This window comes from Herbidospora solisilvae, assembly GCF_009901565.1.
Lineage (GTDB): Bacteria > Actinomycetota > Actinomycetes > Streptosporangiales > Streptosporangiaceae > Herbidospora > Herbidospora solisilvae.
Map to the genome: position 1 here is coordinate 915,354 of NZ_WXEW01000001.1, position 432,934 is coordinate 1,348,287.

The 432,934-nt window shown below is 71.6% G+C and carries 366 protein-coding genes, 2 tRNA genes and 1 pseudogene (1 of these 369 running past the window's edge); 145 read left to right on the forward strand and 224 right to left on the reverse strand.

The annotated features are described in order from the left end of the window. Positions 1-296, reverse strand: the 5' portion of a protein-coding gene (locus GT755_RS03905) for an HAD-IIA family hydrolase (protein ID WP_030453074.1). It extends 484 nt beyond the left edge of the window; the window shows 296 of its 780 coding nt (coding positions 1-296); the start codon lies at positions 294-296; the stop codon falls past the left edge of the window. A gap of 56 nt (positions 297-352) precedes the next feature. On the opposite strand from GT755_RS03905, the gene GT755_RS03910 reads away from it, so the two are divergent. Continuing rightward, on the forward strand, positions 353-1,372 hold the full coding sequence (locus tag GT755_RS03910) for an LLM class flavin-dependent oxidoreductase (protein WP_161478290.1): 1,020 nt from the start codon (positions 353-355) through the stop codon (positions 1,370-1,372). A 140-nt stretch (positions 1,373-1,512) separates the two neighbouring features. Here the strand turns inward: GT755_RS03910 and GT755_RS03915 are convergent, their stop codons facing one another. Next, complete coding sequence (locus GT755_RS03915; protein WP_161478291.1) at positions 1,513-2,445, reverse strand: hypothetical protein; 933 nt, start codon at positions 2,443-2,445, stop codon at positions 1,513-1,515. Between the two features lie 171 nt (positions 2,446-2,616). Further along, positions 2,617-3,513, reverse strand: coding sequence for a TIGR03619 family F420-dependent LLM class oxidoreductase (locus GT755_RS03920; RefSeq protein WP_161478292.1), 897 nt, complete (start codon positions 3,511-3,513; stop codon positions 2,617-2,619). 16 nt (positions 3,514-3,529) lie between these two features. Here GT755_RS03920 and GT755_RS03925 point away from each other — a divergent pair, with 16 nt between their 5' ends. Then, the gene (locus GT755_RS03925) at positions 3,530-4,345 is read left to right on the forward strand and encodes a phosphotransferase family protein (RefSeq protein ID WP_285580543.1); all 816 of its coding nucleotides are present in this window, start codon (positions 3,530-3,532) and stop codon (positions 4,343-4,345) included. Positions 4,346-4,381: 36 nt separating this feature from the next. Further along, entirely contained in the window at positions 4,382-4,657 is a 276-nt protein-coding gene (locus tag GT755_RS03930) for a TFIIB-type zinc ribbon-containing protein (RefSeq protein WP_161478663.1), read from the forward strand. Positions 4,658-4,724: 67 nt separating this feature from the next. Here GT755_RS03930 and GT755_RS03935 read toward each other — a convergent pair whose 3' ends face one another. Both GT755_RS03935 and GT755_RS03940 read right to left on the reverse strand, forming a co-directional pair. Continuing rightward, positions 4,725-6,293 carry an ABC-F family ATP-binding cassette domain-containing protein gene (locus GT755_RS03935; protein WP_161478293.1) on the reverse strand — a complete coding sequence of 523 codons (1,569 nt, stop codon included), beginning with the start codon at positions 6,291-6,293 and terminating at the stop codon, positions 4,725-4,727. Between the two features lie 135 nt (positions 6,294-6,428). Continuing rightward, positions 6,429-8,372 (reverse strand): CehA/McbA family metallohydrolase, encoded by a 1,944-nt coding sequence (locus tag GT755_RS03940; protein ID WP_161478294.1) that lies wholly within the window; start codon positions 8,370-8,372, stop codon positions 6,429-6,431. Positions 8,373-8,589: 217 nt separating this feature from the next. Here GT755_RS03940 and GT755_RS03945 point away from each other — a divergent pair, with 217 nt between their 5' ends. Genes GT755_RS03945 through GT755_RS03960 form a run of 4 tightly spaced genes read left to right on the forward strand, consistent with a single transcriptional unit; the run spans position 8,590 to position 12,820 of the window. Further along, on the forward strand, positions 8,590-9,636 hold the full coding sequence (locus GT755_RS03945; RefSeq protein ID WP_161478295.1) for a hypothetical protein: 1,047 nt from the start codon (positions 8,590-8,592) through the stop codon (positions 9,634-9,636). Positions 9,637-9,646: 10 nt separating this feature from the next. Beyond that, a complete protein-coding gene (locus tag GT755_RS03950; protein ID WP_161478296.1) occupies positions 9,647-10,750 on the forward strand; it encodes a toxic anion resistance protein in 1,104 nt (367 codons plus the stop codon). After that, a complete protein-coding gene (locus tag GT755_RS03955; protein ID WP_161478297.1) occupies positions 10,747-12,255 on the forward strand; it encodes a vWA domain-containing protein in 1,509 nt (502 codons plus the stop codon). The genes GT755_RS03950 and GT755_RS03955 overlap by 4 nt, the downstream gene beginning before the upstream one ends. After that, a complete protein-coding gene (locus GT755_RS03960) occupies positions 12,242-12,820 on the forward strand; it encodes a hypothetical protein (RefSeq protein ID WP_161478298.1) in 579 nt (192 codons plus the stop codon). Before GT755_RS03955 ends, GT755_RS03960 begins: the two co-directional genes overlap by 14 nt. A 7-nt stretch (positions 12,821-12,827) precedes the next feature. On the opposite strand, the gene meaB is transcribed toward GT755_RS03960, so the two are convergent. From meaB to GT755_RS03995, 7 genes are all read right to left on the reverse strand, one after another. Continuing rightward, on the reverse strand, positions 12,828-13,751 hold the full coding sequence (meaB, locus tag GT755_RS03965) for a methylmalonyl Co-A mutase-associated GTPase MeaB (RefSeq protein WP_161478299.1): 924 nt from the start codon (positions 13,749-13,751) through the stop codon (positions 12,828-12,830). Then, positions 13,748-15,865: a methylmalonyl-CoA mutase gene (gene scpA, locus GT755_RS03970; protein ID WP_161478300.1), complete on the reverse strand. Its 2,118-nt coding sequence runs from the start codon at positions 15,863-15,865 to the stop codon at positions 13,748-13,750. The genes meaB and scpA overlap by 4 nt, the downstream gene beginning before the upstream one ends. Next, positions 15,862-17,511 carry a methylmalonyl-CoA mutase subunit beta gene (locus GT755_RS03975; RefSeq protein ID WP_161478301.1) on the reverse strand — a complete coding sequence of 550 codons (1,650 nt, stop codon included), beginning with the start codon at positions 17,509-17,511 and terminating at the stop codon, positions 15,862-15,864. Before GT755_RS03975 ends, scpA begins: the two co-directional genes overlap by 4 nt. A 55-nt stretch (positions 17,512-17,566) precedes the next feature. Beyond that, the gene (locus tag GT755_RS03980; RefSeq protein WP_202609562.1) at positions 17,567-18,379 is read right to left on the reverse strand and encodes a peptidoglycan recognition protein family protein; all 813 of its coding nucleotides are present in this window, start codon (positions 18,377-18,379) and stop codon (positions 17,567-17,569) included. 71 nt (positions 18,380-18,450) lie between these two features. Continuing rightward, positions 18,451-19,569 carry a 5-methyltetrahydropteroyltriglutamate--homocysteine S-methyltransferase gene (locus tag GT755_RS03985; RefSeq protein WP_161478302.1) on the reverse strand — a complete coding sequence of 373 codons (1,119 nt, stop codon included), beginning with the start codon at positions 19,567-19,569 and terminating at the stop codon, positions 18,451-18,453. Between the two features lie 76 nt (positions 19,570-19,645). Then, the gene (mtnA, locus tag GT755_RS03990) at positions 19,646-20,575 is read right to left on the reverse strand and encodes an S-methyl-5-thioribose-1-phosphate isomerase (protein WP_161478303.1); all 930 of its coding nucleotides are present in this window, start codon (positions 20,573-20,575) and stop codon (positions 19,646-19,648) included. Then, positions 20,572-21,666 (reverse strand): amidase family protein, encoded by a 1,095-nt coding sequence (locus tag GT755_RS03995; RefSeq protein ID WP_161478304.1) that lies wholly within the window; start codon positions 21,664-21,666, stop codon positions 20,572-20,574. The genes mtnA and GT755_RS03995 overlap by 4 nt, the downstream gene beginning before the upstream one ends. Positions 21,667-21,765: 99 nt before the next feature. Between GT755_RS03995 and GT755_RS04000 the strand changes: the two genes are divergently transcribed. Then, complete coding sequence (locus GT755_RS04000; RefSeq protein ID WP_235965799.1) at positions 21,766-22,836, forward strand: DUF5925 domain-containing protein; 1,071 nt, start codon at positions 21,766-21,768, stop codon at positions 22,834-22,836. 250 nt (positions 22,837-23,086) lie between these two features. Here GT755_RS04000 and GT755_RS04005 read toward each other — a convergent pair whose 3' ends face one another. Next, the gene (locus tag GT755_RS04005) at positions 23,087-23,893 is read right to left on the reverse strand and encodes a hypothetical protein (protein ID WP_161478305.1); all 807 of its coding nucleotides are present in this window, start codon (positions 23,891-23,893) and stop codon (positions 23,087-23,089) included. 70 nt (positions 23,894-23,963) lie between these two features. Here GT755_RS04005 and GT755_RS04010 point away from each other — a divergent pair, with 70 nt between their 5' ends. The 6 genes from GT755_RS04010 to fxsT (GT755_RS04035) all read left to right on the forward strand — a co-directional run bounded on the left by GT755_RS04010 (position 23,964) and on the right by fxsT (GT755_RS04035) (position 34,287). After that, entirely contained in the window at positions 23,964-25,214 is a 1,251-nt protein-coding gene (locus GT755_RS04010) for a M20/M25/M40 family metallo-hydrolase (RefSeq protein ID WP_161478306.1), read from the forward strand. A 634-nt stretch (positions 25,215-25,848) separates the two neighbouring features. Further along, positions 25,849-26,013, forward strand: a complete 165-nt coding sequence (locus tag GT755_RS04015) for a hypothetical protein (protein WP_161478307.1) — start codon at positions 25,849-25,851, stop codon at positions 26,011-26,013. Positions 26,014-26,071: 58 nt separating this feature from the next. Then, positions 26,072-28,330 (forward strand): FxsB family cyclophane-forming radical SAM/SPASM peptide maturase, encoded by a 2,259-nt coding sequence (locus GT755_RS04020; protein ID WP_328794160.1) that lies wholly within the window; start codon positions 26,072-26,074, stop codon positions 28,328-28,330. Next, positions 28,327-29,118 carry an aminoglycoside N(3)-acetyltransferase gene (locus GT755_RS04025; protein WP_328794161.1) on the forward strand — a complete coding sequence of 264 codons (792 nt, stop codon included), beginning with the start codon at positions 28,327-28,329 and terminating at the stop codon, positions 29,116-29,118. The genes GT755_RS04020 and GT755_RS04025 overlap by 4 nt, the downstream gene beginning before the upstream one ends. Positions 29,119-29,182: 64 nt before the next feature. Beyond that, entirely contained in the window at positions 29,183-30,382 is a 1,200-nt protein-coding gene (locus tag GT755_RS04030) for a TIR-like protein FxsC (protein WP_161478309.1), read from the forward strand. Beyond that, positions 30,382-34,287: an FxSxx-COOH system tetratricopeptide repeat protein gene (gene fxsT / locus GT755_RS04035; protein ID WP_202609564.1), complete on the forward strand. Its 3,906-nt coding sequence runs from the start codon at positions 30,382-30,384 to the stop codon at positions 34,285-34,287. Before GT755_RS04030 ends, fxsT (GT755_RS04035) begins: the two co-directional genes overlap by 1 nt. Here fxsT (GT755_RS04035) and GT755_RS04040 read toward each other — a convergent pair. Beyond that, entirely contained in the window at positions 34,275-35,144 is an 870-nt protein-coding gene (locus GT755_RS04040; RefSeq protein ID WP_328794187.1) for an alpha/beta fold hydrolase, read from the reverse strand. The genes fxsT (GT755_RS04035) and GT755_RS04040 overlap by 13 nt on opposite strands. Positions 35,145-35,508: 364 nt before the next feature. Between GT755_RS04040 and GT755_RS04045 the strand changes: the two genes are divergently transcribed. After that, on the forward strand, positions 35,509-36,879 hold the full coding sequence (locus GT755_RS04045) for an MFS transporter (RefSeq protein ID WP_161478311.1): 1,371 nt from the start codon (positions 35,509-35,511) through the stop codon (positions 36,877-36,879). Here GT755_RS04045 and GT755_RS04050 read toward each other — a convergent pair. The 3 genes from GT755_RS04050 to GT755_RS04060 form a co-directional block, all read right to left on the reverse strand. After that, entirely contained in the window at positions 36,863-38,893 is a 2,031-nt protein-coding gene (locus GT755_RS04050) for an nSTAND1 domain-containing NTPase (RefSeq protein ID WP_161478312.1), read from the reverse strand. The genes GT755_RS04045 and GT755_RS04050 overlap by 17 nt on opposite strands. After that, a complete protein-coding gene (locus GT755_RS04055) occupies positions 38,890-39,768 on the reverse strand; it encodes an SIR2 family NAD-dependent protein deacylase (RefSeq protein WP_161478313.1) in 879 nt (292 codons plus the stop codon). The genes GT755_RS04050 and GT755_RS04055 overlap by 4 nt, the downstream gene beginning before the upstream one ends. A gap of 119 nt (positions 39,769-39,887) precedes the next feature. Beyond that, the gene (locus tag GT755_RS04060) at positions 39,888-40,031 is read right to left on the reverse strand and encodes a hypothetical protein (RefSeq protein WP_161478314.1); all 144 of its coding nucleotides are present in this window, start codon (positions 40,029-40,031) and stop codon (positions 39,888-39,890) included. Between the two features lie 194 nt (positions 40,032-40,225). Between GT755_RS04060 and fxsT (GT755_RS04065) the strand changes: the two genes are divergently transcribed. Next, positions 40,226-42,763, forward strand: coding sequence for an FxSxx-COOH system tetratricopeptide repeat protein (gene fxsT / locus GT755_RS04065; protein ID WP_328794163.1), 2,538 nt, complete (start codon positions 40,226-40,228; stop codon positions 42,761-42,763). Here fxsT (GT755_RS04065) and GT755_RS04070 read toward each other — a convergent pair. Genes GT755_RS04070 through GT755_RS04080 form a run of 3 tightly spaced genes read right to left on the reverse strand, consistent with a single transcriptional unit; the run spans position 42,732 to position 45,500 of the window. Beyond that, positions 42,732-43,973 (reverse strand): HEXXH motif domain-containing protein, encoded by a 1,242-nt coding sequence (locus GT755_RS04070; protein WP_161478316.1) that lies wholly within the window; start codon positions 43,971-43,973, stop codon positions 42,732-42,734. The two genes, fxsT (GT755_RS04065) and GT755_RS04070, sit on opposite strands and share 32 nt — an antisense overlap. Continuing rightward, the gene (locus tag GT755_RS04075) at positions 43,970-45,235 is read right to left on the reverse strand and encodes an FxsB family cyclophane-forming radical SAM/SPASM peptide maturase (RefSeq protein WP_407929397.1); all 1,266 of its coding nucleotides are present in this window, start codon (positions 45,233-45,235) and stop codon (positions 43,970-43,972) included. Before GT755_RS04075 ends, GT755_RS04070 begins: the two co-directional genes overlap by 4 nt. Continuing rightward, on the reverse strand, positions 45,171-45,500 hold the full coding sequence (locus GT755_RS04080; protein WP_161478317.1) for a hypothetical protein: 330 nt from the start codon (positions 45,498-45,500) through the stop codon (positions 45,171-45,173). The genes GT755_RS04075 and GT755_RS04080 overlap by 65 nt, the downstream gene beginning before the upstream one ends. A 202-nt stretch (positions 45,501-45,702) precedes the next feature. Here GT755_RS04080 and GT755_RS04085 point away from each other — a divergent pair, with 202 nt between their 5' ends. From GT755_RS04085 to GT755_RS04095, 3 genes are read left to right on the forward strand one after another with little or no spacing between them, the layout of a single operon-like run. Continuing rightward, positions 45,703-46,563: a hypothetical protein gene (locus tag GT755_RS04085; RefSeq protein WP_161478318.1), complete on the forward strand. Its 861-nt coding sequence runs from the start codon at positions 45,703-45,705 to the stop codon at positions 46,561-46,563. A 9-nt stretch (positions 46,564-46,572) separates the two neighbouring features. Next, a complete protein-coding gene (locus GT755_RS04090; protein ID WP_161478319.1) occupies positions 46,573-47,379 on the forward strand; it encodes a DUF4397 domain-containing protein in 807 nt (268 codons plus the stop codon). A gap of 15 nt (positions 47,380-47,394) precedes the next feature. Further along, entirely contained in the window at positions 47,395-48,090 is a 696-nt protein-coding gene (locus GT755_RS04095; RefSeq protein ID WP_161478320.1) for a class F sortase, read from the forward strand. Here GT755_RS04095 and GT755_RS04100 read toward each other — a convergent pair. Then, a complete protein-coding gene (locus tag GT755_RS04100; protein WP_161478321.1) occupies positions 47,988-49,859 on the reverse strand; it encodes a WD40 repeat domain-containing serine/threonine protein kinase in 1,872 nt (623 codons plus the stop codon). The genes GT755_RS04095 and GT755_RS04100 overlap by 103 nt on opposite strands. A gap of 46 nt (positions 49,860-49,905) precedes the next feature. On the opposite strand from GT755_RS04100, the gene GT755_RS04105 reads away from it, so the two are divergent. Beyond that, positions 49,906-50,730: a DUF4253 domain-containing protein gene (locus GT755_RS04105; RefSeq protein WP_161478322.1), complete on the forward strand. Its 825-nt coding sequence runs from the start codon at positions 49,906-49,908 to the stop codon at positions 50,728-50,730. Between the two features lie 57 nt (positions 50,731-50,787). Here the strand turns inward: GT755_RS04105 and GT755_RS04110 are convergent, their stop codons facing one another. After that, positions 50,788-55,080 carry a discoidin domain-containing protein gene (locus GT755_RS04110; RefSeq protein WP_161478323.1) on the reverse strand — a complete coding sequence of 1,431 codons (4,293 nt, stop codon included), beginning with the start codon at positions 55,078-55,080 and terminating at the stop codon, positions 50,788-50,790. Between the two features lie 266 nt (positions 55,081-55,346). On the opposite strand from GT755_RS04110, the gene GT755_RS04115 reads away from it, so the two are divergent. Next, a complete protein-coding gene (locus GT755_RS04115; protein ID WP_161478324.1) occupies positions 55,347-56,249 on the forward strand; it encodes a hypothetical protein in 903 nt (300 codons plus the stop codon). A gap of 58 nt (positions 56,250-56,307) precedes the next feature. Here the strand turns inward: GT755_RS04115 and GT755_RS04120 are convergent, their stop codons facing one another. Continuing rightward, a complete protein-coding gene (locus GT755_RS04120; protein WP_161478325.1) occupies positions 56,308-56,898 on the reverse strand; it encodes an RNA polymerase sigma factor in 591 nt (196 codons plus the stop codon). A 107-nt stretch (positions 56,899-57,005) separates the two neighbouring features. On the opposite strand from GT755_RS04120, the gene GT755_RS04125 reads away from it, so the two are divergent. The 3 genes from GT755_RS04125 to GT755_RS04135 are packed head-to-tail and all read left to right on the forward strand — an operon-like array spanning position 57,006 to position 59,405. After that, on the forward strand, positions 57,006-58,040 hold the full coding sequence (locus tag GT755_RS04125; RefSeq protein ID WP_161478326.1) for a class I SAM-dependent methyltransferase: 1,035 nt from the start codon (positions 57,006-57,008) through the stop codon (positions 58,038-58,040). 1 nt (position 58,041) lies between these two features. Beyond that, positions 58,042-59,055 (forward strand): Glu/Leu/Phe/Val dehydrogenase dimerization domain-containing protein, encoded by a 1,014-nt coding sequence (locus GT755_RS04130; RefSeq protein WP_161478327.1) that lies wholly within the window; start codon positions 58,042-58,044, stop codon positions 59,053-59,055. Beyond that, a complete protein-coding gene (locus GT755_RS04135) occupies positions 59,052-59,405 on the forward strand; it encodes an ArsR/SmtB family transcription factor (protein ID WP_161478328.1) in 354 nt (117 codons plus the stop codon). Before GT755_RS04130 ends, GT755_RS04135 begins: the two co-directional genes overlap by 4 nt. Here GT755_RS04135 and GT755_RS04140 read toward each other — a convergent pair. After that, positions 59,347-60,366, reverse strand: a complete 1,020-nt coding sequence (locus tag GT755_RS04140) for an NADH:flavin oxidoreductase/NADH oxidase (protein WP_235966034.1) — start codon at positions 60,364-60,366, stop codon at positions 59,347-59,349. The two genes, GT755_RS04135 and GT755_RS04140, sit on opposite strands and share 59 nt — an antisense overlap. A 94-nt stretch (positions 60,367-60,460) precedes the next feature. Here GT755_RS04140 and GT755_RS04145 point away from each other — a divergent pair, with 94 nt between their 5' ends. Both GT755_RS04145 and GT755_RS04150 read left to right on the forward strand, forming a co-directional pair. Further along, positions 60,461-61,222: a nucleotidyltransferase domain-containing protein gene (locus GT755_RS04145; RefSeq protein ID WP_161478330.1), complete on the forward strand. Its 762-nt coding sequence runs from the start codon at positions 60,461-60,463 to the stop codon at positions 61,220-61,222. A 5-nt stretch (positions 61,223-61,227) separates the two neighbouring features. Further along, positions 61,228-62,082, forward strand: coding sequence for a hypothetical protein (locus tag GT755_RS04150; protein WP_161478331.1), 855 nt, complete (start codon positions 61,228-61,230; stop codon positions 62,080-62,082). Here GT755_RS04150 and GT755_RS04155 read toward each other — a convergent pair. Beyond that, positions 62,055-62,231: a hypothetical protein gene (locus tag GT755_RS04155; RefSeq protein WP_161478332.1), complete on the reverse strand. Its 177-nt coding sequence runs from the start codon at positions 62,229-62,231 to the stop codon at positions 62,055-62,057. The two genes, GT755_RS04150 and GT755_RS04155, sit on opposite strands and share 28 nt — an antisense overlap. A gap of 120 nt (positions 62,232-62,351) precedes the next feature. Here GT755_RS04155 and GT755_RS04160 point away from each other — a divergent pair, with 120 nt between their 5' ends. Further along, positions 62,352-62,933: a TetR/AcrR family transcriptional regulator gene (locus GT755_RS04160; RefSeq protein ID WP_161478333.1), complete on the forward strand. Its 582-nt coding sequence runs from the start codon at positions 62,352-62,354 to the stop codon at positions 62,931-62,933. Between the two features lie 2 nt (positions 62,934-62,935). Here GT755_RS04160 and GT755_RS04165 read toward each other — a convergent pair whose 3' ends face one another. The 3 genes from GT755_RS04165 to GT755_RS04175 form a co-directional block, all read right to left on the reverse strand. Continuing rightward, on the reverse strand, positions 62,936-64,480 hold the full coding sequence (locus tag GT755_RS04165; RefSeq protein ID WP_161478334.1) for a hypothetical protein: 1,545 nt from the start codon (positions 64,478-64,480) through the stop codon (positions 62,936-62,938). A 366-nt stretch (positions 64,481-64,846) separates the two neighbouring features. Further along, positions 64,847-65,917, reverse strand: coding sequence for a hypothetical protein (locus tag GT755_RS04170; protein ID WP_161478335.1), 1,071 nt, complete (start codon positions 65,915-65,917; stop codon positions 64,847-64,849). 26 nt (positions 65,918-65,943) lie between these two features. Next, on the reverse strand, positions 65,944-68,013 hold the full coding sequence (locus GT755_RS04175; RefSeq protein ID WP_161478336.1) for a nucleic acid/nucleotide deaminase domain-containing protein: 2,070 nt from the start codon (positions 68,011-68,013) through the stop codon (positions 65,944-65,946). A 146-nt stretch (positions 68,014-68,159) separates the two neighbouring features. Between GT755_RS04175 and GT755_RS04180 the strand changes: the two genes are divergently transcribed. Beyond that, a complete protein-coding gene (locus GT755_RS04180; RefSeq protein ID WP_161478337.1) occupies positions 68,160-68,705 on the forward strand; it encodes an NUDIX hydrolase in 546 nt (181 codons plus the stop codon). On the opposite strand, the gene GT755_RS04185 is transcribed toward GT755_RS04180, so the two are convergent. From GT755_RS04185 to GT755_RS04205, 5 genes are all read right to left on the reverse strand, one after another. Continuing rightward, positions 68,695-69,717 carry an acyltransferase family protein gene (locus GT755_RS04185; protein WP_235966036.1) on the reverse strand — a complete coding sequence of 341 codons (1,023 nt, stop codon included), beginning with the start codon at positions 69,715-69,717 and terminating at the stop codon, positions 68,695-68,697. The genes GT755_RS04180 and GT755_RS04185 overlap by 11 nt on opposite strands. A 72-nt stretch (positions 69,718-69,789) precedes the next feature. Continuing rightward, on the reverse strand, positions 69,790-70,677 hold the full coding sequence (locus GT755_RS04190; RefSeq protein ID WP_161478339.1) for a hypothetical protein: 888 nt from the start codon (positions 70,675-70,677) through the stop codon (positions 69,790-69,792). Continuing rightward, a complete protein-coding gene (locus tag GT755_RS04195) occupies positions 70,662-72,593 on the reverse strand; it encodes a terpene synthase family protein (protein WP_161478340.1) in 1,932 nt (643 codons plus the stop codon). Before GT755_RS04195 ends, GT755_RS04190 begins: the two co-directional genes overlap by 16 nt. A 2-nt stretch (positions 72,594-72,595) precedes the next feature. Continuing rightward, on the reverse strand, positions 72,596-74,014 hold the full coding sequence (locus GT755_RS04200) for a family 2B encapsulin nanocompartment shell protein (protein ID WP_161478341.1): 1,419 nt from the start codon (positions 74,012-74,014) through the stop codon (positions 72,596-72,598). A 180-nt stretch (positions 74,015-74,194) separates the two neighbouring features. After that, the gene (locus tag GT755_RS04205) at positions 74,195-74,974 is read right to left on the reverse strand and encodes a hypothetical protein (RefSeq protein WP_161478342.1); all 780 of its coding nucleotides are present in this window, start codon (positions 74,972-74,974) and stop codon (positions 74,195-74,197) included. A gap of 168 nt (positions 74,975-75,142) precedes the next feature. On the opposite strand from GT755_RS04205, the gene GT755_RS04210 reads away from it, so the two are divergent. Then, a complete protein-coding gene (locus GT755_RS04210) occupies positions 75,143-75,466 on the forward strand; it encodes a hypothetical protein (protein WP_161478343.1) in 324 nt (107 codons plus the stop codon). A gap of 71 nt (positions 75,467-75,537) precedes the next feature. Next, entirely contained in the window at positions 75,538-76,176 is a 639-nt protein-coding gene (locus GT755_RS41720; RefSeq protein ID WP_235965801.1) for a coiled-coil domain-containing protein, read from the forward strand. A 66-nt stretch (positions 76,177-76,242) separates the two neighbouring features. Here GT755_RS41720 and GT755_RS04220 read toward each other — a convergent pair whose 3' ends face one another. The 8 genes from GT755_RS04220 to GT755_RS04255 all read right to left on the reverse strand — a co-directional run bounded on the left by GT755_RS04220 (position 76,243) and on the right by GT755_RS04255 (position 85,192). Then, positions 76,243-77,877 carry a fucose isomerase gene (locus GT755_RS04220; RefSeq protein WP_161478344.1) on the reverse strand — a complete coding sequence of 545 codons (1,635 nt, stop codon included), beginning with the start codon at positions 77,875-77,877 and terminating at the stop codon, positions 76,243-76,245. After that, a complete protein-coding gene (locus GT755_RS04225) occupies positions 77,877-79,343 on the reverse strand; it encodes an FGGY-family carbohydrate kinase (protein WP_161478345.1) in 1,467 nt (488 codons plus the stop codon). Before GT755_RS04225 ends, GT755_RS04220 begins: the two co-directional genes overlap by 1 nt. Continuing rightward, positions 79,340-80,317, reverse strand: coding sequence for a LacI family DNA-binding transcriptional regulator (locus GT755_RS04230; protein WP_202609566.1), 978 nt, complete (start codon positions 80,315-80,317; stop codon positions 79,340-79,342). The genes GT755_RS04225 and GT755_RS04230 overlap by 4 nt, the downstream gene beginning before the upstream one ends. Beyond that, a complete protein-coding gene (locus GT755_RS04235; protein ID WP_161478346.1) occupies positions 80,299-80,895 on the reverse strand; it encodes a hypothetical protein in 597 nt (198 codons plus the stop codon). Before GT755_RS04235 ends, GT755_RS04230 begins: the two co-directional genes overlap by 19 nt. Then, positions 80,895-81,740, reverse strand: a complete 846-nt coding sequence (locus GT755_RS04240; protein ID WP_161478347.1) for a carbohydrate ABC transporter permease — start codon at positions 81,738-81,740, stop codon at positions 80,895-80,897. Before GT755_RS04240 ends, GT755_RS04235 begins: the two co-directional genes overlap by 1 nt. Continuing rightward, entirely contained in the window at positions 81,737-82,642 is a 906-nt protein-coding gene (locus GT755_RS04245) for a carbohydrate ABC transporter permease (protein ID WP_161478348.1), read from the reverse strand. The genes GT755_RS04240 and GT755_RS04245 overlap by 4 nt, the downstream gene beginning before the upstream one ends. Before the next feature lie 56 nt (positions 82,643-82,698). Beyond that, positions 82,699-84,018 carry an ABC transporter substrate-binding protein gene (locus GT755_RS04250; RefSeq protein ID WP_161478349.1) on the reverse strand — a complete coding sequence of 440 codons (1,320 nt, stop codon included), beginning with the start codon at positions 84,016-84,018 and terminating at the stop codon, positions 82,699-82,701. Between the two features lie 193 nt (positions 84,019-84,211). Continuing rightward, positions 84,212-85,192 carry a LacI family DNA-binding transcriptional regulator gene (locus GT755_RS04255; protein ID WP_161478350.1) on the reverse strand — a complete coding sequence of 327 codons (981 nt, stop codon included), beginning with the start codon at positions 85,190-85,192 and terminating at the stop codon, positions 84,212-84,214. A 102-nt stretch (positions 85,193-85,294) separates the two neighbouring features. Between GT755_RS04255 and GT755_RS04260 the strand changes: the two genes are divergently transcribed. Further along, positions 85,295-87,730, forward strand: coding sequence for a GH116 family glycosyl hydrolase (locus GT755_RS04260; RefSeq protein ID WP_202609567.1), 2,436 nt, complete (start codon positions 85,295-85,297; stop codon positions 87,728-87,730). A 75-nt stretch (positions 87,731-87,805) separates the two neighbouring features. Here the strand turns inward: GT755_RS04260 and GT755_RS04265 are convergent, their stop codons facing one another. Next, positions 87,806-88,792: a serine hydrolase domain-containing protein gene (locus tag GT755_RS04265; RefSeq protein ID WP_161478352.1), complete on the reverse strand. Its 987-nt coding sequence runs from the start codon at positions 88,790-88,792 to the stop codon at positions 87,806-87,808. Positions 88,793-88,856: 64 nt separating this feature from the next. Here GT755_RS04265 and GT755_RS04270 point away from each other — a divergent pair, with 64 nt between their 5' ends. Further along, the gene (locus GT755_RS04270) at positions 88,857-89,315 is read left to right on the forward strand and encodes a MarR family winged helix-turn-helix transcriptional regulator (RefSeq protein WP_202609568.1); all 459 of its coding nucleotides are present in this window, start codon (positions 88,857-88,859) and stop codon (positions 89,313-89,315) included. A gap of 46 nt (positions 89,316-89,361) precedes the next feature. On the opposite strand, the gene GT755_RS04275 is transcribed toward GT755_RS04270, so the two are convergent. Together GT755_RS04275 and GT755_RS04280 are read right to left on the reverse strand one after the other, a co-directional pair. Next, entirely contained in the window at positions 89,362-89,997 is a 636-nt protein-coding gene (locus GT755_RS04275; protein ID WP_161478354.1) for a class I SAM-dependent methyltransferase, read from the reverse strand. Positions 89,998-90,029: 32 nt separating this feature from the next. Beyond that, complete coding sequence (locus GT755_RS04280) at positions 90,030-90,953, reverse strand: NAD(P)/FAD-dependent oxidoreductase (RefSeq protein WP_161478355.1); 924 nt, start codon at positions 90,951-90,953, stop codon at positions 90,030-90,032. A 68-nt stretch (positions 90,954-91,021) separates the two neighbouring features. On the opposite strand from GT755_RS04280, the gene GT755_RS04285 reads away from it, so the two are divergent. Genes GT755_RS04285 through GT755_RS04305 form a run of 5 tightly spaced genes read left to right on the forward strand, consistent with a single transcriptional unit; the run spans position 91,022 to position 95,494 of the window. Further along, on the forward strand, positions 91,022-91,627 hold the full coding sequence (locus GT755_RS04285) for a helix-turn-helix domain-containing protein (protein ID WP_030453000.1): 606 nt from the start codon (positions 91,022-91,024) through the stop codon (positions 91,625-91,627). 43 nt (positions 91,628-91,670) lie between these two features. Further along, complete coding sequence (locus GT755_RS40920) at positions 91,671-92,603, forward strand: NAD(P)-dependent oxidoreductase (protein WP_328794165.1); 933 nt, start codon at positions 91,671-91,673, stop codon at positions 92,601-92,603. After that, a complete protein-coding gene (yczR, locus tag GT755_RS04295; protein ID WP_161478356.1) occupies positions 92,551-93,942 on the forward strand; it encodes a MocR-like transcription factor YczR in 1,392 nt (463 codons plus the stop codon). The genes GT755_RS40920 and yczR overlap by 53 nt, the downstream gene beginning before the upstream one ends. Positions 93,943-93,951: 9 nt before the next feature. After that, positions 93,952-94,422: an NUDIX domain-containing protein gene (locus GT755_RS04300; RefSeq protein ID WP_161478357.1), complete on the forward strand. Its 471-nt coding sequence runs from the start codon at positions 93,952-93,954 to the stop codon at positions 94,420-94,422. 58 nt (positions 94,423-94,480) lie between these two features. Beyond that, the gene (locus tag GT755_RS04305; protein ID WP_161478358.1) at positions 94,481-95,494 is read left to right on the forward strand and encodes an alpha/beta hydrolase family protein; all 1,014 of its coding nucleotides are present in this window, start codon (positions 94,481-94,483) and stop codon (positions 95,492-95,494) included. Here the strand turns inward: GT755_RS04305 and GT755_RS04310 are convergent. The 6 genes from GT755_RS04310 to GT755_RS04335 all read right to left on the reverse strand — a co-directional run bounded on the left by GT755_RS04310 (position 95,449) and on the right by GT755_RS04335 (position 98,496). After that, complete coding sequence (locus tag GT755_RS04310) at positions 95,449-95,712, reverse strand: hypothetical protein (protein ID WP_202609569.1); 264 nt, start codon at positions 95,710-95,712, stop codon at positions 95,449-95,451. The two genes, GT755_RS04305 and GT755_RS04310, sit on opposite strands and share 46 nt — an antisense overlap. After that, complete coding sequence (locus tag GT755_RS04315; RefSeq protein ID WP_202609570.1) at positions 95,709-96,053, reverse strand: nuclear transport factor 2 family protein; 345 nt, start codon at positions 96,051-96,053, stop codon at positions 95,709-95,711. Before GT755_RS04315 ends, GT755_RS04310 begins: the two co-directional genes overlap by 4 nt. Before the next feature lie 131 nt (positions 96,054-96,184). Continuing rightward, complete coding sequence (locus tag GT755_RS04320) at positions 96,185-96,712, reverse strand: hypothetical protein (RefSeq protein ID WP_161478359.1); 528 nt, start codon at positions 96,710-96,712, stop codon at positions 96,185-96,187. Further along, positions 96,709-97,035: a hypothetical protein gene (locus GT755_RS04325; RefSeq protein WP_161478360.1), complete on the reverse strand. Its 327-nt coding sequence runs from the start codon at positions 97,033-97,035 to the stop codon at positions 96,709-96,711. Before GT755_RS04325 ends, GT755_RS04320 begins: the two co-directional genes overlap by 4 nt. Before the next feature lie 70 nt (positions 97,036-97,105). Next, a complete protein-coding gene (locus GT755_RS04330; RefSeq protein WP_161478361.1) occupies positions 97,106-97,750 on the reverse strand; it encodes a phosphonatase-like hydrolase in 645 nt (214 codons plus the stop codon). Then, positions 97,747-98,496: a GntR family transcriptional regulator gene (locus GT755_RS04335; RefSeq protein WP_161478362.1), complete on the reverse strand. Its 750-nt coding sequence runs from the start codon at positions 98,494-98,496 to the stop codon at positions 97,747-97,749. Before GT755_RS04335 ends, GT755_RS04330 begins: the two co-directional genes overlap by 4 nt. A gap of 18 nt (positions 98,497-98,514) precedes the next feature. Between GT755_RS04335 and GT755_RS04340 the strand changes: the two genes are divergently transcribed. Next, the gene (locus tag GT755_RS04340) at positions 98,515-99,615 is read left to right on the forward strand and encodes a TIGR03364 family FAD-dependent oxidoreductase (protein WP_161478363.1); all 1,101 of its coding nucleotides are present in this window, start codon (positions 98,515-98,517) and stop codon (positions 99,613-99,615) included. Positions 99,616-99,641: 26 nt separating this feature from the next. Continuing rightward, positions 99,642-100,790 (forward strand): sensor histidine kinase, encoded by a 1,149-nt coding sequence (locus GT755_RS40925; protein WP_161478364.1) that lies wholly within the window; start codon positions 99,642-99,644, stop codon positions 100,788-100,790. A 47-nt stretch (positions 100,791-100,837) separates the two neighbouring features. Here GT755_RS40925 and GT755_RS04350 read toward each other — a convergent pair whose 3' ends face one another. From GT755_RS04350 to GT755_RS04375, 6 genes are all read right to left on the reverse strand, one after another. Further along, positions 100,838-102,109 (reverse strand): glycosyltransferase, encoded by a 1,272-nt coding sequence (locus GT755_RS04350; protein WP_161478365.1) that lies wholly within the window; start codon positions 102,107-102,109, stop codon positions 100,838-100,840. Next, positions 102,106-104,346, reverse strand: coding sequence for a glycoside hydrolase domain-containing protein (locus GT755_RS04355; protein WP_161478673.1), 2,241 nt, complete (start codon positions 104,344-104,346; stop codon positions 102,106-102,108). Before GT755_RS04355 ends, GT755_RS04350 begins: the two co-directional genes overlap by 4 nt. A gap of 95 nt (positions 104,347-104,441) precedes the next feature. Next, positions 104,442-105,296 carry an ABC transporter permease gene (locus tag GT755_RS04360; protein ID WP_161478366.1) on the reverse strand — a complete coding sequence of 285 codons (855 nt, stop codon included), beginning with the start codon at positions 105,294-105,296 and terminating at the stop codon, positions 104,442-104,444. Then, a complete protein-coding gene (locus GT755_RS04365; protein ID WP_202609571.1) occupies positions 105,293-106,186 on the reverse strand; it encodes an ABC transporter ATP-binding protein in 894 nt (297 codons plus the stop codon). Before GT755_RS04365 ends, GT755_RS04360 begins: the two co-directional genes overlap by 4 nt. Then, entirely contained in the window at positions 106,183-107,232 is a 1,050-nt protein-coding gene (locus GT755_RS04370) for a hypothetical protein (protein WP_161478367.1), read from the reverse strand. The genes GT755_RS04365 and GT755_RS04370 overlap by 4 nt, the downstream gene beginning before the upstream one ends. After that, positions 107,216-107,767 carry a sigma-70 family RNA polymerase sigma factor gene (locus GT755_RS04375; RefSeq protein WP_202609572.1) on the reverse strand — a complete coding sequence of 184 codons (552 nt, stop codon included), beginning with the start codon at positions 107,765-107,767 and terminating at the stop codon, positions 107,216-107,218. The genes GT755_RS04370 and GT755_RS04375 overlap by 17 nt, the downstream gene beginning before the upstream one ends. A gap of 133 nt (positions 107,768-107,900) precedes the next feature. Here GT755_RS04375 and GT755_RS04380 point away from each other — a divergent pair, with 133 nt between their 5' ends. Continuing rightward, on the forward strand, positions 107,901-108,458 hold the full coding sequence (locus GT755_RS04380) for a hypothetical protein (protein WP_161478368.1): 558 nt from the start codon (positions 107,901-107,903) through the stop codon (positions 108,456-108,458). A 47-nt stretch (positions 108,459-108,505) separates the two neighbouring features. Here GT755_RS04380 and GT755_RS04385 read toward each other — a convergent pair whose 3' ends face one another. Then, positions 108,506-111,103, reverse strand: a complete 2,598-nt coding sequence (locus GT755_RS04385) for a lamin tail domain-containing protein (protein ID WP_161478369.1) — start codon at positions 111,101-111,103, stop codon at positions 108,506-108,508. A gap of 354 nt (positions 111,104-111,457) precedes the next feature. Between GT755_RS04385 and GT755_RS04390 the strand changes: the two genes are divergently transcribed. Next, a complete protein-coding gene (locus GT755_RS04390; RefSeq protein WP_161478370.1) occupies positions 111,458-111,862 on the forward strand; it encodes a DUF732 domain-containing protein in 405 nt (134 codons plus the stop codon). Positions 111,863-112,004: 142 nt separating this feature from the next. On the opposite strand, the gene GT755_RS04395 is transcribed toward GT755_RS04390, so the two are convergent. From GT755_RS04395 to GT755_RS04410, 4 genes are all read right to left on the reverse strand, one after another. Further along, entirely contained in the window at positions 112,005-113,939 is a 1,935-nt protein-coding gene (locus tag GT755_RS04395; protein ID WP_161478371.1) for a Xaa-Pro dipeptidyl-peptidase, read from the reverse strand. Between the two features lie 123 nt (positions 113,940-114,062). After that, the gene (locus GT755_RS04400; RefSeq protein ID WP_161478372.1) at positions 114,063-115,211 is read right to left on the reverse strand and encodes an ROK family transcriptional regulator; all 1,149 of its coding nucleotides are present in this window, start codon (positions 115,209-115,211) and stop codon (positions 114,063-114,065) included. Positions 115,212-115,262: 51 nt separating this feature from the next. After that, a complete protein-coding gene (locus tag GT755_RS04405; RefSeq protein WP_161478373.1) occupies positions 115,263-116,747 on the reverse strand; it encodes a glycoside hydrolase family 36 protein in 1,485 nt (494 codons plus the stop codon). Between the two features lie 115 nt (positions 116,748-116,862). Further along, positions 116,863-118,215, reverse strand: coding sequence for an ABC transporter substrate-binding protein (locus GT755_RS04410; protein WP_161478374.1), 1,353 nt, complete (start codon positions 118,213-118,215; stop codon positions 116,863-116,865). 136 nt (positions 118,216-118,351) lie between these two features. Between GT755_RS04410 and GT755_RS04415 the strand changes: the two genes are divergently transcribed. Next, entirely contained in the window at positions 118,352-119,671 is a 1,320-nt protein-coding gene (locus GT755_RS04415) for a hypothetical protein (RefSeq protein ID WP_202609573.1), read from the forward strand. 9 nt (positions 119,672-119,680) lie between these two features. Then, positions 119,681-120,838 carry a Gfo/Idh/MocA family protein gene (locus tag GT755_RS04420; protein ID WP_161478375.1) on the forward strand — a complete coding sequence of 386 codons (1,158 nt, stop codon included), beginning with the start codon at positions 119,681-119,683 and terminating at the stop codon, positions 120,836-120,838. Here GT755_RS04420 and GT755_RS04425 read toward each other — a convergent pair. Then, a complete protein-coding gene (locus tag GT755_RS04425) occupies positions 120,808-121,671 on the reverse strand; it encodes a carbohydrate ABC transporter permease (protein ID WP_161478376.1) in 864 nt (287 codons plus the stop codon). The two genes, GT755_RS04420 and GT755_RS04425, sit on opposite strands and share 31 nt — an antisense overlap. 11 nt (positions 121,672-121,682) lie before the next feature. Beyond that, a complete protein-coding gene (locus GT755_RS04430) occupies positions 121,683-122,570 on the reverse strand; it encodes a carbohydrate ABC transporter permease (protein WP_161478377.1) in 888 nt (295 codons plus the stop codon). A 145-nt stretch (positions 122,571-122,715) separates the two neighbouring features. Between GT755_RS04430 and GT755_RS04435 the strand changes: the two genes are divergently transcribed. The 4 genes from GT755_RS04435 to GT755_RS04450 are packed head-to-tail and all read left to right on the forward strand — an operon-like array spanning position 122,716 to position 129,195. Beyond that, positions 122,716-125,058: a DUF4832 domain-containing protein gene (locus GT755_RS04435; RefSeq protein ID WP_161478378.1), complete on the forward strand. Its 2,343-nt coding sequence runs from the start codon at positions 122,716-122,718 to the stop codon at positions 125,056-125,058. After that, complete coding sequence (locus GT755_RS04440; RefSeq protein WP_161478379.1) at positions 125,058-127,052, forward strand: DUF4832 domain-containing protein; 1,995 nt, start codon at positions 125,058-125,060, stop codon at positions 127,050-127,052. The genes GT755_RS04435 and GT755_RS04440 overlap by 1 nt, the downstream gene beginning before the upstream one ends. 53 nt (positions 127,053-127,105) lie before the next feature. Beyond that, the gene (locus tag GT755_RS04445; protein ID WP_161478380.1) at positions 127,106-128,401 is read left to right on the forward strand and encodes a family 4 glycosyl hydrolase; all 1,296 of its coding nucleotides are present in this window, start codon (positions 127,106-127,108) and stop codon (positions 128,399-128,401) included. After that, positions 128,398-129,195 (forward strand): DeoR/GlpR family DNA-binding transcription regulator, encoded by a 798-nt coding sequence (locus GT755_RS04450; RefSeq protein ID WP_161478381.1) that lies wholly within the window; start codon positions 128,398-128,400, stop codon positions 129,193-129,195. The genes GT755_RS04445 and GT755_RS04450 overlap by 4 nt, the downstream gene beginning before the upstream one ends. 26 nt (positions 129,196-129,221) lie before the next feature. Here the strand turns inward: GT755_RS04450 and chrA are convergent, their stop codons facing one another. After that, positions 129,222-130,337, reverse strand: a complete 1,116-nt coding sequence (chrA, locus tag GT755_RS04455) for a chromate efflux transporter (protein ID WP_202609574.1) — start codon at positions 130,335-130,337, stop codon at positions 129,222-129,224. 74 nt (positions 130,338-130,411) lie between these two features. On the opposite strand from chrA, the gene GT755_RS04460 reads away from it, so the two are divergent. After that, positions 130,412-132,196 carry a multicopper oxidase family protein gene (locus GT755_RS04460; protein ID WP_202609575.1) on the forward strand — a complete coding sequence of 595 codons (1,785 nt, stop codon included), beginning with the start codon at positions 130,412-130,414 and terminating at the stop codon, positions 132,194-132,196. Here the strand turns inward: GT755_RS04460 and GT755_RS04465 are convergent. The 11 genes from GT755_RS04465 to GT755_RS04515 form a co-directional block, all read right to left on the reverse strand. Next, positions 132,193-133,413: a serine hydrolase domain-containing protein gene (locus tag GT755_RS04465; RefSeq protein WP_161478382.1), complete on the reverse strand. Its 1,221-nt coding sequence runs from the start codon at positions 133,411-133,413 to the stop codon at positions 132,193-132,195. The two genes, GT755_RS04460 and GT755_RS04465, sit on opposite strands and share 4 nt — an antisense overlap. Positions 133,414-133,511: 98 nt before the next feature. After that, a complete protein-coding gene (locus tag GT755_RS04470) occupies positions 133,512-134,528 on the reverse strand; it encodes an endonuclease/exonuclease/phosphatase family protein (RefSeq protein ID WP_161478383.1) in 1,017 nt (338 codons plus the stop codon). Next, on the reverse strand, positions 134,525-135,541 hold the full coding sequence (locus GT755_RS04475) for a glycosyltransferase family 2 protein (RefSeq protein ID WP_161478384.1): 1,017 nt from the start codon (positions 135,539-135,541) through the stop codon (positions 134,525-134,527). Before GT755_RS04475 ends, GT755_RS04470 begins: the two co-directional genes overlap by 4 nt. 4 nt (positions 135,542-135,545) lie before the next feature. After that, positions 135,546-136,787: an endonuclease/exonuclease/phosphatase family protein gene (locus GT755_RS04480; RefSeq protein ID WP_161478385.1), complete on the reverse strand. Its 1,242-nt coding sequence runs from the start codon at positions 136,785-136,787 to the stop codon at positions 135,546-135,548. After that, positions 136,784-137,749 carry a class I SAM-dependent methyltransferase gene (locus GT755_RS04485; RefSeq protein WP_202609576.1) on the reverse strand — a complete coding sequence of 322 codons (966 nt, stop codon included), beginning with the start codon at positions 137,747-137,749 and terminating at the stop codon, positions 136,784-136,786. The genes GT755_RS04480 and GT755_RS04485 overlap by 4 nt, the downstream gene beginning before the upstream one ends. After that, entirely contained in the window at positions 137,746-138,687 is a 942-nt protein-coding gene (locus GT755_RS04490) for a lysylphosphatidylglycerol synthase domain-containing protein (RefSeq protein WP_161478386.1), read from the reverse strand. Before GT755_RS04490 ends, GT755_RS04485 begins: the two co-directional genes overlap by 4 nt. Further along, positions 138,684-139,691, reverse strand: coding sequence for a glycosyltransferase family 2 protein (locus GT755_RS04495; RefSeq protein ID WP_161478387.1), 1,008 nt, complete (start codon positions 139,689-139,691; stop codon positions 138,684-138,686). Before GT755_RS04495 ends, GT755_RS04490 begins: the two co-directional genes overlap by 4 nt. Further along, complete coding sequence (locus tag GT755_RS04500) at positions 139,688-140,638, reverse strand: glycosyltransferase family 2 protein (protein WP_202609577.1); 951 nt, start codon at positions 140,636-140,638, stop codon at positions 139,688-139,690. The genes GT755_RS04495 and GT755_RS04500 overlap by 4 nt, the downstream gene beginning before the upstream one ends. A gap of 10 nt (positions 140,639-140,648) precedes the next feature. Continuing rightward, the gene (locus tag GT755_RS04505; RefSeq protein ID WP_161478388.1) at positions 140,649-141,590 is read right to left on the reverse strand and encodes a UbiA prenyltransferase family protein; all 942 of its coding nucleotides are present in this window, start codon (positions 141,588-141,590) and stop codon (positions 140,649-140,651) included. Between the two features lie 17 nt (positions 141,591-141,607). Beyond that, a complete protein-coding gene (locus GT755_RS04510) occupies positions 141,608-142,612 on the reverse strand; it encodes an NAD-dependent epimerase/dehydratase family protein (protein WP_161478389.1) in 1,005 nt (334 codons plus the stop codon). Continuing rightward, a complete protein-coding gene (locus GT755_RS04515) occupies positions 142,600-144,009 on the reverse strand; it encodes an aspartate aminotransferase family protein (RefSeq protein ID WP_161478390.1) in 1,410 nt (469 codons plus the stop codon). The genes GT755_RS04510 and GT755_RS04515 overlap by 13 nt, the downstream gene beginning before the upstream one ends. A 187-nt stretch (positions 144,010-144,196) precedes the next feature. Between GT755_RS04515 and GT755_RS04520 the strand changes: the two genes are divergently transcribed. After that, on the forward strand, positions 144,197-146,341 hold the full coding sequence (locus tag GT755_RS04520) for an AfsR/SARP family transcriptional regulator (RefSeq protein WP_161478391.1): 2,145 nt from the start codon (positions 144,197-144,199) through the stop codon (positions 146,339-146,341). Positions 146,342-146,345: 4 nt separating this feature from the next. Here GT755_RS04520 and GT755_RS04525 read toward each other — a convergent pair whose 3' ends face one another. From GT755_RS04525 to GT755_RS04540, 4 genes are all read right to left on the reverse strand, one after another. Continuing rightward, complete coding sequence (locus GT755_RS04525; protein WP_161478392.1) at positions 146,346-146,780, reverse strand: hypothetical protein; 435 nt, start codon at positions 146,778-146,780, stop codon at positions 146,346-146,348. Next, complete coding sequence (locus GT755_RS04530; protein ID WP_161478393.1) at positions 146,777-148,225, reverse strand: purine-cytosine permease family protein; 1,449 nt, start codon at positions 148,223-148,225, stop codon at positions 146,777-146,779. The genes GT755_RS04525 and GT755_RS04530 overlap by 4 nt, the downstream gene beginning before the upstream one ends. A gap of 220 nt (positions 148,226-148,445) precedes the next feature. Then, positions 148,446-151,814, reverse strand: coding sequence for an AfsR/SARP family transcriptional regulator (locus GT755_RS04535; protein ID WP_161478394.1), 3,369 nt, complete (start codon positions 151,812-151,814; stop codon positions 148,446-148,448). An 88-nt stretch (positions 151,815-151,902) separates the two neighbouring features. Further along, the gene (locus GT755_RS04540) at positions 151,903-152,610 is read right to left on the reverse strand and encodes an alpha/beta fold hydrolase (protein ID WP_161478395.1); all 708 of its coding nucleotides are present in this window, start codon (positions 152,608-152,610) and stop codon (positions 151,903-151,905) included. An 82-nt stretch (positions 152,611-152,692) separates the two neighbouring features. On the opposite strand from GT755_RS04540, the gene GT755_RS04545 reads away from it, so the two are divergent. Next, positions 152,693-153,658: a helix-turn-helix transcriptional regulator gene (locus GT755_RS04545; RefSeq protein WP_161478396.1), complete on the forward strand. Its 966-nt coding sequence runs from the start codon at positions 152,693-152,695 to the stop codon at positions 153,656-153,658. 22 nt (positions 153,659-153,680) lie between these two features. On the opposite strand, the gene GT755_RS04550 is transcribed toward GT755_RS04545, so the two are convergent. Further along, complete coding sequence (locus GT755_RS04550) at positions 153,681-154,088, reverse strand: VOC family protein (protein WP_161478397.1); 408 nt, start codon at positions 154,086-154,088, stop codon at positions 153,681-153,683. Between the two features lie 94 nt (positions 154,089-154,182). Here GT755_RS04550 and GT755_RS04555 point away from each other — a divergent pair, with 94 nt between their 5' ends. Continuing rightward, positions 154,183-155,235 carry a helix-turn-helix transcriptional regulator gene (locus tag GT755_RS04555; protein ID WP_161478398.1) on the forward strand — a complete coding sequence of 351 codons (1,053 nt, stop codon included), beginning with the start codon at positions 154,183-154,185 and terminating at the stop codon, positions 155,233-155,235. Here GT755_RS04555 and GT755_RS04560 read toward each other — a convergent pair. The 4 genes from GT755_RS04560 to GT755_RS04575 form a co-directional block, all read right to left on the reverse strand. Then, positions 155,214-155,624 (reverse strand): hypothetical protein, encoded by a 411-nt coding sequence (locus GT755_RS04560; RefSeq protein ID WP_161478399.1) that lies wholly within the window; start codon positions 155,622-155,624, stop codon positions 155,214-155,216. The genes GT755_RS04555 and GT755_RS04560 overlap by 22 nt on opposite strands. 6 nt (positions 155,625-155,630) lie before the next feature. Continuing rightward, positions 155,631-156,074, reverse strand: a complete 444-nt coding sequence (locus GT755_RS04565) for a DUF1707 SHOCT-like domain-containing protein (protein ID WP_161478400.1) — start codon at positions 156,072-156,074, stop codon at positions 155,631-155,633. Next, positions 156,058-156,747, reverse strand: a complete 690-nt coding sequence (locus GT755_RS04570; protein WP_161478401.1) for a phosphotransferase — start codon at positions 156,745-156,747, stop codon at positions 156,058-156,060. Before GT755_RS04570 ends, GT755_RS04565 begins: the two co-directional genes overlap by 17 nt. A 79-nt stretch (positions 156,748-156,826) precedes the next feature. Beyond that, positions 156,827-158,335 carry a glycosyltransferase family 39 protein gene (locus GT755_RS04575; protein WP_202609578.1) on the reverse strand — a complete coding sequence of 503 codons (1,509 nt, stop codon included), beginning with the start codon at positions 158,333-158,335 and terminating at the stop codon, positions 156,827-156,829. Positions 158,336-158,670: 335 nt separating this feature from the next. On the opposite strand from GT755_RS04575, the gene GT755_RS04580 reads away from it, so the two are divergent. The 5 genes from GT755_RS04580 (at position 158,671) to GT755_RS04600 (ending at position 169,985) form a co-directional block, all read left to right on the forward strand. Then, positions 158,671-159,507, forward strand: coding sequence for an ABC transporter ATP-binding protein (locus tag GT755_RS04580; protein WP_161478402.1), 837 nt, complete (start codon positions 158,671-158,673; stop codon positions 159,505-159,507). Further along, the gene (locus tag GT755_RS04585; protein ID WP_161478403.1) at positions 159,497-160,291 is read left to right on the forward strand and encodes an ABC transporter permease; all 795 of its coding nucleotides are present in this window, start codon (positions 159,497-159,499) and stop codon (positions 160,289-160,291) included. The genes GT755_RS04580 and GT755_RS04585 overlap by 11 nt, the downstream gene beginning before the upstream one ends. A 72-nt stretch (positions 160,292-160,363) precedes the next feature. Next, a complete protein-coding gene (locus tag GT755_RS04590) occupies positions 160,364-165,046 on the forward strand; it encodes a type I polyketide synthase (protein ID WP_161478404.1) in 4,683 nt (1,560 codons plus the stop codon). After that, positions 165,043-168,828: a type I polyketide synthase gene (locus GT755_RS04595; protein WP_161478405.1), complete on the forward strand. Its 3,786-nt coding sequence runs from the start codon at positions 165,043-165,045 to the stop codon at positions 168,826-168,828. Before GT755_RS04590 ends, GT755_RS04595 begins: the two co-directional genes overlap by 4 nt. After that, positions 168,825-169,985, forward strand: a complete 1,161-nt coding sequence (locus GT755_RS04600) for an acyl-CoA dehydrogenase family protein (protein WP_161478406.1) — start codon at positions 168,825-168,827, stop codon at positions 169,983-169,985. The genes GT755_RS04595 and GT755_RS04600 overlap by 4 nt, the downstream gene beginning before the upstream one ends. On the opposite strand, the gene GT755_RS40410 is transcribed toward GT755_RS04600, so the two are convergent. Genes GT755_RS40410 through GT755_RS04655 form a run of 11 tightly spaced genes read right to left on the reverse strand, consistent with a single transcriptional unit; the run spans position 169,948 to position 207,762 of the window. Continuing rightward, positions 169,948-170,610, reverse strand: a complete 663-nt coding sequence (locus GT755_RS40410; RefSeq protein ID WP_161478407.1) for a 4'-phosphopantetheinyl transferase family protein — start codon at positions 170,608-170,610, stop codon at positions 169,948-169,950. The two genes, GT755_RS04600 and GT755_RS40410, sit on opposite strands and share 38 nt — an antisense overlap. Beyond that, complete coding sequence (locus GT755_RS04610) at positions 170,607-171,383, reverse strand: thioesterase II family protein (RefSeq protein WP_161478408.1); 777 nt, start codon at positions 171,381-171,383, stop codon at positions 170,607-170,609. Before GT755_RS04610 ends, GT755_RS40410 begins: the two co-directional genes overlap by 4 nt. After that, complete coding sequence (locus GT755_RS04615) at positions 171,373-172,452, reverse strand: HAD-IIIC family phosphatase (RefSeq protein ID WP_161478409.1); 1,080 nt, start codon at positions 172,450-172,452, stop codon at positions 171,373-171,375. The genes GT755_RS04610 and GT755_RS04615 overlap by 11 nt, the downstream gene beginning before the upstream one ends. Beyond that, positions 172,452-173,600 (reverse strand): acyl-CoA dehydrogenase family protein, encoded by a 1,149-nt coding sequence (locus GT755_RS04620; protein WP_161478410.1) that lies wholly within the window; start codon positions 173,598-173,600, stop codon positions 172,452-172,454. Before GT755_RS04620 ends, GT755_RS04615 begins: the two co-directional genes overlap by 1 nt. A gap of 1 nt (position 173,601) precedes the next feature. Beyond that, positions 173,602-173,850, reverse strand: coding sequence for an acyl carrier protein (locus GT755_RS04625; protein ID WP_161478411.1), 249 nt, complete (start codon positions 173,848-173,850; stop codon positions 173,602-173,604). Positions 173,851-173,872: 22 nt separating this feature from the next. Then, positions 173,873-174,721 carry a 3-hydroxyacyl-CoA dehydrogenase family protein gene (locus GT755_RS04630; RefSeq protein ID WP_161478412.1) on the reverse strand — a complete coding sequence of 283 codons (849 nt, stop codon included), beginning with the start codon at positions 174,719-174,721 and terminating at the stop codon, positions 173,873-173,875. A 41-nt stretch (positions 174,722-174,762) separates the two neighbouring features. Further along, positions 174,763-183,867: a type I polyketide synthase gene (locus tag GT755_RS04635; protein ID WP_161478413.1), complete on the reverse strand. Its 9,105-nt coding sequence runs from the start codon at positions 183,865-183,867 to the stop codon at positions 174,763-174,765. An 11-nt stretch (positions 183,868-183,878) separates the two neighbouring features. Beyond that, positions 183,879-188,588 carry a type I polyketide synthase gene (locus tag GT755_RS04640; protein ID WP_161478414.1) on the reverse strand — a complete coding sequence of 1,570 codons (4,710 nt, stop codon included), beginning with the start codon at positions 188,586-188,588 and terminating at the stop codon, positions 183,879-183,881. A gap of 45 nt (positions 188,589-188,633) precedes the next feature. After that, a complete protein-coding gene (locus GT755_RS04645) occupies positions 188,634-194,003 on the reverse strand; it encodes a type I polyketide synthase (RefSeq protein WP_161478415.1) in 5,370 nt (1,789 codons plus the stop codon). A 3-nt stretch (positions 194,004-194,006) separates the two neighbouring features. After that, positions 194,007-199,415: a type I polyketide synthase gene (locus GT755_RS04650; RefSeq protein ID WP_161478416.1), complete on the reverse strand. Its 5,409-nt coding sequence runs from the start codon at positions 199,413-199,415 to the stop codon at positions 194,007-194,009. Continuing rightward, positions 199,405-207,762 (reverse strand): SDR family NAD(P)-dependent oxidoreductase, encoded by an 8,358-nt coding sequence (locus GT755_RS04655; protein WP_161478417.1) that lies wholly within the window; start codon positions 207,760-207,762, stop codon positions 199,405-199,407. The genes GT755_RS04650 and GT755_RS04655 overlap by 11 nt, the downstream gene beginning before the upstream one ends. Positions 207,763-208,071: 309 nt before the next feature. Between GT755_RS04655 and GT755_RS04660 the strand changes: the two genes are divergently transcribed. Both GT755_RS04660 and GT755_RS04665 read left to right on the forward strand, forming a co-directional pair. Continuing rightward, a complete protein-coding gene (locus GT755_RS04660; RefSeq protein ID WP_161478418.1) occupies positions 208,072-208,623 on the forward strand; it encodes a hypothetical protein in 552 nt (183 codons plus the stop codon). Positions 208,624-208,631: 8 nt separating this feature from the next. Further along, positions 208,632-210,002, forward strand: coding sequence for a condensation domain-containing protein (locus tag GT755_RS04665; RefSeq protein ID WP_161478419.1), 1,371 nt, complete (start codon positions 208,632-208,634; stop codon positions 210,000-210,002). A 29-nt stretch (positions 210,003-210,031) separates the two neighbouring features. Here GT755_RS04665 and GT755_RS04670 read toward each other — a convergent pair whose 3' ends face one another. From GT755_RS04670 to GT755_RS04680, 3 genes are read right to left on the reverse strand one after another with little or no spacing between them, the layout of a single operon-like run. Beyond that, positions 210,032-211,234, reverse strand: coding sequence for a pyridoxal-dependent decarboxylase, exosortase A system-associated (locus GT755_RS04670; protein WP_161478420.1), 1,203 nt, complete (start codon positions 211,232-211,234; stop codon positions 210,032-210,034). Then, positions 211,231-212,691: an AMP-binding protein gene (locus tag GT755_RS04675; protein ID WP_161478421.1), complete on the reverse strand. Its 1,461-nt coding sequence runs from the start codon at positions 212,689-212,691 to the stop codon at positions 211,231-211,233. Before GT755_RS04675 ends, GT755_RS04670 begins: the two co-directional genes overlap by 4 nt. Positions 212,692-212,694: 3 nt before the next feature. Further along, positions 212,695-212,952, reverse strand: a complete 258-nt coding sequence (locus GT755_RS04680) for a phosphopantetheine-binding protein (protein ID WP_161478422.1) — start codon at positions 212,950-212,952, stop codon at positions 212,695-212,697. A 191-nt stretch (positions 212,953-213,143) separates the two neighbouring features. On the opposite strand from GT755_RS04680, the gene GT755_RS04685 reads away from it, so the two are divergent. The 3 genes from GT755_RS04685 to GT755_RS04695 are packed head-to-tail and all read left to right on the forward strand — an operon-like array spanning position 213,144 to position 216,759. Further along, positions 213,144-214,706, forward strand: coding sequence for a condensation domain-containing protein (locus tag GT755_RS04685; RefSeq protein ID WP_161478423.1), 1,563 nt, complete (start codon positions 213,144-213,146; stop codon positions 214,704-214,706). Continuing rightward, on the forward strand, positions 214,703-215,593 hold the full coding sequence (locus tag GT755_RS04690) for a hypothetical protein (protein ID WP_202609579.1): 891 nt from the start codon (positions 214,703-214,705) through the stop codon (positions 215,591-215,593). Before GT755_RS04685 ends, GT755_RS04690 begins: the two co-directional genes overlap by 4 nt. An 11-nt stretch (positions 215,594-215,604) precedes the next feature. Continuing rightward, complete coding sequence (locus GT755_RS04695; RefSeq protein ID WP_161478424.1) at positions 215,605-216,759, forward strand: cysteine desulfurase family protein; 1,155 nt, start codon at positions 215,605-215,607, stop codon at positions 216,757-216,759. A 35-nt stretch (positions 216,760-216,794) separates the two neighbouring features. Here the strand turns inward: GT755_RS04695 and GT755_RS04700 are convergent, their stop codons facing one another. The 18 genes from GT755_RS04700 to fabG are packed head-to-tail and all read right to left on the reverse strand — an operon-like array spanning position 216,795 to position 233,074. After that, positions 216,795-217,742, reverse strand: a complete 948-nt coding sequence (locus GT755_RS04700) for a hypothetical protein (RefSeq protein ID WP_161478425.1) — start codon at positions 217,740-217,742, stop codon at positions 216,795-216,797. A gap of 11 nt (positions 217,743-217,753) precedes the next feature. Next, positions 217,754-218,896, reverse strand: a complete 1,143-nt coding sequence (locus GT755_RS04705; RefSeq protein ID WP_161478426.1) for an ABC transporter permease — start codon at positions 218,894-218,896, stop codon at positions 217,754-217,756. Continuing rightward, positions 218,893-220,071 (reverse strand): ABC transporter permease, encoded by a 1,179-nt coding sequence (locus GT755_RS04710; protein WP_161478427.1) that lies wholly within the window; start codon positions 220,069-220,071, stop codon positions 218,893-218,895. Before GT755_RS04710 ends, GT755_RS04705 begins: the two co-directional genes overlap by 4 nt. Before the next feature lies 1 nt (position 220,072). Then, positions 220,073-221,011, reverse strand: coding sequence for an ABC transporter ATP-binding protein (locus GT755_RS04715; RefSeq protein WP_161478428.1), 939 nt, complete (start codon positions 221,009-221,011; stop codon positions 220,073-220,075). After that, complete coding sequence (locus tag GT755_RS04720; RefSeq protein ID WP_235965805.1) at positions 221,008-222,006, reverse strand: right-handed parallel beta-helix repeat-containing protein; 999 nt, start codon at positions 222,004-222,006, stop codon at positions 221,008-221,010. The genes GT755_RS04715 and GT755_RS04720 overlap by 4 nt, the downstream gene beginning before the upstream one ends. Further along, positions 222,003-222,458 (reverse strand): holo-ACP synthase, encoded by a 456-nt coding sequence (locus tag GT755_RS04725; RefSeq protein ID WP_161478430.1) that lies wholly within the window; start codon positions 222,456-222,458, stop codon positions 222,003-222,005. Before GT755_RS04725 ends, GT755_RS04720 begins: the two co-directional genes overlap by 4 nt. Then, positions 222,455-223,240, reverse strand: a complete 786-nt coding sequence (locus GT755_RS04730) for an alpha/beta fold hydrolase (protein ID WP_161478431.1) — start codon at positions 223,238-223,240, stop codon at positions 222,455-222,457. Before GT755_RS04730 ends, GT755_RS04725 begins: the two co-directional genes overlap by 4 nt. 11 nt (positions 223,241-223,251) lie before the next feature. Continuing rightward, positions 223,252-224,091, reverse strand: a complete 840-nt coding sequence (locus GT755_RS04735) for an ester cyclase (RefSeq protein ID WP_161478432.1) — start codon at positions 224,089-224,091, stop codon at positions 223,252-223,254. Beyond that, positions 224,091-224,504 carry a holo-ACP synthase gene (locus GT755_RS04740; protein ID WP_161478433.1) on the reverse strand — a complete coding sequence of 138 codons (414 nt, stop codon included), beginning with the start codon at positions 224,502-224,504 and terminating at the stop codon, positions 224,091-224,093. The genes GT755_RS04735 and GT755_RS04740 overlap by 1 nt, the downstream gene beginning before the upstream one ends. After that, a complete protein-coding gene (locus GT755_RS04745; RefSeq protein WP_161478434.1) occupies positions 224,501-225,406 on the reverse strand; it encodes an ACP S-malonyltransferase in 906 nt (301 codons plus the stop codon). The genes GT755_RS04740 and GT755_RS04745 overlap by 4 nt, the downstream gene beginning before the upstream one ends. Then, positions 225,406-226,275 carry an alpha/beta fold hydrolase gene (locus GT755_RS04750; protein ID WP_161478435.1) on the reverse strand — a complete coding sequence of 290 codons (870 nt, stop codon included), beginning with the start codon at positions 226,273-226,275 and terminating at the stop codon, positions 225,406-225,408. Before GT755_RS04750 ends, GT755_RS04745 begins: the two co-directional genes overlap by 1 nt. After that, a complete protein-coding gene (locus GT755_RS04755; RefSeq protein ID WP_161478436.1) occupies positions 226,272-227,501 on the reverse strand; it encodes an FAD-dependent oxidoreductase in 1,230 nt (409 codons plus the stop codon). Before GT755_RS04755 ends, GT755_RS04750 begins: the two co-directional genes overlap by 4 nt. Continuing rightward, on the reverse strand, positions 227,498-228,205 hold the full coding sequence (locus GT755_RS04760; protein ID WP_285580219.1) for a nitroreductase family protein: 708 nt from the start codon (positions 228,203-228,205) through the stop codon (positions 227,498-227,500). Before GT755_RS04760 ends, GT755_RS04755 begins: the two co-directional genes overlap by 4 nt. Positions 228,206-228,216: 11 nt before the next feature. Then, positions 228,217-230,457: a beta-ketoacyl-[acyl-carrier-protein] synthase family protein gene (locus tag GT755_RS04765; protein WP_161478438.1), complete on the reverse strand. Its 2,241-nt coding sequence runs from the start codon at positions 230,455-230,457 to the stop codon at positions 228,217-228,219. A gap of 28 nt (positions 230,458-230,485) precedes the next feature. Further along, a complete protein-coding gene (locus GT755_RS04770) occupies positions 230,486-231,538 on the reverse strand; it encodes an aminomethyl transferase family protein (protein WP_161478439.1) in 1,053 nt (350 codons plus the stop codon). 4 nt (positions 231,539-231,542) lie between these two features. Continuing rightward, positions 231,543-232,016, reverse strand: a complete 474-nt coding sequence (gene fabZ / locus GT755_RS04775) for a 3-hydroxyacyl-ACP dehydratase FabZ (protein WP_161478440.1) — start codon at positions 232,014-232,016, stop codon at positions 231,543-231,545. Next, positions 232,013-232,303, reverse strand: coding sequence for an acyl carrier protein (locus GT755_RS04780; RefSeq protein WP_161478441.1), 291 nt, complete (start codon positions 232,301-232,303; stop codon positions 232,013-232,015). The genes fabZ and GT755_RS04780 overlap by 4 nt, the downstream gene beginning before the upstream one ends. 21 nt (positions 232,304-232,324) lie before the next feature. Next, positions 232,325-233,074: a 3-oxoacyl-ACP reductase FabG gene (gene fabG, locus GT755_RS04785; RefSeq protein WP_161478442.1), complete on the reverse strand. Its 750-nt coding sequence runs from the start codon at positions 233,072-233,074 to the stop codon at positions 232,325-232,327. A 134-nt stretch (positions 233,075-233,208) separates the two neighbouring features. On the opposite strand from fabG, the gene GT755_RS04790 reads away from it, so the two are divergent. Further along, positions 233,209-234,747 (forward strand): FAD-dependent monooxygenase, encoded by a 1,539-nt coding sequence (locus GT755_RS04790; protein WP_161478443.1) that lies wholly within the window; start codon positions 233,209-233,211, stop codon positions 234,745-234,747. Here the strand turns inward: GT755_RS04790 and GT755_RS04795 are convergent. Next, positions 234,728-236,161 carry an AfsR/SARP family transcriptional regulator gene (locus tag GT755_RS04795; RefSeq protein ID WP_161478444.1) on the reverse strand — a complete coding sequence of 478 codons (1,434 nt, stop codon included), beginning with the start codon at positions 236,159-236,161 and terminating at the stop codon, positions 234,728-234,730. The two genes, GT755_RS04790 and GT755_RS04795, sit on opposite strands and share 20 nt — an antisense overlap. A 249-nt stretch (positions 236,162-236,410) precedes the next feature. Between GT755_RS04795 and GT755_RS04800 the strand changes: the two genes are divergently transcribed. After that, a complete protein-coding gene (locus GT755_RS04800) occupies positions 236,411-237,325 on the forward strand; it encodes an aldo/keto reductase (RefSeq protein WP_161478445.1) in 915 nt (304 codons plus the stop codon). On the opposite strand, the gene GT755_RS40930 is transcribed toward GT755_RS04800, so the two are convergent. The 3 genes from GT755_RS40930 to GT755_RS04815 form a co-directional block, all read right to left on the reverse strand. Continuing rightward, on the reverse strand, positions 237,301-237,969 hold the full coding sequence (locus GT755_RS40930; RefSeq protein ID WP_161478446.1) for a response regulator: 669 nt from the start codon (positions 237,967-237,969) through the stop codon (positions 237,301-237,303). The genes GT755_RS04800 and GT755_RS40930 overlap by 25 nt on opposite strands. Continuing rightward, on the reverse strand, positions 237,950-238,657 hold the full coding sequence (locus GT755_RS04810; protein ID WP_161478447.1) for a sensor histidine kinase: 708 nt from the start codon (positions 238,655-238,657) through the stop codon (positions 237,950-237,952). The genes GT755_RS40930 and GT755_RS04810 overlap by 20 nt, the downstream gene beginning before the upstream one ends. A 442-nt stretch (positions 238,658-239,099) precedes the next feature. Continuing rightward, entirely contained in the window at positions 239,100-240,053 is a 954-nt protein-coding gene (locus GT755_RS04815; RefSeq protein WP_161478448.1) for a UbiA family prenyltransferase, read from the reverse strand. A 327-nt stretch (positions 240,054-240,380) separates the two neighbouring features. On the opposite strand from GT755_RS04815, the gene GT755_RS04820 reads away from it, so the two are divergent. Next, positions 240,381-242,102, forward strand: a complete 1,722-nt coding sequence (locus GT755_RS04820; RefSeq protein WP_161478449.1) for a 2-isopropylmalate synthase — start codon at positions 240,381-240,383, stop codon at positions 242,100-242,102. A 15-nt stretch (positions 242,103-242,117) separates the two neighbouring features. Continuing rightward, positions 242,118-244,793 (forward strand): AAA family ATPase, encoded by a 2,676-nt coding sequence (locus tag GT755_RS04825; RefSeq protein WP_328794168.1) that lies wholly within the window; start codon positions 242,118-242,120, stop codon positions 244,791-244,793. Position 244,794: 1 nt separating this feature from the next. Here the strand turns inward: GT755_RS04825 and GT755_RS04830 are convergent, their stop codons facing one another. Then, complete coding sequence (locus GT755_RS04830) at positions 244,795-246,192, reverse strand: carboxyl transferase domain-containing protein (protein ID WP_268903070.1); 1,398 nt, start codon at positions 246,190-246,192, stop codon at positions 244,795-244,797. Positions 246,193-246,455: 263 nt separating this feature from the next. Here GT755_RS04830 and GT755_RS04835 point away from each other — a divergent pair, with 263 nt between their 5' ends. After that, positions 246,456-249,620: a GH92 family glycosyl hydrolase gene (locus GT755_RS04835; RefSeq protein WP_161478451.1), complete on the forward strand. Its 3,165-nt coding sequence runs from the start codon at positions 246,456-246,458 to the stop codon at positions 249,618-249,620. A 61-nt stretch (positions 249,621-249,681) separates the two neighbouring features. Here GT755_RS04835 and GT755_RS04840 read toward each other — a convergent pair whose 3' ends face one another. Continuing rightward, entirely contained in the window at positions 249,682-250,224 is a 543-nt protein-coding gene (locus GT755_RS04840; protein ID WP_161478452.1) for a TetR/AcrR family transcriptional regulator, read from the reverse strand. On the opposite strand from GT755_RS04840, the gene GT755_RS04845 reads away from it, so the two are divergent. From GT755_RS04845 to GT755_RS04860, 4 genes are all read left to right on the forward strand, one after another. Beyond that, positions 250,217-250,876, forward strand: a complete 660-nt coding sequence (locus tag GT755_RS04845; RefSeq protein ID WP_161478453.1) for an MFS transporter — start codon at positions 250,217-250,219, stop codon at positions 250,874-250,876. The two genes, GT755_RS04840 and GT755_RS04845, sit on opposite strands and share 8 nt — an antisense overlap. 58 nt (positions 250,877-250,934) lie before the next feature. After that, positions 250,935-251,387 carry a GNAT family N-acetyltransferase gene (locus GT755_RS04850; protein WP_161478454.1) on the forward strand — a complete coding sequence of 151 codons (453 nt, stop codon included), beginning with the start codon at positions 250,935-250,937 and terminating at the stop codon, positions 251,385-251,387. Between the two features lie 127 nt (positions 251,388-251,514). Next, a complete protein-coding gene (locus GT755_RS04855; RefSeq protein WP_161478455.1) occupies positions 251,515-252,018 on the forward strand; it encodes a calcium-binding protein in 504 nt (167 codons plus the stop codon). 983 nt (positions 252,019-253,001) lie between these two features. Next, positions 253,002-255,893: a glycosyl hydrolase family 95 catalytic domain-containing protein gene (locus GT755_RS04860; RefSeq protein ID WP_161478456.1), complete on the forward strand. Its 2,892-nt coding sequence runs from the start codon at positions 253,002-253,004 to the stop codon at positions 255,891-255,893. Positions 255,894-255,955: 62 nt separating this feature from the next. Here GT755_RS04860 and GT755_RS38405 read toward each other — a convergent pair whose 3' ends face one another. Further along, a complete protein-coding gene (locus GT755_RS38405) occupies positions 255,956-256,336 on the reverse strand; it encodes an NAD(P)-binding domain-containing protein (RefSeq protein ID WP_202609581.1) in 381 nt (126 codons plus the stop codon). A gap of 336 nt (positions 256,337-256,672) precedes the next feature. On the opposite strand from GT755_RS38405, the gene GT755_RS04870 reads away from it, so the two are divergent. From GT755_RS04870 to GT755_RS04885, 4 genes are read left to right on the forward strand one after another with little or no spacing between them, the layout of a single operon-like run. Then, a complete protein-coding gene (locus GT755_RS04870) occupies positions 256,673-258,067 on the forward strand; it encodes an FAD-dependent oxidoreductase (protein ID WP_161478457.1) in 1,395 nt (464 codons plus the stop codon). Between the two features lie 12 nt (positions 258,068-258,079). Further along, on the forward strand, positions 258,080-258,346 hold the full coding sequence (locus GT755_RS04875; RefSeq protein ID WP_161478458.1) for a hypothetical protein: 267 nt from the start codon (positions 258,080-258,082) through the stop codon (positions 258,344-258,346). Continuing rightward, positions 258,343-259,554: an MFS transporter gene (locus GT755_RS04880; RefSeq protein WP_161478459.1), complete on the forward strand. Its 1,212-nt coding sequence runs from the start codon at positions 258,343-258,345 to the stop codon at positions 259,552-259,554. The genes GT755_RS04875 and GT755_RS04880 overlap by 4 nt, the downstream gene beginning before the upstream one ends. Positions 259,555-259,584: 30 nt before the next feature. Beyond that, on the forward strand, positions 259,585-259,932 hold the full coding sequence (locus GT755_RS04885; protein ID WP_161478460.1) for an ArsR/SmtB family transcription factor: 348 nt from the start codon (positions 259,585-259,587) through the stop codon (positions 259,930-259,932). Positions 259,933-259,935: 3 nt separating this feature from the next. On the opposite strand, the gene GT755_RS04890 is transcribed toward GT755_RS04885, so the two are convergent. Beyond that, positions 259,936-260,292, reverse strand: coding sequence for a hypothetical protein (locus tag GT755_RS04890; protein ID WP_161478461.1), 357 nt, complete (start codon positions 260,290-260,292; stop codon positions 259,936-259,938). Between the two features lie 23 nt (positions 260,293-260,315). Here GT755_RS04890 and GT755_RS04895 point away from each other — a divergent pair. Both GT755_RS04895 and GT755_RS04900 read left to right on the forward strand, forming a co-directional pair. Further along, positions 260,316-260,588: pseudogene (locus GT755_RS04895) on the forward strand (PadR family transcriptional regulator); the annotation flags it as partial. After that, positions 260,570-261,130 (forward strand): hypothetical protein, encoded by a 561-nt coding sequence (locus GT755_RS04900; protein ID WP_161478462.1) that lies wholly within the window; start codon positions 260,570-260,572, stop codon positions 261,128-261,130. The pseudogene GT755_RS04895 and the gene GT755_RS04900, both read left to right, overlap by 19 nt. Before the next feature lie 112 nt (positions 261,131-261,242). On the opposite strand, the gene GT755_RS04905 is transcribed toward GT755_RS04900, so the two are convergent. Further along, positions 261,243-261,316 (reverse strand) — tRNA-Pro (locus GT755_RS04905). A gap of 83 nt (positions 261,317-261,399) precedes the next feature. Here GT755_RS04905 and GT755_RS04910 point away from each other — a divergent pair. Next, on the forward strand, positions 261,400-261,816 hold the full coding sequence (locus GT755_RS04910; RefSeq protein WP_161478463.1) for a hypothetical protein: 417 nt from the start codon (positions 261,400-261,402) through the stop codon (positions 261,814-261,816). Here GT755_RS04910 and GT755_RS04915 read toward each other — a convergent pair. After that, complete coding sequence (locus GT755_RS04915) at positions 261,813-262,070, reverse strand: DUF6458 family protein (protein WP_328794169.1); 258 nt, start codon at positions 262,068-262,070, stop codon at positions 261,813-261,815. The genes GT755_RS04910 and GT755_RS04915 overlap by 4 nt on opposite strands. 65 nt (positions 262,071-262,135) lie before the next feature. Here GT755_RS04915 and GT755_RS04920 point away from each other — a divergent pair, with 65 nt between their 5' ends. The 6 genes from GT755_RS04920 (at position 262,136) to GT755_RS04945 (ending at position 265,287) form a co-directional block, all read left to right on the forward strand. Further along, positions 262,136-262,705, forward strand: a complete 570-nt coding sequence (locus tag GT755_RS04920) for a hypothetical protein (RefSeq protein ID WP_161478465.1) — start codon at positions 262,136-262,138, stop codon at positions 262,703-262,705. Continuing rightward, the gene (locus GT755_RS04925; RefSeq protein ID WP_161478466.1) at positions 262,705-263,250 is read left to right on the forward strand and encodes a hypothetical protein; all 546 of its coding nucleotides are present in this window, start codon (positions 262,705-262,707) and stop codon (positions 263,248-263,250) included. Before GT755_RS04920 ends, GT755_RS04925 begins: the two co-directional genes overlap by 1 nt. Before the next feature lie 5 nt (positions 263,251-263,255). Beyond that, positions 263,256-263,447, forward strand: coding sequence for a hypothetical protein (locus tag GT755_RS04930; RefSeq protein WP_030450147.1), 192 nt, complete (start codon positions 263,256-263,258; stop codon positions 263,445-263,447). Between the two features lie 241 nt (positions 263,448-263,688). Next, positions 263,689-264,600, forward strand: coding sequence for an RNA methyltransferase (locus GT755_RS04935; protein WP_161478467.1), 912 nt, complete (start codon positions 263,689-263,691; stop codon positions 264,598-264,600). A 22-nt stretch (positions 264,601-264,622) separates the two neighbouring features. Continuing rightward, positions 264,623-264,904, forward strand: coding sequence for an ArsR/SmtB family transcription factor (locus GT755_RS04940; RefSeq protein WP_285580100.1), 282 nt, complete (start codon positions 264,623-264,625; stop codon positions 264,902-264,904). Then, positions 264,901-265,287, forward strand: coding sequence for a VOC family protein (locus GT755_RS04945; RefSeq protein ID WP_161478468.1), 387 nt, complete (start codon positions 264,901-264,903; stop codon positions 265,285-265,287). The genes GT755_RS04940 and GT755_RS04945 overlap by 4 nt, the downstream gene beginning before the upstream one ends. On the opposite strand, the gene GT755_RS04950 is transcribed toward GT755_RS04945, so the two are convergent. Next, positions 265,262-267,019, reverse strand: coding sequence for an ABC transporter ATP-binding protein (locus GT755_RS04950; protein ID WP_235965807.1), 1,758 nt, complete (start codon positions 267,017-267,019; stop codon positions 265,262-265,264). The genes GT755_RS04945 and GT755_RS04950 overlap by 26 nt on opposite strands. 219 nt (positions 267,020-267,238) lie before the next feature. Between GT755_RS04950 and GT755_RS04955 the strand changes: the two genes are divergently transcribed. From GT755_RS04955 to GT755_RS40935, 3 genes are all read left to right on the forward strand, one after another. Further along, a complete protein-coding gene (locus GT755_RS04955; protein ID WP_161478470.1) occupies positions 267,239-267,583 on the forward strand; it encodes a hypothetical protein in 345 nt (114 codons plus the stop codon). A gap of 109 nt (positions 267,584-267,692) precedes the next feature. Continuing rightward, positions 267,693-268,310: a nicotinamide riboside transporter PnuC gene (pnuC, locus tag GT755_RS04960; protein ID WP_161478471.1), complete on the forward strand. Its 618-nt coding sequence runs from the start codon at positions 267,693-267,695 to the stop codon at positions 268,308-268,310. Next, positions 268,307-269,428 carry an AAA family ATPase gene (locus tag GT755_RS40935; protein ID WP_161478472.1) on the forward strand — a complete coding sequence of 374 codons (1,122 nt, stop codon included), beginning with the start codon at positions 268,307-268,309 and terminating at the stop codon, positions 269,426-269,428. Before pnuC ends, GT755_RS40935 begins: the two co-directional genes overlap by 4 nt. On the opposite strand, the gene GT755_RS04970 is transcribed toward GT755_RS40935, so the two are convergent. Genes GT755_RS04970 through GT755_RS04985 form a run of 4 tightly spaced genes read right to left on the reverse strand, consistent with a single transcriptional unit; the run spans position 269,376 to position 272,623 of the window. Beyond that, entirely contained in the window at positions 269,376-270,053 is a 678-nt protein-coding gene (locus GT755_RS04970; RefSeq protein WP_161478473.1) for a GNAT family N-acetyltransferase, read from the reverse strand. The two genes, GT755_RS40935 and GT755_RS04970, sit on opposite strands and share 53 nt — an antisense overlap. Continuing rightward, on the reverse strand, positions 270,053-271,003 hold the full coding sequence (locus GT755_RS04975; RefSeq protein WP_161478474.1) for an ABC transporter substrate-binding protein: 951 nt from the start codon (positions 271,001-271,003) through the stop codon (positions 270,053-270,055). Before GT755_RS04975 ends, GT755_RS04970 begins: the two co-directional genes overlap by 1 nt. A 16-nt stretch (positions 271,004-271,019) precedes the next feature. After that, on the reverse strand, positions 271,020-271,772 hold the full coding sequence (locus tag GT755_RS04980) for an amino acid ABC transporter ATP-binding protein (RefSeq protein WP_161478475.1): 753 nt from the start codon (positions 271,770-271,772) through the stop codon (positions 271,020-271,022). Further along, the gene (locus GT755_RS04985) at positions 271,772-272,623 is read right to left on the reverse strand and encodes an amino acid ABC transporter permease (protein ID WP_161478476.1); all 852 of its coding nucleotides are present in this window, start codon (positions 272,621-272,623) and stop codon (positions 271,772-271,774) included. Before GT755_RS04985 ends, GT755_RS04980 begins: the two co-directional genes overlap by 1 nt. 104 nt (positions 272,624-272,727) lie before the next feature. Between GT755_RS04985 and GT755_RS04990 the strand changes: the two genes are divergently transcribed. Beyond that, positions 272,728-273,567, forward strand: a complete 840-nt coding sequence (locus GT755_RS04990; protein WP_161478477.1) for an LLM class oxidoreductase — start codon at positions 272,728-272,730, stop codon at positions 273,565-273,567. Here GT755_RS04990 and GT755_RS04995 read toward each other — a convergent pair. Next, on the reverse strand, positions 273,564-273,941 hold the full coding sequence (locus GT755_RS04995; RefSeq protein WP_161478478.1) for a hypothetical protein: 378 nt from the start codon (positions 273,939-273,941) through the stop codon (positions 273,564-273,566). The two genes, GT755_RS04990 and GT755_RS04995, sit on opposite strands and share 4 nt — an antisense overlap. Positions 273,942-274,074: 133 nt before the next feature. On the opposite strand from GT755_RS04995, the gene GT755_RS05000 reads away from it, so the two are divergent. Next, positions 274,075-276,798, forward strand: a complete 2,724-nt coding sequence (locus GT755_RS05000; RefSeq protein ID WP_161478479.1) for an alpha/beta hydrolase — start codon at positions 274,075-274,077, stop codon at positions 276,796-276,798. Here the strand turns inward: GT755_RS05000 and GT755_RS05005 are convergent. Further along, the gene (locus GT755_RS05005; RefSeq protein ID WP_161478480.1) at positions 276,759-277,448 is read right to left on the reverse strand and encodes a GNAT family N-acetyltransferase; all 690 of its coding nucleotides are present in this window, start codon (positions 277,446-277,448) and stop codon (positions 276,759-276,761) included. The genes GT755_RS05000 and GT755_RS05005 overlap by 40 nt on opposite strands. Before the next feature lie 17 nt (positions 277,449-277,465). Here GT755_RS05005 and GT755_RS05010 point away from each other — a divergent pair, with 17 nt between their 5' ends. Further along, positions 277,466-278,074, forward strand: coding sequence for a DNA-3-methyladenine glycosylase family protein (locus GT755_RS05010; RefSeq protein WP_161478481.1), 609 nt, complete (start codon positions 277,466-277,468; stop codon positions 278,072-278,074). Here GT755_RS05010 and GT755_RS05015 read toward each other — a convergent pair. Continuing rightward, positions 278,062-278,598 (reverse strand): GNAT family N-acetyltransferase, encoded by a 537-nt coding sequence (locus GT755_RS05015; RefSeq protein ID WP_161478482.1) that lies wholly within the window; start codon positions 278,596-278,598, stop codon positions 278,062-278,064. The two genes, GT755_RS05010 and GT755_RS05015, sit on opposite strands and share 13 nt — an antisense overlap. Before the next feature lie 106 nt (positions 278,599-278,704). Between GT755_RS05015 and GT755_RS05020 the strand changes: the two genes are divergently transcribed. Beyond that, entirely contained in the window at positions 278,705-279,256 is a 552-nt protein-coding gene (locus tag GT755_RS05020) for a 1,2-dihydroxy-3-keto-5-methylthiopentene dioxygenase (protein ID WP_161478483.1), read from the forward strand. Here GT755_RS05020 and GT755_RS05025 read toward each other — a convergent pair. The 3 genes from GT755_RS05025 to GT755_RS05035 form a co-directional block, all read right to left on the reverse strand. Then, on the reverse strand, positions 279,240-280,574 hold the full coding sequence (locus GT755_RS05025) for an NAD(P)/FAD-dependent oxidoreductase (protein ID WP_161478484.1): 1,335 nt from the start codon (positions 280,572-280,574) through the stop codon (positions 279,240-279,242). The genes GT755_RS05020 and GT755_RS05025 overlap by 17 nt on opposite strands. Before the next feature lie 19 nt (positions 280,575-280,593). After that, positions 280,594-281,016: an ATP-binding protein gene (locus tag GT755_RS05030; protein WP_161478485.1), complete on the reverse strand. Its 423-nt coding sequence runs from the start codon at positions 281,014-281,016 to the stop codon at positions 280,594-280,596. 101 nt (positions 281,017-281,117) lie between these two features. After that, positions 281,118-281,885, reverse strand: a complete 768-nt coding sequence (locus GT755_RS05035; RefSeq protein ID WP_030450169.1) for a SigB/SigF/SigG family RNA polymerase sigma factor — start codon at positions 281,883-281,885, stop codon at positions 281,118-281,120. Positions 281,886-282,070: 185 nt separating this feature from the next. Here GT755_RS05035 and GT755_RS05040 point away from each other — a divergent pair, with 185 nt between their 5' ends. Further along, complete coding sequence (locus GT755_RS05040; RefSeq protein ID WP_285580048.1) at positions 282,071-282,412, forward strand: STAS domain-containing protein; 342 nt, start codon at positions 282,071-282,073, stop codon at positions 282,410-282,412. Here the strand turns inward: GT755_RS05040 and GT755_RS05045 are convergent. Continuing rightward, a complete protein-coding gene (locus GT755_RS05045) occupies positions 282,409-283,104 on the reverse strand; it encodes a GAF and ANTAR domain-containing protein (RefSeq protein ID WP_231515257.1) in 696 nt (231 codons plus the stop codon). The genes GT755_RS05040 and GT755_RS05045 overlap by 4 nt on opposite strands. A 68-nt stretch (positions 283,105-283,172) precedes the next feature. On the opposite strand from GT755_RS05045, the gene GT755_RS05050 reads away from it, so the two are divergent. From GT755_RS05050 to GT755_RS05060, 3 genes are all read left to right on the forward strand, one after another. Beyond that, complete coding sequence (locus GT755_RS05050) at positions 283,173-284,948, forward strand: SpoIIE family protein phosphatase (protein ID WP_161478486.1); 1,776 nt, start codon at positions 283,173-283,175, stop codon at positions 284,946-284,948. 9 nt (positions 284,949-284,957) lie between these two features. Further along, positions 284,958-285,764 (forward strand): MEDS domain-containing protein, encoded by an 807-nt coding sequence (locus GT755_RS05055; protein WP_161478487.1) that lies wholly within the window; start codon positions 284,958-284,960, stop codon positions 285,762-285,764. A gap of 115 nt (positions 285,765-285,879) precedes the next feature. Then, positions 285,880-286,923: a glycosyltransferase gene (locus tag GT755_RS05060; RefSeq protein ID WP_161478488.1), complete on the forward strand. Its 1,044-nt coding sequence runs from the start codon at positions 285,880-285,882 to the stop codon at positions 286,921-286,923. A gap of 186 nt (positions 286,924-287,109) precedes the next feature. Here GT755_RS05060 and GT755_RS05065 read toward each other — a convergent pair whose 3' ends face one another. Continuing rightward, a complete protein-coding gene (locus tag GT755_RS05065; RefSeq protein WP_235965809.1) occupies positions 287,110-288,123 on the reverse strand; it encodes a PucR family transcriptional regulator in 1,014 nt (337 codons plus the stop codon). Between the two features lie 83 nt (positions 288,124-288,206). On the opposite strand from GT755_RS05065, the gene GT755_RS05070 reads away from it, so the two are divergent. Next, on the forward strand, positions 288,207-289,178 hold the full coding sequence (locus GT755_RS05070; protein ID WP_161478490.1) for a proline dehydrogenase family protein: 972 nt from the start codon (positions 288,207-288,209) through the stop codon (positions 289,176-289,178). On the opposite strand, the gene GT755_RS05075 is transcribed toward GT755_RS05070, so the two are convergent. Continuing rightward, complete coding sequence (locus GT755_RS05075; RefSeq protein ID WP_202609582.1) at positions 289,154-290,413, reverse strand: RNA-guided endonuclease InsQ/TnpB family protein; 1,260 nt, start codon at positions 290,411-290,413, stop codon at positions 289,154-289,156. The genes GT755_RS05070 and GT755_RS05075 overlap by 25 nt on opposite strands. Before the next feature lie 47 nt (positions 290,414-290,460). Here GT755_RS05075 and pruA point away from each other — a divergent pair, with 47 nt between their 5' ends. Next, positions 290,461-292,113: an L-glutamate gamma-semialdehyde dehydrogenase gene (gene pruA, locus GT755_RS05080; protein WP_161478491.1), complete on the forward strand. Its 1,653-nt coding sequence runs from the start codon at positions 290,461-290,463 to the stop codon at positions 292,111-292,113. Positions 292,114-292,128: 15 nt separating this feature from the next. Next, a complete protein-coding gene (locus GT755_RS05085; RefSeq protein WP_202609583.1) occupies positions 292,129-292,974 on the forward strand; it encodes an ROK family protein in 846 nt (281 codons plus the stop codon). Here GT755_RS05085 and GT755_RS05090 read toward each other — a convergent pair. Further along, a complete protein-coding gene (locus tag GT755_RS05090) occupies positions 292,967-293,455 on the reverse strand; it encodes a DoxX family membrane protein (protein ID WP_235965810.1) in 489 nt (162 codons plus the stop codon). The two genes, GT755_RS05085 and GT755_RS05090, sit on opposite strands and share 8 nt — an antisense overlap. 160 nt (positions 293,456-293,615) lie before the next feature. Between GT755_RS05090 and GT755_RS05095 the strand changes: the two genes are divergently transcribed. Next, positions 293,616-293,999 carry a pyridoxamine 5'-phosphate oxidase family protein gene (locus tag GT755_RS05095; RefSeq protein WP_235965812.1) on the forward strand — a complete coding sequence of 128 codons (384 nt, stop codon included), beginning with the start codon at positions 293,616-293,618 and terminating at the stop codon, positions 293,997-293,999. Between the two features lie 6 nt (positions 294,000-294,005). On the opposite strand, the gene GT755_RS05100 is transcribed toward GT755_RS05095, so the two are convergent. After that, positions 294,006-294,545: a TetR/AcrR family transcriptional regulator gene (locus tag GT755_RS05100; protein WP_161478494.1), complete on the reverse strand. Its 540-nt coding sequence runs from the start codon at positions 294,543-294,545 to the stop codon at positions 294,006-294,008. A gap of 76 nt (positions 294,546-294,621) precedes the next feature. On the opposite strand from GT755_RS05100, the gene GT755_RS05105 reads away from it, so the two are divergent. Beyond that, a complete protein-coding gene (locus tag GT755_RS05105) occupies positions 294,622-295,674 on the forward strand; it encodes an aldo/keto reductase (protein ID WP_161478495.1) in 1,053 nt (350 codons plus the stop codon). A gap of 9 nt (positions 295,675-295,683) precedes the next feature. Beyond that, positions 295,684-296,115 (forward strand): DUF3592 domain-containing protein, encoded by a 432-nt coding sequence (locus GT755_RS05110; protein WP_161478496.1) that lies wholly within the window; start codon positions 295,684-295,686, stop codon positions 296,113-296,115. Here the strand turns inward: GT755_RS05110 and GT755_RS05115 are convergent. Genes GT755_RS05115 through GT755_RS05135 form a run of 5 tightly spaced genes read right to left on the reverse strand, consistent with a single transcriptional unit; the run spans position 296,099 to position 302,100 of the window. Continuing rightward, a complete protein-coding gene (locus GT755_RS05115; RefSeq protein ID WP_161478497.1) occupies positions 296,099-297,136 on the reverse strand; it encodes a YihY/virulence factor BrkB family protein in 1,038 nt (345 codons plus the stop codon). The two genes, GT755_RS05110 and GT755_RS05115, sit on opposite strands and share 17 nt — an antisense overlap. Before the next feature lie 19 nt (positions 297,137-297,155). After that, on the reverse strand, positions 297,156-298,016 hold the full coding sequence (locus GT755_RS05120) for an LLM class F420-dependent oxidoreductase (protein WP_161478498.1): 861 nt from the start codon (positions 298,014-298,016) through the stop codon (positions 297,156-297,158). A 19-nt stretch (positions 298,017-298,035) separates the two neighbouring features. Continuing rightward, positions 298,036-298,575: a DUF305 domain-containing protein gene (locus GT755_RS05125; protein ID WP_161478499.1), complete on the reverse strand. Its 540-nt coding sequence runs from the start codon at positions 298,573-298,575 to the stop codon at positions 298,036-298,038. Further along, positions 298,572-299,855, reverse strand: coding sequence for a DUF1996 domain-containing protein (locus tag GT755_RS05130; RefSeq protein ID WP_202609584.1), 1,284 nt, complete (start codon positions 299,853-299,855; stop codon positions 298,572-298,574). The genes GT755_RS05125 and GT755_RS05130 overlap by 4 nt, the downstream gene beginning before the upstream one ends. Positions 299,856-299,913: 58 nt before the next feature. Then, on the reverse strand, positions 299,914-302,100 hold the full coding sequence (locus tag GT755_RS05135; protein ID WP_235965814.1) for a discoidin domain-containing protein: 2,187 nt from the start codon (positions 302,098-302,100) through the stop codon (positions 299,914-299,916). Between the two features lie 430 nt (positions 302,101-302,530). Between GT755_RS05135 and GT755_RS05140 the strand changes: the two genes are divergently transcribed. Beyond that, on the forward strand, positions 302,531-303,424 hold the full coding sequence (locus GT755_RS05140; protein ID WP_161478500.1) for an RpnC/YadD family protein: 894 nt from the start codon (positions 302,531-302,533) through the stop codon (positions 303,422-303,424). A 4-nt stretch (positions 303,425-303,428) separates the two neighbouring features. On the opposite strand, the gene rox is transcribed toward GT755_RS05140, so the two are convergent. From rox to GT755_RS05160, 4 genes are all read right to left on the reverse strand, one after another. Next, the gene (gene rox / locus GT755_RS05145; protein ID WP_161478501.1) at positions 303,429-304,829 is read right to left on the reverse strand and encodes a rifampin monooxygenase; all 1,401 of its coding nucleotides are present in this window, start codon (positions 304,827-304,829) and stop codon (positions 303,429-303,431) included. 78 nt (positions 304,830-304,907) lie between these two features. After that, the gene (locus tag GT755_RS05150; protein ID WP_161478502.1) at positions 304,908-305,660 is read right to left on the reverse strand and encodes a lysophospholipid acyltransferase family protein; all 753 of its coding nucleotides are present in this window, start codon (positions 305,658-305,660) and stop codon (positions 304,908-304,910) included. A 28-nt stretch (positions 305,661-305,688) separates the two neighbouring features. Continuing rightward, entirely contained in the window at positions 305,689-307,323 is a 1,635-nt protein-coding gene (locus GT755_RS40940; RefSeq protein WP_161478503.1) for a thiamine pyrophosphate-binding protein, read from the reverse strand. Then, positions 307,320-308,093 carry a cyclase family protein gene (locus GT755_RS05160; protein ID WP_161478504.1) on the reverse strand — a complete coding sequence of 258 codons (774 nt, stop codon included), beginning with the start codon at positions 308,091-308,093 and terminating at the stop codon, positions 307,320-307,322. The genes GT755_RS40940 and GT755_RS05160 overlap by 4 nt, the downstream gene beginning before the upstream one ends. Positions 308,094-308,214: 121 nt before the next feature. Between GT755_RS05160 and GT755_RS05165 the strand changes: the two genes are divergently transcribed. The 9 genes from GT755_RS05165 (at position 308,215) to GT755_RS05205 (ending at position 314,094) form a co-directional block, all read left to right on the forward strand. Then, entirely contained in the window at positions 308,215-308,502 is a 288-nt protein-coding gene (locus GT755_RS05165; RefSeq protein WP_161478505.1) for a hypothetical protein, read from the forward strand. Between the two features lie 12 nt (positions 308,503-308,514). Next, complete coding sequence (locus GT755_RS05170; protein WP_161478506.1) at positions 308,515-309,897, forward strand: sensor histidine kinase; 1,383 nt, start codon at positions 308,515-308,517, stop codon at positions 309,895-309,897. Further along, entirely contained in the window at positions 309,894-310,556 is a 663-nt protein-coding gene (locus tag GT755_RS05175; RefSeq protein WP_161478507.1) for a response regulator transcription factor, read from the forward strand. Before GT755_RS05170 ends, GT755_RS05175 begins: the two co-directional genes overlap by 4 nt. Positions 310,557-310,646: 90 nt before the next feature. Then, the gene (locus GT755_RS05180) at positions 310,647-311,126 is read left to right on the forward strand and encodes a hypothetical protein (protein WP_161478508.1); all 480 of its coding nucleotides are present in this window, start codon (positions 310,647-310,649) and stop codon (positions 311,124-311,126) included. Positions 311,127-311,137: 11 nt separating this feature from the next. Then, on the forward strand, positions 311,138-311,689 hold the full coding sequence (locus GT755_RS05185) for a class F sortase (RefSeq protein WP_161478509.1): 552 nt from the start codon (positions 311,138-311,140) through the stop codon (positions 311,687-311,689). A gap of 56 nt (positions 311,690-311,745) precedes the next feature. Beyond that, positions 311,746-312,738 (forward strand): dihydroxyacetone kinase subunit DhaK, encoded by a 993-nt coding sequence (gene dhaK / locus GT755_RS05190; protein ID WP_161478510.1) that lies wholly within the window; start codon positions 311,746-311,748, stop codon positions 312,736-312,738. After that, entirely contained in the window at positions 312,738-313,325 is a 588-nt protein-coding gene (gene dhaL, locus GT755_RS05195) for a dihydroxyacetone kinase subunit DhaL (RefSeq protein ID WP_161478511.1), read from the forward strand. The genes dhaK and dhaL overlap by 1 nt, the downstream gene beginning before the upstream one ends. Beyond that, positions 313,325-313,705, forward strand: a complete 381-nt coding sequence (gene dhaM, locus GT755_RS05200; RefSeq protein WP_161478512.1) for a dihydroxyacetone kinase phosphoryl donor subunit DhaM — start codon at positions 313,325-313,327, stop codon at positions 313,703-313,705. Before dhaL ends, dhaM begins: the two co-directional genes overlap by 1 nt. A gap of 11 nt (positions 313,706-313,716) precedes the next feature. Then, entirely contained in the window at positions 313,717-314,094 is a 378-nt protein-coding gene (locus tag GT755_RS05205) for a cupin domain-containing protein (protein ID WP_161478513.1), read from the forward strand. Here the strand turns inward: GT755_RS05205 and GT755_RS05210 are convergent. Both GT755_RS05210 and GT755_RS05215 read right to left on the reverse strand, forming a co-directional pair. Beyond that, the gene (locus tag GT755_RS05210) at positions 314,078-314,356 is read right to left on the reverse strand and encodes a VOC family protein (RefSeq protein WP_161478514.1); all 279 of its coding nucleotides are present in this window, start codon (positions 314,354-314,356) and stop codon (positions 314,078-314,080) included. The genes GT755_RS05205 and GT755_RS05210 overlap by 17 nt on opposite strands. Further along, on the reverse strand, positions 314,353-314,610 hold the full coding sequence (locus GT755_RS05215; protein WP_062330266.1) for a Smr/MutS family protein: 258 nt from the start codon (positions 314,608-314,610) through the stop codon (positions 314,353-314,355). Before GT755_RS05215 ends, GT755_RS05210 begins: the two co-directional genes overlap by 4 nt. 152 nt (positions 314,611-314,762) lie before the next feature. On the opposite strand from GT755_RS05215, the gene GT755_RS40945 reads away from it, so the two are divergent. Further along, a complete protein-coding gene (locus GT755_RS40945; protein WP_328794170.1) occupies positions 314,763-318,068 on the forward strand; it encodes a S8 family serine peptidase in 3,306 nt (1,101 codons plus the stop codon). A 49-nt stretch (positions 318,069-318,117) separates the two neighbouring features. Here the strand turns inward: GT755_RS40945 and GT755_RS05225 are convergent, their stop codons facing one another. Next, positions 318,118-318,546 carry a CBS domain-containing protein gene (locus tag GT755_RS05225; protein WP_081898175.1) on the reverse strand — a complete coding sequence of 143 codons (429 nt, stop codon included), beginning with the start codon at positions 318,544-318,546 and terminating at the stop codon, positions 318,118-318,120. 134 nt (positions 318,547-318,680) lie between these two features. On the opposite strand from GT755_RS05225, the gene GT755_RS05230 reads away from it, so the two are divergent. Beyond that, positions 318,681-320,006 (forward strand): aminopeptidase P family protein, encoded by a 1,326-nt coding sequence (locus GT755_RS05230; RefSeq protein WP_161478516.1) that lies wholly within the window; start codon positions 318,681-318,683, stop codon positions 320,004-320,006. Here the strand turns inward: GT755_RS05230 and GT755_RS40440 are convergent. Further along, positions 320,000-320,668, reverse strand: coding sequence for a L,D-transpeptidase family protein (locus tag GT755_RS40440; RefSeq protein WP_161478517.1), 669 nt, complete (start codon positions 320,666-320,668; stop codon positions 320,000-320,002). The two genes, GT755_RS05230 and GT755_RS40440, sit on opposite strands and share 7 nt — an antisense overlap. Before the next feature lie 84 nt (positions 320,669-320,752). Here GT755_RS40440 and GT755_RS05240 point away from each other — a divergent pair, with 84 nt between their 5' ends. After that, positions 320,753-321,391 carry a 4'-phosphopantetheinyl transferase family protein gene (locus GT755_RS05240; protein WP_161478518.1) on the forward strand — a complete coding sequence of 213 codons (639 nt, stop codon included), beginning with the start codon at positions 320,753-320,755 and terminating at the stop codon, positions 321,389-321,391. On the opposite strand, the gene GT755_RS05245 is transcribed toward GT755_RS05240, so the two are convergent. Then, positions 321,388-322,326 (reverse strand): cation diffusion facilitator family transporter, encoded by a 939-nt coding sequence (locus GT755_RS05245; protein WP_202609585.1) that lies wholly within the window; start codon positions 322,324-322,326, stop codon positions 321,388-321,390. The two genes, GT755_RS05240 and GT755_RS05245, sit on opposite strands and share 4 nt — an antisense overlap. Positions 322,327-322,386: 60 nt before the next feature. On the opposite strand from GT755_RS05245, the gene GT755_RS05250 reads away from it, so the two are divergent. The 5 genes from GT755_RS05250 to GT755_RS05270 all read left to right on the forward strand — a co-directional run bounded on the left by GT755_RS05250 (position 322,387) and on the right by GT755_RS05270 (position 327,502). Further along, on the forward strand, positions 322,387-322,842 hold the full coding sequence (locus GT755_RS05250) for a MarR family winged helix-turn-helix transcriptional regulator (protein WP_161478520.1): 456 nt from the start codon (positions 322,387-322,389) through the stop codon (positions 322,840-322,842). A gap of 25 nt (positions 322,843-322,867) precedes the next feature. Continuing rightward, positions 322,868-323,506, forward strand: coding sequence for an LppX_LprAFG lipoprotein (locus GT755_RS05255; protein ID WP_161478521.1), 639 nt, complete (start codon positions 322,868-322,870; stop codon positions 323,504-323,506). A 61-nt stretch (positions 323,507-323,567) separates the two neighbouring features. After that, entirely contained in the window at positions 323,568-325,058 is a 1,491-nt protein-coding gene (locus GT755_RS05260; RefSeq protein WP_328794171.1) for an MFS transporter, read from the forward strand. Positions 325,059-325,205: 147 nt separating this feature from the next. Further along, positions 325,206-325,658 carry a DUF6220 domain-containing protein gene (locus GT755_RS05265; RefSeq protein ID WP_161478522.1) on the forward strand — a complete coding sequence of 151 codons (453 nt, stop codon included), beginning with the start codon at positions 325,206-325,208 and terminating at the stop codon, positions 325,656-325,658. Continuing rightward, on the forward strand, positions 325,655-327,502 hold the full coding sequence (locus GT755_RS05270; RefSeq protein ID WP_161478523.1) for a multicopper oxidase family protein: 1,848 nt from the start codon (positions 325,655-325,657) through the stop codon (positions 327,500-327,502). Before GT755_RS05265 ends, GT755_RS05270 begins: the two co-directional genes overlap by 4 nt. Here the strand turns inward: GT755_RS05270 and GT755_RS05275 are convergent. The 13 genes from GT755_RS05275 to GT755_RS05335 form a co-directional block, all read right to left on the reverse strand. Beyond that, positions 327,499-328,146 carry a response regulator transcription factor gene (locus GT755_RS05275; protein WP_161478524.1) on the reverse strand — a complete coding sequence of 216 codons (648 nt, stop codon included), beginning with the start codon at positions 328,144-328,146 and terminating at the stop codon, positions 327,499-327,501. The genes GT755_RS05270 and GT755_RS05275 overlap by 4 nt on opposite strands. After that, complete coding sequence (locus tag GT755_RS05280; protein WP_161478525.1) at positions 328,137-329,384, reverse strand: sensor histidine kinase; 1,248 nt, start codon at positions 329,382-329,384, stop codon at positions 328,137-328,139. The genes GT755_RS05275 and GT755_RS05280 overlap by 10 nt, the downstream gene beginning before the upstream one ends. Positions 329,385-329,520: 136 nt before the next feature. Further along, a complete protein-coding gene (gene der, locus GT755_RS05285) occupies positions 329,521-330,927 on the reverse strand; it encodes a ribosome biogenesis GTPase Der (protein WP_161478526.1) in 1,407 nt (468 codons plus the stop codon). Between the two features lie 16 nt (positions 330,928-330,943). Further along, positions 330,944-331,621, reverse strand: a complete 678-nt coding sequence (cmk, locus tag GT755_RS05290) for a (d)CMP kinase (protein ID WP_328794172.1) — start codon at positions 331,619-331,621, stop codon at positions 330,944-330,946. 76 nt (positions 331,622-331,697) lie between these two features. After that, on the reverse strand, positions 331,698-332,786 hold the full coding sequence (locus GT755_RS05295; RefSeq protein WP_161478527.1) for a prephenate dehydrogenase: 1,089 nt from the start codon (positions 332,784-332,786) through the stop codon (positions 331,698-331,700). Between the two features lie 16 nt (positions 332,787-332,802). After that, entirely contained in the window at positions 332,803-333,162 is a 360-nt protein-coding gene (gene aroH, locus GT755_RS05300) for a chorismate mutase (protein WP_062354738.1), read from the reverse strand. Between the two features lie 32 nt (positions 333,163-333,194). Beyond that, positions 333,195-335,018, reverse strand: a complete 1,824-nt coding sequence (locus GT755_RS40950) for a pseudouridine synthase (protein WP_328794173.1) — start codon at positions 335,016-335,018, stop codon at positions 333,195-333,197. Further along, positions 335,015-335,542: an SMC-Scp complex subunit ScpB gene (gene scpB, locus GT755_RS05310; RefSeq protein WP_161478693.1), complete on the reverse strand. Its 528-nt coding sequence runs from the start codon at positions 335,540-335,542 to the stop codon at positions 335,015-335,017. Before scpB ends, GT755_RS40950 begins: the two co-directional genes overlap by 4 nt. A gap of 7 nt (positions 335,543-335,549) precedes the next feature. Then, on the reverse strand, positions 335,550-336,377 hold the full coding sequence (locus tag GT755_RS05315) for a segregation and condensation protein A (protein WP_161478528.1): 828 nt from the start codon (positions 336,375-336,377) through the stop codon (positions 335,550-335,552). Between the two features lie 79 nt (positions 336,378-336,456). After that, positions 336,457-337,347 (reverse strand): ParA family protein, encoded by an 891-nt coding sequence (locus GT755_RS05320; protein WP_062354743.1) that lies wholly within the window; start codon positions 337,345-337,347, stop codon positions 336,457-336,459. Between the two features lie 103 nt (positions 337,348-337,450). After that, on the reverse strand, positions 337,451-338,368 hold the full coding sequence (xerD, locus tag GT755_RS05325; protein ID WP_161478695.1) for a site-specific tyrosine recombinase XerD: 918 nt from the start codon (positions 338,366-338,368) through the stop codon (positions 337,451-337,453). A gap of 15 nt (positions 338,369-338,383) precedes the next feature. Beyond that, entirely contained in the window at positions 338,384-338,995 is a 612-nt protein-coding gene (locus GT755_RS05330; protein ID WP_051759143.1) for an NUDIX domain-containing protein, read from the reverse strand. Next, on the reverse strand, positions 338,992-340,653 hold the full coding sequence (locus GT755_RS05335) for a CTP synthase (protein ID WP_161478529.1): 1,662 nt from the start codon (positions 340,651-340,653) through the stop codon (positions 338,992-338,994). The genes GT755_RS05330 and GT755_RS05335 overlap by 4 nt, the downstream gene beginning before the upstream one ends. 142 nt (positions 340,654-340,795) lie before the next feature. Here GT755_RS05335 and GT755_RS05340 point away from each other — a divergent pair, with 142 nt between their 5' ends. Both GT755_RS05340 and GT755_RS05345 read left to right on the forward strand, forming a co-directional pair. Continuing rightward, positions 340,796-341,458, forward strand: coding sequence for an acyltransferase (locus GT755_RS05340; protein ID WP_328794174.1), 663 nt, complete (start codon positions 340,796-340,798; stop codon positions 341,456-341,458). 39 nt (positions 341,459-341,497) lie between these two features. Next, positions 341,498-342,103: a DUF4126 domain-containing protein gene (locus GT755_RS05345; RefSeq protein ID WP_161478531.1), complete on the forward strand. Its 606-nt coding sequence runs from the start codon at positions 341,498-341,500 to the stop codon at positions 342,101-342,103. Here GT755_RS05345 and GT755_RS05350 read toward each other — a convergent pair. Beyond that, positions 342,051-342,842 (reverse strand): class I SAM-dependent methyltransferase, encoded by a 792-nt coding sequence (locus GT755_RS05350; protein WP_161478532.1) that lies wholly within the window; start codon positions 342,840-342,842, stop codon positions 342,051-342,053. The two genes, GT755_RS05345 and GT755_RS05350, sit on opposite strands and share 53 nt — an antisense overlap. A 366-nt stretch (positions 342,843-343,208) precedes the next feature. Beyond that, positions 343,209-345,320: an excinuclease ABC subunit UvrB gene (gene uvrB / locus GT755_RS05355; protein ID WP_161478533.1), complete on the reverse strand. Its 2,112-nt coding sequence runs from the start codon at positions 345,318-345,320 to the stop codon at positions 343,209-343,211. Positions 345,321-345,486: 166 nt separating this feature from the next. On the opposite strand from uvrB, the gene GT755_RS05360 reads away from it, so the two are divergent. Further along, complete coding sequence (locus GT755_RS05360) at positions 345,487-346,260, forward strand: sporulation protein (protein WP_161478534.1); 774 nt, start codon at positions 345,487-345,489, stop codon at positions 346,258-346,260. Positions 346,261-346,356: 96 nt separating this feature from the next. Here the strand turns inward: GT755_RS05360 and coaE are convergent, their stop codons facing one another. The 5 genes from coaE to polA form a co-directional block, all read right to left on the reverse strand. Further along, positions 346,357-346,938 carry a dephospho-CoA kinase gene (gene coaE / locus GT755_RS39215; protein WP_328794191.1) on the reverse strand — a complete coding sequence of 194 codons (582 nt, stop codon included), beginning with the start codon at positions 346,936-346,938 and terminating at the stop codon, positions 346,357-346,359. 2 nt (positions 346,939-346,940) lie between these two features. Continuing rightward, entirely contained in the window at positions 346,941-347,438 is a 498-nt protein-coding gene (locus GT755_RS39220) for a GNAT family N-acetyltransferase (protein WP_161478536.1), read from the reverse strand. A gap of 100 nt (positions 347,439-347,538) precedes the next feature. Beyond that, the gene (gene rpsA, locus GT755_RS05375) at positions 347,539-349,005 is read right to left on the reverse strand and encodes a 30S ribosomal protein S1 (protein ID WP_030450235.1); all 1,467 of its coding nucleotides are present in this window, start codon (positions 349,003-349,005) and stop codon (positions 347,539-347,541) included. A 188-nt stretch (positions 349,006-349,193) separates the two neighbouring features. After that, positions 349,194-350,300 carry a polysaccharide deacetylase family protein gene (locus GT755_RS05380; RefSeq protein ID WP_328794175.1) on the reverse strand — a complete coding sequence of 369 codons (1,107 nt, stop codon included), beginning with the start codon at positions 350,298-350,300 and terminating at the stop codon, positions 349,194-349,196. Between the two features lie 160 nt (positions 350,301-350,460). Beyond that, complete coding sequence (gene polA / locus GT755_RS05385; RefSeq protein WP_161478538.1) at positions 350,461-353,136, reverse strand: DNA polymerase I; 2,676 nt, start codon at positions 353,134-353,136, stop codon at positions 350,461-350,463. A 75-nt stretch (positions 353,137-353,211) separates the two neighbouring features. Here polA and GT755_RS05390 point away from each other — a divergent pair, with 75 nt between their 5' ends. The 6 genes from GT755_RS05390 (at position 353,212) to GT755_RS05415 (ending at position 358,424) form a co-directional block, all read left to right on the forward strand. Continuing rightward, on the forward strand, positions 353,212-353,601 hold the full coding sequence (locus GT755_RS05390) for a PaaI family thioesterase (protein WP_161478696.1): 390 nt from the start codon (positions 353,212-353,214) through the stop codon (positions 353,599-353,601). Between the two features lie 486 nt (positions 353,602-354,087). Further along, entirely contained in the window at positions 354,088-355,245 is a 1,158-nt protein-coding gene (locus GT755_RS05395; RefSeq protein ID WP_328794176.1) for a branched-chain amino acid ABC transporter permease, read from the forward strand. 9 nt (positions 355,246-355,254) lie between these two features. Next, complete coding sequence (locus GT755_RS05400; RefSeq protein WP_161478539.1) at positions 355,255-356,244, forward strand: branched-chain amino acid ABC transporter permease; 990 nt, start codon at positions 355,255-355,257, stop codon at positions 356,242-356,244. After that, the gene (locus tag GT755_RS05405; protein WP_161478540.1) at positions 356,234-357,157 is read left to right on the forward strand and encodes an ABC transporter ATP-binding protein; all 924 of its coding nucleotides are present in this window, start codon (positions 356,234-356,236) and stop codon (positions 357,155-357,157) included. Before GT755_RS05400 ends, GT755_RS05405 begins: the two co-directional genes overlap by 11 nt. Further along, on the forward strand, positions 357,154-357,933 hold the full coding sequence (locus GT755_RS05410) for an ABC transporter ATP-binding protein (RefSeq protein WP_161478541.1): 780 nt from the start codon (positions 357,154-357,156) through the stop codon (positions 357,931-357,933). Before GT755_RS05405 ends, GT755_RS05410 begins: the two co-directional genes overlap by 4 nt. Before the next feature lie 74 nt (positions 357,934-358,007). Next, complete coding sequence (locus tag GT755_RS05415; RefSeq protein WP_161478542.1) at positions 358,008-358,424, forward strand: hypothetical protein; 417 nt, start codon at positions 358,008-358,010, stop codon at positions 358,422-358,424. A 171-nt stretch (positions 358,425-358,595) separates the two neighbouring features. Here the strand turns inward: GT755_RS05415 and GT755_RS05420 are convergent, their stop codons facing one another. Together GT755_RS05420 and GT755_RS05425 are read right to left on the reverse strand one after the other, a co-directional pair. Beyond that, positions 358,596-359,891, reverse strand: a complete 1,296-nt coding sequence (locus GT755_RS05420) for an ABC transporter substrate-binding protein (RefSeq protein WP_161478543.1) — start codon at positions 359,889-359,891, stop codon at positions 358,596-358,598. Positions 359,892-360,102: 211 nt separating this feature from the next. Then, positions 360,103-360,708, reverse strand: a complete 606-nt coding sequence (locus tag GT755_RS05425; RefSeq protein WP_202609586.1) for an ANTAR domain-containing response regulator — start codon at positions 360,706-360,708, stop codon at positions 360,103-360,105. A gap of 36 nt (positions 360,709-360,744) precedes the next feature. On the opposite strand from GT755_RS05425, the gene GT755_RS05430 reads away from it, so the two are divergent. Then, positions 360,745-360,817 (forward strand) — tRNA-Leu (locus tag GT755_RS05430). Positions 360,818-360,934: 117 nt separating this feature from the next. Here the strand turns inward: GT755_RS05430 and pyk are convergent. Then, the gene (gene pyk / locus GT755_RS05435; RefSeq protein ID WP_161478544.1) at positions 360,935-362,371 is read right to left on the reverse strand and encodes a pyruvate kinase; all 1,437 of its coding nucleotides are present in this window, start codon (positions 362,369-362,371) and stop codon (positions 360,935-360,937) included. 265 nt (positions 362,372-362,636) lie between these two features. Between pyk and GT755_RS05440 the strand changes: the two genes are divergently transcribed. After that, positions 362,637-363,314 (forward strand): hypothetical protein, encoded by a 678-nt coding sequence (locus GT755_RS05440; RefSeq protein ID WP_161478545.1) that lies wholly within the window; start codon positions 362,637-362,639, stop codon positions 363,312-363,314. Here GT755_RS05440 and GT755_RS05445 read toward each other — a convergent pair. From GT755_RS05445 to gltB, 4 genes are all read right to left on the reverse strand, one after another. Continuing rightward, complete coding sequence (locus GT755_RS05445) at positions 363,278-363,667, reverse strand: DUF2784 domain-containing protein (RefSeq protein WP_161478546.1); 390 nt, start codon at positions 363,665-363,667, stop codon at positions 363,278-363,280. The two genes, GT755_RS05440 and GT755_RS05445, sit on opposite strands and share 37 nt — an antisense overlap. Before the next feature lie 58 nt (positions 363,668-363,725). Beyond that, on the reverse strand, positions 363,726-365,333 hold the full coding sequence (locus GT755_RS05450) for a S8 family peptidase (RefSeq protein WP_328794177.1): 1,608 nt from the start codon (positions 365,331-365,333) through the stop codon (positions 363,726-363,728). Positions 365,334-365,499: 166 nt separating this feature from the next. Continuing rightward, positions 365,500-366,966, reverse strand: coding sequence for a glutamate synthase subunit beta (locus GT755_RS05455; protein WP_161478548.1), 1,467 nt, complete (start codon positions 366,964-366,966; stop codon positions 365,500-365,502). A gap of 12 nt (positions 366,967-366,978) precedes the next feature. Next, positions 366,979-371,478, reverse strand: coding sequence for a glutamate synthase large subunit (gene gltB / locus GT755_RS05460; protein ID WP_161478549.1), 4,500 nt, complete (start codon positions 371,476-371,478; stop codon positions 366,979-366,981). Positions 371,479-371,865: 387 nt separating this feature from the next. Here gltB and GT755_RS05465 point away from each other — a divergent pair, with 387 nt between their 5' ends. Beyond that, a complete protein-coding gene (locus GT755_RS05465) occupies positions 371,866-373,041 on the forward strand; it encodes a bis-aminopropyl spermidine synthase family protein (protein WP_235966128.1) in 1,176 nt (391 codons plus the stop codon). On the opposite strand, the gene GT755_RS05470 is transcribed toward GT755_RS05465, so the two are convergent. The 15 genes from GT755_RS05470 to GT755_RS05540 all read right to left on the reverse strand — a co-directional run bounded on the left by GT755_RS05470 (position 373,006) and on the right by GT755_RS05540 (position 386,803). Then, complete coding sequence (locus tag GT755_RS05470; RefSeq protein WP_161478551.1) at positions 373,006-373,581, reverse strand: hypothetical protein; 576 nt, start codon at positions 373,579-373,581, stop codon at positions 373,006-373,008. The two genes, GT755_RS05465 and GT755_RS05470, sit on opposite strands and share 36 nt — an antisense overlap. An 88-nt stretch (positions 373,582-373,669) precedes the next feature. After that, positions 373,670-374,476, reverse strand: a complete 807-nt coding sequence (locus tag GT755_RS05475; protein WP_161478552.1) for a hypothetical protein — start codon at positions 374,474-374,476, stop codon at positions 373,670-373,672. Continuing rightward, on the reverse strand, positions 374,473-375,189 hold the full coding sequence (locus tag GT755_RS05480) for a VIT1/CCC1 transporter family protein (RefSeq protein ID WP_161478553.1): 717 nt from the start codon (positions 375,187-375,189) through the stop codon (positions 374,473-374,475). The genes GT755_RS05475 and GT755_RS05480 overlap by 4 nt, the downstream gene beginning before the upstream one ends. Then, the gene (gene lgt, locus GT755_RS05485; RefSeq protein ID WP_161478554.1) at positions 375,186-376,172 is read right to left on the reverse strand and encodes a prolipoprotein diacylglyceryl transferase; all 987 of its coding nucleotides are present in this window, start codon (positions 376,170-376,172) and stop codon (positions 375,186-375,188) included. The genes GT755_RS05480 and lgt overlap by 4 nt, the downstream gene beginning before the upstream one ends. A 146-nt stretch (positions 376,173-376,318) precedes the next feature. Beyond that, positions 376,319-377,077, reverse strand: coding sequence for a DsbA family protein (locus GT755_RS05490; protein WP_161478555.1), 759 nt, complete (start codon positions 377,075-377,077; stop codon positions 376,319-376,321). Next, on the reverse strand, positions 377,077-377,601 hold the full coding sequence (locus tag GT755_RS05495) for a MauE/DoxX family redox-associated membrane protein (RefSeq protein ID WP_161478556.1): 525 nt from the start codon (positions 377,599-377,601) through the stop codon (positions 377,077-377,079). Before GT755_RS05495 ends, GT755_RS05490 begins: the two co-directional genes overlap by 1 nt. A gap of 583 nt (positions 377,602-378,184) precedes the next feature. Next, positions 378,185-378,979, reverse strand: coding sequence for a tryptophan synthase subunit alpha (gene trpA / locus GT755_RS05500; RefSeq protein ID WP_161478557.1), 795 nt, complete (start codon positions 378,977-378,979; stop codon positions 378,185-378,187). A 13-nt stretch (positions 378,980-378,992) separates the two neighbouring features. Continuing rightward, complete coding sequence (gene trpB / locus GT755_RS05505) at positions 378,993-380,234, reverse strand: tryptophan synthase subunit beta (protein WP_161478558.1); 1,242 nt, start codon at positions 380,232-380,234, stop codon at positions 378,993-378,995. Positions 380,235-380,248: 14 nt separating this feature from the next. Then, positions 380,249-381,061: an indole-3-glycerol phosphate synthase TrpC gene (gene trpC / locus GT755_RS05510; RefSeq protein WP_161478559.1), complete on the reverse strand. Its 813-nt coding sequence runs from the start codon at positions 381,059-381,061 to the stop codon at positions 380,249-380,251. Between the two features lie 115 nt (positions 381,062-381,176). After that, positions 381,177-381,581 carry a DUF2752 domain-containing protein gene (locus GT755_RS05515; protein ID WP_030450264.1) on the reverse strand — a complete coding sequence of 135 codons (405 nt, stop codon included), beginning with the start codon at positions 381,579-381,581 and terminating at the stop codon, positions 381,177-381,179. Between the two features lie 42 nt (positions 381,582-381,623). Beyond that, positions 381,624-382,223: a DUF4190 domain-containing protein gene (locus tag GT755_RS05520; protein WP_161478560.1), complete on the reverse strand. Its 600-nt coding sequence runs from the start codon at positions 382,221-382,223 to the stop codon at positions 381,624-381,626. A 66-nt stretch (positions 382,224-382,289) separates the two neighbouring features. Next, positions 382,290-382,823, reverse strand: coding sequence for a Trp biosynthesis-associated membrane protein (locus GT755_RS05525; protein ID WP_161478561.1), 534 nt, complete (start codon positions 382,821-382,823; stop codon positions 382,290-382,292). Further along, a complete protein-coding gene (gene hisI, locus GT755_RS05530) occupies positions 382,820-383,170 on the reverse strand; it encodes a phosphoribosyl-AMP cyclohydrolase (RefSeq protein ID WP_030450267.1) in 351 nt (116 codons plus the stop codon). The genes GT755_RS05525 and hisI overlap by 4 nt, the downstream gene beginning before the upstream one ends. 58 nt (positions 383,171-383,228) lie before the next feature. Next, a complete protein-coding gene (locus GT755_RS05535; protein ID WP_328794192.1) occupies positions 383,229-385,022 on the reverse strand; it encodes an ABC transporter ATP-binding protein in 1,794 nt (597 codons plus the stop codon). Between the two features lie 11 nt (positions 385,023-385,033). Then, positions 385,034-386,803 carry an ABC transporter ATP-binding protein gene (locus GT755_RS05540; protein ID WP_161478563.1) on the reverse strand — a complete coding sequence of 590 codons (1,770 nt, stop codon included), beginning with the start codon at positions 386,801-386,803 and terminating at the stop codon, positions 385,034-385,036. 213 nt (positions 386,804-387,016) lie between these two features. On the opposite strand from GT755_RS05540, the gene GT755_RS05545 reads away from it, so the two are divergent. Then, on the forward strand, positions 387,017-387,652 hold the full coding sequence (locus tag GT755_RS05545; protein WP_161478564.1) for a TIGR03085 family metal-binding protein: 636 nt from the start codon (positions 387,017-387,019) through the stop codon (positions 387,650-387,652). Positions 387,653-387,668: 16 nt separating this feature from the next. Here the strand turns inward: GT755_RS05545 and GT755_RS05550 are convergent, their stop codons facing one another. From GT755_RS05550 to GT755_RS05585, 8 genes are read right to left on the reverse strand one after another with little or no spacing between them, the layout of a single operon-like run. After that, complete coding sequence (locus tag GT755_RS05550) at positions 387,669-388,829, reverse strand: hypothetical protein (RefSeq protein ID WP_161478565.1); 1,161 nt, start codon at positions 388,827-388,829, stop codon at positions 387,669-387,671. Further along, positions 388,829-393,451: a hypothetical protein gene (locus tag GT755_RS05555; RefSeq protein ID WP_161478566.1), complete on the reverse strand. Its 4,623-nt coding sequence runs from the start codon at positions 393,449-393,451 to the stop codon at positions 388,829-388,831. Before GT755_RS05555 ends, GT755_RS05550 begins: the two co-directional genes overlap by 1 nt. Further along, a complete protein-coding gene (locus tag GT755_RS05560) occupies positions 393,448-395,211 on the reverse strand; it encodes a CHAT domain-containing protein (protein ID WP_161478567.1) in 1,764 nt (587 codons plus the stop codon). The genes GT755_RS05555 and GT755_RS05560 overlap by 4 nt, the downstream gene beginning before the upstream one ends. Then, positions 395,208-395,606 (reverse strand): hypothetical protein, encoded by a 399-nt coding sequence (locus GT755_RS05565; protein ID WP_161478568.1) that lies wholly within the window; start codon positions 395,604-395,606, stop codon positions 395,208-395,210. Before GT755_RS05565 ends, GT755_RS05560 begins: the two co-directional genes overlap by 4 nt. 33 nt (positions 395,607-395,639) lie before the next feature. After that, positions 395,640-396,812 carry a class I SAM-dependent methyltransferase gene (locus GT755_RS05570; protein WP_161478569.1) on the reverse strand — a complete coding sequence of 391 codons (1,173 nt, stop codon included), beginning with the start codon at positions 396,810-396,812 and terminating at the stop codon, positions 395,640-395,642. Beyond that, complete coding sequence (locus tag GT755_RS05575; RefSeq protein WP_161478570.1) at positions 396,809-398,005, reverse strand: SAM-dependent methyltransferase; 1,197 nt, start codon at positions 398,003-398,005, stop codon at positions 396,809-396,811. The genes GT755_RS05570 and GT755_RS05575 overlap by 4 nt, the downstream gene beginning before the upstream one ends. Further along, positions 398,002-398,619: a DUF1365 domain-containing protein gene (locus tag GT755_RS05580; RefSeq protein WP_161478571.1), complete on the reverse strand. Its 618-nt coding sequence runs from the start codon at positions 398,617-398,619 to the stop codon at positions 398,002-398,004. Before GT755_RS05580 ends, GT755_RS05575 begins: the two co-directional genes overlap by 4 nt. Next, the gene (locus tag GT755_RS05585) at positions 398,616-399,833 is read right to left on the reverse strand and encodes an NAD(P)/FAD-dependent oxidoreductase (RefSeq protein ID WP_328794178.1); all 1,218 of its coding nucleotides are present in this window, start codon (positions 399,831-399,833) and stop codon (positions 398,616-398,618) included. The genes GT755_RS05580 and GT755_RS05585 overlap by 4 nt, the downstream gene beginning before the upstream one ends. A 176-nt stretch (positions 399,834-400,009) precedes the next feature. Between GT755_RS05585 and GT755_RS38415 the strand changes: the two genes are divergently transcribed. The 6 genes from GT755_RS38415 (at position 400,010) to GT755_RS05605 (ending at position 403,647) form a co-directional block, all read left to right on the forward strand. After that, positions 400,010-400,171, forward strand: a complete 162-nt coding sequence (locus tag GT755_RS38415; protein ID WP_197038471.1) for a hypothetical protein — start codon at positions 400,010-400,012, stop codon at positions 400,169-400,171. A 122-nt stretch (positions 400,172-400,293) separates the two neighbouring features. After that, positions 400,294-400,458 (forward strand): hypothetical protein, encoded by a 165-nt coding sequence (locus GT755_RS38420; RefSeq protein WP_169806250.1) that lies wholly within the window; start codon positions 400,294-400,296, stop codon positions 400,456-400,458. Positions 400,459-400,565: 107 nt separating this feature from the next. Beyond that, positions 400,566-401,402 (forward strand): NmrA family NAD(P)-binding protein, encoded by an 837-nt coding sequence (locus tag GT755_RS05590; RefSeq protein ID WP_161478572.1) that lies wholly within the window; start codon positions 400,566-400,568, stop codon positions 401,400-401,402. A gap of 70 nt (positions 401,403-401,472) precedes the next feature. Then, the gene (locus GT755_RS05595) at positions 401,473-402,057 is read left to right on the forward strand and encodes a dihydrofolate reductase family protein (RefSeq protein WP_161478573.1); all 585 of its coding nucleotides are present in this window, start codon (positions 401,473-401,475) and stop codon (positions 402,055-402,057) included. A 1-nt stretch (position 402,058) separates the two neighbouring features. After that, positions 402,059-402,412: a YciI family protein gene (locus GT755_RS05600; RefSeq protein ID WP_161478574.1), complete on the forward strand. Its 354-nt coding sequence runs from the start codon at positions 402,059-402,061 to the stop codon at positions 402,410-402,412. A gap of 5 nt (positions 402,413-402,417) precedes the next feature. Further along, positions 402,418-403,647, forward strand: a complete 1,230-nt coding sequence (locus GT755_RS05605; RefSeq protein WP_328794193.1) for an RNA polymerase sigma factor — start codon at positions 402,418-402,420, stop codon at positions 403,645-403,647. Between the two features lie 48 nt (positions 403,648-403,695). Here the strand turns inward: GT755_RS05605 and hisF are convergent, their stop codons facing one another. The 9 genes from hisF to hisD are packed head-to-tail and all read right to left on the reverse strand — an operon-like array spanning position 403,696 to position 409,653. After that, positions 403,696-404,466: an imidazole glycerol phosphate synthase subunit HisF gene (gene hisF / locus GT755_RS05610; RefSeq protein WP_030450280.1), complete on the reverse strand. Its 771-nt coding sequence runs from the start codon at positions 404,464-404,466 to the stop codon at positions 403,696-403,698. After that, positions 404,463-404,846 (reverse strand): RidA family protein, encoded by a 384-nt coding sequence (locus tag GT755_RS05615; RefSeq protein ID WP_030450281.1) that lies wholly within the window; start codon positions 404,844-404,846, stop codon positions 404,463-404,465. The genes hisF and GT755_RS05615 overlap by 4 nt, the downstream gene beginning before the upstream one ends. Beyond that, complete coding sequence (gene priA / locus GT755_RS05620; RefSeq protein ID WP_030450282.1) at positions 404,843-405,565, reverse strand: bifunctional 1-(5-phosphoribosyl)-5-((5-phosphoribosylamino)methylideneamino)imidazole-4-carboxamide isomerase/phosphoribosylanthranilate isomerase PriA; 723 nt, start codon at positions 405,563-405,565, stop codon at positions 404,843-404,845. Before priA ends, GT755_RS05615 begins: the two co-directional genes overlap by 4 nt. A 4-nt stretch (positions 405,566-405,569) precedes the next feature. Beyond that, positions 405,570-405,905: a hypothetical protein gene (locus GT755_RS05625; protein WP_062354894.1), complete on the reverse strand. Its 336-nt coding sequence runs from the start codon at positions 405,903-405,905 to the stop codon at positions 405,570-405,572. Continuing rightward, positions 405,902-406,540 carry an imidazole glycerol phosphate synthase subunit HisH gene (gene hisH, locus GT755_RS05630; protein WP_285582024.1) on the reverse strand — a complete coding sequence of 213 codons (639 nt, stop codon included), beginning with the start codon at positions 406,538-406,540 and terminating at the stop codon, positions 405,902-405,904. The genes GT755_RS05625 and hisH overlap by 4 nt, the downstream gene beginning before the upstream one ends. Next, positions 406,537-406,689 (reverse strand): hypothetical protein, encoded by a 153-nt coding sequence (locus GT755_RS38425; RefSeq protein ID WP_202609719.1) that lies wholly within the window; start codon positions 406,687-406,689, stop codon positions 406,537-406,539. The genes hisH and GT755_RS38425 overlap by 4 nt, the downstream gene beginning before the upstream one ends. Next, positions 406,686-407,276 carry an imidazoleglycerol-phosphate dehydratase HisB gene (gene hisB, locus GT755_RS05635; protein ID WP_030450285.1) on the reverse strand — a complete coding sequence of 197 codons (591 nt, stop codon included), beginning with the start codon at positions 407,274-407,276 and terminating at the stop codon, positions 406,686-406,688. Before hisB ends, GT755_RS38425 begins: the two co-directional genes overlap by 4 nt. Further along, a complete protein-coding gene (locus GT755_RS05640) occupies positions 407,273-408,349 on the reverse strand; it encodes a histidinol-phosphate transaminase (protein ID WP_161478576.1) in 1,077 nt (358 codons plus the stop codon). The genes hisB and GT755_RS05640 overlap by 4 nt, the downstream gene beginning before the upstream one ends. Continuing rightward, the gene (gene hisD, locus GT755_RS05645; RefSeq protein ID WP_161478577.1) at positions 408,349-409,653 is read right to left on the reverse strand and encodes a histidinol dehydrogenase; all 1,305 of its coding nucleotides are present in this window, start codon (positions 409,651-409,653) and stop codon (positions 408,349-408,351) included. Before hisD ends, GT755_RS05640 begins: the two co-directional genes overlap by 1 nt. A gap of 125 nt (positions 409,654-409,778) precedes the next feature. Between hisD and GT755_RS05650 the strand changes: the two genes are divergently transcribed. Then, a complete protein-coding gene (locus GT755_RS05650; protein ID WP_161478578.1) occupies positions 409,779-411,359 on the forward strand; it encodes a dolichyl-phosphate-mannose--protein mannosyltransferase in 1,581 nt (526 codons plus the stop codon). On the opposite strand, the gene GT755_RS05655 is transcribed toward GT755_RS05650, so the two are convergent. Continuing rightward, positions 411,332-411,784 (reverse strand): hypothetical protein, encoded by a 453-nt coding sequence (locus tag GT755_RS05655; RefSeq protein WP_161478579.1) that lies wholly within the window; start codon positions 411,782-411,784, stop codon positions 411,332-411,334. The genes GT755_RS05650 and GT755_RS05655 overlap by 28 nt on opposite strands. A 53-nt stretch (positions 411,785-411,837) precedes the next feature. Next, positions 411,838-413,088 carry a S8 family peptidase gene (locus GT755_RS05660; RefSeq protein ID WP_161478580.1) on the reverse strand — a complete coding sequence of 417 codons (1,251 nt, stop codon included), beginning with the start codon at positions 413,086-413,088 and terminating at the stop codon, positions 411,838-411,840. A gap of 97 nt (positions 413,089-413,185) precedes the next feature. Between GT755_RS05660 and GT755_RS05665 the strand changes: the two genes are divergently transcribed. Beyond that, positions 413,186-415,804 (forward strand): CHAT domain-containing protein, encoded by a 2,619-nt coding sequence (locus GT755_RS05665; protein WP_161478581.1) that lies wholly within the window; start codon positions 413,186-413,188, stop codon positions 415,802-415,804. 9 nt (positions 415,805-415,813) lie between these two features. Then, the gene (ybaK, locus tag GT755_RS05670) at positions 415,814-416,305 is read left to right on the forward strand and encodes a Cys-tRNA(Pro) deacylase (RefSeq protein ID WP_161478582.1); all 492 of its coding nucleotides are present in this window, start codon (positions 415,814-415,816) and stop codon (positions 416,303-416,305) included. Between the two features lie 6 nt (positions 416,306-416,311). Here ybaK and GT755_RS05675 read toward each other — a convergent pair whose 3' ends face one another. After that, on the reverse strand, positions 416,312-417,172 hold the full coding sequence (locus tag GT755_RS05675) for a hypothetical protein (protein ID WP_161478583.1): 861 nt from the start codon (positions 417,170-417,172) through the stop codon (positions 416,312-416,314). Positions 417,173-417,266: 94 nt separating this feature from the next. Continuing rightward, positions 417,267-418,022, reverse strand: coding sequence for an SDR family oxidoreductase (locus GT755_RS05680; protein WP_161478584.1), 756 nt, complete (start codon positions 418,020-418,022; stop codon positions 417,267-417,269). Positions 418,023-418,124: 102 nt separating this feature from the next. On the opposite strand from GT755_RS05680, the gene GT755_RS05685 reads away from it, so the two are divergent. Continuing rightward, on the forward strand, positions 418,125-418,967 hold the full coding sequence (locus tag GT755_RS05685; protein WP_161478585.1) for a helix-turn-helix transcriptional regulator: 843 nt from the start codon (positions 418,125-418,127) through the stop codon (positions 418,965-418,967). Here GT755_RS05685 and GT755_RS40955 read toward each other — a convergent pair whose 3' ends face one another. Next, positions 418,968-419,831, reverse strand: coding sequence for an SEC-C metal-binding domain-containing protein (locus tag GT755_RS40955; RefSeq protein ID WP_328794183.1), 864 nt, complete (start codon positions 419,829-419,831; stop codon positions 418,968-418,970). It lies immediately after the preceding gene. 135 nt (positions 419,832-419,966) lie between these two features. Between GT755_RS40955 and GT755_RS05695 the strand changes: the two genes are divergently transcribed. Next, on the forward strand, positions 419,967-421,361 hold the full coding sequence (locus tag GT755_RS05695) for an amidase (protein WP_161478586.1): 1,395 nt from the start codon (positions 419,967-419,969) through the stop codon (positions 421,359-421,361). Here the strand turns inward: GT755_RS05695 and GT755_RS05700 are convergent. Continuing rightward, positions 421,312-421,815, reverse strand: a complete 504-nt coding sequence (locus GT755_RS05700) for a hypothetical protein (RefSeq protein ID WP_161478587.1) — start codon at positions 421,813-421,815, stop codon at positions 421,312-421,314. The two genes, GT755_RS05695 and GT755_RS05700, sit on opposite strands and share 50 nt — an antisense overlap. A 53-nt stretch (positions 421,816-421,868) precedes the next feature. On the opposite strand from GT755_RS05700, the gene murA reads away from it, so the two are divergent. Further along, positions 421,869-423,176 (forward strand): UDP-N-acetylglucosamine 1-carboxyvinyltransferase, encoded by a 1,308-nt coding sequence (gene murA, locus GT755_RS05705; RefSeq protein ID WP_062432110.1) that lies wholly within the window; start codon positions 421,869-421,871, stop codon positions 423,174-423,176. A gap of 58 nt (positions 423,177-423,234) precedes the next feature. Here the strand turns inward: murA and GT755_RS05710 are convergent, their stop codons facing one another. Together GT755_RS05710 and dnaE are read right to left on the reverse strand one after the other, a co-directional pair. Beyond that, positions 423,235-425,484: a transglycosylase domain-containing protein gene (locus tag GT755_RS05710; protein WP_161478588.1), complete on the reverse strand. Its 2,250-nt coding sequence runs from the start codon at positions 425,482-425,484 to the stop codon at positions 423,235-423,237. A gap of 85 nt (positions 425,485-425,569) precedes the next feature. Then, the gene (gene dnaE / locus GT755_RS05715) at positions 425,570-429,091 is read right to left on the reverse strand and encodes a DNA polymerase III subunit alpha (protein ID WP_161478589.1); all 3,522 of its coding nucleotides are present in this window, start codon (positions 429,089-429,091) and stop codon (positions 425,570-425,572) included. A gap of 95 nt (positions 429,092-429,186) precedes the next feature. On the opposite strand from dnaE, the gene GT755_RS05720 reads away from it, so the two are divergent. After that, the gene (locus GT755_RS05720; RefSeq protein ID WP_328794184.1) at positions 429,187-430,581 is read left to right on the forward strand and encodes an amino acid permease; all 1,395 of its coding nucleotides are present in this window, start codon (positions 429,187-429,189) and stop codon (positions 430,579-430,581) included. On the opposite strand, the gene GT755_RS40960 is transcribed toward GT755_RS05720, so the two are convergent. Continuing rightward, positions 430,523-431,293, reverse strand: coding sequence for a chorismate mutase (locus GT755_RS40960; RefSeq protein WP_161478590.1), 771 nt, complete (start codon positions 431,291-431,293; stop codon positions 430,523-430,525). The two genes, GT755_RS05720 and GT755_RS40960, sit on opposite strands and share 59 nt — an antisense overlap. An 85-nt stretch (positions 431,294-431,378) precedes the next feature. Between GT755_RS40960 and GT755_RS05730 the strand changes: the two genes are divergently transcribed. Next, positions 431,379-432,934 (forward strand): serine/threonine-protein kinase (locus GT755_RS05730; protein ID WP_161478591.1); only part of this gene is annotated, 1,556 nt, incomplete at its 3' end.

Genomic DNA, 432,934 nt, shown 5'->3' on the forward strand with positions numbered 1-432,934 from the left:
CCCGACTCGCCGATCACGTAGGCGCTGCCCTCGGGGCGCTGGGCCGACAGGAAGTCGGCGGTGGCCATCGCGGAGGTCCAGATCGCCTCGGGCGGCACCTCAAGGCCCGCCGACCGCAGCCGGACCGACAGGTCGCGCGGGGTGTAGATCGAGTTGTTGGTGAGCACGAGGAAGCGTTTCCCCGAGGCCTCCAGCCGCTTGATGAACTCGTCGGCTCCCGGCACGGGTTGACCTTCGTGGACCAGGACGCCGTCCATGTCGGACAGCCAGCATTCGATCGGCTTGCGCTCACTCATGGGGCTAAGCATCGCAGAAGGAAATAACCGGAGTAAGACTCCGGTTATCTGAGGTCATGGACAACATCCACGGTGTCGCACGGGGCACGGCCGAGGTCCCGCTGTCGGTCCTCGAACTCGCGACGGTAGGCGTGGGGATCACCCCCACCGAGGCGCTGCGCGGCGCGACCGACCTGGCCAGGAAGGCCGAGGAATGGGGCTTCCACCGCATCTGGGTGGCCGAGCACCACGGCATGCCGGGGGTGGCCAGCTCCTCCCCCGCCGTGCTGATCGCCCATCTGGCGGCGGCCACCGAGCGGATCAGGGTCGGGTCGGGCGGCGTGATGCTGCCCAACCACGCCCCGCTGGTGGTGGCCGAGCAGTTCGGCACCCTGGAGGCGCTGCACCCGGGCCGCATCGACCTGGGGCTGGGCCGCGCGCCCGGCACCGACATGGCCACCGCGCACGCCCTGCGCCGCCGCGCCGAGGTCGACCCCGACGAGTTCCCGCAGCACGTCAACGAGCTGACCGCCTTCCTCGACGGAACCTTCCCGCGCATCCAGGCGATCCCGCGCGGACCGCAGCGCCCGCCGATCTGGCTGCTCGGGTCGAGCGGCTTCTCGGCCAAGCTGGCCGGCCTGCTCGGCCTGCCGTTCGCGTTCGCGCACCACTTCAGCGCGGCCAACACCGAACCGGCGCTGGAGCTCTACCGCACCTCCTTCCGCCCGTCGGAGGTGCTGGCCGAGCCCTACGCGATGATCGGCGTCTCGGCGCTGGCCGCCGAGACCGAGGAGGAGGCATACCGGCAGGCCCTGCCGGGCGCGTTGTCCTTCCTCCGGCTGCGGTCCGGCACACCTGGCCCGTTCCCGACACCCGAGGAGGCGAACGAGTACGAGTTCAGTCCGATGGAGGCCGAGTTCGTCCGCGACCGCCTCTCGACCGTCGCCCTGGGCACCCCGGACCAGGTCCGCGCCCACCTCGACGACCTGCGCAAGCGCACCGACGCCGACGAGCTGATGATCACCACGATGGTGCACGGCACGGAGACGCGCATCCGCTCCTACGAGCTCATCGCCCGGGCGTACGGCCTCATCTAGGACGTGCCCGGGAGACCACAGGCCCGGTGCGGGGACGCCCCGCACCGGCCTGGGAGACCGTGCCATCGACGAAACTCAGCCCGGCGCGGGCCTGCTTCACAACGCGGGCATCGGCGTGCGACGTATCCGTTCGTACGCCGTCAGAGGCTGAGACATTCGTCGTCGCCGTCACCACTCGCGGGGTGCCCTGTACTCACCTCAGAACCGCCGGGCTCCGGTTCTACGTGCACATATTTGGCTATCGCGAGAGCGGCCATCGCGGCACAGACCAGCACCGTGATCCAGAAGGCGGGCAACAGTCCCTCGCTGACCGCCGCCGTGGCGATGTTCAGGGCCAGGCCCTGCAGGACTGCGGTGACGATCCCTGCGCCGAAGGCCCCCGACCTGCTGAGCACGCCGAGGACCAGGCACAGCGCGAGCAAGACGCCGGCCAGCACGACGCTGACCAGGTCTACCGCGTCGATGATCGTGGTGGTGCAGCATTCGAAGGTGGTCCCGTCCCATCGTTCATAGACCCGCGTCGGGAGGGTCCTGGCCAGCAGCCAGGTCACGACGATCGCCACCGCCGCCATCGCCAGAATCCTGTTCCGCCGGGTCGCCCGGAAGCCCAGCCGGTCCCGCCACACGATTCCGAAGAACAGGAAAGCCGCCGTCATCGCCAGTACGAAGCCGTTCCACCAGTCGTCGTGATAGGGCTCTCTCCAGATCACGTCGATCACGACGGGCACGTTCACAGTCGTGTACAACGCCAGATGCCCGAGCGTGACGCCTGCCCCGAACATCGCCGTACGGCGGAACAGCAGCAGAACCGCAGTGGGAATCAGCACGAGATGGAGGGTCAGCTGACTCCAGAAGACGTCCCAGAACTCGGGCGACCCCCACCACGTCGACAGTATCCAGAGCCACCAGACGTTCAGGCCGGCAACGAGGATCGCGGCGAGGAAGTCGCCCCACCTGATCGGCCGCCGCTCGACAGGGGGCGGCTCCGGAGCCGGAGCGGCGTCGCTCCCCTCGCAGACCGGGCATTCCTCCCAGTCGGGAACCGTGTCCGTCCGGCAGTCGAGACACAACACGCGATCACGCCACCGATCCGCATCCTGGAGACTTCGGAGCAGTATGGCGTACGGAGATCATCGACCAGAAGTCCCGTTGTCGCGGCGTCGCCACTCGACACGACCAGCTCTCCCGCAACCATCGGTTCGGCATCACGGTGGTCAGCGCACTGTTATGGCCATACAAGCGATCTACCGGACCGCCCTGGGCGCGAGGTTCTCCATGGCCTCCTCGGCCAGGGCCAGGGAGACGGCCGGGTCGGCGTCGGGGGCGCCGAAGGCGGGGTTGAAGTTGAGGTCGTGGAAGACCTCGGTGATGCCCTTCTCCGCGAGCGCCTCGACGTCCTCCCGGATCTTCTCGTAGGGACCCGACAGCGGCTGCCCGGCGTCCTTCCCCGGCCGGGTGACGCCGCGGCAGACGAAGCGGGTCACCTCGCGGCCCGCTTCCGCGGCGGCCTCCTTGACCTGGTCGATCATGGCCGGGAGGTCGTCGGCGAGCATGCGGCTGGAGCTGATCCACCCGTCGGCCAGCCGCCCGGCCCGGCGCAGCGCGGCGGGGGCCCCGCCGCCGAGCAGGATGGGCGGCGGCGTCTCCGGCTTCGGGTCCTGGCGCGAGGGCACGACGTCGTAGAACTCGCCGTGGTGCTCGATCACGTCGTCGGTCCAGAAGCGGCGCAGCAGCGTGAGATATTCGTCGGCGCGCTTGCCACGGCGCTCCAGCGGCACCTTGGAGGCGATGAACTCCTCCTCCATCCAGCCGAGCCCGAGCCCGGCGTCGAGCCGCCCGGCGCTCACCGACTGGAGCGTGGCGAGCTGCTTGCCGAGCAGCGCGGGCGAGAAGAAGGGCAGGTTCAGCACGGCCACGCCGAGCCGGATGCGCGAGGTCAGCGCCGCGACGTACGCGAGCGACACGATCGGGTCCTGGACGCTGCGGTAGGCGGCGCCGATGTCGGTGCCGGCCGGGTGGAGCAGCCGCTGGAACGTCCAGACCTCGTCGTAGCCGAGTTCCTCCGCGCGCGTCGCCACGCGGGCCATGATCTGGGGGGTCGCCCACGTGCCCGACACGGGCACACCGAAGCCGATTCTCATGTCTTAGATTGTCCGCGTGTCCCTCCTCGACGAACTCGTCCGCCACGCGGGCGGCGGCGATCACACCGTCCTGAAGGACACCCGCGTGCTGGTGGTCCGGGTGGGCGACGTGGTGGTGAAGGCCCACGAGGCCGACACCGACGAGGCCGCGCTGAAGGCGCGCCTGGCCGTCGAGCTGCCGGCCGGGCTGATGCTGCGCGCGCTCTCGGTCGACCGGGTCGGCGGCCGGATCGTCACCGTGTGGCCGGCCGGCACACCGCTCACGCCCGACGACCTCGACGACGCCCCGTGGGAGGAGGCCGGCGAGCTGCTCGCCGAGCTGCACCGCCAGCCGGTGCCCGACGGGGTGCCGATGATGGGCGGCCCGGAACGGGTGACACGCGCGGTCGCGCGGCTCGAACCGCACGACGTCCCGCGCAGGGCGTACACGACCCTGAACCTCAACCAGCGGCGGCGGGCCCTGACGCACGGCGACTGGCACCTCGGGCAGTTGCTGCGCCACGACGGCGCCTGGACGCTCATCGACCCCGACGACCTCGGCTGGGGCGACCCGGCGTGGGATCTGGCCCGGCCGGCCGCATGGTTGGCCAACGGGCTGATGGACCCGGCGGGCTGGGATCGCCTGACCCGTTCCTACCTGCGCGCCGGTGGCACCGCGATTTCCGGCGACGACATGTGGCGGGAACTCGACGGGCCGGCCCGCGCGTTGACCGTCCAGTTGGCGGCCGTCGCGGTGGCCAATGCCCGCGAAGACGGTGTCCCGCTTGACGACGCGGCCGAGGCTCTGATCTCCTCCTGCGAGAGGATCCTTGCCGCCCCGCCGCTGTCCTAGAGTGAACGGTGCACGTCACATAAGGAGATGAACCTCATGCAGTGCCCTAAGTGCAGAGGCAACATGCGGACTCTGGACCGCAACGGCGTCCACATCGAGCAGTGCGACAACTGCCGTGGCATCTTCCTCGACTACGGCGAGCTCGAGACCCTGAGCCGCATGGAGAGCCAGTGGGCCCAGCAGCACTACTCGGCCCCGCCGCCCCCGCCGCCGCCCCCCGCCCACGGTCCCGCCTGGGGTCACGGCGGTCACCACGGCGGCCACTACGGCCACCGCCGCAACAGCTGGGTGGGCATGCTCTTCTCCAGCTGACCCCCGAACGTCCGGCGAGCCGCGACCCTGTCACAGGGTCGCGGCTCGCCGCGTGTTCGTCACGTGTTCACAGGTCCAGCCGCCGGGTGATGCCGATCGAGTCGAGGAACGGCAGGTCGTGGCTGGCCACGATCAGCGCTCCCCGGTAGCCCGACAGCGCCCCCGCGAGCTGGCGCACGCTCGCCAGGTCGAGGTTGTTGGTCGGCTCGTCGAGCAGCAGCAGTTGCGGCTGGGCGAACAGCAGCCGGGCCAGCGCGGCCCGGAACCGCTCCCCGCCCGACAGCGTGCCGGCGATCTGGTCGGCCCGGCCGCCCCGGAACAGGAACCGCGCGAGGCCCGCGCGGATCTCGTTCTCCGACACCTCCGGCGCGACGGCGCGCACGTTGGCCGCGACGCTGACCGTCTCGTCGAGCACGTCGAGCCGCTGCGGCAGGTACCGCGTCGGCACGAGCGCGGGCCACCGGGTGATGGCCTCCAGCAGCGTCGTCTTGCCCGAGCCGTTGGGGCCGAGCAGCGCGATGCGTTCGGGGCCCTTGACGACGAGTTCCGACGGTTGGCGTCCGCGCCGTTCCGGCACCACCTCCAGCGGCCCCGACACGTCGCGGTCGGTGACGAACGTGCCGCCGAGCGGGAACGAGAGCACCATCCGGGTCTGCGGCACCGCCGTGCCCGGCAGGTCGACGCGGATCTCGGCCTCGTCGCGGACCGCCTCCTCCGCCTCGGTCAGGCGGTCGCGGGCACCGGCGAGGCGCTGCTCGTGCATGATGCGGTGCTTGCCGGCGCTCTCCTGCTGGGCACGTTTCCGCGCGCTCATGATGATCTTCGGCTCACGCTTCTGCGCCTCCATCTTCCTGCCGTAACGCACCCGTTTGGCCAGCTTCTCGTGGGCTTCGACGAGCTCCCGCTTCTCCCGCCGCACCTCGCCCTCGGCCGCGCGGACCATGCGCTCGGCCGCCTCCCGCTCCACGTCGAGCACCTCCTCGTACGCCGTCAGCCCGCCCCCGAAGACCCGCCCGTCGGGCAGTTCGGCGAGCCGGTCGACGAGGTCGAGCAGCACCCGGTCGTGGCTGACCACGACGATCGTGCCCGGCCAGGAGGTGACGGCGTCATAGAGCCGGTGGCGGGCGGCCAGGTCGAGGTTGTTGGTCGGTTCGTCGAGCAGCAGCACGTCGGGGCCGCGCAGGAACTCGGCGGCCAGGCCGACCATGACCGTCTCGCCGCCCGAGAGCGTGGCGACGGTCCGGTCGAGGCCGACGTCGTCGAGGCCGAGCCGGTCGAGTTCGGCGCGGGCACGTTCCTCGACGTCCCACACGACGTTCTCGTAGTGCTCCTCGGCGGTGTCGCCGGCCTCGATGGCGTGCAGGGCCCGCCTGGCCACGGTGATGCCCATCAGGTCGGAGACGGTGCGTCCGACGCCGAGCGGCAGATTCTGCGGGAGGTGGCCGACCGAGCCCGACACCTGGATCGAGCCCCGGATGGGCACCAGCTCACCGGCGGCCAGCTTGAGAAGGGTGGACTTGCCGGAACCGTTCACCCCGATCAGCCCGGTCACGCCGGGGCCGATCACGAGGTCGAGGCCTTCGAAGACGGGGGTGCCGTCGGCCCAATAGAAGAAGAGATCGTCGCAGCGCAACATGGCGCACCAACTCCAGAGGTCATGTGTCAGAGAAAAACGGACATGATCTCTAGAGCTCCAACGGATCTCCCCTGGGCAGGCGATGTGACGTCGTCCACGCTAGACGCCGGGTCGCCCGGCTTCAAATCAATTTCGTCAGAGTCGCGACCGGTAAATTTGCGCGGCCTTCTCGATGAGGTCGAGGTGGTCGGCGAGCTGGCTCGGGGAGTCGAGGCGGGCGTGCGTCCTGACGGTCTGGTCGAGCAGGGCCAGCCAGTCGAGGCACCACCGCACGTCCTCCGTCCGGGCGACCGGGCGGCCGGCGACGTCGACGTAGATGGGGCTGGTGTGGGCGTACACCCGGCGGTGCAGGCTGCGGCGGTGGGGGCCGCCGCTCGCGGTGGCGACGATGTAGGTCGGCTCGGTGACGGTCAGCGTGGTGCGCAGTTCGCCGCCCGGACCCGCGGCGGCCACGCCGCTCGCGGTGACGATCTCCAGGCGTTCCACCTCGGGGCCGACGCTGCGCGCGACGACCTCGATCTCGTCGCCGGCCGCCAGGCGGCAGGTGTCGCCGATCTCGGCTCCCCCCGCGGTCAGCTCCAGCCACGGCCCGGTGGTGGCGAAGGTGCGGCCCTGCCGCACGGCGTGCGCGTAGGCCTCGGCGGAGAGGGGGCCGCCGAGACGGGCGTACACGCGTTCCCAGCCGGGCGGGCTGGAGACGGTGTCCTGCCGCGTGTACGACAACATCGAGTCGGTGCCCGCCAGCGCGGCCAGCCGGTTGCCCGCGCCGAGCAGGCGGCGGTAGACCTCGACGGTGCCGGAGAACTCGGAGAAGTGCAGCAGCTCGACGCCGTCGACCAGGCCGAGCGCGGCGTCGACGACCAGCGCGCGGGCGTTGCAGTCGCGCCGGGCCGCGCCGATGACGTCGCCGGGGGTGGCGACCGGGCCGTGGAACGGGTGGGCGTAGCCGAGCACCGCCTGGAGCTCGCGCAGTTCACCGCAGGCGGCGCCGTTGGGGGGCCAGTCGGCGTCGTCGAGGAAACCCGTGTGGTAGATCGAGGGCGGCGCGGCCAGGCCGAAGGCGTGCACATGGCCGAGCAGGTCGTTGCGGTATTCGACGCCCATGCGGGCGACGTGCCCGGCGTCCGACCAGGGCAGGTCGCGGCCGGCCCAGTGGTGCAGCGCCTCCTGGTCGTAGACGCGGCGGCCGGCCACGTTGCCCGCCACCAGGTTGAGCACGTGCAGGTCCTCGCCGTGCTGCATGACGGCGGCCTCGGCGGGGGCGGCCACCACGTCGCCCGCCCAGTTGAGGTGGACGTGCAGGTCGGCGCCGTACCATCCGTTCGCGGCGGCGTCGTAGACGCGGGCCGGGGTGAGGTCGACGGTGGTCTCGCGCCAGGGCGACGGCACGACCTGGGTCTCGGCCAGTTCGTACTCCATGCCGCGGGTCACCCGGACGACCAGGGGTTCGGCCGGGACGGGCAGCGTCAGGTCGTCGCCGTGGAAGTAGGGCACGCCGTGGTAGTCGCGCCGGTGCGGGACGCCGTCGGGCCACCAGCCCTGGCCGTCGGTCGACGTCACGCTCCAGCGGCAGGGGAACCCGGCTCGCAGCCGCAGGCGGGCCGGGACCGCGGCACGGGTGAGCACCGACAGGTCGACCGGCTCGCCGTCGCAGCGCAGGTCGCTGTCGCTGGCGAACTCGGCCAGGTGGGCGCCGCCGGGGCCGATGACGTGCTCGGTTCCGTCGAGGGTGACGGTGGCGGTGGTCGTCCGGGCGGAGTCGACCAGGAGCACGCCCGGCACGGGGGTCGCGGAGAGCACCGCGCTCGCGCGGGCCTCCAGGATGTAGCCGCCGGGGGTGAGCCGCAGCACGGTCAGCCCGTCGGGGACCTCCCGGCCGCTGACGGCGTCGCGGAAGGCCCGGTCGAGGTCGGTGTCGCCGGACATCTGATAGGCCTCGTCCGGAAACCGGAGGAAGCTCAGCATGCGCACGTAGCCGATCGGCGGTTCACCCCAGGTGATGCCGTGCTCGGCCAATAGGGCGCGGTAGTCGTCGAGGGCCCGTGCCACCACCGGTGGCAAGAGCGGGTCATGGTGCATGATGCCTCCCCGATATCCGAAAGCGACAGCATCGTCACACCGGATCACCAGGCATGGGGTGCAATCGTGCATCAGGGTGCAGCGAGGTCGAACACGGTGGGGGAAAACCCGAACCGGGAGCAAGAAACCGTCACCCGTGAAATCGCGGTGAACGAGCTCTGAATTCTTTTTGCGGCTCGCGTCGGTTTTCTCGGCGTCTCACATAATTCGAGATGAGATGAGGAGAAGATTACTCGGCGTGGCGCTGGCCGTCCTCCTGGGAGGAGGGGTCGTCGCGGCCCTCGTCCTGGGCAACCTGGGGTCAGGCGTCACCGTCGTCCGCGGCGTCATCGGGTCGGAGAAGAAGCCCTTCTTCGACGACCCGCAGGTCAAGGCCGCCTTCGCGAAGCACGGCCTCCAGGTGGAGGTCGACACCGCCGGGTCCCGCGAGATCGCCACGAGCGTGGACCTGGACACCTACTCGTTCGCCTTCCCGTCGAGCGCGCCGGCCGCCGAGAAGATCAAGAAGGAGCGCGGGGTCAACGCGACCTTCGCGCCGTTCTTCTCGCCGATGGCGGTGGCGACCTTCGAGCCGATCGTGGCCACGCTGACCCGGGCGGGGGTCGTGAGCGGCACCACCTTCGACATCAAGAAATATCTGGAATTAGTCGATAAAGGCACTCGGTGGGATGCGCTGCCCGGTTCGGCGTACAAAGCCAGAAAACGGGTGCTGCTCACCACGACCGACATCCGCACCTCGAACTCGGCGGCCATGTACCTGGCGCTGACCAGCTACGTCGCCAACGGCGACGACGTCGTCCAGGGGGCCGACGCGCGGGTCGCCGAGCGGGTCGCGCCGCTGTTCCTCGACCAGGGCTACTCCGAGTCGACCTCCGAGGCGCCGTTCGAGGACTACCTGGCCATGGGGATGGGCAAAACCCCGATGATCATGGTGTACGAGGCCCAGTACGCCGCCCGCCTGTTCGCCGGCGACGGCACGATCGGCCCGCAGATGCGGCTGCTCTACCCGTCGCCGACGGTGCTCAGCAAGCACACCCTGGTGCCCTTCGACGAGAACGCGAGCGAGGTCGGCCGCCTGCTGACCGAGGATCCGGAGTTCGCCGGGCTCGCCGCCAAGCACGGCTTCCGCACGGCCGACCCGGGCGTCTTCGCCGGCCTCGCCAAGGGCACCCCGCTCACCCCCGATCTGGTCGACGTGGTCGAGCCGCCCACCTACGACCATCTGGACCAGCTCGTCGCCATGATCGAAGAACGTTACCTCTGAGGGACGACTGATGGACCTGGTACTCACGCCACCGGAGCCGGTCCCCCCGGTGCCCGCCGAGAAGGCGTCGCGGATGATGCCGATCTCCGACGAACGCGACGCCGAACTGACCGGACGGGCCCGCGCGTTCGCCGGCGAACTGGCCGCGCTCGACCCGCGCTCCCCCGACTTCACCAAGAAGGTCGCCGGCATCACCGCGATGGGCGCGACGGAGGTCGGCGCGTCGTCGCAGGTCTCCAACCGCATGCTGCGCCGCCCGCTGAAGGCGGCCGACGGACCGGTCGCGAACGATCTGGTGGCGCTGCGCCGCACGATCGTCGACCTCGACCCCAAGAACGCCACCACCGGCCGCCGCCTGATGGGCCTGCTGCCGGGCCGGCTCCGCGACTACTTCGCCCGATACCAGAGCGCCCAGAAGCACCTCGACGACATCGTGCGCTCGCTCAGGTCGGGCCAGGACGAACTGCGCAAGGACAACGCCGCCATCGAGGGCGAACGCCGCCTGCTGTGGGACGCCATGCTCAAGCTCCAGGAGTACGCCGTCATGGCCGCCGCGCTCGACGCCGAGATCGAGGAGCTGATCCTGCGCGAGCACGACGAGGAGCGGGCCACCGCGTTGCGCAGCGACGCCCTGTTCGCGGTGCGCCAGCGCCACCAGGACCTGCTCACCCAGCTCGCCGTCTCGGCGCAGGGCTACCTGGCGCTCGACCTGGTGCGCAAGAACAACCTGGAGCTCATCAAGGGCGTCGACCGCGCCACCACGACGACGATGGCCGCGCTGCGCACGGCGGTCGTGGTCGCCCAGGCGCTCGCCGGGCAGAAGCTGGTGCTCGACCAGATCACCGCGCTCAACACGACCACCTCCGACCTGATCGTGTCGACGAGCGAGCTGTTGCGCGGCCAGGCCGCCGACATCCAGGCGCAGGCCGCCGCGACGACGGTCGACCTCGACGCGCTGCGCAAGGCCTTCGACAACGTCTACGCCACCATCGACACCATCGACGAGTTCCGCGCGCGGGCCGTGGAGAACATGGCCACCACCGTCGGCAGCCTGACGGTGGAGATCGAGAACGCGCGCAGGCACCTGGACCGAAGCGACCGGAGCGAACGATGAAGCGGGCGTTGTCGGCGCTGCTGCTGGTCGCGGCGTCCCTGACCGCGTGCTCGGCCGACGAGCCGTTCCGGATCCTGGCGGGCAGCGAGGTCGCCGACCTCGAACCGCTGCTGAAGGAGTCGGGCGTCGAGGTCGAGTTCACCTACGCCGGCACCCTCGACGGCGCCGAGCAGGTCGCCCGCGGCGACGCCGCCGGCTACGACGCGACCTGGTTCTCCTCCAACCGGTACCTGTCGCTGATCGACGGCGCGCGGGAGAAGCTCTCGACCCAGACGAAGATCATGAACTCGCCGGTGGTGCTGGGCCTCACACCCGCCAAGGCGGCCGAACTCGGCTGGACCGGCAAGCCGGTGACCTGGTCGGACATCGCCACCGCCGCCGCGGCGCAGCGGTTCACCTTCGGGATGACCAACCCGGCCTCGTCCAACTCCGGCTTCTCGGCCCTGGTCGGGGTGGCGGCGGCGCTCTCGGACGCCGGGGAGGCCCTCGACGCGGGCACGATCGCGGCGGTGACGCCGCGCCTGAAGGAGTTCTTCTCGGCGCAGCGGCTCACCGCCGGTTCGTCGGGGTGGCTGGCCGACGCCTACAGCGCGCGGCCCGACGTCGACGGGCTGGTCAACTACGAGTCGGTGCTGCTCGGCATGCGCGACAGGCTGACGCTGGTCTATCCGTCCGACGGGGTGGTGTCGGCCGACTACCCGCTGACCCTGCTCGCCTCCTCCGGCCGTAAGGAGCAGTACGACAGGCTGGTCGCGTGGTTGCGTACACCCGAGACCCAGCGGAGGATCATGACGGCCACCCACCGGCGGCCGATCGTGCCCGGCGTGGCGCTCGCGCCGGAGTTCGGGTCGGCCTCGCTGGTCGAACTGCCGTTCCCGAACCGCCGGTCGGCCGCCGACCAGCTCATCGCCGCCTACCTGAACGAGGTGCGGGTGCCCGCGCGGGCGACGTTCGTGCTCGACACCTCCGGGTCGATGGAGGGCGACCGCATCGACAGCCTGCGCACCGCCCTGGTGACGCTGACCGGGGCGGACACCTCCGCCTACGGCACGTTCTCCCGGTTCCGCAACCGCGAGCAGGTCACCCTCCTGCCCTTCAGCGACCACACCAAGGGGCGGCAGGACTACCAGGTGCCCGCCTCGAACCCCGAGCCGGTGCTCGGCCAGATCAAGGACTACGCCGAAGCCCTGGCGGCCGACGGGGGCACCGCCATCTACGACGCGTTGCGCGCCGCATACGAGCAGCCCGTCGACCCGGGCCACTACTCGTCGATCGTGCTGATGACCGACGGCGAGAACACCGACGGCTCGGAGTACCTCGACTTCCAGCTCTACTACCAGGCGCTTCCCCCCGAGCAGAAGGCGGTCAGGACCTTCGTGGTGCTGTTCGGCGACAGCGACGCCGACGAGATGAACCAGGTCGCGAAACTGACCGGAGGGGCCGTCTTCGACGCCAGGAACGGCTCGCTGGCCGAGGCGTTCAAGGAGATCCGTGGCTACCAGTGACCGCGTCCTGACCTACCTGGGCTCGACGAAGAACATCGTCGGCTCGATCTGCGGGCTGGCCGGCGTGGGCCTGGTGTTCCTCGGCGTCGCGGGCGCGTTCTGGCCCGTGGTGGTCATCGGCCTGTACGGCCTGGGCGCCCTCCTGGCCCCCTCCGACAAGACCCGCGTCGTGTTGTCCGTCGCCAGGGCGGAGACCGCCGCCCTGCGGGCCGAACTCGACCTCCTGGTCGGACGGCTGCGCGGCCTCCCGCCCGACGTGATCGACCGCGTGGTCGACCTGGCCCAGACGCTGCGCGGCGTGCTGGGCCGGGTCGAGTCGCCCGACCACCTCCACGTGGTCTCCCAGACCATCCGCGACTACCTCCCGACCAGTCTGGACGCCTACGGCCGCCTGCCGCTCTCCCGGAGGGAGGCCGCGCACGAGGAACTGCTGAGCCAGCTCGACCTGCTCAAGACGGGTTTGGGCCGAGTGGCGGACGCCGTCCACGCCGGAGACGAACAGGCCCTGAAGGACCAGGGACGCTTCCTTCAGGACCGGTTCGGCGGATCCTCCCTGGACCTGTAGAGCCGCCCTACTCGCCGGATCTGTAGAGCAGGTCGGCCGCCTGGGCCGGGGTCAGGTCCCCGTCGAGGACCTGTCGTTCGATTCCGGGGGCGATCTTGCGGGTTCTGTCGCGCAGGTCGCCGAGTACCCGTTCCCGGACCATCGCCCATGTCCAGTCGACCGCCTGGCGCTGGCGTTTGGCCGTCAGGTCGGTCGTCTCCTGGTGTTTCAGGATGTGCGCCCACAACTCCTCCAGCCCCGCCCCGGTCAGCCCGCTGCAGGTCAGCACGGGGGTGTGCGAGTTCAGGAGGCGCAGCGCCCCGGACAGTTCCCTGGCCGCCTTCCTGGCTGCCAGTTCGAACTCGCCGTCGGCCTTGTTGACCGCGATCACGTCGGCCAGTTCCAGGACGCCCTTCTTGATGCCCTGGAGCTGGTCTCCCGTCCGCGCGAGGGAGAGCACCAGGAAGGTGTCGACCATCTCGGCCACCGCCGTCTCCGACTGCCCGACGCCGACGGTCTCGACGAGCACCACGTCGTAACCGGCCGCCTCGACGACGACCATCGCCTCGCGCGTCGCCTTCGCCACCCCGCCGAGCGTCCCGGCGGTCGGCGACGGGCGGATGAACGCGTTCGGGTCGACCGCCAGGCGGCTCATCCGGGTCTTGTCGCCCAGGATGCTGCCGCCCGACCTGCTGGACGACGGGTCGACGGCGAGCACCGCCACCTTGTGGCCCGAGCCGGTGAGCATCGTGCCGAGCGCCTCGATGAACGTCGACTTGCCCACGCCCGGCACCCCGCTGACCCCCACCCGGCGGGCCTTGCCGGCCGCCGGGGCGAGCTCCGCGAGCAGGGCCTGCGCCTGCTCGCGGTGGTCGGCGCGGGTCGACTCGACCAGGGTGATGGCCCGCGCGATCGACCGGCGGTCACCCTTCACGACCCCTTCGGCGATCATCGGTTCCGCAGGTCGGCGATGAGGTCGAGGGCGGCGTCGGCGATGACCGTGCCGGGCGGGAAGATCGCGTCGGCGCCCGCCGCGCGCAGCGCGGCGAAGTCGCCGGGCGGGATGACCCCGCCGACCACGATCATGATGTCGCCCGCGCCCTGGTCCTCCAGCGCCTTCTTCAGCGCCGGGACGAGCGTCAGGTGCCCCGCCGCCAGCGACGACACCCCGACGACGTGGACGTCGGCCTCGACCGCCTGGCGGGCGACCTCCTCGGGCGTCTGGAACAGCGGGCCGACGTCGACGTCGAACCCGAGGTCGGCGAAGCCGGTCGCGATCACCTTCTGGCCCCGGTCGTGGCCGTCCTGGCCCATCTTCGCCACCAGGATCCGGGGCCGGCGGCCCTCCTCCTCGGCGAACTCCGCGCAGGCCTTGCGCACCTCGTCGATCCTGCTCATGCCGACGCCGGCCTCCTGGCGGTAGACCCCCGTGATGGTCCGGATGCGGGCTTCGTGGCGGCCGAAGACCTTCTCCAGCGCGTCGGAGATCTCCCCGACGGTCGCCTTCGCGCGGGCCGCGTCGACCGCGAGGGCCAGCAGGTTGCCGGTCCCGGCGGCAGCCTTGGTCAGCGCCTCCAGCGCCTGCTCCACCTGGGCCGCGTCGCGTTCCGCGCGCAGTCTTCCGAGCTTGGCGAGCTGCTGACGGCGTACCGCGCTGTTGTCGACCTTTAGCACCTCGATGGGCTCGTCGGCCTCGGGGCGGTACTTGTTCACGCCGATCACCGGCTGGCGGCCCGAGTCGATGCGGGCCTGGGTGCGGGCCGCGGCCTCCTCGATGCGGAGCTTGGGCAGGCCCAGGTCGATGGCGCGGGCCATGCCGCCCGCCTCCTCGACCTCCTGGATGTGCGCCCAGGCGCGCTGCGCCAGTTCCTCGGTCAGCTTCTCGACGTAGTAGGAGCCGCCCCACGGGTCGATCACCCGGGTGGTGCCCGACTCCTGCTGGAGCACGAGCTGGGTGTTGCGGGCGATCCGGGCCGAGAAGTCGCTCGGCAGCGCGAGCGCCTCGTCGAGGGCGTTGGTGTGCAGCGACTGCGTGTGGCCCTGGGTGGCCGCCATCGCCTCGACGCAGGTGCGGGCGACGTTGTTGTAGACGTCCTGCGCGGTCAGCGACCAGCCCGAGGTCTGCGAGTGGGTGCGCAGCGACAACGACTTGGGGTTCACGGCCCCGAAGTCGCGCACCAGCCGCGCCCACAACAACCGGGCCGCGCGCAGCTTGGCGACCTCCATGAAGAAGTTCATGCCGATGCACCAGAAGAACGACAACCGCGGCGCGAACGCGTCGACGTCCAGCCCGGCCTTCGTGCCCGCCCGCAGGTATTCGACCCCGTCGGCCAGGGTGTACGCGAGCTCCAGGTCGAGCGTGGCCCCCGCCTCCTGGATGTGGTAGCCGGAGATCGAGATCGAGTTGAACTTCGGCATGCGCTGCGAGGTGAAGTCGAAGATGTCGGAGATGATCCGCATCGACGGTTCCGGCGGGTAGATGTAGGTGTTGCGGACCATGAACTCCTTGAGGATGTCGTTCTGGATCGTGCCCTGGAGCTGCTCGGGCGCCACCCCCTGCTCCTCGGCCGCCACGATGTAGAGCGCGAGGACCGGCAGCACCGCCCCGTTCATGGTCATCGACACCGACATCCGGTCGAGCGGGATGCCGTCGAAGAGCTGCCGCATGTCGTAGATCGAGTCGATCGCCACCCCGGCCATGCCGACGTCGCCCTGCACCCGCGGGTGGTCGGAGTCGTAGCCCCGGTGGGTGGCCAGGTCGAAGGCGACCGACAGGCCCTTCTGGCCCGCCGCCAGGTTGCGGCGGTAGAACGCGTTGGACTCCTCGGCGGTGGAGAACCCGGCGTACTGGCGGATGGTCCACGGCTGGTTGACGTACATCGTCGGGTAGGGGCCGCGCAGGAACGGCGCGCTGCCGGGGTAGGTCGGCAGGTAGCCGGGCAGGTCGGCGGCGTCGTAGACGGGCCTGACCGCGATGCCCTCGGGGGTCTCCCACACCTCGCCGTCGACCTTGGCGGGCTCGGCGTGGCCGGTCCCGAGCGGGATCTCGCTGAAGTCGGGGATCATCGGTCCACTCCCAGGTCGTCGAACGTGGTCTCCAGGACCTTGAGGGCGTCACACCCCGCGAAGAGGGTGGCGTCGACACCCTCATACTCCCCCTTCCCGGCCAGCCACACCTTCGCCGCCCCCGCCTCCCTGAGCGCGGCGGCGGCCTGCGCGGCCTGGTCGGCGTACAGGCGGTCGCTAGAGCAGATGCACACGACCGGGGTCAGGGACGGATCGAAGTCGGCCACTTCACCGGACACGGTGCCGATGCCGCCGGCGGCGAAGAGGTTGGCGGCGAAGCCGGCGCGCGCGGTGTGCACGGCGATCGGGCCGAGCGTGGCCAGGAAGACCGTCGGCCTGCTCTCCTGCCGGTCGGCGAGATCGCGGAGCCGCTCATAGGGCTCGGCGTGGCGGGCCGGCTCGCCGGCCAGGCCGTGGCCGGGCTCGCGGACCGGCAACCTCTCGGCCAGGTTCGGGAACTCGCTGACGCCGGTGATGGGCCATTTGCGGCGGGCGACGTCGGCGGCGCGCCTGTCGCGCGTGGCGGCGACGCCCTCCTCGATCACCGACCCGCCGTGCTTCTCGGCCTGCCGGAACAGGTCCCAGGCCGTGTTCGCCAGGTCGTCGGTGAGCTGCTCCACGTACCAGGAACCACCCGCCGGGTCGGCGACCCGGGCGACCCCGGCCTCCTCGACCAGCAGCGACTGGGTGTTGCGCGCGATCCGCCGGGCGAACGCGTCGGGCAGCCCGAGCGCCGCGTCGAACGGCTGGACCGTCACCGCGTCGGCGCCCCCGGCCCCCGCCGCGAAACACGCCAGCGTGGTGCGCAGCATGTTCACCCACGGGTCGCGCGCCGTCATCATCGCGCCCGAGGTCACGGCGTGCTGCGCCTGCGTGGGCGGGCCACCGGCCACCTCGGCGATCCTGGCCCACAGGCGGCGGGCCGCCCGGAGCTTGGCGATGGTGAGGAACTGGTCGGCGGTGGCGGCGTAGCGGAACTCGATCAGCTCGAAGGCCCGTTCGACCGGCAGTCCGGCCTCGGTGAGCCGCCGCAACGCCTCGACGCCCTGCGCGAGCGACGCGGCGAGCTCCTGCGCGTCGGCGGCGCCCCGGTCGTGCCAGGCCAGCGCGTCGACCACGACCAGCTTCACCCGGCCGTGCGCCCGCCCGGCGAAGTCGGCCAGATCGGGATCGCCGGGGGCGAACCCCAGGTTCCCGCCCGGCAACTCCACGTTCTCGGCCAGCTGGAGGAAGGCGTGCGCCGCCGGTGCGGCGCGGTCGCCTGCGTCGAGCACGACCGGCGCCAGGTCTAGCAGCACCCCGTCGAGCGCCACGGGCAGGTCGGCGGGATCGAGCATGGTCAGGTCGAGCCAGATCGAGGAGACCCCGTTCTCCAGATCGGCGAGGACCGCCTCCCGGGTCACCCGGGCGTCCGGATGGGCGTGCCGCTGCCGGACGTCCCACGCCCCGGCCCGGCCCACGAGACGCGGCGTGTCGGGCAGCGTGTCGTAGAGCGGCGCGATCGTCACACCGTCGTAGAGACGGGTCGCCAGCCGCCCCTCGGGGTCGTCGCCTTCATAACCCGACTTGCGCAGCACCCCGAGCGCGAGCGCCCGCCATTCCTCCCGCGATCCGGGATCGAACCCGGCCGCCAGATCCACTTTCATGCTCCGGATGATAGGCCGAAGCCCTAAAGCGAACCTCCCCTAGCCGACCCCTGTTTCACAATGTGTAGCGAAACGAGGCGTCCCAGGTCTGTTTGCCCACGATCCCGTCGTCGGGCAGATCGACCCGCCGCTGGAACGTCTTGCACACGTCACGCGACCGCTGACCGTAGGCGCCGTCGGCGTCGAGCTCGAACCCGATCTTCTTCATCTGCTGCTGCCACCGCTTCACGTCGTCACCGACGGTGACCGGCGGATAGGTGAACAACCTCCCCGGCCACGCCGGGATCTGCCCGCCCGGAGGATTGGCCGGGTCGCCGCCACCGGGCCGGGGCGCGCCCCGCTGCACCCACGCGTACAGCGCCGCGCCGGGGCAGTCGGTGGAGAAGCCGTCGCGGTGCCCCTTGATCTCGGTCCCGGCGCCGCCCTCCTGGCGGAGGTACTCGATGGCGTCGAGGATGCCGTGCAGCAGATCGTTGTTGGGCTTCACGAACCCGGCGTTGCCGACCAGGCCGAGCACGGCGTAGTGGTCGGAGTTGAGCCCGGAGCCGTTGGCGGCGGGCAGCCGGTCGGGGCCGCGCCCGACGAACACCCTCTTGTGCGGACAGGCGATCATGGAGTAGCCGATGTCGATCCAGCCGTTGCCGTCCATGTGGAAGTTCTGGATCGACTTGACCTGGGCGACGCACAGGTTGTGGTTGTCGACGATCTCCGGGGGCACACGGCCGCCCGTGTAGTGGACCTTGACACCCTTCGTGGACGTCAGCGGGGAGTAGGACCCCTTGGGAGCGCGGGCCCCCCATTGAGAGCGGGTCACCAGCGAGATCGCCACGAGGAAACTCCCGAACAGGTTGGACAGGACGCCGAGCATATTGGCCGCCGGATGGCGCGAGTGGCGCTTTGCCCATATCGACGGCCGATATGCCCAACTCTCATGACCCTCTAGCCCCAGACCTCCTGCGCCGTCTCGACGATCAGACGGAGCTTGGCCGACTGCTCCTCCTGGGTGAGGGAGTTGCCCTCCACGGTGGAAGAGAACCCGCACTGCGGGGACAGGCAGAGCTGGTCGACGTCGATGTACTTCGAGGCGGCCTCGATGCGCCGCTTGAGGTCGTCCTTCGACTCCAGCACGCCCGACTTGGTGGTGACGAGGCCGAGGACGACGTACTTGCCCTTGGGGACGTAGCGGAGGGGTTCGAAGCCGCCGGAGCGCTCGTCGTCGAACTCCAGGAAGAAGCCGTCGACGCCGAGTTCGCCGAACAGGGCCTCGGCGACGAAGTCGTAGGAGCCTTCGGCGGCCCAGGAGGAGCGGAAGTTGCCGCGGCACATGTGGGTGGTGATCCGCATGCCCTCGGGCCTGGTCGCGATGGCGGTGTTGATCTGCTGGATGTAGCGCAGGTGGAGGTGGTCGGCGTCGTCGCCGCGGGCGGCGATCTCGGCGCGCTGCGCGGGGTCGTTGAGGTAGGCGAGCGAGGTGTCGTCGAACTGCAGGTAGGTGCAGCCCTGCGCGCCGATCCGGGCGACCTCGTTCTGGTACGCCGCCGCGAGGTCGGACCAGAACTCCTCGATGTCGGGGTAGACATCGGGGTCGATGGCGGCCTGGCCGCCGCGGTAGTGGACCATGTTCGGCGACGGGATGGTCAGCTTGGGGGTCTGGCCCTCGCCGGCCACGCTCTGGAGATAGGCGAAGTCGTCGCCGAAGATCGTCTCGTTAAGGGTGATCTTGCCGTCGACCTTCATCCCCTTGGGGGTGAACTCGATCTTCTCGTTCTCGTTGCGGAACTTGACGACGATCTGCTCGTCGGCGGCCACGCTGATGCCGCCGAGGCGGTAGATGAAGTCCATGTGCCAGGAGGCGCGGCGGAACTCGCCGTCGGTCGCGGTCTGGAGGCCGGCCTCGGCCTGGAGGGCGACGACGTCGCGGATGGCGGCGTCTTCGACGGCGCGCAGGCCGGCGGCGTCGAGGGTGCCCTTGGCGTAGTCGTCACGAGCCTGGAGCAGGGTGGCCGGCCGCAGGAGGCTGCCGACGTGATCCGCGCGGAAAGGGGGTTCTGTGCGCATTGCGAATCATCTCCATGGATGTCTGGAACATGACGGAAGTCGTCAAGACGCTAGCGCATGCGGGCCAGTTTCTTGATCACGAAATGAGCGTTTCGCCCCGCGCGGGACGGACCACCCTCCGCTCGGTGACGATCGCCGTGATGAGCTCGGCGGGCGTCACGTCGAAGGCGGGGTTGTAGGCCGCGACGCCGGGCAGCGCGGTGACCTCGCCGCTCCCCCGGTCTTCGATCTCGATGTCGGCGCCGCCGGGCGTGCGCGGGTCGACGGTGGTCTCGGGCGCGACCACGACGAAGGGCACCCCGGCCCGGTGGGCGCCGAGGGCGAGCATGTAGGAGCCGATCTTGTTGGCGGTGTCGCCGTTGGCGGCGATGCGGTCGGCCCCGATGACGACGGCGTCGGCCGCGCCGCGCGCCAGCAGGAACGGCCCGGCCGAGTCGACGACGAGCCGGAACGGCGCGCCCATCCTCTGGAGCTCCCAGGTGGTGAGCCGGGCGCCTTGGAGCAGCGGCCGGGTCTCCAGCGCGATGGCCTCGGTGAGCGCGCCGCGTTCGTGCATGGTCTGGATCACCCCGAGCGCGGTGCCGCGCTCGACGGTTGCCAGCGCGCCGGTGTTGCAGATGGTCATGACACGGCTCGCGCCGTAGGCGGCGAGCAGGTCGGCGCCGCGCTCCCCCATCTCCCGGCAGGCCCGGACGTCCTCCTCGCGGATCTCCAGGGCCCGCTTCAGCGGATCGGCCGCCAGGGCGGCCTCCCGCACCCCCCACGCCAGGTTCACCGCGGTCGGCCGGGCCGCCGCCAGGGGTTCGACCGGCTCGCCGGTACGGGCGGCGAGCGCGACCCCCAGCGCCCCGACGACCCCGAGGGCGGGCGCGCCCCGCACGGCCAGCCGCTTGATCGCGTCGACGAGCTCCGCGACCGTGGTGATGCGGAGGTGGACGACCTCGCCGGGCAACCGGGTCTGGTCGATGAGGACGATCGCGTCGCCGTCCCAGCCAATCGTCGTCATGCCCCCGACGCTAGCGCGAACAGGTTCTCGTCGCCCCCCGGGGCGGCCGTGAGCGACAGCCCCAGCGGCAGCCCGTCGACCCGCGTCACCGGAAGCGACAGGACGGGCGCCCCGGCGATCGGCGCCAGGCAGGTCAGCCGCAGGGTGGCCGCCCGGGTCCGGGCCGGCCGCCCGAGCGCCGGGGCCGTGACGGGCGCGCTCGGCAGCGCCATCACGGCGCCCTCCAGCAGGTCGAGCAGCCGCTGCCGCGCCTCGGCGACGGTCTTGCGGGCCAGGCTGACCTCCTCGGCGGTGAGGCTCTCGGCCCGCGCGAACCGGGCGGCGACGCCGGGCCCGAACGCGGGCCGCTCGGCCTTGACCCATTCGCCGTGGCAGGCCCACACCTCGGCGGCCTGGGTGACCGCGAACGCGTCGGTGGCGTCGAGCCCGAGCGGGGTCCGGTCGACGGGCAGCCCGAGGTCGCGGATGCCCGCCGCCAGCGCGGCGCCCACCCGCGGGGACAGTTCGCTCCAGAGGTCCGCGGGCACCCAGACCCGCTCCGGCGCCGGCGGCCGGGGCGCGGGGTCGACGAGCACGCCGGCCGCCCGTTCGAGCAGCGGCAGCTCCCGGGCCAGCAGGCCGGGCACGTCGTAGGAGGGCGCCAGCGGCACGATGCCCGCACGGGGAGCGCGGGAATGGGTGGGGCGGTAGCCGTACAGACCACAGAAAGAGGCCGGGACGCGGACCGAACCGGCGGTGTCGGTGCCAAGCCCGAGATCGGCGCGGCCGCCGGCGACGGCCGCGGCGGACCCGCTCGACGACCCGCCGCAGACGTGACCGGGCGCGGCCGGGTTCTCGGGCGCACCGTAGTGGTGGTTGGTGCCCCCCAGGCTCCAGGCCAGCTCGTCGGTGTGCGTCTTGCCGGCGAACACGCTCATGGCGCGGAGCCGCGCCACGGCCTCCGCGTCACGCTCGGCCGGTTCCTTCAGCAGATCGGGATGGCCCGCCCCGGTGGGCAGCCCCTCGACGTCGACGACATCCTTGACCGCCAGGCGAGGCCCCCCGGCCTCAGGCGTCACGGAACCCCACGGAACGAACGGATCGATCGCCATGCCTCACCTTCCTACGCGAGGCCGATTTCGCCCCCGTGTCCCACGCGTAAACGGATAATGCGTCGACACCTCCCCCGACAGATCGGGATCATTACCCCCATGACTCCGCTCGAGATGAAAGTGTGGGTCGACGACAGCGACAGCCCCGCCGACATCATCGACGCTCTGGCCCTGTCCCCGTTCGCGACCGGAACCCAGCCGTGGGCGCAGACTGCCAGCGTCGAAAGAGTACGCAAGGACGCGCCCCTGACCGCCTCCGGCGGCGTCCTGGTGCGCGCCGCCTCCTCCGACGACGGCCCCGACTCCCGCCTGTACGAGGGCGAGGGCTGGACCATGCGCGTCATCCGCTACAAGGGCGGCAACGCGATGGTCGCGGTGACGGCCGTGACCGAGGACCTGGCCGCCGCCGTGGTGGCCGAGACCGTGAAGGACGCCGCCGAACCCCGCCCGACCGACGACGACAACGTGACGATGGGCTTCTTCTGGAAGTCCGAACACGGCCGGAGGCGCTCGACGAAGACGATCGGCGCCTCGGCGTGGGCGGACGTGCGGCGCAACTACCCGCGCCTGGCGCAGGGGAAGCTGGACTCCCTGATGGCCCTGCGGCCCGGCTCGGCCCCCGGCCGCCTGCTCCTCCTGCACGGCCCGCCCGGAACGGGCAAGACGACGCTGCTGCGCACCCTGGCCCGCGAGTGGCGGTCGTGGTGCCAGGTCGACTGCGTGCTCGACCCGGAGCGGCTGTTCAACGACCCCGGATACCTGATGGAGGTGGCGGTCGGCTGCGACTGCCCCGACCACGACGAGAAGAAGTGGCGGCTCCTCGTCCTGGAGGACTGCGACGAACTCATCCGCGCGGAGGCCAAGATGTCCGCCGGGCAGGGGCTCTCCCGGCTGCTGAACCTGACCGACGGCCTGCTGGGTCAGGGACGGGACGTCCTTGTCGCCGTCACCACGAATGAGGACCTGCAGCGGCTGCATCCGGCGGTGGTGCGGCCGGGCCGGTGCCTGGCCCAGATCGAGGTCGGGCGCATGCAGCCCGACGAGGCCGCGGCGTGGCTGGGCGATCCGGCCGGAGTGGGGCCCGGCGGGCTGACGCTGGCCGAGATGTTCGCGCTCAAGGCCGGTGTGGCGCCGGAGGAGACTCCGGTCGAGACCGGCCTGTACCTGTAGGCGGGTGTGGCGGCTCCGCCCGGAGCGTTCCGGGCGGAGCCGCCGCCTTTGCCGCGCCCTATGCCATGCCCGGCGGTCTGCGGCGCGCGGCACAGCTGAACCTCCGCTTTTCATGTGCCTTCACTCGGATGACGACCCGAAGCCGGGACGGCGGGGACATCGGCGAGGCTTTCTCGTGGGCCGCACCCAGACGCGCCTTCACTCGGATGACGACCTGAGGCCGGGACCGCGGGACATCGGCGGGGCTTTCTCAAGTGCAGGTGATGTGGCCCGCCTGTTCCCGCTCGATGACCCGGTGCCAGGGGAAGTCGGGTGAGAGGGCCGGGCGGTCCAGCCGGACCGTGTCGAACCTCAGACTTGGCACCCGGTCCAGGGCCTTCGCCAGGGTTCTGGCCCCTCCCTCGACCGCGGTGACGGTGAGGCCGGCGTGGCGGTGCAGGGCGTAGGTCTGGGCGTACTCGTCGAGGAAGGTGCTCAGTCTCGTGTACGACGTGAGCAGGAACTCCGCCGGCTGAGGGGCGGGCCGCGACGGGGGCGTGGTCGGCTGGAACCGGCCCAGGACCGCCTCCAGGATGACCCTGTTGTCGAAGACGTCGGGGGTGGGGACGAGCCGGGCGTTGGGGAACTGTTCGACGTCCACGCAGTCGTCGCGGCTCGCCGACGGCCCGTTGACCTGCACGACCTTCACCGGGTCGGTGGTGCGGTCGAAGTGGTCCACCCAGCGGACGCGCAGGTCGGTGACGTAGGGGCCGCCTCTGCGGAACCGCCCGAGGCCCGCGCCCCGGTTGGGCACGGCCAGGAGGACCATGCGGGAGACGTGCCCCGCCCAGGGACGGTGTTCGCGGGAGTCGTCGTCGCCGTTGGCGACCAGGTAGGCGTGGCGGAAGACCAGACCGGCCGTGCCGTGGGCGACCAGGGCGATGCGCCCGCCGTCCCAGTTGACGTCGATCCACCGGCAGAGGCTTCGCGGGTCGTGGTGGGTGACCTTGGCGGCGTGCCAGCCCTCCGGGGTCGGGGGCGCGCCGGGGCCCTGATAGATCAGCAGATTCCGCCGCATATCCGGAGCCTGGCGCGCTTCCGGCGGGGTGGCGTGAGTAGGGGGATGCTCAATCAGGAAGGCTGACATCATGAGCGAGGCCGCCAAGATCTGTTCCGAGCTGATCCGCATCGACACCACCAACCCCGGGCCCGGGGAACGGGAGGCCGCCGAATACGTGGCCGGGTTGTTGTCCGAGGCGGGCCTCTCCCCGGTCATCGTGGAGAGCGCCCCGCGCCGGGCCAGCGTCATCTGCCGGGTCCCCGGCGACTCACCGGACGCGCTGTTGATCCACGGGCACCTCGACGTGGTGCCGGCCGACCCGGCCGACTGGGCCGTCCACCCCTTCAGCGGGGAGATCGCCGACGGATACGTGCACGGGCGCGGGGCCGTGGACATGAAGGGGTCGCTGGCGATGACGCTGGCGTGGGTGCGGCAGGGGGTGCGGCCCCGGCGTGACCTGGTGCTCGCCTTCCTGGCCGACGAGGAGTCGACCGGGGAGTTCGGGTCCCGGTACGTGGTCTCCGAGCACGCTGACCTGTTCGAGGGGTGCAGCGAGGCGATCTCGGAGTCGGGGGGGTTCTCGGTGACGATGCCGTCGGGGGTGCGGGTGTATCCGATCGGGGTCGGGGAGCGGGGGACGGCGTGGATGAAGGTGACGGCGCGGGGCGTGGCGGGACACGGGTCGAAGCCGCCGGTGGACAATCCGGTGGCGGAGCTGGCGCGGGCGCTGACGCGGGTGGCCGACCACGAGTGGCCGATCCGGCTCACGCCGGCGGTGTCGGCGATGATCGGCGAGCTCTCCGGGATCCTCGGGATGGAGATCGACCCCGCGAACCTGTCAGGGGTGCCGCCGAAGGCCGCCGCTCTCTTCAAGGGCACGATCAGGAATTCCACCAACCCGACCATGATGAACGCCGGATACAAGATCAATGTTATTCCCGGGACGGCTGAGGCGGGAATTGACGGCAGATTCGTACCGGGATTCAGGGAGGAATTCCTCGACACTCTCGACCGGCTGCTGGGCCCCCGGATCACCCGGGAGTTCATCAACTTCGAGGACGCCCCGTCGGCGCCGACCAGCGGCCTGTTCCACGAACTGGGCGCGGCCCTGACGGCCATGGACCCCACCGGCCGACCCGTGCCATATGTTATGACAGGGGGCACGGACGCCAAATCCTTCGCCCGGCTCGGCATCAAAGGCTATGGTTTCGCCCCGCTATTGCTTCCGCCCGATCTCGACTACTTCGCACTGTTTCACGGGATCGATGAGCGGGTGCCGGTCGAAGGGCTCGAATTCGGCGTTCAGACATTGAACAGACTGCTCGCCACCCCCCATTGATTATGCGCGGCCCGACCGTATAATCGAGCTCGGACACCCGATCGCCGCACAAGATCGACAGGGAAACCGATGCCCGCGAGAAGATTTCCCTCGGGGCGGAACGGAGACCCGCCACCTCCGGATCCCCGAGAAGTGGTGGAAAGAATTCTCCGGATACGAACCGACTGCAATTGCCCGCCCCAGTGTGCAACCATGGAGGGCGACGAGCCGGCGCCCGGCCCCCGCGACCGACACCGCCCACGCACCTAGGAGCGAGTCGCCAGAACAGGGTGCCGTCCCACTTCGGGCATGGCCGAATCAGGCTGCCGCATGTCTCGTTTCAGTCGAGGTCCCTTACGGTGGTCACTCTGTGTGGTACAAAATCCGTGCCGCCTCCTTGCCTAGTGCGGGCGGGGCGCGCGAACACCCAGAGACCATGAGCCCACACCGCCTTTACGTGGGCTTATCCGGGCACCGGCCATACAGAACCAAGATAGATCCCGCTCCAAAGTCATGCCGTTTTTCATCCATGACATGACCTTTCTGGGGGTATGTCTGAATCACTTCTGTCAGGGGTGGCGCCCTGGTCCGAACGCGTGCACATCGAAACGACGCGGTGACCCCCTCCACCGCTGTCCTATCTAGGGGCCTGAAAATGAACCACAACGGGACCGAAATCCCTTCGGCGATCATGGACATCTGCGACGAGCCGCTGTCGTCCGTGGCCAAGTACAACGGCCGCGAACTGGCCTCGATGCTCGGGCGGATCATGCCGGAAACGTCCCGGGTGGGCGTGGCCGCCTTCCAGGCCTCCATCTGATCCGACTCGACCCGGACGGGCTGAATTGAAAGGGCACCATCTTGCCCTTCGCCAATTCGTGGTGAAGGTGCACACGCGTTGCGATCTCGCCTGCGATCACTGTTATGTGTACGAGCATGCCGACCAGTCGTGGCAGGCGAAACCCAAGGTGGTCCCATCTGAAACCGTCACCCGTATAGCGACGCGAATCGCCGACCATGCGAGAAGCCGCGAACTGAGCGACGTATCGGTCATTCTCCATGGCGGCGAGCCGCTTCTGGCGGGCCCGGAGCGGCTCGACGAGATTCTCACCATCCTGAATCTCCACATAAGTCCGGCGGCCGAACTCCGGATGAAAGTCCATACGAATGCCGTACTTCTGAGCGAACGATATCTCGACGTATTCGATAAGCACGCCGTCCATATCGGCGTCTCCCTCGACGGCGACCGCGAGGCCAACGACCGGCATCGGCGCTACGCGAACGGACGCAGCAGCTACGACCGCGTCGTGGGCAGCATCGAACTTCTACGGCGATACCGCCCCCATTTGTTCAGCGGTATCCTCTGCACGATCGACACCATGAACGATCCGATACGGGTCTACGAATCGCTTCTCCGCCTCGAGCCCCCGAAGATCGATTTCCTGCTCCCCCACGCCACGTGGAACCAACCCCCGCCACGCCGGTCGGAGACCGAATACGCCGACTGGCTGGGCGCGATCTACGACCGCTGGGAGAAGGACGCGCGCCCGGTGCGCATCCGGCTGTTCGACTCGATCATCCGCACCACCTACGGGCAGTCGAGCCTCAGCGAGGCCATCGGGGTCGAGCCCAGCAGCCTGGTGGTCATCGACACCGACGGCTCCTACGAGCAGGTCGACTCGCTGAAGGTGGCCTTCGACGGCGCCCCGGCCACCGGGCTCGACGTCTTCCAGCACAGTCTCGACGCGGTGGCGGGCCACCCCGGCATCACCGCCCGGCAGCAAGGCGTCGAAGGGCTCTCGGCGACGTGCCAGGCCTGTCCGGTGGTGTCCAGTTGCGGGGGCGGGCTCTATCCCCACCGCTTCCGTGACGACTCCTTCGACAACCCGAGCGTCTATTGCGCAGACCTCTTCACACTGATCAGCCACGTCCGTGAGGCGACCCAGATGCAGGCCCACCAGGTCTCCCCGCAGACCATCGAGACCCTCGCCGCGGGTTACGGCGGCGCGGCCGAGATCCGGTCGCTCATCGGATCGCAGATCAGCATCCGCCGGGCGTTGATCACCGACGAGCGCATGGCCTCCGCCGAACCCGACGCGGCCAGGACGCTGGTCGACCTCGACGAGGCCTTCCGCGGCGCGGTGAACGGCGTCATCGCCCATCCCTACGTCCGGGTGTGGGCGGTGGGCTTCCTGCGGGGCGCGGCGCCCTCGGGGCACCTGCGCAACATCGCGGCGGCCGTCGCGGCCCGGGCGGGCGCCCACCTGAAGATCCGCGCCGACGTGAGGGCGGGCGCCGTGCACCTGCCGACGGTCGGCACCCTCGCCGACGTCGACGGCGACGACGTCTGGATCGAAGTCGACGAAGGCCGCGTCAGGACCATCGACGGAAGCGGCGAATGGCGGCCGGTCCGCACCCTCCTCGCGGCAGGTCACTCCGTCGTCGTCGAGGACGCCGACCCCTACCGCGACTGTCACCAGTGGCCCGCGGCCGGACGGCTGAGCGATCAGGAACTCGCCCGGTGGCAGGAGAGCTTCGCGGCGGCCTGGGAGCTGATCGCCGCCGACTACCCCGAATACCTGCCGGGGCTGCGCGCCGGACTGACGACGCTGATGCCGCTGCGGCCCGACCCCACCGGTCGTGACGTCAGCTCGGCCGCCCGCCACGCGTTCGGCGCGGTCGCGGCCGCGCTCCCCGCCGATCCGGCCACGCTCGCGCTGCTGCTGATCCACGAGTTCCAGCACGTCAAGCTGGGCGCGATCCTCGACATGTTCGACCTCTACGACGAGACCGTCGAGAAGACCTTCTACGCGCCCTGGCGTCCGGATCCCCGGCCGCTCGAAGGGCTGCTGCAGGGCACCTACGCGCACATCGCGGTGGCCGACTTCTGGCGCCGGCGCCGGCATGTCGCGCCCGATCCGGCCACCCACGAGTTCGCGCGCTGGCGGGCGCAGACGTCCGAGGCGATCACGACGCTGGCGACCAGCGAGGCGCTCACCGAGCTGGGCGACGCCTTCGTGGCCCGGATGCGTGACACCCTGGCCCCCTGGCTTCTCGAGGCACTCCCCCACGAGGTCGAAGAACAGGCCAGGGCCGCCTCCGCCGCCCATCTGAAGGCCTTCCAGTCGCAGTCGTGACGGCCGGCGGCCTGGGCGAGGAGCTGCGGGCCCTGGGCGTCGCCCCCGGCCAGACGCTGATGGTGCACTCCTCCATGCGGAGCATCGGCTGGGTCGAGGGCGGCGCCCCGAGTGTGGTCACGGCGCTGACCGGCGTGCTCGGCCCGGAGGGGACGCTGGTCGTGCCGGTCTTCACCACCGCCAACTCCGACACCTCGCCCTGGTACCGGGCGGCGACCGAGGGCATGTCCGAGGAGGAGGCCCGGCGGTTCCGCGACGAGATGCCGCCGTTCGACCCCGCCACGACTCCGTCCACGGCCATGGGCGCCGTCGCCGAGACGGTCCGGCTCTCCCCCGGCGCGGTGCGGAGCGCCCACCCGCAGACCTCCTACGCCGCCATCGGCCCCCTCGCGGGCAAGCTGGTCTCCGGGCACGACCTGGAATGCCACCACGGAGAGGATTCACCACTCGCCCGCCTTTATGACATCGGCGGGCACGTCTTGCTGATGGGCGTCGGGTTCGACCGTTGCACGGTTTTCCACCTGGCCGAATATCGCTACCTCCATCCGCATACTCCGACCAGGCTCTACCGTTGCGTTGTGCGGGACGGCGACGGCCGGAAATGGTGGGAGTTCACCGACGTGGTCCTCGACGACAGCGACTTCGCCCAGCTCGGGGCCGACTTCGCGGCGACGGGGAACGTGCGGCGCGGAATGGTCGGCGGCGCGCACTGCCATTTCTTTCCGGTACGCCAGGCGGTGGATTTCGCCGTGGACTGGATGAGGCGGGAACGAAAATCGGCAAATTAGGCCCCTCGGGGGTCTCTCACCTCCGGGGGCGCATTCCTATAGTGAGCAAGTGGAGGGAGGGGGGATGGTATTGCAGCCGGCTCCACGGCCACCCGGCCCCTATTTTTTCCTCAGCTACGCCCACACCCCCAACGAGGATCCCAAGGCGAACCGGTGGGTCGCCAAGTTGTTCAAGGACCTGTGCGACCACGTCCTGGAGATGACCGATCTGCCCGACCCCTCGATGGCGGGCTTCATGGACAGCGGTCTGCTCACCGGGCACCTGTGGCACCGGCGATTGGCCGAGGCTCTGGCCACCTGCCGGGTGTTCGTCCCGCTCTACTCCCGGCGTTACTTCGTCAGCCAGAACTGCGGTCGTGAGTGGACCGCCTTCGTCCAGCGAATCAACAGCCAGCCGGGGTTCGACGGCCGCCGCCCCGAGGCGATCATCCCGGCGTTGTGGACGCCGATGCAGCCCGAAGCGCTCCCCCTGGTCGCCCGATCGATCCAGTTCGCCCACGAGAAACTGGGGCCGCGCTACCGCGACGAAGGCTTCTACGGCCTGAGCAAACTGGCCGTCCGCCGCCCGTCCTACCAGCTGGCCACCCACGCGCTGGCCAGCCGCATCGTCGAGGTAGGCGAGAGCACCCGGCTGGAGCCGATCGAACCGGTCGACTTCCCCTCGCTCACCAGCGCGTTCGAAGACTTCGACGCGGCCCAGGCGCTGACCCTCACCGTGGTCGTGCCCGACCGCGACCGCCTGCCCACCGGCCGCAACCCCTACTTCTACGGGCGGCTGCCGGAAGACTGGAACCCGTTCCGCGGTGAGGAGCAGCCTCGGTCGCTCTTCTACTACGCGCTCGAACTCGCCACCGCCAACGGGTTCCGCACGGAGATCGGATCGTTGTCGGACTTCCGTCCTGAGCTGCTCGCCGGCAAGCAGCCCACCGGGCCGGGAGTCGTGATCATCGATCCGTGGGCGGTGACCGACCCGGTCTGCCTGGCCGCGCTGGCCGCCTTCGACCAGGCGGAGCTGCCCTGGGTCAGCGTGATCATCCCCTGGAACCGGGACGATGCCGAGACCACGTCGCGCGAGGCCCAGCTGCGGTCGGCGCTGCAGGCGACGCTGCACAAACGATGGTCCGACCTGTCCACCGAGTCGATCGACCACTACTCCCAATTCCGGCGGGCCTTCCCCGACGCGTTGAACCGGGCGGGCAACCAGTTCCTGCGCAAGGCCACGCCGTATCCCCCGAAGGGCAACAGCCCGGAAAGCTCAGACTGATGGACGCGGAGGGCCCGATGGGTGACGGCGACGGCCAGATCATCACGTTCTACTCGTACAAGGGCGGGACGGGGCGCACGATGGCGCTGGCCAACACGGCCTGGGTGCTGGCCGCGAACGGCAAGCGCGTCCTCGTGGTCGACTGGGACCTGGAGTCGCCCGGCCTGCACAAGTTCTTCCACCCCTTCCTCGAGGACGAGGTGATCGCCTCGACCCCCGGGGTGATCGACATCATCAACGAGTACGTCTGGGCCGCCATCCGGCCGCAGCAGCGGGCCACCGACTGGCACGTCGACTACGCGAGGGTGATGCCGCACGCCGTCTCCCTCGAATGGGAGTTCCCCGGCGAGGGCACCCTCGACTTCGTCTCGGCCGGGCAGCAGAACCGCGACTACTCGTCGCTGGTGTCCACATTCGACTGGGACAACCTCTATGACCGGCTCGGCGGCGGGCTGTTCTTCGACGCGATGCGCGCCGACATGAAGGCCAACTACGACTTCACCCTGATCGACAGCCGGACCGGCCGCAGTGACATCGCCGACATCTGCACGCTGCACCTGCCCGACCTGCTGGTCGACTGCTTCACGATGGCCGACCAGAGCATCGAGGGGGCCGCCAAGGTGGCCCGGTACATCGAGGAACGCATCCGCACCAAGCCCATCCGCATCCTGCCGGTGCCGATGCGCATCGACGACGGGGAGAAGGAGAAGCTCGACGCCGGACGCCAGCTCGCCCGGAGCCGGTTCGACAACCTCCCCTCGGGCATGACCCCCGACGAGCGCAATCGCTATTGGGGCGCGGTCGAGATCCCGTACAAGCGCTTCTACGCCTTCGAGGAGACGCTCGCCACCTTCGGTGACGGCTCCGGATCGCCGAACTCGCTGCTGGCCGCGTACGAACGGCTGACCGGGGCGATCACCGACGGCGACGTGACCGCGCTGCCGCCGATGGACGGCGCGCTCCGCACCCGCTGGCTCGAGGCCTTCACCCGCCGCCGGGTCGCCGACCAGGCCGACGTCCTGCTCAGTTATGTGCCGGAAGACCGGATGTGGGCCGACTGGATCAGGTCGGTGCTGGAGCGCGCGGGCGCCCGGGTGGTGCCGAAGTCGCTCTCCCCGAGCGTGGCCGAACCGGCCTTCGACCCGCACATGCAGGTCATGGCGGTCGTGTCGCCGGCGTACATGCGGGTGGTCGCGGAGCTCGACGGGCTGCGCCAGACGTCCGACCTGCTGAACCCGCGGTCGTTGATCGCGCTGCGGGTGGCCGATGTGCGCCTGACCGCGCCGTTCGCCGATCAGCCGCCCGTCGACCTGCTGCGGCTGACCGCCGAGCAGGCGACCGAGGCCCTGCTGCACTCCCTGGGGCGCGACCCCCGCGGCTACCCCGCCGACCTGCAGCTCGGCTCGCGCTTCCCCGGCTCGGTGCCGCCGATCTGGAACGTCGGCCCCCGGAACAACACCTTCACCGGCCGCAGCACCGCGATGGAGACCCTTCGCGACCAGCTCATGGGCGTCAACCGCACGATCGCCCAGCCGGAGCAGACCATCGCGCTGCACGGCCTCGGCGGCGTGGGCAAGACCCAGGTCGCCCTGGAGTACGCCCACCGTTTCCGGGCCGACTACGACCTCGTCTGGTGGATCTCCGCCGAGCAGCCCGACCTGATCAACACCGCCCTCGCCGAGCTGGCCACCAAGCTCAACATCCGCTACGGCGACAGCGTCGTGGCCGGCGCCGAGGCGGCCAGGGAGGCGCTCCGGATCGGGCAGATGCGCTGGCTGCTGATCTTCGACAACGCCCGCGACCCCGAACAGGTCCAGAAGTACCTGCCCGGCGGCGCCGGCCACATCCTGGTGACCTCCAGGAACCGTGCCTGGGCCGACGTCGCGGCGCCCCTCGAGGTGGACGTCTTCAGCGAGGAGGAGAGCCTGGAGCACTTCAAGCGCAGGGTCCCCTCGCTCGAACGCGACGGCGCGCTCGCCGTCGCCGAGGAGCTCGGCCATCTGCCGCTCGCGATCGAGCAGGCCGCCGCCTGGCTCGCGGAGACCGCCATCCCGGCCGCCGACTACCTGGCCCAGCTCAAGCAGAGCGCCGAGCTCCTGCTCACCGAACCGCCCCGCGGCTACCCGCTGCCCGTGGCGCAGACCTGGAACATCTCGCTGGCCCAGTTGAAGGAACGCTCGCCGGCGGCGGTCCGGCTGCTCCAGCTGTGCGCCTTCTTCGCGCCGGAGCCGATCTCCCAGGAACTCATCTACAGCGACGAGATGATGCGCTCGCTGCTGAAGTACGACCCCAACCTCCGCGGCGAGAAGGTCATGATCGCGCGGCTGATCCGCGAGGTGACCCGCTTCGCGCTGGCGAAGGTCGACCCCGCCACCAACACGATCCAGCTGCACCGGCTGGTGCAGACCGTCATCCGCAACCAGATGACCGTCGAGGAGGCCGAGGCCACCTCGCACGAGGTGCACGACATCCTGGTCGGGGCCCGGCCCAGGAAGGGCGAGGTCGACGACCCCGCGAACTGGCCGAGATACGACATCATCTGGCCTCACCTGCTGCCCTCCGAGGCGGAGAACTGCATGGAGGAGGACACCCGCAAACTCCTCACCGACCGGGTGCGCTACTACAACCGGCGTGGTGAGTACGTCAACGCCCTCGACCTCGGGCAGCGGCTGGCCGACTTCTGGGAGACCAAGTTCGGCCAGGTCGAACGGCAGCGGCTGCTGCTGCTGCACAACATCAGCAACGCGCACCGCTGGCTCGGCAAGACGCAGACCTCGCTGCGGCTCAACGAGTGGACTCTTCGGCAACAGCGGGAACTGCTGGGCGACGACCACCCCCACACGCTGCTCACCCGCGGCACCCTGGGGGCCGACCTGCGCGCCAACGGCGAGTTCGAGAAGGCCCTGGCGCTGGCCCGCGAGACGTACGAGCTCTGGAGGGATCTCTACGGCGAGGACTACGACAAGACGCTCAACGCCGCCAACAACCTGGCGGTCTCCTACCGTCTGGTCGGCGACTGCTTCAGCGCCCGCGACCTCGACCAGGACACCTACGAGCGGATGAACCAGGTCTTCGGCCCCCTCCACCCGGACACGCTGAGCAGCGCCCAGAACCTCGGCCGCGACCTGCGGGAGGCGGGCTACTACCGGGAGTCGGCGGAGTGGCTCACCACGACGATCGGCAAGTACCGGGAGGCCGTGGACGACGACCACATCGAACCGCTGCGGGCGGAGAAGAGCCTGTCGGTGTCCCTCCGCAAGGCCGGCCGACACGAGGAGGCGTTCGTCATCGCCAAACGGGTCGCCGACATGTTCCTCCAGCGCTACCCCTCACACCCGGAGACCCCCGCCGCGCTCCTGGAACTGGCCTCGTGCCGGTCCGCCCTGGAAGACAAGGCGGGGGCGTACGAGCTGGCGGCGTCGACGCGGGAGAAGTACGTCGAACTGTTCTGGCCCGGCCACCCCTACGCCCGGGTCGCCGCCAACAACGTGGCCATCTACCTGCGCGCGCTCGGCCGCGCCGAAGAGGCGATCGCGCTGGGCGACGAGACCCTCGACGCCTTCCGCGACCATCTCGGCGCGACCCACCCGTTCACCCTCACCTGCCTGATCAATCTCGGCAACGCGCTGTCGGACCTGGGCGACCACCAGCGGGCCGAGGCGCTGTTCCGCGAGTCCCGCGACGGCCTGGTCAAGACTCTGGGCGACCGCCACCCCGACACCATCGTCTGCCAGGCCAACCTGGCGATCACGCTGCTCGAGTCGGGCCGCACGGCGCAGGCGGGGGAACTGCAGGCGGAGACTCTGGACGCCATGGCCGACAGACTGGGCGAGGCCCATCCGTTGATCGCGTCGCTGAAGAGCTGGCGCCGCATCAACCGGGACCTGGAGCCTCAGCCGACCTGATCCTGGGTCAGCCACACGAGCACGTCCGGCAGGACGTCGAGCGCGCCGAAGTGGGCGACGCCCCGCCCGATGCGCAACATCGCTCCGGGAATGCGCCGGCCGAGCCACCGGGCATGGCTGACCGGCGAGAACACGTCGTTCTCGCCGTGCCACACCAGCGTCGGCACCCGGATCGCGGCCGGGTCGAAGGTCCAGTCGGAGCAGAAGGCGAGCACGTCGTCGACCCACCCGTCGCTGGAGTCGCGCAGCCCTTCGGCGAAGTTGCGCAGCAGCATGCGGCGGATGCCGATGTCGGCGACCGTGCGCCGGTCGGACTCGGGCGCCTCCAGCGCGAGCCCGGAGATCTTGCCCGCGGGGTCGGCCCGGATCTGCTCGGCCGCCGCCCCGAGGCTGGCCGCCACCGCCGGGAGGCCGACCCCCGCGAACGTGAACTCGCGCACGTTGGAGGCCGTCATGCCGTCGAACCAGTCGAGCCCGTCGGCTCCCTTGGGGGCCAGGCCGACCAGCGCCGCCGCCCGGACGACCCGGCCGGGCAGGAGCGCGGCACACGCCAGGGCGTGGGGGGCGCCCCCCGACCGCCCGACGACGGCGAACCGCTCGAGGCCCAGCCGATCGGCGATGGCCGCGACGTCGGCGGCGCCGCTGGCGATGGTGCGGCCGGGGTGCCGGTCGGACTCGCCGTAGCCGGGCCGGTCGAAGGTGATGAGCCGGATGCCCAGACGGTAGAGAACCGACGGCCGCGGCGCGGGGCCGACCCGGCTGCCCGGCGTGCCGTGAAGGAGGAAGACCGGCCGGCCGCCGGACGCCCCCTTCTCCTCGACTGCGAGCCTCCGGCCGTCCGGCGTCTCCACCTTCACGGTCAAGGTTCCTCCCCCGCGCCTTCGGCCGTCGTCGAATCCCCCGCTTACCGTACTTTGTACTTCCTCATCGCAAATGTTCCAAGAAGGGAAGAGTGACCAGTCCTCCCGCGCCTCAGCACGGCACCCCCGGGGCGCCCATCTTTGCCGAATCGAAATCAAATTCGCAGACACCGGGGCCAATGAGCGCTTTACTGGCGGGTTGGCCTTGACCGCTCGCATGCACACGCCCCGACGCCACCCCGTGATCCGTCAAAAGACGACCAGAACATCGAATCACCAGTATGCTTCGAAACCTCGGGTGTTTCCCGGCCTGCTTCGGCATGGCCTGACCCCGTATCGGCACCAGCCCACGAGGCAATAGGTGTGTTTTCGGCTGCCCATTGTCCGTACGGCTGCAAAGGAGAGTTTTTTGAACTCTCCTGCGTCCGGCCCGCCGACGACCAAAAGACAGCGGGCCAAACTGCGAAAACGCACCATCCGGCTGCGCCGTCAGCGTTCGCATTTCCTGCGGGCCGTCGCGAGCATCGCGACGTCATCGATCGGCTCGCGGACACTGGGAATAATCTATCCGCTGCTCGCCGTGGCCATGGGCGCATCACCCATGGAAGTCGGGCTGGTGACCTTCGCGCTCACCGTGCCCGGCCTGCTGTTCTACATGCCCGCCGGGGTGCTGGCCGATCGGCTGAACCCCCGGTCGATCATGCTCTTCACAGAGATCACGCGCGGGGTCGCGGTCCTCTCCGTGCTCGTGCCCGCCTGCGTGTACAAGGTCACGATATATCACCTCGTTCTGGTCGCATTTCTCGAAGGAGCGCTCGGAGTCGTCTATTCTCTCGCGGACACGGCGCTTCTCTCGAAATTGATCCCCGACGAGAACATGACGAAAAGACTCGCCGCGAGCGAGACGGGTGTACATTTCGCGGTGCTGGCGGGAAGGCCGCTGGGCGGCCTGTTGTTCCAATTGGGCGCGCCGGTGGCGCTCTTCGCGAACGCCATGCTGTTCCTCTGCTCGGGGCTGTTCCTGTCGGCCATCGCCGACCTCAGGAAACGCCGCCGTCGGGCCGATTCCGCCCGCCATCGGCAACGAGAGGACGTCCGTTGGAGCGTCCGCCGGTTCCTCGCGGAGACCCGCATCGGCGTGACGGAGCTGAAACGCCACCAATTCATGCGGAACGCGGTCTTCGCCACGACCACCACGAATTTCGCCATCAACACCGTCATCGTCATCTTTCTCGCCGGATCGGCCGACGTGCCACCGTACCTGGTGGGAATCGTCCTGGCTGGAGGCGGAATCGGGGGGGCCATCGGATCGAATCTGGCCCGATTCAAAGTCGTGCAGAAGTACACGAGACCCGGCACCACCGCGCTGCTCGTCCAGATGTGGATCTGGGTGTTCGCCCTGTGCATCACCACCCTCACCGAGCCGATGTACTACGGGCTCGCCACCCTGGTGACCGGCTGCGCCGGCTCGCTGATGAACGTCTCCATCCGGACCTACGAGCTGCGCAACGTCGAACGCGACAAACTCGCGCGGGTGGTGAGCGTGCACCGGCTGGCCTCGCACGCGGCGGTCTGCCTGGCCGCGCCGCTGGGCGGGTGGCTGGCGACGATCGGATCGGGACGCAACGCGACGGGCTTCATCTTCGCCTTCGCCGTCGTCATGGCGATCGGCGCGTCCGTCATGATGCCGCGGTGGCGGGGCGTGCCCGAAGTGCTCAGCTCTCCCCGCTGAGGGCTTTCGCCTCGTTCTTCAGGTGCCGGGGCAGGCTCGGCGAGCGGGCCTTGAGCGCCCGCCGGGCGTGTTCGCGCGCCGTGTCCCTGGCCGTCTCGTCGGCCGGGTCGCGCTCGGCCAGCGCCAGGTTGATCCACGCCGAGTAGAGCCAGACGGGGCCGCTGTCGGGAGCGTCCTCCAGCGCCTCGCGGATCTCCTTCTTGATCGCCGGCGTGGACTCCTGCGGGTCGGCCGCCCTGGCCGACGCCAGCGCGTGGGCGGCCTTGGTCGACGGCCACTGCAGGGGGCTGGCCCGTTCGAGGTCGGCGAGCGCCGCCTCGGACTGCCCCATGCTCGCCAGGATCTCGCCGCGGGCCTGGAGCGCGTCGAGCGCGTCGCCATCCTGCTCCAGCACGCCGGTGACCGTGTCGCGGGCGAGCGCCGGGGCGCCGTCGTGCCACAGTGCCCAGGCGAAGGCGGTCTTGATGCTCAGGTCGTGGCGGTATCGGCCCTGCGCGATGTTGAGTTCCTCGACGGCGAGGTCGGGACGTCCCTGCGCCAGTCGCAACCAGCCCATCCCGACCAGCAGGCGGCCCACCGCGTCGAAGGCGCTGATCGACTCGAACAGCTCCGCCGCGCTCATGTAGTGGTCGATGGAGGCGGCGTACTCCTGCTCCTGGTGGGCGATGTTGCCCAGGAAGGTGTGGAGCTCCGCCTCCAGCCGCCGGTCGCCCCTGACCCGGTCGAGCGCGGCCCGCGCCTGTGCCTTGGCCTGTTCGAGGTCGCGATCGCGCAGCGCGAGCTCGGCCGATCCCAGCAGGTCGTCGGGCTCGGTGCCGGACGCGGACAGGTCGACCGGCCCGGCCGCCTGGAGGATGGGCTGAATGAGCCGGTCGTGCGACAACTCGCACCATTCGGCGTCGCGCAGCAGGATGTCACGCCGGGCCAGGGCGTCGACGATCGTGTTGTCCATGCCGGCGGTGACGTTCTCCCTGACCCGGACCCTCCGCCGGGTGACCAGCTGGGTCACGAAGGTGCGCGCCAGCCACGACAGCAGTCGCCCGGTGTCGCCGTCGAGGTGGGCGGCGGCGACCTCCCTGACCATGACCTCGCAGTAGGCGGTGACCTGCTTGTCGGTGGCCGCGACGTCGCCGACGTGGGCCTCGGTGATGGTGCGGACGCCGGGCGGCAGCGAGCGCCACAACATCGAGCAGGCGGCCTGGAGCCGCACCGGCTCGGCCCTGGGGGCGCCCGGGGGCGAGTCGGCGGTCAGGTCGCGGAGCAGCCGGTCGACCGCGGACCGGTCGTAGACGCGTCCGGAGCCGCGGACCGGGCCGGTGACGGCCTCACGGGCCTCGTCGGGCTCCAGGGCGTCGAGCCTCACCCGGCGATGGTCGTGGGCGGCCAGCCTGCGGCCGTACGGCATGATCGAGGCGAGGTGGTCGTCGCGGACGCACATGAGCAGCCGCAGGTTCTTGTCCGCGTCGAGCGCCCGCTTGAGCTGGTCGAGGAACCACTCCCGGTAGACGTGGCGCTGGGCGAAGTCGTCGAAGAGCTCCTCGGCCTGGTCGATCGCCAGCAGCACCAGCATGGGATCGCCGTACGGATCCTGCCGGGCGGGCCGGCTGCGCAGGAAGCTCTCCAGCGTCAGCCCGGCGAGCCGGGCCGGGGACTCCCGGGGCGCCCACGCCGACAGGAGCGCGAAGACGTGGGGATTGTGCTGCGGGGGCAGGGCCGCGGTCGGATAGGTCGAGCCGTCGACGACGGGGAACGCGGAGCCGTAGGACACCCGGCCGACCGGCAGGGTGTCGGTGGTCTCGGGGTCGAGCAACGGCAGCACGCCGGCCTGGAGCAGCGAGGTCTTGCCGGCGCCGGAGGGGCCGTGGAGGATCGTGAGACGGTTGGCCTGCCAGTAGGCGGCCAGGTCGTGAGCCGCCCGCTCCCGGCCGAAGAACCGGTAGGCGTCGTCGGCGCGGAACGCCCGCAGGCCGACGTAGGGCTGGTGTGCCGCCTGACCTCCACTGAGCCGGTTCACGTCGTCATCCGCCCTAGAAGTTGCTTGCTGAACTCTTCGGCCGTCCCCCAGAAAATCGAGACCTTCCACTCCCCATAGTGCTGTTCCATCTGCCGTTGCAACACTTTCACCGCGGCGTCGTCGCCCTCCGGTGACAACTGAACGCTCAGATGCCGGCGCCGGTTGATTCCCGGAACCGCGCGGTTGAGGCTGTTGAACAGCAGCCGGAAGGTCCAGTCTTGCAGGCTGTAACCGATGAACAACAGCGACCGCGTGGTGAGGGCGCCGAGAATCACCGGTGGGAGCATGGTAGGTTCATCCGCCGCCCGATCAAAGGCCAGATTGGTGAGGAATTCGAGATAGTCGTCTTCGCTCACCACGATCGACTCGGGCATTCCCAGGCGGCCGTGCAGGTGATAGACGAGCGGCGCGTCGGGCTGGGGATTCCAGCCGATCTTCCGCCGGAACAGGTCCTCGTCGAATGTGATGCCCGGATTCCACGGGCAGAGCATCACATTGGGGTCCTTGCCGACGGCGCGTAACGACCTGACGATGAAGTCGTCGTAATTGGTGGTGAGATAGACCGGCAGCGGAAAACGCGCGAGCATGGCGTGGGGTTCGGCGGGGTCGCCGAAATCGGGGATGGCGCCGGTGGAGAGCACCTGGCAGATCTTCTCCTTGACGTACACCGCCTCACCGAACTTCACCGTGCCGTATTGGGCGACCTTGGTGAGATTTCCCTTGTCGGGATAGGGGTATTCCCACTGGTCGGCCAGGGTCTGACTGAGTTCGGAGCCCGATGGGAGCACCCCGGCGCAGGCTCCGGCCCCCAGAAACGGCGTGCAGGCGCCTTTGGTCAACTGGAAGATCAGCCGTTCCCAGTCACGCTCGTCCATCTCGTGCAAAGAAACACCTCGCGGTCGAACCGGCCCACGGCCACTCCCCGGCACGATATATCGGTTCTGATCGCTTGTGGGCCGGTCCGTCGCACCTGCACGGCCGCGGACGGCGTCCGTTAATAGGCGCTCTGGAACCTCGCCACGGGCTCGCCCTCGGCGAGTACCCAGTCCAGAGCCGGACGCTGCACGCTCATCGCCATGAGATCCCCGAGCGACAACGATCCGTAATTGGGAATCCCACCGTTCTGATTTTCCTGCATGTGCTCTCCTCGCACCCTGAGGGCGGGTTACGGGCGTCCTTTTCCCGGTATCGGGACCGGTTCCTCGCCTGGAGGTCTCCCCGCAACGTCACCATGCTTCCTTACGATTCTGTGATGACCGGGGCGGTGAATCAAGCTTTAGTATTACGGCATAATCCAAGGTTCCCGTGGTGGGACAGTGGCGGAGGTTTCCCGTGGAGTCTTCCCATGCAGCGCACTCGACTTCCGATCGGGTCCCACTGGTCTGGGAACGGGTTCCACCGAAGAATCCCCATTTCACCGGACGTGAAGATCTCCTGCTCGCCCTCCGCGACAACATCACCCAGGTGAGTTCGGTGGTGCTCGAACCGAAGGCGAACGCCTTGCAGGGGCAGGGCGGCGTGGGGAAGACCCAGCTCGCGATCGAATACGCCTGGCGTTACCGGCGGCATTACGACGTCGTCTACTGGATCCCCTCCGAGAAACGCGAACTCGTGCCGGCCTCGCTCGCCGCGCTGGCCTCCCACCTCGGTCTGCCGCCCAGCGTCGGCCTGGGCATCGAAGAGACGGCCCGCACGGTGAAACGCGCGCTGGAGCGGGGCGAGCCCTATCGCAAATGGCTGCTCATCTTCGACAACGCCGTCGACCCGGCCTCGCTGAGCGACTACATCCCCGGCGGCCCCGGCCACGCCCTCATCACCTCACGCAACCCGCAGTGGGGCAGCCGGGTGCAGAGCCTGCGCGTCGACGTGTTCGACCGCGAGGAGAGCAAGACCTTCCTGGCCAACCGCATCCGCCGGGAGATGCCCGACGAGAAGCTCGACATCCTGGCCGAGAAGCTCGGCGACCTGCCGATCGCCCTGGAGCAGGCGGGCGCCCTGATGTACGAGACGGCGATGGACATCGACGAGTACATCACCCTGCTCGAGTCGCAGACCACCGGCCTGATGGGCATGGGCAAGTCCGACGACTACCCGCAGTCGATGGCGGCGGCCTGGCAGCTGTCGGTGCACCAGCTCCGCACCCGGTTGCCCCAGGCGATCGAGATCCTGCGCTGTTGCGCGTTCTTCGGCCCCGAACCGATCCCGCGCGACGTCTTCCGCCGCGGCACCGAGGCCGAGACTCCGCGTATCGCCCCGATCCTCGACGACCCGCTGCTGCTCACTAAGGCGCTGAGCGGCCTCGGCCGGTTCGCCCTCGCGAAGATCGACTCGACCACCCGGACGATCCAGGTCCACCGGCTGATCCAGACGCTGTTGCGCGAGGAGCTCGACCCGAAGCAGCAACACGACATCCGCCACGAGGTGCACCTCCTGCTCGCGCATTCCGCGCCCAAAGACCCGGAGGACAACGCCAACTGGAAGGCGTTCGAGGAACTGGTGCCGCACATCGGCTACTCCAACCTGGCCGAATGCGCCACGCCCAACGTCCGGGAGTTCGCGCTCAACACCGTGCGATACCTCTACCGCGCCGGGAACTACGAACTGGCCCGCGCCCAGGTGGAGGAGCTGATCGAGAAGTGGACCCAGCGGGAGGAGCGCGACGACCACCCCGACGTCCTGGTGGCCAGGAAGCACCTCGGCAACATCCTGCGCGGCATGGGCGAGTACACGCTGGCCTACCAGACCGACCACGACACGCTCGAGGCGATGCGCAAGGAGCTGGGGCCCGACCACTCCGAGACGCTGTGGGCGACCAACAGCTACGGCAGCACGCTGCGTGTCGCCGGCGAGTTCCAGCGGGCCCGCGAGCAGGACGGCGAGCTGCTGCGCAGATACCGGAACGCCGCCACCCCCGACACCACCGGCATGTTCCGCGTCCGCCACAACCTGGCGATCGACTACTCCCTGACGAGCGACTACGCCACCGCCCGTGACATGTTCCAGGTCCTGCTGCGCGACCTCAGCACGGCCCGGACCGGCGTGGGGTCGTCGATGGTGCTGAGCACCTGGAGCGCGCTGTCGAGGGCGGTGCGCCTCTGCGGCGACTACGACATGGCCGTCTACCTCGGGCAGGACGCCTTCGACTACGGCCGCCAGCAGTTGTCGCTCGACAACCACGGCACCCTGCTGGCCGCCAAGGACCTGTCGATCGCGTTGAGACGCCGCGGCGACCTCGACGAGGCGCTCGATCTGGCCGACACGACCTACAACGGGCTTCGGCGCCTGCTCGGCGCCCTCCACTCCGACACCCTGGCCGCCGGGGTGAACCTGTCCAACGCCCACCGGGCGAAGGGCGACATCGACAGGGCCTACGCCCTGGCGCTGGAGATGACCCCCCTCTACGCACGCGTCTTCGACGCCGACCATCCCTTCGCCCACACCACCCGCAGCAACCTGGCGGTGCTGCTGCGTCTGCGCGGTGACGTCGCGGAGGCCAGGAGGATGAACCAGGAGGCGGCCGAGGCGCTGGCCGTCCGGCTGGGCTGGGATCACGACTACCCGCTGACCTGCCTGATCAACATGCAGTCCGACCTGGCGGCGCTCGGCGAGGTCGAAGAGGCCGTCAAGGGCGGCCGGGAGCTGCACCAACGGCTGCGTGACCTCTTCGGCGACGACCACTTCATGACGTTGTCGGCGGCCGCGAACCTGGCGCTCGACCTGCGCGCCTTCGGCGCGACCGCCGAGGCCGACGCGCTGAAGGCCGAGGTGCTGCGGCGCTACCAGGACCTCGACGGCATCAACCAGCCCGACGCCGTCGCCACCGCCCAGAACCGCCGGATCAATACCGACTTCGACCCTCAGCCGCTCTAGCGGCCATCTCGTTGCGTTGCTCCCAGGCCCGCCGTCGCGCCGACTGCGCGCGGCGGGCCTCGTCGAGCACCCCGGCGTCGACCGGCTCGCCGGCCCACTTGCCGAGCGTGCGGGCCATGCCTTCGGTGAAGCGCACCCCCTCAGCGGTGAGTCCCCGGCCGGCCAGCAGCGCCTGCGTCGCCTCGTGGGCGGCCTCGCGCCACTGCGCGAACTCGAACTCGGCGCGGGGATGTCCGGCCGCCCGCTCGCGCCGCCAGAAGCCGGTCACCCCGAGGTAGGCGTAGGTGCCGTTGAGCAGACCGCGGGCCGGGCGGGGGTCGGGCCGCCAGGGGGCGTAGTAGAGGTCGCCGGTGTCGGGGAGCGTCAGGGGGACGACGTCCATGAGGGCGTAGAGCTTGACGTGCTGGGTCTCGTGGGCGAACGTCTCGGCGAGTGACACGCCGTCGGGCGGGGCCGACAGGGCGATGGCGCCGAACGCCTCCCGCGACGACTCGCTCTGCGGCTGGTCTGAGGGTGCGCCGATGGGGGTGAGCACGCTGACGGTGGTGGCGACCTCGTCGCGTACCGTCCAGTGGCGTTCGGCGAGGACGTCCCAGGCCTCGCGGAGACGCGACTGCCAGTCGTCCCGTTCCGGCGCGTCGAGGCGGGGCAGGTCGATGCCGTCGTCGGGCCAGCGGTGGGGGTCGAGGTCGTCGACGGTGACGGTGTAGCCGTGCGCCGTGATCCGGGCGAGGGGGCGCCATCCGTCGACGGGGTCTCCGTCGGCCCGGATGCCGCCGGGGCCGACGCTCAGGTCGAACGCGCCGGTGGCAGGGAATCCGCCGACCGAGGGCAGGGTGACCCAGCCGTGCCGGGAGGTCACCGGAAGACGGCATTCGCGGCCCGCGAGGTGGGCCGCCGCGAGCGCGACCGCCGCCAGCCTGGCCGGGTCGGCCGTGCCGCGCAGGCACTGGGCCGCCCAGGCTCCGACCGCCGGATAGCGGAGCACCGTCTCGACCGCGCCGCCCGAGCCGCGCTGCAAGTCGGCGAGGACGGTGAAGGCCTCCTCCGCCACCTTCACCTCGGGGAACGACTCGACGACGCCGCGCAGCAGCATGAGGTGCCTGCTGAACTGGGCCGAGCGCAGCTCCTCCGCGGCGGCGGCTCCCCCACCGCCCGACGCGAGTGCCGAGAAGGCCGCATCGGAGATTCGGTGCGGGAGGATGCTCATCGGTTTCCCCTCATCCGGGCCACGTCTTCCGCGAAAACCCGGTGAATATGGCTGACCAGCGCGAAGAGATCGGGACAGTAGACGCTCGGATTCCGGAATCCGGAATTCTCGTCGTAGCGGTGGGCATAGAGACCGCCGCCGCACGCCGTGACGATCTCGCATTCACGGCACACCGGGGAGAGCGCCTCGACGCCGATCTGCCGGGCCACCAGTGAGGGAAGTCGCAACGCCGCGTCGAAGGGATCACGCAACACGTGCAATGGTGTGGCCGCGGCCCCGTGATATGCGGATTTCAGGATATCGGACTGTTCTATGGAACCGTCGGTCTCCACCACCGCCAGGAGCGCCGGGGAAAGCCCGATCGATTCGCTGCGGGACGGCCGTCCGGTTATCAGGCGGAGTATCTCGGTGAAAAGCCGGACCTCGGTTTCGGCGGTGCGATACCAGCGGTCGAAGATCGGGATGAGCCAGTCGGCGTAGGGGGTCGACGACGACCCGGCGTCGCGGAACGGCGGTGGGGTCGACCAGTTGCCGTGCGGCAGCAGGAAGTCGACGGCCGGCGGGTCGAAGGCCAGCAGGGCCTCGTAGGTCTTCAGGGGGTCGTTGCGGACGTCGATCGTGCACAGCAGGCCGCTGAACAGGCCGTGGTAGCGGCCGCGGGACAGGCGTCCGATGGCCTCGCTGACCAGGGCGTGACTGCCCCGGCCGTCACGGAACAGGCGGTGACGGTCGTGGGCGGCGGCGTCGCCGTCGAGGGAGATGCCGACCCGGATGCCGAGCTGCTCGAAGAGTTTCAGGAACTCCTCGTCGAGGCGCAGGCCGTTGGTCTGGATGCTGACGTTGACGACGCTGCCGGTGTCCATTTCGCGGCGGATGGCGCGGACCACGTAGGCGATGAACTCGGGGCCGGCCAGCAGCGGTTCGCCGCCGTGGAGGATGACGTCGACCTCGGTGAGGCCGTGGGTCGTCGCGTGTTCGCCGATGCGCAGGGCCACTTTCCCGGCGATGGCCTCGGACATGCGCCTCGGCTGGTTGCGCCAGTTCTGGTCGGCCATTTCGTACACGTAGCAATGGCGGCAGGCGAGGTCGCAACGGCTGTGAATCTTCAGAATGAACTGGCGGAAGGCATGCGGTTTCCACCCCGACGCCAGGAGGGCCTCGACGTCGAGGGATGCCGGAAATGGCCGTCGTCCTAATTCAGGTAACGTGATCGCGGTCCCCTTCGCCCTGTCGGCGCCGACCTGACGTACCTCCGCGATTATTGTCTCTCACGGCTTTTCCCGTCGCGTCAAGATTTCCGGTGCGGATGCCTCCTCCCACACCCGGTCGAACCGCCGGACCCAGTACCGCCACCAACTCCAGATGCATGCGCGACGACGTCGACGGATTATGAAACCCGGGAAACTCGACGACCACCCGCCCGTGCGACGTCTCCGGATCGACCGGCACCAGCGCGAACCCGGGGTTGTCCGGAAACAGCCGATAGGCGAACGCCCCCTCGGTCCCCCACCCCGCGATCAGTTTCAACCGTTCGAGCGTCGAGACGAGCGAACGAGAACACCAGGCTGAGGGCATACGTGTCGAGGTGGTTGCGGGCCTTGAACGCCACCACGTCACGACCCTTCATATGCCCGTTTATGGAGTTAAATCCACCCGCTAGAGTCTTGCCACTGCGCGTGTTCCCGTGATGACGTGTGCGTATAAGGGATGAACTCTAATTGGGGGTCTGGTGCTGTTCGGCCTGCCTCCGGGGCGGCAGTTGCGTGCCGCCGGAGGGCTGGCGCTCGCGGCGGCGGGGCTTCTGGTCGCGGGGGCCTTCGTGAACTCGCGGGCCGTGCAGCAGGTCGCGGCGCCGACGGAGCAGGTGCCCCAGATCGACGCGGCGGCGCGCGACCGCGAGCAGGCCGCCGCCTGGGTGGCGCGGCAGGTCAGCGGCATCATCGGGTGTGACGCGCCGGTCTGCGCGCTGCTCGCCGAGCAGCGGGTGGCGCCGTCGCGGCTGCTGCCGCTGCGTGGTCAGGAGGAGGTCCTGAACGCCGACGTCGTGGTGGTCACGCCCGCGTTGCTGGACTTCTTCGGGGCGGGGCTGGAGCCGGTCACCGCCCCCGAGCCGCTCGCCACCGTCGGGGACATCAGGATCGTCCAGGTCACGCCGCAGGGAGTCGGCACGTTCGCGAAGGCGCTGGAGCGTGACAAGCGTGAGCGACGGGAGGCCGGGCGCGAGCTGCTGGCCAATCCCCGCCTCGCGGCGACGCCGGCCGCCACGCGGCAGCTCGCCGGAGGTGAGGTGGACGCGCGGATCCTGGTGTCGCTGGCGGCGCTGGCCGCCTCGCACCGGCTCTATGTCCGCCAGTTCGGGGACGGCGGCGGCGACCCCCGGAAGGTGCCGTACCGGACGGTCGAGATCTCGTCGGTCGACGGAGCCGAGCCGACCGAGGCGTCGGTTTCCGGGATCGTCAGATTTCTTGAGGCACAAGAGTCACGATTTCATCCCATTGAGGCGAAGATCGCTCGACCGGTCGACGCAGTGTCAACAATCCTGCGCATACGGTACGCAGCGCCGAGCCCCACCGGCTCGTTGTCCTCATAACGGAGCACGATGAAACTCCCGCGGTTACTCACCGGCGCCCTCCTGCTGATCTTCCTGGCCGCGCCCGCGCACGCGGCGCCGCAGGTCGGGCACGTCCGGCTCGCGCACCTGTCCCCCGACACCCCGGCGGTCGACGTCTACCTCTATCCGTTCGGCGGTGACCGGCCGAAACTCGTGCTGGACGCGGTGCCCTACGGCGGGGTGTCGCCCTACCAGAACCTGGGCGCGGGGCAGTACACGGTCGCGATGCGGCCCGCCGGCGCCTCGGCGGACACGCCGCCGGTGTTGTCGGCGAACGTGCGGGTCGAGGGCGGGCATGCCTACACGGTGGCGGGGATGGGGCCCTACAAGAGCATTCGGCTGCAGGTTCTCAACGACACCATGGAACTTCCCGACGGGAAGGCGGGGCTGCGCGTCATCGCCGCGTCTCTCAAGGAGCGGGTGGTGACGGTGTCCGCCGGGGATCTGGAGGAGGATCTGCGCTTCGCCGACACGCCCGAGTACACCGAGGTCGACGCGGCCATGCAGAAGATCACGGCCGCCGCGGGCGACGAGACCGCCAGCGCCGACGTGCGGCTCGCGCCCGGGTCGACCAACACGGTCGTGGTGCTCGATGGCGACCGGGGGCTGCAGCTTCTCCCGCTCACCGACGCGGCGGCGCCCGGGGTGACGCCGAAGGGCGCCGTCGACACCGGCATGGGCGGGCTCGCCGACTCCGGCCCGCCGGTCTGGCTGGTGGCGCTCGCGGGCGTCGGCGTGCTCGCCGTCGCCTCTGTTCTACTACGGCTCCGCCCACGCTCCGGCGGCACGACGTGATCTGTTGAGCGTCCCATGAGACGACTGGCGATGCTCGTCGCCGTCTCCCTCACCGCCGCGTGTTCGGCCTCTCCCCCTGCCGTCCACCTCGGAACCCTCGATCGTGCGGCCGCGGCCGGGTGGGGGCCGGTGGAGAACCAGGTCGCGAAGGTCCGGCCGCAGCGGCGGCACGCCGAGCCCGTCGAGGTGGTCATCCCGGCGATCGGGGTGCGGTCGCGGCTGGAGCGGCTGACGCTCGACGCCCACGGCGTCCTGGTCGCGCCGGAGAAGGCGGAGGTCGCCGGGTGGTACGCCGCCGGCGTGCGCCCCGGCGATCCCGGCCCGGCCGTCATCGCGGGCCATCTCGACTCGCTGACCGGGCCGGGGGTGTTCGCCGGACTCGGCGACCTGGAGCCCGGCCACCGGATCCTCGTCACCCTCAAGGACGGGCGGACCGTGACGTTCCGGGTGGAGGAGGTGCGTACCCACGCGAAGAAGGACTTCCCCACCCGTGAGGTCTACGGAGCCTCCCCCGACGCCCGGCTGCGCCTCATCACCTGCGGCGGCGCGTTCGACCCCGGCGAAGGCCACTACGCCGACAACGTCATCGTCTTCGCCACGCTGGAGCGTCACAACCGCCAGGTGCGGACCGTTCCGTCGCGCCCGCCGGACACCACGACGGGCACGCCCTCGACCACGGCCACCGCGACCGACGTCACCCAGCCCCGGTGACCGGTCAGCGGAGGGCCGACGGGGGTGCCGCTGAGCAGGTCCCAAACGCGGACGGTGCCGTCCCAGGAGCCCGAGACGACCACCGGACGCCCGTCGAGCTCGGTCGTCGCGAGGGCGCCGACGCGGTCGGTGTGGCCCCGGTAGGGGGTGCCCAGGGGCGTGCCGGACTGGAGGTCGAACACCCGCAGCGTGTTGTCGGGGGCGGCGGTCACCACGACGGGACGGGCGCCGGCCGACGAGACGGCCAGCAGTTCCCCCGGCAGGGGGAACGGGGGGATGACGGGCTCGCCGGAGTGGAGGTCCCAGACCTCGGCCGTGCCGTCGAGACCGGCCGTCACGGCGGCGTCGCGGCCCTCGACGATGGTGAACGCCACCGCCGTCGCGCCGCCGCCGAGTTTGAGCAGGGCCTCGCCCGACGACAGGTCGGTCACCCGCACGGAGTCGGGGCCCGCGGTCACCACGGCGGTACGGTCGTCGAGCCGGGTCACGCCGAGCGCCAGCACGTCGCCGGTCTCCGCGCCGAAGACGATCTCGCGGCCCGACCGCAGGCCGGACAGCCACAACCCGGCGCCGTAGCCGCCGCAGACCACGACGTCGCCGTCGACGGCCACCGACGAGATGCTCAGCGCGTTCACGCGGCGCGGCCCGCCGATCGCGGCCCCGGTCACCGCGTCGGAGACGCGCACCGTCCCGTCGCGGCCCGCCGACACGGCCACCGGACGCCCGCCGAGGGCCCCGGCGGCCACCGACAGCACCTCTCCCCGGTGGCCGGTGAAGGGTGGGCCCAGCGGCTGCCCGAACGCGGCGTCGACCGGGCGGCTCATCGGGGAGACCGTGACGACGGGTGGCGGCGGCGGATCGGCCGGGAGGACCACGACGGCCGTGGCCAGCGACGCGGCGATCAGGCCCAGCGAACCGCCGATCAGCGCCCAGCGGCGGCGGGCGGAGCGCTCGTGGGCCTGGTGGCCCTCGTCGCGGGCGTGCACGAGCGTCACGAGCAGGTCGGCGGCCGTGGGGCGGTCGGCCGGGTCCTTGGCCAGGGCGGCCGCCAGGGCGCCGCGCAGCCGCGAGGGCACGAACGACAGGTCGGGTTCGCGGGTGACGATGCGGTTCATCACCGCCGGGATGCTGTCGTTGCCGAACGCCGGTTTGCCCGTCGCGGCGAACGTCATCGTCACGCCCCACGAGAAGACGTCGGAGGCGGGGCCCGGACGGCGGCCCGCGAGCTGCTCCGGCGACATGTAGGCGGGGGTGCCCTGCACCCGGCTGGCCTCGGTGCCGGCGGCGTCCACGACCTGGGCGATGCCGAAGTCGATGACGCGGGGGCCGTCGGCGCCGAGCAGGATGTTGGCCGGTTTGAAGTCGCGGTGGACGATGCCCGCGCGGTGGATCGCGGCCAGCGCCGCGGCGGTGCCGACGGCCAGCCGGTCGAGGGAGCCCGCGTCGCGGGGGCCCTCGCGCCTCACCAGGGACTCCAGCGACTCGCCGTCGACGTACTCGCTGACGATGAAGGGCCGCTCGCCGGTCACGTCGGCGTCGATGACGCGGGCGGTGCAGAACTGGGCCACCCGGCGGGCGGCGGCGACCTCGTTGTGGAAGTCGCGCTTGCCGAAGACGCGGGCGTGCAGGACCTTGACGGCGACCGGCTCGCCCTTGGCGGTGTGGCCGTGGAAGACGGTGCCCTGGCCGCCCTCGCCGATCAGGCCGGTCAGCGTGTAGCCCCCGACCTGCCGCGGGTCGCCCGGCCGCAGAGGTCGGGGAACCGGCATGACCACACGATAACCGCACGAACAACGCGTGAACTATTCTTTCGCCGTGCCGGTTAGAAAGGGGCTGCTGCCGCCCGAGCTCCGCGAGCTGTTCGCCGACGACGGCGTGCGGCGCGAGCTCACCGTGGAGTTGCCTCCCGGCGTGACCGTGTGGCCCGACCCGACGTTCGAACGCGGGCGCCCGCACCGGCGGCCGGCGTTCTGGCTGAGCGACGAACCCGTGTCCGGCGAGTTGTGGTCGCGCCTACGGGCCGAACACCCCGCCTCGGGGTTGTGGCCGCTGCTGCTGGAGGAGTCGGTCCAGCCGTGGTCGGTCGGGCAGATCGCCCCCGACGACGCCGACCGCATCGACCTGTTCCACGCCCAGGCGTTCATGGACGAGGTGTGGGCCGACTGGGTCGAGACGGCCTCCCACGACCAGATCGGCAACCTGGAGCCCTTCGGGCCGGTCTCCCCCGGCCTGGCCGAGCCCGGCGTCCCGGTGGCCCACCCCGACGTGGTCGCCGACTGGTACGCCCGCGAGCTGGCCCGCAACGGCACCCCGCTGGGCCTGGTGGCGGCCGACCGCGGCGCCGACGCGCTGGCCGTCATGGGCTGGCAGGGGGCGGTCAACCACAACGAGTGGGCGGTGCCCATGGCGGCGGTCGTGCGCTCGTGGGAGGAGCGGTTCGGCGCGCGGGTGGTCGGGGTCGGCTTCAACACCCTCGACCTGAGCGTGGCCGCGCCGCCGACGACCTCGCTGCACGCCGTCCACGTGGCCGCCGAGCACTGGACGTTCTGCCCCGACACCATCGTGCAGGGTCCGGGCACGCTGGAGGACTACGCGGAGCTGATCAAGGGACGCAACGCCTGGTCGTTCTGGTGGGACTAGAAAAGGCGCTGCCGCCGGAGGTTGGCCTTCCCGCGGCAGCGCCCGCTCAGTGGGGGACTAGTTGATGTTGAGGGTGAACGTCGAGGTCGTGTTCTTGATGTTCTGGAAGTTGTTGCTGAAGGTCAGGTTGTTGAAGGTGGCTGAGCCGACCGCCGGGCCCTGACCCTGCTCCGGCATCTCGTTGACCCAGATGCCGAAGCCCGACTTGGCGTCGAAGGCGTCGCCGCTCTTCTGGGCGCCCGAGATCGAGACGTTGGTGAAGATCGTGTCGGTGTGGGGGTACTCGGCGGCGCCGTTGTACTTGGTCTGGAACATGATTCCCGAGTACGTCGGGTCGACGATGTCCACGTTGTTGATCCGGATGCCCTGGAACTCCTTGGAGGCCGAGAACATCCAGATGCCCGGGAAGGTCTGCGCGCCCCAGAAGTGGCCGCCCGAGCGGATGATCGACACGTTCTCGATGGTCGTCGGCTGGGTGCCGAAGCCCCTGAACTGGTAGCCGAAGTCCAGCGAGGAGACCGTGATGCCCGAGTAGCAGAGCGTGTCGGCGATGTAGATGTTCCGGAACGTGTTGTTCTGGCCGCCGTAGACCGCCAGCCCCGCCGCACGCCACGGGGTGGTCACCGAGAGGTTCTCCCAGAGGTTGCCCGTGTTGTCGCCCTGGACGATGTCGATCGCGTTGAACAGGGCGAAGGCGTCGTCACCCGTGGAGCGGGCGTCGATGTTCCTGACGGTGTTGTTCTTGCTGTTGTTCGTCAGGTTGAGGCCGTCGGCGTACATGTTGCGGACGCGGCTGTTGGTCAGCAGCAGGTTGCTGACGTTGGTGCCCCACACCATGACCATCTGGTGCTCGATCCACATGTTGTCGATCGAGATGTTGCTCACGCCGGTCAGGTTCCAGACCTTGCCGGGGCCGTCGTTGCGCGAGGTGTAGTTGCCGAACACCGCGAAGCCGCTGAAGGAGGCGCCGTTGGCCGACGACTGGACGTCGAAGCCGATGTCGGTGTTCTCCTGGCTGGTCGGGGCGTAGAACCTGGTGTACCAGGGACCGGCGCCGACGACCTTGATGGGCTTGCCGTAGACGTTGAACTTGCTCTGCACCGAGTAGTCGCCGGCGGGCAGGTAGACGCCCTCCCAGCCGCTCTCCATGCGGGCCTTGTCGAGCGCGGCGGTGACGGCCGACTGGGTGAAGCCGGTCGGCACGACGTACTTCGCCGGGTCGGGGTTGGCGATCGGGGCGACCTGCTCGGTGTTGATGAAGTCGATCGCGTAGTTGGTCGCGTTGGCCGCGTCCTTCTGCAGCTTGATCTTCGTGCCGGCCGGGAACGAGCCGTCGAGGAAGATGTTGGCCTCGTCGTAGATGTGGCGCGGGCCGCCGGAGCCGGGCGAGTTGTTGGGGCTCGCCTCGTTGCCGTACTGCCACATGTACTTGGAGGTCAGGTTGATCGACTTGTGGAAGGCGCCGTTGACGTAGACGTTGAGTTCCTCGTTGATGCCACCGCCGCCGGCCGCGTCGGGGATCGAGAAGCGGGTGACCAGGGTGTTGGTCTGGGCCCGGGTGGTGAACTCGACGAAGGCGCCGGTGGTGTTGAGGGTGACGGCGCGGCGTCCGCTGGCCTCACCGCCAAGGTCGCCGATGGTGCGGTTCGGGCCGACGACGCCGGCGCCGCCGCCGCGGACGGCGTCCTCGGCCTCCAGGTGGTCGTACGGCATGTTGGCGCCGCGGCCCACGAACAGGCCGTTGTTGGTGGTGTTGTTGGCCTGCTTGACCGGCAGCTCGTTGGCGTCGTTGGCGAGCACGACGCGGACCGTGAAGCGGCCGTTGGCGGCCGTCCAGGTGCCGAGGCTCACCGGCGAGGTGGTCGCGCCGGCGGCGATGACGCCGCTGTACGACCCGGTCAGGGTGCGGACCACGGTGCCCTGGTCGTTCAGGACGGTCAGGGTGATGCCGTGGGCGCCGCTCGCCGAGGCGACGGTGCCCTGGTTCCTGATGCCGACGCTGAAGGTGACGGTCTGGCCGCCTGAGGGGTTGGTCGGGGTCCAGGCCACCGGCGAGGCGACCAGGTCGGAGCTGTCGACCGGGCGGACCACGAGGGCCGTGGTGTTGACGAAGGCGTTGTTGCCGTCGTTCTGCTCGATGATCGTGTTGTTCTCGTCGACCTTGGCGTTCACCGAGTAGGAGGCGGCGTCACGCGGGCCGATGTTGCTCGTCACGGTGGTCTGCGCGCCCGCCGCGAGGGCCGGGACGCTCACCGTGGCGACGCGCGTGGTGTCGAGGTAGAGGTTGACCGACGAGGCCGGGGCGCCGGCGTTGCCGTTGTTGCGGACGACCGCCGACAGCGTGATGGAGTCGGTCTCGACCGGGGAGGCGGGCGACCAGGTGGCCGAGGTGACGACCAGGTCGGGGTTGGGGGCCGGGGTGCCGAACACCTGGAACTCGGCGATCTGGCCGGCCGGGGCGCCGGTGTTGCTGGTGATGCGGAGCTGCACGTCGGCCGTGGTCGCGGTCACCGGGATGGTGACGGTGTTCTGCGAGGTCGGGTTGAAGGTGTAGTTGGTCGCCGACACCAGGTTGGTGTAGGTGGTGGCCGACTGCTCGCGGCCCAGGACCTGGATGTTCTGGGTGCGGGCGCCCCACGCCGACGACGGGTTGAGCTTCAGCACGACCGAGGTGACGTTGGCGTTGGCGCCGAGCTTGACGGTCAGGGTGCTCGGCCAGCTGCCCGACGCGCCCTCCCAGTAGGTGTCCAGGTTGTTGTCGTTGGCGTTGGCCGCGACGAACGTGTGGACGTGGCCCGACTCGACCATCTCCTTGCCGGTGGCGAGGTTGGTGCCGGGCTGGCTGGTGCCGGTGCGGGTGACCGAGTTGCTGTCGCCGGAGACGTTGCCGGCGGCGTCGCGGGCCCGGACCAGGTAGGTCACCGTGGCGGTGGCCGGCTGGGTGTCGGTGAAGACGAGCGTGGTGCCGGACACGCTGCCCGCGGCCGAGCCGTTGCGGATGATGTCGTAGCCGGTGACGCCGACGTTGTCGGTCGAGGCCGTCCAGGTGAGCCGGATCTGGTTGGAGCCGGGCTCGGTGTAGGCCAGGTTGCCCGGGGTGGTGGGCGCCTGGGTGTCACCACCCGACTGGCCCTGGCGAGTGACCGAGTTGGAGTTGCCCGAGACGTTGCTCGCGGCGTCCTTCGCGCGGACGAAGTAGGTCACCGTGGCGGTGGCCGGCTGGTTGTCGGTGTACGTCAGCACGTTGCCCGCGACGCTGGCGATGAGCTGGCCGCCCCGGTAGACGTCGTAGCCGGTGACGCCGACGTTGTCGGTGGAGGCGTTCCACGCGAGCCGGATCTGGGTGCCGCCGGGCTCGGTGTAGGTCAGGTTGCCCGGGGCGCTGGGCGCCTGGGTGTCGACCGGGCCGCTGGGGCCGTACACCTCGAACTCGGAGATCTGGCCGGCCGCCCAGCCCGTGTTGGCGGTGATGTTCAGCCGCACGTAGCGGGTGGTCGCGGCGGAGGTGAAGTTGATCGTCACCGTGTTGCCGGTGGCCGGGTTGAAGGTGTACCCGGCGGAGGGCACCAGCGTGGAGAAGCTGGAGCCGTTGGCGCTGCCCTGGATCTCCAGGGTCTGGGTGCGGGTCTGCCAGGCGGTGGCCGGGGGCAGCTTCAGCACGACCCGGTTGACCGCGACCGAGGCGCCGAGGTCGACCTGGAGCCACTCGGGGAAGACGTTGTTGTTGCTCTCCCAGTAGGTGCTCGCGTTGCCGTCGTTGGCGTTGGGCGCGACGTAGCTCTGCGAGACGCTGCTGGCGGTCATCGTGCGGCCCGAGGCGAGGTTGCCCGAGGAGCTCGTGACGCCGTACACCTCAAGGGCGGAGAGCTGCGCGGCGGCCCAGCCGGTGTTCGCGGTGATGTTCACGCGGACGTACCGGGTGTTGGTGGCGCCGAAGTTCAGGGTGACGGTGTTGGCGTTGCCGGGGGCGAAGTTCTGCCCGGCCGAGCCGACGATCGTCGACCAGCCGCTGTTGTCGAGGCTGCCCTGGACCGAGAGGGTCTGGGTGCGGGCGCCCCACCCGGCGGGGAGCTTCAGGACGACCTGGTCGACGTTCTGGGCGCTGCCCAGGTCGACCTGGACCCACTGCGGGAAGGTGCTGCCGGCGCTCTCCCAGTAGGTCTCCTGGTTGCCGTCGGCGACGTTGGATGAGGGGTAGGGGGAGTTCGTGCTGCTCGCGGCGGTGGCCTTCCCGGCCGCGAGGTTGGGCCCGCCGGCCGCGGAGACCGGCTGCAGCGGCCCCACGGTCACGACGAGAACTGCCGCGACAAATGCCGCCAGCAGCCGTAACGGTCCGTGCTTTCTCGTCATCGCCTTCTTCTATCTCTCGGCATGGCACTACAGGGGTCGGGGGGTACAGGAGCACGGACGCTGTGCATCCCTGAAGTTGCGAGGAAAAGATAGGAATCAAACATCAGCTTGCAAGATTCTTGCGCAGTGATGGCTGAATGTTACAAGTGTGCTAAGAGGGCGTCAACGGTCAGAAAACCCTGCCCTGATGAGGCGTTTCGGCCGGCCCACTGGATCTTCAGTAACCCACAAGTCGCCCACAAGGCGACCTGAGCATCGTGGGACCCGTGACGACGGTGAGGGTGAACTGGCGGTTCTCCGCCGACGGCCGGTACGCCGCCTGCCTGGCGGCCGACGGGGGCGGCGTGCACCGCCCGGAGGTGTGGGACTTCACCGGTCCCGACCCGCTGGTGCGCCCGCTGGCCTCGGCCTGCGACGCCACCACCCAGATCAGCCCGCTCGACGGCGAGCGGGCGCTGCTGTGCCGCAACGACGACGGCCGCCACCGGATCTCGCTGGTCACCCAGTCGGCCGAGACGACGATCACGGCCGGGCGGGGGCCGTGGATGCACCTTTCCGGCGACCTGGTGATCGGCGGCGCGGTCTGCCGCGTCACCGCCCACGGGCTGGAGCGGCTGGCCGATCTGCCGCCGGGCGCGACCGGGCCCGGGGTCGTGCTCGCGCCCCGGCTGGTCGGGCTGACCCGGCCGGAGGCGCCGGGACCGGTGGTGCTCGACCTCTCCGATGGGAGCTGGGAGCTGATGCCCGGCGCCGTCACCGGTGCCCGGGTGCTCCCCGGCGGGCTCGTCGGGATGCCGCCCGGCGGCCCGCCGGGGTTCCGGTGGCGCGGCCGTCCGGTGCTGGGCGGGCTGGCCGAGCGGGTCGCCGCGATCGGCGGCGACGGCGCGCGGGTGGTGCTGCGGGTGGAGCGGGGGTCCCGCTCGCGGCTGGTCGTCTTCACGCCGTCGACCGGCGAGGTGGCCGAGCCCGCGATCCCCGACGGCGTGCTCGGCTCGGTGGCCGCCTTCGACGGAGGGGTGCTGCGGGTGCCGTTCAGCTCCCCCGCCGCGCCCGCGTCGGTGCTCTCGGTGGGACCGGGCGGCGTGCGCCTCGACCCGCCGGCCCGCTCCGCGGTGATCGATCCGGCCGCCTACCGGACGTGGCGGGGCGCCGCCGCGGTGGCCCGGTGATCCGCCGCCCGCGGAAGGAGGTGGTCGCCAGGACGCAGGGAGCGCCTTTCTGAGATCTTCACCGGACGGGGCACAGGCGAGTCCTGTGCCCCGCCTCCGACTCTTCGTGACGGCTTTCGGCCGGTCCGAATCGCAGGTGGGCGAGCAGCCCCGCGAGCCGCCTCTGGGCGCGGAAGGTGCGGCTCTTGACCGTGCCGACCGGCACGCCCAGCGCCGCCCCGATCTCGGCCTGCGTCATGTCCTCGAAGTAGGCCATCCGCAGCACCTGCGCCTCCTGCGGGGTCAGCCGGGCCAGCGCCCGCGACACCTGCACCGACGTCCACTGGTGGTCGAGGGAGGGCGGCGGCACCGACAGGCGGCCGGCGACCGCGTCGAGGTCGGTCGCGCCCGCGTTGCGCCGCGCCCTGCGGTGGACGTCGACGGCGGCGCGGCGGGTGATGGTGAACAACCAGGGTTCCAGCTCGCGGTCGGGGTCGTAGGTGGCGGCCTTCTGCCAGATCTTCACCAGGGCCTCCTGTACGGCGTCCGCCGCGAGTTCGGCGTCGCCGAGCATCCCGTAGGCGGCGGCGAACATGGGCCGCGAGTAGCGGCCGGCGATGTCGGCGAAGGCCTCCTCGTCTCCCCGCTGGAAGCGCGTTTCGAGTTTCATGCCACCACCGTGCGGGAGGCCTCTGTCACGGGCCCTTCGCGGCGCTGTCATGGGGAACCGATGACGGTGAAGGGCGCGTAATGGCCGGTGACCGAAGGGATTTCGACATGGACACGACCGTCGCCGGTTTCGCCGACCGGCTCTTCCGCGCCGCGCTCGGGATGACCGACGTGCTGGCGATCCACCTGGGCGACCGCCTCGGGTGGTACGACGCGTTGACGCGGGGACCGGCCACCCCGGCCGAACTGGTGGAGCGGGCGGGTGGCGACGAACGCTACGCCCGCGAGTGGCTGGAGCAGCAGGCCGTGGCCGGCGTCTTGGCCGTCGGCGGCGACGGCCGGTTCGTGCTGCCGCCGGCCGCCGCCGAGGTGCTGACCGACCGGAGCAGCCTCAACTACCTGGCCCCGCTGGCCCGCATGCTGGCCGGGGCCTCCGTCCAGCTCCCGGCGCTGCTCGACGCCTACCGCGAGGGCGGCGGCGTCGGCTGGGACGACTACGGCCCCGACGTCCGCGAGTCGCAGGCCGACATGAACCGCCCGTGGTTCGAGCACGCGCTGCCGGGCGCCGTCGCCAAGATCGCCGACCTGCACGCGGCGCTGGCCGTGCCGGGCGCGCGGGTGCTCGACGTCGGCTGCGGCGCGGGGTGGTCGACGATCGCGCTGGCCCGCGCCTACCCCGAAGCGACCGTTGAGGGCGTCGACATCGACCCGCCGTCGATCGCGCTGGCCGAGGCCAACGCCGACGTGCCCAACGTGAGCTTCCGCGCCGCCGACGCCGCCACCCTGCCCAAGGCCGCCTACGACGTGGTGTTCGCGTTCGAGTGCGTGCACGACATGCCCCGCCCGGTCGACACCCTGGCGGCCGTGCGCCGCGCGGTGCGCCCCGGCGGCCAGGTGATCGTCATGGACGAGGCCGTCGCCGACGCCTTCCACCCGGACGGCGACGACGTCGAGCGCCTCATGTACGGCTTCAGCCTGCTCATCTGCCTCCCCGACGGCCGCGCCCACACGCCGTCGGCCGCCACCGGCACCGTCATGCGCCCCGGCACCCTGCGCGCCTACGCCCGCGAGGCCGGGTTCACCGACGTCGAGACCCTGCCGATCGGCGACTTCGGCTTCTGGCGCTTCTACCGGCTGGTGTGACGTGAGAACCGACTTCGAGCAGGTCGTCACCCGCCACGACCCGGTCACCGGGCTGGACGCCGTGATCGCCGTACACGACACCACCAGGGGCCCCGCCATCGGCGGGGTCCGGGTCCTCCCCTACCGCGACCGCGCCGCCGCCCTCGACGACGCGATGCGGCTGGCCCGCGCGATGACCCGCAAGACCGCCGCCGCCGGGCTGCGCCTGGGCGGCGGCAAGAGCGTCGTCATCGCCGAGGCCGCCACCCCGGAGCTGATGCGCGCGCACGGCCGGTTCATCCGGTCGCTGGAGGGCCGCTACATCCCCGGCATCGACGTCGGCACCGGCGCGGCCGAGATGCGCCAGATCGCCGCCGAGGCGACGGTCGTCACCTGCCAGGAGGGCGACCCGTCGTGGCTGACGGCGCTCGGCGCCTTCTGCGGCATCGAGGCCGCGGTCGCCCACGTGCACGGCACCTCGCCGGCGGGCCGGACGGTGATCGTCCAGGGGGTGGGGCACGTCGGCCACCACCTGGCCAGGATGCTCGTGAAGGCGGGCGCGAAGGTGCTGGTCAGCGATGTCGCCCCGGGACGGGCCGACGCCCTGGCGGGCGAGATCGGGGCCACCGCGATCGACCCCGTAACCGCCCTGGCCCGGGAGTGCGACGTGCTGGCGCCCTGCGCGCTCGGCGGGGTGGTGGACGACGCCACCGTCGACGGGCTGCGCTGCGGGATCGTCGCCGGACCGGCCAACAACGTGCTGGCCCACGACGACCTGGCCGACGTGCTGGCCGGACGGGGGGTGACGTTCGTGCCCGACTTCATCATGAGCGCGGGCGGCATCACCTTCCTCGACGAGCAGCTCGCGGGCGGCGACGAGGAGTCGGCGATCCCGAGGGTGCGGGCGATCGGCCCCCGGGTGGCGGGCCTGCTGGCCGACGCGGCGGTGCGGGGCGTGACCCCGCTGGAGGCGGCCGAGGACCTGGCCGCCGCCAACCTGAAGTCCGACGTTCATCGGACTACCATCGAGGCATGACGGCGAGAGTCCTGGAGCATCCCCCGGCCGAGGAGATCCGGCTCGAAGAGGTGCTGCACGCGCTGGCCGATCCGGCGCGGCTGGAGATCGTGCGCTTCCTGGCCGCGGCGGGCGGCGAGGTGCCATGCTCGGCGATCGATCTGGCCGTCAGCAAGTCGACCACCACCCACCACTACCGGGTGCTGCGCGAGGCCGGGGTGATCTCCCAGGTCTACCGCGGCACCTCCAAGCTCAACGGCCTGCGCCGCGCCGACCTCGACCGGCTCTTCCCCGGCCTGCTCGACAGCGTGGTCAACGCGGCCGAGGGGCGGCGCGCCGATACTGGGCCGGCCACTCCCCCGACGCCCTGACCGGCCAGTAGGGGTCGCGCAGCAGCTCGCGGCCGAGGAACACCGCGTCGGCCTGTCCGGTGGCCACGATCTCCTCGGCCTGCTCCGGCTCGGTGATCAGGCCGACCGCCGCCACCGGCACCCCCGCCTCGGCCCTGACCTGGCGCGCGAAGGGCACCTGGTAGCCCGGCCCGAGCGGGATCCGCTGCGTGGAGGCGTTGCCGCCGCTCGACACGTCGATCAGGTCGACCCCCCGGGCAGCCAGTTCGGCGGCCAGCATCACGGTCTGGCCGGGCGTCCAGGCCGGCTCGTCCTCGGGCAGCCAGTCGGTGGCCGACACCCGGAAGAACAGCGGGAGCTCCTGCGGCCAGACCGCGCGCACCGCGTCGACGACCTCAAGGCCGAACCGGGCCCGGTTCTCGAACGTGCCGCCGTAGGCGTCGGTGCGGTGGTTGCTGTGCGGGGACAGGAACTCGTGGATGAGGTAGCCGTGCGCCCCGTGGATTTCGACCACCCGGAACCCGGCCCGCAGCGCCCGCTCGGCCGCCGTGGCGAACGCCTCGACGAGCTTGCCGATCTCCGCGGCGGTCAGTTCGTCCGGTACGGGGTGCGCCTCCGAGAACGGGATCGGGCTCGGCGCGACCGGGGTCCAGCCGTGGTCGGCCCGTCCGACCGGGCCGCCGCCGAGCCAGGGACGGTCGGTCGACGCCTTGCGCCCGGCGTGGGCGAGCTGGATGCCGGGGACCACGCCCTGGGCGTGCACGAACCCGGCGATGCGCTCCCAGGCCGCCTCCTGCGCGTCGTTCCACAGGCCGGTGTCGGCCGGGCTGATGCGGCCCTCGGGTGAGACGGCGGTCGCCTCGGCCATGACGAGCCCGGCGCCCCCGACGGCGCGGGCGGCCAGATGGGCGAGATGCCAGTCATGGGGGACCCCGGTGTCCGGCCCGTCGACGGCGGCCGAATACTGGCACATGGGCGACATCCAGACCCTGTTGGGGAAGGTCAGCGACCGCAGGGTGAGGGGCTGGAACAACACGGCGTCTCCTTAGTTCGATATTTATCGTACTATTCAGCCTATGACCGGCTGGACGCGGCACAGCACCCCCGAGTTCGCGGCCATCGCCGCGGACCACTCGATCCTGCGCTGCGAGATCGGCTCACGCCTCCACGGCACCACCGTCGGCGACACCGGCGACCGCGACGAGCTGGGCATCTGCGTCGAACCGCCGGAATACGTGATCGGGCTGCGCACCTTCGAGCAGTACATCCACCGCTCGGTGCCCGAAGGGGTCAGGTCGCGGCCGGGCGACCTCGACCTGACCGTCTACAGCCTGCGCAAATGGATGCGGCTGGCGCTCGACGGCAACCCGACCGTGCTGCTGGCCCTGTTCGCGCCCGACGCGACGGTCACCCCGCTCGGCGCGGAGCTGCTGGCCGAGGGGCCGTCGTTCATCCTGTCGCGGCGGGCCGCCGACCGGTTCATCGGCTACCTGCGCGCCCAGCGCGACCGCGGCCAGACGCCGAAGGCGGCCGGGCACATGGTCCGGCTCGGCCTGCAGGGCGTGGAACTGCTGGAGACCGGGCGGATCACGCTGCCGATGCCGCGGCGCAACGTCATCGTGGCCATCCGGACCGGCGAGATCGGGCGCGAGGAGGCCCTCGCGATGGCGGCGGACCTGGAGCGACGGCTGGCCGAAGCGGCTCCGGCGAGCGTGCTGCCGGAGCATCCGGACGAGGCGCGGGCCGACGCGTGGCTGGTGGACGCGTACCGGAGAACCTGGGCCTCCAACCAGGTGGATGAAATCACCGATGCCGGGACGCTCCGGACGATTCGATAGGGCGGGTGCGCCGACACCACCCGAAACCGTCCTTACGTCAGCGGCTGCTGCGCAAGCCCGCCCTAGTCGTCGGCGGAGCGCTGCTGACCGTCCTCACCGGCACGATCGCGGCGGTCACCTCCGACGCGGCCAAGCTCGTGGTGCTGGCCTCCCCGTCGCCCACCCCGATCGCCAGACCGGTGGTCGTCGCGGCGCTGAAGGTCCGCGACCTCGACCCGGGTGACACGTTCGTCTTCCCGGCGGCCTACCGGCCCGACGCCGCGACGCTGCGGAAGATCAACGAGCTGCGCGACTCGCCGGACATGGACGAACTGGCGGTCCTCATGCGCTCGCTCGGCGGGGTCGACGTGCACACCCTGGGGACCCGGTTCGTGCTGGAGAACGTCTCGAAGCTCGACGTCCGGATCCTGGACCTGCGGGTGTCCGCGGACTGCCGCGCACCCCTCGGCGGGACGGTCTTCTACTCGCCCCCGCAGGGCGGCGAGCTGCTCGTCGACCTCTCCTTCGACCTGGACGCGCGCCATCCGATCCCCCGTTTCATGGAGAAGTACGGCTGGTCGGAGAAAAGCTGGTTCGACACCCAGACGGTGCTGCTCGCGCCGGGCGAGCAGCAGGTCTTCGACGTGCAGGTGGAGACCGGGCGCTACTGCGAGTACCGTCTGGTGGCCGACGTGCTGCAGAGGCAGAAGACGGTGACCCTGACGATCGACGACGACGGCGCCCCCTTCCGGGTCACCGGGATGCCGCCGCTGCGCGAGGCCCCGGCGCTCTACGCCGCCAGCATCTTCAATCCCGACACCTGCGACGACTTCGCGCCGGTCGATCCGCCGACCTACGACGAGGTCAACCTGCGCTGCTGACGCGGTTCGCGCCGCGTCTCCTGGACGACGTCGGGGGCGGTGACCAGCAGGATCACGATGGCCTTCACGAGGTCGTCGACCCACGGTTCGACGAAGACCGCCCCGGCCGCCATGGCCCAGATCAGCACTCCCCCGACCAGCAGGTTCATCCGAATTCGGACAGTGCTGTGCACCGCACAGTACGACAAGTCCACGGATTTCATGATCATTACGACGGCCGGAAGGGTAACCTAGATCGACATTTCCCACCCGATCAGGAGAACTCCGCGATGGTCACCGACGTGCCGGACCCGGCGGCGCCGGAATCGCTCCGCAAGGACCAGCGTGAACGCCGCGCCCGCATCGTCAGGACCGGCCTGCGGGCCCTGGCGGGCAGCGACTACGACAGGATCAAGGTCTCCGACGTGGCCCGCGACGCCGAGGTCGCGCTCGGCACCCTCTACCGGTACTTCTCCTCGAAGGAACACCTCTTCGCGGCCGTCTTCGACGAATGGCAGGACGGCCTGCGCCGCAGGCTCGGCCGCCTCCCCCTTGAGGGCGACACGCCAGAAGACCGCCTGCGGTCCGTCGTGCACGCCACCATCCGCGCCTTCCAGACGCAGCCGCAGTTCTACCGGCTGATGATCGTCCTGCAGACCACCGACGACCGCCGCGCCGCCGAGGTCTACACCCCGCTCGACGCACTGTTCGCCGACGTCGTGCGCGCGGCCGTCGACGGCGTGGACGAGACCGTCGTCTCGACCCTGCGCGCCGTCGCCGACCAGGGCTTACGCGCCTGGATCCGGGGGCGGCTGCCCATCGAGGCCGTCTACCAGGGCGTCGACGACACCCTCCGGCTGATCTACCGCTAGCGCTACCTCTTGGTCTTGCGGCGCTTGGGCGTGGTCTTGCGCTGCTCGCCGCCGGCGTTCTTGCGCTTGGAGAACCTCGCCTCCCCAGGCTCCGCCGGATAGGCGCTGCCGATGAGGTCGGGCAGCTTCACGCCGCTGTTCCTGGCCGACCGGCGCAGCCCGACGGGGGCGGCCACCTGAACGTCCATGTCGGCGGTCCGGGTGGAGACGACGTCCTCTTCGTCGTCGTCCTCATGGTCCTGGTCGTCCTGGTCGTCCTCGTCCTCGTCGTCCTCCGACATGTCGGGCTCCACCACGAGTGCCGGCCGTTCGACGACCACCTCCGGCTGGGTCGGGGCGGTCTCGACCTCGGCCTCCTCGTCGCCGTAGTAGTCCCGCCAGAGGGTCATGTCGAGGTCTGCCTCGTCTCCGCTGGAGTCGTAGCCGGAATCCTTCTGGCCCTCCTCGGTGAAGGAGACGATCTCCGCCATGATCGCCGCTCGTCCATCGGGCGTCGACATCGCCGTCAACAGGTATTCGTCGGCGTTGGTGCGGGCTTCCGCCTTCGACGGGATCTGCAGGAACGCGCGCAGCAGCGACGGCCGGGCCAGGCTGGCCGGCGCGGGCCAGCCGGAGTTGTAGGTCTTGGCGTGGGTGCCCGACGGCGTCAGCGTGATGCCCTTGGCGCGGAGCGCCTGGATCATGAGCCAGCACTTGAAGCAGCACAACTTGGAGATGCCGATCGCGATCTTGGCATCGGTGAGCCGACGGGACAGCCGGGCCCGCCTCCCGTCGTTGATCTTGTCTTGGAGCGCCGCCTCGCGCTTGGTGAGGTCCTCGTCGTCGGACCATCCGGCCTCCTCGCCGAGGGCGCTCGCCCGCTGCCGCAGCAGCACGTCACCGGCCTGCGTCTCCGCGTGGATCTTCATCCCGTGCGCCGCCTCGTGGGTCATCACCCGCAGGTCGTCCCACTGCTTCTCCAGGGAGGCCAGGTAGTCGAGCGTCTTGCGGAGCCGTCGCTCGCCCCGGCGCAGCACGTCGGGGGGCAGCTTGCCGTTCTTCAGCCTGCGGACCTCCATCTTCTGGGCGACCATTTCGTCGAACATGGCGCTGATGTCGTCGGCGGCCTCGCGCCGGCCCTCCATCGCCAGGTCGAAGAGCCGCTTGAAGTCGGCGCCGAGCCCGGCGTCGGCCGCGTTGGCGAACAGCCGGATCTCGTTCTCCAGCAGGGTGACCACGGCCACGCACTCACGGCTGGCCTTCAGATTGGCGAGCACCCAGGCCAGCCGGTCGAGCGACCGCTGTTCGGCGGTGTTCACGCGAACCCCGGCGACCAGCTCCTTCTTGATCTTCCGCAGCCGTGCGGCGGTGGCCTGCCTGATGTTGGTGTTCTGCCGGGTGGGCGCCTTCCGCGGCTGATCGGTCGCCGGATCGCCGAGCAGCGCCAGGCCGCCGAGCCGGGCCAGCTCCAGGTCGTAGAGGCCGACGTCCTCGCCGATGGCGACGAAGAACTGCTCGATGTCCTGGCGGACGAACGGATCGCCGTCCAGGACGTGTTTGACGACCATCTCGGCCAGGATCTTCTCGGGCAGGACCGTGTCGGGCGGGAGAGGGCCGTCCAGACAGCGCCGTCGTCCTTGTAGGGCACGCTGTCGAGCGCCCTCATGAGCTCCTGGGGCGTGGTGGCCCGGCTGACGCCGTGAACCTTCCCGAACCAGAACTCGTAGCCCTTCTCGCTGTAGAGCTCGGCGACCCCCGCGTCGTCGAGCAGCTTCTGGGCGACCTCGTCGCCCTTGTCGACGCGTTCGACGAAGGCCTCGAAGCCGTCCTCCCTTGCCAGGTCGAGGATCGGCAGGGGCCCGGACTCGTCGAGCTTCCTCTTCTGCTGCTTCACGGGCCTGTTCTGCTTGAGCATCGCGGCACTCCCGCCGTGGTCAGGTGTCGGTGGTCATCCGGAGGCCCTTGGTCTTGCGCAGGCGCTCGCGGCCGGACATCGCGAACGAGCCGATCCGTCTGATCACCGCCGCGCGGGCCGCCGGGTCGGGCAGGTGCCGGATCAGGGTCTTCTCGGTGGTCGTGCGCTCGTTCTCGTCGTCGGGGATCTGGAGGTAGGCCCGCAGGAGGGACGGCCGGGTCAGGCTCGCGGGGACCGGCCAGCCCGCCGGGGCGGGGGTTCCGCCGGCCGCCTCCCCCGCCCGGCAGCACGACGCGGCGACGCGGACGGCCATGTGGGCCTCGGCGATCCGGCGGGCCGGCCGGACCCGGATCCCGGCCTTCTCCTTGCGGCGCAGCGCTGCCTCCAGCCGGTCGATCGGGTCGTCGTCGCCCGAGCCGGCGGGTTCCGCGCCGTAACCAGTGTGCACGAGCACCCTCAGATGGGCCCACGCCCTCTCCAGGGAGGCGAGTTGGGCCACGATCTCCGGATCACGGCTCTCCGGGTCGTCGCACAGTCCGTCGAGCCGTCTCTCCGCCTCGGCCGCCGACGCCACCGCCCGGTCGAGGAGAGCGGCGACGTCGCCGGAGAACAATCGCGGATCCACCGGCGACCGCCGGGTCAGGGACACGCAGTTCCGGCCCGACCTGAGGTTGGACAGGGCCCATGACGTCTCCGCCTTCCCGGCGAGCTGCCGTTCGACGAGGTCCTCGACCGCGGCCAGGTCTCTCGGGCCGGCGTCCGCGCCGCCGAGGAGGAACACCCCGCCCTGGCGGGCGAACTCCTCGCGGTAGCGCTCGACGTCGCCGCCGGTCTGCTCGTAGTAGCCGACGATCTCACGGTCGGCCTCCGCGTCGCCGTCCATGACGTGGGCGACGACCGTTCTGGCCAGGACGGTCTCGGGCGTCGACTCCCCGGGGACGTGACCGAGCAGCGACCCGAGCGCCCGCCAGGCCGCCGGATGGTCGGCGAGGGGCACGGTCGCGATGGCCGCCAGCAGCTCACCGGACGTCGACGCGGCGGTGACGCCCCCGGCATCCCGTAACCAGGCGCCCAGTTCTCCCTGAGGCACGACGGGCGCTCCTTTCTGCGGGGCGATCACGGGAAGCGGAATTCGGGAGTCGGCGGGGAGGGCTGCGAACGGAGCCACATCAGCGACGTGTTGGGCGCGGACGATGACGACGACGATGACGACGACCACGTGGAGGAGAGAGCGGTCGTGCCCTTCCTGCGCCGGACGAACTTCCGTTTCGCCTTGGGCTTGTCCGTCTCGGTCTTCTTCTTCGCGGGAGGGGCGGTCCTGGCCGCCTTGACCTTGAGGCGAGCGGCGATCTTCGTCGCCTTCTGCTTCTTGGTGGGGTGGGCGGGTCCCTTGGTCGTCCGGCCCCGTTTCTTCTTGGTGAGCTTCACGGGTGGGGGCTCGTCGTCGCGTTCGCCGTCCTCGCCCTCGTTGTACAGGGTGAGCTCGATGCCGTCCTCCTTCTCGCTGGACTTGTAGCCGCTCTCCTGCGGCCCCTCGTCCTTGAAGGTCGAGATGGCCCTGATGACCGCCGTCCGGCCCTGCGGGGTGTCCAGGTCGTCCAGCAACCGGGCGTGCTCGGAGTCCTGCTCCAGGTCGGTGAGCTGGAGGTAGGCCGCCAGGACGGACCTGTGAGTCAGTGACGCGGGAGCCGTCCACCCGTAGACCTTGCCGTGGGTGCCGGTGACGGGGAGGTCGACGCCCTTCTCCTGCAGGGCCTGCATCATGAGCCAGCACTTGAAGCAGCACAGCTTGGAGATGCCGATGGCGATCTCGGCCTGGGCGAGGCGGCGGGTCAGGTGGGCTCGCGCCGTCTGGTCACGCCGGTGACCGGTGTAGTGCTTCAGGAGAAGCAGATCGGTGTCGGAGTCCCCCTCGTCCTCCTCCTGGACCACCTTCCGCCGTTCCTCCAGCAGCAGGGACCCGACCTGCGTCTCCACGTGGATCTCGGTGTCACCCTTCGGTTTCTTGGTGTGGGCCATGACGTTGAGCTCGCCCCACTGCTTTTCGAGGCCGGCCAGGAAGGCCATGGTCTTACGGAGCCGCCGCTCGGCCATCTTGAGGTGCTTGGTCGTCATCGGCGCGCCCTGCAGCCCGAGCCCCTGCTGCTTGAGGGTCTGGTAGAGCTTCCTGATCTCGGTGTCGGCCTCTCCCGCGCCGGCCAGGCCGGCCTGCAGCAGCTTGTGGAAGTCACCCGCCAGCGCGGTGTCGGGCTTGTTGGCGAACAGCCGGATCTCGCCCTCCAGCATCCCCAGGACGGCCACACAGACCCGGGCCGACTTCAGGTTCGCCAGCACCCAGGCGAGCCGGTCCCAGCGGCGCTGCTTACGGGTGTTCATCTTCTTCAGCGGGCCCAGTTCGCGGGTGGGCGTGCGCAGTTCCCGCAGCCGCGCGAACGTGCGTTTCTCGATCGCGCCGTGGTCCGCGCCCGGCCCGGCCGCGCCGAACCCGAGGGCGCCCGGATCGCCGAGGAGCGCCATACCGCCCGTCTTGCGGTATTCCCTCCGATATTCGGCCAGGTCCTTCTTACGGCCCCGGTAGAAGTCGGCGATCTCGGCGTCGACCTCCACGTCGCCGTCCTGCAGGTGGTCGTACACGAGCCTGGGCAGCAGTTTCTCCGGGGTGTCCAGTTTCGGGTGGCCGACCAGGGCGGCGAGCGCCCGCCATGCCTTGGGCGCCGTCTTCGCGGGAATGCCGCCCACGGCTCCGAGCACGGCGGAGGCCCCGCTCGCCGGGGTGATGCCCCGCACGTTGGCGAACCACTGCCGTAGCCCCGCCTCACCGGTGACGTCCGTAACCCCCCACTGCCTCAGCAGCCTCCGCACGGGCTCGTCGCGGGCCCGCGCCAGACGGGAGAACCGCTCGTAGCCGCCGCGCCGGACGTCCTGGATGCTGAGCGCGGCGGTCTCATCCTCGTCCTCGTCCTCCCGGTCGCGGGCGATCGTCCTGCCGCCGGTCTTCTTCGCCGCGGGCCGCCGGCCGCCGGTCCCCTCGTCGTCGGCCTCGTCGCGGTCGTCGTCCTCCTCGGTAACCTCCATCGGCTCGGGGACGGGCGCGGGGGCCGGAGGGGGGAAGCGCGAGGCGGGCCGTTCCCTGGCCGGCTTCTTCGTGGCCGGCTTCTTCTTGCTGAGCTTCTGCTTGGGAGGCATGCCGCTCCTCTCGTCAGCGTTGGAACGTGCCAATCCCGGCGGGAAGCCGTATCCCTGGGCAGAATGCACGCGTGCGTCTGACCCGTCAAGACGGCCGTACCCTCACAATGGGCTCGTCAGCGTTTCCGGAGGGGGTCGCTCCGCCCATGCGCCACGAATACTGCCTGCACTGCGACGCCGAGACCGTCGAACCGGTCACCGAGTCGGGCCGCGTCCGCCGCCGCTGCGCGACCTGCGGCCAGACCGCCGACCGCTCGCTGGTCGTCGACACGGCCCTGCGGATGTGGCACGAGACGGCGGGCGTCTTCGTGCGCGACCCGTCGGGCCGGTTCCTGTTCTTCAACCGGATCGCCTTCCCCTACGCGCTGACCATCCCCGCCGGCCACGTCGAACACGGCGAGTCGCCCGAGGTGAGCGCGGTCCGCGAACTCCACGAGGAGACCGGCCTGCGCGCGGTGTCCCTGACGCCGATCGCCACCGAGCCCATCGACGGCGACCAGTGCCGCCGGGGAGCCGATGGGCACGTGTGGCACACCTTCCTGACGACGGTCGGCACGGAACCGCCGGTGGCGCTCGACGAGGGGGAGGGCGACGCCTACACGTGGCTGACCCTGGCGGAGGCCGCCGAACGGGACCTGACGTTCGCGGCCCGCCACCTGGTCGACCGCCACGCCGCCCGCCTCATGGCGTGAGCGCCGCTTCCCTGCGGCGCCCCGGCAGGTCGGTCAGCCACGGCGGGAGGACCCGGTCGATCAGCAGGCAGGCCGTCACCAGCGCCGCCGTGACCGCCGCCGGGTAGAGCGCGGCCACCACCGGCGGCGCGGCGGCCAGGTGGCCGGACACCGTCGTGTGCAGGAGGGCCAGCAGGGGCATGTGGATCACGTAGATCGGCAGGGTGCGGCGGCCCAGCCAGGCCAGACCGTCGCCGATCAGGGGCAGGCGGGCGACCAGCGGGGCCGCCGACAGGCCGAAGACCGTCGCCAGCAGGGAGACCAGGGTCCACACGGTCGGGATCCGCTGGGCCGACAGCAGGAGCATGGCGGCGAGCGCGGCCCCGTACACGAGAGCGACGATCGTGGTGCGGCGCCAGGTCGTGGTCGCGGCGAGCCGTTCGGCCCAGGGGCGCAGGTGCAGGCCCAGGAGGAAGAAGACGAAGTTCTGGAGGAGGGAGCCCCGGTTGCCCGGGGTGTCGAGCACGCCGGCGGCGGTGACGACCGCCAGCAGCGCCGCCGCGCCCAGCACGACCGGGACCGGGACCCGGCGCAGCAGTTTCGCGGCGGCGAAGTAGACGGCCAGGGCGTACAGGTACCAGAGGTTGGGCGGGGTGACGAAGAACTGTTCGGCGAACTCCCCGACGCTCCGCGCGCTCAGGGTGTCGAAATCAGGGGTGAACCACAGGATCGCGGTGTGGACGAGCATCCACACCAGGTACAGGTAGAGGAACCTGGCCACCCTCGACCGGACGACCTCCTTCCACGGCCTCCGGTACGCGCTCAGCGCGAACATGCCCGAGATGGTGAAGAACAGCGGCATGCGCAGGGTCATCAGCGCGTCGCCGACGACGCCCCACAGGGCCGGGAACGGACCGGCCGTCGTCCACTCGATCCGTAAGTGGCTCTTGCCGACCGTGTGCCACACCACGACCAGCAGAATGCAGACGCCCTTGGCCGCGTCGGCCCACAGGAATCGCCGCCGGGTCTCCATCGCCGTCACGTCCTCTCCACGCCGGGGATGCAACTCTCGGCGGGAGAGGACGCGGGGTCGGTGGCGGAATGCTCAGTGCGTCGAAGTACGCACCACCTGCACGCCGTCGAGGGCGCAGACGGCGTTGGGGATCAGCACGGCCACGCCGTAGTACTCGCTCACCAGGTATTCGGTGACGGCCTGCCGCGAGGTGCCGAGTTCGCGCACGACCGGGCTCTCCGGCGGGCGCAGGCCCACCACGCCCTGGCGCCGCTCCCCCGGCCGGACCACGAGGATGCTCGTCGTGTGGTCGGCCGCGATCGGCAGCTTGTCGCACGGCAGGAACGGCAGACCGCGCCAGCCGAGCACCCGGCGGCCCGCGAACTCGACCTCGTCGGGCCGGACGCCGAACCGGTTGCACTCGCGGCCGAACGCGGCGATGGCCCGAGGGTGGGCCAGCAGGTAACGCGGCGAGGTCTGCTTGCAGATCAGGCCGTCGAGGTCGAGCGGGGTGGGCGGGCCCTGCGCCGTGACGCGGTGGCGGGCGGGCGGGGCCTGGAGGAGCGCGCGGGCGAGGTCGAGCTCCTTGCGTTCGGCCAGGGCGTCGAGGGTCAGCCGCAGTTGTTCCCCGTACTGGTCGTACGGGTCGTTGTAGAGGTCGCCCACCCGGCGGTGCACGCGCATGATCGTCTGGGCGGCGGTCAGCTCGTACTCGCTCGGGGGGTGGCCGTATTCGACGTACATGCCGGGGATCTCCGGCTCCCCCGTGTGGCCCGCCGTGACCTGGACCCCCGGCTGGGAGCTGCCCCGGCGGGCGATCGTGCGGCGCACCGTGCCGGTGCGCCGGTAGACGCCGCCGGGCAAGTCGCGCCACTCCAGGATCTCCAGCAGCCATCGCGGGGTCGTGGACGCGGTCTTCGGCGGGGTCTTGGTCGTCGTCGCCAGGGTGCGCGCCGCACCCGGGGTCAGGCTGGTCGCCACGCGTGTGCCCCTCTCGTGCCCAGGCCCGACATGCCCAGCCGGGTGTGTTCGCCGAGGTCGCCGCCCAGCCAGGTCCGCAACGCCGCCACGTAGTGGTCCGGCGCCTCGGCGGCGAGGCGGTCGAACTGGGCGCGGCGGGCGGTCAGCAGGTCGCCGACCACGTCGGCGGCCCGTTGCAGGTCGCAGCCGAGCAGCCGCTGCAGGGCCAGCACCCCGTTGCTGACCTCGGTGGGCACCCCGATCCGGTCCTGGTAGGTCACCAGGTCGCGCCGCGCCGTCGCCAGGTCGGCGAAGCACTCCTCCAGCGCGCCCCGGCGGGGGGCCGGGAGGCCCAGGCCGTACCCGACCAGATCCACCATCAGCCCGGCGTGCTCGGCCCGGCGGGTCTGCAGGAGGTCGACCGGGTCGGGTACCCGCTCCCGGGCGCTGTTGCCGAGCTCCCACTCGCGGACCGCGACCAGCCGCTCGAAGTGGGCCGCGTCGAGCGGGGCCCTCCCCCACAGGTCGCGCAGGCCGCGTTCGACCGGGTTGACCGGCGCGGGCGGGGCGCCGGTGAGGAACAGCGGCAACCGCCGGAGGAACGCCCTGCCGCCGGCCGGGTCGCGGCGCGCCTTGAACAGCCGGTCGACGGCGGTGTCGAGGGCGGCGAGGAAGACGTACCACTGCGCGAGCACCTCCAGCCGGTCACGCGGCACGCCGCAGTGCGCGGTGACCGCCCACGACACCGCCTGCGGCGAATAGGGCAGCCCCATGCGCCGCGCCCAGTCGGCCGCGGCGGTCCGGGCCGCCCCGGCGAACGCGCTCGACGCGGGCCGCTGCTGCGGCGGCGGCCGGAACGACACGCGCCGGTCGACCGGGCGGTGGCCCGCCCACAACCGGGCCGCCGACGTGCCGAGCCCCATCGGGTGACGCCACACCGGGACCCTCGGGTCGGCGCCCCTGGTCGCCTCGTTCATGTACCGCGACGAGCGCAGATGCCACTCGTGGGAGCCCGCGTTGGCGTCCTGCAGCGACCGGGCGACGTTCACCACGGCCAGGCGTTCGGCCGGGGTCAGCGGCAGGTCCGGCAGCTCGGTCAGCAGCGTGCTCTCGAACTGCAGCAGGCGCGAGGTGATCAGGTCGTTGGTGGTGTCGGCGGCCTCCTGCGGGGTCATCCCGAGGAACTCGCGCAGCACCAGGACGAAGTTGTTGAGCTCGCCCTCCTGCTCGGTCTCCCGCTGGTAGGAGAACACGTCGTTGAGCAGCACCTGCGCGTCGGTGAACGTGTCGCGCAGGACCTGCACCGGCCGCGACGCCCACACGTGGCCCGGCAGCGGCGTGCCGTTGACCAGCTCGATCAGGTCGGCCACCCACCGGCCCGCGCCCGCGCCGCGCCGCCGTTCGAGGTAGTCGATCGGGTTCGGCACCCGCCCTTCGGCCAGGTTGCCGAGCTCCCAGAAGGCGTCGTCCATCTGCGCGAAGGTGTTGTCGCCGAACCGCCGCCGCCACTCCTCGGTCGTGCCCGGCACGGTCCGCGCCCACAACTCCCGCAGAGTCGCCTGTACGGGATCCTCGGCGGCCGGCACCGGCTGCGCCAGGTCCACCGGCATGAACGCCCGCACGTCGGCCAGCCACGCCGCCGCGCCCGCGACGTCGCCGGTCGCCTTGTAGTGCCGCAGGAACCAGTCGTCGAAGTAGAAGCCCCAGACGTACCAGTCGGTCAGCAGGTCGAGCTGGGCCGGGGTCGCGTCCGGGAAGCAGTAGGCCGCGAACAGGGCCAGGTCGATGGAGTCGGCCCAGGCGGCGTCCCAGACGCTCTCGTCGATGAGCCCGTGCCGGGCGGCCCAGGCACGGTTGTGCGCGCGGGCCCCCTCGACGTGCGGGTTCAGCCTCGGCGGCCAGGGGCGGTAGAAGTCGGGCAGCTCGAAGGGCCGCACGCTCAGTCCCGGTGCCCGAGCTCGACGTTCTCCAGCACGCCCAGCGCGTCCGGGACCAGCACGGCGGCGCTGTAGTAGGCGCTCACCAGGTAGGAGATGACCGCCTGCTCGTTGACGCCCATGAACCGCACGTTGAGGCCGGGCTCGTACTCGTCCGGCAGCCCCGTCTGGTGCAGCCCGACGACCCCCTGGTTCTCCTCGCCGCAGCGCATCAGCACCATCGACGACACCCCGGTGTCGCTGATCGGGATCTTGTTGCAGGTCAGGATGGGCACGCCGCGCCAGGCCGGCACCTCCCGCCCCAGGATGTTCACCGTGTTCGGGTAGAGACCCAGCTTGGAGCACTCACGGCCGAACGCGGCGATGGCGTGCGGGTGGGCCAGGAAGACCGTCGGCTCCTTCCAGACGACGGCGAGCAGGTCGTCGAGGTCGTCCGGGGTCGGCGGCCCCGACCGGGTGGAGATCCGGTGGCCGTGGTCGGCGTTGTGCAGCAGCCCGAAGTCGCGGTTGTTGACGAGCTCGTGCTCCTGCCGCTCCCGCAGCGCCTCCACGGTCAGGCGGAGCTGCTGCTCCACCTGGTTCATCGGCTCGTTGTAGAGGTCGGCCACCCGGGAGTGCACCCGCAGGACGGTCTGCGCGACCGACAACTCGTACTCGCGCGGATGGGTCTCGTAGGCGACGTAGGTGTGCGGGAGGGTGGGTTCGCCGGAGTGCCCCGACGACAACTCGATCGCCGCCTCGCCGTCGGCGTCGGTGTGCGGCGTCTCGGCGTGCAGCCGGGCGTCCAGATGCGCCCGCAGCCCCGCCGCCCGGTCGGCGACCTCGGCGAACGCCTCCTTCGTCAACGACAGCAGCACACACGGGGTGACCGCCCGGAACCCGAACTCCCAGACGCCGTGGTCGTCGATGAGTGCCTGCTCGCCGAAGTAGGCCCCGTCGGACAACACCCCCAGCGATACGGCGTGGCCGTACTTCCCCGCGCCGAGCCGGTCGACCTTGCCGTGGGCGAGAATGTGGAACCGGTCGACCTCCTGCTCCGGCGCGACGATCAGGTCGCCGGGGGCGTACTCGGTCTGCGTGAACCGGCTCGCCAGCGCGGCCAGCACCTCGCCGTCGCCGTACCCCCGCAGCAGCGGCAGCTCGCCGAGCTCCTGCGGGATGACCTGGACCCGCGCGCCCGTCTTCAGGCACTGGATGCGGCCGTCGCCGATGGTGTACGAGAGCCTGCGGTTGACCCGGTACGTGCCGCCGGCGACCTCCACCCACGGCAGCACCTTCAGCAGCCAGCGGGAGGAGATGCCCTGCATCTGGGGGACGGACTTGGTGGTGGTGGCGAGGGTGCGGGCGGCGGCGGTGCCGAGGCTGGAGGCCTGCTCGGCGGCAGCGGCGGCGGCGAGGTCGGCGTTGATCTCGGTGGTCATCGGACGCCCTTCACGAGGGAGGGGCGGGCCCCCTCCGACGTGGATCACGTTGACGAAAAGAGGGCGCGGGGCTCGGGGACATGGGCAAGCCTTTGCCGGTTGCGTGCGCCAGGATGCCGCGCGGGGCGCACGGGAACGGCGCCCCGCCAGAGCAGAGCGCCGTGCTCATGTTTCACAGGTTCAGAAGCGCTGGACGTCCTCGCAGGCGACCGGCTCGGGGTCGAGACCGCCCTTGTCGATGACGATCGAGTCGACGCCCTGGCCGCAGTCGAGGTCTGTGTCCTTCGCCAGGTCCTTGGCGAGCAGCTCGTCGTTGCCGCCCATGCCGAACAGCCTGTCGCCGGCGCCGCCGCCGTCGTCGATGCGGTTGTTGGCGTTCGCGCCGATCAGGAAGTCGCCGCCGAAGGTGGACCCGACGATGTTCTCCACGTCGCTGCGGACGTTGTCGTTGTCGATGTTGCGGCCGTCGCCGGCGTTGTTGTCGAGGCTGACCCGGACCGAGCGGTCACCGCTCTTGTACGAGATCGTGTCGGTCCCGGTGCCGCCGATCCAGGTGACGGCGTGCCCCTGAGCGGACCGGCTGCTGCCGATGAGGTTGTCGTTGCCGTCGCCGCCGTTGACGGTGCCCGGGATCGAGACCCCGACGCTGAAGGAGTCGTTCAGGTCGCCCAGGTCGGCGGAGAACTCGGTCGCGCCGGTGCCACAGGTGACCGCCCGCGGCGACAGCTGCACACAGCCGCCCTTCGGGGTCAGGTTCACCGTGTCGAAGACGGCGATCTGACCGTTGAACACGGTGATCGACGCGCTGTTGACGCTCTGCGCGCCGGCCGTGTAGGTGATCTTGCCGTTCCTCAGCTCGACGGTTCCGGCGGTCGCGGCGTTGCCGGTGCCGGCGAAGGTCGCGGCGAGCGCGGCGGCGGCCAGGGTGAGGGTGGACAGCCGGGTGATGAAGGTACGCATCTCAGTTCCTTGTCTTCTCGGTAGGAGTGATTCGCGTACCAGTACGGGGGCCTGCGACCAGGCAGTTCCGGTATGTGCAGAAGTGCACACACCGGTGGCTTCAGATACCTGCTCCAATACAGACGAGTACTGCACCTATGCATTCATGCATCGGGTAAAGTTACCGGCATGACAGTCAGCGACCAGCCGGTGACCACGACCGAATCCGACTTCTCCGCCCAGCTCACGGGCATGCGGGGCGACACGTCCATGATCAGGGACGACATCAGCATCCTCAGGTCCGGTCAGGGGGAGATCGAGCGCGCCATGAGAGGCATCGACCTGACCGTGGGCCTCATCCGGCGTGACGACATGGCCGTCGCGCGAGGCGGCATCAGCATGATCCGCGACCAGATCTCCGAGCTCAAGACCGGCCAGACCGAGATCCGCGAGCTGCTGGCCGACATCGTCCGCCGCCTCGACGCGGGACCCGACAGCGCAGATCACGTATAGACGAGCACGGACCACTGAGGGAGTCAGCCACTACCATGACCACCATGCCCGAGCGTTCCCCCGATGACCGGATGACCTGGTTCGAGAACAACATCCCCGACATCCGCTACGACATCGGTGTGGTTCGGGACCGCGTCGTCGACACCCGCCGGGATGTCCTCGCCCTCCGCGACGACGTCAAGGCCCTGGACGGCCGAGTCGCCGTCCTGCAGAAAGACATGACCGTCGTGAAGGCCGACATCGCCGAGATCAGAGAGGACACCGCGAACCTCTGCCTCGGCCAGATCCGCCTCGAGAACAAGATGGAGGAGATGCGCGGCGAAATCACTGAAATCCGGGGTGACATCGCCGAGATCCGGGGCGACATCACCCAGCTACGAGGCGACGTCACCGACCTGCGAGGTGAGATCACCGAGATTCGTGGTGAGATCACCGAGATTCGTGGTGAGATCACCGAGATTCGTGGTGAGATCACCGAGATTCGTGGCGACATCACCCAGCTACGAGGCGACGTCACCGACCTGCGAGGTGAGATCACCGAGATCCGAGGTGACATCACGGAGCTGCGGGGCGACATCACTGAAATCCGGGGTGACATCGCCGAGATGCGTGGCGATATCGCCAACCTGCAGGACGGGCAGAAGCAGTTGATGGCCGGGCAGACGGAGATCCGGGAACTGCTCGTCGCCTTCATGCAGCGCAGCGCCTGACCTCCCACGCAGGCGTGAAAGGCCCTGACCGGGGTCCAAGCCAGGGCCTCCCTCGCCGGTCAGGGGCTATGGCAGGGTCGCCTCGCCGCAGATGTGCACCTTCACGCCCAGTTCCTCGAACAGCGCCGCCTTGGCCACCAGGGCCTTGTCCGCCGTCTCCCCGTCAGGCGCGTACGCCACGTTCAGGTGGTTGGCCTTGTGCCGGGCCATGAACTGGTCGCGGCTGACCCCGTGGAAGACCGCGTGCATGATCGGCCACGCCGGTGTCGTCGCCTGCGACCGGCGTTCCGTCTCCTCCGCCGGCAGGGAGATCGCCGAGGCGCGGCCCAGGTCGACGTGGAGTTCGCCGTCCTGGATGAAGACGCGGCTCCACACGATCTCGCCGGGCTTGCAGACGCCCTTGATGGTCGAGCCGCCCAGCGGGAAGTAGACCGGGTCCTGCCGCCAGCCGACCGCGTCGGCGTAGCCGTTCTCGAAGTGTGACGGGGGAACCGAGCCGGAGATCTCGAAGACCCACACGAACTGACCCGCGTACTCCTCACCCCAGCGCACGTCGTGCAGGGTCGTGGCGGGGTCGAGGCCCATGGCGGTCCAGATGCGGTTGGTGACCAGGGCGTCGACGGCGACGCCTTCGTCGGCCTCGTTGAAGTGCGGGAGCGGGGCGTCCTGCCACAACACGCGGGAGCCGTCGCGGGAGGTGACGGGCGGGCGGGAGGCGTTGTTCAGCAGGCCTTCGGCCAGGTCGGACGCCGGGGAGAGGTCCTTCAATCCCTGCTGGTACTGGATGCCGACGGCGTCCAGGCCGTAGTCGTCGCTGATGCGCAGGGCGGCGATGTACATCTTGTACTGCCGCCGGAGCTGGGCCTCGGTCAGTTCGGTGGCCTCGTCGGTGCCCAGTCGGAAGGTCATGCCCTGGGAACGGAGCCACTCACCGACGGCGTCGGCCTCCTCGTCGGGGGTGCGGAGCATCTCGGCCCACAACGCGCTCTGCGACAGGCGTTCCTTGTAGATGCCGATCGGGTTGAGCAGTTCGTCGTCGATGATCGCGTTGTACATGCCCATGCAGCCCTCGTCGAAGACGCCGATGATCGCCTTGTCGGTGAGGAGCTGGCGGGCCAGGGCGACGCCGAGGTCGCGTTCGGGGCTTTCCGGCAGTTTCGGCAGGTCGTGGACGTGGGAGGCGTCGTGCGGGATCGTCCCGGTCTCCACCCAGCTCTTGATGCCGGCTTTGAACCAGTCGTCCTGGAAGTCGACGCTCCAGATCGTCGAGTACGCCACTCCCATCTTCGTCATGCCGGAGTTCAGGCCGAGCAGGCCGACCAGGCCGGGCCAGGTGCCCTCGAAGTTGGCGACCGTGAGGATGGGGCCCTGGTGGGTGCGCAGACCGGCCAGCACGTGGTGGCTGTACTGCCAGACCGCTTCGGCGACGATCAGCGGGGCGTCCGGCGGGATGGTCTTGAAGACCTCCAGGCCCATGCGCTGGCTGGAGATGAAACCGTGGCCGGTCGCCGGGTCGACGTCGTTGGCGCGCACGACCGTCCAGCCGAGTTCGGCGAAGGCGGCGGTCACGTCGGCTTCCATCTTCACCTGGGTGGGCCAGCCCGCCAGGTTGGCCGACAGGCGCAGGTCGCCGCTGGCGATCAGGTAGGCGGTCTTCGGCGCGGCGGCGGGGCGTTCGGGGGTCGGGGGGAAGGTGTACATCAGCGTGTTCCTCCGGTGGAAAGGCGGCGTTCCCGGGCCGCGAGGGCGTGGGAGATCTCGCGGGTGGCGGGATAGAGGTCGAGGTAGAGGGTGTAGAGCTCGTCGTAGGCCGGGTCCGGCACGGGGGTGACGGTGGTGGCCGGGGGGTTCCAGTCGGTGATCGCGGCGCCGGTGGTCGCGCGGGCCGCCAGGTAGGCGGCGCCGTAGGAGGCGCCGATGGTGGTGGTCGGGATGACCTGCGGCAGGCCGGTGACGTCGCTGACGATGCGGGTCCACAGCCCGCCCTGGACACCGCCGCCGACCGCGACCACCCGCGAGACCTCGGCGCCGGCCGCGCGCAGCGCCTCGACGTTGTGCCGGACACCGAGCGCGGTCGCCTCCAGGGCGGCCCGGTAGAGGTCGCCCCGGGTGTGGCTGAGGGTGAGGCCCGCGATGATCCCGCGGGCGTCGGGATCGTGGACGGGGGTGCGCTCGCCCGCGAAGTAGGGCAGCATCAGCAGGCCGTGCGCGCCGGGTCCCGAGGCCTCCGCCTCGGCGAGCAGGGCCGGGAAAGCGGCTCCGGTCAGGTCGCTCAGCCACGAGGTGATCGCGCCGGAGGTCGCCATGCCCCCGGCGAGGTTGTGGGAGCCGGCGTACGCGCCGACCGTGCCCCACATCGAGGGGGTGCGCAGCGGGCGGTCGACCGTGGCGATGAGGAACATCGTGGTGCCGTACATCAGCATGAGGTCGCCGGCGTTGCAGGCGTCCACGCTGACGGCTTCGGTCCAGGCGTCGATCGAGCCGGTGATCACGGGGGTTCCGGCGGGAATGCCCGCCAGGTTCGATCTCACCGTTCCGGCGATCTCGTCGGACCAGCGCAGCCGGGGCAGTTCCAGGCCGGGGGCGACGAGCGGGGCCCATTCGGGGTCCCAGCCGGTGCCGTCGTACATGGGGGTGCACTGGCTGGCCGAGTGGTGGTCGAGGGTGTATTCGCCGGTCAGCCGGTGGAGCAGCCACGACGCGGGCATGAACAGGCGGCGCGCCCCGGCCCACACCTGCGGCTCGTGCCTGGCCACCCACCGCAGTTTCGGGCCGACGGCCTGGGACGACAGGCTCGACCCGCAGCGTTCCAGGATCGCCGCGGGGCCGCCGAGGAGCTCGTTGAGCTCGGAGATCTCCTCCGACGCCCGGGTGTCGACGCCGTAGAGGATCGCCGGGCGCAGCGGGGCGCCGTCGGCGTCGGTCAGCAGGGCGCAGGGGCCCATGCCGCTCACGCCGACCGCGGTGATCTCCTTGCCGGTGGTCAGCTCCTCGGCCAGGGAGACGAACTCGGCCCACCAGACCTCGCCGTCCATCTCCACGTGGCCGGGGTGGGGGCGGGCGACGCGGTGTTCGCGTACGGAGGAGGCGAGAACGGTTCCCGAGCCGTCGACCAGGACGCCCTTGCTCGACGAGGTGCCGATGTCGACACCGAAGAACAACGTCACAATCTCTCCCGGGTGTTCGTGTCGCGCAGGATGACCGTGCGCGCGGGTCCGTCGTCGCCGGCGATGCGGGCCAGCAGCAGGGCCGCCGCGGCCTCGCCGAGGTTGCGGGCGGGCAGGTCGACGACCCGCACGCCCTCGCGTTCGAGCGACGTGAAAGGAAGATCACCGAATACGGCCAGGCCGAACCGGGGTGGTTCGAGCCCGCGTTCGCGCAGGACGTCGAGCGCCCCGGCGGCCATCAGGTTGTTGGCGACCACGACGGCGTCCGGCGGCTCGTGCAGCGACAGCAGGTCGCGCATGGCGGTCCGGCCGCCGTCGACGCGGTAGTCGGCGTAGCGGAGCAGCCGGTCGCCGGACCACTCGGTGGCCTGGCGCCAGCCCTCCATCCGGAGTTGCGCCGTCTCGACCGACCGCGGCCCGGTGATGCAGGCGACGCGGGAGAACCCGGCCGCCAGCAGCACCTCGGCCGCGACCCGGCCGCCGGCCCGGTTGTCCACGGTGACCGCGTCCACGTCGGGGCGGTGCAGGCTGCGGTCGACGGCCACCACCGGAACCCCGTGCTCGATGAGTCTCTGCACGTCGCTGGCCCCGTCGGCGGGCGCGATCAGCACCCCGGCCATGTGCTCGGCCAGGGCGATGCCCATGTACGTCTGCTCGCGCTCCGGATCGTCGTCGGTGTTGCACAACACGACCGAGTAGCCCCCGGCGCGGGCCCGGTTCTCCACGCCACGCGCCAGCGCGGTGAAGAACGGGTTCTCGACGTCGGGGATGATCAGGGCGATGACCTCGGAATACTGTCCGCGCAGGCGGCGCGCGGCCCGGCTGGGGGTGAAGCTCAGCTCCGCCATGGCGGCCCGCACCTTGCGTTCGGTCTCGGGCGAGACGCGGGCGCCGTTGATGACCCGGCTGACGGTGGCCGCCGACACCCCGGCTTGGGCGGCCACCTGGTAGATCGTCACCTTCGGGCCGGCCACGTCCGACCCTGGAGGCTGTCGATCTCATCGAGCAGGCCGATGGTCTGCGTGGCCGTCACGACCAGCAGCAACGGCACGACGACCACGGCGAGGACGCCGGTGGACGCGGCGGCGGCGAACCCGCCGAGCCAGTAGAGGGCCACGATCGTGAGCGCCCACAAGGGCTTGAACGCGACCAGGATCGCGCCGCCCCGCAACGCCGCCAGGCCCGGCTTCCCGCGGAGGGCGCCGTAGGCGAGGGCGTACGGGAGCACGACCATCGCCAGCGCGCCCGCGACCACGGTGACGCCGGTCAGCACCGCGCACCCCGCGACGAACAGCGCGAGCACCGGATCGAATCTGCGCAGCTCGGCCAGCTTGGGCGCCTCGCCGCGCGCGACCAGCGCGCAGAACCGGGCGACGGAGGTGAGCGCGAGCGACGGCGGCAGGGCGGCCAGCGCGGTCATCCAGGAGGGGCCGCCGACCAGCGCCGAGGTGATCAGCGGCACCAGCGCGGCGAGGAAGAACACCCCCGCCAGCACCGCACGGGGCAGTTCCCGCCAGAACAGCAGGAACGCGGGTTTCAGGAACGCGGTCATCAGAGCTTCAGTCCGCTCGACGCGATCGACTGGACGATGTAGCGCTGCGCGGCGATGAAGACGATCAGCACGGGCACGATCGCCATCGCGATGCCGGCCGCGATCGTGCCGAGCGAACCGGTCGAGAACCGCCCGGCCAGCAGCACGAGCCCGACGGGCAGCGTCTGCTTCTCGGTGTCGGAGATCATCACCAGCGGGAGCAGCAGGTCGTTCCACCAGTACGTGAAGCACAGGATGCCCAGGGTGGCGATCGACGGCCCCGACAGCGGGATGATGACCCGCGCGAAGGTGTGGAACCGCGAGGCGCCGTCGATCTTGGCGGCCTCTTCGAGCTCGTAGGGCAGCGCCATGAAGTGCTGGCGCAGCAGGAAGATGCCGAACGCGGAGAAGATGCCCGGGAAGATCAGCGCCCAGAGCGAGTTCGTCATGCCGATCTTCGACATGACCAGGAACAGCGGCACGATCGTCACCTGGATCGGGATCATCAGCGACCCGATCACCACGGCGAACAGCACGCCCTTGCCCCGGAAGCGCAACCGGGCGAACGCGTAGGCGGCGGTCGAACAGGTGATGAGCTGCGCGATCGTCACGGTCCCCGACACGATGATCGAGTTCAGGAAGAACCGGAAGTAGGGCACCTGCTCGGTCACCTTGCCGAAGTTGTCCAGCGTCAGGTTCTCGGCGTGGAAGGTCGGCGGGAGGCGGTAGAGCTCGGCGTCGGAGCCCGAGAAGGCGCCCCGGAAGATCCACAGGAAGGGCGCGGTGATGGCGACGGCCGCGACCACGAGGATCACGAACGTCACGACGCGCGCGGCGACGTGCCCGGCGGTCAGTCGGCTGCTCATTGGTAGTGGGTCCATCTGCGCGAGAACCAGAACTGGATGGCGGTCAGCACGACCAGGACCAGCGCGAACGTGATGCCGATCGCGGAGGCGTAGCCGAGGTCGAAGTCGCCGAAGGCGCGGTCGTAGAGGTATTCGACGATCGTGCGGCTGGAGTCACCCGGGCCGCCCTGGGTGAGCACCCGGGGTTCGGCGAAGATCTGGAAGGAGTTGATGGTGTTGATCACGACGAGGAAGAAGATGGTCGGCGAGAGCAGCGGGAAGGTGATGCGCCAGAAGCGGGTCCAGGCGCCCGCGCCGTCGACGATCGCGGCCTCGCGCAGCTGCTTGGGGATCGACTGCAGGCCCGCGATGTAGACCAGGATCGAGAACCCGATCGTCTTCCACGAGTTGACCATGATCACTGAGATCGGCGCCCAGGTGGAGCTGCCGAGCCAGTCGATGCGGTCGAGGCCGGTCAGCCCGAGCACGTAGTTGACCAGGCCGAGGTCCTTGTTGAGCAGGAACCGCCAGATCAGCGCGACCGCCGAGGCCGACACGACGAACGGGAAGAGGAACGAGAGCCGGAAGAACGCCCTGATCCAGCGGGGCATCCTGGTCTCCAGCAGCACCGCGAGCAGCAGCCCGAGCACGACGTTGACGGCCAGGATGGCCAGGGCCATGTAGGTCGTCGACCCGTAGACCCCGAGCAGCCGCTCGTCGGTGAAGAGGCGCCGGAAGTTGTCCAGCCCGGCGAAGGTGCCGTCGCTGAGCAGGTTCCAGTCGAAGAAACTCAGGATCAGGACGCCGACCGTCGGGGCCAGCACGAACACCAGGAACGTGAGGATCGACGGGGTGAGGAAGGCCAGCGCCGCGGCCCCGTCTCCCCGGGGCCGGGTGCGCTTGGTAGACACAGTGGTGGTCAAAGTGGTCCGCCTTGGGAGGGGAACCGGGTCCGGGTTCAGGGGCCGGACCCGGTCGCTCAGCAGGTGACGATGCCCGTCAGCTCACCCTGCATGGCCTTCAGGCCGTCGGGGACCGTGGTCTCGCCGGCGAAGATCTGCTGGAGGTGACGCAGGACGGTCGACTCGAACGTGCTGTACTTGGCCGGGGCCGGGTAGGGCACGAGGGTCTCGAACTTGTCGATGCTGTCGTAGTAGAGGTCGCTGTTGGCGGGCGGCACGCCGACCTGCGAGATCGTGTGGGCCACCGAGCGCCGTGACGGGATGGAGTCGCCGGGCTTGTCGGCGGTGCCGACGTAGCCCTTCTCGATCTCGTCGCTGACCGTGAACTTCTGGTATTCCCAGGCCAGGTCGGGGTTCTGCGACGACTTCAGGATCGGGTAGCCGGCACCGCCGAAGACGGTCTTGTACGTGTCGCCCTTCGGGTAGAGCTGGATGTCGAAGTCCTTGAACCCGGCGGGCAGGAAGGTGGCGATCGGCCACCGGCCCGCGCCGAACATGGCGATCTGCCCGTTCTGGAAGCGGGTGAAGACGTCGCTCATCGGCATCGGCGCCGGGGCGACGCCCTCCTTGATGAGGTCGTCGAGGAAGGTCACGGCCTTGCTGACCTGGGGGGAGTCGGCGGTGGCCTGGCAGACGTCGTCGCTGGTCAGGTTGCCGCCGGCGTTGGCGACCCACGGCATGATGCCGGGGAAGATCTCGTTGCTGGCCCAGGTGAAGCCGTATTGGTCGTTGGTGCCGTCGCCGTTGGTGTCGGCGGTCAGCTTCTTGGCGACGGCCTTGAAGTCGTCCCAGGTCCAGTCGGCCTTGGGCGGTTCGACGCCGGCCTTCTTGAACACGTCGGTGTTGTAGTAGACGACCATGTCGTTCCAGCCGTAGCTGAGGGTGAGCACGTCGCCCTTGACGGTGAAGCCGTCGATGAGGCCCTGGGCGATGTCGTCGGTGATGGCCTTGGCCCCGGCGTCCTTCTCCAGGTATTCGTTGATCGGTTTCACGAGGTTGTTGCTGTGCACGAACTGGGCGCCCTCACCCGAGATCACCATGAGGTCGGGCTTCTTGCCCGAGGCGATCAGGGTGGCGACGTTGGCGTAGTAGGTTCCCCAGTTCTCGCCGGTCACGGGGGTGAGGGTGACCTTGACGTCGGGGTGGGCCTTCGTGAAGGCGTCCGCGGTGGCCTTGTTGCCGCTCTCGGCGGCCGGGCCGTAGTTCCAGTAGACGATTTCCAGGGCTTTGGCGCCGGTCGACGTCGTTTCCGAGTCGCTTCCGCAACCCGCAAGAGCCGTCGCCGCCAGGGTGGCGGTCGCGCAGGCCAGCGCGACCTTGCGGCGGGGGATGTTCATAGGCCTGCGTCCTTACTTCTTTGGGGCAGATCGCCGACGCGAGCCACAGCCGGCCTGCGGCCGTCCGTATCTCGCTCCCATACGGCAGGTGTGGCGTGCGCCACATGAAAGTGCAAGAAATCGATTTCGTCAAGCACTCCGCGAAACGTACCTCATGAAGCCCCTGATCAGGCAAGTAACGGGATGGTATCGATTACAGCGATAACGGCGGCCGGGCGATCTCCGCCCGCAGCACGACCGTGCGGAGCGGCTGGGTGTCGCCGCCGATACGCTCCAGCAGCATGGACGCGGCGGTCCGCCCCAGGTGGCGGGCCGGGAGCCGGACCTGCACCACGCTGACCGGCGGCGGCAGCAGGTAGGGCAGTTCGCCGAGCACGGCGACGCCGAAGCCCTCGGGGTCGATGCCGTTCTCGTGGAGGGCCTGAAGTGCGCCGATGGCCATCAGGTTGTTGGTCGTGACCACGGCGTCGGGCGGCTGGGCCAGCTTGAGCAGGGCGTTCATCGCGGCCCGGCCGCCGTCGACGCGGAAGTTGGCGTGCTGCAGGAAACCGTCGCGGACGACGGTCTTACGGGCCGTCACGACCTGCTTCCAGCCGAGATAACGGTCTTCGGTCTCCTCGATCCCGGCCGGGCCGGCGATGCAGGCGATCCGCCGGAAACCGGCGTCGACCAGGGCGGTCGTGGCGGCGACGCCGGCCGCGCGGTTGTCGATCTTGACCGCGTCGACCGGGTAGGGGGTGGTTCGGTCGACGGCGACCACGGGCCGGCCCAGCGAGGCGATGGCACCGAGGTCGACCTCGTCGGAGGCGGGCGAGAGGATCACGCCGGCCATCTGCTCGGACGCGGCGATCTGCAGGTAGCGCAGCTCCTTGGCCGGGTCGTCGTCGGTGTTGCAGAGCACCACGGAGAAGCCCGACTCCTGGGCGCGGTCTTCGACGCCGCGGGCCAGGGCGGTGAAGAACGGGTTCTCGATGTCGGGGACCAGCAGGCAGATGATCTCTGAGCTCTGCTTGCGCAACCGGCGGGCGGTCTTGTTGGGGGTGAAGCCGAGCTGCTGGGCGGCGTCGCGGACGAGGCGCTGCTTCTCCTCGGAGACGGTGTTGCCGTTGAAAACCCGGGAAACCGTCGCGGGAGAGACCCCGGCGAGCGCCGCAACCTCGTAAATCGTCGCCATAGCGCCACACCATACCCGCGCTTGACACCCCTGATGAGCTCGTCTAGCGTGCCTGAAATCGATTTCAAGACAGGTGAAATCCAATCGGGAAAGGCGGGGGCCGTGAAGCGGTACTCCGGGGAGGCGCGGCGTGCGGTCGCGTTCCCTCTCGGCGGCTTCGGCACCGGACACGTGGCGCTGGCCGCAGACGGGGCGCTGCGGCAGTGGCAACTCGGCGGGGTGCCCAACCATCGGGGTTTCCTGCCCGACAGCTTCTTCGCGCTGCGCGTCTCCTCGACCGAGCCGCCCGACGACGTGGTGCGCCTGCTGCGCGGCGACCCCGTGCCGCCCGGCCCCGACCCGGCGCCCAACGTGTCCGACGCCGAGGTGCCCGACCTGGGACGACTCCCGTCGTGGCCGACCGTGGCCGCGACCGAGTTCCGGGCGGCCTACCCCTTCGCCGAGGTCGACTACCTCGACGACGGGCTGCCGGTGGCGGTGTCGATGTCGGCCTTCACCCCGTTCGTGCCGCTCGACGCCGACGCGAGTTCGTTGCCGCTGGTGCGCTACCGGTTCACGGTGACCAACACGAGCGCCGAGTTCCGGCACGGCTTCCTGCTGGGCACCCTGCAGAACGCGGTCGGCTGGGACGGCGTCACCCCCATCGACGGCACCCGCGGCGCGGGCTACGGCGGGAACGTGAACCGGCTGCTCAGGCGGCCGGGGCAGACCGGCGTGCTGATGGACAACCCGTCGCTCGGCGAGGCCGACGAGGGCTACGGCGAGATGTTGTTGTGGACCGACGCCCCGGCGATCGCCTTCCCCCGCGCGGTCGGCGCGGAGGCGCTGCTGCGGTTCGCCGAGACGGTCAAGCTCGTGACCCCGGTGCAACTGGGCGACTTCTCCGACGCCGCGCTGCGGGCCGCGCTGGCCGACGGCGCCTCTCCCCTGCGGGCGCCCGCCGGGCCCAGCCCGGCCGGTTTCACGTGGGACGCCGCCGTGGCCGCCGCGTTCGCGCTGGCGCCGGGCGAGATCGCGACGATCGATTTCGTGCACGCCTGGTGGTTCCCCAACCGGTTCGCCGACTTCGACCGGTTCGGTCCGACCCCGTCCTATGCCGGGAGCCGGTTCTGGGTGGGCAACCACTACGCGACTCGGTTCGGGGGCGCGGTCGACGTGCTGGACGCCTACCTGGCCGACCGCGACCACCTCGACTCGACGTCCCGGGCGTGGGCCTCGGCGGTCGCCGACAGCGACCTGCCGGAGATCCTCAAGGACGTGATCTCGGCGCAGGGCACGCTGGTGCGGTCGCCGTCGCTGTTCCGGACCGCCGACGGTCGGGCCTACGGGTTCGAGGGGGCGCTGGGGGCCTCCACCCGGAACTGGAACGGGGACGTCGGCGGGTCGTGCCCGCTGAACTGCAACCACGTCTTCAACTACGAGCAGGCGCTGGCCCGGTTGTTCCCGTCGCTCGGGCGGGACATGCGGGAGACCGAGTTCGCCGTCCAGGCCCCCGACGGGTCGATCCCGCACCGGGTCGCGTTGCCGCTCTACCTGCCGCAGTACCACGACGTCGCCATCGGGGGCCCGGTCCGGCCGGCGCTCGACGGGATGCTGGGGGCGGTGCTCAAGACGTACCGATCGGTTCTGGACGGATCGGGCCTCGACTGGCTCCGCGAGCAGTGGCCCGCGCTGCGGCGGCTGATGGAGCACGTCACCCGCACCTGGGACCCCGACGGGACCGGCATCCTGCGCGGCGACCAGCCCTGCACCTACGACATCAGCCTGCACGGACCGAACATGTTCGTCGGCGGGTTGTGGCTGGCGGCGCTGCGGGCGATGGAGGAGATGGCCCGGCTCGTGGAGCCCGCGCCGGCCGCCGGTTTCGCGAAACTGTTCACGCTCGGGCGGGACGGCTACGACACGTTGTTGTGGACGGGCGAGTACTACGGCCAGCCCGACACCGGCGAGGAGCACGACTTCGGCCGGGGCTGCCTGTCCGACCAGCTCCTCGGCCAGTGGTGGGCCCATCAGCTCGGCCTGGGCCACATCCTGCCCCCCGACCGGGTCAGGACCGCCCTGGCCTCGATCGTCCGCTACAACCTGCGCACCGGTTTCGAGCCGCACGGCTACCGCTCGTTCGCCGACGGCGGCGAAACCGGGCTGGTCGTCTGCACGTGGCCGCACGGCGGCCGGCCCGCCGTGCCCCTGCGCTACTGCGACGAGGTCTGGACCGGCGTGGAGTATCAGGTCGCGGCGAGTTGCCTGTACGAGGGCCTGACCGACGAGGCGTTCCGCATCCTCGACGGCCTGCGCGACCGGTACGACGGGACCCGCCGCAACCCGTTCAACGAGATCGAGTGCGGCGACCACTACGTGCGCGCGATGGCCGGATGGTCGCTGCTCGACGCCTACACGGGCTTCCGGCGCGACCCCGCGACCGGGCAGGTCACGGCCACGCGGCCGGGGCGGTTCCCGGTGGTCGCGGGCACGGCGTGGGGGGTGCTGACCGTGTCCGCGGACGGGGAGGCGTCGATCGACGTGCGGGGCGGCCGGTAAGGCGCTGCCCAGGCTGTCTCTTGGTGAGACGACCAGGACGGTGTGCCTACGGGGCGGTCACCGCCGCGATGAGCGTCAATAGAGCGCCTCGATGAGCGGCGTCCAGCGTGGGTCCGGGCCGGCCGCGGTCAGCAGGGTGCGGCTCGGGGTGAAGGCGAAGGCGAAGCCCTCGTCGGGATCCGCGAAGGCGAGCGCTCCCCCGGACCCGCTGTGGCCGAAGGCTCGCGGGTTGGGGGAGAACGGCCGGGTGGGGTTGGCGAGCATGAAGCCCAGCCCGAACCGGGTCGGCGACCCCAGCACCTCGTCGTGGCCCTCGCTCCGGGGTTCGATCATCTCGGGCAGGTTCGGCGAGCTCAGCAGTTCGCCGTAGAGGGTGGCCAGGGCGCGCGCGTTGGCGTGCACGTTGGCGGCCGGGATCTGCGCCGCGCGCCACCTCGCCGTGTTGGGCAGGCCGGGGGTCAGCTGCTCGGCGGGGTTCGCGAACGCCTTCACCGTGATCTCGCTCACCGGCATCCGGGGCGGCGGCCCGTGCGGCTCGGGCGGCAGCACGTCCCTGACCCGGGTGCCGTCGGCCAGCCCGACGCTGAGGCCGTCGATGCCCAGGTCCCGTACGAGCTCCCTGACGGTCCGCCCCGTCGCCCGCCGCAGCACCTCGCCGACCAGCCAGCCGAAGGTGACGGCGTGGTAGCCGTGCCGCTCCCCCGGCGGCCACCACGGGTGTTCGGCGGCGAGCGCGCCGGTCATGGCCGTCCAGTCGAACAGCGACCCGTCGGGCAGCTCGCGGCGGATCGCGGGCAGGCCCGCGCGGTGGGAGAGCAGGTCGGCGACGGTGCAGTCGGTGGTGAACTCCGGCCACCACTCGCGCACCGGGCGGTCGAGGCCGGTGAGGTGGCGGTGGGCGAGAGCGGCGACCACCCCCTTTCCGACGGAGAAGACGTTGACGACGTCGTCCCGGGACCAATCACCGGCCCATTCGTCGACGACGAGTTCCCCGTCCTTGTGGACGGCCAGGGCCGCTCCCCCGGGGCCGGCGGCGACGATCCTCTTGAACAGGTCGCGCATGAGGGCGCCTCCAATACTCAACCTTAGTTGTGCAACCTTGGTTGAGTATCGGAGGATGCGGGACGTGCCGTCAAGAGACCTCACGTTGTTGTTCACCGCCCTCGCCGCCGCCTGCGACGAACGGGTCCGCGCCCGGATGGCCGAGGCGGGCTTTCCGGAGGTGCGCTCGGTGCACGGTTACGTCTTCCAGCACCTGCTCACCGGCCCCGTCCGGGTCACCGACCTGGCCGGGCTGCTGGGGATGACGCCGCAGGGGGCGTCCAAGGTCGCGGCCGAGATGGAGCGGATCGGCTACGTCACCCGGCGGGTGTCAGGCGAGGACCAGCGGGTCCGCGCCCTCGAACTCACCGACCGCGGCCGGGAGGCCGTCGAGGCGGGCCGCGCGGCCCGCGCGGCGGTGACCGGGGAACTGCTCGCGGCCCTGCCCGACCCGGAACCCTTCCTCGACGCGCTGACGACGCTGTCGGAACAGACGGGCGCCCTGCGCGACCTCATGGCCCGGCGACTGCGGCCGACACGGTGACCATCGGCGGCGTCACCGGTAATGGGCACAGTGGCGGCCGGCCGCGTCACGGCGTGGTGGGCGCGATCCTGACTGCGGCCATCACGCGGTCGTCGAGGACCTTCTCCGTGCCGTCGAAGGCGGCGACCACCCGCGAGCGCGCCTCCAGTGGGATGGGACGCCACTCGGCCGGGTCGAGGACGGCCAGGATGTCGAAGTGGTCGACCACCAGCAGGGTGCCGCCGGGGCGGACGGCCGCCGCCAGCCGGGGGACGATGTCCTCCAGGGCGTGGACGTAGTTGGTGCAGACCAAGTCATAACCATCGGCCGGGGCGGTCCAGGCGGTGAGGTCGGCCTGCTGCCAGGTGATCCTGCCCGCGACGTCCGGGCCCTCCTGCTCCGCGATGGCGCGGGCGTGGTCGAGCGCCACCGAGGAGATGTCGAGCGCCGTCACCTCCCATCCCCGGCGGGCCAGCCAGACGGCCTCCGCGCCCGGACCGCATCCGGCGTCCAGGACCCGGCCCGGAGTGAGCGTCTCGGCGACGACGAGCAGGTAGGGGTTGGGCTCGTGGCGCAGGGCGGCGGGGTCGGACGTGCGGTACTTGTTCTCCCAGAACTCCCGGTCGAACACCTCGTCGTGGTCGGGGTGGGCACCGTGCCCGTGCCCGTGGCCGGTGTCCGGGTGCTGTCCTGCTGTGCTCATGTGCGCCTCGTGTCGGTGAGTGTGCTGATTTTTCATGATGCCGCCGCGACCGCCTGACGGGTCTCCTCCGCGATGAGGTCGCCGTTGATGCGGGCGCCCGCGAGCGCCCCGGCCGCCGCCGAGGCCCCCACCTGGGCCGTCAGGTCGGTGACGTTGCCCGCCACCCACACCCCGGGCACGTCGGTCTGCCCGTCGGGCGCGGCCGGGATGTGCTCGCCGAAGCCGCCAGGGTGCGGGACCGCCTTGAGGCCGAGCGGCTCCAGGAAGTCCACCCGCGCCCTCAGGTAGGTGGCGACCGCCACGGCGTCGCGCGGCACGACGGTGCCGTCCTTCAGCCGGACGCCGGTGATCCGGTCGTCGGCGATCTCCAGGGCCGCCACCTCGCCGGGCACGACCCGGATGCCCCGGGCGCGGAGCTCCACGGCCTGCTCCCCCGTGGGCGGGTCGGCGGTGAAGAGCACCACGTCGTCGCTGAGCTGGCGGAACATCATCGCCTGGTGGATGCCCATGGGGCTGGTGGCCAGGACGCCGATCGCGCGGTCGCGGACCTCCCAGCCGTGGCAGTAGGGGCAGTGGACGGCGTCGCGGCCCCAGCGCTCCCGCAGGCCGCCGATGTCGGGCAGCACGTCGGTCAGCCCGGTCGTGACGAGCAGGCGGCGGGCGCCGATCCGCCGCCCGTCGGCCAGCGTGACGGTGAAGCCGGGCGTCACGCCGACGACCGAGCCGGTGGTGACGTGGCCGCCGTACCGCTCGACCTCGGCCCTTCCCCGGGCCCGGAGTTCGGCCGGCGGGGTGCCGTCGAGGGCGAACAGGCCGTGGACCGCGTCGGCGGGGGCGTTGCGCGGCTCGCCGGCGTCGACGACCAGGACCGACCGGCGGGAGCGGGCCAGCATGAGGGCCCCGTTGAGCCCGGCCGGGCCGCCGCCGATCACGACTGCGTCATAGGTGTCTCTCATGGCGCCCACTGTGCTTCAGGGCCAGGCGGATATGCAAACTTCTTTGCCGATATGGCAAACTCGCCCGTATGACGGACGACATCGGCCAGGCCCTCGACGCGGTCGGCCCCCGGCTGCGGGCGCTGCGCAAGGAGCGGGAGACCACGCTGGCGGCGCTCGCGGAGGCGACCGGGATCTCGGTCAGCACCCTGTCGCGGCTGGAGTCGGGCGCGCGGCGGCCCACCCTCGAACAGCTGCTGCCGCTGGCCCGCGCCCACGGGGTCACGCTCGACGAGCTCGTCGACGCCCCGGCGACCGGCGATCCGCGGGTCCACCTGCGCCCGACGTTCCGCAACGGCCTGACCATGTTGCCGCTGACCAGGCGGGCGGGCGGGATCCAGGCGTACAAGATCGTGCTCGCGCCCGGAGACCGGAGCTCCGAGCCGGAGCTGAAGACGCACGAGGGCTACGAGTGGCTCTACATCCTCAACGGGCGGATGCGCGTCATCCTCGGCGAGCACGACGTGATCATGGAACCCGGCGAGGCGGCGGAGTTCGACACGCGGGTGCCCCACTGGTTCGGGGTGGCCGGTGACGAACCGGTCGAGTTCCTGAGCCTGTTCGGCACCCAGGGTGAGCGCATGCACCTGCGGGCGCGGCCGAAGAAGGCGCGGCAGGCAGACCACTTCGACTGAGTGGACCGCGACGGGTCCGCCGGTGGTCTGGTCCGATGCCAGGGTGAACGAAGAACACGTCGGGTTCGCCGGACTGGGTCTCATGGGCCTGCCGATGGCCCTCAACCTGGCCCGCGCCGGGGTCCCGCTCGTCGTCTGGAACCGCACCGCGCGCCGCTGCGCGCCGGTCGCCGAGGCGGGCGCGCTGGTCGCGGCGTCGCCGTCGGAGTTGTTCGGGCGCTGCGCGACCGTGCTGCTGATGCTCGCGGACGAGACGGCGATCGACGCCGTGCTCGACGGCGCCGACGTCCGGGACCGGACCGTGGTGCAGATGGGCACCATCGCCCCGGCCGCCTCGGCGCGGCTGGCCGAGCGGATCACCGCCGCGGGCGGCTGTTACGTCGAGGCGCCCGTGTCGGGGTCGCGCGGCCCGGCCGAGGCCGGTGAGCTGGTCTTCCTGCTGTCCGGCCCACCCGGCGCGACCGCCCGGGTCGCCGGGCTGCTGGGCCCGATGGGGCGGGCCTGGTTCGACTGCGGCGCGGTGCCGGGGGCGCTGACGACGAAGCTCGCGGTCAACCTGTTCCTGATCACGATGGTGACCGGCCTCGCGGAGGCCTTCCACTTCGCCGAGGAGCACGGGCTCGACCCCGCGCTGGTGGAGCGGGTCCTGGACGCCGGGCCGATGGCCTCGGCCGTGTCGCGGGCCAAGGCCGCGAAGATCGTGTCGGCCGACTTCACGCCCCAGGCGGCGATCGGCGACGTGCTGAAGAACGCCCGCCTGGTCGCCGAGGCGGCGGCCGGCATCGGGTCGCCGCTGATCGACACCTGCCACGAACTCTTCCGGGAGACGCTGGACCTCGGCCACGGCGCGGCCGACATGGCGGCCGTGATCGAGGCGCTGCGGGCCCGGACGGCCGGCCGGTCCACCCTGGCAGACTGGACCGATGACGTGGGGGACACGGCTGTCGGCACGGGCGCTGCTGCCGCTGCTGGGTGAGTGGCACGGCTCCCCCGCCTACGCGGCGCTGGCCGGGCGGATCCGGCTGCTCATCGGCGACGGCCGGATCACGGCCGGCACCCGCCTGCCGTCCGAGCGGGAGCTCGCCGCCGCGCTGAGCCGCAGCCGCAGCACGGTCGTGGCCGCCTACCAGTCGCTCCGCGACTCGGGCCACCTGGTCAGCGTGCACGGCTCCGGCAGCCGGGCGGTGCTGCCCCGGGAGCGGCGGCGCGAGGTCGACTTCGCGCGGGCGGCGCCCCCGCCGGTCGAGGGCCTCGACGAGCTGCTGGCCGGGCTCGCGCCCTGCCTGACCTCGGCCCTCGACGGGCCGGCCTTCGACCTGCTGGGCAACCGGGCGCTCCGGGAGGCCATCGCCGACCGGTATGTCCGGCGCGGCCTGGCGACCACGCCCGACGAGATCGTGGTCACGACGGGCGGCCAGCACGCCATCGCCCTGGCCGCGCAGACCCTCGTCCGCCGCGCCGACCACGTGCTGGTCGAGTCGCCCACCTACCCGCACGCCTGCGAGGCGCTGCTGCGGGCCGGCGCGCGGCCCGTCGTCACGCCGGTGACCACGGCCGGATGGGACACCGGCCAGCTCGTCGCCCTGCTCGGCCAGGTCAGACCGGCGCTGGCCTACCTGATCCCCGACTTCCACAACCCCACGGGCGCGTCGATGCCGCCGGACGACCGCGTCCGGGTCGCCGAGGCGGCGCGCCGGGCCGGGACGACGCTGCTGATCGACGAGACCACCGCCGACCTGTCCATCGACCGCCCCTGGGACGACGGCCCGTTCGCCCGGCACGCCCACGGCGCCGACGTCGTCACGATCGGGTCGCTCAGCAAGTCGGTGTGGGGCGGGCTGCGGCTGGGATGGTTGCGGGCCGACGCGAGCGTCGTCCACCGGCTGGTGCAGGCCCGCCCGGCGGGTGACCTCGGCACCCCGCAACTGGAGCAGCTGCTCGGTGAACGGGTGGTGCGGGCGCTGCCCGGCCTGCTGCCCCGGCGGGCCGCCCAGCTGCGCGTCAACCGGGACACCCTCTACGACCTGCTCGCCCGCCACCTGCCGGGCTGGCGGGTGCCGAGGGTCGACGGCGGCCTGTCCCTGTGGGCGGGGCTCGACCGGCCGGCGAGTTCGGCGCTCGCGCAACTGTGCCAGGCACGCGGCATCGCGCTGTCGGCCGGACCGCGGTTCGGGATCGGCGGGTCGCACGAACGTTTCGTCCGGCTGCCCTTCACGATGGCCGCCGACGACCTCGACCGGGGTGTGCGCGCGCTCGCCGAGTGCTGGGCGCAGGTCGGCGCCGACGTTCCGGGGCCCGGCCCCGTGGTGGTGTAGAACGGGACGATGGCAGCCTTGAGAAGTCTGGCGGCGACCGTCTGGCGGGCGATCGGGGACGCGGTGCAGTGGCGCCTGCTCTGGTTGTCGCAGGCGACGTTCATGGTCGGGGTGGTGGGCGTCATCCGCGACGACGACGGCCGGGTGTTGCTGCTGAAACACCGTTTCTGGCCTGAGGGCCGCCAGTGGGGCCTGCCGACCGGCTACGCCAAACGCGGCGAGACCTTCGAGGACACCGTCGTCCGGGAGGTCATGGAGGAGACCGGGCTCAAGGCCCGGGTCAACCGGCTGGTGCGGGTCGAGAGCGGGTTCCGGCTGCGGGTCGAGGTCGCCTACGAGGGCGAACTGCTCGGCGGCACCCTGGCCCTCGACCCGACCGAGATCCTCGAAGCGGGCTGGTTCCCCGCCGACGCCCTGCCCGGCGAACTGATGCCGGGCCACCGTCTTCTGGTGGCCGCGACCTCCGCCGGAAGTCGGTGACTCCGGTTGACCTTCCGCGCTGACGCCGGGAGGCGGCCGCGCGGAACCGTGTCCTTTCATGAACCTGCTCACCGCCGCCGCGCTGACGGCCGGCCTCCTCACCGCTCCCGCACCGGCCCTGCCCGCGCCCACCGGCCCGCATCCGGTCGGCGCGACGGCCCTGCACCTCGTCGACCGCTCCCGTCCCGATCCGTGGGTGCCCGCGTCCGGCCCGCGACAGCTCATGGTGACGGTCTGGTATCCGGCGCTCTCCTCGAAGGGCGAACGGTTCCGGTACGTCACCACGGCCGAGTCGGCCAACATCCTGGCCCGGGTGCCCGGGGCGGCCGACCTGCCGCCCGGCGTGCTGGCCACGACCCGCACCCACGCCCGGTCGGGCGCCCCGATGGTCCGGCGGCCCCTGCCCCTCGTGGTGCTCTCGCCCGGCTTCTCCTTTCCCCGGGCCACCCTGACCTCCCTCGGGGAGGACCTGGCCAGCCGGGGTTATCTGGTGGCGGCGGTGGAACACACGTACGAGTCGGTCGGCACGACCTTCCCGGACGGGCACACGACGACGTGCGTGGTGTGTGAGCGTCCGCAGACCAAGGAACTCGGCGCGCAGGTCTCGGCGGGGCGCGTCAAGGACCTGACGTTCGTCATCGACCAGTTGAAGAGGCGCTTCCGCGTCGACGGGGTCGCGGTCGCGGGTCACTCGATGGGCGGCAACGCCGCCGTCCACACGATGGCGGCCCGGCCGTCGATCCGCGCGGCCGTCGACTTCGACGGCACCCTTCTTCCCGACGCGCCGCCGCTGAACGGGCCGGTCCTGCTGATGGGGACGGTCCGGACGGACACGACGTGGCCGCCCGTGCAGGCCAGGCCCAAGACGTGGCGGGAGGTGACCGGCACCGACCACTCGTCGTTCACCGACTACGCGATCCTGCGGGGGCAGGTGGGCCTGCCGTCGCAGCCGCTCGACGGGGCCCGGGCCATCGAGATCACCCGGGCGTACACGGCCTGGTTCCTGGACCGGCACCTGCGCGGCCGTCAGACGCCCGAGCCGGAGTTCCCCGAGGTCCGCAGCCGCGCCTGAACACCGTGGTCGGCGAGGACGTCGCGCAGCAGGGCGCGGCAGGCGGCGTCCTCGTCACGGAAGACGCGCAGGCCGGACTTCTGGCCGCGTTCGCTGTAGTAGACGTGCCAGCCGTCGGACGCCGCGACGAGACAGTAGCGTTCGTCAAGGTCACGACCGATGGAGTGCACGTCGATGCCCAGAGACGCGAGATGCGCGGCGAGGTCGGCGGCGGTCATACGAGGGTCCCCTGGTGATGACGCGCGACCCAGCCGTCGGCGGTCCACGTCCAGACGGTCGACCGGCGGCTGACCCGCCCGTCCTGGTCGAGCAGATACGTCACGAGCCACGTGTCGCCTTCGAGGCGCCGGGACGTGAAGTCCGTGACCTCCCACGGGTCGTCGTGGGGACGGGAGTGACGCTCGGCCAGCGTGTCGAGGACGAACTCCCGCGAGTAGAGCCGTCCGGAGGCGCCGATCTCGAAGAAGTCGGGGGCCGTCATGCGCTCGAAGAACGCGCGGCCGGCCCCGGCGGGCGCCCGGTGGAAGATCGGTTCGAGCGCGCGGAGTTCGCCGTCCATGACCATCTCCCCCAGCGTACGGACACGCTGCCAGCGGGTCCACATCCCCGGGAGTGGGGTTCGTCGGCTGTCTGATCCTGCGGGTGGCTTGCGTTCCCACTATCGGACAGCGACGAACCGAACGGGCGATCTCAGGAGTTCCTGACCATGCGCTCTCCGCCGAGCGAGAGCAGCAGGAACATGTCGAACTCGTGGACGGCGCCCTTGTCCAACCGGCGGATCGCCTCCACCGCCGTCCTCGCCCTCCTCACATGGCTGAGGGTCGCCGTGCGGATCGCGAGGTAACCGGGGTCGTAGTCGGCGACGTGCCGGAGGGCCTGGAGCTCGCCGAAGGAGTCCGCGACCAGCACGAGGTCGGGGTCGACCCGGCCGTGCACGCTGAGCAGCCTGGTCACCGCCTCGGGCGCGCTCTTGTCGGCCGCGATCGCGGTCACCCATCGGGCGGTCTGGCGGAAGTTGCCGTGGGCGTACCAGCGGCTGACGGCGTGCCGGTGGTCGTCCGTGCCGCTTGTCACCGCGCGCCGGGCGCCCTGCCCGACGAGTTCGTGGAACACGGCGTAGTAGGCGGTCGAGGTGGCCCGGCGCAGATGCGCGGGGCGGGGGCGGACCGCGATCAGCTCGGCGAGAGTGAGGTAGTCGTCCGCCTTGATTCGCTTCACGCCTGCTCCTCGTCGTCGTCATCGGCGAGGTCCCGCTCGGCCCAGTCACGCTGGGTGTAGAACCGGGCGTAGACGTAGTGGTCGAGTCCGTGTTCGACCGCCAGCCTGTTGCCGTTCATGCTCACGGCGTGGCACATCATGGGGTCCCAGCCGTCGTCGCCCACGCCGTCCATGACGATGTGGGCCCACAGGCCCTCTTCTCCCTCGGAGTCCACCATGGGCTCCAGCGTGACCTGGGTGATGCCGAGGTCGCCGGGGATCTCCGACGTGCGGATGGCCTCCGCGAGTTCGGTCAGGGTCCGCGTCCACGTGTCTGCGCTCATGGGGCGCATTGTTCTTGTCTGCATACGTCTAGTAGACCAGCGACATGGCCTCCCTGTCCTGTGTATACGGTCAATTGGGCAGGATGAGATCCGGGATCTGCGCCACGCCGGGCAGGATGTGGGTGTGCGGGACCGCGCCCAGGCCCGCCGCGTCCTGGGCGCCCGTCAGCACGCCGACTACGATCGCGGCGCCCGCGTTGGCACCCGCTTCCAGGTCGCGGACGGTGTCGCCGGCCGTGAGGACCCTGTGGACGTCGGTCACGCCCGTCGCCTCCATCGCGCGGAAGATCATGTAGGGCGCCGGACGGCCGGCCGGGACGTCGTCCACGCAGATCACCGCGTCGAAGAAGCCGGTCCAGCCGACCGATTCCAGCAGGCCCGTCGTCACCTCGCGGTCGAAGCCGGTCGTCAGCGCGACCTGCACGCCCGCCTCCCGCAACCGGGTCACCGCCTCGGTCACTCCGGGCAGGGGGTGCGGGGGCCTGGCCGCGTACCGGGCCGCGAGGCGGGCGCGGAAGTCCTGGTAGACGGCCTCCGACGGTTCGCCGAGGAGTGCGGCGACGGCCTCGCGTTTGCCGGCGCCCATCCAGCGGTGCACCTCATCCGTGGTGGGGGTGGCGCCGGCGGCCCTGACGGCGGCCTCCAGGGCGTCGTACACGCTGCCGTGTTCCTCGATCGTCGTTCCGGCGACGTCCAGGACGACCAGTTCGATCATGACACCTGTCCTCGGGTGCGGAGCAGGGCCGGGCGGGCCCGCTGGGAGTTGTCGATCGTGAAGGAGACGGCGTCGGGCCGGTATCGGTCGTCGGAGTACTCGATCGGCTCACCGGCGGCCGAGGTGGTGTGGCGGCGTTCGCGCAGCAGGGGCGTGCCGGGAGGCAGGTCGAGCAGGTCCGCGTCGACGGGGTCGGCGCCGACGGCGTCGATGACGTGGCGGGCGCGGGCCAGGTCGACGCCCCGGGCGGTGAGGAAGGCGTGGATCGAGCCGGCGTCGCAGTCGTGGCCGGACAGCAGGCGGCCGACCGGCCACACGAACGTGGTGCGTTCGACCATCACCGGCGTGCCGTCGAGCAGGCGGAGCCGCAGCAGCTCCAGGACGGGCTCGCCCTCCGGCACGGACAGCGCCTCGGCCGCCTCGGGCGAGGCGGCGCGGCGGGCGATCTCGATCGTGCGCTGGCCGGGGGTGCGGCCGAGGTCCTCGGCCCAGCGGGAGAAGGACAGGAGCGTCTCGAACGGCTGGCCGGCCGCCGTCGAGCGCACCACGGGAGGTCTGCCCTGGCCGCCGCCGATCAGGCCCTCGGCGCGCAGGGTCGCCAGCGCCTGGCGGACGGGGGCCCGTGAGGCACCGAACTGTTCGCACAACTGCGACTCCGACGGCAGCGCGGCCCCGATCGGCAGCTCGTTCGCGGCGATGCGGCGGCGAAGCTCGGCCGCGATGCGCTGATGTAGGGGGTCGCCCATGTGGCTACCCTACTTGTCATGACAAGTCGGGCGGACCTGGTGGTCGTGGGCGCGGGCGTCGTCGGGCTGGCGCACGCCGTGGACGCGGTGCGCCGGGGGTTGTCGGTCGCCGTCGTCGAACGCGACGGGCACGCGACCGGCGCGTCGGTCCGCAACTTCGGCCACGGGTGCGTGACCGCGCAGGCCGGGGCGGCGCTCGGCTACGCGCTCGACGCCCGGTCGGCCTGGGTGCGGCTGGCCCGCGAGGCCGGGTTCTGGTTGCGCGAGTCGGGCACGGTGCTGGTCGCCCGGCACGACGACGAGCTGGGCGTCCTCGACGAGTTCCGGGAGCGGCGCGGGGACCAAGTCGTGCCGCTCACCTCCCGGGAGGTGGCCGACCGGACCGGGATCGGCGGCCTCGGCGGGGCGTGGTTCCCGATGGACATCCGGGTCGACCCCCGCGAGGCGGTGCCCGCCCTCGCCCGGTGGCTGGCGGCCCGGGGCGTGACCTTCCACTGGGAGACGACCGTCCACACGATCGAGCCCGGCCTGGTCGGCACCTCACGGGGACCGCTGGAGGCCGGCGCCGTGGTGGTCTGCGTCGGGCACGACGTCGACCGGCACTTCCCCGAGCTCGCCTCCCGGTACGGCGTGCGCCGCTGCGCCCTCCACATGTTGCGGGTCGCCGACCCGTACGGGAAGGAGATCGCCCCCGCGGTGCTGACCGGGTTCTCGATGCTCCGCTACGGCGGTTTCGCCGCGCTGCCGGGCCTGGAGGCGGTCCGCGCCCGGCTGGAGAACGAGAGCGCCCCTCTCGTGGACGCGGGGCTGAACCTCATGTTCACCCAGCGGCCCGGCGGCGACCTCGTCATCGGCGACACCCACCGCTACGCGACGACGCTCGACCCGTTCAACGCCGAGGAGCTCGACCGTCACGTGCTCCGCGAGACCGCCCGCCTGCTCGGGGTTGCCCGCCTGGAGGTGCGGGAACGCTGGCGCGGCGTGTACGCCTCGGCCGGGCGGCCCTTCCTCGACGTCTCCCCCATGCCGGGGGTGCGGGTGGTCCCGGTGACCTCCGGGATCGGCATGACGACCGCGTTCGGCCTCGCGCCCCGCGTGCTGGACGAACTGCTCACCTGAGATCAAGGGGACACTACGCTCATCTCGTGCAAGATACCCGGCTGAGCGCGGCCGACGGCCTGGTGGCCGTGGCGGTCGGGCTGTTCGCCGTCATCGAGGAAGTGACCGGCGGAACCAACCTCGCGGAGCGGTCGGTCCCCTCGTTGTGGGTGGCGTGGGGCGTCACCGCCGCGGTCCTGGTGCTGTTCCGCCGCCTGGCTCCGGTCTGGACGACGGCGGTCTACACCGTCGTGTCGTGCGGGGTCTTCGTGTTCACCCTGGAGGACGCCGCCGCCTGGCAGTGGCTGACCGAGCTGCTCTTCCTGTTCACGGTGCTCAGCCAGACCCGGCTGCGCAGCGCGCGGGCGCTGTTCGGGGTGGCGGCCACGGCCGTCTTCGTCGCCACCATGGGCCTGACCTACGGCGGCGCCGGGTTCGCCGACTACGCCATCGCGGTGGGCATGGCCGCCATCGCGGGCGGCGCCGGGGCCGGTGTGCGCCGTTACCAGGTGCTGGCCGCCCGCGCCGACGAGCGCACCGACGCCGTGGTGGCGCGCAGCGAGCGGCTGGTGCGGGAGGCCGTCGCGGAGGAGCAGGCCCGGCTGGCCCGGGAGCTGCACGACATCGTCGCCAGCAGCGTCAGCATGATGGTGATGCAGGCGGGCGGCCTGCGCCGCCGGCTGCCCGCCGACCTGGGCCGCGAACGCGAGGCGCTGAGCCAGATCGAGGCGACCGGCCGGGGCGCGGTCGAGGAGCTCCAGCGCATGCTCCACCTGCTGCGCGGCCCCGCCACCGACAGCCGCCTGCCGCAGCCGGGCCTGGCCCGCGTCGGCGACCTGGTGGAGCAGTCGCGGTCGGCCGGGCTCGACGTGAGGGTCGAGGTGACCGGCGAGCCCCGGCCGCTGCCGGCGGGCCTCGACCTGTCGGCCTACCGGATCGTCCAGGAGGCGCTCACCAACACGCTGAAGCACGCCGGGCCGACCCGGGTGACCGTCACGATCGACCACGGGCCGGGCGAGCTGCGCCTCGACGTCACCGACGACGGCCCCCGCGACGGATTCCCGGCCGCGCCCCACATCCCGGGCGGGCACGGGCTGATCGGCATGCGCGAGCGGGCCGCCCTGTTCCACGGCTCCCTCGACGCCGGGCCCGACGGCGGCGGCTTCGCGGTGCGGGCGGTGCTGCCGCTGAAATGAACCGGCCCGGACGGCAAGTGATCCGTCCGGGCCGGCGTCGATCGCGGTCAGGCGCTCCGGCGGAGCGCCGTCTCCGGGAACAGGTCGTCGAAGACGGCCGCGCGGTCGAACTGCATGGCCCACTCGCGGGCCCGCAGTTCCAGCTCGCGGCGTTCGGTCCCGTTCATGTCGAGGACGACCCGGTCGATCGCCGCCGCGATGCCCGTGACGTCGCCCTGGTCGATGATGATGGCCGCGTCGCCGACCGCTTCGAGGGTGCCGCCGGTGTCGGTGGTGATGATCGGACCGCCGCCCGCCAGCATCTTCTCGGCGAGGGCGATGCCGAACGTCTCGACGAAGTCGGGTTCGGGTTTGGTCGGCAGAACGTAGGCCGCGCTGCCCCGCATGAGCAGCGGCTTCTCGTTGTCGTCGACGTCGGTGAGGACGACGACGTGTTCGTCGGCCGCCGCGATCGCCTGGACCTGGGCGAGCGCGGTGCCCGTGCCGGCGACCACGAGCTTGACCTTCTCCCGGCTGCGGGCCTGCCGGTAGGCGGCCAGCAGGTCGAAGATGCCCTTCGCGGGGGTGACCCGGGACAGGAACAGCAGGTAGCCGTCGCGTTCCAGGCCGCGGTGCGCGAGGGCGGCGTCGACCAGCGCCGGGTCGGGGTCGAGGAACGCCGAGGAGTCGATCGGCGGGTAGCTGACCGTCACCCGGCGGCGGCACTGTTCGGCGAACGTGGTGCCGACGTGGGCGTCGACCTGCTCGGCCGCGTCGATGATCTCCTCGCGGGTGTAGTCGGAGACCGCCACCACCTCGTCGTTGGACAGGAACGTGGTGAACAGCGCCGTCGCGGCGCCGAAGCGGTTGTCGCGCAGGCAGTTGCGGATGACGTTGGTGACGTCGGAGCCGACGGCCTTCACGACGGTGCGGACGTCGGGGTTGAAACCCGCCGCCCTGGCCGCGTTGACGGCGTCGAGCACGACGTTGGCGTGGGGGACGATGTACATCGACAGGCAGGTCGTCGGCACCGGCTCGGCCAGCAGCTCGACCAGGCGCCCGGTGAGGCCGGCCAGGTGGCGGCCGTCGGGCACCCGGTAGTCACCGACCGGTTCGGGACGTTCGACGGTGATGCCGGGGCTGTACGGCAGCAGCCGGTCGAGTGGCTTCAACGGCAGCCCGGCGGCCTGGAGGGCCGGGATGGGCCAGGTCAGCAGCCTGACGTCGTCGTATCCACGGGTGAGCGCCACCTCGGCGAGGTTGCGGGCCTCGCCGGAATGGCCGCAGATGACCGGGTCGGCCCTGACCACGATCACGAGGCGGCGTCGGGGGTGGGTCATCGAGTCTCCTCCGATAGCGCAGGGGAATCGGACAGGGACGGCGGGCGGACACCCCGCCCCCATCCCGATGGCTCGGGGCCGAGTCGCAGGTGCAGTCTGCCGCCCCGATGGACGGTCGCGGCAGTCAGGTGGGCCGCATCCAGTGGACGGCCGTTGAGGGTGGCCGACTGGACGTATTGGACCGGGGGCTCACGCTCGGCGCCGTCGGAGCTGATCGGCGCCTCTTTATGGCCGCTGGTCTCGATGACGAACTCGCCTTCTCTTACCCGCAGCGCGGCCCGTTCGAACGCGGGCGCGTTGACGAGGAAGAGGTTCTGCCCGGCCACCGGGAATAGCCCGAGCGAGGCCCAGATGTACCAGGAGCTCAGGCCGCCGGAGTCGTCGTTGCCGGGAAGGCCGCCGGGACCGGTGCCGAACTGCCACGTGAGCGCGGAGTGGACGACCTCGGCGGTGCGGTCGGGACGGCCCGCGTAGTGGTAGGCCCAGGGGGCCTCCATGTCGGGCTCGTTGTTGAGGCCCTCGAACCGGTTGAGGGCGTAACCGGCGGCCATCTCGGCCTGCTGCGGGCGGCGGCCGGCCTGTTTGACCGGGGCGGCGCCGTAGCCGAAGAACTGGTCGAGCTTGCCGATGAAGCCGGCGTCGCCGCCCGCCAGGGCGATGCGGGCGGCCATGTCGTGCAGCAGCCGGAACGAGTAGTTCCACTTGCCGCCCTCGTAGAACTCCGAGTCGCGCAGCAGGCCGGTGCCGGGGTCGAAGGCGTTGACCCAGCCGTGGGCGCGGCGGGCCAGGTCGTCGGCGAGCCGGGTGTCGTTGAGCGCGCGGGCGAGCTGGGCGGTCAGGTGGTGGCCGTAGGCCAGGTCGAGGGTGTGGGTGATCGGGTGGACGACGCCGTGCTCGAAGAAGTCCTCGCCGTACATGCGGCGCAGGTCGTCGGCCATGTGGACGAGCGCCCAGCTCCACTCGATGCCGTCGAGGTCGAGGGCGTGGGCGTCGGCGAGCGCGGTGTGGGCCAGCGCGCTGCCCTGGCGGAAGAACCGGTCGGCGCCGCGGGCCATGCGGTAGCCGATCGGGAAGTTGCCCTCTTCCTCGCAGACCCGGATCAGCGATTCGAGCAGGCCGGAGGCCCGTTCGGGGGCGATGGCCATGAGCAGCGGGAGCTGGGTCTTGTAGATGTCCCACATCGTGCAGACGTCGAAGGCGTAGGGCCCGTTGCTGGGCCAGAACGGGCTCTCGTCGTCGACGATGCACGGCTTGATCAGCGAGTGGTAGAGCGCGGTGGCGTAGACCGTCTGGCGGGCCGGGGTGCCGCCGTCGACCTTGACCCGGTCGAGGTGGTCGGACCAGCGGGCGCGGGTGCGCAGCTTGACGATGTCGAACGAGGGCTGGCCGAGGCCGCACTCGCGCTCCAGGTTCCGTTTGGCCTGGTCACAGCCGCGCAGCGAGAAGCCCATGCGGACCTCGATGGTCTGCCCGGCCCGCGTCGGGCCCATGTAGAGCATGCCGAAGGGGCGCAGCGTGGTGTGCCGGATGCTGTCGAAGTCGAGCCGGGTGCCGCCGTCGATGAGGCGGCGGTCGTACCAGAGCATCTGCCGCCAGCCGGGGGCGTCGACGTCGACGTAGACCGACAGCGGCACGCCCTCCATGACGACGGTGCCCTGCACCTGGCCGTGGCCGATGTTCTCGACCTGCGCCCGCAGCGGGACGGTGCGGCCGAGGTCGATGGCGAGCCCGCCGCAGGACAGGTCGACGACCACCCGGGCGCTGCTGTGCCGGGGGAAGGTGTAGCGGTGGACGGCCACCTTCTGGCCCACCGTGACCTCGCACCGGACGCCGGTGTCGAGGGTGGCGGCGTAGTAGCCGGGCGAGGCCTCCTCGTCGGACAGCGACCACGACTGGCCGAGGTCGTCGAGGGGCTGCACCATCGGGGTGACCCGCACGTAGTTGTAGTACTTGCGGATCGCGCCGGTGCCCGACTGCTGGAAGTGGGTGAACCCGCTGGCCTGGAGACGGTCGAACATCTCCTCGGGCACGCCTTCGGTGTTCTTGGCGTAGCGACCGTAACCGGTCGGATAGGCACCGGAGTAGGCACAGGCCGAGACCATGCCGAGGGGTGAGGTGGCCCCGGGGTGGGTGTTGCCCACCTGCGGTTTCGGCCACCACCACGTGGCGGCCAGGCCGCCTGCCGGGGGCAGGTCGGTGGCCGCGGTGCCGATGAAGGGATCAACGTTGTCGAGAATGGGGAGACACTATCCGGCCCCGGACCGGACGTAGGTTTCGGCGAGGTGAAATCATTCGTTCACCTCCGCAAAAAGTCCTTGTGACCTGCGCCGGGTCACAGATCGCGGCGTCTGAGCACCAGCGCGGCCAGGCCCAGCACCAGGGCGGTCCAGGCGACCGCCCACGCCAGGTAGGCCCACGTGATCGGGGTGTCGCTCAGGAAGGGGAAGCCTCCCTTGACAGCGGGGCCGCCGAATCCCAGCAGCGCGGCGGGGTCCTGGAAGGCGTACATCGCGCTGCGCCACAACCCGTCGGTCGGGAGCAGGATCTGGGAGACCGTCCCCACGGCCGCCACGCTGTCGTTGCCGAGGCCGCGGCCCACTCCCCCGACCACCCCGGCGATCCAGGTCGCGCCGAACAGGCCGACCGCGACCACGCCCGACGCCATCGGCGAGATCAGCGTGGAGAACAGCAGGCCCAGGGTGAGCAGCACGGCCGTCTGGAAGGCGAGCAGCGCCAGCCCGGTCACCGGGTCGGAGGGCCAGTAGCCTGTGGTGGCGTACACGATCACGAACTGGGCGAGCCCGGCCAGGACGATGAAGCCGCCGCCGAAGGCGACCAGGCCGAGCCACTTGCCGGTCAGGACGGTCGAGCGCCTGATCGGGCGGGCCAGGATCGCCAGAGCGGTGCCCGACTCGACCTCGCCGGCGACGGTCGGGCCGGCCAGGAAGGCGGTGCCGAGGGCGGCGATCAGGCTGAGGCCGAACATGACCAGGTTGAGCAGCTGGGAGGCGATCAGCCGCAGTTCGCCGCTGGTCAGCTGGGCGCCGTCGAACTCCTTGGTCACGAGGGTGTGGAAGCCCCACGCCGACAGGGCCAGCAGCACGACCGTCAGCACGGCCAGCGCCCGCAGCACCTTGCGGCGGGCGGCCTCGCGGAGGGTGAGGGCGGCGAAGGTGAGCACGATCATCGTTCACTTCCCAGGATGTCGAGCAGCCGGTCTTCCAGGCTGACGCGGCCGGGTTCGACCGAGTGGACCCGCACGCCGAGCGCGACCAGGTCGGCCACCAGGTCGGGGATCACGTCGACGTCCAGGTCGACGACGGTGAACAGGTCGCCGTCGCGGTGCACCGGCCCGGCCCGCCGCAGGCGTTCCTCCGCCTCTGAGGTGACCTTCTCCAGCCGGAGCCGCAGCTCCCGGCCGCCGAGCAGTTCGGCGAGGGTGCCCGAGGCGGCGACCCGGCCCCGGTCGAGGATGACCACGCGGTCGCAGACCCGCTCGACCTCGCCGATCAGGTGGGAGTTGAGCAGCACGGCCACGCCGCGCTCCTTCAGCGACAGCAGGATGTCGCGCACGTCGGCCCGGCCCACCGGGTCGAGCGCGCTGGTCGGCTCGTCGAGCACCACGAACTCGGGGCGGGCCACGAGCGCGACGGCCAGGCCGAGGCGCTGCTGCATGCCCTTGGAGAACCCGCCGACGCGGTCCCGGGCCCGGTCGGCGAGGCCGACCAGGGCGAGGGTGTCGCGGCGCTCCCCCTCGGGCACGTCGGCCCCGGCGAGCCGGACGTGCAGGTCGAGGACCTCCTTGGCGCTGAGCCAGGGCTGGTAGCGGAACAGTTCCGGCAGGTAGCCGACCCTGGCGCGGGCCTGAGGGTCGCCGACCGGCCGGCCGAGGAGCATGACCTCGCCCGCGTCGGGGCGCACCAGCCCGAGCATCATCTTGATGACGGTGGTCTTGCCGGCGCCGTTCGGGCCGAGCAGTCCGAGCACCTCGCCCCGGGCGACGGAGAAGGAGACCCCGTCGACGGCGGTCCGCTTCCGGTAGCGTTTGCGCAGGCCGGAGGCCCAGACGGCGTTCACCGCAGCCCTCGGGCGACGGTCAGGACCTCGTCGGCGGTGAGCGTGCCGGCGACCGCGTTGACGACGCCGTCGGCCACCCAGACGACCCCGGCCATGGAGCCGCTCCGGACCAGCGTGGCGGGGCGTCCGCCGACGTCGGTGACGGACGTCTGCTTCTCCTCGATCGCCGAGAACAGCGGCAGCGTGCCGTCGCCGGAGAAGCCGCGCAGCTGGGCCGCGACGTCGTCGGGGATGAAGGTCAGCGACGTCAGGTAGTCGCGGACGGTGGTGAAGGGGACACCCGCCGAGTAGACCGACGGCGCGGTGACGCGGGCGACGACCAGGGCGGGGAGTTCGTTCTCCGACGCCCACACGGCCGCCAGGCCCGGCCCGGCCGACAACCGGAACCGGCTGCCGTCGAGCCCCGGCGGCACCGGCGGGGCGGTCGTCCCGGCCTTCGCGGCGGTCCGCGCGGTGGTGTCGGCGGAGAAGGTGAACGTGCCGCCGGCCTTGTCGACGACGAAATAGCCGGGCGTGCCGCTCACCCCGGGCGGGAGTTCGGCCACCGCCGGAAGCGTGAGGCCCGAGGCCTCCTGGGCGGCCGTGACGTCCGGCGCCCGGCGGACCGAGATCTCGTCGGTGACGACGAGGTCGCCGAACTCGTCGAGTTCGGGGATCTTGGCCAGCTCGGCCTGCGGCGCGGTCACCGGGGCGACCCGCTCGGCGTGGAAGATCTGGAACCAGTCGGCGGCGGCCGCCCCCGCGCCGGTGACCAGCACGGCCGCCCCGGCGATGGCGACGACGGGACTGCGCAGGCGGGAGCGCCAGCGGCTCAGCACGGTCGCCTCCCGCACCGGGGGGCGGGTGGAGAAGCGGGTCCAGGCCGTGTCGACGTCCACCTCGATCTCGGTTCTCAGCACGGTGGCGGCGAAGGCGGCGTCGTCACGGGCCACGTTCAGTCCTTCCTGGCAGGCGGGGCAGTGGGCGATGTGGTCGCGGTCGGCGTCGGCGACCCCGTCCGGCTCGTCGAGGAGCCGGCGCAGCGTGCCGTCAGTCGGATGACGCATGACGGTTCAACTCCTTGCGCAGAGCGGACTCGGCCCGTCGCACGATCGTGCCGACGCTGCCGGGAGAGAGGTCGAGGGCGGCGGCGACCTCGGCGTAGCTGAGGCCGCTGTGCCGCAGGACCAGGGCGACCGCCTGGCGGCGCGGCAGCCGGGCGAGGGCCTCGCGCACGCGGCGGCGTTCGTCCCTGGTGACGACGGCGTCGGCGATGTCGGGGGCGACGGTCTCGCCGCCGGCGTTCTCCTCCCGGGCGGCCCTCCTGCGGCCCGAGCGGAGATGGTTCAGGGCGGTGTGCGCGGCGGCGACCGACAACCAGCCGGTGGCCTCCCCGGCGGGCACCGCGGAGCGGCCGAACGCGAGGAACACCTCCTGGGCGACGTCCTCGGCCTCGTCACGCGACCCGAGCACGCGGGCGGCCACCGCGACGACACGCGGGTAGACGGCCCGGAACACCTGCTCCAAGTCGGCCCGGACCGGCGGATCGGACCCCACGGCGACGCCCCTCCCGACCAGCACGTTCTCCTGTACGACGTTCACATTGGTAGAGCACCGCCGCCGGCTCACTTGTGACACGCGACAACCGGTTCCCCTGCCGCTTCCAAGAACGTCTCCAACGGCTCCCAAGCGGCGTGCGCCAGAGTTCCCGTCGAAGCGAACAGAAACGGGAGAGATGACGATGTTCAAGAAGGCCCTGGCCGTGGCGGTCGCCGCCGCGACTTTAGCGTCCGCCGCCCCGGCCGCGGCCGAGACGTACACCATCAGAGTGCTGGGAGGGGACATCGGCACCGTGAAGGAGTCGAACAGCACCTTCTTCTGCCCCGAGCACCAGATGCTGATCGGCCGGGCGCACTCCGGCGACGAGAACGGCACCACGACGTACTACTGCGGCCAGATCTACGTCAACGACGTCCGCGTGGAGGTGCTCCCCGAACGCTACTGGGTGCGCGTGAACGAGCCCAACAGCGTGTACACCGTGCCCGACGGCTACGCGCTGACCGGCCGCTACCACTACGGCGACGAGAAGGGCTACACGGTCTACTACGCGCAGATGATGCGGTGGCAGGGCAAGAGCATGCGCATCGTCGGGCGCCACTGGACGGCGGACATGAAGGAGAGCAAGCACATCTCGCTCTCCCCCACGGGCGAGATCATGACGGGCCGCTACCACTATGGCGACGAGAACGGCCGCACGGCCTACGAGTACGCCAAGGTCGCCGTCGACGGCTGAGCCCGCGACCCCCGGGCGAGGGGGTCACGGGCTCACGGGGGAACCGGTCAGAAGGTCTCGCAGCGGCCCTCGACGTTGACGTTCGCGCCGCGCAGCGGACGCGCCACGTCGGCGCCCTCGCCGCAGTCGAACGTGTCGGCGTCGTTGCCGCCCTGCACGAGGTCGTCGCCGCCGCCCGCGTTCACCACGTTGGCGCCGTTGCCGGCGTCGATCCGGTCGTTCCCGTCGCCGGTCGTGATCGTGTCGTCGCCGCCCTGGCCGACGACGCAGTCGTCGCCGCCGTAGCCGGTGATGACGTCGTCGGCCGAGCGGCCGATGATCAGGTCGTCGGCGCCGGTGCCCGACACCGCCGTCGCCCCGGCGGCCGCGACGACGACGTTGCGGACCACGATGTCGCCGCAGGCCCCGGCCGGGACGCCGGTCGCCCTGAGGGTGACGTCACCGGTGTGCTCGATGCCGGTGATCCCGGCGACGGTGCCGTTGCCGGGGACCTCGGTCAGGGTGAGCGAGCCGCCCGCGCCCGCGGTCAGCGTGACGGGGGTGCCGTTGACGGTCACCTTCACCACGGCCTGGCCGGTGAGGGCGGAGACGGTGGACGTCCTGCCGCCACCGGTGATCCGGTAGGCGCCCTCGGTCAGGGCGACGGTGCCGAACACGCCGGTGAGCTGGACGACCGCCGGCTGGTCGCCCGCGCCCACGGTGACCAGGACGCCGGCCGGGGCGGCGGTGTCCGAGACGGTCACGGTCCGGCCCTCGCGGGCGAGGACGCGGCCCGAGGTGACGCCGTCGGAGAAGGTCTCGTTGGCCGGGTCGTCCTTCTTCGGGTCGATCCCGTCGTCGATGCCGTCGTCGTCGGCGTCGAGGTCGAGGGCGGTGCAGTCGATCGTGCCGGTGCGCAGCGCGTGGCCGCCGGTGTTGCCGTCGTCGGTCCAGAAGACCGGCTTGCGGCCCGCGGCGCACTCGGCCCGCGCGGCCGGGGCGAAGCCCTCGTTGTTGAGGTTCGGCATGCCGGAGGGGCGGTCGTACACGACGGTGGCGGCGAACCTCCCGGCGGCGTTCACGTCGAACAGCGCGGCGCGGCCCTGGCAGGTGTCGTCGCAGACGACCCAGAGCTTCCGCAGTTCGGGGTCGTAGGCGAGCTCCATGACGCCGGGGAAGCCGCTGGCGATCGTGGCGACCCGGGTGAACGCGGCGCCGTTCTGGTCGAGGGCGTAGGCGTACACGCCGCCGGTGCCCTCGACGCCGACGAGGAACAGTCCGTCGCCGTGGTCCGGATAGTCGCCCGGCCGGTACGCCGCACCGGTGCGCTCGTCGACGAAGCCCTCGGCGGTGAGGTAGGAGTCGGGCACCCACGTGATGGCCTCGAGCCCGGCGTTGGCGCCGACGGCCGGGAGGTCGGCGGTGAGCACCCACTCCTTCGTGGCGGTCAGGGTGCCGTCCCCGCCGGCCGGGTCGAACCGGAGGACGGCGGGGCGGCTGACGCCGCCGGCGCCGTTGTCGCGCTCGGTCGAGACGAACACCCCGGCCGGGGTCACCGTGACGCCCTCGGCGTCGGGGTCGCCGAGGCCGGTCGGGAACTTCAGCGGGTGGGTCTCGGCGGGCGTCCAGATGGCGCCCTTCCTCTCCAGCCGGTAGAGGGTGCCGGGCCCGTTCTTGACCGCCCACAACGAGCCGGGCCCGGCGTCGCCGGAGGGCTGGTAGTACAGGCCGCTCATGTTGCCGCCGAGCACGCCCGCGGCGTCGGCCGTCGCGACGCCGGCGCCGCCGGGCCACGGGGTGCCGGCCGGCGTGGTGGGACCGCACGCGTTGGCCGCGCCCTTGGTGGCGGCGGTGGTGTCGGTGAACGCACCGGCGCCGTCGGGGCAGCGGCCGTAGGTGGCGGTGGCGTGCGCGGGCCAGGCGTGGGAGTCGAGGAGGGTCAGGCCGTCGGCCGAGTAGAGCCGCGCGGAGTCGGCGGCGCCGAGGCCGTAGGAGAGCTCGACGTCCACGGGCAGGAAACCGCCGGGGGCGATCGTGCTGCCCGCCGGGATCGGGTGGACGTGGGTGTCGTCGTTGTCCTTGACGATCCAGCCCGACACGTCGACCGGCGCGGCGCCGGTGTTGGTCAGCTCGACCCAGTCACCGGGGGTGCCGCCGTTGGACTCGACCTCGTTGATCTTCACCGTGGAGGCCGGCGCGCCGCAGGTGTTGGCCGCGCCCTTGGTGGCGGCGGTGCTGTCGGCGAACGCGCCGGTGCCGTTCGGGCAGCGCGCGTAGGTGACCGCGGCGTGGGCGGCCCAGGTGTGGGAGTCGACGAGCGTGACGCCGTCGGCGAGGAAGACCCGTACGGAGTCGGCGCCGCCGAGACCGTAGGCGACCTCGGTGTCGAGCGCGAGGAAGGCGCCCGGGGCGATGGAGGTACCGGCCGGGACGGTGAGGACGTGCGTGTCGTCGTTGTCCTTGACGAGCCAGCCGCCGATGTCGACCGGGACGGTGCCCGTGTTGGTCAGCTCGACCCAGTCGCCGGGGGTGCCGCCGTTGGACTCGACCTCGTTCACCTTGATCGAGGGGACCGGGTCGGCCGCCCATGCCTGGGTGACGAGCAGCGGGACGGCGGTCAGGAACGGGAGGGCTAATGCGACGGTCCGCCGCCAGGTCTTACGCAATGTGGGCTCTCTTCCAGGGGAACGTGCCAAGAGCCTGGTGGACGCTGCTGACAGGAAGGCGAATGTCCGGCGAACAGTGGGTCCCTTTCCTGGTGCTCTCAGGCGAGTCCGCGGCCTTGTCGCCGAAGGGGTCGCCATGCTGGGCCAGGAGGCGACACCGCGAATCGTCGGCGCCCGGCCGCGGATCATGCTGACCGCGGTCCAGACGTACGTGAAGGCCTGCGGCAGGCGCTCGGGAAGGCTGTCCTCCCGGAGTGATCGTCACTGGATTTCGGTGGTGCAATGCCCTGGCTTACGGGTGCACGTTTGGACAGTCCTGGACAGATCGGATCGCGAGGGTCGTACGGTGCGGGCATGGAGCTACCGCCGAAGAAGAAGACCAGCCTGGTGTGGAAGGCCTTGGGCGGTGTCGTAGCCGGTGGGGTGGCATTCCTGATGGTGGGCGGGTATCTGGCTGATCCTGAACCTGTCTCGGCGCCGGACAGGACGATCACGCTTGAGGTGTCGAGCCTGCCGAGAATGACGGGAGAGCAGCGAACCGAGTACCTCGCGACTCTGTCGACGATCGATCAGGGGCTGGTCGTGAATGAGGATCGGGCGGTGAGCCGCGGCGAGAGCACGTGCCTCGACATTCGGCAGGGCGTGCCTGAAGGTCAGGTACTGAAGAACCTCGAGGCCCGGATCACTGAGGGGAACGCGACCGTGAAGGTCGAAGGTGCGGCATTGATCCTCGATGCGGTCAAGGCGTGGTGTCGCTGACCTGCACCACGTGATGGCCTGGTGGACGTCGCTGACGGGAAGGCGAATGTCCGGCGAACAGTGAGCGAGCAGGTGGCCCGGGAGAACGAAGCGACGGCCCGGCGGCGTGGAGCCGCCGGGCCGTCGCCGGTTTCGGAGCGGTTTACCAGAAGCGGTATTCCGGAGCGGGCCACTCGGGCTCGGCCGGGGCGACCCACGGAGCCGCGCGGCGGGCGCGGACGTCGGCCTCGGTGATGGTCTCACCGGGGGCCAGGACGAGCGGGATGCGGACGCGGCTGCGCTGCAGGTCGACGGTGACCTTCGCGCCGGTGGCGGGCTCGCCGCTGTAGGTCGAGTCGGTGCCGGCGAGGACCAGGCCGATGCGGTGGCCGGCCTTGAAGGTGTAGTCCTGCGGCAGCGTCAGCCACTTGACCTCGCCGTAAGAGCCCACCGTGAGGGGGTTGGAGGCGCTGATCGAGTCGCGGTTCTGCACGTCGATCCAGCCGCGGGCGACGATCTCCAGGGGGGCGGTCGTCATGTTGGTCTCGACGTCGAAGTAGCAGCCGTCGTCGGCGGCGGTCGACTCGCCGTAGCAGCTCTGCGTGGTCAGGTTGCGGATGCCCTGATTGCTGCGCCAGTTGATGCGGGTGTCGGTGCCGAAGTCGACGAGGAGCGCGGTCAGGTTGCTGGTCGGCTTGTCGAGCTTCACCTGGAGGCTGATCTCCGGCGTGCCGGACATCCGGATGTCCTTGGACAACTCGCTGGTGGTGAAGGCGACGCGGCCGGCGGCGGGGGTGGTGATGTTGGCGACCATCGTGTTCTCCGACTGGCGGACGTCGGTGAAGGTCGCGGTCTCGCCGTTCTGCGCCTGGACCAGGCCGAGGGTGCCGTCGGCGGCCGGGCGGAACAGGTGGTTCTGGGCGGCGGGCTCGGGCCAGTCGCGCAGGGTGATCCAGTCGGTCCGGCCGGTCTGCACGTCGGCGCGCGGCTGCTTCATGACGTCGTTGGCGACACCGACGAGCCAGTAGTCGAACCAGGCGTGCAGGGTGTCGACCCAGCGGTCGCGCTGACCCTCGAAGTCGAACGGGTCGACGTGCTGGGTCTGGCCGACCCAGATCTTGCGCGGCACGCCGTTCTTGGCCAGCGCGTCCCACCAGACGGAGAAGTTGTCCGGCTTGACGTTCAGGTCGTTGACGGTGTGCACGACGAAGACCGAGGCCTTGACCTTGGAGACGTCGGCGAGGGTGCCCGCGATGTAGTCGCGCTCGGCCCAGTAGGCGTTGTAGTTGCCGGTGTCGTCGCCGTCGTTGGCGTCGGCGTAGGCGCGCACCGCGGCGCACTTGGCGTCGGGGTCGGTGTCGACGACGTTGCCCAGGTAGGACTGGTAGTTGAAGTTGTAGATCACGCCGTTCATGCGCTGGTACTTGTACCAGGAGCTGATCGCCGAGATCGGGACGATGGTCTCCAGGCCCTCGACGCCGGTCGCGGCGACGCCGTTGGCGAGCGTGCCGTCGTACGACTTGCCGATCATGCCGGCCTTGCCGGTGCTCCAGTCGGCCACGGCCGGGGTGACGCCGTCGAGCTTGGTGGCGGTGGCGCGGCCGTTCAGCCAGTCGATGACGGCCTTGCCGCCCAGGATGTCGGCCTTGCCGCCGACGTCGGGGCAGCCCGTCGACTTGGTGGTGCCGATCATGTCGACGGCGAGGAAGGCGTAGCCGCGCGGCACGAAGTAGTTGTCGTACCAGAGCGGGAACTTCACGATGTTCCCGTTCGCGTCGTAGACCTTGCGCTCCGCCTCGTTGCCGCGGCCGGAGTTGTCGTAGTAGGGGCTCTCGTCGATGATCGAGGCGACCTTGAGGCCGGGGCCCGACTCCTTGGGGCGGATGATGTCGACCCGCACGCGGTCGAGGACTCCGTCGGAGTCGCTGTCGACGGTCGACTCGACGAGGACCGACTCACGGATGGCGTCGGCGTAGGAGAAGACGGGCTGGGTGCGTCCGTTCTCCACGGAAATGGCGGGGGCGGCACTCGCCTGGACGGGGGTGGCGATGGCCACGACCAGTCCGACGGCGACGAGGGCGGCTCGCAACGGTGGCACGAAGAGCCTCCAGAGACAGGGGAATTACCCCAAATCTCTTTGAAAACCCTCATAACAGACAAGATCAGGTTACGGCTTTGACACCACCTCGTACTGGATGTGTGACATGGCACTAGGCGCGTGTCACGTTGTCAGAGGCGCGGGCATTCCGTCGGCGAAGAGCTGGGCGTCGATCTGGTCGAGCGCGATGCGCAGCGCGCCGAGCGCCACGCCGTCGGCGCCCAGGTTCGAGGCCCTGACCTCGGGGACCCGCAGGCACAACCGCTCCAGTTCCTGCAGGAGCGGGTCGATGATCAGGTCGGCCGACCGCGAGTAGCCGCCGCCGAGCACCACGACCTGCGGGTCGAGCGTCAGCACGAGCGCCGCCGTTCCGACCGCGAGGTCCTTCGCGTAGCGCCGCAGCGTGGTCAGGGCGTCGCGGTCGCCCTCGCGGGCGCGTTCGAAGACCCAGGCCGCCTTGTCGTTGGGGTGGACGTCGGCGGGCATGCCGGGGCAGTTCTCCAGGCGGGAGGGGGCCGTCAACCAGCGGAGCGTCTTGAGCGCGCCGATCTCCCCGGCCGCGCCCCCGAAGCCCCGCCGCAGGGTGCCGTCGATGATGAGGCCGGCGCCGATGCGCATGCCCGCCTGGAGGTAGACGATGTCGTCGGCGTCCTGCGCGGCGCCCTGCCAGCGTTCGGCCACGGCGGCCAGCTTGCAGTCGTTCTCGACCGAGATCGGGCAGCCGAAGCGGGCCGCCAGGTGGTCGGCCGGGGAGACGCTCGCCCAGCCGGGCAGCGGGGTGAACAGGGAGGTCCGGCCCGACGCGTCGACCGGGCCGGTCACCCCCACCGTGATCGCCCAGATTTGGCCGGGCTCCAACCCGGCCTCGGTCAGGCAGTCGGTGAGGGCGGCGTCGAGGACCGCGAGCCGTTCGGCCGGGTCGGCGTCGGGGTCGACCGGCAGGCGGCGGCTGCGCAGCACCTCGCCTTCGAGGTTCGACAACAACACCAGTATCTTGTGCGCCCCGATGTCGACCCCGAAGACGTGCCCCGCGTCGGCGTTGAAGCGGTAGCGGCGGGCCGGGCGGCCGACGGTGCTCCCGTCGGGTTCGACGACCTTCACCCATCCGTCGGTCACCAGGCCGCGCACGACGACGTCGGTGCCCGGCCGCGACAGGCCGGTGCGGCCCGCGAGTTCGGTGACGGTGGCGGGCGGCTGGCCCCGCATCGCCCGGACGATGCTGAGCGAGTTGAGCTCGCGGAGCCTGCTGACATCGGCTCCGGCCGCGTCCACCACCATTGCCCCCTAATTATGCTTTGAGAAAGCGTAATTCTACCGGTCGTCTCACGAGATCGGATACTGCTGGCCGGGACTCAGCGCCCCGGTGAAGTCGACCTCGCGGCCGTCGACGGTGAACCGGTAGCGACTGTTCTGGACGATCTCCGGCCGGTCGGTCAGATAGGCGCGCAGGCGTTCCAGCTCGGCGGGGTTGAGCCACGAGGGCGGGTCGGAGATCGCGCGGAAGCCGCAGATCGCGGCCAGGTCCTGCAACCAGGCCATCTGGGTGTCGGTCAGCAGGTTCAGGCGGCTGCGGAAGTAGACGATGTCGGGGTCGACCTGGAGCAGCGGCGCGTGCCACAGGCGGTGGAGGGTGTTCACGACGGCGTTGTAGGCCATCGCGTCGGAGGGGTCGTCGGTGGCGTAGTTGGCCCACATCGGGGCGACGTCGGGGCCGCTGCGCATGCCGTCGACCAGGCCGAGCGAGGGCAGCAGCAGGCCCCCGCTGCCGAGCAGGTAGACGTCCGGTCCGGCCGCCTCCCGGATCAGCCGGAGCCCGTCGCGGTACGCCCGCTCCCGCGCCGCCCCCGAGTGCCGCACCCCCGGGACCGCCCCCGCGTTGATGAAGTCGAGCTTGAGATAGGTGAAGCCCCACTCGTGCACCACCCGGTGGATCAGCGTCCGCAGGTGCTCCTGGACGCCGGGGTGGGTGAGGTCGAGCGCCCAGTAGGCGGCGCCCCAGTTGTGCCCGGCCTCGACCGGGTTGCCCGCGGCGTCGCGCAGCAGGAACTCCGGGTCCGGCTCGGCGCCGGGCAGCACGATGAACGGCGCCAGCCAGAGCCCCGGCCGCATCCCCGCCGCGCTGATCCGCCCGGCCAGCGCCGCCATGCCCGAGGGGAACTTGGCGTTGGGCTCCCAGTCGCCCACGATCCGCTGCCACCCGTCGTCGACCTGCACGACGTCGTAGGGCAGCCCGGCCAGCCCGGCGATGTCCTTGCCGAGCTGCTCCTCGGTGATGCCCTCGTAGTAGGCGTACCAGGTGCACCAGACGTTCCCCGCCCGCCGGTCGCTGCTGCCGAGCCGCCCGGCGAGCTCCCGGGTGTAGGAGGCGAAGACCTCCCTCTCCGGCCCGTACGCCAGGAACCACGGCGCGCCGTCCTCCTCGCACCACCCGGCGAGGGTGTCGTGGTCGGCGGCCAGCCGGGGGGTGCCCAGGCCGAGCGAGCCCAGCAGGAGCACGTTCCCGTCGGGCCCCTGGAGGGCGGCCACGGCCGAGGAGTGGTGGCGGGCCGGGTCGTCCCAGACGGTGTCGTCGGCGGTCAGGCGGCGTTCGGGATTGGCGATCCGCAGCGGGGGCTCGCTGAGGCGGCGCCAGCCGCAGGGGCTCCACGAGTTCTGGCCGTGCCGGTAGAACAGGGCGTCGGCGAGACCGTGCAGGACCGCCACCCGGCCCGGCGGCAGGATCAGGCCGCCGGCGACGGGCTCGACGGACGCTGAACCGGTCAGCTCGACCGCGAAGACGCGGCCCGCCAGGTCGACGAGTTGGGGCATGGCTCTCCTCATGGGAAGCGGGACGCGGACGGCCGAAGGCCGGCCGCGTCTCGCGCTCGGAATCTGCCTTCAAGACAGGGCCCGGCGGGGCGTGTGAGTCCGGCCGGGCGGGTGGTCAGACGAACAGGGCGTTGACCTGCTGGTTCGCCTTGGTCAGGGCGTCGGCCGGGGAGATCTGGCCGAGGATCACCGACTGCAGGGCGTCCTGGACGATCTGGCTGATCTCGGTGCCGTGGTCGGTGATCGGCAGCAGGAAGGTGCCGCCGGGGGTCTTGGTGTAGTCGACGTACACCTGCACGTCGCGGCCCTTGGCCTTGTGGGCGGCCAGCGCGCGTTCGGTGGCGCTCTTGACGGCGGGGAAGACGACGGCGTTGTCGCCGACCAGGTTCTGGCAGTCGGCCGAGCCGAGGTACTTCACCCACTTCCAGGCGGCGTCCTTGTGCTCGGTGCCGGCCCAGATCGCGTCGGACAGGCCGTTGATGGCGCTCTTGCGGGTGCCCGACGGGCCGACCGGGAGCGGGGCGAGCGCGAACTTCTGCTGCGCGCCCTCGCCGAGGTAGGTGTTGATGGTCCAGGAGCCGGCGATGGTCAGCGCGGCCTTGCCGGAGTTCATCACGGCGTCGATGCCGAGCGTCGACTGCTTGTCGAACTTCGGCGCGAAGCCCTTGTCGGTCAGCGCCTTGTACCAGGCGATGGTCTCGACCAGCTTGGGGTCGTCGTACTTGTACTGGGTGCCCCACGGGTTCTTGTCGAGGTAGACGAACCCGTTGGCGGCGGCGAGCTCGCCCCAGCCGTTCTGGCCCTGGGAGCCGTCGTTCCACTCGGGCAGGTAGCCGTAGACGGCGACGTCGTCCTTGTCGAAGGCCGGGTCGAGGCCGTTGCGCCCCTTGGAGTCGACGGTGAGCTTGGCGATGACCTGCTCGAAGGTGCCGCCGTCCTTCGGGTTCCAGGTCATGTCGGCCAGGTCGGCGGGGTCGACGCCGGCCTTGGCGAGCAGGTCGCTGTTGTAGACGACCGCCTCGGTGTCCCAGTCCTTGGGCAGGCCGTAGCGCTTGCCGTCCTTGGTCCACAGGTCGGCCAGGCCGTCCTGGTACTGGGTCAGGTCGACCTTGTCGGCGTCGACGTAGGGCTGGATGTCGAGGATCTGCTGACTGGTGACGAACTGGGGGTAGTAGCTGACCTGGTTGGTCCACACGTCGGGGGCGTCGCCGGCGGCGAGCTGGGTGGTCAGGTTCTGCCAGTACTGCGCCCACGCCGTCTGGGTGATCTTGACGGTGATCCCGGGGTTGGCGGCGGCGAAGGCGTCGGCGCAGGCCTGGTAGCTGGCCTGCTGGTTGTCGTCCCAGAGCCAGTAGTCGAGGGTGACCTGGCCGCCACCGCTCCCCGGCTCCTCGTCCGCGCCGCCGCAGCCGGTGAGCGCCAGCAGCCCGCACAGCAGGGCCGCGCCGACCCGCTTCCTGTCGATCATCGAGGTACCTCTTCCTGGGGGGACGTGGCCGAGGGGCCAGAAAAGTTCCCTCTTGCCTTGGGGGCTCTCCCGAATAATGATGTGGCGCATCGAAAATTTGTCAAGGCTGACTCATAAGTCTCGCACTGGAGGCCCGATGGTGCCCCGACCTGCCCGGATGCTCTTAGCCGCCCTGATCACGGCGGTCCTGCTGGTCACCCCGGCTGAGGCCCACCCCGGCTGGCGGCCGCTCGCCGCCGGTCAGGAACCCGCCGCCAACCCCCTCAAGGGCTTCATCCCGTACGCCGGCGACCACACGACGTTCCCGCACTCGATGGAGTGGTTCTACCTGCCGCTCAACGCGGTCATGACCGGCCCCCGCCGGTTCGACTGGCGCGCCCTGGAGGAGGGACTCGACGCCATCGCGGCCCGGGGACACCAGACCGCGTTCCGCTTCTACCTCGACTATCCCGCCAAACCGAGCGGCATCCCGCGGTTCCTGCTCGACCAGGGGCTGCTCACCCGGCCGTACGACGACTTCGGCAACGACGGCCTCAGCGTGTCCCCCGACTACGACGACCCCCGCCTGGTCGCCGCGCTCGACGTGTTCATCGCCGCGCTCGGCCGCCGCTACGACGGCGACCCCCGGATCGGCTTCGTCCAGCTCGGCCTGCTCGGCTTCTGGGGCGAGTGGCACACCTGGCCGCACAACGGCGACCCGGGCACGGAGAACTGGTTCGCCTCCCCGGCGTTGCAGCAGCGGGTGCTGCGCGCCTACGACGCGGCCTTCGACGAGACGCGGCTGATGGTGCGTTATCCGGGCGCCGACAACGCGGCCCTCGACATGGGCTACCACGACGACTCGTTCGTCTTCTCGACCCTGCCCGGTCCCGGCTGGCACTTCATGGACCTGATGAACCAGGCCGGGACGGCGGACAAGTGGAAGACCAATACGGTCGCCGGGGAGCTGCGGCCCGAGCTGCAGGGCTGCCTGTTCTCGGGGGCCTGCGAGGGCGACTTCGCGGGCAGCGTCGCGCAGACCCACGTGACGTGGCTGCTCAACCACTACGCCTTCAGCCCGGGATACACGGGCGCGGCCTACGACACCGCGCTGGCCGCGGCCAAGTCGCTCGGCTACTCGTTGCGGGTGCGCGAGGTGCGCATCGGGGGGCCGGAGGTGGCCGTCCGGATCGAGAACGACGGAGTCGCCCCGTTCCCCTACGACTGGCCGGTCGAGGTGGCCGCCGTCAGGAACGGCCGGATCGCCCGGACGTGGACGACGCCCTGGAAGCTGACCGGCGTCCTGCCCGGCGCCCCGGTCGAGCTGAGCACCCGGCTCCCCGGCCTGAAGAAGGGCGACCACACGCTGGTCATGCGGGCCGCCAACCCGCTTGGGAACGGCGTGCCGCTACGCTTCGCCAACGCCGGGCAGGACACCACCCTGACCGGCTGGCTCACCCTCGGCCGAACGCACTAAGGACGCGACATGCATGACCTCCGCCTGGGCGTGATCGGCGCCGGACAACGCTCCACCCTCGCCGCGACCGCCCACCGCCCAGGCCGGGGGTGCCGGATCACCGCCGTGTGCGACACCGACCCGGCCGCCCTGACCCGGCTCCCCGCGGAGCGCACCTTCACCGACTACCGCGACCTCCTGGAGAGCGACGTCGACGCGGTCCTCGTCGCCACGCCCGACGACACCCACGCCGAGATCGCCGTCGCGGCGCTGCGCGCCGGCAAGACCGTCTACCTGGAGAAGCCGCTCGCCATCACGATCGACGACTGCGACGAGGTGCTGCGCACGGCCGCCGAGACGGGAACCCGCCTGTATCTGGGCCACAACATGCGGCACATGGGCGTGGTCCGGCTGATGCGCGAGGTCGTCGCGCGCGGGGAGATCGGCGTGCCGAAGACGATCTGGGTGCGGCACTTCGTCGGGCGCGGCGGCGAGTACTACTTCAAGGACTGGCACGCCGACCGCCGCCGCACCACGGGCCTGCTCCTGCAGAAGGCCGCCCACGACATCGACGTGATCCACTGGCTGGCCGGCGGCTACACCGAACGGGTCAGCGCCTTCGGCGACCTCATGGTGTACGGCGACCTCGACCGCCGCCCGCCGGGCACGCCCCCGGCCGAGGGCTGGCTGCGCGAGTGGCCCTGGCCGCCGGAGTCCTCCACCGGCCTGCACCACCGCATCGACGTCGAGGACGTGTCGGTGATGAACATGCGGCTCGACAACGGCGTCATCGCCGCCTACCAGCAGTGCCACTTCAGCCCCGACTACTGGCGCAACTACACCGTCATCGGCACCCGCGGCCGGCTGGAGAACCTGGGCGACGGGCCCGGCTCGGTCGTGCGGGTGTGGAACAGCGGGCAGTCGGCCTACCGGGAACCGGACGCGACCTACCGGGTGCCCGAGGCGACGGGCGGCCACGGCGGCGCGGACGAGGCGATCATCGAGGAGTTCCTCCGGTTCGCCCGCCACGGCGGGCCCACCGACACCTCGCCGGTGGCGGCCCGGATGAGCGTCGCGGCCGGCTACCTCGCCACTCTGTCGCTGCGCGACGGCGGCACGCCGTTCGACGTGCCCCCGCTCGACGCCGCGACGCTGCGCTACTTCATGCCGGAGAAGTTGAGCGACTGAACCAGCCGACGGCCGAGGAAGACGAGCAGCAGCAGGACCGGGACGACCGACAGCACCGACCCCGCCATGAGGCCGGTCCAGTCGGGCGCCCGGTTCGGCGACTGCTGGAGGAACACCCCCAGCCCGACGGTGAGCACGCGGGTCTCCTCGGCCTTGCCGACGAGCAGCGGCCACAGGTAGTCCTTCCAGCTCCACACGATCGTGGTCAGCCCGATCGTGATGAGCGGCCCCCGGCTCATCGGCAGCACGATGCGCCAGAACATGCCCCACCGGCCGATGCCCTCCAGCGTCGCGGCCTCCTCGACGTCGCGGGGGATCGACAGGAAGAACTGCCGCAGGAAGAACACCGCGAACGGCGTCATGAGCAGGCTCGGCAGCACCAGCCCGGGGAAGGTGTTGACCAGGCCGAGCTGCTTGACCAGCACGAAGTTGGGCAGCAGCGTGAAGATCGGCGGCACCATCAGCGCCGCGACGATGACGCCGAACACCAGGTCCCGGCCCGGGAAGCGCAGCCGCGCGAACGCGTAGCCGGCCATCGCGCAGCAGAGCGTCTGCACGACCGCGATGAGGCCGCTGTAGACGAGCGAGTTCGCCGTGTAGAGCAGGAAGTCGATCTCGGCGCCCGACCCGCCCGCCGCCCTGGCCTCCTCCGAGGAGACCAGGCCGAGCACGCGGGTGAAGTTGATCAGGGTCGGGTTCGACGGCCACAACGCGGTCGAGTCGCGGAACAGGTCGGCGGCCGGGGTGAGCGCCGTCCGGATCATCCAGTAGAAGGGGAAGACGGTCACGACGAGCGCCGCGGCCAGGGCGAGCCAGGAGACGCGCTTCAGCATGGGGGGACTCCTTAGCCCAGGTCCGACCGGGACGCGCGCAGCATCCGCATCTGTACGGCGGTCAGCACGCCGAGGACGACCACGAGGACCATCGCCACGGCGGCGGCGTAGCCCATGTGGAAGTAGGTGAAGGCCTGCTGGAAGATGTAGTAGTAGATGACGCGGGTCTCCGGGATGGGCGCCTTGCCGCCGTAGACGACCGCGACGGTGTCGAAGATCTGGAACGAGCCGATCAGCGACACGACCAGCACCAGCGCGATGATCGGCCGCAGCAGCGGCAGCGTGATCGACCGGAACATGCGCACCTCCCCCGCGCCGTCGATGGAGGCGCTCTCGTAGAGGCCCTGCGGGATCTGCAGCATCCCGGCGTACAGCAGCAGCGCCGTGTAGCCCGTGTAGGCCCAGCTGTTGACCAGCGCGACCAGCGGCATCGCCCACGTGGGCGAGTTGAACGACAACGTCGTGTCGAGGCCGGCCAGGCCGAGCAGGTGGTTGACGAAGCCCAGGTCGGGGTCGAGCAGCCAGGCCCACAACAGGCCGATGGTCACGTTCGGCACCAGCCACGGGACGAGCAGCGCCGCGCGCAGCACGACCGACCGGGTCAGCCGGTGCATCAGCGCGGCCAGGCCCAGCGCGATCAACGTCTGGGAGCCGATGTTCACCACGACGTAGTAGGCGGTGACCTTGAGGGCGTTCCAGAACTGCTCGTCGCCGACCAGCTCGCGGTAGTTGTCGGCGCCGACGTAGGCGGGGTCGTTGAGCAGGCTGTAGTCGGTGAAGGAGTACCAGACGCCGCGGACGGTCGGATAGGCGTAGAAGATCAGGAAACCGATCAGCACCGGCAGCAGGAACAACCAGCCGGCCACCCGGTCGTCACGCTTCCTCAGAACCGCCTGCATGCGCGCCCCTTTCCGGAAGTAATGATGTAGGCTAGCGAAAATTTGTCAAGAGCTAATCATAAGTACCTCACAGAGGGTTGCGAAAGCGAAGATTCCTGTTTGTAATTCGTTACGTCCAGGTTTCGATGTGAAAACCGAGGCCCCCATGAAGCGATGGCTCGCCGCCCTGACCGCCCTCACGACCCTGCTCCTGGGCCAGGCCCTCCCCGCCGAGGCCGCGGCCGGTCCGCCGCCCCGGCCGCCCGCCGGTCCGGCCCCCGACACCTCACTGACCACCCACACCTACACGTACGCCGACACGCCGGTCGGCCAGCCCCTCAAGGGGTTCGCGCCCTACCTGTTCCCCGGCGACGACTACGGAGCGAAGTTCCCGGGCGGCGTCCTGTGGAGCTACTTCGCCCTCAACGAGGTCATGAAGGACCCGTCGAGCTGTTCGGTCTTCGACTGGACGGTCTTCGAGAAGGCCCTCGACGAGGCCGCCGTCTGGGGCCGCCAGCTGGCCTTCCGGTTCTACGTCGAGTATCCCGGCGGCACCGGCTCCCACCCGGGCAACGGCATCCCGCCCTGCCTCAACGGCAAAATGGCCCTGCGCACCAACGGGTTCTGGGGCACCGTCAGCCCCGACTACGACGACCCCGACGTCATCGCCGCGTTCGTCGGCTTCATCAACGCCTTCGCGGCCCGCTACGACGACGACCCCCGGGCCGGCTTCATGTCGCTGGGCCTGGTCGGCCTGTGGGGCGAGTGGCACACGTGGCCGTACGACCGCGACACCGCCGACGGCTACCCGAACCTGATGCCGAGCGACACCACGATCCGCACCCTGATCAACGCCTACGACAACGCCTTCGACAACCTCCAGCTCGAAGTGCGCTACCCCGGCCTGGCGGGCGCGGAGTCGGCCGACATCGGCTTCCACGACGACTCGTGGCCCTACAAGGAGTGGCGCGGCAACCAGCTCAAGAGCATGACCCTGCCCCGGTCGATGAACGGCTGGGACGACGCGTTCACGCAGATCATGCTCGACACCGGCACCGAGAACCGGTGGACCGAGCAGTCGATCGGCGGCGAGGCCCGGCCCGAGATCCAGGGCTCGCTGTACGCCAACTACCCCGCCGGCGGCGGCCAGGTCGACGACGTGCTCGCGGCCACCGAGCTCACCCACATCTCGTGGATGATCAACCAGACCGGGGCGGGCGGCTACAGCCCGACCGACCCGAAGGTGGCGGCCGGGGTCCGCAAGATGGGCTACAACCTGCACATCCCGCAGGCCAACTTCAACGCCTCCGCCGGTTCGACGTTCAAGGTCGGGGTGACCGTCCAGAACGACGGGGTGGCCCCGTTCTACTACCCGTGGACGTTCGTGCTCGGCCTGCGCAACAGCGCGGGGACCGTGGTGAAGACGTGGGACACCGACTGGGACATCCGGACGGTCCAGCCGCTGCGGATCCGCGCGTTCCCCGACTGGAACACCGCCGAGTACCTCGACTTCGGCCGCCCGGTCAACTTCTCGGCGAACCTCAGCACGTCGGGGGTGCCCGCCGGGACGTACTCGCTGGTGCTGCGGGTGCGCAACCCGCTGGAGGCGGTCACCCAGACCGTGCTGCGCAACCGGCCGGCCGCGACGCGGTTGTCCGACTTCACGATCGACCGGTGGCGGCCGCCCTATCCGCTGTCGTTCGCCAACGCCAACCAGGGTTCGGACGGCTGGGTGAACCTCGGCGCGGTCAGCACCGGTGGCGGGCCCTGCACCGGCGACTGCACCGCGCCGACCGCACCCACGCTGACCTCGACGGGCAAGACCTCGTCGTCGGTGTCGCTGGCGTGGAGCGGGGCGACCGACAACGTCGGGGTCACCGGCTACCAGGTGTACCGGGGCGGCACGCAGGTCGCCGCCGTCACCGGGACGACCTACACCGACTCCGGCCTGCCGGCCTCGACGAGTCACGCCTACACGGTCAGGGCGCGCGACGCGGCGGGCAACCTCTCGCCGGTCAGCAACACCGTCACCGTCGTCACCGACCCCGGCGCCTCATCCGGCCTGGTGCTGGATGACTTCGACGGCTCCCCGGCCTATCCCTCGCAGAACGACCTGGGCAAGTGGACCGGCGGCAACTGCTTCCTCGACGGCGGCGGCTCCGGCGTCGTCACCGGCGGCGCGCTGAGCCTGCGGTACAACAACTGCGGCTGGTTCGGCAGCGACGTCGGCGTCGACCTGACGTCCAAGACCCACCTGGTGATGCGGGTCAGGGGCGCCTCCGGAGGCGAGCAGACCCACTTCAACCTGGGGCTGGGCGGCTCGACCAAGGTGTTCGCCGACTACACGCTCGACGGCGGCGGGCACCCGGTCATCACCACCGCCTACCAGGACATCCGCATCCCGATGACCGCCAACGGGATCAGCAGGAACTCGCCGAGCCAGCTCGCCATGGGCTTCTGGTACGGCGGCAACTCGACCATCACCATCGACGAGATCCGGTTCGAATGATGCCGAGAAGAACGAGCGCCGTGGTCGCGGCGGCGGCCCTGATGGTGACCGGCCTGGTCATCGGCACCGCCGAGGCGCAGACCCGCACCTACCAGGCCGACCTCGCCACCGTCATCGCCAACCCCGAGCGCGGCTACCACAACCGCTACGAGATCATCGACGACCCGGCCGTCAACGACTACGTCAACGCGGCCACCATCCCCGGATTCAACCCCGACCTGCTCGACCGCACCTTCACCCGGGCGAGGCAGAACGGCAACACGCTCGTCCACAGCTACCTGCACCTCGACAAGTACAGCGGGACCGACACCCTCCCGCAGGCCCTGCTCGGCAACCTGGCGAGCGGTCTCGCGGCGGTCCGCGCGGCCGGCCTGAAGATCGTCCTGCGCCCGGCCTACACCTGGGACGGCTGGGCCTCCGTGCCCGAGGCGCGCATCCTCGGCCACATCACGCAGGTCGGCGCGGTGCTGACCGCCAACGCCGATGTGGTGGCGCACCTGGAGACCGGGTATCTGGGCGCGTGGGGCGAGTGGCACACCGGCAGCTACTCCGACCCGTTCAACCAGGACCAGTACGCCACCCGGCTCCGCATCGTCACGAGGATCCTGGAGACGACCCCGGCGACGATCCCGCTGGCCATGCGCTACCCGATCTTCATCAAGGAGATGCTGGACGCGCCCTCGCTCACCCAGGCGCAGAAGGACCGGATCGGCTTCCACAACGACTGCTTCCTGGCCGACTACAACGACATGGGGACCTACGACAACAACTCCTGGATGGGCTGGTTCGACATCGAGGTCAAGAAGCAGTGGATGTACGACCGCATGACGTCCACCGGCTTCAACACCATCACGGGCGGGGAGACCTGCAACTCCGACGGCTACAACGACGCGGCCGGGGTCAACGTGCAGGCCGAGATGTCGAAGCTGAACTTCACCGAGATCAACGAGGACTACGCGGCCGTCAACACCAACAAGTGGAAGGCCACCAACCTGGCGGCGTCGGGCAACGACCCGGCGGAGACGGCGTTCGTCCGGCTCAAGCGCAAGATGGGCTACCGGCTCCGCCTCGTGAACGCGAACTTCTCCGACTCGGCGCAGCCCGGCGGGCAGCTCACCTTCTCGGCGAACCTGAGCAACGACGGGTGGGCCGGGCCGGTCAAGCAGCGCCCGGTGTTCCTGGTGCTCGACGACGGCGCCCGCCGGTACGACATCCCGGTGCCGGGTCTCGACCCGCGCCGCTGGACACCCGGCGCGCACACGCTGGCGACCCAGACGGTGACGGTGCCGCCGAACGTGGTGCCGGGGTCCTACCGGCTGGGCCTGTGGCTGCCCGACCAGGCCACCGGCCTGCGGTCGCGGGCGGACTACTCGATCAGGTTCGCCAACACGGGGACCTGGCACGCGGCGGGCGGCTACAACGTGCTGGCCCCGAGCTTTACCGTCGGCCAGTGCGCCCCCACCTGCCCCTCACCCTCACCGTCTCCCAGCCCGTCACCGTCACCTTCGCCGTCGCCCTCGCCTTCTCCGTCGCCCAGTCCCACCGGGCTGGTGCTCGACGACTTCAACGGGACACCGGCCTGGCCGTCCCAGAACGACCTCGGCAAGTGGACCGGCGCGAACTGCTTCCTCGACGGCGGCGGCTCCGGCGTCGTCACGGGTGGTGCGCTCAGCCTGCGCTACAACAACTGCGGCTGGTTCGGCAGTGACGTCGGCGTCGACCTGACGTCCAGGACCCACCTCGTGGTCCGGGTCAAGGGCGCCTCCGGCGGCGAGCAGAACCACTTCAATCTGGGGCTGGGCGGCGCCACCAAGCTGTTCGGCGACTACACCCTCGACGGCGGCGGCCACCCGGTCATCACGACCACGTACCAGGACATCCGCATCCCGATGGCCGCCAACGGCATCAACCGCAATTCGCCGAGCCAGCTCGCCATGGGCTTCTGGTACGGCGGCAACTCCACCATCACCATCGACGAGATCCGCTTCGAGTAGGAGCGGGCGGCCACCGTCCCCGGGCGGTGGCCGCCCCTCCCGGGAGGTTTCGGATGACCAAGATCGTCATCACCGGAGCCGGCAACGTCGAACTCACCCGCAAGATCCTCTCGGATCTGTTCTCCTGTACGGACCTCGCCGGCGCCCTCCACATCGCCCTGCACGACGTCGACCCCGGACGGCTCGCCACCGCCGAGGCGCTGGCCCGGCGGCTCGACGCCGAGAGCGGCGCGCACGCCCGCCTCGACGCCGCGCCCACCCGGCCCGCCCTGCTCGACGGCGCCGACTTCGTGATCTGCCAGTTCGACGTCGGCGGCTACGACGCCCTGCTCCGCGACCTGGAGATCCCCCGCCGGTACGGCCTCCGCCAGACCCTGGGCGACACGATCGGCGTCGGCGGCCTCTTCCGCGCGCTGCGCACCATCCCCGAGATGCTCGCCCTGGCCGCCGACATGGCCGCACGCTGCCCGGACGCGTGGCTGCTCACCTACACCGACCCGATGGCCGCGCTCTGCTGGGCCGTCCGGGCGGCCGGTCCGCCGCTGAACCTGGCGGGCCTGTGCCACTCCGTCCGCGACACCCACGCCCTGCTGGCCGACCTGGTCGGACGGGAACTCGACGAGATCGTCTTCCGGACGGCCGGGGTCACCCACCAGTCCTTCGTGTTGCGGTTCGAGAGCGAAGGCCGCTCCCTCTACCCCGACCTCGACCCCCTGATCGCGGGCGACCACGACGTCCGCAGCGAGATCTACCGGCGCTTCGGCCACTACCCGACCGAGTCGAGCGAGCACGCCGCCGAGTACGTGCCGTGGTTCCTCCCGCACGACGACGAGGTCAAGCGGCTCGGCCTGCCGGTCGACGAGGCGCTGCGGCGCAGCGCCCGCAAACTGGACTCCTACGAGCGGCTGCGCGGGTCGCTGGCCGCCGGCGAGCCGCTGCTGGCGCGGTGGAAGCACTTCGAGATGGCCTCCGAGGTGATCCACTCGATGATCACCGGGGTGCCGCGCGAGGTCTACCTGACCCTGCCGAACCACGGCCTGATCGACAACCTGCCGGCCGAGGCCTGCGTGGAGGTCCCGGCGCGGGTGGACGGCGCGGGTGTCCACCCGGTGCCGATCGGCGCGCTGCCCGTCCACCTGGCGGCGTTGAACCGGACCTACCTCAATGTGGTTGAGTTGACCGTGACCGCGGCCCTGGAGGAGAGACGATCGGCGGTGTACCAAGCGGCGATGCTCGACCCCAACACCTCCGCCACCCTGCCCCTGGCGGCCATCGAAGAACTGTGCGACGAACTCGCCGACGCCCACGGCGCGCTGCTGCCGCCGGGCCTGCGGGGCGGGCGCCGATGACCGACGTGGCGGACGTCGCCGCGGACACCCGCCGGGAGCGCATCGTCTCGATGGTGCTGGAACACGAGTTCGTCCGGGTGACCGACCTGGCCGGGCTCTTCGGCGTCACGAGCGTGACCATCCGCGCCGACCTGGAGCTGCTCGACCGGCAGGGCTCGCTGCGCCGGGTGCGGGGCGGCGCGATCCCGGCCAGGCCGGTCCGCCCCGCCGAGCCGTCGTTCGAGGTGTCGCTGGGCAGCGCCGCGGTCGAGAAGACCCGCCTGGCCCGCCACGCCGCCGGCCTGGTCGCCAGCGGCGAGAGCCTGGTCATCGACGCAGGTACCACCACGACGTTCCTGGCCAGGGCTCTGGTCGCCCGCCCCGAGCTGACCGACGTCGTGGTCTTCACCAACAGCCTGCGGGTGGCGGTCGAACTGGAGCCGGCGATCCCGCGCATCACCGTGCTGCTGACCGGTGGAACGCTACGACCGGCGACCCACGCCCTGGTCGACCCGCTGGGGGCGCTGATGCTCGACCGCATCAACGCCGACACGCTCTTCCTGGCCTGCCACGGGGTCGACGCGGCGTCCGGCATCACGGGCGTGAACCTGCTGGAGGCCGAGATGAAGCGCAAGATGCTCGGAGCTACGCGCCGCCACGTGGTGGTCGCCGACTCCTCGAAGCTGGGCCGCACCGGCCTGGCTCCGGTCTGCGCCCTGTCCGAGGTGGACATGCTGATCACCGGCCGGGAGGCCGACCCGGGAACGGTCGGCGTGCTGCGCGACGAGGGGATCGCCGTCGAACTGGTCGATTAGCGGACCATCCCCCAGCTGCCCGGTGATCACGTGAGCAGGGCGTGGGCCAGGCCGACGATCGCCCCGGCGGCGATGTACCAGGCGTTGTTGAGCCGGGTCGTCCACAACAGGACCAGCGTGACGACGGCGACGGCGGCCGTGAGCGGGTCGACGATCGCGGTGACGCCGAGTTGCCAGGAGACCCCGGCCATGAGGGCCAGGGCGGCGGCGTTCAGGCCGTCGAGCAGGGCGGAGGTCCAGTCGGCGGAGCGGAGCCGGTCGGTGAGCCGGGTGAGGAGGCCGACGAACAGGAACGACGGCAGGAAGATGGCCACGGTGGCCAGGAACGCGCCGACGGGACCGGCGACGAGGTAGCCGACGAAGGTCGCGGTGGTGAAGACGGGGCCCGGGGTGACCTGGCCGATGGAGACGGCGTCGACGAGCTGCTGCTCGGTGATCCAGCCGAGCCGCTCCACGAAGTCGCCGCGCAGGAAGGCGAGCAGCACGTAGCCGCTGCCGTACAGGACCGAACCGATCTTCAGCATGGTCAGGAAGAGCTGGGTGAGCTGCCCACCGGTCGGGTCGGGGAAGACCGGCAGGCCACCGGCCATCGGGCCGATCAGCGGGACGGCGAGCACGCCCCGGCGGGCCGACCGGGCGGCGGCGGCCAGGAGCGCGCCCGACGCCAGGATCAGCAACTCGTTGACGCCCAGGAAGTACGCCGCCAGGGCCGCGACCGCCAGGACGGCGAGCCAGACGTTCTTGATCGCCGTGCGCAGCAGCGCGAACAGGGCGTGGGCGATGATCGCGATCACGGCCGGGACGACCCCGTACAGGACGCCCTGGACCTCGGGGGTGCTCCCGTAGGTGACGTACGCCCAGGCCAGGGCCGTCACCATGAGCGCGGCCGGGACGATGAAACAGACCCCGGCGATGATGAGCCCCCGCCACCGGCCCCGGTCGTAGCCGAGGTGGATGGCCAGTTCGGTGGAGTTGGGGCCCGGGATGAGATTGGTCGCGCCCATCAGGTCCACGAACCGCTGGTCGGTCACCCAGCCCCGGCGGCGGACCAGCTCGTCGCGCATCATCGCGATGTGCGCGGCCGGCCCGCCGAAGGCGATGACGCCCAGCTTGAGGAAAACGACCATCACCTCGCGCAGCACGCCGGTCCTCTCTGGTTACCCGCCCCGGTGACGGGAAGTAGTCGATTGATCACATTCGGGGGGTTTCGGTGAAGTTGACCAGAAGACAGTTCGCCCAGGTCGCGCTGGGCACGGGAGCGGCCTTCACCGGCCTGCACGCCCTCGAACAGCTCGGCCGCGAAACCACCCTGGCCAAGTATGTCGACCCCGTGCCCCGGCTGCCGACGCCGACCCCTCAGCGGTCCGTCTTCCCCGGTTCCGACTACTACGAGCTGACGATGCGGCAGGCCTCCTGGAGCTTCCACCGCGACCTGCCCGCCACGGAGGTCTGGGGTTACCAGGCCCCCGGCGGGGTGGGACTGGGCTATCTCGGCCCGGCGCTGGTCACCCGGCGCGGCACGCCCGTGGTGGTCCGCTACCGCAACGACCTGCCGGCCACCCATCTGCTTCAGACGGCGGTCGACGACACCCTCTGGCGCGAGGTCCCGGGCGTGCCGCCCGACCCGCCGGGCGGCCGGAACCCGCAGGACTTCCCCGCCCTGCCGAACGTCTGGACCGTGCCCCACCTGCACGGCGGCTTCGACCCGCCGCAGTTCGACGGCCATCCCGAGGCGTGGTTCACCCCCGACGGACGCCACGGGCCCACGTACACGACCATGCCGGGGGCCCGGCCGAACGAGGTCGTCTACGCCTACCCGAGCGAGCAGCAGGCCACGATGCTCTGGTACCACGACCACGCCATGGCGATCACCCGGCTGAACATCTACGCGGGCCTGGCCGGGCTCTACCTGATCCGCGACGAGGTCGAGGAGAGCCTGGCCCTGCCGGAGGGCGACTTCGAGGTGCCGCTCGTCCTCCAGGACCGCGACCTGACGCCCGGCGGGGCGCTGTCCTACCCCGACACCGGCCCGACGCCCTACCACCCGAAATGGAACCCGAACTTCTTCGGCGCGATCCCGGTGGTCAACGGCAAGGCCTACCCCTATCTGGACGTCGAACCGCGCCGCTACCGGCTGCGCCTGCTCAACGGCTCGAACCAGCGCTACTTCCACTTCTGGTTCCAGGACGGCGGCGCGCGGCGGCCCTTCTGGCTGATCGGCACCGACGGCGGCTTCCGCGCCGCCCCGCTGCGGCTGACCGACGTCCTGATCCCCCCGGCCGGTCGCCTGGACGTCGTCCTCGACCTCACCGACGCCGCCCCGGGCAGCAGGATCACCATGATGAACGACGCCCCCACGCCCTACCCGCAGGGCGGCAAGGACGTCCCGATGCCGGAGATCATGCGGTTCCACGTCACTCAGCCCCGGTCGGGCCCCGACCCCAGCGTCCCGCCCGACCGGCTGCGCCTGCCGCCCCTCCCCTCTCCGAGCCCCACGCCGGGCCTGCCACGACGGCGGTTCGTCCTGATCGCCAACCGCGACGCCAAGGGGAAGTCCACCCACCTGGCCATCAACCAGCGCTTCTTCGACGACCCGGTGGAGGACTTCCCCAAGGTGGGGACGACGGAGATCTGGGAGTACGTGAACCTGTCCGGCGACGGGCACGCCATGCACGTCCACCTGGTGCAGTTCCACGTGCTCGACCGCCAGCGCCTCGACACGAAGGGCTACCGGGCGGCGTACGACGCGTGGATCGCGGGTGGGCGGCGGCCGGAAGGCAGGCCGGTGCTGGAGCGCTACCTGCGGGGCCCGGCGGTCGCGCCCGAGGAGCGGGAGCGAGGCCGGTTGGACACGACGGTGGCGCAGCCGGGGATGGTCACCCGGATCGTCCTGCGCTTCGACCTGCCCACCGGCGCCGCGACGCCCGCGACGTACATCCAGCACTGCCACATGCTGGAACACGAGGACAACGAGATGATGCGCCCGTGGCAGGTCGTCTAGTCGATCGCCTGGTAGAGGGTGGTCCAGAAGTCGTGCATCAGGCGGATCGGGTCGGGGACCGACGCGCCGACCTGGGTGAGCAGGATGCCGGTGACGCCGGTCACGGGGTCGGCGTAGGTCGAGGTGCCGCTGCCGCCGTCCCAGCCGAACTGGCCGATCGGCGCGTAGTCGCCTCGGTGGGTGCGCACGGCCATCCCGAGGCCCCAGCCGCCGTGCTGGCCCTGGCCGAAGGACACGTGCACGTTGTCGACGGCCATGGCGTGGCGGGCGGCCTGCTGCTCGGGCGTGAGGCGGTTGGTGGTCATCAGCTCCACCGCCGGGCGCGACAGGATGCGTTCGCCCTCGTGGACGCCGCCGTTGAGCAGCATGCGGAAGTAGGCGTGGTAGTCGTCGGCGGTGGAGACCAGGCCCCCGCCGCCGCCCTGGAACGCCGGGGGCCTGCTCCAGCGTCCGTCCCGGGCCTCGTCCCACACGTGGAACTCACCGGTCTGCGGGTCGGGGGCGTAGAGGACAGGCAGCCGGTCGATCTTCTCGGCGGGCACGTGGAAGCCGGTGTCGGTCATGCCCAGCGGGCCGAAGACACGCTCCCGCAGGAACGCCTCGTACGTCCGGCCGGTGACCCGGGCCACCAGCACGCCGAGCAGGTCGTGGCTGATCTGGTACTGCCAGCGCTCGCCGGGCTGGTACATCAGCGGAAGCGTGCCCAGGCGGCGCATCCACTCGTCCGGCTCGGGCATCTCCACCGGCAGGTTGGGGGTGAGGCCCTGCTCGAAGACGGCGTTCATGATCGGGGTGCCCAGCGCCGTCATGTCCATGCCGAGGCCGAAGGTGGAGGTGAGCACGTCCCGCACGGTGATGGGGCGCCGCGCCGGCACGGTGTCGTCCAGCGGACCGTCGATCCGCGTCAACACCCGGCGGCCGGCCAGTTCCGGCAGCCACTCCTCGACGGTGTCGTCGAGGCGCAGCCGGCACTCGTCGAGCAGCACCATCGCCGCCGCGTGCGCCACCGGCTTCGACGTGGACGCCATCCGGAAGATCGTGTCCCGCCGCATCGGCGGGCCGCCGTCGTGGCGCATCGTGCCGAGCGTCTCGACGTGGGTCTCCTCGCCCCGGCTGACCAGGGCCACCACCCCGGGGATGCGCCCCGAGTCGACGTGCCGCGCCAGCACGCCGCGCAGCCTGTCCAGCCCGGTCTTGGTGAAGCCGCCCTCACTCATGTGAAGCTCCTTGTCGCGGTGTTCTCTCGTGTGGGACAACCGTCGCCGGACCCGCTGACACGGGGCCGTCGCCGTGCTGACACCGCTGCCGGCGGACGTCAGGCGAGGCTGATCGCCAGCGACTGGGCCCGGTGGTCCGAAAGGCCGCGCGGGTCCGGCAGTTCGCTCGTGTGGACGGTCACGCCCCTGGTGAAGGTCCAGTCGAGCTGCCACAGCGGGAGCACGCCCGCGTACCACGACGTGGGGTAGATCGAGCGGTTCGCGATGTTCGCGCTCGTCAGCCGGTCGAACAGGGGGCGCAGCTCCCCCATCGCGCCGGTGCTGTTGAAGTCGCCGCTGACCAGGGCGGCGGAGGGGGTGGCGGCGAGGTCGGCCAGCAGGCCGCCGAACTGGGCGGCGCGGCGCTCGTCCCGGCCGCGCAGCTCCGTGTAGAAGCGGCTGGTTAAAGGGTTTTCGTTCAGGACGTACTGGGCCGGGATGTGCACGTTGTAGACGGACAGGGTCGAGGCGCCGATCCGCAGGTCGGTGCGGAGGATCTTGGCGAGGTCGAAGGCGGCCTGCCACGAGGGCCGGGGCCCGAGGGCGACCGCCGGGCCGACCCGGCGGACGGCGGTGATGGGGTGACGGGACAACGTGACGAGCTCGCCCTCGGCCGCGAGGTGGTAGCCGGGGAAGGCGCGCCGCAGGGCCGCCAGGTCGTCGACCTCGCGGGGGCGGTCGCCGACCCAGTTCAGGTACTCCTGGAGGACGTAGACGTCGGCGTGCTGGTCGGTGAGGAAGCGGTAGAAGGCCCGGGGGTCGTCGTCCTGGTGCCAGTACTCGGTGTTCCACGAGAACACCCGCACCGCCCCGGGCGGCGGCGGGCCGTCCGGGGCGGTCAGCGCGGCGGGGTTGAGGCCGCCGTGGGCGGCGCCCAGCAGCAGCGACCCGGCCGCCAGCAGCGCCGCCCGGCCGCGGCACCGGGCCGCCGCAAGAAGCGTGACCGGGATGGCCAGATAGAGGGCGGGCGGGATCATGTCGGGGATCAGCCACAACCAGAACCGGCCCGTGAGCAGGTGGTGCAGGATCACGAAGCCCAGCCAGCCGGCCGACGCGACCCCGGCCGCCTTCCTCAACGGGCCGGCTCGGGGGTGCGGGCGTCGTACAGGCGCCGGAAGGAGGGGGACGCCAGCCACTGGAGGGCGCCGGCTCCGACGCCCGCGAGGATGACGAGACCGACCACGAAGTGGACGGCGACGAAGTAGGCGCCGAAGAGCGGGCACTTGCGGCCGAAGACGAACCGGAACATGCCGGCGTCGCCGAGCGCCCACGCGGCCAGCGCCAGCGCCGGCGCCGCCGCCCACCACGGGCCGAGCAGGAACGGCGCGGGGAGGGTGAGCACGGCCAGCGCCGCCGCCAGGGACGCGAGCGCCCGCGCGGGCGTCTCGTAGCCCTGGGCGAAGCGGCGCTGCCGCGCGTAGAGCGGGACCCGCAGGCGGCCGCGCTGGAACAGCTTGCGCAGCAGGGTCGGGAGCTCGCGGTCGTGGCCCATCCGGCCGCGTATGGCGCGCGTGATCCGCACCCGGTAATGATCGCTCAGCCGTCTGCCGTAGTCGACCTCCTCGGTGTGGCGCAGCTCGGGGTTGAACGGGCCGATCTCGCGGAACACCGAGGCGCGGACGGCGAACATCGCCGACCACAGGAACGACACCTCCCCTTCCGACGCGATCGACCAGTAGTGGTGCTGGTGGGCGCGGTAGTCCTCGACGCGGGTGGAGCGGATCAGCGGGTCGGGGTCCTCGATGCCGCAGACCGCGCCGAGCGCCGGGTCGGCCGCCAGCAGGGCCACGCCGGTGGCGACCGCGTCGGGGGCCAGGGCGACGTCGGAGTCGACGAAGAAGAGGATCTCCCCGTTCGCGTGGGCGGCGCCGAGGTTCCTGGCCACGGCGGGACCGCTGTTACCCGGGGTGCGGATCACCGGCACGCCCATCGACGCGGCGACGGCGGCCGAGCCGTCGGTGCTGCAGTCGTCCACGACGACGACCTCCAGCGGCGTGTGGGTCTGCTCCCGGATCGCCGTCAGGACCAGCGGGAGGAACCGGGCGTGGTTGTAGGTCGGGACGATGACGGTGACCAGAGGGGATTCCATCGGTTCACACCTCCGAGATGAGCAGCTCTTGCAGGTGGTGGGTGGACAGGCCGTCCGGCGCGTGCAGGTCGTAGCCGTGGACGGCCAGCTCCGGGGAGGTGAAGGTCCAGTCCATGCGCCACAGGCGGAGACCGGCGAAGGACAGGGTCGCCGGGTAGAGCGGGCCCTGGGCCGCCGTCAGGCCGTCGAGGGCGCGCAGCTGGCCCATGCCGGGCAGGGCGTTGAAGTTGCCGGAGGCCACGACCGGGTGCGGGTTGCGGCCGATGTCGGCGGCGAGCGCGGCGAACTGCGCCCGCCGGGCGTCGTCGAGGGTCGCGATGGCCTGGTAGAAGCGCGGGGACAGGGGGCTGGCGCTCAGGTAGAGCATGTCGAACAGGTGCACGTTGTAGACCGAGACGGTCCGCCCGCCGATGCGCAGGTCGGTGCGCAGCGCGGCATGCCGCCAGTTCGGCGCGTACGGGTTGGGCGTCTCCCCCACCGCCGCTCGCGCGGCCACCGGGAAGCGGGAGATGGTCAGCAGCCCTTCGAGGGTGGTGATGTGGTGGCCGGGGAACTCGCGCCGCAGCAGATCGGCGTCGTCGATGGGGGTGGGCGCGCCCGGCCCGCAGCCCGAGTGCTCCTGGAGCAGGTAGACGTCGGCCCGCCAGCTCTTGAGGTAGCGCAGGAACCGGTCCGGGTCGTCGTCGGTGTTCCAGCAGTAGGCGTCCCAGGAGACGACCTTCACCGCGCCCGGCGGCGCGGGGTCGCCGCCCCCGCCGACGTGCACCCCCGCCTGGGTCGCGCCCAGCGCGAGGGCCCCTGCGGCGAGGGCGGCCGTCCACCGGCGGGTGCGGCCGGCCAAAGGCACGGCCGCCAGCAGCACCAGGGGAACCAGCACGAACAGCAGCGGCGGGATCACGAGGTCGGGGACGACCCAGAGCCAGGTCCGCCCGCTCAACGCCGAGCGCGCCACGACGAGGGCCAGCGCCGCCGCAGCCAGGCTGACCAGCGCCCGTTCGCGCCGCGACGGCAGCCGCCGCCGCAGCACGAGCATCGGCACGGCGGCGACCAGCAGCAGCGGGACGGCGAAGAACACCACCAACGGCGCCCCGCCGCCCCACCACCAGAAGTCCCCGCTCAGCCAGTTGACGACCGTGACCGCCAGCCAGGCCACCGGCACGCCGACCGCCGCCCACCGGAGGATGCGAACCGCGCCGGGAGTCCGCCTCTCCGGGGCCTCCTCGCGCCGCGCCGAATCGAGCATCATGCCCGCCGGAACCAGAACGACGCGGGCAGGTAGTGCTGGGTGACGCCGAGCCGCTCCCACAGCGGGCGCAGCAGGCCGCGCAGCTCCGGGTCGTGCTGGACGAACGCGTTGGGCAGTTCGACGTCGTAGCGGCCGGGGTCGCCGAGCAGGAAGGCGGCCAGCAGGTACTGCTCCGAGTAGTGCCGCCAGCGCCACTCGGGCGGGTAGTCGAAGGGCAGCATGATGTCGTGCAGGTGCACCAGCACGCCGGGCGGCAGCAGCGGGAGCACCTCGAAGAAGAACACCGTCACGTCCGAGCCCATCAACACCCGGTGGGAGCCGTCGAGGAAGACGACGTCGCCGGGTTCGAGGCCGGCGAAGACGCTCAGGTCGGCGCGTTCGAGCGGGCTGCGGACGATGACGTCGCAGAGCGCGTCGACGTTCGCGCGGGGGGCCGGGTCGATCGAGGTGATCCGGGTGCGCAGGCCGTGGTCCTCGACGGCGCGGCGGGCGAACTTGGTCGAGTTGCCCGAGCCGATCTCGACGTACCGGCGCGGGCCGGTCTCGGCGAGCAGGCCGTAGAGGCCGAGCGCGTCCAGCGGGGGCAACCACCCGTTGTCCCAGTACGGCGTGGTGCCCGACGGCCGGTCGCGCACGGGGATGGCGGCCAGCGCGTCGGCCAGGTCCAGGAACCTCGACAACCGCCCGGTGTAGCGGTCGCGGCCCCGCTCGATCAGCGTGGTCAGCCCGGCGTGCGCCGGACGGCCGTGGCCGAACCTCGGCTCGGGGTCGATCGGGTGGTCGATGAAGATCGGGCGGCGCAGCCCGAAGGCCGACAACACGGCCCCGTGCACGCCCGGGTGCCGTTCCAGCCACGCGAACGGCCGGTCGGCGAACGGCACGGCGCTGATCATCCGCAACAGCGCCCCGGACACCGGCCCCGCGGGCACCTGCCGGGCCAGATGCCTGATCTGAGTGGTCATGACGACGCTCCTTGGGTGAGGGGTGCGGTACGGGTGAGGGCCAGCACGCCGAGGACGACGGCGGTCGACACCACGTCGACGACGGTGATCAGCACGCGGCTCAGCGCGACCAGGGTGATCAGGCCCGGCCCGGTCAGCAGGGTGGCGAGGGTGAGCCCGAGCACGACCTCGCGCGGGCCGAGCCCCGAGGGCATGACGAGGGTGAAGATGCCGGCCACGGTGGACAGCGCGAACCCGCCGATCCCCACCGACAACGCCCCGGCGGGCGGAGCGCCGAGCGCGACCGCGAGCAGGCCGACGTGCAGCCCGCTGATCAGCCAGCCGAGCGTCATCAGCCCGGTGACGGCGAGCAGCGTGCGCCGGTCGGGCAGCACGACCGGGCGGGCCTCCCCCCGGCGCAGGACCCGCTGCGCCACCCCGAGCAGCCGCCCGAAGAACCCGGGGGCCAGCAGCGGGAGGAGCGCCGCGCCCAGCAGCGGCAGCAGCGCCCACCAGAGCGGGTCGTCGGCCACCAGCCACGGCAGCGCGACCAGCCCGACCACGAGCCCGGCCACCACCCCGAGGCCCTGGCTGGCGACGAAGGCCCCGGCCAGCCGCGCGGCGGGCGCGCCGAGCGGCCGGGCCATGGCCGCGTGGGCGACGGCCGGCCAGACCCCGCCGGGGAGGTAGCGGGTGATCCCGGCGAGGAAGAAGACGCGGGCCGCGACCGGCAGCGGCAACCGGGTGCCGAGGCCCGCGAGCAGCATGCGCCACCCGAAGAAGCCGGGCAGGCCGCCGATCGACGCCAGCACGGCGGCGAGGATCGCGGTCGACCAGCCGACCTGGCGCAGGCTGTCGCCGACGCCGTGCCGCACCCGCCACAGCTGCCAGCCGAGGAAGGCGAGCACGAGCACGACGGCGGCCCACCGCAGGACGGCGAACACGCGCCGCCGGGTCACGCGGGCACCCGGGTGTACAGGCGGCGGAAGGAGCGGGAGGTGAGCCACTGGAGGATGCCGGCGCCCGCGCCGGCGGCGATGGTCAGGTTGATCAGGAAGTGCATGGCGGCGAAGTAGAGCGTGAAGGCGGGGCCTCGGCTGCTCAGCACGAACCGGTACATCCGGCGGTCGATCCAGAACCACGACAGCAGCAGCAGGACGGGCAGCGCGGCGGTCCAGGCCAGGCCGGTGAGCAGGGGCACCGGCACGGTCGCGGCGGCGAGCGTGGCGGCCAGGCTGGCGCCGGACTCCGGCGAGCCGACCACCCCGGCGGCGTAGCGGCGCTGGAGGAAGAACGGCACGTGCACGCGGGTGCGGGTGAAGACCTTCCAGAGCGCGGTGCGCAGTTCGGCGTCGTCGTCGTGCCGGCCGCGCACGGCCGAGGTGAGCATCACCGTGTAGCCCCGGTCGGTGAGGCGTTCGCCCACGTCGGCGCCCTCCGACTGGGTGAGCGCGTCGGTCCACGGCCCGACCTCGGCCCAGACGCGGGCGGGGAAGGCGATGATGGCCACCGGCAGGAAACCGGTGATCGGGCCCTCGGCGACCAGGTACCAGTAGTGGCGGTAGAGGTTGCGGTACTCGCGCACCAGGCTGACCCGGTTGAGCGGGATCGCCTCGTAGTTGCCGCAGACCGCGCCGATCCCGGGGTCGGCCGTGAGCATCGCGACCGCCTCGGCGACGGCGTCCGGGGCGAGGGCGACGTCGGAGTCGAGGAAGAACAGGATCTCGCCCCTGGCGTGCTCGACGCCGAGGTTGCGGGCGACGCTCACGCCGCCGTTGCGGGGCGTGCGGAGCGGTTCGACGCCCATGGCGCGGGCGACGGCCACGGAGTCGTCGGTGCTGCAGTCGTCCACGAGGACGATCTCGACGTCGGGGTAGGTCTGCGCGCGGACCGCCTCCAGGCACTGCCCGAGCACGTACCCGTAGTTGTAGTTGGGGATGATCACGGAGACCAGCGGTCTCATGAGTCACCGGCCTTTCTGGGGAGCAATCCGGCCGCCGCCCCGGCGAGCAGGGCCGTGTGGACGAGGAAGTGCACCGCGACGAAGTAGACGAGGAAGGCGGGCCCGCGCTCGCGCCAGACGAACCGGGCCAGCGGCGGATCCGCGGCCGCGAACGCGAGCAGGAAGAACGCGGGCAGCAGCGGGGCGAACGGGCCGAGCGGGAGGGTGGCGAGGGTGAGCGCGGCGGCCAGGATCCCGCTCGCGCGGTTGACCACGAGCGCGTCCTTGCGCAGGCGGTTGCGGGCCGACCGGCGCAGCAGCCGGGCCCGCCGGTACTGCTCGGCGAGCAGCGGCAGCAGCCGGTCGGCCTCGTCGTGCCGGCCGGTGATCGTCTCCGACAGCCGGATGCGGTGACCGGCCAGCAGCCGTTCGCTGTACTCGTCGTCCTCGGCCGCGCGCAGGGTGACGTCGAACGGGCCGACCTGCTCGAACACCCGCCGGGGCAGCGCGGCGAGGGCGAAGACCGCCGTCGCCGTCGGGCCCGCGCCCCGGCTGAGCGCGTGGTGCAGGTGGAGGGTGCGGTAGACCTCGACGGGGCCGTCGTCGATGAGCGGCTCCCGGTCGTACACCCCGTAGACGCAGCCGCAGCCCGGGTCGGCGGCGAGCAGGCGCACGGCGGCGGCCACCGCGTCGGGGGCGAGGGCCACGTCGGAGTCGAGGAAGAACAGGATCTCGCCGCGGGCCCGCGCGGCGCCGCTGTTGCGGGCCGCCGACACCCCCTGGTTGTACGGTTGCCGCACCACCACGCAGGGATACTCGGCGGCCGTCTCTGGGGTGCCGTCGGTGCTGGCGTCGTCGACGACGATCACTTCGAGGGGACGGTGGGTCTGGGCCAGGGCCGAGGCCAGGCAGAGCCGGAGGGTCTTGGCGGCGTTGTAGGCCGGGATGACGACGGACACGAGGGTCATCGGGTCTCCTTCAGCGCAGCAGGACGGCGGCCAGCGCGGGGTGGCGGGCCAGGACGAAGGCCGTCCCGAGCACCAGCGCCAGGCCGAGCGCGGTGACGGCCAGGCCCCGGTCGCCGAGCAGCCCGCGCACCGGGTCGCCGCCCCCGCCGTCGACGAGCACGACCTGGAGGTAGCGGAACAGCGCGAACAGCACGAACGGCGTGGCCAGCACCAGCGCCCCCGGCCCGTAGGGCCCGAGCGGCGCCTCGGTGCGCACGTAGACGAGCCCGGCGACGGCCGACAACACGGCGGCGAACTGGAGCAGGTGGCCGGTGAGCTCGACCGAGTAGCCGCGCAGCGCGGGCCGGTGGTCGGGGCCGCTCTCCAGCAGCTCGCGGCGGCGTTTGCCGACGATCAGCAGCAGCGACAACGAGAACACCGTCACCACCAGCCAGCCCGAGATCGGCGTCCCGATCGCGGCGTACCCCTGCACGACCCGCAGCACGAACCCCAGCGCGACCGCGCCGACGTCGACCAGCGGCACGTGCTTGAGCGACCGGCTGTAGGCCACGTTGAGCACCAGGTAGGCCAGCAGCGGCCAGTACGGCCGTCCGGGGCCGGCCGCGACGATCAGCGCGAGCAGCACCACCAGCACGGTCCGGTAGAGGTGGGCGGCCCGCACCGAGACCCGCCCGGCGGCGATCGGCCGGTGCCGTTTGACGGGATGCAGCCGGTCGCGGTGCCGGTCGGCCAGGTCGTTGCCGACGTAGACGCACGCCCCGGCCAGGACGAACCCCGCGACCGCCCAGGCCGCCTGGGCGAGCGCGGTGAGGGTCCAGTGGCCGGCCTCCAGCAGGGGCAACGGCACCAGCAGCAGGCTCTTGACGCTGTGCAGCGGCCGGAGCAGCGTGAGCAGGTCGACGACCCGGCCCGGCCGGGGGCGGGCGGCGAGATCCGCCTCGATGACACCCATGTGGCGTCTCCCCGCCGTCAGAAGAGGAACTTGACGAGGGACAGCGCGCCCTGCCGCCAGGCGTCCCGGCTGGTGCGCCCGGCGGTCTTGGCCTGCGCGTTCTCCCGCCACCACGCGTAGGCGCCGAGGATGGCGTCCCGGTTGGAGTGGCGGGGCGCGAAGCCGAGCCGGTCGCGCGCCTTGCCGATGGCGACGTAGGAGTCGTCGAGCAGCTTGTAGAGCAGCCGGTCGTACACCGGGGACAGGCCGGTGCGGCCGAGCATCCTGAGCAGCGCGAGCGCCGGTCCCGCCGGCACGGACCGCACGCGTCTGCCGTGCCCGGCGGCGTCGAGCACGGCCTGGAAGTCCTCGCGCAGGGTGGCGAACTCGGCGGCGGCGATGTTGTAGGTGTCGTTCGCGAGGTCGTCGGGCGCGTCCAGGACCAGCAGGATCGCGTCGACGAGGTCGTCGATGGCGAGCATCTGGATGCGCGCGCCGCCCCTGCCGAGGACCGGGAAGCCGTGCCCCTCCTCGGCCCACTCGAAGAGCATGGCGAACAGCCCCATGCGCCCGGGGCCGAGGAAGGTCTTCGGCCGGATGATCGGCACGCAGAGCCCGTCGGCCCGGAACTTCTCCGCGACCTCCTCTGCGGCGGCCTTGGCCCTGCTGTAGGGGTCGACGGGCTCGCGGGGATGGTCCTCCGGGGTGGGGACCAGCTTGGGCAGGCCGTAGACGGCGGTGGAGGAGATGTGCACCACCCGCGGGACGCCCGCGTCCCGCGCGGCGGTCAGCACGCTGCGGGTGCCCTCGACGATCACGCTGTGGATCTCGTCGTCGGGGTAGCTGGGCAGCGCGGAGGCGCAGTGCACGACCGCGTCGGCGCCGGCCAGCAGTTCGGTCATCCGGGCGGTGTCCCGGATGTCGGCGGCCGCGCCCTCAGCCGGGTTCAGGTCGACGCCCAAAGTCGGGCGGCCGGTTTCGCGGAGGCGGCGCAGGAGGGTGGAGCCCAGCATGCCCGCGCTGCCCGTGACTACGATCCCCATCGCGGCGCCACCTTCTCCTTGACGAATCGGGTCGTCAGCCGGAGCAGGCCCTGGGCGAGGGTCTGGTCGAGGCTGTCGAGGAAGTACTCCACGTCGGCCGGCTCCACCACGAGGGGCGGGGCGGCGACCAGCGGGTTGGCGCCGTTGAGGGTGTAGTAGGCGTAGACGCCGTGGTCGCGGTAGAGAGCGTCGATCACCGCGCAGGTGATCAGCTTGACCCGGAAGTTGGGGTCGCGCGCCAGCCCCACGGGGGCCAGTCTCGCCACCCGGTCGAGCAGCTTCGGGCCGCCGTCCAGGAAGATCCCGTAGAGCGCGCCGACCCCTCTGACCTGGGCCACCGTGTCCGGATACGTCTTCCTGACGCGTTCGAGGCCGGGCGCCAGCACCCGTTCGATCGCGCGGGCGCGGGCGGGGTAGTCGTCCTCGACGGCGATGTTGACCGCCTCGACGGCGGTGGCGGTCTCCTCGCCGAACCCGTAGTAGGTGGTGCTGGTGCTGTTCATCAGGGAGTCGCCGAGGTTGTCGTAGGCCTTGCGGAACACCGGCTCGCGGGCGATGTAGGCGGAGATGGACGACTTGCCGCCGCCGAACGACTTCGAGGTGGTGACGACGTCGGGCACGAGGCCGGGGTAGCGCATGAAGTAGAAGAGGCTGCCGGTCTTGCCCCAGCCCGTGTAGATCTCGTCGAAGATGAGCACGATGTCGTGGGCGTCGCAGAGCTCGCGCAGCCCGCGCAGGAACTCCTCGGAGCAGGCCGTCATGGTCGACGCACTGAACGGCTCGATCAGGATCGCGTAGACGTCCTTCCCGGCCATTCTCCGGACGGCGTCGAGGTCGCCGTACGGGAAGACCTCCACGCCCGGGATGCCGGGGAAGGTGAAGTTCTGGTGGGCCCCGGTGAGGCTGCCCGACCCGAGCAGCTTGCCGTGGAAGGCGATGTCGGCGCGCAGGATCCGGTGCCGGCGCCCGCGGTGGTACTTGTACGCCAGTTTCACCGCCCCCTCCACCGCCTCGGCGCCCGAATTGGGGAAGAAGGACATGTTCAGGTCGCCCGGCAGCAGCTGGGCGAGATTGTGGCCGAGCGCGGCGACGTACGGAGAGAAATAGGTCTTGTGCACCTCCATCCGCTGGAGGTCCTGGAACCTTTTTCGGGCGGCCAGGATCCGGGGGTGGTTGTGGCCGTGGTTGAGCACGCCGACCCCGCCGGTGAAGTCGAGGATCCGCCGGCCGGACCGGGTCCAGAGCCAGGCCCCCTCGGCGCGTTCGACCAGTTCACGGCCGAACCCGAACGAGGTCATCAGGGAGACCTGGCTGCGGTTGACGTGCTTGCGGTAGAGGTCGTGTACGTCTTCGGGGGTGAGCTGCTCGCATTCGTCGACGCTGATCAGATCAGACATGCGGCCACTTTGCGGGCCGTCCATAAAAGGCCGGTAAAGGCGTGGCTTGACAGAGTTCGGCATTTTTGTCCGGAAACCCGGATTGTGTGCGGCGTGAAATGCGGCGGCGCCGCCGGGCCCCAAGTGCCTGAACTGAAGAATGGAACAAGGATCCCAGTATGTGAACAATATGTGGTATTGCCGGTCTATGCGGTTTCGTGTCCTCGGCACACTGGAAGTCCGCTCCGACGGCCACCGAGTGGTCCGGCTGGGCGCGGCCAAGCAGCGGGTCCTGCTGGCCGTCCTGTTGCTCCACGTCAACCGGCCGGTCCACGTCGACCGGCTCGTCGACGCCCTGTGGCCGCAACGCCCGCCCCGGACCGCCGCCGTGGCACTGCGGACCTACGTGTCGGCGCTGCGCCAGGTGCTCGGCCTGGCCGGCCGGGCCGAGCCGCCGCTGCTGTCGACGGTGCCCGGCGGCTACGAGATCCGCCTGACGGCGGCCGACCTCGACCTGCTCACCTTCGAGGACCTGGCCGCCCAGGGCCGCCGCGCGCTGACCGCCGGACGACCGGGCCTGGCCTCCGAACGCCTGCGCGGCGCCCTCGGCCTGTGGCGAGGCCGCCCTTTCGAGGACGTCGCCCTCGATCCCCGGCTCGAAGCCGAGCTGATCCGCCTGGAGGAGCGCAAACTCGCCGCCCAGGAGACGTGGATCGAGTCGCAGCTGGCCCTCGGCCACCACGACGACCTGCTCGCCGACCTGGGCGCCCTCGTCGCCGAACAACCGCTGCGCGAACACCTGCACGCCCAGTGGATGCTGGCCCTGTACCGCTCGGGCCGCCAGGCCGACGCGCTGCGGGCCTACCGCGACCTGCGGCGGCGGCTCAACGTGGACCTGGGCATCGAGCCCAGCCCGCCGCTGCAACGCCTCCACCAGCAGATCCTCGGCGGCCACGCCGACCTGGCCGCGCCGGCGGGCACCCCGCCCGTCGTCCCCCGGGAACTGCCGCGCGACATCGCCAGCTTCACCGGCCGGACGGCGGAGATCGCCTTCCTGGACGAGATCGCGACCGTCCCCGACGCCGCCGAGGCCAGGGGGAGCAGCCCGGTGATCGGCGCCGTCGACGGGATGGCCGGCGTCGGCAAGACGACCCTGGCCGTGCACGTCGCCCACCGGCTGGCCGACCGCTACCCCGACGGGCAGCTCTTCGTCGACCTGCGCGGCTTCACCCGGGGCGGCGCCCCGGTCGACCCCGGCGACGCCCTCGACCAGTTGCTCCGCTCGCTCGGCGTGCCCGGCGACCGCATCCCGCACGACCCCGGCGCCCGCGCCTCCCTCTACCGCACCCGGCTGGCCGGCCGCCGCGTCCTGGTCCTGCTCGACAACGTGGCCACCGAGGCCCAGGTCCGCCCGCTGCTGCCCGGCTCACCGACCTGCCTGGTGCTGATCACCAGCCGCCGCAGGCTGGCCGGCCTGGAGGACGTCCGCCCGCTCTCCCTGGACGTGCTCCCCCGCGCCGACGCCGTCACCCTGTTCGCCCGCACCGCCGGGGAGCAGCGCGTCAGCGGCGAGGCCCCGGGCCTGCTGGCCGAGATCGTGGAACTGTGCGGCCGCCTCCCGCTGGCGATCAGGATCGCCGCCGCCCGCCTGCGCATCCGCCCCGGCTGGACCCCCGCCCACCTGGCCGACCGCATGCGCGACCACCAGCACCGCCTGGGCGAGCTGGAGGTGGGCCCGCTGAGCATCGCCGCCGCGCTGGACCTCTCCTACCACCACCTCACACCCGGCCAGCAGGACATGTACCGCCTGCTCGGCCTCCACCCCGGCCCCGACATCGAACCCCGGGCCGCCGCCGCGCTGGTCGGCACCACCGTGGAACACGCGGGCCGCCTCCTGGACGACCTGGTCGACGCCCACCTCCTCCAGGAACCGGCACCCGGCCGTTACCGCTTCCACGACCTCCCCCGCGCCCACGCGAGCGCCACCCTGGCCGACGAGGACACCGACCACGACCGCCAGGAGGCGCTCACCCGCCTGTTCGACCACTACGTCGAGACGGCCTCGACGGCGGTGGAGACCGAACTCGCCAACCTGCTGGCCGTGGCCGTGCACGCGGCCAGGCACGGCCGGCCCGCCCATGCCCTCGGCCTGTCCGCGACCCTCCACCGGCACCTGCACGAGTGCGCCCGGTACGACGACGCGCGGGTGCTCCACCGGACCGCGGTGCACGCGGCGAAGGCGATCGCGGACCTGTGCGACCTGGGCGACGACCATCTGACGCAAGGGCGGTTCGGGCCGGCGGCGGAGTACTTCGAGCGGGCCTTGAAAATGGTCGGGACCGCACCGGAGTGAACCCTCACGCCGCCGGCGTCCACCCCAGGCAGGTCGGCTTGCCGGGGCCGAGCCCGGTGAACCAGACCCGGGCCCGCACCCGGTCGTCCAGGCCCACGCCGGCGGTGCGCACGACCGAGCCGTCCGGCTTGCGCGGCACGACCGCGTACACGCGTCCCGGGCGCTTGCCCGAGTAGGTCCCGCTCCACACCACCTCGTCGCCGTCGAGGATCGACAGCGTGACCGAGTTGGCGGGACTTCCGCCGTCGAGGACGAACTCCAGCCTCGTCCATCTGTGCAGGCCGTGAGCCGAGGTGAAGGCGCCCCGGAAGTCGGCCTCGTAGGCGCCGCTGGAGCACGTGCCCCAGGTCGTCGTCGCCGCGGCGGCGGGGGTGGCGAGGGCGAGGGTGAGGGCGGCGGCCGCCGCCGCGGCCCTGGTGATCATTCGTGTCGTTGTCATGGTTCGAGGGTCGCGACCGCGTGTTGCCGCTCGCCTGTCTCCGGCTTGCCCTCGGGCAGGCGCACGGCCGGCCAGTAGTAGACCTGCCGCCAGTCGGGCACCGGCTCCTGCTTCTCGCGGGGCGAGAGCATGATGTACAGGCCGCCGGAGAGCGCGCCCGCCAGCAGGTAGCTGACGTCGTAACCGCCGGTCAGCAGCACCAGGGGGCCGGTGTAGAAGGTGCTGTCGGCGTCGAGCAGGCCGACGGCCGCGCCCGCCAGCCAGGCCAGCAGGGCCGGCCGGTTCCAGCCGCCGGTGAACCAGTAGCGCCCTCCCGTGCCGCCCTTGCGGTGCACCTGGAGGTCGCGGACGTCGTAGCCGCCCGACCGCAGGTGGCCGATGAGCGCGATGACCGCCCACGGCACCGTGACCACGGTCAGCACCACCACGAAACCGGTCACCGCGTCCTGCATCGTGTGCCGGCCGAGGAACAGCAGGCCGAGCGTCGCCGCCGCGACCAGCGTCGTGCCGGTCACCCGAGACAGACGCGGCCACATGCCGTGCAGTTCCAGGCCCATGTTGTAGAGCGGCACCCCGGCCGCCCCCAGGCTGCCGAGCACTCCCCCGGCCAGGATGAACGGCGCGTACCAGCCGGGCGCGGCGGCCACCACGGCCGGGAGGTAGGATTCACCGGCCCGCGCCGCGATCGCCAGGAAGGCCCCGAACAGCGCCGGGACGACCAGGCCGCAGAACAACCCGGCCGCCGTGGCCGTCATGACCGCCCCCGGCCGGTGCCGCAGCGGGGAGACGTAACGGGTGAAGTCTCCCAGCATCGTCACATAGGCCACCGGGCCGCTCAGCCCGGCCGTGACCAGGGCCAGGATCCAGGTGCCCGCCGCGCCGTCCATCACGTAGGGCCCGGCCGTCCACGTCACGTCGAAGTCGTCCCAGAAGGCCACCACCCCGAACGTGAACGTCACCGCCATCACCGGGATCAGCCACCGGTTGAGCCTGGTCAGCACGTCGAAGCCGAACACCGCCAGGCCCGTCACCACGAGCGCGATCGCCAGGTGCACCAGCGGCTGGTCGCCGCCCCCGACCACGGCGACGACGGCCTCCCCGGCGGTCCAGACGGCGACGGCGACGTACCCGAGCGACAACACCATGCCGATGGCCGAGCTCAGCAACCGTCCCCGCACGCCGAAGAAAGCGCCGCTGGCGACCGTGCTGCTGGTGCCGGACCGGTAGCCCAGCAGCGCCAGCGGCGCGGCCATCAGCAGGCCGAGCACGGTGCCGGCGATCGTGGCGGTGACGACCTGCCACCAGCTCAGGCCGTAGGTGACCGGCAACCAGCCGAAGACGCTCGCGCTGAGCGACAGGTTCGAGCCGGCCAGCACCGCCGCGACGGTCCGGGGGCGGGTGGTGCGCCGGTGCTCCGGCATCGACGCGACACCGTGCGTCTCCATGACAGGTCCCTTTCTTCGTGTCCTGCCAAGACGGTGCGCCTGCGGCGTTGTCCCGCTGTTGCCCGCGCGGCAAGCGCGGTGCAAGCGGGGCCGGTTAGACCTGGTTCACACCACTGAGCACCACATCGGGGAGATCGACATGGGCATGCCCACGCCGCGGCCGAACCGGCCTGCCGCACACCGGACCGGCGAGGCCGAAGGGCCGCGCCGGGAGACGGACTCAGGACCCGAGCGCCACGGCGAGCACGGCCGGAACGGTGTGACCTCGGCCTGACGCCAGGGCCTCCTGGTACGCGGCCTCGCCGAGGACCTCGGCCAGGGAGGCGCGGAGCTCACCGAGGTCCGCGCGTTCCGCCGGGGGCACCGGGGAGCCGATCGCCGTCCTGATGACGGAGGCGCCGCCGACCAGCTCGGCGGCCCTTCGGGTCTCTCCGGCCAGGTGCGCCGCCCGCGCCATGGCCTCCACGAGGCTGGCGCCCCGGCACAGGTCGCCGAGGTCACGCTGGATGCGCAGCGCCGTGCGCAGGTGCGCGGCGGCCGTGGCGACCTCGCCCCGGCCGAGCGCCGTGAGGGCCAGCAGGTTCTCCGTCCACCCCTGTCCCTCGGGGAAGCCGACCTCGCCGAAGAGCCGCTCGGCCTCCATCAGCCGAGCGGACGGGTCACGGCCGGTGTAGTGGTCGACGGCGGCCAGGTCGAGCAGGGTCCAGCCCAGGCGCTCCTTGTCGCCGAGCCCGGCGAAGATCCCGTGGGCCCGGGTGGCCCAGTCGCGGGCCTCGTCCCAGCGGGTGGCGAGCCAGCCGGCCAGCGCCATCAGTTCGAGCTGGAAGCCGACGCCCCAGGTGTCTCCGCGCGCCTCGTGGTGGCTCATGGCGCGTTCGTGGTGGGCGATGGCGTCGTCGTGGCGTCCGGTCTCGCGGGCGATCTCGCCGAGCAGGCTCAGCGCGCCGGGATCCTCCTCGATCTCCAGGACACGCTCGGCGTACCCGGTGGCCGTCGGGTAGTCGCACTGGTACGCCGTCAGGGTGGCCAGCCCGACCAGCGCCTTCGCGAGCAGGGGCGTGGGCGCCTCGCCGGACAGGGTGGACTCCAGCCACTGGCGGCCCTCGGAGTAGTGCCCGCGCAGATAGAGGTAGCGCCAGGTCGCGACGGCCAGCCGGAGGGCCTGGTCGCCGGTGGCGTACCCGAGGGCGGCGCGCAGGTTGGCGTGCTCGGCCGACATCCGGTCGAGGGCGGCGACCAGGGTCGCGCCCCGCAGCCCGCGCTCCGCCTCTTCGGCCAGCGCCAGGAAGTGGGCGGCGTGGGCCCGCCTGGCCCGCTCACCCTCGCCGAGGGTCTCGGCGGCGAACCGCCGGATCGTCTCCAGCATCCCGTAGCGTGCCCCGCCGGGGGTGACGTCGGCGGTGAGCAGGGACTTGTCCACGAGCCTGGCCAGGGTGTCGAGCACGGCCAGCTCGTCGGGGTGCCCGGCCACGGCCGCCGCCGCGGCCAGGTCGAAGCCGCCGGTGAAGACCGACAGGGCGGCCAGGAGGTCGCGTTCCTCGTCGTCGAGAAGCTGGAAACTCCACTCGCAGGCGGCCCGCAACCCCCTGTGGTGCGGCAGCGCGGTGCGCGGACCACCGGTGAGCAGGGAGAACCGGTCGTTGAGCCGGTCGGCGATCTCCGTGAGCGAGAGCACCCGCGCCCGCGCCGCGGCCAGCTCCAGGGCGAGCGGCAGGCCGTCGAGCTCGGCGCAGATGCGCTCCAGGGCGGCCGCGTCCGCGGGCGAGAGGTCGGCGGACAGTCCGGCGCGTTCGAGGAACAACTCGGGGCCGTGCGCCGCGAGCGGCCGGACCGGACGCACCACCTCGCCGGTGACGTGCAGCACCTCCCGCGAGGTGACCAGGAGGTGCACGTCGGCCGCCTTGCCCAGCAGCCAGTGCGCGAGATAGGCGACCTCGGCCGCGACGTGCTCGCAGTTGTCCAGCACGAGCAGCACCCGCCGCCCGCGCAGCGCCTCGGCCAGCGCCGCCTCCAGCCCGCGCGCCCCGGTGGCGTGCACGCCGAGCGCGTCGGCGACCGCCGGGACCACGAACTCGGCGGTGGCCACCCCCGTCAGCTCGACCATCTCGACCCGGTCGAACCCCTCGCCGACCAGGGCGGCCACGGCTCCCGCCAGCCGGGTCTTGCCCACTCCCCCGGGTCCGGTCAGCGTGACCAGCCGATGCGCGGTCACCAGCTCCGACACCTGCGCGAGGTCGGCGTCCCGGCCGATCAGCCGGGTCATGACGACGGGAACGGCCCGCGACAGAGCGGCGCGGGGGGTGACGGGCGGGGTCGCGGGCCTGCTCTCCACCCGTTCGGGGGCGTGGCGGATCGCCAACGATCCGACCGGCGCGGCTCCGGGCCGGCGTGTTCCCCCCGACGGACGACCACCCTGAGCAGCGGACGCCCCGACGGGGCCACGGTAGGCGAGCCGGGGCGGCGGGGCCGCGCCCGGCGCCCGCTCGGCCGGGGAACTCTCACTCCGGTAGGCCAGCCTGGGCGGCAGCACCCCGCCGGGCGCCCGCGAGGGAACCGGCGAGACGGCGGGCCGAACGGCCTCCAGGGCAGCGCCGCCGGCTCCGCCGCCGACCTCCCGGGAGGGCTCAGTAGCGGATTCCCTGACGGACTCCCTGGCGGACTTTCTGGCGGACTCCCTGGTGAACTCGCTGCCTGACGCCTTGGCGGGCTCACTGGCGGGCTTACTGTGACGATCGGCTGCGGTCGGGGCCGGGCCGGTCGGTTGGGTGTTGCGCTGGGCCGGTGCGGGCGGGCCGGTTCGTGGGTTCGGTCCGGTGGTCGTGGTCGTACCGGAGAGGGGTTCGCCGGAGAGGACCGCCGCTTCCAGGCGGCGGAGTTCGGGGCCGGGTTCCAGGCCCAGTTCGTCGAGGAGCACCCGCCGCACCCGCTGGTAGACGCGCAGCGCGTCGGCCTGGCGGCCGGCCAGGGCGTGGGCGGTCATGAGGAGTTCCCACAGGTGTTCGCGGAGCGGGTCCACCGTGACCAGGGCCTCCAGTTCGGCCGCCGTGGCGCGGTGGTCGCCGAGGCGGATCCTGGCGTCGAGGAGGTCCTCGGTCGCGGCCATGCGCAGTTCGCGCAGGCGGCCGGACTCGCCGTGGGCCCAGCCGTGCACCCCGCAGTCGGCCAGGGCGTCGCCGCGCCACATCGCCAGCGTGGCGGCGAGGGTGGTGGCGGCGGACATCGCGTCGCCCGCGGCCAGGGCGGCCCGGCCGGCCGACACGCCCTGCTGGAAGCGGAAGACGTCGACCGACGACTCGGGCAGCGCCAGGCGGTAGCCCGGCGAACGGGTCTCGACGATCTCGCGGGCCCCGAGGTCGGACAAGGATCGGCGGAGGTGGGAGACGTGCGCGTGCAGGGTGCGGGTCGCGGCGGGCGGCGGATCCTCGCCGTGGAGACCGTCGATCAGGGCCTCGACGGGGACGACCCGGCCCGCCCGCAGGGCCAGCAGGCCCAAGACGGCGCGGAGCCGTGACCGTGACAGGGAACTCGTACGGCCCGCCGAGGACACCTCGACGGAACCGAGCAGCGCCACCCGCATCTCCGACGCCACCTGGCGATCTCCTTTCGTGTCGCCAGGCCATCATCGGGCATACCGGGGCGATTTCAAGTGGCGCTGCGCGGGCGACCTCATGTCGGGGTCAGAGCAGGGCGGCGAGCTGCCTCGGCCGGGTGAGCATCGGCCAGTGGCCCGTGGGCAGTTCGGCGAACGTCCATTCGGGGGTGGCGAGGGGCGCGTACAGCGGATCGCCCGAGCCGATCATCTGGCGCACGGCCGCGAGGGGCATCGTGCAGGCGATCAGAGTCTTCGGGGTCGCCGGGATGTGTTCCGGCCGCCGCACGGACTGGGTCGCCGCGCCCCAGGGCTCGGGGGTGGCCCTGGCGCGGATCAGTGCCAGGTGCTCCTCGGTGAGGTCCGCGAACTGCCCGCCGCCCGGCTCGAACGGCGGCACGTCGAGGGCGAACCCGTCGCCGACCTGGGCGCGCCAGGCCTTCTGGGTGTCCGGGTCGTTGAAGTCGATCACGGCCAGGCCCGACGGCGGGGGCGCGGTGTCGACGTACACGACCCGGCTGAGCCGTTCCGGACGGCGGTCGGCCACCGCGGTGACCGGGACGGCGGCTCCGCTGTGCCCGACCAGGACGACGTCGTCCCAGCCCTCCATCGCCGCGATGACGTCGGCCACGTGGGTCTCGACACCCACTTCGGCCGACGCCTCTCCGGCCCGTTCGGCCAGCCCCGTGAGGGTCACCGGCCGCACGTGGTGCCCGGCCTCGCGCAGTTCCCGCGCCACCTCCTCCCACACCCAGGCACCGAGCCAGAAACCGGGGACCAGCACATAGTTCGCCATAGTCGGCGTCCTTTCGTTCAGGGGACAGGCCGACACTAAGCTCGATACCGGACAAGATCCGCCCGGATTAAGAGGGAGATCCGTGTCACACCCGACGACCCGCGTGCTGGCGATGCTCGAGATCCTCCAGACCCATCACCGGCTCGGCGGCCGCGACCTCGCCGACCGGCTCGGCGTCGACGAGCGGACCGTGCGGCGCTACGCGGCCCGGCTCGCCGACCTCGGCGTCCCCGTCGTCGCCGAGCGCGGCAGGCACGGCGGATACCGGCTGCTGCCCGGCTACAAGCTGCCGCCCCTGATGCTCACCGACGACGAGGCGACGGCCTCCGTCCTCGGGCTGCGGGCCGCGCGACGTCTGGGCCTGGCGGCCGGGGCCGCCGACGCCGCGCTGGCCAAGATCCTCCGGGTCCTGCCGGTCCGGCTGCGCGACGAGGTCGGCGCGCTGGAGGAGACCCTCGACTTCACCCTCGCCGAACGGATCGGCGCGACCCCGGCCAGCCGGGCCGTGCTCACGCTCGCCGCCGCCATCCGCGACCGCCGCCGCGTCACCCTCGACTACCGATCGTGGAAGGGCGAGCAGACCCGGCGCGACCTCGACGGCCACGGCCTGGTCTTCCACTCGGGCCGCTGGTACGTCACCGGGCACGACCACCGTTCCGGCGAGACCCGCACCTTCCGCGTCGACCGGATCTCCTCGGTCACGGCGGGCGAGGGCACCTACGACATCCCCGACGACGCCGACCCGGTCCGGCACGTCGTCGCGTCGCTGGCCCGGGTCCCCTACACGCACACCGTCGAGGTCGTGCTGCACGTGCCGCCCGCCGAGGCCGCGCGTCGCATCCCGCCGTCCGTCGCCGAACTCACCGCCACCCCCGGCGGAACGCTGATGACCATGCGCGCCGATTCCCTCGACGGCGCCGCCACCATGCTCGCCGGCCTGGGCCACCCCTTCACGATCGTCGCCCCGCCCGAGCTGCGCGCCGCCGTCCGCCGTCTCGCCGCGTCCCTGCTCGAACGATCACAGGAACCGCCGACGGACGCGGAGTAGGCCACCCCCGAGCAGGACGGCCTCATCCGTCCGTGCGGCCGAACTTCTCGATCGCCGCCGGGGTGACAGGGGTGAAGAAGTTGACCAGGTTGCCGTCGGGGTCGCGGAACAGCAGCGACCGGTTGCCCCAGGGCATCGTGGTCGGTTCGGTGACGAAGCCCGGGACGAGGCCGATCAGGTTCTGGTGGACGAGATCCACGTCGCCGACGAGGAACTCGATGATCACGCTCTGGTTGTCCGCCGGTCGGGCGGAGCCCGGGGCGAACAGCGGGACGGTGCGGGTGCCGGCGATGGCGAGGGTGGCGCCCGGGGTCCTCAGTTCGGCGAAGTCGTCGGTGGCCCATGTCGCCCGGGCCCCCGTGGCCTTCTCGTAGAACCCGACGAGGCGCGCCACGTCGCCGGTGATGATGCGGATCGAGACGAAGTCCATGAATGTCTCCTCGGTCGTCGGTGGAAATGTGCACGTCGGAGGCTAGGAGAGATAGTGGACAGAATCGGTCCTGTATCCGCGTTAGCCTGACGAGATGCCCCGACCCACCGGACGCGTGCTGACGCTCCTGGAGTTGCTGCAGTCGGGCGGCACCCGGACCGTGGCCGAACTCGCCGACCGGCTCGGCGTCCAGGGACGCACCGTTCGGCGTTACGTGGACCAGCTGATCGACCTGGACGTGCCCGTGGAGTCGGTGCGCGGCCGCTACGGCGGCTACCGGCTCGCCCCCGGGTACCGCCTGCCCCCGCTCATGCTCAACGACGACGAGGCGCTGGCCGTCCTGCTCGGCCTGGTCGCGGGCCGCCGGGCGGGGTTGACGACGGCGGAGCGCACGGCGGGCGAGACGGCGTCGGCGAAGATCCGGCGGGTGCTGCCCAGGCACCTCGCCCGCCGGCTCGGCCCGCTCCTGGAGGCTCTCGCCTTCACCGACGAGCCCGGCGAGTTCGCCACCCCGGACGCCGAGGTCCTGCTCACCCTCGCCGACGCGGTGCGCCACCGCCGACCGGTCTCGATCCGCTACACCGACCGCGAGGGGCGCCGAAGCGAACGCACGCTGCACGCGTACGGGATCGTCTCCCATGCGGGCCGGTGGTACGTCACGGGCGACGACGTCCGGATCGGCGCGGAGCGAACCCTGCGGCTCGATCGCATCGAGGACGTGCGGGCACTGCCCGGCTCATTCGAGGCGCCCGCGGATGCCGATCCGGCGCGACGGGTGTTGTCGGCGTTCGCCACGGCCGATTACCGGCATGAGGTGACCCTGCGCGTCCACGGGACGGTCGGGCACATCCGCGCCCGCCTTCCCGCCGGCGTCGCGGGCCTGGAGGAGCACGAGCCCACGAGCGAGCGGTGGCGGCGCGTCGACCTGCGGGTGGAGCGGCTCGACTGGCTGCCTCCCCTCCTCGCCTCACTCGACCGGCCATTCGTCGTCGAGCGCCCCGGTGAACTGCGCGACCTCGTCATCGCGCTCGCCGACCGCCTCACGTCCTACGCCCGCCAGGACGGGGAAGCGGCCGCCGAGCCCGGCGACGTCGAGCAGCCTGGTCATCTGCCGGGTGGGGCGGGTCAGTCCCTGCCGGGGTCCTGATCATCGCCGGGCGATTGCGCCAGACTCTCCATGATGACCGCGGCCTCCCTGCGCCAGGTCGTTTCGAGGTCGTCGCCGCAGGCCGCGGCGAGGGCTTCCACCAGATGATGGATGACCAGCGTCGAAGCGACGAACAGAGCGGGCGGCCCCATGCCCAGTGTCGGCCCGCTGAGATCCCGGGTGATGAGGTCGAGGTCGCCGGACAGCCGGTCCAGGTCCTCGGGCGTCTTGATCTGCACCTCCAGACTGATCACGCTCAGTACGGCAGGCACCTTCTCGGCCACCAGGCCATCGAATCGCCGTCCTTCCTCGGGGGTGAAACTCTTCCAGCCGCGCATCACGCCCGGATGCCCCCGTGGCCGCTGTTCACGCACGACGCCGCCGCGCATTTACCTTCAGGAACGCGCGCTCCGCTTGGAGGCGGTGACGGCGTAGCTGACGGCGAGCAGCACCAGGCCCGGCGGGATGATGACCCACATCGGCCAGAAGTAGATGAGTTCGCGCTCGGTGAAGCTGAGCAGGACCCAGATGACCAGGTTGAGGGCGACCTTGGCGGCCCAGGCGATCCAGACGACCTTGAGCCAGCGGGGTAACGCGCCCGTCGCCACAACCGGGGCCTTCGTCTGGGTGGCGGTGACGGTGGGCGTCGTGGCGGGGGCGCTGGGGAGGTCCACGAAGAGCTTGTCCAGGTCGCCGAAGGTGACCGAGGCGTAGGCGCGGCTCATGCGGTCGTTGTACTCGTCGAGGCTGAGACGGCCCTCGTCCACGGCGGCCAGCAGGTGGGCGACGGCGGCCTCGCGATCGCCATCGGAAACCCGGACGTCACGTCGATCTGCCATTGACTGCCTCCTCGAGGGTCGTGTGTTCGCGGGCGAGGAGGCGGTCGATGGCGGCCGTCTCCGCGTTGTCGGCGTTTCGGTCGGTACGGCGGCGGTCCGCCATAACGGTCAGGTAGGGCCGGGCCGCCTCGCGGTCGACGCGGTCGAGGAAGGCCGCCAGCATGAGATCCCGGCTGCGGCGCAGCCCGGGGTCCACGTAGCCCGACGCGAGGGCCAGCCAGGTGGCGGCGATGTCGGCGGCGGAGGCGCCCCGGCGGGCGGTGGCCCAGTCGATGACGCGGGGGCCGTCGCCCGTGAGCAGGACGTTGTGCGGGTGCAGGTCGAGGTGGAGCAGGTGGTTGCCGGCGCAGGCGGCGGGGAGCCAGCCGGGGGCGCGGACGGCGGACAACTTCTTGAGCAGGTCGGCGAGGAGCCTGCCGTGATCGCAGACCCGGCGCGGGTGGGCGGCGGCGTCCTGGTAGAGGCTCGGGCCGTCGAGGCGCTCCATCAGGATGTCGGGGCCGTCGGCGTCGTAGACCTGCGGCGCGGGGAAGCCGCCACGGCTGGCGTGGCGCATGACGGACGCCTCGCGCTCCAGGCTCCGGCCGTCTTTGGCCCGCCGGATGACCTTGCCCGCTCCGGCCTCGTAGATGTCGCAGTCGCGGCCCGACCCGATCAGGCAACCTACGCGCATGGTAGCCAGGCTAAGGGTTTCGGCGCCGCGATAGGCGGGCGTCCCGGTGACATCTTCTCACCGCTCGTCGGTGCCGTCATCAGGTCGTCCGGAGGCTCGGCCAGAGGGCGGACCAGGGGACGGGAGCGGGGCCGCAGATCCGGATGACGTTCTCGCTGACCTGGTTGTCGATGTCGTGGCCGATGTCGACCGGGCCGACGAGCCGGCAGTCGGTGAACCGCGCGGGGATGCGGCGGTTCTCGGCGGCGTGGACGAGCAGGACGGGGCCGTCGGCGCCGTCCGGTGGCGGGCCCCAGTCGGCGTAGCTCATGTGTCCCGAATAGGCGGCGGGCAGGCCGTGCTGGGGGCCGTACCGCGCGATCGCGGCGGCCTCGCCGTAGTTCTGGGCGAAGATGACGGCGCGGGCGCGGTCGGCCTCGGGGATCCGGTGCCAGGCGTCCGCGACCGACCTGACGAACTCCGGCCAGCCGATCTGCTCCCCCACCTCGGCGTTCAGCGCGTTCGGGAACCTCGCGGCGGCGGGCGGCAGGACCGGCAGCCCGATGACGACGTTGACGGCGGCCGCGACCGCGATGCCCGCGACGAGGACACGCGGACGGACCCGGCCGACGACCGGCGCCACCCCGGCCGCCATCGAGACCATCAGCAGGGGCAGGACGTAGTACGACTTGCCCCCGGTGAACTGCACGACGGCGACCAGCAACACGGTCGCCACGGGGATCAGCCGGGCCCAGCGGATCGACGGGTCGCGCCACAGGCGGACCAGGCCGGCCACCCAGATCGGGAGGAACAGCGGGGAGAGCTGCGCGATCAGCAGCGGGAGGAGCATCACGCGGTCGTCCGCGCCGTCCTCGCTGATCCCGGCCGCGACCGCGAACTGCGGCCAGCCGTTCGCGGCGCTCCAGATCAGGTTGGGCGCGGCGATGACCAGGGCGATGAGCGCGCCGATCGGCAACCAGCGGGTGCGCAGCACGTCTCTGGGCCCGACCAGCAGGAGCGCCAGGAACAGGGTCACCACCAGCAGCCCCAGCAGCTGCTTGTTCTCCATGCCGACGCCGACCGCGACGCCGATCGCCACGAACCAGCGGCCGTCGCCGGTGCGGAGCAGGCGCAGCACCAGCAGGCTGATCACCAGCCAGGCGAGCATGTCGAAGGTCGCGGTGGCCAGCAGGTGGCCCAGGCCCAGGACGATCCCGGAGGCGGCCGCGCAGCAGGCGGCGACGGACTGCACCCGGCGGTCGCCGCCGAGTTCGCGGGCGATCAGGGCGACGGTCACGACCGAGGCCACGCAGAGGATCGTCGCGACGACGCGGAGCGCGGCCGGGGTGTCGCCGAGCAGGGCGGTGCTCGCGCGGGCGAGCAGGGGGGTCAGCGGCGGCTGGTCGACGTAGCCCCAGTCGGGGTGATCGCCGGCGACCATGAAGTAGAGCTCGTCGCGGTGGAATCCGTACCGGCCGGACAAGGCGGTCAGCAGGACCGCGAGCGACGCCGCGACGGCGGCGATCGGGCCCGCCGCGACCGATGGGAGCCCTCTGAGGCGACTGTCGCCTTCCTCCCGCGACTTCGTGTCAGAGCGTTCGATGGCCACCCGGAGATTCTGACATCAACCGGTCAATATGAACAGCGGTTTCCTGTCAATTGAGAATGGCCGTTTTCGCAGGTCAGCCTGCCCGGAATGGGCCGGACGCGGCGCCGGGCGCAACCCCTGTCTTTGTGCCGCCGGCGCGTAGGGGTGACCCCTGCCGGGGACCGGCCGCCCGCCGTTGGCCGGTTCTCCATGGCCACTTCCTGCCAATAGCGGCCGGGCCCGCCGCCGCTACTGTAGCGGTAACTCGATTTCTTCGACCAAATTCGAATTATCAAATTCGCGGGCCCGCGAAAAGCAACCGTCTTTTCGAGGTGAATAATCAAGGAGGTGACACGTTGCTGCAAGCCATCGATCTTGTCAAGCGATACGGCCCGGTCCTGGCGCTGGACGGATTCAGCCTGAGTGTGGCGGCCGGTGAGATCGTCGGGCTGGTCGGGCACAACGGCGCGGGCAAGACGACCTTCGTGGAGATCGTGTCGTACCTGATCCGTCAGGACGGCGGTCACGTGACCATCGACGGGCGTCCGCCGTCGGCGAGCAGGGGGCGGGTGGGCGTCGCGCCGCAGCACATAGCGCTCTATCCGTCCGTCACCGTGCGCGAGCACCTCACCCTGTTCGGCAAGCTCGCGGGGCTGCGCCGGGCCGCGCTCGACAGCGCGATCGAGGAGCTGACCGTCGCGCTGAGGCTCGGCGCGTTCATCGACCGCAGGACGGCGGCGCTTTCCGGCGGGCAGCAGCGGCGGGTCCAGGCGGCCACCGCGCTGATCCACCGGCCCGGCCTGCTGCTGCTGGACGAACCGACCGCGGGCGCCGACCTGGAGACCCGCGAGGCGATGCTCGACGTCGTCAAGCAGCGCGCCGGCGACGGCGCGGCCATCGTCTACACCACGCACTACCTGCCCGAACTGGTCGAGTTGCAGGCCACCATCGCGGTCGCCCGCAACGGAAGGATCATCGCGCGGGGCACCTACGACGAGCTGGTCGACGGTCTGCCCGGGGAGGTGCGGCTGATCCACGACAACGAGGAGGAGGTCCGCGTCTCCACCACGCAGCCGGCGGCCACCCTGATCGACCTGCTGGGCCGCGCCGAGCGGCCGATCAGCACGATCGAGGTCCACAACCCCTCCTTGGACGACCTCTACCGATCCCTGGCGGTCAGCGATGCTCCTTGACACCGGCTACCGCCCCGGGCCGGCCGCCGCCCTGCGCGAATCCCTGTACCGGATCCGCGCGCTGGCGAACAACAACACGCTCATCCGGCTCCGCGACCCCGGCCAGACGATCAGCTACGTGGTCATGCCGATGGTCCTGATGCTGGTCCTGAAGCCGCTGTACGTACGGGCGGTCGAGGGCGGCACCACCAAGGTGGTGACCGGGCTGCTGGTCATGTTCTCGGTGTTCGCGATCTCCATCGCGGGCAACGCGATCCTGGCCGAGCGCACCTGGAAGACCTGGGACCGGCTCCGGGTGAGCCGGGCGCCGGCCGCCGAGCTGCTGATCGGCAAGACCCTGCCGATCTACGTGGTCATGGTCGCGCAGCAGACCATCCTGCTGGTGTACGGCTGCCTCGTCATCGGCCTGCCCATCCCGGGCAACGTCCCGCTGGTCCTGGGGGCCATCCTGCTCTGGGCGTTCACGCTGCTGGCGATCGGCGCGCTGCTGGCCGCCATCGTGCGCAGCCACGGCGAGCTCAGTGTGATCACGGACGTGGGCGCGCTGACGCTCAGCTCGCTCGGCGGGGCACTGGTGCCGCTGAGCCTGATGCCGGAGTGGGCGCAGGTCGCCGCGCAGGCGTCCCCCGGCTACTGGGCCCTGGAGATGTTGCAGGCCGCGGTCTCCGGCGACGCGGCCGGAGTCGTGCGGCCCGCGGCGATCCTGCTGGGGATCGCGCTGGTCTGCGGTGTGTTCGCGATTCGCCGGCTCACCCGCGGCTGGGGCCGCGGCGGGCTGCTCTAGAAGACGGCCGGCACAAACCAACCAACGAATTCGGTGAATAGGGGCATGTTGATGACGCAGCAACATCCACCCGTGGACGATTCCGATATTGCGATCATCGGCATGGCCGGTCGATTCCCGGGAGCCAATGACGTCGAAACGTTCTGGCGGAACATCAGCACCGGCGTCGAATCCTTCACGCTTTTCTCGGACGAGGAACTCATTGAGGCGGGCGTGCCCGCGGCGACGTTCTCGAAGCCGAACTACGTCCGGAGCCGGCCGATTCTCGACGACATCCGCGGCTTCGACGCGGCGTTCTTCGGCTACAACCCGCGCGAGGCGACGCTGGCCGATCCGCAGCAGCGGCTCTTCCTCGAATGCGTGTGGGAGGTCCTGGAGTCGGCCGGGTACGGCTCGCCGGAGAGCCGCGGCTCGGTCGGCGTGTTCGCCGGCATGAACATCAGCGGCTACCTGCTGACCCGGCTCCAGGCGTTCGCCATGGGCATCGACACGTCCGCGCTGATGATCGGCAACGACAAGGACTCGCTGGCCACGAACGTGTCGTTCCGGCTGGACCTGTCCGGGCCGAGCGTGACCGTGCAGACGTTCTGCTCGACCTCGCTGGTCGCGGTGCACCTGGCGAGCGAGGCGCTGCGCCGCGACGAGTGCGACATGGCGCTCGCGGGCGGCGTGTCGGTCCGGATCCCGGACCGGACCGGCTACCTGTGGGAGGAGGGCGGCCAGGAGTCGCCCGACGGCCACGTGCGGACCTTCGACGCGCAGGGCCGGGGCAGCATGTTCGGCGACGGCGCGGCCGTGGTCGCGCTGAAGCGCCTGGGGAAGGCGATCGAAGACCGGGACACCGTGCTCGCGGTGATCCGCGCCTCGACGATCAACAACGACGGCGCGATGAAGTTCAGCTACCTGGCCCCCAGCATCGACGGCCAGCGCCGCTGCGTGTCCAAGGCGATCGAGAAGGCGGGCGTCGACCCGTCGCAGATCTCCTACGTCGAGGCGCACGGCACCGCCACCGAGGTCGGCGACCCGATGGAGGTCGCGGCCCTGACCAGGGCGTTCGGTCAGACCGAGAAGAAGCAGTACTGCATCCTCGGCTCGATCAAGCCGAACGTCGGCCACCTCGACCGCGCCTCCGGCGCGACCGGCCTGATCAAGGTCGTCCAGTCGCTGCGGCACGAGCTGATCCCCGGGACGCTGCACTACACCGCGCCGAACCCCGAGATCGACTTCGAGGCCAGCCCGTTCTACGTCACGTCCCAGCCGACCCCCTGGCCGCGCAGCGCCGACCGGCCGCGCATCGCCGGGATCAGCTCGCTCGGCATGGGCGGCACGAACGCGCACGCGATCATCGTCGAGGCCCCCGTCCCGGCCCCGCGCCCGGAGCGGCCCCGCCGCTGGCAGATCCTCCCGGTGTCGGCCCGGTCGGCCGCCTCCGCCGAGCGGATGGCCGTCCGCCTGGGCGAGAGCATCGCCGCCGACCCCGGCGTGGACCTGGGCGACGTCGCCTACACCCTCCAGAAGGGCCGCAAGGTCTTCAACCACCGCAAGGTCGTCGTCGCCGACGGCAACGCCAGGGCGGCCGCGCTGCTCACCGACCCGGCCGGGCCCCTGGGCCGGACCGACACGGCGGTCGGCCGCAAGACCGGGTTCCTGATCGCCGGCGTCGGCGAGCAGTATCCGGGCATGGTCGCCGCCCTGTACGAGGCCGAGCCCGCCTTCCGGGCCGACGTCGACGAGTGCGTCAGCCTGCTGGGCCTCACCGAGGCGTCCCAGCTGTCCGACGTCTTCGTCCCGGCCGGGCCCGCGACCGCCCCCGACCTGGCCGCGCTGCTCGGGCGGACCGGGGACGCCTCTCCGCGGTCGGCCCCGAACGCGCATCTCATCCAGCCCGCCGTGTTCGTCGCCGAGTACGCGCTGGCCCGGCTGCTGACGAGCTGGGGCGTCAAGCCGGAGATCATGGTCGGCTACAGCCTCGGCGAGTACGTCGCGGCCTGCCTGTCCGGCGTGTTGTCGCTGGCCGACGCGCTCAAGCTGGTCGCCTACCGGGCCAAGCTGATCACCTCCCAGCCGGAGGGCGGCATGCTGGCCGTCGCCGCCGACGAGAAGCGGCTGAAGGCGGTGCTGGGCGACCTCGACCTCGACGTCGCGGTCCGCACCGGCTCGCAGCTCGTGCTGGCCGGGCCGGAGGAGAGCGTCGAGGCCGCGGCGGCGCGGCTCAGAGCGGCCGAGATCGGCTGCCGCCGCCTCCAGACCACGCACGCCTTCCACTCCCGGATGCTCGAACCGGTCGCGGCCGAGCTGACCTCCTGGATCAGCGCCAACGTGACGCTGAACCCGCCGGTCATCCCGTACGTCAGCAACGTCACCGGCGAGATCGCCACCGCCGGGCTCGTCACCGACCCCGGCTACTGGGCCCGCCACATGTGCGAGACGGTCGAGTTCGGCGCCGGGCTCGCGCACGTGCTGCGCGGCGGCGACCTGACCCTGGTCGAGATCGGCCCCGGGCAGTCGCTCGGCGCGCTGACCCGCGGCCACCCCGACTGCGACCGCAACCAGTGGCCGCTGATCGTCACCACCCTGCCCGGCCAGGGCGACCAGGTGGAGACGCTCGCCGCCACCGCGACCGCCGTCGGCAAACTCTGGCTGGCCGGGGTTCCGATCGACTGGGACGCCTTACATGACGGCTGGACGCCCGGCAGGGTGCCGCTGCCGACCTACCCGTTCGAGCGCCAGGACTACTGGCTGGAGATCGACCAGTCGGCGCTGACCACCGGCGTGCCCCTGCTGGACGAGAGCGACCCCACGAGCATCGCGACCGCGCTGCCCCGCCTCCCGGACGAGCGGTGGATCAACATCCCGGTGTGGCGGCAGACGGCTCCCCAGCTCGTCCGCGAGGAGGAGCAGACCAGGTGGCTGCTCTTCACCGACGCCGGCCTGGCCGACACCCTGACCGGGACGGTGCGCGCCGCCCTGGACGCGCTCGGCCACCAGGTAGTGCTGGTCCGGCCCGGCGACGCCTACGCCGACACCCCCGACGGCTTCGTCGTCCGCCCCGGCTCGCAGGACGACGTCGTCACGGCGCTGCGGACGCTCGGCGGCCGTGACTTCGCGCCGGAACGGGTCGTGCACCTGTGGACCGCCGACCCGGCCCCCGCCGGCGGCGACGCCACCCAGGAGTGCCTGAAGCGCGGCCTGTACACGCTGGTCTCCTTCGCCAGGGCCGCGGTCGACCTCGGCCTGCCGACCTGGTCGCTGGACATCGTCACCGTCGGCAGCCAGAAGGTGCTGTCCGGCGACACGATCATCCCCGAGCGCAACACGCTGCTCGGCCCGACCCGGTTGATCCCGGTCGAGTACCCGAGGGTCAGAACCCGCCTGATCGACGTCGACGCCGAGACCGGACCGGCCGCCCTGCGCGGGCTGCTGGCCGAGCTGCGGGCCGACCCCGCCGACCAGGTCGTCGCGCTGCGCGAGGGCCGCCGGTGGACGCCCGGCTACGAGGTGCTGGACGCGGCCGCCATCGACCGGACCGCCCCGGCCGTGGACGTGCGGCGCGGCGGGACCTACCTGGTGACCGGCGGCCTGGGCGGCATCGGCCTGGGCATGGCCGAGCTGCTGGCCGAGAGATACCAGGCCAACCTGGTGCTGCTGGGCCGCACCCCGGTTCCGCCGAAGGAGCAGTGGAGCCACATCCTGGCCGCCCCTGCCACCGCCGACGAGGTGCGGCGGCGGGTCGAGGGCCTGCGCCGCCTGGAGGCCGGCGGCACCGAGGTCGTCACGGTGGCCGGCGACGTGTCCAAGGTCGCGGACGTGCGGCGGGCGGTGGACGCGGCGATCGAGCGGTTCGGCGAGCTCAACGGCGTCCTGCACTGCGCGGGTGTGCCGGCGGTCGGCCTGATGCAGTTCAAGACGGTGGCCGACATCGAGCGCACGCTCGCGCCGAAGGTGGCCGGTTCGCTGGCCCTGGCCGAGGTGCTGAAGGACGTGCCGGTCGACTTCCTCGCCCTCTACTCCTCCACCACCTCCGCCACCGGCGGCGGCGCCGGCCAGGTCGACTACTGCGCGGCCAACGCGTTCCTGGACTCCTTCGCGCTCAGCGACCCCCTGCCCGGCGCGCTGGTCACCTCGGTCGACTGGTGCGAGTGGACCTGGAACGGCTGGACGGAGGGCCTGGAGAACTACGACGAGGGCTCCAAGCAGTACTTCACCTGGTACCGGGGCCTGTTCGGGCTCAGCTTCGAGGACGGCTTCGAGACCCTCGTCCGGGTGCTGAACAGCGGTGAACGGCACGTGGTCGCCTCCACCCAGGACTTCGCCCCGCTGGTGGCGATGAGCCGCAAGTCGTCCATCGAGAGCCACCAGGCGACGGTCAAGAAACTCAGGGACGCGTTCGGCCGGCACCCCCGGCCCGACCTGTCGACCGCGTTCGTGGAGCCGCAGAACGAGACCGAGGAAAAGATCGCCGAGGTGTGGACCGAGGCGCTCGGCCTGGAGTCGGTCGGGGTGCACGACAACTTCTTCGAGCTGGGCGGCAACTCGCTGCTCGGCATGGAGATCATCACGGAGGTCCGGAAGGCGCTCGGGCTGACCTACCTCCCGCCGCACATCCTCTACCAGTCGCCCACGATCTCATCGCTCGCCGAAGCGGCAACCGCGGGCGAGGCCAAGGAAGAGCAGACGGCCGACGTGCGCGAACAGCAGCGCACCTCGCGCATCGAACAGCGGCGGAACATGCTCCGGAGCGGAAGGACGTCATGACAGAAACCGACTACGCATCGGCGGTGGCGCTGATCGGCATGTCCGGTCGTTTTCCCGGCGCCGACAGCGTCGCCGACCTGTGGCGAAACGTACTGTCCGGGATCAAGGGCCTGCGCGAGATCACCGAGGAGGAGCTGCGGGAGACCGGCGTCGAGCCGGGGCTGATCGCCGACCCGCGCTACGTGCGGATCGGCGGCCCGCTGAACGGCCTGGAGCACTTCGACGCGGGGGTCTTCGGGATCAACCCGCGCGAGGCCGAGATGATGGACCCGCAGCACCGGCTGTTCCTGGAGACCTCGTGGGAGGCCCTGGAGAGCGCCGGCTACTGCCCCACCGACGTGCCGGGACAGGTCGCGGTGTTCGGCGGGTGCGGGTTCCCCGACTACGTGGTGAAGAACATCTTCCATCTCGCCAACGCGCCGGGCGGCGCGATGCTGATGGCGATCGGCAACGAGCGCGACTCGCTGGCGAACCTGGTGTCGTACAAGCTGGGGCTGCGCGGACCGGCGGTGTCGGTGCAGACGTTCTGCTCGACGTCGCTGGTGGCGGTGCACCTGGCGTGCCAGAGCCTGCTCACCTACGAGTGCGACATGGCGCTGGCGGGCGGCGCGTTCACGCCGCTCCCCCAGCCGGCCGGCTACCTGTACGAGCAGGGCGGCATCATGTCGCCCGACGGGAGGGTGCGCAGCTTCGACGCCGAGGCGGGCGGCACCGTGATGGGCAGCGGCGTCGGCACGGTGGCCCTCAAGCGCATGTCGGACGCGCTCGCCGACGGCGACGTGATCCACGCCGTCATCCTCGGCTCGGCCGCCAACAACGACGGCCGGATGCGGGCCGGGTACACCGCGCCGGGCGTGGACGGCCAGGCCGACGTGATCGAGACGGCGCTCGGCGTGGCCGGGGTCAAACCCGACACCATCGGCTACGTCGAGTGCCACGCCACCGGCACGATGCTGGGCGACTCGATCGAGCTGGCCGCGATGAACCGGGTGTTCACCCAGCCGCGTGAGACCCCGGCCGTGCTCGGTTCGCTGAAGCCGAGCCTGGGCCACCTCGACCGGGCCTCCGGCGTGACCGGACTGATGCGGGCCGCGCTGAGCCTCAAGCACGAGCTGCTCCAGGGTGTGCCGGACTACGCCCAGCCGAACCCGGCGCTGGCCACCGCGCAGGACAGGTTCACCGTGCTGACCGAGCACCGGCCGTGGCCGGCGGGACCGCATCCGCGCCGGGCCGGGGTCAGCTCGTTCGGCCTCGGCGGGACCAACGCCCACGTGGTGCTGGAGCAGGCCCCGCCGCGCGCGGCCCTCCCGCACCGGCCGGGCCCGCACCTGCTGACGTTCTCGGCGGCCGACGAGAACGCGCTGAACGAGCTCGGCGAGCGGCTGGCCGGTCATCTGGCCGGTGACTCCGGCGAGGACGTCGCGGACGTGGCGTTCACCCTGCAGATGTCGCGCGGCGGGTTCGCCCTGCGGCGCGCGGTCGTGGTCGCCGACCGCGACGACGCGGTCGTGGCGCTGACCGACCCCTCCCGCTGGATCAACGCCAAGACCCAGCGCCGCAACCCGAAGGTGCGCCTGGTCACGCCGGAGGGCGTGCCGGAGGCCTGGTGGCCGGAGCTGCTCGCGGCGGTCGACGCCGTGATCGGCATCGAGGACGGCACCGACCGGCACGACGCGGTCGGCGCGCTGGCCGACGGGCTGCGGCGGCTCGGCGTGCAGGTGACGCGTGAGGACGCCGCCCAGGCGTCGGAGGAGATCGCCGTCGCCCCCGTCGACGGGACGCCCGCGGCCGAGTGGCTGCTGACCACGCTGGCCCGGTTGTGGCAGGCCGGCAGCACGATCGACTGGACCGCGCTGCACCGGGGCGCGGGCCGCAGGGTCGAACTGCCCACCTACCCGTGGCAGAAGCGCCGCTACTGGGTGAAGGCCAACCCGAACACGCAGGCCGCCCCGGTGAGCGACGACAAGACGTTCGACCGGTCGAAGTGGACGTACCTGCCGACCTGGAGGCAGCGGCCGTTCGCGGTCGCCGACCTGGACGAGCGGCTGCGCGCGGCCGGTCCCTGGCTGGTCTTCGCCGACGACGCCCGGGGCGAGGCCCTGATCGACCGGCTGAACGCGGCGGGCGCCGAGGTCACGGCGGTACGGAGCGGCGAGAGCTTCGAGCAGCACGACTCGGGGGACTTCACCGTCCGGCTGGACAAGCCCGACGACATGGCCGAACTGCTGTACTCGCTGCTGGTCGCGCCGCGCGCGATCGTCCACGGGTTCAGCCTGGCCGCCTCCGAGCCGGCGCCGGGGCAGGACCCGGCCGCGCACTTCGACGCCGAACAGCGCCGCGGCTTCTACTCCGTGCTGGCGCTGGCCAGGGAACTGGTCGACAACAGCGGCTCCGCGCCGCGCGCCGAACTCGCCCTGCTCACCTCGGGGGCGGCCGGTGTGCTCGGCTCGGATCTGCGGCACCCGGAGCACTCCACGATGGCGGCGCTGGCCCCCAGCCTGGCCCAGGAGAACCCCCGGATCCGGGCCCGCACGATCGACGTCGACGCCGCCGGCGACGCCGTCCAGATCCTGGCCGCGATCCTGGCCCCGCACGAGGGCCCGGTCGCGGTCCGCGCCGGCGAGACCTGGTTGCGGGCCTACGAGCAGTTCCCGATCGACGAGCTGACCGACGAGACCCGCCCGATCGGGAACGGCGAGACCGTGCTGATCACCGGTGGCCTCGGGGACGTCGGGCTCGTGCTCGCCCGGCACCTGGCCGCCGCGTACGGCTGCAACCTGGTCCTCACCGCCCGGTCGCCGCTGCCGCCCCGCGAGGAGTGGGCGGCGTTCCTGGCCGAGACGCCCTCCGGCAGCGAGCGCACCGCCCGGCACATCCGCAACATCCTGGACCTGGAAGGCCGGGGCGCGACCGTGTTGTGCCTGTCCGCCGACGTGGCGGACGAGGAGCGGATGGCGGCCGTGGTCGAGGCCGCGGTCGAGCGGTTCGGCGGGATCGACGTGGTGGTGCACGGCGCGGGCGTGCAGGACGGGGCCTACTTCAACTTCGCCCACCTGATGGACCGCGCCCAGTGCGACGCCCACCTGTCCGCCAAGGTCAAGGGCTTCCACGTGCTGGAGAAGGTGCTCGACGGGCACGCCGCCGACCGGCGGATCACGCTCTCGTCCATCGCGGCGGTGCTGGGCGGCATGACGCTCGCGCCGTACGCGGCGGCCAACGCGGCGCTGGACGCCTACGTCCGGCAGTCGCGGGTGGCGGGCGGACCCCGCTGGGTGACCGTCGACTGGGACACCTGGAGCATCGACGCCGGCCGGCTGGAAGGCCACAGCGAGGCCGTCGTCGGCTTCGCGATGGCCCCGGCGGAAGGCGTCGACGTCTTCGAGAGGGCCCTGTCGGCCACCGACCGGGCCGGCCATCTGGTCATCTCGACCGGTCCGCTGGAAGGCCGGCTGGCGATGTGGGTCACCAGCGACATCCACAGCGCCGACGACACCCCGGACGACCAGGAACGCCACCCGAGGCCGGATCTCAACAACCCCTACGTGGAGCCGGCCGAGGGCACCGAGGCGGCGCTGGCCGACATCTGGTCTCGGGTGCTGGGCATCGAGCCGATCGGCGCCACCGACAACTTCTTCGAGCTGGGCGGCCACTCGCTCCTCGCGATCGAGCTGACCACCAGGATCCGCAAGTCGCTGAACGCGTCGGTCCCGGTGACGGGGCTGCTGGAGTGCCCCACGGTGCGCCAGCTGGCCGAGCTGCTCGACGAACGGGAGACCGGATGAGGCAGCCGGAGCACGTGCGGGCGGTCCAGGCGTTCGCGCGCAGGGAGCTCATCGGCAAGGACGCCTACCTCGACTCGCTGGCCGAGGCGCCGCTCCCGCTGTACGAGCGGTTCGCGGACACCGGCCTGGCGAACTGGTGGGTGCCGAAGGAGCACGGCGGCCCCGGCCTCAGCCTGGAGGACGGCGTGCGGATCGTCGCCGAACTCGCCTACGCCGACGCCGGCGCCGCGTTCACCCTGTTCATCCCGGTCCTGACGACCAGCATGGTGTCCTGGTACGGCTCCCCCGAACTACGCGACCACTATCTGGGCAAGCTGGTGGCCGGAAACGGGTTCTGCGCGACGCTCGGCAGCGAACACGCGGCGGGCAGCGAACTGGCCAGGATCACCACGACGGCCCGCCGCGACGGGGACGACGTCGTGCTGAACGGCGAGAAGGCGTTCTCCACGAACGCCGACTTCGCCGACTTCCTGGTGGTGGTCGCCCGCGCCGAACACGACCCGGCGGGTTACCTGGCGGTGCTGGTGCCGCGGGACACACCGGGCGTCCGGATCGACAAACGCTGGGACGTGCTGGGGCTGCGCTCCTCGGCGACCTACCAGGTGACGCTGACCGACTGCCGGGTGCCGGCCGCCAACGTGCTGCGCGGCAACGGGCTGCGGCTGCTGGAGGTGGGGCTGAACGCCAGCCGCATCCTGATCGCCACGACGGCGCTCGGCGTCGCCCGCCGGATCCGCGACGTGTGCCTGGAGTACGGCAGGTCCAAGCAGGTCAAGGGCGCCATCCTGGCGAACAACGCGGTGTTCGCCGCCAAGCTGGGCCAGTTCGAGATGCAGATCGACGTGATGGCCAACCAGTGCCTGGCGGCGGCCCGCCGGTACGACGAGATCGCGGCCCGGCCGGACGCGGCCGCGGAGTTCCTCCGGGTGGGCACGCTGAAGGCAGCGCTGACCACGAAGATGTTCTGCGGCCAGACCGGCTGGCAGATCGCCTCGGCCGCCTCCGAGATGTTCGGCGGCGTCGGCTACACCCACGACGCGGTGATCGGCAAGCTGCTGCGGGACGTGCGGTACGTGTCGATCGTGGAGGGCGGTGACGACGTGCTGCGGGACCTGGTGTTCAACCGGTACGTGGTGCCGGTGTCCCAGCGGTCGTGACAGCGGTCGTGACAGCGGTCGTGACAGTGGTCGTCACCACGGCGCCCGCGTAGCCGGGCGCCACGTCCAGCCAGCGAAGGGAACGCGACGAACCCACCGTCGCGTTCCCTTCGTGCGTCACCAGCGCGTCCCGCAGACCGGCCAGGCCGGCCCCGGTCGCCTTGATGTAGGCCTCCTTGGCGCACCAGAGCCGGAAGTACTCCTCCCGGGGGGAGGCGGCCCGGGTCAGGTGGTCGACCTCGGCGGGCCGGTACAGATGCCGGGCCATGGCCAGATGGTCGAGGTCGTCGCGGACGCGCTCGACGTCGACGCCGACCCGCAGGCCCGGCGGGGCCACCCCGATCAGCGCCCACTCCTCGGAGTGCGACAGGTTGAAGTCGATCGGGCGGCCGGCCAGGTACGGCCTGCCGTTGTCCTCCGCGCCGAAGACGAGCTCGGCCGGCGGCAGGCCGGTGAGCCCGCCGAGGAGGGCCCGCAGGGCGGCGTGCGCGACCGTGAAGCGGCGGCGCTCGACCGGGGTCGCCAGCGCCGCCGCGCGGGCCCGCTCGTCCCCGGAAAGCAGCGGGGCCCACCTCGCGCCATCCGGCTGATCGAGGTGGACCCGCCACACGAAGGTGTCCGTCACATCCATTTGAGCAGGGCTTTGGAGATGATCTTGTGGGTCAGCGCGGCCTGCTCGAACACCGCGAAGTGGCCGCCGACGAACGGCTGGAGCTCGTACTCCCTGGTGGTCTGCTCACCCCACGGCGTCACGGTCTCGGCCTTGATCCGCGAGTCGTCGGTGCTGGGCATGGCCGTGATGGGGATGTCCAGCGGCTTCTCGTCGCGGTACTCGTAGGTCTCCTTGATCGTGAAGTCGGCGACCACGGCCGGGAGGATCATGTCCAGCACGCCGGGATCGGTCAGCAGCCACTCCGGCGTGCCGCCCAGCTCGCGGAGCATCGAGACGACCTCCGGCCGGGACATCTGCCCGACCGGCTTGCCGTCCTCGTAGGCGAGTTGCGGGGCGACGGAACCGGAGACGAACAGGTGCACCGGCGGCGGGCCGCCGCGGCGGCGGATCTCGCGGGCCAGCTCGAACGCGACGAGCGCGCCGAGGCTGTGGCCGTACAGGGCGTACCTGCGGTCGATCGAGCCGAGCGAGACGTCCGCCTGGATGATCTCGGCGAGGTCGGCCACCAGCGGGCCCATCCGGTCGTAGGCGGGCTCCCTGAGCCTGCTGTCCCGGCCCGGGAGCTGGATGGGCTGCACGGCCACCCCCGGCAGGACGCGCTGCCAGCTCCGGAAGGTGGAGGCGGCGCCGCCGGCGTGCGGCAGGCAGTACAGCGCGAGCGCGCCGGGGCCGGCGCCGGTCTGGCCCGCGAACGGCATCCACCGGCCGGCGTCGTCAAAGCTCATCGATGATCTCCAGCTGGACGTAGGACGGGGGCGGCTGGACGGTGCTCAGGTCGGCCTCCAGCACCACGTGGACGCCGTCCCGGCTGACCTCGCGGAACCCGGCGAAGGCGTAGGTGATCTGCATCATCCGGTTCCGGCCGGTCTCCACGAAGTCGGCGCGCACGCTCACCCCGGCCGCCTGGGCCAGCCGCATGATGTGGTTGAGCAGCACCATGCCGACGCCGCGGGACATCACCCGGCAGGACATCAGCATCATGTTGAGCCGCCACTCGGTCTCGCCCTTCTCCACCAGGGCCAGGCCGATCTTGCCGTAGCTGCCGAACCGGTCGGTCAGGGAGGCGACCAGCAGCAGGTGGTCGGGGGACTCGCGCAGCTCGTCCAGTTCCTCGTAGGAGTAGGTGCGGCCGGTCGAGTTGAGCTGGTTGGTGCGGACCGTCAGCTCCTCGGCCCGCTGGAGGTCGTCCCGTACGGCCGGGGCGATGGTGAACCGCATCTCCAGCCCGGCCAGGAACTCCTCGTTGGTGCCGACGAAACCGGACTCCAGATCGTCGCGCGCGGCCTGCGCCTGGTACATGGGGCGGCGCTGGGCGGACTCGTCGGTGACGAACCGGGGGATGAACTCCGGCCGGGCCAGCGCCTCCTCCAGGTCCACGATGTCGACCAGGGTGACGGCGGGCAGGCCGTGCCCGACCTCGCCGCGTTCGAACTCCTGGTCGTCGACGAAGGCGAACGCGTCCAGCCCGAGGTTGAGCGCCTTCGCGATGCGCGCGATGGACTCGGATTTGGCGTTCCAGTTGATCTGCGGGTGCAGGAACATCTCGTCGAGGCCGAACTCGCGCAGCTTCTCCAGCGCGGCGTCGGCGTCGTTCTTGCTGGCGATCGAGTGCAGCACGCCCATCTGGTCGAGCCGGTGGATGTGCGCCACCACCGCGGGCCGCAGGGTGACCTCGCCGTCCTCCAGCAGCACGCCGTCCCAGAGCGTGTTGTCCAGGTCCCAGACCACGCACTTGATCCGTCCCTGGACCGGCTTCTCCGGGACGACAAAGGGCGTTTCGTCGACCACGGTCATCAGATGATCTCCCGTTCTGCCTGGCTGGCGATGGTGATGCGCTGGATCTCGTTGCTGCCCTCGATGATCTCCATGACCTTGGCGTCCCGGTACAGCCGCGCCACCGGGTAGTCGTGGCCGCAGCCGTTCGCGCCGTGGATCTGGACCGCCTCGGACGCGTGCCGCGCGGCGGCGGTGGAGGCGAAGTACTTCGCCACCCAGGTCGCCATGATCGTGGACGCCTCGCCGGCGTCCTTGAGCCGGCCGGCCTCCGCGACGAGCAGGCGGGCCGCCCGCGCGTCGGTGACCATGTCGGAGAGTTTCGCCTGGATCAGCGGCAGGTCCTTGAGGAGCGACCCGCCGACGGTGCGGCGGGAGGCGTACGCGGCGCAGGCCTCCAGCGCGGCCTGGACGATGCCGACCGAGCCGGTCGCCACGCTGTAGCGGCCGAGGTCCAGGGTGCCGGTCAGCACCATGCCGGCGGTGAAGCCGCTCGGGCCGAGCAGCGCGTCCGGGCCGAGCGCGACGTCGCGGAAGGAGATCTCCGCGATCATCGACGCCCGGGTGCCGAGCATGTCCTCGATCGGCGTCACCTCGACGCCGGGGCTGTCCCTGGGGACCAGGAACGCCCCGATGCTGGTGGCCGTGCGGGCGAAGACCAGGAACAGGTCGGCCCGCTGGCCGTTGGTGATCCACTTCTTGACGCCGTTGAGCACCCAGCCGCCGTTCTTCTCCACGACGTTGCTGGCGATCCCGGAGGCGTCGCTGCCGGCGCCGGGCTCGGACAGGCAGAACGCGGCGAGCACGTCTCCCCGGCCGAGCGCCGGCACCCACTGCTCGCGCTGGGCCGGGCTGCCCCACCGCTGCACCGCCCACGACACCATCGTGTGCACGGTGAGCAGGCTGCGCACCGAGGAGCAGCCCCGGCCCACCTCCTCGTGGACCTCGCCGAGGGTGACCAGGTCCATCCCCCCGCCGCCGGTGTCGCGGGGCAGGAAGGGCGCCCAGAGCCCGGCGGCGGTCATCCGCTCCAGCAGCTCCTCGGGGACCCGGCCCCGCCGGTCGTACGCGTCGGCGTACGGGACGATGTGGGTGTCGACGAACGCGCGGGCGGACTTCCTGTCGGTGACCCGAAGGACGTCCGGCGCGGTCTCAGCCAGGGTCGTCATGTCAGACCCGCGCGGGGGAAAGCCGGTCCACCAGCTCCGCCATGCTGGTGGCGGACCGGAAGTTGTCGATCTTCAACTCGTCGTTGGGGATGGTGACCTCGAACGTCTTCTCGATGAACATCACCAGCTCCATGGCGAACAGCGAGTTCACGAAGCCCAGGGCGAAGATGTCCTGGGTCTCGTCGATCTCCGCCTGCGGGTAGCGGGCGCGCACGAAGTCGAGGATCTGGTCCTTGGCGTTGCCGGACATGTCTGGCTCCTTCGGGGATCGCTTAGTTGGCGTCGTAGGTGTAGAAACCGCGGCCCGACTTGCGGCCGTGCAGGCCCGCGTCGGTCATCTGCTTGAGCAGCGGGCACGGCCGGTACTTGCTGTCGGCGTAGTGCTCGTAGAGCACCTCGACGCTGTAGAGGATGGTGTCGACGCCGATCAGGTCGGCCGTCTCCAGCGGGCCCATCGGGTGGCCGAAACAGCTCCGGAACACCTCGTCGACCGACTCGGCGGTGGCGACGCCCTCGTGGACGAGGAACGCCGCCTCGTTCACGGTGAGCATCAGCACCCGGTTGGAGACGAACCCGCAGGCGTCCTTGACGTCGATGGCCTTCTTGCCCATCGCCGACAGCAGGTCGCGGACCCGCTCGACGGTCTCGGCGGTGGTGTGGAAGCCGGGGATCAGCTCGCACGCCGGCTTGGCCGGGACCGGGTTCATGAAGTGCACCCCGACGACCTTGCCGGGGCGGCCGGTGACGGCGGCGACCTTGGTGATCGGGATCGCGGAGGTGTTGACGACGAAGACGGTGTCCGGCCCGCAGACCGCGTCCATCGTCTCGTAGACCGCCCGCTTGACGTCCCAGTTCTCCGTCACGTTCTCGATGACCACGTCGGCCTTGGCGACCGCCTCGGCGCCCACCGCGGTGGTGATCCGGGACAGCACGTCGTCGGGGTCCAGGGCCGGGCCGCCCATCAGGCGGCTCATCCTGGCGTTGCGCCAGATGGTGGCGCGGGCCGCGGCGAGGATCTCCTCGTCCTTGTCCACCAGGACCACGTCGTGGCCGGTCTGTGCCAGGTTCTGGGCCACGCCGACGCCCATCACGCCGGCGCCCACCACACCGATAAGTGTCATGACCTCTCCGTTTCTCTGGTTGTCCTGCTGACAGATGGCGTTCACCGGCGCCGGCGGGAGGCCGCCGACTCCAGGCCCGAGCGGCGGAGCTGGGCGCGGACGTGGCTGCCCCCGTTCTCGCCCGCCGTCCCCGGCGCGGGCGCCGGTCCCGAGGCGAGGGCCTCGACGGTCGCGGCGAGCGCGGCCACGGTCGGCGCCTCGTACAAGATGTGCGGCGGAAGCTCGGCGAGGGCGAACTCGCGGCGCAGGGCGGCCACGATGCTGACGCCCAGCAGCGAGTTGCCGCCCAGTTCGAAGAAGTTGTCGAGCACGCCGATCCGGTCGAGGCGGAGCGCGTCGCCCCAGATGACCGCGATGGCCTCCTCCTTCGGCCCGGACGGCTCCTGGTAGGGCGTGACCAGCTCGGGCCGGGGGTGCCGGTCCCCGCCGGCGCCGGCCACGGCGGGCGAGGTCACCGCCTCCAGGTTGAACCGCGCGCTGCCGGTGACGACGGTCTCGAAGTCCTGGGTGGAGACGATCACCCGGGGTTCGCCGCTGGCCAGGGCGCGCAGCAGCGAGCGGTACCCCTCCTCGAAGCCGATGCCGACCCTGGCCCGGTTCTCCTTGAAGAAGGTCTGGAGACCCTCGTCGTAGCCGGCCAGGCCGGCCTCCCAGGCGTTCCAGGTCCACTCGCCCCAGTCGATCGAGACGACATTGCGGCCGGTCGCGGCCAGGCGCAGCGCGTAGCCGTCGAGGTAGGCGTTGGCGGCGCAGTAGTCCACCTGGCCGGGGCCGCCGCCGGTGGCGGAGGTGATCGAGGAGAACAGCGCCAGGAAGTCCAGCTCGATCTCGCCGGGCTCGCCGATGCGGAGGGCCTCGGCCAGCGCCCGCGTTCCGGCGATCTTGGGGGCGAGCACGGCGTCCAGCTCCGGCGGCCGCTTGAACTGCATCAGGCCCATGGCCGGCAGGCCGGCCGCGTGCAGGACGCCGTGGAGCACACCGAACCGCTCGATCGCCGTGTCCACCGCCCGCCGCACCGCGGCCGGGTCGGACACGTCGCCGACCACGATCTCGACCTCGCCGCCGAGGTCGCGGACGGCCTGTACCCGCCGGGCGGCCTCGTCCCGGCCCGGCAGGCCGGACCGGGCGAGCAGGACGAGCCTGGCCTTGACGTCGCGGGCCATCCGTTCGGCCAGGCCGAGCGCGATGCCGCCGAGGCCGCCGGTGATCAGATAGACGCCGCCGTCGCGCAGCGGAGTGGCGTCCGGGGTGGCCATGGTCTCGTAGCCGGGGAGGTGGCGGCGGCCCCGGCGGAGCGCCACGATCCGGTCGGTCTGCGGGCGGGCCAGTTCGGCGACCAGGCCGCAGGGGGTGTCGACGTCGATGAAGCGGGTGGTCACCCTCGGGTACTCCAGGGGGATCACCAGGGCCGGGCCGATCAGGGTCGAGCCGTCGGGGTTGCGGACCTCGCCGGGGATGACCTCCTGGGTGCCGGAGGCCACGACGTCCAGCGACCAGCCGTCGAGGCCGGACTCGCCCGCCGCCCTCGCCAGGGCGACCAGGGTGTGCAGGCCGTACTCGACGGTGCCCTCGCCGGGCTCCAGGGTCCACAGGTGCAGGACCCGGTCGAGCCCGCGGCCGGCGGCGCGCAGGTCGCGCAGGAGGGCGAGGGCGTCGGCCACGTTTCCCGGGCGGACCGTGTGGCCGTCGCCGGTGGCGGCGTAGCCCTCGCCGGGGCGGACCGGGATGACGGTCGCGCCGGTCGCGGCGAGTTCGGCGGTCACCGCGTCGGCCGCACCCTCGCGGGTGAAGACGAGCCACGAGCGGGGCTGGTCAACGCTGGGCGCGGGCGCCGCGGTCTGCCGCCAGACCGGCAGGTGGAGCCACTGTTCCTCGGGCAGCTTGGGCAGGCCGGCGATGGCGTCGAACAGGTTGCCGCCGTCCAGGGCCGCCGGCTTCGCCTTCGGCCCGGCCGCGACCGAGGTCCCCTCGATCCAGTAGCGGCGCCGCTGGAACGGGTAGGTCGGCAGCGGGATCCGGCCCGGCAGGCCGGCGGTCCCGGCCTCGGGCAGCCGTCCGTGGTAGGCGTTCCAGTCCAGCTCCGCGCCGACCAGCCAGAGCCGGGCCAGGCATCCGGCCAGCACCTCGTCGTCCGGCCGCGGGTCGCTCCCGCCGGGCAGCGCGTGCAGGATCAGCGGCCACCGCCGCGGCGGGCAGCCCGCCCCGCGGACCAGCGCGCCGAGCGACTGGCCGGGCCCGATCTCGACCACGGCCAGCTCGGGGTCGGCCAGCAGCGTCTCGACGCCCTTGCCGAACCGCACCGTCCCGCACATGTGCGCGGCCCAGTAACCCGGGTCGCAGACCAGGTCGGCGTCGGCGAGCTCGCCCGTCAGGTTGGAGATGTAGGGAAGCTCCGGCGGGTTCAGCCGGATGTTGGCCTTCACCCAGTCGGTCAGCTCGCCGGCGACCGGCTGGAGCATCCGGGAGTGGAAGGCGTGGGTGGTGTCCAGCGCCCGGCACGGGATGTCGGCCCGGCGCAGCTCGGCGACGAGCCGCTCCATCTCCTCCGAGGGCCCGGCCACGACCGAGACCTGCGGGCCGTTGACGGCGGCGAGGTCCAGGCCGCGCCGCTCCAGCCGGAACCTGCGGCGCACGTCCTCGGCGGGCATCGAGACGGCCACCATGGACCCGGCGGGCATCGCTCCGATCAGCTTGGCCCGGTGCGCGACCAGGGCGATCGCGTCCGGCAGCGAGAGCACCCCCGCCAGGCAGGCCGCGACGTACTCGCCGAGGCTGTAACCGAGCATCAGCCGGGGCTGGAGGCCCCATGACATCAGGGTGCGGGCCAGGGCGTACTCGATGGCGAACAGGGCCGGTTGGGCGATCTCGGTCCGCTTCAGCGTGGCGGCCCGGCCGTCGTGGTTCTCGGCCCGGCCGAGCAGGACGGCCAGGTCGTTGCCCGCGCCGCGTCCGCCGGCCATCAGGCCGGGCAGGTCGACGCCGTCGAGTGGCCCGCGTAGCAGCTCAAGGCATTCGTCCAGGGCCGCGCGGAACGCGGGTTCGCGCTCGTAGATCTCGGTGACCATGCCCGGGTACTGCTCGCCGACGCCGGCGAACAGGAACGCCGTCTGGCGGCCCTGCACGGTGTCGACCCGGGAGAGCAGCCCGTCCTGGGCGGCTTCGCCGGTGAGGATCCGGGCGGCGTCGGCGGTGGCGGTGGCGACGACGACCTTGCGGTGCTCGAACGTCTTGCGGCCCACCTGGAGGGTGTACGCGGCGTCCGCCAGCCGCGTGCCGTGAGCGGCCCCCAGGTGGTCGCCGAGCCGCCGGGCGGCCTCCTCGGCGGCGACCGCGTTGCGGGCCGAGACCGGCAGGATCTGGTGACGGCGGCCCTTCTCATCGTTGACGGCGGCGGGCCGCGCGGGGGCCTCTTCGATGACCATGTGCACGTTGGTGCCGCCCATCCCGAGCGAGTTGAGCCCGGCGATCCTCGGCCGGCCGTCGCGGGTCCGCCACGGGGAGAGCTCGGCGTTCACGTAGAAGGGGCTGTTGTCGAAGTCGATCTCGGGGTTGGGGGCCGTGTAGTGCAGGCTCGCCGGGATGACCTGGTTCGTCAGGGCGTACGAGGTCTTGATCAGGCCGCTCGCCCCGGCCGCGCGGTCCAGGTGGCCGACGTTGGTCTTGACCGAGCCGATCGGGCAGTACCCCGTCTCCGCTGTCGGGCCGAACGCGCGGGTCAGCGCGGCCACCTCGATCGGGTCGCCGAGTTCGGTGGCGGTGCCGTGCGCCTCGACGTAACTGATGTCCTCACCGGTGACGTCGGCGTCGGCCAGCGCGTCGGCGATCACCCTGGCCTGGCCGACCACGCTGGGCGCGGTGTAGCCGACCTTGAGCGCGCCGTCGTTGTTCATCGCGGAGCCGCGGATCACGGCCCAGACGTGGTCGCCGTCCCTCACCGCGTCCGACAGGCGCTTGAGCAGGACCACGGCGGCCCCGTCGCCGAACATGCTCCCCCGGGCCCGCGCGTCGAAGGTGCGGACGTGGCCGTCGGGCGACTCCATGCCGCCGGGGCCGAAGACGTGGCCGACCTTGTCGGGGACGCGGATCGAGACCCCTCCGGCCAGGGCCATCTCGCACTCCCCCGCGCGCAGGCTCTGCACCGCCATGTGGGTGGCGACCAGGGAGGTGGAGCAGAACGTCTGGACGGCGACGCTCGGGCCGTGCAGGTCGAAGAGGTAGGAGACCGTGGTGGTGAGCGCGTCCTTGTCGTTGCCCATGATGATCTCGTAGTGGCTGACGTCCTCGTCCTCGCGCAGCAGGCGCTCGCCCATGTGGAGGAGGTAGGTGCTGAGGTTGGCGCCGCCGTAGACGCCGACCCGGCCGCGGTGCTCGGGGGCGCCGTAGCCGGCGTGCTCCAGGGCCTCCCAGCAGACTTCGAGGAACAGGCGCTGCTGCGGGTCGGTGAGGGCGGCCATGCGCGGGCTGATGCCGAAGAACTGGGCGTCGAAGCCGGCGACGTCGTCCAGGATCGGGCGGGCGGGGACGTACGCGGGGTCGTGGATGAGGGACTCGTCGACGCCGGCCGCCCTGAGCTCCTCCGGCGTGAAGAAGCTGATCGACTCGACGCCGTCGCGGAGGTTGCGCCAGAAGGCGTCCACGTCGCCGGCGCCGGGGAACCGGCCGGCCATGCCGACGATGGCGATGCGCCGGTCGTCGTCGCTCCGGGTCGCCCCGACGGGGGCGGCGGGCCGGGGGGCGGCCTTGGCCGGGGCCGCCGCGGCGCCGCGTTCGTCCAGGATGGCGGCCAGCCGGTTGACCGTCGGGGCCTCGAAGAGCAGCACCGTCGGGACGGCGACCCCGAACCGCTTCTTGACCAGCGCCAGCATCTGGAGCGCGACCAGCGAGTTCCCGCCGAGGTCGAAGAAGTTGTCGCGGGTGCCGACGGGCTCGACGCCCAGCACCTCCGACCACAACTCGGCCAGGCCGCGCTCGGTGCCGGTCAGCGGCGGGCTGTAGGGCTGCGGCAGCTCGGGCCGGGGGAACCGCTCGGCGGCGTGCGCCGGTCCGGGCCCGGCGGCGACCTTCGGCAACCGGTCGGCCAGGCCGCCCGCGGCCACCACGACGGCGGGCCGTCCGACCGCGATCACCTGGTCGAGGGCGGCCAGGGACTCGGCCGCGGTCATGGAGTGGGCGACCATCGCCGCGCCCATCCCGCCTTCGAGGCGCTCCAGCGTGACCGACCAGGTGTCCCAGCTCGCGGAGATCCATCCCGGCTTCCGGGCCAGGGCGGTGAGCGCGGCGTTGGCGGCCGAGTAGCTGCCGAACGCGATGCCGCCCAGGATCGAGGAGGTGGACGAGAACAACACGCAGAAGTCCACCTCTGGAAGCACCTCCGCCAGGACGCGGGCACCCGTGACCTTCGCGCCGAAGTGGCGCTCGACGGCGGCCTCGGTGACGTCCCGGAGCGGGAGGAAGGTGTCGGGCCCGGTCTCGGCGGCGGCGTGCACCACGCCGTCGACGCGGCCCGCCTCGGCGAGCATCGTGCGCATCGCGCCCGCGTCGGTGACGTCCACGCGGGGGGTGAGCACCTCCGCGCCGAGCGCGCGCAGCCGCTCGGCGGCGTCGCCGCGCGGGCCGCTCCGGCTGGTCAGGATCAGCCGGCCCGCGCCGGCCCGGATCAGGTGCTCCCCGACGAGCAGACCGACGTCGCCGAGGCCGCCGGTGATCAGGTAGGTGCCGCCGGGGCGCACGCCGATCCGGTCCCTGGCGGCGGCGGCCGGGACGAACTCGCGCACGTGGCGGCGGCCGTTCCGGTAGGCGACGAGGACGTCGGCCGACGTGCCCCGCAGCTCGGCGGCCAGGGCGTCGGCGTGCCCTGCGGCGCTCGCGCGCGGATCCAGGTCCACGCCGCGGCAGTCGAGGGCCAGGTACTCCTGGTTGCCGGTGATCGGCAACGTCGCCGCGGCCGCCTGGGCCGGGTCGGCGTGCTCCCCCGGCGCGACCGCCTGGCCGCCCAGCGTGGCGACGACGACGCGGGTGCTCTCGCCGCCCTCGTCGCCGAAGGCGTCCAGCAGCCGGGCCAGCGGCACGACGGCCCGCCCGTCCGGGCCACTGCCGGGGTCGAGGAGGCGGAGGTCGGCCACGACGACGGGGCCGTCCTCGGCCAGCCGCCGGGCCAGCGCGATGTGGTCGGCGGCCGAAGCGGGGTCGACGGTGAAACCGCCGGGGACCTCGGCGAACGAGTCCCCCGCCCGTACGGTCACCACCTCGCCGCCGTCGGCGCTGAGCGACTGAGCCAGCGCCTCGGCGACGCCGGTGGCGTCGGCGAACAGGACGTGACGGCCGATGGTGCGCGTTTCCGCGGGCAGCGCCTCGGCGGCCCAGCGCGACTCCAGAAGCCGGACGTGGTCGGGGTCGGCCGCCAGGCGCGGCGCCTCGGCGGGACGCCCGGCCGGGGCGTCGATCCAGTAGCGCTCCCGCTGGAAGGGGTAGGTGGGCAGGCCGACCTTGGCGGCCGGCCGGTCCTGCCGGTAGCCGGGCCAGTCGATCGGGACGCCGGCCAGCCAGAGCCGCCCGACGGCCTCGGCGAGCACGGACCCGGCCGGGCGCGGGTCGGCGGCGGCCGGGAGGGTTCCGACGACCAGCGGCCAGCGCTCGCGCGGGCAGTCACGGTGCGCCCGGACCATCGCGCCCAGCGACTGGCCGGGGCCCAGCTCCACCAGGGCGTGGTCGCCCTGGGCCAGCAGCGTGCCCAGCACGGCGTCGAACCGGACCGGCGCGCACATGTGCTCGGCCCAGTAGCCGGGGTCGGTGGCCTGCGCCTCGGTGATCAGCTCGCCGGTGACGTTCGACACGTACGGGATGCGCGGCCCGGACAACTCGATGTTGGCGCCGATCCAGGCCGTCAGCTCGGCGCGGACCGGCTCCATCATCCGGGAGTGGAAGGCGTGCCCGGTGGCCAGCGGGCGGCACGGGATCCCGTCGGCCGCCAGCAGCGCCCGGACCGTCTCCATGGCGGCGGGCTCGCCCGCGAGCACGGTCAGGTCGGGGCCGTTCTCCGCGGCCACGTCGATCCCCGCGATCCCGGCCCGCGTGATCCTGGCGGCCAGGTCGGCCGCGCCGAGCGGGACCGCGCCCATCGCGCCCTCGGGCAGCGTGTCGATCAGCGTGGCCCGGTGCGCCACCAGCGCGAGCGCGGACTCCAGCGAGAGCACCCCGGCGAGGCACGCGGCGACGTACTCGCCGAGGCTGTACCCGGCCAGCACGGCCGGGGTGACGCCCCAGCCGATGAGCGTCCTGGCCAGGGCGTATTCGACGGAGAAGAGCGCGGGGTGCAGCAGCGCGGTCGGCATCGCGTCGGAGCCGGCGCTCTCGCGGCCGAGGAGGGCGCCGAGGCCGCCGCCCGAACGGGTGTCGCGGGGGCGGAGCATCTCCTCCAGCGGGTCGGCGCCGTCCATCCGGGTGCGCAGGATCGCGCGGCACTCGTCGAGAGCGGCCCGGAACGCGGGCTCGGTGGCGTAGAGGTCCTCGGCCAGGCCCGGGTACTGCTCGCCGGTACCCGGGATCAGGAAGCCGACCGGGCGGTCGCCGCGGCTCTCCGCGCGCCCCAGCACACCCGCGTCCCGCATCCCGGCGACGGCCTCCCCGGCCGTGGCGGCGACCAGGAACCGGCGGTGCTCGAAGACGCGGCGGCCGGTCTGCAGGGTGTGGGCGACATCGCCGAGCCGCAGGCCGGGGTTGTCGGCGAGGTGGCCGGCGAGACCGGCGGTCAGCTCGTCGGCGGCCTTCGCCGAACGGGCCGACCAGATGAGCAGCTGCGGCCGGGACGTGTCGGCCGGCCGGGAGACCGGCGGGGCCTCCTCCAGCACGACGTGCGCGTTGGTGCCGCCGATGCCGAAGGCGCTGACGCCCGCCCTCCGGATCCGGCCCGCTTCGCGCGGCCACGCGCGCAGGCCGGTGACCACGTCGAGCCGGGCCCCTCCGGCGCTGAGCTGCGCGTTCGGCGTGGACAGGTTACGGGTCGGCGGGATCTCGCCGTGCCGGAGCGCGAGCGCCGCCTTGATCAGGTTGGTCACGCCGGCGGCCCGGTCGAGGTGGCCGACGTTGGGCTTGACCGAGCCGATCAGCAGGTTCCGGCCCTGGAACACCTGCTGGAGCGCGGCCAGTTCGGCGGCGTCGCCGAGCGCGGTGCCGGTGCCGTGCGCCTCCACGTAGTCGATGTCGGCCGGCGCCAGACCGGCGGCGGCGAGCGCCTCGGCCATCACGGCCGCCTGGCCCTGCACGCCCGGCGCGGTGAAGCCGACCTTGCGACCGGCGTCGTTGTTGACCGCCCAGCCCCGGATGACCGCGTAGATCTGGTCGCCGTCGGCGAGGGCGTCCTCCAGGCGCCGCAGCGCGACCACGCCGACGCCGCTGCCGAGCGGCGCGCCGAGGCCGCCCGCGTCGAAGGCGCGGCACTCGCCGTCCGGCGGGGCGATGCCGCCCTGCTGGTAGAGGTAGCCGACCCGGTGCGGCACGCCGACCGCCACGCCGCCGGCCAGCGCGAGATCACTCTCGAAGGCGGCCAGGCTGCTGGCGGCGGCGCAGATCGCCACCAGCGACGTCGAGCAGTAGCTCTGCACGGAGTAGCTGGGACCGGACAGGCCGAGGGTGTGCGAGACCCGGGTGGTGAGGGAGTCCTTGTCGTTGGCCAGGCCCACCGCGAGCTCGCCCATGACGGCGCCGATCTCGCTGGGCACCAGGTTGTTCTGCAGGTAGGAGCTCCACGCCGAGCCGCCGAAGACGCCGATCGCGCCGTCGAAGCGGGTGGGGTCGCAGCCCGCGTCCTCCAGCGCCTCCCAGCTGTGCTCCAGGAAGAGCCGGTGCTGCGGGTCGAGGATCTGCGCCTCCTTCGGGCTGAACCCGAAGAAGCCCGCGTCGAACAGCTCGACCCCGTCGATCACGGCCCCGGCCTTCACGTAACCGGGGTCGGCGAGCAGGTCCTCGGGCACGCCGGCGGCCCGGAGTTCCTCGTCGGTGAAACGGGTCACCCCGGATCGGCCGGCCCGAATGGCCGTCCACAGGTCGGCCACGCCGGACGCGCCGGGGAACCGGCCGGACATCCCCACAATGGCGATGTCGGTGCCCTCGTCTTCGATAACGTCGTCAAGCACGTCGTCGGCTCTCATGTCGGGTGTCCTCACTTCCGCGTCCCCGAGCGGGCGCGGCGACGCCGCGACCCCCGCGCCGAGCTGGTGTCCAGAGCCTGGCGGGCGCCTTCGGCGGCGTCTCCGGCCACCGCCGCGGCGAACTCCGCCACGGTCGGGTGTTCGAACAGCACGGCGGGCGCGATCGGCACGCCGAGCTCCTTCTCGATGGCGATCACCATGGCCATCCCGACCAGGGAGTTGCCGCCGAGGTCGAAGAACGGGTCGTGGACGCCGACCCGGTCGATGCCGAGGTAGGCGCCCCACACTTCGGCGACGGCGGTCTCCGCCTCGGTCCGGGGGGCCGCGTAGTCGGTGCGCAGCTCGGGGCGCGGGAAGCGCTCGCTGAGCGAGACGGCCGTGGCCGCTCCGACCAGAGCGTCGAGGTCGACCATCGCGGACCAGTCGCGGAGCACCTCGCCGAGCGGCTGCCGGACCGCCAGGACGCTGCCGTGCCCACCGGCCACGATCCGGTCCAGCAGGGCGCAGCCGGCGTCGTCGGCGAAGCCGTACCGCTCGCGGTAGGCGCGCACGCGTTCGGCCAGGCCGGTGGCGGTCTTGAGGCTCTCCGCCTGCCAGTCGTCGTGCTGCCAGGGGCCCCAGGCGATCGACACGACGCGGGTGGAGGGGGCCGAGGCGGCGAGCGCCTCGCCGTACGCGTCCAGGACGGTGTTGGCGGCGCAGTAGTCGCTCTCGCCGATGCCGCCGAACGCGGTGACGGCGGAGGAGTACAGGACGAGCAGTTCGGGCCGCCGGTCGGCGGGGGTGCCCGGGCCGACGAGTTCGGCCAGCGGGCCCATCGCGAGGACCTTGGGGGCGAGCACCGCTCCGGCGTCCGCGAGCGCCCTGCGCCGCGCCATCCCGCCGGCCGGGAGCCCGGCGGCGTGGACGACGCCGGTGAGCGTGCCGAAGTGGTCGCGGCAGCGCTCCAGGGCGGCCCGCAACTCGGCGGGCACGCCGACGTCGGCGGTGAGCAGCAGCACCTCGGCTCCGGCGGCCTCCAGTTCCGCGACGTCCCGCAGGCTGCGCCCGGCCTTGCTCTCAGGGTCGGCGTCGTGGGAGAGCGCGGTCCTGCCGACCAGCGCGAGCCTGCGCACCCCGGCCCGCACCAGGTGCCTGGCCAGCGCCATCCCCAGGCCGCGGGTGCCGCCGGTGATCAGGTATACGCCGTCCTCCCGCCACGGCGAGGGCGGGTCGGGGACCGCGGGCACCTCGGCCCAGCCGCGCAGCCAGCGCCGGCCGCGCCGCCAGCCGGAGACCCGGTCGTGCGCGGTGTCGTCGTGGCCGATGTCGAGCAGCAGTTCGCGGCCGATCTGGGCGGCGGCGGCGTCGGCGTCCGGCGCGTCGGGGTCGAGGTCGACGCCGGTCCAGTCCAGGCCCGCGTACTCGTGCCGGATCGCGCGGCCCAGACCGTGGGTCACGGCCCGGTACGGGGCCGTCGCGTCCGCGCCGAGGATCTCGGCGGCCCCCCGGGTGACGGTCAGCAGCCGCACGTCCCGGTCGCCGAGGGCCTGGGCGGCGAGCAGCAGGCTGTCGAAGCCGTATTCGACGGCGGTGTGCGGGTCGTCGGCGAGGAGGCTCCACAGGTGGGCCACCCGGACCGGCCCGTCACCGTCGGCGAGGGCGAACACCTCGGCGTAGTGGCCGGGGTCGCGGGGGTCGATGACCAGGCGGCGGCCCTCGCGGCGTAACCCGGTCCCGGCGACCACCTCGACGACCCGCGTGCCCGCGGCGGCGGCGCGGTCGGCGAGCGCCGTGCCGACGCCGCCGGAGTCGGCGAACACGATCAGCGGTCCGTCCAGCCGCAGGTCGGCGGGGGCGGCCGGGCGCGCCGGGTCACGCTGCCAGGCGGGGGCGAAGCAGAGGTCAGCCGGTTCGGCCGGCCGGGCGGACGGCACCGGCGAGCTGCCGCCCTCCCCGATCTCGGGCCAGAAGCGGGTCCGCTGGAACGGGTACGCCGGCAGGCTGACGACGCGGCCCGGTCCCGGCTGGACACGCTCCCAGGTCACGCTCGCGCCGAGTTCCCACAACCGGGAGCAGGTCTCCAGGAGCTCGACCCGGGCGTCGCGCGGTTCTCCACCGGCCCAGGAGGCCGGCAGGGTGCCCAGCACCGCGGCCCGGGACCCGCCCGCGAGGTTCTGCCGGACCAGCCCGCCGAGCGTCTGCCCCGCGCCGAGTTCGACGAACACGTCGACGTCCTGCTCGACGCAGCGCCCCACCGCGTCGGCGAACCTGACCGTGCTGACGAGCTGGTCGGCCCAGTACGCGCTGCTGGTGGCCTGTTCCGCGGTCATCGGCCGGCCGGTGAGGTTGCACAGGATCGTGGTGGCCGGGGCCCGCCGGGGCACCGATTCGATCAGCGCGGCCAGTTTCTCCCGCGCGGGTTCGAGCAGCGACGAGTGGAAGGCGTGCGCGGAGCGCAGCGGGCGGCAGGCGACGCCCTCGGCGAGCAGCCGGTGGGTGACGGCGTCGATCTCGTCGGGCGCGCCGCTGAGGACGGTCATCGAGGGGCCGTTCAGCGCGGCGATCCCTATCCCGGTCCCGGTCCCGGTCCCGGCGAGGAAGGCGCGGACCCGGTCCTCGCCGGCCGCCACCGCGACCATCTTCCCGGCCGGGACGGCGCTGATCAGGCGGGCGCGTTCGGTGACGACGCGCAGCGCGTCCTCCAGGGTGAAGACCCCCGCCAGGGTGGCGGCGACGTATTCGCCGAGGCTGTAGCCGAGCAGCACGTCCGGGCGCACGCCCCGGTGCGCGAGCAGCCGGGCCAGCGCGTACTCGACGGTGAACAGGAACGGGTGGGCGACCTCGGCGTGCGCCAGCCGGTCGTCGGTCCCCGTGGACGGTTGTGCACGTCCGAGCAGGGCGGCCAGGTCTCCGGAGGCGGCGGGCCGTTCGGCCGGCTCGAACAGGGGGCGCAGGTCGACGTCCCCGAGGAGTTCGACGCAGCGGTCGACCGCTTCGGCGTAGACGGGTTCGGCCTGGTAGAGCTCCCGGCCGAGGCCGGCGTACTGGTCGCCGACGCCGGGGAGGAGGAAGGCGACGCGCGGCCGCCCCTTGACGCGCGCGGCGGGTCCAGAGGCGGCGGCGGCCCGGAGCCCGCGGACGGCCCCGGCCACGTCGTCGCAGACCAGGACGCGGCGGTGGTCGTGTTCGGCGCGGCCGGCCCGCAGCGTGTGCGCGACGTCGGCCAGGTCGGCGCGGGGGTGGTCCTCCAGCCAGGAGGCCAGACGGGCGGCGTGCTCGCGGAACGCCGCGTCCCCGGCGGCCGAGAGGGGCAGCGCGTGCGGACCTTCGGCGACCGCCGCCGGTCCGGGCGGCGGCGCGGATTCGAGCACCAGGTGGGCGTTGGTGCCGGACAGGCCGAACGAGCTGACCCCGACCAGGCGCGGCGTGCCCTCGCCGGACAGCGGCACCGCGTCTGCGGCCGGCTGGATCGAACCGTCCGCGGGGACGGCCGGGGACGGCCGGGTCAGGTTGAGGGTCTGGGGGATGAGCCGGTTCTCCAGGATCAGCACCGACTTGATCAGCCCGGCGACGCCGGCGGCGGCCTGGGTGTGGCCGATGTTGGTCTTGACCGCGCCGACCCGCAGGGGGCGTTCGGCCGACCGGCCGCCGAAGACGTCGTGCAGGGCGCCGAGCTCGATCGCGTCGCCGAGGTGGGTGCCCGAGCCGTGCGCCTCGACGTGGTCGATGTCGTCGGGCGACACGCCGGCGGCGGCCAGCGCGCTGGTGATCACCGCGACCTGGGCGCTGCGGCTGGGGGCGGTGAGGCCGTTGCTGCGGCCGTCCTGGTTGACGGCGGAGCCGCGCAGCACGGCACGGATGCGGCGGCCGTTCGCGATCGCCTTGGAGAGCGGTTCGAGCACGACCAGGCCGGCGCCCTCCCCCATCACGTAGCCGTCGGCGTCGGCGTCGAACGTCTTGCACCTGCCGTCCTGGCAGAGCATCCCGCCGGCGCAGGCCTGGATGAAGTTGGTGGGGTGGATGGTGAGCGACGCCCCGGCCGCGACGGCCAGGTCGCATTCGCCGCGCCGCAGGCTCTCGGCGGCCAGATGCACCGCGATCAGCGACGAGGAGCAGGCGGTGTCGACCGTGAGCGTCGGGCCCGACAGGTTGAACTGGTAGGCGATCCGCCCGGCGGCGACGCTGGCGGACACCCCCGAGGCCAGATAGGGGTCGGCCAGCGCGTCCCGGCCCTGGCGTTCGAGCTGGAGACGGCCGTACTGGAGGGTGTCCATCAGCCCGATGATCACGGCGGTGCGGCTGCCCGCCACCCGGGCCGGGGAGACGCCGGCGTTCTCCAGGCCCTCCCACGTCAGCTCCAGCAGGAGCCGATGGTGGGGGTCGACGCGGAGCGCCTCACGCGGGGACAGGCCGAAGAACTCGGCGTCCCAGGTGGTGATCTCCGGCAGGAACGCGCCGTGCCTGGTGTACATGGCGGCCGGGGTGCGCGGGTCGGGATCGTAGTAGTCGTCGATGTTCCAGCGCGAGGCCGGCACCTCGGAGATGCCGTTGCGGCCCTGCGACAACATGTCCCAGTACCCCTCGACCGTCTCGCCCCCGCCGGGGTAGCGACAGGACATGCCGATGATCGCGACCGGTTCGTGGGTCCGGTCCTCGGCGGCGGCGAGCTGGCGGCGCGTCTGGGTCAGTTCGACGGTCACACGCTTGAGGTAGGCGCGGAGTTTTTCCTCGTTCCCCATCTGTCGAGCCTTTCCAGTAGCGAGGGGTGGTGGTCGGGACGGTGGTCAGAGTTCGTTGTCGATCAGCGCGAAGATCTCCTCGTCGGAGGCCGAGCCGATCTTCGCCACCACTCCCGTCGCGTCGGCCGGGGGCGCGAGCCTGGTCAGGCCGGTCTGGAGGATGGCGACGAGCTTGTTCCTGACCGCGTCCGCCTCACCGTTGAGGGAGCCGAGCTCGGCCTCGACCCGCTCCAGCGCGCCTCGCAGCGTCTCCTCGGGCGAGGGTGCGGCGGGGGCGAGGCTCCGGAACAGGTAGCCGGTCAGCGCGGTGACCGTCGGGTGGTCGAAGACGAGCGTCGCGGGCAGCCGCAGGCCGGTCTCCGCGTTGAGCCGGTTGCGGAGCTCGACGGCGGTCAGGGAGTCGAAGCCGAGCTCGTTGAACGCCCGGTCCACGTCGATCCCGTCGGCGCTGCCGTGCGCCAGCACGGCGGCGACGTGGCCGCGGACGAGGTCGGTGAGCAGCCGCCTGGCCTCGGTCTCGGGCACCGCGGCCAGCCGTTCCCGCAGGTCGCCGCCGGCGGGCGCGGCCGGGGCGCCGCCCGACGCGGCCTGCCGGCGCGGCGCGCGGACCATCCCGAGCAGCATCGGCGGCAGGTCGCCCCGTTCGGCGCGGGCCTGGAGCCCGCCGACGTCCCAGCCGGCGGCGACGACCAGCGGTTCGGCGCTGCCGAGGGCGGCGTCGAACAGGTCCAGGCCGGCTTCGGCGGGGAGCGGCGCGACGCCGGAGCGGGCCATCCTGGCCACGTCGCCGTGGGTGAGGCCGCCGGTCATGCCGCTGCCGGCGTCCCACAGGCCCCACGCGATCGACACGGCCGGCAGGCCGGTCTCGCGGCGGTGCGCGGCGAGGGCGTCCAGGAACACGTTCGCGGCGGCGTAGTTGCCCTGCCCGGCGCTGCCGAGCGTGCCGGCCAGCGAGGAGAACAGCACGAAGGCCGACAGCGGCAGGTCGCGGGTGAGCTCGTGCAGGTGCCAGGCGGCGTCGGCCTTGGGCGCGAACACGGTGTCGAGGCGGTCGCCGTTCAGCTGCTCGACGGTCGCGTCGTCCAGGACGCCGGCGGTGTGCACGACGCCGGTCAGCGGCCGGTCGGGCGGGACGAGCGCGAGCGCTGCGGCCAGCGCGGCGCGGTCGGCGACGTCGCACGCGACGACCGTGACCCGCGCGCCGAGCGCGCCCAGGTCGCCGGCCAGCTCGCCCGCGCCGGGCGCGTCCAGGCCGCGCCGGGAGACGAGCAGCAGATCCCGTACGCCGTGCCGCTCCACCAGCCGCCGGGCGACCAGGCTGCCCAGGCCCCCGGTGCCGCCGGTGACCAGCACCGTGCCCTCACCGAGGCTGGGCGGCTCGGGCGGTTCGGCGGTCCGGCGGGCCAGGCGGGGGGCCAGCAGCGCGCCGTCCACGGCCACGAGCTGCGTCTCCCCGGCCGCGACCGCGCCGGCCACGGCGGGCCAGTCGGCGAACCCCTCCGCGGCCTCCAGGAGCACGAAGCGGCCGGGATGCTCCGACATCGCGGTCCGCACCAGCCCGCGCACGGCCGCGCCGGCCAGGTCACCGGGCCGGGTCACGAACACCAGGCGGGAGTCGGCGAACCGTTCGTCGCCCGCCCACGTCCGGACCAGGTCGAGCGCCCGGCCGCACTCCTCCCTCAGCGCGGCCGGCAGCTCGCTCGACGGGCCGGCGCCGACGGGGGCGACGACGAAACCCGGCACGTCGGCGGGGAGCGGACCGGCGCCGAGGAAGACGAACGCGGTCTCGTCGCCGGCCGGCGCGGTGAGTTTCACCCAGTCCATCCCGTGGAGCACGGGTCCCCGGGCGACGGACGTGCGCGCCGGAGCGGTCCGCACCCGCAGGTCGCCGATGGAGAACACCGGGCGGCCGGAGGCGTCCGCCGCCTCGACGGTCGCGTCGTCCCCCGACGGGACCAGCCGGACCCGCAGCAGGGTGGCCCCCGAGGCGTGCAGGGTGACGCCCCGGAACGCGAACGGCAGGCGCGGCGCGCCGGGCCCGGCGGCCAGCACCATCGGGTGGAAGGCCGCGTCCAGCACGGCCGGATGGATGCCGAACCCGGTGACGTCCAGGTCCAGGGCGATCTCGGCGAACAGTTCGGCGCCCCGGGTCCACATGGCGCGCACGCCCTGGAAGGCCGGGCCGTACTCGTAGCCGAGGTCGGCCAGCCGCTCGTAGCCGCCGTCGACGGGGACCGGCTCGGCGTCGGCGGGCGGCCAGGAGGTCGCCCAGGCGGACAGGTCCGCCGCCTCCGGCGGGCCGGTGACGAGGAGCCCGGAGACGTGCCGCGTCCAGGTCACGCCGGTGCGGGCGAAGACCCCGACGGCGCGGCGGCCGTCGGCGTCGGGCGGGCCGACGATGACCTGAAGGGGCACGGCGTCGCCCTCGGAGAGGAACAGCGGCGCCTCGATGACCAGTTCCTCCAGGTGGTCGAAGCCCGCGAGCGCGCCGCCTTCGAGGGCCAGCTCGACGAAGGCCGCGCCCGGCAGCAGCACGCCGCCCTCGACGGCGTGGTCGGCCAGCCACGGTGCGGTCGCCGCGCTCAGCTCACCGGTGAACAGGAATCCGTCGTCGGCCGTCGGCACCACGGCGGTGAGCAGGGGGTGGCCGGAGGCGTCGATCCCGGCGGGCGCGATCCCGGCCGGCCCGGCGGCGCCCAGCCAGTAGCGGCGGCGCTCGAAGGCGTACGTCGGCAGGTCCACGGTGCGGTCGGGCCCGGGGGTGACGGCCGCGCTCCAGTCGACCTCCGCGCCGAGGACGTACGCGTCGGCCAGCGCGGTCAGGAAGCGGCGATGGTCACCCGCTCCCCGGCGCAGGGTCGCGGCGACGCCCGCCGGGATCCCGGCCGACTCGCAGATCTCCCGCAGGTCGTGGCCGAGGACCGGATGCGGGCTCACCTCGACGAACAGCGGCGTGCCGGTGCCCGCGAAGGCGGTGACCGCCGACTCGATCAGGACCGGGTTGCGGAGGCTCTCGTACCAGTAGGCGGTGGTCAGGCCGGCCGGGTCGATGAACTCGCCCCGGTGCGCGGAGCTGAACGCGATGTCGGTCGCCTGGGGCGCGACGCCGTCCAGGGTGGCCAGCAGTTCCTCGCGGAGCGCCTCGACGTGCGGGGTGTGGGAGGCGTAGTCGACCACGATCCGGCGGATCTGGACGGCGCCGCCGTGGGCGGCGGTGAAGGCGTCCAGCGCGTCCGCGTCACCGGCGACGACGCAGCCGGCGGGGCCGCTGTGCACCGCGATCCAGATCTGGTCCCGCCACGGCTCCAGCAGGTCGCGGACCTGCCCGGCGGGGAGCGACACGGCGAGCATGCCGCCGGTGCCGCTCAGCTTGACCAGGGCCCGGCTGCGCAGCGCGACGATCTTGGCGGCGTCCTCAAGTGAGAGCGCGCCCGCCACGCAGGCGGCGGCGATCTCGCCTTGGGAGTGGCCGACCACGGCCGCGGGTTCGACGCCGAACGAGCGCCACGCCGCGGCCAGGGAGACCATCACCGCGAACAGGACCGGCTGGACGACGTCGGTGCCCGCAAGCTCCGGCGCTCCCTCGTCGGCGCGCAGCACACCGGTGACCGACCAGCCCGTGTGCACGCGCAGCGCCTTCTCGCAGCGCTGCATCTGCGCGCGGAACGCCTCGTTGGAGTCGAGCAGGTCGACCGCCATCCCGGCCCACTGGGAGCCCTGACCGGGGAAGACGAAGACCGGCCGGGTGTCGGCGGGGGCGACCCCGGTCACGGCGGCGGGGTGCGGGGCGCCCTCGGCGAGGGCGGTCAGCGCGGCGACCAGTTCGGCGCGGTCCGCGGCGACGACGACGGCGCGGTGGGCGAAGCCGGAGCGGCGGGCCAGGAGCCGGCCGGCGGCGGACAGGTCGGCCTCGGGGGCGCCGCCGGCGAACCCGCTCAGCCGGGAGGCCTGGCCGCGCAGGGAGGCGGCGGACTTCGCGCTGAGGACCCAGACGAGGGGACCGCCGGCCGGGGCCTCGGCCTCGGTCTCGGCGGCGGGCGCCTCCTCCAGGATGAGGTGGGCGTTCGTGCCGCTGATCCCGAAACTCGACACGGCCGTCCGCACCACCCGGCCGGCGGGGAGCGGGACCGGCTCGGTGAGCAGCCGCACCCCTCCCGACGACCAGTCCACATGCGGCGTCGGTTCCGCCACGTGCAGGGTCATCGGCAGGGTCCGGTGCTCCATCGCCTTGATCATCTTGATCACGCCGGCCACCCCGGCGGCGGCCTGGGTGTGCCCGATGTTCGACTTCACCGAGCCGAGCCAGAGCGGCCGGTCGGCTCCGCGCCTGCGTCCGTAGGTGGCGAGCAGGGCCTGGGCCTCGATCGGGTCGCCGAGCCGGGTGCCGGTGCCGTGCGCCTCGACGGCGTCGACGTCGCGGGTGTCGAGCCGCGCGTCGGCCAGCGCCTGCCGCACGACCCGCTCCTGGGCGGGGCCGTTGGGCGCGGTCATGCCGTTGCTCGCGCCGTCCTGGTTGACGGCCGAGCCGCGCACCACCGCGAGGATCCTGCGGTTGTTGCGCCGTGCGTCCGACAGGCGCTCCAGCAGCAGGATGCCGACGCCCTCGGCCCAGGCCGCGCCGTCGGCGGTCGAGCTGAAGGACTTGCAGCGGCCGTCGGCGGAGATGGCCCGCTGCCGGGAGAACTCGATGAACGGCTCCGCCGAGGCCATCACGGTGGCGCCCCCGGCGAGCGCGAGGGAGCACTCGCCCCGCCGCAGCGCCTGCACCGCCAGGTGGATCGCGACCAGCGAGGAGGAGCAGGCCGTGTCCACCGAGATCGACGGGCCCTCCAGCCCGAAGGTGTACGACACCCGCCCCGACAACACGCTGGAGGCGCTGGAGGTGAACAGCGTGCCCTCCACTGCGGCCGGGACCGTGCCGATGAAGCGGCCGGCGTAGTGCTCGTACATGTTGCCGACGTAGACCCCGGTCAGGCTGCCGCGCAGCGTGGCCGGGTCGATGCCGGCCCGCTCGAACGCCTCCCACGACGACTCCAGCACGAGCCGGTGCTGCGGGTCGGTGGCCAGCGCGGTACGCGGGCTCATCCCGAAGAATGCGGCGTCGAAGTCGCCCGCGTCGTACACGAAGCCGCCGTGGCGGGTGTACGACTTGCCCACCGCCTCCGGGTCGGGGTCGTACAGGTCGGCGGCCCAGCCCCGGTCGGCGGGGAACTCGCCGATCGCGTCCACGCCGCCGGCCACCAGGTCCCACAACTCTTCGGGGCTGGTCACCCCACCGGGATAGCGGCAGGCCATGCCGACGACCGCGATGGGCTCGTGCCGGCGTTCCTCCAGCTCCGCGAGGTGCTCGCGGGTGTCCTCCAGCTCGATGATCGCGCGTTTGAGGTAGTCGCGAAGTCTGTCCTCAGTGGTCACGGGTCACCCCTCGTTGTCGATGAGCGCGAAGATCTCCTCGTCGGAGGCCGAGTCGATCCGGCCGGCCACGTCGTCCGCGTCGTCCGCGTCGCGCGTGGCGTCGGCGGCGGTGAAACGGTTGAGGCCGTTCTGCAGGATCGCGACGACCTTGTTCCTGATCGCGTCTCCGGCGGCTGCCGTGATCATCGATTCGACGTGTTCCAGCGCGCCGCGCAGTATCTCCACGGGCGAGTTGGTGGCCGGGGCGAGGGTCTTGAACAGGTAGTCGGTCAACGCGTTCACGGTCGGGTGGTCGAAGACCAGCGTGGCCGGGAGCAGCAGGCCGGTCTCGGCGTTGAGCCGGTTGCGGAGTTCGACCGCGGTGAGCGAGTCGAAGCCGAGTTCGCTGAAGGCCCGGTCGACGCCGACGCCGGCGGGATTTCCGTGCGCCAGGACGGCCGCGACGTGGGCGCGGACGGTGTCGGTGAGCAGCCGCAGCGCGTCGGGCTCCGACAGCCCGGCCAGCCGTTCCCCGAGCCCGCCGGACGGGCCCGGCCCGGCCGCCGGTCCTCCGGCGGCGACGCGGCGCGGGAGGCGGACCAGGCCGTGGGCGATCGGGGGCAGGTCTCCCGACTCGGCCCTGGCCCGCAGCCCGGCGGAGTTCCATCGGGCCGCCACGACGAGCGGTTCCCGGCTGCCGAGCGCCGCGTCCAGGAGGTCGAGGCCCTGCTCGACGGTGAGCGGGGCGATGCCGGCGCGGGCCAGCCGGGCCGTGTCGGCCTCGGACAGCGTGCCGGACATTCCCGATTCGGTCTCCCAGAGCCCCCACGCGATCGACACGCCGGGCAGGCCCGCCTTGCGGCGGTGCGCGGCCAGGGCGTCCAGGAACGTGTTCGCGGCGGCGTAGTTGCCCTGGCCCGGGTTGCCGAGCACGCCGGCCAGCGAGGAGAACAGCACGAAGGCCGACAGCGGCAGGCCGCGGGTGAGTTCGTGCAGGTGCCAGGCGGCGTCGGCCTTGGGCGCGAACACGGTGTCGAGGCGGGCGGGGGTGAGCCCGTCGACGGTGGCGTCGTCGAGCACACCGGCCGTGTGCACGACCGCGGTGAGCGGCCGGTCGGGCGGGACGAGCGCGAGCGCGGCGGCCAGCGCGTCCCGGTCGGACACGTCGCACGCGGCGACCGTCACCCGGGCTCCGTAACCGCCGAGCTGGGAGACGAGCAGTCCCGCGCCGGGCGCGTCCAGGCCGCGCCGGGAGACGAGCAGCAGATCCCGTACGCCGTGCCGCTCCACCAGCCGCCGGGCGACCAGGCTGCCCAGGCCCCCGGTGCCGCCGGTGACCAGCACCGTGCCCTCACCGAGCCCGGCCGCCGGTCCGGCGGTCCGGCGGGCCAGCCGGGGGGCCAGCAGGACGCCGTCACGGGCCGTCAGCTGCGATTCGCCCGCCTCCACCGCGGCGGCGACCGAACCCCAGGCGGTGAAGTCGGGCTCCGCGTCCAGCAGGACGAACCTGCCGGGGTGCTCCGACTGCGCCGACCGCACCAGGCCCAGCACGGCGGCGCCGGCCAGATCGTCGGCGCGGATGCGGAACACCAGGCGGGAACCGGCGAAGCGGTCGCCCGACACCCAGGTCTGGATCAGGTCGAGCGCCTGTCCGGCCAGGTCGCGCACGGCCGCCGGCACATTGCCGTCGCCGCTGGTCAGAGTGGTCACCACGAACTCGGGCACGGGTTCCAGCGACGCGAGGTGGGCCGGCTCGGGGAACGCGAACCCGGAACCGTTCCCGGCCGGCCCGCTCACCTCCACCCAGTCCACGCCGTGCGGCACCGGGCCGGTCGAGGCGGCCAGCGCGGACGCCGGGACCGGCCGGGCCCGGAGCGACTCCATCGAGAACACCGGCCGCCCCAGGTTGTCGGCCGCCTGGACGGCGCACCCGTCGGCGTCGACGGAGGTGAGCCGGACCCGCAGGCGGCGCGCCCCGGCGGCCAGCAACCGCACCCCGCGGAACTCGAACGGGAGGCGGAGCTCACCGGCGGCGGTGTCGGCCAGCAGCACGGGGTGGAACATCGCGTCCAGGAGCGCGGGGTGGACGCCGTACCCCGCGACGTCCTGGTCGTCGTCGAGGGCGACCTCGGCGAACAGGTCCTCGCCCTGCCGCCAGAGGGCGCGCACGGCCTGGAAGGAGGGGCCGTACTCGTAGCCGAGGTCGGCCAGCCGCTCGTAGCCGCCGTCGACGGGGAGGGGGACGGCGTCGGCGGGAGGCCATTCGGCGGCCCAGGCGGCGGCCGTCGCCGGGGCGGGCGCCGCGCTGACGAGGCCGGAGACGTGCCGGGTCCAGACGGCCTCCGGCTCGCCGGCGGGCCGGGAGTAGACCCGGATCGGGCGGGGGCCGTCGGCGTGCTGGAGCACGACCTGCACGTCGACCGCGCCGCGGGAGGGCAGCACCAGCGGGGCCTCGAACATGATCTCTTCGATCGTGTCGCAGCCGATCCGGCCGCCCACGTCCAGCACCAGGTCGACCAGCGCGGCGCCGGGCAGCACGGCCGAGCCGAGCATCACGTGCTCGCCCAGCCAGGGGGCGGACGAGGCGGCGAGCCGGCCGGTGAGGATCGTGGTGCCGTCGTCGGCGAGGTCGACGGCCGCGCCCAGCAGGGGGTGGCCCGCGTCGCGCAGCCCGGCCGAGGTCACGTCGCCGGTGCGGAGGAGCGAGCTGAGCCAGAACCGCTCGCGGTCGAAGGCGTAGGTGGGCAGTTCCACGTGCGCGCCGCCGCCGGACAGCGCCGCCCAGTCGACCGGGACCCCGGTGACGGCCACCCGCGCGAGGCAGTCGACGAGCGAGTCGGGCTCGGGACGCTGCCGCCGGTGCAGTGAGGCGATGACCGTGCCGGGCCCGGTGACGCAGTCGTGCGCCATCCCGGCCAGCACCGCCTCGGGCCCGACCTCCAGGAAGGCGCGCACGCCGTCCGCCTCCAGCCGTTCGATCATCGGCTGGAACAGCACCGCGTGCCGGATCTGGTCCAGCCAGTACGACGGCCGCGTCCAGGTGGCGTCGCCGCCCAGGTTGGTGGCGGCCGGGACCTGCGGTTCGGTGAACAGGGCGGTGCGGAGTTCGGCCTCGAACGCGGCGAGCATGGGCTCCATCAGCGCGGAGTGGAAGGCGTGGCTGACCGGCAGCCTGCGGGTGCGGCGGCCGAGTTCGCGCCAGCGCGCCCCCACCGCGAGCGTCGCCTCCTCGGGGCCGGACACGACGACGGAGGCGGGCCCGTTGACGGCCGCGACGCCGACCTGGCCGGTCAGTCCGGGCCGTACCTCGTCGACGCCCGCCTCGATGGCGACCATCGCGCCGGGCACGTCCAGCGCCTGCATGAGCCGCCCCCTGGCGGCGATCAGCCGGGCCGCGTCGGCGAGCGACCAGACGCCGGACACGTGCGCGGCGGCGAACTCGCCGACGGAGTGGCCGGCCACGAAGTCGGGGGTGACGCCGAGCGATTCGAGCAGCCGGTAGGCGGCCACCTCGTAGGCGAACAGCGCGGGCTGGGTGTAGCGGGTCTTGTTCAGCAGCGCCGCGTCCGGCGTGCCGGGTCCGGCCCACATGACCTGGCGGAGCGGCCGGTCCAGGTAGCGGTCCAGGGCGGCGCAGACCTCGTCGAGCGCGGCGGCGAAGACAGGTGAGGCGGCGGCCAGTTCGCGGCCCATGCCGGCCCGCTGGCCGCCCTGCCCGGTGAACAGGAACGCCAGCCGGGGGCGGTCCGGCGCGGTGCCGGTGATCCACTCGTTCTGGAGGTGGCCGCCGAGGCGGGCCAGCAGGGCCTCCCTGTCGTGGCCGACGACGACGGCGCGGTGTTCGAACCTGGCCCGCCGGGTCGCCAGGGCGTGCGCGACGTCGGCGGGGGTCATCGTCGGGTCGGCGCTGACCAGCCGGTGCAGCCGGGCGGCCTGTTCGCGCAGCGACGTGGCGGTGCGGGCGCTGAGCGGCCACGCGTGCGGGGCGCCGGCGACCGCGGGGGCCTGGATCGGCGGCTCCGGCTGCTCGGGGGCCTCTTCGAGGATGACGTGCGCGTTCGTGCCGCCGATGCCGAACGAGGAGACGCCGGCCCGGCGCGGGCGGCCGTCGCGGAACCAGCGGCGTGCACTGGTCAGCAGCCGGATCCCGTCGCCCTGACCCGCCTGGTCGAGCTGGGTGATCTGGTTGTCGGCGTCGTCCGCGTGCAGCGTGCGGGGCAGCACGCCGTGCCGCATCGCCAGCACCATCTTGATCATGCCGGCCACCCCGGCGGCGGCCTGGGAGTGGCCGATGTTCGACTTCACCGAGCCGAGCCAGAGCGGGCCGTCCTTGGAACGGCCCTGCCCGTACGTGGCGAGCAGCGCGCCCGCCTCGATCGGGTCGCCGAGCCGGGTGCCGGTGCCGTGTGCCTCGACGGCGTCGATGTCGCGGGTCTCCAGCCGGGAGTCGGCGAGCGCCTGCTCGACGACCTTCTCCTGGGCGGGGCCGTTCGGGGCGGTGAGCCCGTTGCTGGCGCCGTCCTGGTTGACGGCCGAGCCGCGGATGACGGCCAGCACGCGGCGGCCGTTGCGGCGCGCGTCCGACAGCCGCTCCAGCAGCAGCATGCCGGCGCCCTCGCCCCAGGCCACGCCGTCCGCGTCGGCGGAGAACGACTTGCACCGCCCGTCGGGCGCCAGCGCGCGCTGGCGGGAGAACTCGACGAAGGAGTCGGGGGTGGCCATCACGGTGACCCCTCCCGCCAGGGCCATCGTGCACTCGCCGCGCCGCAGCGCCTGCACCGCCAGATGGATGGCGACCAGCGAGGAGGAGCAGGCCGTGTCCACCGAGATGGACGGGCCCTCCAGCCCGAAGGTGTAGGACACCCGCCCCGGCAGCACGCTGGGCGCGCTCGACACCAGCAGCGTGCCCTCGACCCCCTCGGGGACCGCCCCGTCGGTGAACCGTGAGGAGTAGTCGCTGTACATGTTGCCGACGTAGACCCCGGTCAGGCTGCCGCGCAGCGTGGCCGGGTCGATGCCGGCCCGCTCGAAGGCCTCCCAGGAGGTCTCCAGCATGAGCCGGTGCTGCGGGTCGGTGGCCAGCGCGGTGCGCGGGCTCATCCCGAAGAACGCGTTGTCGAAGTCGCCCGCGTCGTAGAGGAAACCGCCGTGCCGGGCGTACGACCGGCCCATCGCCTCGGGGTCGGGGTCGTAGAGACCCTCGACGTCCCAGCCGCGGTCGGCGGGCATCTCGCCGATGGCGTCGCCGCCCGCGGCGACCAGGTCCCACAACTCCTCCGGGCTGGTGACCCCGCCCGGATAGCGGCAGGCCATGCCGACGATCGCGATGGGTTCGTGCCGGCGGTCGTCGCTGTCGCTGAGCCGTTGCCGGGCCTCCGCCAACTCGACGATCGCGCGCTTGAGATATTCGCGCAGTTTGTCCTCAGTCGCCATGTTCGGACCTTTCCGGTGAGGACCTCAGGGGTGACGCCTTGGCCCGGTCGTCGAGCAGCGCGAAGATCTCCTCGTCCGAGGCGGAGCTGAGCCGCTCCGCCGCGTCCGCGGTGCCGCTCGGCCACCCTCGGAGCCTGGTGGTCGGGGCGGCCCCGAAGGTTTCCAGGCCGCTCTGCAGAATCGCGACGAGCTTTTCGCGGAGGGAGTCCCCGTCGCCGTTGGCGGCGGCGACCATGGACGCGACCTGTTCCAGCGCGGCGCGCAGCGTGTCCTCGGCGGTGGGCGCGGCGGGCGCCAGGATGTGGAACAGGTGGTCGGCGAGGGCCTCGACGGTGGGATGGTCGAAGATCAGCGTCGGCGAGAGCCGCAGCCCGGTCTCGGTGGTGAGCCGGTTGCGCAGCTCGACCGCGGTGAGGGAGTCGAAGCCGAGTTCGCTGAAGGCGCGGTCGACGCCGATGCTGCTCGCGGCGCCGTGCGCCAGGACGGCGGCGACGTGTGCGCGGACGACGTCGACCAGGCGGGCCCGGGCGTCGTCCGGGGTGAGGCGGGCCAGGCTCTCGGCCAGGCCGCCCGTTCCGGTCGCCTGCTCGGCGGCCTTCGCCGCGGTCCGGCTCGGGGCGCGGACCAGGCCGCGCAGCGGCGGGGGCAGTTCGCCGGCCGCCGCCCTCGCGCGAAGCCCGGCGCGGTCCCAGGTCGCGGCCACCAGGAGGGGGTCCTGCGTGGTCAGTGCCGCGTCGAAGAGCTCCAGGCCCTGCTCGGTGCTCATCGGAGCGATGCCGGCGCGGGCCAGGCGGGCCGTGTCGGCCTCGGACAGCGTGCCCGACATTCCCGATCCGGTGTCCCAGAGGCCCCAGGCGACGGAGACCGCCGGCAGGTTCACGGCGTGGCGGTGCGCCGCGAGCGCGTCCAGGAAGGCGTTGGCGGCGGCGTAGTTGCCCTGGCCGGCGTTGCCGAGCACGCCCGCCACCGAGGAGAACATCAGGAAGGTGGTCGCCTCGGGGAGGAGTTCGTGCAGGTGCCAGGCGGCGTCGGCCTTCGGCGCGAACACGTTGTCCAGGCGTCCGGCCGACATGCCCTCGACGGTGACGTCGTCCAGGACGGCGGCGGCGTGGACGACGGCGGTGACCCGGTGGCCGGCGAGGAGCGCCGCCAGCCGGGTCCGGTCGGACACGTCGCAGGCGGCGACGGTGACGCGGGCGCCCCTGGCCTCCAGCTCGGCGCGCAGCTCGGCCGCGCCGGGCGCGTCGGGGCCGCGCCGGGAGACCAGCAGCAGGTCGTGTACGCCGTGCCGCTCGACCAGCCGCCGGGCGACCAGCGGGCCCAGCCCGCCGGTGCCGCCGGTGACGAGCACGGTGCCCGTGCCCAGCTCCTCGGTGTTCGCGGCGACGCTCCGGCGGGCCAGGCGGGGAACCAGGACCGCGCCGTCGCCCGTCACGAGCTGCGTCTCGCCTGCCGCCACGGCGGCCGCGGCCGCACCCCAGGCGGTGAACCCCCCTTCCACGTCGAGCAGGACGAACCGGCCCGGATGCTCGGACTGCGCGGAGCGCACCAGCCCCCAGAGCGCGCCGCCCGCCGGCGACGTGCGCGCCCCCCGGGTGACGAACACCAGCCGCGAGGTGGCGAACCGGTCGTCGCCCACCCAGGCCTGGATGAGGTTGAGCGCCTGGTTCATGGCGTCGTGCGCGCCGTAGGGAAGGTCGTCGTCGTCCGCCGGGATCGGCGCCAGCACGGTGGCCGGGACGCCGCCGACCGACATCTCCGCGACGGACACCAGGTCATAGCCGCGTGACGCGACCACCCCGGCCGCCTCCAGCGCCGCGCCGATCTCGTCGGCGAACTCCTCCAGCCCGACGACGGCCCAGCGCTGGTCGCTCAGGTCGGCGGCCGGCGTCTCCACCGCGACCCAGTCGAGGCCGTACGTCTCCGCGGCGGGCCGCGTCGCGCCCCGGGGCACCCTGCGCAGATGGAGCGCGTCCGCCTCGGCGATCGGGGATCCGGTCCCGTCGTAGATCGTCAGGGAGTCGCCCGACAGGCGCACCCTGAGCGCGTCCGCGCCCCGGGCGGACACCCGTACCCCGGTCCAGGAGAAGGGCAGCAGCAGCGTGCCGGGGTCGCGCGCCTCGTCGGCGGCCTCCAGCACCAGGAGGTGGAGAGCCGCGTCCAGCAGCGCCGGGTGGAGGGTGAACCCCTCCCCGCGCAGCGGCTCGGGCAGCGCGACCTCCACATAGGTGTCCTCGCCGGCCCGCCAGGCGGCGCGCAGGCCCTGGAAGGCGGGGCCGTACCGGTAGCCGTGTTCGGCCAGCCGCTGGTAGGCGTCGGCGACGTCCACGGGCGTGCCGGGCGACCAGGCCGATGCCGGGGCCGGTGCACCGGCCGACTGCGCGAGTGTGCCCGCCGCGTGCCGGGTCCACGAGTTCTCGGCGTCCGCGGCCGGGCGGGCGTGGATCGTGAACGCGCGCCGCCCCTGCTCGTCGGCGCGGGCGACCGCGACCTGGACCTCGACCGACCACGCGCCCCGCAGCGGCAGGGGCGCCTCGATCGTCAGCTCCTCGACCTCCTCGCAGTCCGCGGCGGCCGCGGCGGCCAGCGCGAACTCCAGGAACGCCGTGCCGGGCAGGATCGCCTCGCCGTCGACGGCGTGGTCGCCCAGCCAGGGCGCGCCGCCGCGCGACACCCGCCCGCTGAGCAGAAACCCGTCGTCGGCCAGCGCCACGACCGCGCCGAGCAGGGGGTGCCCCGAGGCGCCCGGCCCCGCCGGGGCGTCGCCGTCGAGCCAGTGGCGGCTGCGCTCGAACGGATAGGTGGGCAGCTCGACGTGGTGGCCCGGCCCGCCGCCGAGCGCGGCGGCCCAGTCGATGTCGGCGCCCAGCGTGTACGCGTGGGCGACCGCCGTCAGGAACCGCGCGAGACCACCCTGGTCACGGCGGAGTGTGCCGGTGGCCCCGCCCGGCCGGTCGGCCGCCGCCAGGGTGTCCTGGACGTGCCCGGTCAGCGTCGGATGGGGGCTGGCCTCGATGAAGACCGGGGTGCCCTCGAACGCCTCGATCGCCTGCTGGAAACGGACCGGGGTGCGGAGGCTGGTGAACCAGTAGTCGGCGGTGAGCTCGGCGGGGTCGATGAACGCGCCGTCGCGGGCCGAGCAGAACGCGACCTCGGTCGGGCGCGGCGTGACGTCGCCGAGCGTGGCCAGCAGCTCCTCGCGCAGCGCCGCGATGTGCGGGGTGTGCGCGGCGTAGTCGATCGCGACCGGCCGGGTCCGCACGGCCTCGCCGCACTCCGCCGCGTACTCCGCCAGCGCGTCCAGGTCGCCGGCGACGACCGTGCTGGCCGGGCCGCTGTACACGGCGGGCCACAACCGGCCGTCCCAGCGCGCCAGATCGATCCGGTCGGCCGGCAGCGACACGGCGAGCATCCCGCCGGTGCCGCCCAGCTTCATCAGCGCCTTGCTGCGCAGCGCCACGACCTTGGCCGCGTCCTCCAGCGACAGCGCCCCCGCGACGTACGCGGCGGTGATCTCCCCCTGCGAGTGCCCGACCACGGCGGTGGGATCCACCCCGACCGACCGCCACAACGCGGCCAGCGAGGCCATCACCGCGAACAGCACCGGCTGGATGACGTCGGAGCCCTCCAGCTCCGGCGCGCCCTCGGCCCCCCGCAGGACGTCCGCCACCGACCAGCCGGCATACGGTTTGAGCGCGTCGTCGCACCGGGCCAGGTGCTCCCGGAACACGGCGCTGGACGCCAGCAGCTCGACGGCCATCCCGGCCCACTGCGACCCCTGCCCGGGGAAGACGAACACCGGCCGCGCCGGGCCCGCGGCGACGCCCGCCACCACGGCCGCGTGCGGCGTGCCGGCGGCGACGGCCGCCAGTGCGTCGAGGAGGTCCGCCCGGTCCCGCGCCACCACGACCGCGCGGTGCGCGAAGGCCGCCCGCCGCGCCAGCAGCGGCCCGGCCGCGGCCAGATCCTCCTCGGCGGCGGCCTCGGCGAACGCGCCGAGGCGCACCGCGTGATCCCGGAGCGCGCCGCCGGTCTTCGCCGACAACACCCAGACCAGCGGGGAGGTGGCGGAACTCGGGGAGCTCGCGGAGCTCGCGGAGCTCGGGGCGACCGGCTCGCGCTCCACGATGACGTGGGCGTTGGTGCCGCTGATGCCGAAGCTGGAGACGGCCGCCCGGAGCGGCCGGTCGCCCGGCAGGCCGACCGGTTCGGTGAGGAGGCGCACCCGGCCCGCCGACCAGTCGACCTGGGTCGTGGGCTCGTCGGCGTGGAGGGTGCGCGGGAGCGTGCGGTGCTCCAGGGACTTGACCATCTTGATCAGGCCGCCGACCCCGGCCGCGGCCTGGGTGTGCCCGACGTTGGACTTCAGGGAGCCGAGCCAGACCGGCCGGTCCGGATCGCGGTCCGCGCCGTATGCGGCGATGATCGACTCGGCTTCGATCGGGTCGCCGAGCCGGGTTCCCGTGCCGTGCGCCTCCACCGCGTCCACGTCGGCGGGCGACAGGCGGGCGTCCGCGAGCGCCTGGCGGATGACGTCGCGCTGGGCCTGGCCGCTCGGTGCGGTGAGGCCGTTGCTCGCGCCGTCCTGGTTGATCGCGCCGCCGCGCAGGACGGCCAGGATCGGGTGGCCGTGCCGGACCGCCTCCGACCGCCGTTCGAGCAGGAGCATGCCCACGCCCTCGCCCCAGCCGGTGCCGTCGGCCTGGGCGGAGAAGGCCTTGCAGCGGCCGTCGGCGGCCAGGCCGCCCTGCCTGCTGAACTCGACGAACAGCCCGGGGTTGGACATCACGGTCACGCCCCCGGCCAGCGCCAGCGAGCACTCGCCCCGCCGCAGCGCCTGCATGGCCAGCACGATCGCGACCAGCGACGACGAGCACGCCGTGTCGACCGTGATCGCGGGGCCGCGCAGGCCCAGCGTGTAGGCGATCCGGCCGGAGGCGACGCTGAGGGCGGTGCCGGTCAGGAGGTGGCCGTCGGCGACGCCGGTGGGCCGGTGCAGGCGCGGCCCGTAGTCGGAGGACATCGCGCCGACGAAGACGCCGGTGGGGGTGCCGTCGAGTGTGGCCGGGTCCAGGCCGGCCCGTTCGACGGTCTCCCAGGAGACCTCCATCAGCAGCCGCTGCTGGGGGTCCATGGCGACCGCCTCGCGGGGGCTGATCCCGAAGAATCCGGCGTCGAACAGATCCGCGCCGGTGAGGAAGCCGCCGTGGCGGGTGTCGCTGGTGTCCGACAACGCGTCGAGGTCCCAGCCCCGGTCCTCGGGGAACTCGCCGACGGCGTCGGCCCCGGTGCGCACGAGCCGCCACAGCTCCTCGGGGGTCGTCACGCCGCCGGGGTAGCGGCAGCCCATCGCGACCACCACGATCGGGTCGCCGTCGGGGCCGGTCGGCTCGGCCGGGGCGGCGGCGACCGTGCCACCGCCGGTCAGCGTGTACAGGTGGTCGGCCAGCCGGTCGGGCGTCGGGTGGTCGAACAGCAGCCCGGTGGGTAACCGCGTCCCGAGCGCGGCGCGCAGCCTGGCCCGCAGGTCCTCCGTGGCCGCCGAGTCGAAACCGAGGTCCTTGAACGTCCGGTGCGGCTCCACGCCCGTGCCGTCCTGGTGCCCGAGGACACCGGCGGCGGTGGTGAGGACCAGGTCGCGGATCTCGCGCCGCGACAGCCCGGCCGGCGCGCCGCCCGTCTCCGGATCGGCCGCCGTGACCACCGGGGAGGAGGGACGGGGCACGATCGCCGCCTGGCCGTGCCGGCGGCGCTGGAACGGGTAGGTCGGCAGGTCGATCCGCCGGGCCGAGGCGTCGCCCCGGGCCGCCCAGTCGACGGGCGCCCCCGCCGTGTACGCCTCGGCCAGCGACCGCGTGAACCGGTCGGGCCCGCCCTCGCCGCGCCGCAGCGACCCGACGACCGCGACGTCCCGCTCCGCGTCCTCGGCCGTCTCCGCGACGCCCGCGCCGAGCACCGGATGCGGGCTGCACTCGACGAACAGGGCGGCGCCCAGGTCGAGCGCCGACCGGGTGGCCTGCGCGAACCGGACCGGCTGCCGCAGATTGCGGTACCAGTACCCGGCGTCGAGCCCGGAGGTGTCCATCGGCTCGCCGGTGAGGGTGGAGACGAACCGGATCGCCGAGCGCACCGGCCGGATCGGCTCCAGCGCGGCGACGACCTCGTCGCGCACGCTCTCGACCTCGGGCGAGTGGGATGCGTAGTCGACCGGCAGCAGCTTGACCCGGTGCCCGTCGGCGGCGAGCCGCTCCCCCAGTTCGGCGAGGACCGCGCGCGGCCCGGACACGACCGCCGAGCGCGGGCCGTTGAACGCGGCCACGCCCACCTGCGGCGCCAGCGGGCGTACGGCCGCCTCGACGACGTCGAGCGGCGCGGCGACCGACATCATGCCGCCGCGCCCGGCGATCCCGGCGATGGCCCGGCTGCGGAGCGCCACGACCCGCGCCCCGTCCGCGAGGCTCAGCGCCCCGGCGACGGTGGCCGCGGCGATCTCGCCCTGCGAGTGCCCGAGGACCAGGTCGGGTTCGACGCCGTTCGCCCGCCACAACCCGGCGAGCGACACCATGACCGCCCACAACGCCGGCTGCACCACGTCGACCCGGTCCAGGCCGGGGGCGTCGGGGGCGCCGCGCAGGACGCCGAGGACGGAGTAGTCGACGAACGGCGCGAGCGCGGCGTCGCAGGAGGCGACGAGCGCGGCGAACTCCGGCGACCCGTCGAGCAGTTCCGCGGCCATCCCCGCCCACTGCGACCCCTGGCCGGGGAAGACGAACGCCCGCCGGCCGGAGACGACCGATCCGCTCACCACCGACTCGTCGGGCCGCCCGCCGGCGAACGCGTCGAGCGCCTCCCGGCGGCGCTCGCCGAGGACCACCGCCCGGTGCTCGAGGTGCGCCCGGGTCGTGACCAGCGAGAGCGCCACGTCGGCGGCGTGGACCGCCGGCTCGCCGTCGATCCGGTCGCGGAGGCGTCCGGCCTGCGCGCGGAGCGCCTCGGCCGACCGCGCGGAGATCACCCAGGGCGGTCCGGAGACGTCCGGGGAACCGGCGTCCGGAGATTCGGTGGTCGCCGGGGCCTCGGCGAGGACCAGATGGCAGTTGGTGCCGCCCATGCCGAACGAGCTGACGCCCGCGACCAGCCGATCGCCGGGGGCGGGCCACGGGCGGGAGTCCTGGACGACCTCAAGGGCCAGGTCGGCGAGGGGGATGTCCGGGTTCGGGCTCTCGAAGTGGAGGCTGGGCGGCAGCTCGCGGTTCTTGAGGCTGAGCACGACCTTGAGGAGGCCGGCGACGCCCGCCGCGCCTTCGAGGTGGCCGATGTTCGTCTTGACCGAACCGACCAGCAGCGGATGCCCCGGGGGGCGGGATCCGGCGTGGGCCCCGCCGAGGGCGGCGGCCTCGATCGGGTCGCCCACCTTCGTGCCGGTGCCGTGCAGCTCGACGTACTGGACCTCCTCGGGGGCGACCCCGGCCGAGCGGCGGGCCAGCGTGATGACCTCCTGCTGGGCGCGGGCGCTCGGCACGGTCAGGCCGTCGCCGCCGCCGTCGTTGTTGACGGCCCCGCCGAGGATCACGCAGTGCACCGTGTCGCCGTCGGCGAGCGCCGCGGCGAGCGGCTTGAGCACGACGAGCGCGCCGCCCTCGCCCCGGACGTAACCGTTCGCGCGGGCGTCGAAGGTGTGGCAGCGCCCGTCGGGGGACAACGCGCCGAAGCTGCCGATGGCGGCGGTCGTCCGGGCGAGCAGGTTCAGGTTGACGCCGCCGGCCAGGGCCAGGCCGGTCTCGCCCCGCCGGAGGCTCTCGCACGCCAGCTCCACCGCCACCAGCGACGACGACTGCCCGGTGTCCAGCGTGAGGCTCGGGCCGCGCAGACCCAGGAAGTAGGAGACGCGATTGGCGATCATCGCCCGGTTGGCGCCGACGTAGGTGTGCCGCCCGGGTTCGCCGAGCAGGGCGGCGTGGTCGTTGGAGATCGCGCCGACGAACACCCCGGCCGCCGCGTCCCGCAGGGTGGTGGGGGCGACCCCGGCGTGCTCCAGCGCCTCCCAGGCGAGTTCCAGGACCAGCCGCTGCTGCGGGTCCATGGCGGCGGCCTCGTTCGGGGAGATCCCGAAGAAGGCGGCGTCGAAACCGTCCACGTCGTCGACGAACCCGCCCCGGCCGGGGGCGGCGGCGTCCGGCCACCGGCCGGCGGGGACCTCGGTCACCGCGTCCACGCCGTCCCGGAGGAGGCGCCAGAAACGCTCGGGGGTGTCCGCCCTGGGAAGCCGGCAGGAAAGGCCAACCACAGCGACCGGCTCGACCGACGAATCGCGCCGGGCGTCCGACTGAATCGAGTCCTGAACCATGAATGCGCCACCTCGAGCCGTAATATCCATACGGGGAAAACGATGGACACCAGCGTTATTCAAATGGTCACCACTGGAAGTTACTGCGACCCTACGGGCGGCTCCCCGCACCGGGCCACGATCGCCTGCTGGCACCTTGTTGCCAGTAGCTAGTTGTCATCGCCGTCCGGCGGCGGCGCCTTGACACGACCGCACGCGCGAGCTCTGATGCTGGTACCACGCGCTATTCTCGACCGAAATCGAATAGACGCCTGCACGGAATTCATCTCTGGGGAGAACTCTTTGGGAGAAGAGGCCGGGTCGCGAAACGTGAGCCCGCCATTCGGTCCGGCGATGGTCTGGGCCGCCTCGGCCGGGATCCTCCTGGTCGCCGGTGGCGTGCTGTTCCCGCTCCGGGGGATCGACGCGCTCGTGTGCGGCGTCTGGGCGGCCGGTCTGGTGGTCTGCGTGCTCCTGGTCGTGTCGCGGCGGACCGAGCCCGAACCGGTGTCGGCGCTGCGGTGGGGTTCGGCGGTCACCCTGGCCGGGGGTGCGGCCGCGCTCGCCGTCGGCGGCGACTTCACGCTGTTCCTGGCGGCGCAGGCGCTGCCGGTCGTCGTGGTGTCCGCCGCGGTGCTCCGGCCGCTGGCCCGCCGCACCGATTGGGTGCGGCCCCGGCTGGTCAGGGTGCGGCTCACGTGGACCGTCGCGGGCTCCTACGCCGGCCTGGTCGTGTTCAGCCTGATGCAGGATCTGCGGGGGTTGCCGTTGATCCATCCCGACGTGGCGAGCCTGGTCACGCTGGGGACCATGTTCGAGATCGCCGTCGCCGTCGCCGTCTACGTGGTGTGGCTGGGACGGCAGTCCGTCACGAACCACTAGGAGAACCGATGCCCGCCGACGCCCCCCTCAGCCACGGTCAGCTCTTCAGCTGGCGCGAGATCGAGCGATATCCGGACGACTGGATGCAGGACGCGAACCTTCCCATCGTCTGCGACCTGCGGGGGTTGCCGATGGCCCGGGTCGAGAACGCGCTGCGTGTGCTGATGGACCGGCACGAGCCGCTGCGCACCACCTATCACGTCGTGGACGGGCAGCCGGTCCAGCGGGTGCACGAGTCGGCGGAACTGCCGATCGAGCGGGTCGACCGGGTGGTCCGCGACTGGGAGGACCCCGAGGACACCAAGGACGAACTCTGCGCGCTGCCGTTCGCGATGGAGGGCGGCCTGTGCTGGCGCGGGCGCATGATCACCACCAACGGGTCGGCGGTTTTCCTCGCGTTGTCCTTCTCCCATCTGATCATGGACGTCTGGTCGATCAACCACCTGACCGACCAGTTCAGCGCCCTGATCGCCGACCCGGGGGCGGTCGCCGAACTCGGGCCGACGCCGAGCGAGCTGGCCCGCGAGCAGCGCACCGAGCGGTGGCGGGACCGGCAGGAGGCGTCGGAACGGTACTGGCGGCGCACCCTCGGCGACGTCCTGGCCGACCCGCTGCCGACGCTGCCGGCCAAGGTGAAGCGCGACCGCCTTGAGGTCACCCTGCACTCGCACCGCCTCGGCGGGCTGGCCGCGCTGGCCGCCAGAAGGCTCGGCGTGACCGCGCCCGCGCTGGTGATGGCGCTGGTCGCCGCGGGGCTGGCCCGCCACACCGACACCGGCAGGGTGACGATGAGCCTGATGGCCTCCAACCGGTTCTCGCCGGAACACCACCATGTGATCGGCACGATGAACCAGCTCATCCCGGTCGTCGCGACGGTCGACCCGGGATCGCCGCTGGGCGAGCACGTCAAGCGCCTCCACTGGGCCGGGGCGCGGGCCTACCGCTACTCCTCCTACGACTTCGACCGGATCGCCGCGCTCGCCGCGGAGGTCGCCGCCGAGCGTGGCGTCGACGTGGCGCACGACTGCTGGGTGAACCAGCTGTTCCGCTGCTGGTTCAACTACGTGCAGCTCGACCGCCGGGCGTCCGACGCCACCGCCGACACCCCGGCCGAGTTGTCGTGGACGCCGCTGGCGCAGCAGTACGGCCAGCCGTTCCGGGTCAGGGTGACGGTGGCGAACGGCCGGACCAGCATCTTCATGCTCGCCGACCCGGCGATCATCCCGGCCGCGAGCATGGTCGCCATGCTGCGCACGATCGCGCTCGGCGTCCAGGTCGCCGCGACGGCCCCGGAGACCGGCCTCAAGGACCTGTGGGACGTCGACCACGCGAGCCTGGCGCCGTCCCTGTTCCCCGCGACGGCGCCCCTGCCGGAGTGAGCGGTGCCGGGCCCGGCCCGGCACCCGTCTCACACGAGGATCTCGACCGGCGCGGGATGGCTGAGGAACGCGGTGGGGCTCGCCGTGAGGCCGTACGCGCCGGCCTGGAACACGACGACCAGGTCGCCGATCTCGGCTTTCGGGAGTTCCACCCGGTCGCCGAGCAGGTCGAGGGGGGTGCACAGGCGGCCGACCACGGTGACCGGCGCGTCCGCGGGCTGCCCCATGCGGGTGGCCACGGCCATCGGATAGTTGCGCCGGATCACCTGCCCGAGGTTCCCCGAGGCCGCCAGCTGGTGGTGCATCCCGCCGTCCACGACCACGAAGGTCGTGCCCCGCGATTCCTTCCGGTCCACGACCCGGGTGACGTACACGCCGGCCTCGCCGACCAGGTAGCGCCCGAGTTCGATGACGACGCGGGCGTCCGGCAGCAGCGGGGTGACGCGCTCGTCCATGAGCCGCGCCAGGTTCTCGCCGATCGGCGCCAGGTCGAGGGGCCGGTCCCGCTGCGAGTACGGGATGCCGAACCCGCCGCCGAGGTTGAGGTACCGGATGGGCGGCGACACGTCGGCGAGCCCCAGGACCAGGTCCACGGTGCGCCGCTGCGCCTCGCAGATGTGGTCGGCGCGCAGGTTCTGCGAGCCCGCGAAGACGTGGAAGCCCTGGAAGTCGACGTCGCCGCCCAGCCGGGCGAGCACCTCGGGCACCCGTTCGGCGTCGATGCCGAACTGCTGCGGCCCGCCGCCCAGGCGCATGCCGGAGCCTCGCACCGTGAAGTCGGGATTGACCCGGATCGCGATCCGGGCGGGCACTCCGAGGGCGGCGCCGATCGCGCGCACCCTGGCCAGTTCCGTCTCCGATTCCAGTTCCACCGTCACGCCGGCCGCGACCGCCTGCGTCAGTTCCCCGGCGGTCTTGCCCGGCCCGGCGAAGCCGATCCGGGCGGCGGGCACCGGCGTGTCGAGCGCGTGCCGCAACTCCCCCGCCGAGGCCACGTCGAAGCCGTCGACCAGGCCGCTCAGATGCTGCAGCAGGGCGGGCATCGGGTTGGCCTTGACCGCGTAGCTCAGCTCGACTCCGACTGGCAGGGCGGCGCGGACGGAGGCGACCCTGCGGGTGACGAGGTCGCGGTCGTAAGCGAAGAACGGCGTGCTCCCGGCCCGGGCGGCGAGCCTCCCGATGGGGATCCCACCGACGGTCAGCTCCCCGTCGCGGTTGCCTGCCCAGGTCATCGCATCGCCCGGCGGCGGAGTTCGGCGCGGTCGAACTTGCCGTTTCCCGAGCGGGGCAACGCGTCGGCGAGGAGGAACCGGCGCGGCACCATGTAGCGGGGCAGGTCGTGTTCCATCGCCCGGCGCAGCTCCTCGGGGGTCGTGGTGGCGGCGGTGAGCACGGCGTGCAGCGTCACCGCCTCGCCCAGGTCCTCGTCCGGCACGCCGACCGCGACGGCCTCGGCGACCAGGCCGGTGGCGTAGGCCGCCTCCTCCACCTCGGTCGGGCTCAGCCGGTAGCCGGAGGTCTTGATCATGTCGTCGGTGCGTCCGACGAAGTAGATGAAGCCGTCGTCGTCGCGGTAGGCGACGTCGCCCGACCAGACGGCGATCTCGTCGGCGCCGGGCGGGAACGGCCGGAATCGCGCCGCGGTCCGGGCCGGGTCGTTCCAGTAGCCGAGTGACACCAGCGGTCCCCTGTGCACGATCTCCCCCTCCTCGCCGGGGTCGCAGACCGAACCGTCCGCCCGTACGACCAGGACCTCCGCCCCGGGGATCGCCTTGCCGATCGATCCGGGCCGGCGGTCGATCTCCGCGGGGTCGAGGTAGGTGGACCGGAAGGCCTCGGTCAGGCCGTACATCAGGAAGGGGGTGGCCTGGGGGAACGTCTCGCGCAGCCGGGCCAGGGTGGTCGTGGGCAGCCGGCCGCCGGTGTTCGCGAAATAGCGCAGGTGCCGGGTCGCCTCGTCGGGCCAGCGCTGGATGGCGAGCTGGGTCCACAGCGGCGGCACGCAGGTCAGCGCCGTCACCCGGTGCCGGGCGCAGAGCCGGACGACGTCGCGGGGCAGCAGGTAGTTGACCAGCACCACATGGGCTCCGGCCAGGAACGTGGTGGTGAGCTGGCTCAGTCCGGCGTCGAAGCTCAGCGGCAGCGCCGCGAGGACCACGTCCCGGGCGGTGTGACCGAGGTAACCGGCGACGCTCTCCGCGCCCGTGAGCAGGTTGCCGTGGCTCAGCACGACGCCCTTCGGCCGTCCGGTACTGCCGGAGGTGTAGAGGATCGCCGCGATGCCGGCGGGGGCGGTCGCCTCGTGCCGGTCCGGCGTCCCCGCGCCCAGGTCCTCGATCAGCGACGTGCGCACCGAACCGGTCAGCGTGCGCGCCCGCTCGGCTGTGGTGAGCAGGAGCACGGCGCCGCAGTCCTCGATGACGTACTCGACCTGTCGCGGTTTGAATAGCGGATTGATCGGGACGACGACCCCGCCGGCCGCCGCCACCGCGAAGATCGCCACGACCGTTTCGAGGCGCTTCTCCGCGTATATCGCGACCCGGGCGCCGGGCTCCAGCCCGCGCAGCCCTTCGGCCGCTCGCGCGACCCGGCTGCGCAGCTCGCGATAGGTGAGCGTCTCATCCTTGTACGTGACCGCCGCGTGGTCGTCGGCACCGAACCGCAGCAGGTCGTCCAGGCGCGTCAGCACGGCTCAGAGCCCGGCCCGCGCCGAGTCCAGCAGCGCCGACAGCCGGGCCCACAACGACCCCACCGTCGCGAACGTCTCCTCGTCGAGGATGTCGTCGGGCAGCTCCTGGTCGTACCCGTCCTCCAGATCGACCAGCAACTGCACCACTCCCATCGAATCCAGCCCGAGCGCGGTGAGATCGTCACCGGGGGCCAGATCACCCGGCCCGGCGTAGGGCAGATGCCGGCGGAGAATGGCCTGGAACTCGTGAGGTATTTCCATCACGGGTCTCCTCGAAATTGCTGCGCTGAATTACCGTGTTCAGCGTCATTGAATTCCGCGACACCTGTCAAGAAATGGCTCTGGCAGCTTTATGCCGAAGACAACATGCCAGCGGCAGGTCAGGACGGCGGCCGTCTTCTCATTTAGCCTGAGTACGCTGAACCGTTCAACCGCAGGAGGCCGGGTCGCCGATGAACATGGATCTCGGCTGGGGTCAGCATTACATCTGGCTCCGCTACCACGAACTGCCGCCGGGCGCTCGCCACAATACACATATCATTCTGAATCTGGACATTCCAGCGGGCCTGACGATCCAGAACTGCCGGGCGGTTCTCAATCAGACGGTCCGCCGGCACGAGACGCTGCGCACCACCTACCACTTCGACCGCGACGGCGACCCCTACCGGGTCGTCCGCCCGCCCGGCCCGTGTCCCCTCGTCGTCCTGTCCGCCGAGAAGGACGGCACGGCCATGCCCGCCGAGGTCGTCGACCGGCTCGGCACGGCCGAGTTCGACATCGCCGAAGAGTGGCCGATCCGGGTCGTCATCATCACCACCGAGGGCGCGCCCCGGCAGGCGGTGGTGGTGCTGAACCACCTCGCGGTGGACATGTGGACGGTCACGGAGCTGAAGCGCGAGATGTGGGCGAGCTGCGCGGGCGTGGTGGCCCGGCGGCCGACCGCCGTCGAACCGGTCCGGCACCGCCCCTCCGATCTGGTCCGGCACGAGGCGTCCCTGGACCCGGCGCCGGCGCTGGCGTACTGGGAGAAGGAGATCGAGGCCATGCCGGCCGACGGGTTCGGCGACCGCCGCCGGCCCGGACCGCCCGTGGAGACGCTGCGGGCGTCACTGGTCTCCCCGGCCCTGCTGGGGGCCGCGCAGCGGATCGCCGCCCGCCACCGGGTGTGGCCGTCGCAGGTCCACCTGGCGGCCTACACGGCGCTGATGGCCGCCTACACCGGCGGCCCCTCCTTCGACCATCTGACGTTCACCGGCAACCGCGAGAGCGGCCCGTACTCGAATGTCCTGACCTGCATGTTCTCCCCGCTGCTCATGCGCGTCGACGTGCGGGACGACCCGCCCTTCGCCGAGTTGCTGGCCCGCGTCGCCGACCGGTTCGAGCAGGCGCGGGAGCACGCCTACGTCCCCTACGGCGCGGTGGTCGAGCTGCTGGCCAGGAAGGGGGCCCGGCTGGCCTCGGAGTTCAACTTCATCAAGCAGCCCACCCTGGAGTCCCGCGCGCGGCGCAGCAGGGTCACCTGGCAGCCGGCGGCCGACGCCTACGGCACCGACACCTACGTCCGGGTCGACCAGTGGCAGGACTCCGTCGTGGTCGCGCTGCACGCCGCCTCCTCGGTCATGGACGGGGACGCCGTCGAGCGTTTCCTGCGCGCCCTGGAGACCGTGATCCTCACCTACGACGCGACGCCGGACGGCCTGCGGACCAGCGACGTCGCCGCACTGGCCGGCTTCGCCCCGGCGCCTCCGCCCGCCCGGCGGCACGACCTGCGGACCGTCCCGGAGCAGGGGGCGGTGGAGGCCCTGGCGGCCGCCGTCGCTCGGGCGAACGGACTCGCCGGCGTCGACCCGGACCGGAACTACGCCGACGCCGGGGGCAGGGTCCTGCGGATCCCGCGGGTGCTCGCCCTGCTCCGGGACCTCGGATGGGCGGGAGTCACCCTCCACGAGCTCACCGGCGTCACGCCGCTGGGCACCCTGGCGGGCCAATTACTACAACCCGGAGTTCGATCATGACTGAACTGTCCACGGAGACCATAAGCAGGTTCCACCAGCTCGTCTCCTCCGAGCAGGAGCTTCGCACCGCCATCGACCGCGAACTCGCCACCGCGAACCTGGACGGGCTCGTCGTCATGGGCGGCCACTTCATGCTGTTCGAGGAGGAGGGCACCGGCAGGCTCGTCCCCGGCGTCCTGGAGGAGCAGTCGTCCGCCACGATGCGCGACCGGATCGCCGGCCGGGTCGGGATCTTCCCGGGGTACACCTGGCGGCTCTCGGTCGACCTGATCACGTCGTACGCGAAAACCGTCGCCGACGTCAGGCTGCTGCTGCTGATCAACGACTGGCAGTACGTCCCCACCGGCGGCCGTCCCGCCTCTGAGCTGCGCGCCGAGTTCCTCGACGGCTTCACCGGGCTGCCCGACGGCTACGAGCGCATCCTGCGCGAGGCGGGACTGGACGCGGGGAGTGTGCTGCCCAGCCGCAAACACCCGCTGGCGTTCCCGGAGACCTGGCTCAAGTACCGCTTCCAGAAGGCCGCCGACAAGTTCGTCAAGCAGGGGAAGCTCGAAAAGCGGGTGCTGGAGTCCGGCGCGAACGACACCGAGGTCTCGTTCCTGGACGAGTCGGGCAACTACCGCACCCTGATCAGCTGCGGCGTCACCGGCTGCGCCGGCGAGATCACCGAGATGATCTCCGAGGTCCACCGGGCCGGCTACCGGACCATCGTGATCTACGCCCCGGGCGAGTGCCTGTCCCCGGTGCGGACCGGGGTCGAGATCGCGCTCAGCCTCTACGGGCTCACCGGCATGACCGTCGTGATCGCCGACCCCGGCGGCAGCGGCGAGATGTCCACCGACGAGATCTACTCGAAGCTGGTGACGGTCAGCACCTTCCGGAGTTGAGGGGCGGAACCATGGACGTCATATACCTGGACAACTGCGCCACCACCCGGGTGGACGAGGAAGTGCTCGACGCGATGCTGCCGTATCTGCGCGAGGAGTTCGGCAACCCGTCCTCCCCTCACCTGCTGGGCAAGCGTGCCCGCAGGGCGGTGGACGGGGCCGCCGAGTCGGTCGCGCGGCTTCTCGGCGGCGACCCGGCCGGCGTCGTGTTCACCTCCGGCGCGACCGAGAGCAACAACATCGCGCTGCTCGGCGCGTTCGGCCACGACGACCGCGCCCCGGTCAACGCGGTGTTCTGCCCCACCGACCACAAGTCGTCGTTGTCGGTCGCCCGCGCGCTGCGCGGGCGCGGCGTCGGCGTCCGCACCATGGCGATCCGGGCCGACGGCGTGGTCGACCTGCCCCGGTTCGCCGACCGGCTCGACTTCGACACCCGGGTGGCCACGGTGGCCTGGGTGAACAGCGAGATCGGCACCATCCAGCCGGTCCGCGAGATGGCCGCGCTCTGCCATGAGAGCGGCGCGCTGCTGCACGTCGACGCCGCCCCGGCCGCGGGCCGGATCCCGATCGACGTGGCCGGTGCGGCCGTCGACACTTTGGCCATGTCCGCCCACAAGATCGGCGGCCCGAAGGGCGTCGGCGTCCTGTACGTCCGCCCGGAGATCCGCCGCAGGATCCGCCCCATCACCTACGGCGGCGGCCAGTACGACCTGCGCAGCGGCACCATCCCCACCCACCTGGCGGTCGGTCTCGGCACGGCCTGCGAGCTGGCCTCGGCCCGCATGGAGGAGGACGGCAGGAAGGTCGCGCTGCTGCGCGCGACCGCGCTGGAACTGCTCACCCGCCGCATCCCCGGCCTGCGCCTCAACGGGCGCCCGGAGGCCGGCGTCCCGCACGTGCTGAACCTGGTGCTGCCGGGCGTGCGCGGCGAGAGCCTGGTCGCGAGCCTGCCGTCGGTGGCGCTGTCGACCGGGTCGGCGTGCAACTCCGACTCCCAGGAGCCCTCACCCGTGCTCACCGCGATCGGGGTGGGCGCCGAGGACGCCAACAGCTCCGTCAGGATGTGCCTGAGCCCCCGCATGACGGTCGAGGAACTGGTCAGAGGACTGAACCTGGTCTGCGACCGGGCTGGCGCCCTGGCCGGCGTCGTGGTGGCGACGCGCTGAGAACTCGGGTCCGCCGCCGGCGGCGGCGGACCCCCTCACGCGCCGCCGGCCAGGAAGGTGCGGGCCGCCTGCACCCCCGCCTGGAACCTGCTGGTGGCCTCCAGGTCACGCATCAGGGTGGCGATGTGCCGGCGGCAGCTCCGCACCGACATGCCGAGCTTGCGGGCCACCACCTCGTCGGTGTAGCCCTTCGCCATCAGCCCCGCGATGGCCTGCCGCAGGTCGTCGGCGACGTTCGCGTAGCCGGACTCGGCGCCCTCCAGCGGCGTCGCGGTGTCCCACAGGTGGTCGAACAGGTCGAGCAGGAACCGCACGATCCCGTCGTTGTGCACCCGCGCCACGTTGGTCTCGCCGTCCGACAGGCCGAACAGCACGACCAGCGTGCGGTCGAAGACGACCGCGGAGCGCGGGACGTGACTGACCGTGCCGATGGCCGCGCCCGCGTCGATGAGCTGCTTCAGCTTCATCCGAGTGGTCAGGTCGGCCCGGTTCCGGTGCTGGCAGACGATCCGCACGGTGACGCCGCGCGCGAGCAGCGGCAGGTACGCCCGCGCCAGCTCCTCGGCGTCGTCGTCACCGGACTGCAGGACCAGCACCTCGGTACGGCAGGCGTCCCCGGCCATCTTGAGGAAGCCGCGCACCTCCAGCGACCCGGCCAGGTACTCGATCGGCGACGGCGCGGGACCGACGAAGTCCCGGATCTGGTCGATCAGCTCCCGCCGCTGGTAGATCTCCCGCTCGACCGAGGAGACCAGCGCGTTGGCCGCGACCTGCGGGTCCACCGGGATGAACCGGTGGGCGGCGCCGTCGACGGCGCGTAACAGACGGCTCTCGACGAGCTGGTTCACCGCCTCGTTCAACTCGCGCACGCCGATGCCGAGCTCACCGGCCGCCACGTCGAGAGCGTCGATGGCGCCTTTCCTGGTCGCGTATCGGTAGACACCCGCGATGTCGGCGGGCCATTCGGTGGTCGAATTGATCATGTGCTGCCTCCTCAGAGGGTTCTCGTTCGTCGGCTGAACAGGACAAGGGACAGGCTCAGCAGAACGGCGGCCATCAGGCCCAGGACGGCGACCTCGAGCAGCACGTCGCCGAGGCCGGTCCCGGGCCGGGACAGAGTCAGGAGGGCGTCCATCCCCCAGGCGTGCGGGAACAGGTGGCCGATGGTGTCGAGCGTCGGGCCGGCGGCCTCGGCGGGCCACAGGCAGCCGCCGAGCATGCCGAGCACGATGCCGAGCGGCGGCCCGATCGCCGACGGCTGCGCCGACGAGCGGACCAGGCTGCCCATCAGGATCGCGGCCCCCGTGGCGACCAGCGCGAAGACGCCCACGACGGCGGCGACGCCGAACGGCTCGCCCCAGGAGACGCCGAACAGCAGCGAACTCACCACCATGATCAGCACCGCCTGGGCGGCGGCCACGAGGAAGCGGCTGAGCGCCTCGCCGAACAGGACGGCCCCGCGCCGCACCGGGGCGGTGAAGGCCCGGGGCAGCATGCCGATGCGGCGGCTCTCGACGAGCGCGGCGGCGACGGCCATGGAGTTGATGAACGTGAACAGCAGCAGGTTGGCCGGGGCGGTGTAGGCGAACCCCCGCGGGGTCGCGGACGCCGTGTCGGAGCCGACCACCTCGACGTCGGCCGAGGCGGCCTGCGCCCTGCGCACCAGTTCGGCGGCGTGGGCCGGGCTCGCGCCGGCCGAGGTGGCGGCGCGGGTGGCCTCGATGACGCCGGCGACCCGGCCGACGGAGGCGTCGACGGCGCTGCGGGCGGCCATGCCGCTGCCGCTGGACTGCGTCATGACCAGCTCGAATCTGGTCGAGCCCGGCGGGATGACGACTCCGGCGGCCAGCGCGCCCCCACGGACGCCGGCCCGCAGTTCCTCCTCGCCGCCGACGGTTTTGATCTCCAGGTCGGGGTGGGCGCGCAGCTCCGCCAGGACGGCGGCGGCCACCGGGTCGGACTCCTGGGCCACCACGCCGACCGGCAGCCGCGCGGCGGCGGCGCCGCCGCCCAGCGCCATGCCGACGAAGATGATGCTGACGAACGGCATGACCACGATGAAGAACAGGCCCACCCGGTCGCGGGAGTGGCGGCGCAGGTTGGCGGCGACGAGCGCCAGGACGGGGTGCGGTCTCATCCGAGCAGTCCCTTCCGGAAGCCCGTCGCGGCGAGCCCGAAGGCGGCCGCGGCGATCGCGCACAGGACGCCGATCGGCACGGCCACCGAGGCCAGTCCCGCGCCCGAGCCGGCCAGGCCGGTGAGCCCGGTGGTGGTCCAGGCGTTCGGGGTGAACAGGGCGATCTTCTGGAGCAGGTCCGGCAGGGTGTAGAGCGGGACCAGGCTGCCGCCGAAGAACGCGGCCACGAAGGAGATCACCATGATCACTCCGTCCGCCTGGGCGTCGGTCCTGGCCCGGCTGGCGACCAGCATCGTGATCGCGGTGGCGGCCAGCACGTGCGCGAGCAGGAGGGTGAACACCGCCACCGGGTCGCCCCAGGTGGAGCCGAAGATCAGCACCGAGGAGGCCCAGGTGACGCAGACGCTGACCATGGCGAGGGCGAACCCGACGACGGCCTTGCCCGCGATCGGCACCCAGCCGTGGATCGGCCCGGCCCGCATCCGGTCCAGCGTGCCCTGTTTGCGTTCGATCAGCAGGGACCGGAACGACGCGCCGACCACGAAGAAGGCGAACAGCGCGGCCATGCCGGCGCCGTAGTAGACCGACAGGTCGACCCTGCCGCCGGCCATCGGGTCGTTCTCCAGGGTCAGGGCCGGCCCGGCCGCGCCGTTGCGCTCGACGAACTCCTTGACCTCGCCGGCGGGCACGCCCGCGTCCAGGGAGGCGCGGACCGCGAGCGTGCGGGCCCGCACCAGGCTGGAGATCCGGTCCACCACGGCGTTCGCGACCACCCCCGCCAGCGGCGTGTCCGCCGAGGTCAGCACGTCGACCTTGCCGCCCTGGCCCGCGCCGACGCTGTCGCTGAACCCCGGGGGGAAGATGATGGCGGCGCCGATGTCGCCCGCGTCCAGAGCGCTCTGGGCCTGCGCCCGGCCGGGCAGGTCGCGCAGCGTCAGCACGCCGTCGAGCTCCGTGGACGCCATGACCTCGCGGCGGACACCGGCGGGGAACTCGCCGCCGTCCAGGTCGACCATGCCGACGGTGGCCCGCAGCGGCGGGTCGTCGCCGCCGAGCGCCACCCCGAACAGGGTGGCCATGGCCACCGGCACGATGATCGCGATGATCAGGGCGGTCCGGTCCCGCACCCGGGTCCGGAGCTCCAGGGCACTCACCGTGAGAAGCGATCGCACCATGTCAGTCCCTGAGCGTGTTGCCGGTGAGGTGCAGGAAAGTGGCCTCGAGGTCGGGTTCGACGACCTCGACGGCGGTGACGGCGGCGATGCCGTCGACCGTGGAGATGACCGAGGGCAGCAGGTACCGGCCGCCTTCGGCGATCAGCCGGACCGATCCGGCCGCGGTGCGGACCGCCTCGGTGACGCCGCCCAGGCCGCGCAGCTTGGCGAGCGCGGTGTCGACGTCGCCGTCCAGGGTGAGCTCGATCCGGTCGGCCCCGCCGACCAGCGCGACCAGCTCGTGGCGGGTGCCCTCGGCGACGATGGAGCCGTGGTCGACGATGGCGATCCGGTCGCAGACGCGCTCCACCTCCTCCATGTAGTGGGAGGTGTAGAGCAGGGCCATGCCGTCGGCCACCAGGCGTTCGAGGCCGTCCAGGATGGACTTGCGGCTCTGCGGGTCGACGCCGACCGTGGGCTCGTCCAGGATGAGCAGCTCGGGGCGGTGCAGCAGGGCGGCGCCGATGTTGATGCGCCGCTTCATGCCACCGGAGTAGGTGTCGAGTTTGGCGTCGGCGCGGTCGGCGAGGCCGACCAGGTCGAGCACCTCCTCCACCCGCGCGCGCACCGCCTTGCGCGGGAGGCCGAACAGGCGGCAGAAGAAGCGCAGGTTCTCCCGGCCGGTCAGATCCGGGTAGAGGGCGATCTCCTGGGGGACGTAGCCGATCTTCGCCTTGGCCGCCATCGGGTCGGCGGAAAGGTCCGCGCCGCCGACCACGACCGTGCCCGTGTCGGGCTTGAGCAGGCCGACCAGCATGGAGATCGTGGTGGTCTTGCCCGCGCCGTTCGGGCCCAGCAGCCCGTACGCTTCCCCCGGCGCGATGGTGAAGCCGACGTCGCGCACGGCGACCACGCCGCCGTAGCTCTTGCTGAGATTCGCGCAGGTCAGCGTGTCGGTCATGGCCGCCACCCCAGCGCCTCGGCGGGTTCTCCCTTGGCGGCCACGTTGCCGGCGAAGGTCTGGAGCGCGAGGTCGACGCCGAGCTGGTAGTCCAGCGGCGTGTTGCCGGTGACCCTGTTCCACAGGACGTGGTTGGCGACCGCGTCGTCGCCGCCCCAGCCCTTGGACGAGCCCATCACGAACGCGGCGCCCATCACCGACTCGCCGCTGGGGTGGTTGTCGTGGACGTCGTTGTCGACCACGCAGACCCGCTCGGTGCCGATCAGCGCGATCCCCACCCCCGAGATCGGCGGGCCCGCCGCGCCCAGCGCGCCGGGGTCGTCGCCGCCGGAAGCCAGGCCGTTGCCGTGGACGACGTTGCCGGCGACCAGGCAGTCGCGCACCCCGCCGTCCGGCTCGCCCTCGTAGGTCTGGTTGAGCAGCATCAGCCCGATGGCGTTGCCGTGGCTGACGTTGCGCAGCACCCGCACCCCGCTGGAGTTGTCGACGAACACGCCGAACGCGTTGGCGAAGGTCTCGTTGCCCTCGATGAGCGCCTCGCCCCGGCCGCAGAAACTGACCGCGACGCCGCCGTACTGGCTGCCGGAGGCCCGGCACCGCAGCACCTCGCAGCCGGCGCCCTCCCGCACGTAGACACCCCACACGGCGTTGTCCACGGCGGTCACGTCGTGGACGGCGAGGCCGGTGACGGAGTGGGCGTAGACGCCCGCGCCGGAGAAGCCGCGCACGGTCAGCCCGGCGACGGTGACGTCGCGGACGCCGTACGCGACGACGCCGGAGACCACGTCCGCGCCCGCGTCGTGCAGTTTCGGGACGTCGGGGCGGACCCCTGCTCCGGGGAGCAGCACGGCCCCCTCCCCGCGCAGGGTCACCCCGTCGTGCCTGATCCAGACGTTCCCCGGGTACTCCCCCGCGTCGAGCAGGATCGTCGCGCCGGGGCCCGCCTCGTCCAGGGCGGCCTGGATCGACCCGCCGGGCCGGACGGTTGTGGTCATGGACATCGGGCGTCCTTCCTGTCGACGTGGACGACGGCGAGGGAGACGAGCAGCCCCGCGCCGCTCCCCCAGCGGGCCGCGCCCGCCACCGGGCCGTCCAGGCGGAGCCGGGCGGCCTCCCGGCAGGCGCCGCGCAGGACGTACGCCGCGCCGGCGGTCAGGGTCAGGCCGGTGGCGGCGGTGAGCTCGGCGGCCGCCTCGTCGAGCAGCTCGCCGACCCAGGGCGGCGGCGGCTCCGGCGCGGCCTCGAAGTCGTGCCAGCTGAAGCCGGGCGGGCGGCCCCCGACGGCCTTGATCAGGCTCTCCTTGACCGGGAACGTCGCCGCGTCCAGGCCGCGGTCACGTTCGGCGCGGGTGGCGAGGTGGCGGGCGAAGGTCGCGCCGCCGCGCGCGGCGGCCCTGGTCAACCGGTCGGCCGACACGATGTCCACCCCGACCAGGACGGCGGTCATGCGGGCACCCGGCCGTGCCGGTCCAGGAACGACTCCAGGATCGCGGTGTACTCGGCGGCCCGTTCGATCATCGGGATGTGGCCGCTGTCGGCCACGACGACGACCTCGGCCTCGGGGTACTCGGCGAGCAGCTCCAGCCAGGGGTCGACCGGGGTCATCCGGTCGTGCCGGCCCCACACGTACGCCGACGGGCAGCGCACCTTGTCCAGCGCGGGCCTGACCTGGTAGCGGCGGGTGGCCTTGATGCTGCGGGCCATGCTGACCATCGCCTCGGGCGCCAGCAGCATGGTGCCGACGCCGTCCATCTGCTCCTGGGTGAAGAACCGCTCCTCGCCGTGGAAGAGCGCGGCCATCATCCGCTCGCCGAACTCCGCGCCGACCGGCCGCACGCTGGCCCGCCGGTCGAAGCTGAGGCCGACGTCGGGGTCGGGGGTGAGGCCGGGGGCGCCGCTGACCACGATGCCGCGCACCCGGTCGGGGTGACGCCCGGCGAGGTCGATCGCGACGAGCCCGCCGAGCGAGTTGGCGCACACGACCACGTCCCGCGCGCCGACCTCGTCGCAGGCCGACAGGAGCGCGTCGCCGAGCCGTTCGATCGACCCCGCCACCCGCCGGTCGAGGGCGCAGATGGCCTCGTGGGTGCGGAGCACCGGCACCCCCGCCGCCGCCAGGCGCCGGTAGGGGTGCTCCCAGATCCAGCCGCCCGCGAAGAGCGCGGACATGAACACCACGGTCGGCCGGTCGCCGTCCCCCGGCGCGTGCTCGAAGGTGAAGTCGGTCATCGTTGCTCCCGTCACAGTAGGGGGACGTCGGCGGGCGTCCACCCGCAGCCGCAGGCCGCGCCGTCGGCGAGCCGGACCACGGTGCCGCAGTCGGCGCAGCGGGCGTACTCGCGGACGGTCTCGGGGATCAGGACGCTGGTGAGGGCGCGGGCGCTGAGCCCGGCCTTGAAGAATCTGCGCACCGCCCGCTGGTGCGGGCGGGCGTGCACGGCCCGCACCGACTCGGGCCGGTCGAAGGCGGCGAGCGTGTACTTGCGGTCGCCGACGTCGAACGTGGCGACCCCGAGGAAGCCCTTGGATGCCCGCAGCCCCTTGACGATCTCCACGCTGAGCAGGTCCACCTCGGCGGCCTCCGCCGGGTCGCGGACCTCCACCCAGGTGAGGGTGAACGCGCCGGGCCGGTCGGTACGGCCGCTCGCCGCCCGTGCGCTGACCCCGAACTCGCGCACCTCGTCGGCGGCCGGCACGAAGGCGGCCCGGTACCCGAGCGCCTCGGCGACGGCCAGCCGGTCGAAGGAGCGCCTGACCCGCCCCTCGGCGGTGACGAGGTCGGTCCCGCTGATCCTGACGACGCCGCCGACGCCGGGAATGCCCAGGTAGGAGGCACGGTGGTCGGCTTCGACGGTCCACCAGACGGTCGCGGCGTCGGCGTCTCCCGTCACCTGCTCGACCTGGAGGCGCGGGTTCCTGAACCGCCCCAGGACGGCCGCCGCGTGCGCGGTCAGCGCGTCGCCGCTCAGCCAGCCAGCGGTGTCGGGGTCCTGGAACGCGGTGACGGCGGCGGCCACGGCGGCGGGGTCGGCGTTCCGCCACGCCTCCAGATGCGCTTCGGCGATCTTCCTGGCGTCCATCACGCCTCCTCTTCGCGGAGCTCGGCCGACGCCACGGCCATCGCCAGCGCCCGGCCGGACGTGTGGCTGAGCGAGAGCCGGATGCGCTGGTCGATCCGGGTCGCGAGGGCGGGGCCGAGCCGGACGGAAGGGGGATGGCCGTCGTTGCAGGCGGCGGTGCGGGCGCAGGCCGCGGTGGGGCGGGGCAGGACCTCGACCTGGGCCAGGTGCTCGGCCGTCGGCGGGACGCCGAGCAGGCGCAGGACGGCGCGCTTGGCGGCCAGCCGGCCGGCCCAGTGCTGGAGCGACCGGCCGGCGCCGGAGCGCAGCCGTTCGGCCGGGGTGTAGACGTCCTCGATCCGCATGCCGTCCAGCAGGTCCTGCGGCCGGGTGAGCCCCGCGAAGGCGACCATGGCGCTGCCCCACCGGCTCATGCCGCGAACTCCCTGGCCAGCCGGCGCAGCGTGCCGGGGTCGGCCATGCTCAGGCAGCGCGCGCCGGCCCGGCGGGACAACCCGGCCAGCACCTTGCTGTCGCCCACCTCGACGGCGAGCCCGAGCGCGTCCACCACCGTGACGGTGTCCGTCCAGCGGACCCGGCCGGTGAGCTGGGCGATCAGCGCGTCCCTGAGCACGTCGAGGTCCTCGGTGGGCCGGCCGGTGACGTTGGGGACGACCGGCACCCGGGGCGCCGCCATCGGCGCGGCCCGGACGGCCTCGGCCCATCCCGGCACGGCCGCGGCCATCAACGGCGAGTGGAAGGCGTTGCCCACCGACAGCGGCACGATCTTGTCGGCGTCGGCGGCCAGGCCGGTCAGCCGGTCCAGCGCCGCCGTCGAACCGGAGACGACCACGTGTCCGGGCGCGTTCTCCAGCCCGACCACGAGCGGCTCCTCCGGGGCCTGGGCCAGCGCGGCCAGTTCCTCGACCCGCTCGACCGGCAGGCCCATCACCGCGCGCATCCCGCCCGTCACGCCGACCCGCGACATCAGCCGCGACCTGGTCTCCACCAGGCGGACCGTGTCGGCGAGCCCGAGCACCCCGGCCGCGTGCAGCGCGGTCAGCTCGCCGACGCTGTGCCCGGCCACCACGCCCGGCTCATAGCCCTCCTCCCGCAGGACGGCCAGCGCCGCCAGGTTGCACGCGGTCACCGCGAGCTGCGCGTGCTCGGTGGCCACCAGCCGGTCGAGCGGGCCGCGCACGCACAACGCCGAGATCGGGTGGGTCAGGAGTCCGTCCACCTCGTCGAGCACGGCGCGGGCGACCGGCCGGCGGCGCAACCAGGCGCCCATGCCGACCCGGACGGTGCCCTGACCGGGGAACAGGTAGCCGAGCATCAGAGCCGCCTGCGCGGGCGTCGTTCGGCCTGGGCCGAGTCCTCCGTGCCGAGGAAGCCCAGCAGCAGCTTGCTGACCAGTTCGGGGGCGTCGAGCGGAATCCAGTGGCCGGCCTCCTCGACCCGCTCGTACCGCCACGGGCCCTTCACGAACTTGGCCGAGCCGAGCATGCCCTCCTCGCGCAGCGCCTGGTCGCGGGACCCCCAGATGCCCAGGGTCGGGGCCAGGACCGGCGGGAACGGCCGGGCGGGCCGCAGCTCCGCCTCGGGCGAGCGGTTCGCGCGGTACCAGTTCAGGCCGGCGGTCAGCGCGCCGGGCCGGGCCATGTCGCGCAGGTAGCGGTCGTGGTCGCCCTCCCTGCCCATGATCTCCTTGAACAGCCGCCAGCCGTTGCGGCGCAGCAGTTCCTCGCTGATCCCGGGGAACTGGTAGAGCAGCATGTACCAGGAGGCCGCGCGCTGCTCGATGGACGGCCGCGCGAACACCCCGGGGTGGCCGACGGACAACACGGCCAGGTGGTCGATCCTGCGGGGCATCAGGAACGCGTACATCCAGGCGATGGCCGCGCCCCAGTCGTGGCCGACCACGTGCGGGCGGCGGATGCCGAGCCTGCTGGTGAGCGCGACGACGTCGTTGACGATCGTCTGCATGCGGTACGCCTCGATCTCCTGCGGCTTGGAGGAGTCGCCGAAGCCGCGCAGGTCGGGCGCGATCACCCGGAATCCGCCGTCGACGAGCGCCGGGATCTGGTGCCGCCACAGGTAGGAGGAGTCGGGGTAGCCGTGCAGCAGGATGACGGGGTCGCCTTCGCCCTCGTCCACGTAGGCGATGTCGACGTCGTTGACGCGCACCGTCTTCTTCTCGGTCATGCCGTCTCCCTGAACAACCGTTCCGCGAAGAACTCGCTGAATCCGAACTCGGGCACATCTTCGGGGGCCACCATGTTCAGCAGGCCCGTGACCTGGGCGGCGAAGTTCTTCGCCATCAACCGGCGGGCCCGCCGGCGGCGTTCCACCGCCTCGGGGCCGAACTCCACGTGCAGCCGGCTGACGATGTCGGCGCCGAACGCCAGCCGGTCCAGCCGGAACTCGCGCTCCCGCACGTACGGCTCGAACGCCGCCGGCGACCAGTCGCCGGAGCCGAGCAGGATGTCGCAGACGGTCCGGGAGTCGCGCATCGCGCAGGAGAGCCCGGTGCCGAGCACCGTGTCGGCGTTGCCGGCCTCGTCGCCGATCAGCACCACGCCCTCGGCCAGCGGCGGCCCCTCCGGCACGCTCGACACCGACGGCCACACCGACAGCGGCCCGGCCGGGACGGCCTCGGTGACGGCCTTGCCGCGGTCGGGCAGGCAGTCGAGCTCGAACGCGGCCAGGAACCGTTCGACGCCCCCCTCGCCCCGGTAGCGCAGCTTGTTCTCGGCGGGGAAGTTCAGGTAGAGGCGGGCGCGGCCGTACCCCTGCGGGAAGACCATGAACATCACGTCGCCCTCGGTGCCCATGGCCTGCACGTCGGCCGGCCAGGCGTCCAGGCCCTCGACCATCATGCCGCCGCCCCAGTGGTGCATGGAGTTGCGCATGGTGACGCCGATCTGCCGCCCGACGGTGCAGCCCCGGCCGGTCGCGCCGAGCACCATCCTCGGGCGGATCTCGTGCTCGCCCTCGGCGGTCTGGTAGGTGACGACGGGTTCCGGTCCGGCGGCGACGCGGATGCGGGAGGCGTCCATCACCAGGCGGGCGCCCGACCCCACGGCCTGCGCGGCCATCAGCTCGCACACCGCGTGGTGCGGGAACGACATCGGGCCGCCGACGCCGGGGATGAACCCGGTCATGTCCACGGCCTCCACCTCGTCGTCGCCGACCGCCTCGTCCCAGGTCATCCACTCGCGGATCTCCCAGGCTCCGCCCGCCCCGAAGCAGTCGTAGACGCCGAGCCGCTGCGCCTCGCGGATGCCCCAGGGGGCCAGCCACTCACCGCGGACCAGATCGTGGTAGGCCCGCTGCTTCTCCAGGAGCACGACCTCCAGCCCACCGGCGGACAGTCGGCAGGCCGCCGACGCGCCCGCGATGCCGCCTCCGACGATCACGACATCGGTCATGCCTCCCACCTCTCCCAGTACGTGCGTTCCTTCGCGCCGACCCGGTCCGCCGGGCGGAAGTCGGTGCCCACCGTGTAGGCGACCGGGATCATGCAGACCTGCGTCACCCCGGACGGGATGCCCAGCAGCTCGCCGACCTGCCGTTCGTGCGGGATGTGCATGCAGGTGATCGTGCTGCCGAGGCCGCGGCTGCGCAGCGCCAGCTGGAAGGACCAGATGGCGGGGAAGATCGAGCCGTAGAAGATGCTGGCCCGCATCGGGCCGAGCCGGACGTGGTGGCCCGGGTCCTCCGGCGGCTTGGTCGACATGCGCTCCCGCCAGGCGGCGTCGATCGCCTCGATGTCCGGCGGGCGGCCGAGCACGCACGGGATGACCAGGATCGGCACCCGCGCGATCGTCTCGGCCAGCGCGACCACCGACGCGTTGTTGCGGCGGGCCTGCGCCGTGTTCCGCCGCCGCCCCGCGTTGGTCCACACGTCGTTGCGGTGGAACAACCAGGACGCCCGGGTCATCTCGGCGATCTTCTCTTTGACGGCGGGCTCGCTGACCACGAGCCAGCGCCAGTTCTGGTGGTTGTTCGCGGTGGGCGCCTGGACGGCGATCTCCAGCGTCTCCTCGACGATCTCCCTGGGCACCGGCCGGTCCAGGTCCAGACGGCGGCGTACGGACCGGGTCGTGGTCAGCAGCCGATCGGTCTCGCTCACCTCGAAGAGGGTCATATCGCCCCCAGCACGACGGCGCCGCGCACCGAGCCGGGCGCGGAGCTGAGCACCAGCGCCCGCCGGGCCGGCTCCGGCAGCTCCGGTTCGCCCAGGTAGTCGGCGAGCCCGCCGGCCACCGGCGTGGCCAGCCCGGTCAGGGCGGGCGCGACCCCGTCCCTGATCGCGAGCGCGGCCAGCGTGATGTTGAGGGCGCCGGTCGCGGCCTGGCAGTCGCCGGTGAGCCCGGCCGACGCGGTCAGCGGCACGCCCGGCAGCGCGGCCAGCACGGAGGCGGCCTCCTCGGCGTCGTCGCCGCCGCCGGTGGCCGCGCCGACCACCAGGTCGAGCGGCTCGGTGAGCCCGGCGAGGCCGGTGAGCCCGTCGAAGGGCCCGCTGACGTGACCGGCCTCCAGCACCCGCGCGTACGGGGCCCCGCCCCGCGCCGCGCAGTGGTCGGCGGCCTCCACCACGAACGCGACCGCCGCCGACCCGGGCACCCGTGTCGAGTCCCGGTCGTACGGCGACACGAACACGTCCTGGGGGACCACGCCGACGTGCTCGTCGGCGGCCACCACCAGGACCACATCGGCCTTGCCGTCCCTGATCATCTCCAGCGCGCAGGTCAGCGCGATCGACGCCGACGCCCCGCCGTTGCAGATCGTCGTGGTCGGCCCGCGTAACCCGAGGGTCTGGCAGACCGCGCCGCCGGTGGCGTTCAGCACCACGTTGGAGAAGCTGAGCACGGCGGGCTTGTTCGGGTTGGCCGCGATGCTGTCGTCGAAGCCGCCGGTGCTCTCGGCCGACCCGGCGCCGGTGGCGAACACCAGCGCGACGTCGTCGAGTTCCTTCCTGGGCAGCTTCAGCCCGGCGTCCTCCCAGCTCAGCCGGGCGGCCGCGATGGCCATCCTGGACAGGTTGTTCATGTGCCGCCAGAGCGAGCGGGGCGCGAACGTCCGGCCCTCCAGGGAGGGCCGCGCGCCCGGTGCCCGGCGGCCGGCCAGGATGGCCTCGGTGGTCTCGGCCACGCCGGCCCCGAGCCCGCTGACCGGCCCGAGCCCGGTGATCACGGCCTCCCGCGGCGCCGGTTCCGCCCACTCCCGGTCGGGGCCGGGTGTGGTCAGGACCAGCGAGACGTTGTTGCCGCCGAAGGCGTAGTTGTTGGAGACGACCGTGCCGGTCGAGAGCTCTCGCGCCTGGTTCGGCACGAAGTCCAGGTCGCCCGGCACGGCGTCGGCGTCGAAGCCTATCGTGGGGGGCGCGACGCCGTCGCGCAGGGCGAGCACGGCGGCGACCGCCTCGACCGCGCCGGCCGCGCCCAGGGTGTGGCCGACGAACGACTTGATGCTGCTGGTCGGCACCTGCCCGGCGCGCGGCCCGAAGACCGTGCGCATGACCTTGGCCTCCATGGCGTCGTTGGCCGGGGTGCCCGTGCCGTGCCCGCTGACGTAGCCGACGTCGCCGGTGGTCAGGCCGGCGTCGGCGAGCGCCCGCCGCATCGCCGACACCCCGCCGCGGCCGGTGGGGTCGGGGGCGGTGGCGTGGTAGGCGTCGGCGGACAGGCCGTACCCGGCGACCTCGGCCAGCGGGACCGCGCCCCGGGCCAGCGCCAGGTCCAGCGGCTCCAGCAGCAGGAACGCGGCTCCTTCGCCGAGGTTCAGGCCGTCGGAGTGGCTGTAGGGCCGGCACGGGCCGGTGCTCAGGGCCTTGAGCCCGGCGAAGCCGGCGTAGGTGCCGAACAGCAGCGGGTCGACGCCGCCGGCCAGGACGGCGTCGGCCTCCCCGGCGCGGATCTTGTCCTTGGCCAGCCCGACCGCGTTGCCGCCGGCCGCGCAGGCCGTGGACACCAGGATGCGGGGGCCGCGCATGCCCAGCCGGTCGGCGATCACGTCCTGGGTGTGGTGCATGGGCTGGTAGTGGCCGGCCGCGTCGGGGGTGGCCTGGCACTTGCCGAGGATCATCCCGAACCGGGTGGCCTCGACGCCGGTCAGCCCCGCCTGGGCGATCGCCTGACGGGCGGCGATCAGGGCGAGCGCGGCGGTGCGGTCCAGGGTGGTGTCGGGCTCGGGCAGCTGCCCGGTGACCCACTCGTCCGGGACCTGTCCGGCGTACCGGGCCTCGAAGACCTCGAAGGCCGGGTCCTGGATGGGGGTGAGGCCGCCCTGGCCGGTGGTGAGCCGGTGCCAGAACTCTTCGGGGTCTCGGCCGACGGCACAGATGACTCCCAGGCCGGTGACGACGACGGGCCGCAGCGCCATACTGGATCTCCTTACCTGGCGGAACCGATCAGATGATCGGGATGCTCCAGCTCTTGGGCACGATGTAAGGGCTGGTCAGCGTGGTCACGCCGGCGCCTTCCACGGTGAGCTCCAGCCCGGCGGCGGCCAGCCCGGCCTCCACCCTGGCCAGGCCGAGGGTCGCGCCGAGGCCGACGCTGCGCACCGCGAACACCACCTCGCCGACGTCCTCGCCGCCGGCCAGGACGCGCGCGCCCGGCTCGGGCACGACGTCGCCGCCGGAGAAGCCGACGGTCCTGCGGCCCTGCCGCGACTCGAACGCGGCGAGCACGGCCTCCTTGCCGACGAACTCGTCCTTGGTGACGTCGACCAGCCAGTTGGCGCCGATCTCGATCACGTCGGCGTCGCCGGCGGTCTCCAGCCGCGGGATGGGCTGGCGCACCTCCAGCATGGCCAGCTCCAGCGCCTCCTGCCCGGAGGGGGTGACGTGCTCCAGGGTGGCCCGCCACAGGTCGGCGGCCGACTCGACCGGCACGATCATCTGGTAGCCGTACTCGCCGGTGAACCCGGTCCGGGCGAAGACGATCTCGACGTCGTTCCACACGGTGTCCGACACCGCCTCGAAGGGCAGCGAGGCCAGCTCGCCGTCGATCAGGCGGCCGACGACGCCCCAGGCGTACGGGCCTTCGAGACCGATCACGGTCAGGTCGGCGGACCGGTCGACGATCTCCACGCCCTCGTCGTTGTGGGCCCGCAGATGCTCGATCAGCCGGGTGCCCGCCCCGACCGAGCTCTCCAGCAGCAGCCCGTCCTCCCGGCCGAACGCCAGGACCTGGTCGACGACCCGCCCGTCGTCGTCCAGCACCAGGCTCATCATGCAGCGCTCGGAGGTCAGGTACTCGACGTCGCGGGCCAGCACCCGCTGCGCGAAGTCGACCGCGGCGGGGCCGCTGATCTCGACCAGCGTGTGCCCGCTCAGGTCGAGCGCCACCGCCCGGTCCCTGAGCACGCCGTACTCGGTCGACAGGTCGGTGAAGCGGAGCGGGACGGTGGCGTCGCCCACCTGGCCGTGAACGGTGCCCTCGGGGTGCGTGAGCGTCATCTGGTCACACCTTTCCTGCGGCGGCGTTGCCCGCCGGATCGACGATGGTGAGGTTTCCTTCGGCGGCGACCTGGCCGTCGACCCGGGCCGAGACCCGGAACTCGGCGAAGCCCGCGCCGCCTCCGGTCCGCTCGGCAGTGAGGGTGAGCCGGTCGCCGGGGACGACCGGGCGGCGGAACCGCATCGACCTGACCCCGGCCAGGTAACTGATCCGGCTGGCCCCGGCCAGGGCGAAGACCACGCCGGCGAGCTGCGCCATGGCCTCGATGATCACCACGCCGGGCAGCACCGCCTCGGTCGGGAAGTGGCCCTGGAACCACAACTCGGTGCCGGTGACGTTCTTGGTCGCCGTGCCCTTGACGCCGGGTTCGACCTTGCCGACCCGGTCCAGCAGCAACATCGGCCAGCGGTGCGGCAGCACCTCGCGGATCTGGTCGTTGGTCAGCCCGGTGACGGGGGCCGCCGCCACGATCGTCATGCGCTCGCCCTGAGCCGCGGGTCGACCTCGTCGGCGAGGCGGGAGATGGAGCCGAAGACCGCCATCTCGCTGTCGTACAGGGCCACCCCGAACTCGGCCTCGATCGCGACGTACAGCTCCAGCACGTCCAGGCTGTCGAGTTCGAGGCCGCGCCCGAAGAGCGGCTGGTCGTCGGTGATCCAGTCGGGCTCGACCTCCAGGTCGAGGCGGGACACGATCATCTTCTTGATCTGGCTGCACGTCTGCTGACGCTCGGCGGCCTTGGCACGCAGCTCGTCGACGGTCATCTGTCCTCCAGGTTGGGTTCTTCAGCCGAGGCCGCCGCCGTGGGCGACCACGACAGAGCCGGAGATGTAGGACGCCTTGTCGGATGCGAGGAAGCTGACGATCGAGGCGATCTCCTCGGGCCGCCCCATCCGGCCCAGCCGGATGCGGGACTCGTACTGCTTCCTGATCTCGGCGGGCACCTTTCGGGTCATGTCGGTGGCGACGAAACCGGGCGCGACGACGTTCGCGCGCACCCCGTGGGGGGCGGCCTCGTTGGACAGCGCCCGGGTGAACGCGATGATCGCGCCCTTGGACGCCACGTAGTTGGTCTGGCCGGGGAAGCCGCCGTCCAGGCCGCTGGTGGAGGACAGCGTCACGATCGCGCCGCGGCGCTGGTGCTGCATCAGCCGCAGGCCCTCCCGGCAGGCCAGGAAGGTGCCGGTCATGTTGACGTCCATCGGCGTGCGGAACTGCTCCAGGTTCATCGCGACGAGGTAGCGGTCCAGGGTGATGCCGGCGCTGGTCACCAGGATGTCCAGCCGGCCCTGGACGGCGCGGACCTCGCGGAACATCGCCCGCACCGCGTCCTCGTCGGTGACGTCCGCGCGGACGGCCGTCGCGGTGCCGCCGCGCTCCTCGATGAGGGTGACGACCTCCTTGGCGTCGGCCTCGGAGCGGGCGTAGTTGACGATCACGTGCGCGCCCTCGGCGGCGAGGTCGAGCGCGACGGCCCGGCCGATGCCGCGGGAGCCGCCCGTAACCAGGGCCACGGAGCCTTCGGCAAAGAGCATCGTCGTCTCCAGACAATCGAACTCGGAAATAGTCCGAAACTTCAAGAATCAAGCTACTAAGGCGCGATATCACGCCTGTATCACCGGGTTATCCGAGCATTGACGCGCATTTGGCGGCATATGATTCTGTCCCCGTGGACGAGAACGTCGAGGTTTTGATAGTGGGCGGCGGCCCGGTCGGGCTGGCGGCGTCCATCGAGTTGTCCCGGCACGAAATACGTTCGTTACTCGTAGAAAAACATCCGGATACATCGCTTTTCCCGAAAGCGCGGCTCATCTCCACCCGGACGATGGAGATCCTGCGCTCCTGGGGCATCCAGGACGAGGTGGAGCGGGCCGGCATGCCGCGCGAGGACGTGCTGGCGGTCGGCGTGGGCACCTCGCTGAGCGCCGGCGACTATCTGCGCAAGGCGGCGGCCATCGCGGAGGACGCGGCGCAGAGCCCGACCTACACCTATCTGTGCTCCCAGGACATCCTCGAAGTGATCATGCGCAGGGTCGCCGGGTCGGCCGCCGACGTGCGCTTCGGCACCACCATGACCGACCTGCGGATCGACCCCGACGGGGTCGAGGCGACGGTGGTCGCGGACGGGGCCGCCACCCGGGTCAGGGCCCGCTACCTCATCGCCGCCGACGGCGGCCGCAGCACGATCCGCGAGCGGCTCGGCATCGCCGTGGAAGGCCCGCCCCCGCTCGGGCACATGGTCAGCATCATGTTCGACGCCGACTTCGACTTCCTGCCCCCGGGCCGCCGCGCCGCCCTCTCCTTCGTCCGCAGCACCCCCGGCGGCGCGATCGAGGCGGTCGACAACCGCCGCCGCTGGATCATGCAGACCGGGTACGACCCCGCCAGAGGCGGCAGCGCCGACGACTTCACCGAGGAGTACTGCCTGGCCGCCGTGCGTTCGGCGATCGGCATCCCCGACCACCCGGTCGACATCGTCGGCGTGATGCCCTGGCTCCAGCAGGCCGTGGTCGCCGCCGCGTTCGCCAGGGACCCCGTCTACCTGGCCGGGGACGCCGCGCACGTGGCCACCCCGCAGGGCGGGTTCGGCATGAACTGCGGCATCCAGGACGCGCACAACCTGGCCTGGAAGCTGGCCGCCGTCCTGCGCGGCGAGGCCGGCCCGCGACTGCTGGACACCTACGCGGAGGAACGCCGCCCGATCGCGGTGCGCACCGTGGACGAGAGCCTGGTCAACGCCATGATCACGGCCCAGATGATGGCCGGGCGGCTGTCCATGCACGAGGCCATCGAGCGGCAGGCGGGGCGGCGCGGGTCGGAGGGACTGGTGCTGGGCTTCCACTACGACTCGGCCGCCGTCATCCCGGACGGCACGCCGGCCCCCGCGCCGGCCGATCCCTACCGGACGTACGTGCCGACCGCCCGGCCGGGCCACCGCGCCCCGCACGTCTGGGTGTCGCCCGGCGTGTCCACGCTCGACCTGCTCGGCCCGGCGTTCACGCTGCTCACCGCGGCCGGCAGCGGCTGGGCCGGGGCGCCGGGGGTGAAGGTGATGAAGATCGACTCGGCGGAGTGGGCCGAGGCGTACGGCGTCGGCCCGGAGGGCGCGGTCCTGGTACGCCCCGACGGCCACGTCGGCTGGCGCACCCGGGGCGGCGACCACGCCGAACTGGAGAAGGCCCTCGACGTCATCCTGTGCCGGACGTGACCGACCCGGCCAGGGAGCGGATGCGGGCGGCCCCCATCCGCAACCGCAGCGGGTTGCCGGAGGAGTGCGCCAGCAGATCGGTCACGGCCTGCGCCCCGGCCGGGCCGGCCAGCAGACCGGCCAGTTCCCTGGCGGCCTCGGCGGCGAGCGGCCGGACGAACTCGCGGTGCGCGCCCTGCCGGGCCACCAGCTCGTCCAGCGGGTCGGTGCTGGTCACGATCACCCGGCAGTCGGCGCCGCCGGGCAGCAGCGGCAGCACCTGGGCGGCGTCCCTGGCCCCGTCCAGCACCACGACCATCCGGCGGCGGGCCGTCCAGCTGCGGAACAGCGCGACCTTCTCGTCGCGGTCGGCGGGGATGTCGGCGCGGGGCACGCCGAGCGCGCGCAGGAACCGTCCCAGCACGGCGGCGGGCTCGGTCTCCTCCAGGTCGGCGAACAGGTGTCCGTCAGGGAACCAGCCGGCCCGGTCGTGCGCCCACCGCAACGCCAGCGCGGTCTTGCCGATGCCGGCCGGGCCGCTCAGCACGGTCGTGCCGGGCAGCGCCGTCTCGGGGTCGGGCCGCAGCACCGCGTCCAGCGCGGCCAGTTCCTCCCCGCGCCCGACGAACGGCAGGACGCGGGGCGGGAGCTGGGACGGCACCACGACCGCGCCGGCCCGGTGCGCGGGCTGCCGCATCAGGCCGGACTCGTCGCGCAGGATGCGCTCGTGCAGGTGGCGCAGCGCGGGGCCGGGCTCCAGGCCGATCTGGTCGCGCAGGTAGCGGCGGGTCTCCTGGTAGGCGCGCAGCGCGTCGGCGCGCCGGCCGGCCCGGTACTGGGCCAGCATGAGCTGGGCCCTGACCCGCTCACGGAACGGGTGTTCGGCGACCAGCGCCAGCAGTTCGGGGATCACCTCGTGGTGGTGGCCCAGCTCGATCTCCAGCTCCAGGCAGGCCTCGGCGGCCTCCAGCCGGGACTCCTCCATCCGGGCCACGTCGTAGCGCAGGCCCCGGATGTCCTCGAAGGGGTTGCCGCGCCAGAGCGCGAGCGCCTCGCGCAGCAGCCGGACCGCCTGCTCGCGGTTCTTGCCCGCGGCCTCACCCCGGGAACGGGCCACCAGGGACTGGAACCGCAACCAGTCGATGCTGTCGGGGGCGGGGCGGATCAGATAGCCGGGGCTGGACGTCTCGATCACGCCGGCGCCCAGGACACGGCGGAGCCGGGACACGCAGATGGCGATCTGGCGGCGCGCGCTGGGGGGCGCGGACTCCGTCCAGACGGTCTCGATCAGGCGGTCGACGCTGACCGCGCGCCCCGCGTTGAGCACCAGGCTGGCCAGGATCGCCAGTTCACGGCTGGCGCAGATCCGCAACTCGGCGCCGTCGCGCAGGACCTGCATGGGGCCGAGCACCCGGAATATGAAACCGCCGTCCATCATCGGGCCCATATATTCTCGAAGAGATGATGTCGAGCAATTTCCATAATCTCTCCCGCACAGATTCCACTGACTCCGAACCTAATCAGCGGCCCCGCACCCCGGCACCCCTAGCCACCCCCTGTTACCCCCCACCCCACCGCCCGGCGGGGGTTCCCCTATTTCCCCCGCCAAACCGGCAGCGGACGAACCGTCACTGTACGCTTTTGACGGGACTTTGACGGACACAGGGCTCGCCGAGGGGGGAAATTGCGTTTTACCAGACTCGGCCGCTACGGCCCGGTGATCTCCAATATCGGGCTCGGCACCCTCGCGCTGTCCGGGGCGTACGGGGCGGTGGAACCCGGCGACGCGCTCAACCTGATCGGCCGCGCGCTGGACGCCGGCGTCAGCATCGTCGACACCGCCGACCTCTACGACGACGGCCAGGTCGAGCGCCTGATCGGCCGGGCGGTCGCGGGCCGCCGCCAGGAGGTCGTGGTCTGCACCCGCGGGAGCGGCACCGCGCAGGCGTGCGAGGCCTCGCTGAAACGCCTCGACGTGGAGGCCATCGACCTCTACTACCTGCGCTCCCCCAGCCGGGACGCCCCGGTCGAGGAGAGCATGTCCGGGCTGGCCGACCTGGTCAGAGCCGGGAAGGTGCGCCATGTCGGGCTGTCCGACGGGACGCTGCACCAGCTCCGCGAGGCCAGCGCCGTCCATCCGGTGGCCGCGCTCGGGGTGGAGTACTCGTTGTGGGGACTGCGCGCCCAGCCCGGCCTGCTGGCCGAGGCGCGGCGGCTGGGCGTCAGCGTGGTGGCCGCCCGCCCGGTCGGCCGGGGTTTCCTCACCGGCCGCATCCGTTCCGCCGACCAGCTGGCGCCCGGCGACTGGCGGCGCGGCGACCCCCGCTTCCACCCCGACGGCCTGCGCCGCGGCCAGGACCCGCTGCGCGCGGTCGAGGACGTCGCCGCCCGGCTGGACCTGGGCGCGGGCCGGCTGGCGCTCGGCTGGCTGCTGTCCCAGGGCGACCACGTCGTGCCGGTGCCGAGCACCCGCGACGAGGTGCATCTGGAGATGAACCTGTCCGCCTCCGAGGTGCGGCTCGCCCCGGGCATCCGCGACGAGCTCAGCCGGATCTTCCCGCCCGGGACGGCGGATCAGTCGGACTCCCTCCTGCTCTGACCCGGGATCAGCGACGCGGCCGTCGCCTTGTTGACGGCGTCGATCCGGGAGACCGCGTTGAGCTTGACGAAGATGTTGCGCATGTGCCGCTTGACGGTCGCCTCGGCCAGCCCGAGCCGGCGGGCGATCTGGAGGTTGCTCAGCGCCTGCGCGGCCAGCTGCAGGATCTCCTTCTCCTTGTCGGTCAGCACTCCCGGCTGCGGGCCCTCGACCTGGGCCAGGCTCGTGCGGGACACGGCGAGCACGACCCGGCCCGGGTCCTCGTAGACGCCGCGCACGGCCGCGAACAGTTCGTGCCGGTGGATGCTCTTGAGCAGGTAGCCGCTGATCCCGGCCGCCAGCAGGCGGGTGAGGAGGTGCGGCCCGTCGTACATGCTCAGGATGATGATCCGGGTGGCCGGCGAGAACGCCCGGATCCGGGTGACGGTCTCCAGCACGTCGTCGCCGGGGATCTCCACGTCCAGCAGCACCACGTCCGGGCGGGTGTCCCGCACGAGCCGCACGGCGTCGGAGGAGTTGCCCGCCTCTCCGGCGATGACCAGGTCGGCGGTGGATTCGAGGATCTCGCGCAGGCCCTCGCGGAACAGGGCGTGGTCGTCGACGAGCGCGATCGAGATCTTCCCGCTAGAGCTCGTCGGACTCACGGGACTGCCTCTTGAGCGGGATGGACAGGTCGACCCGGCAGCCGCTGCCGGGGGCGCTGGTGATCGTCAGCCGGCCGCCGAGCAGCTCGGCCCGCTCCCGCATCGACGCCAGTCCCACGCCGCGGCCCCGGGCCCGGGACGGCTCGAAGCCCCGGCCGTTGTCCTGGACGAACGCCTGGAGCTCGTGCGGGGCGATGTCGACCCGCATGAGGACCACCGACGGCCCGCCGTGGGTCAGCGCGTTCCTGGTCGCCTCGCGGATGATCAGGAAGGACTCGTCCAGGACCCGCGGCTCGGCCCACGACTCGTCGCCGTTCACGTCCAGGCCGACCGACACCCCGTCGTCCTCGATCGCCTCCAGGAACCCGAGCAGCGCCTTCTCCAGGCTCTTGACCGTCGTCTGCGGGTGCAGTTCCGAGGTGATCTGGCGGAGGTGCTCCATCGCCTCCTGAATCGCCTGCTGGGCGACTCCGAGCTTGATGGCCGCCCTGGCGGGGTCGGTGCCACGGTGCAGCTCCGACAGCGCGAGCTGCTGGTGCGCGACGCTGACGCCGTGCCCGATCCGGTCGTGCAGGTCGCGCGCGATCCGGCGGCGCTCCTCCTCCTGCGCCTGCTGGACCTGGTTGAGCAGGAACCCGTGATAACTCTCGGAGGCCTCCTTGACCCGGCGCGACAGGCTCTCCTCCATGCCGGTGGCGACCAGCGCGAAGACGTCGGTGGGGTTGTCGGAGCCGGCCGCAATTTGCCGCGCCAGATGTGTGAGCGCGGATCTGAAAAAAAGTGAGCCCGCCTCAAGAGAAGCCTTCGGATGAACTCCGGAAGCCGCCCTGCTGGTGCCCACTTCCCAGGCGTGAAACTTATGGAGTTCGTTGACCTGCACTTTTCCGGAGCGCAGTGTCGCGGCTACGTCGTCGAGAACGTACTGGGCCGTCATAAGAGCCTGGCGAACCGCGTTCGGATCCGTGGAGAGCGTGTTGCCGGTGGCGTGCAGCTCCGACTCGAATTCCTCAAGGATTTCGGCCCGGCACGCATCCACGAATCTCGCCGGATCACTCTCCGCCCCGAAATCAGCACCCAAGGAAGTCCCTCTCGATTTGGGACGCGCGAGAGCCTACAATCTCTCACTTACGTCACAAAAGCAACATATCCTTCCCAATATTAGAGGACAGGACAGTAATGTGAACCACGTATTGCGTGGCCATGAAGGCCCGGTAAGGCCTGCGCCGCCGTCGCCGGGCGGCGGCGGCGTCCGCGCCGCGGCCCGCCAGGGTGACCGCCACCGCTCCGGCGAACATTGCCAGCGCGGTCTCGGCGAGCGGCGCCGAGAGCGCCACGCTCGCCACCCAGAATGACCCCGCCAGGAGCAGCGCGGCGGCCGACATGACGTTCCTGGCCGCACGCGCGCCGTAGATCACCGCGATGGTGCGCCGGCCGGCGGCGGCGTCCCCCTCGATGTCGGACAGGTCCTTGGCCGGGATGCCGACGAGCGTCATCCAGCAGGTCGCGGCCGTCGCGAACATGATCAGGCTGAGCGGCGTGGCCCCGTCCGCCCCGTTGACGACCACGGTGAACCCGCCCCAGTAGGCCAGCAGCCCCGACCCGCAGAGCACCGCGACGGTGCCGCCGGAGCGCCGCTTCAGGCGGAAGGGCGCGCCCGAGTACAGGTACCCGAGGACCAGGTTGGCCGCGATGACCCAGGTCATCGCGGGGGGCAGCCCGGCGGTCGCCACCAGCGACAGGGCGGCGGTGACCGCGGCCGCCGCGGTCGCCGTGCGCGGATCCAGGTCGTTGCGGGCGATCGGCCGGCGGGACCCGTTGACCCGGTCCTCGTGGACGTCCGAGACGCCGTTGCCCACATAAATGGCAAAAATAGACAAGACCCAGGCGGCGGCGCCCTGCAGCACCTTCGCCGGGTCGGGGGCGGCGGCGACCGGCAGTGCCAGCATCGCCCCCGCCAGGAATCTCAGCATGGACACGGCCAGTACGGCCGGCCGGGCCTCGATCGCGCAGAACCGCAGCGCTCTCGTCGCGCGTCTGAGGGCGGAAGGTCCGGATGGCCGGCCCGATACCCAGGTGCTCGCCATGACCGATTGTTATGCCGGAATCAAAGCCCGGTTAAGAGGGATGATCCGAGGGTGGCAGGCGGGAATACAACTTTTGATACTCCCCTTACCACTCGGGGCTACTTTCCCCGAACTGCCGACACCCTTTCTTGCCGGGTCGCTGCGGCCCCTATTAGCTTGAGGCCAGCGAAACAGGGATCGTACAACTTTCAACGAGTCCAACCTTAGGGAACCTCATGCCGGATATCAAGCTTCGGCGCCACCAGGGTTCCCATCGGTAATCGCACAGGTCAGACCGGGCTGGGCTCCCTCTACCCGCCGGTATTCATCAGGAAAGGAAATACGGCGATGAAAGGTGTCCAGCGCTATTCCGGATTCACCCCCCTGGTTCTGGCCGATCGCACGTGGCCGGGAAACCGCATCAGCACCGCGCCACGGTGGCTCTCCACCGACCTGCGGGACGGCAACCAGTCACTCGCCGACCCGATGACACCCGAACGGAAACTCCTGATGTTCGACCTCCTCGTGGGAATCGGCTACAAGGAGATCGAGATCGGTTTCCCGGTGGCCAGCCGGAGCGACCACGATTTCGTGCGAATGCTCATCGAGCGCGACCGGATCCCCGACGACGTCTCGATCACCGTGCTCACCCAGGCCCGTGACGACCAGATCCGGCGCACCGTGGAGTCCCTGAAGGGCGCGCGCCGCGCGGTCGTGCACATCTACAACGCGACCTCCCCCCTGTTCCGCCGCACCGTGTTCAACCTGGACCGGGCGGGCGTGCGCGACCTGGCCGTCCAGGGCACCCGGACGATGATGCGCCACGCCGAGCGGATGCTGCCCGACTGCGACCTGGCCTACCAGTACTCCCCCGAGCTGTTCAACGAGACCGAGGCCGACTTCGCCCTGGAGGTGTGCGAGGCCGTCATGCGGGTCTGGCAGCCCGAGCGCGGGCGCGGCATCATCCTGAACTTCCCGACGACGGTCGAGCGGTCGCTCCCGAACGTCTTCGCCGACCAGATCGAGTGGCTGCACCGCAACCTGTCCCGGCGCGAGCACGTCTGCCTGTCGGTGCACCCCCACAACGACCGGGGCACCGCGGTCGCCTCCGCCGAGTTGGCCCTGCTGGCCGGCGCCGAACGGGTCGAGGGCTGCCTGTTCGGCAACGGGGAACGCGCCGGCAACGTCTGCCTGGTCACCCTGGCGATGAACATGTACAGCCACGGCGTCGACCCCGGCGTCGACTTCTCGGAGATCAACACCGTCCGGCGCACGGTCGAGCGGTGCACCGGGCTGCCGGTCCACCCGCGCCACCCCTACGGCGGCGACCTCGTCTACACCGCGTTCTCCGGGTCGCACCAGGACGCCATCAAGAAGGGCTTCGACGCCCGCGTCCGGCAGGGCGCGGAGACGGGCACGCCCCCCGACGCGCTGCCGTGGCAGGTGCCGTACCTGCCGCTGGACCCCAAGGACGTGGGCCGCACGTACGAGGCGGTGGTCCGGGTGAACGGCCAGTCCGGCAAGGGCGGCGTGGCCTACGTGATGAGCGCCTGGCACGGCCTGAACCTGCCGCGCGGCCTGCAGGCCGACCTGTCCGCCCGGGTGCAGTGGCACGCCGACGCGGCCGGCGGCGAACTGAGCCCGAACCGGATCGGCGCGCTGTTCTCCGAGGAGTACCTCTACCACGGCGAGCCGGCCGACCCGCTCCCGGTGGGCCGCGAACCGCTCGCGGCGACCCTGCACGTCGACGGCGGGTTCGAGGTCGGCAGCGACCAGGCGGACGCGTTCGGCGCCCTCGGCTCGGTGCTGAGCCCGTGGGGCATCCGGGTCGACGTGGTGCACCGCACCGGACGGCCGCTCGACCACGACGACCTCACCCCCGACCAGACGGTCAGGTCCGGCGACGAGACCGTGATCTACGCCGAGTGCCGCAGCGGCGGAGCGGTCGCCTGGGGCGCGGGCATCGACAGGGACGTCGCGGCGGCGGCCTTCTCCGCGGTCCGCGCCGCCGCCGACCGCCTCGCCCGAGACGGCCATCTGGACGCCCATCTGGCCGCCGCCGGCCATTGACCAGGGAGAACGACGGTGGACGACACCCATGAGGGCATGGCGACGCTGCGGGCGCTGCTGGCCGAGGCGGTCGCGGGCAAGGGCCGGATCGCGATGGTCACCGGCGCGGTGGCGACCGGCAAGAGCGACCTGCTGTACCTGATCGCCGAGCACGCCCTCGACGAGGGCGCGCTGCCGCTGACGGCCACCGGTTCACCGGCCGAGAACGGCCTGCCGCTGGGCGTGTTGTCCCAGCTCCTGCACCACGCGCCACTGCCGGACGAGCAGCGGTCCGCCATGCTCGGCCTCCTGCACGAGGGCGCCCGCAGGCAACTGGCCGGCGAGTCGATCGAGCACGTGGACGCGCAGATCGTGGACGCCCTCTGCGCGGTCCTGCTGGAACTGGCCGGGCGCCGCCCGCTGCTGATCACGGTCGACGACGTGCACCACGCCGACCGCGCCTCCCAGCTGTGCCTGGCCTACCTGGCCAGGCGGATCAGGTTCGCCGACGTCATGCTGGTGTTCAGCGCCCCCGACCACGGCCCCCACCTGCGCACCCTCTTCCACACCGACGTGCTCAGGCAGCCGCACTGCCGTCCGGTACGGCTCACCCACCTGTCCCGCGAGGGCGTCGACGCCCGGCTCGGCGACGCCGCCCACCGGTTCGGCGCGCTCGTCCACACGCTGAGCGGCGGCAACCGGCTGCTCGTCGACGCCCTGCTGGAGGACCTCCAGGCCACCGGCGCCCCCGGTGACCGCTACGGCGAGGCGGTGCTGGCGTGCGTGCGCAGGCTGGGGCCGTGCGCCCAGGAGGCGGCGTACGGACTGGCGGTGCTGGGCGAGCCCGGCTCGATCAGCCGCCTGCTCGGTCTCGGCGAGAGCGAGGCCGTCGTCGCCAAGTCGCTTCAGGCGATGGCCGGGGCCGGGCTGCTGGACGGCGGCCGGTTCCGGCACGAGGCGGCGCGCTCGGCCGTCCTGGCCGAACTGGACGCCGCCGACCGCATCCACCTGCACCGCCGCGCCGCCGAACTGGCCCACCGCGACGGCGCGTCGGCCGACGTCGTGGCCGGTCACCTCCTGCGGGCCAGCCACGCGGGCGACCCGTGGGCGCTGTCGGCCCTGGAGGAGGCGGCCAGGCTCGCCCTTCGCGAGGACGGCGTGGAGTCCGCGATCGAGTACCTCAGGCTGGCCTGGCGCGCCTGCGACGACGAGCGCCGCCGGGCCAGGATCGGCACCGCGCTGGTCCGGGCCGAATGGCGGATCGACCCCGGCACGCCCGCCGGCCACCTGGCCGGGCTGACCGACGCCCTGCACAAGGGGCACCTCGGCGGCGGGGAGACCGTCGTCCTGGCCAAGGCGCTGCTCTGGCACGGCCACACCCGGGACGCCCTCGACGTCCTGGACCGCCTGAACGAACTGGGCGAATTCGACCCGGAGACCGCGGCCGAACTCGCCGCTGCCCGCCCGTGGTTCCGCGCCCTCTACCCGTCGTTCCTGCCGCACCTGCCGGAGGTCGGCGTCCCGGCCGCCCCGGCCCTGGGAGTCGGCCGCCGGATCCAGTCGGCCGATGTGCTCGCCGACGTCCTCACCGGCGGTCCCGGCGACGAGACCGTGGCCGCCGCCGAGCACATCCTGCGCGGCTGCCGCCTCGACGAGGTGACCATGGACACGGTGGAGACGGCGCTGCTGGCCCTGACCTACACCGACCGCCCCGGCCGCGCCGCCCCGTGGTGCGACGCGTTCATCGCCGAGGCCGAAGCCCGGCGTGCGCCCAGCCGCCAGGCCCGCCTGTCCGCCATCCGGGCCGAGATCCGCCTCCGTGAGGGCGACCTGGCCGCGGCGGCCGGGGACGCGCGGCGCGCCCTGGAGATCATCCCCGCCGGGAGCTGGGGGGTGGCCGTGGGCGGGCCGCTGGGCACCCTGCTGCTGGCCGGCGCCGCGATGGGCCGGCTCGACGACTGCCTGCCCGAGTTCAACCTGCCCGTCCCCGAGGCGATGCTGGAGACCCGGTACGGCCTGCAGTACCTGCGGGGCAAGGGCCGCCTCAACCTGACGGCCGGCCATCCCGGCCAGGCCCTGCGGGACTTCCGGTTGTGCGGCGAGCTGATGACACGATGGGACCTGGACGCCCCCGGCTTCATCGCGTGGCGGCTGGACGCCGCCGAGGCCCTGATCGCGCTGGGCGAGGAAGAGGAGGCCGGGCGGCTCGTCAGAGAGCAGCTCGCCCGCTGCGGGCCCCGGTCCCAGCGGGTGCGCGGTTCGGCGTTACGCCTGCTGGCCGCCGTCAGCGAGGTCCGGCAGCGCCCGCCGCTCCTGCGCCAGGCGGCCGACCTGCTCCAGGAGGGCGGCGACCGCTACGAGTACGCCCGCCTGCTGGCCGACCTCACCGAGGCCTGCCACGCCGTCGGCGAACACCGCAGGGCCGGGATGCTCCGGCAGCGCGCCCGCGCGATGGCCGGGGAGTGCCACGCCGAGCCGCTCGTCCAGGCCCTGGCCCGCAGGGACGATCCGGGGGCCGGCGTGCCCGCGCAGCTCAGCGACGCCGAACACCGGGTGGCGCGGCTGGCCGCCGAGGGTCACACGAACCTGGAGATCGCCACCCGGCTGTACATCACCGTCAGCACGGTCGAGCAGCACCTGACCCGCGTCTTCCGCAAGCTGAACGTGTCCCGCCGCACGGAGTTGCCGGCCACCCTCGCACGCGTCGGATGACTCACAACGGGATGTTGCCGTGCCGCCCGCGCGCGTGAGGGGCCCGGTCCAGGGCCTCCGCCAGGCGGAGCCGGGTGGTCTCGGGCGCGATGACCTCGTCGACGGCGCCGAGCGCGAGCGCCCGTCCGACTCCGCCGGAGACGCGCAGGTGCTCCTGGGTGAGCCGGGCCTTCAGCTCCGCGCGCTCGTCCTCGGGCGCGGCGGCCAGCGCCTTGCGGTGCAGGATGCCGACGGCGGACTCGGCCCCCATGACCGCGACCTCCGCGTCCGGCCACGCGAAGACGGCGGTGGCGCCGAGGGAGCGTGAGTTCATCGCGATGTACGCGCCGCCGTACGACTTGCGGGTGATCAGGGTCACCCGGGGCACCACCGATTCGGCGAAGGCGTGCAGCAGCTTCGCGCCGCGCCGGACGACGCCGTCCCACTCCTGGGCGACCCCGGGCAGATAGCCGGGCACGTCGACGACCACCACCAACGGCACGCCGAGCGCGTCGCACATCCGCACGAACCGGGCCGCCTTCTCGGCGGAGAGCGTGTCCAGGCACCCGCCCTTACGGATCGGGTTGTTGGCCAGCACACCCACGGAACGCCCGCCCAGCCGGCCCAGGCCGACGAGGATGTTGCCGGCCCAGCGCGGCTGCAACTCCAGGAATCCCTCGTCGACGATCGCGCGCACGAGCGGCCGGACGTCGTACGCGCGGCGCGGCGAATCCGGCAGGATCGCGGCCAGGTCGCGGCCTTCGGCGAGCGCGCCGAGATCGAAGCTCCCGGGCCGGGTGAAGACGCCCGTGAGCCGGCGCGCCTGTTCGTACGCCTCGTCCTCACCGTTCGCGACCAGGTGCGCGACCCCCGACTTGGGGCCGTGCGCCCCGGGACCCCCGAGCCCGGCCATGTCGATGCGCTCCCCCGTGACACTGCGGACGATCTCGGGGCCGGTGATGAAGATCCGCGCGTCCTCGGCCATGATCACGATGTCGGTGAGCGCGGGCCCGTACGCGGCGGCTCCCGCGGCGGGACCAAGGACGACCGAGATCTGCGGGATCACCCCCGACACCCTGGTCATCGCCGCGAACATCCGTCCCACCCCGTGCATCGACTCGACCCCGTCGGCCAGGCGCGCCCCGCCCGAGTGCCACAACCCGATCACCGGGCAGCCGAGCCGTTCGGCCGCGCCGATGGCCTCGACGACGCGCTCCGCGCCCGCTCCCCCGAGCGCGCCGCCCATCCGGGTCGCGTCGGTGCAGTAGGCGACGACCACCGAACCGTCCACCCGCCCGCACACGGCCTGCACCCCGCTGTCGTCGCCGGCGTGCAGCGGCACCGCCGAACCGGGGTCGAGCAGGCGGGCCAGCCGGACCGAAGGAGCCCGGTGATCCATCTCGATTTCGACGATCGGCATGGTGGTCATCCGCGAATCCCGATTCCCTGAGAGGTGTTTCGCCGAATGTGCCCGGCCGCGCCTCCAGCGGCCAACCCCTATTTTCGGCCATCTCTGCCAGCAAGCCCGTGACCAGCACAAACGCCTATTGGCAACTTGTGACCGCCATTTCTGTCAATTGACGCGTCATCTCACATCGGCGTTTCCTCTCTGTGATCACCTGAATAACGGAGGGCACTTTGTCCATATGGTCAGCACCGACCGTCGCCGCGCTTCTGGCGGCGATGGCACTGCCGGCAGGCGCGGTGGCCGACACCGTGCCCACCCCCGTCAGCGACGTGGCCGCACTGGTCAACCCGTTCCTCGGCACCAAGGCGGGCGCCGCCGACTTCGGGCACGGCGGCGGCGCGGGGATGAACTTCCCCGGCGCGGTCGTGCCGTTCGGCATGATGCAGTGGAGCCCCGACACGATGGAGAACGCCGGAGGCGGCTACGCGTGGGAGGACAACCGCCTGCGCGGGTTCTCGATGACGCACATCTCCGGGCCCGGGTGCACCGGCGCGCAGGACTTCCCCGTGATCCCGATCTCCGGCCGGATCGGCCGGTCGCCCGCGACCCACGGCGCCGACTACGTCCAGACGTTCCGGCACGAGAACGAGAAGGCCGTCCCCGGCTACTACAGCTCCGTCCTCGACACCGGCGTCAAGACTGAGTTGTCGGCGAGCACACGCGGCGGTGTGGCGCGCTTCGGCTTCCCGGCCGGCAGGCCGGGCACGCTGCTGCTGAACACCAGCGGCTCGGTCAACGGCGTGGACGACGGCGAGACCCGGATCAGCGGCAACACCGTCACCGGCTGGGTGCAGACGGGCGGCTTCTGCGGCCCGCCGATGCGGTACAAGGTGTACTTCCACGCCACGTTCGACCAGCCGATCACCGGCTACGGCACCTGGAAGGACGGCACCGTCACGCCGGGCGGCGCGGCCGTGCGCAACGCCTCGGAGGCGAAGGTCGCCAACGCCGAGGTGGTCACCCCCGGCGACGTCTCGGTGAACGGGCCCGGCTCGGGCGCCTACCTGGAGTTCGATCCCGCCAAGCCGGTCCAGATGCGGGTGGGCCTGTCCTACGTGAGCCTGGCCGGCGCGAAGAACAACCTGGCGGCCGAGATCGGCCAGGACGGCGTCGACCAGGTCGCCGCGAAGGCGCGGGCCGCCTGGAACACCAGACTGGGGCAGGTGCGGATCGGCGGCGGCACCGACGAACAGCGCCGCACCTTCTACAGCAACCTCTACCACGCGCTGCTCCAGCCCTACGTCTTCGAGGACGTGGACGGCACCTACACCGGCATGAACGGCCAGACGTACAAGGTCGCGCCGGGAAGGCACCACTACGCGACGTTCTCCGGCTGGGACATCTACCGCAGCGAGGTCCAGCTCCTCGCCCTGCTCGCCCCGGACGTGGCAAGTGACATCGCCCAGTCCATGTACGACAACGCCCAGTCGGTCGGCAACGTCTGGGACCGCTGGTCACACCAGAACGCGATCACCGGCGTCATGGTCGGCGACCCGTTCCACTCGATCCTGTCCAGCGTGCACGCCTTCGGCGCCCGCGCCTTCGACACCCCCGCGGCCCTGAAGGCGATGGCCGAGTCCGCCCGCCGGGTCGGCCCCAAGGACATCGGCCACCCGCAGCTCGGCTACGACCAGCGACCCGGCAACGCCGACTTCATGGCCAGGGGCTACGTCCCGATGGACGTGTCGACCACCCTGGAGTACGGCATCGCCGACTTCGGCATCGCGCAGCTGGCCGCCCGCCTGGGCGACACCGCGCTCGCGGGCGAGTTCATGAAGCGCGCCCAGGCCTGGCAGGCCACCTTCAACCCGGCCAACACGTGGATCCAGCCGAAGATGGCCGATGGCGCGTTCCGCTCGCCGTTCGACCCGGCCACGATGAACTCCTACATCGAGGGCAACGGCGCGCAGTACCACTGGCTGGTGCCGCACAACGTGCGCGGCCTGTTCGACTCGATGGGCGGCGACGCGGCGGCGGCCGCCCGCCTGGACGGCTTCTTCAAGGTCCTCAACGCGGGCCCGAACCAGCCGTACGCCTACCTCGGCAACGAACCGTCCGCCACCACGCCGTGGTTGTACGCGTGGGCGGGGCAACCGTACAAGACCCAGGACCTGGTCCGGCGGATCCAGAAGGAGCTCTTCTCCTCGGCCCCGGACGGCCTGGTCGGCAACGACGACCTCGGCGCGATGGGCTCCTGGTACGTCTGGTCCGCGATCGGCCTGTTCCCGGCGATCCCCGGCCGCGCCGAGCTCCTGGTCAACACGCCGCTGTTCGACACGATCACGATCAAGCGCCCGGCCGGCGACCTGGTCGTCAACGCGCCGGGCTCCGCCGACCGATACGTCAAGACCCTGAAGGTCAACGGCGTGGCCACCACGAAGGCGTGGCTGCCGGAGACCATCGCGCAGCGCGGCGGCAGACTCGACTTCACCACCTCGGCCGTCCCGAACACCACGTTCGGCTCATCCCGCGCCGACGCGCCCCCGAGCTTCAACGAGGGCGCCAAGCCGGCGCTGCTGGGGCTGAACCCGGGCAGCGGCCCGGTCGAGCCCGGCAGGACGTTCGAGACCACGATCACCGCCCGCTCGACCAGCGGCTCCGCCGCGTCGGTGCGCTGGGAGGCCAAGCCCCCGCCGGGCATCTCGGTCACCCCGGTCAGCGGCACCCTCACCCCGGCCGCAGGCGCCGCCGCCTCACGGCGGATCACGGTGACCGTGCCCGCCGGCACCCCCCTCGGCACGATCAGCATCCCGATCATCGGTTCCGGCCAGGTGGACGCCGGCATCCGCCTGAACGTGGCCAGGCCCGGCACCCCCGCCTGGCACCACAACAACGCCAGCATCGGCGACGACACCAGGCCCGGCAGCGCCAACGTGGACGGCGCAAACTTCAGCTACTCCGCCCAGGCGCTCGCCGCCGCCGGCCTCACCCCGGGAGCCACGGTCGCCTGGAACGGCTTCACGTTCACCTGGCCGGACCGCGCCCCCGGCGAATGGGACGACATCCAGCCCGGCCCCAAACCACTGGACGTCACCGCCCCCACCGGCGCGACCCAGATCGCCTTCCTCGGCAGCGGCACCGGCGGCTACCCCGAGTCGGACGTGACGATCACCTACACCGACGGCACCACGACCACCGCCCGCCTCGGCCTGAGCGACTGGCTGCTCAGCTACGGCGGCGGCTCCCCGCAGTACGGCAACGAGATCATCGCCTCCAGCCCCTACCGCCTGTACGGCGGCTCGTGGGCCATGCAGCCGATCCCCGCGCACGTGTTCGCGGCCCAGCCGATCGCGCTGAACCCGGCGAAGAAGCTGAAGAGCCTCACCTTCGGCCCTTCCGACGAGGGAACCCTGCACATCTTCACCTGGGCGTTCCGCTAACCAGCCGTGGAAAGGGCGCCCCGCGGGCCGCGGGGCGCCCTTTTCGCGTCACGGGCGAGGTTCACCCGGCGGGCGGGCGGAACGCCGCGAGCACGGTGGCCGCGATGTACGTCGCGGCCTGGCCGGCGGCCAGACGTCCCGCGTTGAGTTCGTCGGCCGCGTGGTGCATGACGCTGTGCATTACGCCGACCAGCCACTCGGCCGGCAGGTCGGTCCGGAAAACCCCCTCGTCGCGGCCGCGCTCGACGAGCTTCCCGACCCGCCCGGCCGGGCCGGCGTGGAGATCGAGGATGCGACTGGGCGGCAGCACGTCCTGCGCGGCGATCAGCAGCGATCTCGACCGGTCGACCACTTGCCAGCTCGACTCGATCAGCCGGGTGAGGGCGGCGCGGGGGTCGCCCGTGAGGTCGACGTCCTCGAGGCCGGGGTGGGCTTGTCCGATGGCGTGGGCGAGGGCGGCGGCCACCAGATCGGCCCTGGTGGGGAAGTGCCCGTAGACGGTGACGCGGCCGACCCCCGCGACCTTGGCGATCTCGCTGACGCCGGCGTCGGGATCCCGGCTCAGCGCGTCGACCGCCGCTTGCAGGATCACGGCGATGCTCATCGGCGGGCGGATCGCCCAGGGGCTCGGCGCGGCGCTGCTGTCGCCCGCCGCCCTGTCGGTGGTGACGCGGACGTTTCGGGGCGAGGAGCTCAACAAGGCGCTGGGCGTCTGGTCGGCGCTCGGCGGCGGCGGCTCGGCCGTCGGGGTCCTTCTCGGGGGTGTGCTGACCGGCGGGCCGGGATGGCAGTGGGTCTTCTACGTCAACGTGCCGATCGGCGTGGTCGTCCTCGTCGCGCTCACCCGGAACCTGCCCGCCGCTCTCGGAGCCGGTCCGGGCGCGCGCCTGGACGTTCCCGGCGCGCTGCTGGTCACCGCCGGCACGGGTACCGCGATCTACGCGCTGATCGACGCCGGCGACCAGGGCTGGTCGTCGGCGACCACGCTCGGCCTGCTGGCGGGGGCCGTCATCCTGTACGCCGTCTTCGTCGTCGTCCAGCGCACCAGCCGTTCACCTCTGATGGATCCGCGGATCCTGAGCCGGCGGCCGGTCGTCTCCGGCGTCTTCCTCATCATGGTCGCGACCGCGTTGATGATCTCGGTCTTCTTCCTCGGCTCCTTCTACCTGCAGCATCACCAGAACTTCGGCACGGCCGCCCTGTCGGCCGTGCCGGCCCTGCTCATCGTTCCGTCGAGGCGATCGGTGACCGCATGACCCGCATCGGGTCGTTCCGGCTCCTCGGCATATCCACCAGGAAGGACACCTTCTCGTGATGAGGACGGGCGCCACCGCTGTCACGATCCGCCGTGCGGGAATCGATGACGCCGCCGTCGTGCGCGGGCTGATCCTGGCTCTGGCCGTACATCAGAACCAAGGCGACGCCGTCACGGTCAGCGTCGCCGATCTCGAACGGATGCTCGCCCGACCGGAGATCACCTACTTGGTCGCCGAACGCGCGGGCCGGGCCGTCGGATACGTCTCCTGGCTGGAGCGCACGAGCTTCTGGTCCGGCGAGGACTACTTCGCGCTGGACGACCTGTTCGTCGCCGGGCCCGAACGCGGCCACGGCGTCGGCGAACGACTGATGCGTGCCGTGGCCGACGCGGCGAAGGGCAAGGTCATCCGGTGGGAGGTGGCCGAGGGCAACGTCGCGGCCCGACGGTTCTACGAGCGCATCGGCGCACGGCTCGTCACCAAGCAGATCTGCCGCTGGCAACCGCGATAGCGTCCAGAGAAGGAACTTGGACCGGTAGTGGACGCGCATTTCGCCGCAGACCCGAGAAGGGTGAGGCGCTTTCCTTGGGTCACCGGCCCGACGGGGGCCGGAATCACCGAACCGAAGGACAACCGAAATGCGTCGTCACATCGCCGCCCTCGCCCTCGCCGCCGCCGGTTTAGCCGGCGCGGCGTCCCTGCCCGCTCCCGCCCACGCGGCCGGACCGATCACCGTGACCGTGAGCCTGGGCGGCATGTCGGTCACCGGGACGACCGGCTCCGACCTGATCACCCTGGCCGAAGGCACCGGCGGCGCCATCAGGGTGACCGGGGTGGGCGTCACCTCCACCGACACCGACTGTCAGCCGATCTCCGGCGGGGTCAGTTGCAAGAACGCCAGCACGATCGTGGTCAACATGCGCCAGGGCGACGACATCGTCAACAACGACACCGTCAACCGGTTCACCGAGATCTTCGGGTCGGCCGGCCGCGACACCCTGTGGGGCGGCAGCGGCCGTGACGTCCTCGTCGGCGGCTCCGGCGACGACTTCCTGAACGGCCGTGGCGGCAACGACACGACCGACGGCGGCGCCGACGTCGACACGTGCACCGGCGAGACCGAGGAGAACTGCGAGATCTGAGCGACCGGCCTCACGGGAGAGGGCCGGTGGCCGGCCGGGCGTCCGATGGGGCGCCCGGCCAAGGACAAGAACAGCTGGCGTCTCCGGACCGACGCCACGGGTCTGCCCACCCGGCCGCGGACCACGATCACGTGCGTGGGGACCCAGGTTCCGGCATGACGCAGGACACCCGATTCGGCGCCCGGGGGTTCCCGCTGGTCGTCACCGCTCCCCCAGCCGATCAGGTGATCGACGAACGCGACCTCCCCAAATGATCATCTGACGGAGCCGCTCCGCCGGCTCGACGATTCCCGATGGCCCGAATGGCCGCAGGGCCAGGTGAGGCCTATCCGCCCCCACAAGAAGTGGAGCCCGCCCAGCCGACTCCGACGTCGGGTCAGGGCGATCGGGTGCAACGCCCTCGGACACTCAAGGCTGCCGCTTCCCCGGACCGGTCCTCAGCCCACACGACACGGAACGGTCATATGGGGGATCGCAGCCAGAGACGAGGGAGCCCTCACACCCTGCATCGCTCCCAAGTCCAACTACCGCGGCACACGATGTGGTGCCTGTGAAACGTTCAGGGTGAGAGGGCGGCAGTACGATTCCCCATTCCTAGAGATGGGATGGATTCTCCCGGCCACGGGCTGAACCCCGGATAGGCGACGGAAGCGCATGGCGGCAAGCGCACCCCTCGCGGCCACCCTTCTCGCCCCCCGCCTTAATCATCGTGCCAGCTGAGCGCCCTCTTGCGAGAGGCAATGGCCGTACACGGAACCGAGTGACACGATGTTCGCGGTCATTCCTTGACGCAAGGCATAGGACGTCATACGTTTCGTCCGCAAGTCCTATTCATGGGATGCCTTCACCCATGGAATCGATTCGTGTTCTTCGGAGACACCGTTTGAAGGCATGCCCCCCACCAGGGTGTCCCCTCGAACGGCGGACCAGCACAGCTGCCACTCGGCCGCGAACATCACCCCCACGTGCCACCAGGAGCTTCAATGAGCGTGCCGCTGAACCGTCGACGCTTCATCGCGGCCACCGCGGCGACCGTCGGCGCTGCCGCGCTTCCTCCGGCGATCCTCTCCGGCCGGGCGGCCGCCGCCGTGCCGCCGCAGGTGACGCTGCCGCAGCGGGGCATCTACGACACGGTCACGGCCGTCGGCTGGACCGACGCCTTCCTGACCGGCAACGGCGAGTACGGGGCCATGCTCTACGGCGCGCCCACCCTGGAGAAGGTGATCTTCACGCACCATCGGTTCGTGTTGCCCAACGGCACCCGGAACGTGACTCCGCCGGTGCTGGCGGGCCGGTTGGCCGGTGTCAGGGACAAGGCGCTCGCCGGCGACTTCAACGGTGCCACCAACGACTTCACCTCCGGCTGGTCGCTGCGCTGGACCCAGACCTTCCATCCGGGCTATGAGCTGCAGATCAGCACCCCGGGGATGACGAGCGTCAACAACTACGCCCGGATCACCGATTTCCGGACCGGGGAGGTCACCTCGACGTGGACCGACGGTTATGGCACCTGGACGCGCCGGGCTTTCGCCTCCCGAGCCGACAGGGTCATCGTCCACGAACTCACTCCCGCGCCGGGGCGGACGATCGACACCACGCTGAGCGTCAACACCGCCCTGAGCAGCGCACCGGGGTCCGTCGGTTTCACCACGCTGGCCACGCTCGCCAACGGTGACGGTTACCTGAACCTGCGGGGCAGATACCCCGCCGGGCAGGGGGCGTTCGGCTATGAGGGTGTCACCCGGGTGGTCGCGACCGGCGGTTCGGTACGGGTGAGCGGGTCGGCCATCGTCGTGGCCGCGGCGACCAAAGTCGTGCTGCTGACCAAACTCGACCGCTACGAGTCGTCCACCGCGTGGGACGCGAAACCGCTGCACACGGCGCTGGCCGCGATGAGCGCCGACTACGCGACGCTGCTCCCGAGGCATACCGCCCTGCACACCCCGCTGTACGACCGTTCCCGCCTCGACCTGAACGTCGGCGCCGCCGACCGGCGACTGTCGACCACTGAACTGATCGCACGGCAGAACTCCAACCGCAACGTCATCGACCTGGCGTTGCTGGAGCGCATGTACGACTCCGGCCGTTACCTGTTCCTCAGTTCCAGCGGCATCCTGCCACCGCGGTTGACCGGCCTGTGGACGGGCGCCTGGGACGCGGCGTGGGCCGGCGACTTCACCACCGACGCCAACGTCAACTTCCAGGTCGCGGGCGGCAACATCCTGTCCCTCACTGAAGCCATGGACGGCTACTTCACCCTGATCCTCGGCCAGATCAACCACTGGCGCACCAACGCCAGAAACCTCTACGGCACTCGTGGCCTGCTCGCCCCCTCCCGCACCGACGGCGAGTACGGCACGATGCTGCACTTCGACGGCGGGTTCCCCGGCCACACCTGGATCGGCGGCGCCGACTGGCTGCTGTATCCACTGCTGGAGTACTACCAGGTCACCGGTGACGCCGACTTCTACCGCATCAAGCTCGCTCCGGTGCTGATCGAGCTCGCGCTGTTCTATGAGGACTTCCTCACCCGCACCGACGCCAACGGCAAGGTCATCTTCGTGCCGTGCTTCTCCATGGAGAACAGCCCCGGCAACACCGGCAGGCAACTGTCGATCAACGCGACCGGCGAGATCGCCGCGGGCAAGCACGCGTTGCAGGCCGCCATCGAGGCCGCGAACTTCCTCGGCACCGAGCAGGGCGCGGGCCAGGGCGTGCAACGCTGGACCGCCCTGCTGGCCAAGATGCCCGAGTATCGCGTCAACGGCGACGGGGCGCTGGCAGAATGGTCGTGGCCCAGCCTGAACGACCGGTACAACCACCGTCACGTACAGCACATGTACCCGGCCTGGCCGCTGCACGAGATCAACCCCGAGGACAAGCCCGACCTGATCCGCTACGCGAGCCGCGCCCTCGATCTCCGGGGAGACGAGGGAGGGGAGGCCCACGGGGCCATCCACCGCGGCCTCGCCCGGGCCCGGCTCAAGGACGGCGCCGGCGTGTACGCCGCCCTGCGGAAGATCCTGGGCAACAACATGGTCTTCCGGTCGTTGATGACCTCGCACAACCCGAACCTGGCGATCTACAACGCCGATGCCGCCAACTCCCTGCCCGCGATCCTCGCCGAGGCCTTGGTCTACACCAGGCCCGGCATCCTGGAGTTGCTGCCCGCGCTGCCCGACCAGTTCGCCAAGGGCACGATCACCGGCGTACGGGGCCGCAACCGCATCCGGATCGGGTCGTTCAGCTGGGACATCGGCGCCCGAACCGCCACCGCCACCGTCATCTCCGACATCACCCAGACCGTGACGCTCATCTGCCGTCGCGGGATCTCGTCCATCACCACCGGTGCAGGTGTCGCCACCTCGCCGTTGGGCGACCACGCCCGGCAGGTGTCACTGACCGCGGGCGCGACGACCCAGATCACCGTCGAGTTGGGGACCGGCGGCCCGTCCACCGGCGTCGTCCGCCTGGTCAATCGCAGAAGCGCCAAGGTTCTGGACGTCTCCGGCGGCTCCACCGCCGAAGGCGCCGCCGTCGTCCAATGGCCCTGGACCGGCGGGACCAACCAGCAGTGGCGGATGTCGCAGAACTCCGACGGCTCCTTCCGGCTGGCCAGTGTGGCCAGCGGCAAGGTCCTGAGCAGCCCGAACGCCAACCAGGGCACCGCCCTCGTCCAGACGACCGACACCAACGCCACGAACCAGCGGTGGAGACTCGTCCCCGCGGCCACGAGCGGCTACTACCGGCTCGTCAACGTGGGCAATGGCTTATGCGCGGACGTCGAAGCCGGCTCCACGGCCGACGGCGCCCGAATCATCCAATGGGCCGACAACGGCGGCACCAACCAGGAATGGCAACTCGTCACCGTGTGACGGCGAGACCGCGCGGGGTGAGGCCGGGTCCCGGCGTCCGCTCACGCGGCAGGCGGAACCGGTCACACCTCCTGGTTGACGAACCGGATCGGCTTCCGCGTGGCCAGGGACACCCGCGCGACCCCTGCGAGTTCGTCGGCGATCTGCACAGCGGAGTTCCCACCGCCCACCACGGCGACCCGTTCGCCCTCGAAGCCGTCCGGGTTCAGGTACTCGGCAGCATGGATGACCCGTCCGAAGTAGCCGGGCAGTGGAAGTCGCGAGGGATTGCCGAACGATCCGGTGGCGGCGATGAGTGAGGGCGAGGTAAGCGTCTGCCCGCCATCGAGCTTCATCCGGAAGCCGCCGGCCTCTGCTTCGACGGCGACCACCCTGGTACGGGTGCGGAGCTCCGAGGTCAGTGACGTACTCGGCGTAAGCCGCCAGATACGCGACGACCTCATCTCTCGTCGGGTAGCCAGACGAGTCGCGCGGGAACGGGCGGCCGGGCAGTGAGCTGTACCTGGCGGGCGAGAACAAGGCGAGGCTGTCGTAGTAGGCAGGCCAGGAGCCGACGGCTTGCTCTCCGGCTTCGAGCACGAGCGAGCAGACGCGCGGCTTCCTTAAGGTTCTGGCCAGCGAGACCCGGCAGGGATCGGCGCCGCGCTGGACGAACTCCAGGACCTTCTCCGGTCCTGCTGCCCGCCTCCCACTGAGTAGATCGACGTCTAATTTGACATTCCTCTAATCAAGCGTGATCCTGAGGTTGATTCGATAACCCTCTAAACAAGGTGGGCATCATGAGCGCATGTTGCGGCCCGTCCTCGCTCGACAACGACTCCGTCGCGGCACCCGTCGACTCGGGCAGCCTTCCCGTGGCCGTCATCGGCGCCGGTCCCGTCGGGCTGGCCGCCGCCGCGCACCTCGCCGAACGCGGGGTGGACTTCGTCGTCGTGGAGAGCGGTCCGAAGGTCGGGTCCTCGGTGGCCAAGTGGGGCCACGTCCGGGTCTTCAGCCCGTGGCGCTACAACATCGACAGCGCCGCCCGGCGTCTCCTGGAGGCCGACGGCTGGACGGCCCCCGACGACGACTGGCTGCCGACCGGCGCGGAGATCGTCGAGAACTACCTCGCCCCGCTCGGCAAGCTCTTCGGCGACCGGGTCCAGGTCGACGCCACGGTCACCGCGATCAGCAGGCTCGGCTTCGACAAGGTCCGCACCAACGGCCGCGAGCTGGCCCCCTTCGTCCTGCGGCTGAAGGGCGGCCGGGAGATCCAGGCCCGCGCGGTGATCGACGCCTCCGGCACCTACACCAGCCCAAACGTCCTGGGCGCCAGCGGCCTACGCGCCTTCGGTGAGGAAACCGTCACCGAGCTGATCGACCACGCCCTCCCCGACGTCCTGGGCGTCGACCGCGAACACTACGAGGGCCGTCACACTCTCGTCGTCGGCGCCGGCCACTCGGCCGCGACCACCCTCCTTGCTCTGGCCCAGCTCGACGCCACCCCGATCACCTGGGCCATCCGCGCCGGAAACGCCAACCGCACCTACGGTGGCGGCGAAGCAGACGCGTTGCCCGCCCGGGGCGCCCTCGGCACCCGCCTCCACGCCCTGGTCACCTCTGGACGAATTCAGCTGGTGACCGGCTTCTTCACCCACCGCGTCACCGCCCACCCTGACGGCGTGCAGGTCACCAGCCGCGACCCGCTCGGCAACGAGCAGTCCATCGTGGCCGAACGCATCATCAGCGCCACCGGCTACCGGCCCGACCACTCGATCGCCGAAGAGCTGCGCCTGGACCTCGACCCCATCCTCGGCAGCACCCGCGCCCTCGCGCCGCTGATCGACCCCAACGCCCACTCCTGCGGCACCGTCCCAGCCCACGGCGTCGACGAGCTCACCCACCCCGAACCGGGCTACTACGCGATCGGCGTCAAGAGCTACGGCCGCGCCCCGACGTTCCTGATGGCCACCGGCTACGAACAGGCCCGCTCCGTGGTGGCCGCCCTCGCCGGTGACTGGGAGGCGGCGCGTGCGGTGGAGCTCGACCTTCCTGAGACGGGCGTCTGCTCGTCCAACCTGGCCGAGGCCCAGGAACAGCGTGTCGGCCTGGCCACCGGCGTGAGCGGCGGCCTGCTCGGCACCCCGCTCGTGCTCGCGGGCGCTCCTTCCGACGGTGGCGGCTGCTGCGGCTGAGGAGGAAACACCATGTCCGAAGGACACCCGACCGAGCCGCAGCTAGAGGCGCTGCGCCTGATCTGCACCGCGGAGCCCCTGTCTACGGAGCAGCTCGCCGCCAGCCTCATCGAGGCACGACCTGGCAGCACCAACCCCGGCTACCCCCGGGCCATCGCCCGCATGGCGGGAACGTTGACGTGGCGGCTGCTGGCCCAGCACTTCGTCACCGAGACATCGTCCGGAACCTGGCGAACCACTCCGGCGGGCCGCGATCTGCTTGGGTGCGCCCGGACATGAGCGACGAACCCACGGCCGCCGTCCTTGAAACGGGCGGCGGCCTGTCCCTTCGCCGGGGCTGGACGATCGTCGGCGCGCTGTCGATCACCCAGACCATCGGCTACGGCGCGATCTACTACTCCTTCTCCGTTCTCCTCGTCCCGATGTCGCGAGAGCTGGGGGCCACGGCTCCGCAGATCGCCGCCGCCCTCACCGTCTCCGTCCTGGCCGGGGCGCTGTGTGCTCCGCTTGTCGGCCGGGTCCTCGACGTTCACGGAGGACGCGGGGTGATGACGGCGGGTGCGGCGCTGGGCACGCTCGCGCTGCTCGCCTGGTCCCAGGTCGGCGGCTTGCCACAGCTCTACGCCGTCTTCCTGCTGCTCGGCGTGGCCTCAGCGATGGTCTTGTACGAACCGGCCTTCGCCGTCATCGTCAGCTGGTTCGACGCCTCGGCCCGCGCGAACGCGCTCCTGGCCGTCACGATCGTGGCCGGCTTCGCCTCATCGATCTTCCTCCCGCTCACCGGCCTGCTCGTGTCGTCCTTCGACTGGCGTACGGCCCTGATCATCCTGGCTGTCCTGTACGGCGTGACCGCCGTCCCCCTTCACGCGCTGGTTCTGCGCCGAGGGCGACTCCGTGAAGATCGACCGGCCGACCGAGCCGCGACCACGAGGGAGGCCGTGCGAAGCCACCCCTTCTGGCTGCTCGTCGTCGCCTTCACCACGCACGGTGGCGCGGTCGCCGTGATCAGTGTTCTTCTCGTCACCTATCTGATCCGCCTCGGCCATCCACCGGTGTTCGCCGCTACTGTCGCCGGACTGCTCGGAGTGCTTTCTGTCACCGGCCGGGTGGTCACCACCGGGCTGCGGCGACGCTGGGCGGCAGCACCGATCGCGGGGACCGTCTTCGCCGTGCAAGCCGCAGGAGCAGTGCTGCTTCCCCTGGTCGGCCACACCGCCGCCGGAGCCATCGGGTGCGTGCTGCTGTTCGGCATCGGATTCGGTGTCGGCACGATCACTCGTCCGCACCTGCTCGCCGAACGTTATGGCACCACTGCGTACGCCACCATCGCGGGCCGGATCGCCTTCTTCTCCATCGGCGCCAAGGCCGTGGCTCCCCTGGCCGCCTTCGCCGGGGCAGAGACTGCCGGCTACCCCGTCATTCTGATCACAGTGTCGGCTCTCTGTGGAATCGCGGCGTTGTCGCTGTTCGGGTACGCCCGCATATAATTTCGATTGATGTCGAATTAGGAGCCGCACATGACCGCCGTGACGATCGAGTGTTGTCCGCCGCTCACCCGTGGCCCCCTGTCGGAGCAGGACGCCGTCGACCTGGCCGCGCTGCTCAAGGCCGTCGCCGACCCGGTCCGCCTGCGGCTGCTGTCGATGATCGGCTCCCACGAGGGCGGCGAGGCGTGCGTCTGCGATCTGACCGACGCGTTCGACCTCACCGCCCCCACGATCTCCCACCATCTGAAGGTCCTGCGCACCGCTGGCCTCATTGACGGCGAACGGCGCGGGACCTGGGTGTACTACCGCGTGATCCCCGAGACGGTGGCCCGGCTGGGAGCGATCTTCACACCTCTGGTTGAGCCCGAGCAGGCTTAGGGTTCACCCGCGACGGTGATGTCTGCCGATGGATCGAGCGGTGATCGGCAGGCGGAGGCCGTTGTCGACGTAGAACCCGGTCAGCAGACCAACGTAGGACACTCCCATCCCCGCGATGTGCCAGACGGGGCGGCGCCTACGCAGAAGGTATCCGGCCAACCCGCAAGCGAAGGTCAGGGACCCGACGGCGAACAGATGTGCGTTCTCCCGCCATCGCATCAGCGACATCACCACCAAGGTGGCGGACACCACCCCCAGCGCCCAGATGTAGATCCGCCCGGCACGCCGGTGACGTCGGCCGCCTTTGACCGAGAAGGCGGCCATGGCACCGGCGACGACACAGGTGAGTCTGGCGGGCACGTGCAGCGCCAGAGCGAGGCCCCCAGCACGGTTACGCGGTCAAGGAAACGCTGCGCGAGGTCACCGACGGGAAGCTGGATCTGCCCACCGGCACCGTCTATCCGGCCCTCCATCGGTTGGAGCAGGCCGGACTGATCAGCGGGACCTGGTCGGTGGTGGCCGGACGCCGCCGCCGCACCTACCGGCTCACGCCGCAGGGCCATCACGCCTTGACCGAGGCGCGCCAGGGCTGGCGTGAGTTCACCGAGGTCATCTCCTCCGCCTTGAAGAGCGCGCCGTGGCCGGCCACGACCTGATCGACAGCCAGCTCCGCGTCCTGGCCCGGCGCCTGCCCGGTCCCGTCGTGGAGGAACTGGCCGACGGCCTGACTGAGACCTACCAGGCCCAGCTTCAGCGGCTCGGCGACCCGCAAGCCGCAGCCCTGGAGGCGGTCGCGGAGTTCGGCGATGCCGACAGCATCTGCGCGGCCTTCGTCCGCCAAGCGCCCAGCCGGGCCGCGGGCCGAGCACTGCCGGCCACCGGCCCGATCGTCGGCGCGATGTGGGCAATCGCTCTGGTGAACGCGCAAGCGTGGACCTGGCCGATGCCGTCCACCGCCGCCTTGGGTGGGGGTGCGGCGTTGACGCAGACGGTCTCATACCACTACAAGGCAGTGCGTCTGGCGGCCGTGAGCGGAGCCTTCGGGATGGTGCTGGTCGACGTGACGGTGTTGACCACGGCGACGGTGATGGCTCTGCCGTCGATTCTGATCGTCTGCGCGTTGACGGGCAGCGTCGCCCGGGTCGTCCTGACCGCTCAAATGCTGATCAGAATCGCTGACCCGCATTCAGGCCGGTGACGACACCATCTCGTCCAAGAAACACGCCCTTGCCCAGAACCCGCAGTCACCCAGTAAGTCACGCAGACGCCAAAAGAGGTGCCACGTGATCACGTGGCACCTCTTTCACCTGTCGGGACGACAGGATTTGAACCTGCGACCCCTTGACCCCCAGTCAAGTGCGCTACCAAGCTGCGCTACGTCCCGTTCACTGCTTCGTGCCCCTCAGGCACGGAACAACCTTAGCGCAGATTCGCGCCCCGCGTGCACCGACGCGTAGTGTTGCGATCATGGGAAGGCGTCCGCAGGTCGATCACGAGGAACTGGCGAGGCTCTCCGCCAGGGGCTGGTCCAACGCCGACCTGGCGGCCCACTTCGGTGTCACCGAGTCGGGCATCCTCCAGGCCAAGCGCTCGGCGGGCCTGTCGAAGCCCATGACCGACCACTCCGCCGCCCTTCCCTGGAAGCTCGCCAGGTCCCACTCCCAGTCCGGCCCGGCCACCAACCTGCGGAATCTCTCGGCCGCCGCCCAGGGCCGCCCTGTGCCGAAAGAGAAGATCAACACGGCTCTGAGGTGGGCCCGGAGGCTCGTCGACAACGGCCTCGACATCGCCTACGACCCCGAGCAGGGCTTCCACGAGATCGAGGCGTCAGACGTCTCGCACATCGCGCAGATCCTGAAGACCACCGAAACCAGGCTCGGTTAGAGCGTCTCGTCCCGCATGTCGACCGTGTTCACCAGGTCGTCCTCGACCACCTGGTCCGATGAGTGGCGGCGGCGGGCGAGCAGGGTGGTCACCACGCCGCTGACCACACCGACGCACATCATGATCCAGCCGATCGCCTGAAGGTCGAAGCCGGGCGCCTCCCATTTCACGGCGAACGCCAGCACCGCCCCCACCACTACGAAAGCCAAACTGGCTCCAAATCCCATAAAGACGCCGTCTACCCGGCAATTCATGGGTTACGCCCTCATTTCAGGGGCAGTCCGGTGTGTCGAAGACAAGCAGACAGCCGGAGGCAGACATGAGCGCCATCGCATGGGTGGTCGTGGTCGTAGCCGTCGTCGTGGCGCTGGGAGCCATCGGGTACGTCGTGGCGGGCCAGAGCCGGCGGCGCCACCTGCAGGACCGATTCGGCCCCGAATACGACCGTGTCGTCCAGGAGACCGACAGCCGCAGGGACGCCGAGCAGGAGTTGCTGGCCCGGGAGGCCCGCTACGCCGACCTCGACATCCGTCCCCTCGACGCCGAAGCGCGGGACACGTACGCGAAGAAGTGGCGGGAGGTGCAGGAGCGGTTCGTCGACGCGCCGAGCTTCGCCGTCACCGAGGCGGACGCCCTGGTCACCGCCGTCATGGCCGACCGCGGCTACCCGACGGACGAGTTCGAGGAGCGCGTGAACGTCCTGTCGGTCGGGCACGCCGGGACCCTCGACCGCTACCGCCAGGCCCATGAGATCAGCGGCCGGGCCGCCCGGCAGGAGGCCACCACCGAGGATCTCCGCCAGGCCATGGTCCACTACCGCGCCCTGTTCGACGAGCTTCTCGACGACGACGTGCACGCCCACTCGCCCCGCAAGGAGGCCGATCACTGATGACCACGTTCAACCCCTACGACCGTGACAGGACGGTCGAGACCGACAAGGACGACGTCCTCGCCGACGACCACCGCAACGACGACAAGCTGGTCGCCTCCAACCTGGTCCCGGGCCCGCGTGACACCGACGACCGGGTGCCCGACGACCATGACCGCAACGCCGAGACCGCCCCCGTGGGCGTGGCCGGCAGCGCCTCCGTCACCTCGCCCGACGCGGTCGACGAGGCCCACCGCGACACCGCGGGCGACCTGTCCGACGCCGAAGAGGTCACCGTCGACGACACCGTGGACGACCCCGCGCCGAGCGCGGTCGACGACATCGACTTCGACGAGCGCTGGCGGGACATCAAGGCCGCGTTCGTCGACGACCCGCGCGAGTCGGTCGAGAAGGCCGACGCGCTGATCGACGAGGCCGTCTCGGCGCTGGCCGCCAAGCGCCAGTCGCTGGTCGACCAGTGGAAGAACTCCGGCACCAACGACACCGAGCAGCTCCGGCTCGCGCTGCGCGAGTACCGCAATCTGTTCGACCGGCTGAAGGGATAAGTCACATGCTGGCCATCGCCGCGGCGGTCGTCTTCGGGATCGCCTTCCTGCTCGACCTGCTCAACGCCGACATCGGCATCGGGCTGACCGCCCTCATCGCACTCGGACTCTGCCTCCTGGCCCTCCACCAGGCCGGCATCGGCACCGCGAGCGTCGGCAACGGCGGCTCCTGGCGCCGGGGCCGGGTCCGCAGGTAACCCCGTACAGAAGAACCGCCGCGCGGCCGCTCAAGGCCGCGCGGCTTCTTTTTGTACGGCTTCGCGAACCCGGAAAAACCCGTCGCCCCCCACCGGCGAGCCGTGGCACCATCCTCGGCATGTTCACGACGTTCTTCCGAGTCGGCTAGCGCTCCGCCAGCCACTCTGAGGCCCAGCCCGCGGCTGGCGAAGCGGGAACCGGCCATCCTGCCGTTCCCGGGCGCCGACCCGGAGTTGCGTCATGCCCTCAGAGTTCCTCGTCCGTACCGTCACCGGCCTGGAAGACCTGACCGCCGCCGAGATCACCGAAGCCGGTCACCTCGTCGTCGACGTCACCAAACGCCAGCTCGTCGTGGAGGCCGCCGGTCCGATCGCGACCCGCCTGGCCGACGACCTGTTCGCGGTCCGGGCGTCGGTGCCCGACCCGGGCCGTACCAAGGCGGGCCTGCGGCAGGCCGTCGCCCGCCTCACCGCCCACCTCGACCCGGGCGTGCCGATCAGCGTCACCGCGTCGTTCACGGGCGCCCGGAACTTCAGCCGCCACGACATCGAGGACGCCATCGGCGAGCGCCTCGGCGTGCCCTACTTCTCCCGCCGCCACGGCGCTCCGCCGCCGGGCACGGCGGATCTGCGGGTGACCCTCGACGGGAAGACGATGTGGCTGGGGGTACGCCCCCAGCCCACTCCCCTGCACCGCCGTGCCTGGCGGAAGGCCACGGTGGTGGGCAGCCTGCATCCGCCGGTCGCCGCGGCGATGGCCCGGCTGGCCGGCATCCGGCCCGGTCACGTGGTGTTCGACCCGTGCTGCGGGGCCGGGACGCTGCTCGTCGAGGCCCGGATCCAGGAGCCCGGCGCGCGCTACCACGGCACCGACGTCGACCCGGCGGCCATCCGGGCCGCACGCCTCAACGATCCGGACATCGCCTGGCGTACCGAACCGGGAGAACCCGACCGGATGCTGGCCAATCCTCCCTGGGGGGTGCGGCTCCCCGCCGACGCGGTTCCCTCGGCGGGGTGGCCGGAGGCGGGGCGGCTGGTCGCGATCCTGGGTGAGGGCCAGCGGCTCGACCGCAGGTGGCGGACGGTCGCGGAGTATCCGCTGACCGTGGCCGGGAGGCATCCGCGCATCGTCGTCGCCTTGATAGGCAAGTAGCGACTTGCCTATACTCCTGCGGGTGGGTGACATCTACAAAGCCCTCGCCGACCCCACCCGCAGGAAGATCCTCGACGAGCTGACCGACCGGAACGGTCAGACCCTGTTCGAGATCTGCGCCCGCCTGGCCGGGAAGCATCAGCTCGCCTCCTCACGGCAGGCCGTCTCCCAGCACCTCGACGTGCTGGAGGCGGCCGGGCTCGTGGAGAGCCGGCGGGAGGGCCGGTACAAGTTCCATTTCATCGACCCGACGCCGCTGCGGCAGATCGCCGAGCGGTGGATTCCACCGGAGGAACCGGTATGAAGATCAACCTGGCCAGCATCCTGGTCGACGACCAGCGGAAGGCCCTGGCGTTCTACACCGACGTGCTCGGCTTCGTGAAGAAGACCGAGATCCCGATGGGTGAGCACGCCTGGCTGACCGTCGTGTCGCCCGAGCAGCCGGACGGGGTCGAGCTCGTGCTGGAGCCCGACGCCCACCCGGCCGCCAAGCCGTGGAAGGCCGCCCTCGTCGCCGACGGCATTCCCTACACCTCGTTCGCGGTCGACGACGTGCAGAAGGAGTACGAGCGGCTGGTGGCGCTCGGTGTGCGGTTCACCCAGGAGCCGGCGAACATGGGGCCGGTGACGACCGCCGTGTTCGACGACACCTGCGGCAACCTCATCCAGATCGCGGCGATGAACTGACGGTCTCCGCTTCCTCCTCCTCGACGAGGAAGCCGCCCGACTGGTGGTGCCAGAGCCGCGAGTAGGTGCCCTCGGCCGCGAGCAACTCGGCGTGGGAGCCCTGTTCGGCGATCTCCCCCCGGTCGAGCACGACCAGGCGGTCCATCCGCACGACCGTGCTCAGCCGGTGGGCCACCACCAGCGCGGTGCGGTCGCGCATGAGCCGCCAGAGCGCCTCCTGCACGAGGATCTCGCTCTCGGAGTCGAGCGCGCTGGTGGCCTCGTCGAGCAGCAGGATCGGCGCGTCGCGCAGGATCGCCCGCGCGAGCGCGACCCGCTGCCGCTGGCCGCCCGACAGTTTCACGCCGCGCTCGCCGACGAGGGTGTCGAAGCCCATCGGCAGGCCCTCGACGAACTCGGTCACGTGGGCGGCACGGGCCGCCTCCATGACCTCGGCCTCGGTGGCGCCCGGCCGGGCGAAGGCGATGTTCTCCCGCAGGGTGCGGTGGAACATCGCCGGTTCCTGCGGCACGTAGGCGATCAGGCTGCGCAGGTCGGCCTGCCTCATCCGGCTGATGTCCTGGCCGCCGACGAGGATCCGGCCGCCCTGGATGTCCATCAGCCGCAGCAGCAGCCGGGTGAGCGTGGTCTTGCCGCCGCCCGACCGGCCGACCAGCCCGATCTTCGTGCCGGGCGGCACGTCGAGGTCGAGCCCGTCGAACAGCGGCGGGTTGCCCTCGTGGGCGAACACGACCCGCTCGAACCGCACCCCGGCGTCGGCCACGCCCAGCGCCTGCGCCTGCGGGTGGTCGACGACCTTCGGCGGTTCGAGCAGCAACTCGGTGAACTGGGCGGCCTCGGTGAGCGTGCTCTCCAGGCGGCGGTAGACCTGGTTGAACTCGAACATGATGCCGGTGGCCTGCGCGTAGTAGGTGAAGGTCACCATGAGCGCCTCGACGCCGAGCCCGCCGTGGAGGACCACCGCGAGCCACACGCCGATCGTGCTGGTGAGCACCGACATCGGCGCGACGACCGTGTCGACGCGCAGGTTGCCGTAGTCCCACGACCGCAGCTGGGCGGTGCGCAGGTCGGCCAGCCTGACCCGGGTCTCGGCCGCCTCCCGGTCCTCGGCCGCGAAGGCCCGCACCGTGTCCATGTTGGACAGCACGTCGGCGACGTGCCCGGACACCCGGACGTGGGCCGCCTCGCGCACGTTGACCAGCCGCTGCCGCCGCACGATGAACGGCGCCGCCAGGAACCCGGTCACCACGATCAGGCCGACCAGGACGAGCACCAGCACCGGGTGGTACTGCCAGAGCACGACCGAGGCGAACGCCAGCGGCAGCACCTTCGAGATGATCCCGAAGATCAGGGTGTCGACGAACCCCTCGAACGACCGGGAGAATCCGAGCACCCGCTTGGTGAGCGATCCGGCGAAGTTGTCGTGGAAGAACGCGGCGTCCTTGGCCAGCAGTTCGTCCATGCCGATGACGCCCAGGTCCTCCATGCCCCGCGCGTCGATGCGGTTGATGAAGTGGAGACCGGCCCGCCAGATCACCTCGCCGAGCAGCAGCACCGCGCCGAACCCCAGCACGTACGGGAGCAGGGTGTCGGCGCCGCTCTCCCCGGCGGCAATGCGGCCGACCAGGGAGGCCACCAGAAGCGGGCCAATGTAGAAGAGACAGATGTTGCCCAGTGCCGGCAGGAACAGGGCGGGTGTGGCCACGGGCCACTTGAGGCGCAGCTGCGTCAAGTAGTGATGGAGTACGAGCTTTACCGCTGATCTCGGTGGTTCGGGTGTGTCACCTGATTCCCTCATGAAGTGGATCCCCCAATTCGCTCCGCCACCATCGTTTCGCAGTGGGTGAACGAGAGGCGAACGGTTTTCCGCCGTGTCGATCTTGGACACGGTGCGTGATGGGTTGAATACTCAACCCCGCTCCCCCCGCAACCCTCTCGATCAGGAGTACCGATGCGCTACCTCAGCATCCCCTTCGCCGTCCTCGCGGCGGGAGCATGCCTCACCCTGTCCACCCCGGCCGGCGCCACGACCGCGCCCGTCTCCACCCAGGCGGCCGTCGACGGCTACCAGGTCGTCACCCTGCCCAACGCCAACGTGCCGAACTTCCAGCGGCGCACCGTTCTCTGCCCGGCGGGCAAGCGGGTCATCGGCGGCGGCGCCGAGGCCCAGGGCAACGAGGCCATCCTCGTCGGCTCGTTCCCGACCCCGACCGGCAACGGCTGGATCGGCCTCGGCCGCCAGACCGGCAACTCCACCGTCGGCATCAGCGTGTTCGCCATCTGCGCCAACGCCTGATCCCGCGTGAACCGCCACGGTCCCGGTCCGGGGCCGTGGCGGCCCGCACTCCCGATTCGGCGAGCCGAATTGATATCGTCCTGGCGACGATTAGGAGTGTTTGGGCACTATGACCGATCTGCTCGGACCGTTACTCGAACCCGCCTTCTTCCTGGGCGGGGTGCCCACGAGCTGGGCGGAACTACTCGGATTCGCCACCGGCCTGCTGACCGTGTGGATGGTGGCCCGGCAGAACATCTGGAACTGGCCGCTGGGGATCGCCAACGTCGTCCTGCTCGGGCTGGTCTTCCTGACCGTGGGCCTCTACGCGGACGCGGCCCTCCAGATCGTCTACGTCGGGCTCGGGCTCTACGGCTGGTGGCAGTGGGCCTACGGCGGCGTCGACCGCACCGCCCTTCGGGTCTCCCGGACGGGCGCGGCCGAATGGGTCTGGCTGGGGCTCGCCGGGGTGGCGGCCACGGCCCTGCTGACGGCGGTGCTGTCGGCCTACACCGACTCGTCGGTGCCCTTCTGGGACGCGCTGACCACGTCGCTCTCGCTGATGGCGACCTACGGGCAGACGCGCAAGCGGGTGGAGTCGTGGTGGCTCTGGATCGCCGCCGACCTGGTGTACATCCCGCTGTACGCGTACAAGAACCTGTACCTGACCAGCGCCCTCTACGTGCTGTTCCTGGCGCTGTGCGTCATGGGGCTGCGGGCCTGGCGGCCGGTGGCGGTGGCCCGGTGAGCTTCGCGCACGGCCTCGTCATCGGGAAGTTCTATCCCCCGCACGCCGGCCACCACCACCTCATCGACACGGCGGCGGAGCGGTGCGCGCTGGTCACGGTGGTCGTGGCGGCCAACGCGGTGGAGACGATCCCGCTCGCCGACCGCGCGGCCTGGCTGCGCGAGGCGCATCCCCAGCCCAACGTGGTGATCGCGCCGGTCGTGGACGACATCGAGGTCGACTACGACGACCCGGAGATCTGGACCGCCCACGTGGACGTCTTCCGGTTCGCCCTCGCCCTGGCGCACGGCCCCGGCGTGCGGATCGACGCGGTGTTCAGCTCCGAGGACTACGGCGACGAACTCGCGCGCCGCTTCGGCGCCGTCCACGTGCCGGTCGACCCGGCGCGCGCACGGCACCCGGTCAGCGGCACCCTGGCCCGCGAGGACCCGGTCGCGGCCTGGCCGTGGCTGAGCCCGGCGGTCCGGGCCCACCTGGCCCGGCGCGTGGTCGTCGTCGGCGCGGAGTCGACCGGCACGACCACGCTGACCCGCGCGCTGACCGCCCACTACGCCGCGCGCGGCGGCGTCTGGGCGGCCACCCGCTGGGTGCCCGAATACGGCCGCACCTACTGCGAGGAGAAGCTGGCCCTGGCCCGGCGGGCGGCGAAGCTCGCCGGGGAGCCCGAGCCGTGGATGGACGACCTGCGGTGGCGTCCCGAGGAGTTCACCGTCGTCGCCGAACGCCAGCTGGCCTGGGAGGACGCCGCGGCGCGGGTGGGGTCGCCGGTGCTGTTCTGCGACACCGACCCCTTCGCCACCGCCCTGTGGCAGGAGCGCTATGCCGGGGCGACCACCGACGAGGTGTGGCGGATCGCCGGTCGGGCCCGGCACGACCTGTGGATCCACACCAGCGTCGAGGGCGTCCCCTTCGAGCAGGACGGATGGCGCGACGGCGAGCACCTCCGCCACGCCATGGACGCGCGCTTCCGCGAACTGCTGGCCGCGCGCGGGATGCCGCACCTGGTCGTGTCGGGACCGCCCGCCCTGCGGCTGGAGACCGCGGTGCGGGCGGTGGACGCGCTGTTCAGGCGCCCGGCACCCGGACCTGGCGGAACAGCCGCCGCGCCCGGAGGGTGAAGCCGAGCTTCTCGTACAGGCGGATGGCGTCCACGTTCGACGCCGAGGCGTGCATGAACGGGGTCTCGCCGCGCGCCCGGATGCCGGCCGCCACCGCGAGCACCAGCCGGGTGGCCAGCCCCTGCCCGCGGAAGGAGGCGTCGGTGCAGACCGCGCTGATCTCGGTCCAGCCGGGCGGGTGCAGCCGCTCCCCCGCCATCGCGACGAGCTTGCCCTCGTGGCGGACGCCCAGGTAGGTGCCCATCTCGATGGTCCTGGGCAGGAACGGCCCCGGTTCGGTGCGGGCCACCAGGTCGAGCATGTCGGGCACGTCGGCGGGGGTGAGCACGACGGCCTCACCGAAGGGTTCGCCCTGGACGGCGCTGCCGTCGAGCTGCACCCCTTCGATGTTCTGCACGATCTCCCAGCCGTCCGGCAGGGGCGCGTCGAAGGTCAGGCTGATGGTGCCGCCGGGGCCGGCAAAGGAGGCGATGGCCGCCCAGTCGTCCGGGCCCGGGTCGGCCGGGACCCCGATGAAGACCGACACGTCCGGCCGGTAGCGGCGCACGCCGCCCCGGACCTCGGCGAGGTGGGCGTGCGGGCCGGTCAGCGCGGCCCAGCCGGGGTTGTCGAGGACGTGCGCCATCAGCCCTCCTGCCGCGGCAGGCCGGGCGGGTTGATCTGCGACTCGGGGATGGCCTCGTTGCCCAGGCCCCAGCGGTCGAGCACCTTCTGGTAGCTGCCGTCCTTGATGACCGTGTTGAGCGCCTCGTTGAGCGGCTTGACCAGGCCGTTGTCCTTCAGGGTCATGGCGGCGATGAGGCCCTGCAGGTCGGGCCCGGCGCCGGAGGCGGTGCCGACGATCTTCGTGTCCTTGCCGACGGCCACGTTGTAGGCGACGTTCGGGTTGGGGCCGAAGTAGGCCTGGATGCGGCCCGACTTCAGGGCCAGCAGGGCGTCGCCGTAGAGGTTGTAGTAGGAGATCTCGGCGGGCTTGAGACCGGCGTCCTTGTTCGCCTTGTCCCAGTCGAGCAGGATCTTCTCCTGGTTGGTGCCGGAGCCGACCGAGACCTTCAGGCCGGCGATGTCGGCGGGCTTCGCGATGGTGGTGATCGGGCTGTCGGCGGCCACCTGCCAGGCGAGCTGGTCGACGCGGTAGGTCGCGAAGTCGTAGACGTCCTTGCGTTCCTCGGTGACGGTCACGTTGTTGAAGACGGCCTCCAGCTTGCCCGACTTGGCGCCGACGAAGAGGTTCTCCCATGAGCTGATCTCGCTGGTGTACTCCAGGCCGAGCACGTCGGCGACGAGCTGGGCGAGGTCGGTCTCGACGCCGATGTAGGTGGTGTCGTCGTCGGCCAGGAAGCCGAGCGGCGGCGCGCCCTCGCCGCTGTGCCCGACGAGCAGCCTGCCGTCGGCGGCGATGGCCGGGGGAACCTGCGCCGCGATGGCGTCGACCTTCTGCGCGCGGATGCGCTGCTGGTCTGGGCCGGTGTTGACCGTCGATCCCGCCGTCGTCGTCACGGGTGTGGTCGTGGGTTCGTTCGTTCCGCAGGCCGACAGTGCGAGCAGCAGCAGCAAAACGGGGATCCGGCGCATGACGAGGTGTTCTCCTTCAGAGGACGCGGCTGATGAACGCGCGGGTGCGTTCGTGCTGGGGGTGGTCGATGACCTGGCCGGGCGGGCCGTGCTCGACGACACGGCCCTCGTCGAGGAAGACGACGGTGTCGGCGGCCTCCCGGGCGAAGCCGATCTCGTGCGTGACGACGACCATGGTCGTGCCCGACCGCGCCAGGTCGCGCATGACGTCGAGGACCTCGCCGACCAGTTCGGGGTCGAGGGCGGAGGTGGGCTCGTCGAACAGCACGACCTTCGGGTCGAGGGCCAGGGCGCGGGCGATGGCGACCCGCTGGCGCTGGCCGCCGGAGAGCGTGCCCGGGTAGGCGTCGGCCTTGTCGGCCAGGCCCACCCGCAGGAGCAGGCGGGTGACGGTCTCGGCGACCTCGGCCTTCGGGCGGCGCTGGGCCGACAGGGGCGCCTCGGCGACGTTCTCCCGGACGGTCAGGTGCGGGAACAGGTTGAAGTTCTGGAAGACGAAGCCGATCTTCGTCCGCTGCCGGAGGATCTCGCGTTCGGGCAGTTCGTGCAGGACGTCGCCGGAGCGCCGGTAGCCGACGAGCTCGCCGTCGACGGCGACCGTGCCGGCGTCGACCTTCTCCAGGTGGTTGACGGTCCGGAGCAGGGTCGACTTGCCCGAGCCCGACGGGCCCAGGACCACCGCGACCTCGCCGGGGGCGACCTTCAGGCTGACGCCGCGCAGCACGTGCAGGGCGCCGAAGCTCTTGTGCACCCCGTCGATCTCGATCATTACCGGCCTCGTCCGTAGTGGCGTTCGATGTAGTGCTGGACCACCGACATGACCGTGGTCAGCGCCAGATACCAGAGGGCGGCGACCAGCAGCAGCGCGACCACGCGGCCGTTGCGCATGTAGATGACCTGGACCTGGTAGAAGAGCTCGGGCAGGGCCATGATGTAGACCACCGAGGTGCCCTTGACCAGGCCGATGATCTCGTTGCCGGCGTTCGGCACGATGCTCCGCATGGCCTGCGGCAGGATGATCCGGAAGAACCGCCGCACCCGGGGGATGCCCAGCGCGGCGGCGGCCTCCCGCTGGCCCGGGTCGACGGCGAGCAGCCCGCCGCGCACGATCTCGGCGGCATAGGCGCCCTGGTGCAGCGCCAGCCCGAGGGCGGCGGCGGTGACCGGCCCGATCAGGTCCATCGTGCCCACGGAGAAGAACGAGGGCCCGAACGGGATCCCGAACGACAGGCGCGGATAGAGCAGCGCCAGGTTGTACCAGAACAGCAACTGGAGGATCAGCGGCACGGCCCGGAACACCCACACGTACCCCCAGGCCACCGACGACAGCAGCGGGTTGGGCGACAGCCGCATCACCGCGAGCACCCCGCCGAGCAGAAAGCCGAAGACGGTGCCGAGGGCGGTCAGCTCCAGCGTGAGCAGCACCGCGCGGAGCACCGAGGGCGCGAAGAGGTACTGGCCGACCACCTCCCATTCCCAGGCCGGGTTGGTGACCAGGGAGTTGGCGGCCATGGCGAGCAGGAGCAGCACCCCGGCGGCGGCGAGCCACCGGAACGGATGCCGGGTGGGCGCCACCTTCGGGCCGGTGGCGTGCCGGACGGCCGGCGCGGTCGTGGTCATGGACTGAAGCTCAGCACGCCGTCCAATTTCCGTCAAGCCCTACTTGTTAAGTAGGTAATTATTCCCTACCATTCCTGTAGGAAAAGTCCGTTCGAGGAGACCTCATGACTCTGCATCTGGCCGCCGCCCTCGACGGCGCCGGGTGGCATCCCGCCGCCTGGCGTGCCGAGGGCGCGAGCCCCGACGCCCTGTTCACCGCCGCCTACTGGACCTACCTGGTCCAGGAGGCCGAACGAGGGCTGCTCGACTTCGTCACCTTCGAGGACACCATCCGGATGCGGACCTGTCCGGGCGACGAGGTGACGGGCCCGCTCGACGCCATGCTCCTGGCCACGGCGACCGCCCCGCTGACGTCCCGGATCGGGCTCGTCCCCGCGGCGAGCGGCGCCGCCGCGGCCGCCGGGCTCGCCGCCCTCGACCGGGCCGGCCCCGGCCGCGCGGGCTGGCACACCTCCGGCGAACTGCGCCCCCGGCTCTCCGGACGCCCCCTGGTGACGACGCTGGCCGGCCCCGGCCTGCCGGTGGAGGTCGCGGCCCGCGCCGCCGACGTCGTGTTCGTCACCCCGCACGACCGCAGGGAGGCCGCCGCGCTGGCCGAGCGGGCCCGGCGGACCGCGCCCGGCGTGACGGTGCTGGCGGACCTGGTCGTGTTCCTGGACGGCAGCGGCCAGAAAGAACGCCTCGACGACCTCGACGGCGCCGCGTTCGACAGCGACGCCCACGTGTACTCGGGCTCGGCGACCGGGCTGGCCCACCTGATCCTGGACTGGCAGGCGGCGGGGGTCGACGGCTTCCGGCTGCGGCCGGGCGTGCTCCCCCACGACCTGCGGTCGATCACCCGCCACCTGGTGCCCGCGCTGCGGGCCAGAGGCGCGTTCCGCTCGGCCTACCCGGTCGGCGACCTGCGAGAACGCTTCACCCGCAGGTACGCGCGGGTGTCCTAGACGAACTCCTGGCGGGGCGGCGCGACCGGCAGCCGCCCCACCTCGGCGGAGACGCCGACGATGCGGGCGCGGGCCTCGGCCACGGCCGAGACGGGGGCGTCGCCGTCGACCGCACCGGCGGCCTCCGACAACGACAGTCCCGCCTCCCGTAGCCGGGCCCGCAGTTCCCCGCTCTCCCGCCCGAGTGCGGCCAGCCGGCCTTCGGCCGTGCCGAGCTCGATGGCCGCCGACAGCACCTGGGCGAGCAACCCGGCCGACGCGCCGCGCCACTCCGCCAGCAGCCGGGTCCTGCGGTTTCGCGCCTCCGCGGGATCGGCGGCGGCGAGGAGGCGCAGCTCACGCGTCAGGGTCCGGGTCGAGGTCACAGGGGACATGGCAGACACAGTTACCCACATTTCCTACAGAGTCAATAGGAAATGTGCGCGAAACATGATCAGGAGCCTGCGGTAACAAACCGCCCATACCGTCCAAACCGCAACACCCGGCTCGTACGAGTAAGGCTCCCTCTTGCGTAACACCGTCGCGTTACTGTCACTGGCCCTCGTGGCCACCTTCGCCGCCGCCCCCGCCTCCGCCTCGGTCGAGGACGACTGGACCGTCGACCGCGTGCCCGGCGGCTACAAGGTCACCCTGAACCTGGACGAGAAGCTCCCGATCGACTCGAGCGCCCCCTCGCTGCTCGCCGACGGGAAGGTGCTCGGCCCCGCCACCGAGTCGGCCGACGGGAAGTCCCTCTTCCTCGTCACCGCCGACCCGGCCGTCGCCTCGGCTGGCGAGATCACCACCGACGTGCTCGACGCGCCCCCAGCCGCGACGGCGCGGGCGGCGGCCACCCTCGCCGAGGTCCAGAAGACCGTGCTCCCGGACGACCCCTCGACGACGGGACCGTTCCAGGTCAAGGAGGGCGTGTACGACTTCGGCGACCAGGCGATCCCGCTGCTCAACATCGGCGGCATCCGCGGCGAGCTCACCGGCAAGATCTACCTGCCGGTCTCCAGCGAGCGGAAGCCCCTCGTGATCTTCCTGCACGGCCGCCACACCTCCTGCTACGGCACCGGGGCCACCAACCCCAATCGCTGGCCGTGCAAGCCGTCGCCCGACAGCACCTCGCAGCGCGCCACGATCCCCAGCTACATCGGCTACGACCTGCCGGCCCGCGCCCTCGCGAGCAACGGCTACGCCGTCGTGTCGATCTCGGCCAACGCGATCAACTCCAACGACAACCAGCTCGCCGCCGACTACGGCGCGCAGGCCCGCGGCCAGCTGATCCTCGACACGCTGACCATGCTGGAGAACGCCGACGACGGCGACCCGGTCGAGTACCACGACGCCTTCACGGGCCGTGACGTCACGCTGGCCCAGGCGCTGACGGGCGCGGTGACCCCGGGCGACCTGAAGCGGGCGTTCGACTTCCAGAACGTCGGCATCATGGGCCACTCGCGGGGTGGCGAGGGCGTGGTCGCGGCGGCCACGCTGAACGACGCGCTGCCGCTCTACCGGCAGTTCGGCATCAAGGCGGTGCTCCCGCTGGCGCCGGTCGACTACGACCGCATCTCGCTGCCCAACACCGTGACGGCCACGATCCTCCCGTACTGCGACGGCGACGTGGAGAACCTCATGGGCCAGCACATCGTGGACGACTCCCGCCACAGCTTCGACGACAACGTGCTGCGCTCGGCCGTGCTGACCCAGGGCGCCAACCACAACTTCTTCAACACGATCTGGACCCCGGGCCTGTTCCCCGCGTCCACCGGCGACGACTGGTCGGTCGGCGGCAGCGGCGCCAACGACCCGGTCTGCAACCCGGCCGCGGCCACCACCCTGCGCCTGACCGCGCCGCAGCAGGAGAAGGTCGGCGCCGTCTACATGGCGGGCTTCTTCCGGCTCGTGCTCGGCGACGAGAAGCGGTTCCTGCCGCTGTTCGACGGCTCGTCCGTCTCGGTCCCGTCGATTCCCTTCGCGGACGTGACCAGCGCCGCCACCCAGCCCGCCGCCTCGCGCACGGACCTGGCGACCTTCGACAAGCCCGAGGCGAACGTCTCGGTGACCGGTGAGGCCGCGCTCTGCTCCAGCATGGGCGGCAACGGCGGCCTCCAGATCCCGCAGGACCAGCCGTTCTGCGCGACCGCGACCAACCAGGCCGCGCTCCCCCACTGGTCGCCCGCGACGTGGGCGTTCAACATCCCGTCGTCGCCGATGATGCGCCTGAAGTCGGGCACCGTGACCGTGGCGACCAGCGCCGACCTGTCCGGGTACGAGCAGCTGTCGGTCAAGGTCGCCGCCGACGAGACCGTGGCCACCTCCACCGACGTCACGATCACCGTCACCGACGGCGCCGGCAAGACCTGGTCGTCGCCGGTCTCGGCGCTCAACTCCCGGGCGGTCACCCGGCTGCCCGGCTCCACCTCGGCCTGGCTGAAGAAGATCATCCTCCAGCAGGTCACCATCCCGCTCAGCACGACGGGCCTGGACCTGAAGGACGTCCGCCAGGTCTCCTTCACCGGTACGGGCGTCTACCTGTCCGACCTGTCGGCCGAGAACCGGGCGGTCGGCGCCCGGGTCCCCAAGCAGCAGGTCGCGGTGGACGTCGCGCCGGCCCGGGTCGACGAAGGTTCCGGCCCGGGCACGGCGTCGATCGCCGTGGCGCTGTCAGCCCCCGCCGACCACGAGGTGACCGGCTACGTCAGCGTCTTCGGCTCGGCCACCGGCCGTGCCGGGATCTCGATGAAGAAGGTCACGTTCGCCCCCGGCCAGACCTGCGTGACGGTCCAGGCGGGCACCCTCGGCGACACGGTCGCGACCGGCACGGCGTCCACGTCGTTCAAGGTCTCGGTCACCAACACGGCCGGCGCGGTCATGGGCGACGGGGGCTTCGGCACCCTGACGGTCCGCGAGGACGACGGCGACGTCACCACCCCCGCCTACGGCAAGCCCGGCGACGCGTGCGCCGAGTACCTCGCCTCGCTCAAGCCGGGCAACCTCATCGTGACGAACGCGGTCGTCGCGGGCGGCTCGAACCCGGTGACGTCGAGCGGCTACCGGGCCGGGGAGAGCGTGCAGTTCACCCTGGACGGCGCGGTCCTCGGCCGCGCGGTCGCCGACGCGTCCGGCACGGTCAGGTTCACCGTGGCCATCCCGGCGGGCACCCCCGCCGGGAAGGTCACGATCAGCGGCGTCGGCGCCGGTTCGGGCTACACCGCCTCGGCGGTGTCCCGGGTCAGGGCCTCCTGAGGACGCAGCACCCGGAACGTCACCTTTCGGGTGACGGTGAACCCGAGTGACTCGTACAACCGGATCGCATTGACGTTGGCGGTGGCGGCGTGCAGGAACGGCCGCTCGCCCCGGGCGCGAACGCCCGCCACCACCGCCGACACCAGCCGCGACGCCAGACCCCGCCCCCGGTGGGCGGGGTCGGTGCACACGGCGCTGATCTCCGTCCAGCCGGGCACCCTCAACCGCTCCCCCGCCATCGCGATCAGCCTGCCCTCCTCGCGGAGGCCCAGGTAGACGCCCATCTCGATGGTCCGGGAGGCGAACGGGCCCGGCTGGGTGCGCGTCACCAGGTCGAGCATCTCCGGCACGTCGCCCGGCCCCAGGACGCTCAGCTCCGGATCGGCGGCCCCGGCCACGGCCGAGCCCTCCATCTGGACGCCGGGAAGCTCCAGGAACGTCTCCCAGCCGTCGCCCGCCTCGCCCCGGACGGTCGTCAGCACCTGGCCGTCGAGGTCGGCCCAGTCGCCGGGCCCGAAGGCGTCGGGCACCGCCGCGAACGGCGAAACGTCGATGGGATAACGCCTGGTCCGGCCGCTGACGACGGCGAAGTGGGCGTGCGGGCCGGTCAGGGCGGCCCAGACGGGGTTGGCGAGGATGTCGGTTTCCACCGCTCCATAATGGCCTGATGAGGCCCTACGACCATCTGGCGGGCGACCCCGTGCTCGCGCGCCTGATCGGCGAGGTGGGCGAACCCGACCCGTTCGCGTGGTTCAGCTTCGAGCGGTTCGGCCCGACGAACTTCTCCGGCATGGTCCTCCACATCGTCAGCCAGCAGATCTCCACGGCCGTGGCGTTCGTGTTCTTCGACCGGATCAAGGCCGCGGCCGGCGGCTTCCCCACGCCGGAGGCGATCCTGGCCATGGGCGCCGAGCGCCTGCGGGAGTGCGGCCTCTCGGGGGCGAAGGCGGCCTACCTGCTCGACCTGGCCCACCGGCAGGCCGGCGGCCTGCTCGACCTCGAAGACCTGGCCGGCCTCGACGACGGCGAGGTGGTCAAGACGCTCACCGAGGTGAAGGGCGTCGGCGTGTGGACCGCGCAGTCGTTCCTCATCGCCCAGCTCCACCGGCCCGACGTGCTGCCGGCCGGCGACCAGGGCATCAGGCGGGCCGTCGAGCGGGCCTGGCAGCTGGAGGGGCTGCCCTCCGTCGCGGAGGTGCAGGCCAGGGGGCTGCCGTGGGCTCCCTATCGGACGTACGCCGCCGCCCTGCTGTGGCGGTTCTTCTACGGGGAGTGAACCAGGCCCCACTCGTGGGACAGGGCCGAGTAGGTCACGACGTCGTGCCAGCGCCCCTGGGTGCGGAACACCTGGCGGAGGGTGGCCTCCGGCCGGAGCCCCGCGTCGAGCATGATGCGTTCCATCAGCACCTGGTCGCGGCGGTGGCCGGCCCAGATGCGGTGGATGCCGAGGTGGGTGAAGGCGTAGTCGATGAGCAGGCGGCCCGCCTGGGCGCCGCGGCCCTGGATCGGCGAGCCGGGCAGCAGCACCAGACCGGTGATCATGGCGCTGCTGCCGTAGTCCTCCAGCAGCAGCCCGATCAGCCCGTGGACGGCCTCGCCGTCGGGTTCGGTGATGGCGAGGGTGATGCGCCGGTCGGAGCGCAGCCCGGCCAGGAAGGTGGCCCGCGCCCGGTCCTCGTCCATGCGGTCGACGCCCAGGTAGCGGGTGAGGACGGCGCTCGTGTAGACCTGCGTGTAGACCTTCAGGTCGCCGGGCCGCAGGCTGCGGAGGCGGACGTCGCGTCCGCACAGATCGATCATCGGAGGAGTCTTCCCAGGTCGAAGTGTGATGTCATGATCACGGAGCGTAGCAAATGCCGTGATCATGCTATGGCGATCACCGGGCCGTGGTGGTTCCCTGGGAGGCATGACCTACCTCACCGTCTACGGCGAAGACGCCGAACTGCTCCAGCGGACCGAGAACCCGGCCGAGATCGCCGCCACCTTGGCTGAGATCGGCGTCCGCCTGCGCCACTGGGACCTCGTGGCGACCGGCCCGTCCGCCGACGACGTGCTGGCGGCCTACGCCGAGCAGATCGCCAAGGTCAACGCCGAGGAGAGCTACACGTTCGTCGACGTCGTCCAGCTCGGCCCCGACGCCGACCCGGAGGTCGCGGCCGGGGCACGGGCGAAGTTCCTGAACGAGCACACCCACGACGACGACGAGGTCCGTTTCTTCGCCCGCGGCGCCGGGATCTTCTACCTGCACGTGGACGGAAAGGTGCACGCCGTGCTCTGCGAGGCGGGCGACCTGCTGAGCGTGCCGGCCAAGACCACCCACTGGTTCGACATGGGCACCCGCCCCGACTTCTGCGCGGTCCGCTTCTTCCACGACGACGACGGCTGGGTCGGCGACTTCACCGGCGACGCCATCTCCTCGCGCATCCCCGACTTCGACACGATCACCGCCGGGCGTTAGCGGTCTCCTCCTGGCTCCTGGACGCGAACTCGAACTCCTCGCGGGGCCGGGCCAGCGCGCCCAGGGCGACGACCTCGCGCTTGAAGAACAGCGCCAGCGTCCAGTCCATCAGGATGCGGGCCTTCCGGTTGAGGGTCGGCATCCGGGTCAGGTGGTAGGTCCGGTGCATGAACCAGGCCGGGAATCCGCGCACCTGGACGCCGTACACGTTCGCGACCCCCTTGTGGAGCCCGAGCGAGGCGACCGAGCCCACGTTCTTGTGCCGGTAGAGGGTGCGCCTGCCGCCGCGGATGGTCGCGATCAGGTTGTCGGCGAGCCGCCTGCTCTGCCTGACGGCGTGCTGGGCGTTCGGCGGGCAGTACTCGCCTGGCCGGGTCAGGTCGGGGACCGCTGCGGAGTCCCCGGCCGCGAAGGCGAAGTCGGTGCCCTCGACCAGGAGTTCCGCCGAGGTGGCCACCCGGCCCCGGTTGCCCGTGGGCAGGTGCCGGGCCAGCGGGTTGGCCTTCACCCCGGCCGTCCAGACCAGCGTCTCGCAGGGGATCGACTCGCCGTCGTCGAGCACCACGACGTCGTGCTCGATCGACTTGACCCGGGTGTCCAGCCGCACGTCGATGCCGCGCTTACGCAGCTCGTCGGTGGTCCACCGGCCCAGCTCCGGGCCGACCTCGGGCAGGATGTGGTCGCTGGCCTCGACCAGGATCCAGCGCATCGAGTCGCGGCTGATGCCGTGGAAGTGGCGGCACGCGTCGGCCGCCATGTCCTCCAGCTCGGCCAGCGCCTCCACCCCGGCATAGCCGCCGCCGACGAAGACGAAGGTGAGCGCGCGGGCCCGCACGTCCGGATCGTCGGTCGAGGAGGCGGTGTCGAGTTTGCCCAGGATGTGGTTGCGCAGGTGGGTGGCCTCTTCGACGGTCTTGAAGCCGATGCCGTTCTCGGCCAGGCCGGGGATCGGCAGCGTCTTGGTGATCGATCCGGGGCAGAAGACCAGGTAGTCGTAGTCGAGCACCCGCTCAGGCCCTTCCATGGGCGCGAACCGGGCCGTCTTCGCGGCCAGGTCGATGTCGCAGACGCGGCCGCTGAGGATCCGGCAGCGGGGCAGCACGCGGCGCAGCGACACGACCACGTGCCGGGGCTCCAGGCTGCCCGCCGCCGCCTCGGGGAGGAACGGCTGATAGGTCATGTACGAGTCGAGGTCGGCGACGGTGATGCCGACGGTGCCCTGTTTGAGCTCCCTGCGCAGCTTGCGCTGGAGCCGGAGGGCGACGTACATGCCGACGTTCCCCCCGCCGACCACCAGAATTCTGGATGAAGGGGTCATTTCAGACCCGTACCCCACCTCAGAGGGGGAAACGCATCACCACGGTCGAGCCGGTCTCCCCGGTCACCACGCGCATGTCGCTGCTGAGCCGCCGGGCCACCCACAGGCCCATCCCGCTCGTCGCGTTCTCACGCGGCGGGGTGAAGCCCGGGGGCGACTCGGGCGACAGATGCCAGTGCCGGCCCTCGTCGTGGACGTCGGCGACGAGGAGACCGGGCTCGAACGAAATCTTCAGCCGCGCCTTCGTGGCGCCGTGGGTGACGGCGTTGGTGGTCACCTCGTTGAGGGCGACGAGGAAGTCGTTCACCCGGTCTTCCGGCATCCCCCCACGGCGGGCCAGCGCAGCCGCGAACTCCCGCACGTCGGGCAGATCGGCGAGGGAGAAGGTGATCTCCTTCGCGGCACCCGGTGCGGGAGGCGGCGCGACGCCGTCCTCGTTCACCCGCTAACGCCTTCCAGTAGTGGCGGCACTCCGAAGAAAGATACCCCGGGTCATCGCGGCAGGTTGCCCGATATCCCGGGGAATCGGGTCGAAAACCGCCATTAGGCGACAAGCTCCGCACGCAACTGGTCGAGAACCTTCCGCAGAATCCGCGAAACATGCATCTGGGAGATGTCGAACTCGGCGGCGATCTCCGCCTGCGTCATGTTGCCATAGAACCGTAGCAGCAGGATGTTCTTCTCCCGCTCCGGCAGCTCGTCGATGAGCGGCTTGACCGCCTCGCGGTCGATGAGGGTGGCCAGGCTGTCGTCGCTGTCGGGGATCACGTCACCCAGGGCGGCCGCGTCGTCGTCGGCGCCCATCGGCGCGTCGAGCGAGAGCGTGCTGTACGCCGACGAGGCGTCCAGCGTGAGCAGCATGTCCTCCTCGGAGATGCCCATGCGCTCGGCCAGCTCGGCGACGGTCGGGAACCGGCCGTTCTCCTGGGTCATGTCGGCGACCAGGCGGTTGAGCTCCGACCGGCGCTCCTGGTAGATGCGGGGGACGCGCACGGCCCAGGTGCGGTCGCGGAAGTGCCGCTTGACCTCACCGGTCATGGTGACCATGGCGTAGCCGCGGAAGCTGTGGCCGAGGGTGGGGTCGAAGCCGTTGATCGCCTTCATCAGCCCGACGTACGCGGCCTGGAGGAGGTCTTCCATCGGCTCGCCCCGGTGGAGGTAACGCCGGGCGATGTCGCGGGCCATCGGGCGGTGCATCTCGACGATGATCTCGCGCAGCCGGGCGGCGCGCTCGTCGGTGGTGCCGGGCTCGTTCAGTTCGACGAGCAGGTCTTCGGCGGTGACTTCGTTCGACATCAGGTCGGCAGACATGTCGCTGTCTCCTCAGGGGAAAACGCGAGACCCCTGAAAACGCGGCAAGGCCCACGCAGACAGACGTCTCGCACAAGAAAACGAGACGAAGCCCTCTGCTGGACCTCTTCCGCCATAATGCCCCGAATCGGGGCGTTACACAACTCCCCGGGGAACAGTAAGGTTGCGTCGAAGGAGGCGAGGCGGTGGCAACCCTGACGATGCGCTCGAGTGCCGTGGCAGATTTCGTGGTGATCCACATCGACGGGATCCTCGACGCCACCACACGGGAGCAGTTCTCCGACCACCTCGACGCGGTCGCCGACGACCACGGGCCCGACATGATCCTCGATCTGGGCGGCGTGACGTTCATGGACTCACGGGCGCTGGGACTGATCGTGCACCACTGGCAGCGGTCGACCGCGGCGGGTGGTCACTTCGCGCTGGTCAACGTGCAATATCCGGCGTCGAAGGTGATGTGGGTGACCGGCCTCGCGCAGCGGCTGCCCATGTTCGACACCGTCGACGAGGCCGTGGCGGCCGTCTAGTTTTTGGCGTTCTTCTGCTGGTGCTCGGTGACCAGCAGCTTCGCCAGGTCGGCGACCTTGACCTGGTGGTGCTGGGAGATGCGGCGCAGCTCGTCGAAGGCCTCCTCGGGGCTGCAGCCGCTGGCCTGCATGATGATGCCCTTGGCCTGGTCGATCAGGGCCCGGCCGGCCATCGCCTCCTGCATCTGGGCCGCGCCGGTCAGCACGTCGTCGAACTCCCAGATGTTGGCCAGCGCGACCGTGACCTGCTCGCGCAGCAGCTCGGTCAGCGCCACGTGGTCGGCGAACACGCCCGGCCGCACCCCGTAGAGTCCGATGACCACGATCGCGCCGTCGACCTCGACGGGCAGCACGAGGATCGAGCGCACCCCGTGACGGACGGCCGCGGCGGCGTAGCGGGGCCAGCGCTGATCGCGCATCACGTCGGCCACCACGATCGGCCGGCCGCTGCGCAGGGCCTCCCGCGAGGGGCCCTCGCGCAGGTCGCGCTCCCGGTCGCTGACGGCGATGAGTTCGCTGTGGGAGGACGCCAGCAGCACCCGGTCGTCCATCCAGAGCTCGGCGGTGCCGCCCGCGCAGCCGGGCACGCCCCTGGCGATCGCCTCGGTCACCCCGCGGAGCACGCTCTCGGCGGAGGTTCCCTCGGTGACCCGTCCGAGGGCGGCGAGATCACGGGCGAGAATGGGAATCACAGGGAAGACCATTCCCCTAGTTTGAGGTCTAATCATCCGATGACGGATGCGAGAGGGAGCACACACCGGTGACCGACCTGGAGCGGCGGCTGGGCGAGTTCGCGGCGCGCGTCGCCGAGCTGCCCGGCAGCCACGAGCTCGAGACCGCCGAAGGGCTCGTCCGCGACGCCCTGGCCGAGCTGGCCAAGGCGAAGCGGCGGCGTGACGGCGGCCCTCAGCGTGAGCAGAAACTGCTCCGGCAGATCTTCCGCACCCTCCCGATCCCGGTGATCGTGATGGACACCGGCGGGACCGTCCGCCGGATCAACAACGAGACCACCCGGCTGCTCGGCAGCCCGGCCGGATACCTGATCGGCCGCGCGTTCCCGCTGCTCATCGAGTCGTCCCGGCGGGCCGCCTTCCGGGGGAGGTTCGCCGAGGCGCTGCGCAGCGAGGAGAGCACGACCTTCGAGACGCGGCTGGCCCACCAGGGCCGGGCCCACACGGTCCGGATGGTGCTGAGCCGCCTGCGCATGCCCGGCGAGCCGCAGGAGATGGTCGCCGCCGTCGCCCTGCCCACCGACGTGCAGCTCACCGGCCCCGACAGCGGCAAGGACACGCCCGACGAGTCGCTGTTCCTGGAGGCCGCCCGCCGCCACGAGCTGTCGGCCCAGCTCACCCGGCTGCTGCTCGACGACGAGAGCCTCCGCGAGCCGGTCGCGCTGATCCGCGCGGCCCGGCTGCTGGCCGCCGAGACGGCCGACTGGGTGATCGCCGACATGGTCCGCGACGGCGGCCTCCACCGCGCCGCCGTGATCGCGCCGTCGACCCAGCCGGTCGCCAAGCTCCAGCGGGCGATCGAGTCCCGCGACCCGGCCGAGGCGCCGCTGGTCGCCCGGGTGCTGGCCACCCGCAGCGGGGTCGTGCACGAGATGCTCACCGACGACAGCCTGCTCGGCGCCGACGTGCTCACCCAGATGAAAGCCGGCTCGCTGCTCTCGGTCCCCATCCAGGCCGACGACGAGACGGCGGGGGTGCTGACCCTCGTACGGCTGAGAGACCGCCAGCCCTTCGGCCTGGCCGATCTGGGGCTCCTGGAGGAGATCGGCACCCACCTGGGGCTGGCCCTGCGGGCCCAGCGCAGCTTCCAGCGCAGCTCCAACGCCGCCGACGCGCTGCGCAGCGGCGTGCTCCCCCGGTCGCTGCCCGAGGTCGCCGGTTTCGAGACGGCCGCGATCTACCACCCGGGTTCGGCCATGCGGGCGATCGGCGGCGAGTTCTACGACGTCTTCCCGATGAAGGGCGGCTGGGGCTTCGTCATCGGCGGCGCGGCCGGGCGCGGCGAGGAGGCCGCCTCGGTGACCTCGCTGGTCCGCAACGGCGTCCGGGTGCTGAGCGCCTTCGAGCGCGACCCCGGAGAGGCCCTGCGCAAGGTCAACGACGCCCTGCTGGCCCAGCACACCGGCCTGTTCGTGATGGCCGCCGCCGGGTTCGTGCGCGGCCGGAAGGTGCGCCTGGCCTCCGCCGGGCACCACCCCGCCGCGCTGCTCCAGCCCGACGGCGGGGTGCGCTTCACCGAGGGCGGCGGGGTGCCCCTCGGCTTCGAGGAGGGCGCCGTGCCGGCCACCGAGGAACTGACCCTGACCTCGGGAGAGACGCTGGTGCTCTACTCCGACGGCCTGGTCGGCACCCGCAGCTCGGCCGGCGAGAACTACGGCGAGGCGCGGCTGACCGAAGTGCTCGCGCGGTGCGTCAACCAGCCGCCCTCGGCGGTGGTGAAGGCGATCGAGGAGGACCACCGCGCCTTCTGCGACGACGAGGTCGTCGACGAGGTCACGGTTCTCACCCTGCGCCGTTCCCGCTAGCCTTGCCTGGTGCAGCCCGGTGACCACAGGTCCGTCGCCTATTCCGACGAGGCCGAGTTGGAGCCCGTGCTGGCCCCCTTCATCGCCGAAGGGCTGGCCGGCGCGGACAAGGTGCTGTATTTGACCGACGTGACCCACCCGGCCGTCGTCACGGGGCTGCTGCGCGGCTGGGGCGTCGACACCGCCGGGGCGGTCGCCTCCGGGCGGCTCGACATCCGCCGGCTTGAGGCGTTCGACCCGGGCGCGATGGTCGCCGACGTCGCCGCCGAGGCCGAACAGGCCAGGTCAGAGGGCTATCGGGCGCTGCGGGTGACCGGCGAGATGAGCTGGGCCGTGCGGGTCGGCACCGACCGGCTGGCCGAGTTCGAGGCCGGCATCCAGCGCGTCTACGACACCGGCGCGGCGCTCGGGGTGTGCCAGTTCGACAAGCGGCTGTTCGCGCCCGGCCTGCTGGCCGACCTGCTCCGGCACCACCGGGCCGACGACGGCGACCTGCTGCTCGAAACGGCCCTGCTGCGCATCCGGCGGACCTTCGCGCCCGACGGCATCCAGGTCGAGGGAGAGATCGACGCGACCTCCGCGGCCGATCTGGCCCGCCAGCTCTCCGAGGCGACCGGCGTCGTTCCGGGAGATCTTCATGTCGACCTCCACGGCGTCACGTTCATCGACCTGGCCGGGCTGCGGGCCCTCGTCGACACCGCCAAAAGCCTGGGTGACCAGCGCGAACTCGTGCTCGGGCCGGTGCCCGACCACGTCAACCACCTGATGCGGCTGATCGGCTGGCACACCGCGCCGGGCCTCCGCATCGATTTCTGATTCAGCTGAAAACTTGCGTTTAAAGCTCTTCGGTGTACGGTAAAGAGCACAACACAGTTCGTGCCTAAGACGCAGGCACACCCCTTTCATCGCGCTTATCGCCATGAGGTGTGCCATGCATATCGCCATCGTCGCCACGAACAACCTCTCCGTCACCGCCCCCGCCGTCGCCCGTGAACTGGGCCGGGGCCACGAGGTCACCGTCTACACGCGGGACGACGCCGAGATCAAGGGCGTCCGGGTCGAGCGGGTGCCCGCCGGTCCCGACAAGGACCTGTCCGAGAGCGACCTGCTCCCCTACATCTCCGACTTCAGCGACGGCCTCAAGCGGCGCTGGCGGGCCGAGCGCCCCGACGTGATCCACGCCCACTCCTGGACCGGCGGCCTCGCGGCCATCGCCGGGTCCGACGGGCTCGACGTCCCGGTGACCCAGACCTTCCACCACGACGACCGGCCCTCGGCCCAGGTCCTGCGCCTGGAGCGGGCGATCGGCCGCCGGGCCCGCGCGGTGATCGCCGCCTGCGCCGGCGAGGAGTCGCAGCTCATCCAGCTCGGCGTGCCGCGCCGGAACATCTCGATCGTGCCCGGCGGCGTCGACGTCGAGCGGTTCCGCCGCCAGGGCCCGGCCTTCCCGCGCGACGGCCGCCCGCGCCTGCTCCACGTGGGCGCCACCGGCGCCGGCGCGGTCGTGAACGCGCTGACCACCATCCCCGACGCCGAGCTGGTCGTGGCCGGCGGCGACGACCCGGTGCTGGAGCGGCTGCGCATGCTGGCCCGCGCCCGCGGCGTCGAAGACCGGCTCACCCTGCTCGGCGAGGTGCCCCACAACGCGATGCCGAAGCTGATCCGCAGCGTCGACGTGGCCCTGTCGCTCCAGCCGACCGTGCCGACCGGCACCGCCGCCCTGGAGATCATGGCCTGCGGCGTCCCGGTGATCGCCTCGGCGACCGGAGCCCACCTCGACTCGGTCGTCGACGGCGTGACCGGCTTCCTGGTCCGCCGCCCCGCCGAGGTGACGGCCCGGATCCGCGACCTGCTGGGCGACCGCACCCTGCGGTCGGCCCTCGGCTACGCTGGCGCCGACCGCGCCCGCTCCCGCTACTCGCTGGAGCGGGTCAGCCAGGAGCTCCTGCGCGTCTACGAGAGCGCCTGCGCCTGAAGCCCTCTCCCCTGAGGGAACAACCCGAGTGCCCGCGATGCTCCGGCCATCGCGGGCACTCGGCCGTTGTTCTCCTTTTCCGTTACGGCTCCGCCTGCCCGGCACCGCCCGCCGCCCCCGGCACCCGCCGCGACCGGCGCTCCTCAGCCGCTCCGGCAGCCGCCGTGACGAACCCTCGACGGCCTCTCACAATCTGCGGGCCTTCAGCGACAGGTGCAACAGCAGGCGGTCCTGGCCGTCGGAGAGGTTCTTGCCGGTGAACTCGGCGGCGCGGCCCAGGCGGTAGTAGAGGGTCTGGCGGTGGATGCCCAGGGCGGCGGCGGTCTGCTGCACGTGGGCCGCCCTGTCGAGGTAGGTCTCCAGGGTGGTGGCCAGTTCCTCCGGGAGGGCGGCCGACTCGCCCGCCAGTTCCGCGAGCTCGTGGTGGGGCAATCGCACCAGGTAGCGGTAGACGCCCAGCTCCGACCAGTGGGCGACGGCCTCTCCCGTCTTCTCGGCCACGCGCAACGCGTTGAGCGCCTCGCGCCAGCTCTCCCAGGCGTCCTCCGGGTCCTGGCGGGGGTCGCCGGCGCCGACCGGGACGCCGTACATGGCGTTCAGGCGGGTGGCCGCCTCGCGGGCGCGGACCGGCGGGGCCAGGAACGCCGGGTGGGCGCCCGCCTGGCCGGTCAGCACGTCGCGCGGCAGCGACCAGGAGACGGGCACCTCGGCCGGGCCGGCCGCCACGGCCAGGGCCACCAGCGGGCCCTCGATGCCCCGGGCGGCCTCGGCGCGGGCCTGCGGGTTCGGGGAGAACAGGTCGTCGAGGGGGGCGCGGCGGATCTGGGCCTCGTGTGCCAGAGCGGCCGCCAGCCGGGCGAACAGCGGCTCGGCCCGGTCGAGCAGGCTGTCGGGCAGTTTGCCGCTGTCCAGCAGCCACAGGTAGCCGTAGGTGACGCCCTTGTGCCGCAGCGGGACGCAGACGCGGGCCAGGAAGCCGGGGGCCTCGGGGATGCGGACCGGATGGTCCGCCGCGGCGATCCCGTAGGCCTCGAAGTGGGCCCGGGTCGCGGCGGTGGCGCGGCGGCGGAGGATGGACTCCTGGCGGACCTCGTCGACGACGCCGCTCTGCACGCCGTAGGCCACCAGCTCGAAGGCGCGGTCCTCGACCGTGACGGAGGCGTCGAGCAGGCGGGCGATCTCGTCGACCAGGTCTTGCATGAGGACATTATTGTGCATTTGTCTGAAGAGACTTGGCCGGATGTCCGTGGAAGGGTACTTTCCGGGCGAATTACGCTGTGTGCATGCTCGGTTCCACGCTCCTCGCCGTGTCGAGGAATCCGCTCGCGCGCAAGGCCGTCACGGCCCTGCCGCCCACCCGGCGCGTCGTCGACCGGTTCGTCGCCGGAGAGGCCACCGCCGACGCCGTGGCCGCGGCCGACCGGCTCACCCGGTCGGGGCTCATGGTCACCATCGACCACCTGGGCGAGGAGGTGCGCGACACCGACGCCGCCGTGGCGACCACGAAGGCGTACGTGGAACTGCTCGGCGCCCTCGCCCCGCTGGGGCTGGGACACCGCGCCGAGGTGTCGGTGAAGCTGTCGGCCGTCGGGCAGGCGCTCGACGACGCGATGGCCCTCGAACACGCCCGGGAGATCTGCGAGGCCGCGCTCTCCGCCGGGGCGACCGTCACCCTCGACATGGAGGACCACACCACGGTCGACTCCACCCTGGGCATCCTGCGCGACCTGCGGGCCGACTTCTCCGACGTCGGGGTGGCCGTCCAGGCCTACCTGTTCCGGAGCGAGGCCGACTGCCACGACCTGCGCGACTCGCGGGTCAGGCTGGTGAAGGGCGCCTACCGCGAGCCGGCGTCGGTGGCGTACCAGAAGAAGAACGACGTCGACCTGGCCTACGTGCGCTGTCTGAAGGTGCTGATGGCCGGCGCCGGGCACCCCATGGTCGCCACCCACGACGACCGGCTGATCTCCATCGCCGAACTGCTCGCCGACCGGCACGACCGGCCCCGCGACACCTACGAGTACCAGATGCTCTACGGCATCCGCACCGACAAACAGCAGGCGCTCGCCAACTCGGGCGCCCTGGTCCGCGTGTACGTGCCCTACGGCGACGACTGGTACGGCTACTTCATGCGCCGCCTGGCCGAACGACCGGCCAACGTGGCCTTCTTCCTGCGTTCCCTTGGGGTTGGCACCCTCCCGCTGGTGAACAAGCGGGATTCCAACTCATCTCACACTGGACGGAGGACGAGTTGAGGTTCGCGGTTCCCAGGCCCGGTCTTCCGGTCGCCTCCCCGCGCATTCACCGCATGCCCTGCGGCGATGACCTCGATGTTCTTGGCCGCGTTCACATCAGCGTTGCCGGCATGGCCGCAGGATCGGCAGCGGAAGGCAGCTTGGCTCTCGCGTGCCTTTCCATCGACGACCCCGCAAACCGAACAACGCTGACTCGTGAACGCGGGATTCACCTTGATGACGCGGCCTGGCGCTTTGTCCTCCAGCCGCATGACGAGTCGGCCCCAGGAGGCGGAGAGAATACTCCGGTTGAGCCCCGCCTTCTGGCGGACATTTCGCCCGGGCGCTTCGATAGTCCCCCGAGCCGAGCGAGTCATATTCCCGATCCTCAGATCTTCGACGCCGATCACATCGAAACGGCGGGCAAGGCTGGTGGTGACCTTTTCGACCCAGTCTTTGCGCCTGGCGGTCTCACCGGCCCTCAACCTGCCGATCGCGGTCCTGACGTCGTCACGCCGCTTGGAACCCTTACGCGCACGGGCCAATTGTCGGATCAGCTTGAGCAGCCGGGCTCGCTCAACCGCCCGAAGAGTAGGGACCCTGAGCAGTTCACCCGTGGACAGCGCGGCACTGACGGCCACACCCCGGTCCACGCCGACGACTTCGCCACTGCACGGCCTGGCGATGGGCTCCGGGGCGACGGCGAAGGCAACGAACCATCGTCCCAATTGATCGCGATTGACGCGGAAGGACTTGGCGCCGTCGGGCACGGCCCTGGACCATCGGAAGCGGACCCAGCCGACCTTGGGAATCTTGACCTCTCCGACGTTTCGGGACAGGCGACGCACGTCCTCCTTCTTGAAGGCGACGATTCGAAATCCTTCGTTCTGTCCACGCCGCCGGAAAGTCGGCTTCCGATGGGTCCTGGCGAAGAATTGCGCCATGGCACGCGCGAAATCCTTAAGCGCCTGCTGCTGAACAATTGCCGATCCGGCGCGAAGCCAGGCGTACTCGGCTCTCGCTTCGGTCAGTTGGCGGCACTGCTCCGCGAATCCCGGCGCGGGTCCTCTTCCCGGCTTCCAGAACGAGCTCTGCTCGGCCGCAAGGTTCCATACGAAACGTGCGTGCCTGCAATGTTCCAGCAGCGCCGCCGCCTGTACCTGCGTCGGCTGAAGCCGATAGCGGGACATGGCAAAAAGTTTAGCGTCGCGCATCGGGAAAAACCGGAGAACAACGCGCTGCTCCGCGTCGCGCACTTCCCGCATCCCGAACTGCGAGGCATTCACACTGGAGGATTTCGATGATGGACGCCGTCTCCACGGTCCCGGCCCCGGTCAACGAGCCGGTCCGGTCCTACGGTCCCGGCAGCGCCGACCGCGCCATGCTGGAGGGGCGGCTGAAGGAACTGGCCGCCACGAGCATCGACCTGCCGATGACGATCGGCGGCGAACGCCGCATGGCGGGCGGGGCGCCCATCCCCGTCGTTCAGCCGCACAACCACGCCTCGGTGCTCGGCACCACCAACGACGCCACCCCCGCCGACGTCCAGGCGGCCGTCTCGACGGCCCTGGCGGCGGCCCCGGCGTGGCGGGCGCTGAGCTTCGACGAGCGGGCGGCGATCTTCCTGCGCGCGGCCGAGCTGCTGGCCGGGCCGTGGCGGGCGACCCTGAACGCCGCGACCATCCTCGGGCAGTCGAAGTCGGCCCAGCAGGCCGAGATCGACGCGGCCTGTGAGCTGATCGATTTCCTGCGGTTCAACGTGGCGTTCGCCCGGCAGCTCCTCACCGAGCAGCCCGTCTCCTCCCCCGGTGTGTGGAACCGGATGGAGTACCGGCCGCTTGAGGGCTTCGTGCTGGCGATCACGCCGTTCAACTTCACCGCCATCGCCGGGAACCTGCCCGCCTCGGTGGCGCTGATGGGCAACGTGGTGGTCTGGAAGCCGTCGCCCACGCAGCAGTTCGCCGCCCACTTCACGATGGCGCTGCTGGAGGAGGCCGGCCTGCCGCCGGGTGTGATCAACCTGGTGACCGGAAACGGCTCGGCGGTGTCGGAGGTGGCGATGACCCACCCGGCGCTGGCGGGCGTGCACTTCACCGGCTCGACCGCGACCTTCCAGCACCTGTGGGCGACGGTCGGTGCCAACATCGGGCGCTACCACGCCTATCCGCGCCTGGTCGGCGAGACCGGCGGCAAGGACTTCGTGCTGGCCCATCCCTCGGCCGACCCGGCGGCGCTGACGACGGCGCTGATCAGGGGCGCGTTCGAGTACCAGGGCCAGAAGTGCTCGGCGGCGTCGCGGGCCTACGTGCCGCGTGCGATGTGGAACTCGATGAAGGACGACTTCGTCTCCCTGGCCGAGTCGCTGACCGTGGGCGACGTGGCGGGCGACCTGTCGACGTTCATGGGCGCCGTGATCGACGCCCGCGCGTTCGCCAAGCACAAGGCGGCGATCGACCGGGCCCGCGCGGCCGACAACATCGCCGTCCTGACGGGCTCCTACGACGACTCCACCGGCTACTTCGTGAAGCCGACCGTCCTGGAGTGCGGCGACCCGACCGACGAGATCTTCACGACCGAGTACTTCGGCCCGATCCTCGCCGTCCACGTCTACGACGACTTCGAGGCCACCCTGGGCCAGCTGGAGTCGGCCACGCCGTACGCCCTGACCGGCGCGCTGATCGCGCGCGACCGCTACGCCATCGCGTCGGCCTCGGAGAAGCTCCGGTACGCCGCCGGCAACTTCTACGTGAACGACAAGCCGACCGGCGCCGTGGTCGGCCAGCAGCCGTTCGGCGGCGCGCGGGCCTCGGGCACCAACGACAAGGCGGGCTCGATCCTCAACCTGATCCGCTGGGTCAACGCCCGGACGATCAAGGAAACGTTCGTGCCACCGGTGGTCGTGCCGCCCTACCGCGGCGACATCCCCCAGTCCGGCTGGCAGCAGCCGGAGCTCTGACGGCAGACTGTCGGGGTGATCAGGTACGGAGCCGTCGAAGCGGGCGGTACGAAATGGGTGTGCGCGCTCGCCGACACCGACGGAAACATCGTGGCCACCGAGGTGGTCCCGACGACGACCCCCGAGGAGACGATCCCGGCCGCGGTCGGCTTCTTCCGGCGTCATCCCGCCCCGGCGGCGGTCGGCGTCGCCACGTTCGGCCCGGTCGACCTGTCGACCGGGCACATCACGGCCACGCCCAAGCCGGGCTGGTCGGGGGCCGACGTGGTGACGCCGTTCCGTGAGGGGCTGGGCGTCCCGGTCGGGCTCGACACCGACGTCAACGGGGCGGCGATCGGCGAATGGCGCTACGGCGCGGGGCGGGGGCTGCACACGCTGGCCTACATGACGGTCGGCACCGGCATCGGGGTCGGCGTCGTCGTCGACGGCCGGCCGCTGCACGGGCGCACCCATCCCGAGGCGGGGCACATGCTGGTCCCCCACGACACCAAGCGCGACCCCTTCCCGGGGGCGTGCCCGTTCCACGGCGACTGCCTCGAAGGGCTCGCGTCCGGAACGTCGATGCGGCAGCGCTGGGGACGTCCCGCGCAGGAGCTCGGCGACGGCGAGCCGTGGGAGCTGGAGGCCGACTATCTGGCGAAGGCCGTCCACAACCTGGCCTCGTCCCTCTCCCCCCAGGCCGTGATCATCGGCGGCGGGGTCGGCGGGCGGCCGGGGCTGCTCGACCTCGTGCGGGCCCGTGCGGCCGAGCTGGCCGGCGGCTATCCGCTCGACACGCTCATCACCGCGCCGGGGCTGGGGAACCTGTCGGGGGTGACGGGCGCGGCCGAACTGGCCCGCCAGGCGCTGAACGCTACCTGAGGACGGGCGACCCGGCGGTGACCTCGGCCCACCTGCGGCCGAGGCCCCACGTGTCGCCCGCGTCGCCGGCGGCCAGCCCGATCAGGACGATCGCGTAGACGAGGTGGTCGTCCAGGAACGGGTTGGTCGCGATGGGCAGCGCGGCGCCCCACATCATGACCAGCATGACCGTCCCGGCGCCGGCCGCGATCCGCATTCCGACGCCGAGGATCAGGGCCGCCCCGACGCCGAGCAGCCCGGCCATGAACAACACGTCCACCCACCAGTGCCCGGCCAGCGCGCCGTAGAGCCCGCCGAGCGGGCCGTCGGCGGCGCCCTTCAGGAAGCCGGTCGTCGGGCTGCCGCCGTTGAGCCACGACCGCTCCCCCGGGGTCGCGAAGCCGAGGCCGAGCAGCTTGTCGAGGAAGGCCCAGAGGAACACCCAGCCAAGGGCGATCCGAGCGACGGCCCAGACGTGGCCGGCGCGGACGATGGGGGTCATGGGGGCTCCTTCTGCACGGGGTGATCTCGGTTCCCTCATCACACGCGTTCGCGGGCCGGGACGGCAGAGCACGAGGACCCGTGGGAGAAGGACCTTCGGCCCGCCCGGCGGGGTCCATCGGCCGTGTCGGAGGGCCCGCGCGGCCGCCACAGTGGAGGCCATGAGCACCCTGCGCACCCTCACCGCCGACGAATGCCTCGCCCTGATCGCCCCCGGGGGCGTCGGCCGGATCGCCTTCACCGGCGCTCACGGGCCGGCCATCCTCCCGGTCAACTACCGTCTCGACGACGGCCGTATCGTCTTCCGCACCCGCACCGGCGGCGCCATGGACGACGACCTGCGCACGAACATCGACGACCTGGAGATCGTGGTCGCCTTCGAGGTCGACGCGATCGACCCGGAGCGTCAGGAGGGGTGGAGCGTGCTGGTCCAGGGCCCCTGCCGGCACGCGGCGGGCGAGCCGGGCGGCTCGTGGGTCGAGGGCCGCGACCACCTGATCACCATCAGGCCGCAGCGTGTCACCGGGCGGCGGCTGGAGGCCTGACGGGCCCTAGCGAGGCCGGGCGCTGAGCCCGTCGAGGATGAGCGCCAGCATGCGGGGCGACCGGTCGTCCGGGCCCGGGGCGGCCCGCCAGAGGGCGCCGCTGAGCTGGAGGAAGTCGCCGGGGTCGGCGTCGTCGCGGATGCTGCCGTCCTTCTTGCCCGCGTCGAGGAGCTCCGCGATGGCGGCGACGACCGGGCCGTAGGTCCGCTCGGTGATGGCCTGGTGGGCGCCGGGGCTGAGCGCGTCGCCGAGGCCGTGTTTCCGGCGCATGGCCTCGACCAGGTCGGCGGTCCAGCGGCGGAGCGCCTCGAGCGGCGGGTGTGCGGCCAGCAGGTCGGGCACGGCGCCCACGATGCGGTCGACCTCGTCCTGGTAGACGGCCAGCAGCAGCGCCTCGCGGGTGGGGAAGTTGCGGTAGAGCGTCCCCGCGCCGACGCCCGCGCGCTGGGCGATCTGGTTCATCGACGTGCCGGCGTCTTCGGCGAACGCCTCCCGGGCGGCCGCGAGGATGCGCACCCGGTTCTCCCGCGCGTCGGAACGGACCATCAGGCTCCCGCCTTGCTATGTGGAGAGCTCTCCACTACGTTATCCGGAGAGTTCTCCACATAGTTTAGAGGGACCGATGCGCTACATCAAACTCGGCACGACCGGCCTCGACGTGTCCCCCATCGCGATCGGCGCGATGACCTACGGCGACCCCGGCCGGGGCCACCCCGTGTGGTCGAAGGGCGAGGCGGAGGCGCGCTTGCTGATCAGGCACGCGCTGGAGGCGGGGATCAACTTCTTCGACACCGCGAACATGTACTCCAACGGGTCGAGCGAGGAGATCCTCGGCCGCGCCCTGCACGACTTCGCCGACCGCGACGCCGTGGTGATCGCGACGAAGCTGCGCCACCCGATGCGCCCGGGCCCGAACGGCCGGGGCCTGTCCCGTAAGGCGATCATGACCGAGGTCGACCACTCGCTGCGGCGGCTCGGCACCGACTACATCGACCTCTACCAGATCCACCGCAACGACCCTTCGACGCCGTGGGAGGAGACCCTCGACGCGCTCAACGACCTGGTGAAGGCCGGCAAGGTGCGCTACCTCGGCGCGTCCTCGATGCACGCCTGGGAGTTCGCCAAGGCTCTTCACCTGCAGAGACAGCACGGCTGGGCGCGGTTCGCGTCGATGCAGGACCACTACAACCTGCTCGCCCGCGAGGAGGAGCGGGAGATGATTCCGTTGTGCCTCGACGAGGGCGTCGGCACCGTCGTCTGGTCGCCGCTGGCCCGGGGACGTCTCGCCCGCGCCTGGGACGACGCCAGGGCGACGGCGCGGTCCGAGACCGACGGCGCGTTCGCGGACCTGCTCTACCCCCCGGCGGACGAGGCCGCCAACCGCCTGATCGTCGAGGCCGTCGGCCGGGTCGCCGAGGCCCGCGGCGTGAGCCGGGCGCAGATCGCCCTCGCCTGGTTGCGCCGCCAGCCGGTCGTCACCGCGCCGCTGGTCGGCGCCGGGTCGATCCGGCAGATCGACGAGGCCGTGGCGTCGCTCGACGTCGAGCTCACCGACGACGAGGCCCGCGAACTGGAGGCCCCCTACACCCCGCGCCGGGACTGGCAGGGCGTCTCCGACGAGGCCGCGATGGAGGCCATCCGCGCCCGCGTTCCCGGAATGGCGCTGTCTCGTTAGCCTGCGGGGGTGGAACGCATCCTCCTGGGGCTGATCCTGGAGTTCGTCGGCCTTCACCTGCTGGCCCAGGGGCAGGCGGTGCGGCGGGCGGCGCGGGCCTTCCTGTCCACGGCGGTCCGCGCCGAGGGCGAGGTGATCGCGCTTCTGGTCAGCCGCGTGGGGGTGTCGCAGCGGCCCCGGCCGGCCCACGTCTACCTGCCGGTGCTCCGGTTCCGCACCGCCGAGGGCACGCTCGTGGAGGCCCGCTCGCCGGTCGGCGGCAACCCCGCGCCGGCCGCGAAGGGCGACCGGGTCGGCGTGCTCTACGATCCGGCCGACCCGCGTGACGTGCGCATCGACACCGTCACCGGCCACGGCACGACGGCCGGGCGGCTGCTCACAGCCCTCGGGGTGGCGGTGCTGGTCGCCGCGGTCGGGGTGGTCGTCAGCGGCGTCTGGTGACCCGCGCCAGCAGCACCCGCGCGGCCGCCAGGAGGGCCATGCCGACCGCCCCGACCAGGGGTTCCCGTTCCTCCTCCTTCGAGGGGCCGGGGTCGGGCAGTGCCGGTTCGGTCTGGTGGGTGCGCGAGGCCTCGAGCTGGGCCGCGAAGGCCAGGCCGAGGAACAGCGCGATCGAGGTCAGGAACGCCCAGAGCAGCAGCGCCATCACCGCCGTCAGCGGGCCGTAGGTCTCGCCGAAGCCCTCGTTGAGGCTCGTGTAGAGGGCCAGGCCCAGGGTGAACGTCGTCCACAACACCAGGGTGACGAGGGCGCCGAAGGCCAGCCACGTGTGGCCGGGCTGGCGGCGCCGGGGCGCGGCGCGGAAGATGACCGAGGTCGCCACCAGGGCCAGCAGGAAGCCGAGCGGCCATCTGACCAGGTCGAAGGAGAAGCGCAGGGCGGGGCCCCAGTCGTACACGCGGGTGAGGGCCTCTTTGAGCGCGTCGCCGCCGACCATGATGACGAACCCGGCCACCATGAAGGAGCCGGCGGTCGTCGCCAGCACCAGCCCGCGCAGGTACTTGCGGTGGAAGGGGCGGTCGCGTTCGATGCCGTAGATGCGGTTGGCCCCGCGTTCGACCTGGGCCATGGTGCTGACCAGGGCGAACACGGAAGTCGCGAGACCCGCCCACAACGCCACGGCGTCGGAGCGCGAGCCGCCGTCGAGGATGCTGCGCACGGCCGCGACGCCCTCTCCCGGGCTCAGGTGGCTCAGGGTCAGCGCCAGGACCTGGCCGAGCTCCTCGGTGTGGACGACCGAGGAGAGCCCGACCAGGGCGATCGCGCCGGGGATGACCGACAGGCACATCTGGAACGCCAGGGCCCGCGAATGGCTCATGCCGTCGCCGTAGCGGAAACGCACGAACGAGTCGCGGGCGAGCCGCCACGCGCCGTAGGCGCGCAGTGCCGCCCAGGCGTCGTCGGCCGACAGGTCGTCGCCGGTCATCGACTGGGTTTGGGGGACGAGGGTCGCTGAGCCCACGCCGCCAAGTTACCCAATCTCAGATGAACTGCACGACCGGGATCACCTCGGACCCGATCTGCTCCAGCGGGGTCAGCTCGTACACCCCCTTGACCTGGCCGATCGCCATGGAGAAGCCCATCTCGGCGAAGCCGCCGAGGTCGTCGACGATCTTCTGGACGCCGTGGGTGGTGTCGTAGGCGTAGTAGACCGTCTTCTGGATGTCGTCGTAGTTGCGGCCGAGCGCCTCGCAGTGGCCGCGCAGCACGTCGAGCTTGTGCTGGAGCTCGTCGGAGGGGAACAGGTTGCAGGCGTCGCCGTACTGGGCGACCAGGCGCAGCGTCTTCTTCTCGCCGCCGCCCCCGATCATGATCGGCGGGTGCGGGCGGGTGATCGGCTGCGGGGAGTTCAGCGGCCGCTCCAGCTGGAAGTGCCTCCCCGGGTACGGGCTCTCGTCGCCGTCCCACATCCGGTGGCAGATCTGCAACGCCTCTTCGAGCTGCTCGAAACGTTCGGCCAGCGGCGGGAACGGGAAGCCGAGGCCCTTCGACTCCTCCTCGTTCCAGGCGGCCCCGATGCCCAGCCAGGCCCGGCCCCCCGACAACACGTCGAGCGTGGTCACGATCTTGGCGAGCAGACCGGGCTGCCGGTAGATCACCCCGGTGATCAGGGCCAGCAGCCGCGCCCGCGAGGTGTGCGCGGCGATCCAGCCGAGCGTGGTGTACGCCTCCAGCATGGGCTCCTCAGGAGCCCCCACGCCGCGGATCTGCCAGAAGTGGTCCATCGTCGCGATCGTGTCGAACCCGGCCTGGTCGGCGGTGGTGACGATCTGGGCGAGCCGGTCACTGAGCACCGGATCGCCGGGGTACGTGAAACTCGGGATCTGAAGTCCAACCTTCATGCTTACATTCTTACTGCTATTACCTCGCAATCCCGGACAGGGCGGCGAGCTGCTCCGTACGCGCCGCCGTCATGTCGGCCGCCAGGTCGAGGGCCTCCTCCGCCGCGCCGGCCTTCTGCTCGCTCGCGGTCACCATGGCCGACTGGTCGAGGTGGCCCTTCAGGCTCTTGAGCAGGATCTTGTCGAACGCCTTGCCCTTCGCCCTGGCCGCCGCCTCGATGACGATCGGGGTCGGCATGCCCGGCATGTCGTGCCCCTCGTGCGGGTTGGGGCCCGCCTTCGCGCTGGTCAGGATCGCGCGAAGACGGGCCAGCTCGTCCCGGTGGCCCCGGCCGACGGACCCCGCCAGGTCGGCGAGCGCGGGGTCGGCGGTGCGGCCGGGGGCCAGGTCGAGCACTTTCAGCACCCGCTCGTTCATCGCCGCCATGAGCTGCGCCCACGCCACGTCCGTCGGGTTGTACGCCGCCACGGTCACCACCGGCTTCGGCGGGGGCGGCGGCGCTTCCGGCGTACAGGAGCAGAGCGCGAGGATCAGGGCGGCGAGAACGAGTCTTCTCATGGGCGGCCGTTGGCCCCGCACTTGATGACCGGACGGATGCAGTCGCGCACCCGCTGCCACATCTCGGCCTCGGGCCAGGCGTTGAAGAAGTCACCGTGCATGGTGAATCCCCGGCCCGACGAGAGGCGGATCCGCGACGGATCGCCGTTGACCGGGTAGCGGAGCACCTGGCGCAACTTCGGCACGGGGACCGGGTGGGTCGACGGGCACGCCTGGTTGACCGGGTAGGCCATGTGGCTCTTGTGGTCGGGCGAGTCGAGGTTCACCCCGTCCCAGCACTGCGGGAAGTCCAGATACGACTCGAGCATCGTCCCGGCCGGGCAGTTCACGAAGTCCTTCGACGCGCCCGCCTCGTTGGCGTGCAGACACGACCACCGGGCGATTGTCGTGCTGTCGGGCGCGGTGGCCTTGGCGTTCCCCGCGACGATGCGCAGGCCCAGCGGCAGCGGCTGGATCTGCGCGGTGATGTCGGGCCGCACGCCCTCGCCGAGGTAGTAGAACGTCGTGATGACCGGTTCGACGGGCTGGTCGTTGACGTAGAGCGTCGGCACCCAGTACGACGACAGGTCGATGCGCGGGTTGCAGTTGGAGTCGCCCGCGAGGAGCGTCTCCACGGTCGAGTTGGCGTTCGTCGTCAGGTTGCCGAAGAACGAGTGCATGTGCGAGGCGCCCGGCAGGTTCGGGTAGATGATCGGGTCGTCGGGCAGCCGGTGGGTGAACGGGCAGTCGGCCAGGAACTCCGACACCCGCACGATCGGTCCCGTCGGGCCGGTCGGGGTGGGCGACGGCGACGGCGCGGGGCCGCTTCCGGGGCCGTACACCTCGAACTCCCACAGCGACACGCCGTAGCCGGTGGCCCGTGCGGTCGTGTAGATGCGGATGTAGCGGGCGGACGTCTGGGTGAAGCTGACGGTCTGCACGCCGCCGGTCTGGGCGGTGCGGCTGGCCACCGTCGACCAGTTCGTACCGTCCGACGAGGTCTGGAGCTGGTAGGCGGTGGCGTAGGCCGCCTCCCACCGCAGCACGACCTGGTTCATCGAGGTGGCGGCGCCGAAGTCGACGCGGAGCCACTGCGGGTCGGAGAAGAGGCTGGACCAGCGGCTGCCGGCGTTGCCGTCGACGGCGTTGGCGGCCACGTGGCCGCCCTCGACCGACGACGCGGTGGCGGTCTTGCCCTGGGAGATGGGGGCCGCCTCGGCCCGTTGGGTGACGATCGTGAGCATCGCCAGGATCAGCACGCCGATGGCGGCGATCCTGGCCCACGTGATGGTCAGGGACATCGCGTACTCCAATGGTGGGGGGTGCTCCCCGGGGGCCGTGAGCCCCCGGGGAGGTGGATCACTGGTACACGCGCACGTAGTCGACGAGCATCTGCTTCGGGAAACCGGTGCTGGCGTCCGGCGGACCCGGCCAGTCGCCGCCGACGGCGAGGTTGAGGATGATGTAGAACGGGTGGTCGTAGACCCAGGGCCCGCGGGTCGCCTCGACCTGGGCCTTGCTGAGCGTGAAGACCTGGCGGCCGTCGACGTACCAGGTCATGCCCTGGCTGTTCCAGTCGAGCGACCACACGTGGTAGTCGTCGGAGAAGTCGGCGCCGTTCGGCAGGGTGTTCGGCGCCCCGATCCCGCCGCCGCCGTTGTAGGCCGGCGCGTGGATCGTGGTGTACGACGTCTTCACGTCCTTGCCGAGCACCTCGACGATGTCGATCTCACCGTTGTAGGGCCACGGCCGCCCGGTCAGGAAGTCGGCGCCCATCATCCAGAACGCCGGCCACAGGCCGTTGCCCTTGGGCACCTTGATCCTGGCCTCGATCCGGCCGTAGGTGAAGTGGAACTTCGTGCCGGTGTTCATGCGGTGGGAGGTGTACTGGCAGGTGCCGCCCGGACAGGACGACCCCGGCGTGACCTCCTGGCGGGCCTCCATGACCAGCTGCCCCGCGCCGTTCATGTTGGCGTTGTTGTTGTTGGTGTAGTACTCCAGCTCATTGTTCGGGCCGGTGCCGGGGTCGGGCCGCCACTTCGCCGCGTCGGGCTTGCTGCCCGCCGGGCCGTTGAACTCGTCGCTCCAGACCAGCTGCGGGGGGTTGCGCGGGTCGGGCGGAGCGGCGGGCGGGGTGTTGGGGGCGCCACCGGTGCCGTACACCTGGAACTCCCACAGGCTGTAGCCGTAGGGGGTGCCGCGCTGGGTGCCGTACATCCGGACGTAACGCCCGCTCCCCGTCACGGGGATCGACTGCTTGAAGCCGGTCCCGGTGGTCGTGGAGTAGATGTTGGTCCAGTTGACGGCGTCGTTGGAGGTCTGGATGTTGAACGACCGCGCGAACGCCGGGTCCCACTGCAGCACGACCCTGCTGATCTGGGCCACCGCGCCGAGGTCGACGTAGATCCAGCCGGGGTCGACCCAGCCCGTGGTCGAGCTCGTCGCCCAGCGGCTGGCCGGGTCGAGGTCGAACGCGCGGGCCGGCGTGCACTCCCAGCAGTTCCCGTCGCTCTGCGACGTGGAGGCCACGGCGGGCTTGTTGTACGAGAGCAGCCGCTCCCCACCCGGGTCAGGTGACGGAGAGGGACTCGGGCTGGGACTCGGAGAGGGGCTCGGCGACGGAGACGGCGACGGGCTCGGGGACGGGCTGGTCGTGGTCCCGGTGCGCACCTGGATCTCGAAGAGGCTGACGCCGAAGGGCAGCGCCCGGTTCGACATCACGATCCGCAGGTAGCGGCCGGAGCCGCTCAGCGTGACGTTCTCCGTGCCGCCGGCGCCCGTGGTCGTCGCGTAGACCTGGGTGAACGTGGTGTTGTTCGGCGAGACCTGCACCTGGTACGTCCGCGCGAACGCGGCCTCCCAGACCAGCGTCAGGCCGCAGATCGACGTGGTGGCACCGAGGTCGATCGTCACCGACTGGGGCTCGCCGTAGGCGCTGGCCCACCGCGTGCCGGCGACGCCGTCGACGGCGTTGGCCGCCACGAAGGTCCCCTCGGTGGAGGTCGCGGTGATCGGCTTGCCGAGGGCGGCGTTGCCGCCACACGTGCCGGTCGGGCCGGTGGACCCGTAGACCTGGAACTCCCACAGGGAGTAACCCCAGGCGGTGCCCCGCTGGGTGCCGTACATCCGGACGTAGCGCCCGGTGCCGGTCACATTGAGGGTCTGGACGCCGCCCGTTCCGGCGGTGGTGGTGTGGATGGTCGTCCAGGTGGTGCCGTTGGCGGAGGTCTGGATCTGGAACGTTCGCCCGTAGGCGGCCTCCCAGTTCAGCACGACCTGACTGATGGTCGCCGAGGCCCCCAGGTCGACCTGGATCCACTGAGGATCGGAGAAGGCACTGGCCCACCGGGTGCCGGTGCTGCCGTCGACGGCGTTGGACGCCGCGAAGGCCCCCTCGACCGAGGAGGCGGTGGCGGTCTTCCCCTGCGAGAGCAGGGCGTCGGCGGCCTGGGCCGGCTGGATGGCGACGTAGGAGGCGAGCAGCGCCAGCGCTGCCGCGATGAGCACGCCCAGGCGTAACCGGCCCGGACTGCGCGATGAACTCAACGTGTCTCCTCGGGAGGGCGGGGGGTGAAGTTCGGGGAGCGCTCCCTGGGCCCTGAGGTTCTCCTTTTGTTCCGATATCTGTCAAGTATCAAATTAACTCTGACGTAACGAGGACGAAAGGGTTAACTGGATCGGAGAGCGCTCTCCTGAAGCGATCATGAGACTGACGGTGGGCGTTTGAGCTTTGAATATCCAATGGAACGGTTTCCGCCGACGTCAGGGGGCGATTCACTGACAGAGGCCGGTACGAGCCATTGACGAGCCCAGCCAGCCCGGGTCACCCTTGCGAGGGAACGTTCTCTTCATGATCATTTAACCGCCTCGGACGGCGGCCGCCATAGATTCGTGAACCAGTCTGTACGTCTGCTAGACCTATAACGATTAGATGACACGCCGGGTTTTCCCGGTCGCGGTGCGTAATGTCAGAGGCATGCCGACCACCGAGCACGAGATGTGGCTGGACCTGTTCGCCAACAACCCCCGCCTGGCCCCCGACCTCTTACAGGAGACCTTCGGCGTCGACATGCCCCCTTTCGAGGAGGCCCGCATGGAGACACCGGTGATGAACGAGGCCAAGCCCGTCGAACTGCGGGCCGACTCGGTGATCGTCCTGCACAACCGCGGCCGGCCGGTTCTCGCCTGCGTGGTCGAGATGCAGCGCGATCACGACTCACGCAAGGAGTGGACCTGGCCGAAATACCTCACGGCGGTCCGGGCCCGGCACAAGTGCCCCGTCATCCTCCTGGTGATGTGGCCTCATGCCAATGGCGCCGAGCGCATCTCCACGCCGATCGCCCTGGGACCCTCTTCAGTGGTGACGCCCCATGTCATCGGGCTGTCCACCATCCCCGTGGTGACGGACGAGGCGCAGGCCATCGCCAACCCCGAGCTGGCGACCCTTTCGGCCCTGGCCCACGCCGAAGGCCCTCGACGTGAAGCGGTGCTGGCCGCGACCAGCGCAGGCGTCCTGGCGTTCGGGAAAAAAGACCCCAAAGAAGCCAGAAATTACACTGACTATCTCTCTGAGGCGCTGAGCGAAGCCGCCGCCGAGTTGTGGAGGACACTGATGGGTGTGGCATCCAAGGAATACCGGAGCGAGTGGGCCCGCGGGTACGTCGCGGAGGGCAGGGCTGAGGGCAGGGCTGAGGGCAGGGCCAAGGGGAGGGCCGAGGCCGTACTGGCGATTCTCGCGCACCGGCAGCTGACGGTGACCGACGAGGTCCGTGACCACATCCTCACCTGCCCGGACCCCGAACTGACGGCAACGTGGCTTGAACGCGCATTCCATGTCGGCAGCGCCGAGGAGCTCCTCCGGGAAACGTGATGGGTCAACCCGGCACGCCGGGTCCGAACCACTTCTCCAGGTGCACGTTCAGGTCGGTCTGGTCCTCCCCCACCCACGCCACGTGCCCGTCCGGCCGCAGCAGCGCCGCGGGAACGCCCACGTCGACCCGCACGACGTCGACCCGGTCGGCCCAGCCCTCGACCGTCAGCCGCCCGGCCGGGTCGGCGAGCACCCCTCGTCCGCCGTGCATCGACGCGTACAGCGACCCGTGGTCGCGCATCCGGCGGCCGACCAGGTCGTGGTCGGAGCCGAGGTCGTAGCGCACCCCGATCGCGGTGATCTTCTCCAGCAGGAAGCGGGTCACGTTCTGGAAGTCCATCAGCTCCGACATCAGGGCGCGCACCGCCCGGGGCCCCGGCTCGGTCGACAGCAGCAGCATCTGGGCCGCGGTGTTGACCAGCACGTCGGCCGCCACCGGGTGGCGTTCCGCGTGGTAGCTGTCGAGCAGTCCCTCCGGGGCCCACCCGTTCACCTGGGCGGCGAGCTTCCAGCCCAGGTTGAAGGCGTCCTGCACGCCGAGGTTGAGGCCCTGTCCCCCGGTCGGCGGGTGGATGTGGGCGGCGTCGCCCGCCAGCAGCACCCGGCCGACGCGGTAGTGCTCGGCCAGGCGGGTGGCGTCGCCGAAGCGGGAGAGCCAGCGGGGCGAGTGGGCGCCGAAGTCGGTGCCGGCGTAGGCGACCAGTTGGCGGCGGAAGTCGTCGAGGGTGGGCGGAGCGGTGGAGACCTCGGCGGCGGGCACACCGACCCGGTAGACCCCGTCGCCCTGCGGGATCGCGCCGAACTTCAGTTCCGTCTTGCGGACCTCGGCCACGACTTCCGCGATCGTGTCCGGCGGCGCGGTGAGTTCCATCTCGCCGAGCAGGGTGTCGACGCGGCTGGGCTCGCCGGGGAAGGCGACGCCGAGCAGTTTCCGCACGGTGCTGCGGCCGCCGTCGCAGCCGACCAGGTACCGGGCCCGCAACGAGGTGCCGTCGGCCAGTTCGGCCGTGACGCCGTCGTCGTCCTGGGTCAGGCCGGTCAGTTCGGCGCCGCGCCGGATCTCGGCGCCGAGGCCGGTGGCGTGTTCGGTCAGGAGGCGTTCGGTGACCACCTGCGGGATGCCCAGCAGGTAGGGGCAGGCGGTGTCCAGCTCCACCGGCCAGGGCTTCACGATTCCGGCGAAGTGGCTGGTGAGCGGGTACTGCTGACCGTGCGCGAGGAATTCGTCGAGCAGGCCGCGCTGGTCCATGATTTCGAGGCTGCGGACGTGCAGGCCGAGCGCCTTGGAGTGGGTGACCGGTTCGGCCAGCCGCTCCACGACGACCGTCTCGATCCCGTGCAGGCGCAGTTCGGCGGCCAGCATCACTCCGGTCGGCCCGGCGCCGACGATGATGACGTCAATCATGAGCGGTGATTTTGCAGCACACCCCGGGTCTTGTGGCAAGACCCGGGGTGCGCTATAGCTTGGTAGTGGCGGGGGGATTCACTCGTCGCCGCGGTTCTCGCGTTCCTTGCGCTCCGCCTCGTCCATCGCCGCCGCCTCTTCGGGCGTCGGGGCCGTGCCGCCGAGATGCGCCGGCTGCCACCAGGTGCCGCTTCCGTCGTCGGGGTAGGACCGCTGGGCCTTGTCGACCAGTTCCGACAGGCGGCGGTGGAGTTCGGCGATGGCGGCGTCCATGTCTTCGCGGCGCTGCGGGCGCATCGGCTCGCCGATCGAGATCGTCACCGGGATGTTCCGCTGCACGATCTTGCGCGGGCGGCCCTTGGTCCAGAGCCGCTGGGTGCCCCAGAGCGAGATCGGGACCAGCGGCACGTTGGTGGCGGCGGCCATGCGGACCGCGCCGTTCTTGATGTCCTTGACGGTGAACGACCGGCTGATGGTCGCCTCCGCGAACACGCCCACGACCTCGCCCGCCTTGAGGGCCTTCAGCGCGGCGATGTAGGCCCCGGCGCCCTCGGCGCGGTCGACCGGGATGTGGTGCATGCCCCGCATCAGCGGCCCGGAGATCCGGTGGTCGAAGACCTCCTTCTTGGCCATGAACCGCACCAGCCGCCGCGACGGCCGGGCCGCGAACCCGGCGAAGATGAAGTCGAGATAGCTGATGTGGTTGCTGACGAGGACGGCCCCGCCGGTGGTCGGGATGTTTTCGGCGCCCTCGATGTCGATCTTCATTCCGAGGACCTTGAACATCGTCAGGGCAGCCCCGATCACCGGGGGATACACGATCTCAGCCATGCGAGAACCGTAACCTACGCTAGCCGGGTCAGTGCCCTCTGAACGCCTCCTCCAGCCACCAGGAGCCGCGTTCTCTCGTCACCTTCGCATGGATGAGAAGCGGCAGGTCACGCGGCCCGTCGAGCCACTCGCGCACCGCGTCCAGATCGGCCGGGGCGCGCACCGTCACGGCCGCGCAGCCGAAGCCGCGCCCGATGGAGGCGAGGTCGACCGGCGGGAAGGTGACGGTGTCGTGCGGGGCCCCGTGGAAGTGGTGCACCTCGGCGCCGTAGCCCTCGTCGTCGTACACCACCACGACCATCGGCAGGCCCAGCCGCACAACGGTCTCCAGCTCGGCGATCCCCATGAGCGCGCCGCCGTCGCCCAGCGCGGCGACGGGCAGCCGGTCGGGCCGGGCCAGGGCCGCGCCGATCGCGGTGGCCAGTCCGAGCCCGATCGACTGGAACGACTGGGTGAAGCAGAAGCCGTGTTCGTCGGGGACGTCCAGGAACATCGCCGGATAGCCCATGAAGTTGCCCGAGTCGACCGAGACGATGCGCTCGGGCGGCAGCAGTTCGTCGAGCCGGATCGTCAGCGTGCGGGGGTCGATGCGCCCTCCGCCGCTCTCGTCGTCGTAGGCGACGTCCTGCCAGCGCCGTCCCGCCGCGATGCGCGCGGCCAGCTCATCGCTCCGGTATCCGCCGCGCTGAGCCGGGATCATCTCCGTTACGGCTGTCGCACACCCTGCCACCTCCCCGACGACCCCGAAGCTCACCGACCGGTGCGCCCCCAGGGCCGCGGCGTCGAAGTCGACCTGCACCACGGTGGCCGACGGGGCGATGAGCGCGCCGTGCCGCATCGTCCACATGTTGAGCGCGCAGCCCCAGCCCACGATGAGGTCGGCGTCCCGGATGAGCTCGGCGGCGAGCGGCGTGGCGAACCCGCCGGAGACGTCCAGGTCCCAGGGGTTGCCCTTGAACAGCCCGCGCGCGACGGCGGAGGTCGCCAGCAGCGCCCCCACCCGGTCGCCGAGCAGTTCGAGCTCCCGCCGGGCCCGCCGCGCGCCGCGCCCCGCCACGAAGACGGGCCGCTCGGCGGCGGCGAGCACCTCGGCCAGCCGCTCGAACGACCCGAGGTCGGCCGGCACGAGCGGGGTGCCCTCCGGAGCCCCGAGGGGGATGACCTGGGCGGCGAGGTCCCCGGCCTCGTGTCCCTGCACGTCGAGCGGCAGGTTCAGCAGCACGGCCCGCCGTTCCCTCAGGGCGAGTCGGTAGGCCGCGACCGCCTCCGCGACGGCCGTCTCGGCCGAGGTGATCCGGACGGACAACGCCCCGACGGCCTGGGCGAGCGCCGCCTGGTCGACCCAGAAGTTGGAGAGCGGCGAGGTGACCTCCCCGGCGAGCACCAGCAGCGGGGTGCGGCTCTTGGCCGCCTCGGCCAGCCCGGTGATCATGTTGGTCAGCCCCGGCCCCTGGTGCACGGTCACCACGCCGACCTCGCCCGACATGCGAGCGTAGGCGTCGGCCATGGTGGCGGCGCCGCCCTCGTGCCGCGCCGCGACGTAGCGTGCTCCCCCGGCCACGAGGGCGTTGGTCACGTGGAAGTTCCCCGAGCCGACGACCCCGAAGACGGTCCGGACCCCCTCGGAGGCCAGCGCCCGCCCCACCGCTTCGTCGACGTTCACCTCTCCACCAGGGCCAGGACGCGCACCGGCGACCCCGACCCGCCCGCGATCGGCAGCGGCGGCGCGACCACGACGGCCCCGGTGACCGGCAGCCGGTCGAGGTTGCGGAGCTGGGTCAGGCCGTACTTCCCGGCGCCGAGCAGGAACGAGTGGCAGGGGAACGCCGGGTCGAACGAGTGGGCCGTGCCCGCGTCGGTGCCGACCGTCTCGACGCCGAGCCCGACGATCGGGGTCTGCTCGGCCAGGTAGCGGGCGCACTCGACCGAGACGCCGGGCGTGTGCGGGCCCGTCTCGTTCGCGTTGAGGAACTCGGCCTGGTCGTGGGCGCGGACGTCCCAGCCGGTCCGGTAGAGCAGCCAGCCGCCGTCGGGCAGCGGCCCGTGCTCGGCCTCCCACGCCTTCACGTGCTCGATCTCCAGCAGGAAGTCGGGGTCGGCGGCGGCCTGCGCGGCGAAGTCGAGCACGACGGCGGGCGCGAGCAGCTTCGACGGGGCGACCTGCGAGACGTCCTCGCCGTCGCGGGCGGTGACCCAGTGGACCGGCGCGTCGAAGTGGGTGCCGGTGTGCTCGCCGGTCGAGATGTTGTTCCAGTACCACCCGGGGCCGCGGTCGTCGTACCGGCTGATCTCCTGCAGCGTGAACGGCACGGTGTTTCCGAACGGCTCGGGCAGCATCAGGATCGGGGTCGACTCGGCCAGCGGCGCGGTCAGGTCGATCACCTCGATCGAACCGCCCTTGATGCCTTCGACGAGATCACGCAGCACCGACATGAGAGAACCCTTCCGTTGAGCCTGCTGGGGATCTTCCTACAGGTTCGGCGGCGCGGGGAAGATGAGAGTCTTCTCATCGTGCTCCCATGATCTTCTCCCGAAAGGGCCCGACACTGGGGCCATGGGTCGCAGGGTGTCGGTGCTGTTGCTGATCGCCGGGGCGGTGGTCGCCGCGCTGGCCGTGTCCGGCGTCTTCGCGGCGTTCGGCGACGACGGCCCCCAGCTGGGCGGCCCCGTCGTCGTCACGGTCGAGCCGTCCGGGACGACCACGCCCGCCAAGGAACCCACGCCCCGCCCGTCGACGTCCCCGGCGAAGAAGACTCGTGGCGAGCCGGTCAAACCGCCGCCCCCCAAGCAGGGCGGAGACGACGACGGAGATGACGACGATGACGACGGTGACGACGACTGATCGCGGGGTGCGATGAGCGCCCGTGCCCGGATCGTGGGCTGGATGCTCTTCCTGGTGGCGCTCGCCCTGTCGGTGTCGTTGTCGGCGACGTGGAGCATCCTGCTCAGCCGCCTCGACGCCCGCGTCAGCGCCGAACTGGAGAACGAGACCGAGAAGCTCCGCCGGTACGTCGCCAACGAGACCCCCGCCGACGTGAAGACGCTGCTCGACGGCTGGTTGTCGGTGAACCCGCCCGACCGGTGGGAGACCTATTTCACCGTGGTCGGCGGCCGCATCGAGTCGATCCCCGGCGGCGACCGTCCCCCGGCCGCCCTCGACGCCGACGAGAACCTGGTGCGGACGGTCGCGCGGGTCACCGAACGGCCGGTGGCCGGCTGGACCGACAGCACGGCCGGACGGGTGCGCTACGCCGCGATACCGGTCCAGATCACCGGCGACCCCACGATCGGGCAGTTCGTGGTGGCCGTCTTCTACGACCGCCACCGCGAGGAGGTCGTCGCGTCGGTCCAGGTCCTCGCGATCACCGGCCTGGCGGCGCTGACGCTCGCGGGCGCGGCCGGGTGGTTCGTGGCCGGACGCGTGCTGGCCCCCATCCGCCTGGTGCGCCAGACCGCCGAGGCCATCTCCGACAGCTCCGACCTGACCCGGCGGCTGGAGGTCACCGGCAACGACGACGTGGCGGCGCTGGCGGCGACCTTCAACCACATGCTCGACCGGCTCGACCAGGCCTTCGCGGCACAGCGCAGGTTCGCCGACGACGCCGGCCACGAACTGCGCACCCCCATCACCGTGATCCGGGGCCACCTGGAGCTGATGGGCGACGACCCGCACGACCAGCGCGACACCCTGGCCCTCGTCAACGACGAGCTGATCCGGATGAACCGCCTGGTCGACGACCTGCTGACGCTCGCCAAAGCGGGCCAGCCCAACTTCCTGACCCTGGAGCCGGTCGAGCTGGCCGAGCTCCCGGTGGCCGTGGTCGCCCGCGCGCGTGGCCTGGCCGACCGCAAGTGGCGCGTCGACGAGGTCGCCGAGGAGTACGCCATCGCCGACCAGCAGCGGCTCACCCAGGCGTTGATGCAGCTCACCGCCAACGCGGTGCGCCACACGCAGGAGGGCGACCTGATCGCGGTCGGGTCGGCGGTCCGCGACGGGCACGTGGTGTTGTGGGTGCGCGACAGCGGCCCGGGGGTGCCCGTGGAGGACCGCGAACGCATCTTCCAGCGGTTCGAGCGGGCGCGCATCGCGGGTGAGGGTTCGGGCCTCGGGTTGTCGATCGTGCGGTCGATCGCCGAGGCGCACGACGGCCGGGTGTTCGTGATGGACGCGCCCGGCGGGGGCGCCCAGTTCGTCCTGACGTTCCCGATGGTGGCGGAGAGAGTGGAGACGGTGTGAACAGCATCCTGATCGCCGAGGACGAGGACCGCATCGCCGCGTTCCTGGAGAAGGGCCTGCGGGCCAGCGGTTTCGTCACCACCGTGGTGACCGACGGCCTGGCCGCCTACGAGCACGCCAGGGCCGGCCACTACGACCTGATGATCCTGGACCTCGGCCTGCCGCTGAGCGACGGCTTCACCGTCTTACGCCGCCTGCGGGCCGCCCGCGCGGAGATCCCCGTGATCATCCTGACCGCCCGCGACAGCGTCGGCGACACCGTCGCGGGCCTGGAGGGCGGCGCCGACGACTACATCGCCAAGCCGTTCGCGTTCGAGGAGCTGCTGGCCCGCGTCCGGCTGCGGCTGCGCACCGAACGCGCGCCCGAGGCGACCGTGCTGCGCGTCGGCGACCTGGCCCTCGACCTGCGCACCCGCCGCGCCCACGCGGGGGAACGCTCCATCGACCTGTCCACCCGCGAGTTCGCGCTGGCCGAGGCGTTCTTCCGGCATCCGGAGCAGGTCCTGTCGCGGGAACAACTGCTCAGCCAGGTCTGGGGCTTCGACTTCGACCCCGGTTCGAACGTCGTGGACGTCTATGTGCGCTACCTGCGCCGCAAGATCGGCTCCGACCGCATCGAGACCGTGCGCGGCACCGGCTACCGCCTCCGAGCCCGATGAGACCGCTCTAACGCGGCTCTCAGAGAGGCCCAACCCCCGCTCACGAGGCTCATCTCAGCACCGGAACACGAACCCGAACAGGGAGCCGAGATGAACCTCGAAGCACGCCGCGCCCTCCTGGCCCTCGCCGCCTTCGCCACCGTGGGCGGCGCGACCATCGCCCTCCCGGCCACCGCCCACGCGGCAGCCACGTGGACGGCCACGACCGCCGACGACGATGACGACGACGACCGCCGCGACGACGATGACGACCGCCCGAGCGGCGGCGTGGACACCGGCAAGGGCGGCACCTCGGACGACGACGATGACGACCGAGGCGATGACGACGACGATGACCGCCCGAGCGGCGGCGTCGAAACCGGCAAGGGCGGCACCCAGGACGACGACGATGACGACCGCCCGAGCGGTGGCGTGGACACCGGCATGGGTGGCACGGCCGACGTGCGGTTCATCTCGGCCGAGGAGGGCACGAGCGCGTGGGTGCCGCTCGGCATCGCCGGGATGGCCGGCGTGGGGGCCGCCACCGGTCTGGTCGTGCTGGCCCGGCGGCGTCAGGGCGCCGAGTCGTGAGGGCATACACGATGAGGGCCGGTGCCTTTCTCGCCGGTGCGCTGCTGCTCGCGGCGTGTGCCGGGGAGGGCGCACCGCCGGCGCGGGCGGCCGTCGTGCCCGCGAGCGTGGCGCTCGTGGGCAAGGACGTCGCCGATCCGACCCGGGTCCGGATCCCGGCCATCAGGGTCAACTCCCGGATCATCCCGTTGAAGCTGGACAGGAAGGGCAAGCTCCTCGCCCCGAAGCGGTTCGACGTCGCGGGATGGCACAAGTCGGGCCCGGAACCGGGCGAGAAGGGCGTCGCGGTCATCGCCGCGCACGTCGACTCGACGTCGGGCCCGGCGGTCTTCTACCGGCTGCGCGAGCTGAAGCCCGGGCACAAGGTCGCCGTCAACCGGGCGGACGGGTCGAGCGTGACCTTCACGGTCTACCGGGTCGCCCGCTATCCCAAGAACGGCATCCCGAACAGGCTCGTCTACGCCTCCGGCGGCGGCGCCCAGCTCAGGCTGATCACCTGCGGCGGCACGTTCGACCGCGCCCGGCGCTCCTACCGCGACAACATCGTGGTGTTCGCCCGCTGATCACCGGGAAGGGGAAGCCGTGAGGAACGGCTTCCCCTCTCGCCGTGGAGGCACCCGTGAAGAAACTCATCAACGCCGTCGGCGACGTCGTGCCCGACACGCTCAGAGGCATGGCCGCCGCCCATCCGTCGCTGCGCGTCGACGTCGAGAACCGGATCGTGCTGCGCGCCGCCGGCCCCACCCCGGGCAAGGTCGGCCTGGTCTCGGGCGGCGGCTCGGGCCACGAGCCGCTGCACGCGGGCTTCGTCGGCTACGGCATGCTCGACGCCGCCTGCCCCGGAGAGATCTTCACCTCCCCCGTCCCCGACCAGATGATCGAGGCCACCAAGGCCGTCGACGGCGGCGCGGGGGTGCTCCACATCGTCAAGAACTACACCGGCGACGTGCTCAACTTCGAGATGGCCGCCGAACTGTGCGCCGAAGAGGGCGCCCACGTGGTCAGCGTCCTGGTCGACGACGACGTCGCCGTCCAGGACTCGACCTACACGGCCGGCCGCCGCGGCACCGGCGCGACGCTGTTCGTCGAGAAGATGGCCGGCGCCCTGGCCGAACAGGGCGCGCCCCTGGAGGCCGTCGCCGCGATGGCCCGCACGGTCGACGCCCGCAGCCGCTCGTTCGGCGTGGCGTTCTCGGCCTGTACGGTCCCGGCGGCCGGCAAGCCGACCTTCGACCTGGGCCCCGACGAGATCGAGCTCGGCATCGGCATCCACGGCGAACCGGGCCGCTCGCGGGAGCGGTTCCGGGAGGCCCGCGAGATCGTCCGGGTGGCCATGGACGCCATCGACGCCGACCTGCCGTTCTCCGGCGACGTGCTGGTGATGGTGAACGGCATGGGCGCGACCCCCCTCATGGAGCTCTACGTCGCCTACGGGGAGGTGGACGCCTACCTGCGGGAGAAGGGCGCGACCGCCACGAGGTGCCTGGTGGGCGACTACGTGACCAGCCTCGACATGGCCGGGTTCTCGATCACGACCTGCCTGCTCGACGCGGAGCTGACGTCGCTCTGGGACCACCCGGTGGAGACCCCGGCCCTGCGGTGGGGGCGCTGATGGACACCGCCTTCTTCCTGCGCTGGATCGCGGCCGTCACCGAGCGGGTGCGCGCCGACCGCGACCACCTGACCGACCTCGACCGCGCCATCGGCGACGCCGACCACGGCGCCAATCTCGACCGCGGCTTCACCGCCGTCGAGGAGGCCCTGGCGGCAAAGCCTCCCGAGACCCCCTCCGCCGTGCTGACGACGACGGGCACGACCCTGATCCGCAAGGTCGGCGGGGCCTCCGGTCCTCTGTACGGCACCCTCTTCCGCACCCTCGGCCGCGCGGTCGGCGAGGTGCCCGAGGTGAGCCAGGAGGCGCTGGCCGAGGCGTTCGCCCAGGCCCTGGCCGCCGTCATGAAGCTGGGCTCGGCCCAGGAAGGCGACAAGACGATGATCGACGCCCTGGCTCCGGCCGTACCGGAGCTGAGAACCTCCTTCGACGCCGCGGCGCGGGCCGCCCTCGACGGCGCGCGGGCCACGACCCCGATGCGCGCCCGCAAGGGCCGCGCCAGCTACCTGGGCGACCGCAGCATCGGCCACCAGGATCCGGGCGCGACGTCGACGGCCCTCGTGATCGACGCGCTGAGGGCCGCCTGATGGTCGGCATCGTGCTGGTCTCCCACAGCGCCGGCCTGGCCGAGGAGGCGGCGGCCCTGGCCGTCGGCATCGCCGGGGAGGACGCCCCGATCCGTCCGGCGGGCGGCACCGACGACGGCGACCTGGGAACCAGCCTGACCCGGCTGGAGGAGGCCGTCGCCGAGGCCGACCAGGGCGACGGCGTGGTCCTGATCATGGACCTGGGCAGCGCCGTCCTCACCGCCCGCACCTTCGTTGAAGACCGGGCCGACGTGGTCATGGCCGACGCCCCCTTCGTCGAAGGGGCCATCAACGCCCTGGTCACGGCGGGCACCGGCGCCCCGCTCGACGCGGTCGTGGCCGCCGCCGAGGAGGCCAGGACGATCGGCAAACTCTGCTAACCTCGCCGCTCGTGACAGAACGGGTGTACGTAGGCAACGCGAACGCCGACGCGCTGCTCGACCGAGGCTGGCTGCTCGGCCACTTCCGCCCCGAGGGAGACGCCCGGCACAGCGACGAGGTCGAGATCAAGTGGGGCGTCCACCCGGCGGGCGAGGAGCGCACCCAGTGGGTGCGGGGCGAGTCCCGCACGGCGATGATCGTCCTGATCAGCGGCCGCTTCCGCATGGAACTGCCCGACCGGAGCGTGGTCCTGGAGAAGCAGGGCGACTACCTGGTGTGGGGCCAGGGCGTCGACCACTCATGGGTCGCCGAGGAGGAATCGGTGGTGCTGACGGTCAGATGGCCGTCGGTCCCCGGCTACCGGGCCCCGCTCACGCCGAGATCCTGAGGTCGACCGTCCGGCCGTCGGGGTCGGTGTGACGACCGGGCTCCCTGCCGGGGCCGCTCGGCAGCGTGAAACCGAGACGGAGCCGGCCCGTGGGCGGTCGGTCACCGGCCGGATAGAGCTCGAAGACGGTCGACCCGAGCGTGGCGGAGAAGTGCTCGGGTCCGGTGCCGTGCCGCTCCTTCTCGAAGGTCAGGCCGAGGCCGGTGTAGAAGGCCCGGCACTCGTCGAGCCGGTCGGTGTAGACGACGATCAGGTCGATCACTTGTTGTGCCGGAAGTACACGAACAACCGGCCGTGGTTCTTCGCGTCCTTGTCGATCCGGTGGTAGAGCGCCTTGATCTCCTTCTGGTCCAGGAAACGCAGCACCTTCTTCTTGAGCTGGCCCGATCCCTTCCCGGGGATGATCTCGACCTCGGTCGCCTTCTTGTCGATGGCCTCCTGGATGATCCCGCGCAGGGCCCGGTCGATCTGGTCGCCCTTGTTGAAGATGTCGTGCAGGTCCAGCTTCAGCTTCATGGTCAGGAGTCTAGGTCGCGGCCACATGTGGACACTAGGCGGCGGAAAACCCTCTGGTTAGACTCCGGGGCAGGTTAGACCGTTCCAAAGACGACGCTCGGGGGAGCGGTCGACCTCCCCTGCGCGGCTCCGCAGCCCCCATGGGAGGTTACGTGTCAAAGAAGTCACGGTTAGCCGCCGTAGCCGCAGGACTGAGCCTGGTCATATCCGCCTCACCCCCCGCGAGCGCGAGCCCCTCTCCCCCGCCGAGCGCCAAGCTCACCGCCACCCCGCTGACCAACCCCGAACGGGTCACCGGAGCCAAGTCGGCCACGGGCCGGCTCGCCGAGAGCGACCAGGCGTTGATCCGGTCGCGGTCGTCCACGCCCGTGAACGTCGTGGTCAAGCTCGACTACGACGCGCTGGCCGCCTACGAGGGCGGGGTCGAAGGGCTGGCGGGCACCTCCCCCTCGGTCACCGGCAAGGCGCTCGACCTGCGCAGCACGGCCGCGAAGAACTATCTCAAGCACATCGAGGGCGTCGAGAACACCTTCCTCGCCGAACTGCCCAAGCGGGTGGGGGGCGCGAAGGTCGGGCAGCGGCTGCGCACCGTCTACGGCGGGGTCGCGCTGACCGTCCCGGCGAACAAGGCCGCCGAACTGCTGAAGATCAAGGGGGTGGCGGCCGTCCAGGAGGACAAGCTGGTGCAGCCGCTGACCGACTCCAGCCCGGCCTTCATCGGCGCGCCGACCGTCTACTCGAAGCTGGGCGGGGCGCCGAACTCCGGCAAGGGAGTCGTCGTCGGGATCCTCGACTCCGGCGCGTGGCCCGAGCATCCGCAGTTCGCCGCCACCGCCAACGTTCCGGCGCCGCCTGCCAAGGCCGACGGCACGGCCCGGACCTGCGACTTCGGCGACAACCCGCTCACTCCGGCCGCCGACGTGTTCACGTGCAACAACAAGCTGATCTCGGGGCAGCCGTTCCTCGACACCTACAACGCCGTCGTCGGCGACGAGGTCTATGGCGACAGCGCCCGCGACTCCAACGGGCACGGCACGCACACCGCGACGACCTCGGCCGGCGCGCCGGTGGCCGACGCGAACCCGCTGGGCATCTCGCGCGGGCCCGTCCACGGCGTCGCCCCGGCCGCGCACGTGGCGGTCTACAAGGTGTGCGGGGCCGAGGGCTGTTACCAGTCCGACTCGGCGCAGGCCGTGGCGCAGGCGGTCCTCGACGGGGTGCGGGTGATCAACTTCTCGATCAGCGGGGGCGCCGATCCGTACAGCGACCCTGTTGAGCTGGCCTTCCTCGACGCCTACGCGGCGGGGGTGTTCGTGGCGGCCTCCGCCGGGAACGCCGGGCCCGGGGCGGCGACCGCCGACCACCTGAGCCCGTGGGTGACGACCGTGGCGGCCTCGACGCAGACGCGCACGTACCAGTCGACGATCTCGTTGTCGGGCGGGACCACCCTGAAGGGCGCGAGCGTGACCGAGGGGGTGCCCGCGAACCTGCCGGTGGTGCTGGCGTCGGCGCCGCCGTACAGTGACGCTCTCTGCCTCACCCCGGCGCCTCCCGGGCTCTTCACCGGGAAGATCGTGGCCTGCCAGCGCGGGCCGAACCGGGTGCTGAAGGGCTTCTCGGTACGTCAGGGCGGCGCCGCCGGGATGATCCTCTACAACGCCGAGCCGCTCGACGTGATGACCGACAACCACTGGTTGCCGACCGTGCACGTCGACAAGCCGGCCTCCGACCAGCTGCTCGCGTGGAAGGCCGCCAACCCGGCCGGCACCGCGTCGTTCACCCGGGGCGCGAAGACCACCTGGCAGGGTGACGTGATCACCACGTTCTCCTCGCGCGGGCCGGGCGGCGACTTCCTGAAGCCCGACGTGACCGCGCCGGGGCTGCACATCCTGGCCGGTACGACCCCCACTCCCGAGTCCCCGCTCGAAGGGCCGCCCGGCAACCTCTACATGTCGATCGCGGGCACCTCGATGTCCTCGCCGCACGTCGCCGGCGCGGCGGCGCTGCTGTTCGCCCTCCATCCGGCGTGGACGCCCGGCCAGGTCAAGACCGCGTTGGAGACGACGGCCAAGACGAGCGTCACCAAGCAGAACGGCACCACCCCGGCCGACGCGTTCGACATGGGCGGCGGCCGCATCGACTTGAGCAGGGCGGGCGACGCCGCGCTGACCCTCGACGAGTCGGCGGAGAACTTCGCCGCCTCGGCGGCCGACCCGCTGAACCGGATCGACCTGAACCTGCCGTCGGTGAACGCCCCCACGATGCCGGGCCTCATCACCGCCAAGCGCACCTTCACCAACGTCACCGGCAAGAGCCTCACCTACACGGCCACCGGCACGACCGTGAGCGGCGCGTCCATCGTGGTCGTCCCGCCGCTGTTCACGGTCAAGCCGGGGAAGACGCAGACCGTCCAGATCGTGATCGCCGCCCCCGACCTGCCCGACGGGCAGTACTTCGGCCAGGTCGACCTCAAGCAGGTCGGCGGGGGCCTCCGGCAGCACCTGCCGGTGGCGTTCGTGCGCGGCGAGGGCGCCGTGCCGGTCGAGCAGACCTGCACTCCGGCGTCGATCCCGCGTGACACCGGCGAGTCGACCTGCACGGTGACCGTCCGCAACGACACGCTCGACGACACCGAGGTCACCGCGCTGAGCACGCTGAACTCGCGGCTGCGGCTCAACGCGGTCACCGGGGCCACGAAGGTCGGCACCCAGATCGCGACGGCCAGGAAGACGCTGGCGGGCCGCGCGCCCGACGCCCCGGCGATCGCCGCCGGCGGGCTGTTCGGCTACCTCCCGCTCGACGCGTTCGGCATCACACCGGTCCCGATCGGCGACGAGGAGGCGCTCGACTTCACCGTGCCGGCCTTCCGCTTCTCCGGCCGGACCTTCACCCGCCTGGGCATCACGTCCAACGGCTACCTGGTGGCGGGGGGCACCGAGGGCGCGGAGGACGTCGCCTTCGTGCCGCAGGACCTGCCCGACGCCGACCGGCCGAACGCGGTGCTGGCGCCGTTCTGGACCGACCTCGACGGCACCGGCGCGCCGGGCGTCTACGTGGCGACGCTGACCGACGGCGTCGCGAGCTGGATCGTCGTCGAGTGGCGGGTCAACCTGTTCGGCACCGGCGACCTGAAGACGTTCCAGTCGTGGATCGGGGTCGACGGGCCGGAGGACGTCACCTTCGCCTACCCTTCGCCCATCGCCTACCCGGGCGACGCCTACGGGCTGACGATCGGCGCGGAGAACACCGAGGGCACCCGGGGCGGCCGGGTCCCGGCGGGCACCGGCGCGGCCTCCGACTACCGGGTGACCAGCACGCCGGGCGCGCCCGGCGAGTCGCTGACCTACACCCTGAAGGTCAAGGGCGTGTCGGCGGGTGAGGGCACGGTCACCACGGCGACCTCCACCGAGAAGGTGAAGGGGGTGACCGTCGAGGTCGACCGGATCACCGTCCAGTAGACACGGCGACGGCCCGGCGGGAGTGCCGCCGGGCCGTTGTCCCAGGAGGTCAGCCGTGCAGATAGCCCACGAGGTGGGCGCGCTCGGTCTCCAGCTCCTCGATCGCGCTCTTGACGACGTCGCCGATGCTGACGATGCCGATGAGGCGGCCGTCCTGGACGACCGGGACGTGCCGGAATCGGTGCACGGTCATGGTCTTGCGTAGTTCGTCAACGTTCTCGTCGGGGCCGCAGGTGCGCACCTCGACGGTCATGATGCTGGAGACGGGCTCGGCGAGCACCGCTCCGCCTCGCATGTGCAGGTGCCGGACGATGTCCCGCTCCGACACGATGCCCGTGATCGCCTGGCCGTCGGCGGAGACGACCACGGCGCCGATGTTGTGCTCGGCCAGCAGGCTGAGCAGGTCGGTCACTGTGGCATCCGGGGGAACGGTCACCACGTGGGCGCCCTTTCCCTGCACGATCGTCCCGATGAGCAATCGACACCACCCTTCTGCTTGTCTCCCCAGGCAACAACCTGTGGTGACGCTCCGTCAAGAGCAGGGCCGGATTTTTCACATTCGCCGAAATGACTCTTAATGTGCTGGTGGAATGTGAAATACCATGCGTCGTCATGACGACCGAGAACACCGGTTCCCATGACCTCCCGATCACGCCGGAGCTGGCGGCCTTCATGACGACGGGCTGGGCCGACACGCGGCACGACGATCTGCCGCAGCTGCCCGTGGCGGCGTACACGCGGAAGAGGCGGGCCAGGCTGGCCCAGCGGTTCCCGGGTGAGCGGCTGGTGATCCCGGCCGGCGACCTGAAGGTCCGCAGCAACGACAGCGACTACCGGTTCCGGGCGCACAGCGCCTACGCCTACCTGACCGGCGCGCACGAGCCCGCCGACGTGCTGGTGATCGAGCCGTCCGGGGAGGCCGTGCTCTACCTGCGGCCCCGCTCGCCCCGGTCGCAGGGCGAGGAGTTCTACCGCGACCGGCGGTTCGGGGAGTTCTGGGTGGGCCGCCGCCCCGATCTCCAGGAGGCCGCCTCCCTGTACGGCCTGGAGACCGCCCACATCGACGACTTCCGCCCCGGCGGGCGGACCCTCGACCAGGACGCCGAGCTCACGTCGCACCTGTCGGAGATGCGGCTGATCAAGGACGAGCACGAGATCGCCGAGCTCCAGCACGCCGTCGACGCGACCACCCTGGGCTTCGAGGACGTCGTGCGCGCCCTCCCCCAGGCTCTCGGGCACCCCCGGGGCGAGCGCTACGTCGAGGGGATCTTCGGCTTGCGGTCGCGACTGGAGGGCAACGCGACCGGCTACGACTCGATCGTCGCCTCGGGCGCGCACGCCTGCGTGCTGCACTGGATCCGCAACGACGGCCCCCTGAACCCCGCCGACCTGCTGCTCCTCGACGCGGGAGTGGAGACCGACGGCCTCTACACCGCCGACGTCACCCGCACCTTCCCGCTGTCGGGCCGGTTCTCACCGATCCAGCGCCAGGTCTACGACCTCGTGTACGAGGCCCAGAACGCCGCCATCGCCACCCTGCGGCCGGGGGCCCGCTTCCGCGACTTCCACCTGGCCGCGATGCGGGTGATCGCCGACGGCCTGGCCGGATGGGGTCTGGAGTCCGACTTCGAGACGGGCCTCTACCGCCGCTACACGTTGTGCAGCAGCGGCCACATGCTGGGCCTGGACGTCCACGACTGCGCCAGGGCCAGGGCCGAGACCTACCTCGACGGCGTGCTCGAAGAGGGCATGGTGCTGACCGTCGAACCCGGCCTCTACCTGCAGCCCGACGACCTGACGCTGCCGCCGGAGCTGCGCGGGATCGGCGTGCGGATCGAGGACGACCTGGTGATCACCGCCGACGGCGCCCGGCTGATGTCCGGCGCGCTCCCCCGCTCGTCGGCCGAGATCGAGACGTGGCTGGAGGGACTTCAGTAGATCCACACCCTCCCGCCGACGGGCAGGCTGCCGCTCTTCCACAACCAGTTCATGGCCTCGTACGACACCCGCACGCACCCGTGCGAGGCCGGCCTCGGCGGGACGTAGGCCGACCCGTGGATGGCGTAGCCGCCGTGGAAGTACTTGGGCCGGTAGAGCTCACCCAGCGGTGACTTCTCCACCTTGTTCACCTGCCGCTGCACGGTGAACACCCCTCGGGGCGTGGTGGCGATCTTGCCACCGCCGTACGGCTTGCCGTTCCCGCCGGAGGTGTTGAAGACCTTCACCACCTTGCCGCCCCTGACGACCATCAGCAGCTGCCGCTGGAGGTCGACCTCGACCAGGTTGCCGCTGGTGCTGCGCGCGACGGGCACCCAGCCCCGGCGGATCCTGCGGTCGACCTCCTCGCTCCAGCGGGCGTTGGTCTTGAGCCCGTTCACCTTCTGGACGGCGAACATCGCCTGCGCCATGTCGGGCCCGTAGTAGCCGTTCCACGGCCCGGTGAAGTAGCCCAGAGCGGACAGCTCCTTCTGCAGCCGCCGGTTGGCCGCACTCGTCGTGCCGGGTTTCGGGACGTCGGCCTGGTAACGGTGCGTGACCTTGTGCGGCCCCCGATCGGCGTGCGCCGCGCCCGCCGGCACCGCGCCCACAATGGCCCCCACCAGCACAACCAGACATTTCGAACGGCTCATTGCTTACCCCCCGTAGTTCACTTGATCGACATATACCTCCAATACGCTGAGGTGATGCGCGCCCCACTGGCCGTCGCCGGTTACACCGACGAAGTCCTGGACGCCGTCGGCGGGACGCTCACCGAGACCGAGCGGGCCCGCGCCGACCGGTTCACACGGGAGCAGGACCGGCTCGACTTCGTGGCCGCCCACCTCCTGGTCCGTTACTGCGCGGCGAAGATCCTCGACATGCGCGCGTGCGTGCTCACCCTCGAACAGCGCTGCGACCGCTGCGGCCGGCCCCACGGCCGCCCCTTCATCACCGAGGCCCCCGAGTTGTCGGTCAGCCTGGCCCACACCGCCGGGTACGTCACCGCCGCCGCGGGGGCGGGCAAGGTCGGCGTGGACGCCGAGCACGCGACCGGCGGGCAGGCCGACGAGAACCTGGTCGCGCTGGCCCTCACGCCGGCCGAGGCGGGGCTGGTCGGGATGGACAACCGGCGGCTCATCCGCCAGTGGGTGCGCAAGGAGGCGCTGGTCAAACGGGGTGAGCTGGCCCTCGACCGGTTACGGGACGCCGATCTGTCGAAGGTGCCGTTCGACGGTCGTGCACACGAATGGGAAGGCCGTCACCTGGTCGAGTGGACCGCCGGGACCGTGATCGCCACCGCGATCTTCGACGAGCCCGGCGAGCTCCAGATCATCGGCGGCTAGAACCGGTCTTCGGCCGAGGAGGTCGGGTCGAGGAACACCTCGCGGATCTCCGGGAAGTCGCCGCGCAGCCGCCGCTCCACCTCGGCCGAGGCCGATTCGAGCGCGGCCCCGGTCGCCTCGTCGACGAAGTCGATGCGTGCCGCGACCAGGATCCGGTTGGGCCCGATGACCACGGTCAGCAGCTCGACCACCCGCTCGACCTCGGGCAGCACCTCCAGGTGGGCCAGGATGCGCCGCTCCAGCCCGGCCGACGCCGACCGGTTCAGCAGCAGACTGGCGTTGGCCCTGATCAGGGTGACCGCCACGAACAGCAGCAGCAGGCCGATCAGGACCGACCCGGCGCCGTCCCACGCGGTGTTCCCGGTGAGCTGGGTCATGCCGAGCCCGCCGAACGCGATCAGGATGCCGGTCAGCGCCGCGGCGTCCTCCAGCACCACGGCCTTCAGCATCGTGTCGGAGGTCCGTCTGAGCAGTGCGAACGGCCGCGTCTGCCACCGCGTGGCCGACGTGCGGAGCTGCCGCAGCCCCTGGAACATCGAGATGCTCTCCAGCCCGAACGAGACCGCGAGCACGACGTAGGAGACGGTGAAGTCGGTCAGCTCCTCGCCGTCGAAGATCGTGTGGAACCCGTGGGTGACGGAGAACCCGGCCCCGACGACGAGGGTGAAGCAGGCGGCGATCAACGCCCAGAGGAACGCGGCGTTGCCGTAGCCGAGGGGATGCCTCCGGTCGGCGGGCCGCTCGCCGCGCTTGATCGCGGTGAACAGCAGCACCTCGGTCACCGTGTCGGCGGCGCTGTGGGCGGCCTCGGACAACATCGACGCCGAGCCGCTCACCAACCCCGCCACCAACTTGGCGACCGCGATGGCGAGATTGGCCCCACCTGCGACGATGACCGTAAGGAGGGAGTCACCGCCGTCGGTTTTGTCGTTCATGTTCGACATCGTGTCATGCTCCCGTGTACGGGGGTGACAGACGATCTTTAGACTGGTGGGATGGCAGACCCCCGCTGGCTGACGGCCGACGAGCAGAGAGCGTGGAGGGCCCATCTGACGGCCCACCGGCTCCTCACCCACCGCCTCGACCGCGAGTTGCAGGAACACGGGCTGTCGTTCAACGACTACGAGATCCTGGTCAACCTGTCGGAGAGCCCCGACCACCGCATGCGGATGAGCGACCTGGCCGACGCGACCGTGCAGTCGCGCAGCCGCCTGTCCCACCAGATCTCCCGCATGGAGCAGGCGGGCCTGGTGACCAGGGAGCTGTGCGAAGACGACCGGCGTGGAACGTTCGCCGTGCTCACCCCTCTGGGCTACCACACGATCGAACGCGTCGCCCCCGACCACGTGGCCGGGGTGCGCGCCCACTTCATCGACCTGCTCAACCCCGAACAGATCCGAGAGGTCGAAGAGATCTACACACCCGTCGTGGCACATCTCCAGGGGAGGTAGCCCCCGGCGGGCTAGCATCCCTGGCGTGAGAAGAATCCTGTGCTTGGCGGCCTTGGTGGCTTTCGTCACGGCCTGCTCCTCCTCGACGACCGAGGGCGGCCTCCCGGCGGCGCCCGACGTCCTGAAGAAGTCGGCGGCGGCCATGGGCGCCGTCAAGACGGTGGCCTTCTCCCTGACGACCGAGGGCAACCCGCCGATCCCCGTGAAGACCGCCGAGGGCGACCTGACCCGCGAGGGCGACGCCAAGGGCAAGCTCCAGATCATGATCGGCGCGCTCCAGGAGCTGGAGTTCGTCCTGGCGGGCGACGCCGTCTACATCAAGGGCCCGACGGGCGGCTTCCAGAAGTCGATGTCCCGCGCCCAGCTGGCGGCGCTCTACGACCCGAGCGCGGTGGTGACGGCGGTCCCGACCCTGCTGTCGTCGGCGAAGGGCGCCACGATCGAGGGCGAGCAGAACGGCATCTACACGCTCAAGGTGACCCTGCCGGGCGAACCCCTGAAGAAGATCGTCCCCGGCGTGACGGGCGACCAGCCGGGCACCCTGATGATCGACAAGGCCACGAGCCGCGTGACGGCCATCGACCTCCCCCTGAACGGCGGCACGGTCAAGGTCGCCCTCACCGACTACGACGCCCCGGTGACGATCGAGGCCCCGGCGGTCTGAGCGCTCGACTCCGGACAATTCGCGCGCGTCTCCGGGCGCGGCAGCCGTTAATCTCGGCGTCGTGGAGTCTGTGGAGGAGGAGTCCCGGGTCGTGACGCCCCGGTCGAACCGGCGTGTCGTTCTCGGGGTCACCGGGGCCGCCGTGCTGCTGGCCGCGCTCGACGCCTATGTCGTGGTCACCGTCCTGGTCGACATCGCGGCGGCGGCGAACGTGCCCGTCAACCGGCTGGAGCGGGTCACCCCCGTGGTCACCGGGTTCCTGCTCGGCTACGTCGCCGCGATGCCCCTGCTCGGGCAGTTCTCCGACCGGTTCGGGCGGCGGGTGGTCATCCAGGCCTGCCTGGCCGGGTTCGCCCTCGGGTCGCTCGTCACCGCGCTGGCCGGCAGCGTCCCGCTGCTCACCGCCGGGCGGGCGGTCCAGGGCATCGCGGGCGGGGCGCTGCTGCCGATCACCATGGCCCTCATCGGCGACCTCTGGGACGCGCGCAGGCGGCCGACCGCCCTGGGCGCGGTGGGGGCGGCGCAGGAGCTCGGGGCGGTCCTGGGACCCCTCTACGGCGCGGGGCTCGCGGTCGTGCAGGTCGGGTTCCTCGACGGGTGGCGCACGATCTTCTGGGGCAACCTCCCGCTGACCGCGCTGGCGGCGGTGGCGGTGCATCGGTACGTCCCGGCCGGGACCCGGACCGCCACCAGGGTCGACGTGCCGGGCGGGGTGCTGCTGGCCCTGGGGCTGGGGCTGCTCGTGGCGGGGCTCTACAACCCCGAGCCCGGCGAGCGGGTGCTGCCCTCGTGGGGAGTGCCGGCCGTGATCGCGGGGGCGGTCGTCCTGGTCGTGTTCGTCGTCTGGGAGCTGCGCACGCGGACGCGCATCCTCGACCTCACCGGCGTCCGCAAACGGCCCGTCTTCGCGACGCTGGCCGTCAGCTTCCTGGCCGGGGCGGCGCTGCTGGTGACGCTGGTCGACGTGCAGCTGGTGGCGCAGACGCTCCTCGGCACCGACGCGACCGGCGGGGCGCTGGTGCTCACCCGGTTCCTGGTCGCGCTCGCCGTCGCCGCGTTCGCGGGGGGCGCGCTGGCGCGCCGGTTCGGCGAACGGCCGGTCACCGTGGCGGGCATGGTCGTGGCGACCGCCGGTTACGTGCTGATCAGCCGGTGGCCGGTCGTGCCGGGCGGGTTGTCGATGGACGTCGACCTCGTCGTCGCCGGGCTCGGCCTGGGGCTGGTCATCGCGCCGGTCAGCTCGGCCGTCCTCACGACCATCCCGGCCGTCCAGCACGGCGTCGCCTCGGCCGCCGTCGTGGTCGCCCGCATGATGGGCATGCTGCTCGGGGTGGCGGCGCTGTCGGCCTACGGGTTCCACCGGTTCCAGACCCTCACCGCCGACCTCGACACCCCCCTGCCGTTCGGAGTGTCGCCCGAGACGTACCAGAGGCAGCTCGAGGTCTACACCCACGCGGTGCAGGCGGCCCTGCACACCGAATACTCCGAGATCTTCCTCATCACGGCGGTGCTCTGCGGCATCGGGGCCGTGGTGGCGCTGGCGATGGAGTAGGGGGATACTCAAGCCACCCCGACAGAGCGGGTCAAGGATCGGAGAAGGCCGCGATCCCGGGCGTTCAGGACGCCGGTCCCATGTGCTCGGGACACCCCTTGGCCCACAGTTGGCGCCAGCGACACCACTCTGTCTGGGGGATCCCTCATGCGTAAGGTCTTCTTCGGCTTCACGGTGATCATGTTCGTCTCCGTGCTCGCCCAGTTCTACTTCGCCACGTTCGGCGCGTTCGAGCGGCCCGCGCCCGCCCTCGGCGCCGAGGACGCCGCGATCATGCCGCACGTCCTCAACGGCACGATGGTGCTCCCGATCCTGTCGATCCTGACCACGATCGTGGCGGCGATCGCCAAGGCCGGTGGCCGGCTCATCCTGCTCTCGATCACGCCCCTGCTGCTGGTCGTCGTGCAGCTGTTCGTGATCTTCGAGCTGGCCGGGCTGGCGGGCGCCGACATGGACAAGACCACCACCGCGAGCCTGGTCGTGCTCGGTTTCCACGCCCTCGACGGCGTGGCGATCCTGTGGGCGTCGGTCGTGCTGATGAAGAAGGCCCGCGACCTCACCAAGGCCGCGGCGCCCGCGCCCCAGGCCGCCGTCGCGTGACCACCGCGCTCGCCGGCGGCCTCGACCAGATCATGGTCGTCGTCGCCGCCGTGGTGTGGGGTGCCGCGGCCGGTTTCGCGTTCGCCGCGTTCCGGCCGCCGCACGACCCGCGTTTCCACCTGGCCGCCCTGGCGCTGAGCGCCGGGGCGGTCGTCGTGAGCGGGGTGCGGGTGGTGCTGACGGTGCGGCTCATGCAGGCGGGGTGGTGGTTCGTCGCCGAGAAGGTGCTGCTGGCCCTGCCCCTGCTGCTCGTCCCGATGGTGTACGCCCTCACGACCACCGTCCCGGCGCTGCTGCGGCGGGAGCGGGACCCGAAGAAGGCCTACCCGCTGATCCTCACCGCCATCGGCGCGATCATCGGGGTGGCCTGCGACGTGATCGTCTCCTACCCCGTGACCGTGTCGTCGGCCCTGGTCGTGATGCTCGTCGGGGGCGGCGCGGCGGCCCTGGCGTGGCGGCTGGTCGCGGGAGGGGGCGGCGACCGGTGGCGGATCGCCGGGTTCGCGGTGGCGCTGACCGGCGTCGTGTGGGCGGTCTCGGGCAGCTTCTCCGGCACGCCGATGCACGCGGGCCACGACACGGCCACCGGTGGTGTCTCCGTGGCCTCGTTGCGCGGCCCCGCCGACCCGGACGCGCGCAGGTACACCCTGACGGCGAAGGCGTCGAGCCTGACCGTCGGCGGCCGGACCGTGCAGACCTGGTCGTTCAACGGCCAGAACCCCGGCCCGACGCTGCGGGTGAGGCAGGGCGAGACGCTGGAGGTGACGCTGCGCAACGAACTGCCCGGCGACCAGGGCGTGACGATCCACTGGCACGGCTACGACCTGCCCGCCGGGGAGGACGGCGTGCCCGGCGTCACCCAGGACGCCGTCAGGCCCGGCGGCGAGCACGTCTACCGTTTCCGGGCCGACGACCCCGGCACGTACTGGTACCACTCCCACCAGAACTCCAGCGTCGCCGTGGCCAAGGGCCTGTTCGGGCTGCTCATCGTGGAACCCGCCGAGGGCGACCACACGGTGGCGGTCCACACGTACGGCAACGTCCCGACCCTCAGCTTCGACGACCGGCCGCCCACCGACCGGCAGGTCACGGCCGTCATCCCGCCCGGCAGCCCGGTCCGGCTGCGGATCGCCGACACCGACAGCACGCCGGTGACCCTGGGCCTGTCGGGCGTGGACTTCCGGCTGCGCTCGGTCGACGCCCGCGACGTCGCCGGCGCCACGACGCTGCGGGACCGGCGGATCAAACTCGCCGCCGGTGGCCGCTACGACCTGGCCTTCACCATGCCCGACGGCCCGGTCATGCTGAGCGTCGACGGCCACCCGGGCCTGGCCCTGAACGGCCAGGCCGCACCCGCGACGGGCGAGCCGCTCGACGTCACCCGCTACGGCACGCTGCCCGAGCTCCGCGAGGAGTTCGACCAGGAGATCGTCTGGGTGCTCGACAAGACCTTCGCCACGGTGGACGGGGTGCCGAGGCTGGCCCACACGGTCAACGGGAAGGGCTACCCGAACATCCCGACCCCGGTCGTGCGCGAGGGCGAACGCGTCAAGATCACGATCGTGAACCGGTCGGGCGACCTGCACCCGATGCATCCCCACGGCCACCACGTCGAGGTCCTGTCCCGCGACGGCCGGGCCGCCAACGGGATGCTCGTCGACACCTTCGACGTCGAACCGGGCGAGGTCTGGGTCGTGGCGCTGACCGCCGACAACCCGGGCCTGTGGATGTCCCACTGCCACGACCTGGCCCACGCGGTCCAGGGCATGGAGTTCCACGTGGCCTACGAGGGCGTCACGACCCCCTACGACATCGGCGGGCCGGCGGGCAACCACCCGGCCTAAGAGCGCAGGAAGGCCAGCACCGCCAGCACGCGGCGGTGCTGGTCGGCGTCGTCGGCGTACAGGCCGAGCTTGGCGAAGATCGAGCGGATGTGCTTCTCCACCGCGCCCTCGCTCACCACCAGGTGCCGCCCGATCGCCGGGTTCGAGCGGCCCTCGGCCATCAGCGCCAGCACCTCGCGCTCCCGGGGCGTCAGCAGGGCCACCGGGTCGTCGCGCCGCCGCCGGACCATGAGCTGCGAGATGACCTGCGGGTCGAAGACGGTGCCGCCGGAGGCGACGCCGCGCAGCCCGGCCATGAACTCCTCGACGTCCACGACACGGTCTTTCAGCAGGTAGCCGACCCCGCCGCGGGCGTCGGCGAGCAGGTCGTCGGCGTAGGAGACCTCGACGTACTGCGACAGGATGAGGACCGGCGCCCCGGGCACCTCCCTGCGGGCCGCCACGGCGGCGCGCAGGCCCTCGTCGGTGAAGGTCGGCGGCATCCGCACGTCGACCACGGACACGTCAGGCCGATGCGCCGCGACGGCGGACACGAGCTCATCGCCCGTCCCCACCGTCGCGACCACCTCACAACCGAACTCTTCGAGGAGGCGTACCAGACCCTCCCGGATGAGCACGGCGTCGTCGGCCACCACTACCCGCACGGAACCTCCGCCACGATCAGGGTCGGTCCCCCGGCGGGGGACTGAACGGACAACTCGCCGTCGACCGCGCGCAGCCGGTCGGCCAGACCGGACAACCCGTGGCCCTTGGCGACATGGGCGCCGCCGACTCCGTCGTCGCCGATGGTCAGCAGCAGCGAGTCGCCCGTGCGGTCGAGCATGACCCGGCACAGGGTGGCCCGGCTGTGCTTGGCGACGTTGGTGAGCGCCTCGGCGGTGACGAAGTAGACGGTGTTCTCGACCAGCGCGGCGAACCGCTCCTCGATCCGGACGTCGAGCTCGACCGGCACGGTGCAGCGGGCCGCCAGCGCCGACAGCGCCGGGTTGAGCCCCCGGTCGGCCAGGATCGGCGGCGCGATCCCCCGCGACAGGGCGCGCAGCTCGTCGAGCGTCTCCCGGGTGGCGGTGATCGCCTGCCCGATCGTCGTCGAGGCGGCCGCGGCGTCGCGCTCCAGCAGCCGCTGGGCCCGCGACAACTCCATCGCCAGGTGGACCAGCCGCTGCTGCGGGCCGTCGTGGATGTCCCGCTCCAGCCGCCGCAGCGCGTCGGCCTCGGCGTGGGCGGCGGCGTGCCGGCCCTCGGTGAGGTCGTCGATGCGGCCCTGCAGCTCGGCCATGCCGCTGAGCAGCGTCCGGCCCAGGTTGGCCTGCAACGTCGCCATGAACCGGATCACCGGGAACAGCACCAGCGTCGCGACGATGCCGAGCGCCGCGTAGAACAGGGTGTTGGACAGGTAGCTCCCGCTGAAGCCGAGCAGCTCGGGCAACTCCTTGTTGCCGGGGATCTGGTTGGTGAACCAGCCCCAGATGGGGTAGGTCACCCCGCCCAGCACCAGCCCCCACATCGCGGTCGTGACGACGAACGTCGCGATCGCGACCGGGAAGGCGATGATCAGGTGCAGCACGTCGAGCCACGACTGGGGCGTCAGCATCGGGTTGACCAGCCGGCGGATCCAGCCCGCGCCCACCGGCGGCGCCGGATAACGCGGACGCTGCACCGGCCGGTCGAGGACCAGCGCGATGCGGCCCCGTTCGAGGTCGCCGAACAGACGGGCGATGAGCAGGGTGACCGCGAGGACGGCCACCCCGACGCCGACGACGACGGTCCCGGCTCCGGCCGAGAGCCCGGCGACCATCAGGCAGAACGCGACCGTCGCCAGGGGGAGGCCCAGCATCAGGTAGCCGGTGTCGGCGGCCAGGCGGCGCAGATGTGTTCTCATGCCCATCAACTTAGAAATCGGCGGCTTTCCTCACGATCCCGCGTACACCCGGCCGATGGTAGGGCTGGCACCACCATCACAGGCGCCTGAACCGCCGCGGGCCGCGCCCGGAGGCGCGGCCCGCGGAAGAACGGCCCTACTTCTTGCGCTTCTCCCTGATCTTCATCGTCACCTCGATCGGGGAGCCCTCGAAGCCGAACTCCTCACGCAGCCGCCGCTCGATGAAGCGGCGGTAGGTCTCCTCAAGGAAGCCCGAGGTGAACAGGACGAACTTCGGCGGCTCGGTCGCGGCCTGGGTGGCGAACAGGATCTTCGGCTGCTTGCCGCCCCGGACGGGCGGCGGCGTCGCCTGCACCAGCTCGGTGAGGAACTGGTTGAGCCGCGAGGTCGGCACCCGGGTCGTCCAGGAGTCGATCGCCCGCTCCAGCGCCGGGACCAGCTTCTCGACGTGGCGCCCGGTCTTGGCGGAGATGTTCACCCGCAGCGCCCAGGGGGTGCGGACGAGCTGGCGCTCGATCTCCTTCTCCAGGTAGTAACGCCGGTCTTCGTCGACCAGGTCCCACTTGTTGAACGCCACGACCATGGCCCGGCCCGACTCGATGACCAGCCCGATGATCCGCAGGTCCTGCTCGGTCAGCACCTCGGACGCGTCGATCAGCACGATCGCGACCTCGGCCCGCTCCAGGGCGGCGCGGGTGCGCATGGCGGCGTAGAAGTCGGCGCCCTTGAGCTCGCGATCGCGCCGCCGGATGCCGGCGGTGTCGATGAAGCGCCAGGGCACCCCGCCGAGCTCGATCAGCTCGTCGACCGGGTCACGGGTGGTGCCGGCCATCGGGTCGACCAGCACCCGCTCCTCGCCGGCGACCCGGTTGAGCAGCGACGACTTGCCCACGTTGGGCTTGCCGAGCAGGGCCACGCGGCGCGGGCCGCGCTGCTCGCCGAACTTCAGCGGCGGCGTCTCGGGCAGCGCGTCGAGCACCACGTCGAGCAGGTCGCCGCTGGAGCGCCCGTGCAGCGCCGACACCGGGTAGGGCTGCCCGAGGCCGAGCGACCACAGTTCGTTGGCCTCCAGCTCCTGGAGCTGGTTGTCGACCTTGTTCGCGGCCAGCACGACCGGTTTGCCGGCCTTGCGGAGCACCCCGCCGACGGCCTCGTCGGAGTCGGTGATGCCCACCGTGGCGTCGACCACAAACAGGATCACATCGGCCAGCTCGGCCGCCACCTGCGCCTGCTCGGCGATCTTCAGGGCCATGCCGGTGGCGTCGGGGTCCCACCCGCCGGTGTCGACCAGCGTGAACCGGCGGCCCCGCCAGTTGGCGTCGTAGGTGACCCGGTCGCGGGTCACGCCGGGGACGTCTTCCACGACCGCCTCCCGGCGGCCGATGATGCGGTTGACCAGGGTCGACTTGCCCACGTTGGGGCGACCCACCACCGCCACGACGGGCAGCGGACCGGAATCGGGCTCGTCGTCGTGGCCTCCCTCGACATCGAGGGTGGCCAGTTCGGCCTCGATCCAGCCGTCGTCGTCGTACTCCGCGCTCATCGCGGCATTCCTCCTGTCAGCGCGCCTCGATCGGGGCGCGCTCCTTCACGAGCCGCAGGATCTCGGCGATCACCTCGTCGAGCCCCAGCTCGGTGGTGTCGACCTCGACCGCGTCGGCGGCCATGGTCAGCGGGTCGGCCTTGCGGGTGGAGTCGAGCGTGTCGCGGCGGGCCATGTCGGCCACCTGCGCCTCGACGGTCGACCCGGTCAGCTCGGCGTTGCGCCGGCGCGCGCGGGCCTCGGCGCTGGCGGTCAGATAGATCTTGACGGGGGCCTGGGGGGCGACGACGGTGCCGATGTCACGGCCCTCGACGACCATGCCCTCGGGGGCTCCGGCGATCAGCGTCCGCTGGAGGGCGACCAGGTGGGCGCGGACCTCGGGGACCGCGGCGACGGCCGAGACGGCGGCGGTCACGGCCGCCTCCCGGATCGGGCCGTTGACGTCGGTCCCGTCGATCGTGACGCCGGAGTGGTCAGGGTCGGTGGACATCTCGAGCACCGGCTCGGTCGCCCGTGCCGCGATGGTCTCGGCGTCGGCCAGGTCGATGCCCTGGTCGAGCACCCACCAGGTGAGCGCCCGGTACATCGCCCCCGTGTCGAGGTAGCGCAGGCCCAGCGCGCGGGCCACCCCGCGGGACACGCTCGACTTGCCCGACCCCGAAGGCCCGTCCATGGCGACGACCAGACCCGGCACGGTCCACTCCCCTGTTCTCGTGTGTGTTGCGACCCTCAGAAGGCTACCGGGGCGCAGGCCCGGCCCCGACAGCCTTTCACCCCTGCAGCTGCCAGCCCTGCGCCCGTAGGGCGGTCGCGAAGATCTCGGCCGCCTCGGGCTGCACCGACAGCTCCACCGCGCCCAGGGGAAGCCCGGGCACGTGCTCCAGCCGCACGTCCTCGATGCTGACCCCGGCCTGCTCGGCCACCTGGAACAGCCGCGCCAGCTCGCCCGGACGGTCGCCGATGACGACCTGCACCACCGCGTAGGTGCGGGCGGGGCCGCCGTGCTTGCCGGGGATGCGGCCGGTGCCGGTCACCCCCCGCTGGAGCAGGTCGGTGACCTCCTCCATGGGGGTGCCGTCGATCGCGAACTCGCGCAGCGCCCGCGCCGCGAGGGCGAGGTCGCCGGCGACCGCCTCCAGGACCTCCGCCACGGGGGCGGCGTTCCCGGACAGGATCCCCGTCCACAGGGCCGGGTCGCCGGCCGCGATGCGGGTCACGTCGCGCACGCCCTGGCCGCTGAGGCCGAGCGCGGTGTCGGGGGCCTCGGCCAGCCGCGCGGCCACCGCCGCCGCCGCCACGTGGGGGGCGTGGGAGATCAGCGCCACCGCCCGGTCGTGCTCCTCGGCCCCGACCGTGACGGCGTTGGCCCCGCAGAGGGCGACGAGCTCGTACACGGCCTCCCGGGCGCGCGGACCCGACTCGATCGTCGGGCAGAGCGCCCACGGGCGGCCGAGGAACAGGTCGCCGCGGGCCGCGCCGGGGCCGGACTTCTCCCGCCCCGCCAGCGGATGGCCCGCGACGAACACCGACAGGTCGCACCCGAGCACGGCCGCCTGCGCGATCGGCACCGCCTTCACGCTGGCCACGTCGGTGTAGAACCGGGCCGCCTCGTTCTTCTGCAGTTCGAGGAGCTGGTCGGCGACGTACTGCGGCGGCACCGCGATGACCGCGATGTCGGCCCGCTCACCGCCGTCCCAGGGTTCGCCGGCGCCCAGTTCGCTGGCCAGCCGTACGGCCCCCGGGTCGCGGTCGGTCAGCAGCACCCTGATGTCACGGCGGCGCAGCGCCAGCGCCAGCGACGTGCCGATGAGGCCCGTGCCGACGACCAGAGCACTGCTGAGTGAGCCACCCTCGGTCATGGATTTCCTCGGTGATCTATTGAGCGATGTCGACCCGCAGCGCGACCGCGCCGCGCAGGTAGACGTGGTGGATCTCCTGGCGCGGCCGGTCGACGGCGATGTGGGCCATCAGCCGCACCACGCGGGGCAGCGCGCCCGGAACGCCGATCTCCGACGCGCAGAGCAGCGGCACGTCGTGGAATCCCAGCTTACGTGCGGCCAGAGCGGGGAACTCGGCGGTCAGGTCGGGTGTCGCGGTGAAGATCACGCTGATCACGTCGTCGGTGGTGAGCCGGTTTCGCTCCATCACCTCGGTGACCAGCTCGGTCGTACCCGTGATGATGGACTCCCGGTCGTTACCGTCAACCTGGATCGCGCCGCGGACCGCCCTGACCATATGCCTGACTCCTATCTGATCGTCCGCAAAGGCTACAGCTTGACCGATGCGTAGAGTTCGCCGACTTCGTGCAGGCTGAGCGCGCGGATCGTGCCGGGCTTGAGCCGGCCGAGCTTGACCGGCCCGAACTCGATGCGGGCCAGGTCGATCACGCGGTGCCCGGTTTCCTCCAGGAGGCGGCGCACGATGTGCTTGCGCCCCTCGTGGAGCACGACCTCGACGAGCGCCTGCTGGCCGTGCTCCTGCACGATGGTGAACGAGTCGACCTTGGCCAGCCCGTCTTCCAGCTCGATGCCCTTGCGCAGCGTGCGGTGCAGGTCACGCGGGACCGGGCCGGGCACCTTCGCCCAGTACTTCTTCGGCACCCCGTAGCTCGGGTGGGTCAGCCGGTGGGCCAGCTCGCCGTCGTTGGTGAGCAGCAGCAGGCCCTCGGTCTCGGTGTCGAGCCGGCCGACGTGGAACAGCCGGGGGGCCAGTTCCTGGACGTAGTCGGCCAGGCACGGCCGGCCCTCCGGGTCCTCCATCGTGGAGACGACGCCGATGGGCTTGTTGAGGGCGTAGTAGACCAGGTCGGGCGCGGTCGGGATGCGCTTGCCGTCGACGTGGATGACCTGCTTGGCCGGGTCGACCCGCGCCCCGAACCGCCGGACCACCTGCCCGTCGACGGTGACGCGCCCCTCGCCGATCATGTCCTCGCACGCGCGCCGCGAGGCGACGCCCGCCTGGGCGAGCACCTTCTGCAGCCGCTCGCCGCCGGGGACCTCGGTGGTGTCGCGCTCGTCGGTGTAGCCGGGCTCCCAGAAGTCGGGGTCCCGCTTCGGCTGGGCCGACGTCTTGAAGGGCTGAGCCTTCGGACGGGCCGGCTTTCCGACCGTCTGTACGTCGTCACGACGCCCGCCCCGGTCGGCGCGCATCGGCCGGTCGGCCTTGCCGAACCGCGCCCGCGTGCCCTTGGGGGCCGGGTTGCCCCGGTCGTCACGGGACTCGAAGGACTTCTCGGGCCGGTCGAGGTAGTCGTCCCGGAACGACCGCTCGGGCCGCTCGTCACGGAACGACCGCTGCGGCCGGTCACCATAGGGCCGGTCGGAGCGCTGCCGGTCGCCGCCGGAAGGACGGTCGGAACGGTAGGAGCGCTGAGGGCGGTCGCCACCAGAGGGCCGGTCACCGCCGAAGGACCGCTGCGGGCGATCACCGTAAGAACGCCCCGGGCGGTCGTCGCCATAGGACCGCTGCGGCCGGTCGCCGCCAGAGGGCCGGTCACCGCCGTAGGAACGTTGCGGGCGATCACCGTAAGAACGGCCGGGACGGTCATCGCCATAGGAGCGCTGCGGCCGGTCGCCGTAAGAACGGCCCGGACGGTCGTCGCCATAGGACCGCTGAGGGCGGTCGCCGCCAGAAGGCCGGTCACCGCCGTAGGAACGCTGCGGGCGGTCGCCATAGGAACGGCCGGGGCGGTCGTCGCCGTAGGACCGCTGCGGACGGTCGCCGTAGGAACGGCCGGGGCGGTCGCCGCCAGAGGGGCGGTCGTCGCGGAAGGACCGCTGGGGGCGGTCGCCGTAGGACCGGTCGGAGCGGGGGCTGTCGTCGCGGGAGGAACGCTGCGGCCGGTCGCCGTAGGACCGGTCGGAGCGGGGGCTGTCGTCGCGGGAGGAACGCTGCGGCCGGTCGTCGCGGGCGCGGAAGTCGCGGCCGCCGCGGTCGTCGCGGGAGCCGGAGCCGCCGCCCGACGAGCCGCCGCCGAAGCCGCCGCGTTTGGCGGGGCCGCCGGAGCCGGAGCCGCGGGAGCCTGATCGGCCCGCGCGGAAGGAGTTGCCTCGACCGCGTCCATCACCGGACGGGGTGCTGCGCTTGTTCACTTGGGTTGCTCCTCAAGGGTGTCAACGTCGTCGGGGAGGAAGGGCGCCAGTTCGGGGAGCTCCGACAGCTCCCGCAGGCCCAGCCTCTCCAGGAAGTAGCTGGTGGTCCGGTAGAGCACGGCCTGGCTCTCCGGGTCGGTCCCGGCCTCTTCGACGAGGCCGCGGGCGGCGAGCGTGCGCATGACGCCGTCGCTGTTGACGCCGCGGATCGCCGCCACGCGGGCCCGGCTGACGGGCTGCCGGTAGGCGACCACGGCGAGGGTCTCCAGGGCGGCCTGGGTCAGCCGCGCCTGCTGGCCGTCGCGCACGAACCGCTCCACCAGCGGAGCGCATTCGGCGCGGGTGTAGAGGCGCCATCCACCGGCGACCTCTCTCAGATCAAAACCCCTCCCGGCGGAGGTGTATTCCGCCGACAGGTCGCGCAGGGCGGCGGCGACCTCGGCGGTCGGCCGTTCGAGCACCTGCGCCAGGGTGATCTCGGCGACGGGTTCGTCGACGACGAGCAGGATGGCCTCAAGGCCCATCGTCAGCTCAGACACCGTCGTTCTCCCCCTGTCGCGCTTCGTCGTAGTCGTCGCCGACGAGCACGGTGCCGTCGGCCGTTCCGGTCCAGGTCACGTAGAGATCCCCCAGCGGCTCGGCCTGCTCGAAGGAGACCGCCGCCTCGCGGAACAACTCCAGAACGGCGAGGAACCTCGCCACCACTTCGAAAGGGCCGGCGCAGTCGGAGGTCAGCGCCCGGAACGTCGCGGTGCCCGCCCGGCGCAACCGCTCGACCAGGATAGCGGCCTGTTCGCGTACGGAGGCGAGTGGTTGGTACATGTGGGTGACCGAAACGGTCGGCGGCGCCTTGGGGGTGAACGCCCGGCGGGCGATCTCGGCCAGCCGTTCGGGCCCGATCCCGAGCACGAGCTCGGGCAGCAGGTTGGCGAACGCGGGCTCCAGCGGCACCAGGCGCGGGAAGCGCAGCGCCTCCTCGGCCATCCGGCCGGAGAAGATCTTCGCCACCTCCTTGTACGCCCGGTACTGCAGCAACCGCGCGAACAGCAGGTCACGGGCCTCCAGCAGGGCAAGGTCCTCCTCGTCCTCCACCTCGCCGGCCGGCAGCAACCGGGCCGCCTTGAGGTCGAGCAGGGTGGCCGCGACCAGCAGGAAGTGACTGGTCTGGTCGAGATCCCATTCGGGCCCGCGTGAGCGGATGTAGGCGATGAACTCGTCGGTGACCTTGTGGAGCGAGACCTCGGTGATGTCGAGCTTGTGCTTGGCGATCAGCCCGAGCAGCAGGTCGAAGGGCCCCTCGAACACCTCAAGGTGGACGTGGAACCCTTCGGGTGGCGCTGTGGTCTCCGGCTCGGTCACCGAGCCATTGTCGCGTGTATTCGAGGCAGATTCACGAGCGCGAGACACGGTCGGCCTCCGGCCGCCCGTCTCGCTTCAACTACAACCGCGCGGGCCAGCGGGCCAGCACCTCGCGGGCCAGCTCGCGGTAGGCGGTGGCGCCCATCGAACCCGGGTCGAACTGGGTGATCGGCTCGCCGGCCAGGGTGGCGTCGGGGAAGCGCACGGTGCGGTTGATGACCGTGTGGAAGACCTTGTCGCCGAAGCCCTGCATGATCGTGGCCAGCACCTCGCGGGCGTGGAGGGTGCGGGGGTCGTACATGGTGGCGAGGAGGCCGTCTATCTCGAGGTTCTTGTTGAGGCGCTCCTGGACCTTGGAGATCGACTCCATCAGCAGGGCCACGCCGCGCAGCGCGAAGAACTCGCACTCCAGGGGGATCATGACGCTGTGGGCGCAGGTCAGCGCGTTGACCGTCAGCAGGCCGAGCGACGGCTGGCAGTCGATCAGGCAGATGTCGTAGTAGGGAAGCAGGGGCTCCAGGCTGCGCTGGAGGGCGTATTCCCGGGCGACCTCGTTGACCAGCCGGATCTCCGCGCCGGACAGGAAGATGTTGCTGGGGAGCAGGTCCATGCCCTCGACGCTGGTGCCGAGCAGCACGTCTTCGGCGGTGACGTCGGGCTCCTCCATGAGGAGGTCGTAGATCGTCGTCTCAAGGGGGCGGGGGTCGATGCCCAGGCCCACCGACAGGGCGCCCTGCGGGTCGAAGTCGACCAGCAGAACTCGCTGCCCGACCTCGGCTAACGCGGCCCCGAGGTTGATCGTGGTGGTCGTCTTGCCGACGCCGCCCTTCTGGTTCACCATCGCGACGACCCGCGCCGGGCCGTGGTTCTCGGGAACGGGCGGCTCGGGGAAGACGGGGCGAGGGCGCCCGGTCGGGCCCAGGGCACCCGGGTTGCCCGCGGTCCACGTCTCGTCTGTGGTCGCAGTCACCTGTTGAACCTCCCTGACGGTCCCGAATCGGACCGAATCTAGAGGGTAGTCACGTATGCGGCAAGGCGCCGCGCCCAAGCAAAGCCAGGGTAATGGAACTCGGTCACCTGCGGGCACGGGGATGCGCGGCGGCGTACACCTCTCGGAGCTTGTCGACCGTCACCAGCGTGTAGACCTGGGTGGTGGTCACCGAGGCGTGGCCGAGCAGTTCCTGCACCACCCTGACGTCCGCCCCGCCGTCGAGCAGGTGGGTCGCGAACGAATGGCGCAGCATGTGAGGGGACACCCCGGACAGACCGGCGCGTTCGGCGGCCGACTGGAGGACCTCCCAGGCGCCCTGACGGGTCAGCCGGCCGCCCCGGGCGTTCAGGAACAGAGCGGGCGTTCCCCGGCCGTGAGAGGCGATCTGGGGACGCGCGCGGACGAGATAGGCGTCGAGGGCCGACCGGGCGTACCGGCCGAGGGGGACGATCCGGGTCGTGCCGCCCTTGCCGCGCAGCACCACCTGCGAGGCGGTGGCGATGTCGTCGACGGCCAGGCCCACCGCTTCGGAGATGCGGGCGCCGGTTCCGTACAGGACCTCCAGAAGGGCCCGGTTGCGGAAGGTCAGGGGCGACTCGTCGGGACCCGAGGCGGCGATGAGGCGCTCCACGTCGTCGACGGTGATCGCCTTCGGGAGCCGGCGCAGGGTGCGCGGGGGCCGCACCTGGTTGGCCGGGTCGTGCGCCGAGACGCCCTCGCGCAGCGCGAACCGGTGGAGCCCCCTGACGGCCGAGACGGCCCTGGCCGCCGAACTGGCGACCAGGGCCGGATGATCGTCGTCGCCCTCCCGCAGCGCGGCCAGGAAGGCCACCACGTCGGACTCGGCGACCTGGCCCATGGAGGCCAGGCCGCGCGCGGTCAGATGGTCGACGTAACGCCGCAGGTCACGGCGGTAGGAGGCCAGCGTGTTCGCCGAAAGGCCCCGCTCCACCGCCAGGTGGGCGAGGTAGCTGGTGAGTACGGCTTCCGGCGAGCTCAGCGTAGGTCCCCTGGTTCAGGCCTCCGGCGCGCTCGCGGCCCGCAGGCCCTTGTAGTCGTCGGAGGATGCGGCGTACGCGGCGAGAATACCGGCGATGGCGGGGGAATTGTGGATCATTCCGGCCAGCGCCTTCTCTACCGCTTCGTCCAGAGGTACCCATTCCACCGGCATGTCGATCTCTTCGTCGTGCCGGACGTAGGTGTTCTCTTCGTCAGGGATCCTTTCCAGATCCCTGGCCAGGAAGACGCGGATGCGCTCGTCGCTCATTCCGGGCGAGGTGTAGAGGTCGACCAGGGTGTGCCAGGTCGCGGCCCGGTATCCGGCCTCCTCGGCCAGCTCGCGCGCCGCGCACTCCACCAGCGGCTCCCCCGGCACGTCGCGGATGCCCGCAGGGAGCTCCCACAACAGGCTCCGCACGGGGTGGCGGTACTGGCGCAGCAGCAGCACCCGGCCGGCGTCGTCGATCGCCGCCACGGCCACCGACCCGGGGTGCTTGACGTAGTCGCGGTCGGCGGTCTCCCCGCCCGGCATCACGACGGTGTCGGTGACGGCCGAGATGATCCGCGCGGAGAACCGCTCGCGCGAGGCGGTGACCTCCCACCGCTCGCGCACGTCGGCCACGGTCACTTGGCCTTCACCGCCTTGGCGCGGCCCTCGGCGTAGGCGATCGAGGCCGCGATCAGGCCGCGGAACAGCGGGTGCGCCCGGGTCGGGCGCGAGCGGAACTCGGGGTGCGCCTGCGTGCCGATGAAGAAGGGGTGCAGGTCGGAGGCCAGTTCGGCGTACTCGACCAGGCGGCCGTCGGGCGACAGGCCCGAGAAGACCACGCCGACCTTCTCCAGGCGCTCGCGGTAGGCGTTGTTGACCTCGTAGCGGTGGCGGTGGCGCTCGTCGGCCTTGGCCTTGCCGTAGAGCTGGCGGGCCAGCGAGCCCTCGCCGAGCTTGGCGGTGTACATGCCCAGGCGCATCGTGCCGCCCATGTCACGCTCACCGGCGACGACGTCCTCCTGGTCGGCCATCGTCGAGATGACCGGGTGCTTGGCGTCGGGGTCGAACTCGGCGCTGTTGGCCTCCTCGATGCCGGCCATGTTGCGGGCCGCCTCGATGACCATGCCCTGCATGCCCAGGCAGATGCCGAGCAGGGGGATCCTGTTCTCGCGGGCGTGCCGGATCGCGCCGATCTTGCCCTCGATGCCGCGCACGCCGAACCCGCCGGGGATGAGCACCCCGTCGACGCCGTCGAGCTCGCGGGCCGCCCCTTCGGGGGTCTGGCAGTCGTCGCTGGTCACCCAGCGGATGTTCACCCGGGCGTCGTTGGCGAAGCCGCCCGCGCGCAGCGCCTCGGTGACCGACAGGTAGGCGTCGGGCAGGTCGACGTACTTGCCGACCAGCGCGATCGTGGCCTCCTTGGACGGCTTGTGCACCCGCTTGAGCAGCTCGTCCCACTCGGTCCACTCGACGTCGCGGAAGGGCAGGCCCAGGCGGCGCACGACGTAGGCGTCGAGGCCCTCGGCGTGCAGCACCTTGGGGATGTCGTAGATCGAGGGGGCGTCGATGGCCGAGACCACCGCGTCCTCGTCGACGTCGCACATGAGGCTGATCTTGCGCTTGAGCGAGGTCGTGATCGGCCGGTCGGACCGGCACACGATCGCGTCGGGCTGGATGCCGATGCTGCGCAGGGCGGCGACGGAGTGCTGGGTCGGCTTGGTCTTCAGCTCGCCGCTCGGCCCGATGTAGGGCAGCAGCGAGACGTGCAGGAAGAAGACGTTGTCGCGGCCCACCTCGTGGCGCACCTGGCGAACGGCCTCCAGGAAGGGCAGCGACTCGATGTCGCCGACCGTGCCGCCGACCTCGGTGATGACGACGTCGACGTCGGGGCCGGCCATGCCGCGGATACGGTCTTTGATCTCGTTGGTGATGTGGGGAATCACCTGCACGGTGTCACCGAGGTACTCGCCGCGTCGCTCCTTGGCGATCACGTTGGAGTAGACCTGCCCGGTCGTGACGTTCGCCGAACCGTGCAACTCGGTGTCGAGGAAACGTTCATAATGGCCGACGTCGAGGTCGGTCTCTGCTCCGTCGTCGGTGACGAAGACCTCTCCGTGCTGGAACGGGTTCATCGTTCCGGGGTCGACGTTCAGGTAGGGGTCGAGTTTCTGCATCGTCACGCGAAGGCCACGGAGCTTGAGCAGCCGGCCGAGACTCGAGGCCGTGAGGCCCTTGCCGAGGCTGGAGGCGACGCCGCCGGTGACGAACAGATGTTTGGTGCTAACGGCGTTGCGCAAGGGGTCTCCCGTGGTCCGAAAAAGTGTCGGCCATGTCCACGGGCTTCGAGCCTATCAAATGCTGGTGTCCCCAGCTCACCCACGTGCGGGAACCCGCCATAGGCGGAGATCTCACAAGAAGGTAACTTGATCCGTTATGTCGATGCGGCAACGGTTGACGGGCCGTCTGATCCATCGGGTGTGGGCGTACATCCGCAGAGCCGGGGCCGTCACCCCTCTCTCCCCGGCGGGCTACCGGTTCCGCAAGCTGGGCGACGGCGTGTGCATCGCGTTCCCCGTGGGGGCCATCTTCGGTGAGCAGTGGATCGAGATCGGCGACCACACCCTGATCGGCGAACGGGTCTCCATCTCGGCCGGGATGGGCCCGGGGGTGGACCTCGGCCCCGACTCCCTCGTCCGGATCGGCGGCTCCTGCTCGATCGGCCGGGGCTCCCACATCGTCGGCCACCAGTCGATCGACATCGGCGACCACGTCTTCACCGGCCCGTACGTCTACATCACCGACCAGAACCACGTCTACGACGACCCGGATATCCCGGTCGGACGCCAGTGGCCGCGTAACAATCCGGTCAGCATCGGCGCGGGCTCCTGGCTCGGCACGGGGGCCATCGTGCTGCCCGGCACCCGGATCGGCCGACAGTGCGTCGTGGCCGGCGGGGCCGTGGTCAGGGGCGAGTTCCCCGACCACTGCGTGATCGCCGGGGTGCCCGCCAAGATCGTGCGGCGGTACTCCCCCGAGGAGGGCTGGGTCGCGCCGGAAGTCCGGTTGATGCGGATCGCGGGAAGTTCCGGGGATATTTCGTAATAGTGGGTCGTTGTCCCCTCAGAGGGAGGTCGATCTGCTGTGTTCGCGACACTGACCGCTTTAGGGCTCTCCACGGCGGCCGGCCTGAACGCCTACATCCCGCTCATGGTGGTCGGCGTCCTGGCCAACGTGACCGACGCCGTGAAGCTGCCGTCCGAGTACGCCTGGCTGGCCGACGGCTGGGTGCTCGGCATCATCGGCGTGCTGCTCCTGGCCGAGTTCGTCCTCGACAAGGTGCCCGTCGTCGACCACGTGAACGACATGATCCAGACGGCGGTCCGCCCGGCGGCCGGAGGTGTGGTCTTCAGCGCCACCTCGGCGGCCTCCCAGCTCGACAACTCGGCCTGGATGGCCGAACACCCGGCGGTCGGCTGGATCCTGGGCATCGTGACGGCCCTGATCGTGCACGCCGTGAAGTCGACCGCCCGCCCGGTGGTGAACGCCACGACGGCAGGCGTTGGGGCGCCCGTGGTGAGCACCGTGGAGGACGCGGGCTCGTTGTCGCTCAGCCTGGTGGCGGTGTTCCTGCCGGTGCTGGTGCTGGTCTTCCTGGCGGGGATGATCGCGATCGGCTGGGTGGCGCTGCGCAGGCTCAGACGCTTCCGGCGGTCGCGGGCCCTGGCCAGGTCGGCCGTTCGAGAGTGAGCAGCGTGTCGGAGAACTCCGGGGCCGGCGCCGTGGGATCGGCCGCCACGGCCCTCTCCAGGCGCCGGAAGCCCTCTTCCAGCTCCTCGGGGCTCAACTGGGCGAAGAACGACAGGGTGCGCAGGCGCAGCCGCTCAAGCACCTCCTGACGGGTGCCGGAGGACGGCTGCACCACCGTGCCGAAGCTGGCGACCCGCCACCCGGCCGACGTGAAGGTCCGGATGACCTCGTGGAGCGGCTGGAACAGGGCGGCGTCGATCTCGAAGCCGCGGGAGAAGTGCTCCAGCCACCAGGGCCGGGGATGGTGGTCGCTGAAGTTGGCCCGCAGTAACAGCCGCCCGCCGGGCCTGAGCACCCTGGCCAGCTCGCGCGCCGCCCGCTCCTTGTCCTGGACGTGGTGCCAGGACAGGAACATGAGCGCGTAGTCGGCGCTGCCGGACGGCACCGGCATCTCCTCGGCGGAGCCCGCCAGATAACGCACGTCGGGGTGGCGGGAGTGCTCCTCGGCGACCTCGCGCATGCGCACCGACGGGTCGACCCCGATGACCGGCCCGAACTCCGCCGCCAGCGCGGGGGTGAACCGCCCGGTCCCCGACCCGACGTCGAGCCCGGTCAGGGGACGCCGCTCCGGCAGCACCGCCGCGAACGCGCCGATCCACACCTGGCGTTGCCGCTCGGTGAGCGCCCGGCCCCGCGCGTAGTCGCGGTACTGCTCCTTGTCGTAGTCGACCCGCCTCATCGCAGCTCCCGCGTCAATGCCGGGGGATCACCCCGGGCCATGTCGTATGCGACCAGCCTCATCGAAAACGTCCGATTCGGGTCTCCTGGCCGGTCCTCGGCCATGTCGTATCGACCTGTCATCCGCCCACATCCCGCGTCGGGTCCCGGGACCACCTGGATCCCGCCGGGTGTCCGGGTCACCCGGAGCCCGGCCGCGTCACAGGCGGGCCGTCTCAACCAGTTCCCGCCGGGTGTCCGGATCACCCGGGCGCGGCCGCGTCATAAGCGAGCCAGCTTTACTAGTTCCCCGTCGGGTGCACGGGCCACCCGACGGGCCATGTCGTAGTCGACCGCCTCACTCACAGGCCCACGCCGGGCGCTGGGGTCACCCGACTCCGGCCGTCTTCATGTCACGTACCTCGCGCTTGAGTTCCTTGATCTCGTCGCGCAGCCGGGCCGCGACCTCGAACTGCAGGTCGGCCGCCGCCGCGTGCATCTGCTCGGTCAGCGACTCGACCAGGGATTCGAGCTGTGCCCGGGGCATCTCGCCCACGATCGCCTTGGCGTGCTGGCCCGCCTGGCGGGACTTCAGGCCCGGCACGGGAGCCTTGCCGCGCGACTGCTGACGACCCCCGCCGCCGAGCAGCTCGGCCGTGTCGGCGTCTTCGCGGTTCAGCGAGTCGAGGATGTCGGCGATCTTCTTGCGGAGCGGCTGGGGGTCGATGCCGGCCGCCTCGTTGTAGGCGATCTGCTTGGCCCGGCGGCGGTTGGTCTCGTCGATCGCCCGCTCCATGCTGGGGGTGATCTTGTCGGCGTACATGTGGACCTGGCCCGAGACGTTGCGGGCCGCTCGGCCGATCGTCTGGATCAGGGACGTCTCCGACCGGAGGAAGCCCTCCTTGTCGGCGTCGAGGATGGCCACCAGCGAGACCTCGGGCAGGTCGAGGCCTTCACGCAGAAGGTTGATGCCGACCAGGACGTCGAACTCGCCCACCCGCAGCTCGCGCAGCAGCTCGATGCGCCGCAGCGTGTCGACCTCGCTGTGCAGGTAGCGGACCCGGATGCCGTTCTCCAGCAGGTAGTCGGTCAGGTCTTCGGACATCTTCTTGGTCAGCGTGGTGACCAGGACCCGCTCGTCGCGCTCGGCGCGGGCGCGGATCTCCTCCATCAGGTCGTCGATCTGGCCCTTCGTGGGCTTGATCACGACCTCGGGGTCGACCAGGCCCGTCGGACGGATGACCAGCTCGACGAACTCGCCCTTCGAGCGGCCCATCTCGTAGGGGCCCGGCGTGGCCGACAGGTAGACCGTCTGGCCGATGCGCTCCAGGAACTCCTCCCACTTCAGCGGCCGGTTGTCCATCGCCGACGGCAGCCGGAACCCGTGGTCGACCAGGGTGCGCTTGCGGGAGGCGTCGCCCTCGTACATCGCGCCGATCTGCGGGACGGTCTGGTGGGACTCGTCGAGGACCAGCAGGAAGTCTTCGGGGAAGTAGTCGAGCAGGGTGTAGGGCGCCGAGCCGGCCTCGCGGCCGTCGATGTGGCGGGAGTAGTTCTCGATGCCGGAGCACGAGCCGATCTGGCGCATCATCTCGATGTCGTAGGTCGTGCGCATGCGCAGCCGCTGGGCCTCCAGCAGCTTGTTCTGGCCCTCCAGCTCGGCCAGGCGCTGCGACAACTCGGCCTCGATGCCGTTGATCGCGCGCTCCATGCGCTCGGGACCGGCCACGTAGTGGGACGCCGGGAAGATGTAGAGCTCGTCGTCCTCGGTGATCACCTCACCCGTGAGCGGGTGGAGCGTGGCGAGCTTCTCGACCTCGTCGCCGAACATCTCGATGCGGACGGCGAGTTCCTCGTACTGAGGGATGATCTCGATCGTGTCGCCGCGGACCCGGAAGGTGCCCCGGGTGAAGGCGAGGTCGTTGCGGGCGTACTGCATGTCGACCAGGCGGCGGAGCAGGCGGTCGCGCTCGATCTCCTGGCCGACCTTCAGGCGCAGCATGCGGTCGACGTATTCCTGCGGGGTGCCCAGGCCGTAGATGCACGACACCGAGGCGACCACGATCGTGTCGCGGCGGGTCAGCAGCGAGTTGGTGGCCGAGTGGCGCAGCCGCTCGACCTCCTCGTTGATCGAGGAGTCCTTCTCGATGTAGGTGTCGCTCTGCGGGACGTAGGCCTCGGGCTGGTAGTAGTCGTAGTAGCTGACGAAGTATTCGACCGCGTTGTTGGGCAGCATCTCGCGCAGCTCGTTGGCGAACTGGGCCGCGAGCGTCTTGTTGGGCTGCATCACCAGGGCGGGCCGCTGGAGCCTCTCCACCAGCCAGGCCACGGTCGCGGTCTTACCGGTTCCGGTCGCGCCGAGGACGACGGTGTCCTTGTCGCCCGCGTTCACACGGCGCTCAAGGTCGGCGATGGCCGACGGCTGGTCACCGGACGGCGACATCTCTGTGACGACCTGGAAGGGCGCCACCTTGCGCTGCAAATCTGTTACCGGCCTCACGCCTCCATAACCTACGCGCCCCCACCGACAATTCCGGGGTCACCCGTTTGCAAGCGGGCGGCAAGTCAGCATCGTTAGGTTACGTTCGCACCAGGTTGGGGAACCCGGCGGCACGAACCGGCCGTTGAAGCGATCAACCGTCACAAATTAGTAGGAGCCTCCTGAAATGGTCTTCCGCAAGCTCATGGCCGCCTTCGGCGCCGGCGTCGAGGTCGACACCATCCTCGCCACCTCGACCGTCCGTCCCGGCGACACCCTCTCCGGCCAGGTCAACTTCGTGGGTGGCGGCAGCGACTACAACGTCGAGGGCATCTTCATCGACTTCACCGCCGTCGTCGAGGTCGAGAGCGGCGACAGCGAGTACAACGCCACCTACAGCTTCCTGCGCCAGCAGGTGGCCGGCCCGTTCCACCTGACCGCCGGCGCCCGCCACTCCGCGCCGTTCCAGATCCCGGTCCCGTGGGAGACCCCGATCAGCGCCATCGGCGGCCACCCGCTGCGCGGCATGAAGCTCGGCGTGAAGACCGAACTGTCCCTCGCCGGCGCCCTCGACAAGGGCGACCTCGACCCGCTGTTCGTCACCCCGCTCCCCATCCAGGAGCACCTGATCATGGCGCTCGACCGCCAGGGTTTCCGGTTCAGCAAGGCCGACCTCGAGCGCGGCACCCTCCAGGGCTCGCGCATGCCGTTCTTCCAGGAGATCGAGTACTACGCCGGCCCGCAGTGGAGCCGCCACTTCAACGCCCTCGAACTGACCTTCATCACCAACCCCCACTCGATGGACGTCATCCTGGAGGCCGACAAGCGCGGCGGCTTCATGAGCTCCAGCCACGACACCTACAACCGCTTCACGGTGCCCCTCAACGGCAACCTGAACGCGGCGGAGCAGGCCCTCAACAACGGCCTCCACCAGATGGCCCAGCGCCGCGGCTGGTTCTAAAGACTTCGGTTCGTCGGTACGGCTTCCGCGGGGGCGGAGGCCGTTCTCCGTCCCAGCCGGGCGTCCGGCTCGGCAGCAACCGCCCGGGACCCGGCCTCAGCCTGACGTCAGCCGGGCCCACACCTCGTCGATCTGGCGGTCGAGCTCGTCGAGCGCCCCGTTGTTGTCGATCACGAAGTCGGCGACCGCCAGCCGCTCCTCCCGCGTCGCCTGTGCCGCGATCCGGGCCCGGGCGTCGGCCTCGGACATCCTCCGACTCTCCCCCAGCCGCCTGATCCGGACCTCGTCGGCCGTGTCGACGACGATCACCTTGTCGAAGGTGGGAGCCAGCTTGTTCTCCGCCAGGAGCGGCACGTCGTAGACCACCAGGCCATCCTCCGGCACGTCGTCCAGAAGTTCCTGGACACGCGCGCCGACCTTCGGGTGCACGATCCCGTTGAGGATCGCCAGCCGGTCCGCGTCGGAGAAGACGATCGAGCCCAGCTTCTCCCGGTCGAGCGAGCCGTCGGCGCGCAGCACGTCCTCGCCGAAGGCCGCGACGATCTCGGCCAGCCCTTCGGTCCCCGGCTCGACGACCTCCCGGGCGATCTTGTCGGCGTCGATCACGACCGCGCCGCGCTCGCCCAGCCGCCGGCTGACCTCGCTCTTGCCCGACCCGATGCCGCCGGTGAGCCCGATCCTCACGGCTCGACGACCCGTCGCATGTGCACCATCGTCAGATGGTCCTGCACCCGTTCGCGACGGGTCTCCCCATAGCCGAGACGCTTGTAGAGGCGCAGGTTGGCGTCGGACAGATGGCCGGTGAACAGGTCGAAGGCGCGGACGTCGGGGTGCTCCGCGGCCACCCGCTCGTGCAGAGCCTCCAGCAGGGCGGTGCCGATGCCCTCGCCCTGGCGGTCGGGGGCCACGACCAGGCGCCCGACGACGCAGGCCCGGCCGGTGCCCGTGCCGGGGGTCACGTCGGCGACCAGGCCGCGGACGGCCCCCACGACGCGGCCGTCGTCGACGGCCTTGAGCACGACGGCGCTCTCGACGGCCTTGCGGAGTTGTTCCAGCGACTCGACCAGCGGGGCGATGAAGGGGTCGCCGTAGAGCTGGGCCTCGCTGACGTAGGCGGCGCGCTGGAGGGTGAGGATCTCCCCGGCGTCGAGAGACTCGGCGCGCTCGATGATGACCATCGCGCCACACTACCGGGCCGGGCGCCTTTACAAAGTAGATCCTGAACAGGGAAACAAAAGGCCCCGCCACCGAGGTGGACGGGGCCCTTCGTCGAGCTACTTAGCTCTGGCCACCCGCGAGCTTCTCGCGGAGAGCGGCCAGCGCCTCGTCGGAGGCGAGAGCGCCACCGGTCGACTGGCTGGTCGTCTGGGTCTCGCCGCTGTAGGACGACGGCGCGGCCTCGCTGGCCTCGGCGTCTTCGGCGCGGGCCTGCTCGACCTGCTTCTTGTGCGCCTCGAAGCGGGCCTGGGCCTCGGCGTACTGCCGCTCCCACTCCTCGCGCTGCTTGTCGAAGCCCTCGAGCCACTCGCCGGTCTCGGCGTCGAAGCCCTCGGGGTAGATGTAGTTGCCCTGGTCGTCGTAGGTCGCGGCCATGCCGTAGAGGGTCGGGTCGAACTCGACGTCGACGCCGGCGCCCTCGTTGGCCTGCTTGAGCGACAGGCTGATCCGACGACGGTCGAGGTCGATGTCGATGATCTTCACGAAGATCTCGTCGCCGACCTGGACGACCTGCTCCGGGATCTCCACGTGGCGCTCGGCCAGCTCGGAGATGTGGACCAGGCCCTCGATGCCCTCCTCGACCCGGACGAACGCGCCGAACGGCACCAGCTTGGTGACGCGGCCGGGCACGACCTGGCCGATCTGGTGGGTGCGGGCGAACTGCTGCCACGGGTCTTCCTGGGTCGCCTTGAGCGACAGGGAGACGCGCTCGCGCTCCATGTCGACGTCGAGGACCTCGACCGTGACCTCCTGGCCGACCTCGACGACCTCGGAGGGGTGGTCGATGTGCTTCCAGGACAGCTCGGACACGTGGACCAGACCGTCGACGCCGCCAAGGTCGACGAAGGCGCCGAAGTTGACGATCGAGGACACGACGCCCTTGCGGACCTGGCCCTTCTGGAGGGTGTTGAGGAAGGTCTGGCGGACCTCGGACTGGGTCTGCTCCAGCCAGGCACGGCGCGACAGAACCACGTTGTTGCGGTTCTTGTCGAGCTCTATGATCTTGGCCTCGAGTTCACGGCCGACGTAGGGCTGCAGGTCGCGCACGCGGCGCATCTCGACCAGGGACGCCGGGAGGAAGCCACGCAGGCCGATGTCGAGGATGAGACCACCCTTGACAACTTCGATGACCGTGCCGGTGACGATGCCGTCCTCGTCCTTGATCTTCTCGATCGTGCCCCAGGCGCGCTCGTACTGGGCGCGCTTCTTGGACAGGATCAGACGGCCTTCCTTGTCCTCCTTCTGGAGAACCAGGGCCTCGACGTGCTCGCCGACCTCGACGACCTCAGCGGGGTCGACGTCGTGCTTGATCGAAAGCTCGCGCGAGGGGATGACACCCTCGGTCTTGTAGCCGATGTCGAGCAAGACCTCGTCTCGATCGACCTTGACGACGGTGCCTTCGACGATGTCGCCATCGTTGAAGTACTTGATGGTCTCGTCGATCGCGGCGAGGAAGGCCTCCTCGGAACCGATGTCGTTGACCGCTACCTGCGGGGTGTTCGAGGTGGCCTCAGTGCTGCTCGTCATGTGTGGAATTGCTCCGAACCGGACAGATGTCGTTGTGTCGAGGCGCAGCAGGCCTGCTTCGTTCAAGCCGGGGATCAGGATTGAGCGAGCGCGAGCCCGCTCCCTTCGAGGCGCGCGCGAGCCCACAGCGCAGCGATCAGCATATGAGACCAGGCGAGCGGGGTCAATCCGGAGGCCCGGGACGCAGCTTAATAGTAGATAACCTTTTTGCCACGCTTTGACGCAACTTTGGCGCGAAGTTGGCGCGGCACAGAGAGAGTCTCCGGGTCGCCGTCGGCCGTGTAGCGCTCGCCGGGGTGCTCGTCGAGCCACTTGAGCCAGTAGGTCGAGCACCACTTGCGGCAGTCGCCGGCCAGCCCGTTCGACTGGATCCGCTGGATCTGACGGGCGTCGTAGCCCTTGGCGAAGGGCGACTTCGACGGTTCGGCCCCGGCCAGGAACACGCCCTCGTACCGGTACTCGTCGCCGTCCCACGACCCGCCGCGGCCCAGCGACCCCTTCCGGGGGCGGGAGCCGAACGGAAGGGCGAACGTGGAGAAATCTTCCACTCCCAGTTGCCTGAGCAGCCGCTCGCCCCGGACGATCTGCTCGCTGACCTTCTTGTTGGACAGGCTCCGCAGGTCCTTGTGGGCGTAGGTGTGGTTGGCCACCTCGAAGCCGTGGTCCATCAGCCACCGCACCCCCGCCTTCTGGGCGTCCGTGCCCTTGAGGCCGAAGGGCTCGCGGTTGACGTAGAAGGTGGCGACCGGACGGAAAGAGGAGTACTTCTTGGCCACCGCGAGGATGATCTCGACGGCGGTGTCCTTCGCCGGGAGCCCGTCGGCGCCGAGCGCGAAGTGGCTGGGGTTGCCGTCGTCGAAGGTGAGCACGACCGGGTGGGCCCCGGCGGCGACGTCCATCCGGCCCTCGACGAACTCGGCCGCGGTGACGGGCACGTAGCCGGCCCGCGCCAGCCGCTCCAGCTCCACCCGTAACTGCTTGGGGGTGCGGTCGATGGAGGCGCTGCGGTCCCAGCGGATGCGGTGGTACATGAGCACCGGCACGAGCCCGACCTCGTTGGCCTTCGCCTTCCGGGCCGACTCCTCGGTGGCCTTCACGGGGGCGGGCAGCGCGAACCCGGGTAACACGGGCTGGGGCGGGGCCTCTTGGCTCTGCTCGGGCTTCTTCAGGGCCTCGGTGTGGGGCACGCCGCCGCGGGGCGGAGCGGCCGGTCCGTGCATGAGCGAGAGCGCGATCAAGCCCAGCGTGACCACCACGACGTTGGCCACACCGGTCAGGGAGACAACCTTCCGCACAATCATCTGACCCTAGTCGTGATCACGTTCCAGAAGGAGGCGAAAGGCCCACATAGCCCGTCTCGGGGCGAGGCGGGCGCGCCCGGTCGGCACCGGGAGCGGCGCGAACCGGGGGCGGTGGCCGGCGCCGGGCAGGCGGAGCCGTAACGGAAAGAAGTTTCTAGTGGCCGGCGTCTTCCCAGTTGGGGCCGACGCCGACCGAGACGTCGAGGGGCACGGTCAGTTCGTAGGCCGCGGCCATCTCCTTCACGACGACCTGGCGGAGGTCGTCGAGCTCGCCGGGGTGGACCTCGAAGACGAGTTCGTCGTGGACCTGGAGGAGCATGCGGGAGCGCATGCCGGCGATGGCCCGCTGCACGTTGAGCATCGCCACCTTGATGATGTCGGCGGCGCTGCCCTGGATGGGGGCGTTGAGGGCCATGCGCTCGGCCATCTCGCGGCGCTGGCGGTTGTCGCTCGTCAGGTCGGGCAGGTAGCGGCGGCGGCCGAGGATGGTGGAGGTGTAGCCGTCGGTGCGGGCCTGGGCGACGATGTCGTTGAGGAAGTCGCGGATGCCGCCGAACTCCTCGAAGTATTCGTCTTTCAGGGCGCGGGCCTCGGCCACCGGGATGTTGAGCTGGCCCGAGAGGCCGAAGTCGCTCAGGCCGTAGGCCAGGCCGTAGTTCATCGCCTTGATCTTGGCGCGCATCTCGCCCGTGACCGCCTCTGGCGTGGTGTCGAAGACCTTGGCGGCGGTGGCGGCGTGGAAGTCGTGGCCCGAGCCGAAGGCCTCGATCAGCGAGCGGTCGCCGCTCAGGTGGGCCATGATGCGCAGCTCGATCTGGCTGTAGTCGGCCGTCAGCAGGGTCTCGTAGCCGGGGCCGACCACGAAGCCCTTGCGGATGCGGCGGCCCTCGGAGGTGCGGATCGGGATGTTCTGGAGGTTCGGCTTCTCCGAGGACAGGCGGCCGGTCGCGGCGATGATCTGGTTGAACGTGGTGTGGATGCGGCCGTCGTCGGCGATCTCCTTGATCAGGCCCTCGACCGTGGTGCGCAGCTTCTGCTGGTCGCGGTGGCGGAGCATGATCGTGGGGAGCTCGTGCTCGGTCTGGGTGGCCAGCCAGGCGAGCTGGTCGGCGTCGGTGCTGTAGCCGGTCTTGATCTTCTTGGTCTTCGGCAGGTTGAGCCGCTCGAAGAAGATCTCCTGGAGCTGCTTGGGCGAGCCGAGGTTGAACTGCTCCCCCACCGCCGCGTGGGCGGCGTCGACGGCCATCTTCACGGCGGCGGCGAACTCGGCCTCCAGCGCGGCGAGGTATTGGGCGTCGGCGGCGATGCCGGCCCTCTCGATCTCGGCCAGCACCCGGACCAGCGGGAGCTCGACCTCGGTCACCAGGCGGGCGCCGCCGCGCTGGGACAGGTGGTTCTCCAGGGCCTCGGCCAGGTCGAGCACGGCCACGGCCTTCATCGCCAGGTCGCGGGCGGCGGTGTCGTCGGCGTCGTCGAACAGGCTGGTCTGGCCGTTGGCCTCGGCGGTGTTCTCAAGGGTGCGGTGGAGGTAGCGCAGCACCAGGTCGTCGAGCGGGAACGAGCGCTGGCCGGGCATCGCCAGGTAGGCGGCCAGGGCGGTGTCGCAGGTGAGGCCGCGCAGGTCGAGGCCCTGCGCCCACAGGCCGAGCAGCGGGCCCTTGCTGTCGTGGACGGCCTTCTCGATCGTCTCGTCGGCCAGCCAGGCGGCCAGGTCGGCCTCGTCGTCGGCGGTCAGCCGGGTCAGGTCGAGGTAGGCGGCCGAGCCGCCGGCCGCCGCGAAGGCCATGGCGTCGATGCGGCCGGTGCCGCTGCCCCACGCCCCGGCGAAGGCCAGGCCGGTGCGGCCGGCCGGGAGCGCGCCGAGCCAGGCGGCCACGCCGCCGGGCTGAAGGGTGACGATGTCGGCCTCGAAGCCCCCCTGGACCTCGGGCTCGGCCGTGCCGAGCACCTTGAACAGGCGCTCGCGCAGCTCGCCCCGGATCTGGAGGCTGTCCAGAAGCTTGTTGATCTCCTCGCGGTCCCACTGGCCCATGGTCAGGGCGGCCGGCTCGACGTCGATGGCGACGTCGCGGCGCAGCTCGGTGAGCATGCGGTTGTGGATGACCTGGCCGAGGTGCTCGCGCAGCTTGTCGCCGACCTTGCCCTTGACCTCGTCGGCCCGGCGCACCAGCTCGTCGAGCGAGCCGAACTCGCTGATCCACTTGGTCGCGGTCTTCTCCCCCACGCTGGGGATGGACGGCAGGTTGTCGCTGGGGTCGCCGCGCAGGGCGGCGAAGTCGGGATACTGGTTCGGCGTCAGGCCGTATTTCTCGGCGACGGCCTCGGGGGTGAACCGGGTCATGTCGCTGATGCCCCGGCGGGTCATCAAAACGGTGACCTTCGTGTCGACGAGCTGGAGCGCGTCACGGTCGCCGGTGACGATCAAAACGTCCATGCCCTCGCCGGCGGCGCGGGTGGCCAGGGTGGCGATCAGGTCGTCGGCCTCGAAGCCCGCCAGGGACAGGTGGGGCACCTTGAGGGTGTCGAGCAGCTCGTGGATCAGCAGCATCTGGCCGCGGAAGTCTTCGGGCGTCTCGGACCGGTTGGCCTTGTAGTCGGCGAAGGCCTCGTGACGGAAGGTCGGCTCGCTGCGGTCGAAGCAGACCACCAGGTGGGTGGGCGTCTCGTCGCGCAGGATGTTGGTCAGCATCGACAGGAAGCCGTAGACCGCCTCGGTGTGCTGGCCGTCGGTCGTCATGAGGTTGGCGTCCTTCAGCGCGTAGAACGCCCGGTAGGCCAGCGAGTGGCCGTCCAGCAGCAGCAAACGGGGGGTCTCTTCGGTCTTCGGCACGCTCAGAGCCTAGTCTCCCCCTACGACAGAACCACCCGGAAAGGAAGAGCCTTGACCCAAGAGCTCGTCGCGCTGATGAACGCCGCCGGAACGGGCCATCTGCCCGACCGGATGGGCATCGAGTTCCTCGAGGTCACCGCGGAGAAGGTGGTCGCCAGGATGCCGGTCGAGGGGAACACCCAGCCGTACGGGCTGCTGCACGGCGGCGCCTCGGTGGTGCTGGCCGAGACGGTCGGCTCGATCGCGGCGATGTTCCAGGCCGGCGAGGGCCGGGCCGCGGTCGGCATCGAGATCAACGCGACCCACCACCGGTCGGCCAGGTCGGGCCACGTCACCGGGACCGCCATACCCCTGCACCGGGGGCGCACGCTGGCGACGTACCAGATCGAGGTGGTCGACGACGAGGGCCGCACGGTGTGCACCTCGCGGCTGACCTGCATGCTTCGCGATCACGCGCCGTCCTGACATCCGGACATCACAAAGCGGCATCACCCTGCACAGGGGCCACCGCTGTCGCTACTGTCTTTCCCAGGGGCCCGTGGCGGGCTGAGTAGACAACGTGCAGCGCCGGGGAAGCTCTGCACGGCCCCAAAGGCCGGCCACGGGCCCTTCCCGTTCCCCGGTTCGGCCACCCCCACCTGCGGGGACGATGCAAAACGCACACGACACAGGCAGGTCACCGATTGGTGACGAACTGTCCGTAAACGGGCGTTCGGCTCTATGCTCCGGCCATTACACCGTGGACCTATCGCGGTGTCCCGTGTTCGGGATGGCGAGGCACAACCCCGTCATGACCTACGAGGAGCACCATTGCGCAGAGCCGTGATCGCGTTCACGGCCTTCATGGGTGGACTCATCTTCGTCTTCTTGGCCGGAGCGTCCACAGCGTGGGCGGCCGAAGGCGAAGAAGTCAGAGGCACACTCAGAATCCAAGGCCAGCCTGTAGCAGGCGTGAAAATCACCGTGGCGACCGACGCTGACGCGCCCGTCGGAGAGGCCACGACCGGAGCGGACGGGACGTGGAAAGTCGCCGTCGACAAGGCCGGTTCCTACAAGGTCACGCTGGACCAGGCCACCCTTCCCGCAGGGAAAGCGCTGCGAGACCCCAACCGTGGGACGCTGACCGTCCAGGTTTTCGAGGGCAACGCGCGTAACGTGCTGTTCGGATTGGTCGACGCCAACGCCCCGCCCCAGGGGCAGCAGGGTGACGGGGGCGGTGGCAGCTCCTATTGGACCCGTGTGGCCCAGCTCGTGTTCGAGGGCCTCAACCTCGGCCTGATCATCGCGCTCGGCGCGGTCGGGCTCTCCCTGATCTTCGGTACGACCGGTTTGACCAACTTCGCCCATGGTGAGCTGCTCACCATCGGCGCTTTCCTGGCGTTCTTCTTCAACACCGTCCTCGGCCTGCACCTGCTGATCGCCGCGCCGATCGCGCTGGTGATCGCGGCGGGCTTCGGCTGGGGGCAGGACCGGTTCTTCTGGGGCCAGCTGCGGCGCCGCAAGACCGGCCTCATCTCGATGATGATCATCTCGATCGGCCTGGCCCTGTTCCTGCGGGCCCTGCTGCTGTTCCTGTTCGGCGGCGGCGGCGAGTCCTACGATCAGTACGTCGCCCAGGCCGGCATCCAGATCGGCCCGATCTCGGCCACGCCCAAGAGCCTCGTCGCCATGGGCATCGAGATCGTGGTGCTGATCGCGGTGGGTCTCGCGCTGACCTACACCCGGCTGGGCAAGGCGACCCGCGCGGTCGCCGACAACCCGGCGCTGGCCTCCTCGTCGGGCATCAACGTCGACCGGGTCATCCGGCTCGTCTGGGCGTCCGGCACCTGCATCGCGGCGCTGGCGGGCATCCTGCTCGGCACCACCCAGAACCTGAACTTCCAGATGGGCCAGCAGATCCTGCTCCTGATGTTCGCCGGCGTCACCCTCGGCGGCCTGGGCACCGCGTTCGGCGCCCTCGTCGGCTCGCTGGTCGTCGGCATGTTCGTCCAGGTCTCCACGTTGTGGATCCCGCCGGAGATGAAGACCATCGGCGCGCTGGTCGTGCTGATCATCGTGCTCATGGTCCGGCCGCAGGGCATCCTCGGCCGTCGCGAGCGGATCGGCTAGGAGGCACACATGGACTGGACACTCATCTTCAGCCGGGCCGTGGAAGCGGGCATCGGCTCCGAGGCCATCATCTACGCCCTCGCGGCGATCGGCCTCAACGTGCAGTTCGGCTACACCGGCCTGCTCAACTTCGGCCAGGCGGGCTTCCTGGCCATCGGCGCGTACGCCATCGCGGTGACCGTCGCCACCTTCGGCCTGCCCTTCTTCCTGGGCGTCGGCATCGGCCTGCTGCTGGCCGCCGTGATGGCCCTGCTGCTGGGCATCCCGACCCTGCGGTTGCGGGCCGACTATCTGGCCATCGTGACCATCGCGGCGGCGGAGATCGTCCGCCTCGTCGTGCGGTCGGTCGCGCTGTCGGACACCTTCGGCGGCACCGACGGCCTCCAGGCCTTCTCGGGTTCGTTCTACGACATGAACCCCTATCCCCCCGGCGAGTACGGCATCCCGCCGATCATCGGTTTCGACAACCGGTCGATGTGGGTGCTGACGGTCGGCTGGGTGCTCGTGGCCATCGCGTCGTTCATCCTCTTCATGGCGATGAAGAGCCCGTGGGGCCGGGTGCTCAAGGCCATCCGCGAGGACGAGGACGCCGTGCGCAGCCTCGGCAAGAACGTGTTCTCGTACAAGATGCAGGCACTGGTCATCGGTGGCGTCATCGGCTCGCTGGGCGGCTTCATCTTCGCCCTGAGCCGGTCGGCCGTGCAGCCCGATCTGTACTCGACCGACCTGACGTTCTACGCCTACACCGTGCTGATCCTCGGCGGCGCGGCCCGTATCCTGGGCCCGATCGTCGGTTCGATGGTCTTCTGGCTGCTGCTCATCTTCATCGGCACCGGACTCGAGAACGCCGTCAACAGCGGCGCGATCACCTTCATCACGGTCAACCAGGTCGGCGCGATCCGCCTGATGCTCGTCGGACTCGGACTCATGCTGCTGCTGATCTACCGGCCGCAGGGCATCTTCGGGGACAAGAGGGAGATCTCAATCGATGCACGCTGAATCGCTCCCGGCCGGAAAGGCGGCGGCCCTCAAGGCGTTCGAGGGCATGGCCGCCGAGCCCGGGGTCCCCAAGCCCGACCCGATCCTCGTCGTCGACAACGTGGTGCGCCGCTTCGGCGGTCTGACCGCCGTGAACGTCAAGCACGTCGAGATCCAGCGGGGCAGCATCACCGCCCTGATCGGCCCCAACGGCGCCGGCAAGACGACGTTCTTCAACCAGCTCACCGGCTTCGACACCGCCGACGAGGGCCAGTGGACCTTCAACGGCCAGGCCATGAACGGCGTGTCGGCCTACAAGGTCGCCCGTCAGGGCATGGTCCGCACCTTCCAGCTCACCAAGGCGCTCTCGAAGCTCACGGTCATCGAGAACATGCGCCTGGGCGCCCAGTCGCAGAAGGGCGAGAACTTCTTCCGCGGCCTGATCCCGGGCCTGTGGCGCGGCCAGGAGGACGAGATCACCGCCAAGGCGGAGGATCTGCTGCAGCGCTTCAAGCTCGACGCCAAGCGCGACGACTTCGCCGGCAGCCTCTCGGGCGGCCAGCGCAAGCTGCTGGAGATGGCCCGCGCCCTCATGGGCGACCCCCAGCTGGTCATGCTCGACGAGCCGATGGCCGGGGTGAACCCGGCCCTGACGCAGTCGCTGCTCGGCCACGTGAAGAACCTGCGCGAGCTCGGCATGAGCGTGCTGTTCGTCGAGCACGACATGGACATGGTCCGCGACATCTCCGACTGGGTCATCGTGATGGCCCAGGGCGAGGTGATCGCCGAGGGGCCGCCCGACAGTGTCATGTCGGACGAGCGGGTCGTGGACGCCTACCTCGGCGCCCACCACGACGCCCCGCTCTCGGCCGAGGAGGAGGAGCGGCAGCTCCACGAGGCCGAGGCCGAACTCGACAAGGAGAGCACGGAATGAGCGCCGCCGACCCGAACGCGATCGTCGACCGCTCGGCGCACGTGGCGGCCGCGGGCAACGCGCTGCTGCGCTGCGACGAGCTGTTCGCCGGCTACCTGCCGGGCGTGAACATCCTCAACGGCGCCGACCTCTACGTGAACGAGGGCGAGCTGATCGGCATCATCGGCCCCAACGGCGCCGGCAAGTCGACCCTGCTCAAGTCGCTGTTCGGCCTCGTCGAGGTGCGGACGGGCTCGATCACCCTCAAGGGCGAGAACATCACCGGCCTGAAGGCCCACGCGCTCGTGGAGCGCGGGGTCGGCTTCGTGCCGCAGACCAACAACGTGTTCCCGTCGCTGAGCGTCGAGGAGAACCTCGAGATGGGCGCCTTCCAGGCGCCCAAGAAGTTCAAGGAGCGCTTCGAGTTCGTCTGCGAGATCTTCCCGGCCCTCAAGGACCGGCGCAAGCAGCGGGCGGGCTCCCTGTCGGGCGGCGAGCGGCAGATGGTGGCCATGGGGCGCGCCCTCATGACCGAGCCGTCCGTCCTCCTCCTCGACGAGCCCTCCGCCGGTCTGTCGCCGAAGCTGCAGGACCTGGTGTTCATCCAGGCCCAGCAGATCAACCGGGCTGGGGTGACCGTGATCATGGTGGAGCAGAACGCGCGCCGCTGCCTGCAGATCTGTGACCGCGGCTACGTGCTCGACCAGGGCCGCAACGCCTACACCGCCTCCGGCAAGGACCTCATCAAGGACCCGAAGGTCATCGAGCTCTACCTGGGGACGCTGGCCCGCGCCTGACGTCTCCGCTCCTCGAAAAGGCCACCGGGTCGTCCCGGTGGCCTTTTCCGCTTCCGTACAGAAACGGGGTTCCCATGGCGCCCAGCCGTCTGCTCGCCCTCGCCGCCCTCGGGTTGCTCACCGCCTGCGCCTCCGCGCCGCCGCCACCCGCCGCCGCCTCCACCGATCTGTACGTCACGGGGGCCGACCCCGCCGACGACCCGTGCCAGCGGGTGGTCTCGGCGCTCGGGTTCGCCGAACACGTCCTGAAGCCGGCGGGCCAGGAGGAGTCGCAGGAGTTCGGCGAGGGCGTCCGGGGACGGATCGCCTACGTGGAGGGCGTGATCCTCAGCTACGGCGAGCGGCTGCCGGCCGGGCTGGCGGAGCACACGGCGACCCTGAAGCGCACGATCCGGGTGCTGGTTCCCGCCGCGACGCCGCACGAGAAGGCGGTGGCGGCGCTGAAGGAGTGGCGGGCGGCGGCCACGGCCATCGAGGAGACGTGCGCGTAGGCGCGATGTGACATGGCATCCGCGCCCCTGAGTGCCCTCCTGGCGACCGGCGAAGGACCGCCGGGGATGAGGACCAGGGCACCGCACCGCGAACCCGCACAAAAGGGCTGAGGCCCCCGCTGTCCTTCCGGACGGCGGGGGCCTCGGTCAAGCAGGCTGAGCGGGGGAAGATCAGCCGTCGACCTTACCGGCGAGGTAGGTCTCGTTGGTGTACTTGTTGTCCTTGCCGTACTTGTAGATGCCGATCGTGGCCTCGGACGGGTCGCCCGCGTCGGAGAACTCGACCGGGCCGCTGACGCCGTCGTAGTCGATGTCAGTGCCGGCCTTCAGCAGGTCGAGGCAGGCCTTGTAGTCGGTGCACTTGGTGCCGCCCTTGCTGACCGCGACCAGGTTCTTCGAGATGCCGGTGCCGGAGTCGTCCTTGCCCGCCTCGGCGGCCAGGGCGATCAGGACGGTGGCGTCGTAGGACTCGGGGGCGTAGCTGAAGTCCTTGAGGTCGGGGTTGGTCTTGAGCAGGTTCTCCTTGAACTTGCCCTCCGAGGCCGCGCCGGGCAGGGTGCCCTTGACGCCCTCGAGCAGACCCTCGGGGAAGTCGGCCGAGTAGTCGGCGAGGTTGCCGTCGACGAAGTAGATCTTGACCTTGTCCGGGCCCAGACCCTGCTTCTCGAGCTCGGGGATGAGCTTCTTGGTCTCGTCGAACGAGATCAGCGCGATCGCGTCGGGGTTGGCTTCCTTGATCTTCGCGACGTCGGCCGAGAAGTCGGGAGCGGCCGGGTCGTAGGCGACCTCGCCGGCGATGGTGCCGCCGCCGCCCTCGACGGACTTCTTGACCTCGGCCGCGAGGCCGGTGCCGTAGGAGTCCTGGCGGTTCATGATGGCGATGTTCTCGCCGCCGTCCTGGATCATCAGGTCGCCGAGCACGCGGCCCTGGAGCACGTCGGACGGGGCGGTCCGGAAGTAGAAGCCCTTGTCGTTGTACGACGTGAACTCCGGCGAGGTGTTCGCGGGCGAGAACTGGACCACACCGGCGTTGACGATCTTGTCGATAACGGTGAGGGACACACCCGACGAAGCCGCACCGATGATCGCGTCGGCCTTCTGCTGCAGCAGGTTGTCGACGGACTGCGAGGCGATGTCGGTCTTCGCGTCACCGGAGTCGGCGTGGATCTTGGTCACCGGCTTCCCGAGGACACCGCCGGCAGCGTTGATCTCTTCCACGGCCAGGTCGACGCCCGCGAACTCCGGCGGGCCAAGGAAGGCCAGGTCACCAGTCTGGGGAAGGATCGAGCCGATGGTGAGGGTGCCGTCGCCCGCGGCCGCCGCCGAGGTGGCGGGAGCGGCGGCGGTCGTGGCCGGCGCCGAGGTGGCCGGCGCGGCCGTCTCCTCGCCACCACCACAGGCCGTCAGGGCAAGGCTGGCGGCCGCGGCGACTGCCAGCACCCGCCCCATGGGGGCAATGCGGATCATGAAGTGTCTCCTTCATCCATGCAACGGAACGCCGGGCTTAACCAGGACACCGTCCCGTTCGAATGCTGGAAACGTACATAACTCGCAGACGCCTTGCCAGGAAAGCGTCTGAACTGTGGACACTTGGATGCGGAGTCGTAATAAGTCCTCAACACACCGCCCCCTCCGGCTCTGACCTGCACGGTCGCGAGCCGGAGGGATCACGGTCCGGTCAGGCCTGCTTGTCGGGCGGCCCGGCGGCCTCGGCGACCACGATCTGGGCGACCTGCCGCATGCTGAGACGGCGGTCCATCGAGGCCTTCTGGATCCACCGGAAGGCCTGCGGCTCCGACCAGCCGTGCTGGGCCATGAGCAGGCCCTTCGCCCGCTCGACCAGCTTGCGGGTCTCCAGCCGGTCGGAGAGGGTGGTGACCTCCCTCTCCAGGGCCGCGATCTCCTCGTGGCGGCTGACCGCCATCTCGATGGCCGGCACCAGGTCGCCCTTGGTGAACGGCTTGACCAGGTAGGCCATCGCCCCGGCGTCTCTGGCCCGCTCGACCAGGTCGCGCTGCGAGAACGCCGTCAGGATCAGGCAGGGCGCGATGCGCTCCGACACGATCTGCTCGGCGGCCGAGATGCCGTCGAGGACGGGCATCTTCACATCGAGGATCACCAGATCCGGCCGGAGCTCGGTGGCGAGCTTCACGGCGCTCTCCCCGTCACCGGCCTCGCCGACGACGGCGTAACCGTCTTCTTCCAGCATCTCCTTCAGGTCGAGGCGGATCAGGGCCTCGTCTTCCGCGATCACCACTCGCCGCTGCGTTCCACTCACGCACAAGAGGTTACCGACGTCCGCTAGATTGGGACCACGCACGCCCCGATAGACCAACGGCAGAGTCAATGGCCTCAAAATCCATCAAGTGTGGGTTCGAATCCCACTCGGGGCACTCCTCCGTCATGCCCTGATCCGCGCGGTGATCGCGGCCAGGCGCGCGGCGTCGCCCACATCCAGGAACGCCGAAAGGCCGCCACGTCGTACGTGACGGCCCTTCCGGATATGCGGATCAGCCCAGGTTGGGGTGGGCCACGGCCGATCCGATGGTGTGCACGCGCAGGGCGTTCGTCGACCCGGGGTTGCCGGGGGGCGAGCCCGCCACGATGACGATCTTGTCGCCCTTCTCGAACGAGCCGAGGGCGAGCAGCGACGCCTCCACCTGACGCACCATGTCGTCGGTGTGGTGGACGAACGGCACCTCGAAGGTCTCCACGCCCCACGTCAGCGCGAGCTGGCCGCGGACCACCGGGTTGGAGGTGAACGCGATCAGCGGGATCGGGCTGCGGTAGCGGGCCAGGCGGCGCGCGGTCTCGCCGGACATCGTGAAGGCGACCAGGGCCTTGGCCCCCACGATGGCGCCGACCTCGGCGGCGGCGCGGGCGATGGCGCCACCGGTCGACTCGGGGAGGCGGTCGAGGTTGTGGGTCGCGTGGAGGGTGGAGTCCTCGGCGGCGGTGGCGATGCGGGCCATCGTCGCGACCGACTCGATCGGGTAGTTGCCGACCGAGGTCTCGCCCGACAGCATGACCGCGTCTGCGCCGTCCATGACGGCGTAGGCGACGTCGGAGGCCTCGGCGCGGGTCGGCCGGGGGGCGGCCATCATCGAGTCGAGCATCTGGGTCGCCACGATGACCGGGTGGGCCTTCTCGCGGCACAGTTCGATGATCCGGCGCTGCACGATCGGCACCTGCTCCAGCGGGAGCTCGACGCCCAGGTCGCCGCGGGCGACCATGACGCCGTCGAACCGGTCGACGATCGCCTCCAGGGCGTCGACGGCCTGCGGCTTCTCGATCTTGGCGATGATGGGCAGGTGCACGCCCTCTTCGTCCATGATGCGGTGGACGATGTCGGCGTCCTCCGGCGACCGCACGAACGACAACGCGATCATGTCGAAGCCGGTGCGAAGGGCCCAGCGGAGGTCCGCCTCGTCCTTCTCGGTCAGGGCCGGGGCGCTGACGGCGACGCCCGGGAGGTTGAGGCCCTTGTTGTCGGAGATCATGCCGCCGATGACGACCCGGGTGGTCACCCGGGGGCCCTCGACCTTGTCGACCTCCAGGTGGAGACGGCCGTCGTCGACGAGGACGGTGTCTCCCGGCTTCACGTCGCCGGGCAGGCCCTCGTAGGTGGTGGAGACCAGGTCGCGGTCTCCGGGGACGTCTTCGGTGGTGATCGTGATGATGTCACCGACGCCGAGGCGGACCGGGCCGGAGGCGAACTTGCCCACCCGGATCTTCGGCCCCTGGAGGTCGGCCAGCACGCCTACCGCGCGGCCGAGCTCCTCGGCCGCCTCCCGCACCCGGTCGAAGACCTCTTTGTGCAGTTCATGACTGCCGTGGGAGAGGTTGAAGCGGGCGACGTCCATGCCCGCGCTGATCAGTTCCCGCAGCCGTTCAGGGGACGAGGTGGCGGGACCTAGGGTACAGACGATCTTTGCTCGACGGCTCACGAGTCCTAGCCTAATTGGTCCAGACCACTTGAATGTGACGGCGCCCATAGCTGTGGCCAAATTGTCAATGACTTCACGCGATAGCCGACGTGTCCTAACCTGTCCCGCTATGGGGTGGTTCCGGAGGTTGGCTGCCGTCTTGACGCTGATGAGCGCCCTCGCGTGCGGTGGACAGGCTACCGAATCCTCCGCACCGCCTACCGGTGTTTCGGTCGCGTTGCAGCAATGGCGTTCGGATGTCGCGGTCCATCGCATCCAGGTCTCGGTGACCAACACCACCTCGACGCCGCTGCACATCACCGACCTGCGGCTCGACTCCGGATCGTTCGAGCCGTCGGCCCCGGTGCGGGTGGACACCACCCTGCCGAAGACGCCCCGGACCGACTTCCCGATCACCTACGGCCGGGCCCGCTGCGACGCCGGCGCCATCCCGGCGGTGCAGCCGACCGACGTGGTCGCCACGATGGCCGTGGGCGACGCCCCGCCGAGGGAGGTCCGCTTCCCGATCCCGGTCACCGACGACCTGCTGACCCGGCTCGTGAAGTACGAGTGCGGCGAGTACATCCTCAAGCAGTCGGCCACCATCGCCTTCGGCTCCGGCTTCCGCCGACGGGGCGACGACCTCGAAGGGGTCCTCACCGTCACCGCCACCCGCCCGGTGACCCTCGACGACCTCGACGGCACGACGCACTACGTGCTGGAACCGGAGAAGAGGCGCCCCGTCGCCGAGATCGCGCCCGGCACGACGGAGGTCCCGGTCACGATCCGGCCCACCCGCTGCGACCCGCACGCCTTCGCGGAGGCCAAGCAGGCCTACCTGTTCCAGGTCTGGGGACACACCGAGGGCGGGGAGACGTATCGGATGATCGTCACCCCGCCCAAGGACGTCCAGGAGAAGCTGCTCGACTACGCCGTCGAGGTCTGCGACTTCCCCGCCACCTGACGGCGGTGGCGGATGACCGCGAACCCGATCCAGGAGACGGCGATCACCACGACCATCCCGGCGCGGACCTCCGCGAGGTGGCGCGGCGGGTAGACCACACCCGTCAGGTAGGTGTCGATGAACCCGCCCGGCTCCAGCAGGTGGGCGCCCGCCCGCTCGCGGGCCCAGTTCTCCAGCGCCGTCAGCGGACACTCCACCAGCCCGGTGAGCTGGATCGCGCCCCAGACCGCGAACGCCACACTGGGCCAGATCAGGCGGGGCCACTTCCAGGCGAGGTAACCGCCCAGCGCGATGTACGCCAGGACGAGGAAATGAACGACCATCACGGTTTGCCACAGAACGTGATAAATCATTTCTCGAACCTAGGAAGAGAACCGAAGGCCGGAATCCGTCCGGCTACTCATCTCCTCTCTAAGTACCCGGAATCGTGACCGCCTTCAGCGCACTGACGATGCCGTTTCCGTAGAAGCCGTTCTTCGCCGTGGAGCCGACGCAGACGTGGGTCGCGTCGGCCGAGTAGCGGTAGTTGCCCGAGGCCGGGCAGCCGCGGTCGTAGGTGGAGGCGTAGAGCAGGCTCTCCAGCCGGGCCGGGTCGAGCTCAAGGCCGCCCCTGCCGGGCTTGCCGAACCGGGCCACCAGCAGCGCCGCGACCCCGGCGACGTGCGGGGCGGCCATCGAGGTGCCTTCGAGGTACTGGTAGTAGGAGCACGTGCCGTTCTTGCACTCCCGGATGACCGAGGAGGTCAGCGGCTGCCCCTTGGCGTCGATCGAGGTCGAGGCCCGCAGCGCCTTCTGGGGGGCGGCGGCCAGGATCTCCCGGGCGGCGCCCTTCAGCGAGGTGCCGGTGTCCAGGGTGTCGCCGCCGGGGGCGGCCACGTCGGCCTGCTCGGCGCCGTAGTCGGAGTAGACGGCCTTGCGCTTGCTCGGGCCGACCGAGGTCACCGCGATCACGCCGGGCAGCTCGGCCGGGACGTTCAGGCAGGTGTTGTCGATCTTCCGGGACTTGGCGGCGCCCGACGGGTAGTCGGGGCTGCCGGTGTCCTGCTTCGGGTCGCCCAGGTCGGTGGAGCCGTTGCCGATGGCGCTGACCAGGGTCACGCCGCGGGCGCGGGCGTAGGCGACCGCGCGGGTCATGCCCGCGATGATGGCCTTCTGCTCCGACTGCTGGGCCGGGGTGTCGGCCGGGTTGGCCGGGCAGTTGAAGTTCCACGGGTCGACGTAGAACGACATGTTCACCACGTCGATGCCGTTGTCGCCGGCGTACTTGAGGGCGTCCATGGTCGGCTTGAGGAAGAAGTAGCCCGAGTCGGTGCCGGCGCGCAGGTTGACCAGCGACACCCCGGGCGCCACGCCGCCGATGCCGATGCCGTTCAGCGGCGAGGCGATCGTGCTGGCCACGTGGGTCCCGTGGCCGTCGTCGTCGACGTCGGCCGGGTCCTTGCAGCCCTTGTGCTCGCACGGGCCGTCGAGGTTCTTGCCCTTGGGGTCCTTCGGCCGGTCGGTGACGAAGTTGCGCGACAGCTTGCGGTTGAAGTTGGGCGCGATGTCCGGATGCCTGCCGTCGATCCCGGTGTCGATGACCCCGACCAGCACCTTGTGGTTGCCGATCTGCTTCTTGTACGACCCCGACGCGGTCGCCCCGATCATCCGCATGTCCCACTGGCGGCCGGCGAGGGGTTCGTCCTTCACCGCCGCCCGGCGGGGACCGGCGGCGGGCCTGGCGACAGGCTTGGCGGCGGGCTTGACGCGGGCGACCTCGCCGATCGGCCGGTCGGGCATGACGCCCACGATCGCCGGGCCCGACGGGAGGCGGGCCGCGCGGGCCACCAGGTAACCGAGCTGGGCGTCTTCGGAGAGCACGTCGCCGCCCACGGCCTCTACCGCGTCGGTCGCGGCGCCGCCCTGGCCGGGCGGATAGAACACGAGGTAGTCCTGGGAGACGGCGGCCGTCTCCTGAGAGGCCGCGCAGGCCGTGGTCAGCAGGGTCAGCGCCAACCCCGCGAATACTGCCTTACGCACCGGTCCTCCTTGGTTCCGAACGTCCCGATCCTCGCGAACCCCGCCGGGCGTCCGCAACTCACCGCGCATTCCGCATAAGTAGATATTTCGGAATTGCCCTTGAGTCACATCGGGAAAACAATGAAACGGTGCCCCCTGGAATACCAGGGGGCACCGTTTTGACGTACTAGACCAAAGGACGCGCCGTCGGCGGGATGGCCACCGGCAGGGCGGTCGCCCCGGTGAGGTACTCGTCGACCGCGGCGGCGGCCGAGCGGCCCTCGGCGATGGCCCACACGATCAGCGACTGGCCGCGGCCCATGTCACCGGCCACGAAGACGCCCTCGACGCCCGAGTGGTAGGCGCGGTTGCGGGAGACGTTGCCGCGCGGGTCGTAGAACTCCCCGGCCGACAGCCCGGCCAGCTCGTCGAGCAGGCCGGCGTGCTGCGGGCCGACGAAGCCCATCGCCAGGGTGACCAGCTGGGCGGGCAGTTCGCGCTCGGTGCCGGGGATCGGCTTGAAGCCGGCCGCCGGGCCCTCGACGTCCACCACCCTGACCGCCTGGAGGTTGCCCTCGGCGTCCTTGACGAACTCGGTGGTGGAGACGGCGTAGACCCGCGCTCCCCCGCCGTCGGCGAGCTCCTCGTGGGCCGACTCCATCTTGAACAACATCGGGTACGTCGGCCACGGCTGCCCCGCCGGACGCGCCTCCGGCGGCATCGGCATGATCTCCAGCTGGGTCACCGAGAGGGCGCCCTGGCGGATCGCGGTGCCGATGCAGTCGGCGCCGGTGTCACCGCCGCCGATGACCACGACGTGCTTGCCCTTGGCGTTGATCTCCGAGTCGGCCAGCGCCTTGTTGGCCGGGGGAAGGTACTCCATCGCCTGGTAGACGCCGACGGCGTCGCGCCCGGTGACCGGCAGGTCGCGCCAGGCGGTGGCGCCACCGGCCAGGACGACCGCGTCGAACTGCTCGCGCAGCTCGGCCGCGGTGATGTCGACGCCCACGTCGACGCCGGTGCGGAACTCGGTGCCCTCGGCCCTCATCTGGTCGAGGCGGCGGTCGATGTGCCGCTTCTCCATCTTGAACTCGGGGATGCCGTACCGGAGCAGCCCGCCGATGGCGTCGGCCCGCTCGAACACGACGACGTCGTGCCCGGCGCGGGTGAGCTGCTGGGCGGCGGCCAGGCCCGCCGGGCCCGAGCCGACGACCGCGACCTTCCTCCCGGTCTTGTTCGAAGGCGGCTGCGGGGTGACCCAGCCCTCGGCGAAGGCGCGGTCGATGATCTCGACCTCGACCCGCTTGATCGCCACCGGGTCGGAGTTGATGCCGAGCACGCAGGCCGCCTCGCACGGAGCCGGGCACAGGCGGCCGGTGAACTCGGGGAAGTTGTTGGTCGCGTGCAGCCGCTCGATCGCCTCGCGCCAGTCGTCGCGGTAGACCAGGTCGTTCCACTCGGGGATGAGGTTCCCGAGCGGGCAGCCGTTGTGGCAGAACGGGATGCCGCAGTCCATGCAGCGCGCGGCCTGCTTGGTCAGCTTCTCCGGGGCGAAGTCGACGTAGACCTCGCGCCAGTCGCGGATGCGCACGTCCACCGGGCGGCGGGCGGGCAGCTCACGCTGGTGAGTGAGGAACCCCTTCGGGTCGGCCATGTCGTTACCCCCTTATCCGTGAACCGCGGCCATGATGGCCTCGTCGATGTCGCGGCCCTCGGCCTCGGCCGTGGCCCTGGCGGTGAGCACCCGCTTGTAGTCGATCGGCATGATCTTGCCGAACCGGGCGAGCGCCGACTCCCAGTCGGCGAGCAGGCCCTTGGCGACCGGCGAACCGGTCTCGGCCAGGTGCTTCTCGACCAGCTCACGCAGGATCTCGGAGTCCTCCTCGGCGAGGGGCTCCAGCTCGACCATCTCCCGGTTGACCCGCTCGGGCTTGAGGTCGAGCACGTAGGCCACGCCGCCGGACATGCCGGCCGCGAAGTTGCGCCCGGTCGGCCCGAGGACGACGACCCGCCCGCCGGTCATGTACTCGCACCCGTGGTCGCCCACGCCCTCGACGACGGCCGTGGCGCCGGAGTTGCGGACGCAGAAGCGCTCGCCCACCACGCCCCGGATGAACGCCTCGCCGGAGGTCGCGCCGTAGAGGCCGACGTTGCCGGCGATGATCTGGCCGTCGAGCAGGTCGCTCGGCGGGGTGACCGTGATCCGGCCGCCCGACAGGCCCTTGCCGACGTAGTCGTTGGCGTCGCCGGTCAGCCGCAGCGTGATGCCCTTGGGCACGAACGCGCCGAAGGAGTTGCCGGCCGAACCGGTGAAGCTCACGTCGATCGTGTTCTCCGGCAGGCCCGCCCCACCCCACTTCTTGGTGACGTGGTGACCGAGCATGGTGCCGACGGTCCGGTTGACGTTGCGGATCGGCAGCTCCAGCGTGACCTGCTGGCCGAACTCGATCGCGCCCTCGGCGAGCTGGATCAGCGTGTTGTCGAGCGCCTCGGCCAGGCCGTGGTCCTGCGCGACGACCTGCTTGCGCGGGGTGCCCTGCGGCAGCTCCGGCTGGTAGAGGATCGGCGACAGGTCCAGGCCCTGAGCCTTCCAGTGGGAGACGGCGGCTTCGGTGTCGAGCAGGTCGCTGCGGCCGATGACCTCGTCGAGCGAGCGGTAGCCCAGCTCGGCCAGGTACTCCCTGACCTCCTCGGCGATGAACTCGAAGTAGTTGACCACGAACTCCGGCTTGCCGGTGAAGCGCTTGCGCAGCTCGGGGTTCTGGGTGGCCACGCCCACCGGGCAGGTGTCGAGGTGGCAGACGCGCATCATGACGCATCCCGAGACGACCAGCGGAGCGGTGGCGAAGCCGTACTCCTCGGCGCCGAGCAGGGCGGCGATGATGACGTCGCGGCCGGTCTTGAGCTGGCCGTCGGCCTGCACCACGATCCGGTCGCGCAGCCCGTTGAGCAGCAGGGTCTGCTGCGTCTCGGCCAGGCCGAGTTCCCACGGGGTGCCCGCGTGCTTCAGCGAGGTCAGCGGCGAGGCGCCGGTGCCGCCGTCGTGACCGGAGATCAGCACGACGTCGGCGTGGGCCTTGGAGACGCCCGCCGCGACCGTGCCGACGCCGACCTCGGAGACCAGCTTCACGTGGATGCGGGCCTGCGGGTTGGCGTTCTTCAGGTCGTGGATGAGCTGCGCCAGGTCCTCGATCGAGTAGATGTCGTGGTGCGGCGGCGGCGAGATCAGGCCGACGCCCGGCGTGGAGTGCCGGGTCTTGGCGATCCACGGGTAGACCTTGTGGCCGGGCAGCTGGCCGCCCTCGCCGGGCTTGGCGCCCTGGGCCATCTTGATCTGCACGTCGTCGGCGTTGACCAGGTATTCGGAGGTCACGCCGAAGCGGCCGGAGGCCACCTGCTTGATCGCCGAACGGCGGGTCGGGTCGTAGAGGCGCTCGGGGTCCTCGCCGCCCTCGCCGGTGTTCGACTTGGCGCCGAGCCGGTTCATGGCGATGGCGAGGGTCTCGTGGGCCTCCATCGAGATGGAGCCGTAGGACATGGCGCCGGTGGAGAACCGCTTGACGATCTCGGAGACCGGCTCGACCTCGTCGATCGGGACGGGACCGCCGGGCGCCGGGCGCAGCTTGAACAGGCCGCGCAGCGTCATGAGGGTCTCGGCCTGACCGTCGATCAGGTCGGTGTACTCCTTGAAGATCTCGTAACGCCGGGTGCGGGTGGCGTGCTGGAGCTTGAAGACGGTCGTCGGGTTGAACAGGTGGGGCTCGCCCTCGCGCCGCCACTGGTACTCGCCGCCGACCTCCAGGCGCCGGTGGGCGTTCTCGGCCCTCGGGTAGGCCTTGGTGTGCCGCTGGAGCGCCTCCTTGGCCAGCACGTCGAAGCCGACGCCGCCCAGGCGCGAGGTGGTGCCGGTGAAGCACTCGTCGATGACCTCGGCCCCGAGGCCCAGGGCCTCGAAGATCTGGGCGCCCGTGTACGACGCCACCGTGGACACGCCCATCTTGGACATGACCTTGAGGACGCCCTTGCCGTACGCCTTGATGAGGTTCCGGACCGCCTTGCGGCTGTCGGGGAACAGCTCCTCGACGGTCTCGATCGCCAGGTAGGGGTTGATCGCGCTGGCGCCGTAGCCGATGAGCAGGGCCATGTGGTGGCACTCGCGCGCCTCGCCGGTCTCGATGACCAGGCCCACCCGGGTGCGGGACTTCTCCCGGATCAGGTGGTGGTGCACCGCGCCGGTGAGCAGCAGCGACGGGATCGGCGCCTTCTCGGCGTTGGACCCCCGGTCGGACAGCACGATGATGCGCGCGCCGTCGGCGATCGCCTGCGAGACCTCCTCGCGGATCTCCTGGAGCCGCCGGGTCAGCGCGTCGCCGCCTCCGCCGACGTGGAACAGACCCGACACGACGTGGGGCTGGAAGCCCGGCAGGGCGCCCTCGTCGTTGATGTGGACGATCTTGGCGAGCTCGTCGTTGTCGATCACCGGGTAGGGCAGCACCAGGCGGCGGCAGGAGGCCGCGCCCGGCTCCAGCAGGTTGTGCTCGGGGCCGATGGTCGACTGCAGCGAGGTGACGAGCTCCTCGCGGATGGCGTCCAGCGGCGGGTTGGTGACCTGCGCGAAGAGCTGGCTGAAGTAGTCGAACAGCAGCCGCGGCTTGTCGCTGAGCGCGGCGACCGGGCTGTCGGTGCCCATCGAGCCGATCGGCTCAGCGCCGGTCGCGGCCATCGGGGTGAGGATGATCCGCAGCTCTTCCTCGGTGTAGCCGAAGGTCTGCTGGCGCTTGACCAGGGCCTCGTGGGTGGGGTGCTCGTGCTCGCGCTCGGGCAGCTCCTCGAACCGCACCAGGCCGGCGTGCAGCCACTCCTCGTAGGGCTCGGCGGCGGCCAGTTCGGCCTTGATCTCGTCGTCCTCGATGATCCGGCCGCGCGCGGTGTCGACCAGGAACATCTTGCCCGGCTGGAGACGGCCCTTGCGGACCACCTTCTCCTGCGGGATGTCGCTCAGCACGCCCGCCTCGGAGCCCAGGATGACCAGGCCGTCGTCGGTGACGTAGAACCGGCCGGGACGCAGGCCGTTGCGGTCGAGCACGGCGCCGACGACGGTGCCGTCGGAGAAGGAGATCGACGCGGGGCCGTCCCAGGCCTCCATCAGCGTGGAGTGGAACTCGTAGAAGGCCCGGCGGGCCGGGTCCATCTCCGTGTGGTTCTCCCACGCCTCGGGGATCATCATCAGCACCGCGTGGGGCAGCGAGCGCCCGCCGAGGTGCAGCAGCTCCAGCGTCTCGTCGAACGAGGCGGTGTCGGAGCCGTCGGGGTCGCAGATGGGGAACAGCCGCTCCAGGTCACCGGGGATGAGGCCGGTCTCCAGCATCGCCTCGCGGGCGCGCATCCAGTTGCGGTTGCCCTTGACGGTGTTGATCTCGCCGTTGTGGGCCACGTAGCGGTAGGGGTGCGACAGGGGCCACGACGGGAAGGTGTTGGTGGAGAAGCGCGAGTGCACCAGCGCGATGGCGGTGACGTAACGCTCGTCCGACAGGTCGGGGAAGAAGGGCTCGACCTGCTGCGGGGTGAGCATGCCCTTGTAGACGGTGGTCCGGCTGGAGAGCGAGGCGAAGTAGACGTCGGCCTCGTGCTCGGCCCGCTTGCGGAAGGCGAAGGCGGCCCGGTCGAGGTCGATGCCCGACAGGTCGCCGGAGCTCACGAACAGCTGCATGAAGTGGGGCATCACGGCGCGGGCGGTCGGCCCGGCGTGCCGCGTGTCGACGGGCACGTCGCGCCAGCCGAGGACCTTGACGTTCTCCTCGGTCGCGATCTCGTCGATCATCCGCAGCGCGGTCGCCCTGGCCTGCGCGTCGATGGGCAGGAAGGCGATGCCGGCGGCGTACTTCCCGGCCTCCGGGAGGTCGAAGGGGACGACCGCGCGGAAGAAGGCGTCCGGGATCTGGGTCAGGATGCCGGCGCCGTCACCGGTGTCCGGTTCGCTCCCCCGAGCACCCCGGTGATCGAGGTTGATGAGCGCGGTCAGAGCCTTCTCGACGATGTCGTAGCTACGGCGGCCGTGGACGTCGGCCACCATGGCGACACCACAGGCGTCATGCTCGTACGAGGGGTCGTAAAGGCCCTGAGGCTCGGGAAGGTCCCCAGGACGGCCATGGCGGGCAGCAGGCATGAAATCACTCCCGTCGTCATCTTCTGCGTGGTGACAGAGGGACGACGCTGGCCCTGCTGCAGTTGTGGTGAGTAGAGGTTACCCCACCGTTTCCGGATGGCACCTGCCGGGGCCACTAAGGTTTCGCGTATGTCGATCGACGAGCTCTACGCGCGTGCCGGTGTGGACGGACGGCGGTTGCGAAAGGCTGTCTCTCTCCTGTCGGACGGACGCTGGTGGACGCTCGCCGATGTGGTCAGGGAGACGGCGACGTCCCGCAGGACGATCGAGGCGCTCATGCGCGTGCTCCCCCTTGAGCATCGCGACCAGCACGTCCGAATCCCAACTGAACAGGTCAAACTCTACAACATTTCGATATCGTCCTCTATTTCGGACCCGGTGTCTCACATGGTGGACCCGTCGGTGGTCGAGAGGATGGCCGGGATCATCGCCCGGGCGCCGCGCGGGAGGTCGGCCCTCGACCACGTGTCAGCCACGCCGGAGACCGTGGTCAGGCGGGCCCTGCTGCTCGGCGCGCGGTTCTGGCTGCCCGGTTCGCGGCTGCTCTGCGTGGGCGACCACGACCTCACCTCGCTGGCGGTCCGTCTCATCCACCCCGAGGCCGAGGTCATGGTCGTCGACATCGACGACCGGATCCTGGCGTACATCGACGAACAGGACCTCGGGGTGACCACCCGCTGGGCCGACCTCCGGCTCGGCCTGCCCCCGTCGGCCCGCGGCTGGGGCGATCTGGCGATCACCGACCCGCCCTACACCCCCGCCGGCGTGGGCCTCTTCGTCGCCCGGGGGCTGGAGGGCCTGCGCGACCGCGACGAGGGCCGGGTCCTGCTCGCCTACGGCGCCTCCGAGCGCACCCCCATGCTGGCCCTGAAGGTCCAGCACGCCCTGGCCGACCTGCAACTGCTCAACGAGGCGATCTACCCCGACTTCAACCGCTACGACGGCGCCGAGGCGATCGGCAGCGCCGCCGACCTCTACGTCCTGCGCCCCACCACCAAGAGCTGGCCCGCCGTCGCCTCCCGCGTCGACCGCCTGGCCACCGCGATCTACACCCAGGGCCCGCAGGCGGTCGAATCGGCCAAGGCCGCGCCCCCGGAGCTGGGCGACTACGCCCCCGACCTGCTCGTGGGCGACTGGCCCCGCGACCTGCTCCCGGGCGTCCCCCGGGTCCGCCTCTCGACGTGGCTGGCCAAGCCCTATGCCGCACAGGTCTCCCGGGTGGCGATCCACGCCCCCGGCCTGGAGGCCGCCCTCCCGCGCCTGGTGCTCGCCGCCCGCGACGCCGAGGTCCGCGTCTTCGGCACCACCTCTCCGGTACGGCTCCCGCCCGCCCCCGACGCCATCACCCGCCGGATCCTCGCGGGCAGCCACGGCAAGGTCGCCAACGCCTGGCGCGAAGGCCTGGTCGCCGAGCTCGGGCTGACCAAGAACCAGGCCAGGGCGCGCATCCCGGCCTGGGCCGGCGCGACCGCGCTCGAACTCCCGATGCACCGCCTGACCGGCCTCGCCGCCGCGGTCGCCCGCAGCCTAGAGGGCGAGGATCCGGGCCTGGACGAAGCGTGAGGCCTGGTCGAGGGCGGCCAGCGGCTCGGCGAGATCCGGTTTGGCGTCGCCCTCGGCCGACACCCAGCTCACCGCCACGAAGTGCCCCATCGCCCTGACCATCGCGGTGCCGGCCCGCTCGGAGGCCAGCGGCGTCAGGAACAGCTCCTCCCTGAACCGGTGGACCAGCGCGTCGGCCTGCGCCACGTCGCCCAGGTTGAACACCGCCACCTGCCCGACCAGCTCGGGCCCCCGGAACAACCCCCGGACGACCTGAGTGCACCCGTCGACGTCGGCGGCCACGGCCGCGCCGCAATCGGCGGTCAGCGTGACCGACTCCCTCTTCATGACCCCCAGGGCGGCGGCCGGGAAGACCTCCTGCTCGGTCAGCGGCGCGGCGTCGACCCGCTGCTGCTCGATCGGCGCGTAGATCGCCGAGCTGATCTCGGCCCGGACGGTCCCGGGCCGGGCGACGCCGTCAGCACCCGAACACCCGGCGAGCACCATCACCAGCACGGGCGCGAGCACCGGCACGGCCCGCATCATCAGTCCCACCCTCACCGCACCATCATGACGGGCACGGGGGCGCGGGAGGGCGGACATCTCGAAAGGCGGACACCGAGCGTGGGCGGACGGCGCCGGTCGGTGCTCAGGCGGCGGGCACCCCGGTCACCGCGACCACCCGCCGGTAGACGACCTTCTCCGCCTCGCGGACGGCGAGACCGAGCGTCACCATGTCGTCGGTCTCCTCGGGCCGTTCGCCGTCGGCGCGGCCGATCCAGACCAGCCCCAGGTAGTGGCCCATCGCGTGGCCGCTGGCCTCGGTGAAGCCGGTCAGCGCCGGCTCGGCCGACGGCAGCGCCAGCAACCAGCCGCCCCGGTAGAGGTTGGAGATCCGCTTCACCAGTTCGTCGGAGGCGGTCGCCGACTCCAGGTTGAACAGGGCGTACTGGGCGACGTAGCGGCCGTCGGCGCTGGTGAACTGGGCGCGGACGGCCTGGGTGCAGCCCGCCTCCGTCAGGGCCTCGGTCAGCGCCTCGCCCCAGACGGCCGTGGCGCAGTCGGCGTCGAGCCGGCGCTCGCCCAGCCTCAGTGTGACCTTGCCTGCCTTCAGCGTCTTGGTCGTGAAGACCTCTTCGACGGTCAGCGGCTTGGCGTCGGCGGCCCGGTCGGCGATCGGCGCGAACTGCTTCAGCGACGGCCAGGCCCGGTAGGCGGCCGGCCGGGCCTGGCCCAGCGGCGAGCTCGACAGCTGTTCGGGCGTCGGGTCTTCGTCGAACGCCTCGACCACGAAGACCAGCACGAACGCCATGAGCAGGATGCCGACGACCGTCGCCAGGACCGCCAGGATCTTCTGCTGGCCGCCGGTGAGCCCCATCTCGGCCAGCTTGACGCTGCCCCAGGTGTCTTCGGGCGCCGGACGGCGCTTGGCACGGGAGGACTTGGCGGGGGTCACAGGCCGTTCGCCCCGATCAGCGACCCCAGTCCCCAGGTCAGCGCGGCGGCGATCCCGCCGACCAGGAGCTGGCGCAGGCCGGTGAACCACCAGTTCCGCGCGGTCACCCGGGCCACGAGCGCGCCCGCCCCGAAGAGCGCCACCATGGACAGGGCGGCCGACACCCAGAGGGAGGTCACCCCGGCCAGGTAGGGCGCCAAGGGAATGACGGCGCCGACGGCGAACGACAGGAACGACGACGACGCGGCGGTCACCGGCGACGGCAGGTCGTCGGGCTTCACGCCCAGCTCGTTGAGGGTGTGCACTTCCAGGGCCTGTTCGGGGTTGCGGGAGATCTGCCGGGCCACCTCGGCGGCCAGTTCGGGGTCGACGCCGCGCCGTTCGTAGAGGGCGGCCAGCTCGGCCTCCTCCTCTTCGGGGTGGAGGGCCATCTCGCGGCGTTCGACCGCGATCTCGGCCTGGGCCAGCTCACGCTGGCTCGCCACCGAGACGTACTCTCCTCCGGCCATCGAAAACGCCCCGGCGGCCAGGCCCGCGACACCCGCGAGCGCGATCACGCGGGTGTTGGCCGTGCCGCCGGCCACGCCGGCGATGAGCGCGAAGTTCGACACCAGGCCGTCCATCGCGCCGAACACCGCCGGACGCAACCAGCCACCCGTGACGTCGCGGTGGTTGTGGTGGGAGGGGAGTTCCGGGCCGGCGGCGCCGGTCATCTCTGACCGGCCTCCTCGGCCTTCTCTGTCTTGTCGTCGGGAGCGGCGGCCTCACCGGCCTCGCCCCGCGCCTCGTTCTCGCGGTCGATCTCGTGGTCGTCGGCCTGGTCGTGGAGGTGGGCCGGGTCGGCCTCGGCGCCCTCGGCCACCGGCGGGAGCGCGCCCTCGGGCACGATGACCTCTTCGGTGGTCTTGTTCCTGGTCAGCCAGAAGTAGGCCAGCGCGCCGAGGAACAGCACGATGGAGGTCCACTGGTTGAGGCGCATGCCGAGGATCTCGTGGGCCGGGTCGACCCGCAGGCCCTCGATCCAGAAGCGGCCCAGGGTGTAGCCCATGACGTAGAGGGCGAACAGGCGGCCGTGGCGCAGCGTGAACCGCGACCCGATCAGCAGGAGCAGGCCGGCCACCGCGAAGTTCCAGAGCAGTTCGTAGAGGAACGCCGGGTGGTAGGTCAGCGCGCCGGGCACGGTGCCGGGGCGGCCGGGCTCGATCTCCAGGCACCAGGCGTAGTCGCAGGGACCGCCGAAGAGCTCCTGGTTGAAGTAGTTGCCCAGCCGGCCGATGCCCTGGGCGATCAGGATGCCCGGTGCGACGGTGTCGGCGACGGCCGACAGGGAGATGCCGCGCCGGCGGCAGGCGATCCAGACGCCGACGGCGCCGAGCGCGACCGCCCCCCAGATGCCGAGGCCGCCCTTCCAGATGAAGAACACGTGATACCACGGGTTCTCCGCGTCAGCTCCGAAGTAGAGCTGGTTGTCGGTGATGACGTGGTAGAGCCGGCCGCCGACCAGGCCGAACGGGACCGCCCAGACGGCCAGGTCGGTGATCGTGCCGGGAAGGCCGCCACGGGCGCGCCAGCGGCGCTCGCCGAGCCAGACGGCGACGACGACGCCCAGCACGATGCAGAGCGCATAGGCCCGGATGGGAAGGGGTCCGAGGTACCAGACCCCCTGCGACGGGCTCGGGATCGAGGCGAGGGGCATGTCACAGGACGTTACCGCCTCCAAGGCGCACTCGCGCACCCCCGTCACCAATGAGCCCGTCTCAGGTTGATCACCCCATCCTCAAGCGAGCCGCGGCCGGCCGGAGGCCGGTCGTGGCTCGCGTTTCGGATCTGCCTGAGACGGCGTCACTTACCGGCCGCGAGCACGGCCTGGCGGAGCTTGTTCGGCACGAACGCGACGTTGGAGTCGAGGTCCTTGCCGTTCAGCTTGAGCGTGGGCGTGCCGGTGATCTTCTCCTCCCGGATCACCTTGTCGGACTGGGTGAGCTGGGTCTGGGCGTACTTCTGGGAGGTCACGCACTTCTCCCAGTCGGGCGCCGTGATCCCCGCGTCCTTGCCCCAGGCGACCAGGTCGGTCAGCGGGAAGCCCTCGACGGTCTCCGAGGGCTGCTCCTTGAAGAGCCGGTCGTGGAAGGCCGGCCAGTGCGCCCCCTGGGTGACGCAGCGGGAGGCCGCCCCGGCGCGGACCGAGTTGGACTTGGTCGGCTCCATGGAGAAGATCGTGATCGGGTGGAAGACGACCTTGGCCTTGCCCTCGGACGCCAGGTTCTTGATCGTCGGCCCCGACGACTCCTCCAGCGCCTTGCAGGCCGGGCACTGGAAGTCCTCGTAGACGTCGAGCACCGGCGCGGTCACCCCCGGCCGGGCCATGGTGACCGTTCCGTCGGCGTTGACCGTGGTCGGGGCGAGTTCGGCGGCCGCCGCCTGCTGCTCGGCGGTGTCCCGGGCGGCGGCGTACCAGGCGCCGCCGCCGATGGCCAGGACGGCGATGGTCCCGATGGTGACCATCGTGGCGAGGCGGCGGTGGCGGTCCTTCCTGCGGTCGGCCTGCCGCTGCGCGGCGATCCGTTCCCGGGCCGTCGCCTCGCGCGCACCTTTGCCCATCAGTGGTTCTCCTTCACTTCATCCAAGTGATCACTCACGCCGGGCTCGTGATCGCCGGACTCCTCCTCGGCGTATGGGCGGGGGGCCAGGCCCAGGGGCCTGTCGAGCGCGAACCGGCCCGGTGTGAACCAGGCGATCCAGCCCGCCAGCACCACCAGCCCGAAGTCGCGCAGCAACTCCGGCAGGTAGGACGGCTCCTGTCCTTCGGCGAGCGGCCCGCCGCCGCCGAAGCAGCCGCAGTCGATGCGCAGCCCCCGCGCCCACGCCGAGGCGATGCCGATGACGAAGGCGACCATGAGCAGCCCCGCGCCGACCGCCGACAGGCGGGTGAGCAGGCCAAGGACAAGGAGCACTCCGACGACGATCTCCAGCACGGGCAGGCCGTATCCGACGGCCGTGGCGATCCGGTCCGGCAGTAGTTCGTAGGCGCGCACGGCCTGCACCGACAGAGCGGGGGCGCCGATCTTCAGCCACCCCGCGACGATGAGCACGCCGGCGAGCACGAGCCGGGCGACGGTCGTCACCCAGGGTACAACGACAGATGCACTGAGTGACGAACTCGGGCCGCGACGATGCGTTGACACGGAGACTCCTCCCAGGTCCCGGGGCCGCCTACACGGCCACCGACACGGAACCTATTGGAGTCCACCCCACCATGACCTCGATAAACACTGGGTAAGGCGAAACCTGGGGGCGGGTATGGGGAGGGTCGTCCTGGTAAATCCCAGGGCCTTCTCCTCCGTTACGGCTCCGCCGGGCCGGCCCCGACCGCCGCCCCCCTCCTCACCGCGACCGGCGCCAACCGGCCGCGCGAATACCGCGCCGCCACGAACCGTCTCGGGCGTCTCGAACCGTCTCGTTCATCTCGGGCCGGAAGCGGGCGTAGGGCGGCCGGGCGGCGCGGCCGGTTGGCGCCGGATACGGCGGCGGCCCGGGTCGGCGGTCGGCGCCGGGGTGGGCGGAGCCGTAACGGAAATGGAGCCGTCACAGGACAGCGCCGGTCACGAATACAGGGGGCGGAGAGGAGCCGCGGCTGTTGCGAAGGACGGCCAGGACGGAGAAACGGCCGGTCACCGTTGCGGTGACCGGCCGTTCGAAACGGAGAGGCTAGCGGCGGACGCCCTCCGCCAGTTCGGCGGCGAGTTCGCGGACGGCCCGGAGGCCCTCCTGCTCGTTCGGCGCGTCGAGGAGGCGGCGGATGAAGGCCGAGCCCACGATCACGCCGTCGGCGTAGGCGGCGACCTCGGCGGCCTGGCTGCCGGTGCCGACGCCCAGGCCCACGCAGACCGGGACCTTGGCGTGGGGGCGGGTGCGCTTGACCAGGCCCTCGGCCGCCTGTCCGACCGACTCACGGGCGCCGGTGACGCCCATCAGCGAGGCGGCGTAGACGAAGCCGGTGCAGCAGTCGGCCACGACGCCGATGCGCTCCTCGGTGGAGCTCGGGGCGACCAGGAAGACCGTGTCGATGCCCGCCGCCGCGCTGGCCTCGCGCCACGGACCGGCCTCTTCGGGGGTCAGGTCGGGCGTGATGGTGCCGACCCCCCCGGCGTCGGCCAGCTCGCGGGCGAAACGCTCGACGCCGTAGCGGTCGATCGGGTTCCAGTAGGTCATGACGAGGGTCGCCGCGCCCGATTTGGCCACACCCTCGACCGTGCGCATCACGTCGGCGATGCGGGTGCCGTTCTCCAGCGCCCGGTGTACGGCGTCTTGGATGGTCGGGCCGTCCATCAGCGGGTCGGAGTAGGGCAGGCCGATCTCGATCACGTCGCAACCGGCCTCGACCATGGCGGTCGCGGCGGCGATGGCGCCGTCGATCGTGGGGAACCCGGCGGGCAGGTAGCCCACCAGCGCGGCGCGGTTCTCCGCGCGGGCCTTCTCGAAGACCGTGGCAAGTGTCGTCATGGCTGGCTTCCGGCTACAGGTTGAAGTATTTCATCGCGGTCCCCATGTCCTTGTCACCACGACCGGACAGGTTGACCAGGATCGTGGCGTCGGGACCGAGGTCGCGGCCCAGCTTGAGCGCGCCGGCCAGGGCGTGGGAGGACTCGATGGCCGGGATGATGCCTTCGGTGCGGGCGAGCAGGGCGAACGCCTCCATCGCCTCGGCGTCGGTGATGCCGTGGTAGGTGGCGCGGCCGCTGTCCTTGAGCCAGGCGTGCTCCGGGCCGACGCCCGGATAGTCGAGACCCGCCGAGATGGAGTGGGACTCGACGGTCTGGCCCTCGTCGTCCTGCAGCACGTAGGTGCGGCTGCCGTGGAGGACGCCGATCGAACCCGCCGTCAGCGTGAGGGCGTGTTCGCCGCTCTCCAGGCCCCGGCCCCCGGCCTCGTAGCCGTGGAGCTGGACGCCCTCGTCGGGGATGAAGGCGTGCATGATGCCGATGGCGTTGGAGCCGCCGCCGACGGCGGCGCAGACCGCGTCGGGCAGCTTGCCGGTCAGTTCGAGGACCTGGCGGCGGGCCTCGACGCCGATGATGCGGGCGAAGTCGCGGACGATGCCGGGGAACGGGTAGGGACCGGCGACCGTGCCGAACAGGTAGTGGGTCGAGTCGACGTTGGTGACCCAGTCGCGGAACGCCTCGTTGATGGCGTCTTTCAGGGTCTGGCTGCCGTTGGTGACGGGCACCACCCGGGCGCCGAGCAGTTTCATGCGGGCCACGTTGAGGGCCTGCCGCTCGCAGTCGACGGCGCCCATGTAGATGACGCACTCCAGGCCCATCAGGGCGGCGGCGGTCGCGGTGGCGACGCCGTGCTGGCCCGCGCCGGTCTCGGCGATGACGCGGCTCTTGCCCAGGCGCTTGGTGAGCAGGGCCTGGCCGAGCACGTTGTTGATCTTGTGGGCGCCCGTGTGGGTCAGGTCCTCGCGCTTGAGGAGGATGCGGGCGCCGCCCGCCTGCTCGGCGAACCGCGGCACCTCGGTGATCGTCGTCGGACGGCCGGCGTAGGTGCGCAGCAGGTGGTCGAACTCGCGGATGAAGGCCAGGTCGGTGCGGGCCTTCTCGTATTCGGCGGCCACCTCGTCGAGGGCCGGGATCAGCGCCTCGGGCACGAAGCGCCCGCCGAACACGCCGAACTTGCCCCGCTCGCTGACGTCGCCGCCGGAACCGGCGCCGGTGAAGTCGGCGGGGGTGATGAGGGTGCCCTCAGAGATGGACATGGACGAGTCTCCGGTCACGACTGCCGTTCTTGGCGGGACGAAGGATGGGCGCCCGCGGTGACCAGGTCGTTCACCGCCGAACGCGGGTCTTTGCCGGTCACGAGGCTCTCGCCGACCAGCACCGCGTCGGCGCCGGCGCGCGCGTAGGCGAGCAGGTCGTGAGGGCCGCGCACACCCGACTCGGCGACCCGGATGACGCCCTCGGGCACCTTCGGGGCGAGCCTGGCGAAGACGTCGCGGTCGACCTCGAGCGTGCGCAGGTCGCGGGCGTTGATGCCGATGAGCTTGGCGCCCGCGTCGACCGCGCGCTCCAGCTCCTCTTCCGTGTGGACCTCGACCAGCGGGACGAGCCCGATGGACTCGGCCCGCTCGATCAGCGAGACCAGGGCGTTCTGGTCGAGCGACACCACCATCAGCAGGGCGAGGTCGGCGCCGTGGGCGCGGGCCTCCCAGAGCTGGTAGGCGGTGACGATGAAGTCTTTGCGCAGGATCGGGATGTCCACGGCGGCGCGCACGGCCGCCAGGTCCTCCAGGCTCCCGCCGAAGCGCCGGCGCTCGGTCAGCACACTGATGACGTGGGCGCCGCCGGCCTCGTAGTCGACGGCCAGCGCGGCCGGGTCGGCGATGGCGGCCAGCGCGCCCTTGGACGGGCTCGACCGCTTGACCTCGGCGATCACCGAGACGCGGTCGGCCTTCAGGGCTCCGTAGACGTCACGTGGAGTGGGGGCGCGCCGGGCGCGCTCCTTGAGCTCATCGATCGACACGGCCTTCTGCCGCTCGGCGAGGTCTTCGCGGACGCCCTCGAGGATGTCGTCGAGAACCGTCATCGGACCTCACCGCCCTTGCTGGCTCGTTCGCTCACGTGCTCCGGATCCCTCCAGGTCGACTGCGTCCTGCCGATGGTATCGGCCTTGCCGACGTCGGCCCGCCATCGGGTGCCGGTCACGGAGCCAGGAAAGCACCGTACGGCGTATTGCGGAAAACCCCGAACAACAAGGCCAGCGCGACGAACGACCAGACGGCCACGGGTGCCGTCAGGCGGGTCCGCAGCGGCCTCTCCCGCCAGGCGGACGAGAGCCACTTCGCCCACAGGTACACCAGGAACGGTGCGACCGCAACGAACAGCGGGTTGAACGACAACGCGCCGCCCACATCGAGCCGGGTCAGCGCGTGGACCGCGCGCAGCCCGCCGCACCCCGGACAGTAGAAGCCGCTGACCAGCAGGAACGGACACGGCGGATAGTGGCCGGGCCGCGACGGGTCGACGACCGCGACGAAGGCGGTCGCCGCCGCGAGCAGGCCGCCGACGGAGGCCGGCAGCACGATCGCGGCGGTTCTGGACGTCATCGCCCCAGGGTAGATCAGCCCAGGTGGATCAGCCCGGGTGGATCAGGAGGTGGGGAACGCCGTGGGCCAGTTCTCGATGCTGTCGCCGTACTGCTGCGTGGCCTCGGCGAGGCCGACCAGGGTGAGGAGGGCGGCGCCGAAGATCAGCCAGAGGATCACCCACAGGCCGATGGTGATGTAGGAGGTCACCAGGCCGGCCACCGCGAGGCCGTGGCCGTCTTCGCCGCTGCTCTTGATGCGGCTCAGCGACATGTGGCCGAAGATCACGCCCAGGATCGCGGTCAGGCCGCAGAAGACCAGGCCGATCAGGCCCATCACGAGCGAGGCGACCGCCAGGCCGTTGGTGGGCCGGGGCGCGGCGTAGCCGTAGCCCGGCTGCGCGTAGGCCTGGTCGTAGCCGGGCTGCTGGTAGCCCTGCTGATATCCCTGCTGGTATTGCTGGCCGTAGCCGTAGTCGGGCTGGCCGTAGCCCCCCGCGGGCTGGGTGTTCTGCGTCCCATAACCGGGCTGTCCGTAGCCGGGCTGCTGGGGGTAACCGGGCTGCTGCGGGTAGCCGCCCTGGCCGTAGTCCGGCTGCTGACCGTAACCCGGGTATTCGTTACCCGGGTCCCCCGAGCCGCCGGGCTGGTTCCCGTAAGTCATGCGACGACTGTAGCGACGGGTGCCGACATCCCCGTCGAATCAGGGCAACCTGAGGACAAGTTGTAATCAGGTGGGATCGTCTCCGCGATCGATGGCATCCCACATCGACCGTTCCGAAGGCGGCTTGCGCCGGTCGGACCGGTCGTACCGCGCCGACATGCCCGGCCAGCTCCCGCCCGAGACCGCCGCCCACAGGCCGCTCACGATCAGCAGCACCCCGCCCAGGCCGGTGAGCCACGGCCACACGGTGACGTCGACGGAGGCCCCCCGCAGCTCGGCCGACTCCAGCAGCAGGACGTCGTCGAACACCCGCGTCATCCCGACCACGACCGCGCCCCCGCAGATCGCCACCAGCACCCCGACGATCTGCCGGAAGACGCCCTTGGTGGCGAGCACCGCCACGCACCCCGCCAGCGCCGCCAGCACGACCGGGGTGATCACCGGCGCGACGTCGGCGCCCGGGACGTCGTGGAGGGCCTCGGGGTTGGCCGGCCCCGTGGGGGCGAGCAGTCGCGCCCACACCCGGCCGCCCGCCAGCAGGGCCAGCGCCCCGGCGGCCGCGCTGAGGATCAGCCAGGCGTAGAGCGCGCGGCGGTTCATGAACCCTCGATCACCGGAAGCACGTCGTCATCGAAGCAGGTGCGGGTGCCGGTGTGGCAGGCGGGGCCCCGCTGGTCGACCTTGAGCAGGATGGTGTCGCCGTCGCAGTCGAGCGCCGCGTGCCGGACATATTGCACGTTGCCCGAGGTCTCGCCCTTGACCCAGTATTCGCCCCGGCTGCGCGACCAGTAGGTGGCGCGGCCGGTGGTGAGCGAGCGGTGCAGCGCCTCGTCGTCCATCCAGGCGAGCATCAGCACCTCACCGGTGTCGTGCTGCTGGACGACGGCGGGCACCAGCCCGTCGCCGGTCCGCTTGAGCCGGTCTGCGATCTTCGGGTCCAGGGACATATGACCATTCTGCCGCAGCGACCAGCGACAACGGCAAATCCTTGATCGACGCGCGCGGCTAGCTGCGGGTGGCGCCGGCCCACGAGGCGTGCAGCTCGGCGTAGACGCCCGGCTCCCTGAGCAGGTCGGCGTGGGAGCCGCGCTGCACGATCTCGCCCCGGTCGAACACGAGCACCTCGTCGGCCGCCTCGGCCGTGGACAGGCGGTGGGCGATCGAGACGGCCGTGCGGCCGCGGGTGACGCCGTCGAGGGCACGCGCGATGCGGACCTCGGTGGCCGGGTCGACCGCCGAGGTCGCCTCGTCGAGCAGCAGCAGGTCGGGGTCGGCGAGGTAGGCCCTGGCCAGGGCGACGAGCTGCCGTTCGCCCGCCGACAGCGACTCGCCGCGCTGGCCGACCGGCGTCTCCAGGCCGGCCGGCAGGCCGTCGAGCCAGTCGGCCAGGCCGAGCTCGGCCAGCGCCTCGGCGATCTCGTCGTCGGTGGCGCCGGGACGGCCGAAGCGGATGTTCTCGGCCAGGGTCGAGTCGAACAGGAAGCCGTCCTGCGGGACCATCACGATGCGCTCGCGCAGCGACGCGAAACGCAGCTCGCGCAGGTCGACGCCGTCGACGGTGACGCGGCCCTCGACCGGGTCCATCAGGCGGGTCAGCAGCTTGGCGAAGGTGGTCTTGCCCGAGCCGGTCTCGCCCACCACGGCGACCTGGCGGCGCGGCGGGATGACCACGTCGACCCCGCGCAGGACGGGCGGGCCGTCGGGGTAGGCGTAGCCGACGTTCTCGAACGCCACGGTGATCGGGCCACGCGGCAGGGTCACGCCCTGCTCGCCCGGGTCGGCGACGTCGGCCGGGGTGTCGAGCACGCTCAGCACGCGGCGCCAGCCGGCGATGGCGTTCTGGGCCTCGTTGAGCACCTCGGTCGCGGTCTGCAGCGGCGCGATGAACAGCGTGATCAGGAACAGGAACGCCACCAGGCGGCCGGGGGTGATCGAGCCGCCCACGCCGAGCAGCACGCCGACGACGACCACCCCGGCGATGGCGACGGAGGCGACCAGCTCGGTGATCGGGAAGGTGAAGCCGATGATCTTCTGGGCGCGGGTCTGCGCGGCCCGCTGGGCGTCGACGGCGGCGTCGATGCGGGTGGCCGTGCGCTCCTCGGCGCCGTGGGCCCGGATCACCGCGCTGCCGACGACCGACTCGCTGATCGCGGCCAGGGTGTCGCCGGTGCGCTCGCGCACCACCAGGTAGTTGCGGGCGACCATGCGCTGGAACCGAGGCAGCGCGAAGACCAGCGGCAGGAACAGGCCCCACACGAGCAGCGTGAGCTGCCAGGAGTAGACGGCCATCAGCACGGTCGCGATCACGAGCTGGCCGCTCGCCACGATGATCAGCAGGCCGCCCCACTGCATGAAGGTGCTGATCTGGTCGACGTCGCCGGTCACCCGCGACACCAGGGCGCCCCGGCGCTCGGTGTTCTGGGTCAGCACCGACAGGTCGTGGACGTGCCGGAACGCCTTGCCACGCAGCGTCGCCAGGCCCGACTCGGTGGCCCGGTAGAGCCGCACGTTCATCGCGTAGCCCGCCAGCGCGGTCAGCAGGATCGCGGCCGCGCAGGCCAGCACGGCGTTGCGGATGAACGGCAGGTCGGGCGAGGAGCCGTTGAGCCCCTGGTCGATGACCTGCTGGATGGCGATCGGCACGATCACCTTGCCGACGGTCGCCAGGATCGCCAGCGCGAGGGTGACCCCGAGGCCGCGGCGGAACTCGGGCGACAGCCGCAGGCCGTGGCGGATGGTCTCGAGCGCGCCGCGCTCGACGTTCTGGAGCGTCTGGGTCGTCACTGTGTTGGTCGTCACTGTGTTGGTCGTCACGGGGCGACGGTCTCCTCTTCGAGGGCCGCGTTCTCGGCCTCCTGGCGTTCGTAGGCCGTCACGAGGTCGCGGTAGCCGGCGCAGCGGGCCAGCAGGGCCTCGTGGGGGCCGTGGTCGGCGACGGCGCCGTTCTCGATGTAGACGACGTCGTCGGCCAGGGAGATCGTGGCCATGCGGTAGGCGATCACGATGACGGTGGCGTGCTGGTCGCGCAGGCCGAACAGGATGCGCTTCTCGACCTGCGGGTCGACGCTGGAGGTGGCGTCGTCGAGGATCAGCAGCCGGGGTTCGCGGGCCACCGCGCGGGCCAGGGCGAGCCGCTGGCGCTGGCCGCCCGACAGGGTGGTGCCGCGCTCGCCGATCCGGGTGTCGAGGGCGTCGGGCAGGGCGCTGACGAACCCGTCGGCCTGGGCCAGCCGCAGCGCGGCCCACACCTTCTCGTCGGGGACGTCGGCGCCGAGCGTGATGTTGCCCCGGACGGTGTCGTCGAACAGGAACGTCTGCTGCGGCACGAGGGAGACCGCGCCGCTCACGCCGTCGCGTTCGACCTCGCGCAGGTCGACCCCGTCGATCGTGACCACGCCCTCGTCGGGGTCGACCAGGCGGGCCAGCAGCTGGGTCAGGGTGGACTTGCCGGAGCCGGTGGGGCCGACCACGGCGACCGTGCGGCCCGGCTCGACGGTGAAGCCGACGTCGCGCAGCACCGGCACGCCGGGCTCGTAGGCGTAGGAGACGCCGGTGACGGCGACCTGCGCGGGCCGGTCGGCCGGCAGCCGGGCGGAGCCGTAGACCATCGACCCCTCGGCCGACAGCACCTCCCGCACCCGGGTCCAGCCCACGACGGAGCGGGGCAGTTCGCCCAGCACCCACCCGAGCGCCCGCACGGGGAAGGCCAGCAGCGTGAACAGGTAGGACACCTGGATCAGCTCACCGGCGGTGACGTCGCCGGAGGCGAGGCGGTAGGAGCCGAACAGCAGCACGGCCAGCACCCCGAGCGTCGGCAGCGCCTCCAGCAGCGGGTCGAACATGCCGCGCACCCGCCCGGCGGCGATGTTGGCGTCGCGCAGCGCGGCGGCCTTCTCGTCGAACCGGACCGCCTCGGCGTCTTCGCGGCCGAGGGTCTTGACCACGAGCGCGCCCTCGAAGCTCTCGTGGGCGACCTCGGACACCGACGCCCGCAGCTCCTGCGCCCGCGTCGCGAGCGGCGTGAGCCTGCGCTGGTAGACGAGGTTCAGCAGGGCGATCGCCGGGAAGATCAGGAAGCCGACGACGGCGAGCACGGGGTCGGTCAGCACGATCGCCACGGCGGCGGCCACGAGCATGACGATCACGCCGACCGCCATCGGCAGCGGCGCGAGCGGCCCCCAGGCGGCCTCGGCGTCGGAGCTGGCGTTGGACAGCAGCTGCCCGGTCGGGTGGCGGTGGTGCCACGACAGCGGCAGGCGGAGGAACTGCCGCCCCAGCGAGCGCCGGAAGTGGGCCTGCATGCGGTATTGGTGGATGCCGGCCATGATGCGCCGGCCCATGATCCCCAGCGCCTTGAACACCGCGACCCCGACGATCAGCGTGGCCGCCAGCGCCAGCGCTCCCCCGGTGGCGTGGCCGTCGCGGAAGGCCGGCAGCACGGCGTTCTCGGTGGCCCAGCCCAGCGCCCACGACGACAGGACGGTCGTCACGCCGTAGACGGCGCTGGCCAGGACCGCTCCCGTGAAGATCTTCGGCTCGGTCCTGACGGCGTGGCCGATGACGCGGAACCCCTGGCGCATGACCGCGGATGACACCTTTTCGGGCACTCGGGGTTCCTTCCGTTCGAGGCGGTGGTTCGGCTCCGACCATACAAAGGACCGCCGACAGTCCGGATCGGGCCAAGGTCTGACCAAGGGGCGGGCCCATTGGCGTAGGGCCGGGAAAGCCCACGTGGGGAAATCACGGCGATCACCCGTCTTATTCCCGGCGGGCGGGGTGCTTAGGGTTGAGCCATGAGTTACGCCCGCGCGGAACGTGCCGCGATCACCGAACTGCTCGACGATCTGGGGCCGTTCGCGCCCACCCTGTGCGACGGGTGGGAGACGGCCGACCTCGCCGCCCACCTGGTCGTGCGGGAACGGCGGATCGACGCCGCCGCCGGGATCGCGGTCAAGTTCCTGGCGCCCTACACGCGGAACGTGCAGGAGCAGGTGCGCGCGCGGCCCTACGCCGAGCTGGTGAACGAGGTCCGGCAGGGCCCGCCCTTCTGGACGCCCTACGGCCTGATCCCCGGACTCGACTCGGCGGTGAACACGATCGAGTTCTTCGTCCACCACGAGGACGTGCGGCGCGCCCAGGCCGGCTGGGAGCCGAGGGAACTGCCCGCCGACCTCGACGACCTGCTGTGGAAACGGGTGGCCGCCGGGGCCCGGGTGTTCTTCCGCAAGTCGCCCGTGGGAGTGGTGCTGCGCCGGGCCGGGACGGGCCAGAAGGCGGGGGCGAAGATGTCCGACCCCGCAGTCGTGGTCACCGGGCCCTCCCAGGAGCTGCTGCTGTTCGCCTTCGGGCGGCAGGACCACGCGCGGGTGGCGCTCGACGGGGAGCCGTGGGCGGTGGAGAAGCTGATGGGGGCCCGGCTGGGCATGTGAGGCGGGCCTGTTCCGGCTAGAGGAGCAGGCCGAGGATGGCCTCGCCCGCTTCGCGGCCGCGTTCGGCCGCCGTCTTCGAGGGGGTGGCCGCGCGGACTCCGGCCGTGATCCTGCGGTGGGCGGCCTCGACGACGCGGTCGGTCGTGCCGGCCCTCTGGTAGGTCTCGGGGTCGTGGGCGAAGGCGAGGGCCGCCGAGGCGAGGAGGGTGCGCACGTTCGAGCGGGGGTCGGGGGCCATGCGGAGCAGGAGGGCCCTCGCCTGGCGGTCGGCCAGGTCGCGGTCGAAGGTGAGGATCTCGTCGAGGCGGTGGCCGCCCAGCTCGGGGTAGGGGCCCGCGACCAGGGCCGTCGCCACTGCGGCGGCCTGGGAGGAGGACGTGCCGTCGAGGACCGCTCTGACCACGTCGAGGCGGGTCTCCGGAGGAGGGTAGGCGCCCGTGCCCGTGCCGCCCGCGCCGGTGTCGAGGAAGTCCGCCAGGGCGCTCAGGTAGCCGGGGCCGGTGGCGAGGGTGGCGTACACGTCGGCGAAGACCTCGCCGAGCCAGCGCCGCCAGTCGGGGCCCGATCCGGCGGTCAGCGCCTCCAGGGTCGAGGTCAGGGCGAGGTCGGTCTCGACCAGGTGGCCCACCTCGTGGGCGATGACCAGGGCGTCGGGGAGGTGGCGCAGGTGGAACCAGGGCACGCCGACCAGCGGGACGGGGAGGCGCTCCACGACCCGGCGCAGGGTGCCCGGCGGTCGCGCGGTCAGTTCGGCGGCGTAGTCGGCGCCCCGGGCGATGGAGAAGGGTTCGGCCGACCGGTCGAGGAAGACGAGCGGGGGTTCCTTCAGCCGGGGGGCGTACGTGCGGACCGGCTCGTAGCATTCCCAGGCGAGTTCGTCGGCGACCGTCAGATAGTCGGCGAAGACGTCGGCCAGGCGGACGGCGAACTTGGCGCGGAAGTAGTCAAGGACGTCGTGGGTGCGGATCAGCAGGTGCTCCGTCGCCGTCCAGGGGTCGTCCGAGTCGGCCCTGGTGGTCAGGTGGTCGACGGCGACCTGGAGGGCCGTGGTCACGGCGGTGATCTGGCTGTGGTGTTTCTCCAGGCGGGCGCCCCGCACGGCCATCGACCGCCAGGCGGCGAGCTCGGCCTCCAAGCCGGCGATCTTGGCGTGCAGCTCGATCCTGCGACGGGTCATCAGCGGCCGAACCGGGGCATGTCGGCCGGGCGCACGTTGGAGAACAGCGCCGTGGCCGTGAAGGCGTAGATGTCGTACTCCGAGGCGGTCTCGTGGCTCTGGAGCCGCCGCCACAGCTGGGGAACCGTCGAGCCCTCCGCGACGCAGGAGGCGACGTCGGTCACGGCGACCGATCGCGTGAGCCCGGGCGCGGGGCCGACGGCCAGCACGGTGACGGGGAAACGCGCCCGCACGAGTTCCTGGGCGAACCGGTTGCGCAGCAGGAGCTGCCGGTGGAACTCGGCGCGGTTGGCGGGGGCGAGGATGTCGAGCACGACCAGGGGCGGCGCCTCACGGCGCCGGAACAGCCGCCGGAGCAGGGTCTCCGGTTCGGCCGGCGCGTCGTCGCCGAGGAACGAGAGGGCCGGCGCGTCCAGGGAGACGTCCATGACCCCGGCGACGTGCAGGACGGCGAACTGCTGATCCTCCGGCCCGGTGACGCCGACATCCCGGCTCCGGTAGGCCTCCCCCACTCTGAGCGAACCCGGCACGCCGAAGCCGCGGGCGGCCAAAGCCGGATCGGGCTGGAGGATCTCGACCAGGCGGGGCCGCGGGGACGGCGGGCCTTCCGGCGCGACCAGATCGCCGGGCGTGCGGTACACGCACCGGATGCGGGGGTGCAGCCCCATCGGCAGGCCGTCGAAGCCGAGCAACTCCCAGGGTGACTCACCGGGGCCCCGGACACCCGTGAGCCGCACGTCGACGGGCTGCGAGGTCTCCGCCAGCCGAACCTCCAACCGGGGCAGCACCTGGCTGCCCAGGACGCTTCGAGCCCTCGGCGCCACCCAGGTCTCGGTGTCTCCGGGCGCGGAATCGTCCAGCACGAGAACGATCTCGTCCTCGGGGCCGGGCTCGGCGGAGCCGGTTCGCCGGCCCAGCTGCCGCCACACGTCCTCCGCGAGCCGCCGGAAGTGCTCGTCGGGCTCTCCCCGGGCGGCGGCCAGCTCGGCGCGGGCCTGCCAGAGCAGCCCGTGCCAGTACATCGGCCGCTCGCCCATCAACCGCCCGGCCTGATCCAGCCGCGACGCCGCCCTCTCGGGGTCGAGGGACATCCGGCGGCGCGCGAGTTCGACCAGGAACGTGCCCCTCAGATCGGAGCCGCCCGAGATCTCCCCCGGCTCGGGTTCCCCCACGGTCGCCGGTCCGAGCCGGTCACGGGCTCTGATCCAGTCGAGCCATACGACGTCGTCGTGCCGCGCCAGCCACGACACCGCCTCGTCGAGGAGCACCGTGGCCTCCTCGGCGCGCCCGGCGAGGCGGGCGACCTCGACCGCGATGAGGTCGAGGCCGGCCCGGTCACCCGGCGCCCACCCGGACCGCTCCGCCAGCCACGGGTCGAGCACCGATTCCGACAGGTCCACCGGGAGCGCACATGCGCGCAGCTCGCTCAGCGCCGTGAGGCGCACCTCGAGGACCGGGATCTCCTCGACGGCCAGGACCAGCGCGCGCTGGTCGGGCAGGCCGGTGCGAAGCCGCCACACCGCCGCCTTCACCCGGGCCACCGGATCGGACGAGCCCAACGCCATGCGCCGCGCCGTGGCCGCCGCGCCCTCCCGCCGTCCCCGGGCGAGCAGCAGGTCCACCCAGAGCGGATCGGGGTCGAGGACGCCGTCGAGGTGGTCGCCGAGCGCCTGCTCGGCCGCTCCCGCGTCGCCGCCCACGTGGAGGTGGATCCTGGCGATCTCCCGGTCCAGCGCGGCTCTCTCCGAGGGAAGGGTGGCGGCGCGCCGGGCGTCGGCCAGAGCGGTCAGGGCGCCCTCGTACTCCACGAGGTCGCCCATGGCCCGGGACCTCACCAACGTCGGCGCGACGCCGACCTCGCCGGTCAGCGACTCCAGGGCGGCCGTCGGGCGGCGCAGGGCGAGCAGGGCCTCGGCGGTGGCGAGCCGCGCGTCGACGGCGCCGGTGCGGCCCCCGCCGTCCAGGGCCGACAGCGCGCTTTCTGGCCGCCCCCGCCGCAGCAGGAACCGGGCGAGTTCCGGCAGGTCGCCCGACTCCCTCAGGTAGTGGGCGACCGCCGCCGTGGGAGCGCCCAGCTTCTCGCTCGACAGGCCGAGCCGCCGGGCCGCGACCATCACCGTCGGCAGGTCGCGCCGCCGCCTGGCGCTCTCGTACACCTGCTCGACCGTCTCGGCGTCCCGGGAGCCGGCCCGCACCAGCTCCGCTTCGGCCGCCACGTCCTCGTCCCACTCCTCGGCGGCGGGAGTGGCGGCGTCCAGGACCGCTTGGGCCTCTTCGTCGCGGTCGCGGGCCTGGAGGACCGCCGCCGTCAGCGCCTGGTGCATGGCCGAGGGTTCCCCCAGCCGCCCCGCCGCCGCGAGCGCGCGCTCCGCCCGGTTCCAGTGGGCCCCCGACGCCCCCGGCTCGCGGTCGCGCCGGGCCGCCTCGATCGCGGCGCGGGCCTGCTCCACATGGGCCGCGTAACGCACCTCGTCATCGGTGGCGTAGATCAGCAGGTCGTCGGCCAGCTCCCCGGCCAGGTCGGCACGCCCCGACCGCCACGCCTCCTCGACCAACCCCCGCCACGTCCGGAGCGCGGCCTTCCCCCGCGCCTGGAAGGCGTGGTAGGCCGCCTCCGCGGGTCGTCCCCGCGCCAGGTAGTGGGCCTGCGCCGCCTCGTGGAGCACGGTGAGGACCGGCTGGGCGCGCAGCAGGTCGCGCACCGGATCGCGCAGGTTCTCGTGGAGGACCAGGCGTCCGTCGCCCGTCGCCTGCACCCACGAGGTCGCCCCCGCGTAGCCGACCAGCTCGTCCCACAGGGCGGACACCTCGGGAGGCGGCGGCCCGGGAAGGAAGATCTTGGTTCGCCGGTCGGGACGCTCGTCGGCGGCCGGGTCGTCGAGCAGTCTCTCGTCGCGCAGCCCCGCCTCCAGGTGGGGCCACAGCACCTCGGCGACGAACTCGGCGTCGAGCTGCCGGGGCACCACCGCGTAACGCAGCAACCAGCGCAGCCGGTCGTCGGGGATGCGTTCCAGGATGCGTTCGAGGCAGTAGAGCAACGCGGGCTCGCGGGCCTCGTCGACCTCCCGGGCCGACAGAGCGGGGTTGGCCTCGGCCAGGTCTCCGTACATGGCGAGTGCGAACGGCAGGCCGTCCGCCCGCCGGACCATGGCCTCGACCAGGTCGGGCCGGGTGATGCCGCGGCGTCCGGTCAGGTAGGCGGTGGCCAGGTCGTCGCTGAAGGGCGGCACCTCCAGGCCGACCGCCCCGGGGAAGGCGTCGGCGAATCCGGGAAGGCGGTCGCGCAGGTCGTACCGGCCGGAGAGAACGAGCCGCCCGGACAACCGCGCGAGCGTCTCGACGAACGGACGCGGGTCGGCGGCCGGCCTGAGCACGAGCTCTTCGAGGGTGTCGAAGACGATCACGTGGTCGGGCAGGCGGGTGGCGAAGAAGCGGCTGGTGACGTCGTCGCCGTGGGCGCCGGCGGCGGCCTCGGAGAGCAGCGCGGTGTCGGGCACGGCGGTCCGGCTGAGCACCCGGCGGTATCTGCCGTGGTCGCGCAGCAGGTCGGCGAACGGTTCGCCGCGCACCTGCGGGGACAGCTGGGCGGCGATCTCCAGCAGCACCAGCCAGGGGTGGCGGACCGCGTTCACCGGGTCGACGTCGTCGAGGTCGACGCGGGCGCACGGCACGTGGGGCCACTGGGCGAGGCAGTGGCGGGCGATGAACCAGCGCAGCAGCATCGTCTTGCCCATGCCTCCGGCGGCATGGAGGTGGATGACGCGGGCGTCACCGGTCAGCGGTGCTTCGAGGTCGGGACGCCGCAGGTAGCGGCCGGTCTGGCGGTATTCGGTGGCCCAAGTGGTGCGGGCGGTGAGCCGGGCCTGGTAGGCGGAGCGGCTGTCGGCCACGTGGGAGCTGATGCCGATCAGGTCGTCGGCGGCGAGCACGTCGAGGAGGTCCTGGCAGGCGACCAGGTCGAAGCGGGCGTCGGCGCGCTCGAAGAGGGTCCAGAAGAAGGCGATGGCCTGGTCGGGGTCGGCGAGCACGAGCAGCCGCAGCCGTTCGAGATCGTCGCCGATCCTGTCGCCGATCGTCTTGGCCGTGCGGCGCAGCGCGTGCGGCACGCTGTAGAGGCCCGTCCACGCCTCGTCGATCCACCACCGCGCCCACGCCGTCTCCCGCAGCGCGGGGTTCAGCCGGTAACGGCCGGAGACCATGGTCAGCCACCCGCCGGCCACCATCTCGGCCAGATCCGGGCCGTCGCCGCGCAGCACCGCGTCGTAGACGCCGGCCTCGAACCGGGTGGGCAACGCGCAGCGCATCAGCACACCGCGCACGTCGAGCGGGAGCGCGCCGAAGAGCAGGGTCGCCATGTCGCCCTGGCGGGCGGCGATGGTGTTCTGCTGGGCGTGCAGCTTGACGGCCACGCCGGGAGTGCGCAGCGGCAACGACCGGGCCGTCTGGAGCACCGCGCGGGCGGCGTCGCCGTCACCGCGCGCGGCCACCGCCTCGGCGAGCCGGTCGGCGAACTCCCGGGCGAACCCGGGCGGGAGCCGGTCACCGCCGTCGGCCGCGACGAAGGCCGCGAAGTCGCCACCCGCCCACAGGTCCAGCGCCCGGCCGACGACGTCCCCGCTCATGGCCGGCCCGTCTCGATCATGCGGTGGAACGTGTGGAGCTGGGACGGCATGAACACCGGCGCGTGCTCGCGCGCCCAGTCGGAGGCGTCCTTCCAGCCGCCCTTGAACGGCCGGTTGGCGCGGGCGCCGAACTCGCGGAAGATCTCCTCGGTGCGGTCGCGGTGCCACGGCTCGACCCGCAGCCGGTGGGCGCGGGCGGCGAACCCGCCCAGCACTCGGTCGTCGTCGGCCGCCACGATCACCGACACCCCGGCCGGCCGCTCGTCGAGCACCGGCAGCAGCAGGCCGGGCACGAGCGTGTCGGTCAGTTCCGGTACGAGCGCCAGATGGTCGAGCACGATCGTCACCGGCCCGGCCTCGGCCAGCAGTGCCCGCAGCCCCTCGAACAGCGCCTCGCGCAGGTGCGGCTCCGCCTCGTTCGCGGCCTCCCAGGGCCCGAGGTCGTCGGGGTCGAACGGCCCGGCGGGCGGGCGCGAACCCCTCCTGAGGTGCACGAGCTGGTGGGCGAACCGCGCCGCGCCGGGCAGCGGCGGCAGGGCGGCGGCCAGGGCCCGAACCACGTCGAGCCACGGCACGTTCCTTCCGTCGCGCAGACCGGCGGCGTCGACGTACACGGCGGCGCAGCCCCGCAACCGCCACGTGAACACGCACGACCGCACCAGCGACGACTTGCCCACCCCCGGCCCGCCGTCGACGAGCATCGCCCGATGGGGTGGCGCGTCGGAGTCGGGCCCGCCCCACAACGTCCAGCGCTCGGTCGTCCGGTCGACCGCCATGGCCACGCCGGAATAGAGTTCGCCCAGGTGGCGGGCGGTGGCGTCGTCGACCCCGAACCTCCAGGGCAACACCTGCTCGACCGGGTGCCACACCACCAGCGAGGGTGCCTCCCACTCGGGCAGGCCCTCGCGGAACATGACCGACCGGGCCGCCCGCACCGCCTCACCGACGCCCGCGCCGGAGGCCAGCGTGTCGTAGAAGTGCTCGGCGAACACCACCGCGGGGCCGGAGGTGACGTCTCCGCGCATCGTGATCACCGCGCCCGCGCCGAAGGCCGCCGCGAGTTCCGAGGGATCCTCGGCCCCGCAGGCGTTGAGCACCACCAGCCGGGGCGGCTCCTTGACCGAGTTGAGGATGCGGTCGGCGGTCACGCCCTCGGCCCCCGCGGGGCCGTTGAACGCCAGCATCGGCAGGCCCTCCAGCGGGTGGACCCCGCTGTGCCCGACGAAGTGCAGGACGTGGGGCCGCACCTCGTCCATCCGGTCGAAGAACTGCCGGGGGGTCGGCTGGTCGAGCACCTCGACGTGCCAGGCGCCGTGGCGGCCCCGCAGCGACCGCCTGATCGCGTCGGCCTCCTCGCGGGCCAGCAGCGCCGGGTCGTCGGTGTCGCCCAGCACGACGAGCAGCCGGATCGGCACCAGCACCTCGCCCCGGGCGCAGGGACGCGGCGCGCCGCGCGCCCAGCACGCGCCTTCGGCCAGAAAGGGTCGCCTCCCGTCGGGACCGATCACCAGTTCCCAGGGCAGCGACCGCAACTCCTCGTCCCGTACGTCCAGGTAGACGGCCCCGGCCAGCGAGGGATCGTGCACGAGGTCGTGGAGGGCCCGGCCCAGCGAGCGCCGGCCCCGCGGGGACGGGTCACCGGTGAGCGCGGACAACCCGGCGGGGTCGGCGTGCCGCAGCAGCCGTTCTCCGGAGTCGTCGAGGAGCACGACCGGACAACCGGACGCGCTCCTCGGACCGACGCGTACAACGCTCGTCACGCGTTGGGGAACAACCTTCGCGCCAGCGCCGCCAGGTCCGACTCGGCCGCCGTCGCCGGCTCGCGGCTGCCCCGCCGCGCGCTCTGCTCCTCCGACGCCAGCACCGCCGACGCGAGCGCCCGCCCGTTGGCCGCGTCGGTCTCGGCGACGGCCGCCCGCTCCTGCGCCTGGGCGACCTCCTGCACGGCGGCCGACGACCGCCCGACGGCGGTCCCGAAGAGCACCCCGGCGGCCGCGAACACCAGCGCCTCCAGCCCCTGCAGCAGGAACACGAGCCGGTCCCACTGCGGGTCGTCGCGCAGCAGCACGAGGGCCACGAGCGCGGCGACGAACAGGACGATGAGGCCCACACCCAACCAGATCTGCAACCTGCTGGGCCCTTGGTTCTCCGGCATATCACCTCGACGCGTCACCCCCGGGTCAGGTTGTCACGACGGGCGGCCCAAAGTGATCTGGTGGACCGACATGCGCCCCGACTCGAAGGCCAGCCCGCCCCCCACCAGATAGAGCCGCCACACCCGGGCGACCTCCTCCCCCACCAGGGCCACCGCCTCGTCGTAGCGGGACTCGAAGGTGTCGTACCAGGCCCGGACGGTCTTCGCGTAGTCCTCCCGCATGCCCTCCACGTGGAGCACCTCGAAGCCGGCGTCCTCGAACATGGCGACGGTCCGGCCGACGGGGCGCATGTGCATGTCGGGCGCGATGTAGCGCTCGATGAACGGGCCGCCGCCGGGCGCGTCGGCGCCGCGTGACATCTGCTGGACGACCACACGCCCGCCGGGACGCACCAGGCCGAACAGGGCCGAGGCGTAGACGGGGTAGTTCTCCTCGCCGACGTGTTCGCCCATCTCGATGGAGGAGATCGCGTCGTAGGGGCCGTCGGAGACGTCGCGGTAGTCCTGCAGCCGCACCTCGCCGCCGCGGGCCCGGACGAACGCCTGCTGCTCGGCCGCGATCGTGACGCCGACCGACTCGGCGCCGTACCCGGCGGCGTGCAGCACCATCGAGCCCCAGCCGCAGCCGACGTCGAGGTGGCGCGTCCCCGGTCCGAGGCCGAGTTTGGCGCACACGAGGTCGAGCTTGCGGCGCTGGGCCGAGGCGAGGTCGTCTCCGGGCGCCCACTTGGCGCACGAGTAGGCCATCGAGGGGTCGAGGATCAGCGAGTAGAAGTCGTTGGACAGGTCGTAGTGGTGGGCGATGGCGTCGCGGTCGCGGCCGCGGGTGTGCAGGCGGCCGCGCAGCCGCGCCTCACTGGCGGGGATCGGCGGGCGCGGGCCGGCGACGCCGAGCCCGAGGAGGGCACGCGCCCCGCGCGCCAGCTCGGGCAACCCCGGGCCGCCCGTCCCGGCGGCCCACACCCGCCGGAAGCCGTCGGCCAGGTCGCCCTCGACGTCGAGGTGGCCGGTGACGTAGGCCCGCGCGAGCCCGAGCTCGCCGGGCGCCCACAGCAGGTGCCGCAGCGCCAGCGGCGATCTGAGCACCACGACGGGCGCGTCGGCGGGACCGGCGAACCCGCCGTCCCACGTGCGCAGCCCCACGGGCAGCTCACCTCCGAACAGCCCCGCGACCGTGTCGGCCAACCGGGTGGCGACGAGCGTCACGACCCACTCCTTTCCAGAACGAGCTGCCGCACGTTCAGATAACCCGACCGGAAACCGGCCTCCGAGTAGGCCAGGTAGAAGATCCACATTCGGTGGAAGAGCTCGTCGAAGCCGAGCCGGGAGACCTCCGCCCGCCGCGAGCAGTAGCGCTCCCGCCAGAGCCGCAGCGTCTCGGCGTAGTCGCCGCCCATCTCGTGGTGGCCGGCGACACGCAGCGGCCCGAGGTTCTGCTCGATGGCCGTGACGCTGGGCAGCAGCCCGCCCGGGAAGATGTACTTCTGGATCCACGTGTACGTGTGCCGCGAGGCCATCATGCGGTCGTGCGGCATCGTGATCGCCTGGAGGCCCACCCGCCCGCCGGGGGCCAGCAGCCGGTCGAGGGTGGCGAAGAAGACCGGCCAGTAGCGCTCGCCCACCGCCTCGATCATCTCCACGCTGAGCACCGCGTCGTACGACCCGGCCGCCTGCCGGTAGTCGCACAGCTCGACCGAGACCCGGTCGGACAGTCCGGCGGCGGCCACCCGTTCGAGGGCGAACGCCCGCTGCTCGGCCGACAGGGTGATCGTCCGGACCACGGCCCCGCGCATGGCGGCCCGGATCGCCAGCGCGCCCCAGCCGGTCCCGATCTCCATCACCGCGGACCCCGGGCCGACCCGGGTCTCGTCGAGCAGCCGGTCGATCTTGGCGTGCTGGGCCTCCTCCAGATTCTCCCAGGTGGCCTCGCCGCGGAACAGCGCGGCGGAGTAGGTCATGGACGGGTCGAGGAACTGCGCGAACAGGTCGTTCGACAGGTCGTAGTGGCGCTGGACGTTCCGCCGGGCGTTCTCCACCGTCCCCTCCTCCGAGCGGGGGTGCCGCCGCGCCCACACGCCGCGCAGCCGCTGCAGCGGGGCCGGGATCAGCGTCGCCAGCTGCGTCGCCATCACGGTCAGCACGCCGGCCAGGTCGTCGGCCTCCCAGTCGCCCGCCATGTAGGCCTCGCCGAAGCCGATCAGCCCGTCGGCGCCCACCCGGGAGAAGAAGTCCTCCGCGCGCACCACCCGCATGAGCGGGCCGGAGGGGTCGCCGAGCAGCTCACCGTCGGGCATCCGGACCCGCAGCGGCAACCGCGCCACCGCGTCGCGGAACAGCTGCCGGACCACCCGCACCCGCAGGGGCGACCGCGGGGGTGTGAGGGCGAGGACGTGCGTCATTTCGGTTCTCTCTTTCGGGGGACGACGGGCAGCCCGCGCAGGTAGAGGGCGATGCCCTGACGCCGGATCCGCGCCCCCGTCAGCAGGGGCGCCAGCCGCAGCCGGTTGCGCAGCGTCGGCGCCACCCGCCGGCCGCGCACCGTCGCCACGAACGGCCGCCCCTCGGGACGATGCAGCGTCACCGCGAGGTCGAGCCGCTCGCCGGGGCGCGGCAGCCGGAGCGTGTAGTGGCCGTCGACGGGGTGGAAGGGCGAGACGTAGAACTCCTTGCCCGTCTCGGCGCGGCCGTGGGCGTCGGGGCGCAGCAGGTAGCGGTGGCGTCCGCCGTAGGTGTTGCGGACCTCGGCGACCACGACGCCGGTGTCGCACCAGTAGACGGTCAGGGGGTTGAAGACGTGGCCGAGCGTGCGCCGCCCGGCGAGCATGACGACCCCGCCGGCCCGCTCGCCGTGTCCGGCGAGGAAGGCGTCGAGCTCGGCGCGGGCGCCGGTGTCGAAGCCGCGCGGCGGGTCGTCGGGGTCCACCAGCCACAACCAGCCGTCGTAGGCGAAGGCGTGGCGCAGCGGCGAGGAGCGCACGTGGGTGATCGTGCAGCGGTACAGGGCGGGTGTCACCAGCGTGCTCCCAGGTTCTCGGCGGCCCTCAGCCCGGACCGGCAGCCGTCCTCGTGGAAACCCCACCCGTGGTAGGCCCCCGCGAACGCCACCCGGCCGTCCGACAGCCCCGGCAGCAGCTTCTGCAGGGCCACCGTCTCGGGGGTGTAGACGGGGTGTTCGTAGTCCATCCGGGCGATGACGTGTTCGGCGGGCACGTCGTCGCCGAGGGTGACCAGATAGCGCGTTCCGCCCGGCAGCCGCTGGAGGCGGGTCATGTCGTAGGACACGCGTACCGAGGAGGGTTGCGCGGCGCAGCCGGACATGCGGTAGTTCCACGACGCCCGCGCGCCCGCGGCGCGGGGCAGCGCGCTCGGGTCGGTGTGCAGCACCGCCGGGTTGCGGGAGTAGGTGAGGCCGCCCAGGACACGCCGCTCCAGGCCCGTGGGGGCCGCCAGGAGGGCGAGGGCCTGCCCGGGGTGGGTGGCGACCACCGCGGCGTCGAAGGCGGCGGTCTCGTCGCCGTCGTCGCGGATCACGACCGCGTCGGCGTGCCGCCTCAGTTCCCGTACGGGGGTCGCGGTGCGCACCGCCGTGAGCCCCTTGGCGACCTTCTCGACGTAGGTGCGGCTGCCGCCCGTGACCGTCCGCCACACCGGGCTGCCCGAGACGCTCAGCATCCCGTGGTTGGCCAGGAACGTGAACAGGTAGCGGGCCGGATAACGCAGCGCGGTCGCGGGCGGGCACGACCACACGGCGGCCACCAGAGGGGTCAGGAAGTGCCGGACGAAATAGGCCGGGTAGCGCCGGGTGACCTCGCCGAGGGTGCGGTCGTCGTCGGTCTCCAGGAGCGCGCGGGCCATCCGGTGGAACCGGGGCACGTCGGCCAGCATGCGCAGGTAGGCCGCCGAGGGCCGCCGGGCCAGGAGTCCGGTGACGCCCTTGCCGCCGGCGTATTCGAGGCCGCAGCCGTCGCAGCGTACCGACATGCTCATGTCGGACTCCTGGGTGGCCACCCCCAGCTCCCGGAACAACCGCGTCAGATGGGGATAGGTGCGGTCGTTGTGGACGATGAACCCGCTGTCGACCGCCAGCCCCGCCACGTCGTGGGTGTGGGCGTGCCCTCCGAGCCGGTCGTCGGCCTCGTAGAGGGTCACGTCGTGTGTGGCACGCAGCACGTGCGCGGCGGTGAGCCCCGCCACGCCGCCGCCGATGACCGCTACCTTCCGGCGCACCTGACCTCCCTTTATGAGGTTCTTCGAAACTAAGGTCCCTTCGGTTTGGGGTGAACGGGAGTTTTTCCAGGGACGCCTGGGGGAAGCGGGCGGGAACCCGGGATCGCGCCAAACGGCACCCACGGCGGTGACCGATGGGGCAGAGTGATGGCACTGAACACGGTTGGAGCACCGCCATGAACGCCAAGAAGTTACTCACGTACGCCGCCATCGCCTTCGTGATCTTCTATCTGTTCACCCAGCCCCAGGGGGCGGCCGGCGCCGTGCGCGGCGTGTTCGACGCCGTCGGTGACGGGGCGAACTCGCTCGCCCTGTTCTTCAACTCACTCTTCGCCTGAACCGGGGTGTGCCTTTACTGCGGTCGGGCGTGCCGGAAGGTCCTCCTCTCTATCCGGCTAGTTATGATCACTGATGTCGCCGGGTAGAAAAATCCGGGACACATACCGCAGGAGGCCCCCCAATGCAGGTCAAGAAAGTGCTCACGTACGCAGGCATTGCGTTCGTGGCCTTCTACCTCTGGACTCAGCCGTCAGCCGCGGCCGGCGCTGTCAGGGGAGTGTTTGACGGTGTCACTTCCGGCGCCAACTCGCTGGCCACCTTCTTCAACGGCGTGCTCAACCAGTAGCTTCGTCCGCGGTTCCCTCGTTTCCGGCGCCCACGGATGATCATCTAGAGGAGGGCTTCGGCGCGCGCTGACCAGGCGGCCGGACTCTCCCATGCGAAACTGGTCTGATGAGTGACCTGATCGCGGTGACCGGGGCGACCGGCGGGCTCGGCGGGCGGATCGCCCGGCGACTGGCGCAGGCCGGAGTCCGGCAGCGGCTGGTCGTCCGCGACCCGTCCCGGGCTCCTCGGCTCGACGGCGCGGAGATCGCCCAGGCGCCCTACGAAGACCCGGCCGCGTTCGCGGCGGCCCTCGACGGCGCCGGGGTCCTCATGTTGATCTCGGCGACCGAACATCCCGACCGCGTCGCCCTCCACACGGCGGCGGTCGACGCGGCGGTGGCGGCGGGCGTTCCCCGCATCGTCTACACCTCGTTCCTCGGAGCGGGGCCCGAGTGCACGTTCACCTTCGGCCGGGACCACTGGCACACCGAACGGCACATCGAAGAGACCGGAGTGGGTTTCACCTTCCTCCGGGACAGCCTCTACCTCGACTTTCTCGAGAACATGATCGGCGACGACGGCGTCATCCGCGGCCCCGCGGGCGACGGCCGCTTCGCCCCGGTGGCCCGCGCCGACGTCGCCGCGGTGGCCGCCACGATCCTCCAGGACCCGGCCGACCACCAGGGCGTGACCTACGACCTGACCGGCCCCGAGCTCCTCACCATGACCGACGTCGCCCGCATCCTGTCCGAGGCGAGAGGCTCGTCGGTGACCTTCGCCGACGAGACCCTCGACGAGGCCTACGCCTCGCGCGAGCGTTTCGGGGCGCCGGAGTGGGCGGTGGCGGGCTGGGTCACGTCCTACGCGGCGGTGGCGGCCGGAGAGCTCGACGTGGTGACCGACCACGTCGAGAAGGTGACGGGGCATCCCCCGCTGAGCCTGGCCCAGATTCTCCGCGCCTGAGTGAGACCCCGCTGTCGATTTCGGGGTGCCTCGTTCGTGTAGGTGGTGAGACCGAAAGGGGCCGCCATCGATGGGCGAGATCGTCGTGACCGAGAGTGTGACGCTGGACGGGGTGATGCAGGCGCCCGGCCGTGCCGACGAGGACACCAGGGACGGGTTCCGGCACGGCGGCTGGGCCGCCCCCTACGCCGACCCGGTGATGATGCGGGTGATGGGCGCGGGCATGGCCGCGACCGGCGCGATTCTGTTCGGCCGCCGCACCTATGAGGACTTCTTCGCCGTCTGGCACGGGCGGGCCGACGGCAACCCGTTCACCGCGAAACTGGACGCCACCCCTAAATACGTCGTATCCAGGACGATGGGCCGACCGCCCGCCTGGCCGAACTCGATCCTTCTCGAAGGTGAGGGCGTCCCGGCCGTGGAAGCCCTCAAGAAGGAGATCGACCACGACGTCGTGGTGCTCGGCAGCGGGGAACTGGTCCGGGCGCTGCTCGCGCACGGGCTCGTCGACCGGCTGGTGTTGTCGGTGCATCCGCTCGTGCTCGGGTCGGGACGGCGGTTGTTCCCCGCGGACGGGCCACCGGCGGCCTTCCGGCTGGTGGAGAGCGTGCCGACCGGCACCGGTGTGGTCATCGCGACGTACGAGGTGGAGTGACGTGAAGAACTATCTGCTCGGCATGTACCAGCCGGAGGGTCCCGTCCCCGGGCCGGAGGTCATGGACCGGGTCATGGCCGAGGTCGACGCCCTGCGCCGGGAGCTGGAGTCGGCCGGCTCCTGGGTGTTCGGCGACGGGCTGCACGACCCGGCCACCGCCACCGTGCTGCGGGCCTCGGGCAACGAGGTGCTGATGACCGACGGGCCGTTCGCCGAGGGCAAGGAGCATCTCGGGGGGATCGTCATCCTCCGGGCCGCCGATCTCGACGAGGCGCTGGCGTGGGGGCGCCGGTACGCCGAGGCCGTCGGCCTGCCCGTCGAGGTGCGCCCGTTCGCGACGGAGGCCGCCGGCTGAGCGGGATCGAGCGGGCCTTCCGTGACGAGTACGGCCGCGCGGTGGCCGTGCTCGTCCGGCTGGCCGGGGACGTCGACCTCGCCGAGGAGGCCGTCCAGGAGGCGTTCGCGGTGGCGGCCGAGCGGTGGCCGCGCGACGGGACGCCGCCGAGCCCGGCGGGCTGGATCATCACCACGGCCCGCAACAAGCTGATCGACCGCAACCGCCGGGAGGCGACCCGGCCCGGTCGCCACGCCGAGGCGCTCCTGCTGCACGCCCCCGGCGAGCCCGCCGGGGAGGGGGCCGTGCCCGACGACCGGCTGCGCCTGATCTTCACCTGCTGCCATCCCGCCCTGGGCGAGGGGGCGCGGATCGCGCTGACGCTGCGGCTGCTGGCCGGCCTGACCACCGGGGAGATCGCCCGCGCGTTCCTGGTGGGCGAGGCCACGGTGGCCCAGCGGATCGTGCGGGCCAAGGCCAAGATCCGGGACGCCCGGATCCCCTACCGGGTGCCGTCCGACGCCGACCTGCCGGGGCGGCTCGGTTCCGTGCTCGCCGTGGTGTATCTGATCTTCAACGAGGGCTACCTGAGCGGGTCCGGCGATCCGGTGCGCGACGACCTGTGCGCCGAGGCGATCCGGCTGGGGCGGCTGCTGGCCGAGCTGATGCCCGACGAACCCGAGGTCCTCGGGCTGCTGGCGCTGATGCTGCTGATCCATTCGCGGCGGGCCGCCCGGGTCACGGCCGGGGGTTCGCTGGTCCTGCTGGCCGACCAGGACCGGTCTCTCTGGGACCGCGACCTCATCGCCGAGGGCCAGGCCCTCGTCCGCCGCTGCCTGCGGCGCGACCGGCCGGGGCCCTACCAGATCCAGGCGGCGATCAACGCCGTGCACAGCGACGCGCCGACCGACTGGCGGCAGGTGGTGCGGCTCTACGACCAGCACCTGGCCCTGACCCCCACGCCCGTGGTCGCCTTGCACCGCGCCGTCGCCGTGGCCGAGGTCGACGGCCCGGCCGCGGCCCTGGGCCTTCTCGACGGCCTGGACCTCGACGGCCACCACCTGTTCCACGCCGTCCAGGCCGACCTCCTGCGCCGCCTGGGCCGGGACGAGGAGGCCGTCCACGCGTATGAAGCCGCCCTCACCCGCACGGAGAACCCGGCCGAGCAGGAGATCCTGCGCCGACGACTCGCCCAGGTCCGCGGCCCGGGCAATGCCGGCTCCGGCGCCCGCATGGGCATCGGTTCCGTACGGTGAAGGGCCGGGCGCCGCCGAATCGGCGGGGCCCGGCCCTTCGAAGACGTCCTACCTGACGGGGTGACCCGCCTCGCGGAGGGTGTTCTTCACGTCGCCGATCTTCAGTTCGCCGAAGTGGAAGACGCTCGCCGCCAGGACCGCGTCGGCTCCCGCGTCGATCGCCGGGGGGAAGTCCTCGAGCGTCCCCGCCCCGCCCGAGGCGATCACCGGCACCGTCACGGCGGCCCGTACGGCCTTGATCATCTCGATGTCGTAGCCGTCTTTGGTGCCGTCGCCGTCCATCGAGTTGAGCAGGATCTCGCCGACGCCGAGTTCCTGACCTCGGGCGGCCCATTCGACCGCGTCGATGCCGGTGCCCTTGCGGCCTCCGTGGGTGGTCACCTCGAAGCCCGACGGGGTCGGCGGGCCGTCGACGACGCGGCGGGCGTCGACGGACAGGACGATGCACTGCGAGCCGAACCGCCAGGCCGCCTCGCGGAGGAACTCCGGCCGGGCGATGGCGGCCGTGTTGATGCCGACCTTGTCGGCGCCGGCCCGCAGGAGGCGGTCGACGTCGTCGTTGGTGCGGACTCCCCCGCCGACGGTCAGCGGGATGAAGACCTGTTCGGCGGTCCGCCGGACCACGTCGTACATGGTCGAGCGGTCGGAGCTGGAGGCGGTGATGTCGAGGAAGGTCAGTTCGTCGGCGCCCTCGGCGTCGTAGCGCCTGGCGAGTTCGACCGGGTCGCCGGCGTCGCGCAGGTTCTCGAAGTTGACGCCCTTGACGACCCGGCCCGCGTCGACGTCCAGGCACGGGATCACGCGCACGGCCACGGTCATGACCGGTAGGCCTCCACTTCCACCTCGACCAGCATGCGCGGGTCGATCAGGCCGGCCACGCGCACCGACGTGCAGGCCGGGCGGACCTCGCCGAACAGTTCGCCGTGGGCCTCGCCGACGGCGTCGAAGTCGTCCTGGCTCACCACGAACAGCCGCGTCCTGACGACGTCGGAGAGCGAGGCGCCGGCCTTCTCCAGGGCGTCGAGGGCGACGCCGAAGGCGGTCAGGGTCTGCTGGTAGGCGTCGCCGACGTGCTGGACCTCACCGCCGATGGTGGCGGTGCAGCCGGAGACCAGCACGTGGTTTCCGGCGACGATGGCGCGGGAGTATCCGTAGCGTTCCTCCCACGGACCGCCCGAGGAGATGCGGGTGGGGGTCATGCTCTCACCGCCGCGAGCGCCTCTTCCAGCGTGAACGCCTGGGCGTAGAGGGCCTTGCCGACGATGGCGCCCTCGACGCCGAGGCCGACCAGTCCGTTGAGGGCGCGCAGGTCGTCGAGGCTGGAGACGCCGCCGCTGGCGATCACCGGCTTGTCGGTACGGGCGCACACCTCGCGCAGCAGGTCGAGGTTGGGGCCGCGCAGGGTGCCGTCCTTGGTCACGTCGGTGACGACGTAGCGGGGGCAGCCGTCGGCCTCCAGGCGGTCGAGCACCTCCCAGAGGTCGCCGCCCTCCTGGGTCCAGCCGCGGGCGGCCAGGGTGGTGCCGCGGACGTCGAGGCCGACGGCGATGCGGTCGCCGTACTCAGCGATGATCTTGGAGCACCACGAGGGGTTCTCCAGGGCGGCGGTGCCGATGTTGACGCGGCGGCAGCCGGTGGCGAGGGCGGCCTCCAGGGAGGCGTCGTCGCGGATGCCGCCGGAGAGCTCGACCTGGACGTCGAGCTTGGCGACGACCTCGGCGAGCAGCTCACGGTTGGAGCCGCGGCCGAAGGCGGCGTCGAGGTCCACCAGGTGGATCCATTCGGCGCCGGCGTCCTGCCAGGCGAGGGCGGCGGCGAGCGGGTCGCCGTACGAGGTCTCCGAGCCCGCCTCGCCCTGCACCAGGCGGACCGCCTGGCCGTCGGCCACGTCCACGGCGGGCAGCAACACGAGTGACATCTGTTCAGGACCTCCGGTCGAAGAGAACGGTGACGAGCACCGGGACGATCAGGATGGACAGGCCCAGCACCGCGAGCCGCGCCATCATGTCGAGCGTGAGCCAGGCGATGACCTGGACCAGCAGGAACAGCACGAGCATGGCCGCGTTCTGGGCGCGCCGGCGCCGGGCCAGCACCCCGCCCTGCCGGGCCACTCTGACCGGCTTGGGCAGCACGGCCGTGATCCGGCCGCGCAGTTCCCGCCGCCGGGCCGTCCTGGCCTCGCGGCGGGCCCGTTCCTCTGCCAGGCGGGCCTTCTCGGCCTCCCTCTCGGCCCGGCGTCTGGCCCGCTCCTTGCTCATGAGAGGGTGTTCAGCCAGTTCTGGAGCAGGGTCGCCCCCGCGTCGCCGGACTTCTCCGGGTGGAACTGGGTGGCCATGAGCGGGCCGTTCTCGGCGGCGGCCACGAACGACACCCCGTGGGTGGCCCAGGTGACCAGCGGCGCCTTGAAGCCCTCGTCGTGGGGGACGAGTTCCCACTCGCGCACCCCGTAGGAGTGGACGAAGTAGAAGCGCGTGCCGGCGTCGAGGCCGGCGAACAGCACCGAGTCGGCGGGCGCGGTGACCGTGTTCCACCCCATGTGGGGCAGCACGGGCGCGTCGAGGCGCTCGACCGTGCCGGGCCACTCGCCGCAGCCCTCGGTGTGGACGCCGTGCTCGACGCCCTTCTCGAACAGGATCTGCATGCCGACGCAGATCCCGAGCACCGGCCGGCCGCCGGCCAGCCGCCGGGCGACGATCTGCTCGCCGCGCACGCCCCGCAGGCCGGTCATGCAGGCCGCGAAGGCCCCCACGCCGGGCACCACGAGACCGTCGCAGTTCAGCGCCTCGTCGAAGTCGGCGGTCACCGTCACGTCGGCGCCGACGCGCGCCAGGGCGCGTTCGGCCGACCGCAGGTTGCCCGAGCCGTAGTCGAGGACGACGACGTTCTTCTTCACTGCCACCACATCACTCCCGCCGTCAGGGCCAGCGCGGACAACACGCCGGTCACCACCGCGGCCAGCTTCAGCTTCTGCTTGGCGAAGGAGACCACTCCGCCGATCAGGAAGAGGCCGATGAAGATCATGGCGCTGGAGGAGAAGTTCACAACACGCCCTTGGTGCTGGGCACCCCGGTCGCCCGGGGGTCGAGCTCGGTGGCCGCGCGCAGCGCCCGCGCCAGGGCCTTGAACTGCGCCTCGACGATGTGGTGGGCGTTGCGGCCGTAGGGGACGCGGACGTGCAGGCAGATCGAGGCCGAGGCGACGATCGACTCCAGGATGTGCCGGGTCATCGTGGTGTCGTAGTCGGGCCCGATCATCGGGGCCATGTTCTCGGGCTCGCTGTGCACCAGGTAGGGCCGGCCCGAGAGGTCGACGGTGACCTCGGCGAGCGACTCGTCGAGCGGGCACGAGGCGTTGCCGAACCGCCGGATGCCCGACTTGTCGCCGAGCGCCTGCTTGAGCGCGGCGCCGAGCGCGATCGCGGTGTCCTCGATCGTGTGGTGGGCGTCGATGTGCAGGTCGCCCTCGGTCTTGACGGTCAGGTCGAACAGGCCGTGCTTGCCGAGCTGGTTGAGCATGTGGTCGAAGAACCCGACCCCGGTCGCGATGTCGACCTCGCCGGTGCCGTCGAGGTCGATCTCGACCAGGACGGACGTCTCCTTCGTCGTGCGTTCGATGCGCCCGACCCTCATGAGAGGACCCCTTCCAGGGCGGCCCGGAAGGCCGCCATCTCGTCACTCGTGCCGATCGATACGCGCAGCCATCCGGCAGGCCCGGTCTCGCGGATCAGGACCCCGCGGTCGAGGACGCCCTCCCACACCGCGTGACGATCCGGAAACTTACCGAATAGCACGAAATTGGCGTCGGAGTCAGCCACGGACAGGCCACGTTGCCGTAGCCAGGTCACGGTCGCGTCGCGTTCCCGCCGCAGCGCCTCGACGGTGCCGAGGAGTTCGCCGCGGTGGGCCAGCGCGACCCGGGCCGCGGCCTGGGTCAGCGTCGACAGGTGGTAGGGCAGCCGCACCAGCAGCAGCGCGTCGATCACCGCCGGGTCGGCGGCCAGGTAGCCCACCCGCGCCCCGGCCATCGCGAACGCCTTGGACATGGTCCGCGTGACGATCAGCCGGGGGTGGCGGGGCAGCAGCGTCAGGGCCGAGGGGGTGCCGGTCCGGGCGAACTCGAAGTAGGCCTCGTCGACGATCACCATGCCCGGCGCGGCGGCCAGCACCCGCTCGATCACCGGGAGCGGCAGGGCGGTGCCGGTCGGGTTGTTGGGCGAGGTCAGGAAGACCACGTCGGGCCGGTGCCGCTCGATGAGGGCGACCGCGCGGTCGGGATCGAGCGAGAAGTCCTCTTCCCGGCCGCCCTCGATCCAGCGGGTGCTGGTGCCGGCGGCGATGATCGGGTGCATCGAGTAGGACGGCTCGAAGCCGATCGCCGAGCGCCCCGGGCCGCCGAAGGCCTGGAGTGCCTGCTGCAAAATCTCGTTGGACCCGTTCGCCGCCCACAGCTGGCTCGCGGTCAGGCCGTGGCCCAGGTAGTCGGCCAGGTCCTTGCGCAGCTCGACCGCGTCGCGGTCGGGGTAGCGGTTGAGGGTCGCGGCGCCCTGCCGGACCGCCCTGGCCAGGTCGTCGAGCAGCGCCTCGGACGGCGGGTAGGGGTTCTCGTTGGTGTTGAGCTGCACCGCCACGTTGAGCTGGGGCGCACCATAGGGGTGCTTGCCGCGCAGGTCGTCGCGGATGGGCAGGTCGTCGAGCGTGGTCATCAGCCGGGAATCTCCCAATCGAACCGGGCGCGGATCGCGGCGCCGTGGCCGGGCAGGTCTTCGGCGTCGGCCAGCGCGCACACCAGCGGCGCGGCCTCGGCGAGCGCCTCGCGGCTGTAGTCGACGACGTGCACGCCCTTGAGGAACGTCTGCACCGACAGGCCCGAGGAGTGACAGGCGCAGCCGCCCGTGGGCAGCACGTGGTTCGACCCGGCCATGTAGTCGCCGAGCGAGACGGGCGCGTGGGCCCCCACGAAGATCGCGCCGGCGTTCCTGATCCGGGACGCCACCACGGCGGCGTCGGCGGTCTGGATCTCCAGGTGCTCGGCGGCGTAGGCGTCGACGACCTTGATCCCGTCGTCGATCGAGGAGACCAGGACGATGCCCGACTGCCTTCCGGCCAGCGCCTCGGTGATGCGCTCGACGTGCTTGGTGCGGGCGACCTGGGCCTTGAGCTCGACCTCGACCGCGTCGGCCAGCTCGGCCGAGTCGGTGACCAGGACCGCGGCGGCCAGGGTGTCGTGCTCGGCCTGCGAGATCAGGTCGGCGGCGACGTGGACGGGGTCGGCGGTGGCGTCGGCCAGGATCGCGATCTCGGTCGGGCCGGCCTCGGAGTCGATGCCGATGCGGCCCTTGAGCAGCCGCTTGGCCGCCGCGACCCAGATGTTGCCCGGCCCGGTGACCATGGCGGCCGGGGGGCAGTCCTCGGTGCCGTACGCGAACATGGCGACGGCCTGGGCCCCGCCGACGGCGTAGACCTCGTCGACCCCGAGCAGCACGCAGGCCGCCAGGATCGTCGGGTGGGGCAGCCCGTCGGGCGCCTGGGGCGGTGAGGCCACCGCCATCGACGGCACCCCGGCCTCCTGGGCGGGCACCACGTTCATGATCACGCTGGACGGGTAGACGGCCAGGCCGCCGGGCGCGTAGAGGCCGACGCGGTCGACCGGGATCCAGCGCTCGGTGACGGTGCCGCCCGGGACGACCGTCGTGGTGACGTCGGTCCGGCGCTGGTCGCGGTGGACCAGGCGGGTGCGGCGGATGGCCTCTTCGAGGGCGGCGCGGACCTGCGGGTCGAGCGTCTCCAGGGCCTTGGTCAGGGCCTCGGCGGGGACGCGGGCGGTGGGGAGGTCGAAGCCGTCGAACCGATGGGTCAGCTCCCGCACGCCCTCCGCGCCATGATGGCGCACCTTCTCGCAGATGGGCCGCACCTTGTCGAGGGCGGTCTCCACGTCGAGCTCGGCGCGGGGCAGCACGTCGCGCAGGTTCCCCGGAAGGGGCCCGCGCAGGTCGATACGGGAAATCACCCGAACAGTCTACGGACGGCCGGTCCGGAATCCCGCGATGTCCATCATGCGGACATTCGGGGCGACGTACACAGGCGTCCACAAATGTGGCGAGTGGAGCGATCCTATCCTTTGCCATAAATAGGATGAGCCGGGTGACCACGATCTCCCCGCCCCTCCCGGTTCCGGCGCGCGACCGTCTCGTGCCGCCGCAGCCCGGCAGCGTGTTGTGGGGATGGCTCGGCCCGTTGATCGTCACGGTGTTCGGCGGCGTCCTGCGGTTCGTGAACCTCGGCAGGCCGCACGAGGTGATGTTCGACGAGACCTACTACGCCAAAGAGGCGCTGTCGCTGCTGCGGTTCGGCGTCGAGACGAAGAGCGTCGAGAAGCCCGACCCGGCCCTGCTGGCCGGTGGCGACGGGGTGTTCCGGACGTGCGCGCGGGTCGCCGAGTGCGGCGACTACGTGGTGCATCCGCCGCTCGGCAAGTGGATGATCGCGCTGGGCGAGTGGACGTGGGGCGTCAACCCGTTCGGCTGGCGGTTCATGGCGGCCGTGGTCGGCACCCTGTCGGTCCTGATCCTGGCCCGCACCGCCCGGCGGATGACCCGCTCGACGCTGCTGGGCTGCCTCGCCGGGTTCCTGCTCGCGGTCGACGGCATGCACATGGTCATGTCGCGGGCCGCGCTGCTCGACATCTTCCTGTCGTTCTGGCTGGTGGCGGCGTTCGCCTGCCTGGTGACCGACCGCGACCACATGCGGGCCCGGCTGGCCGAGTGGCACGCGCGGGCGATCCCCGGCGACTTCGGGCCCCACCTGGGGTGGCGGCCGTGGCGGCTGCTGGCCGGGCTGGCCCTGGGGGCGGCGACGGCGACCAAGTGGACGGGCGCGTTCTTCATCGTCGGGTTCCTGGTGCTGACGCTGTTCTGGGACGCGGGGGCGCGGCGGTCGATCGGGCTGCGCAGGCCCTATCGCGGCTCGTGGAAGCGGGACCTGCCGCTCGCCGTGGCCTGGATGTGGGTCGTGCCGGTGGTGGTCTATCTGGTGTCGTACACGGGATGGTTCGCGAGCGAGCGCGGGTGGGGGCGCAACTGGGCGCAGGCCACCGACCACGGCTGGGCGTTCTTCCTGTTCGACTCGATCAGGTCGCTGGTCTCCTACCAGCTCCAGGCCCTGTCGTTCCACACCGGGCTGGCCTCAGGGCACAGTTACGCCACCGAGCCGTGGCAGTGGCCGCTGCAGTACCGGCCGGTGCTGCTCCACTACAGCTCGCCGCAGGGGTGCGGGGCCGACTCGTGCTCGTCGGCGATCTACGCGGCGGGCACCCCGATCCTGTGGTTCGCGGGGCTGGCGGCGATGGTCGCGATGTTGTCGTGGTACACCGCCACGCGCGACTGGCGGGCCGGGGCGGTGCTGCTCGGCTACGCCACCGGCTGGTTTCCCTGGTTCTACTACGCCATCGCCGACGACCGGACGATGTACCAGTTCTACGCGCTGCCGATGGTGCCGTTCATGATCCTGGCGCTGACCCTGGTGGCCGGTCTGGCGCTTGGGAAACGTGAGGCGAGCCCGGCCCGCCGGTCGCGGGGCGCGGTGGCGGTCGGCGTGTTCGCGCTGCTGGTGCTGGCCAACTTCGCCTGGCTGCAGCCCATCCTCACCGGCGACACGCTGCCCTACGAGGGCTGGCGGGCGCGGCTGCTCTATTCGTCGTGGGTGCCGCCCCAGTAGATCGGGGTGGTCACCACGTTGCGCCCGCCGCCGCGGAAGTGGAGCCGGAAGCGGCCGGGCGGGATCGGCGAGATCCGGAACCCGCCCACCTCGTCGACCGGCAGGCCCGGCCCCGGCCCGGCGCCCGTGACGACGCGGACCTCTCCTTCGGCCGGCGGGTCGAGCTGGCCCAGCAGGGCGTCGCCGCTGACGCCGAGCTCGATCACCAGGCCCGACTCGGTCTGGAAGGCCAGGTCGCGCAGCGCGGCCACCTCGTCGGCCCGCACCAGCGGCCCGGCCGTGCCCACCGGGCTCAGCTCGGCCAGCTCGGCGTCGACCAGCCGCCAGGTGTAGATCGCCTGCCCCATCTCGACCAGCCCGGGAGGCACCGGGTCGGCGGCCCGCAGCGCGGTCGCGAGCTCCTCCATGAGGGCGTCGTCACGCATGGCAGTCTCCTCCCTCGCGCCAGGGGGCCGCAGGCGGGCGGCCCGTCTGGACACTACAGGGTGAGCTCGGCGAGCACCTCGTCGGCGGACTCGGCCACGATGAGGTCGGCCGCCGCGCGGGCCGAGATGTTCTGCGCGACCGCGCGGGCGGCGATCTCGCCGACCACGGCGGCACAGGCGAAGGAGGTGCCGCTCCAGGTGGCGTACCCGGTGAACTGCAGTTTGTCCTGTACGGCCACCTCGCCGTTGAGCAACCGTTCCACCACGTCGACCTCGCCGGTGAGGTAGGTGCTGGTCACCGCGACGCCGTCGGCCAGCACGTTCACCCACGGGACCTTCGGGCTGAACTCGGCGCCCCGGGCGCCCACCGCGACGACGTCGGCGCAGGCGGCCGGCCAGACCGGGGTGACCTCGGTGATCCCCGCCGCCTTCCGCTTCTGCGTGGGCCGGCCGTGGTTGCCGGCCGCCGCGACCAGCACGATCGCGGGCGAGAGCCGCTGCACGGCCCGCTCCAGCACGGTCGGCGGGCGGTTGTCGTGGGTGGTGCAGCCGAACGACAGGTTGAGCACCCGCACGTCGGTCTTCAGGAACCCGACCATGGCCTTGGCGACCGACCACGAGGAGACCTCGACGCCCCTGTTGTCGAGGATCGACCGCATGACCAGAACCGCGTCCGGGGCGTGCTTGAGGATCACGCCCGCGACGAAGGTGGCGTGGCCGACCGGCGAGGGGTGCGGGGCCGTGCCGGTGTAGATGTCCTTGGCCGAGGCGAGGAAGCGGCCCTCCAGGTCGGGGTGCGGAACGATCTTGGAGTCGAGGATGCCGACGTGCGGCCCGACGCCGGGGGCGGTCAGCCGGGCCAGGTCGGCGTTCACCGCCGGGGCCAGTTCGTCGGGCCGGCCGCCGCCGGTGTAGGGCGAGCCCTGGACGCCGTCGAGCAGCCGGTTCTTGGCCATCGGAGGCGACCAGCCGTCGTACCGCTCCTCGAAGGAGGTGCGGAGGGCGTACAGAAGGAGGTCGAGGGCGGGGATCGGGTCGTCGGGGTCGTACTGCCCCTGCCGCGACCGGCGCACGCCCTCCAGGAAACCGTCGGCGAGCGCCGCCTCGATGGCGGCCAGCTCGGGCAGCTCGCAGAGCGTGAGGCCGAGTTCCGGGCTGGTGTCGACCTCCCGCCAGGTGTGGCCGGTGAGGTCGGTGAGGAGCCGCAGGATCAGCGTCTGGTACCGCAGGTCGACGACGAGCTGGTCGACCTTCCAGGCCTCGGTGTCACTGCGGTAGACGCCGCCCGGGTCGGTGAAAGGCATGGGATCTCCCTCGCGTGATTCGCCACTTCCGATTGATGAGCGGGCACTCACCCGTTTGATACATCCCGCACGGAAATGGAATGGAAAACTGCGACGGGTGACGACGACCGAGGATCCGGCGCGGGCCGCGCTCGTGCTCGCCGAGGCCGATCCGGGGCGGGCGGTGACCGTCGCGGCGGAGCTGGCGGCGTGCGCCCGGGAACGGGGCGACCTGGCCGCGCTGTCGCGGGCCGAACGGGCGATGGGCATCGCGGCCGTCCACCTCGACGACCTGGCGACGGCGGCCCGGCACCTGCGGGCCGCGATCCGCACGGCGGGCCGGGCGGGCTCGCCCGAGCTGGCCGCCGAGGCGCGGATCCGGATGGCGTTCGTGACCAGCATGCGGGGCCGCCCCCGGCAGGCGCTGGCCGACCTGGAGGCCCTGCTGCCCGGCCTGCACGGCGAGTTGCGGGCCCGCGCCGACGCCCAGCGCGCCGCCGTCTTCAACCACCTCGGGCGGCACGCCGACGCGCTGGCCGCCTACCGCCAGGCCGTCCCCGTGCTGCGGCGGGCACACGACCACGTGTGGCTCCAGCGGGTGCTGTCCAACCGCGGCATCGTGTACGGCTACCGCCACGAGTTCGCCGCCGCCGAGGCCGACTTCCACGAGGCCGAGGAGTTGTGCGCGGCCCTCGGGCTCGACCTGTCGCTCGCCGTGGTGCGGCTGAACCTGGGGTGGGTGCGGGGGGTGCGCGGCGACGTGCCGGGGGCGCTGCGCTACCTCGACCTGGCCGAGAGCCGCTTCCGCGACCTGGGCACCCACCAGCTCGGCTGGCTGCTCAGCGACCGGTCGGAGCTGCTGCTGTCCGTCGGGCTGACCGCCGAGGCCCGCGCAGCCGCCGAGGAGGCGGTCGCGGAGCTGCGCCGCCGCCGCCGCGCGATCGTCCTTCCCGAGGTCCGCCTCCTGCTCGCCCGCGCCGCCACCCTGGAGGGCGACCACGAGCACGCGGTCGAGGCGGCCCGGCGGGCGGCCCGCGAGTTCGGCGCCCAGCAGCGCCCGGAGTGGCGCTCCCTGGCCGCGTTCGCGGTGCTGCGATCACGCCTGGCGGCGGGCCACGCGGGCGTGTCGGCGGCCCGGTTCGCGGCCATCGCCGGGGAACTGGCCGAGGCCGGGTGGACGGCGGCGTCGGTGGAGGCGCGGCTGCTGGGCGCCCGGGTGGCGCTGGGCGCCTCGCCGGCCCCGGCAGCCCGTGCCCGCGCGCTCGACCTGCTCACCGTCGCGGCGCGGTTCCGCCAGCGGGGGCCGGCGTTGTCACGGGTGCGGGGCTGGCACGCCGAGGCGCTGCGGCGGCTCACCCTCGGCGACCGGGCCGGGGCGGCGGCCGCGGTGCGGCGGGGCCTGCGGGTGCTCGACGAGCACCGGGCCGCGCTCGGGGCGACCGACCTGCGGGCCCATTCGGCCGAGTTCCGGGTCGAGCTGGCCGAGCTCGGGCTGCGCATGGCCCTCGACCGGGGCGGCCCGGCGCGGGTGTTCGCGTGGGCCGAACAGGGCCGGGCCAGCCATCTGCTGATGCGGCGGGTCCGGCCGCCCGACGACCCCTGGCTGGCCGGGCGGCTGGCCGAGCTGCGGGCGGTGGCGGCGGAGGCGCGGACGTCCAGAGACCCCTCGGTCACCGAGCGGCAGGCCGCGCTGGAGCGCCGCATCCGCGACCACACCCGCGCCCGGTCCGGGGAGACCCGCGCGCCCGACCGGGCCCGGCGGGCCCCCGGCGTGGTCCGGTCGCTGGCCCCGCTGCTCGGCGATCGCGTGCTGGTCGAGTTCGTGCTGCTCGACGGGGCGCTGCACGCCGTCACCGTCGCCGGGGGCCGGGCCCGGCTGACCACGCTGGGGCCGGTGGGCCCGGTGCGGGACCTGGTCGAGCGGGTGCCGTTCGCGCTGCGGCGGCTGGCCAGGTCGGGCGACGCGCGCGACGGCTCGTCGGCGGCGGCCCGGATGTTGCGGCACGCCGCCGCGCGCCTCGACGCGCTGCTGCTGGCGCGGCTCGGGCTGGGCGAGCGGCCTCTGGTGGTGGTGCCGACCGGGCCGCTCCAGGCATTGCCGTGGCCGGTGCTGCCCTCCTGTGCGGGGCGTCCCGTGGCGGTCTCGCCGTCGGCGGCGTTGTGGCGGGAGGCGGCGCTCGGGCCGGGTCACGGCGGCGGCGGGCCGGTGGTGGTGGCCTCGGGGCCCGGTTTGCCCGGCGCGGCGGCGGAGGTGGCCGAGGTGGCGGCCGTCCACGGCGTCACCCCGTTCGAGGGCGGCGCCGAGGAGACGCTGGCCGCGCTCGACGGCGCCCGGCTCGCCCATCTGGCCGCCCACGGCCGGGTCAACACCGCCAACCCGCTGTTCTCCGCGCTGCACCTGGCCGACGGGCCGCTGACCGTCTACGACCTCGAACGGTTACGGGTCCCGCCGCGGCTGGTCGTGCTGGCCGCCTGCGAGAGCGGCCGGTCGGTGGTCAGGGCCGGAGACGAGCTGCTCGGGCTGAGCACCACCTTCCTGGCTCTCGGGACGCGGTGCGTGGTCGCCTCGATGGTGCCGGTGCCCGACGCCCGCGCCCGGCCGCTGATGACCGCCCTGCACGGGCGGCTCGCCGCCGGGCTGCCCGCCGCGACCGCGCTGGCGCGCACCCAGCAGGAGGCCGGCGACGACGTGACGGCGGCGGGGTTCGTCTGCATCGGCGCCGACGTGAGCCCCTAACCTAGGCGCGTGGCGAAGACGAAGGGCGGGCAGGGCACCCCCGCGACCGTGGCGCTGACCAAGGCCGGTGCCGATTTCACCCTCCACCCCTACGAGCACGACGCGAACGCGCAGGCCTACGGGGAGGAGGCGGCCGACGCGCTCGGCGTGCCCTACGAGCGGATCTTCAAGACGCTCGTCGCCGAGACCGAGGCGGGGCTCGCGGTGGCGGTGGTGCCGGTGGCCGGGAAGCTCGACCTGAAGGCGTTCGCGGCGGCGCTGAAAGGCAAGAAGGCCGCGATGGCCGAGGCGGCCAAGGTCGAGCGGGTGACCGGTTACGTGGTGGGCGGCATCAGCCCGCTCGGCCAGCGCAAACGGCTGCCGACCGTGGTCGACGCGTCCGCGCTGGCCTTCGAGACGATCTACTTCTCGGCAGGGCGCCGGGGTCTTCAGATCGAGACGGCCCCGGGAAACCTGGTGACGCTCACGGGCGCCATCACCGCGCCGATCGCCAAGGACTAGCCAGGGCTAGGCGGGCTCGGCCAGGGAGCCGCAGACGAAGCCCTCTTCACGCTCGGGGTCGAGCTGGACCTGCGTGAGGTTGGTGGTCTCCATCGGGCGGCGGAACGTCTCCTGCTTGTCGCAGTCGTACAGCAGGTAGGTTCCGTCGCTCTCGCCGAGCAGCATCATCCAGCGGCCGTCGTAGAGCGGCTTGTCGTCCTCGGCGTTGGTGAGGATCGCCCACTGGTCCTGGAAGCCGACCGTGCTGAGCAGGAAGTTCGCCTGGCCGGTGTCGCGCATGGTCTCCGCCGCCGAGGCGAGGTTCAGGATCAGCAGGAAGCCCAGGCCGAGGCCGGTCAGCCCGCCGACGAGCACCTTCAGCCCGGCCCTGCCGACGGGCCGGCGGCGCAGCAGCTGGAAGGGCACCAGGAAGGTCACCACGCCCAGCCCGACCGCGATGACGACCATGACCGTCAGGTCGAGATCGGCGAAGAAGTTGTAGAACCCCCAGTACGTCGCCCCGCTCCACAACGCGGCGATCAGCCCGGCCACCCACGGCCGCGACCTGATCCACGACACCGTGCGCCCGGCCGCGCCGAGGGTGATCACGTTGACGAGCCAGGCCAGGCCGACGAGCAGGCCGAGCAGCGGCACGCCCAGCAGCAGGACCAGCACCAGCGTGCTCATGAGGCGGCTGAACAGGACCGACTGGTCGATGCCGGCCTGCTGCGGGTTGATGCCGAACGCCGCGTAGATCTCCTCGACGCCGAGGTAGAGGACGGCGTACAGGGCCACGCCGATCGGGAGCACGACGGAGGCGACGCGTTCGAGCAGGCCCATCACGCTGCCGCGGTCGTCGCTCTCCTCGGTCGGCCGGACTTCCGGCATGTCCCGATTTCGCGTCTCATCTATGGGAATTTCTTGATCTATCACGGTCAAGCAGGGTACAGATCATTGACTAGATGAGTGACTGAAACTTCAATTATTTGTTCGCGTGCGGGTCTGTGGCGTTGAGCACAGTCACGACGTGGTCGTAGTCGCCCCGCCGCTCGGCCTCACGCAGGAACTTCACCCGCTCGACCAGGATCTCCTCGGCGTCGGGCCGCGTCTCCAGCAGGGTCATGACCTCGGCCACGAAGTCGTCGAGGGGCAGCGCCCGCTCGTTGTCCCGCTGGCCGGGCATCAGGTCGGTCTGGACCGACGGCGGCACCAGCTCGACGACCCTGACCTTCGTGTACTGCAGGCGGATCGACTCGCTGAGCATGTGAATGGCGGCCTTGGAGGCGTTGTAGCTCGGGGTGGCCTTCAGCGGGGTGAAGGCCAGGCCCGAGGAGACGGTGACGATCGTCGGGTCGGGCTGCTTCTGCAGGTGCTCGATGAACGCGGCGATCAGCCTGATAGGTCCCAGGACGTTGGTCGTGACGACCGTCTCGGCCGTGGCCAGGAAGTCGTCGGGCCGGGTCCAGTCCTCGGCGCGCATGATCCCGGCCATGGTGACCAGCACGTTGAGGTCGGGATGACGCCGCAGCACCTCGTCGGCGGCCTGCCGGATGCTGTTGGCGTCGGCGGTGTCGACGCGGACCGTGCCGAAGCCCTCGGCCTTCAGCTCGTCGAGGATCCCGGTCCGGCGCCCGCCGACGACGACGGTGTTGCCCCTGTCGCGCAGGGCCCTGGCCAGAGCGAGCCCGATGCCGCTGGTGGCGCCGGGGATGAAGATCGTGTTTCCGGTGATGTCCATGTCCCCGACCCTTCCCCCTCCGCCGGGAGAGGTGCAGAGACCAGTTGTCGGGGGATCGGCGGTCCCTGGTTACCGGTCCCGGGGCGTGCGTAGGTTGGGGACGTGGACCGCTCAGCCCTCTCCGACTTCCTCCGCCGTCACCGGGAGGCGTTGCGCCCCGAAGACGTGGGCCTGCCCGAAGGCGCCCGGCGGCGCGCGCCCGGCCTGCGGCGCGAGGAGGTGGCCGCCCTCGCGCTGATGTCGACCGACTACTACACGCGGCTCGAACAGCGCCGCGGGCCGCAGCCCAGCGAGCAGATGCTCACCGCGCTGGCCCGCGCGCTCCGGCTGACCGGCGACGAACGCGCCTACCTGTTCCGCGTGGCCGGCCGGAACGCCCCCGAGACCTTCACCGGCTCGGGCCACGTGGCCCCGGCCCTGCTGCGGGTGCTCGACCGCCTCGACGACACCCCCGCGCTGATCCTGTCGAACCTGGGCGAGACCCTGGTCGCCAACCGGATGGCCCAGGCCCTGCTCGGCGACCGGTCGGGCTACACGGGCCTGGCCCGCAGCGAGATCTACCGCTGGTTCACCGACCCGGAGAACGAACGCCGCCTCTACCCCGAGGACGACCGTCCCCGCCAGAGCCGGGCCATGGTGGCGAGCCTGCGGGCGGCGTACGGGACGATGGGCCCGAAGTCGCGCGCGGGCGAACTGGTCACGGCCCTCCAGAAGGCCAGCCCGGAGTTCACCGAGATCTGGGACCGCCACGAGGTGGCCCGCCGGTTCGAGGACCACAAGGTCCTCATCCACCCGCAGCTCGGCCCGATCGAACTCGACTGCCAGGTCCTCTTCACCGAGGACCAGTCGCAGACGCTGCTGGTGCTGACCGCTCCCCCGCGCAGCGAGGGCGACGAGAAGCTGAAGCTGCTCGCGGTCGTGGGCCACGAGCGGTTCCCGGTCTAGTCAGACGGGCGAGCCGCAGCACTTCTTGTACTTGCGGTCCGAACCGCACCAGCACGAGTCGTTGCGTCCCGGGGGCCAGGCGACGTCGCCGTCCGGGTCGGTCCGCGCGACCAGGGTCAGGCGCTCCTCCTCGGAGACGGGGGCGTCGTCCGGAAGACGGACGACCGCGACCCTGGTCTCCAGGTCGGCCTTCCGGAAGCGCGCCTCCAGCGCCCGCAGGTCGTCGCCGGGCACGTAGGGCAGCCGCACGGTCGGCTTCTTCTCGATCACCGGCTGGGTCGGCTTCGGCGCGGCCGGTTCGGCGGTGACGTGGGCCTCGACGCGGTCGGACAGCGGGCCGGGGCCGCCGAAGCGGCGGCGCAGCAGGTCGAGGTAGCGGACCGTCGCGGGCGGGCGGCCCAGGTCGAGCGCGAGCCGCAGTCCCTCGTCGAGGAGGTCGGCGGCGAAGCCGGGGTCGAACGGCCCGGCGATCATCGCGGCCGCCGGGTAGAACTCCTCGTCGCGTTCGTCCTCGGGCAGCCGGGCGAGCTCGGCCCGCCGCGTGCGCAGCAGCCGCAGCGCCGTCGCCGAGTCGCCGAGCTGGCCGTGCAGCTCGGCCATCGGGGTGCGCAATGGGCCGGTCAGCTCGGGTTCCACGCCGATCAGGTCGTGGAGGAGGTCGAGGGTGTCCTGCTCCCACCCGTCGAGGGTGTAGTCGTCGATGAGCTCCACCACGTAGGCCGGGATGCGCCGGTCGCCCCGGGCCCTCGGGTCCATGAGGGCGTCGGCGAGCAGTTCCCAGGCGGCCTTCTCCTCACCCCGGTCGTAGGCGCGTTCGAGCGCGGCGTCGAGGTCGAGTGGGCCGAAGAGATGGTCCGGAAGCACCAGGGCACCCTACCGAGGGTGTAGCCGAGGTTCACCTTCCCGGAGGACGAAACGGGCATACCTCCGGGCGTACCGTCGGATCACACGGTCGGCGGCGGCGCGGGGGCCCGCCACCGCTCGGATAAGGTGACGCCGGTGACGGAACTGCACTATCTCACCGCGTCGGAGACCTCGGCCCTGCTGCGTGCACGGGAGATCGGCGCGGCCGAGGTCACCCAAGCTCATCTCGACCGCATCGAGGCGGTCAACCCGCAGGTCAACGCGATCGTGACGGTCACCGCCGAGCAGGCCCTCGACCGGGCCCGGGAGCTCGACCGGGGTGAGTGGCAGGGGCCGCTGCACGGACTGCCGGTCGCCCACAAGGACCTGGTGTCGACCAAGGGCGTCCGGACCACGTTCGGGTCGGCGCTCTTCGCCGACCACGTCCCGACCGTCGACGACCTCATCGTCCGCCGGGTGCGCGACGCGGGCGGGGTGATGATCGGGAAGACCAACACGCCCGAGTTCGGCACCGGCTCCCACACCGTCAACGAGGTCTTCGGGGCCACCCGCAACCCCTACGACCTGACCAGGTCGGCGGGCGGGTCGAGCGGCGGCGCGGCGGCGGCGCTCGCGGCCGGGATGACCCCGCTGGCCGACGGCTCCGACATGGGCGGCTCGCTGCGCAACCCGGCGTCGTTCTGCAACGTCGTGGGGCTGCGGCCGACACCCGGGCGGGTGCCGTCGAAGTCGACGACCGCCGCGTGGTTCACCCTGGGGGTGTCGGGGCCGATGGCGCGGACCGTACAGGACCTGGCGCTCTTCCTGACCGCCATCGCGGGCCCCGACCCGAGTTCGCCACTGTCGATCAGGGAGGACGCGTCGATCTTCGGCGGCTCCCTGGAGACCGACGTCAGCCGGTTGCGCATCGCCTTCTCCCCCAGCCTCGGCGGCCTCCCGGTCGACGCCGAGACGGCCGGGGTGACCGCGCGGGCGGCCGAGGTCTTCCGCGACCTGGGCGCGACCGTCGAGCACGCCGACCTGAACCTGGCGGGCGCCGACGAGGCCTTCCGCACCTACCGCGCCTGGTGGTACGCCGCCACCTACGGCGACTTGGAGGGCGTCGGCGAGAACGTGCGCTGGAACGTCGAAAGGGGCCGCGAGGTCACCGCAGAGGACCTGGCGACGGCGGAGAAGCTGCGCACCCGCCTCTGGCACCGCGTGAACGGCTTCTTCGGCACCTGGGACTACCTGATCGCCCCGGTCAGCCAGGTCCCGCCGTTCCCGGTCGAAGATCCCTATGTACGTTTCGTCGACGGCCTCCAGATGCCCGACTACCTGGCCTGGATGCGCTCCTGCTACCTGATCAGCGTGCTCGGCGTGCCGGCCCTGTCGGTGCCCTGCGGGTTCACCGACAACGGCCTGCCGGTGGGCGTGCAGATCATCGGCCGCCCCTGGGACGACCTCGGCGTCCTGCGGGTCGGCCACGCCTTCGAGCGGGTCACAGGGGCGGGATCGACCCGTCCGCCGCTTTCCGCTCCCGGTAGGTGACCGCGAACTCCCGCGCCCAGAACACCCCGGCCGCCAGCACCGCCCAGAACACCAGCACGCCCTTGGCCGTCAGGCCCAGCAGGTCCCGGGTCGCGAACTCCCCCGCCGACGTCGCGGCCCGGACGACCTCGCCCCCCATCGACGACCCGACGAGGAACGCGACGGCCGACCCGGCCAGCCCGCCGGCGCCCAGCCCCAGGACGATCGGCAACCCGTCGTCGCCCGCCCGCCGGTAGGCGACCAGCCCCGCGACGAGCCCGAGGGTCGCCGTGATCAGCGCGAAGTAGCCGTCGGCCGCGATGAGCGCCTGGGTGTTCGGATCGGCCACCCGCCAGACGCCCTCGTAGAGGACGTATCGGGTGCGGGGCGCGAGGAACGACCACAGGAATCCCGCGGGCACCCCCAGCACCGCGAGGAGCAGGACCGTCCCACCGAAGTACTTCACAGGCCGCACCGTCCCGATGGTACCTACCTAGACCAGGCCGGCCGCGCCGTTAGCATTGGCGGGTGAACGAACAAGCGTGGCTCATCGAACCCTCCGGTCCGCTGCGGGGGGACGTCGAGGTCCGAGGGTCAAAGAACGCCGTGTCCAAGCACATGGTCGCGGCCATGCTCGGCGACGGCCCGAGCACCCTGCACAACGCCCCCGAGGTCGGCGAAGTCCACCTGACCGCCGCCATGCTGGAGGCCCTGGGCATCCACGTCGAGATCGGCGACGGCGAGATCACCCTCGAACGCGGCAGCGTCATCGAGCCGAGGGTCCCGGAGAAGTACACCGGCCTCAACCGCATCCCCATCCTGATGCTCGGCCCGCTCCTCCACCTGGCCGGCGAGGCGTTCGTGCCGATGGTCGGCGGCGACCCCATCGGCCGCCGCCCGGTCAACTTCCACCTCGAGGCGCTGCGCTCGATGGGCGCCGAGATCATCGAGGACGAGAGCGGCATCACCGCCAAGGCCTCCCGCCTCCACGGCACCCGCATCACCCTCCCCTACCCGAGCGTCGGCGCGACCGAGACCATCCTGATGACGGCCGTCCTGGCCGAGGGCAAGACGGTCATCAAGGGCGCCGCCATGGAGCCCGAGGTCGTCGAGCTCGCGCTCTACCTCCAGCGCATGGGCGCGATGATCGAGTTGTCCCCCGACCGCCGCATCGTCATCGAGGGCGTCGAGAAACTCCACGGCGCCTCGACCTGGCTGGCCGGCGACCGCATCGAGGCCTTCTCCTACCTCGTCGCGGGCCTGGTCACGGGCGGCGAGGTGCGCGTCCACGGCTGCCCGCAGGACCGCCTGGTCACCGCGATCACGACCCTGGCCCGCATGGGCGCCCGGTTCGACATAACAGACGACTGGCTGACCGCCTCGGCCCCCGACGGCCTGCGCGCCGCCGCCGTGCAGACCGACACCCACCCCGGGTTCATGACCGACTGGCAGACGCCGCTCATGGTCCTGTTCACCCGCGCCGAGGGCATGTCGGTGCTCCACGAGACGGTCTTCGAGAACCGCCTCGTGTACGTCCCGGCGCTGCAGAAGATGGGCTGCGAGATCGAGGTCTTCTCCCAGTGCCTCGGCGGCCCGGCCTGCCGCTACCACGACACCAACGCCAAGCACTCGGCGGTCGTGCGCGGCGTCTCCAAGCTCCGCGGCGCCGACGTGACCCTGCCCGACATCCGCGCGGGCTTCTCGGCGGTCCTGGCGGCGGCCGTGGCCGAGGGCACCTCCACCCTGCGCGGCGTGAACCACATCGAGCGCGGCTACCACCGCCCGTTCGACCAGTTCACCTCACTCGGCCTGAAGATCCGCCGGGCCGACGTCTGACCCACCCCGACGGCCGTGACCCTGGCGGGTCACGGCCGTTCGCCTGCCGGCGCGGTGATCAGTCGCGGCGGCGGCGGCCCTCGCCGTCGGCGCGCGCGTTGCCTCGGTAGTAGTCGTCGCGGGGGTCGCCCCGGTAGTAGTCGTCCTCCGGGTACAGGTTGCCGTTCTCGTCCTCGTACCAGTACTCGTATTCGACATCGCCGCGGCGGCCGCGTTCGGCCTCCATCGCCTCGCGCAGGCCCGGGGTGAAGCCGCCGCCGAAGCGGCCCATGTCCGGGGGCGTGAACTCGGTCGCCGGGGTGTCGCGCAGGGCGCCCTGCATCGAGTCGACCCAGATCGGGCCCGGGAGCGAGGCGCCCTGGACCGAGCCGTAGGTCTGGTCGCCGATCCGGACCCCGTTCAGGGGGTATTTGTACGACCCCCGGATGTCTCCCACGCTCACGGCGGCGGCCAGGTTCGGGGTGTACCCGGCGAACCACGCCGACGTGTAGTTGTTGTTGGTGCCGGTCTTCCCGGCGGCGGGGCGGCCGATCGACTGGCCCTTCATCGTGCCCTGGGTGAAGACGCCCGACAACACGTCGTTCACCGCGTCGGCGACCGCCGGGTCGATGGTCGCGGAGCAGGCCGGGGGGATCTCCACCCGGCGCCCGTCGCGTTCGACGATCTCGGTGATGGCGATCGGCTTGCAGTACTTGCCGCGCGCCCCGAACGTGGCCACGGCCGCCGCCACCGTCAGGGGGTCCATCTCGTTGACGCCGAGGGTGAAGGTCGGGACCTCCGACAGTTTCCCGCCGTCGGCGCGCTGGATGCCGAGCGCCTTGGCGGTCCGGATGACGTCGCAGAGGCCGACCTCGCGCTCCAGCATCATGAAGAAGATGTTGGACGACTTCCACGTGCCGAGCTCCAGGCTGTAGGGGCCGCCCTTGCCCTCGCCGGACGCGTTGTAGATCTTGGCGCTGGGATCGTTGACCGGTTTGCCGGCGCAGTCGGTGAAGCCCTCCGACGGGACGAACACGCCGGGCGTGTCGAAGCCCTGGCCGAACTTCCATCCCTTGGCCAGCGCGGTCGCCAGCGTGAAGATCTTGAACGTCGAGCCGGCCTGGAAGCCCATCCCGCCCCCGTGGGCGGTGTCGGCGGCCAGGTTGAAGGTGGTGTTGGGGCCGATGACCTTGCCGCCGGGGTTGCTGCCGTAGCGCTTGCTGGCCGCCAGCGCCCTGATGGCGCCCGTTCCGGGCTCGACCATCGCCTCGGCCGCCACCTCGGTGTCCTCGGCCGCGACGCGCGCCTCGATGGCCTTGTCCGCCGCTTTCTGGGCGACCGGGTCGAGCGTGGTCTTCAGGGTGAGGCCGCCCCGCTGGAGCCGGCGTTCGCGGTCGGCGCGGGAGTGGCCGAAGGCGGGGTTGGCGAGGATCTCGTGCTGGACGTACACGCAGAAGTAGGGGTACTCCGATTCGGCGCAGCCGCCGGGTTCGGCGCGCATGTTGAGCCCGAGGGCCTGCGACTTGGCGGCGGCGGCCTCGGCGGGGGTGATCTCGCCGAGTTCGGCCATGCGGTCGAGTACCAGGTCGCGCCGCTGCTGGAGTTTCTCGCGCTGCGCCTCGCCGCGCGCGGGGTCGGTCGAGTAGGGCGTGCGGACCGCCCCCGCCAGGGCCGCCGCCTGGCCCAGGGTGAGGTCCTTCGCCGACACCCCGAAGAACCGGCGGGCCGCCGCCTGGACGCCGAAGGCGCCCGCGCCGAAGTAGGCGATGTTCAGGTAGCGCTCCAGGATCTGGTCCTTGGAGTACTTCTCCTCCAGCGCCAGCGCGTAGCGCATCTCGGTGAACTTGCGGCGGATGCTGCGGACCTGCGCGGAGTCGCGTTCCTTCTCCGACTCGGCCCGGTTGACCAGGATGTTCTTCACGAGCTGCTGGGTCAGCGACGACCCGCCCTGGCGGATGCCGCCGGCCTGGGTGTTGGCGATCAGCGCCCGGATGGTGCCGCGCACGTCGAGGCCGGCGTGCTCGTAGAAGCGGGCGTCCTCGATCGCTACGATCGCCTCGCGCATCGGCTTGGAGACCTGGTCGATCGTGACCGACTGCCGGTTCTGGGAGTAGAACTGGGCGAACTGGCGGCCGTTCCGGTCGACCAGCCGGGTCACCTCGGGCAGCGGGTCTTCGCGGGGCGGCGGCGGGAGCTTGGTGATGGTCCCGGCCGCCGTGTTGCTCGCCACCCCGGCCCCGGCGACGATCGGCGCGACCAGCGCCGCCGCCAGGACCCCGCCGAGTGCGCCGCAGACCGCCAGCCCACCGGCCGTCGTGACCCGTGCCATGCCGCTCCCCCCGAAACAGCTCGACAACCAGGGGGAACCAGCGTCAACCTAACGTCAACCTAACACAGCGTAACGCCAGGTAACGCTACGCCCCCAGGCAGGCCGGTCCGAGGAGCTGTTTCAGGTCGCCCATCAGGGCCGGGCTCGGGGTGACCCGAAGGCGGTCGTCGAGGCGCATCACGGTCGTACGCGGCCCGTTGTGGACCTGGAGGTGCACCTCGGTCGTGCCGGGATGGGTGGTCAGCACCTCCTTGAGGCGGCCGACCACCGGCGGGGTGACCCGGGTCATCGCCAGGCTGACCACCAGCGGGCCGCCCGACTCGACCGTCAGGTCGGGCTGGGTGACCTCCATCGCGATGATCTTGGCGACGTCCTCGCGCTTGTCGATGCGGCCCTTGACGAAGACGATCGCGTCTTCGGCCAGGATCGTGGCGCAGAGCTGGTAGGCCGAGGGGAAGATCATCACCTCGATCGAGCCGCCGAGGTCTTCGAGCTGGGTGAGGACCCAGGTGTCGCCCTTCTTGGTGACCTTGCGCTGCACGCCGCTGAGGATGCCGCCGACCGTGACGATCTGGCCGTCGGGCCGGGAGTCGTCCTGGAGGGCGGTGATCGAGCAGTCGGCGCCGCTCGACAGGATGTGCTCGACGCCGAGGAGCGGGTGGTCGGAGACGTACAGGCCGAGCATCTCGCGCTCGAACTGCAGGAGGGTGTTCTTGTCCCATTCGCCCTCGGGGATGGTCACCTCGAAGGTCTGGTCCTCCCCGCCGTCGACCGCGCCGAACAGCGAGTCCTGCCCGATGGCCTCGTTCTTCTTGATGTCGATGATCGCGTCGACGGCCTGCTCGTGGATCATCACCAGGCCCTTGCGGACGTGGCCCATCGAGTCGTACGCCCCCGCCTTGATCAGCGACTCGATGACCCGCTTGTTGCAGACCTGGGCCGGGACCTTGCGCAGGAAGTCCTTGAAGTCGGTGAAGCGGCCCTTCTCCTTGCGGGCGGCGATGATGCCGTCGACGACGTTGCCGCCGACGTTGCGGATGGCCGACAGGCCGAACCGGATGTCGGCGCCGCGCGGGGTGAAGTCGAAGTCGGAGTCGCTGACGTCGGGCGGCAGCACCTTGATGCCCATGTGGCGGCACTCGTTGAGGTAGAGGGCCGACTTGTCCTTGTCGTCCTTCACGCTCGTGAGCAGGGCGGCCATGTATTCGGCGCGGTAGTTGGCCTTCAGGTAGGCCGTCCAGTAGGAGACCAGGCCGTATCCCGCGGTGTGGGCCTTGTTGAAGGCGTAGTCGGAGAACGGCAGCAGGATGTCCCACAGGGCCTTGATGGCCTCTTTGGAGAAGCCGTTGTCCTTCATGCCCTTCTCGAAGAACTCGTACTGCTTGTCGAGTTCCGACTTCTTCTTCTTGCCCATCGCACGGCGGAGCAGGTCGGCGCCGCCGAGCGAGTAGCCCGCGACGCGCTGGGCGATGGCCATGACCTGCTCCTGGTAGACGATCAGGCCGTAGGTCGTGGACAGGATGTCCTTCAGGGGCTCCTCGAGCTCCTTGTGGATCGGGGTGATCTCCTGCTGGCCGTTCTTGCGCAGCGCGTAGTTGGTGTGGGAGTTGGCGCCCATCGGGCCGGGGCGGTAGAGCGCGAGGGCGGCGGAGATGTCCTCGAAGTTGTCGGGGCGCATCAGCCGCAGGAGGGTGCGCATGCCGCCGCCGTCGAGCTGGAAGATGCCGAGGGTGTCGCCGCGGGCCAGCAGCTCGTAGGTCTTGGCGTCGTCGAGCGGCAGGTCGAGCAGCTCGATCTTGTTGCCGGTGTTGAGCTCGACCATCTTCAGGCAGTCGTCGATGATCGTCAGGTTGCGCAGGCCGAGGAAGTCCATCTTCAGCAGGCCGAGCGTCTCGCAGGTCGGGTAGTCGAACTGCGTGATGATCGCGCCGTCGGAGTCGCGGCGCATGATCGGGATGTAGTCGGTCAGCACCTCCGACGACATGATGACGCCGGCGGCGTGCACGCCGGTCTGCCGGATCAGGCCCTCAAGGCCGCGCCCGAGGTCGATGGTCGACTTGACGTCGACGTCTTCTTCGTAGAGTTTGCGCAGCTCACCGGCTTCGTTGTAGCGCGGGTGGTCGCTGTCGAAGATGCCGGAGAGCGGGATGTCCTTGCCCATCACGGCGGGCGGGAACGCCTTGGAGACCTTGTCGCCGAGCGCGTAGGGGTAGCCCAGGACACGGCCGGCGTCCTTCACGGCCGCTTTCGCCTTGATCGTGCCGAAGGTGGCGATCATGGCGACCTTGTCGGAGCCCCACTTCTCGGTGACGTACCTGATGACGTCGGCGCGCCGGCGCTCGTCGAAGTCGATGTCGACGTCGGGCATGGAGACGCGCTCGGGGTTGAGGAACCGCTCGAAGTAGAGGCCGAACGGGATCGGGTCGAGGTCGGTGATGCCCAGCGAGTAGGCGACGAGCGAGCCCGCCGCCGAGCCACGGCCGGGGCCGACCCGGATGCCGTTGTTCTTGGCCCACATGATGAAGTCGGCGACCACGAGGAAGTAACTCGGGAAGCCCATCTGGACGATGACGCGCAGCTCGTTCTCGACCCACTCGCGGTGCTCGTCGTCGACGCCGCCGGGGAAGCGGCGGTGCATGCCCTTCCAGACCTCCTGGCGGAAGAACTCCTCCTCGGTCATCCCGTCGGGGATGGGGTAGGTCGGCATCAGGTTCTTGTGCTGGAAGAACCCGGTGGGGTCGACCTTCTCGGCGACCAGGAGGGTGTTGCGGCACCCCTCCTGCCACAGGTCGGAGGAGTCGACGGCACGCATCTCGTCGGCGGTCTTGATGTAGTAGCCGCTGCCGTCGAACCGGAACCGGCCCGGGTCGGAGAGCTGCTTGCCGGTCTGGATGCACAGGAGCGCGTCGTGGGACTGGGCGTCGGACTCGTAGGTGTAGTGGGAGTCGTTGGTGACCAGCGGCGGGATGCCGAGCTCCTTGGAGATGCGGGTCAGCCCGTCGCGGACGCGGCGCTCGATGTCGAGCCCGTGGTCCATGATCTCCAGGAAGTAGTTGTCCTTGCCGAAGATGTCCTGAAATTTCGCCGCCGCCTTGACGGCCTCGTCGTACTGGCCCAGGCGGAGCCGGGTCTGCACCTCGCCCGACGGGCAGCCGGTGGTGGCCATCAGGCCCTCGGAGTGCTCGGCCAGGATCTCGGCGTCCATGCGGGCCCATTTGCGGTGGAAACCCTCGGTGTAGGCGCGCGAGGACAACTTCATCAGGTTGTGGAGGCCGGCGCGGTTGCGGGCCCAGATCGTCATGTGGGTGTAGAAACCACCCGCCGAGACGTCGTCGCTCTTCTGGTGGGGCTCGCCCCACAGGACCGGCTTCTTGTTGAAGCGGGTGTCGGGGGCGACGTAGGCCTCGATGCCGATGATCGGCTTGACGCCGGCCCCGGTCGCCTGCTTGTAGAAGTCGAAGGCGCCGTGCATGTTGCCGTGGTCGGTGATCGCGATGGCGGGCATGCCCTGCTCGCCCACCAGTTTGAACATCTGCTTCAGCCGGGCCGCACCGTCGAGCATCGAGTACTCGGTGTGGACGTGCAGATGCACAAACGAATCGCCCATGAGACCCCCATCTTCCGACCGATGGAGGTAGAGCCTACGCGTGATCACCTCCCCGCACGAATACGGTCGCGGAAGAGATCTTCCGGGGGGAAAAGGTGGAGAAGACCAATCTCGACGAGGGGTACTCGCACGCCCTCGGCAAACGCCAGGTCCAGATGATCGCCATCGGCGGCGCCATCGGCGTGGGCCTGTTCCTCGGCTCCGGAGGCCGCTTCGCCGCCGCCGGACCGGCCCTGGTGATCTCGTACGCGATCGCCGGGATCGCCGCCTTCTTCGTCATGCGGGCCCTCGGCGAGCTGGTCAGCTACCGGCCCACCTCCGGCTCCTTCGTCTCCTACGCCACCGAGTTCGTCGGCCCCTGGGCCGGGTTCGCCAGCGGCTGGATGTACTGGGTCAACTGGGCCGCCACGGGCATCGCGGAGCTGACGGCCATCGCGATCTACGTGCACCTGTGGGCGCCCGACTTCCCGCGCTGGCTCACCGCGCTGATCGCGCTGGGGGTGGTGCTGATCGTGAACCTGGCGTCGGTCAAGGCCTTCGGCGAGATGGAGTTCTGGTTCGCGCTGCTCAAGGTGGTCGCGATCGTGACGTTCCTGATCGTCGGGCTCTACCTGGTGATCTTCTCGATCGAGGGCGCCTCGCCTGCGAACCTGGTCTCCCACGGCGGGTTCTTCCCGCTGGGGTTCGGGCCCGTATTCATGAGCCTCCAGTCGGTGGTCTTCGCGTACGCCGCCATCGAGCTCGTCGGCATCGCGGCCGGCGAGACCAAGGACCCCGACAAGGTGCTGCCGAAGGCCGTCAACAGCGTCATCTGGCGCATCGCGATCTTCTACGTCGGGTCGGTGCTGCTGCTCGGCATGGTGCTGCCGTGGACGTCGTACGGCCCCGGCGAGTCCCCCTTCGTGACGGTGTTCACGCAGCTCGGGGTGCCCTGGGCGGGCGACGTGATGAACCTGATCGTGATCACGGCGGCGTTGTCGTCGTGCAACTCCGGGCTCTACTCCACCGGGCGGATCCTGCGCTCGATGGGGCAGCGGGGCGAGGCCCCCCGGTTCACCCGGTCGCTGAGCTCCCGGCACGTGCCGGTGGGCGGCATCCTCATGACGGCCTCGGTCTACGTGGTGGGGGTGGCGGTGTACTCGTACATCCCCGAAAGGGCCTTCACCATCGCGGTGGCGATCTCCTCCCTCGGGACGGTCACCACGTGGGGCACCCTGATCTACTGCCAGATCAAGCTGCGCCAGGCCTGGATGCGCGGCGAGCTGCCCCGGCCCGCGTTCCGGATGCCGGGCTCGCCCTACACGAACTGGCTGACGCTGGCCTTCCTGGGGCTGGTGGTGGTGCTGATGCCGTTCGCCGACGAGGACCAGCGGCTGGCGTTCTACCTGATCCCGGTGCTGGCGGGCGGGATCTGGGGCGGCTGGCGGCTGGTCAGCGCGAAGCGGGCGCCGGCCACTCACGTTCAGCAGCGTGTAGTCCCGCCTCAATGACGGCCGCCATGATCGGCCGCAGGCCCGGTTCGCCCAGGCGCGGCGCGCGCTGCGCCATCGCGGCGACCACCCTGCGCTCCCGTTCGGGGTCGCGCCCGGCGAAGCCGCCGACGGGCTTGAGCCGCTGGATCGCCCCGGCCAGCTCGGCACGGCGCTCCAGGATGACGGCGAGGGCGGCGTCGGTCCGGTCGATCGCCGCGCGGGCCTGAGGCAGGTCCTCCGGCGCCTCGGGACGCACCACGGCGCCGATCAGCCGGGCGTCCTCCACGGCGGCGTCGACGACCTCGGGCGGCGCGCCGGGATGGAGCAGGAGCCCGTCGGCGCCCGCCGCGACGGCGGCCCCGGCGAGCGCGGCGTCCTTCCCCAGGTCGACGATCACCGGCCGCCCCGACTCCGCGCGGGCGGCCTTCACCAGCGCCAGGTCGGGCACCGCCTCGCAGAGCACGACCGAGGCGTTCCCCTCGGCCTCGCAGCGGTCGGCGGCGGTCAGCCACTCCATCAGCGACGCCTCGCGTGGTCGTCTGATGATCACCGGCAGGGCGAGCCGGGCGGCGGCCCGGACGAGCGTCAGGTCGTCGACGACGACCGCGACGGCGGGACCGGCGAGGGCGTCGAGTTCCACCGAAGGCGACAACTCGACGAGCAGCGGACCCCCGAGGACCGCGACCGGCCGCCCTTCTCCGATGGTCAGATCCGCGATCCGTACGGACATGTCGTGAGATTACCAGGGCAGTACTGCTCGCGTTTGATCCCTTTGCCATCCATGGGACGATTCATGGGTTCTGGAAGGGGTGGGGATGACGAACGCGGAAGGCCGACTCGTCGGGGGCCGGTACCACTTGATAGAACCCATCGGCCGGGGCGGCATGGGCATCGTGTGGCGGGCCCATGACGAGCTGCTCGACCGCGCCGTGGCGGTGAAGGAGGTCCGGTACGACAGCGCGATGGGCGACGAGCTGCCCGAGCTGAACCGCCGGACCATGCGTGAGGCGCGCGCCGCCGGGCGGCTGACCCATCCGAATGTGGTCGTCGTCCACGACGTGATCGAGGAGGACGGGCGGCCCTGGATCATCATGCAGCTCGTCGAGTCGCGGTCGCTGGGACAGGTGATCCGGCAGGACGGGCCGCTGACGCCCAAGCGGGCCACCGAGATCGGGCTGCAGATCCTCGACGCGCTCCGGGCCGCCCACGCGCAGGGCGTGTTACACCGTGACGTGAAGCCCGAGAACGTGCTGCTCGCCGACGACGGACGCGTGGTGCTGACCGACTTCGGCATCGCGCGGGTCGAGACCGACTCGACGATGACCCGCACCGGCCTGGTCGGCACCCCCGCCTTCATCGCGCCCGAGCGGTTGCGCGGCGGCCCGGCCCAGCGCGAGTCCGACCTGTGGTCGCTCGGCGCCACCCTCTACGCCGCCGTCGAGGGCCGCCCGCCCCACGACAAGGGCATGGCCATGGCGACCATGCACGCCGTGCTGACCGAGCCGCCCGACCCCGCCAAGAACGCCGGACCGCTGCGTCCCGTCCTCGACCGCCTCCTGGAGAAGGACCCGGCGACCCGCCCCGGCTACGACGAGACCGCCCGCCTGCTGCGCCGCGCGGCGACCGAGCAGGCCGCGCCCCGTCCCGTCGACGCCTCCGGCTGGCCGTCGCCGCCCTCCCCGCAGCGTTCCGGCCGGGCCAACGGCGTGCCCAAACCGTCGGCGGTGCCCCCGGAGGCCTTCGAGGCCACCGACCCCGACCTCCCGACGACCCCGACCAAACACCCCAAGAAATCCCCTTCCGCACGCCCTGACGACGCCCCGGCCGAATCCCCCGCCGAGAAGCCGTCCCCGTCGACCGGCGCCGAACCGGCGGGGCCGCAGACCGGCGACGCGATCCCGGCCCAGCGGCCGGCCGAACCGGCGAAACCCGCGGCGAAACCGGCCAGGAAGCCGGTGAGACCGGCGACGGGCGCGAAGGCGGCCGGCAAGCCCGCCGACCCAGCCGAGAACTCCCCCGACGACTCCGCCGCGGGCAAGGCCGCCGCGGCCGCCTCCAGCCGGGACGCGGCCAAGGCCTCGCCCGGCACGCCGGCCAAGAAGCCCGCCGGAAGCGGAGCCACCGGTCCCGGCGCGGGCAAGAAGGCCGACTCCGCCCCCGCCGCCGGCACGACCGACGGCGACGTCAGGCCCGAGCCCGTGCGCGAGTTCGCGCAGGAGGACGGCGCGGAGTCCCGCAAGGAACCGCCCGCCGAACCCAGGCCCGCCCCCAAGCCCGGCAACCGCAGGCCGCCCAGCGCCCCCTACGGCGGCGCCGGGGTGCGTCCGGGCGCGGGCCGTCCCGCCGAGGCCGCCCGGCCGGGTGAGCCCGC

Excerpts from the sequence above, each read along its gene's own strand:
- GT755_RS05100 (WP_161478494.1), bottom strand. The coding sequence starts at position 294,545 with ATGGTCCGTTCCGACGCGCGGGAGAACCGGGTGCGCATCCTCGCGGCC.
- GT755_RS04505 (WP_161478388.1), bottom strand. The coding sequence starts at position 141,590 with ATGGGTGTCATCGAGGCGGATCTCGCCGCCCGCCCCCGGCCGGGCCGG.
- GT755_RS39220 (WP_161478536.1), bottom strand. The coding sequence starts at position 347,438 with ATGGTCATCATCGAGCGCGCCGAGTCTCTCGACGCCGGGGAGATCCTC.
- GT755_RS04750 (WP_161478435.1), bottom strand. The coding sequence starts at position 226,275 with ATGACCGAGAAGAAGACGGTGCGCGTCAACGACGTCGACATCGCCTAC.
- GT755_RS04210 (WP_161478343.1), top strand. The coding sequence starts at position 75,143 with ATGACAGTCAGCGACCAGCCGGTGACCACGACCGAATCCGACTTCTCC.
- GT755_RS04520 (WP_161478391.1), top strand. The coding sequence starts at position 144,197 with ATGCGGTTTCGTGTCCTCGGCACACTGGAAGTCCGCTCCGACGGCCAC.
- GT755_RS04550 (WP_161478397.1), bottom strand. The coding sequence starts at position 154,088 with ATGGACTTCGTCTCGATCCGCATCATCACCGGCGACGTGGCGCGCCTC.
- GT755_RS04620 (WP_161478410.1), bottom strand. The coding sequence starts at position 173,600 with ATGACGACCCTGGCTGAGACCGCGCCGGACGTCCTTCGGGTCACCGAC.
- GT755_RS05650 (WP_161478578.1), top strand. The coding sequence starts at position 409,779 with ATGAGCCGGGTGACCACGATCTCCCCGCCCCTCCCGGTTCCGGCGCGC.
- GT755_RS04665 (WP_161478419.1), top strand. The coding sequence starts at position 208,632 with ATGCCCGCCGACGCCCCCCTCAGCCACGGTCAGCTCTTCAGCTGGCGC.
- GT755_RS04200 (WP_161478341.1), bottom strand. The coding sequence starts at position 74,014 with ATGACCACCGAGATCAACGCCGACCTCGCCGCCGCCGCTGCCGCCGAG.
- GT755_RS04030 (WP_161478309.1), top strand. The coding sequence starts at position 29,183 with ATGGTATTGCAGCCGGCTCCACGGCCACCCGGCCCCTATTTTTTCCTC.
- GT755_RS04430 (WP_161478377.1), bottom strand. The coding sequence starts at position 122,570 with ATGCAGGCGGTTCTGAGGAAGCGTGACGACCGGGTGGCCGGCTGGTTG.
- GT755_RS05595 (WP_161478573.1), top strand. The coding sequence starts at position 401,473 with ATGGGCGAGATCGTCGTGACCGAGAGTGTGACGCTGGACGGGGTGATG.
- GT755_RS04755 (WP_161478436.1), bottom strand. The coding sequence starts at position 227,501 with ATGACCGATGTCGTGATCGTCGGAGGCGGCATCGCGGGCGCGTCGGCG.
- GT755_RS04255 (WP_161478350.1), bottom strand. The coding sequence starts at position 85,192 with ATGGCGACGATTTACGAGGTTGCGGCGCTCGCCGGGGTCTCTCCCGCG.
- GT755_RS04840 (WP_161478452.1), bottom strand. The coding sequence starts at position 250,224 with ATGAGCATCGCCGTGATCCTGCAAGCGGCGGTCGACGCGCTGAGCCGG.
- GT755_RS04440 (WP_161478379.1), top strand. The coding sequence starts at position 125,058 with ATGCCGAGAAGAACGAGCGCCGTGGTCGCGGCGGCGGCCCTGATGGTG.
- GT755_RS04180 (WP_161478337.1), top strand. The coding sequence starts at position 68,160 with ATGCGCCACGAATACTGCCTGCACTGCGACGCCGAGACCGTCGAACCG.
- GT755_RS04945 (WP_161478468.1), top strand. The coding sequence starts at position 264,901 with ATGAAGATCAACCTGGCCAGCATCCTGGTCGACGACCAGCGGAAGGCC.
- hisF (WP_030450280.1), bottom strand. The coding sequence starts at position 404,466 with ATGACCGTGGCCGTGCGCGTGATCCCGTGCCTGGACGTCGACGCGGGC.
- GT755_RS04560 (WP_161478399.1), bottom strand. The coding sequence starts at position 155,624 with ATGCGCGGCGGCGTCGTGCGTGAACAGCGGCCACGGGGGCATCCGGGC.
- GT755_RS04420 (WP_161478375.1), top strand. The coding sequence starts at position 119,681 with ATGCATGACCTCCGCCTGGGCGTGATCGGCGCCGGACAACGCTCCACC.
- GT755_RS05090 (WP_235965810.1), bottom strand. The coding sequence starts at position 293,455 with ATGACCCCCATCGTCCGCGCCGGCCACGTCTGGGCCGTCGCTCGGATC.
- GT755_RS04370 (WP_161478367.1), bottom strand. The coding sequence starts at position 107,232 with ATGCGTCATCCGACTGACGGCACGCTGCGCCGGCTCCTCGACGAGCCG.
- dhaL (WP_161478511.1), top strand. The coding sequence starts at position 312,738 with ATGGACACCGCCTTCTTCCTGCGCTGGATCGCGGCCGTCACCGAGCGG.
- GT755_RS04980 (WP_161478475.1), bottom strand. The coding sequence starts at position 271,772 with ATGATCGAGATCGACGGGGTGCACAAGAGCTTCGGCGCCCTGCACGTG.
- GT755_RS05035 (WP_030450169.1), bottom strand. The coding sequence starts at position 281,885 with ATGTCTGCCGACCTGATGTCGAACGAAGTCACCGCCGAAGACCTGCTC.
- GT755_RS04635 (WP_161478413.1), bottom strand. The coding sequence starts at position 183,867 with ATGAGAGCCGACGACGTGCTTGACGACGTTATCGAAGACGAGGGCACC.
- GT755_RS04120 (WP_161478325.1), bottom strand. The coding sequence starts at position 56,898 with ATGAAACTCGAAACGCGCTTCCAGCGGGGAGACGAGGAGGCCTTCGCC.
- GT755_RS04445 (WP_161478380.1), top strand. The coding sequence starts at position 127,106 with ATGACCAAGATCGTCATCACCGGAGCCGGCAACGTCGAACTCACCCGC.
- GT755_RS05400 (WP_161478539.1), top strand. The coding sequence starts at position 355,255 with ATGGACTGGACACTCATCTTCAGCCGGGCCGTGGAAGCGGGCATCGGC.
- GT755_RS04090 (WP_161478319.1), top strand. The coding sequence starts at position 46,573 with ATGAAACTCCCGCGGTTACTCACCGGCGCCCTCCTGCTGATCTTCCTG.
- GT755_RS04985 (WP_161478476.1), bottom strand. The coding sequence starts at position 272,623 with ATGACCACGACCGCGCCGGCCGTCCGGCACGCCACCGGCCCGAAGGTG.
- GT755_RS05180 (WP_161478508.1), top strand. The coding sequence starts at position 310,647 with ATGAACCTCGAAGCACGCCGCGCCCTCCTGGCCCTCGCCGCCTTCGCC.
- GT755_RS04925 (WP_161478466.1), top strand. The coding sequence starts at position 262,705 with ATGACCACGTTCAACCCCTACGACCGTGACAGGACGGTCGAGACCGAC.
- GT755_RS05405 (WP_161478540.1), top strand. The coding sequence starts at position 356,234 with ATGCACGCTGAATCGCTCCCGGCCGGAAAGGCGGCGGCCCTCAAGGCG.
- GT755_RS05655 (WP_161478579.1), bottom strand. The coding sequence starts at position 411,784 with ATGCGTGACGACGCCCTCATGGAGGAGCTCGCGACCGCGCTGCGGGCC.
- GT755_RS05590 (WP_161478572.1), top strand. The coding sequence starts at position 400,566 with ATGAGTGACCTGATCGCGGTGACCGGGGCGACCGGCGGGCTCGGCGGG.
- GT755_RS04870 (WP_161478457.1), top strand. The coding sequence starts at position 256,673 with ATGAGCGCATGTTGCGGCCCGTCCTCGCTCGACAACGACTCCGTCGCG.
- GT755_RS04530 (WP_161478393.1), bottom strand. The coding sequence starts at position 148,225 with ATGGAGACGCACGGTGTCGCGTCGATGCCGGAGCACCGGCGCACCACC.
- trpC (WP_161478559.1), bottom strand. The coding sequence starts at position 381,061 with ATGACGGTTCTCGACGACATCCTCGAGGGCGTCCGCGAAGACCTCGCC.
- der (WP_161478526.1), bottom strand. The coding sequence starts at position 330,927 with ATGAGCGCGGAGTACGACGACGACGGCTGGATCGAGGCCGAACTGGCC.
- GT755_RS05445 (WP_161478546.1), bottom strand. The coding sequence starts at position 363,667 with ATGATTTATCACGTTCTGTGGCAAACCGTGATGGTCGTTCATTTCCTC.
- GT755_RS05120 (WP_161478498.1), bottom strand. The coding sequence starts at position 298,016 with ATGAAGGTTGGACTTCAGATCCCGAGTTTCACGTACCCCGGCGATCCG.
- GT755_RS03995 (WP_161478304.1), bottom strand. The coding sequence starts at position 21,666 with ATGGCGATCGATCCGTTCGTTCCGTGGGGTTCCGTGACGCCTGAGGCC.
- GT755_RS04795 (WP_161478444.1), bottom strand. The coding sequence starts at position 236,161 with ATGGACGGCGGTTTCATATTCCGGGTGCTCGGCCCCATGCAGGTCCTG.
- GT755_RS04275 (WP_161478354.1), bottom strand. The coding sequence starts at position 89,997 with ATGAGCACAGCAGGACAGCACCCGGACACCGGCCACGGGCACGGGCAC.
- GT755_RS04610 (WP_161478408.1), bottom strand. The coding sequence starts at position 171,383 with ATGAGCTTTGACGACGCCGGCCGGTGGATGCCGTTCGCGGGCCAGACC.
- GT755_RS04060 (WP_161478314.1), bottom strand. The coding sequence starts at position 40,031 with ATGCAGGAAAATCAGAACGGTGGGATTCCCAATTACGGATCGTTGTCG.
- GT755_RS05245 (WP_202609585.1), bottom strand. The coding sequence starts at position 322,326 with ATGAACGACAAAACCGACGGCGGTGACTCCCTCCTTACGGTCATCGTC.
- GT755_RS05020 (WP_161478483.1), top strand. The coding sequence starts at position 278,705 with ATGACCTACCTCACCGTCTACGGCGAAGACGCCGAACTGCTCCAGCGG.
- GT755_RS04055 (WP_161478313.1), bottom strand. The coding sequence starts at position 39,768 with ATGGACGAGCGTGACTGGGAACGGCTGATCTTCCAGTTGACCAAAGGC.
- GT755_RS04185 (WP_235966036.1), bottom strand. The coding sequence starts at position 69,717 with ATGGAGACCCGGCGGCGATTCCTGTGGGCCGACGCGGCCAAGGGCGTC.
- GT755_RS04595 (WP_161478405.1), top strand. The coding sequence starts at position 165,043 with ATGACAGAAACCGACTACGCATCGGCGGTGGCGCTGATCGGCATGTCC.
- GT755_RS04465 (WP_161478382.1), bottom strand. The coding sequence starts at position 133,413 with ATGAGTGAGGGCGGCTTCACCAAGACCGGGCTGGACAGGCTGCGCGGC.
- GT755_RS05520 (WP_161478560.1), bottom strand. The coding sequence starts at position 382,223 with ATGACTTACGGGAACCAGCCCGGCGGCTCGGGGGACCCGGGTAACGAA.
- GT755_RS05105 (WP_161478495.1), top strand. The coding sequence starts at position 294,622 with ATGCGCTACATCAAACTCGGCACGACCGGCCTCGACGTGTCCCCCATC.
- GT755_RS04680 (WP_161478422.1), bottom strand. The coding sequence starts at position 212,952 with ATGGAAATACCTCACGAGTTCCAGGCCATTCTCCGCCGGCATCTGCCC.
- GT755_RS03940 (WP_161478294.1), bottom strand. The coding sequence starts at position 8,372 with ATGCACCATGACCCGCTCTTGCCACCGGTGGTGGCACGGGCCCTCGAC.
- GT755_RS05230 (WP_161478516.1), top strand. The coding sequence starts at position 318,681 with ATGACGACCGAGAACACCGGTTCCCATGACCTCCCGATCACGCCGGAG.
- GT755_RS04955 (WP_161478470.1), top strand. The coding sequence starts at position 267,239 with ATGCGCTACCTCAGCATCCCCTTCGCCGTCCTCGCGGCGGGAGCATGC.
- GT755_RS05140 (WP_161478500.1), top strand. The coding sequence starts at position 302,531 with ATGCCGACCACCGAGCACGAGATGTGGCTGGACCTGTTCGCCAACAAC.
- GT755_RS05565 (WP_161478568.1), bottom strand. The coding sequence starts at position 395,606 with ATGCCGGAGAACCAAGGGCCCAGCAGGTTGCAGATCTGGTTGGGTGTG.
- GT755_RS04410 (WP_161478374.1), bottom strand. The coding sequence starts at position 118,215 with ATGATCGACAGGAAGCGGGTCGGCGCGGCCCTGCTGTGCGGGCTGCTG.
- pruA (WP_161478491.1), top strand. The coding sequence starts at position 290,461 with ATGGACGCCGTCTCCACGGTCCCGGCCCCGGTCAACGAGCCGGTCCGG.
- GT755_RS05025 (WP_161478484.1), bottom strand. The coding sequence starts at position 280,574 with ATGACCCCTTCATCCAGAATTCTGGTGGTCGGCGGGGGGAACGTCGGC.
- GT755_RS03910 (WP_161478290.1), top strand. The coding sequence starts at position 353 with ATGGACAACATCCACGGTGTCGCACGGGGCACGGCCGAGGTCCCGCTG.
- GT755_RS03935 (WP_161478293.1), bottom strand. The coding sequence starts at position 6,293 with ATGTTGCGCTGCGACGATCTCTTCTTCTATTGGGCCGACGGCACCCCC.
- GT755_RS04340 (WP_161478363.1), top strand. The coding sequence starts at position 98,515 with ATGACAAGTCGGGCGGACCTGGTGGTCGTGGGCGCGGGCGTCGTCGGG.
- GT755_RS38405 (WP_202609581.1), bottom strand. The coding sequence starts at position 256,336 with ATGAGGTCGTCGCGTATCTGGCGGCTTACGCCGAGTACGTCACTGACC.
- GT755_RS04695 (WP_161478424.1), top strand. The coding sequence starts at position 215,605 with ATGGACGTCATATACCTGGACAACTGCGCCACCACCCGGGTGGACGAG.
- GT755_RS04860 (WP_161478456.1), top strand. The coding sequence starts at position 253,002 with ATGAGCGTGCCGCTGAACCGTCGACGCTTCATCGCGGCCACCGCGGCG.
- GT755_RS05265 (WP_161478522.1), top strand. The coding sequence starts at position 325,206 with ATGCGTAAGGTCTTCTTCGGCTTCACGGTGATCATGTTCGTCTCCGTG.
- GT755_RS04835 (WP_161478451.1), top strand. The coding sequence starts at position 246,456 with ATGGCACTGCCGGCAGGCGCGGTGGCCGACACCGTGCCCACCCCCGTC.
- GT755_RS04990 (WP_161478477.1), top strand. The coding sequence starts at position 272,728 with ATGACTCTGCATCTGGCCGCCGCCCTCGACGGCGCCGGGTGGCATCCC.
- yczR (WP_161478356.1), top strand. The coding sequence starts at position 92,551 with ATGACGTGGGGGACACGGCTGTCGGCACGGGCGCTGCTGCCGCTGCTG.
- GT755_RS04670 (WP_161478420.1), bottom strand. The coding sequence starts at position 211,234 with ATGACCTGGGCAGGCAACCGCGACGGGGAGCTGACCGTCGGTGGGATC.
- GT755_RS04140 (WP_235966034.1), bottom strand. The coding sequence starts at position 60,366 with ATGTCGCCCATGTGCCAGTATTCGGCCGCCGTCGACGGGCCGGACACC.
- GT755_RS05675 (WP_161478583.1), bottom strand. The coding sequence starts at position 417,172 with ATGCCGGAAGTCCGGCCGACCGAGGAGAGCGACGACCGCGGCAGCGTG.
- GT755_RS04880 (WP_161478459.1), top strand. The coding sequence starts at position 258,343 with ATGAGCGACGAACCCACGGCCGCCGTCCTTGAAACGGGCGGCGGCCTG.
- GT755_RS04235 (WP_161478346.1), bottom strand. The coding sequence starts at position 80,895 with ATGACCGCGTTCCTGAAACCCGCGTTCCTGCTGTTCTGGCGGGAACTG.
- GT755_RS04110 (WP_161478323.1), bottom strand. The coding sequence starts at position 55,080 with ATGACGAGAAAGCACGGACCGTTACGGCTGCTGGCGGCATTTGTCGCG.
- GT755_RS04970 (WP_161478473.1), bottom strand. The coding sequence starts at position 270,053 with ATGGCGCACGTCCTCGACAACCCCGGCTGGGCCGCGCTGACCGGCCCG.
- GT755_RS04240 (WP_161478347.1), bottom strand. The coding sequence starts at position 81,740 with ATGAGCAGCCGACTGACCGCCGGGCACGTCGCCGCGCGCGTCGTGACG.
- GT755_RS04005 (WP_161478305.1), bottom strand. The coding sequence starts at position 23,893 with ATGCGGCGGAATCTGCTGATCTATCAGGGCCCCGGCGCGCCCCCGACC.
- GT755_RS05540 (WP_161478563.1), bottom strand. The coding sequence starts at position 386,803 with ATGCGCCAGGGGTTCCGCGTCATCGGCCACGCCGTCAGGACCGAGCCG.
- trpA (WP_161478557.1), bottom strand. The coding sequence starts at position 378,979 with ATGACGACACTTGCCACGGTCTTCGAGAAGGCCCGCGCGGAGAACCGC.
- GT755_RS04070 (WP_161478316.1), bottom strand. The coding sequence starts at position 43,973 with ATGAGCATCCTCCCGCACCGAATCTCCGATGCGGCCTTCTCGGCACTC.
- GT755_RS05060 (WP_161478488.1), top strand. The coding sequence starts at position 285,880 with ATGCATATCGCCATCGTCGCCACGAACAACCTCTCCGTCACCGCCCCC.
- GT755_RS04540 (WP_161478395.1), bottom strand. The coding sequence starts at position 152,610 with ATGGCGAACTATGTGCTGGTCCCCGGTTTCTGGCTCGGTGCCTGGGTG.
- GT755_RS04335 (WP_161478362.1), bottom strand. The coding sequence starts at position 98,496 with ATGGGCGACCCCCTACATCAGCGCATCGCGGCCGAGCTTCGCCGCCGC.
- fabG (WP_161478442.1), bottom strand. The coding sequence starts at position 233,074 with ATGCTCTTTGCCGAAGGCTCCGTGGCCCTGGTTACGGGCGGCTCCCGC.
- GT755_RS04510 (WP_161478389.1), bottom strand. The coding sequence starts at position 142,612 with ATGGGGATCGTAGTCACGGGCAGCGCGGGCATGCTGGGCTCCACCCTC.
- GT755_RS04585 (WP_161478403.1), top strand. The coding sequence starts at position 159,497 with ATGCTCCTTGACACCGGCTACCGCCCCGGGCCGGCCGCCGCCCTGCGC.
- scpA (WP_161478300.1), bottom strand. The coding sequence starts at position 15,865 with ATGATCCCCGACTTCAGCGAGATCCCGCTCGGGACCGGCCACGCCGAG.
- GT755_RS04625 (WP_161478411.1), bottom strand. The coding sequence starts at position 173,850 with ATGTCCGGCAACGCCAAGGACCAGATCCTCGACTTCGTGCGCGCCCGC.
- GT755_RS03975 (WP_161478301.1), bottom strand. The coding sequence starts at position 17,511 with ATGAAAGTGGATCTGGCGGCCGGGTTCGATCCCGGATCGCGGGAGGAA.
- GT755_RS04600 (WP_161478406.1), top strand. The coding sequence starts at position 168,825 with ATGAGGCAGCCGGAGCACGTGCGGGCGGTCCAGGCGTTCGCGCGCAGG.
- GT755_RS38415 (WP_197038471.1), top strand. The coding sequence starts at position 400,010 with ATGAACGCCAAGAAGTTACTCACGTACGCCGCCATCGCCTTCGTGATC.
- GT755_RS05640 (WP_161478576.1), bottom strand. The coding sequence starts at position 408,349 with ATGACCACGCTCGACGACCTGCCCATCCGCGACGACCTGCGCGGCAAG.
- GT755_RS04885 (WP_161478460.1), top strand. The coding sequence starts at position 259,585 with ATGACCGCCGTGACGATCGAGTGTTGTCCGCCGCTCACCCGTGGCCCC.
- GT755_RS05250 (WP_161478520.1), top strand. The coding sequence starts at position 322,387 with ATGGCAGACCCCCGCTGGCTGACGGCCGACGAGCAGAGAGCGTGGAGG.
- GT755_RS05015 (WP_161478482.1), bottom strand. The coding sequence starts at position 278,598 with ATGATCGATCTGTGCGGACGCGACGTCCGCCTCCGCAGCCTGCGGCCC.
- GT755_RS04615 (WP_161478409.1), bottom strand. The coding sequence starts at position 172,452 with ATGACCGTGGTCGACGAAACGCCCTTTGTCGTCCCGGAGAAGCCGGTC.
- GT755_RS04325 (WP_161478360.1), bottom strand. The coding sequence starts at position 97,035 with ATGAGCGCAGACACGTGGACGCGGACCCTGACCGAACTCGCGGAGGCC.
- GT755_RS04480 (WP_161478385.1), bottom strand. The coding sequence starts at position 136,787 with ATGATGCTCGATTCGGCGCGGCGCGAGGAGGCCCCGGAGAGGCGGACT.
- GT755_RS04360 (WP_161478366.1), bottom strand. The coding sequence starts at position 105,296 with ATGATCGTGCTCACCTTCGCCGCCCTCACCCTCCGCGAGGCCGCCCGC.
- GT755_RS05125 (WP_161478499.1), bottom strand. The coding sequence starts at position 298,575 with ATGAGAAGACTCGTTCTCGCCGCCCTGATCCTCGCGCTCTGCTCCTGT.
- GT755_RS04205 (WP_161478342.1), bottom strand. The coding sequence starts at position 74,974 with ATGCGTACCTTCATCACCCGGCTGTCCACCCTCACCCTGGCCGCCGCC.
- GT755_RS04285 (WP_030453000.1), top strand. The coding sequence starts at position 91,022 with ATGACGGACGACATCGGCCAGGCCCTCGACGCGGTCGGCCCCCGGCTG.
- scpB (WP_161478693.1), bottom strand. The coding sequence starts at position 335,542 with ATGGGCCTTGAGGCCATCCTGCTCGTCGTCGACGAACCCGTCGCCGAG.
- GT755_RS05340 (WP_328794174.1), top strand. The coding sequence starts at position 340,796 with ATGCGGCAACGGTTGACGGGCCGTCTGATCCATCGGGTGTGGGCGTAC.
- GT755_RS03930 (WP_161478663.1), top strand. The coding sequence starts at position 4,382 with ATGCAGTGCCCTAAGTGCAGAGGCAACATGCGGACTCTGGACCGCAAC.
- GT755_RS04010 (WP_161478306.1), top strand. The coding sequence starts at position 23,964 with ATGAGCGAGGCCGCCAAGATCTGTTCCGAGCTGATCCGCATCGACACC.
- GT755_RS05490 (WP_161478555.1), bottom strand. The coding sequence starts at position 377,077 with ATGGGCAAAGGTGCGCGCGAGGCGACGGCCCGGGAACGGATCGCCGCG.
- GT755_RS04425 (WP_161478376.1), bottom strand. The coding sequence starts at position 121,671 with ATGCTGAAGCGCGTCTCCTGGCTCGCCCTGGCCGCGGCGCTCGTCGTG.
- fxsT (WP_202609564.1), top strand. The coding sequence starts at position 30,382 with ATGGACGCGGAGGGCCCGATGGGTGACGGCGACGGCCAGATCATCACG.
- GT755_RS04685 (WP_161478423.1), top strand. The coding sequence starts at position 213,144 with ATGAACATGGATCTCGGCTGGGGTCAGCATTACATCTGGCTCCGCTAC.
- gltB (WP_161478549.1), bottom strand. The coding sequence starts at position 371,478 with ATGCCTGCTGCCCGCCATGGCCGTCCTGGGGACCTTCCCGAGCCTCAG.
- GT755_RS05130 (WP_202609584.1), bottom strand. The coding sequence starts at position 299,855 with ATGTCCCTGACCATCACGTGGGCCAGGATCGCCGCCATCGGCGTGCTG.
- GT755_RS04780 (WP_161478441.1), bottom strand. The coding sequence starts at position 232,303 with ATGACCGTCGACGAGCTGCGTGCCAAGGCCGCCGAGCGTCAGCAGACG.
- GT755_RS04390 (WP_161478370.1), top strand. The coding sequence starts at position 111,458 with ATGGAGCTACCGCCGAAGAAGAAGACCAGCCTGGTGTGGAAGGCCTTG.
- rox (WP_161478501.1), bottom strand. The coding sequence starts at position 304,829 with ATGATTGACGTCATCATCGTCGGCGCCGGGCCGACCGGAGTGATGCTG.
- GT755_RS04315 (WP_202609570.1), bottom strand. The coding sequence starts at position 96,053 with ATGGACGGCGAACTCCGCGCGCTCGAACCGATCTTCCACCGGGCGCCC.
- GT755_RS05680 (WP_161478584.1), bottom strand. The coding sequence starts at position 418,022 with ATGGACATCACCGGAAACACGATCTTCATCCCCGGCGCCACCAGCGGC.
- GT755_RS04280 (WP_161478355.1), bottom strand. The coding sequence starts at position 90,953 with ATGAGAGACACCTATGACGCAGTCGTGATCGGCGGCGGCCCGGCCGGG.
- GT755_RS04850 (WP_161478454.1), top strand. The coding sequence starts at position 250,935 with ATGAGGACGGGCGCCACCGCTGTCACGATCCGCCGTGCGGGAATCGAT.
- GT755_RS04995 (WP_161478478.1), bottom strand. The coding sequence starts at position 273,941 with ATGTCCCCTGTGACCTCGACCCGGACCCTGACGCGTGAGCTGCGCCTC.
- GT755_RS05350 (WP_161478532.1), bottom strand. The coding sequence starts at position 342,842 with ATGAGGCGGGTCGACTACGACAAGGAGCAGTACCGCGACTACGCGCGG.
- GT755_RS40960 (WP_161478590.1), bottom strand. The coding sequence starts at position 431,293 with ATGTCCGTACGGATCGCGGATCTGACCATCGGAGAAGGGCGGCCGGTC.
- GT755_RS04135 (WP_161478328.1), top strand. The coding sequence starts at position 59,052 with ATGACGGCGAGAGTCCTGGAGCATCCCCCGGCCGAGGAGATCCGGCTC.
- GT755_RS03955 (WP_161478297.1), top strand. The coding sequence starts at position 10,747 with ATGAAGCGGGCGTTGTCGGCGCTGCTGCTGGTCGCGGCGTCCCTGACC.
- GT755_RS04310 (WP_202609569.1), bottom strand. The coding sequence starts at position 95,712 with ATGACCGCCGCCGACCTCGCCGCGCATCTCGCGTCTCTGGGCATCGAC.
- GT755_RS05165 (WP_161478505.1), top strand. The coding sequence starts at position 308,215 with ATGGGTCGCAGGGTGTCGGTGCTGTTGCTGATCGCCGGGGCGGTGGTC.
- GT755_RS04330 (WP_161478361.1), bottom strand. The coding sequence starts at position 97,750 with ATGATCGAACTGGTCGTCCTGGACGTCGCCGGAACGACGATCGAGGAA.
- GT755_RS05280 (WP_161478525.1), bottom strand. The coding sequence starts at position 329,384 with ATGAGAACACATCTGCGCCGCCTGGCCGCCGACACCGGCTACCTGATG.
- GT755_RS05710 (WP_161478588.1), bottom strand. The coding sequence starts at position 425,484 with ATGGCACGGGTCACGACGGCCGGTGGGCTGGCGGTCTGCGGCGCACTC.
- GT755_RS41720 (WP_235965801.1), top strand. The coding sequence starts at position 75,538 with ATGACCTGGTTCGAGAACAACATCCCCGACATCCGCTACGACATCGGT.
- GT755_RS04220 (WP_161478344.1), bottom strand. The coding sequence starts at position 77,877 with ATGTACACCTTCCCCCCGACCCCCGAACGCCCCGCCGCCGCGCCGAAG.
- GT755_RS05420 (WP_161478543.1), bottom strand. The coding sequence starts at position 359,891 with ATGATCCGCATTGCCCCCATGGGGCGGGTGCTGGCAGTCGCCGCGGCC.
- GT755_RS04525 (WP_161478392.1), bottom strand. The coding sequence starts at position 146,780 with ATGACAACGACACGAATGATCACCAGGGCCGCGGCGGCGGCCGCCGCC.
- GT755_RS04300 (WP_161478357.1), top strand. The coding sequence starts at position 93,952 with ATGGCAGCCTTGAGAAGTCTGGCGGCGACCGTCTGGCGGGCGATCGGG.
- hisI (WP_030450267.1), bottom strand. The coding sequence starts at position 383,170 with ATGTCCCTGGACCCGAAGATCGCAGACCGGCTCAAGCGGACCGGCGAC.
- GT755_RS04100 (WP_161478321.1), bottom strand. The coding sequence starts at position 49,859 with ATGCCGGTTCCCCGACCTCTGCGGCCGGGCGACCCGCGGCAGGTCGGG.
- GT755_RS04155 (WP_161478332.1), bottom strand. The coding sequence starts at position 62,231 with ATGAACCTGCTGGTCGGGGGAGTGCTGATCTGGGCCATGGCGGCCGGG.
- GT755_RS03980 (WP_202609562.1), bottom strand. The coding sequence starts at position 18,379 with ATGCTCGGCGTCCTGTCCAACCTGTTCGGGAGTTTCCTCGTGGCGATC.
- GT755_RS04655 (WP_161478417.1), bottom strand. The coding sequence starts at position 207,762 with ATGGTTCAGGACTCGATTCAGTCGGACGCCCGGCGCGATTCGTCGGTC.
- GT755_RS05575 (WP_161478570.1), bottom strand. The coding sequence starts at position 398,005 with ATGACGCACGTCCTCGCCCTCACACCCCCGCGGTCGCCCCTGCGGGTG.
- GT755_RS05480 (WP_161478553.1), bottom strand. The coding sequence starts at position 375,189 with ATGACCGGCGCCGCCGGCCCGGAACTCCCCTCCCACCACAACCACCGC.
- hisB (WP_030450285.1), bottom strand. The coding sequence starts at position 407,276 with ATGAGGGTCGGGCGCATCGAACGCACGACGAAGGAGACGTCCGTCCTG.
- GT755_RS04930 (WP_030450147.1), top strand. The coding sequence starts at position 263,256 with ATGCTGGCCATCGCCGCGGCGGTCGTCTTCGGGATCGCCTTCCTGCTC.
- GT755_RS05295 (WP_161478527.1), bottom strand. The coding sequence starts at position 332,786 with ATGACCGAGGGTGGCTCACTCAGCAGTGCTCTGGTCGTCGGCACGGGC.
- GT755_RS04820 (WP_161478449.1), top strand. The coding sequence starts at position 240,381 with ATGAAAGGTGTCCAGCGCTATTCCGGATTCACCCCCCTGGTTCTGGCC.
- GT755_RS04830 (WP_268903070.1), bottom strand. The coding sequence starts at position 246,192 with ATGCCGATCGTCGAAATCGAGATGGATCACCGGGCTCCTTCGGTCCGG.
- GT755_RS03920 (WP_161478292.1), bottom strand. The coding sequence starts at position 3,513 with ATGAGAATCGGCTTCGGTGTGCCCGTGTCGGGCACGTGGGCGACCCCC.
- GT755_RS04845 (WP_161478453.1), top strand. The coding sequence starts at position 250,217 with ATGCTCATCGGCGGGCGGATCGCCCAGGGGCTCGGCGCGGCGCTGCTG.
- GT755_RS04095 (WP_161478320.1), top strand. The coding sequence starts at position 47,395 with ATGAGACGACTGGCGATGCTCGTCGCCGTCTCCCTCACCGCCGCGTGT.
- GT755_RS05410 (WP_161478541.1), top strand. The coding sequence starts at position 357,154 with ATGAGCGCCGCCGACCCGAACGCGATCGTCGACCGCTCGGCGCACGTG.
- GT755_RS03950 (WP_161478296.1), top strand. The coding sequence starts at position 9,647 with ATGGACCTGGTACTCACGCCACCGGAGCCGGTCCCCCCGGTGCCCGCC.
- GT755_RS04740 (WP_161478433.1), bottom strand. The coding sequence starts at position 224,504 with ATGAGCCGGTGGGGCAGCGCCATGGTCGCCTTCGCGGGGCTCACCCGG.
- GT755_RS05625 (WP_062354894.1), bottom strand. The coding sequence starts at position 405,905 with ATGAGCAAGGAGCGGGCCAGACGCCGGGCCGAGAGGGAGGCCGAGAAG.
- GT755_RS03985 (WP_161478302.1), bottom strand. The coding sequence starts at position 19,569 with ATGCGCACAGAACCCCCTTTCCGCGCGGATCACGTCGGCAGCCTCCTG.
- GT755_RS04250 (WP_161478349.1), bottom strand. The coding sequence starts at position 84,018 with ATGAACATCCCCCGCCGCAAGGTCGCGCTGGCCTGCGCGACCGCCACC.
- GT755_RS04810 (WP_161478447.1), bottom strand. The coding sequence starts at position 238,657 with ATGGAGGAGAGCCTGTCGCGCCGGGTCAAGGAGGCCTCCGAGAGTTAT.
- priA (WP_030450282.1), bottom strand. The coding sequence starts at position 405,565 with ATGTCACTCGTGTTGCTGCCCGCCGTGGACGTGGCCGACGGCCAGGCG.
- GT755_RS04160 (WP_161478333.1), top strand. The coding sequence starts at position 62,352 with ATGGTCACCGACGTGCCGGACCCGGCGGCGCCGGAATCGCTCCGCAAG.
- GT755_RS04175 (WP_161478336.1), bottom strand. The coding sequence starts at position 68,013 with ATGCCTCCCAAGCAGAAGCTCAGCAAGAAGAAGCCGGCCACGAAGAAG.
- GT755_RS04495 (WP_161478387.1), bottom strand. The coding sequence starts at position 139,691 with ATGAGACCGCTGGTCTCCGTGATCATCCCCAACTACAACTACGGGTAC.
- GT755_RS05065 (WP_235965809.1), bottom strand. The coding sequence starts at position 288,123 with ATGCAAGACCTGGTCGACGAGATCGCCCGCCTGCTCGACGCCTCCGTC.
- GT755_RS04875 (WP_161478458.1), top strand. The coding sequence starts at position 258,080 with ATGTCCGAAGGACACCCGACCGAGCCGCAGCTAGAGGCGCTGCGCCTG.
- GT755_RS04165 (WP_161478334.1), bottom strand. The coding sequence starts at position 64,480 with ATGGTCGTCAAACACGTCCTGGACGGCGATCCGTTCGTCCGCCAGGAC.
- GT755_RS05160 (WP_161478504.1), bottom strand. The coding sequence starts at position 308,093 with ATGTCGGTGCTGCGTGATCTCGTCGAAGGCATCAAGGGCGGTTCGATC.
- GT755_RS04265 (WP_161478352.1), bottom strand. The coding sequence starts at position 88,792 with ATGCGCGACCTGTTCAAGAGGATCGTCGCCGCCGGCCCCGGGGGAGCG.
- GT755_RS04350 (WP_161478365.1), bottom strand. The coding sequence starts at position 102,109 with ATGACCCACCCCCGACGCCGCCTCGTGATCGTGGTCAGGGCCGACCCG.
- GT755_RS05095 (WP_235965812.1), top strand. The coding sequence starts at position 293,616 with ATGAGCACCCTGCGCACCCTCACCGCCGACGAATGCCTCGCCCTGATC.
- GT755_RS05545 (WP_161478564.1), top strand. The coding sequence starts at position 387,017 with ATGAGTTACGCCCGCGCGGAACGTGCCGCGATCACCGAACTGCTCGAC.
- GT755_RS05215 (WP_062330266.1), bottom strand. The coding sequence starts at position 314,610 with ATGAAGCTGAAGCTGGACCTGCACGACATCTTCAACAAGGGCGACCAG.
- GT755_RS04450 (WP_161478381.1), top strand. The coding sequence starts at position 128,398 with ATGACCGACGTGGCGGACGTCGCCGCGGACACCCGCCGGGAGCGCATC.
- GT755_RS04915 (WP_328794169.1), bottom strand. The coding sequence starts at position 262,070 with ATGAATTGCCGGGTAGACGGCGTCTTTATGGGATTTGGAGCCAGTTTG.
- GT755_RS04710 (WP_161478427.1), bottom strand. The coding sequence starts at position 220,071 with ATGGTGCGATCGCTTCTCACGGTGAGTGCCCTGGAGCTCCGGACCCGG.
- GT755_RS05240 (WP_161478518.1), top strand. The coding sequence starts at position 320,753 with ATGCGCGCCCCACTGGCCGTCGCCGGTTACACCGACGAAGTCCTGGAC.
- GT755_RS04380 (WP_161478368.1), top strand. The coding sequence starts at position 107,901 with ATGACGATGTTCAAGAAGGCCCTGGCCGTGGCGGTCGCCGCCGCGACT.
- mtnA (WP_161478303.1), bottom strand. The coding sequence starts at position 20,575 with ATGACGACGATTGGCTGGGACGGCGACGCGATCGTCCTCATCGACCAG.
- GT755_RS04500 (WP_202609577.1), bottom strand. The coding sequence starts at position 140,638 with ATGACCCTCGTGTCCGTCGTCATCCCGGCCTACAACGCCGCCAAGACC.
- meaB (WP_161478299.1), bottom strand. The coding sequence starts at position 13,751 with ATGATCGCCGAAGGGGTCGTGAAGGGTGACCGCCGGTCGATCGCGCGG.
- GT755_RS04650 (WP_161478416.1), bottom strand. The coding sequence starts at position 199,415 with ATGGCGACTGAGGACAAACTGCGCGAATATCTCAAGCGCGCGATCGTC.
- GT755_RS05555 (WP_161478566.1), bottom strand. The coding sequence starts at position 393,451 with ATGAGCGGGGACGTCGTCGGCCGGGCGCTGGACCTGTGGGCGGGTGGC.
- GT755_RS04415 (WP_202609573.1), top strand. The coding sequence starts at position 118,352 with ATGGTGCCCCGACCTGCCCGGATGCTCTTAGCCGCCCTGATCACGGCG.
- GT755_RS04555 (WP_161478398.1), top strand. The coding sequence starts at position 154,183 with ATGCCCCGACCCACCGGACGCGTGCTGACGCTCCTGGAGTTGCTGCAG.
- GT755_RS05455 (WP_161478548.1), bottom strand. The coding sequence starts at position 366,966 with ATGGCCGACCCGAAGGGGTTCCTCACTCACCAGCGTGAGCTGCCCGCC.
- GT755_RS04745 (WP_161478434.1), bottom strand. The coding sequence starts at position 225,406 with ATGCTCGGCTACCTGTTCCCCGGTCAGGGCACCGTCCGGGTCGGCATG.
- GT755_RS05515 (WP_030450264.1), bottom strand. The coding sequence starts at position 381,581 with ATGACGTCCAGAACCGCCGCGATCGTGCTGCCGGCCTCCGTCGGCGGC.
- GT755_RS04015 (WP_161478307.1), top strand. The coding sequence starts at position 25,849 with ATGAACCACAACGGGACCGAAATCCCTTCGGCGATCATGGACATCTGC.
- GT755_RS38420 (WP_169806250.1), top strand. The coding sequence starts at position 400,294 with ATGCAGGTCAAGAAAGTGCTCACGTACGCAGGCATTGCGTTCGTGGCC.
- GT755_RS05550 (WP_161478565.1), bottom strand. The coding sequence starts at position 388,829 with ATGACCCGTCGCAGGATCGAGCTGCACGCCAAGATCGCCGGCTTGGAG.
- GT755_RS04720 (WP_235965805.1), bottom strand. The coding sequence starts at position 222,006 with ATGACCACAACCGTCCGGCCCGGCGGGTCGATCCAGGCCGCCCTGGAC.
- GT755_RS05415 (WP_161478542.1), top strand. The coding sequence starts at position 358,008 with ATGGCGCCCAGCCGTCTGCTCGCCCTCGCCGCCCTCGGGTTGCTCACC.
- GT755_RS04700 (WP_161478425.1), bottom strand. The coding sequence starts at position 217,742 with ATGATCAATTCGACCACCGAATGGCCCGCCGACATCGCGGGTGTCTAC.
- GT755_RS04815 (WP_161478448.1), bottom strand. The coding sequence starts at position 240,053 with ATGGCGAGCACCTGGGTATCGGGCCGGCCATCCGGACCTTCCGCCCTC.
- fabZ (WP_161478440.1), bottom strand. The coding sequence starts at position 232,016 with ATGACGATCGTGGCGGCGGCCCCCGTCACCGGGCTGACCAACGACCAG.
- GT755_RS04515 (WP_161478390.1), bottom strand. The coding sequence starts at position 144,009 with ATGTCTGATCTGATCAGCGTCGACGAATGCGAGCAGCTCACCCCCGAA.
- GT755_RS04920 (WP_161478465.1), top strand. The coding sequence starts at position 262,136 with ATGAGCGCCATCGCATGGGTGGTCGTGGTCGTAGCCGTCGTCGTGGCG.
- GT755_RS05170 (WP_161478506.1), top strand. The coding sequence starts at position 308,515 with ATGAGCGCCCGTGCCCGGATCGTGGGCTGGATGCTCTTCCTGGTGGCG.
- GT755_RS04935 (WP_161478467.1), top strand. The coding sequence starts at position 263,689 with ATGCCCTCAGAGTTCCTCGTCCGTACCGTCACCGGCCTGGAAGACCTG.
- GT755_RS05070 (WP_161478490.1), top strand. The coding sequence starts at position 288,207 with ATGCTCGGTTCCACGCTCCTCGCCGTGTCGAGGAATCCGCTCGCGCGC.
- rpsA (WP_030450235.1), bottom strand. The coding sequence starts at position 349,005 with ATGACGAGCAGCACTGAGGCCACCTCGAACACCCCGCAGGTAGCGGTC.
- GT755_RS04630 (WP_161478412.1), bottom strand. The coding sequence starts at position 174,721 with ATGACACTTATCGGTGTGGTGGGCGCCGGCGTGATGGGCGTCGGCGTG.
- GT755_RS05010 (WP_161478481.1), top strand. The coding sequence starts at position 277,466 with ATGAGGCCCTACGACCATCTGGCGGGCGACCCCGTGCTCGCGCGCCTG.
- GT755_RS04485 (WP_202609576.1), bottom strand. The coding sequence starts at position 137,749 with ATGACCACTCAGATCAGGCATCTGGCCCGGCAGGTGCCCGCGGGGCCG.
- GT755_RS05390 (WP_161478696.1), top strand. The coding sequence starts at position 353,212 with ATGAACGCCGCCGGAACGGGCCATCTGCCCGACCGGATGGGCATCGAG.
- GT755_RS05660 (WP_161478580.1), bottom strand. The coding sequence starts at position 413,088 with ATGCCTTTCACCGACCCGGGCGGCGTCTACCGCAGTGACACCGAGGCC.
- GT755_RS04570 (WP_161478401.1), bottom strand. The coding sequence starts at position 156,747 with ATGCGCGTAGGTTGCCTGATCGGGTCGGGCCGCGACTGCGACATCTAC.
- GT755_RS04765 (WP_161478438.1), bottom strand. The coding sequence starts at position 230,457 with ATGGCGCTGCGGCCCGTCGTCGTCACCGGCCTGGGAGTCATCTGTGCC.
- GT755_RS05525 (WP_161478561.1), bottom strand. The coding sequence starts at position 382,823 with ATGAACCGCCGCGCGCTCTACGCCTGGCTGATCCTCAGCGCGGCCGCC.
- GT755_RS05360 (WP_161478534.1), top strand. The coding sequence starts at position 345,487 with ATGGTCTTCCGCAAGCTCATGGCCGCCTTCGGCGCCGGCGTCGAGGTC.
- GT755_RS05185 (WP_161478509.1), top strand. The coding sequence starts at position 311,138 with ATGAGGGCCGGTGCCTTTCTCGCCGGTGCGCTGCTGCTCGCGGCGTGT.
- GT755_RS05465 (WP_235966128.1), top strand. The coding sequence starts at position 371,866 with ATGGTGGACCCGTCGGTGGTCGAGAGGATGGCCGGGATCATCGCCCGG.
- GT755_RS04735 (WP_161478432.1), bottom strand. The coding sequence starts at position 224,091 with ATGGACGCCAGGAAGATCGCCGAAGCGCATCTGGAGGCGTGGCGGAAC.
- trpB (WP_161478558.1), bottom strand. The coding sequence starts at position 380,234 with ATGTCCATCTCTGAGGGCACCCTCATCACCCCCGCCGACTTCACCGGC.
- dnaE (WP_161478589.1), bottom strand. The coding sequence starts at position 429,091 with ATGGGCGATTCGTTTGTGCATCTGCACGTCCACACCGAGTACTCGATG.
- GT755_RS04000 (WP_235965799.1), top strand. The coding sequence starts at position 21,766 with ATGACTCCGCTCGAGATGAAAGTGTGGGTCGACGACAGCGACAGCCCC.
- GT755_RS04435 (WP_161478378.1), top strand. The coding sequence starts at position 122,716 with ATGAAGCGATGGCTCGCCGCCCTGACCGCCCTCACGACCCTGCTCCTG.
- GT755_RS03945 (WP_161478295.1), top strand. The coding sequence starts at position 8,590 with ATGAGGAGAAGATTACTCGGCGTGGCGCTGGCCGTCCTCCTGGGAGGA.
- dhaM (WP_161478512.1), top strand. The coding sequence starts at position 313,325 with ATGGTCGGCATCGTGCTGGTCTCCCACAGCGCCGGCCTGGCCGAGGAG.
- GT755_RS04690 (WP_202609579.1), top strand. The coding sequence starts at position 214,703 with ATGACTGAACTGTCCACGGAGACCATAAGCAGGTTCCACCAGCTCGTC.
- GT755_RS04725 (WP_161478430.1), bottom strand. The coding sequence starts at position 222,458 with ATGACCGCCGTCCTGGTCGGGGTGGACATCGTGTCGGCCGACCGGTTG.
- GT755_RS04770 (WP_161478439.1), bottom strand. The coding sequence starts at position 231,538 with ATGACGCTCACGCACCCCGAGGGCACCGTTCACGGCCAGGTGGGCGAC.
- GT755_RS04640 (WP_161478414.1), bottom strand. The coding sequence starts at position 188,588 with ATGGGGAACGAGGAAAAACTCCGCGCCTACCTCAAGCGTGTGACCGTC.
- pnuC (WP_161478471.1), top strand. The coding sequence starts at position 267,693 with ATGACCGATCTGCTCGGACCGTTACTCGAACCCGCCTTCTTCCTGGGC.
- GT755_RS04475 (WP_161478384.1), bottom strand. The coding sequence starts at position 135,541 with ATGGAATCCCCTCTGGTCACCGTCATCGTCCCGACCTACAACCACGCC.
- GT755_RS04975 (WP_161478474.1), bottom strand. The coding sequence starts at position 271,003 with ATGCGCCGGATCCCCGTTTTGCTGCTGCTGCTCGCACTGTCGGCCTGC.
- GT755_RS04305 (WP_161478358.1), top strand. The coding sequence starts at position 94,481 with ATGAACCTGCTCACCGCCGCCGCGCTGACGGCCGGCCTCCTCACCGCT.
- GT755_RS04705 (WP_161478426.1), bottom strand. The coding sequence starts at position 218,896 with ATGAGACCGCACCCCGTCCTGGCGCTCGTCGCCGCCAACCTGCGCCGC.
- GT755_RS04855 (WP_161478455.1), top strand. The coding sequence starts at position 251,515 with ATGCGTCGTCACATCGCCGCCCTCGCCCTCGCCGCCGCCGGTTTAGCC.
- GT755_RS04145 (WP_161478330.1), top strand. The coding sequence starts at position 60,461 with ATGACCGGCTGGACGCGGCACAGCACCCCCGAGTTCGCGGCCATCGCC.
- GT755_RS04715 (WP_161478428.1), bottom strand. The coding sequence starts at position 221,011 with ATGACCGACACGCTGACCTGCGCGAATCTCAGCAAGAGCTACGGCGGC.
- GT755_RS04125 (WP_161478326.1), top strand. The coding sequence starts at position 57,006 with ATGGACACGACCGTCGCCGGTTTCGCCGACCGGCTCTTCCGCGCCGCG.
- aroH (WP_062354738.1), bottom strand. The coding sequence starts at position 333,162 with ATGGTCAGGGCGGTCCGCGGCGCGATCCAGGTTGACGGTAACGACCGG.
- GT755_RS05150 (WP_161478502.1), bottom strand. The coding sequence starts at position 305,660 with ATGGCTGAGATCGTGTATCCCCCGGTGATCGGGGCTGCCCTGACGATG.
- GT755_RS04405 (WP_161478373.1), bottom strand. The coding sequence starts at position 116,747 with ATGCCCCAACTCGTCGACCTGGCGGGCCGCGTCTTCGCGGTCGAGCTG.
- GT755_RS04910 (WP_161478463.1), top strand. The coding sequence starts at position 261,400 with ATGGGAAGGCGTCCGCAGGTCGATCACGAGGAACTGGCGAGGCTCTCC.
- GT755_RS05615 (WP_030450281.1), bottom strand. The coding sequence starts at position 404,846 with ATGACCCCCACCCGCATCTCCTCGGGCGGTCCGTGGGAGGAACGCTAC.
- GT755_RS04565 (WP_161478400.1), bottom strand. The coding sequence starts at position 156,074 with ATGGCAGATCGACGTGACGTCCGGGTTTCCGATGGCGATCGCGAGGCC.
- lgt (WP_161478554.1), bottom strand. The coding sequence starts at position 376,172 with ATGCCCCTCGCCTCGATCCCGAGCCCGTCGCAGGGGGTCTGGTACCTC.
- GT755_RS04730 (WP_161478431.1), bottom strand. The coding sequence starts at position 223,240 with ATGACCGACTTCACCTTCGAGCACGCGCCGGGGGACGGCGACCGGCCG.